At 53.3% G+C, this 461373-nt stretch carries 434 protein-coding genes, 9 tRNA genes, 7 rRNA genes, 1 other RNA gene and 2 pseudogenes (2 of these 453 running past the window's edge); 171 read left to right on the plus strand and 282 right to left on the minus strand.

All coding sequences use genetic code 11. The features are described from left to right. Nucleotides 1–1081: the 5' portion of a 23S rRNA (guanine(1835)-N(2))-methyltransferase RlmG gene (rlmG, locus tag ACJ9Y9_RS20910; protein WP_028017110.1), read on the minus strand. It extends 56 nt beyond the left edge of the window; only the first 1081 of its 1137 coding nucleotides appear in the window; its start codon is at nt 1079–1081; the stop codon falls past the left edge of the window. Nucleotides 1082–1163: 82 nt separating this feature from the next. On the opposite strand from rlmG, the gene ACJ9Y9_RS20915 reads away from it, so the two are divergent. From ACJ9Y9_RS20915 to sstT, 4 genes are all read left to right on the plus strand, one after another. Then, nucleotides 1164–1667: a YgjP-like metallopeptidase domain-containing protein gene (locus ACJ9Y9_RS20915; protein ID WP_028017109.1), complete on the plus strand. Its 504-nt coding sequence runs from the start codon at nt 1164–1166 to the stop codon at nt 1665–1667. Nucleotides 1668–1737: 70 nt separating this feature from the next. After that, nucleotides 1738–2736 (plus strand): Gfo/Idh/MocA family protein, encoded by a 999-nt coding sequence (locus ACJ9Y9_RS20920; RefSeq protein WP_028017108.1) that lies wholly within the window; start codon nt 1738–1740, stop codon nt 2734–2736. Between the two features lie 252 nt (nt 2737–2988). Beyond that, nucleotides 2989–3954, plus strand: coding sequence for a TerC family protein (locus ACJ9Y9_RS20925; RefSeq protein WP_028017107.1), 966 nt, complete (start codon nt 2989–2991; stop codon nt 3952–3954). Nucleotides 3955–4164: 210 nt separating this feature from the next. Then, nucleotides 4165–5406, plus strand: a complete 1242-nt coding sequence (sstT, locus tag ACJ9Y9_RS20930) for a serine/threonine transporter SstT (protein WP_028017106.1) — start codon at nt 4165–4167, stop codon at nt 5404–5406. An 86-nt stretch (nt 5407–5492) separates the two neighbouring features. On the opposite strand, the gene ACJ9Y9_RS20935 is transcribed toward sstT, so the two are convergent. Together ACJ9Y9_RS20935 and uxaC are read right to left on the minus strand one after the other, a co-directional pair. Then, a complete protein-coding gene (locus ACJ9Y9_RS20935; protein ID WP_028017105.1) occupies nt 5493–6980 on the minus strand; it encodes a UxaA family hydrolase in 1488 nt (495 codons plus the stop codon). Nucleotides 6981–6997: 17 nt separating this feature from the next. Beyond that, on the minus strand, nt 6998–8410 hold the full coding sequence (gene uxaC / locus ACJ9Y9_RS20940) for a glucuronate isomerase (protein WP_028017104.1): 1413 nt from the start codon (nt 8408–8410) through the stop codon (nt 6998–7000). 477 nt (nt 8411–8887) lie between these two features. On the opposite strand from uxaC, the gene ACJ9Y9_RS20945 reads away from it, so the two are divergent. The 11 genes from ACJ9Y9_RS20945 (at nt 8888) to ACJ9Y9_RS20995 (ending at nt 16143) form a co-directional block, all read left to right on the plus strand. Next, nucleotides 8888–10186, plus strand: coding sequence for an MFS transporter (locus ACJ9Y9_RS20945; RefSeq protein WP_028017103.1), 1299 nt, complete (start codon nt 8888–8890; stop codon nt 10184–10186). A gap of 117 nt (nt 10187–10303) precedes the next feature. Continuing rightward, a complete protein-coding gene (gene exuR / locus ACJ9Y9_RS20950; RefSeq protein WP_028017102.1) occupies nt 10304–11080 on the plus strand; it encodes a transcriptional regulator ExuR in 777 nt (258 codons plus the stop codon). A 343-nt stretch (nt 11081–11423) separates the two neighbouring features. Next, nucleotides 11424–12086 carry a DedA family general envelope maintenance protein YqjA gene (gene yqjA / locus ACJ9Y9_RS20955; RefSeq protein ID WP_028017101.1) on the plus strand — a complete coding sequence of 221 codons (663 nt, stop codon included), beginning with the start codon at nt 11424–11426 and terminating at the stop codon, nt 12084–12086. Between the two features lie 2 nt (nt 12087–12088). After that, nucleotides 12089–12472 (plus strand): EnvZ/OmpR regulon moderator MzrA, encoded by a 384-nt coding sequence (gene mzrA / locus ACJ9Y9_RS20960; RefSeq protein ID WP_028017100.1) that lies wholly within the window; start codon nt 12089–12091, stop codon nt 12470–12472. 143 nt (nt 12473–12615) lie between these two features. Next, complete coding sequence (locus tag ACJ9Y9_RS20965) at nt 12616–12984, plus strand: DUF1090 domain-containing protein (protein WP_028017099.1); 369 nt, start codon at nt 12616–12618, stop codon at nt 12982–12984. Between the two features lie 29 nt (nt 12985–13013). Beyond that, nucleotides 13014–13319, plus strand: coding sequence for a YqjD family protein (locus ACJ9Y9_RS20970; protein WP_028017098.1), 306 nt, complete (start codon nt 13014–13016; stop codon nt 13317–13319). 2 nt (nt 13320–13321) lie between these two features. Beyond that, the gene (locus ACJ9Y9_RS20975; protein ID WP_028017097.1) at nt 13322–13720 is read left to right on the plus strand and encodes a phage holin family protein; all 399 of its coding nucleotides are present in this window, start codon (nt 13322–13324) and stop codon (nt 13718–13720) included. Next, nucleotides 13717–14013 carry a YqjK-like family protein gene (locus tag ACJ9Y9_RS20980; protein WP_028017096.1) on the plus strand — a complete coding sequence of 99 codons (297 nt, stop codon included), beginning with the start codon at nt 13717–13719 and terminating at the stop codon, nt 14011–14013. The genes ACJ9Y9_RS20975 and ACJ9Y9_RS20980 overlap by 4 nt, the downstream gene beginning before the upstream one ends. 203 nt (nt 14014–14216) lie before the next feature. Beyond that, nucleotides 14217–14609, plus strand: a complete 393-nt coding sequence (locus ACJ9Y9_RS20985; protein ID WP_028017095.1) for a DoxX family protein — start codon at nt 14217–14219, stop codon at nt 14607–14609. Between the two features lie 74 nt (nt 14610–14683). Then, nucleotides 14684–15670 carry a glutathione S-transferase family protein gene (locus ACJ9Y9_RS20990; protein ID WP_028017094.1) on the plus strand — a complete coding sequence of 329 codons (987 nt, stop codon included), beginning with the start codon at nt 14684–14686 and terminating at the stop codon, nt 15668–15670. 107 nt (nt 15671–15777) lie between these two features. After that, the gene (locus tag ACJ9Y9_RS20995; protein WP_028017093.1) at nt 15778–16143 is read left to right on the plus strand and encodes a DUF805 domain-containing protein; all 366 of its coding nucleotides are present in this window, start codon (nt 15778–15780) and stop codon (nt 16141–16143) included. 41 nt (nt 16144–16184) lie between these two features. Here ACJ9Y9_RS20995 and ACJ9Y9_RS21000 read toward each other — a convergent pair whose 3' ends face one another. Then, nucleotides 16185–17087 (minus strand): LysR family transcriptional regulator, encoded by a 903-nt coding sequence (locus ACJ9Y9_RS21000; RefSeq protein ID WP_028017092.1) that lies wholly within the window; start codon nt 17085–17087, stop codon nt 16185–16187. Nucleotides 17088–17191: 104 nt separating this feature from the next. Here ACJ9Y9_RS21000 and ACJ9Y9_RS21005 point away from each other — a divergent pair, with 104 nt between their 5' ends. Next, nucleotides 17192–17893, plus strand: a complete 702-nt coding sequence (locus ACJ9Y9_RS21005; protein ID WP_028017091.1) for a pirin family protein — start codon at nt 17192–17194, stop codon at nt 17891–17893. A 32-nt stretch (nt 17894–17925) separates the two neighbouring features. Here ACJ9Y9_RS21005 and ACJ9Y9_RS21010 read toward each other — a convergent pair whose 3' ends face one another. Continuing rightward, complete coding sequence (locus ACJ9Y9_RS21010; RefSeq protein ID WP_028017090.1) at nt 17926–19230, minus strand: serine dehydratase subunit alpha family protein; 1305 nt, start codon at nt 19228–19230, stop codon at nt 17926–17928. 20 nt (nt 19231–19250) lie between these two features. Continuing rightward, nucleotides 19251–20582: an amino acid permease gene (locus ACJ9Y9_RS21015; protein WP_028017089.1), complete on the minus strand. Its 1332-nt coding sequence runs from the start codon at nt 20580–20582 to the stop codon at nt 19251–19253. A gap of 347 nt (nt 20583–20929) precedes the next feature. On the opposite strand from ACJ9Y9_RS21015, the gene ACJ9Y9_RS21020 reads away from it, so the two are divergent. The 3 genes from ACJ9Y9_RS21020 to ACJ9Y9_RS21030 are packed head-to-tail and all read left to right on the plus strand — an operon-like array spanning nt 20930 to nt 22206. After that, nucleotides 20930–21379 (plus strand): STM2901 family protein, encoded by a 450-nt coding sequence (locus tag ACJ9Y9_RS21020; RefSeq protein ID WP_028017088.1) that lies wholly within the window; start codon nt 20930–20932, stop codon nt 21377–21379. Between the two features lie 2 nt (nt 21380–21381). Continuing rightward, nucleotides 21382–21699: a DUF1493 family protein gene (locus tag ACJ9Y9_RS21025; RefSeq protein WP_028017087.1), complete on the plus strand. Its 318-nt coding sequence runs from the start codon at nt 21382–21384 to the stop codon at nt 21697–21699. Nucleotides 21700–21720: 21 nt separating this feature from the next. Continuing rightward, the gene (locus tag ACJ9Y9_RS21030) at nt 21721–22206 is read left to right on the plus strand and encodes a type VI secretion system tube protein TssD (protein ID WP_028017086.1); all 486 of its coding nucleotides are present in this window, start codon (nt 21721–21723) and stop codon (nt 22204–22206) included. 75 nt (nt 22207–22281) lie between these two features. Here the strand turns inward: ACJ9Y9_RS21030 and ACJ9Y9_RS21035 are convergent, their stop codons facing one another. The 11 genes from ACJ9Y9_RS21035 to garL all read right to left on the minus strand — a co-directional run bounded on the left by ACJ9Y9_RS21035 (nt 22282) and on the right by garL (nt 34765). After that, nucleotides 22282–22692, minus strand: a complete 411-nt coding sequence (locus ACJ9Y9_RS21035) for a Spy/CpxP family protein refolding chaperone (RefSeq protein ID WP_028017085.1) — start codon at nt 22690–22692, stop codon at nt 22282–22284. A gap of 152 nt (nt 22693–22844) precedes the next feature. Further along, the gene (gene pflB / locus ACJ9Y9_RS21040) at nt 22845–25139 is read right to left on the minus strand and encodes a formate C-acetyltransferase (RefSeq protein ID WP_028017084.1); all 2295 of its coding nucleotides are present in this window, start codon (nt 25137–25139) and stop codon (nt 22845–22847) included. A 15-nt stretch (nt 25140–25154) separates the two neighbouring features. Continuing rightward, a complete protein-coding gene (tdcD, locus tag ACJ9Y9_RS21045) occupies nt 25155–26363 on the minus strand; it encodes a propionate kinase (RefSeq protein WP_028017083.1) in 1209 nt (402 codons plus the stop codon). A 30-nt stretch (nt 26364–26393) separates the two neighbouring features. Beyond that, nucleotides 26394–27725, minus strand: coding sequence for a threonine/serine transporter TdcC (tdcC, locus tag ACJ9Y9_RS21050; RefSeq protein WP_028017082.1), 1332 nt, complete (start codon nt 27723–27725; stop codon nt 26394–26396). A gap of 9 nt (nt 27726–27734) precedes the next feature. After that, nucleotides 27735–28724 (minus strand): bifunctional threonine ammonia-lyase/L-serine ammonia-lyase TdcB, encoded by a 990-nt coding sequence (gene tdcB / locus ACJ9Y9_RS21055; RefSeq protein WP_028017081.1) that lies wholly within the window; start codon nt 28722–28724, stop codon nt 27735–27737. A 116-nt stretch (nt 28725–28840) separates the two neighbouring features. Continuing rightward, entirely contained in the window at nt 28841–29761 is a 921-nt protein-coding gene (gene tdcA, locus ACJ9Y9_RS21060) for a transcriptional regulator TdcA (protein ID WP_028017080.1), read from the minus strand. 794 nt (nt 29762–30555) lie between these two features. Further along, on the minus strand, nt 30556–30963 hold the full coding sequence (locus ACJ9Y9_RS21065; RefSeq protein ID WP_028017079.1) for a hypothetical protein: 408 nt from the start codon (nt 30961–30963) through the stop codon (nt 30556–30558). Then, nucleotides 30956–32374 (minus strand): PAAR domain-containing protein, encoded by a 1419-nt coding sequence (locus ACJ9Y9_RS21070; protein ID WP_407226222.1) that lies wholly within the window; start codon nt 32372–32374, stop codon nt 30956–30958. Before ACJ9Y9_RS21070 ends, ACJ9Y9_RS21065 begins: the two co-directional genes overlap by 8 nt. Before the next feature lie 272 nt (nt 32375–32646). Beyond that, an RNA gene (rnpB, locus tag ACJ9Y9_RS21075) (RNase P RNA component class A) lies at nt 32647–33023 on the minus strand. Nucleotides 33024–33082: 59 nt separating this feature from the next. Next, entirely contained in the window at nt 33083–33973 is an 891-nt protein-coding gene (garR, locus tag ACJ9Y9_RS21080) for a 2-hydroxy-3-oxopropionate reductase (RefSeq protein ID WP_028017078.1), read from the minus strand. A gap of 21 nt (nt 33974–33994) precedes the next feature. Next, the gene (gene garL / locus ACJ9Y9_RS21085) at nt 33995–34765 is read right to left on the minus strand and encodes a 2-dehydro-3-deoxyglucarate aldolase (RefSeq protein WP_028017077.1); all 771 of its coding nucleotides are present in this window, start codon (nt 34763–34765) and stop codon (nt 33995–33997) included. Nucleotides 34766–35101: 336 nt separating this feature from the next. Between garL and garD the strand changes: the two genes are divergently transcribed. Further along, nucleotides 35102–36673: a galactarate dehydratase gene (gene garD / locus ACJ9Y9_RS21090; RefSeq protein ID WP_028017076.1), complete on the plus strand. Its 1572-nt coding sequence runs from the start codon at nt 35102–35104 to the stop codon at nt 36671–36673. A 39-nt stretch (nt 36674–36712) separates the two neighbouring features. Here the strand turns inward: garD and ACJ9Y9_RS21095 are convergent, their stop codons facing one another. Further along, nucleotides 36713–37522, minus strand: a complete 810-nt coding sequence (locus tag ACJ9Y9_RS21095; protein ID WP_028017075.1) for a DeoR family transcriptional regulator — start codon at nt 37520–37522, stop codon at nt 36713–36715. A 239-nt stretch (nt 37523–37761) separates the two neighbouring features. Between ACJ9Y9_RS21095 and kbaZ the strand changes: the two genes are divergently transcribed. The 9 genes from kbaZ to ACJ9Y9_RS21140 all read left to right on the plus strand — a co-directional run bounded on the left by kbaZ (nt 37762) and on the right by ACJ9Y9_RS21140 (nt 46988). Then, a complete protein-coding gene (gene kbaZ / locus ACJ9Y9_RS21100) occupies nt 37762–39069 on the plus strand; it encodes a tagatose-bisphosphate aldolase subunit KbaZ (protein ID WP_032666810.1) in 1308 nt (435 codons plus the stop codon). A gap of 19 nt (nt 39070–39088) precedes the next feature. Continuing rightward, nucleotides 39089–39562, plus strand: a complete 474-nt coding sequence (gene agaV, locus ACJ9Y9_RS21105; protein ID WP_028017073.1) for a PTS N-acetylgalactosamine transporter subunit IIB — start codon at nt 39089–39091, stop codon at nt 39560–39562. Between the two features lie 10 nt (nt 39563–39572). Next, on the plus strand, nt 39573–40352 hold the full coding sequence (agaW, locus tag ACJ9Y9_RS21110) for a PTS N-acetylgalactosamine transporter subunit IIC (RefSeq protein WP_028017072.1): 780 nt from the start codon (nt 39573–39575) through the stop codon (nt 40350–40352). Then, a complete protein-coding gene (gene agaE, locus ACJ9Y9_RS21115; protein ID WP_028017071.1) occupies nt 40342–41220 on the plus strand; it encodes a PTS N-acetylgalactosamine transporter subunit IID in 879 nt (292 codons plus the stop codon). The genes agaW and agaE overlap by 11 nt, the downstream gene beginning before the upstream one ends. A 16-nt stretch (nt 41221–41236) precedes the next feature. Beyond that, nucleotides 41237–41671: a PTS galactosamine/N-acetylgalactosamine transporter subunit IIA gene (gene agaF / locus ACJ9Y9_RS21120; protein WP_028017070.1), complete on the plus strand. Its 435-nt coding sequence runs from the start codon at nt 41237–41239 to the stop codon at nt 41669–41671. Beyond that, nucleotides 41668–42801: an N-acetylglucosamine-6-phosphate deacetylase gene (nagA, locus tag ACJ9Y9_RS21125; protein WP_028017069.1), complete on the plus strand. Its 1134-nt coding sequence runs from the start codon at nt 41668–41670 to the stop codon at nt 42799–42801. The genes agaF and nagA overlap by 4 nt, the downstream gene beginning before the upstream one ends. A 246-nt stretch (nt 42802–43047) precedes the next feature. Continuing rightward, on the plus strand, nt 43048–44193 hold the full coding sequence (locus ACJ9Y9_RS21130; RefSeq protein ID WP_028017068.1) for an SIS domain-containing protein: 1146 nt from the start codon (nt 43048–43050) through the stop codon (nt 44191–44193). A 12-nt stretch (nt 44194–44205) separates the two neighbouring features. Further along, nucleotides 44206–45078 carry a tagatose-bisphosphate aldolase subunit KbaY gene (gene kbaY, locus ACJ9Y9_RS21135; protein WP_028017067.1) on the plus strand — a complete coding sequence of 291 codons (873 nt, stop codon included), beginning with the start codon at nt 44206–44208 and terminating at the stop codon, nt 45076–45078. 20 nt (nt 45079–45098) lie between these two features. Next, the gene (locus ACJ9Y9_RS21140) at nt 45099–46988 is read left to right on the plus strand and encodes an enterotoxin (RefSeq protein ID WP_028017066.1); all 1890 of its coding nucleotides are present in this window, start codon (nt 45099–45101) and stop codon (nt 46986–46988) included. Between the two features lie 19 nt (nt 46989–47007). Here the strand turns inward: ACJ9Y9_RS21140 and ACJ9Y9_RS21145 are convergent, their stop codons facing one another. Further along, nucleotides 47008–47988 carry a Fic family protein gene (locus ACJ9Y9_RS21145; protein ID WP_028017065.1) on the minus strand — a complete coding sequence of 327 codons (981 nt, stop codon included), beginning with the start codon at nt 47986–47988 and terminating at the stop codon, nt 47008–47010. Nucleotides 47989–47992: 4 nt separating this feature from the next. Then, complete coding sequence (gene rsmI / locus ACJ9Y9_RS21150; RefSeq protein ID WP_028017064.1) at nt 47993–48856, minus strand: 16S rRNA (cytidine(1402)-2'-O)-methyltransferase; 864 nt, start codon at nt 48854–48856, stop codon at nt 47993–47995. Nucleotides 48857–48918: 62 nt separating this feature from the next. Between rsmI and ACJ9Y9_RS21155 the strand changes: the two genes are divergently transcribed. Genes ACJ9Y9_RS21155 through dolP form a run of 4 tightly spaced genes read left to right on the plus strand, consistent with a single transcriptional unit; the run spans nt 48919 to nt 52625 of the window. Then, nucleotides 48919–51075 carry a penicillin-binding protein activator gene (locus tag ACJ9Y9_RS21155; RefSeq protein WP_407226223.1) on the plus strand — a complete coding sequence of 719 codons (2157 nt, stop codon included), beginning with the start codon at nt 48919–48921 and terminating at the stop codon, nt 51073–51075. Continuing rightward, nucleotides 51033–51428, plus strand: coding sequence for a YraN family protein (locus tag ACJ9Y9_RS21160; RefSeq protein ID WP_028017062.1), 396 nt, complete (start codon nt 51033–51035; stop codon nt 51426–51428). Before ACJ9Y9_RS21155 ends, ACJ9Y9_RS21160 begins: the two co-directional genes overlap by 43 nt. Nucleotides 51429–51449: 21 nt before the next feature. Further along, entirely contained in the window at nt 51450–52040 is a 591-nt protein-coding gene (gene diaA / locus ACJ9Y9_RS21165) for a DnaA initiator-associating protein DiaA (protein WP_003861754.1), read from the plus strand. A gap of 9 nt (nt 52041–52049) precedes the next feature. Then, nucleotides 52050–52625, plus strand: a complete 576-nt coding sequence (gene dolP / locus ACJ9Y9_RS21170) for a division/outer membrane stress-associated lipid-binding lipoprotein (protein ID WP_028017061.1) — start codon at nt 52050–52052, stop codon at nt 52623–52625. A gap of 36 nt (nt 52626–52661) precedes the next feature. Here dolP and ACJ9Y9_RS21175 read toward each other — a convergent pair whose 3' ends face one another. Continuing rightward, nucleotides 52662–53699, minus strand: a complete 1038-nt coding sequence (locus ACJ9Y9_RS21175) for a permease (protein ID WP_028017060.1) — start codon at nt 53697–53699, stop codon at nt 52662–52664. Between the two features lie 40 nt (nt 53700–53739). After that, nucleotides 53740–54384: an NAD(P)H-binding protein gene (locus tag ACJ9Y9_RS21180; RefSeq protein WP_028017059.1), complete on the minus strand. Its 645-nt coding sequence runs from the start codon at nt 54382–54384 to the stop codon at nt 53740–53742. Between the two features lie 128 nt (nt 54385–54512). On the opposite strand from ACJ9Y9_RS21180, the gene ACJ9Y9_RS21185 reads away from it, so the two are divergent. Then, nucleotides 54513–55031, plus strand: a complete 519-nt coding sequence (locus tag ACJ9Y9_RS21185) for a type 1 glutamine amidotransferase domain-containing protein (protein WP_008501486.1) — start codon at nt 54513–54515, stop codon at nt 55029–55031. Here ACJ9Y9_RS21185 and ACJ9Y9_RS21190 read toward each other — a convergent pair. Continuing rightward, entirely contained in the window at nt 55011–55445 is a 435-nt protein-coding gene (locus ACJ9Y9_RS21190) for a YhbP family protein (protein WP_028017058.1), read from the minus strand. The genes ACJ9Y9_RS21185 and ACJ9Y9_RS21190 overlap by 21 nt on opposite strands. Before the next feature lie 14 nt (nt 55446–55459). Between ACJ9Y9_RS21190 and ACJ9Y9_RS21195 the strand changes: the two genes are divergently transcribed. After that, the gene (locus tag ACJ9Y9_RS21195) at nt 55460–55789 is read left to right on the plus strand and encodes a GIY-YIG nuclease family protein (protein WP_080282778.1); all 330 of its coding nucleotides are present in this window, start codon (nt 55460–55462) and stop codon (nt 55787–55789) included. Here the strand turns inward: ACJ9Y9_RS21195 and ACJ9Y9_RS21200 are convergent. Further along, nucleotides 55776–56279: a GNAT family N-acetyltransferase gene (locus tag ACJ9Y9_RS21200; protein ID WP_028017056.1), complete on the minus strand. Its 504-nt coding sequence runs from the start codon at nt 56277–56279 to the stop codon at nt 55776–55778. The two genes, ACJ9Y9_RS21195 and ACJ9Y9_RS21200, sit on opposite strands and share 14 nt — an antisense overlap. Then, on the minus strand, nt 56273–56797 hold the full coding sequence (locus ACJ9Y9_RS21205) for an SCP2 domain-containing protein (RefSeq protein ID WP_028017055.1): 525 nt from the start codon (nt 56795–56797) through the stop codon (nt 56273–56275). The genes ACJ9Y9_RS21200 and ACJ9Y9_RS21205 overlap by 7 nt, the downstream gene beginning before the upstream one ends. A 211-nt stretch (nt 56798–57008) precedes the next feature. Between ACJ9Y9_RS21205 and ACJ9Y9_RS21210 the strand changes: the two genes are divergently transcribed. The 3 genes from ACJ9Y9_RS21210 to ACJ9Y9_RS21220 all read left to right on the plus strand — a co-directional run bounded on the left by ACJ9Y9_RS21210 (nt 57009) and on the right by ACJ9Y9_RS21220 (nt 59981). Further along, entirely contained in the window at nt 57009–58004 is a 996-nt protein-coding gene (locus tag ACJ9Y9_RS21210) for a peptidase U32 family protein (RefSeq protein ID WP_028017054.1), read from the plus strand. A 7-nt stretch (nt 58005–58011) separates the two neighbouring features. Further along, nucleotides 58012–58890, plus strand: a complete 879-nt coding sequence (locus ACJ9Y9_RS21215) for a U32 family peptidase (RefSeq protein WP_028017053.1) — start codon at nt 58012–58014, stop codon at nt 58888–58890. 89 nt (nt 58891–58979) lie between these two features. Further along, complete coding sequence (locus tag ACJ9Y9_RS21220; RefSeq protein ID WP_028017052.1) at nt 58980–59981, plus strand: LLM class flavin-dependent oxidoreductase; 1002 nt, start codon at nt 58980–58982, stop codon at nt 59979–59981. A 57-nt stretch (nt 59982–60038) separates the two neighbouring features. On the opposite strand, the gene mtr is transcribed toward ACJ9Y9_RS21220, so the two are convergent. The 12 genes from mtr to ACJ9Y9_RS21280 form a co-directional block, all read right to left on the minus strand. After that, nucleotides 60039–61283, minus strand: a complete 1245-nt coding sequence (mtr, locus tag ACJ9Y9_RS21225) for a tryptophan permease (protein WP_028017051.1) — start codon at nt 61281–61283, stop codon at nt 60039–60041. 142 nt (nt 61284–61425) lie between these two features. Then, nucleotides 61426–63315 (minus strand): DEAD/DEAH family ATP-dependent RNA helicase, encoded by a 1890-nt coding sequence (locus ACJ9Y9_RS21230; protein WP_028017050.1) that lies wholly within the window; start codon nt 63313–63315, stop codon nt 61426–61428. Next, entirely contained in the window at nt 63308–63388 is an 81-nt protein-coding gene (yrbN, locus tag ACJ9Y9_RS21235) for a protein YrbN (protein WP_097533792.1), read from the minus strand. Before yrbN ends, ACJ9Y9_RS21230 begins: the two co-directional genes overlap by 8 nt. 107 nt (nt 63389–63495) lie before the next feature. Continuing rightward, the gene (nlpI, locus tag ACJ9Y9_RS21240) at nt 63496–64380 is read right to left on the minus strand and encodes a lipoprotein NlpI (RefSeq protein ID WP_008501476.1); all 885 of its coding nucleotides are present in this window, start codon (nt 64378–64380) and stop codon (nt 63496–63498) included. 108 nt (nt 64381–64488) lie between these two features. Next, nucleotides 64489–66627 (minus strand): polyribonucleotide nucleotidyltransferase, encoded by a 2139-nt coding sequence (gene pnp / locus ACJ9Y9_RS21245; protein WP_028017049.1) that lies wholly within the window; start codon nt 66625–66627, stop codon nt 64489–64491. A 242-nt stretch (nt 66628–66869) separates the two neighbouring features. Next, complete coding sequence (rpsO, locus tag ACJ9Y9_RS21250; protein WP_003861789.1) at nt 66870–67139, minus strand: 30S ribosomal protein S15; 270 nt, start codon at nt 67137–67139, stop codon at nt 66870–66872. Between the two features lie 154 nt (nt 67140–67293). Further along, nucleotides 67294–68244 (minus strand): tRNA pseudouridine(55) synthase TruB, encoded by a 951-nt coding sequence (gene truB / locus ACJ9Y9_RS21255; RefSeq protein ID WP_028017048.1) that lies wholly within the window; start codon nt 68242–68244, stop codon nt 67294–67296. Continuing rightward, nucleotides 68244–68648, minus strand: coding sequence for a 30S ribosome-binding factor RbfA (gene rbfA, locus ACJ9Y9_RS21260; protein WP_003024988.1), 405 nt, complete (start codon nt 68646–68648; stop codon nt 68244–68246). The genes truB and rbfA overlap by 1 nt, the downstream gene beginning before the upstream one ends. 89 nt (nt 68649–68737) lie before the next feature. Further along, the gene (infB, locus tag ACJ9Y9_RS21265; protein WP_028017047.1) at nt 68738–71428 is read right to left on the minus strand and encodes a translation initiation factor IF-2; all 2691 of its coding nucleotides are present in this window, start codon (nt 71426–71428) and stop codon (nt 68738–68740) included. A 24-nt stretch (nt 71429–71452) separates the two neighbouring features. Further along, nucleotides 71453–72955, minus strand: a complete 1503-nt coding sequence (gene nusA, locus ACJ9Y9_RS21270; protein WP_028017046.1) for a transcription termination factor NusA — start codon at nt 72953–72955, stop codon at nt 71453–71455. 28 nt (nt 72956–72983) lie between these two features. Continuing rightward, nucleotides 72984–73436: a ribosome maturation factor RimP gene (gene rimP, locus ACJ9Y9_RS21275; RefSeq protein ID WP_014833432.1), complete on the minus strand. Its 453-nt coding sequence runs from the start codon at nt 73434–73436 to the stop codon at nt 72984–72986. Nucleotides 73437–73643: 207 nt separating this feature from the next. After that, nucleotides 73644–73720: transfer RNA gene (locus ACJ9Y9_RS21280), tRNA-Met, on the minus strand. 286 nt (nt 73721–74006) lie between these two features. Between ACJ9Y9_RS21280 and argG the strand changes: the two genes are divergently transcribed. After that, nucleotides 74007–75353, plus strand: a complete 1347-nt coding sequence (gene argG / locus ACJ9Y9_RS21285) for an argininosuccinate synthase (protein ID WP_028017045.1) — start codon at nt 74007–74009, stop codon at nt 75351–75353. Nucleotides 75354–75457: 104 nt separating this feature from the next. Here argG and ACJ9Y9_RS21290 read toward each other — a convergent pair. The 6 genes from ACJ9Y9_RS21290 to rlmE form a co-directional block, all read right to left on the minus strand. Continuing rightward, nucleotides 75458–75544 (minus strand) — tRNA-Leu (locus ACJ9Y9_RS21290). A gap of 9 nt (nt 75545–75553) precedes the next feature. Further along, the gene (gene secG, locus ACJ9Y9_RS21295) at nt 75554–75886 is read right to left on the minus strand and encodes a preprotein translocase subunit SecG (protein ID WP_023309338.1); all 333 of its coding nucleotides are present in this window, start codon (nt 75884–75886) and stop codon (nt 75554–75556) included. A 223-nt stretch (nt 75887–76109) separates the two neighbouring features. Beyond that, complete coding sequence (glmM, locus tag ACJ9Y9_RS21300) at nt 76110–77447, minus strand: phosphoglucosamine mutase (protein WP_028017044.1); 1338 nt, start codon at nt 77445–77447, stop codon at nt 76110–76112. Beyond that, nucleotides 77440–78288, minus strand: a complete 849-nt coding sequence (gene folP, locus ACJ9Y9_RS21305; protein ID WP_028017043.1) for a dihydropteroate synthase — start codon at nt 78286–78288, stop codon at nt 77440–77442. Before folP ends, glmM begins: the two co-directional genes overlap by 8 nt. Nucleotides 78289–78386: 98 nt before the next feature. Then, on the minus strand, nt 78387–80321 hold the full coding sequence (gene ftsH / locus ACJ9Y9_RS21310; protein WP_028017042.1) for an ATP-dependent zinc metalloprotease FtsH: 1935 nt from the start codon (nt 80319–80321) through the stop codon (nt 78387–78389). A 102-nt stretch (nt 80322–80423) separates the two neighbouring features. Beyond that, on the minus strand, nt 80424–81050 hold the full coding sequence (gene rlmE / locus ACJ9Y9_RS21315; protein WP_003861812.1) for a 23S rRNA (uridine(2552)-2'-O)-methyltransferase RlmE: 627 nt from the start codon (nt 81048–81050) through the stop codon (nt 80424–80426). Between the two features lie 127 nt (nt 81051–81177). Here rlmE and yhbY point away from each other — a divergent pair, with 127 nt between their 5' ends. Then, nucleotides 81178–81471 carry a ribosome assembly RNA-binding protein YhbY gene (yhbY, locus tag ACJ9Y9_RS21320; RefSeq protein WP_003861814.1) on the plus strand — a complete coding sequence of 98 codons (294 nt, stop codon included), beginning with the start codon at nt 81178–81180 and terminating at the stop codon, nt 81469–81471. 151 nt (nt 81472–81622) lie between these two features. Here yhbY and greA read toward each other — a convergent pair whose 3' ends face one another. Continuing rightward, a complete protein-coding gene (gene greA, locus ACJ9Y9_RS21325; RefSeq protein ID WP_028017041.1) occupies nt 81623–82099 on the minus strand; it encodes a transcription elongation factor GreA in 477 nt (158 codons plus the stop codon). Between the two features lie 225 nt (nt 82100–82324). Here greA and dacB point away from each other — a divergent pair, with 225 nt between their 5' ends. From dacB to pmrB, 3 genes are read left to right on the plus strand one after another with little or no spacing between them, the layout of a single operon-like run. After that, nucleotides 82325–83758 carry a serine-type D-Ala-D-Ala carboxypeptidase gene (dacB, locus tag ACJ9Y9_RS21330; RefSeq protein WP_028017040.1) on the plus strand — a complete coding sequence of 478 codons (1434 nt, stop codon included), beginning with the start codon at nt 82325–82327 and terminating at the stop codon, nt 83756–83758. A 2-nt stretch (nt 83759–83760) separates the two neighbouring features. After that, nucleotides 83761–84423: a two-component system response regulator PmrA gene (pmrA, locus tag ACJ9Y9_RS21335; RefSeq protein ID WP_028017039.1), complete on the plus strand. Its 663-nt coding sequence runs from the start codon at nt 83761–83763 to the stop codon at nt 84421–84423. Continuing rightward, a complete protein-coding gene (gene pmrB, locus ACJ9Y9_RS21340) occupies nt 84420–85463 on the plus strand; it encodes a two-component system sensor histidine kinase PmrB (protein WP_028017038.1) in 1044 nt (347 codons plus the stop codon). Before pmrA ends, pmrB begins: the two co-directional genes overlap by 4 nt. A 35-nt stretch (nt 85464–85498) precedes the next feature. Here pmrB and cgtA read toward each other — a convergent pair whose 3' ends face one another. From cgtA to rplU, 4 genes are all read right to left on the minus strand, one after another. Further along, nucleotides 85499–86671, minus strand: coding sequence for an Obg family GTPase CgtA (gene cgtA / locus ACJ9Y9_RS21345; protein WP_028017037.1), 1173 nt, complete (start codon nt 86669–86671; stop codon nt 85499–85501). Nucleotides 86672–86686: 15 nt separating this feature from the next. Next, entirely contained in the window at nt 86687–87652 is a 966-nt protein-coding gene (locus ACJ9Y9_RS21350; RefSeq protein WP_028017036.1) for a DMT family transporter, read from the minus strand. Between the two features lie 96 nt (nt 87653–87748). Further along, nucleotides 87749–88006 (minus strand): 50S ribosomal protein L27, encoded by a 258-nt coding sequence (gene rpmA, locus ACJ9Y9_RS21355; RefSeq protein WP_004385076.1) that lies wholly within the window; start codon nt 88004–88006, stop codon nt 87749–87751. A 19-nt stretch (nt 88007–88025) separates the two neighbouring features. Beyond that, a complete protein-coding gene (rplU, locus tag ACJ9Y9_RS21360; protein ID WP_003025032.1) occupies nt 88026–88337 on the minus strand; it encodes a 50S ribosomal protein L21 in 312 nt (103 codons plus the stop codon). A gap of 257 nt (nt 88338–88594) precedes the next feature. Between rplU and ispB the strand changes: the two genes are divergently transcribed. Further along, nucleotides 88595–89566 (plus strand): octaprenyl diphosphate synthase, encoded by a 972-nt coding sequence (ispB, locus tag ACJ9Y9_RS21365; protein ID WP_028017035.1) that lies wholly within the window; start codon nt 88595–88597, stop codon nt 89564–89566. A 230-nt stretch (nt 89567–89796) separates the two neighbouring features. After that, complete coding sequence (gene sfsB, locus ACJ9Y9_RS21370) at nt 89797–90084, plus strand: DNA-binding transcriptional regulator SfsB (protein WP_028017034.1); 288 nt, start codon at nt 89797–89799, stop codon at nt 90082–90084. A 61-nt stretch (nt 90085–90145) separates the two neighbouring features. Here the strand turns inward: sfsB and murA are convergent, their stop codons facing one another. The 7 genes from murA to mlaF form a co-directional block, all read right to left on the minus strand. Then, nucleotides 90146–91405, minus strand: coding sequence for a UDP-N-acetylglucosamine 1-carboxyvinyltransferase (gene murA, locus ACJ9Y9_RS21375; protein ID WP_028017033.1), 1260 nt, complete (start codon nt 91403–91405; stop codon nt 90146–90148). 50 nt (nt 91406–91455) lie between these two features. Then, nucleotides 91456–91710, minus strand: a complete 255-nt coding sequence (gene ibaG, locus ACJ9Y9_RS21380) for a BolA family iron metabolism protein IbaG (protein ID WP_008501458.1) — start codon at nt 91708–91710, stop codon at nt 91456–91458. 126 nt (nt 91711–91836) lie between these two features. After that, the gene (mlaB, locus tag ACJ9Y9_RS21385) at nt 91837–92130 is read right to left on the minus strand and encodes a lipid asymmetry maintenance protein MlaB (RefSeq protein ID WP_028017032.1); all 294 of its coding nucleotides are present in this window, start codon (nt 92128–92130) and stop codon (nt 91837–91839) included. Next, nucleotides 92130–92765 (minus strand): phospholipid-binding protein MlaC, encoded by a 636-nt coding sequence (mlaC, locus tag ACJ9Y9_RS21390; RefSeq protein ID WP_028017031.1) that lies wholly within the window; start codon nt 92763–92765, stop codon nt 92130–92132. The genes mlaB and mlaC overlap by 1 nt, the downstream gene beginning before the upstream one ends. A gap of 18 nt (nt 92766–92783) precedes the next feature. Further along, complete coding sequence (mlaD, locus tag ACJ9Y9_RS21395; protein ID WP_028017030.1) at nt 92784–93332, minus strand: outer membrane lipid asymmetry maintenance protein MlaD; 549 nt, start codon at nt 93330–93332, stop codon at nt 92784–92786. Between the two features lie 4 nt (nt 93333–93336). Then, entirely contained in the window at nt 93337–94119 is a 783-nt protein-coding gene (gene mlaE, locus ACJ9Y9_RS21400; RefSeq protein WP_010436044.1) for a lipid asymmetry maintenance ABC transporter permease subunit MlaE, read from the minus strand. 7 nt (nt 94120–94126) lie between these two features. After that, nucleotides 94127–94939 carry a phospholipid ABC transporter ATP-binding protein MlaF gene (gene mlaF, locus ACJ9Y9_RS21405; RefSeq protein ID WP_024906354.1) on the minus strand — a complete coding sequence of 271 codons (813 nt, stop codon included), beginning with the start codon at nt 94937–94939 and terminating at the stop codon, nt 94127–94129. Nucleotides 94940–95166: 227 nt separating this feature from the next. Between mlaF and ACJ9Y9_RS21410 the strand changes: the two genes are divergently transcribed. The 11 genes from ACJ9Y9_RS21410 to npr all read left to right on the plus strand — a co-directional run bounded on the left by ACJ9Y9_RS21410 (nt 95167) and on the right by npr (nt 103086). Then, nucleotides 95167–96144: a calcium/sodium antiporter gene (locus ACJ9Y9_RS21410; RefSeq protein WP_028017029.1), complete on the plus strand. Its 978-nt coding sequence runs from the start codon at nt 95167–95169 to the stop codon at nt 96142–96144. A 13-nt stretch (nt 96145–96157) separates the two neighbouring features. Further along, nucleotides 96158–97144 (plus strand): arabinose-5-phosphate isomerase KdsD, encoded by a 987-nt coding sequence (kdsD, locus tag ACJ9Y9_RS21415; RefSeq protein WP_025756696.1) that lies wholly within the window; start codon nt 96158–96160, stop codon nt 97142–97144. Between the two features lie 14 nt (nt 97145–97158). Then, nucleotides 97159–97725: a 3-deoxy-manno-octulosonate-8-phosphatase KdsC gene (gene kdsC / locus ACJ9Y9_RS21420; protein WP_028017028.1), complete on the plus strand. Its 567-nt coding sequence runs from the start codon at nt 97159–97161 to the stop codon at nt 97723–97725. Next, entirely contained in the window at nt 97722–98297 is a 576-nt protein-coding gene (gene lptC, locus ACJ9Y9_RS21425; protein ID WP_028017027.1) for an LPS export ABC transporter periplasmic protein LptC, read from the plus strand. The genes kdsC and lptC overlap by 4 nt, the downstream gene beginning before the upstream one ends. Then, entirely contained in the window at nt 98266–98820 is a 555-nt protein-coding gene (lptA, locus tag ACJ9Y9_RS21430; protein ID WP_024906352.1) for a lipopolysaccharide ABC transporter substrate-binding protein LptA, read from the plus strand. Before lptC ends, lptA begins: the two co-directional genes overlap by 32 nt. A 6-nt stretch (nt 98821–98826) precedes the next feature. After that, nucleotides 98827–99552, plus strand: a complete 726-nt coding sequence (gene lptB / locus ACJ9Y9_RS21435; RefSeq protein ID WP_025756692.1) for an LPS export ABC transporter ATP-binding protein — start codon at nt 98827–98829, stop codon at nt 99550–99552. A 47-nt stretch (nt 99553–99599) separates the two neighbouring features. Beyond that, the gene (gene rpoN / locus ACJ9Y9_RS21440; RefSeq protein ID WP_028017026.1) at nt 99600–101033 is read left to right on the plus strand and encodes an RNA polymerase factor sigma-54; all 1434 of its coding nucleotides are present in this window, start codon (nt 99600–99602) and stop codon (nt 101031–101033) included. 22 nt (nt 101034–101055) lie between these two features. Continuing rightward, nucleotides 101056–101343, plus strand: coding sequence for a ribosome hibernation promoting factor (hpf, locus tag ACJ9Y9_RS21445; RefSeq protein WP_008501444.1), 288 nt, complete (start codon nt 101056–101058; stop codon nt 101341–101343). Nucleotides 101344–101425: 82 nt separating this feature from the next. Then, the gene (ptsN, locus tag ACJ9Y9_RS21450; RefSeq protein WP_008501443.1) at nt 101426–101917 is read left to right on the plus strand and encodes a PTS IIA-like nitrogen regulatory protein PtsN; all 492 of its coding nucleotides are present in this window, start codon (nt 101426–101428) and stop codon (nt 101915–101917) included. A 45-nt stretch (nt 101918–101962) separates the two neighbouring features. Further along, nucleotides 101963–102817 carry an RNase adapter RapZ gene (gene rapZ, locus ACJ9Y9_RS21455; protein WP_028017025.1) on the plus strand — a complete coding sequence of 285 codons (855 nt, stop codon included), beginning with the start codon at nt 101963–101965 and terminating at the stop codon, nt 102815–102817. Beyond that, a complete protein-coding gene (gene npr, locus ACJ9Y9_RS21460; RefSeq protein WP_003861872.1) occupies nt 102814–103086 on the plus strand; it encodes a PTS phosphocarrier protein NPr in 273 nt (90 codons plus the stop codon). Before rapZ ends, npr begins: the two co-directional genes overlap by 4 nt. A 39-nt stretch (nt 103087–103125) precedes the next feature. On the opposite strand, the gene mtgA is transcribed toward npr, so the two are convergent. From mtgA to lptF, 5 genes are all read right to left on the minus strand, one after another. Beyond that, a complete protein-coding gene (gene mtgA, locus ACJ9Y9_RS21465) occupies nt 103126–103851 on the minus strand; it encodes a monofunctional biosynthetic peptidoglycan transglycosylase (RefSeq protein ID WP_028017024.1) in 726 nt (241 codons plus the stop codon). Further along, complete coding sequence (elbB, locus tag ACJ9Y9_RS21470) at nt 103848–104501, minus strand: isoprenoid biosynthesis glyoxalase ElbB (RefSeq protein ID WP_028017023.1); 654 nt, start codon at nt 104499–104501, stop codon at nt 103848–103850. The genes mtgA and elbB overlap by 4 nt, the downstream gene beginning before the upstream one ends. A 232-nt stretch (nt 104502–104733) precedes the next feature. Further along, on the minus strand, nt 104734–107067 hold the full coding sequence (gene arcB, locus ACJ9Y9_RS21475; protein ID WP_028017022.1) for an aerobic respiration two-component sensor histidine kinase ArcB: 2334 nt from the start codon (nt 107065–107067) through the stop codon (nt 104734–104736). A 135-nt stretch (nt 107068–107202) separates the two neighbouring features. Further along, a complete protein-coding gene (lptG, locus tag ACJ9Y9_RS21480; RefSeq protein WP_028017021.1) occupies nt 107203–108285 on the minus strand; it encodes an LPS export ABC transporter permease LptG in 1083 nt (360 codons plus the stop codon). Beyond that, nucleotides 108285–109385, minus strand: coding sequence for an LPS export ABC transporter permease LptF (gene lptF, locus ACJ9Y9_RS21485; RefSeq protein WP_028017020.1), 1101 nt, complete (start codon nt 109383–109385; stop codon nt 108285–108287). The genes lptG and lptF overlap by 1 nt, the downstream gene beginning before the upstream one ends. 267 nt (nt 109386–109652) lie before the next feature. Between lptF and pepA the strand changes: the two genes are divergently transcribed. The 5 genes from pepA (at nt 109653) to ACJ9Y9_RS21510 (ending at nt 116261) form a co-directional block, all read left to right on the plus strand. After that, complete coding sequence (gene pepA / locus ACJ9Y9_RS21490) at nt 109653–111164, plus strand: leucyl aminopeptidase (RefSeq protein WP_028017019.1); 1512 nt, start codon at nt 109653–109655, stop codon at nt 111162–111164. Between the two features lie 68 nt (nt 111165–111232). Next, nucleotides 111233–111676 (plus strand): DNA polymerase III subunit chi, encoded by a 444-nt coding sequence (holC, locus tag ACJ9Y9_RS21495; protein WP_008502815.1) that lies wholly within the window; start codon nt 111233–111235, stop codon nt 111674–111676. Then, nucleotides 111676–114531: a valine--tRNA ligase gene (locus ACJ9Y9_RS21500; protein WP_028017018.1), complete on the plus strand. Its 2856-nt coding sequence runs from the start codon at nt 111676–111678 to the stop codon at nt 114529–114531. Before holC ends, ACJ9Y9_RS21500 begins: the two co-directional genes overlap by 1 nt. A 123-nt stretch (nt 114532–114654) precedes the next feature. Further along, on the plus strand, nt 114655–115158 hold the full coding sequence (locus ACJ9Y9_RS21505; RefSeq protein WP_028017017.1) for a GNAT family N-acetyltransferase: 504 nt from the start codon (nt 114655–114657) through the stop codon (nt 115156–115158). Nucleotides 115159–115241: 83 nt separating this feature from the next. Continuing rightward, nucleotides 115242–116261 carry an NAD(P)-dependent alcohol dehydrogenase gene (locus tag ACJ9Y9_RS21510; protein WP_028017016.1) on the plus strand — a complete coding sequence of 340 codons (1020 nt, stop codon included), beginning with the start codon at nt 115242–115244 and terminating at the stop codon, nt 116259–116261. A gap of 63 nt (nt 116262–116324) precedes the next feature. Here ACJ9Y9_RS21510 and ACJ9Y9_RS21515 read toward each other — a convergent pair whose 3' ends face one another. Beyond that, the gene (locus tag ACJ9Y9_RS21515; protein ID WP_028017015.1) at nt 116325–117962 is read right to left on the minus strand and encodes a dihydroxyacetone kinase subunit DhaK; all 1638 of its coding nucleotides are present in this window, start codon (nt 117960–117962) and stop codon (nt 116325–116327) included. Nucleotides 117963–118099: 137 nt separating this feature from the next. Here ACJ9Y9_RS21515 and ACJ9Y9_RS21520 point away from each other — a divergent pair, with 137 nt between their 5' ends. Further along, a complete protein-coding gene (locus ACJ9Y9_RS21520) occupies nt 118100–119602 on the plus strand; it encodes a helicase HerA-like C-terminal domain-containing protein (protein WP_028017014.1) in 1503 nt (500 codons plus the stop codon). Here ACJ9Y9_RS21520 and ACJ9Y9_RS21525 read toward each other — a convergent pair. Next, nucleotides 119582–120523, minus strand: coding sequence for a TIGR01212 family radical SAM protein (locus ACJ9Y9_RS21525; protein WP_152546596.1), 942 nt, complete (start codon nt 120521–120523; stop codon nt 119582–119584). The genes ACJ9Y9_RS21520 and ACJ9Y9_RS21525 overlap by 21 nt on opposite strands. A 686-nt stretch (nt 120524–121209) precedes the next feature. Between ACJ9Y9_RS21525 and gltB the strand changes: the two genes are divergently transcribed. Further along, complete coding sequence (gene gltB / locus ACJ9Y9_RS21530; RefSeq protein WP_032666800.1) at nt 121210–125670, plus strand: glutamate synthase large subunit; 4461 nt, start codon at nt 121210–121212, stop codon at nt 125668–125670. A 9-nt stretch (nt 125671–125679) separates the two neighbouring features. Beyond that, complete coding sequence (gene gltD, locus ACJ9Y9_RS21535; RefSeq protein WP_023309377.1) at nt 125680–127098, plus strand: glutamate synthase subunit GltD; 1419 nt, start codon at nt 125680–125682, stop codon at nt 127096–127098. A 28-nt stretch (nt 127099–127126) separates the two neighbouring features. On the opposite strand, the gene sspB is transcribed toward gltD, so the two are convergent. From sspB to zapE, 5 genes are all read right to left on the minus strand, one after another. Next, the gene (sspB, locus tag ACJ9Y9_RS21540; RefSeq protein ID WP_028017011.1) at nt 127127–127624 is read right to left on the minus strand and encodes a ClpXP protease specificity-enhancing factor; all 498 of its coding nucleotides are present in this window, start codon (nt 127622–127624) and stop codon (nt 127127–127129) included. Nucleotides 127625–127629: 5 nt separating this feature from the next. Then, the gene (gene sspA, locus ACJ9Y9_RS21545) at nt 127630–128268 is read right to left on the minus strand and encodes a stringent starvation protein SspA (RefSeq protein ID WP_028017010.1); all 639 of its coding nucleotides are present in this window, start codon (nt 128266–128268) and stop codon (nt 127630–127632) included. Between the two features lie 309 nt (nt 128269–128577). Then, nucleotides 128578–128970, minus strand: a complete 393-nt coding sequence (gene rpsI, locus ACJ9Y9_RS21550; protein WP_003860436.1) for a 30S ribosomal protein S9 — start codon at nt 128968–128970, stop codon at nt 128578–128580. Nucleotides 128971–128985: 15 nt separating this feature from the next. After that, nucleotides 128986–129414, minus strand: a complete 429-nt coding sequence (rplM, locus tag ACJ9Y9_RS21555; protein WP_003860434.1) for a 50S ribosomal protein L13 — start codon at nt 129412–129414, stop codon at nt 128986–128988. A gap of 287 nt (nt 129415–129701) precedes the next feature. Next, nucleotides 129702–130826 carry a cell division protein ZapE gene (gene zapE, locus ACJ9Y9_RS21560; RefSeq protein WP_028017009.1) on the minus strand — a complete coding sequence of 375 codons (1125 nt, stop codon included), beginning with the start codon at nt 130824–130826 and terminating at the stop codon, nt 129702–129704. A 189-nt stretch (nt 130827–131015) separates the two neighbouring features. Here zapE and zapG point away from each other — a divergent pair, with 189 nt between their 5' ends. The 3 genes from zapG (at nt 131016) to degS (ending at nt 134113) form a co-directional block, all read left to right on the plus strand. Then, nucleotides 131016–131414: a Z-ring associated protein ZapG gene (zapG, locus tag ACJ9Y9_RS21565; protein WP_008502832.1), complete on the plus strand. Its 399-nt coding sequence runs from the start codon at nt 131016–131018 to the stop codon at nt 131412–131414. Nucleotides 131415–131585: 171 nt separating this feature from the next. Further along, a complete protein-coding gene (gene degQ / locus ACJ9Y9_RS21570) occupies nt 131586–132953 on the plus strand; it encodes a serine endoprotease DegQ (protein WP_028017008.1) in 1368 nt (455 codons plus the stop codon). A gap of 92 nt (nt 132954–133045) precedes the next feature. After that, the gene (gene degS / locus ACJ9Y9_RS21575) at nt 133046–134113 is read left to right on the plus strand and encodes an outer membrane-stress sensor serine endopeptidase DegS (protein WP_028017007.1); all 1068 of its coding nucleotides are present in this window, start codon (nt 133046–133048) and stop codon (nt 134111–134113) included. A gap of 90 nt (nt 134114–134203) precedes the next feature. On the opposite strand, the gene mdh is transcribed toward degS, so the two are convergent. After that, a complete protein-coding gene (gene mdh / locus ACJ9Y9_RS21580; RefSeq protein WP_028017006.1) occupies nt 134204–135142 on the minus strand; it encodes a malate dehydrogenase in 939 nt (312 codons plus the stop codon). A gap of 397 nt (nt 135143–135539) precedes the next feature. Here mdh and argR point away from each other — a divergent pair, with 397 nt between their 5' ends. The 3 genes from argR to yhcN (ACJ9Y9_RS21595) all read left to right on the plus strand — a co-directional run bounded on the left by argR (nt 135540) and on the right by yhcN (ACJ9Y9_RS21595) (nt 137025). Continuing rightward, nucleotides 135540–136010, plus strand: a complete 471-nt coding sequence (gene argR / locus ACJ9Y9_RS21585; protein ID WP_028017005.1) for a transcriptional regulator ArgR — start codon at nt 135540–135542, stop codon at nt 136008–136010. Nucleotides 136011–136384: 374 nt separating this feature from the next. Then, nucleotides 136385–136648, plus strand: a complete 264-nt coding sequence (yhcN, locus tag ACJ9Y9_RS21590) for a peroxide/acid stress response protein YhcN (RefSeq protein WP_032666799.1) — start codon at nt 136385–136387, stop codon at nt 136646–136648. 110 nt (nt 136649–136758) lie between these two features. Further along, complete coding sequence (gene yhcN / locus ACJ9Y9_RS21595; RefSeq protein ID WP_024906332.1) at nt 136759–137025, plus strand: peroxide/acid stress response protein YhcN; 267 nt, start codon at nt 136759–136761, stop codon at nt 137023–137025. A gap of 66 nt (nt 137026–137091) precedes the next feature. Here yhcN (ACJ9Y9_RS21595) and ACJ9Y9_RS21600 read toward each other — a convergent pair whose 3' ends face one another. From ACJ9Y9_RS21600 to aaeX, 5 genes are all read right to left on the minus strand, one after another. Then, the gene (locus ACJ9Y9_RS21600; RefSeq protein ID WP_008502839.1) at nt 137092–137364 is read right to left on the minus strand and encodes a barstar family protein; all 273 of its coding nucleotides are present in this window, start codon (nt 137362–137364) and stop codon (nt 137092–137094) included. Nucleotides 137365–137409: 45 nt separating this feature from the next. Beyond that, nucleotides 137410–138864, minus strand: a complete 1455-nt coding sequence (locus tag ACJ9Y9_RS21605; RefSeq protein WP_028017003.1) for an NAD-dependent succinate-semialdehyde dehydrogenase — start codon at nt 138862–138864, stop codon at nt 137410–137412. 89 nt (nt 138865–138953) lie between these two features. Further along, a complete protein-coding gene (gene aaeB, locus ACJ9Y9_RS21610) occupies nt 138954–140921 on the minus strand; it encodes a p-hydroxybenzoic acid efflux pump subunit AaeB (protein ID WP_028017002.1) in 1968 nt (655 codons plus the stop codon). Nucleotides 140922–140926: 5 nt separating this feature from the next. Continuing rightward, entirely contained in the window at nt 140927–141859 is a 933-nt protein-coding gene (gene aaeA, locus ACJ9Y9_RS21615) for a p-hydroxybenzoic acid efflux pump subunit AaeA (RefSeq protein ID WP_028017001.1), read from the minus strand. Between the two features lie 7 nt (nt 141860–141866). Next, the gene (gene aaeX / locus ACJ9Y9_RS21620) at nt 141867–142070 is read right to left on the minus strand and encodes a p-hydroxybenzoic acid efflux pump operon protein AaeX (protein ID WP_003860416.1); all 204 of its coding nucleotides are present in this window, start codon (nt 142068–142070) and stop codon (nt 141867–141869) included. Nucleotides 142071–142249: 179 nt separating this feature from the next. Here aaeX and aaeR point away from each other — a divergent pair, with 179 nt between their 5' ends. Beyond that, nucleotides 142250–143176 (plus strand): HTH-type transcriptional activator AaeR, encoded by a 927-nt coding sequence (gene aaeR / locus ACJ9Y9_RS21625; protein WP_028017000.1) that lies wholly within the window; start codon nt 142250–142252, stop codon nt 143174–143176. Nucleotides 143177–143395: 219 nt separating this feature from the next. After that, nucleotides 143396–144010, plus strand: coding sequence for a YagU family protein (locus ACJ9Y9_RS21630; protein ID WP_028016999.1), 615 nt, complete (start codon nt 143396–143398; stop codon nt 144008–144010). Nucleotides 144011–144057: 47 nt separating this feature from the next. Here ACJ9Y9_RS21630 and tldD read toward each other — a convergent pair whose 3' ends face one another. From tldD to csrD, 8 genes are all read right to left on the minus strand, one after another. Then, the gene (gene tldD / locus ACJ9Y9_RS21635) at nt 144058–145503 is read right to left on the minus strand and encodes a metalloprotease TldD (RefSeq protein WP_028016998.1); all 1446 of its coding nucleotides are present in this window, start codon (nt 145501–145503) and stop codon (nt 144058–144060) included. 84 nt (nt 145504–145587) lie between these two features. Beyond that, nucleotides 145588–149391, minus strand: a complete 3804-nt coding sequence (yhdP, locus tag ACJ9Y9_RS21640; RefSeq protein ID WP_028016997.1) for an AsmA2 domain-containing protein YhdP — start codon at nt 149389–149391, stop codon at nt 145588–145590. Nucleotides 149392–149432: 41 nt separating this feature from the next. Beyond that, a complete protein-coding gene (rng, locus tag ACJ9Y9_RS21645; RefSeq protein ID WP_028016996.1) occupies nt 149433–150902 on the minus strand; it encodes a ribonuclease G in 1470 nt (489 codons plus the stop codon). Beyond that, entirely contained in the window at nt 150892–151485 is a 594-nt protein-coding gene (locus ACJ9Y9_RS21650; RefSeq protein ID WP_028016995.1) for a nucleoside triphosphate pyrophosphatase, read from the minus strand. The genes rng and ACJ9Y9_RS21650 overlap by 11 nt, the downstream gene beginning before the upstream one ends. A gap of 9 nt (nt 151486–151494) precedes the next feature. Beyond that, nucleotides 151495–151983: a rod shape-determining protein MreD gene (gene mreD / locus ACJ9Y9_RS21655; RefSeq protein WP_028016994.1), complete on the minus strand. Its 489-nt coding sequence runs from the start codon at nt 151981–151983 to the stop codon at nt 151495–151497. After that, nucleotides 151983–152999 (minus strand): rod shape-determining protein MreC, encoded by a 1017-nt coding sequence (gene mreC, locus ACJ9Y9_RS21660; RefSeq protein WP_023309400.1) that lies wholly within the window; start codon nt 152997–152999, stop codon nt 151983–151985. The genes mreD and mreC overlap by 1 nt, the downstream gene beginning before the upstream one ends. 61 nt (nt 153000–153060) lie before the next feature. Next, nucleotides 153061–154104 carry a rod shape-determining protein MreB gene (mreB, locus tag ACJ9Y9_RS21665; RefSeq protein WP_000913396.1) on the minus strand — a complete coding sequence of 348 codons (1044 nt, stop codon included), beginning with the start codon at nt 154102–154104 and terminating at the stop codon, nt 153061–153063. Nucleotides 154105–154386: 282 nt separating this feature from the next. After that, nucleotides 154387–156327: an RNase E specificity factor CsrD gene (csrD, locus tag ACJ9Y9_RS21670; protein WP_028016993.1), complete on the minus strand. Its 1941-nt coding sequence runs from the start codon at nt 156325–156327 to the stop codon at nt 154387–154389. A gap of 182 nt (nt 156328–156509) precedes the next feature. Between csrD and ACJ9Y9_RS21675 the strand changes: the two genes are divergently transcribed. The 13 genes from ACJ9Y9_RS21675 (at nt 156510) to ACJ9Y9_RS21735 (ending at nt 168611) form a co-directional block, all read left to right on the plus strand. Further along, nucleotides 156510–157484 (plus strand): MDR family oxidoreductase, encoded by a 975-nt coding sequence (locus ACJ9Y9_RS21675; protein WP_028016992.1) that lies wholly within the window; start codon nt 156510–156512, stop codon nt 157482–157484. 77 nt (nt 157485–157561) lie between these two features. Further along, entirely contained in the window at nt 157562–158563 is a 1002-nt protein-coding gene (gene msrP, locus ACJ9Y9_RS21680; RefSeq protein ID WP_028016991.1) for a protein-methionine-sulfoxide reductase catalytic subunit MsrP, read from the plus strand. Continuing rightward, nucleotides 158564–159163, plus strand: a complete 600-nt coding sequence (gene msrQ / locus ACJ9Y9_RS21685; protein ID WP_028016990.1) for a protein-methionine-sulfoxide reductase heme-binding subunit MsrQ — start codon at nt 158564–158566, stop codon at nt 159161–159163. A 234-nt stretch (nt 159164–159397) separates the two neighbouring features. Beyond that, nucleotides 159398–159850 (plus strand): type II 3-dehydroquinate dehydratase, encoded by a 453-nt coding sequence (aroQ, locus tag ACJ9Y9_RS21690; RefSeq protein WP_028016989.1) that lies wholly within the window; start codon nt 159398–159400, stop codon nt 159848–159850. A 21-nt stretch (nt 159851–159871) separates the two neighbouring features. Next, a complete protein-coding gene (accB, locus tag ACJ9Y9_RS21695) occupies nt 159872–160333 on the plus strand; it encodes an acetyl-CoA carboxylase biotin carboxyl carrier protein (RefSeq protein WP_010436174.1) in 462 nt (153 codons plus the stop codon). A 10-nt stretch (nt 160334–160343) separates the two neighbouring features. Then, nucleotides 160344–161693, plus strand: a complete 1350-nt coding sequence (accC, locus tag ACJ9Y9_RS21700; protein ID WP_023333644.1) for an acetyl-CoA carboxylase biotin carboxylase subunit — start codon at nt 160344–160346, stop codon at nt 161691–161693. A 108-nt stretch (nt 161694–161801) separates the two neighbouring features. Next, nucleotides 161802–162044 (plus strand): YhdT family protein, encoded by a 243-nt coding sequence (locus tag ACJ9Y9_RS21705; RefSeq protein ID WP_028016988.1) that lies wholly within the window; start codon nt 161802–161804, stop codon nt 162042–162044. Continuing rightward, a complete protein-coding gene (panF, locus tag ACJ9Y9_RS21710; protein WP_028016987.1) occupies nt 162034–163485 on the plus strand; it encodes a sodium/pantothenate symporter in 1452 nt (483 codons plus the stop codon). The genes ACJ9Y9_RS21705 and panF overlap by 11 nt, the downstream gene beginning before the upstream one ends. A gap of 11 nt (nt 163486–163496) precedes the next feature. Beyond that, a complete protein-coding gene (gene prmA, locus ACJ9Y9_RS21715) occupies nt 163497–164378 on the plus strand; it encodes a 50S ribosomal protein L11 methyltransferase (RefSeq protein WP_028016986.1) in 882 nt (293 codons plus the stop codon). A gap of 382 nt (nt 164379–164760) precedes the next feature. Further along, nucleotides 164761–165726 (plus strand): tRNA dihydrouridine synthase DusB, encoded by a 966-nt coding sequence (gene dusB, locus ACJ9Y9_RS21720; RefSeq protein WP_014885445.1) that lies wholly within the window; start codon nt 164761–164763, stop codon nt 165724–165726. A 23-nt stretch (nt 165727–165749) separates the two neighbouring features. Next, on the plus strand, nt 165750–166046 hold the full coding sequence (gene fis / locus ACJ9Y9_RS21725; RefSeq protein ID WP_000462905.1) for a DNA-binding transcriptional regulator Fis: 297 nt from the start codon (nt 165750–165752) through the stop codon (nt 166044–166046). 179 nt (nt 166047–166225) lie between these two features. After that, nucleotides 166226–166390, plus strand: a complete 165-nt coding sequence (locus ACJ9Y9_RS21730) for a DUF2556 family protein (RefSeq protein WP_028016985.1) — start codon at nt 166226–166228, stop codon at nt 166388–166390. Nucleotides 166391–166529: 139 nt separating this feature from the next. Further along, complete coding sequence (locus ACJ9Y9_RS21735; protein ID WP_028016984.1) at nt 166530–168611, plus strand: bifunctional diguanylate cyclase/phosphodiesterase; 2082 nt, start codon at nt 166530–166532, stop codon at nt 168609–168611. On the opposite strand, the gene envR is transcribed toward ACJ9Y9_RS21735, so the two are convergent. After that, nucleotides 168527–169243, minus strand: a complete 717-nt coding sequence (envR, locus tag ACJ9Y9_RS21740; protein WP_028016983.1) for an acrEF/envCD operon transcriptional regulator — start codon at nt 169241–169243, stop codon at nt 168527–168529. The two genes, ACJ9Y9_RS21735 and envR, sit on opposite strands and share 85 nt — an antisense overlap. 386 nt (nt 169244–169629) lie before the next feature. Here envR and ACJ9Y9_RS21745 point away from each other — a divergent pair, with 386 nt between their 5' ends. The 7 genes from ACJ9Y9_RS21745 (at nt 169630) to ACJ9Y9_RS21775 (ending at nt 179046) form a co-directional block, all read left to right on the plus strand. Further along, nucleotides 169630–170769, plus strand: a complete 1140-nt coding sequence (locus ACJ9Y9_RS21745; RefSeq protein ID WP_028016982.1) for an efflux RND transporter periplasmic adaptor subunit — start codon at nt 169630–169632, stop codon at nt 170767–170769. 11 nt (nt 170770–170780) lie between these two features. Beyond that, nucleotides 170781–173894, plus strand: coding sequence for an efflux RND transporter permease subunit (locus tag ACJ9Y9_RS21750; RefSeq protein WP_028016981.1), 3114 nt, complete (start codon nt 170781–170783; stop codon nt 173892–173894). Between the two features lie 302 nt (nt 173895–174196). Then, the gene (locus ACJ9Y9_RS21755; protein ID WP_008502867.1) at nt 174197–174418 is read left to right on the plus strand and encodes a lipoprotein; all 222 of its coding nucleotides are present in this window, start codon (nt 174197–174199) and stop codon (nt 174416–174418) included. Between the two features lie 474 nt (nt 174419–174892). After that, complete coding sequence (locus tag ACJ9Y9_RS21760; protein WP_047071242.1) at nt 174893–175918, plus strand: amino acid ABC transporter substrate-binding protein; 1026 nt, start codon at nt 174893–174895, stop codon at nt 175916–175918. A 67-nt stretch (nt 175919–175985) separates the two neighbouring features. Continuing rightward, entirely contained in the window at nt 175986–177167 is a 1182-nt protein-coding gene (locus tag ACJ9Y9_RS21765) for an amino acid ABC transporter permease (protein WP_028018576.1), read from the plus strand. Between the two features lie 9 nt (nt 177168–177176). After that, nucleotides 177177–178280 (plus strand): amino acid ABC transporter permease, encoded by a 1104-nt coding sequence (locus ACJ9Y9_RS21770; protein ID WP_028018575.1) that lies wholly within the window; start codon nt 177177–177179, stop codon nt 178278–178280. 7 nt (nt 178281–178287) lie between these two features. After that, nucleotides 178288–179046 (plus strand): amino acid ABC transporter ATP-binding protein, encoded by a 759-nt coding sequence (locus ACJ9Y9_RS21775; RefSeq protein WP_028018574.1) that lies wholly within the window; start codon nt 178288–178290, stop codon nt 179044–179046. Nucleotides 179047–179152: 106 nt separating this feature from the next. On the opposite strand, the gene rrf (ACJ9Y9_RS21780) is transcribed toward ACJ9Y9_RS21775, so the two are convergent. From rrf (ACJ9Y9_RS21780) to ACJ9Y9_RS21800, 5 genes are all read right to left on the minus strand, one after another. Next, a 5S ribosomal RNA gene (rrf, locus tag ACJ9Y9_RS21780) occupies nt 179153–179268 on the minus strand. A 43-nt stretch (nt 179269–179311) separates the two neighbouring features. Further along, nucleotides 179312–179387: transfer RNA gene (locus ACJ9Y9_RS21785), tRNA-Thr, on the minus strand. A gap of 13 nt (nt 179388–179400) precedes the next feature. Continuing rightward, nucleotides 179401–179516: ribosomal RNA gene (rrf, locus tag ACJ9Y9_RS21790) — 5S ribosomal RNA — on the minus strand. A 71-nt stretch (nt 179517–179587) separates the two neighbouring features. Further along, a 23S ribosomal RNA gene (locus tag ACJ9Y9_RS21795) occupies nt 179588–182491 on the minus strand. A gap of 208 nt (nt 182492–182699) precedes the next feature. Next, a 16S ribosomal RNA gene (locus ACJ9Y9_RS21800) occupies nt 182700–184239 on the minus strand. The 16S, 23S and 5S rRNA genes sit together here with 1 tRNA gene alongside, the layout of an rRNA operon. Nucleotides 184240–184715: 476 nt before the next feature. Between ACJ9Y9_RS21800 and ACJ9Y9_RS21805 the strand changes: the two genes are divergently transcribed. After that, a complete protein-coding gene (locus ACJ9Y9_RS21805; RefSeq protein ID WP_028018478.1) occupies nt 184716–185270 on the plus strand; it encodes a gamma carbonic anhydrase family protein in 555 nt (184 codons plus the stop codon). Here ACJ9Y9_RS21805 and ACJ9Y9_RS21810 read toward each other — a convergent pair. The 6 genes from ACJ9Y9_RS21810 to dprA are packed head-to-tail and all read right to left on the minus strand — an operon-like array spanning nt 185246 to nt 189029. After that, nucleotides 185246–185494 carry a DUF1488 domain-containing protein gene (locus ACJ9Y9_RS21810; RefSeq protein ID WP_028018479.1) on the minus strand — a complete coding sequence of 83 codons (249 nt, stop codon included), beginning with the start codon at nt 185492–185494 and terminating at the stop codon, nt 185246–185248. The two genes, ACJ9Y9_RS21805 and ACJ9Y9_RS21810, sit on opposite strands and share 25 nt — an antisense overlap. After that, nucleotides 185491–186309 (minus strand): shikimate dehydrogenase, encoded by an 819-nt coding sequence (gene aroE / locus ACJ9Y9_RS21815; protein ID WP_028018480.1) that lies wholly within the window; start codon nt 186307–186309, stop codon nt 185491–185493. Before aroE ends, ACJ9Y9_RS21810 begins: the two co-directional genes overlap by 4 nt. A 4-nt stretch (nt 186310–186313) precedes the next feature. Then, nucleotides 186314–186886, minus strand: coding sequence for an L-threonylcarbamoyladenylate synthase type 1 TsaC (gene tsaC / locus ACJ9Y9_RS21820; protein WP_028018481.1), 573 nt, complete (start codon nt 186884–186886; stop codon nt 186314–186316). Further along, complete coding sequence (locus ACJ9Y9_RS21825; RefSeq protein ID WP_028018482.1) at nt 186879–187433, minus strand: type I DNA topoisomerase; 555 nt, start codon at nt 187431–187433, stop codon at nt 186879–186881. Before ACJ9Y9_RS21825 ends, tsaC begins: the two co-directional genes overlap by 8 nt. A gap of 26 nt (nt 187434–187459) precedes the next feature. Further along, a complete protein-coding gene (gene smg, locus ACJ9Y9_RS21830) occupies nt 187460–187933 on the minus strand; it encodes a DUF494 family protein Smg (RefSeq protein ID WP_008503477.1) in 474 nt (157 codons plus the stop codon). Then, complete coding sequence (dprA, locus tag ACJ9Y9_RS21835; protein WP_028018483.1) at nt 187905–189029, minus strand: DNA-protecting protein DprA; 1125 nt, start codon at nt 189027–189029, stop codon at nt 187905–187907. Before dprA ends, smg begins: the two co-directional genes overlap by 29 nt. Before the next feature lie 127 nt (nt 189030–189156). On the opposite strand from dprA, the gene def reads away from it, so the two are divergent. From def to mscL, 5 genes are all read left to right on the plus strand, one after another. Continuing rightward, nucleotides 189157–189666 carry a peptide deformylase gene (gene def / locus ACJ9Y9_RS21840; RefSeq protein ID WP_028018484.1) on the plus strand — a complete coding sequence of 170 codons (510 nt, stop codon included), beginning with the start codon at nt 189157–189159 and terminating at the stop codon, nt 189664–189666. 23 nt (nt 189667–189689) lie between these two features. Further along, the gene (gene fmt / locus ACJ9Y9_RS21845) at nt 189690–190637 is read left to right on the plus strand and encodes a methionyl-tRNA formyltransferase (protein WP_028018485.1); all 948 of its coding nucleotides are present in this window, start codon (nt 189690–189692) and stop codon (nt 190635–190637) included. Between the two features lie 52 nt (nt 190638–190689). After that, nucleotides 190690–191976 (plus strand): 16S rRNA (cytosine(967)-C(5))-methyltransferase RsmB, encoded by a 1287-nt coding sequence (rsmB, locus tag ACJ9Y9_RS21850; RefSeq protein ID WP_028018486.1) that lies wholly within the window; start codon nt 190690–190692, stop codon nt 191974–191976. A gap of 22 nt (nt 191977–191998) precedes the next feature. Further along, entirely contained in the window at nt 191999–193375 is a 1377-nt protein-coding gene (trkA, locus tag ACJ9Y9_RS21855) for a Trk system potassium transporter TrkA (protein ID WP_013099016.1), read from the plus strand. Between the two features lie 146 nt (nt 193376–193521). Further along, nucleotides 193522–193932 (plus strand): large-conductance mechanosensitive channel protein MscL, encoded by a 411-nt coding sequence (gene mscL / locus ACJ9Y9_RS21860; RefSeq protein WP_028018487.1) that lies wholly within the window; start codon nt 193522–193524, stop codon nt 193930–193932. Here the strand turns inward: mscL and ACJ9Y9_RS21865 are convergent, their stop codons facing one another. The 31 genes from ACJ9Y9_RS21865 to rpsJ all read right to left on the minus strand — a co-directional run bounded on the left by ACJ9Y9_RS21865 (nt 193933) and on the right by rpsJ (nt 208762). Next, complete coding sequence (locus ACJ9Y9_RS21865) at nt 193933–194148, minus strand: alternative ribosome-rescue factor A (RefSeq protein WP_028018488.1); 216 nt, start codon at nt 194146–194148, stop codon at nt 193933–193935. A 57-nt stretch (nt 194149–194205) separates the two neighbouring features. After that, nucleotides 194206–194631, minus strand: a complete 426-nt coding sequence (zntR, locus tag ACJ9Y9_RS21870; RefSeq protein WP_028018489.1) for a Zn(2+)-responsive transcriptional regulator — start codon at nt 194629–194631, stop codon at nt 194206–194208. 2 nt (nt 194632–194633) lie between these two features. Beyond that, nucleotides 194634–195002 carry a DUF1992 domain-containing protein gene (locus ACJ9Y9_RS21875; RefSeq protein WP_028018490.1) on the minus strand — a complete coding sequence of 123 codons (369 nt, stop codon included), beginning with the start codon at nt 195000–195002 and terminating at the stop codon, nt 194634–194636. A gap of 107 nt (nt 195003–195109) precedes the next feature. Beyond that, a complete protein-coding gene (gene rplQ, locus ACJ9Y9_RS21880) occupies nt 195110–195493 on the minus strand; it encodes a 50S ribosomal protein L17 (protein ID WP_001216368.1) in 384 nt (127 codons plus the stop codon). 40 nt (nt 195494–195533) lie between these two features. Beyond that, nucleotides 195534–196523: a DNA-directed RNA polymerase subunit alpha gene (locus tag ACJ9Y9_RS21885; RefSeq protein WP_002919219.1), complete on the minus strand. Its 990-nt coding sequence runs from the start codon at nt 196521–196523 to the stop codon at nt 195534–195536. 25 nt (nt 196524–196548) lie between these two features. After that, the gene (gene rpsD, locus ACJ9Y9_RS21890) at nt 196549–197169 is read right to left on the minus strand and encodes a 30S ribosomal protein S4 (protein ID WP_004868345.1); all 621 of its coding nucleotides are present in this window, start codon (nt 197167–197169) and stop codon (nt 196549–196551) included. Between the two features lie 32 nt (nt 197170–197201). Beyond that, nucleotides 197202–197591: a 30S ribosomal protein S11 gene (gene rpsK / locus ACJ9Y9_RS21895; protein ID WP_003863312.1), complete on the minus strand. Its 390-nt coding sequence runs from the start codon at nt 197589–197591 to the stop codon at nt 197202–197204. Nucleotides 197592–197607: 16 nt separating this feature from the next. After that, complete coding sequence (gene rpsM / locus ACJ9Y9_RS21900; protein ID WP_003863308.1) at nt 197608–197964, minus strand: 30S ribosomal protein S13; 357 nt, start codon at nt 197962–197964, stop codon at nt 197608–197610. 146 nt (nt 197965–198110) lie between these two features. After that, nucleotides 198111–198227, minus strand: a complete 117-nt coding sequence (gene rpmJ / locus ACJ9Y9_RS21905) for a 50S ribosomal protein L36 (protein ID WP_000868187.1) — start codon at nt 198225–198227, stop codon at nt 198111–198113. Between the two features lie 31 nt (nt 198228–198258). After that, entirely contained in the window at nt 198259–199590 is a 1332-nt protein-coding gene (secY, locus tag ACJ9Y9_RS21910; RefSeq protein ID WP_003863305.1) for a preprotein translocase subunit SecY, read from the minus strand. A gap of 7 nt (nt 199591–199597) precedes the next feature. After that, a complete protein-coding gene (gene rplO, locus ACJ9Y9_RS21915; RefSeq protein WP_003863304.1) occupies nt 199598–200032 on the minus strand; it encodes a 50S ribosomal protein L15 in 435 nt (144 codons plus the stop codon). A gap of 3 nt (nt 200033–200035) precedes the next feature. After that, nucleotides 200036–200215 carry a 50S ribosomal protein L30 gene (gene rpmD / locus ACJ9Y9_RS21920; RefSeq protein WP_003863301.1) on the minus strand — a complete coding sequence of 60 codons (180 nt, stop codon included), beginning with the start codon at nt 200213–200215 and terminating at the stop codon, nt 200036–200038. A 6-nt stretch (nt 200216–200221) separates the two neighbouring features. After that, the gene (rpsE, locus tag ACJ9Y9_RS21925; RefSeq protein ID WP_003863299.1) at nt 200222–200722 is read right to left on the minus strand and encodes a 30S ribosomal protein S5; all 501 of its coding nucleotides are present in this window, start codon (nt 200720–200722) and stop codon (nt 200222–200224) included. Nucleotides 200723–200736: 14 nt separating this feature from the next. Continuing rightward, on the minus strand, nt 200737–201090 hold the full coding sequence (rplR, locus tag ACJ9Y9_RS21930) for a 50S ribosomal protein L18 (protein ID WP_013099023.1): 354 nt from the start codon (nt 201088–201090) through the stop codon (nt 200737–200739). 9 nt (nt 201091–201099) lie between these two features. After that, nucleotides 201100–201633 (minus strand): 50S ribosomal protein L6, encoded by a 534-nt coding sequence (gene rplF / locus ACJ9Y9_RS21935; protein ID WP_003863296.1) that lies wholly within the window; start codon nt 201631–201633, stop codon nt 201100–201102. Between the two features lie 12 nt (nt 201634–201645). Continuing rightward, nucleotides 201646–202038, minus strand: a complete 393-nt coding sequence (rpsH, locus tag ACJ9Y9_RS21940) for a 30S ribosomal protein S8 (protein ID WP_006178918.1) — start codon at nt 202036–202038, stop codon at nt 201646–201648. A gap of 30 nt (nt 202039–202068) precedes the next feature. Then, nucleotides 202069–202374, minus strand: a complete 306-nt coding sequence (rpsN, locus tag ACJ9Y9_RS21945; RefSeq protein WP_003863291.1) for a 30S ribosomal protein S14 — start codon at nt 202372–202374, stop codon at nt 202069–202071. A gap of 14 nt (nt 202375–202388) precedes the next feature. After that, the gene (rplE, locus tag ACJ9Y9_RS21950; protein ID WP_001096202.1) at nt 202389–202928 is read right to left on the minus strand and encodes a 50S ribosomal protein L5; all 540 of its coding nucleotides are present in this window, start codon (nt 202926–202928) and stop codon (nt 202389–202391) included. 14 nt (nt 202929–202942) lie between these two features. Further along, nucleotides 202943–203257: a 50S ribosomal protein L24 gene (gene rplX / locus ACJ9Y9_RS21955; RefSeq protein ID WP_003863287.1), complete on the minus strand. Its 315-nt coding sequence runs from the start codon at nt 203255–203257 to the stop codon at nt 202943–202945. Nucleotides 203258–203267: 10 nt separating this feature from the next. Continuing rightward, complete coding sequence (rplN, locus tag ACJ9Y9_RS21960; RefSeq protein WP_002919748.1) at nt 203268–203639, minus strand: 50S ribosomal protein L14; 372 nt, start codon at nt 203637–203639, stop codon at nt 203268–203270. Nucleotides 203640–203805: 166 nt separating this feature from the next. Continuing rightward, nucleotides 203806–204060 carry a 30S ribosomal protein S17 gene (rpsQ, locus tag ACJ9Y9_RS21965; RefSeq protein WP_008503489.1) on the minus strand — a complete coding sequence of 85 codons (255 nt, stop codon included), beginning with the start codon at nt 204058–204060 and terminating at the stop codon, nt 203806–203808. Then, nucleotides 204060–204251 (minus strand): 50S ribosomal protein L29, encoded by a 192-nt coding sequence (gene rpmC / locus ACJ9Y9_RS21970; protein WP_003863282.1) that lies wholly within the window; start codon nt 204249–204251, stop codon nt 204060–204062. The genes rpsQ and rpmC overlap by 1 nt, the downstream gene beginning before the upstream one ends. Then, the gene (gene rplP, locus ACJ9Y9_RS21975; protein WP_002919759.1) at nt 204251–204661 is read right to left on the minus strand and encodes a 50S ribosomal protein L16; all 411 of its coding nucleotides are present in this window, start codon (nt 204659–204661) and stop codon (nt 204251–204253) included. Before rplP ends, rpmC begins: the two co-directional genes overlap by 1 nt. 12 nt (nt 204662–204673) lie before the next feature. After that, nucleotides 204674–205375, minus strand: a complete 702-nt coding sequence (gene rpsC, locus ACJ9Y9_RS21980) for a 30S ribosomal protein S3 (RefSeq protein ID WP_000529945.1) — start codon at nt 205373–205375, stop codon at nt 204674–204676. A gap of 17 nt (nt 205376–205392) precedes the next feature. Further along, nucleotides 205393–205725, minus strand: coding sequence for a 50S ribosomal protein L22 (rplV, locus tag ACJ9Y9_RS21985; RefSeq protein WP_002919773.1), 333 nt, complete (start codon nt 205723–205725; stop codon nt 205393–205395). Nucleotides 205726–205739: 14 nt separating this feature from the next. Next, on the minus strand, nt 205740–206018 hold the full coding sequence (gene rpsS / locus ACJ9Y9_RS21990) for a 30S ribosomal protein S19 (RefSeq protein ID WP_001138117.1): 279 nt from the start codon (nt 206016–206018) through the stop codon (nt 205740–205742). A gap of 16 nt (nt 206019–206034) precedes the next feature. Next, nucleotides 206035–206856 (minus strand): 50S ribosomal protein L2, encoded by an 822-nt coding sequence (gene rplB, locus ACJ9Y9_RS21995; protein ID WP_000301859.1) that lies wholly within the window; start codon nt 206854–206856, stop codon nt 206035–206037. A 17-nt stretch (nt 206857–206873) separates the two neighbouring features. Further along, on the minus strand, nt 206874–207176 hold the full coding sequence (rplW, locus tag ACJ9Y9_RS22000) for a 50S ribosomal protein L23 (protein WP_000617546.1): 303 nt from the start codon (nt 207174–207176) through the stop codon (nt 206874–206876). After that, nucleotides 207173–207778 carry a 50S ribosomal protein L4 gene (rplD, locus tag ACJ9Y9_RS22005; RefSeq protein ID WP_000424395.1) on the minus strand — a complete coding sequence of 202 codons (606 nt, stop codon included), beginning with the start codon at nt 207776–207778 and terminating at the stop codon, nt 207173–207175. The genes rplW and rplD overlap by 4 nt, the downstream gene beginning before the upstream one ends. 10 nt (nt 207779–207788) lie before the next feature. Next, a complete protein-coding gene (gene rplC / locus ACJ9Y9_RS22010; RefSeq protein WP_003863274.1) occupies nt 207789–208418 on the minus strand; it encodes a 50S ribosomal protein L3 in 630 nt (209 codons plus the stop codon). 32 nt (nt 208419–208450) lie between these two features. After that, nucleotides 208451–208762, minus strand: coding sequence for a 30S ribosomal protein S10 (rpsJ, locus tag ACJ9Y9_RS22015; protein ID WP_001181005.1), 312 nt, complete (start codon nt 208760–208762; stop codon nt 208451–208453). Nucleotides 208763–209142: 380 nt separating this feature from the next. Between rpsJ and ACJ9Y9_RS22020 the strand changes: the two genes are divergently transcribed. After that, a complete protein-coding gene (locus ACJ9Y9_RS22020) occupies nt 209143–209616 on the plus strand; it encodes an A24 family peptidase (protein ID WP_028018491.1) in 474 nt (157 codons plus the stop codon). Here the strand turns inward: ACJ9Y9_RS22020 and bfr are convergent. The 12 genes from bfr to fkpA all read right to left on the minus strand — a co-directional run bounded on the left by bfr (nt 209600) and on the right by fkpA (nt 217801). Beyond that, nucleotides 209600–210076 (minus strand): bacterioferritin, encoded by a 477-nt coding sequence (gene bfr / locus ACJ9Y9_RS22025; RefSeq protein ID WP_008503492.1) that lies wholly within the window; start codon nt 210074–210076, stop codon nt 209600–209602. The genes ACJ9Y9_RS22020 and bfr overlap by 17 nt on opposite strands. Before the next feature lie 72 nt (nt 210077–210148). Then, entirely contained in the window at nt 210149–210343 is a 195-nt protein-coding gene (gene bfd, locus ACJ9Y9_RS22030; protein ID WP_008503493.1) for a bacterioferritin-associated ferredoxin, read from the minus strand. 179 nt (nt 210344–210522) lie between these two features. Continuing rightward, on the minus strand, nt 210523–211707 hold the full coding sequence (gene tuf / locus ACJ9Y9_RS22035) for an elongation factor Tu (protein WP_023326212.1): 1185 nt from the start codon (nt 211705–211707) through the stop codon (nt 210523–210525). 69 nt (nt 211708–211776) lie between these two features. Next, nucleotides 211777–213891, minus strand: a complete 2115-nt coding sequence (fusA, locus tag ACJ9Y9_RS22040) for an elongation factor G (RefSeq protein WP_028017992.1) — start codon at nt 213889–213891, stop codon at nt 211777–211779. A 95-nt stretch (nt 213892–213986) separates the two neighbouring features. After that, nucleotides 213987–214457 (minus strand): 30S ribosomal protein S7, encoded by a 471-nt coding sequence (gene rpsG, locus ACJ9Y9_RS22045; RefSeq protein WP_004106370.1) that lies wholly within the window; start codon nt 214455–214457, stop codon nt 213987–213989. A gap of 96 nt (nt 214458–214553) precedes the next feature. After that, a complete protein-coding gene (gene rpsL, locus ACJ9Y9_RS22050; protein WP_407226224.1) occupies nt 214554–214838 on the minus strand; it encodes a 30S ribosomal protein S12 in 285 nt (94 codons plus the stop codon). Beyond that, nucleotides 214801–214929, minus strand: a complete 129-nt coding sequence (locus ACJ9Y9_RS22055) for a hypothetical protein (protein ID WP_407226225.1) — start codon at nt 214927–214929, stop codon at nt 214801–214803. Before ACJ9Y9_RS22055 ends, rpsL begins: the two co-directional genes overlap by 38 nt. Nucleotides 214930–215053: 124 nt before the next feature. Further along, nucleotides 215054–215341: a sulfurtransferase complex subunit TusB gene (tusB, locus tag ACJ9Y9_RS22060; RefSeq protein WP_028017993.1), complete on the minus strand. Its 288-nt coding sequence runs from the start codon at nt 215339–215341 to the stop codon at nt 215054–215056. Between the two features lie 7 nt (nt 215342–215348). After that, nucleotides 215349–215708 carry a sulfurtransferase complex subunit TusC gene (gene tusC / locus ACJ9Y9_RS22065; protein WP_028017994.1) on the minus strand — a complete coding sequence of 120 codons (360 nt, stop codon included), beginning with the start codon at nt 215706–215708 and terminating at the stop codon, nt 215349–215351. Continuing rightward, complete coding sequence (gene tusD, locus ACJ9Y9_RS22070) at nt 215708–216094, minus strand: sulfurtransferase complex subunit TusD (RefSeq protein WP_028017995.1); 387 nt, start codon at nt 216092–216094, stop codon at nt 215708–215710. Before tusD ends, tusC begins: the two co-directional genes overlap by 1 nt. After that, a complete protein-coding gene (locus ACJ9Y9_RS22075; protein WP_003861697.1) occupies nt 216094–216816 on the minus strand; it encodes a transcriptional regulator in 723 nt (240 codons plus the stop codon). The genes tusD and ACJ9Y9_RS22075 overlap by 1 nt, the downstream gene beginning before the upstream one ends. Before the next feature lie 166 nt (nt 216817–216982). Then, complete coding sequence (gene fkpA, locus ACJ9Y9_RS22080; RefSeq protein WP_028017996.1) at nt 216983–217801, minus strand: FKBP-type peptidyl-prolyl cis-trans isomerase; 819 nt, start codon at nt 217799–217801, stop codon at nt 216983–216985. A gap of 238 nt (nt 217802–218039) precedes the next feature. Here fkpA and ACJ9Y9_RS22085 point away from each other — a divergent pair, with 238 nt between their 5' ends. After that, nucleotides 218040–218258, plus strand: coding sequence for a protein SlyX (locus ACJ9Y9_RS22085; RefSeq protein ID WP_008503009.1), 219 nt, complete (start codon nt 218040–218042; stop codon nt 218256–218258). A 52-nt stretch (nt 218259–218310) separates the two neighbouring features. On the opposite strand, the gene slyD is transcribed toward ACJ9Y9_RS22085, so the two are convergent. From slyD to kefG, 4 genes are all read right to left on the minus strand, one after another. Continuing rightward, nucleotides 218311–218901 carry a peptidylprolyl isomerase gene (slyD, locus tag ACJ9Y9_RS22090; protein ID WP_024907947.1) on the minus strand — a complete coding sequence of 197 codons (591 nt, stop codon included), beginning with the start codon at nt 218899–218901 and terminating at the stop codon, nt 218311–218313. A 94-nt stretch (nt 218902–218995) separates the two neighbouring features. Then, nucleotides 218996–219196, minus strand: coding sequence for a YheV family putative zinc ribbon protein (locus tag ACJ9Y9_RS22095; RefSeq protein WP_010436300.1), 201 nt, complete (start codon nt 219194–219196; stop codon nt 218996–218998). Nucleotides 219197–219209: 13 nt separating this feature from the next. Further along, on the minus strand, nt 219210–221015 hold the full coding sequence (gene kefB, locus ACJ9Y9_RS22100; protein WP_028017997.1) for a glutathione-regulated potassium-efflux system protein KefB: 1806 nt from the start codon (nt 221013–221015) through the stop codon (nt 219210–219212). Next, entirely contained in the window at nt 221015–221569 is a 555-nt protein-coding gene (kefG, locus tag ACJ9Y9_RS22105) for a glutathione-regulated potassium-efflux system ancillary protein KefG (RefSeq protein ID WP_065422678.1), read from the minus strand. The genes kefB and kefG overlap by 1 nt, the downstream gene beginning before the upstream one ends. 135 nt (nt 221570–221704) lie before the next feature. Between kefG and ACJ9Y9_RS22110 the strand changes: the two genes are divergently transcribed. From ACJ9Y9_RS22110 to ACJ9Y9_RS22125, 4 genes are read left to right on the plus strand one after another with little or no spacing between them, the layout of a single operon-like run. Further along, the gene (locus tag ACJ9Y9_RS22110) at nt 221705–223609 is read left to right on the plus strand and encodes an ABC transporter ATP-binding protein (RefSeq protein ID WP_028017998.1); all 1905 of its coding nucleotides are present in this window, start codon (nt 221705–221707) and stop codon (nt 223607–223609) included. Nucleotides 223610–223631: 22 nt separating this feature from the next. Then, entirely contained in the window at nt 223632–224654 is a 1023-nt protein-coding gene (locus tag ACJ9Y9_RS22115) for a hydrolase (RefSeq protein WP_028017999.1), read from the plus strand. Beyond that, the gene (locus ACJ9Y9_RS22120; protein WP_008503016.1) at nt 224651–224869 is read left to right on the plus strand and encodes a YheU family protein; all 219 of its coding nucleotides are present in this window, start codon (nt 224651–224653) and stop codon (nt 224867–224869) included. Before ACJ9Y9_RS22115 ends, ACJ9Y9_RS22120 begins: the two co-directional genes overlap by 4 nt. Before the next feature lie 30 nt (nt 224870–224899). After that, complete coding sequence (locus tag ACJ9Y9_RS22125; RefSeq protein WP_028018000.1) at nt 224900–225769, plus strand: phosphoribulokinase; 870 nt, start codon at nt 224900–224902, stop codon at nt 225767–225769. Nucleotides 225770–225835: 66 nt separating this feature from the next. Here the strand turns inward: ACJ9Y9_RS22125 and ACJ9Y9_RS22130 are convergent, their stop codons facing one another. After that, nucleotides 225836–226240: an OsmC family protein gene (locus ACJ9Y9_RS22130; protein WP_028018001.1), complete on the minus strand. Its 405-nt coding sequence runs from the start codon at nt 226238–226240 to the stop codon at nt 225836–225838. A 311-nt stretch (nt 226241–226551) separates the two neighbouring features. Here ACJ9Y9_RS22130 and crp point away from each other — a divergent pair, with 311 nt between their 5' ends. Both crp and ACJ9Y9_RS22140 read left to right on the plus strand, forming a co-directional pair. Continuing rightward, entirely contained in the window at nt 226552–227184 is a 633-nt protein-coding gene (gene crp / locus ACJ9Y9_RS22135) for a cAMP-activated global transcriptional regulator CRP (RefSeq protein ID WP_000242758.1), read from the plus strand. A gap of 57 nt (nt 227185–227241) precedes the next feature. Further along, nucleotides 227242–229329, plus strand: coding sequence for a YccS/YhfK family putative transporter (locus tag ACJ9Y9_RS22140; RefSeq protein ID WP_028018002.1), 2088 nt, complete (start codon nt 227242–227244; stop codon nt 229327–229329). Here the strand turns inward: ACJ9Y9_RS22140 and ACJ9Y9_RS22145 are convergent. The 4 genes from ACJ9Y9_RS22145 to ppiA all read right to left on the minus strand — a co-directional run bounded on the left by ACJ9Y9_RS22145 (nt 229326) and on the right by ppiA (nt 232487). Beyond that, a complete protein-coding gene (locus tag ACJ9Y9_RS22145) occupies nt 229326–230546 on the minus strand; it encodes an aspartate aminotransferase family protein (RefSeq protein ID WP_028018003.1) in 1221 nt (406 codons plus the stop codon). The genes ACJ9Y9_RS22140 and ACJ9Y9_RS22145 overlap by 4 nt on opposite strands. An 86-nt stretch (nt 230547–230632) precedes the next feature. Then, nucleotides 230633–231196 carry an aminodeoxychorismate synthase component 2 gene (gene pabA / locus ACJ9Y9_RS22150; RefSeq protein ID WP_028018004.1) on the minus strand — a complete coding sequence of 188 codons (564 nt, stop codon included), beginning with the start codon at nt 231194–231196 and terminating at the stop codon, nt 230633–230635. 29 nt (nt 231197–231225) lie between these two features. Then, nucleotides 231226–231810, minus strand: a complete 585-nt coding sequence (locus tag ACJ9Y9_RS22155; protein WP_028018005.1) for a putative adenosine monophosphate-protein transferase Fic — start codon at nt 231808–231810, stop codon at nt 231226–231228. 104 nt (nt 231811–231914) lie between these two features. Next, on the minus strand, nt 231915–232487 hold the full coding sequence (gene ppiA, locus ACJ9Y9_RS22160; protein WP_023309471.1) for a peptidylprolyl isomerase A: 573 nt from the start codon (nt 232485–232487) through the stop codon (nt 231915–231917). 277 nt (nt 232488–232764) lie between these two features. Between ppiA and tsgA the strand changes: the two genes are divergently transcribed. Continuing rightward, nucleotides 232765–233949 (plus strand): MFS transporter TsgA, encoded by a 1185-nt coding sequence (gene tsgA / locus ACJ9Y9_RS22165; RefSeq protein ID WP_028018006.1) that lies wholly within the window; start codon nt 232765–232767, stop codon nt 233947–233949. 17 nt (nt 233950–233966) lie between these two features. Here tsgA and ACJ9Y9_RS22170 read toward each other — a convergent pair whose 3' ends face one another. After that, nucleotides 233967–235268: a cytosine deaminase gene (locus ACJ9Y9_RS22170; protein WP_028018007.1), complete on the minus strand. Its 1302-nt coding sequence runs from the start codon at nt 235266–235268 to the stop codon at nt 233967–233969. 239 nt (nt 235269–235507) lie between these two features. Here ACJ9Y9_RS22170 and nirB point away from each other — a divergent pair, with 239 nt between their 5' ends. From nirB to ACJ9Y9_RS22190, 4 genes are all read left to right on the plus strand, one after another. Beyond that, nucleotides 235508–238051 carry a nitrite reductase large subunit NirB gene (nirB, locus tag ACJ9Y9_RS22175; protein WP_028018008.1) on the plus strand — a complete coding sequence of 848 codons (2544 nt, stop codon included), beginning with the start codon at nt 235508–235510 and terminating at the stop codon, nt 238049–238051. After that, nucleotides 238048–238374 carry a nitrite reductase small subunit NirD gene (gene nirD, locus ACJ9Y9_RS22180; protein ID WP_028018009.1) on the plus strand — a complete coding sequence of 109 codons (327 nt, stop codon included), beginning with the start codon at nt 238048–238050 and terminating at the stop codon, nt 238372–238374. The genes nirB and nirD overlap by 4 nt, the downstream gene beginning before the upstream one ends. A 109-nt stretch (nt 238375–238483) precedes the next feature. Beyond that, nucleotides 238484–239857, plus strand: coding sequence for a siroheme synthase CysG (cysG, locus tag ACJ9Y9_RS22185; protein WP_028018010.1), 1374 nt, complete (start codon nt 238484–238486; stop codon nt 239855–239857). A gap of 142 nt (nt 239858–239999) precedes the next feature. After that, a complete protein-coding gene (locus ACJ9Y9_RS22190; RefSeq protein WP_028018011.1) occupies nt 240000–240170 on the plus strand; it encodes a YhfL family protein in 171 nt (56 codons plus the stop codon). Between the two features lie 143 nt (nt 240171–240313). On the opposite strand, the gene trpS is transcribed toward ACJ9Y9_RS22190, so the two are convergent. From trpS to ACJ9Y9_RS22250, 12 genes are all read right to left on the minus strand, one after another. Then, nucleotides 240314–241318, minus strand: coding sequence for a tryptophan--tRNA ligase (gene trpS, locus ACJ9Y9_RS22195; RefSeq protein WP_028018012.1), 1005 nt, complete (start codon nt 241316–241318; stop codon nt 240314–240316). Next, nucleotides 241311–242072: a phosphoglycolate phosphatase gene (gene gph, locus ACJ9Y9_RS22200; protein ID WP_028018013.1), complete on the minus strand. Its 762-nt coding sequence runs from the start codon at nt 242070–242072 to the stop codon at nt 241311–241313. Before gph ends, trpS begins: the two co-directional genes overlap by 8 nt. Next, nucleotides 242065–242742: a ribulose-phosphate 3-epimerase gene (rpe, locus tag ACJ9Y9_RS22205; protein WP_008503032.1), complete on the minus strand. Its 678-nt coding sequence runs from the start codon at nt 242740–242742 to the stop codon at nt 242065–242067. Before rpe ends, gph begins: the two co-directional genes overlap by 8 nt. Before the next feature lie 41 nt (nt 242743–242783). Then, the gene (dam, locus tag ACJ9Y9_RS22210) at nt 242784–243596 is read right to left on the minus strand and encodes an adenine-specific DNA-methyltransferase (RefSeq protein ID WP_028018014.1); all 813 of its coding nucleotides are present in this window, start codon (nt 243594–243596) and stop codon (nt 242784–242786) included. Between the two features lie 67 nt (nt 243597–243663). Further along, entirely contained in the window at nt 243664–244965 is a 1302-nt protein-coding gene (gene damX / locus ACJ9Y9_RS22215; protein WP_028018015.1) for a cell division protein DamX, read from the minus strand. Between the two features lie 92 nt (nt 244966–245057). After that, nucleotides 245058–246146: a 3-dehydroquinate synthase gene (aroB, locus tag ACJ9Y9_RS22220; protein WP_028018016.1), complete on the minus strand. Its 1089-nt coding sequence runs from the start codon at nt 246144–246146 to the stop codon at nt 245058–245060. A 57-nt stretch (nt 246147–246203) separates the two neighbouring features. Beyond that, entirely contained in the window at nt 246204–246725 is a 522-nt protein-coding gene (gene aroK, locus ACJ9Y9_RS22225; RefSeq protein WP_003861630.1) for a shikimate kinase AroK, read from the minus strand. A 286-nt stretch (nt 246726–247011) separates the two neighbouring features. Next, nucleotides 247012–248235, minus strand: coding sequence for a DNA uptake porin HofQ (gene hofQ / locus ACJ9Y9_RS22230; RefSeq protein ID WP_375294217.1), 1224 nt, complete (start codon nt 248233–248235; stop codon nt 247012–247014). After that, entirely contained in the window at nt 248162–248566 is a 405-nt protein-coding gene (locus tag ACJ9Y9_RS22235; RefSeq protein ID WP_028018018.1) for a HofP DNA utilization family protein, read from the minus strand. Before ACJ9Y9_RS22235 ends, hofQ begins: the two co-directional genes overlap by 74 nt. Continuing rightward, entirely contained in the window at nt 248556–249017 is a 462-nt protein-coding gene (locus ACJ9Y9_RS22240; RefSeq protein WP_028018019.1) for a hypothetical protein, read from the minus strand. Before ACJ9Y9_RS22240 ends, ACJ9Y9_RS22235 begins: the two co-directional genes overlap by 11 nt. Before the next feature lie 3 nt (nt 249018–249020). Continuing rightward, the gene (locus ACJ9Y9_RS22245) at nt 249021–249515 is read right to left on the minus strand and encodes a PilN domain-containing protein (protein ID WP_028018020.1); all 495 of its coding nucleotides are present in this window, start codon (nt 249513–249515) and stop codon (nt 249021–249023) included. Beyond that, the gene (locus ACJ9Y9_RS22250) at nt 249512–250288 is read right to left on the minus strand and encodes a hypothetical protein (protein ID WP_028018021.1); all 777 of its coding nucleotides are present in this window, start codon (nt 250286–250288) and stop codon (nt 249512–249514) included. The genes ACJ9Y9_RS22245 and ACJ9Y9_RS22250 overlap by 4 nt, the downstream gene beginning before the upstream one ends. Before the next feature lie 120 nt (nt 250289–250408). Here ACJ9Y9_RS22250 and mrcA point away from each other — a divergent pair, with 120 nt between their 5' ends. Continuing rightward, a complete protein-coding gene (gene mrcA, locus ACJ9Y9_RS22255; protein WP_028018022.1) occupies nt 250409–252961 on the plus strand; it encodes a peptidoglycan glycosyltransferase/peptidoglycan DD-transpeptidase MrcA in 2553 nt (850 codons plus the stop codon). Nucleotides 252962–253049: 88 nt separating this feature from the next. On the opposite strand, the gene nudE is transcribed toward mrcA, so the two are convergent. Then, nucleotides 253050–253610: an ADP compounds hydrolase NudE gene (gene nudE, locus ACJ9Y9_RS22260; protein ID WP_028018023.1), complete on the minus strand. Its 561-nt coding sequence runs from the start codon at nt 253608–253610 to the stop codon at nt 253050–253052. A 325-nt stretch (nt 253611–253935) separates the two neighbouring features. On the opposite strand from nudE, the gene ACJ9Y9_RS22265 reads away from it, so the two are divergent. The 5 genes from ACJ9Y9_RS22265 to pckA all read left to right on the plus strand — a co-directional run bounded on the left by ACJ9Y9_RS22265 (nt 253936) and on the right by pckA (nt 260073). Beyond that, complete coding sequence (locus tag ACJ9Y9_RS22265; RefSeq protein WP_028018024.1) at nt 253936–256071, plus strand: intracellular growth attenuator family protein; 2136 nt, start codon at nt 253936–253938, stop codon at nt 256069–256071. Between the two features lie 66 nt (nt 256072–256137). Further along, nucleotides 256138–256821 carry a GMP/IMP nucleotidase gene (gene yrfG / locus ACJ9Y9_RS22270; RefSeq protein WP_028018025.1) on the plus strand — a complete coding sequence of 228 codons (684 nt, stop codon included), beginning with the start codon at nt 256138–256140 and terminating at the stop codon, nt 256819–256821. Next, nucleotides 256818–257219 (plus strand): ribosome-associated heat shock protein Hsp15, encoded by a 402-nt coding sequence (hslR, locus tag ACJ9Y9_RS22275; protein ID WP_028018026.1) that lies wholly within the window; start codon nt 256818–256820, stop codon nt 257217–257219. Before yrfG ends, hslR begins: the two co-directional genes overlap by 4 nt. A 23-nt stretch (nt 257220–257242) precedes the next feature. Beyond that, complete coding sequence (gene hslO / locus ACJ9Y9_RS22280; RefSeq protein ID WP_023309492.1) at nt 257243–258121, plus strand: Hsp33 family molecular chaperone HslO; 879 nt, start codon at nt 257243–257245, stop codon at nt 258119–258121. Nucleotides 258122–258453: 332 nt separating this feature from the next. Further along, on the plus strand, nt 258454–260073 hold the full coding sequence (gene pckA, locus ACJ9Y9_RS22285) for a phosphoenolpyruvate carboxykinase (ATP) (protein WP_028018027.1): 1620 nt from the start codon (nt 258454–258456) through the stop codon (nt 260071–260073). Nucleotides 260074–260159: 86 nt separating this feature from the next. On the opposite strand, the pseudogene envZ reads toward pckA, so the two are convergent. Then, nucleotides 260160–261504: pseudogene (gene envZ / locus ACJ9Y9_RS22290) on the minus strand (two-component system sensor histidine kinase EnvZ). Then, nucleotides 261501–262220: a two-component system response regulator OmpR gene (gene ompR / locus ACJ9Y9_RS22295; protein WP_001157751.1), complete on the minus strand. Its 720-nt coding sequence runs from the start codon at nt 262218–262220 to the stop codon at nt 261501–261503. Before ompR ends, envZ begins: the two are co-directional and overlap by 4 nt. Before the next feature lie 228 nt (nt 262221–262448). Between ompR and greB the strand changes: the two genes are divergently transcribed. From greB to feoC, 5 genes are all read left to right on the plus strand, one after another. Beyond that, nucleotides 262449–262922, plus strand: coding sequence for a transcription elongation factor GreB (gene greB, locus ACJ9Y9_RS22300; RefSeq protein ID WP_028018028.1), 474 nt, complete (start codon nt 262449–262451; stop codon nt 262920–262922). Nucleotides 262923–263008: 86 nt separating this feature from the next. Then, nucleotides 263009–265339, plus strand: a complete 2331-nt coding sequence (locus ACJ9Y9_RS22305) for a Tex family protein (protein WP_028018029.1) — start codon at nt 263009–263011, stop codon at nt 265337–265339. A gap of 265 nt (nt 265340–265604) precedes the next feature. Further along, nucleotides 265605–265832, plus strand: a complete 228-nt coding sequence (feoA, locus tag ACJ9Y9_RS22310; protein WP_010436417.1) for a ferrous iron transporter A — start codon at nt 265605–265607, stop codon at nt 265830–265832. A gap of 30 nt (nt 265833–265862) precedes the next feature. Beyond that, a complete protein-coding gene (feoB, locus tag ACJ9Y9_RS22315; protein ID WP_028018030.1) occupies nt 265863–268181 on the plus strand; it encodes a Fe(2+) transporter permease subunit FeoB in 2319 nt (772 codons plus the stop codon). A 10-nt stretch (nt 268182–268191) separates the two neighbouring features. Next, on the plus strand, nt 268192–268428 hold the full coding sequence (gene feoC / locus ACJ9Y9_RS22320) for a [Fe-S]-dependent transcriptional repressor FeoC (protein ID WP_028018031.1): 237 nt from the start codon (nt 268192–268194) through the stop codon (nt 268426–268428). 33 nt (nt 268429–268461) lie between these two features. Here the strand turns inward: feoC and ACJ9Y9_RS22325 are convergent, their stop codons facing one another. Further along, complete coding sequence (locus tag ACJ9Y9_RS22325; protein ID WP_028018032.1) at nt 268462–268731, minus strand: YdgH/BhsA/McbA-like domain containing protein; 270 nt, start codon at nt 268729–268731, stop codon at nt 268462–268464. Between the two features lie 111 nt (nt 268732–268842). Then, on the minus strand, nt 268843–269616 hold the full coding sequence (gene bioH, locus ACJ9Y9_RS22330) for a pimeloyl-ACP methyl ester esterase BioH (protein WP_028018033.1): 774 nt from the start codon (nt 269614–269616) through the stop codon (nt 268843–268845). Nucleotides 269617–269653: 37 nt separating this feature from the next. On the opposite strand from bioH, the gene gntX reads away from it, so the two are divergent. From gntX to gntT, 3 genes are all read left to right on the plus strand, one after another. Further along, entirely contained in the window at nt 269654–270337 is a 684-nt protein-coding gene (gene gntX, locus ACJ9Y9_RS22335; protein ID WP_028018034.1) for a DNA utilization protein GntX, read from the plus strand. A gap of 61 nt (nt 270338–270398) precedes the next feature. Further along, entirely contained in the window at nt 270399–270974 is a 576-nt protein-coding gene (gene nfuA, locus ACJ9Y9_RS22340; RefSeq protein WP_028018035.1) for a Fe-S biogenesis protein NfuA, read from the plus strand. A 306-nt stretch (nt 270975–271280) separates the two neighbouring features. Further along, nucleotides 271281–272597, plus strand: a complete 1317-nt coding sequence (gntT, locus tag ACJ9Y9_RS22345; RefSeq protein ID WP_014171973.1) for a gluconate transporter — start codon at nt 271281–271283, stop codon at nt 272595–272597. A 36-nt stretch (nt 272598–272633) separates the two neighbouring features. Here the strand turns inward: gntT and malQ are convergent, their stop codons facing one another. After that, nucleotides 272634–274715 (minus strand): 4-alpha-glucanotransferase, encoded by a 2082-nt coding sequence (malQ, locus tag ACJ9Y9_RS22350; protein WP_028018036.1) that lies wholly within the window; start codon nt 274713–274715, stop codon nt 272634–272636. A gap of 9 nt (nt 274716–274724) precedes the next feature. Further along, complete coding sequence (malP, locus tag ACJ9Y9_RS22355) at nt 274725–277118, minus strand: maltodextrin phosphorylase (protein ID WP_028018037.1); 2394 nt, start codon at nt 277116–277118, stop codon at nt 274725–274727. A gap of 586 nt (nt 277119–277704) precedes the next feature. On the opposite strand from malP, the gene malT reads away from it, so the two are divergent. Then, complete coding sequence (gene malT, locus ACJ9Y9_RS22360) at nt 277705–280410, plus strand: HTH-type transcriptional regulator MalT (protein WP_028018038.1); 2706 nt, start codon at nt 277705–277707, stop codon at nt 280408–280410. Between the two features lie 82 nt (nt 280411–280492). Here malT and ACJ9Y9_RS22365 read toward each other — a convergent pair whose 3' ends face one another. From ACJ9Y9_RS22365 to glpE, 3 genes are read right to left on the minus strand one after another with little or no spacing between them, the layout of a single operon-like run. Then, nucleotides 280493–281251: a DeoR/GlpR family transcriptional regulator gene (locus ACJ9Y9_RS22365; RefSeq protein ID WP_008503060.1), complete on the minus strand. Its 759-nt coding sequence runs from the start codon at nt 281249–281251 to the stop codon at nt 280493–280495. A gap of 16 nt (nt 281252–281267) precedes the next feature. Further along, complete coding sequence (gene glpG / locus ACJ9Y9_RS22370) at nt 281268–282098, minus strand: rhomboid family intramembrane serine protease GlpG (RefSeq protein ID WP_028018039.1); 831 nt, start codon at nt 282096–282098, stop codon at nt 281268–281270. A gap of 47 nt (nt 282099–282145) precedes the next feature. Continuing rightward, a complete protein-coding gene (glpE, locus tag ACJ9Y9_RS22375) occupies nt 282146–282478 on the minus strand; it encodes a thiosulfate sulfurtransferase GlpE (RefSeq protein ID WP_014885552.1) in 333 nt (110 codons plus the stop codon). Between the two features lie 188 nt (nt 282479–282666). Here glpE and glpD point away from each other — a divergent pair, with 188 nt between their 5' ends. Then, nucleotides 282667–284175: a glycerol-3-phosphate dehydrogenase gene (glpD, locus tag ACJ9Y9_RS22380; RefSeq protein ID WP_028018040.1), complete on the plus strand. Its 1509-nt coding sequence runs from the start codon at nt 282667–282669 to the stop codon at nt 284173–284175. 88 nt (nt 284176–284263) lie between these two features. Here glpD and glgP read toward each other — a convergent pair whose 3' ends face one another. The 6 genes from glgP to asd form a co-directional block, all read right to left on the minus strand. After that, on the minus strand, nt 284264–286711 hold the full coding sequence (gene glgP, locus ACJ9Y9_RS22385; protein WP_028018041.1) for a glycogen phosphorylase: 2448 nt from the start codon (nt 286709–286711) through the stop codon (nt 284264–284266). An 18-nt stretch (nt 286712–286729) separates the two neighbouring features. After that, entirely contained in the window at nt 286730–288163 is a 1434-nt protein-coding gene (glgA, locus tag ACJ9Y9_RS22390) for a glycogen synthase GlgA (RefSeq protein WP_028018042.1), read from the minus strand. Further along, nucleotides 288163–289458 carry a glucose-1-phosphate adenylyltransferase gene (gene glgC / locus ACJ9Y9_RS22395; protein WP_028018043.1) on the minus strand — a complete coding sequence of 432 codons (1296 nt, stop codon included), beginning with the start codon at nt 289456–289458 and terminating at the stop codon, nt 288163–288165. Before glgC ends, glgA begins: the two co-directional genes overlap by 1 nt. Nucleotides 289459–289475: 17 nt before the next feature. Continuing rightward, nucleotides 289476–291449, minus strand: a complete 1974-nt coding sequence (glgX, locus tag ACJ9Y9_RS22400; protein WP_028018044.1) for a glycogen debranching protein GlgX — start codon at nt 291447–291449, stop codon at nt 289476–289478. Beyond that, entirely contained in the window at nt 291446–293632 is a 2187-nt protein-coding gene (gene glgB, locus ACJ9Y9_RS22405) for a 1,4-alpha-glucan branching enzyme (RefSeq protein ID WP_028018045.1), read from the minus strand. The genes glgX and glgB overlap by 4 nt, the downstream gene beginning before the upstream one ends. 230 nt (nt 293633–293862) lie before the next feature. Next, nucleotides 293863–294966: an aspartate-semialdehyde dehydrogenase gene (asd, locus tag ACJ9Y9_RS22410; RefSeq protein ID WP_028018046.1), complete on the minus strand. Its 1104-nt coding sequence runs from the start codon at nt 294964–294966 to the stop codon at nt 293863–293865. 177 nt (nt 294967–295143) lie between these two features. On the opposite strand from asd, the gene yhgN reads away from it, so the two are divergent. Next, complete coding sequence (gene yhgN / locus ACJ9Y9_RS22415; protein ID WP_025759646.1) at nt 295144–295737, plus strand: NAAT family transporter YhgN; 594 nt, start codon at nt 295144–295146, stop codon at nt 295735–295737. Between the two features lie 63 nt (nt 295738–295800). Here yhgN and tusA read toward each other — a convergent pair whose 3' ends face one another. Continuing rightward, nucleotides 295801–296043 (minus strand): sulfurtransferase TusA, encoded by a 243-nt coding sequence (gene tusA, locus ACJ9Y9_RS22420; protein ID WP_028018047.1) that lies wholly within the window; start codon nt 296041–296043, stop codon nt 295801–295803. 167 nt (nt 296044–296210) lie between these two features. Between tusA and ACJ9Y9_RS22425 the strand changes: the two genes are divergently transcribed. Together ACJ9Y9_RS22425 and ACJ9Y9_RS22430 are read left to right on the plus strand one after the other, a co-directional pair. Beyond that, nucleotides 296211–296876 carry a 7-cyano-7-deazaguanine/7-aminomethyl-7-deazaguanine transporter gene (locus tag ACJ9Y9_RS22425; RefSeq protein ID WP_028018048.1) on the plus strand — a complete coding sequence of 222 codons (666 nt, stop codon included), beginning with the start codon at nt 296211–296213 and terminating at the stop codon, nt 296874–296876. A 72-nt stretch (nt 296877–296948) separates the two neighbouring features. After that, the gene (locus tag ACJ9Y9_RS22430; protein WP_028018049.1) at nt 296949–297506 is read left to right on the plus strand and encodes a DcrB family lipoprotein; all 558 of its coding nucleotides are present in this window, start codon (nt 296949–296951) and stop codon (nt 297504–297506) included. Nucleotides 297507–297510: 4 nt separating this feature from the next. On the opposite strand, the pseudogene ACJ9Y9_RS22435 reads toward ACJ9Y9_RS22430, so the two are convergent. After that, nucleotides 297511–298763: pseudogene (locus ACJ9Y9_RS22435) on the minus strand (MFS transporter). Between the two features lie 109 nt (nt 298764–298872). On the opposite strand from ACJ9Y9_RS22435, the gene ACJ9Y9_RS22440 reads away from it, so the two are divergent. After that, on the plus strand, nt 298873–299922 hold the full coding sequence (locus ACJ9Y9_RS22440; RefSeq protein WP_028018051.1) for an AI-2E family transporter: 1050 nt from the start codon (nt 298873–298875) through the stop codon (nt 299920–299922). Nucleotides 299923–300026: 104 nt separating this feature from the next. Further along, nucleotides 300027–300629, plus strand: a complete 603-nt coding sequence (acpT, locus tag ACJ9Y9_RS22445) for a 4'-phosphopantetheinyl transferase AcpT (RefSeq protein WP_028018052.1) — start codon at nt 300027–300029, stop codon at nt 300627–300629. Here acpT and arnF read toward each other — a convergent pair. From arnF to ACJ9Y9_RS22485, 8 genes are all read right to left on the minus strand, one after another. Next, on the minus strand, nt 300580–300984 hold the full coding sequence (gene arnF / locus ACJ9Y9_RS22450; protein WP_028018053.1) for a 4-amino-4-deoxy-L-arabinose-phosphoundecaprenol flippase subunit ArnF: 405 nt from the start codon (nt 300982–300984) through the stop codon (nt 300580–300582). The genes acpT and arnF overlap by 50 nt on opposite strands. Further along, a complete protein-coding gene (gene arnE, locus ACJ9Y9_RS22455; protein ID WP_032666873.1) occupies nt 300981–301316 on the minus strand; it encodes a 4-amino-4-deoxy-L-arabinose-phosphoundecaprenol flippase subunit ArnE in 336 nt (111 codons plus the stop codon). The genes arnF and arnE overlap by 4 nt, the downstream gene beginning before the upstream one ends. Next, a complete protein-coding gene (gene arnT / locus ACJ9Y9_RS22460) occupies nt 301316–302971 on the minus strand; it encodes a lipid IV(A) 4-amino-4-deoxy-L-arabinosyltransferase (protein WP_028018055.1) in 1656 nt (551 codons plus the stop codon). Before arnT ends, arnE begins: the two co-directional genes overlap by 1 nt. After that, nucleotides 302968–303870, minus strand: coding sequence for a 4-deoxy-4-formamido-L-arabinose-phosphoundecaprenol deformylase (arnD, locus tag ACJ9Y9_RS22465; protein ID WP_028018056.1), 903 nt, complete (start codon nt 303868–303870; stop codon nt 302968–302970). The genes arnT and arnD overlap by 4 nt, the downstream gene beginning before the upstream one ends. Beyond that, nucleotides 303867–305849 (minus strand): bifunctional UDP-4-amino-4-deoxy-L-arabinose formyltransferase/UDP-glucuronic acid oxidase ArnA, encoded by a 1983-nt coding sequence (gene arnA / locus ACJ9Y9_RS22470; protein ID WP_028018057.1) that lies wholly within the window; start codon nt 305847–305849, stop codon nt 303867–303869. The genes arnD and arnA overlap by 4 nt, the downstream gene beginning before the upstream one ends. After that, nucleotides 305846–306829 (minus strand): undecaprenyl-phosphate 4-deoxy-4-formamido-L-arabinose transferase, encoded by a 984-nt coding sequence (gene arnC / locus ACJ9Y9_RS22475; protein WP_028018058.1) that lies wholly within the window; start codon nt 306827–306829, stop codon nt 305846–305848. Before arnC ends, arnA begins: the two co-directional genes overlap by 4 nt. Before the next feature lies 1 nt (nt 306830). Further along, nucleotides 306831–307970 (minus strand): UDP-4-amino-4-deoxy-L-arabinose aminotransferase, encoded by a 1140-nt coding sequence (gene arnB / locus ACJ9Y9_RS22480; protein WP_028018059.1) that lies wholly within the window; start codon nt 307968–307970, stop codon nt 306831–306833. 450 nt (nt 307971–308420) lie between these two features. After that, complete coding sequence (locus ACJ9Y9_RS22485; protein WP_028018060.1) at nt 308421–308927, minus strand: phenolic acid decarboxylase; 507 nt, start codon at nt 308925–308927, stop codon at nt 308421–308423. 99 nt (nt 308928–309026) lie between these two features. On the opposite strand from ACJ9Y9_RS22485, the gene ACJ9Y9_RS22490 reads away from it, so the two are divergent. Further along, nucleotides 309027–309908, plus strand: a complete 882-nt coding sequence (locus ACJ9Y9_RS22490; RefSeq protein WP_028018061.1) for a LysR family transcriptional regulator — start codon at nt 309027–309029, stop codon at nt 309906–309908. A gap of 32 nt (nt 309909–309940) precedes the next feature. Beyond that, a complete protein-coding gene (locus ACJ9Y9_RS22495) occupies nt 309941–310735 on the plus strand; it encodes an SDR family NAD(P)-dependent oxidoreductase (RefSeq protein ID WP_028018062.1) in 795 nt (264 codons plus the stop codon). Nucleotides 310736–310740: 5 nt separating this feature from the next. On the opposite strand, the gene ACJ9Y9_RS22500 is transcribed toward ACJ9Y9_RS22495, so the two are convergent. Further along, nucleotides 310741–311268, minus strand: coding sequence for an NlpC/P60 family protein (locus ACJ9Y9_RS22500; RefSeq protein ID WP_028018063.1), 528 nt, complete (start codon nt 311266–311268; stop codon nt 310741–310743). Nucleotides 311269–311507: 239 nt separating this feature from the next. On the opposite strand from ACJ9Y9_RS22500, the gene ACJ9Y9_RS22505 reads away from it, so the two are divergent. Then, the gene (locus ACJ9Y9_RS22505) at nt 311508–312167 is read left to right on the plus strand and encodes an HAD family hydrolase (RefSeq protein WP_028018064.1); all 660 of its coding nucleotides are present in this window, start codon (nt 311508–311510) and stop codon (nt 312165–312167) included. Between the two features lie 44 nt (nt 312168–312211). On the opposite strand, the gene ACJ9Y9_RS22510 is transcribed toward ACJ9Y9_RS22505, so the two are convergent. The 9 genes from ACJ9Y9_RS22510 to pcoA all read right to left on the minus strand — a co-directional run bounded on the left by ACJ9Y9_RS22510 (nt 312212) and on the right by pcoA (nt 321000). Then, nucleotides 312212–313237 (minus strand): TerC/Alx family metal homeostasis membrane protein, encoded by a 1026-nt coding sequence (locus tag ACJ9Y9_RS22510; RefSeq protein WP_028018065.1) that lies wholly within the window; start codon nt 313235–313237, stop codon nt 312212–312214. A gap of 68 nt (nt 313238–313305) precedes the next feature. After that, on the minus strand, nt 313306–313704 hold the full coding sequence (locus ACJ9Y9_RS22515) for a potassium channel family protein (RefSeq protein WP_028018066.1): 399 nt from the start codon (nt 313702–313704) through the stop codon (nt 313306–313308). Between the two features lie 444 nt (nt 313705–314148). Further along, complete coding sequence (gene pcoE, locus ACJ9Y9_RS22520) at nt 314149–314583, minus strand: copper resistance system metallochaperone PcoE (RefSeq protein ID WP_000723069.1); 435 nt, start codon at nt 314581–314583, stop codon at nt 314149–314151. 217 nt (nt 314584–314800) lie between these two features. Continuing rightward, nucleotides 314801–316201, minus strand: a complete 1401-nt coding sequence (gene pcoS / locus ACJ9Y9_RS22525) for a copper resistance membrane spanning protein PcoS (RefSeq protein WP_001211180.1) — start codon at nt 316199–316201, stop codon at nt 314801–314803. Beyond that, nucleotides 316198–316878, minus strand: a complete 681-nt coding sequence (pcoR, locus tag ACJ9Y9_RS22530; RefSeq protein WP_001188930.1) for a copper response regulator transcription factor PcoR — start codon at nt 316876–316878, stop codon at nt 316198–316200. Before pcoR ends, pcoS begins: the two co-directional genes overlap by 4 nt. Nucleotides 316879–316932: 54 nt before the next feature. Beyond that, complete coding sequence (gene pcoD / locus ACJ9Y9_RS22535; RefSeq protein WP_229692861.1) at nt 316933–317811, minus strand: copper resistance inner membrane protein PcoD; 879 nt, start codon at nt 317809–317811, stop codon at nt 316933–316935. A 55-nt stretch (nt 317812–317866) separates the two neighbouring features. Continuing rightward, entirely contained in the window at nt 317867–318247 is a 381-nt protein-coding gene (gene pcoC / locus ACJ9Y9_RS22540; protein ID WP_000025662.1) for a copper resistance system metallochaperone PcoC, read from the minus strand. A gap of 39 nt (nt 318248–318286) precedes the next feature. Beyond that, nucleotides 318287–319177: a copper resistance outer membrane transporter PcoB gene (gene pcoB / locus ACJ9Y9_RS22545; protein WP_001378118.1), complete on the minus strand. Its 891-nt coding sequence runs from the start codon at nt 319175–319177 to the stop codon at nt 318287–318289. 5 nt (nt 319178–319182) lie between these two features. Further along, entirely contained in the window at nt 319183–321000 is a 1818-nt protein-coding gene (gene pcoA / locus ACJ9Y9_RS22550; protein WP_000925240.1) for a multicopper oxidase PcoA, read from the minus strand. A gap of 234 nt (nt 321001–321234) precedes the next feature. Between pcoA and ACJ9Y9_RS22555 the strand changes: the two genes are divergently transcribed. Both ACJ9Y9_RS22555 and ACJ9Y9_RS22560 read left to right on the plus strand, forming a co-directional pair. Next, nucleotides 321235–321684: a copper resistance protein gene (locus ACJ9Y9_RS22555; RefSeq protein WP_001023257.1), complete on the plus strand. Its 450-nt coding sequence runs from the start codon at nt 321235–321237 to the stop codon at nt 321682–321684. Nucleotides 321685–321972: 288 nt separating this feature from the next. Further along, a complete protein-coding gene (locus ACJ9Y9_RS22560) occupies nt 321973–322710 on the plus strand; it encodes a peptidoglycan DD-metalloendopeptidase family protein (protein ID WP_000287501.1) in 738 nt (245 codons plus the stop codon). 33 nt (nt 322711–322743) lie between these two features. Here ACJ9Y9_RS22560 and ACJ9Y9_RS22565 read toward each other — a convergent pair whose 3' ends face one another. From ACJ9Y9_RS22565 to silC, 7 genes are all read right to left on the minus strand, one after another. Beyond that, nucleotides 322744–322941, minus strand: coding sequence for a DUF2933 domain-containing protein (locus ACJ9Y9_RS22565; protein WP_000843494.1), 198 nt, complete (start codon nt 322939–322941; stop codon nt 322744–322746). Between the two features lie 40 nt (nt 322942–322981). Further along, complete coding sequence (gene silP, locus ACJ9Y9_RS22570; protein ID WP_001353604.1) at nt 322982–325429, minus strand: Ag(+)-translocating P-type ATPase SilP; 2448 nt, start codon at nt 325427–325429, stop codon at nt 322982–322984. A gap of 126 nt (nt 325430–325555) precedes the next feature. Then, nucleotides 325556–325996: a DUF411 domain-containing protein gene (locus tag ACJ9Y9_RS22575; RefSeq protein ID WP_000758225.1), complete on the minus strand. Its 441-nt coding sequence runs from the start codon at nt 325994–325996 to the stop codon at nt 325556–325558. Between the two features lie 86 nt (nt 325997–326082). After that, a complete protein-coding gene (gene silA, locus ACJ9Y9_RS22580) occupies nt 326083–329229 on the minus strand; it encodes a Cu(+)/Ag(+) efflux RND transporter permease subunit SilA (protein ID WP_000574029.1) in 3147 nt (1048 codons plus the stop codon). Between the two features lie 10 nt (nt 329230–329239). Beyond that, nucleotides 329240–330532 (minus strand): Cu(+)/Ag(+) efflux RND transporter periplasmic adaptor subunit SilB, encoded by a 1293-nt coding sequence (gene silB, locus ACJ9Y9_RS22585; protein WP_000157620.1) that lies wholly within the window; start codon nt 330530–330532, stop codon nt 329240–329242. A gap of 113 nt (nt 330533–330645) precedes the next feature. Then, entirely contained in the window at nt 330646–330999 is a 354-nt protein-coding gene (gene cusF / locus ACJ9Y9_RS22590) for a cation efflux system protein CusF (protein ID WP_001246155.1), read from the minus strand. 27 nt (nt 331000–331026) lie between these two features. Then, the gene (gene silC, locus ACJ9Y9_RS22595) at nt 331027–332412 is read right to left on the minus strand and encodes a Cu(+)/Ag(+) efflux RND transporter outer membrane channel SilC (protein ID WP_000475506.1); all 1386 of its coding nucleotides are present in this window, start codon (nt 332410–332412) and stop codon (nt 331027–331029) included. Between the two features lie 189 nt (nt 332413–332601). On the opposite strand from silC, the gene silR reads away from it, so the two are divergent. The 4 genes from silR to ACJ9Y9_RS22615 all read left to right on the plus strand — a co-directional run bounded on the left by silR (nt 332602) and on the right by ACJ9Y9_RS22615 (nt 335930). Further along, entirely contained in the window at nt 332602–333282 is a 681-nt protein-coding gene (silR, locus tag ACJ9Y9_RS22600) for a copper/silver response regulator transcription factor SilR (RefSeq protein WP_000697968.1), read from the plus strand. Then, nucleotides 333275–334756, plus strand: a complete 1482-nt coding sequence (silS, locus tag ACJ9Y9_RS22605) for a copper/silver sensor histidine kinase SilS (protein WP_000555736.1) — start codon at nt 333275–333277, stop codon at nt 334754–334756. Before silR ends, silS begins: the two co-directional genes overlap by 8 nt. A gap of 244 nt (nt 334757–335000) precedes the next feature. Continuing rightward, nucleotides 335001–335432, plus strand: a complete 432-nt coding sequence (silE, locus tag ACJ9Y9_RS22610; protein ID WP_000790485.1) for a silver-binding protein SilE — start codon at nt 335001–335003, stop codon at nt 335430–335432. Nucleotides 335433–335579: 147 nt separating this feature from the next. Continuing rightward, nucleotides 335580–335930 (plus strand): DUF305 domain-containing protein, encoded by a 351-nt coding sequence (locus ACJ9Y9_RS22615; RefSeq protein WP_000647571.1) that lies wholly within the window; start codon nt 335580–335582, stop codon nt 335928–335930. Nucleotides 335931–336098: 168 nt separating this feature from the next. On the opposite strand, the gene ACJ9Y9_RS22620 is transcribed toward ACJ9Y9_RS22615, so the two are convergent. The 8 genes from ACJ9Y9_RS22620 to ACJ9Y9_RS22655 all read right to left on the minus strand — a co-directional run bounded on the left by ACJ9Y9_RS22620 (nt 336099) and on the right by ACJ9Y9_RS22655 (nt 347421). Continuing rightward, nucleotides 336099–337925, minus strand: a complete 1827-nt coding sequence (locus ACJ9Y9_RS22620) for an AAA family ATPase (RefSeq protein WP_001239419.1) — start codon at nt 337923–337925, stop codon at nt 336099–336101. 563 nt (nt 337926–338488) lie between these two features. Then, the gene (locus ACJ9Y9_RS22625) at nt 338489–338788 is read right to left on the minus strand and encodes a helix-turn-helix transcriptional regulator (protein ID WP_001097216.1); all 300 of its coding nucleotides are present in this window, start codon (nt 338786–338788) and stop codon (nt 338489–338491) included. A 352-nt stretch (nt 338789–339140) separates the two neighbouring features. Then, nucleotides 339141–340067 (minus strand): hypothetical protein, encoded by a 927-nt coding sequence (locus ACJ9Y9_RS22630; RefSeq protein WP_000262423.1) that lies wholly within the window; start codon nt 340065–340067, stop codon nt 339141–339143. Nucleotides 340068–340078: 11 nt separating this feature from the next. After that, on the minus strand, nt 340079–341635 hold the full coding sequence (locus ACJ9Y9_RS22635; protein ID WP_001324699.1) for a TnsD family Tn7-like transposition protein: 1557 nt from the start codon (nt 341633–341635) through the stop codon (nt 340079–340081). Nucleotides 341636–341675: 40 nt separating this feature from the next. Beyond that, nucleotides 341676–343124: an ATP-binding protein gene (locus tag ACJ9Y9_RS22640; protein ID WP_001049180.1), complete on the minus strand. Its 1449-nt coding sequence runs from the start codon at nt 343122–343124 to the stop codon at nt 341676–341678. Then, entirely contained in the window at nt 343124–345247 is a 2124-nt protein-coding gene (locus ACJ9Y9_RS22645) for a transposase (RefSeq protein ID WP_235172751.1), read from the minus strand. The genes ACJ9Y9_RS22640 and ACJ9Y9_RS22645 overlap by 1 nt, the downstream gene beginning before the upstream one ends. Beyond that, complete coding sequence (locus ACJ9Y9_RS22650) at nt 345234–346076, minus strand: TnsA endonuclease N-terminal domain-containing protein (RefSeq protein ID WP_000090707.1); 843 nt, start codon at nt 346074–346076, stop codon at nt 345234–345236. Before ACJ9Y9_RS22650 ends, ACJ9Y9_RS22645 begins: the two co-directional genes overlap by 14 nt. 142 nt (nt 346077–346218) lie before the next feature. Next, entirely contained in the window at nt 346219–347421 is a 1203-nt protein-coding gene (locus ACJ9Y9_RS22655) for an NAD(P)/FAD-dependent oxidoreductase (protein WP_407221115.1), read from the minus strand. A gap of 228 nt (nt 347422–347649) precedes the next feature. Here ACJ9Y9_RS22655 and pitA point away from each other — a divergent pair, with 228 nt between their 5' ends. The 3 genes from pitA (at nt 347650) to ACJ9Y9_RS22670 (ending at nt 350099) form a co-directional block, all read left to right on the plus strand. Then, entirely contained in the window at nt 347650–349149 is a 1500-nt protein-coding gene (gene pitA / locus ACJ9Y9_RS22660; protein ID WP_028018333.1) for an inorganic phosphate transporter PitA, read from the plus strand. Nucleotides 349150–349324: 175 nt separating this feature from the next. Further along, nucleotides 349325–349714: a polymorphic toxin type 44 domain-containing protein gene (locus ACJ9Y9_RS22665; RefSeq protein ID WP_028018334.1), complete on the plus strand. Its 390-nt coding sequence runs from the start codon at nt 349325–349327 to the stop codon at nt 349712–349714. Then, a complete protein-coding gene (locus ACJ9Y9_RS22670; protein WP_028018335.1) occupies nt 349692–350099 on the plus strand; it encodes a hypothetical protein in 408 nt (135 codons plus the stop codon). Before ACJ9Y9_RS22665 ends, ACJ9Y9_RS22670 begins: the two co-directional genes overlap by 23 nt. Nucleotides 350100–350141: 42 nt before the next feature. Here ACJ9Y9_RS22670 and uspB read toward each other — a convergent pair whose 3' ends face one another. Then, a complete protein-coding gene (uspB, locus tag ACJ9Y9_RS22675) occupies nt 350142–350477 on the minus strand; it encodes a universal stress protein UspB (protein ID WP_028018336.1) in 336 nt (111 codons plus the stop codon). Between the two features lie 282 nt (nt 350478–350759). On the opposite strand from uspB, the gene uspA reads away from it, so the two are divergent. Next, nucleotides 350760–351197 (plus strand): universal stress protein UspA, encoded by a 438-nt coding sequence (gene uspA, locus ACJ9Y9_RS22680; protein WP_003861223.1) that lies wholly within the window; start codon nt 350760–350762, stop codon nt 351195–351197. Between the two features lie 39 nt (nt 351198–351236). Here the strand turns inward: uspA and rsmJ are convergent, their stop codons facing one another. After that, nucleotides 351237–351989 (minus strand): 16S rRNA (guanine(1516)-N(2))-methyltransferase RsmJ, encoded by a 753-nt coding sequence (gene rsmJ / locus ACJ9Y9_RS22685; protein WP_032666898.1) that lies wholly within the window; start codon nt 351987–351989, stop codon nt 351237–351239. 7 nt (nt 351990–351996) lie between these two features. Continuing rightward, nucleotides 351997–354039 carry an oligopeptidase A gene (prlC, locus tag ACJ9Y9_RS22690; protein WP_028018338.1) on the minus strand — a complete coding sequence of 681 codons (2043 nt, stop codon included), beginning with the start codon at nt 354037–354039 and terminating at the stop codon, nt 351997–351999. A 177-nt stretch (nt 354040–354216) separates the two neighbouring features. Here prlC and ACJ9Y9_RS22695 point away from each other — a divergent pair, with 177 nt between their 5' ends. The 3 genes from ACJ9Y9_RS22695 (at nt 354217) to ACJ9Y9_RS22705 (ending at nt 358314) form a co-directional block, all read left to right on the plus strand. Beyond that, nucleotides 354217–355059, plus strand: coding sequence for a 23S rRNA (adenine(2030)-N(6))-methyltransferase RlmJ (locus tag ACJ9Y9_RS22695; RefSeq protein ID WP_028018339.1), 843 nt, complete (start codon nt 354217–354219; stop codon nt 355057–355059). A 71-nt stretch (nt 355060–355130) separates the two neighbouring features. Beyond that, on the plus strand, nt 355131–356483 hold the full coding sequence (gene gorA / locus ACJ9Y9_RS22700) for a glutathione-disulfide reductase (protein ID WP_028018340.1): 1353 nt from the start codon (nt 355131–355133) through the stop codon (nt 356481–356483). 181 nt (nt 356484–356664) lie between these two features. Then, entirely contained in the window at nt 356665–358314 is a 1650-nt protein-coding gene (locus ACJ9Y9_RS22705; RefSeq protein WP_028018341.1) for an alpha,alpha-trehalase, read from the plus strand. Here ACJ9Y9_RS22705 and ACJ9Y9_RS22710 read toward each other — a convergent pair whose 3' ends face one another. Beyond that, nucleotides 358315–359904, minus strand: a complete 1590-nt coding sequence (locus ACJ9Y9_RS22710) for an STY4199 family HEPN domain-containing protein (protein ID WP_028018342.1) — start codon at nt 359902–359904, stop codon at nt 358315–358317. Between the two features lie 148 nt (nt 359905–360052). Here ACJ9Y9_RS22710 and ACJ9Y9_RS22715 point away from each other — a divergent pair, with 148 nt between their 5' ends. Both ACJ9Y9_RS22715 and ACJ9Y9_RS22720 read left to right on the plus strand, forming a co-directional pair. Continuing rightward, the gene (locus tag ACJ9Y9_RS22715) at nt 360053–360592 is read left to right on the plus strand and encodes a GNAT family N-acetyltransferase (RefSeq protein ID WP_028018343.1); all 540 of its coding nucleotides are present in this window, start codon (nt 360053–360055) and stop codon (nt 360590–360592) included. Between the two features lie 71 nt (nt 360593–360663). Further along, nucleotides 360664–361002, plus strand: coding sequence for a lysozyme (locus ACJ9Y9_RS22720; protein ID WP_028018344.1), 339 nt, complete (start codon nt 360664–360666; stop codon nt 361000–361002). On the opposite strand, the gene ACJ9Y9_RS22725 is transcribed toward ACJ9Y9_RS22720, so the two are convergent. Then, nucleotides 360981–361583: a response regulator transcription factor gene (locus tag ACJ9Y9_RS22725; protein WP_028018345.1), complete on the minus strand. Its 603-nt coding sequence runs from the start codon at nt 361581–361583 to the stop codon at nt 360981–360983. The genes ACJ9Y9_RS22720 and ACJ9Y9_RS22725 overlap by 22 nt on opposite strands. Nucleotides 361584–361755: 172 nt before the next feature. Next, the gene (locus ACJ9Y9_RS22730) at nt 361756–362514 is read right to left on the minus strand and encodes an SDR family NAD(P)-dependent oxidoreductase (protein WP_028018346.1); all 759 of its coding nucleotides are present in this window, start codon (nt 362512–362514) and stop codon (nt 361756–361758) included. Between the two features lie 119 nt (nt 362515–362633). Here ACJ9Y9_RS22730 and ACJ9Y9_RS22735 point away from each other — a divergent pair, with 119 nt between their 5' ends. The 3 genes from ACJ9Y9_RS22735 to ACJ9Y9_RS22745 all read left to right on the plus strand — a co-directional run bounded on the left by ACJ9Y9_RS22735 (nt 362634) and on the right by ACJ9Y9_RS22745 (nt 366193). After that, the gene (locus tag ACJ9Y9_RS22735) at nt 362634–363533 is read left to right on the plus strand and encodes a LysR family transcriptional regulator (RefSeq protein ID WP_028018347.1); all 900 of its coding nucleotides are present in this window, start codon (nt 362634–362636) and stop codon (nt 363531–363533) included. Nucleotides 363534–363583: 50 nt separating this feature from the next. Further along, on the plus strand, nt 363584–364609 hold the full coding sequence (yhjD, locus tag ACJ9Y9_RS22740) for an inner membrane protein YhjD (RefSeq protein WP_028018348.1): 1026 nt from the start codon (nt 363584–363586) through the stop codon (nt 364607–364609). Nucleotides 364610–364870: 261 nt separating this feature from the next. Next, nucleotides 364871–366193 carry an MFS transporter gene (locus ACJ9Y9_RS22745; RefSeq protein ID WP_028018349.1) on the plus strand — a complete coding sequence of 441 codons (1323 nt, stop codon included), beginning with the start codon at nt 364871–364873 and terminating at the stop codon, nt 366191–366193. Nucleotides 366194–366286: 93 nt separating this feature from the next. Here the strand turns inward: ACJ9Y9_RS22745 and ACJ9Y9_RS22750 are convergent, their stop codons facing one another. Next, complete coding sequence (locus ACJ9Y9_RS22750; protein ID WP_028018350.1) at nt 366287–368329, minus strand: AsmA family protein; 2043 nt, start codon at nt 368327–368329, stop codon at nt 366287–366289. 65 nt (nt 368330–368394) lie between these two features. Further along, on the minus strand, nt 368395–369168 hold the full coding sequence (pdeH, locus tag ACJ9Y9_RS22755) for a cyclic-guanylate-specific phosphodiesterase (protein ID WP_028018351.1): 774 nt from the start codon (nt 369166–369168) through the stop codon (nt 368395–368397). A gap of 229 nt (nt 369169–369397) precedes the next feature. Between pdeH and ACJ9Y9_RS22760 the strand changes: the two genes are divergently transcribed. Further along, nucleotides 369398–370327, plus strand: coding sequence for a sugar kinase (locus tag ACJ9Y9_RS22760; RefSeq protein ID WP_028018352.1), 930 nt, complete (start codon nt 369398–369400; stop codon nt 370325–370327). Nucleotides 370328–370381: 54 nt separating this feature from the next. On the opposite strand, the gene ACJ9Y9_RS22765 is transcribed toward ACJ9Y9_RS22760, so the two are convergent. The 9 genes from ACJ9Y9_RS22765 to bcsR form a co-directional block, all read right to left on the minus strand. Continuing rightward, nucleotides 370382–371875 (minus strand): pitrilysin family protein, encoded by a 1494-nt coding sequence (locus tag ACJ9Y9_RS22765; RefSeq protein ID WP_028018353.1) that lies wholly within the window; start codon nt 371873–371875, stop codon nt 370382–370384. A 227-nt stretch (nt 371876–372102) separates the two neighbouring features. Then, a complete protein-coding gene (locus ACJ9Y9_RS22770; protein ID WP_028018354.1) occupies nt 372103–373389 on the minus strand; it encodes a dicarboxylate/amino acid:cation symporter in 1287 nt (428 codons plus the stop codon). Between the two features lie 159 nt (nt 373390–373548). After that, nucleotides 373549–375555 carry a biofilm formation regulator HmsP gene (gene hmsP, locus ACJ9Y9_RS22775; RefSeq protein WP_028018355.1) on the minus strand — a complete coding sequence of 669 codons (2007 nt, stop codon included), beginning with the start codon at nt 375553–375555 and terminating at the stop codon, nt 373549–373551. A 119-nt stretch (nt 375556–375674) separates the two neighbouring features. Then, nucleotides 375675–379172: a cellulose synthase complex outer membrane protein BcsC gene (bcsC, locus tag ACJ9Y9_RS22780; protein WP_028018356.1), complete on the minus strand. Its 3498-nt coding sequence runs from the start codon at nt 379170–379172 to the stop codon at nt 375675–375677. Next, a complete protein-coding gene (gene bcsZ, locus ACJ9Y9_RS22785) occupies nt 379154–380260 on the minus strand; it encodes a cellulose synthase complex periplasmic endoglucanase BcsZ (RefSeq protein ID WP_028018357.1) in 1107 nt (368 codons plus the stop codon). Before bcsZ ends, bcsC begins: the two co-directional genes overlap by 19 nt. Before the next feature lie 6 nt (nt 380261–380266). Then, nucleotides 380267–382687, minus strand: a complete 2421-nt coding sequence (gene bcsB / locus ACJ9Y9_RS22790) for a cellulose biosynthesis cyclic di-GMP-binding regulatory protein BcsB (RefSeq protein WP_050482926.1) — start codon at nt 382685–382687, stop codon at nt 380267–380269. Nucleotides 382688–382697: 10 nt separating this feature from the next. Further along, complete coding sequence (gene bcsA, locus ACJ9Y9_RS22795) at nt 382698–385313, minus strand: UDP-forming cellulose synthase catalytic subunit (RefSeq protein WP_028018359.1); 2616 nt, start codon at nt 385311–385313, stop codon at nt 382698–382700. Further along, entirely contained in the window at nt 385310–386062 is a 753-nt protein-coding gene (bcsQ, locus tag ACJ9Y9_RS22800) for a cellulose biosynthesis protein BcsQ (RefSeq protein ID WP_028018360.1), read from the minus strand. The genes bcsA and bcsQ overlap by 4 nt, the downstream gene beginning before the upstream one ends. 11 nt (nt 386063–386073) lie before the next feature. Continuing rightward, nucleotides 386074–386262, minus strand: a complete 189-nt coding sequence (gene bcsR, locus ACJ9Y9_RS22805; protein ID WP_008503237.1) for a cellulose biosynthesis protein BcsR — start codon at nt 386260–386262, stop codon at nt 386074–386076. Between the two features lie 172 nt (nt 386263–386434). On the opposite strand from bcsR, the gene bcsE reads away from it, so the two are divergent. From bcsE to bcsG, 3 genes are read left to right on the plus strand one after another with little or no spacing between them, the layout of a single operon-like run. After that, nucleotides 386435–387997, plus strand: coding sequence for a cellulose biosynthesis c-di-GMP-binding protein BcsE (bcsE, locus tag ACJ9Y9_RS22810; RefSeq protein WP_028018361.1), 1563 nt, complete (start codon nt 386435–386437; stop codon nt 387995–387997). Further along, a complete protein-coding gene (bcsF, locus tag ACJ9Y9_RS22815; RefSeq protein WP_028018362.1) occupies nt 387991–388188 on the plus strand; it encodes a cellulose biosynthesis protein BcsF in 198 nt (65 codons plus the stop codon). The genes bcsE and bcsF overlap by 7 nt, the downstream gene beginning before the upstream one ends. After that, on the plus strand, nt 388181–389860 hold the full coding sequence (gene bcsG / locus ACJ9Y9_RS22820) for a cellulose biosynthesis protein BcsG (RefSeq protein WP_028018363.1): 1680 nt from the start codon (nt 388181–388183) through the stop codon (nt 389858–389860). Before bcsF ends, bcsG begins: the two co-directional genes overlap by 8 nt. A 50-nt stretch (nt 389861–389910) precedes the next feature. Here the strand turns inward: bcsG and ACJ9Y9_RS22825 are convergent, their stop codons facing one another. From ACJ9Y9_RS22825 to pepQ, 12 genes are all read right to left on the minus strand, one after another. Next, nucleotides 389911–390903, minus strand: a complete 993-nt coding sequence (locus tag ACJ9Y9_RS22825; protein ID WP_028018364.1) for a glycosyl hydrolase family 8 — start codon at nt 390901–390903, stop codon at nt 389911–389913. A 7-nt stretch (nt 390904–390910) separates the two neighbouring features. After that, complete coding sequence (gene birA, locus ACJ9Y9_RS22830) at nt 390911–391882, minus strand: bifunctional biotin--[acetyl-CoA-carboxylase] ligase/biotin operon repressor BirA (protein WP_028018365.1); 972 nt, start codon at nt 391880–391882, stop codon at nt 390911–390913. Beyond that, nucleotides 391879–392907 carry a UDP-N-acetylmuramate dehydrogenase gene (murB, locus tag ACJ9Y9_RS22835; protein ID WP_028018366.1) on the minus strand — a complete coding sequence of 343 codons (1029 nt, stop codon included), beginning with the start codon at nt 392905–392907 and terminating at the stop codon, nt 391879–391881. Before murB ends, birA begins: the two co-directional genes overlap by 4 nt. A gap of 123 nt (nt 392908–393030) precedes the next feature. Continuing rightward, nucleotides 393031–393146 (minus strand): 5S ribosomal RNA (gene rrf, locus ACJ9Y9_RS22840). A gap of 71 nt (nt 393147–393217) precedes the next feature. Beyond that, a 23S ribosomal RNA gene (locus ACJ9Y9_RS22845) occupies nt 393218–396119 on the minus strand. A gap of 180 nt (nt 396120–396299) precedes the next feature. Continuing rightward, a tRNA-Ala gene (locus ACJ9Y9_RS22850) sits at nt 396300–396375 on the minus strand. 42 nt (nt 396376–396417) lie between these two features. Next, nucleotides 396418–396494: transfer RNA gene (locus ACJ9Y9_RS22855), tRNA-Ile, on the minus strand. 69 nt (nt 396495–396563) lie between these two features. Next, nucleotides 396564–398097 (minus strand): 16S ribosomal RNA (locus tag ACJ9Y9_RS22860). Between the two features lie 355 nt (nt 398098–398452). Further along, complete coding sequence (hemG, locus tag ACJ9Y9_RS22865; protein ID WP_028018162.1) at nt 398453–398998, minus strand: menaquinone-dependent protoporphyrinogen IX dehydrogenase; 546 nt, start codon at nt 398996–398998, stop codon at nt 398453–398455. Nucleotides 398999–399008: 10 nt separating this feature from the next. After that, nucleotides 399009–400460 (minus strand): Trk system potassium transporter TrkH, encoded by a 1452-nt coding sequence (gene trkH, locus ACJ9Y9_RS22870; protein WP_013099227.1) that lies wholly within the window; start codon nt 400458–400460, stop codon nt 399009–399011. A gap of 41 nt (nt 400461–400501) precedes the next feature. Continuing rightward, complete coding sequence (locus ACJ9Y9_RS22875) at nt 400502–401116, minus strand: IMPACT family protein (protein ID WP_028018163.1); 615 nt, start codon at nt 401114–401116, stop codon at nt 400502–400504. Beyond that, nucleotides 401116–402447 (minus strand): Xaa-Pro dipeptidase, encoded by a 1332-nt coding sequence (pepQ, locus tag ACJ9Y9_RS22880; RefSeq protein ID WP_028018164.1) that lies wholly within the window; start codon nt 402445–402447, stop codon nt 401116–401118. The genes ACJ9Y9_RS22875 and pepQ overlap by 1 nt, the downstream gene beginning before the upstream one ends. A gap of 190 nt (nt 402448–402637) precedes the next feature. Here pepQ and fadB point away from each other — a divergent pair, with 190 nt between their 5' ends. Both fadB and fadA read left to right on the plus strand, forming a co-directional pair. Next, nucleotides 402638–404827, plus strand: coding sequence for a fatty acid oxidation complex subunit alpha FadB (gene fadB / locus ACJ9Y9_RS22885; RefSeq protein ID WP_028018165.1), 2190 nt, complete (start codon nt 402638–402640; stop codon nt 404825–404827). 9 nt (nt 404828–404836) lie between these two features. After that, nucleotides 404837–406000: an acetyl-CoA C-acyltransferase FadA gene (gene fadA / locus ACJ9Y9_RS22890; protein WP_028018166.1), complete on the plus strand. Its 1164-nt coding sequence runs from the start codon at nt 404837–404839 to the stop codon at nt 405998–406000. 182 nt (nt 406001–406182) lie between these two features. On the opposite strand, the gene fre is transcribed toward fadA, so the two are convergent. Beyond that, a complete protein-coding gene (fre, locus tag ACJ9Y9_RS22895) occupies nt 406183–406884 on the minus strand; it encodes an NAD(P)H-flavin reductase (protein ID WP_008501516.1) in 702 nt (233 codons plus the stop codon). A 43-nt stretch (nt 406885–406927) separates the two neighbouring features. Then, entirely contained in the window at nt 406928–408421 is a 1494-nt protein-coding gene (gene ubiD, locus ACJ9Y9_RS22900; protein WP_028018167.1) for a 4-hydroxy-3-polyprenylbenzoate decarboxylase, read from the minus strand. Nucleotides 408422–408591: 170 nt separating this feature from the next. Here ubiD and rfaH point away from each other — a divergent pair, with 170 nt between their 5' ends. Beyond that, nucleotides 408592–409083 carry a transcription/translation regulatory transformer protein RfaH gene (rfaH, locus tag ACJ9Y9_RS22905; RefSeq protein ID WP_028018168.1) on the plus strand — a complete coding sequence of 164 codons (492 nt, stop codon included), beginning with the start codon at nt 408592–408594 and terminating at the stop codon, nt 409081–409083. Here the strand turns inward: rfaH and tatD are convergent. From tatD to udp, 9 genes are all read right to left on the minus strand, one after another. After that, nucleotides 409080–409862: a 3'-5' ssDNA/RNA exonuclease TatD gene (gene tatD, locus ACJ9Y9_RS22910; RefSeq protein ID WP_028018169.1), complete on the minus strand. Its 783-nt coding sequence runs from the start codon at nt 409860–409862 to the stop codon at nt 409080–409082. The genes rfaH and tatD overlap by 4 nt on opposite strands. 41 nt (nt 409863–409903) lie before the next feature. Continuing rightward, nucleotides 409904–410674, minus strand: a complete 771-nt coding sequence (tatC, locus tag ACJ9Y9_RS22915; protein ID WP_028018170.1) for a Sec-independent protein translocase subunit TatC — start codon at nt 410672–410674, stop codon at nt 409904–409906. A gap of 2 nt (nt 410675–410676) precedes the next feature. Beyond that, nucleotides 410677–411219, minus strand: coding sequence for a Sec-independent protein translocase protein TatB (gene tatB / locus ACJ9Y9_RS22920; RefSeq protein WP_028018171.1), 543 nt, complete (start codon nt 411217–411219; stop codon nt 410677–410679). A 3-nt stretch (nt 411220–411222) separates the two neighbouring features. Continuing rightward, on the minus strand, nt 411223–411477 hold the full coding sequence (gene tatA, locus ACJ9Y9_RS22925; RefSeq protein ID WP_028018172.1) for a Sec-independent protein translocase subunit TatA: 255 nt from the start codon (nt 411475–411477) through the stop codon (nt 411223–411225). A gap of 76 nt (nt 411478–411553) precedes the next feature. Then, complete coding sequence (gene ubiB, locus ACJ9Y9_RS22930) at nt 411554–413194, minus strand: ubiquinone biosynthesis regulatory protein kinase UbiB (protein ID WP_028018173.1); 1641 nt, start codon at nt 413192–413194, stop codon at nt 411554–411556. Continuing rightward, a complete protein-coding gene (ubiJ, locus tag ACJ9Y9_RS22935) occupies nt 413191–413796 on the minus strand; it encodes a ubiquinone biosynthesis protein UbiJ (protein ID WP_028018174.1) in 606 nt (201 codons plus the stop codon). Before ubiJ ends, ubiB begins: the two co-directional genes overlap by 4 nt. A gap of 13 nt (nt 413797–413809) precedes the next feature. Next, nucleotides 413810–414565: a bifunctional demethylmenaquinone methyltransferase/2-methoxy-6-polyprenyl-1,4-benzoquinol methylase UbiE gene (ubiE, locus tag ACJ9Y9_RS22940; RefSeq protein ID WP_008501525.1), complete on the minus strand. Its 756-nt coding sequence runs from the start codon at nt 414563–414565 to the stop codon at nt 413810–413812. Between the two features lie 66 nt (nt 414566–414631). Next, complete coding sequence (gene rmuC / locus ACJ9Y9_RS22945) at nt 414632–416089, minus strand: DNA recombination protein RmuC (RefSeq protein ID WP_028018175.1); 1458 nt, start codon at nt 416087–416089, stop codon at nt 414632–414634. Nucleotides 416090–416232: 143 nt separating this feature from the next. Beyond that, entirely contained in the window at nt 416233–416994 is a 762-nt protein-coding gene (udp, locus tag ACJ9Y9_RS22950) for a uridine phosphorylase (RefSeq protein WP_003860792.1), read from the minus strand. A 255-nt stretch (nt 416995–417249) separates the two neighbouring features. Between udp and ACJ9Y9_RS22955 the strand changes: the two genes are divergently transcribed. Then, nucleotides 417250–418056: a dienelactone hydrolase family protein gene (locus tag ACJ9Y9_RS22955; RefSeq protein WP_028018176.1), complete on the plus strand. Its 807-nt coding sequence runs from the start codon at nt 417250–417252 to the stop codon at nt 418054–418056. A 47-nt stretch (nt 418057–418103) separates the two neighbouring features. Here the strand turns inward: ACJ9Y9_RS22955 and metE are convergent, their stop codons facing one another. Next, complete coding sequence (metE, locus tag ACJ9Y9_RS22960; protein ID WP_028018177.1) at nt 418104–420365, minus strand: 5-methyltetrahydropteroyltriglutamate--homocysteine S-methyltransferase; 2262 nt, start codon at nt 420363–420365, stop codon at nt 418104–418106. Between the two features lie 116 nt (nt 420366–420481). Between metE and metR the strand changes: the two genes are divergently transcribed. Continuing rightward, nucleotides 420482–421435 (plus strand): HTH-type transcriptional regulator MetR, encoded by a 954-nt coding sequence (metR, locus tag ACJ9Y9_RS22965; RefSeq protein ID WP_028018178.1) that lies wholly within the window; start codon nt 420482–420484, stop codon nt 421433–421435. Here metR and ACJ9Y9_RS22970 read toward each other — a convergent pair. From ACJ9Y9_RS22970 to pldB, 3 genes are all read right to left on the minus strand, one after another. Beyond that, on the minus strand, nt 421323–422222 hold the full coding sequence (locus tag ACJ9Y9_RS22970) for a carboxylate/amino acid/amine transporter (protein WP_032666884.1): 900 nt from the start codon (nt 422220–422222) through the stop codon (nt 421323–421325). The two genes, metR and ACJ9Y9_RS22970, sit on opposite strands and share 113 nt — an antisense overlap. Before the next feature lie 82 nt (nt 422223–422304). Further along, the gene (yigL, locus tag ACJ9Y9_RS22975) at nt 422305–423105 is read right to left on the minus strand and encodes a sugar/pyridoxal phosphate phosphatase YigL (protein ID WP_028018179.1); all 801 of its coding nucleotides are present in this window, start codon (nt 423103–423105) and stop codon (nt 422305–422307) included. A 26-nt stretch (nt 423106–423131) separates the two neighbouring features. Further along, a complete protein-coding gene (gene pldB / locus ACJ9Y9_RS22980; RefSeq protein ID WP_028018180.1) occupies nt 423132–424124 on the minus strand; it encodes a lysophospholipase L2 in 993 nt (330 codons plus the stop codon). Between the two features lie 109 nt (nt 424125–424233). Between pldB and rhtB the strand changes: the two genes are divergently transcribed. Further along, complete coding sequence (gene rhtB, locus ACJ9Y9_RS22985; protein ID WP_028018181.1) at nt 424234–424854, plus strand: homoserine/homoserine lactone efflux protein; 621 nt, start codon at nt 424234–424236, stop codon at nt 424852–424854. On the opposite strand, the gene rhtC is transcribed toward rhtB, so the two are convergent. The 3 genes from rhtC to pldA form a co-directional block, all read right to left on the minus strand. Then, entirely contained in the window at nt 424851–425471 is a 621-nt protein-coding gene (gene rhtC, locus ACJ9Y9_RS22990) for a threonine export protein RhtC (RefSeq protein WP_010426287.1), read from the minus strand. The genes rhtB and rhtC overlap by 4 nt on opposite strands. Nucleotides 425472–425532: 61 nt before the next feature. Then, nucleotides 425533–427362, minus strand: coding sequence for an ATP-dependent DNA helicase RecQ (gene recQ / locus ACJ9Y9_RS22995; protein ID WP_028018182.1), 1830 nt, complete (start codon nt 427360–427362; stop codon nt 425533–425535). A 90-nt stretch (nt 427363–427452) separates the two neighbouring features. Next, the gene (pldA, locus tag ACJ9Y9_RS23000) at nt 427453–428322 is read right to left on the minus strand and encodes a phospholipase A (protein ID WP_028018183.1); all 870 of its coding nucleotides are present in this window, start codon (nt 428320–428322) and stop codon (nt 427453–427455) included. A gap of 163 nt (nt 428323–428485) precedes the next feature. On the opposite strand from pldA, the gene yigI reads away from it, so the two are divergent. Further along, on the plus strand, nt 428486–428953 hold the full coding sequence (gene yigI, locus ACJ9Y9_RS23005) for an acyl-CoA thioesterase YigI (RefSeq protein ID WP_028018184.1): 468 nt from the start codon (nt 428486–428488) through the stop codon (nt 428951–428953). A 51-nt stretch (nt 428954–429004) separates the two neighbouring features. After that, entirely contained in the window at nt 429005–429901 is an 897-nt protein-coding gene (gene rarD / locus ACJ9Y9_RS23010; RefSeq protein WP_028018185.1) for an EamA family transporter RarD, read from the plus strand. A gap of 43 nt (nt 429902–429944) precedes the next feature. Here rarD and corA read toward each other — a convergent pair whose 3' ends face one another. The 8 genes from corA to lptM all read right to left on the minus strand — a co-directional run bounded on the left by corA (nt 429945) and on the right by lptM (nt 436877). Next, on the minus strand, nt 429945–430895 hold the full coding sequence (corA, locus tag ACJ9Y9_RS23015; protein ID WP_008501540.1) for a magnesium/cobalt transporter CorA: 951 nt from the start codon (nt 430893–430895) through the stop codon (nt 429945–429947). Between the two features lie 151 nt (nt 430896–431046). Then, nucleotides 431047–431103, minus strand: coding sequence for a YsgD/CorL family protein (ysgD, locus tag ACJ9Y9_RS23020; protein ID WP_212743980.1), 57 nt, complete (start codon nt 431101–431103; stop codon nt 431047–431049). 149 nt (nt 431104–431252) lie between these two features. After that, nucleotides 431253–433415, minus strand: coding sequence for a DNA helicase II (gene uvrD / locus ACJ9Y9_RS23025; protein WP_028018186.1), 2163 nt, complete (start codon nt 433413–433415; stop codon nt 431253–431255). A 79-nt stretch (nt 433416–433494) separates the two neighbouring features. Beyond that, the gene (yigB, locus tag ACJ9Y9_RS23030) at nt 433495–434211 is read right to left on the minus strand and encodes a 5-amino-6-(5-phospho-D-ribitylamino)uracil phosphatase YigB (RefSeq protein ID WP_028018187.1); all 717 of its coding nucleotides are present in this window, start codon (nt 434209–434211) and stop codon (nt 433495–433497) included. Further along, entirely contained in the window at nt 434211–435113 is a 903-nt protein-coding gene (gene xerC / locus ACJ9Y9_RS23035) for a tyrosine recombinase XerC (protein WP_028018188.1), read from the minus strand. The genes yigB and xerC overlap by 1 nt, the downstream gene beginning before the upstream one ends. Continuing rightward, nucleotides 435110–435817 (minus strand): DUF484 domain-containing protein, encoded by a 708-nt coding sequence (locus ACJ9Y9_RS23040; protein ID WP_028018189.1) that lies wholly within the window; start codon nt 435815–435817, stop codon nt 435110–435112. Before ACJ9Y9_RS23040 ends, xerC begins: the two co-directional genes overlap by 4 nt. Next, nucleotides 435814–436638 carry a diaminopimelate epimerase gene (dapF, locus tag ACJ9Y9_RS23045; RefSeq protein ID WP_028018190.1) on the minus strand — a complete coding sequence of 275 codons (825 nt, stop codon included), beginning with the start codon at nt 436636–436638 and terminating at the stop codon, nt 435814–435816. The genes ACJ9Y9_RS23040 and dapF overlap by 4 nt, the downstream gene beginning before the upstream one ends. A 35-nt stretch (nt 436639–436673) precedes the next feature. Beyond that, nucleotides 436674–436877 (minus strand): LPS translocon maturation chaperone LptM, encoded by a 204-nt coding sequence (gene lptM / locus ACJ9Y9_RS23050; protein ID WP_028018191.1) that lies wholly within the window; start codon nt 436875–436877, stop codon nt 436674–436676. A gap of 135 nt (nt 436878–437012) precedes the next feature. On the opposite strand from lptM, the gene cyaY reads away from it, so the two are divergent. Further along, nucleotides 437013–437333, plus strand: a complete 321-nt coding sequence (cyaY, locus tag ACJ9Y9_RS23055) for an iron donor protein CyaY (RefSeq protein ID WP_028018192.1) — start codon at nt 437013–437015, stop codon at nt 437331–437333. A 42-nt stretch (nt 437334–437375) separates the two neighbouring features. Here the strand turns inward: cyaY and cyaA are convergent, their stop codons facing one another. Then, nucleotides 437376–439919, minus strand: coding sequence for a class I adenylate cyclase (gene cyaA / locus ACJ9Y9_RS23060; protein ID WP_028018193.1), 2544 nt, complete (start codon nt 439917–439919; stop codon nt 437376–437378). 350 nt (nt 439920–440269) lie between these two features. Between cyaA and hemC the strand changes: the two genes are divergently transcribed. The 5 genes from hemC (at nt 440270) to ACJ9Y9_RS23085 (ending at nt 445744) form a co-directional block, all read left to right on the plus strand. Continuing rightward, nucleotides 440270–441211 (plus strand): hydroxymethylbilane synthase, encoded by a 942-nt coding sequence (gene hemC, locus ACJ9Y9_RS23065; RefSeq protein ID WP_032666885.1) that lies wholly within the window; start codon nt 440270–440272, stop codon nt 441209–441211. After that, entirely contained in the window at nt 441208–441948 is a 741-nt protein-coding gene (gene hemD, locus ACJ9Y9_RS23070) for a uroporphyrinogen-III synthase (protein ID WP_028018195.1), read from the plus strand. The genes hemC and hemD overlap by 4 nt, the downstream gene beginning before the upstream one ends. A 20-nt stretch (nt 441949–441968) precedes the next feature. Then, nucleotides 441969–443159, plus strand: a complete 1191-nt coding sequence (gene hemX, locus ACJ9Y9_RS23075; protein ID WP_028018196.1) for a uroporphyrinogen-III C-methyltransferase — start codon at nt 441969–441971, stop codon at nt 443157–443159. Between the two features lie 2 nt (nt 443160–443161). Then, complete coding sequence (hemY, locus tag ACJ9Y9_RS23080; RefSeq protein WP_028018197.1) at nt 443162–444361, plus strand: protoheme IX biogenesis protein HemY; 1200 nt, start codon at nt 443162–443164, stop codon at nt 444359–444361. Between the two features lie 171 nt (nt 444362–444532). Continuing rightward, the gene (locus ACJ9Y9_RS23085) at nt 444533–445744 is read left to right on the plus strand and encodes a hypothetical protein (protein ID WP_028018198.1); all 1212 of its coding nucleotides are present in this window, start codon (nt 444533–444535) and stop codon (nt 445742–445744) included. 505 nt (nt 445745–446249) lie between these two features. Here ACJ9Y9_RS23085 and ACJ9Y9_RS23090 read toward each other — a convergent pair. The 17 genes from ACJ9Y9_RS23090 to trxA all read right to left on the minus strand — a co-directional run. Beyond that, nucleotides 446250–446326 (minus strand) — tRNA-Pro (locus ACJ9Y9_RS23090). 45 nt (nt 446327–446371) lie between these two features. Beyond that, a tRNA-Leu gene (locus ACJ9Y9_RS23095) sits at nt 446372–446457 on the minus strand. Between the two features lie 21 nt (nt 446458–446478). After that, nucleotides 446479–446554: transfer RNA gene (locus tag ACJ9Y9_RS23100), tRNA-His, on the minus strand. Between the two features lie 67 nt (nt 446555–446621). Beyond that, nucleotides 446622–446698, minus strand: a tRNA-Arg gene (locus tag ACJ9Y9_RS23105). Between the two features lie 102 nt (nt 446699–446800). Next, on the minus strand, nt 446801–448186 hold the full coding sequence (locus ACJ9Y9_RS23110; RefSeq protein ID WP_028018199.1) for an amino acid permease: 1386 nt from the start codon (nt 448184–448186) through the stop codon (nt 446801–446803). Nucleotides 448187–448383: 197 nt separating this feature from the next. Next, nucleotides 448384–449124 carry a lipopolysaccharide N-acetylmannosaminouronosyltransferase gene (gene wecG, locus ACJ9Y9_RS23115; RefSeq protein WP_028018200.1) on the minus strand — a complete coding sequence of 247 codons (741 nt, stop codon included), beginning with the start codon at nt 449122–449124 and terminating at the stop codon, nt 448384–448386. A gap of 12 nt (nt 449125–449136) precedes the next feature. Beyond that, the gene (gene wzyE, locus ACJ9Y9_RS23120; protein ID WP_028018201.1) at nt 449137–450489 is read right to left on the minus strand and encodes an ECA oligosaccharide polymerase; all 1353 of its coding nucleotides are present in this window, start codon (nt 450487–450489) and stop codon (nt 449137–449139) included. After that, entirely contained in the window at nt 450486–451565 is a 1080-nt protein-coding gene (locus ACJ9Y9_RS23125) for a TDP-N-acetylfucosamine:lipid II N-acetylfucosaminyltransferase (protein WP_028018202.1), read from the minus strand. Before ACJ9Y9_RS23125 ends, wzyE begins: the two co-directional genes overlap by 4 nt. Continuing rightward, nucleotides 451562–452812 carry a lipid III flippase WzxE gene (wzxE, locus tag ACJ9Y9_RS23130; RefSeq protein WP_028018203.1) on the minus strand — a complete coding sequence of 417 codons (1251 nt, stop codon included), beginning with the start codon at nt 452810–452812 and terminating at the stop codon, nt 451562–451564. The genes ACJ9Y9_RS23125 and wzxE overlap by 4 nt, the downstream gene beginning before the upstream one ends. A 1-nt stretch (nt 452813) precedes the next feature. Continuing rightward, a complete protein-coding gene (gene rffA / locus ACJ9Y9_RS23135; RefSeq protein ID WP_028018204.1) occupies nt 452814–453944 on the minus strand; it encodes a dTDP-4-amino-4,6-dideoxygalactose transaminase in 1131 nt (376 codons plus the stop codon). A gap of 4 nt (nt 453945–453948) precedes the next feature. Next, complete coding sequence (gene rffC, locus ACJ9Y9_RS23140; RefSeq protein ID WP_028018205.1) at nt 453949–454626, minus strand: dTDP-4-amino-4,6-dideoxy-D-galactose acyltransferase; 678 nt, start codon at nt 454624–454626, stop codon at nt 453949–453951. Further along, entirely contained in the window at nt 454623–455885 is a 1263-nt protein-coding gene (gene wecC / locus ACJ9Y9_RS23145; RefSeq protein WP_028018206.1) for a UDP-N-acetyl-D-mannosamine dehydrogenase, read from the minus strand. Before wecC ends, rffC begins: the two co-directional genes overlap by 4 nt. Further along, a complete protein-coding gene (gene wecB, locus ACJ9Y9_RS23150; protein ID WP_028018207.1) occupies nt 455882–457012 on the minus strand; it encodes a non-hydrolyzing UDP-N-acetylglucosamine 2-epimerase in 1131 nt (376 codons plus the stop codon). The genes wecC and wecB overlap by 4 nt, the downstream gene beginning before the upstream one ends. Before the next feature lie 56 nt (nt 457013–457068). Further along, nucleotides 457069–458115: an ECA polysaccharide chain length modulation protein gene (wzzE, locus tag ACJ9Y9_RS23155; protein ID WP_028018208.1), complete on the minus strand. Its 1047-nt coding sequence runs from the start codon at nt 458113–458115 to the stop codon at nt 457069–457071. A 13-nt stretch (nt 458116–458128) separates the two neighbouring features. Beyond that, nucleotides 458129–459232, minus strand: a complete 1104-nt coding sequence (wecA, locus tag ACJ9Y9_RS23160) for a UDP-N-acetylglucosamine--undecaprenyl-phosphate N-acetylglucosaminephosphotransferase (protein ID WP_028018209.1) — start codon at nt 459230–459232, stop codon at nt 458129–458131. 242 nt (nt 459233–459474) lie between these two features. Beyond that, entirely contained in the window at nt 459475–460734 is a 1260-nt protein-coding gene (gene rho / locus ACJ9Y9_RS23165; protein ID WP_001054528.1) for a transcription termination factor Rho, read from the minus strand. Between the two features lie 345 nt (nt 460735–461079). After that, a protein-coding gene (trxA, locus tag ACJ9Y9_RS23170) for a thioredoxin TrxA (protein WP_006179218.1) crosses the window boundary here: on the minus strand, nt 461080–461373 show its 3' portion. Its footprint extends 36 nt past the window's final position; the window shows 294 of its 330 coding nt (coding positions 37–330); the start codon falls outside the window, past its right edge — the gene reads right to left on this strand; it ends in the stop codon at nt 461080–461082.

Consider the following 461373-nt stretch of genomic DNA (forward strand, 5'->3'; position numbering starts at 1 on the left):
CAATCGTGGTGCAGTTACCGAAAATTTTCTTCAGCTTGTGGAAGTAGTCCAGATGGCGGTTCGCTACGATGTACAGCTCGCCGTTAATTTTCAGGCAACGGCGCGCGTGGTGGAACATCTCCCAGGCGACGTTATCCGTCAGGGCGTGCTTCTGGTGGAACGGCGGGTTACACAGAACGGCATTGAAGCGGAAAGGCTCCACACCCGACAGCGCGTTGTTGATCATAAACTCGCAGCGATCCAGCGCCTCTGGCATGTTGGTTTCTACGTTCAGACGACTGGAAGCCACCGCCATTGGCGATTCATCGCTGAACACCACGCTGGCTTGCGGGTTTTTCGCCAGCAGCGTCAGGCCAATTACGCCGTTACCGCAGCCCAGGTCTACAATTTCGCCTTCCAGATTTTCCGGCAGATGTTCGATAAAGAAACGCGCCCCGATATCCAGACCGGTGCGGGAGAAGACGTTCGCATGGTTGTGGATAGTCCAGTCGGTTCCTTCCAGCTTCCAGCTCAGCGTCTCTGGCGCATCAGCCAGCTCCGGTGCACTGAAGGTACAGTTGATCAGACGCGCTTTTTTCCACGCCAGCGTGGTCGTGGTTGGGCCGAGCACTTTCTCAAACAGCTCCAGCGTCGAGGTGTGAATATCACGCGCTTTGGCCCCTGCAATGATGCGGGTTTCTGGGGTGACGACTTTGCGCAGCGCACGCAGTTGTTGCTCAAGCAACGCCATGGTTTTGGGTACTTTAATCAGCACCACGCCAGGCGCCTGCGGGTACTCCGCCGTGCTGTCGAGAAACTTCACGCTGGACTCTTCGATGTCGTTATGGCGCAGGTTTTCACGCGTCGCCAGCTCGCTTAAGTAGGAATCACCAATGCTGTACGGCGTGTGCTCCGCCAGCGCACAGCCCAGCGCGCCAAACGCATCATTCAGGATCAAAACCGGGCCGCTGATTTCAGTGTCATCCAACTGCTGCAGCAGATATTCATCCGCCGCTTCCCACGCCTGAAGTGGGTTAACGTCGTCCGTTTCCGGGAAACGTTTAAGGTTGAGTGAACGGAAACCGTTGTCTAAGTGGCTCATCGGCCCTCCTGAATGGTAAAATTTGGCGTATCCCTGAAAAGGGTGCGTGAGTATACCGTTTTATTGTCGATTTGGGGCGTTGATGAACCAACTTACTTATCTCCAGGGCTACCCGGAGCATTTACTTTCTCAGGTTCGCAGCCTGATTGCCGGGCAGAAGCTCGGCGCGGTGCTGGAAAAACGCTACCCCGGGACCCACGATTTCACGACCGACAAAGCCCTCTGGCAGTATACGCAGGATCTGAAAAGCCGGTATCTGAAGAGCGCGCCGCCGATCAACAAGGTAATGTACGACAACAAGATCCACGTGCTGAAAAACGCGCTTGGTCTGCATACCGCCATCTCCCGCGTGCAGGGCGGCAAGCTGAAAGCCAAAGCGGAGATCCGGGTTGCGACCGTATTTCGTAACGCACCAGAAGCGTTCCTGCGGATGATCGTGGTGCACGAACTGGCGCATCTGAAAGAGAAAGAGCACGACAAAGCGTTTTACTCCCTGTGCTGCCATATGGAGCCGCAGTACCATCAGCTGGAGTTTGATACCCGTTTGTGGCTTACGCATTTATCGTTAAAGGGTAATGCGCAGTAGCGCACGCGAATTGTCATGATGACGTGCTACAGTGGCTAAAGGTTCCCAGCTACGGAGTACGTAAACGTTTATGATACGTTTCGCAGTCATTGGAACGAACTGGATCACACGCCAGTTCGTCGACGCCGCCCACGAAACCGGCAAATATAAACTCACCGCAGTCTATTCCCGCAGCCTCGAGCAGGCGCAGACCTTCGCGAACGATTACCTGGTCGAACATCTGTTCACCTCGCTCGACGAGATGGCGCAAAGCGATGCCATTGACGCGGTCTATATTGCCAGCCCGAACTCCCTGCACTTCCCGCAAACCAGGCTGTTCCTCAGCCATAAAAAGCATGTGATTTGCGAGAAGCCGCTGGCCTCGAATATTCAGGAAGTGGAAGCCGCCATTGCACTTGCCCGCAAAAACCAGGTGGTGCTGTTCGAAGCGTTCAAAACCGCCAGCCTGCCGAACTTCCTGCTGTTGCAGCAGTCCCTGCCGAAAATTGGCAAAGTGCGCAAAGCCTTTATTAACTACTGCCAGTACTCATCTCGCTATCAGCGTTACCTCGACGGCGAGAACCCGAACACCTTCAACCCAGCCTTCTCTAACGGCTCGATTATGGATATCGGTTTCTACTGCCTGGCTTCCGCCGTGGCACTGTGGGGCGAGCCACACAGCGTCAGTGCACAAGCCAGCCTGCTGGAAAGCGGCGTAGATGCGCACGGCGTAGTGACGCTGGATTACGGGGATTTCAGCGTCACGCTGCAACATTCAAAAGTGAGTGATTCTGTGCTGCCAAGTGAAATTCAGGGTGAAGCGGGATCGCTGGTTATCGAAAAAATTTCTGAGTGTCAGAAGCTGAGCTTTGTTCCGCGCGGCGGGAAAGCGCAAGAGCTGACGCAGCCTCAGCATATTAACACTATGCTCTATGAGGCAGAGGTCTTTGCCCGTCTGGTCGAAGACAACGAAGTGAACCACCCTGGACTCGCGGTCAGTCGCACCACGGCGAAACTGCAAACGGAGATCCGCCGTCAGACTGGCGTGGTCTTCCCGGCAGATGACGTGAGCGCAGAAGCTATCGCGTAAAGCTGTGTAATGAAACCCTGTCAACCATTGACGAAACCGATGGTCTGACATATTTTGTTACCCGCAAAGGGGAGTAACTTCCTTGCCGGTGGATCGTCATTACGATGCGTGCAATACCGCATCCGGTCGCCGGGCAACCCTCGTGGTTGTAAGTGAGACCTTGCCGGAAGGCGAGGTCTATGCATAAAAAGCTAACGGCTATCGTCTTCTGACCATAGCCGTTTTTGTTTTTTTATGTGTAAGGAAAATAGTATGCATTCTGTCGGCACTCCAATGTTGTGGGGCGGATTCGCGGTTGTCGTGCTCATCATGCTGGCGATCGACCTCTTTTTGCAGGGGCGTCGTGGCGAACACGGCATGACCATGAAACAGGCTGCCGTCTGGTCGCTGGTGTGGGTTACCCTCTCCCTGCTCTTCTGTGCTGCCTTTTGGTGGTATCTGGCCTCGACTGAAGGCCGTGCGGTGGCCGATCCTCAAGCGCTCGCCTTCCTCACCGGTTATCTGATTGAAAAAGCCCTGGCGGTTGATAACGTCTTCGTCTGGCTGATGCTGTTCAGCTACTTTGCCGTGCCTGCAGCCCTGCAGCGCCGCGTGCTGGTCTATGGCGTGCTGGGCGCGATCGTTCTGCGTACCATCATGATCTTCGCCGGTAGCTGGCTGATTACGCAGTTTGAATGGCTGCTGTATGTCTTCGGTGCGTTCCTGCTGTTCACCGGGGTCAAAATGGCTCTGGCAAAAGAAGATGGCTCAGCGATTGGCGATCGCCCGCTGGTGAAGTGGATCCGTGGCCATCTGCGCATGACCGACAAGATCGAGAGTGAGCATTTCTTTGTACGTAAAAACGGCCTGCTGTTTGCCACCCCGCTGCTGCTGGTGCTGATTCTGGTGGAGCTGAGTGACGTGATTTTCGCGGTAGACAGTATCCCGGCTATCTTCGCCGTGACCACTGACCCGTTTATCGTTCTGACCTCTAACCTGTTCGCCATTCTTGGCCTGCGTGCCATGTACTTCCTGCTGGCGGGCGCGGCGGAGCGCTTCTCAATGCTGAAGTACGGCCTGTCGGTGATCCTGGTATTTATCGGTATCAAGATGCTGATTGTCGATTTCTACCATATCCCAATCGCCATTTCGCTCGGCGTGGTGTTTGGCATTCTGATCGTGACGCTGATTATCAATACCTGGGTTAACCGCCAGCACGATAGAAAGCAGCAGGTTTAGTGTGTTTTGCCCGGTAGCGCTGCGCTTACCGGGCATTCTCGTTAACTAATAGTTAAAAAACATGACGCAACACGTAAAATCCAGCATTTTACGCTTCCCTCCAGATGCGGTTTCCCTATACTCAACCAGGCAAACATTTATTTACATCTGGACATAAATGTGACTTAGAGCACATCCAGGATGGAACACAATTTCACTCAGGAATAATGTATGAGCACACAATCAACTGGGCTTTTTGCGCGCCTGGCGCAGGGGAGTCTTGTAAAACAAATTCTGATAGGACTGATACTGGGTATTCTGCTGGCGATGGTGTCAAAGCCTGCAGCAGAAGCAACTGGATTACTTGGTACGCTTTTCGTTGGCGCACTGAAAGCCGTCGCGCCGGTACTGGTTCTGATGCTGGTTATGGCGTCGATTGCCAACCATCAGCACGGACAAAAAACCAACATTCGCCCTATTCTGTTCCTGTATCTTCTGGGTACCTTCTCTGCTGCATTAACAGCCGTTGTGTTTAGCTTCCTCTTCCCGTCCACGCTGCATCTGACCAGCGCCGCTGGCGATATCACACCGCCATCCGGGATTGTGGAAGTGCTGCGCGGTCTGCTGATGAGCATGGTATCCAACCCAATCACGGCGCTGATGAGCGGAAACTACATCGGCATCCTGGTCTGGGCGATTGGTCTGGGCTTTGCGCTGCGTCACGGTAACGACACCACCAAAAATCTGGTCAACGATATGTCCAACGCCGTGACCTTCATGGTGAAACTGGTGATTCGTTTTGCGCCAATCGGGATCTTCGGTCTGGTCTCCTCCACGTTCGCAACCACCGGCTTTGACGCGCTGTGGGGCTACGCGCAGCTGCTGGTCGTTCTGGTTGGCTGTATGCTGCTGGTGGCACTGGTGATCAACCCGCTGCTGGTGTTCTGGCAGATCCGCCGCAACCCGTATCCGCTGGTACTGACCTGTCTGCGTGAAAGCGGCGTCTACGCCTTCTTCACCCGTAGTTCGGCAGCGAACATCCCGGTGAACATGGCGCTGGCGGAGAAACTGAACCTGGATCGCGATACCTATTCCGTATCAATCCCACTGGGTGCAACCGTGAACATGGCAGGTGCGGCCATCACTATCACCGTCCTGACGCTGGCGGCGGTGAATACGCTGGGTATTCCGGTGGATCTGCCAACCGCACTGCTGTTGAGCGTGGTGGCGTCGCTGTGTGCCTGTGGCGCATCCGGCGTGGCGGGCGGTTCACTGCTGTTGATCCCGCTGGCCTGTAATATGTTCGGTATCCCTAATGAGATTGCCATGCAGGTTGTGGCCGTCGGCTTTATTATCGGCGTGCTGCAGGACTCCTGCGAAACCGCGCTGAACTCCTCTACCGACGTGCTGTTCACCGCAGCGGCCTGTCAGGCGGAAGACGCGCGTTTAGCGAAGAACGCCCTGCGCAGCTAAAAAGAAAAGCCCGATGGCGGCTACGCCTTACCGGGCCTACAAGGTTCAGTAGGTCGGGTAAGCGTTAGCGCCACCCGACAATACACTTACAGCGTCACACCACTCTTAAAGATCGCCAGCTCACGGAAATCATTCTTCTCGTTGCAGGTCTGCTTGCCGTTGGCAAATTCTACGATAGTATCCACAAACTCCGTCAGCAATGACGACATCGCTTTGCCACGAATAAGCTGACCGGCATCAAAGTCGATCCAGTGCTTTTTCTTTGCCGCCAGCTCGCTGTTGGTGGCGATTTTCACTGTTGGCACAAAACCACCGTATGGCGTACCTCGGCCCGTACTGAACAGCACCATATGACAGCCAGCCCCGGCCAGCGCACTGGTTGCCACGGCATCGTTACCCGGTGCACTCAGCAGGTTCAGGCCGTGCGTTTTCAGCCGCTCACCGTAACGCAGAACGTCCACCACCTGGCTGGCCCCCGCTTTCTGGGTGCAGCCGAGAGATTTTTCTTCCAGCGTGGTGATACCACCCGCTTTGTTACCCGGCGACGGGTTCTCATAAATCGGCTGATTGTGGGCGATGAAGTACTGTTTAAAGTCATTCACCATGGTGACGGTTTTTTCAAACGTCTCTTCGTCGCGGCAGTGGCTCATCAAAATACGTTCCGCGCCGAACATTTCCGGCACTTCGGTCAGTACCGTCGTGCCGCCGTTGTCGATCACGTAATCCGAGAAGCGGCCCAGCATCGGATTAGCGGTGATACCAGACAGGCCATCAGACCCGCCGCACTCCAGACCAAACTTCAGCTCGCTCAACTTGCCCGGCTCGCGTTTGTCGTGGCGCATCACCTCATACAGCTGGTGGAGTTGCTCAATACCCACTTCCACTTCGTCATCTTGGTGCTGGCATACCATAAAATGTACGCGCTCAGGGTCAAACACGCCCAGCGTATCACGGAAGGCATCGACCTGATTGTTTTCGCACCCCAGACCGATCACCAGCACCGCACCGGCATTCGGATGGCGCACCATATTTTGCAGCATGGTGCGCGTGTTGATATGGTCGTCGCCGAGCTGTGAGCAGCCGTAAGTATGGCTGAACAGATGTACGCCATCGGTGCCTTCAGCATTATTGGTCTCTTTCAGAAAGCGGGTCTGAATTTGACGTGCAATCCCATTCACGCAACCGACGGTAGGAAGGATCCACAGCTCATTGCGGATCCCCACTTCACCACTGGTGCGACGGTAGATCTGCACTTCACGATCCGCCGCCTGACTCTCTTTCGCGGGTAAATCAGGTTGATAGCTGTACTCGTCCAGATCGCTCAGATTAGTACGGGTATTGTGAGAATGAATGTATTCACCCGGCACAATATCCGCGAGCGCATGACCAATCGGCAAACCATACTTCACCACGTTCTCCCCTTTAGCGATGGGGGTCAGGGCAAATTTATGTCCGCGTCCAATGGCCTGGCGTAACGTGACCGACTGATTATCAAAAGTGACTTTCGTCCCCTCGGTCAGATCTGCCAGCGCTACGGCAACGTTATCCAGCGAATGGATTTTGATGTATTGCATATCAACCTCAAACAGCCTTAGTTCAGTTCAATGGCGAAGTAGTCACGCGCATTGTTAAAGCAGATGTTTCTCACCATTTCACCCAGCAACTGGATATCTGCCGGCGCTTCGCCTGCGTGAACCCAGCGACCAATCATCTGGCACAGAATGCGGCGGAAATATTCATGACGGGTATAGGAGAGGAAGCTGCGGCTGTCGGTCAGCATGCCAACAAAGCGGCTTAACAGGCCAAGCTGCGCCAGCTGCGTCATCTGACGCTCCATGCCGTCTTTCTGGTCGTTGAACCACCAGCCGGAGCCGAACTGCATCTTGCCCGGCATCCCTTCCCCCTGGAAGTTGCCGACCATGGTGCCCAGCACTTCGTTATCGCGCGGGTTCAGGCAGTACAGGATGGTTTTAGGCAGCAGATTCTGTTCGTTTTGTTTGCTCAGCAGTTTGGACAGCTCTTCCGCCAGCGGACGGTCGTTGATGGAGTCAAAGCCCACATCCGCGCCCAGCAGTTTGAACTGACGCTGGTTGTTATTACGCAGCGCGCCAATGTGATACTGCTGAACCCAACCGCGACGGGCATATTCTGCGCCGAGGAACACCAGTACCGCTGTTTTGAACTGGGCGACTTCGTGCTCGCTTAAGTGTTCACCAGACAGACGACGTGCCAGGATGCTATCCAGCTCGGCTTCGTTTGACTCAGCGAACAGCACCACATCAAGCGCGTGGTCAGACACCTTACAGCCGTGCGCAGCAAAGTGGTCCAGACGTTTGGTCAGCGCGGTTTGCAGGTCTGCGAAACGACGAATGTCGGTATCAGAGACTTCCGCCAGCTTCGCCATGTAGTCGTTGAAGGTAGCCTGCTCGATGTTGAAGGCTTTATCCGGACGCCAGCTTGGCAGCACTTTGATATCAAACGCGGTGTCTTTGGCGATCGCGGCGTGGTGCTCCAGAGAGTCAATCGGATCGTCGGTCGTACCCACCATCTTCACGTTCATCTGCTTCATGATACCGCGCGCAGAAAATTGCTCCTGCGCCAGCAGCGCGTTGCACTGATTCCAGATTTCATCCGCCGTTGTCGGGGAAAGCAGCTTACCCGTAATGCCAAATGGACGACGCAGTTCAAGGTGCGTCCAGTGATATAGCGGGTTGCCGATGGTATGCGGAACCGTCGCTGCCCATGCGTCAAACTTCTCACGGTCAGTCGCATCGCCAGTACACAGACGTTCAGCCACACCATTGGTACGCATCGCGCGCCATTTGTAGTGGTCACCTTTCAGCCAGATGTCATACAGATTTTTGAAACGGTAATTTTCGGCAACCTGCTGCGGGGGCAAATGGCAGTGGTAGTCGAAAATTGGCTGGTCTTTTGCGTAGTCGTGGTACAGGCGGCGGGCAAATTCAGTATCTAACAGAAAATCTTCGGTCATAAACGGCGTCATTATCGTCTTCCTCGTAACGGGAGCGTCAGAAAGCGTATGTTCATATGCTGCAAAGTTATCACACCAATTTCCATCAACCGAAGCTTTTTTCGTGAGTGAGATCAATAAACGTCAACAAATAAATTACCCTATATGGAGTAAACCCTTCTCCAGGCCGCGCCAGAACTAGCTTTGCACGCAACAGATAATGTCCCTACAAAGAATCATACATTTGTGATGTCACTCACCTTTTGAAGTTGTATGACAAGTTATCTTTTTCGCCGTCGCAAACACTCAGCCGACGGAATGCATTACCGATGTGAGAGGCATCGGGTTTAACGGTACGGATACCGACTTATGCACGCTTACTTATGGCAAGGTTCGGGCCGTTCCGGGACATTCTCCCGGCTACGCCCCTCCCGTTACACAACTGCTCCCGGAAACGGTTGAGACGTTGCCGTGCTCTGGCGCGGAAATAACATAACGATGAGGTTTTAGATGCGTAAAATTAAAGGGTTACGTTGGTATATGATCGCACTGGTGACGTTAGGCACCGTGCTGGGCTACCTGACGCGTAACACTGTGGCAGCTGCAGCGCCAACGTTGATGGAAGAGCTGCATATCTCCACGCAGCAATACTCCTACATCATTGCCGCCTATTCCGCGGCTTATACCATCATGCAGCCTGTTGCTGGCTATGTGCTGGATATTCTCGGTACCAAAATCGGTTATGCCTTCTTCGCTATCGCCTGGGCGGTGTTCTGCGGTGCAACCGCGCTGGCTGGCAGTTGGGGCGGTTTGGCAGTAGCGCGTGGTGCGGTCGGTGCGGCAGAAGCCGCGATGATCCCCGCTGGGCTGAAAGCCAGCTCCGAGTGGTTCCCGGCGAAAGAGCGTTCCATTGCAGTCGGTTACTTCAACGTGGGCTCGTCCATCGGTGCGATGATTGCGCCACCGCTGGTGGTGTGGGCTATCGTGATGCACAGCTGGCAAATGGCGTTCATCATTTCTGGCGTGCTGAGTTTTGCCTGGGCAATGGCGTGGCTGGTTTTCTATAAGCATCCGCGCGATCAGAAAAAACTGTCTGAAGAAGAGCGTGACTACATTATTGGTGGTCAGGAAGCGCAGCATCAGACCAACAACGGCAAAAAAATGTCTGTCTGGCAGATCCTGGGCACCCGTCAGTTCTGGGGTATCGCCCTGCCGCGTTTCCTGGCTGAACCGGCCTGGGGGACCTTTAACGCGTGGATCCCGCTGTTCATGTTCAAAGTCTACGGCTTTAACCTGAAAGAGATCGCGATGTTCGCCTGGATGCCGATGCTGTTTGCTGACCTGGGCTGTATCGTGGGGGGTTACCTGCCACCGCTGTTCCAGCGCTGGTTTGGCGTGAACCTGATTGTTTCCCGTAAAATGGTCGTGACCATGGGTGCGCTGCTGATGATTGGCCCGGGCATGATCGGTCTGTTCACCAGCCCATATGTGGCTATCGCCCTGCTGTGCATTGGTGGTTTTGCTCACCAGTCACTGTCCGGTGCGCTGATTACGCTTTCCTCTGACGTCTTCGGTCGTAACGAAGTCGCTACAGCAAACGGCCTGACCGGTATGGCAGCCTGGACTGCAAGTACGATGTTCGCACTGGTGGTGGGTGCGCTGGCAGATACCATCGGCTTCAGCCCGCTGTTCGCCGTACTGGCTATTTTCGACCTGATGGGTGCGGTGGTTATCTGGACGGTGCTGAAAAGTAAGTCAGCCGAGGAGCTGGCGAAAGAGTCCCTTGGGAATCCGGCAACACAAAGTTAGTAAAAAATCTCGCATCAAAGAAGCCGCCTTCGGGCGGCTTTTTTCATGGCGAAATCTGGAGACTGGCACGTAAAAGTGGTATAACAAATCATCCGCCGTACCCTGCCTGGAGCGCATATGGAAATCACCGAACCACGTCGTTTATATCAGCAACTTGCTGCCGAGCTGAAAGATCGTATCGAGCAAGGTGTCTATCTTGTCGGTGATAAACTCCCCGCCGAGCGCTTCATTGCTGATGAAAAAAGCGTGAGCCGTACCGTTGTCCGCGAAGCGATTATCATGCTGGAAGTGGAAGGCTACGTTGAAGTACGCAAAGGCTCCGGCATTCACGTGATTTCTAATCAGCCGAAACACTCTCCGGTCGCAGACGAAAGTCTGGAGTTCGCCAGCTATGGTCCGTTTGAGCTGCTCCAGGCTCGCCAGTTGATCGAAAGCAATATTGCGGAATTTGCCGCGACGCAGGTGACCAAGCAGGACATCATGAAGTTGATGGAAATCCAGGAGAATGCCCGTAAGGAAAAATGTTTCCGGGATTCAGAGTGGGATCTGCAGTTCCACGTTCAGGTTGCCCTGGCAACTCAAAATACGGCGCTGGCGGCAATCGTTGAGAAAATGTGGACTCAGCGTGTTCACAACCCGTACTGGAAGAAACTTCACGACCATATTGATTCCCGCACTGTCGACAACTGGTGTGACGATCACGATCAAATCCTTAAGGCGCTGATTCGTAAAGACCCGCATGCCGCAAAACTGGCGATGTGGCAGCACCTGGAAAACACGAAGCTGATGCTGTTCAATGAAACCAGCGACGACTTTGAATTTAACGCTGACCGCTATCTTTTTGCCGATAATCCCGTCGTTCATCTCGATACGGCATCCAGTGCCGCAAAATAGATCACCTTTTCGCTGGCAGGCGCTTCGTTGCGCCTTCCGGCTTAAGTGGGTAAGCAAAACATATATAGTGTCAGCCTTTGTAAATCCCCTCGCTCACTTCCTGGGCTTGCGCCAAAATCATCCCACCCCGCAAATTCTGTGACGCAGACCGTTGGGCTTTGTTACAATTGGATTCAATTCCTTATTTTGTAAGTTAGTGCTTGCTAACCAGCCAATTAACAGGGAACAGTGTTGGCCACACCGCAATGTGTCCGCGAGCGACCATAATGAAATCACTACAATGTCGCCGTGCTGTTTGTCCCGGATAACAGGCGTGACGTTAACCGATTTCCAGGAACACTGAATGGAACTTTTGACCCAACTACTGCATGCCCTCTGGGCGCAGGATTTTGAAACGCTGGCCAACCCTTCCATGATTGGCATGCTCTATTTCGTCTTGTTTATGATCCTGTTCCTTGAGAACGGTTTACTGCCTGCCGCCTTTTTACCCGGTGACAGCTTGCTGGTGCTTGTCGGCGTGCTGTGCGCCAAAGGGGCAATGGCGTTTCCACAAACTATTTTACTCCTGACCGTCGCCGCAAGCCTCGGCTGCTGGGTGAGTTACATCCAGGGACGATGGCTGGGCAATACCCGGCTCGTGCAGAACTGGCTCTCTCATCTTCCTGCCCATTATCACCAGCGAGCGCACCACCTTTTCCATAAGCACGGGCTCTCCGCGCTGCTGATTGGCCGCTTTATCGCCTTTGTACGCACTCTGTTGCCAACCATTGCAGGTCTTTCCGGATTGAGCAGCACACGCTTCCAGTTCTTTAACTGGATGAGCGGTCTGCTATGGGTTCTGATCCTGACAACGCTGGGTTATGCTCTGGGTAAAACCCCCGTCTTCATGAAGTATGAAGATCAGCTGATGTCGTGCCTGATGCTGCTGCCCGTTGTTCTGCTGGTCTTCGGTCTGATTGGTTCACTGGTTGTCCTGTGGAAGAAAAAATACGGAGCCAGGAGCTAACAATGGTTATCTCCGCGCTCTCCCTGCGTCGTTGTGCATACGCCCTGATCGCCCTGGTGCTTATTAGTGCCATGCTTCTGGTCTGGAGCGCGCTTTCGCATCAGGAGTCTACGCTGGCCATTCGTCCGGTCAATCAGGGTGCCAGTGTGCCAGACGGTTTTTCCGTCTGGCATCATCTGGATGCGAACGGGATCCGCTTCAAGAGCATCACACCGAAGGATGATGTTTTACTGATCACGTTTGATTCCCGTGCGCAAAGTGCCGCCGCAAAAGTGGTTCTCGACCGAACGCTGCCGCAAGGATATATCATTGCCCAGCAGGAAGATGACAGCCAGCCTACAGCCTGGTTATCATTGATTCGTGATACGTCGCATCGGCTTGGATAATTTCCAGGATTCCGAATCTTTTCACTCACTTTGGTGAATCCCCCGTTTACTTACTATGCTTAAGTACGCGGAGCACCCCTCAAATGTACTCCGCATAACTTTGGATAGCGGCTTACGCCGCAACACAATGGAAGGTTTCGATAATGAAATTCCGCATGACTCTGGCTCTGGCCCTTTTTTCTTTAAGCACAGCATCCTTCGCAAACGCTCTCTGCCAGGAGAAAGAACAGGATATTCAGCGTGAGATCGGTTATGCCGAAAAGCATAACAATCACCATCGTGTTGAGGGTCTTAAAAAAGCGCTGAGCGAAGTGAAAGCGAACTGTTCAGACAGCAAGCTACGTGCCGATCACCAGAAAAAAATCGCTGAACAGAAGGACGAGATAGCCGAGCGCCGTCGCGACCTGCAGGAAGCGAAAGAGAAAGGGGATGCGGAAAAAATTGCTAAGCGCGAGAAGAAGTTGAAAGAAGCGCAGGATGACCTGAAAGCGCTGGAAGCTCGCGATTATTGAGTTAACGGAAATCTCAACAGGAGAAAATCATGTCAAAAGATACGACGTCTGAAAATCTGCGCGCTGAACTGAAATCCCTGGCCGACACTCTGGAAGAGGTGCTGAACTCCTCCGCCGATAAATCCAAGGAAGAAGTGAGCAAACTGCGTAGCAAAGCGGAACAAGCCCTGAAAGAGAGCCGCCATCGTCTGGGTGAAACGGGTGACGCGCTGGCGAAGCAAACCCGCGAAGCCGCTGCTCGTGCTGATGAATATGTTCGGGATAATCCCTGGACAGGCGTAGGTATTGGTGCCGCGGTAGGTGTGGTGCTGGGTGTCCTGCTCACGCGTCGTTGATTATGGAAGATCCTCGTCACGCACAAGGGCCTGCTAAAAACGTCCTCGGCATCGGCCAGCGTATTTTAACCACGCTGGTCGCCATCGCCGAAACCCGCATCCGACTGGCCGTCGTTGAGCTGGAAGAGGAGAAAGCAAACCTCTTCCAGATGCTGCTGATGCTCGGGCTGACCATGCTCTTCGCTGCGTTCGGCCTGATGAGCCTGATGGTACTCATCATCTGGGCCATTGACCCGCAGTATCGTCTTAACGCGATGATTGCCACCACCGTCGTCCTGCTGCTGGCAGCGTTGATTGGCGGGGTATGGACACTGCGTAAAGCACGCAAATCCACTTTCCTGCGTCATACGCGCCAGGAGCTGGCTAACGATCGCACCCTGCTGGAGGATGATAAGCCGTGAGCGACAAAGCCGAGCGCCAGAAACGTAAAGCGTTTCTGTTAAGCCAGATCCAGCAGCAGAGGCTGGATCTGTCAGCCAGCCGCCGCGACTGGCTCGAGGCAACGCGTCCGCTCGATCGTGGCTGGAATACCTTCCTGAACGTTCGTTCCTGGGCGCTGGTCGGCACCAGCATTATGGCTATCTGGGGCGTTCGTCACCCAAGTAAGCTCATTCGCTGGACGCGTCGGGGCTTTGGAGTCTGGAGCGCCTGGCGTCTGGTGAAAGCAACGCTGCGCCAGCAGCAGTTGCGGTAGCCTTCTCGCCGGGTGGCGCTGCGCCACCCGGCAAAATCCCCCTCCCTTCCTCAATATCTTTGAAAAAGATTGACAGTTTTCCTTGCTAACAATTACCACCCGCCCCGTTTATTATCCTCTCCATCGACAGCAACGCCGCGGTATCTACGCGGAATTGCAGACAAATAATGTTCAGCCGCTCATGTGGTTTCCTGGAGAGTAAAATGAAAAAATTAGAAGATGTTGGTGTACTGGTCGCACGTATTCTGATGCCAATTCTGTTCATCGTGGCAGGTTGGGGCAAAATCACCGGTTATGCGGGTACCCAGCAGTATATGGAAGCCATGGGCGTGCCGGGGTTCCTGCTGCCACTGACCATTTTGCTTGAGTTCGGCGGCGGTCTGGCAGTGCTGTTCGGCTTCCTGACCCGTACCACCGCGTTGTTTACCGCAGGCTTTACCGTGCTGACAGCGTTTATCTTCCACAGCAACTTTGCGGAAGGCGTGAACTCTCTGATGTTCATGAAAAACCTGACCATCGCGGGTGGCTTCCTGCTGCTGGCCATCACTGGCCCGGGCGCATACAGCATCGACCGCGTTCTGAACAAGAAATGGTAAGCACACGCTATACTGAATGAACACAAAGCGAGGAGATATCTCCTCGCTTTTGCTATCTGACGGAGGAGAAAAAAATGGGACAACTCGTAGACGGCATCTGGCAGGATGTCTGGTATGACACCAAATCTACCGGAGGCCGCTTCAAGCGCTCAGTTTCCGCCTTCCGTAACTGGCTGACTGCCGATGGTGCCCCAGGCCCGAGCGGCGAAGGCGGTTTTGCGGCCGAGAAAGATCGTTACCATCTTTATGTTTCACTCGCCTGTCCGTGGGCGCACCGCACGCTGATTGTGCGCAAGCTTAAAGGCCTTGAGTCTTTAATTCCCGTTTCGGTGGTGAACCCGCTGATGCTGGAAAATGGCTGGACGTTTGACGCCGATTTCCCTGCAGCAACGGGGGACGATCTTTATCACCACGATTTCCTGTACCAACTGTATCTGCGTGCCGATCCGCACTACACCGGGCGCGTTACCGTTCCGGTATTGTGGGACAAGAAAAACCAGACAATCGTCAGCAATGAGTCTGCGGAGATTATCCGCATGTTCAACACCGCGTTTGATGCCCATGGCGCTCGCGCCGGAGATTATTACCCGGTTGAACTGCGTGAGAAAATTGATGAGCTGAACAGCTGGATTTACGACAACGTCAATAACGGTGTCTACAAGGCCGGTTTTGCCACCAGCCAGGAAGCGTATGACGAAGCGGTCGGGAAAGTGTTTGAATCGCTGGCGCGTCTGGAACAACTGCTCGGCCAGCATCGCTACCTGACGGGCAACCAACTGACGGAAGCGGATATTCGTCTGTGGACTACCCTCGTGCGCTTTGATCCGGTGTATGTCACCCACTTTAAATGCGACAAGCACCGCATCAGTGACTACCTGAACCTGTATGGTTTTCTGCGTGACATCTACCAGACACCGGGTATTGCCGAAACGGTCGATTTTGACCACATTCGCACCCACTACTACCGCAGCCATAAGACCATCAACCCAACGGGCATTATCTCCATTGGCCCGTGGCAAGATCTGAATGAGCCGCACGGTCGTGACGTCCGTTTCCGCTAAATATTAGGGGCATCAATAGATGCCCTTTTTTAATTCACAATCTCCATCTATCCTTATCTCGATCGCTTAGAAAACAAGTGATTGACCGATTACAGAGGCAGGGAAAAATGGACTGGTATTTAAAAGTACTGCGTAACTACATTGGATTTGGTGGCCGTGCGCGCCGTAAAGAGTACTGGATGTTCGTTCTGGTGAACTTCATCCTCATCCTGGTACTGGGGATTGTGGATAAAATTCTGGGTTGGGAGCGGGCAAGCGGGGAAGGTGTTCTCACCTCCATTTACGGCATATTTATTCTGTTGCCCTCCTGGGCCGTACAGTTCCGCCGACTACACGATACCGATCGTTCAGCGTGGTGGTTACTGCTGCTGTTGATCCCGGTTGTGGGCTGGATTGTCATTTTGATCTTCAACTGTCAGAGCGGCACGCCAGGCGAAAACCGCTTTGGTGCCGACCCTAAACTCAATGCCTGATTCAATGCCCGGTGGCGCTTGCGCTTACCGGGCCTACAGATCTATTTATTATAATGAGCGAAAAGCTTCGGGATTTCGCGTAAACACCATGATTTGGCTTCGCCCATGCTATCGCGACGCCACGCCATAATGATATCCACCTCGTGGCTATATTCCGGGCTGACAACGCGCAGCCGACCTTCTGCAATGTCTTTTTCGACAAACGGGTACGGCATGGTCGCCACGCCCAGGCCAGCCAGCAGCGCCTGCCGTTTATCTTCCAGTGAAGTCACCGTCAAACGAGGTTGTTTATCCAGCAGTTGCACCGTTAGCACCGGACGTTCACGTGCGGTATCCGCTACCGCGACGCCGCGATACTTCACGCGCGTCACTTCAGAGAGCGGCTCAGGCTCCTGATGGATCGGGTGATTGGGTGCAGCGACATAGACGTTCATCACGCTGTAGAGCTTGCGGGAGTTGATTTCCGACGAGGAACGGAAGTGCATGTCCGGGGCGATGACGATATCCGCCCTGCCCGTCTCCAGACGCTCCCAGGCACCTGCCAGTACCTCAGTAATGATCGACAGCTGGGTATTCGCCTTATCTGCGAGGCGGTCCACCAGCGGAAACAGTGCTTCGGTGGGGACCAGTGCTTCTGTGACCAGCGTCAGATGGGTTTCCCAGCCTCGTGCCAGTGCTTCGGCATCCGTCGTCAGCTTGTCCGCCGCTTCCAGCAGGACACGACCGCGCTCCAGCAGCATCCGCCCAACGTTGGTGAATTTTGTTCGATGACCGGAGCGGTCAAACAGCACCACGTCCAGCTCTTCCTCCAGCTTCTGCATGGTGTAGCTTAGCGCAGACGGAACGCGCCCCAGTTCATCTGCCGCCGCCGCAAAACTGCCACGTCGGTCAATCGCGTCCATGACGCGAAGCGCCTCAAGCGTCAATGCTCTCTCTTTAGCCATCTCGTTCTCATTCAGGAAATTTGAACATACCCGGCAGAATATCTGGCTAACAATGAAGCGTCCATACCTTTACCATTGTTTTAGTGTAAAGAGAGGTCAAGTTTATGATTACGACAAGAACAGCTAAACAGTGCGGACAAGCCGATTTCGGTTGGCTGCAGGCCCGCTACACCTTTTCCTTTGGACACTACTTTGACCCGAAACTCCTCGGTTACGCTTCATTGCGCGTGTTAAATCAGGAAGTGCTCGCCCCGGGCGCCTCCTTCCAGCCGCGTACGTATCCGAAAGTCGATATCCTGAACCTGATCCTGGAAGGCGAGGCAGAATACCGCGATAGCGAGGGCAATCATGTCCAGGCAAAGGCTGGCGAAGCGTTGTTGATTTCCACGCAGCCAGGCATCAGCTACAGCGAGCATAACCTCAGCAAAGAGAAGACGCTGACCCGTATGCAACTCTGGCTCGATGCCTGTCCGGAGCGGGAAAATCCACCGGTACAGAAGGTTGACCTGACGGGCGATAAGCAGCAGCTGATTGCCTCCCCGGACGGTAGCAAAGGCAGCCTGCAACTGCGCCAGCAGGTATGGCTGCATCACATTGAACTGAAGAAAGGCGAACAGGCAAGCTTCCAGCTTCATGGCCCGCGCGCCTATCTGCAGTCAATTCACGGCACGGTGCATGCGGTGACGCACACGGAAGAGAAAGAAGCGCTCACCTGTGGTGACGGGGCGTTTATTCGTGATGAAGCGAATATCACACTGGTTGCTGATACACCACTGCGCGCGTTGTTGATTGATTTGCCGGTGTAATATATTCCCCCTCTGAAGAGAGGGGGAAAAATTCACGACACTTTGCTCGCCATAATCTCAATAATTTGCTGATCCGTTGCCTGCATTGAGCGGCACGCCAGCGCGCACAAGTTCGCTATTGACTGCTCTACATCGTGCGCCACGATCCCTTCATTTCCCGTCACAGCAGAATCATCCAGCGCCATCATCACCGCTTTCCAGCTACTTGCCACGCTGGTAGAAACCTTCATGGCGCAGCTGTTAGACGCCCCATCGCAGATCATCCCGCTGACGTCACCGATCATACTGCCAATCGCCATTGAGATAGTCTGGTAGCTTCCGCCCAACAGCCAGGCCATTCCTGCCGCAGCCCCCATCGCTGCCGTGGTAGCCGCACACAGTGCCGACAAACGTGGAAGCTGGGAATGAATGTAGATTGCCGAAAGATGTGACAACATCAGGGCTCGTGCGAGTCGTTCGTCATCAGCCTGAACGTGTTCAGCGACGACCACTACCGGCAGGGTAGCAGTGATCCCCTGATTCCCGGATCCTGAATTGCTCATCGCAGGTAGCGTCGCACCGCCCATCCTGGCGTCAGAGGCCGCGCTGGTGCGGATAACAATGTCCGACCCCAGATCCTGCGCCATCCACCCACGCGAGCGCTGTTTATTGAGTGTTGCGCCAATGTGCAGCCCCCACTTCCCGCTGAGCCCTTCACGGGAGAGGGCATCATTCAACTTTCCGGCCTCCAGGATAAAACGGATAGCCTCAAACGGAACGTGTTCCACAAACTCAAGGATCTGCGACAGCGTAGTGTTTGACAGCACCGCCAGCGGATCGTCACTCACTTCACCTTGCCGATCGTCAAGCGCAAAGCGCGTTGTCCCCTGGCAAACCACCTCCACTACTCGCGTATGTCCACCAGCGATAGTCACCATTGCCGAGGAATTCCCGGCGTAAACGCAGGCTCTGGAGTAAAGAATTTCATCGCACGGCGCCTGCAGTTTCACCTGCACCTGACCTGCATCCAGCAGAGCTTTAGCACGTGACAGCGCATCGGCAGTGACATCTTTCAACACCTCCAGCCCGGCCTGCGCGTTACCACCAATGGCCCCCAGTGCGGCCGCAATGGGTAACCCGACCATGCCGGTGCCCGGCACCGTCACGCCAAGCCCGTTTTTCATCAGATTCGGTGATACCCACGCCTCAATCTGCGTGACGTCACCCGGCAGATACGCCGCAGCAATCGCGCAGGCCAGCGCCAGAGACACCGGTTCGGTACACCCAAGTGCAGGTTTAACTTCTTCCTGCACCGTGCGAATAAATTGCTTCCATAAAGTTTGAGTTTGCTCAGACATCGTTACGACCTTATTTACCCTCAGGAGAATGCGAGGAAAGGAGAAACACAAAGCAGCAACCCGGTGATGACAATGATCACCAGCGATACGCCTTTATATTTGTGCAGCGCCGGGACTTTGTAGACCAGCCATGCAGGGATTAGGCAGCCCACCATGCCGAAGATGGGGCTACAAATAGAGGTGAAACTCAGCACCGGCGCGTTTAATACAATTGCGCTCCAGGCCAGCAGGATGGCGAACAGCATAATGCCGCGCTGAACGTGGTTTTCATTGATTTTTTCTGCCGGTAATTTGCGGCGCAGGATGTTCATCACGATACCCTGCGTAGCCTCGCGAAAGCCGAGATAGACCCCGAAGAATGCGGTCATTACGGCAAAGATATTCAGGATCACGCTGACAATCTTGACCCAGCCTGCACCATCACCACTGATAAACTGCGCCGCGATCGCCAGGGCAGAAATATTCTGTTCGTAAGCTTTTACCGCCTCATCGTGGCCCATTGCCAGCGTGAAGGAGACAGCATAGAAAAAGACCGTCACAAACAGCACGCCAAAAGCAATATTCATTGCCCGTAATGCTTTGTGCCGCGCCACTTCAACCGATTTTTCCCGTGAACGATAGGAGATGACCATCGGACTTAAGGTCTGAATAAAGAGAATGGACGTTAGGGTAAAAGGCAGCGTAATAATGGCGTTTTTAATCAGCAGGCCCATTGGTGGCAGCATGCCGACATTGGCTAAATGCCAAAGACCCATCATTGACAGCCCCAGCGCGGCAACCACGAATAATTTGGTCAGCACCATCAGGCTGGATACTTTAAACAGCAGTTGTTCACCGCGCGACGAAATGGCGACCAGAATGCAGATCAGGAATAAACCATAGAACGGGTTTTCCGAAAGCAGAGTGTCTGTGACACCAAAGGTATGTAAATACGAGGCGCTGTCGTTGGTGATGGCCGTGGAATAGACAAACATCCAGATCACCAGCATCACGAAATAGAGCGCGCCTAATAAGATGCCCCAGTTTTTACCTAAATAACCGCTAATGACGCTCGGGTAATCTTTGCATTCCGGGGATTCGGCCAGCGTATTAATAAACAGACGCTGGAACAGATACATGGCCGGGTAACCAATAATCGAGGAAAGTAAAAAGACCCACAGCCCCATTAATCCTACCTGTACCGGGAGAAAAACAATCCCCGCTCCGATAGCCATCCCGATACTCATGATGACCCAACCTGTGTCGGTGCTGTCGAATTTAATCGCCTCTTGCCATTCGCTTTCACGCATTCCCGCCCGTCTTGCCGCCGGGGAATCATTCACAATCACACTGCTGTTTGTTGCCGTATCCATTGGGCACTCGCTTATTTTGTAGGGTAAACAGTTGTTTTTATAGGATTCCGATCGCCAGCGATTGCGATTCAGACAGCTGCAGGTGTGTGTTATTGGTGTGGGAAGATCATATCTGGAGAGGGGGAGAAAAAAGTCACAATTTTCATAAGGATTTTCTGCATTTGGAGAAAAATCACCACCAAAAAAATAAAAAATAATTAAAAATTTCTAAAAGTGATGCAGATCAAAGAAACATGCCCTTCTGAAAATTAAATTTCGGAATTTATAAAGACGAATATTCTACTCTCTGCCCTCTGCTTTTTATAGGATGCCATTACAACGGATCACATGATAAACATGATTATTAAATGGATACTGTTGAAGAACTCAATGGAACGTACTTTTATAAAGGTGTATGTAATATATCTGCATCAGAGTTATTTTTTTGGATTTTTCTGGATGCCACCGACGAACAGTTTGGCGGATTAAAGGATGCTGTAATGATGGCCACTATGATTCTTGGTTTACCTATACTTGAAACCAGAACAAAACCTGAAACGGCTACAATTGGCACATCCGTGGCATCTAAGTACCTGCGAGATCTACTGAATGTACAACTACCACACCGACTACCTACAATTACACTTGCAAGTTTTAAATACCGAAAACCAATGTATACCAAAAACTTAGGTGCGTTCATCGGCCGATGGATACCTGCACTAGGGATTACCATACTTGCCGCAGATGTTGCAATGATAAGTTACAAAACGCTTTCACGATATAATATGATTGCTCAGCCTAAAGATCGGATTTGGTGATGATGGATAGTGAAACTGATGTTTTAAAATTCTTCAGGGACAATTTACCCGAACAAGGAACATTTTCGGGCAAGAGAATCCCGCTTGAAATAGATGATGTTTTACAGGATTACACCGATCTGGATGATATTGTATATGCCATTGAGAGATTCGAAAAAGAGTATCTTATCGAAGTTAACACCGAAAATTATTTCCCCTGGACTCAAACTTGGTTTTTCAGGAAATGGTTTACTAAAGAACCGGTTAAGCAAATATCAAAGCCATTGACAGTAAGAATGTTTGTTGAAGCGGTAAAGGCAGGCAAATGGATCCACGATTGATTTATAAAAGGAGTTTTTATAATGGCAGTACCTGTTCATGTTTGGTTTTATGATAATGGTGGTTCTCTCATTAAAGGTTCATGTGATGTTCAGGATCGTGAAGGGAGTATCGAAATAAGAGGCTTAACTCATAATTTGAGTATTCCGACAGATCCACTCTCCGGAAGATTAACCGGTACCAGAAAACACGCACCTTTCCTGTTCGAGAAGGAAATTGATAGCTCGTCTCCATACCTTTACAAGGCGGTAGCTACAGGACAAAACCTTAAGAAAGTTGAGTTCAGATATTACCGAATTAACGATGCTGGTTGGGAGGTCGAATATTTTAGAACAGTGCTGGAAGATGTTAAAGTTGTCTCTATCTCCCCTATTGTTAACGATACTCGTAACTGCCCTGGTACAGGTCACCTGGAATCTATTCAATTGCGCTACGAAAAAGCGACCTGGATCTATTGCGACGGGAATATTCAATTCTCTGATGCATGGAATGAACGGGCCTCGGCATGATTGTCAGCCTCATTCCTCACAGAATCTAATTGAAGCGATTCTGTGAGGTTCCATTTTATATGGTTGGTTCCTGGATCACTCGGCCAGCGCATTCGCCATATCGGTTCTAATCTGCTTACGCTGTTCCGGCGTCAGAACCTGGCTGACATCGAAGTAATATTTCACGCGGTAGTAACGGGTCTGCTCTTCAATTTTGCTGAAGGCAGCAAGCTGACTTTTCACCGTGTTTTCATCCCATTTTCCTGCCTGGAACATATCAATTAGCGCCCGATCCTTTACGCCGGTCATTGGGATCTTGCTGACATTTTGTTCCAGCTGATTATGCAGACCTTCAATCTTCTTAACCTGCTCATTGCTGAGCTTAAGGTGTTGTACCAGTGGATCCTGTGACGGTGACGGAGCAGCTTCCACGTTAGCGGCCTGCGCCGTAAAACTGCATGCTGCCAGCGATACTGCAACCAAAGCAATACGGGTCATTTTCATCATCTTACTGTCCTTACATTCTGTTATAGGGAAAAGCAGGAGCATTGTTTTTCAAGAGCGGATGAATATGTGTGAATAATTATATAAACAATTTTGTATGTTTAGCGGGCAAAAAAATGCCCCCTGTCAGGAAGGGGGCATGAAGGCTCATTTCGTCAGATTGACTGAGTGAACGTTCGCGAAATCACATCCTGCTGCTGCTCACGCGTCAGCGCATTAAAGCGCACCGCATACCCTGAAACGCGAATCGTCAGGTTTGGGTAATTCTCCGGATGCGCAATGGCATCCAGGAGCATTTCCCGGTTCATGACGTTGACGTTCAGATGCTGTCCGCCTTCGATAGCCGCTTCGTGGTGGAAGTAGCCGTCCAGTAGCCCCACCAGGTTGGTTTTGCGCACCAGTTCGTCCTTACCCAGCGCCTGCGGCACAATCGAGAAGGTATAGGAGATGCCGTCTTTCGCATAGGTGAACGGTAGCTTGGCAACCGACGTCAGCGAAGCCACCGCCCCTTTTCTGTCGCGGCCGTGCATCGGGTTCGCGCCTGGGGCAAACGGCGTGCCGCCGCGGCGTCCGTCCGGCGTGTTCCCGGTCTTCTGGCCGTACACCACGTTAGAGGTGATGGTGAGAATCGACTGGGTCGGTACTGCATTTCGGTAGGTTGGCAGCGCCTGGATTTTCTTCATAAAACGCTCAACCAGATCGCAGGCAATACTGTCCACGCGGTCGTCATTGTTGCCGTACTGCGGGTAATCACCTTCAATCACGAAATCAACCGCCAGACCGGTATGGTCACGCACCGGTTTCACCGTGGCATATTTAATGGCCGACAGGGAGTCCGCCGCTACCGACAGGCCGGCAATGCCGCAGGCCATGGTGCGGTATACGTCCCGGTCGTGCAGCGCCATCAGCGAGGCTTCGTAGCTGTACTTATCATGCATGTAGTGAATGAGATTCAGCGCGCTGATGTACTGCACCGCCAGCCAGTCCATAAAGTGATCGAGACTCTCCATCACGGTATCGTAATCCAGCACTTCATCCAGCAACGGCTCGGTTTTCGGGCCTACCTGGATCTTCAGTTTCTCATCCATCCCGCCGTTGATTGCGTACAGCAGCGTTTTCGCCAGGTTGGCGCGGGCGCCAAAGAACTGCATCTGCTTGCCGATCACCATCGGGCTGACGCAGCAGGCTATCGCGTAGTCGTCACTGTTGAAGTCGGCCCGCATCAGGTCGTCGTTCTCATACTGCAGCGACGAGGTGACGATCGACACCTGCGCGGCATATTTCTTGAACGCAATCGGCAGTTTTTCAGACCAGAGGATCGTCAGGTTTGGCTCCGGCGCTGGTCCCATGGTGTGTAGGGTGTGTAAATAGCGGAAGCTGTTTTTGGTCACCAGCGTGCGCCCATCCAGCCCCATGCCGCCGATCACTTCCGTCGCCCAGATCGGATCGCCGGAGAAGAGCGTATCGAACTCCGGCGTACGCAGGAAACGCACCATGCGGATCTTCATAATGAAGTGGTCGATCAACTCCTGTGCCTGGACCTCATTCAGACGCCCGGCCTGCATGTCACGTTCAATATAAATATCGAGGAACGAGGCCGTACGCCCCAGCGACATCGCCCCGCCATTTTGAGATTTCACCGCCGCCAGGTAGGCAAAGTAAACCCACTGCACAGCTTCCTGGGCATTCATCGCCGGACGAGAAATATCAAAGCCATAGTTCGCCGCCATCTGCTGGATCTGCAGCAGCGCACGCTTGTGTTCCGCCAGCTCTTCGCGCAGGCGGATCGTCGCCTCCAGATCTTCGCCGCGCTCTAGCCTACCCTGCAGATCCGCAAACTGAAGTTCGCGCTCGCGCACCAGATAAGCGATCCCGTACAGCGCCACGCGGCGGTAATCGCCGATGATGCGTCCGCGTCCGTAGCCGTCCGGCAAACCGGTCAACACGCCGGATTTACGGCAGCGCATCATCTCCGGCGAATAGACGTCAAACACCCCCTGGTTGTGGGTTTTACGCAGGTCGGTAAACAGGTATTCAAACTGCGGATCCATTTCGCGGCCATAGGCTTCGAACGAGCTGCGGATCATGTTGATCCCGCCATACGGATGCAGGGCGCGTTTGAGCGGTTTGTCAGTCTGCAGGCCGACAATGGTCTCCAGATCCTGGTCGATATAGCCAGGCCCATGCGCGGTAATTGTGGTGGCGATGTTAGTATCAAAATCCACCGGGGCATGGGTGGCATTCTCCTGGCGAATGCCGACCATTACCTTCTGCCAGAGCGCCGTCGTTGCAGGCGTCGCCTGCGCGAGGAAAGCTTCATCGCCTTCATAAGGGGTGTAGTTATGCTGAATAAAATCGCGCACGTTGACGGCGTTTTTCCATTCTTCACCGCGAAACCCGGCCCATGCGTCGCTGTATGGCGCGACGCCTGTATCAATTGTTACTTTCATTTGATTCTCGCTTTATCAGGCGTAAGCCGCAGCCGGAGTCACCTTCCCAAGACGGAGGGCATCCAGCGCGATCATTTTTTCTTCATTGGTAGGGATCACCGCGCAGTCCACGCGGGACGAATCGGTGCTAATGACGCGTTCACCCGCACTGCCCGGCAGGGCGTTTTTAGCCTCATCGAGGGTGATACCGAAGACCTTGAGATGGTCAGCCACCAGCGTACGGATGAGCCTGGAGTTCTCGCCAATACCGCCGGTGAATACCACGCCATCCAGACGATGCAGCGACGCTGCGTGACCCGCGATATGTCGCGCGATGCGGTGTACAAAAGTGTGTATTGCCAGTTGCGACCGTTCATTGCCCTCGTGCCAGGCTTTTTCCAGCGCCCGCAGATCTGAGGAAATCCCGGAGATCCCCAGCAGACCGGACTCTTTGTTTACCACCCGCTCCAGATCCTCGAATGACTGACCTGTCTGCTGGGCAATCCACGCCATTGCGCCAAAATCCACATCGCCACAGCGCGTGCCCATCACCAGCCCCTCAAGCGGCGTCATCCCCATCGAGGTATCGACGCTTTCACCGTTGCGCACCGCGCAGATGGACGCCCCGTTGCCGAGATGGGCAATCACCAGGCCGCTGTCATCGGGGGACAGCCCGAGAAGCGTATGTGCCTGCCCGGCCACATAGCGATGAGAAGTGCCGTGGAAGCCGTAGCGACGCACGCCCAGCGCTTCAAAATAGCGGTACGGCAAACCATACAGATAGGCCTGCGGCGGCAGCGTCTGATGGAAGCTGGTATCGAACACTGCAACCTGCTGTATACCTGGGAACAGGCGCTCAGCGGCTTCTACACCGCTGAGATTGGCGTAGTTATGCAGTGGTGCCAGGGGAGAAACCTGACGGATCTGCTCAATCACCTTATCCGTAATCAGGGTCGACTCGCTGAAGAGGTCACCGCCATGAGCAATACGATGGCCAATCAAGGCCACGCTGCTCATCAGGTCACGCTTCTCCAGTTCCAGGGCGATGGCAGCCAACGCCCCTTCGTAGTCATGGTGAGCCAGTGTGGCTGGCTCACCCCCATTCACGGAAATAAAGGCTTTTTCAGTGTTGATGCCGTCTGCAATCCCCGTCATCAGGGCATCGCAACTGCTGGCATCGAGCACCGAAAACTTAACAGAGGACGAACCGCAGTTAATAACCAGTACAACCGGAAACTCAATCATGGTGTTACTCCGCTCTTCCTGAGCAATGATTTAGAACAGTTTGTAAACGATATTCAGAATGGTCAGCAGGCCAACAACCGTAACGAAGATGTTCTCGGGTCTGCCCTTAAATTTCGCCATAGCCGGTGCTTTGCGGATGGCATACATCGGCAACAGACACAGCAGAGAGGCGATGATTGGCGCACCCATGGCTTCGATAAGGTCGAGAATGTTCGGGTTGGCGTAAGCCACAACCCAGGTAGAGCCCATGATGAATACCATGCTGATGGTGTTCAGCTTGCCTACAGAGACTTTCTTCTTATCGCCCTTGTAACCGAACTTGAGGATCAGACCGTTCAGCCCTTCCAGCGTGCCCAGGTAGTGACCGAAGAAAGATTTGAAGATAGCGACCAGCGCAATGATGGAAGCACCGTATTCCAGCACCGTAGCAAACGTCGATTTGGTTCCCGACATGGAGGCGAAGTGGTTCGCCAGGTATGAAAGCACCGGAATGTTCTGCGCTTTGGCATCCGCCATGTTCTGCGGAGAGAGCGTAAACAGGCAGCTAAAGGCGAAGAACATCACCACAGCGACCATCAGCATGCTGGCGCGACCGATGATTTTGGAGCATTTCTGCTCGGTAAATTCTTTACCGAACTCAGGTTCGTACTCTTCGCGTTTGGAAACCACGAATGAGGAGACAATCGGCGAGAAGTTAAAGGAGAAGACCATGATGGAGATCCCCAGCCACACCGTGACCAGAATGCCGTCATGCCCGGTGAAAGCAATATCGCTCAGGTTGACCTGGTCGATAACCGCTGAGTTCCAGTAAGGGATCAGCGACAGGGAGATCAGCACCAGACTGGCGATAAACGGGAACACCAGGAAGCTCATGACCTTCACCATCAGGTCTTTACCGAACCAGATAACAAAGGCCATCAACAGCAGCAGGAACAGCGCCACCACGCCGCGGTTAAGCGCAGGTAGCTGGAGCTGGTTTTCCCAGAAAGTCATAAAGGTGTTAGTAATGGTGACACCGTAAATCCACAGCAGCGGGCAAATGGCGAAGAAGTAGAGGAAAGTGATGACCACCCCGCCGGTCTTACCGAAATGCTCTTCCACCGTTTCGGTGATGTTGCCAGAGACGTTGCTGCCGGACAGACAGAGACGCGCCAGCGCGCGGTGGCAGTAAAACGCAATCGGGAACGCAAGAACCAGCATCAGCAGGATGGGGATCAACCCACCAAAGCCTGCGCGGATAGGGAAGAACAGCACGCCTGCGCCAATAGCGGTACCAAACAGGCCCAGGGTCCAGGTGGTATCAGACTTACGCCAGGAGGACGTCTTTGTCTGACCAACGATAATGCTTTCTGTGTTGCTCATAGGTCACCTTTATGCGTCAACGAAGCCGGTAATTTGGGAAACACGAGAGAGGTCGATATTGCCGCCGGAAATAATGCAGACGGTTTTACGACCCTGAATATAGTGGTCAAGTTTGCCGCTTAATAACGCGGCACAGGCCAGCGCGCCTGCGCCTTCCGTCACCACTTTATTTCGCTGAATAAGGGCTATCATGCTGTTACGAATATCATCTTCACTGACCAGCACAATGTCATCGACTAATTCACGAACAATTTCGAAGGTTAATTTACCCGGGCGAGAAACATCGCAACCGTCGGCTAATGTACCGGTGACGCGATGATTTATAATCTCTCCGGCCTGCCAGGAGGCCGCCATTCCGTGAACGTTTTCAGACTGTACGCCGATAATATTAATCGTCGGATTGATGGATTTAATCGCTGTCGCAATCCCGGCAATTAATCCGCCGCCGCCAATAGGAACAATCACGTTATCCACGTCGTACAAATCTTCGAGAATTTCCAGGCCGATGGTGCCCTGGCCGGCAATCACTTTCGGATCGTCGTAAGGCGGAATAAAAATACGCCCTTCCATCTCAACGATCTCACTGACTTTAGCGATGGTATCGTTGAAATTATCACCGTGCAGCACGACTTCCGCCGAGTAGTCGCGCGTCGCGGCCACTTTGGATTTCGGCGCGCCCATTGGCATCACAACTTTGCCGTCGATACCGAGCATAGCACAGGAAAGGGACACCCCCTGCGCATGGTTTCCCGCGGAGCAGGCAACGACTCCTTTGCGTTTTTCAGCGTCAGTCAAAGAGCTTAATTTGTTAAACGCACCGCGGATCTTAAACGAACCGGTACGCTGCATGTTCTCAAACTTCAGGAATATTTCGCCCTTACAACGTTCACTGAGATAATTCGAACGCGGCATGCCAGTTTTATATATTTTACCTGCCAGTCGTTTTCTGGCGTCCTGAATATCTTCAATGGTTACCGGGAGATCGTAGGTAATGTGCATAATATCCTCGTTATAATAATTCATTCTTTTCGGGCAAAGTCAGGGTATCAGAGTATGAATAAAACAAACTCTGGGTGCTTTAAAACAGGTTTAATACTTATCTGGATTTTATTAAATCATCGTCGTCTTTCACTGGTGAGTGAAGCATATTGTTTTGCCAGTTCCACTAATACTGACGCTGATTTTTTAATTCTGTAATTTTTCGACCACACGGCGGCATAACGCGCCACGGGTAATTCATCTTCCACTGGCAGGACAATAAACTGATCGGAGCCGAACGGTGCAATCATGTCGCGGGGAATGACCGTCAAATAATCGGCATTCAGCACAAGGTTATAAATGGTGACAACGGAATCGGTCTGGACGATGTTTTCAATGCTGATGTGATTGTCTTGCAGGGTGGTCAGGAGTTCTTTGTAGTAGCCCATATCGGTTTGCGGCATCACCCACTGCTCATGTGTGAGCGATGCCAGTGTTGTCGAACCGGTGCACGTTCGTGTTTTACTGGCGACGAGTACAAACTCGGACTCAAACAGCGGTTCAACGTGCAGATCCTGCAGAAGCATTTCATCGCTCAGTGTTCCGATGGCAAAATCCAGTCGACCGTCGCGAATGGCCGGGAGGAAGGATGACAGCTGCGCTTCATACATTGAGACACGCGCTTTCGGGAACACTTCCTTGAATTTTTTGATCATTTCGGAAAGGAAGGTAAAGCCGATCAGAGACGGATAGCCAAAGGAGACATCCATAACGGTGCTGAAACTCAGGCTGTTGATCTCGCTCACCATGTTTTTCATCTCACGCGTGATCGACTCTGAGTATGAGAGCAGAACCTGGCCTGCGGCAGTCAGTTTTACGCCGGTGTTTTTACGCACCATCACTTCCACGCCGAAGTAGGACTCGATATCGCTGATGATTTTGCTGACCGCGGGTTGTGTCAGACCCAGTTGTCTTGCCGCAGAACCTATGGAGCCACTTTTAATGACTTCCTGAAATACCACGAGGTGCTGTGTTTTCGGTAGAATAATAGTGTTCATAATATTCTGCGCTTATTTCCCTATGACGGGGTGGATTCTACTCAATATTGTTTAAAGGGGTATGTGCTGTTACTCACAATTTGCTTTCCAGGACCGCTAACCCTCCGTGAAAAACACCATCAAATAACTTAACTATCAATAAGTTAACTCAAACAAAATACGTCGATACGCTGATATTGATCAACAAAAATAGCGGTAATAAATTTATTTTATGGCGATAACCCTGATAAATTTCTTTGGTCTAAAAAAATCAATAAAGGCTATCTTTCAGGCAATTAAAGGGCAATTAATAACCATTATTTGGTTATAACATTCTTTCAATTTATCAAATTTTTCAGGGCTGAATTTTCGGGTTTCTGAAAAAGAGTGGAATGCATCACATATTCACGGGGTAAATGTATTTGATTTCTAAATACGCATATCAAATCAGAAAACATTAGAGATCATAATGACAATATTCATAACAAATCCATAACACTGAGAATTCAGAATTTCTTAGCGTGAAATTTTGTGATTTCGATCCTCTACCGAGCCATGATTGAGTTATTAACCAATAAAATAGTGAAATGTGCTTAGCGTCGCAATTTTGAGAATTGATGTCATTTGTAAACATGACCAGGGTGGTTCAGAAAGCAAAAACCCCGCCGAAGCGGGGTTCACTAAAAGTTGAAACTGACCGATAAGGCGGCTTCGTTCAACAATACGCCAGGCATCTGAGGCGCTGGAGTTGTCTTGTGTTGCTGACTGTATCGCACTTTGTGTTTCAGAGTAAATCCCATCGATTTAAGTGCCTTTCACACCCAACCGTGCTCTATCGCAAAGATCAAAACCAGACCAATGCAGAGGAAAATCAGACTCACGACACCTAGATATATCTCCACATAGAACGGACCAATGAGTCTTTTTGGCAGCCCCCGGATGAAGTCCTTGTCATCATTTTTGGTCAGAATTGAATTGCGATTCCACAATAGAGGGATGTAGATAAACTGCACTTTCGTGCTATAGGCTATTTTGACGTAAAGCGTGTTGACGTTCTCGAACAACAATACAGCGTCGGGCAAGCTGCCGTATTTTTCTTTGTACAGAACGCAAATCTCTTTGAACCGTTTTCTGTTCAGGACTGAGGCTATTATGCTGGCAACCCCAAAAGCCATACCAACTAGCCACACGCCAACAGCAGCCTTATCCGCCGGACTAATCATCGCTGGTAGCCTCATATAACTTACGGCCAATAAATTTGCCACCCCAACCGAATGCTTTGTCGCTCAAGTATGCAATACCACCATTTACGCTGAGTGAGCAAAGCAGCGCTCCGGCTCCTCCGGCCTCTATGGTTGCAGCCCCCAGAACTACAGCGCAAACGGTATTCGCTGCGCCAGCACCAATAATCTTGGCTCCCACAGCTCCGCCTATCAGACTACCGGAAAATTCACCTATAGAAGTAAACGTCGTTTGTTCACAATCTCGACCAACAGTGCAGGCTTCAGTGATCTTCGCTGCGGTATCCAGTGCTGAAAGGCCAATGCCGATCTTCCCGGCTGTTTCCATCCACTTGACGTATTTTGCGAGCTTCTCGATGTGGGTGGCGTAACCTTCGATATCGCTAACGCCTGTTTCATTCCAGCGGTGGGTGATTGAACGGCTGGACAGGCCAAGGGCGCTTTTCAGATCGGTGTATTCATTGAACATGAAACGATGCTTCATGAACACCTTCAGCACGCTATCGAGTTGACCGAACAGGTGACGGCGTTCAACGAAGAATTGTTCACCGATCAGTGCGCCGCTGGTGATGTAATGGTTTTTATATGTTGTCTCAATCTCAACGAGAATTTTTTCTATTCTGCTGAAATAACCCTTAGCGGCTTCAGTAGCTTGCCCTGAATATCCGTAGGTGTCGCTTGCTGTACTGGCGGCAGCGGCGAACATCTCAATGGTATCTTTATGCCTGAAAAGGAAGCTGGCCTGCTGGATGGAGAGCGGCGCTAATGCTGCATCAACACGCGCTTTCGCTGCTTTCATATGGGCGATCTGTTCGTTGTCCTGCTTATCAGGGTCAACCACCAGCATAATAGAACCGGCTTTGTATCTTTCATCCGGACCGTTCAGCGTGGCAAATAGTTCTTTGGCTCCCGCTGGTGGGTTCTCAGTGAATAGCAGACGTTGCCAGGCTTCTGTTGTTCCACCGTATGGAATAACAACAAACCCGGCATCTATGCCCGTTTTCTTCTTTGCTGTTTGGGCGTGTTGTTCTGGCTCTGAACGAAATGTTGGCATCAGTGCAGCTGGGACAGGGGCCACTGCCGCTACACCTGAACATCCTGGCGACGATACTGTTTCTTTTTCATAGCAATCAGGTTTAGAGGGAATGAACTTCGCCTTGCACGGGCAGGAACTGATACTATCCAATGTTCCGGCTAACTGCTGCGTTTTATCCATAAATCCCTCAGTGCCCCCGATAATTTTGTAGGAAACACCTGGATTTTTTCCACAAGAAACAAAATCGCCTTCGCGGGCAGCATTAGCACCGTACCAGTCAATTTCCGGGGTTCCGGTTAAGATTTTGCCACCGCAGGTAGTTTTGTCCCCAACCCGAAGATAATAGCCTGTTGCCATAAGTCCCTCTACTTGCTATGGAAATAACAATGGTGGGCATTTTACAAGCAATAATCCTACAAACAACAAACGTCAGACTTAAGTAAAACTTAATTAGGTAATGTTCAATGGGTATACAGGAAGACCAGCAGACAAGATTCGGTAGAACAGAGTCATTTTGAACGCGAGAGCGATCTTACCATTGTAAATACGTAATGGAGGACAGGAAAAACACAACCGTTGATGCATCCCCTTTTTTACACCTGAGACACACCAACGATTGTTTTAGAAGAAGTTGAAACTGACCGATAAGCCGGGTTCTGTCGTGGACAGTCATTCATCTAGGCCAGCAATCGCTCACTGGCTCAAGCAGCCTACCCGGGTTCAGTACGGGCCGTACCATGTGAACCCCTATTTGGCCTTGCTCCGGGTGGAGTTTACCGTGCCACGGACTGTTACCAGCCGCGCGGTGCGCTCTTACCGCACCCTTTCACCCTTACCTGATCCCGCTTTCGCGGGCCATCGGCGGTTTGCTCTCTGTTGCACTGGTCGTGGGTTTCCCCCCCAGGCGTTACCTGGCACCCTGCCCTATGGAGCCCGGACTTTCCTCCCCTCCGCCCGTCTCCCCCGAAGGGGACGACGACGAAGCGGCGACTGTCTGGTCAGCTTCGGCGCGCAGTATAGAGGGTTTGCGCGCCGCTGTCACCCTCAGCTGTGGGCAAGAGGCGATTAACGCGCAACTTCGACCTTCGCTAGTTTTTCGTAGTAGCAGGCAATGGCACTGTGGTCGGCCGTCCCCATGCCATCGGCACGCAGGGCCTGCATCATTTCCATCACGGTGGCGGTCAGCGGCAGTTGTGCCCCCACACCGTGAGACGTATCCAGCGCATTTGCCAAATCTTTAATATGCAGGTCGATGCGGAAACCAGGTTTGAAGTTACGATCCATCACCATCGGTGCTTTGGCATCCAGCACGGTACTCCCCGCCAGACCGCCACGGATTGCCTGGTAGACCAGGTCTGGGTTGACGCCCGCTTTGGTTGCCAGCGTCAGCGCTTCGGACATCGCAGCGATATTCAGCGCCACAATCACCTGATTCGCCAGCTTGGTCACGTTACCCGCCCCGATGTCACCGGTGTGCACCACAGAGCCAGCCATCGCTTTCATCAGATCGTAGTATTTGTCGAAGATCGCTTTATCGCCGCCGACCATCACCGACAGCGTGCCGTCGATCGCTTTCGGTTCACCACCGCTGACCGGCGCATCCAGCATATCGACACCTTTCGCTTTCAACGCTTCGCTGATTTCACGGCTTGCGAGGGGGGCAATAGAGCTCATATCAATCAGTACCAGACCTGGCTTCGCACCGTCGATAATGCCATTCTCACCCAGAGCGACCTCTTTTACATGCGGAGAGTTTGGCAGCATGGTGATGATGACATCGCACTGCTCAGCAATGGCTCTGGCTGTGGTGGCCGTTTCGGCACCCGCAGCAATGACCTCAGCCACAGCTTGCGGATTATGGTCTGAAACCACCAGTGAGTAACCCGCTTTGATGAGGTTCTTACTCATTGGTTTACCCATGATCCCCAGGCCAATAAAACCGACTTTCAGCGTCATAATCTGTTTCCTCAATGATGGTTATTTTTTAAATGCGTCCGCTAATTTCTGCGTGGCTGAGCGGAATACGCCGAGGTCACTGCCGACAGCCACAAAGGTGGCGCCCCATTCCAGATAACGACGAGCGTCAGCTTCAACCGGTGCCAGAATGCCGAACGGTTTGCCATGGGCTTTAGCGCGGGCAAAGATGTGTTGAATGGCATGCTGTACGTCCGGGTGACCCGCATTACCCAGGTGTCCCAACGCCGCAGCCAGGTCGCTTGGGCCGACGAAGATACCGTCCACGCCGTGTGTGGCAGCAATGGCGTCGACGTTATCAATCCCCTGCTGGCTCTCAATCTGTACCAGAATGCAGATGTTGTTATTGGACTGAGCGAAGTAGTCCGGCACGGTGCCAAACATATTGGCGCGATGCGAAACGGATACACCGCGGATCCCTTCCGGGGGATAGCGCGTTGAGGCTACGGCCCGCGCTGCCTCTTCTTTCGTTTCCACAAACGGGATCAGGAAATTGTAGAAGCCGATATCCAGCAGACGTTTGATGATCACCGGTTCGTTGGTTGGCACACGCACCACCGGCGCACTCTGGCTACCTTTGAGTGCCATCAACTGCGGAATAAACGTATTGATGTCGTTCGGCGCATGCTCACCGTCCAGTACCAGCCAGTCGAAACCAGCCAGGCCCAGCACTTCGGTGCTGATGGGATTTGCCAGCGCGGACCAGCAACCAATCTGGATCTGATGCGCCGCGAGGGACGCTTTAAACTTATTTGGGAAAATATCGTTATTCATCGCGTTTACCTTTTTAATTCCGCAGCCTTATTCCGTATATTTATTGCCAGCGTTATATTTATTTTCTGACTTAATTTCGGCGTTATAAAATCGTCATTCAGTATAATCCGCATATCACCGCGACACATTGTTTTAATGCTCAGGTATTATGGTTCTTTTTGATAATATTTTGAGCATTTGCACGAATCACTGCGCGCTGATGCACAGAATCAGGCATGACGGGTTCTGAGTCGATCGAGATCACATTCTCGTTCCTTATCTCCTGACATGCTTTATTTCTGCCATAAGAAAATTGGCTGCATTTATTATCAGACTCTTGCTGGAGAATACTGAACAATGGCCGATATTGAAATTCGACAAGCGTCGCCGAGGGCGTTTTATATAAAAGTCCACGACACCGATAATGTGGCGATTATTGTCAACGACAATGGCTTAAAAGCGGGAACCCGTTTCCCGGACGGGCTGGAGTTGATTGAGCATATTCCGCAGGGACATAAAGTTGCGCTTGTGGATATCCCCGCTCACGGTGAAATTGTGCGTTACGGAGAGGTAATTGGTTACGCCGTTCGCGCCATTCCTCAGGGTAGCTGGGTTGAAGAGTCGCTGGTCGAGCTGCCAAAAGCGCCGCCCCTGAACACACTCCCGCTGGCAACCCGCGTGCCTGAACCACTCCCTCCACTGGAAGGCTATACCTTCGACGGTTATCGCAATGCCGACGGTAGTGTCGGTACCAAAAATCTGCTCGGCATTACCACCAGCGTGCACTGTGTGGCAGGCGTGGTGGATTATGTGGTGAAAATTATTGAACGCGACCTGCTGCCGAAATACCCGAACGTGGATGGCGTGGTCGGCCTGAATCACCTTTATGGCTGCGGTGTGGCCATCAATGCACCGGCGGCCGTTGTGCCTGTCCGTACCATTCACAATATCGCCCTAAACCCGAACTTCGGCGGCGAGGTGATGGTCATTGGCCTCGGCTGTGAAAAGCTTCAACCTGAACGCCTGCTGCAGGGGACCGAGGACGTGAAAGCTATCCCGGTCAGCGATGCCAGTATCGTGCGTTTGCAGGACGAGCACCACGTCGGTTTTAGATCGATGGTCGACGATATTCTTCAGGTGGCAGAACGCCATCTGGATAAGCTGAACAAACGCCAGCGTGAAACCTGCCCGGCCTCTGAGTTGGTGGTAGGAACACAGTGCGGCGGCAGCGATGCGTTTTCCGGCGTGACCGCCAACCCGGCGGTAGGCTACGCGTCCGATCTGTTTGTTCGCTGTGGTGCCACGGTGATGTTCTCCGAAGTGACTGAAGTGCGTGACGCTATCCATCTGCTTACCCCTCGCGCCATCAATGAAGAGGTAGGTAAGCGTCTGCTTGAGGAGATGGCCTGGTACGATAACTATCTCGATATGGGCAAAACCGACCGTAGCGCCAACCCCTCTCCGGGGAATAAAAAAGGTGGACTGGCGAACGTGGTGGAAAAAGCCCTCGGCTCGATTGCGAAATCTGGCCAGAGCGCCATTGTTGAAGTCCTTTCGCCGGGCCAGCGTCCAACCCGACGCGGCCTGATTTACGCGGCAACCCCGGCCAGCGATTTTGTTTGCGGCACGCAACAAGTCGCGTCTGGTATTACAGTGCAGGTCTTTACCACCGGACGCGGCACGCCGTACGGCCTGATGGCGGTTCCGGTGATCAAGATGGCAACCCGCACGGAGCTTGCAAACCGCTGGTATGACTTAATGGATATCAACGCGGGCACTATCGCCACCGGGGAAGAGAGCATTGAAGAGGTGGGCTGGAAACTGTTCCACTTTATTCTGGATGTGGCGAGCGGTCGCAAGCAAACCTTTTCTGACCAATGGGGATTACATAATCAGCTGGCGGTGTTTAACCCGGCGCCCGTGACCTGATTAACATCGACCCTCTCCCCCATCGGGAGAGGGTCACAATTATTCCTTAACCAACACCACGTCTATCCCAATCTTGCGTAACCCTTCCAGACTTTCAGCCGGAATACCTTCGTCGACAATAATCATATCAATGCGTTGTGTATCAATGATTTTATGCAGGCTTGAGCGGTTAAATTTGCTGGAGTCAGTCACGACGATAATGCGTTCTGCCACTTCGCACATTTTGCGATTCAGACGGGCTTCATCTTCGTTATGCGTGCTTACGCCGCGATCGAGATCGATGGCATCGACGCCCAGGAACAGCATATCAAAATGGTAATTCTGTAAGGATTGCTCCGCCTGGTCGCCATAAAAAGATTGCGACTGACGGCGTAAATGCCCACCGGTCATCAGCAATTCCACCCCTTCCGCTTCCAGCAACGCGTTCGCGACATTCATGCCGTTGGTCATAGCAATCACGTCAGTATGCTGACGCAGCATACGGGCGATTTCAAACGTCGTGGTACCGGAATCCAGAATGATACGGTGTCCTGGCTTCACCAGCTCAGCGGCCACCTGCGCAATACTGCGCTTTACGGCCGTATTCAATGAACTTTTATCTTCCACTGAAGGTTCAACACCTTGCGCATGACCTTCACAAATCAATGCACCACCGTAGGCACGCACGGCAATGCCCTGCTTCTCAAGGAAGGCCAGGTCGTTGCGGATCGTTACCGTCGAAACACCATATAAATGAGAAAGATCGTTAACCTGCACGCTTCCCTGCGCCCGCAACCGCTGAATAATTTGCTCTCGCCTTTCACTGGTGCCGGTGATGCGCTTTTCTGCGGATGAATCGGTGCTGCTCATGCGAGCTCCTTAATCAATAAACTTTCGTTTCATTTCGTTTTGCCTATTAAGGCCTTTCTTTTACGGGAATGCAAGCCCTGTCTGACGACCAGTGGTAAGCTTACCCGGCGCTGAAACCTTTCATTATGTTTCTTTTGTGAAACAGATCGGAAAACTATTATCTTTCGTTTTATTTTTATACCACCATGATGCAGGATTAAATGAAACAAAACGAAAGATGAATGCCATCACCATCCGAAATGGAGAGGAAAGTGAAACATCTGACAGAAATGGTGGAACAACATAAACGGGGGAATTCAAACGGGATTTATGCCGTCTGTTCCGCACATCCACTGGTACTTGAAGCTGCAATTCGTTACGCCCACTCGCATCAGACGCCGCTATTAATTGAGGCCACCTCCAACCAGGTGGATCAGTTTGGTGGCTATACCGGCATGACGCCCGCTGATTTTCACGGGTTTGTTTGTCAGCTTGCGGAATCCCTTAATTTCCCGACTTCACAGTTGATCCTCGGCGGGGATCATCTGGGGCCCAACCGCTGGCAAAATCTACCTGCGGAACAGGCGATGGCAAATGCCGACGATCTGATCAAAAGCTATGTTGCTGCCGGGTTCAAAAAGATCCACCTCGACTGCAGTATGTCTTGCGAAGACGATCCGGTACCTTTAACCGACGCAATCGTCGCAGAGCGTGCTGCACGTCTGGCGAAAATTGCCGAAGAGACCTGTCGTGAACAGTTTAGCGTGTCTGACCTGGTCTACGTTATCGGCACTGAAGTGCCTGTTCCCGGAGGGGCGCATGAAACCCTGAATGAACTCGACGTCACCACACCGGAAGCGGCACGCGCCACGCTTGAAGCACACCGTCACGCTTTCGAAAAAGAAGGTTTAAACGCTATCTGGCCGCGCATTATTGGCCTGGTCGTTCAGCCTGGCGTTGAGTTTGACCATGCCCATGTGTGCGACTACCAACCACACAAGGCCGTCGCGCTGAGCAAAATGGTGGAAGCGTACGACACGCTGGTGTTTGAAGCGCACTCCACCGATTACCAGACGCCGCAAGCGCTTCGCCAGCTGGTAAAAGATCACTTCGCGATCCTGAAAGTCGGCCCAGCTTTGACCTTCGCTCTGCGAGAAGCGTTGTTCTCACTGGCCGCCATCGAAGAAGAACTGCTGCCTGCCAAAGCCAGTTCTGGCCTGCGTCACGTACTGGAAAACGTGATGCTCGATCGCCCGGAATACTGGCAAAGCCATTACCACGGTGACGGCAATGCACGACGCCTGGCGCGCGGCTATAGCTACTCTGACCGCGTCCGCTATTACTGGCCAGACAGCCAGATTGACGATGCCTTTGAGCGACTGGTACGCAACCTGGCTGACGACCCTCTCCCGCTGCCACTGATTAGCCAGTACCTGCCGTTGCAGTACAGCAAAGTTCGCGAGGGTGCTCTCAAGTCAACGCCACGGGAACTCATCATCGACCACATTCAGGACATACTTCAGCAGTACCACGCCGCCTGCGAAGGCGTAACGACTCAACACGCATAATTAAAAAGAGGAAAACGCTATGCCAAACATTGTTTTATGCCGCATCGACGAACGTCTGATCCACGGTCAGGTGGGTGTGCAGTGGGTGGGGTTTGCGGGGGCAAACCTGGTGCTGGTCGCTAACGATGAGGTTGCAGAAGATCCGGTTCAACAAAACCTGATGGAAATGGTGCTCGCGGAAGGGATTGCCGTGCGCTTCTGGTCGCTGCAAAAAGTGATCGACAACATTCACCGCGCTGCCGACCGCCAGAAAATTCTGCTGGTCTGTAAATCACCCGCTGATTTTCTGACGCTGGTGGAGGGCGGCGTACCTGTCACCCGTATCAATGTAGGCAACATGCACTATGCCAATGGCAAACAACAAATTGCCAAAACGGTCTCTGTCGACGCAAACGATATCACTGCGTTCAACGGTCTGAAATCTGCCGGAGTGGAATGCTTCGTTCAGGGCGTTCCAACAGAAACTGCTTTGGATCTCTTTAAACTGCTCTGAGGGATTCACAATGGAAATCAGTCTGTTGCAGGCACTGGCGTTGGGCGTTCTCGCCTTTATCGCCGGCCTGGATATGTTTAACGGCTTAACACATATGCACCGCCCGGTGGTACTCGGGCCGTTGGTTGGCCTGATTCTGGGCGATCTACACACCGGTATTTTGACCGGCGGTACGTTAGAACTGGTCTGGATGGGACTGGCACCGCTGGCAGGCGCACAGCCACCAAACGTGATTATCGGCACGATTGTAGGCACAGCGTTTGCTATCAGCACGGGCGTGAAGCCGGAAGTTGCCGTTGGCGTCGCCGTCCCGTTTGCCGTTGCGGTACAGATGGGGATCACGTTCCTCTTCTCGGTGATGTCCGGCGTGATGTCGCGCTGCGATCGCATGGCGGCCAATGCGGATACTAACGGTATTGAACGGGTCAACTATCTGGCACTGCTGGCCCTCGGTATCTTCTACTTCCTGTGTGCTTTCCTGCCGATTTACTTCGGTGCAGAACACGCGAAAACCGCCATTGACGTTCTGCCGGCACGATTGATTGATGGTCTTGGCGTCGCGGGCGGCATCATGCCAGCTATCGGTTTTGCCGTACTGCTGAAAATCATGATGAAAAACGTCTACATCCCTTACTTCATTATCGGTTTTGTGGCCGCAGCCTGGCTCAAACTTCCGGTACTGGCGATTGCCGCTGCTGCCCTGGCAATGGCACTTATCGACCTGATGCGTAAATCACCTGAACCGACAGCACCTGCGTCCCGGAAAGAGGAATTCGAAGATGGCATCTAATCAAACAACTTTGCCTGGCGTTTCTGAAAGCGAAGAGACCCTGCTCACTGGCGTGAATGAGAACGTCTACGAAGACCAAAGTATCGGTGCCGAGCTAACGAGAAAGGACATTAACCGCGTAGCCTGGCGTTCCATGCTGCTGCAGGCCTCGTTTAACTACGAACGTATGCAGGCCTCCGGCTGGCTGTATGGCTTACTGCCTGCGCTGAAAAAGATCCACACCAACAAGCGGGATCTGGCGCGTGCCATGAAAGGTCACATGGGCTTCTTCAACACCCATCCGTTCCTGGTGACCTTCGTTATCGGCATCATCCTGGCCATGGAGCGCTCCAAGCAGGATGTGAACAGCATCCAGAGCACCAAAATAGCCGTGGGTGCACCACTCGGCGGTATTGGCGACGCCATGTTCTGGCTAACTTTGCTGCCCATATGCGGTGGGATTGGCGCAAGCCTGGCGTTGCAGGGTTCCATTCTGGGCGCCGTGGTCTTTATCGTACTGTTTAACGTGGTACATCTTGGCCTGCGTTTTGGTCTGGCGCATTACGCTTACCGGATGGGCGTCGCAGCGATCCCGCTGATTAAGGCCAACACCAAAAAAGTTGGTCACGCGGCCTCTATCGTCGGGATGACGGTGATTGGCGCGCTGGTGGCAACCTATGTCCGCCTTAATACCACGCTCGAAATAAAGGCCGGTGATGCCGTCGTCAAACTGCAGGCCGACGTTATCGACAAGCTGATGCCTGCCTTCCTGCCACTGGTCTATACCCTGACTATGTTCTGGCTGGTACGCCGCGGCTGGAGCCCACTGCGTCTGATTGGTATCACCGTGGTGCTCGGTGTTGTCGGTAAATTCTGTCACTTCCTGTAAAAGCAAAGAGGTTACGATGTTAGGCATTATTTTGACGGGGCACGGCGGTTTTGCCAGCGGGCTTGAGCAGGCGATGAAGCAGATCCTTGGCGAGCAACCGCAGTTTATCGCCATTGATTTTCCGGAGACCTCCACCACGGCGCGGCTGACCACCCAGCTTGAGCAGGCGGTGAGCGAGCTCAATGCAGAGCACGATATTGTATTTCTCACCGACCTGCTGGGCGGTACGCCGTTCCGCGTGGCGTCAACGCTCGCGATGCAAAGACCGGGCAGCGAAGTGATTACCGGCACCAACCTGCAGCTGCTGCTGGAGATGGTGCTGGAGCGCGACGGTTTAAGCAGCGAAGCATTTCGATTGCAGGCGCTGGAGTGCGGACATCGTGGGCTGACGAGCCTGGTAGACGAGCTGGGGCGCTGCCGTGAGGAAGCGCCTGCTGAGGAAGGCATATGAGCCAGCTGTTACGCGCTCGCCGCGTGCTCACCGAACTGGGCTGGTTTGAAGACCACCAGCTACGTATTGAAAGTGGGATCATCACGGCGATTGAGCCAATCCCCGTGGGCATTACGTCGCGCGATGCTGAGCTACTTTGCCCGGCCTATATTGATACGCACGTTCACGGCGGTGCGGGTGTGGATGTCATGGATGACGCGCCCGACGTACTGGATACTCTGGCGATACATAAAGCGCGTGAAGGCGTGGGCGCATTTCTGCCCACTACCGTCACCGCGCCGCTGGAGGCCATACACGGCGCACTTATGCGTATCGCCCGGCGCACTCGCTACGGCGGCCCCGGCGCGCAGGTTCTGGGAAGCTATCTTGAAGGTCCGTACTTTACGCCGCAAAACAAAGGGGCACACCCGCCGGAGCTTTTTCGGGAGCTGGATATCGCTGAGCTGAACGCACTGATTGAGGTTTCGCAAAACACACTACGCGTGGTGGCGCTTGCGCCGGAAAAACCTGGCGCATTACAGGCGATTCGCCACCTTAAACAGCACGGTTTACGCGTGATGCTGGGCCATAGCGCCGCCACTTACGATCAAACCCTGGCCGCTTTTGACGCAGGTGCTGATGGGTTGGTCCACTGCTACAACGGTATGACGGGGTTACATCACAGGGAACCCGGCATGGTTGGCGCTGGGCTGACAGACAAACGTGCATGGCTGGAGCTGATTGCCGATGGTCACCATGTCCACCCTGGAGCCATGCGTCTGTGCTTCTGCTGCGCGAAAGACCGCGTGGTGCTGATCACCGATGCAATGCAGGCTGCTGGTATGCCTGACGGGGACTACACCCTGTGCGGTGAAGAGGTCTGCATGCAAAATGGTGTCGTGCGTACCGCCACCGGTGGCCTGGCGGGGAGTACGCTCTCGCTGGATGCCGCCGTCCGCAATATGGTGGAGCACGCAGGCATCACCGCTGAAGACGCGATCCATATGGCCTCGCTGCACCCTGCAAGGCTGCTGGGTATTGATAACCAGCTCGGGTCGTTAGCATCAGGCAAACACGCCACGCTCATCGCGCTGGACGGTGGTTTACACCTCCAGCGGATCTGGATTCAGGGCCAGGCTCTTCCCCTTTAGCCCTTTCATTGTGTCTCCTGTTGGCCTTACGGCGCGAGATCGTAAGGCCTTTCTTTTCCTTTCCTTCTTCATTGCCTTTCCTTTTGCGATCACACTTTTCGTTTTATTTCTTTTCTTTCATTGAACTTTCGATTTCTTTTCTATAGATTTTATTTAACTGCTCAAGTGAACAAGTGAAACGAAACGAAAGATAGCGACATATTTGCCAGCGTCTGATGTGGAATTCACACGACTAAGGACTGAGTTATGCCACAAATCACTACCGCCACAACTGGCACCTGGACCGAAGAAGAGATCCGTCAGCAGCCTGCGAGCTGGATCCGATCGCTCAGCAACATTGATAGCCTGCGTTCGTCTATCGACGGTTTTCTGACTCCGCTGCTGCGCAAATCTGATCTGCGGATCGTCCTGACAGGGGCGGGCACATCTGCCTTTATCGGCGACATTATTGCGCCATGGCTTGCCAGCCACACCGGGAAAAACTTCACCGCCGTACCAACAACTGACCTGGTGACGAACCCAATGGATTACTTCAGCCCTGCGCATCCATTGTTGCTGATTTCGTTTGCCCGCTCCGGCAACAGCCCGGAAAGCGTGGCGGCTGTAGAACTGGCCAATCAGTTTGTGCCGGAATGCTACCACCTGTCGATCACCTGCAATGAAGCAGGCAGTTTGTACCAGAATGCCGTCAACAGCGATAACGCCTTTGCCCTGCTGATGCCAGCCGAAACGCACGATCGCGGCTTCGCGATGACCAGCAGTATCACCACCATGATGGCAAGCTGTCTGGCGGTTTTCGCCCCGGAGACGATCAACAGCCAGACCTTCCGCGACGTAGCCGATCGCTGCCAGGCGATCCTGACGTCGCTCGGCGATTTCAGTCAGGATGTCTTTGGCAATGCGCCATGGAAGAGGATCGTCTACCTGGGAAGCGGTGGCCTGCAGGGTGCCGCGCGTGAGTCAGCGCTGAAGGTGCTGGAACTGACGGCGGGAAAACTGGCAGCATTCTACGACTCTCCTACCGGTTTCCGTCATGGGCCGAAGTCGCTGGTGGATCACGAAACGCTGGTGGTGGTGTTTGTCTCCAGCCATCCGTATACGCGTCAGTACGATCTCGATCTGCTGGCCGAACTGCGTCGCGATCGCCAGGCCCTGCGCGTGGTGGCTATCGCCGCTGAAGCGGATCCGGTTATTGAAGCGGGTCCGCACATCCTGCTACCGCCTTCTCGTTCGTTTATCGATATGGAACAGGCGTTCTGCTTCCTGATGTATGCCCAGGTCTTTGCACTTTCCCAGTCGCTCAGCGTAGGCAACACCCCCGATACACCATCCGCCAGCGGCACGGTCAACCGTGTGGTTCAGGGCGTTGTTATTCATCCGTGGCAGGCTTAAGAGGATCTCATCATGAGCATTATCTCGACTAAATATCTTCTGCAGGACGCCCAGGCTAAAGGCTACGCCGTGCCGGCGTTCAATATCCATAACGCAGAGACGATCCAGGCGATACTCGAAGTGTGTAGCGAAATGCGATCGCCGGTGATCCTTGCGGGCACGCCCGGGACGTTTAAACACATTGCGCTCGAAGAGATCTACGCCTTGTGCAGCGCTTATTCCGTCACTTATGACATGCCGCTGGCGCTGCATCTCGATCACCACGAATCACTGGACGATATTCGTCGTAAAGTGAATGCCGGTGTACGCAGCGCAATGATCGACGGCAGCCACTATCCATTTGAGCAGAACGTGAAGCTGGTGAAGTCCGTGGTCGATTTTTGCCATCTCAACGACTGTAGCGTCGAGGCAGAGTTGGGGCGCCTGGGAGGCGTAGAAGATGACATGAGCGTCGACGCCGAAAGCGCATTTCTCACCGACCCACAAGAAGCGAAGCGCTTTGTTGAGCTGACCGGCGTCGATAGCCTTGCTGTGGCCATCGGCACCGCGCACGGCCTCTATACCAAACGACCCAAAATCGACTTCCAGCGACTGGCCGAAATTCGCGAAGTGGTCACCGTACCGCTGGTGCTGCATGGCGCGAGCGATGTACCGGATGAGTATGTTCGCCGCACCATTGAGCTGGGCGTGTGCAAAGTCAACGTGGCAACCGAGCTGAAAATCGCCTTTTCTGACGCCGTCAAAGCCTGGTTTGCCGACAACCCGCAAGGTAACGATCCACGCTTCTATATGCGGGTCGGCATGGATGCCATGAAAGAGGTGGTCAGAAGCAAAATTACCGTTTGTGGCTCGGCAAATCGCTTGCTGCTACCGGCAGAAGCCTGATTGAAAAGGATCTTACCCAGATGAAAAAAATCCTCCCCCTCTCAATACTTGCCCTGTGTGTTTCTCATGGCGCGATGGCAGCAAACTACAGCCTTAATAACGACAATATTGCCCTGTCATTTGATGACGCAAACTCGACGGTCGTGGTTAAAGACACCAGGGCCAACCATCCTCTGACACCGCAGGAGCTGTTCTTTCTGACGCTGCCAGATGAGAAAAAAATCCACACGGCGGATTTTAAGATCAAGCATGTCGAAAAGCTGAACAACGGAATTGTCATCGACTTCACCCATCCGGACTTTAACGTCACGGTGAAGCTGAACCTGGTGAAGGGGAAATACGCCAGCATCGGCTACACCATCGCAGCCGTCGGGCAGCCTCGTGAAGTGGCGAAAATCACCTTCTTCCCAACCAAAAAGCAGTCTCAGGCACCTTACGTAGACGGGGCAATTAACAGCTCGCCGATTATCGCAGACTCGTTCTTTATCTTGCCGGATAAACCCATCGTTAATACTTACGCCTATGAAGCGACGACCAACCTCAATGTGGAGCTGAAAACGCCCATTCAGCCGGCAACGCCAGTCAGCTATACCACCTACTTCGGTACCTTCCCGGAAACCAGCCAGCTGCGCCGTAGCGTAAACCAGTTTATTGATGCCGTCCGCCCGCGTCCGTATAAGCCTTATTTACACTACAACAGCTGGATGGACATCGGCTTCTTTACCCCTTACTCCGAGCAGGATGTGCTGGGGCGTATGGACGAATGGAACAAAGAATTTATCACCGGGCGGGGCGTAGCGCTGGATGCTTTCCTGCTTGACGATGGCTGGGATGATCTTACAGGGCGCTGGCTGTTTGGCCCGGCATTCAGCAACGGTTTTGGCAAGGTACGGGAGAAAGCTGACAGCCTGCACAGCTCCGTTGGCCTGTGGCTTTCGCCGTGGGGCGGATATAACAAACCGCGCGATACTCGCGTCTCACATGCAAAAGAGTATGGTTTCGAAACGGTCGACGGGAAGCTGGCGCTGTCAGGCCCGAACTACTTTAAAAACTTTAATGAGCAGATTAGTAAGCTGATAAAAAACGAGCATATTACTTCGTTTAAGCTGGACGGAATGGGTAACGCCAACTCGCACATTAAAGGCAGCCCGTTCGCCTCGGATTTTGACGCCTCTATTGCACTGCTGCATATCATGCGCAGCGCCAATCCGAACCTGTTTATCAACCTGACGACCGGAACCAATGCCAGTCCATCCTGGCTGTTCTACGCTGACTCCATCTGGCGTCAGGGTGATGACATAAACCTTTATGGCCCTGGTACGCCGGTACAGCAGTGGATGACTTACCGCGACGCTGAAACGTACCGTTCCATTGTGCGCAAAGGCCCTCTGTTCCCACTAAACTCGCTGATGTATCACGGGATCGTCAGTGCAGAAAACGCCTATTACGGGCTGGAGAAAGTGCAAACGGACAGCGATTTTGCCGACCAGGTCTGGAGTTACTTCGCCACCGGCACGCAGTTGCAGGAGCTCTACATCACCCCTTCAATGCTGAATAAGGCGAAGTGGGATACCCTGGCGCAGGCGGCGAAATGGTCGCGGGATAACGCCAGCGTGCTGGTGGATACGCACTGGATTGGCGGTGACCCAACTGCGCTGCAGGTTTACGGCTGGGCATCCTGGAGCAAGGACAAAGCAATTCTCGGCTTACGTAACCCGTCGGATAAGCCGCAAAGCTACTACCTGGATTTGACGAGAGATTTCGAAGTCCCGACAGGAAACGCGTCGCAGTTTAGTCTGAAGGCAGTGTATGGACGTAATTCAACCGTACCGGTGGCGTACAAAAACGCAGTGGTGATTACGCTGCAGCCGCTGGAAACGCTGGTATTTGAAGCATTACCAGAAAAATAAAAAGTGTTCAGTTGGCAGGTTAAACCATGACCTGCCAGCTTCCCCCTTTCCTTGCCCCCACGCGTTTTAATTTACCTTTTGATTGCAAAGAACGGAGATAACGTTCCGCAGTGCGGGAAGTTACGCCCAAAACAGATGCCAACATTACCGCAGTCATTTGCGGTTGAACGGTAAGAAGCTCAAGGATAGTATTTTCCTTTTCCGACAATTCTTCCGACATTTTTTCCGACAATACTGACGACATACCTATGCCTTCCCGCAAAGCTTCAGCCATATTTTGCAGCATAAACTCCACGAATGCCGTGCAATCACTGGCCCGATCGCATTGTCCTAATATCTGGTAATAGCGCGCCTGCTGAAAATGGATGAGTGTCTCGACGGGTAGCCATGCCAGTTCCGCACGCCACTGGCTTAAGATCAACGTTTGCCACAGCCGCCCCATGCGGCCATTTCCATCTGAAAAGGGATGAATAAACTCAAACTCGTAATGAAATACCGAACTGGCGATAAGCGGGTGGAGATCAGTTTGCTTAAGCCAGGAAAGAAGATCGTTGATCAGACGGTTCATCTGGGAGGCAGGAGGAGCCATGTGGACTAACTGGTTTCCACGGTATACCCCTACGTCTCCATTCCTGAGCTTTCCAGGGAGATCGACCAGACCAGTCATTAATAACCGGTGTGCATTGAGTAAGTCATTGAGCTTCCATGGCTTCCATTCAGACAATTTCTCATATGCCAGGATAGCATTGCGGACTTCCTGAATATCTTTTTCAGGCGCGAGCACGCGCTTGCCATCCATGATTGCCGTCACTTGCCCGGTAGTCAGCGAGTTGTGTTCAATGGCCAGCGATGCCTGGATAGTGCGGATACGGTTCTCTTTACGCAGTAAAGGAGATGTCCTTCCGGAATGAGCCGCCCAATGCCCCAGCAACTCACCAATCTCAACAACCTGATTGAGAATTGATGGCGTGATTGCGAATGGAGGCAGGTAGCGGCTCATACGTTTACTCCCCCTGCTGCTCCAGCGCATACTTATACAGCGCATTTTTCTTCACGCCGTGAATTTCCGCCGCTAGCGCCGCAGCTTTCTTCAGCGGCAGTTCCGCCTGCAGCAGCGCCAGCGTGCGCAGCGCGTCGGCTGGCAGCGCGTCTTCCTGCGCTTTATGTCCTTCGACAATCAGCACCATTTCACCTTTACGGCGGTTTTCATCTTCCTTCACCCACGCCAGCAGTTCACCCACCGGTGCACCGTGGATCGTTTCCCAGGTTTTGGTCAGTTCGCGCGCCAGCACCACGTAGCGGGCTTCTCCCCACACGGTCACCATATCTTCCAGGCTCTCAAGCAGGCGGTGCGTGGATTCGTAGAAAATCAGGGTGCGCGTTTCCGCTTCCAGGTCTTTTAACACGTCGCGGCGGCCTTTGGATTTGGCAGGCAGGAAACCTTCATAGCAGAAACGGTCAGACGGCAGACCTGCGGCGCTCAGCGCAGCAATTGCGGCGCAGGGGCCCGGCAAAGGTACAACCCGAATCCCTGCTTCGCGGCAGGTACGCACCAGATGGTAACCAGGGTCGTTAATCAGCGGGGTTCCTGCATCGGAAACTAACGCAATGTTCTGCCCCTCTTTCAGCTTCGCCACCAGCGTTTCGGCTTTTTGTTGCTCATTGTGATCGTGCAGGGCAAACAATCGGGCGGTGATCGCGAAATGTTGAAGCAGTAAACCGGTGTGCCGGGTATCTTCAGCAGCAATAAAATCAACAGCTTGCAACACGGTAAGCGCACGTTGGGTAATATCAGATAAATTCCCGATAGGAGTAGGTACAATATAAAGCTGGCCTTGAGAATTATCCGCCGTTTCGTGTTGTTTCATTGTTTAGTCCGTATTGCCGATTTAATATTGAGCATTGCGTAAAAAAAATCACTGGATACAGTATGGTACCGTTAACGTTTCTTCGAAAAAAAGCCACTCGCAGCGTGCCGCTTCTGCTGGCAGCGCTGATCTTTGCAGGCTGTGGCACCCAGGCACCTGACCAGAGCACTGCACATCTGCAGGGTTCCGCTCAGGCTGATTCTGGTTTTTATCTGCAACAAATGTCGCAGAGTTCAAATGATACCAAGACCAACTGGCAATTACTCGCCATTCGTGCACTGTTGAAAGAGGGTAAAACCCAGCAGGCCGCCGAACTGTTCAATCAGTTACCGAAGGATCTTAACGACACCCAACGTCGTGAGCAGAGCTTGCTTTCCGCTGAGCTGAAAGTCGCACTGAAAGATTATGATGGCGCGAAAAAGATCCTGGGTAATATCGACGTCAGCGCGCTGGATAAAAATCAGCAGGCTCGCTTCTGGCAGGCAGGTATTGCCGCTGAGCAGGGTCGTCCTTCCCTGACACTGCTCCGTGCACTGATTGCCCAGGAACCGCTGCTCGGCGGTGCCGACAAGCAGAAAAATATTGATGCCACCTGGCAGGCGCTTGCCTCCATGACCCAGGAACAGGCGCAGGCACTGGTCATCAATGCCGATGAAAACGTCCTGCAGGGCTGGCTGGATCTGCAGCAGATGTGGTTTAACAACCGCAACGATCCGAAGATGCTGAAAGCCGGTATTACTGACTGGCAAACCCGCTACCCGCAGAATCCGGGCGCGAAAATGCTGCCAACACAGCTGGTAAACGTGCAGAACTTTAAGCCCGCATCGACCAGCAAAATCGCCCTGCTTCTGCCGCTAAACGGTCAGGCGGCGGTATTTGGTCGCACTATTCAGCAGGGTTTTGAAGCGGCGAAAAACGGTACCACGCCGGTGACAGGCAGTGCCGTTCCAGCACAAGCAGCACAGGCAGCAAATGTGAACGATGTTGTCAGCCCGTCCGCAGCCGAAACCAGTGACCTGACCACCGCCCAAACCCCGGCGCAGGGCACGATGCAAAACCCGGTTACCGCACCAACGACACCTCCGGCAGCCGCAACTGCGCCTGCGCCTGCAACACAGGCTCCGGCTGAGACACAAGCGGCGCCAGCACCTGCGGCCACAGCACAACCGTCTGAACAGCAACCTGCGCAACCCGCAGCCCAACCTGCTGCACAGCCGCAAACCGTGGCAGCCTCCAGCGCCAACCCGGGTGCTGAGCTAAAAATCTACGACACCAGCTCACAGCCGCTTGACCAGGTTCTGGCGCAGGTTCAACAGGACGGTGCAAGCATCGTTGTCGGCCCGTTGTTGAAAAACAACGTGGAAGAGCTGATGAAGAGCAATACCACGCTGAACGTGCTGGCGCTCAATCAGCCTGAGCAGGTTCAGAACCGCGCCAATATCTGCTACTTCGCACTTTCCCCTGAAGATGAAGCCCGCGATGCCGCACGACATATCCACGAGCAGGGTAAACAGGCTCCTCTGTTGCTCATCCCACGCAGTACGCTGGGCGATCGCGTCGCGAATGCCTTTGCCAATGAATGGCAGAAGCTCGGTGGCGGTATGGTGCTGCAGCAGAAATTCGGTTCCGTCTCTGAACTGCGCGCTGGCGTAAATGGCGGAGCAGGCATCGCGCTGAACGGTAGCCCGGTAACCGCAAGCCTGCCGCAGCAGCAGGGCGTGACAATTGGCGGTCTGACAATCCCGGCCCCACCTACCGACGCGCAGATCAGCGGTGGCGGTAAAGTGGATGCCGCCTATATTGTCGCCACGCCGCAAGAGATCGCCTTTATCAAACCGATGATTGCAATGCGTAACGGCAGCCAGAGCGGTGCAACGCTGTACGCCAGTTCACGCAGCGCGCAGGGCACTGCAGGCCCGGATTTCCGTCTGGAAATGGACGGTCTGCAGTACAGCGAAATCCCTATGCTGGCAGGCAGCAATCCGGCACTGATGCAGCAGGCGCTGGGGGCAGTACGTAACGACTACTCTCTGGCGCGTCTGTATGCGATGGGTGTCGATGCGTGGGCGCTGGCAAACCACTTTACCCAAATGCGTCAAGTGCCAGGCTTTGAGCTTAACGGCAACACCGGCGATCTGACCGCTACTCAGGATTGCGTGATCAACAGGAAGTTATCATGGCTCAAATACCAGCAGGGGCAAATCGTCCCGGCCAGTTAAGCCGTAAAGAGACCGGCGATGCGTGGGAGTTAAAGGCGCGTCGCTGGCTTGAAGGCAAAGGACTGCGCTTTATCGCCGCTAACGTCCGTGGGCGCGGCGGCGAGATTGACCTGATCATGAAAGAGGCTCAGGTCATTGTGTTTGTAGAAGTCCGTTTTCGACAGTCCTCCCGTTTTGGCGGCGCTGCCGCCAGCGTGACGCTCGCCAAACAACATAAATTATTACAGACTGCCCACTTGTGGCTTGCCCGCCATAATGGGAGCTTTGATACTGTGGATTGCCGGTTCGATGTGATAGCCTTCACCGGAAATGAGATCGAATGGCTTAAAAACGCTTTTGGCGAAGACGCATAATTAAGATTTAAAAGGGATAACGTGCTCGAAAGAATTAAAGTGTGCTTCACAGAAAGCATCCAGACTCAGATTGCCGCGGCGGAAGCGCTACCGGATGCGATCTCCCGTGCCGCGATGACGCTGGTGCAATCCCTGCTTAATGGCAACAAAATCCTCTGTTGTGGCAACGGAACGTCAGCCGCCAACGCACAGCATTTTGCTGCCAGCATGATCAATCGTTTTGAAACAGAACGTCCGAGTTTACCTGCCATTGCACTTAATACCGATAATGTGGTCTTAACAGCGATTGCTAACGATCGTCTGCATGACGAAATTTACGCTAAGCAGGTGCGAGCCCTCGGCCATGCCGGAGATGTACTGCTGGCAATATCCACACGCGGCAACAGCCGGGACATTGTTAAAGCCGTTGAAGCCGCCGTAACCCGGGACATGACTATCGTGGCTTTAACCGGCTATGACGGTGGTGAGCTGGCGGGTCTGCTGGGGCCGCAGGATGTGGAAATCCGCATTCCTTCTCACCGTAGCGCGCGTATTCAGGAAATGCATATGCTGACGGTAAATTGCTTATGCGACCTGATCGATAACACGCTTTTCCCTCACCAGGATGATTAAGGAGTTCTTATGAAGGCTTTATCGACCCTCGCAGTCCTTATGTCTGCATTACTGCTTCAGGGATGTATCGCTGCGGCTGTCGTGGGTACTGCTGCGGTAGGCACCAAAGCGGCAACCGATCCGCGTTCTGTCGGGACGCAGGTGGATGACGGTACGCTTGAGCTGCGCGTCAACAGTGCGCTGTCGAAAGACGAACAGATTAAGAAAGAAGCGCGCATCAATGTGACGGCTTATCAGGGCAAAGTGCTGCTTGCAGGCCAGGCCCCTAACATGGAACTCGCCTCCCGCGCCAAACAGATTGCGATGGGTGTAGAAGGTACGACAGAAGTCTTCAACGAAGTGCGCCAGGGACAGCCTGTCAGCCTGGGCACCGCATCGTCTGACACCTGGATCACCACCAAAGTGCGTTCCCAGCTGCTGGGTTCTGATCAGGTGAAATCTTCCAACGTGAAAGTGACGACGGAAAACGGTGAAGTGTTCCTGCTGGGTCTGGTAACCGACCGTGAAGGGAAAGCCGCGGCTGATATCGCCAGCCGGGTGAGCGGCGTGAAACACGTCACCACCGCGTTTACTTATATCAAGTAACAAAAAATACCCGGCAATGCCGGGTATTTTTTTGCCTTAAACCAATGCAAAACTTCCTACTACCACCCCACTCAACGCCACAAGCCCCGCAGTCAGCCACAGCGCTTTGGCCGGGAATGATTTACGCAGCATGATAAGCGACGGCAGGCTAATTGCAGGCAGTGTGATGAGCAGCGCCAGCGCCGGTGCGGTGCCCATGCCAGCCAGCATCATGGTCTGCACAATCGGGATCTCAGCCGCCGTTGGGATCACAAACAGGCAGCCTGCAACGGCCATCGCAATGACCCACATCAGCGTGTTGTCGATAGCGCCATCCGCATGTGGGAAAAGCCAGACGCGCGCAGCCCCCAGAACCAGTACCGCAAGGATATAGACCGGGATGGTGCTCCAGAAAAGCTGCCATAACGCCTGGCCCCAGCGCATGAAGAAACTCCCCTGAGGCTCGCTGACGTTCAGCTCAACTGACGCCGGTTCAACGGCATTATCTTTCACCCATTTTTGTACCAGCGTCGCGACCACCAGCACCGTCAGCAATCCAGCCACCAGACGGATGAACGCAAAATGCCAGCCCAGAACAAAACCCATAAACACCAGCGTCGCCGGGTTTAACAGCGGGTTACCCATCCAGAAAGCCAGCGCGCCGCCCATCGAGACACGCTGGCGACGCATCCCCGCAGTAACAGGAGCCGCACAGCAGGAGCACATCATGCCCGGCAGAGAGAAAATCGTCCCCAGCAGCGTGCCCTGAAATCGCGACTGCCCAAGAGTTTTCACCAGCCAGTTCCGCGGAATAAGTACCTGAATCAGTGACCCCAGAATGACGCCTAAAACGGCGGCTTTCCAGACGGCAAGGAAGTAGACCATGGCGTAATCCCACGCCGCCTGCAGCGGGCTGGCATCAGCCTGAGCGAGAATAGATTTACCGATACTGTGCGTTTCGGCGGCGGTGAAGGCTTTGCCGTAGTAGGGCTGCCATTTCACATACCAGAGGCCGATAATGACCACAAGAAAGAAGAGCGCGGGCTTCCACCATTGAACAGGTGTTGCCGCCTGAGATGAAGACTGACCAGTCATAGCATTCCCCGGAGAGTAGTAGGTAATTAGCCGGGGGAGTTTACGCCTCGCCCTGCGCGATTTCACGCAGTTTTGCCGAAGGGATAATGTTCACCCCTTCCTTCGAAGGTGAAAGCGCCTCTTTTAGCATCGCGCGTGCGACATCCTGCGCCTCAATGGATTTCCAGTTCCCCGGAAGAATGCGGAATAGCGGTGCAAAAATAGATTCATTAAAACGCCGTTCGTCGCGGTGTCCCAGCAACATGGAGGGGCGAACAATCGTCAGGTAATCCCACCTCTGCGCAATCAGCGCGTCCTCCATTTTGCCCTTCACGTTGTTGTAGAAAAAAGGCGATCCGGCGCTGGCACCCAGCGCGCTGACCACCAGGAAATGTTTCGCCCCAAGCCTTTTGGCCGTAAGTGCGGTATCCACCACCAGTGTGTAGTCCGCATGCACAAACGCCTCTTTACTGCCCGCCTCACGCCGGGTCGTGCCGAGACAACAAAATGCGATATCAATGGGGTCCTGCACCTGTGCCAGCGCGTCCGTCAGCTGCGGATCATGTGGGTTGAAGACGCCGAAGATATCTGCGAGCGGTCGCCGCGTCGGGGCGGCAATATAATTCACTTTGCGCTCCTGAATCAGCAGACGCAGCAAATGCCCGCCCACCAACCCGGTTGCGCCTGTAAGCAGTACCTGACTCATCTTTTCCCCTTTACAGAATTGTCCGTTTGCGAACTTAGCGTGGTTGACCACACTTAGAAGTCTGTTACAGGTAAGTATTTACCACAAGCGGAGAAAAATCAGTCTGAAGCCAAAACAACGGAGGAAGCATGGGCAAAAAAATCGCAGTCTTGATTACCGACGAGTTTGAAGATTCAGAATTCACCTCTCCAGCCGAGGCGTTCCGCAAGGCGGGACATGAGGTCATCACCATTGAGAAAGAAGCGGGCAAAACGGTGAAAGGCCATAAGGGTGAGGCCAGCGTGACCATCGACGAGACTATCGATAACGTTAGCCCGTCAGATTTTGACGCCTTGCTGTTACCCGGCGGCCATTCACCGGATTCCCTGCGCGGCGATGAACGCTTCGTGACCTTTACACGGGACTTTGTCTCTACCGGCAAACCGGTCTTTGCCATCTGCCACGGCCCGCAACTGCTCATCAGCGCTGAGGTTGTACGCGGGCGTAAGCTCACGGCTGTGAAACCGATCGTTATCGATCTGAAAAATGCGGGAGCCGAGTTTTACGATCAGGAAGTGGTCAACGACAAAGACCAGCTGATCACCAGCCGAACCCCAGACGATCTTCCGGCATTTAACCGCGAAGCGCTACGCCTGCTCGGCGCGTAGCCAGTGCAGCTTCTTGCCAAAGCCCAGCGTGTTGTCGGTAAATTTCAGCTCATCAAGGCGGATTTCCCATACCGGGGCTTTTAGCGCAGCGGCAACCGGAAAGCGGCGCGTGTAAAGCTTACGACGCGCGTCGCTCTCTTCTCCGTCCAGACGACGGATTTCCCCTTTAAACTGCACCCCACGGATCAATGCGACCGTTTTAGGCTGGCCATTCACCGTGCCCGCGACCTCCGCCTGCTGGCCAGTCATCTGCGCATGACGTGTCTTATCTTCACTCATGATATAAAAGGCCACACGCTCCGGATCGTAGTAGTAAAACGCGTTTGCGCACCACATCTCACCCTCGCTGTACACGCACCAGGTGACGACATGCTGTTTCGCCAGCCAGCGGTTAATGGTGGCCAGTGTTTCCATTTTCATTCTCTCTCATGCTATGGTGCGTTCACCTTAACATACTGAATCTGTTTACCGTGTGCTGGTTTCTCTATCTTGTCCGAACCGCTGATAACGCACTCTACACCGGGATCACTACCGATGTGGCGCGGCGTTTTTTACAACATCAAACGGGAAAAGGGGCAAAAGCACTGCGGGGGAAAGGAGAACTACAACTCGCCTTTTCAGCACCTGTTGGTGACAGATCGCTGGCGCTAAGACTGGAATACCGTATTAAGCAGTTGACGAAGCGCCAGAAAGAGCGCCTCGTGAGCGGAGACGGCTCGTTTGAGGCGCTACGCGAGCGCCTGATTAAAAGCGATTGAAATGGTCGTGGTACTCGACCAGGCCATTGACCCCGTTGAGCGCGTCGTCCGCCAGACGATGGACCTGGAAGGCGGATTCCGTACCCGGCCAGCGGCAGCGCAGATCGTAATGCGCGGCCTGCTCAAAGCCCAATCGTCCATAGAACGCCGGATCGCCCAGCGTGACAACGGCTGCATAACCGAACTCATTGAGCGAATCCAGCCCTTCATAGACCAGCTGACGTGCCAGCCCTTGCCCGCGATAGTTTTCATCTACCGCCAGCGGTGCCATTCCCACCCACTGAAGATCTTCGCCCTGAACGATGACCGGACTGAAGGCCACATAGCCGACCACCTGACCTTCGTCATCGGTAGCAACCAGCCCCAGCGTAATCAGGCCGTCTTCACGGAGATCGTGGACCAGTTGGGCCTCGGCATCGCTCTCAAAAGAGCGGCGTAGCAACGCATCAATTCCCGGTGCATCAATCCCAATTTCAACTCGAATCAGCATGGCTCACCTACTGAAGTGTGTTTGCTTTCCGGCGGGCTTTTCAGCCCAGCCTCAACGAAATCTGCCATTTGCATCAACATGACACGCAGCGCTTTTGGCATCTGCTCCAGCTCAATGGCATCCATTAAATTCTTAACGTACAGGCCCAGCTCCGTATCGCCTTCAATGACCAGACGACGCTGGAAGAAGAGCGTATCCGGATCTTGCTTACGCGCGGCAATCATCAGCAGATCGCTGGCGTTGGCGCTAAAGCTCACATCCGCGTCAGCGGATTCACGTACGATCAGCTGGTCATTCTCAACGGAGGTAAACCAGCGTAGCCCGATGTCACGCACTTCAATGCTTAGCCAGCGGCCTTCCAGGAACTCCAGCTCGCCGTCCTGCAGCGCCTGGCGGAACTGCCAGCTCAGGACCTGCTCCAGCACCTGACGTTTAAGCGCGAACGGTGCCAGCTTGACCGGCACGCTCAGCATTGATGGACCAAATTGTACGAGACGTGAACGCAGTTTATCCAGCACGAGCTTTACTCCCTGATATCTATAGTCCTGCTATTTTGCCATATCCGAAGCGCAACATAGCGGCGTAAATCAACAAACCGTCGTCCGCCGTACCTCATTATTGGTGCCATCAATACGCCATTAGCTGCCTTAAATCAAAAATTGTCGCGTATGGGTTAATTAAAATCCCAGCTCGTTAACAATTTTGCGATCGACTACATCAGGATAAATTATGGAGCTGCTCTGCCCAGCCGGAAACCTTCCGGCGCTTAAGGCGGCCATCGAAAATGGGGCCGATGCGGTCTATATCGGGCTGAAAGATGACACCAACGCCCGCCATTTTGCTGGCCTTAACTTTACGGAGAAAAAGCTTCAGGAAGCCGTTAACTTCGTTCACCAGCACCGCCGCAAACTGCATATCGCCATCAATACTTTTGCCCATCCTGATGGCTATGCCCGCTGGCAGCGTGCGGTGGATATGGCGGCACAGCTGGGTGCGGATGCGCTGATCCTGGCCGACCTCGCTATGCTTGAGTATGCGGCAGAACGCTATCCCCATATTGAGCGCCACGTCTCTGTTCAGGCATCTGCCACTAACGAAGAGGCCGTGCGTTTTTACCATCAACACTTTGACGTGGCCCGCGTGGTGTTGCCGCGTGTGCTCTCTATTCATCAGGTTAAGCAACTCGCGCGCGTCACGCCAGTGCCGCTGGAAGTTTTTGCTTTTGGTAGCCTGTGCATCATGGCTGAAGGCCGTTGCTATCTTTCCTCTTATTTAACCGGTGAATCGCCGAATACCGTCGGGGCCTGCTCCCCTGCCCGATTTGTTCGCTGGCAGCAGACGCCGCAGGGGCTGGAGTCTCGTCTGAATGAAGTACTGATCGACCGCTATCAGGACGGTGAAAACGCTGGCTATCCGACGCTGTGTAAAGGTCGCTATCTGGTCGATGGCGAGCGTTACCACGCGCTGGAAGAACCCACCAGCCTCAACACGCTGGAACTGCTGCCGGAACTGCTGGCGGCCAATATTGCCTCGGTAAAAATCGAAGGTCGCCAGCGCAGCCCGGCCTACGTGAGCCAGGTGGCAAAAGTCTGGCGTCAGGCCATTGACCGCTGTATGGCCGATCCGCAGAACTATGCCCCACAGCCAGCCTGGATGGAGACGCTCGGCTCGATGTCTGAAGGTACACAAACCACGCTTGGCGCGTATCACCGTAAATGGCAGTGAGATAACCATGAAATATTCATTAGGGCCAGTGCTCTACTACTGGCCAAAAGAGACGCTGGAAGATTTTTATCAACAGGCCGCAACCAGCAGTGCCGATGTGATTTACCTCGGCGAAGCGGTATGCAGCAAGCGCCGGGCAACAAAAGTGGGTGACTGGCTGGATATGGCCAAAAGCCTGGCGGGAAGCGGCAAACAGGTTGTGTTGTCGACTTTGGCACTGGTTCAGGCCTCTTCTGAACTGGGAGAGCTAAAACGTTACGTAGAGAACGGTGAGTTTCTGCTGGAAGCGAGCGATCTGGGTGTGGTGAACATGTGCGCCGAACGCAAACTGCCGTTTGTCGCAGGCCATGCCTTGAACTGCTATAACGCCGTGACCCTGCGTCTGCTGCTCAAACAGGGGATGACGCGCTGGTGCATGCCAGTCGAACTTTCTCGCGACTGGCTGGTAAACCTGCTGACACAGTGCGAAGCGTTAGGTATTCGCAATCAGTTTGAAGTGGAAGTGCTCAGTTACGGCCACCTGCCGCTGGCGTACTCTGCGCGCTGCTTTACAGCACGCTCGGAAGACCGTCCGAAAGACGAGTGTGAGACCTGCTGTATCAAGTACCCGAACGGACGCAGCATGCTGTCGCAGGAGAATCAGCAGGTGTTTGTCCTGAACGGTATTCAGACCATGAGCGGTTATGTCTATAACCTGGGCAATGAGCTGGCATCGATGAACGGGCTGGTAGACATGGTGCGTCTGTCGCCGCTGGATACCAGCGTGTTCGCAATGCTGGACGCCTTCCGCGCCAATGAAAACGGGACATCTCCGCTGCCGCTGACCGCTAACAGCGACTGCAACGGTTACTGGAAGCGCCTCGCCGGGCTGGAACTGCAGGCATAGCGATAAAGTGTAAAGGCTCACTTTGTTAACAACGGTTATTAATTTTTAATGCACTATTAAAAGATTCACCGTCGACAAAGTGAGCTGTTATGACTGATAAAACCATTCCGTTTTCGGTGCTGGATCTGGCGCCGATACCACAAGGCTCCTCAGCGGGCGAGGCCTTTTCCCACTCTCTGGATCTTGCTCTTCTTGCCGAAAAACGTGGCTATCACCGCTACTGGCTGGCGGAACACCACAATATGGTGGGTATCGCCAGTGCCGCGACATCAGTACTGATTGGCTATCTGGCGGCGAACACCACCACGCTGCATCTCGGATCCGGTGGCGTCATGTTGCCGAACCATGCGCCCCTGGTGATTGCCGAGCAGTTTGGTACGCTCAATACCCTCTATCCAGGGCGCATTGATTTAGGGCTTGGCCGTGCGCCGGGCAGCGATCAACCGACCATGCGCGCTCTACGTCGCCATATGAGTGGGGATATCGACAACTTCCCACGCGATGTAACGGAACTGGTGGACTGGTTCGATGCGCGGGACCCGAACCCACACGTGCGCCCGGTTCCGGGCTACGGCGAGAAGATCCCGGTGTGGTTGCTGGGCTCAAGCCTCTACAGCGCACAGCTTGCCGCACAGCTGGGGCTGCCATTTGCGTTTGCCTCACACTTCGCGCCGGATATGCTGCATCAGGCGCTGCATCTCTACCGCACGAACTTCAAACCATCTGAACGTCTGGAAAAACCGTACGCGATGGTGTGTATCAACATCATTGCCGCCGACAGCAATCGCGACGCGGAATTCCTGTTCACCTCCATGCAGCAGGCGTTTGTGAAGCTGCGCCGCGGCGAGACGGGTCAACTCCCGCCGCCGGTGGAGAATATGCATCAGCTGTGGTCCGCTTCCGAGCAATATGGCGTGCAGCAGGCGCTGAGCATGTCTCTGGTGGGCGATAAGGCGAAAGTGCGTCACGGGCTTGAAGCGGTGCTGCGTGAAACGCAGGCGGATGAGATTATGGTTAATGGCCAGATTTTCGATCACCAAGCGCGTTTGCATTCGTTTGAGCTGGCGATGCAGGTGAAAGAAGAAATGTAGGGAAGTGTGTTTTGTTACTCCGGCCCTCTCCCTGCGGGAGAGGGCGAAAAGAGGCGTTTACTGATACACAGGCAACAGGTTAAAGCTCGACAGCACGTGCACCAGCGCGTTACCAACACCAAACACCAGAATCAGCACAATCATTGGCTTGCCGCCCCAGACGCGGAATTTAGGGCTGCCGAAGCGTTTACGTGATTCACGCGCCAGCAGCGCCGGGACAATCGCCGCCCAGATGGTTGCCGCCAGTCCGGCATAGCCGATGGCGTACAGGAAACCGTTCGGCCACAGCAGACCTCCTACAATCGGTGGCAGGAAGGTCAGCAGCGCGGTTTTGAAGCGCCCCATAGCAGAATCATCAAAGCCAAACAGATCCGCCAGGTAGTCAAACAGGCCCAGCGTTACGCCGAGGAAAGAGCTCGCCACAGCAAAGTTGGAGAACACCACCAGCAAGAGATCCAGACTACGGCTGTTCAGCACACCACTCAGCGCCTGCACCAGCACATCGATGTTACCGCCCTTCTGCGCAATGCCGATAAATTCCGGACGCGGGATATTACCCATCGTCCCCAGCAGCCAAATCACATACAGACCCAACGCCAGCAGCGTACCGTAGACCAGGCATTTCACAATCGTACGCGGATCTTTGCCGTAGTACTTCATCAGGCTCGGCACATTGCCGTGGTAGCCGAACGACGCCAGACAGAACGGTAGCGTCATCAGCAGGTACGGCGTGTAGGAGGTATTCACTTCGGCGACGTTAAACAGTGTGGCGGGAGTGACGTGCCCCAGCAGGCTGCCAAAGGTCAGGAAGAAGGTGATGACCTTCGCGCCCAGCACAATCGCCGTCATACGGCTCACCGCTTTGGTACTCATCCAGACGATAAACGCCACGCCAAGGGCAAAACACAGCCCCGCCAGACGCGCCGGAACGTTCAGCGACATCTCCGAAAAGGTGTGATGCAGAATCGAGCCGCTCGCTGAAATATACGCGTAGGTCAGGATGTAAAGCACAAACGCGATGGAGAGGCCGTTCACCAGGTTCCAGCCTTTACCTAAAAGATCTTTGGTAATGGTGTCGAAGCTCGAACCAATACGGTAGTTCAGGTTCGCTTCGAGGATCATCAGCCCGGAATGGAGCATACAGAACCAGGTAAAGACCAGCGCCGCCAGCGACCAGAAGAACCACGCACCGGACATGACCACGGGCAGGGAGAACATCCCGGCCCCAATAATGGTTCCGCCGATGATCACCACGCCGCCAAGCAGCGAAGGTGACGTTTGGGTGGTGGTTAGTGTCGCCATACAGCCATTTCTCCAGTCAATAATGCGGTGATGCATTTTAATGTGCAGCACTGTACCAGTACAGGAGTACAAAAGAAATAAAAAAAGCCCCGATAGCGTTTATCGGGGCTGTATATTTTACTTTACGTCAGTGGCGTAAGGCTTACGCGTCACGACGACGGCTTGAACCTTCGTCACGACGTGGGCCACGGTTTTCACGGCGCTCGCCGGAGAAACGACGACCTTCACCGCCACGACCTTCGCTGCGACCGCCTTCACGACGCTCACCACCGAAACCGCGACCACCGCCACGACGTTCGCCGCCACGGTCAGGACGTGGCTGTGCATCGCCCAGCAGCTGCATGTTCATCGGCTTGTTCAGGATGCGGGTGCGAGTAAAGTGCTGCAGTACTTCGCCCGGCATGCCTTTTGGCAGCTCAATGGTAGAGTGGGATGCGAACAGCTTGATGTTACCAATGTAACGGCTGCTGATGTCGCCTTCGTTAGCGATCGCGCCAACGATATGACGAACTTCAACACCATCATCACGGCCCACTTCAATGCGGTACAGCTCCATGTCGCCCGCGTCACGACGCTCACGACGTGGACGGTCTTCACCACCGCGCTCTGGACGGTCACCACGTGGGCCACGATCGTTACGGTCGCCACGACGTTCGAAGCGATCGTCACGGTCACGGAATTCACGCTTAGGACGCATTGGTGCATCTGGTGGCACGATCAGGCTACGTTCGCCTTGCGCCATTTTCAGCAGTGCTGCAGCCAGGGTTTCCATATCCAGCTCTTCGCCTTCAGCGGTTGGCTGAATCTGCGACAGCAGTGCACGGTACTGATCCAGATCGCTGCTTTCCAGCTGCTGCTGAACTTTCGCGGCGAATTTCTCCAGACGGCGTTTGCCCAGCAGTTCTGCGTTTGGCAGGTCAGCTTCTGGAATGGTCAGCTTCATGGTGCGTTCGATGTTACGCAGCAGACGACGCTCACGGTTCTCAACGAACAGCAGAGCACGACCCGCACGACCCGCACGACCGGTACGGCCGATACGGTGAACGTAAGACTCGGAGTCCATCGGGATGTCGTAGTTAACAACCAGGCTGATACGCTCAACGTCCAGACCACGTGCTGCCACGTCGGTTGCAATCAGGATATCCAGACGACCGTCTTTCAGACGCTCCAGAGTCTGCTCACGCAGGGCCTGATTCATGTCGCCGTTCAGCGCTGCGCTGTTGTAGCCGCTACGCTCAAGCGCTTCAGCCACTTCCAGGGTCGCGTTTTTGGTACGAACGAAGATAATCGCCGCATCAAAATCTTCCGCTTCCAGGAAACGTACCAGCGCTTCGTTTTTGCGCATGCCGTATACAGACCAGTAGCTCTGGCTGATGTCCGGGCGAGTGGTGACGCTGGACTGAATACGCACTTCCTGCGGCTCTTTCATGAAGCGGCGGGTAATGCGACGAATCGCTTCTGGCATGGTTGCAGAGAACAGCGCGGTCTGATGACCGTCCGGGATCTGCGCCATGATAGTTTCTACGTCTTCGATGAAGCCCATACGCAGCATTTCATCTGCTTCATCCAGTACCAGGCCGCTCAGTTTAGAGAGGTCCAGAGTACCGCGCTTCAGGTGATCCAGCAGACGGCCCGGCGTACCGACAACAATCTGTGGGCCCTGGCGCAGGGCGCGTAACTGCACGTCATAACGCTGGCCGCCGTACAGGGCTACCACGTTTACGCCGCGCATATGTTTAGAGAATTCCGTCATTGCTTCAGCAACCTGAACAGCCAGTTCACGGGTTGGAGCCAGGACGAGGATCTGCGGAGCACGCAGGTCCGGATCAATGTTGTTCAGCAGCGGCAGCGAGAACGCCGCAGTTTTACCGCTACCAGTCTGGGCCATGCCCAGCACGTCACGACCAGAGAGCAGATGTGGGATACATTCTGCCTGGATCGGAGATGGTTTTTCGTAACCCAGATCGTTAAGGGCTTCAAGGATAGGAGCCTTCAGGCCCAGATCTGCAAAAGTGGTTTCGAATTCAGCCATGTAGTACGAGTGCCTCAATGTCAATGGCGGCCAGTCTACTTAGCTCATCGTGAAAATGATCTGCAATTTTCATTGAAAAGTGTGAACCGGCTCAAATTAGATGTATTGACGAACAACAACGCCCTCACCAGTTAAGGTGATGGCAATCAAAAGATTACGGGCTGATGTTTATGTCGTCAGCTATTGCTGGTCCGATTCTGCCAGGTCGTCTTGCTCCTGGCCCAAGAGCGATAATTCCAACAATGCATAACGGTGCTCAACGAAGTTGTGTACGTTGTTAGCAACCGCTAATTTGAACAGTGCCGTAGCGCTGTCCTTATCCCCCAGACTTAGGTAGTACTTACCTAAATAGAAGTTGGTTTCACTGAGATGCTCAGCGAGCGAGGTGTTATCCGTTGCGTCCGCCTTGAGGCGTTCCATCAGCGTTGCTTCGCTAATGTTGCCCAGGTAGAACTCGACAATGTTCCATCCCCACTGTTCCTTGTCCGATTTATCGAAGCGCTGTTTCAGTGCCTCTTTTGCCTGCTTCTCATCGAGCTTCCGCTCAACGATGTAAAGCCACAGGCTACGGAAAGGATCATTAGGATCGTCTTGATAAAACGCCAGCAGATCATCTTGCGCTAACTTGTCACGACCGCCGTAATATAATGCGATACCGCGATTCAAGTGCGCGTAGTTGTAAGTTGGATCAAGCTCAAGTACAGAATCAAACGCTTCATAGGCAGCATCAAAATTGCCTGCCTGCGTTAAATAAATGCCTAAGTAATTGAATACTTCAGGCATATCAGGTCGGATTGCCAGCGCTTGTGAAAAATCATTTCGCGCCAATGCCCTCAGACCGAGACTATCATACAACACTCCGCGCTCATATAAAAGCTGTGCGCGTTCGTCATCGGTTAAAGCCCGACTGGCAAGAATTTGTTCCATGCGTGCCAGAATCACTTCCTGCTGCAAAGTCGGTTGCAATGGCACTGCGAGGACTTCGCTCTTACGCCAGGCAGAGTTGCTGCATCCTGCCAGCGTTAGAGCTGTCGCAACGAAACACCAGCGCAAAAAAGGCTTCATTTCCCACTCCCGAAGACAACTATTGGATGAACGTCCTGTCCCCCGGCGGCTTAACAAGGCGTCCTGCCTGATAATAGGCCCTCCGCAAAGCGGAGGGCAAATGGCAACTTACTCGCCTTGCTGTTCTGCTGCCTGTGCTTCTGGCGCAGCAGCTGGCTGAGACTGCTCGGTTGCTTCTTTAATGCTCAGACGGATACGGCCCTGGCGGTCAACTTCCAGAACTTTAACCGGTACTTCCTGGCCCATCTGCAGGTAATCGGTCACTTTCTCAACGCGCTTGTCAGCGATCTGAGAGATGTGAACCAGACCTTCTTTACCGCCACCGATAGCAACGAACGCGCCAAAGTCAACGATACGGGTCACTTTACCAGCGTAGATACGGCCCACTTCGATTTCTGCGGTGATTTCTTCGATACGACGGATAGCGAATTTCGCTTTCTCGCCATCGGTTGCAGCAATCTTCACTGTACCGTCATCTTCGATTTCGATGGTGGTGCCAGTTTCTTCGGTCAGAGCACGGATAACAGAACCGCCCTTACCGATAACATCTTTGATCTTGTCTGGATTGATCTTGATGGTGTGAATACGCGGAGCGAACTGAGAAATATCGCCACGCGGTGCGTTAATCGCCTGTTCCATCACGCCCAGGATGTGCAGACGCGCACCTTTAGCCTGGTTCAGAGCAACCTGCATGATCTCTTTGGTGATACCTTCAATTTTGATATCCATCTGCAGTGCAGAGATACCGTCGCGGGAACCCGCTACTTTGAAGTCCATATCGCCCAGGTGATCTTCGTCGCCCAGAATGTCAGACAGAACAACAAAGTTGTCGCCTTCTTTCACCAGACCCATTGCGATACCCGCAACAGCGGCTTTGATTGGCACGCCTGCATCCATCAGCGCCAGAGAGGCACCACACACGGAAGCCATAGAAGAAGAACCGTTAGATTCGGTGATTTCAGAAACCACACGAACGGTGTACGGGAATTTGTCTGCGTCTGGCATCACTGCCAGCACACCGCGCTTCGCCAGACGACCGTGACCAATTTCACGACGCTTCGGTGAACCCACCATACCGGTTTCACCTACGGAGTACGGAGGGAAGTTATAGTGGAACAGGAAGCTGTCAGTACGCTCGCCCATCAGTTCGTCGATGATCTGTGCATCACGGGCAGTACCCAGAGTTGCCGTCACCAGCGCCTGAGTTTCACCACGGGTGAACAGTGCAGAACCGTGAGTACGTGGCAGTACGCCAGTACGAACGTCCAGACCACGGATCATGTCTTTTTCGCGGCCATCGATACGCGGCTCACCAGCCAGAACGCGGCTACGAACAACGTTTTTCTCGATTGCGTGCAGGATTTCACCAATTTCGTTAGCGTCCAGCGTTTCGTCTTCAGCAACCAGGGCTGCTGTAACGTCAGATTTGATCACGTCAACCTGAGCGTAACGCTCTTGTTTGTCAGTGATACGGTACGCATCGCTCAGACGAGATTCTGCCAGTGCAGCAACGCGTGCATTCAGTGCGTCGTTTGCCGCTTCTGGCTGCCAGTCCCAACGTGGTTTACCCGCTTCTTTCACCAGGTCGTTGATGTTCTGGATAACAACCTGCTGCTGATCGTGACCGAAGACCACGGCGCCCAGCATCTGGTCTTCGCTCAGCAGTTCAGCTTCGGATTCAACCATCAGGACAGCCGCTTCAGTACCTGCAACCACCAGGTCCAGCTTACTTTCTTTCAGCTCTTCCTGAGTTGGGTTCAGTACGTACTGGTCGTTGATGTAACCTACGCGCGCGGCACCGATTGGGCCATTGAATGGAATACCAGACAGTGACAGGGCAGCAGATGCACCGATCATCGCTACGATGTCCGGGTTAACCTGTGGGTTAACGGAAACAACGGTCGCGATAACCTGAACTTCGTTCACGAAACCTTCCGGGAACAGCGGGCGAACGGGACGGTCAATCAGACGCGCGATCAGGGTTTCGCCTTCGCTTGGACGGCCTTCACGACGGAAGAAACCACCTGGGATTTTACCGGCAGCGTAAGTACGCTCCTGGTAGTTAACGGTCAGCGGGAAGAAGTCCTGACCTGGTTTTGCTTTTTTCTGGCCCACTACGGTCACGAATACCGCGGTGTCATCCATGCTTACCATAACGGCAGCAGTAGCCTGACGTGCCATCATGCCGGTTTCCAGCGTGACGGTATGTTGACCATACTGGAATTTACGAACGATCGGATTCAGCAAAGTTCTGTCCTTTCTTAAATGTTTGACAGCACACCCACGGCGTGCTGTCGATTTAACCCGACCTTCTTCGCATCCTCGCGACTAATGACAACCGACACCCTCATGGGTGAAGCCTCTCATTAGCCGCGCGAACCTCTGCAATGAAGATCATTTATAGCAACAATACAATAGTTTCCAGTGAATTGCTGCCGTCTGGTTGAAAAAAGGGGCCATCAGGCCCCCTTTTCTGAAACTCGCAAGACTTAGCGACGCAGACCCAGACGCTCGATCAGCGCGGTGTAGCGTGCAACATCTTTACGTTTCAGGTAGTCGAGCAGTTTACGACGCTGAGAAACCATGCGCAGCAGACCACGACGGCTGTGGTGATCTTTTTTGTGCTCTGCAAAGTGACCCTGCAGGTGGTTAATCTGTGCAGTCAGCAGTGCAACCTGAACTTCGGTAGAACCGCTGTCGTTAGTACCACGACCAAACTCAGAAACGATTTTAGCTTTAGCTTCAACGCTTAGAGACATTTTCAAACTCCAAAGTATAAAGAATGTAAGGATGCCGATCTCTAATTCAGCAATCCAATGTACGCCCCGCAAATTGTTAAACAATTTACCAGACGTTAAGCGGCAATATTCTACTCGCCTCCCCAGCTTATCGCAAGGTGAGCCGTTATCACCGTCACGCTTCTACCGGGTATTCGACGACCAGACGGCGCGGCGCAACGCGCCCTTCACCATCCATTTCGCCCATCCCAATAAACTTGCCTTCATCACCTTCAGTCACGCGTACCAGACCTTCCAGCGGCGCATCAGCCGTACGAACGGGGTTTCCGTTCTTAAAGTAAACGGACGATGTTAAAGGAAGATTAACAACAGGGAAGTCCGCTGCCGGACTGTCCATTGGCATCAGCAATGGATCCAGTAAATCTGCCGGAGCAATCCCCTGGGCTTCAGCCTGTTCAACCAACGCGCGAAGATGTTCAAGGGTCACCATCCGCTCTACTGGATACTTACTCACCGCAAGGCGGCGCAGGTAGATAACATGCGCGCCACAGCCCAGTTTTTCACCGAGATCGTCGATGATGGTACGAATATAGGTGCCTTTCGAACAGTGTACTTCCAGCTCCAGCTCATCCCCTTCATGGCGAATAAACAGCAGTTCATACACGGTTATGGGACGGGCTTCACGCGGGACTTCAATGCCCTGGCGTGCATATTCGTAGAGTTTTTTTCCCTGATATTTCAGCGCCGAATACATCGACGGCACCTGCATCGTGTCCCCACGGAAGCTCTCCAGCGCAGCATCAAGCTGTTCCGCGCTGAATGTCACCGGACGCTCTTCTACCACCTGACCATCTGCGTCGGAGGTATCCGTACGCTGTCCTAGTTTGGCAATAACGCGGTAACGCTTATCGGAGTCGAGCAGATACTGGGAAAACTTTGTCGCCTCCCCCAGACAAACCGGCAGCATACCGGTTGCCAGAGGGTCCAGCGCACCCGTGTGGCCCGCACGGTTGGCGTTAAAAATACGCTTAACTTTTTGCAGCACGTCGTTGCTGGAAGCGCCCTGGGGTTTATCCAGCAGCAGCACACCATGCACGTCGCGACCACGACGACGAGGACGACTCATTAGTCCTCCTTGCTGTCGTCCGCTGGGTTAACACGACGTTCGTCGTCATGTTTCACCACGCTGGTTACCAGGTTAGACATACGCATACCTTCGACCAGCGAGTTGTCGTAGAAGAAGGTCAGCTCAGGCACGATACGCAGACGCATCGCTTTACCAAGCAGAGAGCGGATGAAACCAGAGGCTTCCTGAAGGGCTTTGATACCGTTTTTAACTGCGGCTTCATCCTGATCGTTCAGGAAAGTCACGAACACTTTGGCATACGCCAGGTCACGGGACATTTCTACGCCAGACACGGTGGTCATCATACCCACGCGAGGGTCTTTAATTTCACGTTGCAGAATGAGGGCGATCTCTTTCTGCATTTCCTGCGCTACGCGCTGAGGGCGACCAAATTCTTTCGCCATAATAAATTCTCCAGACAAAAAAGGGGCTAAAGCCCCTTTTTTAAATTATTGCCGGGTGGCGCGAGGCGATCCCGGCCTACAATCGGTCATTAAGCGATGGTACGCTGAATTTCGATGATCTCGAACACTTCGATCATATCGCCAACGCGAACGTCGTTGTAGTTCTTCACGCCGATACCACATTCCATACCGTTACGGACTTCGTTCACGTCATCTTTGAAGCGGCGCAGAGATTCCAGCTCGCCTTCATAGATAACCACGTTGTCGCGCAGGACACGGATTGGGTTGTGACGCTTGATGATACCTTCGGTAACCATACAGCCCGCGATCGCACCGAATTTCGGTGATTTGAACACGTCACGTACTTCAGCCAGACCGATGATCTGCTGTTTCAGCTCAGGAGACAGCATACCGCTCATCGCAGCTTTCACTTCGTCGATCAGGTTATAGATGACGGAGTAGTAACGCAGATCCAGGCTTTCCGCTTCGATCACGCGGCGAGCAGAAGCATCAGCACGCACGTTGAAGCCAACCAGGATGGCGTTGGACGCTGCAGCCAGGGTTGCGTCAGTTTCGGTGATACCACCTACACCAGAACCGATGATCTTCACTTTAACTTCGTCGGTGGACAGTTTCAGCAAGGAGTCGGAGATCGCTTCCACAGAACCCTGAACGTCGGCTTTCAGAACAACGTTCACTTCGTGAACTTCGCCCTCGGTCATGTTGGCAAACATGTTCTCGAGTTTAGATTTCTGCTGACGAGCCAGTTTAACTTCACGGAATTTGCCCTGACGATACAGTGCAACTTCACGCGCTTTCTTCTCGTCACGCACAACGGTCACTTCATCACCGGCAGCCGGAACACCGGACAGACCCAGGATTTCCACTGGAATGGACGGACCTGCTTCCAGGACTTCCTGACCCAGTTCGTTACGCATCGCACGAACACGACCGTATTCGAAACCACACAGGACGATATCGCCTTTATGCAGCGTACCTTCGCGAACCAGAACGGTAGCTACAGGGCCACGGCCTTTATCCAGGAAGGATTCGATAACAGCACCGCTCGCCATACCGTTACGGATCGCTTTCAGTTCCAGAACTTCAGCCTGCAGCAGGATCGCGTCCAGCAGCTCGTCGATACCGGTACCTGCTTTCGCAGACACGTGTACGAACTGGCTTTCACCGCCCCACTCTTCTGGCATGATGCCGTACTGGGACAGTTCGTTTTTAACACGATCCGGATCCGCTTCTGGCTTATCGATCTTGTTCACTGCAACCACGACCGGCACACCCGCCGCTTTCGCGTGCTGGATAGCTTCGATAGTCTGTGGCATAACGCCATCGTCAGCAGCAACAACCAGAACAACGATATCTGTCGCCTGAGCACCACGAGCACGCATTGAGGTAAACGCGGCGTGGCCTGGGGTATCCAGGAAGGTGATCATACCGTTGTCAGTTTCTACGTGGTAAGCACCGATATGCTGGGTAATACCACCCGCTTCACCGGAGGCCACTTTCGTAGAACGAATGTAGTCGAGCAGAGAGGTTTTACCGTGGTCAACGTGACCCATGATGGTCACCACTGGCGCACGCGGCTCAGCCGCTGCACCGGTGTCACGGTCGCTCATTACCGCTTCTTCCAGCTCGTTTTCACGACGCAGGATAACTTTGTGGCCCATCTCTTCGGCAACCAGCTGTGCGGTTTCCTGGTCGATAACCTGGTTGATGGTCGCCATTGCGCCCAGCTTCATCATCGCTTTGATGACCTGAGAGCCTTTAACTGCCATCTTGTTCGCCAGATCGCCAACGGTGATGGTTTCGCCAATCACAACGTCACGGTTAACGGCCTGAGCTGGCTTCTGGAAGCCCTGCTGCAGAGAAGAACCTTTACGCTGTTTGCCACCTTTACCACCACGTACCGCTGCACGCGCTTCTTCACGGTCAGCTTTAGACTCGGCGTGTTTATTGCCTTTTTTCGCCGGACGCGCTGCTTTCGCATTGCGACCACGACCACGACCGCCTTCAACTTCACGGTCGTTATCATCTTCAGCCTGACGTGCGTGCTGAGAAGTGGTCACATGATAGTCGCTGGTATCTTCAGACTGCTCAGCGGTATCAACACCGTTCTTCTCGTTTTCTTCTGCCATACGACGTGCTTCTTCAGCCACACGACGGGCTTCTTCTTCCAGCTTACGACGGGCTTCTTCTTCCGCTTTACGCTTCAGCTCGGCAGCTTCATTTTCACGGCGGGCTTTTTCAGCCTGGGCGGTTTTGGTCATTTCGTCTGTCTGTTGATTGCTCACTTTGTCTTTTTCCGCAGCGTCACGCTTCACTTTATCACTTGCGTCGCGTTTCGCTTTTTCTGCGGCCTCACGTTCAGCTTTTAATTCTGCTTCACGTTTAGCGGTTGCTTCCGCCTCACGCTGAGCTTGTTCTTCCGCTTCACGCTGTGCCTGCTCTTCCGCGGCAAGGCGTTCTGCCTCTTGCGGATCACGTTTTACAAAGGTGCGCGTCTTGCGGACTTCAATTTGTACCGATTTGCTTTTGCCGCCGGTACCTGGGATGTTTAACGTGCTACGCGTTTTGCGTTGCAGCGTTAACTTGTCAGGCGTCGAACCGTGTTCACGGTTCAGATGCGTTAACAAGGTTTGTTTTTCTTGCGCGGTCACCGAGTCATCAGCGGACTTCGGGATCCCTGCATCAGCAAATTGCTGTACCAGGCGGTCCACGGAGGTCTGAATCTCAGCAGCCAGCGATTTTACAGTTACATCAGTCATGCTGTTCCTTCCTGCTACAGTTTATTACGCTTCGTCGCCGAACCAGCAAATATTACGTGCGGCCATGATGAGCTCGCCGGCTTTCTCGTCGGTTAAACCTTCGATATCAGCCAGGTCATCAACGCCTTGCTCAGCGAGATCTTCCAGCGTACAAACACCACGGGCAGCCAGCTTGAACGCAATCGCACGATCAAGACCTTCCAGATTCAGCAGGTCATCAGCCGGCTTCTTATCGCCAAGGCTTTCTTCCTGAGCCAGTGCCAGGGTGGTCAGTGCGTTTTTAGCGCGTTCACGCAGGGCTTCAACGGTTGGCTCATCCAGACCGTCAATTTCCAGCAGCTCTTTCATTGGCACATAGGCCAGTTCTTCCAGCGTAGAGAAACCTTCTTCAACCAGAACAGTGGCGAAATCTTCGTCAATATCCAGGTACTTCGTGAAGGTATCGATCGCCGCGTGGGCTTCAGCCTGATGCTTAGCCTGCAGGTCATCAACGGTCATGACGTTGAGTTCCCAGCCGCTCAGCTGTGACGCCAGGCGAACGTTCTGACCATTACGGCCGATTGCCTGAGCCAGGTTGCCCGCTTCAACAGCGATATCCATGGTGTGTTTATCTTCGTCAACAACGATAGACGCCACATCAGCTGGAGCCATTGCGTTGATCACGAACTGCGCCGGGTTATCGTCCCACAGAACGATATCAATACGCTCGCCGCCAAGCTCAGTAGAGACAGCCTGAACACGCGCACCACGCATACCGACGCAAGCACCGACTGGGTCGATACGCTTGTCGTTGGTTTTCACCGCAATTTTCGCACGAGAGCCCGGATCGCGAGCCGCTGCTTTAATCTCGATAACTTCTTCGCCGATTTCCGGTACTTCGATACGGAACAGTTCAACCAGCATTTCTGGTTTAGAACGGGTCACGAACAGCTGTGCACCACGCGCTTCAGGACGCACGGCATACAGAACACCGCGAATACGGTCACCTGGACGGAAGTTTTCACGCGGCAGCATGTCTTCACGCAGAATTACCGCTTCAGCGTTACCCGGCATCCCTTCGGATTTGATTTCCAGAGAGATGTTGTCGCGGTTCACTTTCTTCACCACGCCAGTAATGATTTCGCCTTCCTGATCGCGGAACTGGTCAACTACCAGCGCGCGCTCGGCTTCACGCACTTTCTGCACGATAACCTGTTTCGCGGTTTGGGTCGTGATACGGTCGAAAGTCACAGATTCAATCTGATCTTCAACGTATTCACCCACGTTCAGACTTTCGTCTTCAAAACGTGCCGCTTCCAGGGTGATCTCTTTGGTCGGCTGGGTCACTTCTTCAACGATTACCCAACGACGGAATGTATCGAAGTCACCGCTTTTACGATCGATTTCTACGCGAACATCGATCTCTTGCTCGTATTTTTTCTTGGTTGCTGTAGCCAGTGCACTTTCCAGCGCTTCGAAAATCTTCTCACGCGGCAGTGATTTCTCATTGGAGACGGCTTCAACAACAGCCAAAATTTCTTTGTTCATCGCGGGCTTTTCACCTCAATCCAGACTGTTAAAAGTGGGGAACCAGGTTCGCCTTCTGGATATTACTCAGCGCGAACACTTCATCTTTGCCTTCGACTGTTACCGTGATCATTTCACCATCAACGGCTTTGATAATTCCCTGCCATTTACGGCGGTTCTGTACGGCCATACGCAGAACGAGAGCCACTTCTTCACCGGTAAAACGCACATAGTGTTCGGCCGTGAACATCGGGCGATCGAGGCCAGGTGAGGAAACTTCCAGGTTGTACGCAACGGTAATCGGGTCTTCAACATCAAGAACCGCACTCACCTGGTGGCTAACATCAGCACAATCATCAACATTGATGCCATCTTCACTATCAATATAGATGCGCAGCGTCGATGTACGGCCGCGAACGAATTCGATGCCGACCAGTTCGTAGCCCAGTGCTTCGACCGGTGCAGTAATCATCTCTGTTAATTTTTGCTCTAATGTGGACAAGCCCACCCCCAAGACATAAAAAAAGGGCGTAAAGCCCAGTTATTCTGTAGTCAGATAACAAAAAACCCCGATAAATCGGGGCTTTAGATAACTGAACCCTATAGCCACAACTGTGGCCTGGAGCACTCTCCGAAAGAATTTTTTCAAATCCAGCTACGAAGGCTCTAAGTCTTCACAGTATATTTGAAAAAGAACTTTATGGGAAAGTGGTTGCGGGGGCCGGATTTGAACCGACGACCTTCGGGTTATGAGCCCGACGAGCTACCAGGCTGCTCCACCCCGCGCCTGAAACGTGGCAAATTCTACGCGTTTTGGACAGAATTTGCAAATAATGCTGGGATTTGGTACCGAAGACGGGACGTAAAATCGGCGTTCAGTATATTGATAGTTGACCCCACCTGTCAAGGCGACTTCAGTCAGAGCAATCAGACCAAAATTTTTACAAAAAACGCAGGAGTCTCTTTCGGTCATCGACAAAAGATGATTAAATGAATACTCACTTATTTTGCATAAAAATGCACAGATAGCGAAAGCGGTCTCTAATCAGTCAATCAAGCAGGGTTTTATTATATGACGACGATTCTCAAGCATCTTCCGGTAGGACAACGTATTGGCATCGCTTTCTCAGGCGGCCTGGATACCAGCGCTGCACTGCTGTGGATGCGTCAGAAGGGAGCGGTTCCGTATGCATATACTGCGAACCTCGGTCAGCCAGATGAGGAAGATTATGATGCGATCCCTCGTCGTGCCATGGAATATGGCGCAGAGAACGCACGTCTGATTGACTGCCGTAAGCAACTGGTCGCTGAAGGTATCGCGGCTATTCAGTGCGGTGCGTTCCATAATACCACCGGCGGCCTGACCTATTTCAACACCACTCCACTGGGCCGCGCTGTGACCGGAACGATGCTGGTTGCGGCCATGAAAGAAGATGGTGTGAACATCTGGGGTGACGGTAGCACCTATAAAGGCAACGATATCGAACGTTTCTATCGTTATGGTCTGCTGACGAACGCTGAACTGCAGATCTACAAACCGTGGCTGGATACTGACTTCATCGACGAGCTGGGTGGCCGTCATGAGATGTCCGAATTCATGATCGCATGTGGTTTTGACTACAAGATGTCAGTCGAGAAAGCCTATTCCACCGACTCAAACATGCTGGGTGCGACGCACGAAGCGAAAGACCTGGAGTTCCTGAATTCCAGCGTGAAGATCGTTAACCCAATCATGGGTGTGAAGTTCTGGGACGAAAACGTCAAAATCCAGGCGGAAGAAGTGACCGTGCGTTTCGAACGTGGTCATCCGGTTGCGCTGAACGGCAAAACCTTCTCTGACGATGTTGAGCTGATGCTGGAAGCAAACCGTATCGGTGGTCGTCACGGTCTGGGCATGAGCGATCAGATTGAAAACCGTATCATTGAAGCGAAAAGCCGTGGCATCTATGAAGCTCCGGGGATGGCGCTGCTGCATATCGCATACGAGCGTCTGCTGACCGGTATTCACAACGAAGATACCATTGAGCAGTATCACTCTCATGGCCGTCAACTGGGTAAACTGCTGTATCAGGGCCGCTGGTTCGATCCGCAGGCACTGATGCTGCGTGATTCCCTGCAACGTTGGGTTGCAAGTGCAATCACTGGTGAAGTTACGCTGGAACTGCGTCGCGGTAACGACTACTCCATCCTGAACACCGTGTCTGACAACCTGACTTACAAAGCAGAACGTCTGACCATGGAGAAAGGGGAATCTGTGTTCTCTCCGGACGATCGTATTGGCCAGTTAACCATGCGTAACCTGGACATCACCGATACCCGTGCGAAGCTGTTTAACTATGTTGAGAATGGCCTGCTCTCTGCCAGTTCCGGTAATGGTCTGCCACAGGTTGAAAACCTGGAGCACAGCGATAAGAAGTAATCGCTGACAAGAAATGCAAAAGGCGTCCGATGGACGCCTTTTTTATGCCTGTTAATCCACAGACGAAAAAAAAGACGTCTTTCGACGTCTTTCTTCTGGAATATTGGTACCGAGGATGGGACTCGAACCCACAAGCCCGTTAGGGCACTACCACCTCAAGGTAGCGTGTCTACCAATTCCACCACCTCGGTACAGAATACTTAGTGCGGGATATCGCTGGTCGGCTTAGCCGGAGCAGCTGGTTGAGTTTGCTCAGTTTTTGCTGGCGCGCTCAGATTTTCCCACTCGCTTCCTTTGCTGGTCTTGTTGCTGTTGATATTGCCAAGCACCAGACTGATGATGAAGAACAGCGTAGCCAGAATCGCCGTTGTGCGGGTCATGAAGTTCGCAGAACCACTTGAACCGAACAGCGTACCGGAAGCGCCTGCTCCGAAGGAGGCTCCCATATCAGCGCCTTTACCTTGCTGCAGCATAATCAGCGCTACGAGAGCGATGGCTACAATAAGGAAAACAACTAAAAGAGCTTCGTACATAATCAACCTGTTCCTTGCGGATTTGCCGCATACCAATGCTTCGACCAATTAGCAGGATTTTTGTTTCCCACTGAAGCGGGTGTGAATACTAACCAAAGCGAATGACCTTCGCAAGGGCATTTTTGACGCATTGTATCAACTGCGGAAAAAAACAGCAAAAAGCCATTAATTGCTCAAAACAAAGGCGACAAAAGCCGCCTTTTTAAACATTTAGCGTGCAAGATTATGCAGCTTTTACGGCATCCGCGATACGGTGCGCAAATTCATTAACCTGCGCTTCGTCTTCACCTTCCACCATGACGCGAATCAGTGGTTCAGTACCAGACTTACGCAACAGTACGCGTCCACGGTTGCCCAGGGCAGCTTCAACATCAGCCATCACCGCTTTCACGTTATCATTTTCCAACGGATCGCCTTTACCGGCGGTAAACCGCACGTTCACCAGGATCTGTGGGAACATTTTCATACCGCTGCAGAGATCGTGCAGGCTCATATGGTTGCGCGCCATGGCCGCAACCACCTGCAGTGCGGCGACAATACCGTCACCGGTGGTGGTTTTGTCGAGCAGAATCACGTGACCGGAGTTCTCTGCGCCAATTCGCCAGCCCTTCTCCTGCAGTTTTTCCAGCACATAGCGGTCGCCAACTTTCGCACGAACAAACGGAATACCAAGCTGTTTAAGTGCCAGTTCCAGGCCCATGTTACTCATTAAGGTACCGACTGCGCCGCCGCGCAACTGACCCTGACGCAAACCTTCACGCGCGATGATATACAGGATCTGGTCACCATCGACCTTATTGCCTTCGTGGTCGACCATGATCACGCGGTCACCGTCGCCGTCCAGCGCAATACCCAGATCGGCTTTTTCCGCCAGCACACGCGCCTGCAGGGCACGAACGTCTGTCGCTCCGACCTGCTCGTTAATGTTCAGACCATCCGGCTCACACCCAATGGTAATCACTTTTGCGCCCAATTCACGGAAGACATTCGGGGCAATGTGGTAGGTCGCACCGTTTGCACAGTCCACCACAATTTTGAGATGCGCCAGACTCAGCTCGTTCGGGAATGTCCCTTTGCAGAATTCGATATAACGACCCGCCGCATCGACGATACGGTTGGCTTTACCCAGTTCTGCGGAATCAACACAGGTGATCTCTTTTTCCATTTCGGCTTCGATGGCCTCTTCCACTTCATCCGGCAACTTGGTGCCATCAATGGAGAAGAACTTGATACCGTTGTCATAGAACGGGTTGTGTGACGCCGAAATAACAATCCCCGCTTCTGCACGGAAAGTACGCGTCAGGTACGCGACTGCAGGTGTTGGCATTGGGCCCGTAAAGGAGGCGGATAGCCCGGCAGCCGCAAGACCAGCTTCCAGCGCGGATTCCAGCATATAGCCCGAAATACGGGTGTCTTTACCGATAATGATCTTACGGGAGCCATGACGCGCCAGTACCTTGCCAGCAGCCCAGCCAAGCTTCAGGACAAAATCAGGAGTGATTGGAGCATCGCCTACACGCCCACGGATACCATCGGTACCAAAATATTTACGATTACTCATAGCGTTTGTTTTCCTTCGCTGCCAGTGTGGCTTCCACCACACGCATGGCTTCTACTGTTTCTTTGACGTCATGGACACGGATAATGTGCGCACCTTGCATCGCCGCAATCACCGCGCAGGCCAGACTACCACTCAGGCGTTCCCCTGGCCCCACATTCAGTAACTGACCAATCATCGACTTTCTCGACATCCCCACCAGCAGCGGCAGGTTAAAGTGATGAAATTCCGATAAGCGCGCAAGCAATGCATAATTGTGGGAGAGATTTTTACCGAAACCGAACCCCGGGTCGAGCAGCAATTTCTCTTTTGCGATACCTGCACGTTCGCAGCGCGCAATATGCTCAATAAAGAAGCGATTCACATCGGCATACACATCATCATACTTTGGCGCTTCCTGCATGGTTTTCGGTTGCCCTTGCATATGCATCAGGCAAACCGGCAAGCCGGTTTCCGCAGCGGCTTCAAGTGCTCCAGGTTCGGTAAGCGAACGGATATCATTGATAATGTGAGCACCTACTCTCGCCACTTCACGAATCACTTCTGGCTTGGATGTATCAACAGAGATCCAGACCTCAAATCGCTGTGCTATCGCTTCCACCACCGGTACTACGCGCGCCAGCTCTTCTTCCACAGAAACGTCCGCCGCACCAGGACGCGTCGATTCGCCGCCAACATCAATGATCGTTGCACCTGCATTGATCATTAAATTTGCGTGCTTAACCGCTTCGATGAGCGTGTTATGCGTGCCACCGTCGGAGAAGGAATCAGGGGTAACATTCAGGATCCCCATCACATGGGGATGTGAAAGATCGAGATGCGAGTCCTGAGCGAATAGTTTCATGGCAAAATCCCTGGTATTTTCAAGGTTAAACAGAAAAGAAAAACCCCGGAGCAAGCTCCAGGGTTTGATGTACTGACAAACGCTTCAACAGCAGTAACTTACTTATCGCCCAACTGTTCTGACATGGTGTTGCCCGGGTTTGGCGTACGCGGTTCATCAACCGGACGCGGCGCACGCGGGGTGCCATTGTTGTCAGAATTATTGGAAGCGCCTGGGTCTTCCCAGCCCGCTGGCGGACGCACTTCACGGCGTGCCATCAGGTCGTCAATCTGCGGAGCATCGATGGTCTCATATTTCATGAGCGCATCTTTCATCGAATGCAGGATGTCCATATTGTCGTTCAGGATCTGACGTGCGCGACCGTAGTTACGTTCAATCAGCGCTTTCACTTCCTGGTCGATGATACGTGCAGTCTCATCGGACATATGTTTCGCTTTCGCCACAGAACGGCCCAGGAATACTTCACCCTCTTCCTCTGCATACAGCAGTGGACCGAGTTTGTCGGAGAAGCCCCACTGAGTGACCATGTTACGCGCCAGGTTTGTCGCGACTTTAATATCGTTAGACGCACCGGTAGAAACATGTTCTGCACCGTAGATAATCTCTTCCGCCAGACGACCGCCGTACAGGGTTGAAATCTGACTTTCCAGTTTCTGACGGCTGGCGCTGATCGCGTCGCCTTCAGGCAGGAAGAAGGTCACACCCAGCGCGCGGCCGCGCGGAATAATCGTCACTTTATGCACCGGATCGTGCTCCGGTACCAGGCGGCCGATAATCGCATGACCCGCTTCGTGGTACGCCGTGGACTCTTTCTGCGCTTCGGTCATCACCATGGAGCGACGTTCCGCACCCATCATGATTTTGTCTTTCGCTTTCTCGAACTCCACCATCGACACAACACGCTTGTTACCGCGAGCGGCAAACAGTGCTGCTTCGTTGACCAGGTTAGCCAGGTCCGCCCCGGAGAAGCCTGGGGTACCGCGCGCAATGATTGCTGCGTCAACATCTGGCGCCAGCGGTACGCGACGCATGTGGACTTTCAGAATCTGTTCACGACCGCGAACATCTGGCAGACCCACCACAACCTGACGGTCGAAACGGCCTGGACGCAGCAGCGCAGGGTCAAGTACGTCAGGACGGTTAGTCGCCGCGATAACGATGATACCTTCGTTACCTTCGAAACCGTCCATCTCAACCAGCATCTGGTTCAGCGTTTGTTCACGTTCATCGTGACCGCCACCCAGACCCGCGCCACGCTGGCGGCCTACGGCGTCGATTTCATCGATGAAGATAATGCACGGTGCCGCCTTCTTAGCCTGCTCGAACATGTCACGCACACGAGATGCACCGACACCCACGAACATTTCTACGAAGTCAGAACCCGAAATGGTAAAGAACGGCACCTTAGCTTCACCCGCGATAGCTTTCGCCAGCAGGGTTTTACCGGTACCCGGAGGGCCAACCATCAGGACGCCTTTCGGGATCTTACCGCCCAGTTTCTGGAAACGGCTCGGCTCGCGCAGGTATTCAACCAGTTCACCGACCTCTTCTTTCGCTTCGTCACACCCGGCAACGTCAGCGAACGTGGTCTTGATCTGGTCTTCCGTCAGCATACGCGCCTTGCTCTTACCGAACGACATGGCACCTTTGCCACCGCCGCCCTGCATCTGGCGCATAAAGAAGATCCAAACGCCGATAAGAAGCAGCATCGGGAACCAGGAAATGAAGATAGAAGCCAGCAGGCTTGGTTCTTCTGGCGGCTCACCTACCACCTTGACGTTTTTAGTCAGAAGGTTATCAAGCAGCTTAGGATCGTTCACCGGGATGTAAGTCGTGTAACGGTTACTATCTTTCTTGGTAACGTTGATCTCACGTCCGTTGATACGCGCTTCGCGAACCTGGTCCTGATTGACCTCCTGCAGGAAGGTAGAATAATCCACCTTGCGGCCATTCGACTCGCTGGGCCCAAAGCTCTGGAATACTGACATCAGCACAACGGCAATGACCAGCCAGAGAATTAGGTTTTTCGCCATGTCACTCAAGGGATTAACCTCACATTACAACTGTGTTAAAAACAGCGTCAGGATACTCTATATCCAGTTTCATTCAAACTTTCGCCTGAAATCCACCGGTTATCATTTTCGCCCGGTCGCTACAATATACACTTCACGGGAACGCGCCCGGGAAGAGTCCGGTTTACGAACTTTGACCTTCGCAAACAGGGAGCGAATTTCCTTAAGATACTCCTCGAAACCTTCGCCCTGAAACACCTTCACAACAAAACTACCACCAGGCGCTAGTACATCACGACACATTTCTAACGCTAGCTCCACCAGATACATGGCGCGGGGGATATCCACCGCCGGTGTTCCACACATATTTGGTGCCATATCCGACATGACAACCTGGACCTTACTATCACCAACACGATCAAGTAACGCTTTCAGCACTAATTCATCACGAAAATCGCCCTGAAGGAAGTCGACACCGACGATGGGATCCATTGGTAAAAGATCGCACGCGATGATTCGGCCAGTTCCGCCGATCTGCGTTACCGCATACTGTGACCATCCGCCAGGTGCCGCCCCGAGGTCAACAACCGTCATCCCCGGCTTAAAAAGTTTGTCACTTTGCTGTATTTCATCAAGTTTAAACCAGGCGCGGGATCGCAACCCCTTTTTCTGCGCCTGTTGAACATATTTATCGCTAAAGTGTTCCTGAAGCCAGCGGCTGGAGCTGGCAGAACGCTTTTTACCTGTCATTTAACATTTCCGTCCTGGTTCATCGTTGCTTGCCTGTGACGTAAATTTCTACGCAGCTATTTGGCGATATAAGGGAGATGGCGGTAGAATGAACCGTTTTCAATCCCAACGTAAGCAAAAATATACGATGAATCTGAGTACTAAACAAAAACAGCACCTTAAAGGTCTGGCACATCCGCTCAAGCCTGTAGTCATGCTTGGCAACAATGGTTTGACCGAAGGGGTGCTTGCCGAGATTGAACAAGCGCTGGAACACCACGAGCTGATCAAGGTGAAAATCGCCTCTGAAGACAGAGACACTAAAAACCTGATCGTGGAAGCCATCGTGCGCGAAACCGGCGCCTGTAATGTACAGGTCATCGGTAAAACGCTGGTGCTCTACCGCCCATCTAAAGAGCGTAAAATCTCGCTGCCACGCTAAGGATATCCTGAATCGAACACATTTACTGTGTAAAACGAGGGATTTCTGTCAGCAGGTGAGCAAAATGCCACGCTCCTTGAGTTGATAAAAGGCCGCTACGCGGCCTTTTTCTTTTCTTTACAATGTATCAACATCTTAGCAGAGAGGCGAATTACAGGTACTCGACCTTGATAATTTCGTACTCCACTTCACCACCTGGGGTGCGGATAGTCACAACATCATCCTGCTCTTTGCCAATCAGGCCGCGAGCGATTGGCGAGTTCACCGAAATCAGGTTCTGTTTAAAATCGGCTTCATCATCGCCCACGATGCGGTAAGTCTGCTCTTCGTCGCTGTCCAGGTTCAGCACAGTAACGCTTGAGCCGAAGATCACGCGGCCATTATTTGGCATTTTTGTGATATCGATAACCTGCGCATTAGACAGCTTGGCTTCGATATCTTTAATACGCCCTTCGCAAAAACCCTGCTGCTCACGCGCCGCATGATATTCAGCATTCTCCTTCAGGTCGCCATGCTCACGCGCTTCCGCGATAGCGGCGATAATTTCAGGGCGGCGAACGGATTTCAGGAAATCCAGCTCTTCGCGCAGTTTTTCGGCACCACGTAAGGTCATCGGAATAGCTTGCATTTGTTATACCTCTTAAACATTCCTGTTGGGAGCAGTGTTCCCTGCCCCAGCCGCATTAGCAGGCCAGAAGCAAAAAGAAAACCGACCCGGGGTCAGGCCCCAGGTCAGCAGCAATTTTCAATTTGATACGCATTTTACCCCGAAGTTCACTATGGGTCATCGTTTACTTTGCAGTGCTATGCACCGTAGTATGACGGTTTGTTTTCGGGTTGTTAGCGCGAGATTATGCGATTTTCCAGTTTTATCATCGGATTGACTACCAGTATAACGTTCAGCGTTCAGGCTGCGAATGTTGATGAGTATATTAATCAACTGCCCGCAGGTGCCAACCTTGCATTGATGGTGCAGAAGGTCGGAGCGCCGACGCCAGAAATTGACTACCACAGTCAACAAATGGCGCTGCCAGCCAGTACCCAGAAGGTGATCACTGCGCTCGCCGCCCTGCTTCAGCTCGGGCCTGATTTTCGTTTTACCACCACCCTTGAGACCAAAGGCAACGTCGTGGGCGGTGAATTGAAAGGCGATCTTATCGCCCGTTTCGGGGGTGACCCGACATTTAAACGCCAGGATATCCGCAATATGGTTGCGGTGCTGAAAAAATCGGGTGTGCAGAAGATTGATGGCAATGTGCTGATCGACACCTCCATTTTTGCCAGCCACGATAAGGCTCCAGGTTGGCCGTGGAACGACATGACGCAGTGCTTTAGCGCCCCGCCCGCTGCCGCGATTGTTGACCGTAACTGTTTCTCTGTTTCGCTTTACAGCGCACCAAAGCCAGATGATTTAGCGTTTATCCGCGTGGCGTCCTACTACCCGGTCACCATGTTTAGTCAGGTACGCACGCTGGCCAAGGGCTCACCGGATGCGCAGTATTGCGAACTGGACGTGGTACCAGGCGATCTTAACCGCTTCACGCTGACGGGCTGCCTCACGCAGCGCGCCGATCCGCTGCCGCTGGCCTTTGCGATACAGGATGGGGCAAGCTATGCGGGTGCCATTCTGAAAGATGAGCTGAAACAAGCGGGAATAACATACTCCGGCACGCTGCTTCGTCAGACGCAGGTCAATCAACCCGGCACGGTCATCGCCAGCAAACAGTCGCCACCGCTGCACGATTTGCTGCGAATTATGCTGAAAAAGTCTGACAACATGATTGCCGACACCGTGTTCCGCATGATTGGTCACGCGCGCTTTGGCGTGCCAGGTACCTGGCGCGCGGGTTCAGATGCTGTTCGTCAGATCCTGCGACAACAGGCAGGGATCGACCTGGGTAATACCATCGCCGTCGATGGCTCCGGGTTATCACGCCATAATTTGATCTCCCCGGCCAGCATGATGCAAGTGCTTCAGTACATTGCACAACATGACACTGAGCTAAACTTTATTTCTATGCTGCCACTTGCCGGGCAGGACGGCACGCTACAGTACCGCGCCGGGCTTCACGCAGCCGGTGTGGATGGTAAAGTATCCGCTAAGACAGGTTCATTGCAGGGGGTTTACAACCTTGCAGGCTTCATCACCACCGCCAGCGGACAACGCATGGCATTCGTGCAGTATCTTTCCGGCTATGCCGTCGAACCAACCGACCAGCGCAATCGTCGCATTCCGCTTGTTCGATTCGAAAGCAGGCTTTATAAGGACATCTACCAGAATAACTAGCGATGAAACTACTTATAGTTGAAGACGATCTGTTATTACAGGAAGGGCTGGCGCTGGGGCTGGCCAATGAAGGGTATGCCCTCGACTGTGCTGGCACAGCGGCAGAGGCGGATGCTCTGATCCAGAGCGGCGAATACAGTCTGGTGATCCTCGATTTGGGCTTACCTGATAAAGACGGTGCCACGCTGCTCAGTCAGTGGCGACGCCGCGGGATCGCTAATCCAGTGTTGATCCTGACAGCACGCGATGCCATTGAAGATCGTATCACTGGCCTCGATGCTGGCGCAGATGATTACCTGGTGAAGCCTTTTGCACTGGCAGAGCTTCAGGCTCGCGTCCGGGCGTTAATACGCCGTTATCAGGGTCATAGCGATAACTTACTGACTGATGGCGATATTACGCTGAATCTGCAAACCCAGCAGGTACTACGTCAGTCCCAGCCGATTGAGGTGACACCAAAAGAGTTTGCTTTGCTGACGCGCCTGATTATGCGCAGCGGGCAAACGGTACACAGAGAAACCCTGCAACAGGATATCTACTCCTGGCAGGACGATCCGGGGTCCAATACCCTTGAAGTCCACATTCACAACCTGCGTCGTAAGCTTGGCAAGGACCGGATCAAAACCGTCCGTGGCGTTGGCTACCGCCTGGAGAGTCAGAAATGAACAGCATGCGTCGGCGATTGATGGTGCTGCTGGCGGTCATTCTGTTATTTTTCCAACTGATAAGCGTGATCTGGCTGTGGCATGAAAGCCGTGAACAGATTGGTTTTCTGGTCAGTGAGACGTTGTCGGCAAAAGCGCGGAATAATCACGTTGAAAAAGAGATCCGTGAAGCGATTGCCTCTCTGCTGGTCCCTTCTCTGGTGATGGTTGGCTTTACGCTGCTTTTCTCTTTCTGGGCAGTGACCTGGATAACCCAACCCCTGAATAAACTGCGTGCCAGCCTGGCTAACCGTTCGGCAGATAACTTAACGCCGCTTCCAATGTATTCCGACATGGAAGAAATTGGTGCCGTCACCACCTCGCTGAATCAGTTGCTCGCCCGGCTGGATAATACCATCCAACAGGAGCGTCTTTTCACCGCAGACGCCGCACACGAACTGCGGACGCCCCTTGCCGGTATCAGACTCCATCTGGAACTCATGGCGCAATCTGGTTCTCCTCAGGCCGCGACGTTAATTAGCCGTATTGACCAACTCATGCACACCGTTGAGCAACTGCTGATGCTGGCCCGAGCCGGGCAAGCAATGGCCAGCGGCCATTACGAAACGGTGAACTGGACAGACAATATCATCACCCCACTCAGCCTTGAGCATGAAGCCAAAGAACATACCGTGATATGGCCTGCTAAAAGTGCGCTCACGGTTCAGGGAGACGCCGTGCTTCTGCGTCTGATGCTGCGTAACCTGCTGGAGAATGCCGGTCGTTACAGCCCGTCAGGAACAACCATTAAAGTGTCATTAAACGAGGTCGAGGGGGGTACCCAGGTCAGCGTTATCGACCAGGGACCGGGTATTGCTGAAGCGCACCGACAATCAATCACTGAACCGTTCCGTCGTCTTGATCAGCGTTTCGGTGGTAGCGGCCTAGGGCTGAGTATTGTTCAGCGCATCGTGCAACTCCACCGCGGTAAGCTGACGCTTGATAACGGTGCTGAGGGCGGTTTAATCGCCAGCTGTTGGTTGCCCTCAACGCTGGAATAAAAAAAGCCCCTCGAACGAGGGGCTTTGAACTGATATTAGTGCTTGTAGATGAACTCGACGCCTTCTTCGTCGTCTTCATCCCAGTCATCATCCCAGTCTTCTTCCTCTTCCGCTTCCAGCTCTTCGAGCTGTTGACGGTGGTAGTCATCCCACATGAATTCGACTTTTTCAGGCTGTTTCGCTTCTTCGGCCTGAACAATTGGGTTCTCGATGATAAAGGTCATCACATCCCAGCAGAGGTCTTTCACGCCAACCTGGCTTGCTGCAGAGATCAGGTAGTATTTCTCTTCCCAACCCATCGCTTCAGCAATCGCTTTAGCTTTCGCTTCCGCTTCGGCTTTGTCCATCAGGTCAATTTTGTTGAAGACCAACCAGCGTGGTTTATTCGCCAGTTTTTCGCTGTATTTTTCCAGCTCGCCGATGATGATTCGGGCGTTTTCAACCGGATCGGAACCGTCGATAGGATCGATATCAATGAGGTGCAGCAATACGCGGCAGCGCTCAAGGTGTTTCAGGAAGCGGATACCCAGACCGGCACCTTCAGCAGCACCTTCAATCAGGCCCGGAATATCGGCAACCACAAAGCTCTTCTCGTTATCCATGCGGACAACACCCAGGCTTGGTACCAGTGTGGTAAACGGATAGTCCGCCACTTTAGGTTTCGCGGCAGACACGGCGCGAATAAACGTCGATTTACCGGCATTTGGCATACCCAGCATGCCCACGTCTGCCAGAAGCATCAGCTCCAGTTGCAGATCGCGCTTATCGCCAGGCGTCCCCATCGTTTTCTGACGTGGAGTACGGTTAACGGAAGATTTGAAACGGCTGTTACCCAGACCGTGCCAGCCACCTTTTGCGACCATCAGACGCTGGCCGTGTTTGGTCATGTCACCCATGGTCTCACCGGTACCCTGGTCGATAACACGCGTACCGACAGGAACCTTAATGGTGACATCTTTACCGCGTTTACCGGTACAGTCACGGCTCTGGCCATTCTGGCCACGTTCAGCGCGGAATGATTTTTCGAAACGGTAGTCGATCAGCGTGTTGAGGTTCTCATCCGCCTCCAGCCAAACGTCACCACCATCCCCGCCGTCACCGCCATCAGGGCCACCACGTGGGATATATTTTTCACGGCGGAAGCTCACGCAACCGTTGCCGCCATCACCAGCCACGACCAGGATCGTCGCTTCATCAACAAACTTCATTTTACTCTCCGTAACTCATTCGCCTGAGCGGGGGACTACTACAACCGCTTCATTTTTGCGCCAACGTCCCCAAAGACGATGACCAATGGCGGAATACATCGCGCCCGCAACCACGACAAACGCACCGAGATAACCCAACAAGTTGAGCATCGGTCTGACGAAGACATCGGGCCAGGCCATTGATAACAAATCTGAAAATAACAACGTAAACAGCGGAGTCAGCGTGATTAACGCGCTCACCTGTGCTGCCTGCCAGCGCGCCATCGCTTCGGCCAGCGCGCCATAACCGACCAGCGTATTCAGTCCACAAAAAATGAGACACGCCAGTTGCCAGTCGCTAAGCTGGGCAATCACACCCGGCTTTGCTAGTGGCAGCAATGCTATTGTACACAAAGTGTACAGCAAAAAGAGGATCTGCTGTGAGGCAAGACGTCGCAATAACACCTTTTGCGCGACGCCATAACTCACCCAGACCGCTGCTGCTCCTACGCCGAAGATCACACCCCAGGTGTAATCCGTCAGCCGGGTAAAAATCTCTATCAGACTGGTGTTGAAGAACATCACCAGACCGCATAGCAGCATGCTCGCCCCGACAATCTGCGTACCGCGCATCTTCTCCTTGAGGATAAAGACGCTGGCGACCATCATGCCCACCGGTGAAAGCTGACCAATCACCTGCGACGCCGTGGGACTGAGATATTGCAGGGAAGAGCTGAACAGGATGAAGTTACCGAACAGACCGCCCGTCGCGATAGCCAGCAACACCAGCCAGCGCGGTTTACGGAAGAGCCGCAAGGGAGGAAGCTTACCTTTGACAGCCAGGATGGCCCCGAGACCGATGCTTGCCATCAGAAAGCGATAAAAGACCACCGTAGGCGGCTCCATCACTTCCAGTACCTGCTTCATTGCAATTGGCAGGGCACCCCAGCACATTGCGGTGGTGAGCGCCAAAAGAATACCGATGCCGGCCTGCTGCTTCATGCCCGTTTTCCCTACAGAAAAAATTACCGGGTTTCCAATGTAAAAAGCCCCGCAACAGGGTGCGGGGCTTTAATCCGTTACCGGACCGAGAAAACCTTACTCAGCAACGATGCTGATGTATTTACGGTTGTTCGGGCCTTTAACTTCAAATTTCACTTTACCGTCTGCTTTAGCAAACAGAGTGTGGTCACGACCGCAACCTACGTTGTTGCCAGCGTGGAATTTGGTACCACGTTGACGAACGATGATGCTACCCGCCAGAACGGATTCGCCACCGAAACGCTTAACGCCCAGGCGTTTAGCTTCTGAATCGCGACCGTTACGTGTGGAGCCGCCAGCCTTTTTATGTGCCATTTAAATCTCTCCTCAGGTCTTAGGCGCTGATGCCAGTAATTTTCACATCAGTGAACCACTGACGGTGGCCCTGCTGCTTACGGTAGTGCTTACGACGACGAAACTTAACGATTTTAACTTTCTCGCCACGACCGTGTGCAACAACTTCAGCTTTGATAACGCCGCCATCAACGAAAGGAACGCCGATTTTGACTTCTTCACCGTTTGCGATCATCAGAACTTCAGCGAATTCAACAGATTCGCCAGTTGCGATGTCCAGCTTTTCCAGGCGAACGGTCTGACCTTCGCTTACTCGGTGTTGTTTACCACCACTTTGGAAAACCGCGTACATATAAACTCCGCTTCCGCGCACGTCCTCGTATGAATCAGAGTGCGCTATAAATATTCACAATAGGGCGCGAATATTACGCAAAACGCGAGCCTTTGACAAGTGCTACCGTCAATACATGAAGAAAAAAAACACAACACGTACGGTAACGTTTATCTGAGCCGTTTTTTCAGTACAATCAGCACTACTATTGATAAACCGAAACCCTTCGTTACCCCATTGAAGATGGGATCAACAGGATAAAAAGCCCGGCTTTTGCGATGAATTTAGAAAAAATCAACGAGTTAACCGCGCAAGATATGGCGGGTGTGAATGCAGCAATCCTGGAGCAACTCAACTCTGATGTTCAACTGATCAATCAGTTGGGCTATTACATCGTCAGCGGCGGCGGTAAACGCATTCGCCCGATGATTGCTATTCTGGCTGCCAGAGCCGTTGGCTATCAGGGAAATGCCCACGTGACTATCGCAGCACTTATCGAATTTATTCACACGGCGACGCTTCTGCATGACGACGTTGTGGATGAATCGGATATGCGTCGTGGTAAAGCCACGGCAAACGCTGCTTTCGGGAACGCAGCCAGCGTTCTGGTGGGGGATTTTATCTATACCCGCGCCTTCCAGATGATGACCAGCCTGGGCTCTCTGAAAGTACTGGAAGTGATGTCTGAGGCCGTTAACGTGATCGCTGAAGGCGAAGTGCTGCAGCTGATGAACGTCAACGACCCTGACATCACCGAAGAAAACTACATGCGCGTGATTTACAGCAAAACCGCGCGCCTGTTTGAAGCAGCTGCCCAGTGCTCCGGTATTCTGGCGGACTGTACCGAAGCACAGGAAAAAGGCCTGCAGGATTACGGTCGTTATCTGGGGACCGCATTCCAGTTAATTGATGATTTGCTGGACTACAGTGCTGACGGCGAAACGCTCGGCAAAAACGTGGGTGATGACCTGAACGAAGGCAAACCAACCCTGCCACTGCTGCATGCTATGCGCAACGGTTCAGCCGAACAGGCGAAAATGATCCGTGAGGCGATTGAGCAGGGAAATGGCCGTCATCTGCTGGAACCTGTGTTGGAAACCATGGCAATTTGCGGATCGCTGGAATGGACGCGCCAGCGGGCAGAAGAAGAAGCCGACAAAGCCATCGAAGCTCTTCAGGTCATTCCCGACAGCCCATGGCGCGATGCACTGATTGCGCTGGCCCACATCGCCGTTCAGCGAGACCGTTAATCCCTCCTGCATCTCCCTGCGGCCATCGCGGGGAGATTCCAGCACACACCTGTAAATTCCGTGTTCATGTAAATTCATCGGTTTAAAGGCCGCATGAATAAAGCCATGCCTTATTCTGAATATCCCTTCCAGTAACGCGAACTTTTTAGAACAAGAGTTTGAAATGGGTATAGTAAGCCTGTCGTTTCAGAAGAAATGGCGTGAGTAAATCCGAACTTAAGGACAGCGTTATGGATACGAAATTTATCGACTGGCACACGGCAGATATCATTGCGGCACTGCGCAAAAAAGGCACTTCACTGGCAGCTGAATCTCGCCGCAATGGCCTGAGTTCTTCTACCCTGGCAAACGCCCTGACTCGTCCCTGGCCAAAGGGAGAATTAATTATCGCAACGGCGCTGGATACGCATCCGTGGGTGATCTGGCCCTCGCGTTACCACGATCCCATTACCCATGAATTTATCGACAGATCGCGCATGATTCGCCAGAAAAAAGCAAAGAAAAAACCGCAGGAATAATGCGATTTTTGACAGGAACAGCAACCCCCCGGTCATTGCTGGCAGGGGGCTGCCGGAACGATTACTCGCCCTTCACACGCTCGATATTGGCACCCAGCGCGCGCAGTTTATCTTCGATACGCTCATAGCCACGATCGATGTGGTAAATACGATCCACAACCGTCGTACCTTCCGCGATACACCCCGCCAGCACCAGGCTTGCGGACGCACGCAAATCGGTTGCCATCACCTGAGCACCAGACAGCTTCTCAACGCCATGGCAAATCACGGTATTACTTTCGATCTCAGCACGTGCACCCATACGGATCAGCTCCGGTACGTGCATAAAGCGGTTCTCGAAAATGGTTTCAGTGATGAAGCCAGTACCTTCAGCCACCAGGTTTAGCAACGTGAACTGAGCCTGCATGTCCGTCGGGAACGCCGGATGTGGAGCAGTACGCACATTCACCGCTTTTGGACGCTGACCATGCATGTCGAGGCTGATCCAGTCTTCACCGATCTCAATATCAGCACCCGCATCGCGCAGCTTCGCCAGCACCGCATCCAGCGTATCCGGCTGAGCGTTACGACAAACAATCTTACCGCCAGAGATCGCCGCAGCGACCAGGAAGGTACCGGTTTCGATACGGTCCGGCAGAACGCGATAGACACCGCCCCCCAGACGCTCAACGCCTTCGATGGTGATACGGTCGGTACCCTGACCGGAGATCTTCGCACCCAGCGCGACGAGGAAGTTTGCGGTATCCACAATTTCCGGTTCACGCGCGGCATTTTCAATAATGGTGGTCCCTTCTGCCAGCGTTGCCGCAGACATAATGGTGACCGTTGCGCCTACGCTCACTTTGTCCATGACAATGTGCGCGCCTTTCAGGCGACCATTCACGGACGCTTTAACGTAACCTTCTTCCAGTTTGATCTCTGCGCCCAGTTTCTCCAGACCAAAGATATGCAGGTCAACCGGGCGTGCGCCGATTGCACAGCCGCCCGGCAGTGAAACCTGCCCCTGCCCAAAACGCGCCACCAGCGGGCCAAGCGCCCAGATGGACGCACGCATGGTTTTCACCAGATCGTACGGCGCAGAGAAGTTGTTCACATTGCTGGCATCGATCCAGACGGAACCATTACGCTCAACTTTGGTTCCCAACTGGGTGAGCAGCTTCATGGTGGTGTCGATATCTTTCAGCTTTGGTACGTTCTGAATTTCTACCGGCTCTTCCGCGAGCAGCGCAGCAAAGAGGATTGGCAGCGCGGCGTTTTTCGCGCCAGAAATTGTGACTTCGCCCTGGAGACGCGTTGGCCCCTGTACACGAAATTTATCCATTGTGTGTTCTCTTATAAATTCAACCGTGCTGCGGGCCTGTCGCCCTCAGCTCAAAAACCGTTTAGTTTGCGATCGCGTGCCCACTCTTGCGGGGTGAACGCTTTAATCGACAGGGCGTGGATGCGGTTATCCGCAATATATTCCATCAGCGGCGCGTACACAGCCTGCTGCTTCTTCACACGGCTCATACCGTCGAACATCTCACCCACAGCAATAACCTGGAAGTGACTGCCATCGCCAGTGACGTGGGCTTCCTGAAGGGAGAGTGCATTCATCAGCACTGTCTGGATTTCATGATTTTCCATGGGCTCTTAATCATCTGATAGTGAAAACAAGCCCAACATCTTAGAGCAAAGTGACGTCGTCTTAAACAAGCAAAAAGCCCCGACGATGAAACTGTCAGGGCTTTCAGAAGTAACGCACTGAAAATACTAACGAGGCAGCACGTCGTGAGGGAGATTGTAGAGCTGCGCAAGGGTAACGACATTATCACTCGCGCCGTTAAGCTTGACGCTTTGCCCCTGCTTTTTCCCCACGGCAACCAGATGGGCGAGCAGCGCAATACCTGCTGTATCCACCCGTGTGACCTCAGTTAAGTCGATGAGCGTCACACCCTGCATCGCTTCATGACGTTTGTCCCACAATGGGTTCAGCAGATCCTGATCAAGTTCACCGGACAGCTTTAATGTCTCGCCTTCACGCGACCAGCTGAGTTGCTGAGACATTACTTCTTCTCATCCAGGGTAATTTTCTGACGAGAAATAGACTGCAGCTGCGCGGTAAGGCCATCAATGCCTTTGGTACGCAGCAGGTCGCTCCACTCGTTCTGTTTGGTGGTGATCATGCTTACCCCTTCGGCAATCATGTCATACGCCTGCCAGTGCCCCGTCTGGCTGTTTTTACGCCACTGGAAATCCAGACGAACCGGCGGACGGCCGTTAGGATCGTTGATCGTCACGCGGATAGGTACGATGGTCGCATCGCCCAGCGGCTGCTCAGGCGCAATCTGATAGGTCTGACCATGGTACATCGCCAGCGCCTGACCATAAGCCTGTTTCAGGTATTCACGGAACGCGGCAAAGTAAGCATCACGCTGCGCGGGGGTCGCGTCTTTGTAATAACGTCCCAGCACCAGCGCACCTGCATATTTGATCTGCACATACGGCAGCAGTTCCTGATCGACAACATCACGCAGATAATCAGGATTAGCACGAATTTTAGGTTGCTCGTTTTTAAGACGGTCGAAAGTCTTCTTGGCCGCTTCGTCCATCTGTTTGTACGGGTTACTCTGATCCGCAGCGTGGGCTGCGGTGAGAGGGGCAATGACCAGCATGGCAACCATTAACAGTCGTTTAAACATGAATGACTTCTCCTGAAATTAATTCGTCGTGCCAGATGTCGGTGCGACGTTGGTATGATCTTCACTCGGTGCAGAGGCAGCGTCGGATTTTTTCTCATCCCCTTTACTGTTGTAAAGGAACTGACCAATCATATCCTCCAGCACCATTGCGGACTTCGTATCCTGGATAACACTGCCGTCTTTAAGGATAGTCGTTCCGAGCTCTGGGTCTTCAAAACCGACGTTAAGCGCCAGATATTGTTCACCCAGCAGGCCGGAAGTCCGGATGGAAAGAGAACTGGTGTCCGGAATATGGTTATAACGCTCTTCGATATCCATCGCGACGCGTGGGAGATAGGTTTTCTCATCAAGCGTAATGTCCGACACACGGCCGATCACCACGCCACCAATACGTACCGGTGAACGCGCCTTCAGCCCGCCGATATTATCGAAGGTGGCATAAATACGATATGTCGGCTCGGTGCGGACAGATGTGATATCCGCCGCTCGCAGGCAGATAAACAGCGCCGCCAGCAGTGCCAGTAACAGGAACACGCCGACCCAAATTTCATTTTTTCTCGTTTGCATGAACTCAATTCCCAAACATCAGTGCGGTGAGCACAAAATCCAGACCCAGTACGGCCAGCGACGAATGTACGACTGTACGCGTTGTTGCACGGCTAATGCCCGCCGACGTCGGGATGGCATCGTAACCATTGAACAATGCAATCCAGGTGACCGTAATAGCAAAGACCACGCTTTTAATCAGACAGTTGACCAGATCCATTCGCAGATCAATGGCGTCTTGCATGGCAGACCAGAAGAAACCGGCATCAATGCCTTTCCAGTGGACGCCAACCAGCGAGCCGCCCCAGATACCCACGGCGACAAACAGAATAGTCAGTAACGGTAACGAAATCACCCCAGCCCAGAAACGCGGCGAGATCACGCGACGCAGCGGATCAACCGCCATCATCTCCATGCTGGAAAGCTGCTCGGTCGCACGCATCAGGCCAATTTCAGCCGTTAATGCCGACCCCGCGCGCCCAGCGAACAACAGTGCCGCCACAACCGGCCCCAGTTCACGCAGCAGTGAGAGTGCCACCAGCATCCCGAGGCTGGTTTCTGCACTGTAGGTTGTCAGAACAAGGTAGCCCTGAAGCCCAAGCACCATACCGATAAACAGCCCGGAAACAATGATGATGAGCATCGACAGCACGCCGACATTATAGAGCTGACGCACCAGCAACGGTGCGTGCTTGCGGAATTCCGGCTTGCCGACCAGCGCGTTGAATAACATCAATCCGGCGCGCCCGAACGTCCTGATGGTTTTTATGCCACGGTGTCCGAGAGCGGCCAACGCATTTAACAGCATGAGTGGCTTAACTCCCTATTCCCAGTAAATCGTCACGATAGTCGCCCGCCGGGTAGCGGAACGGCACAGGGCCATCTGCAATACCGTCAAGGAACTGCCGCACGCGCGGATCGCAATTTTCCTGCAGCGCCTGAGCGCTACCGTGTGCGACGATCTTTTTGTCCGCCACGATATAGGCGTAATCGGCAATGCTCAATACTTCCGGTACATCGTGAGAAACCACGATACAGGTAACGCCGAGCGCGCTGTTCAGCTCAGAGATGAGCTTCACCAGCACACCCATCGTGATAGGATCCTGTCCGACAAACGGTTCGTCGAACATGATTAAATCAGGTTCTAAAGCAATCGCTCGCGCCAGTGCAGCGCGTCGCGCCATCCCACCGGACAGTTCCGAAGGCATCAGTTTTGCAGCCCCTCGCAAACCGACGGCTTCAAGCTTCATCATCACCGTGCTTTTCAGCAGCTCAGGCGGCAGGCTGGTATGCTCGCGCAGCGGATAGGCCACGTTATCAAAGACGTTCATGTCGGTGAACAGAGCCCCCGACTGAAAGAGCATGCTCATGCGTTTACGGACAGTATACAGGCGCGAGCGCGACATCTCCGGGATGTTTTCGCCATCAAAGAGGATTTCACCGCTATCCGGTGGGATCTGCCCACCAATGAGGCGCAGCAGGGTCGTTTTACCGATCCCGGACGGCCCCATGATGGCAGTGATCTTGCCACGCGGTACGGTCAACGAAATATCATCAAATATCAATCGGTTGGCGCGAGAAAAACTCACACCGCGAACATCGACTAAATTCGCCATCGTTTGGCTCATTTATTGTTCCTTTCTTACCCTGCTCACATTAAGGCATGCAGCCTGAATCAGCCCCAAACTCAGCATTTTTACAGAATAATAGCCGTTGAGGTTAGCGAAAGCTGGCATTTGTTTTACTTTTCCGGCGCATAAAGTCAAAATTAGGAATTCGTTACGCCTCAGACAGTATGCAGTCCAGCCATTCCCGCGCGATGGACCGACGAGTATACCTGAAGAAAGGACTTTTGATGCTTTTAGCAACAGCACTGTTAATAATTGGTTTACTTTTGGTGGTCTACAGTGCTGACCGTTTAGTGTTTGCTGCATCTATCCTGTGTCGTCTGACTGGCGTACCGCCTGTTGTCATCGGGATGACCGTTGTCAGTGTTGGAACGTCGCTTCCTGAAATCATCGTCTCTGTTTCAGCATCGCTGCATGGTCAGGTAGACCTGGCTATTGGCACCGCGATTGGCTCGAACATCGTCAATATATTACTGATTTTAGGCCTGGCGGCACTGCTCCACCCATTTCGCGTACATTCCGATGTTCTGCGCCGTGAATTGCCGCTAATGTTAATCGTAAGCCTGCTGGCAGGGTGCGTATTTTATGATGGCGTACTGAGCTACAGCGACGGCATTTTCTTGCTGGCGCTGGCCGTCATCTGGCTGCTGTATAGTGTTAAAATCGCCCGCCAGGCTGAAAAGCTGGGTCAGGATAGCCTGACTCGGGAGCAGGTTGCCGAACTCCCGCGGGAGGGCACGCTGCCTGTAGCACTACTTTGGCTTGGCGTCGCGCTGATCATCATGCCAATGGCAACGCGCATGGTCGTCGACAACGCGACAGTACTGGCGAACTATTTTGCCATCAGTGAACTGACCATTGGCCTGACGGTCATTGCCATCGGCACCAGCCTGCCGGAGCTGGCCACGGCCATTGCGGGAGCACGTAAAGGTGAAGATGACATTGCCATTGGCAATATCATCGGTTCCAACATTTTTAATATCGCGATTGTGATGGGCCTGCCGGCCCTGATAACGCCCGGGCCTTTTAACCCCCTGGCGTTTTCACGCGATTACGGTGTGATGTTGCTGGTCAGCGTGATATTTGCCCTGCTCTGCTGGCGGCGGCAACGCCAGATCGGCAAAGGCGCAGGCGCGCTGTTGACGGGTGGATTTATCGTATGGATGGCGATGCTGTACTGGCTCTCGCCTCTTCTCTCTGGGTAAACGGAAACGCATTATGTCGCAAATAGAATTGCAGCCGGGTTTTGACTTTCAGAAAGCAGGCAAAGACGTTCTGGAGATTGAACGTGAAGGTCTGGCGCAGTTAGATCAGTACATTAATCAGGATTTTAGTCTGGCATGTGAGAAGATATTCTACTGTGCCGGTAAAGTCGTGGTAATGGGGATGGGCAAGTCCGGTCATATTGGCCGCAAAATGGCCGCGACGTTTGCCAGCACCGGAACCTCTTCTTTCTTTGTACACCCGGGGGAAGCCGCACACGGCGACCTGGGGATGGTCACACCGCAAGATATCGTCATCGCACTGTCAAATTCCGGTGAATCCAATGAGATCCTGGCGCTGATCCCGGTACTGAAGCGACTGCAGGTCCCCCTCATTTGCATGACCAGTCGCCCGGAAAGTAGCATGGCGCGGGCGGCCGATATTCACCTGTGCGTTAAGGTTCCCAAAGAAGCCTGCCCTCTGGGCCTGGCTCCGACCTCCAGCACCACCGCGGCACTGGTCATGGGTGATGCGCTTGCCGTAGCGCTGCTGGAAGCCCGCGGTTTTACCCCTGAAGATTTCGCACTTTCTCATCCCGGCGGTGCGCTTGGGCGCAAGCTGCTTCTGCGGGTCAACGATATTATGCACACCGGGGATGAAATCCCTCACGTCAGTAAAGCGGCCTCCCTGCGCGATGCGCTGCTGGAAATCACCCGCAAGAATCTGGGTATGACAGTCGTGTGCGATGATCTGATGAAAATTCAGGGGATCTTCACCGATGGGGACCTGCGTCGCGTGTTTGATATGGGTGTAGATGTCCGCACGCTTGGCATTGCCGATGTGATGACACCTGGCGGCATCCGCGTTCGCCCGGGTACGCTGGCAGTGGATGTGCTGAACCTGATGCAGTCCCGTCATATCACCTCCGTTATGGTTGCCGATGGCGACCAGTTGCTGGGTGTGGTACATATGCATGATCTGCTACGCGCAGGCGTAGTGTAATGAAGGATAAGACAATGAGTAATGCGGGTGCATCCCTTGCAACCTGTTATGGTCCGGTCAGTACCCATATGATGGCGAAGGCAGAAAAGATTCGCCTGCTCATCCTGGATGTGGATGGGGTCCTCTCCGATGGCCTGATTTACATGGGCAATAATGGTGAAGAGCTGAAAGCGTTTAACGTTCGCGACGGTTACGGTATCCGCTGTGCCCTCACCTCGGGTATCGAGGTAGCGATAATCACCGGGCGAAAAGCTAAACTGGTAGAAGATCGCTGTGAAACGCTGGGCATTACCCATCTGTATCAGGGACAATCCGATAAGATGGCGGCGTTCAATGATTTAGTGGGTAAACTGGCAATTGCACCGGAAAACGTGGCTTATGTCGGGGATGACCTGATTGACTGGCCCGTGATGGCTGAAGTTGGGCTGAGCATCGCCGTTGCCGATGCGCATCCGCTGTTGCTCCCACGCGCTGACTACGTTACCCACATCAATGGCGGCCGCGGTGCCGTACGTGAAGTCTGCGATCTGCTTCTGCTGGCGCAAGGCAAGCTTGATGAGGCCAAAGGGCAATCAATATGAGTAAAACCAGACGTTGGGTTATCATTCTGCTTTCGCTTGTCGCACTGGTATTGATTGGCGTGAATATTGCCGATCGCGACGATACGCAAACGGAAGTGATCAACAATAACGATCCAACCTATAAAAGCGATCACAGCGACACCGTGGTCTACAGCCCGGAAGGGGCACTGAACTATCGCCTGATTGCCCAGCATGTTGAATATTTTTCAGATGACGGTATTTCGTGGTTTACCCAACCTGTCATGACGACGTTTGATAAGGACAAAGTCCCGACGTGGTCAATCAAGTCAGACCGGGCAAAACTGACAAATGACCGTATGCTTTATCTATATGGTCACGTTGAAGTCAACGCTCTGACGCCTGACTCGCAACTGCGAAAAATTACGACGGATAATGCCCAGATCAACCTGGTGACCCAGGATGTGACGTCGCAGGATCTGGTCACACTATATGGCACAACATTTAATTCCAGCGGTTTAAGAATGCGCGGGAACTTACGCAGCAAAAACGCCGAGCTGATTGAAAAGGTTAGAACCTCCTATGAAATTCAAAACAAACAAACTCAGCCTTAAAGTAATTATCGCCAGTGCGATGCTGGCGACCAGTCTCCCCGCGCTTGCTGTAACGGGCGATACCGACCAGCCGATCCATATCGAGTCAGACACGCAGTCTCTTGATATGCAGGGTAATGTCGTCACCTTTACGGGTAATGTCGTCATGACCCAGGGCACCATCAAAATCAACGCCGACAAAGTGGTCGTTACCCGTCCGGGTGGTGAGCAGGGCAAAGAGATTATTGATGGCTACGGCAACCCGGCAACCTTCTACCAGATGCAGGACAACGGCAAGCCGGTGAAGGGCCACGCCACGCACATGCACTATGAGCTGGCGAAGGATCTGGTCATCCTGACGGGTAATGCCTATCTGGAACAGCTGGACAGCAATATTACCGGCGACCAGATCACCTATCTGGTGAAAGAGCAAAAAATGCAGGCCTCCAGCGAGAAAGGCAAACGCGTAACCACCGTGCTGGTTCCGTCGCAGCTGCAGGACAAAGGTAAAGGCCAGGCCCCGGCACAGAAGAAGAGTAACTAATTCGTTATGGCAACATTAACTGCAAAAAATCTCGCGAAGGCCTATAAGGGCCGCCGTGTCGTAGAAGATGTCAGTCTGACCGTCAACTCCGGCGAAATTGTGGGCCTGCTTGGCCCTAACGGTGCGGGTAAAACCACCACGTTCTACATGGTCGTTGGCATTGTGCCACGCGATGCCGGCAACATTGTTATTGACGATGAAGACATCAGCCTTCTGCCGTTGCACGCTCGCGCGCGTCGCGGAATCGGCTATCTGCCGCAGGAAGCCTCTATTTTCCGTCGTCTTAGCGTTTACGATAACCTGATGGCGGTTCTACAAATTCGTAACGACCTGACCAGCGAACAGCGACAGGATCGTGCCAACGAGCTGATGGAAGAGTTCCACATTGAGCACCTGCGTGACAGCCTCGGTCAGGCGCTCTCCGGGGGGGAACGTCGCCGCGTTGAAATCGCGCGTGCGCTGGCCGCAAACCCGAAATTTATCCTTCTGGATGAACCGTTTGCGGGCGTTGACCCCATCTCCGTTATCGACATTAAACGTATCATTGAACACCTGCGCGACAGCGGGCTTGGTGTACTGATCACTGACCACAACGTGCGTGAAACGCTGGCCGTGTGTGAACGCGCCTATATTGTGAGCCAGGGCAATCTGATCGCCCACGGTACGCCGCAGCAGATCCTCGAAGATGATCATGTTAAGCGCGTCTATCTTGGGGAAGACTTCAGACTCTGATAGGGTAGAGGTAACGTAACGCCGAACCGGAGAAAAATGCTCTGAACATGAAGCAAGGTTTGCAATTAAGGCTCAGCCAACAACTGGCGATGACGCCGCAGCTACAGCAGGCAATTCGCCTGTTGCAACTGTCCACATTAGAACTCCAGCAGGAGCTCCAGCAGGCGCTGGACAGCAATCCGCTGCTGGAACAAACCGATCTTCATGACGAGGTAGATACCCAGCAGTCGCAGGATACAGAAGCGCTCGATACCGCTGATGCACTCGAACAAAAAGAGATGCCGGACGAGCTTCCGCTGGATGCCAGCTGGGATGAAATCTACACCGCCGGAACCCCTTCCGGTACGCGTGCAGACTACCAGGATGATGAGCTACCGGTCTATCAGGGTGAAACCACCCAGTCGCTACAGGATTATCTGATGTGGCAGGTGGAACTGACCCCCTTCTCCGATACCGACCGCGCGATTGCCACGTCAATTGTCGATGCCGTTGACGACACGGGCTATTTGACCGTCACGCTGGACGATATTCTGGAAAGCATGGGCGACGAAGAGATTGAACTCGAAGAGATTGAAGCGGTTCTGAAGCGTATCCAGCGTTTCGATCCGGTCGGTGTGGCGGCAAAAGATCTACGCGACTGCCTGCTGATCCAGCTTTCTCAGTTCAGCAAAGAGACGCCATGGATTGATGAGGCACGCGTTATCATTAGCGATCATCTGGATCTGTTGGCTAACCACGATTTCCGCACCCTGATGCGCGTCACGCGCCTGAAAGAAGAGGTGCTGAAAGAAGCGGTGAATCTGATCCAGTCGCTCGATCCACGCCCCGGACAGTCGATCCAGACCAGCGAACCTGAGTACGTGATCCCGGATGTGCTGGTCAGAAAACACAATGGCCGCTGGGTCGTTGAACTGAACTCTGACAGCATCCCTCGCCTGCAAATCAACCAGCAGTATGCCTCCATGTGCACCAGCGCACGAAACGACTCTGACAACCAATATATTCGTAGCAATCTGCAGGAAGCGCGATGGTTGATCAAAAGTCTGGAGAGCCGAAATGATACGCTGCTCCGCGTCAGCCGCTGCATTGTCGAACAGCAGCAGGCTTTCTTTGAGCAGGGCGAAGAGTATATGAAACCGATGGTACTGGCAGATATTGCCCAGGCCGTCGAGATGCATGAATCAACCATTTCCCGCGTCACCACGCAGAAGTATCTGCACAGTCCACGCGGTATTTTTGAGCTTAAGTATTTCTTCTCCAGTCATGTGAATACCGAGGGCGGCGGTGAAGCGTCGTCAACGGCAATTCGCGCACTGGTGAAGAAGTTGATCGCCGCGGAGAACCCCGCGAAGCCACTGAGTGACAGTAAGTTAACCACCATGCTGTCCGACCAGGGTATTATGGTGGCACGTCGTACTGTTGCGAAGTATCGAGAGTCTTTATCCATTCCGCCGTCCAACCAGCGTAAGCAGCTGGTTTGACACAACCGATAAGGAAGACACTATGCAGCTCAACATCACTGGACAAAACGTCGAAATTACTGAGGCTTTACGCGACTTCGTGAACGCGAAGTTTGCAAAACTCGAGCAGTATTTCGAAAGGATCAATCAGGTCTATATTGTGTTGAAAGTGGAGAAAGTGACTCATATCTCGGATGCAACCCTGCACGTCAACGGGGGTGAACTCCATGCCAGTGCGGAAGGGCAAGACATGTATGCGGCTATCGACGGCTTGATTGATAAGCTTGCGCGACAGCTTAATAAACATAAAGATAAACTGAAACAACACTAATTGTCCGGGCAGTTAACGGGTGCAGGACGGCCTGTTGTGAAACACAACGGGCCATTTGTACAGTTAGCGCTTAGGTGAAATTATGATGAACAACGATTCCGCTCTTCAACTGAGCAATGTCCTTAACCAGGAATGTACCCGCAGTGCAGTTCACTGCCAGAGCAAAAAGCGTGCGCTGGAGATCATCAGTGAACTGGCCGCAAAACAGCTGGGCCTGCCACCGCAGGTAGTGTTCGAAGCTATCCTGACCCGTGAAAAGATGGGCAGTACCGGCATCGGCAATGGCATCGCGATCCCGCATGGCAAACTGGAAGAAGACACCTTGCGTGCCGTCGGTGTGTTTGTGCAACTGGAAACCCCTATCGCCTTCGATGCCATTGATAACCAGCCCGTCGATCTCCTCTTCGCGCTGCTGGTGCCTGCTGACCAGACGAAAACCCACCTGCATACGCTTTCTCTGGTCGCAAAACGCCTGGCTGATAAAACCATTTGCCGTCGACTGCGCTCAGCCCAAAGTGATGAAGAGCTCTATCAAATTATCACTGAAGCAGAAGGCAATCAGGATGATGCATAACCAGGAGATGGCTTTCACATCTGTTGTCCTGAGGAGAAACGGAACATGGTACTGATGATTGTCAGTGGCCGTTCAGGGTCGGGGAAATCCGTTGCTCTGCGCGCGCTGGAAGACATGGGTTTTTACTGCGTAGATAACCTGCCGGTCGTGTTGTTACCCGATCTGGCTCGGACGCTTGCGGAAAGACAAACCTCTGCCGCCGTCAGTATCGACGTTCGTAATATGCCTGAATCGCCAGAAATTTTTGAGCAGGCGATGAGTAACCTGCCTGAGGAATTCTCACCTCAGTTGCTGTTCCTGGATGCAGATCGTAATACCCTGATCCGCCGCTACAGCGATACCCGCCGTCTGCATCCGCTTTCCAGTAAGAACCTCTCTCTGGAGAGCGCTATCGACGAAGAGAGCGATCTGCTGGAGCCACTTCGTTCTCGTGCTGACCTGATCGTCGACACCTCTGAGATGTCCGTTCATGAGCTGGCGGAAATGCTGCGTACCCGTTTGTTGGGCAAGCGCGAGCGTGAACTGACGATGGTGTTCGAGTCCTTCGGCTTTAAGCACGGTATCCCCATTGATGCGGATTATGTTTTCGACGTGCGTTTCCTGCCGAACCCGCACTGGGATCCGAAACTGCGTCCAATGACAGGTCTGGATAAACCCGTCGCGGCCTTCCTCGACCGACACACAGAAGTTCACAATTTTATCTACCAGACGCGAAGCTACCTTGAGCTATGGTTACCTATGCTGGAAACAAACAATCGTAGCTACCTGACAGTGGCGATTGGCTGTACCGGCGGTAAACATCGTTCGGTCTACATCGCCGAACAGCTGGCCGATTATTTCCGTTCACGCGGAAAGAACGTTCAGTCCCGTCATCGCACGCTGGAAAAACGTAAAACATGACCGTAAAACAAACTGTTGAGATCACCAATAAGCTGGGCATGCACGCACGCCCGGCGATGAAGCTGTTTGAGCTGATGCAGGGGTTCGATGCAGAAGTTCTGCTGCGTAATGATGAAGGCACAGAAGCGGAAGCGAACAGCGTGATCGCACTGCTGATGCTGGACTCAGCCAAAGGACGCCAGATTGAAGTAGAAGCCACCGGCCCCCAGGAAGAAGAAGCGCTGGCGGCGGTGATTGCGCTGTTTAACGCCGGTTTTGACGAAGACTAACGTTCGTCCCTTCGGCGGGTGGCGCTGTGCTTACCCGCCCTACATGAGATTATTACGCTGCATAAACCCCTCCCCGCCCAGTTGATTCATCTGGCGCATAATCCACGCCTGTCGGCTTCGCACGTAGCCTGATGGGGCACTGGCTTTAAAACGGATGGGATTAGGTAAAACAGCGGCCAATAGCGCAGCTTCTGACATACTTAGACGGCTTGCAGGCTTATTGAAATAACGCTGCGCAGCGGCTTCCACACCAAATACGCCGTCGCCAAACTCAGCGATATTGAGATAGACGGTCAGAATGCGTCTTTTGCTCCAGACCGTTTCCATCCCCAGGGTCAACCCCGCTTCCAGCCCTTTTCGCACCCAGCTTCGACCATCCCATAAAAACAGATTTTTGGCCGTCTGCTGCGACAACGTCGACGCGCCGCGCACGCGGTTTTCGTGGCGTTCGTTATGAGCAAGCGCCTTCTCAATGGCCGCCACGTCGAACCCCCAGTGCTCCGGGAATTTCTGATCCTCTGCCGCGATGACTGCCAGCCCCATGAACGGTGAGATCTCGTCCATGCTCACCCAGTCGGAATGTGCAACATAGCGGAAATCCCCAGAGAGCCATGCGCCAATCTGGCGCTCAACCATCACAGCAGAGAAAGGGACCGGTACAATGCTGAATAAAGCAATCCCGCCGCCCCAGAAGACCGCCAGTACGAGCAGAGCTCTCAGCAGGATACGCTTTAACCTTGCACCGGGACTGAACTTACGACTCATTCAGCAAGCACCAGCACTCTGTCCACCAGCTTTTCAATGCCCGTGGCTGCTTCAGCAATATTCTGCGCCAGCATGTATGCAGGCGTGGTAATAATTTTATTGTCTTCGTCCACCACGATGTCATCGACAGGACACGGCACATGTTCGCCGCCCATATCCTCAACAACTTCAGCAGTGTCGATGTCGGTCCCAATGGTCAGGCGCAGTGGGAAATCAAAAATTTTCGGCAGCATCGCCGGGGCAATACAGATAAAACCCAGCGGTTTACCCGCAGCGTGCATCGCACGTGACAGCGCTTTTAAATCCGGATCAACATGGCACTCTGCCCCCTGGGAAGCAAAGCTGCTCAGGTTTTTCGCTGCGCCAAACCCGCCTGGCACAATTAACCCATCAAGCTCTGAAGCATTAGCCTGATTAAGAGGGTGAATATCGCCGCGAACAATGCGTGCCGCTTCAATCAATACGTTACGAGTTTCCGCCATCGGCTCGCCGGTCAAATGATTAATTACATCAGTCTGGCTTTTATCCGGCGCGAAGCAGACAACATCAGCTCCGTTTCGGGAAAGCGCCAACAATGTGATGACGGCTTCATGTATCTCTGAACCGTCGTAAACACCACATCCGCTCAGCACGACACCAATCTTTTTCATCATCAGGTTCCTTCTTTGCAACTCGCTGAAGCACATTAATAATTTTGATTAAAACGCTATGCTTCACACATTTCACTGATTCATGTAACAAACCATTTAAGATTTGCTATCTTATCTGCGTGCGGCCTAAATTTTTCAGGCGGCGCCCATTCGAAAATAACTTGAAAAAACAGGCGCAGCCAAGATTTCCCTGGTGTTGGCGCAGTATTCGCGCACCCCGGTTAAGCCGGGGTCATTTTTTTCTGGCGTCGACCCAGGCTTTAAGTACCGCAACATCGTTTTGCCACTCTTGTTTCATCTCTTCGACCCAATCACCCACGTTATCTTCCCATGCAGGTAAATCAGGCGACTGAATCTGTTGTCCCAGCTGTTGCAGGTGACGCAGGCCAACCGAGCCGGCCGCACCTTTGATTTTATGCCCTTCTTCCACAATACCTTTCTGGTCTCGTGCCGTCAGGTTTGATTCCAGCACACTCAGATAGCCAGGCATCATCTTTTCGAACACAGCCAGACCGTCGGTAATCAGTTTTGGACCAACCAGATCGATATACTGCTCCAGCATCGCGGTATCGAGTATCGTTTGGGCTTTTGCGCTATCAACAGACGTCATGGTGCTCTCCTCTTCATCACGGGTATCCCAGAACTTCTTGATCATGGCGGTCAGGGCAGGCACCGCCAGCGGTTTGCTAAGCACATCATCCATACCGGCATCGAGGTACTCTTTTTTGTCTTTCAGCACGTTCGCCGTCAGCGCGACCAGCGGCGGCAGATCGTCAGCGGCATACTTGCTCGTCAGTTCACGTGAGATATCCAGCCCGGTCATATCCGGCAGTTGAATATCCAGCAAGACGAGGTCATATTCACCCGGTTTAAACATCTCCAGCGCGGCTTTACCGGTCATTGCCACGTCCACACTGTTACCCAGTTTTTCCAGCACCGAGCGTGCCACAATCACGTTCAGCTCGATGTCTTCCACCAACAGGACGTGCAGCGCGGGCAGCGGCATATCGTCGTTTTCAAAGGTATCCTCAACCTCTTCAGCCACCGCTGGCGCATGTACCGTCAGCGTGAAGGTCGAGCCTTTGCCCGCCTGGCTGGTTACCGTAATGTCCCCGCCCATACTCTTCGCAAGCCGTTTAGATACCGCCAGGCCAATGCCTGTACCGGTGGCAGGTTTCCCGCCGTTGCTGTCTTTCACCTGGTAGTACATCGCGAAAATTTTGTCCTGCTCCTCCTGCGGAATACCAATCCCCGAGTCTTCCACCTCAAAGTGCAGCATGTCACCTTCGTCATAGCGGATGCGCACCGCAACCTGCCCCTTCTGGGTAAATTTCACAGCGTTACTGATAAGGTTCCACAGGATCTGGCGCAGGCGGGTACCGTCCGTGACCACTTTATGCGGCAGTGGCAGAGAGGGTTCCATCACAAAACTCAGCCCTTTCTGCTGCGCCTGCAGACCGGACAAGTTTTCCAGATCGGCCATAAAGCTGGTGAAATCAACCGGCTGGTTATCCAGTTGGACTTTACGGCGCTCCATCTTATCCATGTCGATAATATCATTGAAGATATTCCCCAGCGTGACCGCCGAGACATGGATCGTTTTGAGGTATTTTTCCTGCTCCGCGGTCAGATCGGTGTCCAGCAAAATACGGCTCAGACCGACAATGCCATTAAGCGGCGTACGCAGTTCGTGGCTGATGGTGGAGATAAAGGTGGTCTTATCGCGGCTGGCACGCTCCAGGGCATCCTGATAGCGCTTACGCTCGGTAATATCGCGACCAAAGCCCATCAGGCCATGACGTTTCCCGACGCGGTCGTAGTACGGCACTTTACGGATCTCAAAGCAGGCTTTGCGCCCGTCCGGGTAATCCAGCCACTGTTCATAGGTCAGCGAGACGTTGTGGCGGAAGACTTTTTCATCTGTCTCCATGACCTTGGCCGCCGCCTCCTCAGAATAGACATCCTGTGGTTTCAGGTGAATCAGCTGCTTTTCACTTTTCCCGGTCAGCAGCTCCATCGCCCGGTTACAGCCGGAGAACTCTTTGTCTTCGTTACGGTAGAAAACCAGATCCGGTGAAGCATCGAGGAACGAACGCAGGAAAGAGGATTGCTGCTCAAGCTGGATCTGCGTCACCTCACGCTCTTTCATTTCGATTTTAAGCTGCTCCAGCGTAGCCTGACGTTCGGCTTCCGCCTTCTCACGATCTGAAATCTCCTGGTTCAGCTGTGCAATGTTGTCTTTGAGCTGAACATTGAGCTTCAGGTCGCGCTCGCGCATCTCTTCCAGTTTATCCACCAGTTTTGACAAGCGCTGACGGGATTCTTCCAGCTGTTCAACCACCACGGAGAGGAAGTAGACCGCCCAGGGGGTAATGAGCAAGCCAAAGAAGATGGAGCGGATAACGTCGATACTCTCCACCTGACCATGCAAAACCATGGTGACGGCCATCTGCACAACGATGGCCAGAACGACCAGTGCCAGCGCAAGCAGCATGGAGAAACGCACCAGCCCGAGCTTCATCATCAGGTCGACGTAGTACTGGGCAAGCATTCGAATTTGCTTCATAGAGGATCCCTTCACGACTTTATCGCTCAATAATACTCAAATTCGCGGCGGGGCGTTGAAGGTTGTGAGAAAAAGTGCGGGATGAAACAGGAGATTAGCCCCGCTCCCGGTTAACCGGAAGCGAGGAGAGGTCAATCAGGAGCGTTTCAGAAGCAGCCAGAGGCTGATCAGGAGGAAACTGGCGCTTGGCAGCAACGCACCAATAATCGGTGGGATGCCGTAAACCAGCGTCAGCGGGCCGAAGATCTGGTCGAGCACGTAGAATACAAAGCCAAAGCTGATACCGGTTACCACACGTACACCCATCGGCACACTACGCAGGGGGCCGAAGATAAACGACAGCGCCATCAGCATCATCACCGCCACGGACATTGGCTGGAAGATCTTGCTCCACATGTTGAGCTGATAACGTCCGGCATCCTGGCCGCTCGACTTCAGGTATTTCACATAGTTGTGTAAACCGCTGATAGAGAGCGCATCTGGATCCAGTGCCACAACACCGAGCTTATCCGGCGTGAGGTTCGTCTTCCACGTGCCGGAAACCGTCTGAGAACCGGTGATCTGTTTCGGGTCTGTCAGGTCAGACTCATCTACCTGTGACAAACGCCACTGCTTATGTTCGGGATCAAACTTCGCCGATGAGGCGTGTTTGACAGACAGCAAACGGCGCTGGTCGTTGAAGGAGTAGATACTCACACCGCCTAACTCATCGTTGCCTTTTACACGTTCAATGTAGACGAAGCTTTTTCCGTCTTTCGCCCACAGACCTTGCTGAGTGGAAAGCAGAGAGCCGCCGTACATCGCCTGAGCACGGTAGTTACGCGCCGTTTGTTCACCTTGCGGTGCCACCCACTCGCCAATCGCCATGGTCAGCAGCACCAGAGGGATCGCGGTTTTCATTACCGACAGCGCAACCTGCATACGGGTGAAGCCCGATGCCTGCATGACGACCAGCTCGCTGCGCTGGGCCAGCATCCCCAGCCCCAGCAGCGCACCTAACAGTGCTGCCATCGGGAAGAAGATTTGCACATCTTTCGGCACGCTGAGCAGGGTGTACATCCCCGCGCCCATCGCGTCATAGCTCCCCTGCCCGGCTTTTTTCAGCTGATCGACAAATTTGATAATGCCGGAGAGCGACACCAGCATGAACAACGTCATCATGATGGTGGTAAAAATGGTTTTACCGATATAGCGATCAAGAACGCCAAACGCCTGCATTAGATGGCTCCTTTACGCGAGAATCGGGCACGTATGCGGCGCACTGGCACCGTATCCCACAGGTTTAATCCCAGCGCCAGTAAGATGTACAAGCTGTTGACGACCCATGTCCAGACCATGGGATCCAGCTTACCCTTAGCGCCGTTTGAGCGAATCGAGGTTTGCAGCAGGAAGTAGATCAGGTACAGCAACATCGCCGGCAGCATGGAGAGCACACGTCCCTGGCGAGGGTTGACCACGCTCAGCGGAACCACAATCAATGCCATCATAAACACCGTAAAGACGAGAGTAATTCGCCAGTGGAACTCAGCGCGCGCTCTGTCGGTATCGGTATTCCACAGCGTACGCATGTCCATTTGTTCGGTATCCGATGGGTCGAGCGCCACAGCCTGATGACCAATAATGGCCTGGTAGTTCTGGAAGTCCGTGATACGGAAGTCCCGCAGCATCGCGGTACCTTCAAAACGGGTACCTGTATTCAGCGTCACAATCTGCGAACCATCTTTGCGTTGAGCAAGCTGGCCAGAGTCGGCGACGACCACAGACGGACGTGCGTTACCTTTCGTACGCAGCTGCGCCAGAAATACGTCGTTGAATTTACTGCCGTCTACGCTCTCAATAAACAGCACAGAGTTACCGTCAGTCGCCTGCTGGAACTGCCCCTGGGCTAATGCCGCCATGCCGGGGTTCGCTTTCGCTTCGGCCAGCACTTCGTCCTGATGACGGGAGGACATGGGACCTGCCCACATTACATTCACCGCCGCAACGATACCGGTGAACAGCGCCAGTATCATCGCGGCCTTCACCAGCACGGCTTTGCTCAGACCACAGGCATGCATCACCGTGATTTCACTCTCGGTGTAGAGCTTACCAAGCGTCATGAGCAGACCAAGGAAAAGACTTAGCGGCAGGATAAGCTGCGCCATTTCCGGGATCCCTAAACCAAGCAGGGAAAGCACCAGATTCGTTGGAATTTCGCCGTCAACGGCCGCACCGAGGATCTTAACCAACTTCTGACAGAAAAAAATCAGCAGCAGGATGAAGAGGATCGCCAGTTGGCTTTTGAGCGTCTCCCGCACCAGATATCTTATGATTATCACTTTAAATACGCCCGTAAAAACCCGTCTCTTTGCTGGAAAATCGCTTGTTTCATGGCTTAAACGTCATTTATTCTCTTGAGTCGTCGAAATCATCGCTAAGATTAAAACACCCGGCGGATTCACGCTTCAGGACTTTTTTCTGACGTGTCGAAACCGTAATAACGTAAGATTAACACGAAGTCACCACAACAGCGGACATGAGTTACGAAAGCTTTCAATTCTATCTGTAGCTGCCGCCGTTGTCTTTAAGATTCAGGAGCGTAGTGCATGGAGTTCAGTGTAAAAAGCGGTAGCCCGGAGAAACAGCGGAGTGCCTGCATCGTTGTGGGCGTCTTTGAACCACGCCGACTCTCCCCGATCGCCGAACAACTCGATAAAATCAGTGACGGCTACATTAGCGCCCTGCTGCGCCGTGGCGAACTGGAAGGCAAACCTGGGCAGACGCTGTTACTGCACCATGTTCCGAACGTACTGTCCGAGCGCATTCTGCTGATTGGCTGCGGTAAAGAGCGCGAGCTGGATGAACGCCAGTATAAGCAGGTGATTCAGAAAACGATCAATACGCTGAATGATACCGGTTCAATGGAAGCTGTCTGCTTCCTGACAGAACTGCACGTCAAAGGCCGTAATACCTACTGGAAAGTTCGCCAGGCTGTCGAAACAGCAAAAGAGAGCCTGTACAGCTTCGATCAGCTGAAGACCAATAAAAGCGAGCCGCGTCGCCCGCTGCGTAAAATGGTCTTCAACGTGCCAACCCGTCGCGAACTGACCAGCGGCGAACGCGCTATTCAGCACGGTCTGGCGATTGCGGCTGGCATTAAGGCGGCGAAAGATCTCGGTAACATGCCGCCTAATATCTGTAACGCCGCGTATCTGGCATCCCAGGCGCGCCAGTTGGCTGATACCTACAGCAAGAATGTCATCACCCGCGTTATCGGCGAACAGCAGATGAAAGAGCTGGGGATGCACTCATATCTGGCCGTCGGTAACGGCTCTCAGAACGAATCCCTGATGTCAGTCATCGAATACAAGGGCAACCCGTCCGAAGATGCACGTCCAATCGTGCTCGTCGGCAAGGGCCTGACTTTCGACTCCGGCGGTATCTCGATCAAACCTGCCGAAGGCATGGACGAGATGAAATACGACATGTGCGGCGCAGCGGCCGTATACGGCGTGATGCGTATGGTCGCAGAACTTCAGTTGCCGATTAACGTCACTGGCGTACTGGCAGGCTGCGAAAACATGCCTGGCGGTCGCGCTTATCGTCCGGGTGACGTCCTGACCACCATGTCTGGCCAGACGGTTGAAGTCCTGAACACTGACGCCGAAGGCCGTCTGGTGCTGTGTGACGTGCTGACCTACGTTGAGCGTTTCGAACCTGAAGCGGTCATCGACGTGGCTACCCTGACCGGTGCCTGCGTGATCGCGCTGGGCCATCACATTACCGGCCTGATGTCGAACCACAACCCGCTGGCACACGAACTGATTGGTGCCTCGGAACAAGCCGGTGACCGCGCATGGCGTCTGCCGCTGGGTGATGAGTATCAGGAGCAGCTGGAGTCTAACTTTGCGGATATGGCGAACATCGGCGGCCGTCCTGGCGGTGCTATCACCGCAGGTTGCTTCCTGGCACGCTTCACCCGCAAGTACAACTGGGCACACCTGGATATCGCGGGCACCGCATGGCGTTCCGGTAAAGCCAAAGGCGCAACCGGTCGTCCGGTCGCGTTACTCTCGCAGTTCCTGCTGAATCGCGCTGGGTTTAACGGCGACGAGTGATGTAAAACGCCGGGTGGCACTACGCTTACCCGGCTTTGCATTTAAATCCATGACAAGAAGCCCCATATATGAAGAATGCAACGTTCTACCTTCTGGACAACGACACCCATCAGGATGGCCTCAGCGCCGTCGAACAGCTGGTGTGTGAAATTGCCGCAGAACGTTGGCGAGCAGGCAAGCGCGTTTTGATTGCCTGCGAAGATGAACAGCAGGCTATACGGCTTGATGAAGCGTTGTGGGCACGTCCGCCTGAGAGTTTCGTGCCGCATAACCTGTCTGGCGAAGGTCCGCGCGGCGGTGCGCCGGTCGAAATTGCCTGGCCGCAAAAGCGCAACAGCAGCGCGCGCGATATTCTGATTAGCCTGCGGATAGATTTTGCAGATTTTGCCACCGCTTTCACAGAAGTGGTAGACTTTGTCCCTTACGAAGAATCTTTGAAACAACTGGCGCGCGAACGCTACAAAGCGTACCGCCTGGCTGGTTTTAACCTGAATACGGCAACCTGGAAATAATGGAAAAGACATATAACCCACGCGATATCGAACAGCCGCTTTACGAGCACTGGGAACAGCAGGGCTATTTCAAGCCTAACGGCGACGAAAGCAAAGAGTCCTTCTGCATCATGATCCCGCCGCCGAACGTCACCGGCAGTTTGCATATGGGTCATGCTTTCCAGCAGACCATCATGGACACCATGATCCGCTACCAGCGCATGCAGGGCAAAAACACCCTGTGGCAAGCGGGTACTGACCACGCGGGTATCGCGACCCAGATGGTGGTTGAACGTAAAATTGCCGCGGAAGAAGGTAAAACTCGCCACGACTACGGTCGCGACGCGTTCATCGACAAAATCTGGCAGTGGAAAGCGGAATCTGGCGGCACCATTACCCGTCAGATGCGTCGTCTTGGCAACTCCGTGGACTGGGAGCGTGAGCGCTTTACCATGGATGAAGGCCTGTCCAACGCCGTTAAAGAAGTCTTCGTCCGTCTGTATAAAGAAGACCTGATTTACCGTGGCAAACGCCTGGTAAACTGGGATCCGAAACTGCGCACCGCAATTTCTGACCTGGAAGTGGAAAACCGCGAGTCTAAAGGCTCCATGTGGCATATCCGCTATCCGCTGGCTGACGGTGCAAAAACCGCCGATGGTAAAGATTACCTGGTGGTCGCGACGACTCGTCCGGAAACCCTGCTGGGCGATACCGGCGTGGCTGTTAACCCGGAAGATCCACGTTATAAAGATCTGATCGGCAAATTCGTGGTGCTGCCGCTGGTTAACCGCCGTATTCCGATCGTGGGCGACGAACACGCCGACATGGAAAAAGGTACCGGCTGCGTGAAAATCACCCCGGCGCACGACTTTAACGACTACGAAGTCGGTCGTCGTCACGCCCTGCCAATGATCAACATTCTGACCTTCGACGGTGATATCCGTGAAAGCGCAGAAGTGTACGATACCAAAGGCGAAGAAACTGACGTTTACTCAAACGCTATCCCGGCAGAATTCCAGAAAATGGAACGTTTTGCCGCGCGTAAGGCGATTGTGGCTGCCGTTGACGCACTCGGCCTGCTGGAAGAGATCAAACCTCACGATCTGACCGTGCCGTACGGCGACCGTGGCGGTGTGGTTATCGAGCCAATGCTGACCGACCAGTGGTACGTGCGTGCTGACGTGCTGGCGAAACCGGCTGTTGAAGCGGTTGAAAACGGCAGCATCCAGTTCGTGCCGAAGCAGTACGAAAACATGTACTTCTCCTGGATGCGTGATATTCAGGACTGGTGTATCTCCCGTCAGCTGTGGTGGGGTCACCGCATCCCGGCATGGTACGACAACGAAGGCAATGTCTACGTTGGCCGCACGGAAGACGAAGTTCGTCAGGAAAATAACCTGAGCGCTGACGTTGCGCTGCGCCAGGACGAAGACGTGCTGGATACCTGGTTCTCTTCCGCGCTGTGGACCTTCTCCACCCTCGGCTGGCCAGAAAACACCGACGCGCTGCGTCAGTTCCACCCAACCAGCGTGATGGTTTCCGGCTTCGACATCATCTTCTTCTGGATTGCCCGCATGATCATGATGACCATGCACTTCATCAAAGATGAAGACGGTAAACCGCAGGTTCCGTTCCATACCGTCTACATGACCGGTCTGATCCGTGACGACGAAGGCCAGAAGATGTCTAAATCCAAGGGTAACGTTATTGACCCACTGGATATGGTTGACGGTATCTCCCTGGAAGAGCTGCTGGAAAAACGCACCGGTAATATGATGCAGCCGCAGCTGGCTGAGAAAATCCGCAAGCGTACCGAGAAACAGTTCCCGAACGGGATCGAGCCTCACGGTACTGACGCCCTGCGTTTCACCCTGGCGGCACTGGCTTCTACTGGCCGTGACATCAACTGGGACATGAAGCGTCTGGAAGGTTACCGTAACTTCTGTAACAAGCTGTGGAACGCCAGCCGCTTCGTGCTGATGAACACCGAAGATCAGGATTGCGGTTTTAACGGCGGCGAGATGACTCTGTCTCTGGCGGATCGCTGGATCCTGGCGGAATTCAACCAGACGGTGAAAGCATTCCGCGAAGCGTTGGACAGCTACCGCTTCGATATCGCGGCAGGCATCCTGTACGAATTCACCTGGAACCAGTTCTGTGACTGGTACCTGGAGCTGGCGAAGCCAGTGATGAACGGCGGTTCTAAGGCGGAGCTGCGCGGCACGCGCAACACGCTGATTACCGTGCTGGAAGGTCTGCTGCGTCTTGCGCATCCAGTCATTCCATTCATCACCGAAACCATCTGGCAGCGTGTGAAAGTGATTGCTGGAATCAACGCAGACACCATCATGCTGCAGCCATTCCCGGAATTCGATGCGGCGAAGGTTGATGACGCTGCGTCAGCAGATACCGAATGGCTGAAACAGGCGATCGTTGCTGTACGTAACATTCGTGCAGAAATGAACATCGCTCCGGGTAAACCGCTGGAATTGCTGCTGCGTGGTTGCAGTGAAGCTGCTGTTCGTCGTGTCACCGAGAACAACACCTTCCTGAAAACCATGGCGCGTCTGGAAAGCATCACTGTGCTGCCTGCAGATGATAAAGGTCCGGTATCCGTGACTAAAATCATCGACGGCGCAGAGCTGCTGATCCCGATGGCGGGCCTGATCGACAAAGACGCCGAGCTGGCTCGTCTGGCGAAAGAAGTGGCAAAAGTCGACGTGGAAATTGGCAAAATCGAAAGCAAGCTGGCGAACGAAGGCTTTGTGGCCCGCGCGCCGGAAGCGGTCATCGCCAAAGAGCGTGAGCGTCTGGTTGCTTTCGCCGATGCGAAGACCAAACTGATTGAGCAGCAGGCAGTGATTGCCGCCCTGTAATGCTTTTACCCCTTACGCTTCAGGGCGTAAGGGGTAACCTTCCTGAAAACTCCTCGCTTGCACTCCCCTTTCTGCGGTGCTATTAACAGCAGTTATGTGTCAATTTTTGTAATGAGTAATGCTATGAGCGTGATTACCCCCGTCGCGACGACGATGCGTCGGATCACTGAGCAGGATAACCCGGCTATTGCCGCCGTTATCCGCACCGTTTCTGCCGAATATGGCCTGACGGCTGACAAAGGCTACACGGTTGCAGACCCAAATCTGGATGAGCTTTTTCAGCTCTACAGCCAGCCAGGGCATGCCTATTGGGTAATCGAGCAGAATGGTCTGGTTGTGGGCGGCGGCGGCGTGGCGCCACTCAGTTGTAGCGAGCCGGATATCTGCGAACTACAGAAAATGTATTTCCTCCCAACTGCACGCGGGCAAGGACTGGCGAAAAAGCTGGCACTGATCGCCCTGGAACACGCACGTAAGCAGGGTTTTACGCGCTGTTACCTCGAAACAACCGCCTTCCTCAAAGAGGCCATTGGCCTGTATGAACATCTGGGCTTTGAGCATATTGATGCACCGCTCGGTTGTACCGGCCACGTCGATTGCGAAGTCAGGATGCTGAAAAATCTGTAAATAATATTGCCGCCCTCTTCTGTTAAGCGGTGCTGAACTGAATGCTCTACACTCTCAGTTCACACCACAACGGGGGAAACACGATGTCGAAGATAAAAAGCTACGCCGCACCGCAGGCAGGTGCAGAACTTGAGCTTTACGAGTACGATGCGGGCGAACTAAAAGCAGAAGACGTCGAAGTACAGGTTGATTACTGCGGGATCTGCCACTCGGATCTCTCGATGATCGACAACGAATGGGGCTTCTCCAGCTACCCGCTGGTTGCCGGACACGAAGTGATTGGCCGCGTCGTGGCGCTCGGTAGCGCCGCGCAGGACAAAGGACTGAAAGTGGGTCAACGCGTGGGCATTGGCTGGACAGCACGCAGCTGTGGCCACTGCGATGCCTGTATCAGCGGTAATCAGATCAACTGCCTCGAAGGCGCCGTTCCTACCATACTTAACAAAGGTGGTTTTGCCGATAAGCTGCGCGCCGACTGGCAATGGGTCATTCCACTGCCGGACAGCATTGATATCGAATCCGCCGGTCCATTGCTGTGTGGTGGTATCACCGTCTTCAAACCTCTGCTGATGCACCATATCACTGCCACCAGCCGCGTGGGCGTCATCGGTATTGGCGGACTGGGGCATATCGCCATCAAACTGCTGCACGCGATGGGCTGTGAAGTCACAGCGTTCAGTTCAAACCCGGCGAAAGAGAAAGAAGTGCTGGCGATGGGTGCAGACAAGGTTGTGAACAGCCGAGATCCGCATGCGCTGAACGCGCTGGCAGGCCAGTTTGATCTCATCATCAACACCGTCAACGTCGATCTCGACTGGCAGCCGTATTTTGAAGCGCTGGCCTACGGCGGAAACTTCCACACCGTAGGTGCCGTGATGAAGCCGCTGCCCGTTCCGGCGTTTACCTTGATTGGCGGGGATCGCAGCGTGTCCGGCTCTGCCACCGGTACGCCATTCGAATTGCGCAAACTGATGAAGTTTGCCGGACGCACCAAAGTGGCTCCGACTACTGAGCTGTATCCGATGTCAAAAATCAACGAAGCGATCCAGCACGTGCGTGACGGCAAAGCCCGTTATCGCGTGGTGTTGAAAGCGGATTTTTGATTTTCACGCGGACATCATGTTTGCAGGCCGGGTAAGGCGTAGCCGCCACCCGGCATTTCTACACTACCGAGCCAGCGCAGCAAACACCTCTGCCACCGCGACCGCCCCCGGATCCATTACTCCATCCAGATTCTCTTTATTCACATACGACGAACGCCCCGCTCCGGCTTTCTGCATTTTCGCGGTCGCTTCGGCACCCTGCCGCGCAGCCTGCGCCGCCGCGTGAAGATCGCCTTTCAGCAACGCCTCCAGCGCGGGCTGCAGCGCGTCGATCAGCGTACGATCGCCAAGATCAGCCCCACCGTACTGCTTCATCTGCGCCAGCCCACTCAGCAGGGCTTCCGGCAACGGCTTCCCGTCATGCAGCTTTTGTCCGGCCGCCGTAAAGAAGATCGACATCAGCACGCCACTCGATCCGCCCATCACCGTGGCCAACCGCTCGCCTACCAGCAACAGCAGCGTTGGGATATCATCCAGAGGCAGTTTGTGCTCCTCAAGGCGCTGCGCAATGTCTCGCGCTCCTTGCGCAAAGGTAGAGCCGGTATCGCCATCCCCCACTTTGGCATCCAGTGCATTGAGCCGATTTTCAAGCTTAATCAGCGTGGTTGTTACCTGGGAGACATACTCGCCCGCCTCTGCGTTAGCAGATGGGGTATATTCCACGCGGTCATACAGCGCGCTATGTTCCTGTACACGCAAGGGCGCAAACGCCACCGGTTTTTGCCAGCCCAGCGTCTCAACCTCCTCGTGGAGCGCTTTTTCAAAGAGGTCGTTAAGCTTCAATAACGTCAGGGAAAAGCCCTTCATATCCAGGGCACTCACCAGCGGCGCGGGGCCAATCAGGTACGCGATATGCTCTTTCAGAGCCGAGTGCGCCAGCTCTTTGGTGAGCAGCGCCATCTCCAGCGCCGACACGCCGCCAAGATTGTTAATCAGCACTGCAAAGCGCCCCTCTCCCGCCTGCTCGCGTAACGGTGTTACCAGCGTGTCGATAATGGCTTTGCTGTTTTGCGTATCAACCACCGAAGCTCCCGGCTCCCCGTGAATACCGAGCCCCAGTTCCACATGACCTTGCTTAATTCGCCCTTCTCCATCATCACTGCCTGGCAGGTTACAGGTTTGCATCGCAACGCCCAGGCTCCAGAGATTATCGCAGGCCTGTTGCGCAATATCCCGCACTTCACTCAGTGATTTCCCGTGCTCCGCCGCATAACCTGCAATCTTATGTACCAGCGCCGTACCGGCAATGCCGCGCGGCTGCTTGTTATCCGGCAGCGCGATGTCATCGGCAACAATCACCATCTCCACCTTCAGGCCATAGCGTTTGGCCTTTTCCGCTGCCAGACCGAAGTTCAGGCGGTCGCCGGTATAGTTTTTGACGATCAGCAGACAACCGCGATCGCCCGTTACCGCCACAATGGCGTTCAGTACCGCATCCACGCTCGGCGAAGCAAACAGATCGCCGCACACCGCCGCCGTCAACATGCCTTTGCCGACAAACCCGGCGTGTGCAGGCTCATGACCAGAGCCACCGCCGGAGATCACCGCTACGCGGCTTTTGTCCCAGTCGCCGCGCGCGACGATCCTGATGGCCGGATCGATATCAAGTTTGACGAGATTCGCGTGTGGCGCAGAAAGCAGTATGCCTTCAATGGCATCGTTGACCAGCTGTTTGCGATCGTTAAAGAAGAATCTGGACATAGTTTCCCACTATTTTGTGAACCGTATGCAAAAGCATAGTCCGCGCTGGATAATGCGCCGCAAAGTCAGGAATTTACTCAACCAAATTGCGACCAGGTTGCCTATACTCCACCCAGGACTAAGAGAGGAAGCGCACTATGAGTACACCATTGTTAATTGCCAGGACGCTGGAAAAAGAGCTGTATTTACTGCCCGCGATGGCGAACCGCCACGGTTTGATCACCGGCGCGACCGGGACGGGGAAAACCGTGACCCTGCAAAAGCTGGCGGAGTCGCTTTCGGAGATTGGCGTACCGGTCTTTATGGCTGACGTGAAAGGCGATTTAACCGGTGTCGCTCAGGAAGGGACTGCCTCTGAAAAACTGCTCGAACGGCTGAAGAATATTGGCATCACGGACTGGACGCCGCATAACAATCCGGTGGTGGTGTGGGATATCTTCGGTGAGAAAGGCCACCCGGTGCGCGCGACCGTCTCCGATCTCGGCCCGCTGCTGCTGGCCCGTCTGCTTAACCTCAACGACGTGCAGTCCGGCGTATTGAATATTATCTTCCGTATTGCCGATGACCAGGGACTGCTGCTCCTCGATTTCAAAGATCTGCGCGCCATTACCCAATACATCGGCGATAACGCTAAATCCTTCCAGAACCAGTACGGCAATATCAGCAGCGCCTCGGTGGGCGCCATTCAGCGTGGGTTGCTGACCCTGGAGCAACAGGGGGCCGAACACTTCTTCGGCGAGCCGATGCTGGATATCAAAGACTGGATGCGCACCGACAGCAACGGCAAAGGCATCATCAACATTCTGAGTTCTGAGAAGCTCTATCAGATGCCGAAGCTTTACGCCGCCAGCCTGCTGTGGATGCTCTCTGAGCTCTACGAACAGCTACCCGAAGCCGGTGACCTGGAAAAGCCCAAACTGGTGTTCTTCTTTGACGAAGCACACTTGCTGTTTAACGATGCCCCACAGGTACTGCTGGACAAGATTGAACAGGTTATCCGCCTGATCCGTTCCAAAGGTGTTGGCGTCTGGTTTGTTTCGCAAAATCCGTCAGATATTCCGGACAACGTGCTCGGGCAACTTGGTAACCGCGTGCAGCACGCCCTGCGCGCCTTTACGCCGAAAGATCAGAAAGCCGTTAAGGCTGCCGCGCAAACCATGCGTGCCAACCCGGCCTTTGATACCGAAGCCGCCATTCAGGCGTTAGGCACCGGTGAAGCGCTGATATCGTTCCTGGATGCGAAGGGCAGCCCGTCCGTGGTGGAACGCGCCATGGTGATCGCGCCCTGCTCGCGCATGGGGCCGGTTACCGACGATGAACGTAATGGTCTGATTAACCACTCTCCGGTGTACGGGAAATACGAAGACGAGGTGGATCGCGAGTCCGCATTCGAGATGCTGCAAAAAGGGGTCCAGGCGACAACGGAATCGCAGGATGCGCCTGCCGCTAAAGGGCAGTCTGTCGCCGTGGATGACGGTATTCTCGGGGGGCTCAAAGACATCCTGTTCGGCAGCACCGGGCCGCGCGGCGGCAAGCGCGATGGCGTGGTACAGACCATGGCGAAAAGTGCCGCGCGACAGGTCACTAATCAGATAGTGCGCGGCATGCTGGGAAGCCTGCTAGGCGGCCGTCACCGGTAGACGGGGAACCCACGGGCGGCTAAGCGCCGAGCCCTGTACACCCTTCTCCTGTAGATAGCGGTCGATTTCCACCATCCCCGTCCAGCGGTTCTCACACCAGAGCGGTGCCAGAAGCGTTGGGCGGCGGGCGCTGGCTGAAATGCGGTGGTAGACAATTTCCGGCGGTGTGTGGCGAATCATCTCCCCCGCCGTCACCGTATAGTCCTCAAGCTCAATACCGCTTAACCGCCCGGCCTCCCAGGCTTTGGCCATAATGCTGCCCTTCACGATATGCAGCGGGTGCAGCTTGATACCGTCCACGCCGGTCTCAACCACCTTTTCCAGCGTCTCCAGACCGTGCTGTCGCCCTTCCCCCGGTAAACCGACAATCAGGTGCGAACAGACCTTCAGCCCACGCTCACGGGCAAGCCGCGTGGTGCGCTGGTAGCAGGCGAAATCATGGCCGCGATTGATTCGGTGCAGCGTTTTGTCATGTGCGGTCTGCAAGCCCAGCTCCAGCCAGATCTCGTAACCTTGTTCTTTGTACTCGCTGAGCAGCTCCAACACCGCCTCCGGTACGCAGTCCGGGCGCGTGCCCACGCACAGCCCAACGATGTTAGCCTGACTGACGGCCTGCTGATACATAGAGCGCAGTACCTGCACCTCAGCCCAAGTGCTGGTGTAGGCCTGGAAATAGGCCAAATATTGCTTTGCGCGGTTCACCAGGCTCGCCTGATGGGCAAGCTGTTCAGCGATAGATTTATGCTGCTGGGCTTCGTCAGCAAACGACGCAACGTTACAGAACGTGCAGCCACCACGCCCGATGGTGCCATCGCGATTCGGGCAGCTAAAGCCGCCATGCAGCGTCAGCTTATGAACCTTTTGCCCATAGCGTTGCAAAAGATCCCCACCAAACATATTGACTAATTTCTGTAACTGCATAATCTGATAGACCGTCCCGGAGAAAGGGGACAAGCCTGCCATTTTTAGCCTCTGTCGGCGATGACCTGGATCAATCGCCCAGGACGGCCTTTATCTATATGAATAAATACTCAGGATTACTGCAATTTCATTCACAACCCTCGTGATTACTTTTCCTTATGTTCTGATTGTTTTTTTCATTTATAGCGCCACCACTGAAAAACAGTGGCTTTATGCGGGTTTGCAGTCAATGCCAGATTATTATTCTGCTATAAAACTGCTATTCAGCACGCTACATTGATAATACCGCTTTCATATAGTGAGTCAGATCACACTCCGCTGCGTCCTGCCAGGGCATGCAATCAATGTAAAAATAGTTAAATACCATTTAATTACAATAAGATAAACTCTCTTTAGCACATTTTTGTATAAATAAGATTGCCATTTGACCTGTGTACCAATTCCCGATAAGTTGGAAATCCGCTGGAAGCTTTCTGGATGAGCGGCCTGCTCATCATATTTATGCAGTAATTGAGATTCCCTCTGAAGCAAGTCCTCAAACTTGTTTACCTGCGCGAAAGGATGAAAAGAGGGCGAATGCGAGGTCCGCGTATGAAACGCAAACCCCGTCGCCATGCTCTTTCTGTGCCTGTGCGCCACGGTAAAGTTCAGTGGGAAGCCCGACGAGCCTGGGGAGGTTCACTGATATGTTGTACGATAAATCCCTTGAGAAGGATAACTGTGGTTTCGGCCTGATCGCCCACATAGAAGGCGAACCTAGCCACAAGGTAGTGCGTACTGCCATTCACGCACTGGCCCGTATGCAGCACCGTGGTGCCATCCTTGCTGATGGTAAAACCGGCGACGGTTGCGGTCTGCTGCTGCAAAAACCCGATCGTTTCTTCCGTATCGTTGCGGAAGAACGCGGCTGGCGTTTAGCCAAAAACTACGCTGTCGGTATGCTGTTCCTGAACCAGGATCCTGAAAAAGCTGCCGCCTCACGCCGCATCGTCGAAGAAGAACTTCAACGTGAAACCCTGTCGATTGTCGGCTGGCGCAATGTGCCAACCAACGAAGGGGTGCTCGGTGAAATCGCCCTCTCCTCGCTGCCTCGTATTGAACAGATTTTTGTTAACGCGCCTGCGGGCTGGCGTCCACGCGATATGGAACGCCGTCTGTTCATTGCCCGTCGCCGCATTGAAAAGCGTCTCCAGGACGATAAAGAGTTCTACGTCTGTAGCCTCTCGAACCTGGTGAACATCTATAAAGGTCTGTGTATGCCGGCTGACCTGCCGCGCTTCTACCTGGACCTGGCGGATCTGCGTCTGGAATCGGCCATTTGCCTGTTCCACCAGCGCTTCTCCACCAACACCGTTCCACGCTGGCCGCTGGCTCAGCCGTTCCGCTATCTGGCGCACAACGGCGAGATCAACACCATCACCGGTAACCGCCAGTGGGCCCGCGCCCGTACCTATAAGTTCCAGACGCCACTGATCCCTGACCTGCACGATGCCGCACCGTTCGTAAACGAAACCGGCTCGGACTCCAGCTCCATGGATAACATGCTGGAACTGCTGCTGGCGGGCGGGATGGACATCGTTCGCGCCATGCGTCTGCTCGTGCCGCCTGCCTGGCAGAACAACCCGGATATGGATCCGGAGCTGCGCGCGTTCTTCGACTTTAACTCCATGCATATGGAGCCGTGGGATGGTCCGGCGGGCATCGTTATGTCAGACGGCCGTTTTGCTGCCTGTAACCTGGACCGTAACGGCCTGCGTCCTGCGCGCTACGTCATCACCAAAGACAAGCTCATCACCTGCGCCTCTGAAGTCGGTATCTGGGATTACCAGCCTGACGAAGTGGTCGAGAAGGGCCGCGTCGGCCCGGGTGAGCTGATGGTTATCGACACCCGCGGTGGGCGTATCCTGCACTCCGCTGAAACCGATAACGACCTGAAAAGCCGCCATCCATACAAAGAGTGGATGGAGAAAAACGTGCGTCGTCTGGTGCCGTTTGAAGATCTGCCAGACGAAGAAGTAGGCAACCGCGAGATGGACGACGACACCCTCGCAAGCTTCCAGAAACAGTTTAACTACAGCGCTGAAGAGCTGGATTCCGTCATCCGCGTACTCGGTGAAAACGGCCAGGAAGCCGTGGGCTCCATGGGGGACGATACCCCGTTTGCCGTGCTCTCCAGCCAGCCGCGCATCATTTACGACTACTTCCGTCAGCAGTTTGCGCAGGTCACCAACCCGCCAATCGACCCGCTGCGTGAAGCCCACGTGATGTCGCTGGCGACCAGCATCGGCCGCGAGATGAACGTCTTCTGCGAGGCCGAAGGCCAGGCGCACCGCCTGACCTTTAAATCGCCGATCCTGCTGTACTCCGATTTCAAACAGCTCACCACCATGAAAGAGGAGCACTACCGCGCTGACACGCTCGATATCACCTTCGACGTGGCCGAAGCGAGCCTTGAAGAGACGGTGAATGCCCTGTGTGACAAAGCCGAACAGATGGTGCGTAACGGTACCGTTCTGCTGGTGCTGTCTGACCGAAATATCGCGAAGAATCGCCTGCCGGTGCCTGCACCAATGGCAGTCGGTGCTATCCAGACCCGTCTGGTAGAGAAGAGCCTGCGCTGCGACGCCAACATCATCGTTGAAACCGCAAGTGCACGTGACCCGCACCACTTTGCCGTGCTGTTAGGCTTTGGTGCGACGGCGATTTATCCATACCTGGCCTACGAAACACTGGCTCGTCTGGTCGATACCCGCGCGATCGACAAAGACTACCGTGCAGTGATGCTGAACTACCGTAACGGCATCAACAAAGGTCTGTACAAGATCATGTCCAAAATGGGCATCTCGACCATTGCCTCCTACCGCTGCTCGAAGCTGTTTGAAGCGGTCGGCCTGCATGACGAGGTCGCCAACCTCTGCTTCCAGGGCGTGGTCAGCCGCATCGGCGGTGCCGGTTTTGCTGACTTCCAGCAGGATCTGGTCAACCTGTCGAAACGCGCCTGGCTGGCACGTAAGCCATTGGATCAGGGCGGTCTGCTGAAATATGTTCACGGTGGTGAATACCACGCCTATAACCCGGACGTGGTGCGCACGCTGCAGCAGGCGGTTCAGAGCGGCGAATACAGCGATTATCAGCAATATGCTGAGCTGGTAAACAGCCGTCCGGCAGCGACGTTGCGCGATCTGCTGGCACTGAATCCAGGTGATGATGCAGTCAGTATTGACGATGTTGAACCAGCCACTGAGCTGTTCAAACGCTTTGATACTGCAGCAATGTCTATCGGTGCTCTCAGTCCGGAAGCCCATGAAGCGCTGGCTGAAGCCATGAACAGCATCGGCGGAAACTCGAACTCCGGCGAAGGCGGCGAAGATCCTGCCCGTTACGGCACCAACAAAGTGTCCCGTATCAAGCAGGTGGCATCCGGTCGCTTTGGCGTCACGCCAGCGTACCTGGTCAACGCCGACGTTATTCAGATTAAAGTCGCTCAGGGTGCTAAACCGGGCGAAGGCGGTCAGTTACCAGGTGATAAAGTCACCCCATACATCGCCAAACTGCGCTACTCCGTACCGGGCGTGACGTTGATCTCTCCGCCACCACACCACGATATCTACTCTATCGAGGATTTGGCGCAGCTGATTTTCGACCTGAAACAGGTCAACCCGAAAGCGATGATCTCCGTGAAGCTGGTTTCCGAGCCGGGCGTCGGTACCATCGCAACGGGCGTAGCAAAAGCCTATGCGGATCTCATCACCATCGCCGGTTATGACGGCGGTACCGGTGCAAGCCCACTCTCCTCCGTGAAATATGCGGGTTGTCCGTGGGAGCTGGGGCTGGTGGAAACTCAGCAAGCGCTGGTGGCTAACGGTCTGCGTCACAAGATCCGTCTGCAGGTAGATGGCGGTCTGAAAACCGGCCTCGACATCATCAAGGCGGCGATTCTGGGTGCGGAAAGCTTCGGCTTTGGCACCGGTCCAATGGTTGCACTCGGCTGTAAATACCTGCGTATTTGCCACCTGAACAACTGCGCAACCGGCGTTGCAACCCAGGACGAGAAACTGCGTAAGAACCACTATCACGGTCTGCCGTTCAAAGTGACCAACTACTTTGAGTTCATCGCCCGCGAAACCCGCGAGCTGATGGCACAGCTGGGCGTGAAGCGTCTGGTAGACCTGATCGGCCGTACCGACCTGCTGAAAGAGCTGGAAGGCTTCACTGCCAAGCAGCAGAAGCTGGAGTTGAGCAAGCTGCTGGAAACCGCGCAGCCGCATCCTGGCAAAGCGGTCTACTGCACCGAGAACAACCCGCCGTTTGATAACGGCGTGCTGAACGCGCAGCTGCTGCAGCAGGCGAAACCGTATGTTGACGACAAGCAGAGCAAAACGTTCTGGTTTGATATTCGCAACACCGACCGTTCTGTGGGGGCCTCCCTCTCCGGTTACATCGCGCAGACGCACGGTGACCAGGGGCTGGCTGCTGATCCGATTACCGCGCACTTCAGCGGTACTGCGGGCCAGAGCTTCGGCGTGTGGAACGCAGGCGGCGTTGAGCTGTATCTGACCGGCGATGCCAACGACTACGTTGGTAAAGGCATGGCGGGTGGTCTGCTGGCGGTGCGTCCGCCTGTCGGTTCAGCTTTCCGCAGCCACGAAGCCAGCATCATCGGAAACACCTGTCTGTACGGCGCGACCGGCGGTCGTCTGTTTGCAGCGGGTCGTGCGGGCGAGCGTTTTGCGGTGCGTAACTCCGGTGCAATCACCGTGGTGGAAGGCATTGGCGATAACGGCTGTGAATACATGACGGGCGGGATTGTTTGCGTTCTGGGTAAAACCGGCGTGAACTTCGGCGCAGGCATGACGGGTGGTTTTGCCTACGTCCTGGATGAAGACGGTGAGTTCCGCAAACGCGTGAACCCGGAGCTGGTGGAAGTGCTGGACGTTGACACGCTGGCTATCCACGAAGAACACCTGCGCGGTCTGATTACCGAACACGTGCAGCATACCGGTTCTTCGCGCGGCGAAGAGATCCTGGCGAACTGGCCGGCGTTCTCTGCGAAATTCGCGCTGGTTAAACCGAAGTCCAGCGATGTTAAAGCACTGTTGGGTCACCGTAGTCGTAGCTCAGCAGAGCTGCGTGTGCAGGCGCAGTAAGGAATTCAGATGAGTCAGAACGTATACCAGTTTATCGACCTGCAGCGTGTTGATCCGCCAAAGAAACCGCTGAAAATCCGTAAAATTGAATTTGTTGAAATCTATGAGCCGTTTTCAGAAGGCCAGGCCAAAGCACAGGCAGACCGCTGCCTGTCCTGCGGTAACCCTTACTGCGAATGGAAATGTCCGGTGCATAACTACATCCCGAACTGGCTGAAGCTAGCCAACGAGGGGCGTATCTTTGAAGCCGCCGAGCTGTCTCACCAGACCAACACCCTGCCGGAAGTGTGCGGCCGCGTGTGTCCTCAGGACCGTCTGTGTGAAGGCTCCTGTACGCTGAACGACGAGTTTGGCGCAGTGACCATCGGTAACATTGAGCGTTATATCAACGATAAAGCGTTTGAGATGGGCTGGCGTCCGGATATGACCGGCGTGAAGCAAACCGACAAGCGCGTGGCAATCATCGGCGCGGGCCCAGCGGGCCTGGCCTGTGCGGACGTGCTGACCCGCAACGGCGTGAAGGCGGTAGTCTTTGACCGTCATCCGGAGATCGGCGGTCTGCTGACCTTCGGTATCCCGGCTTTCAAGCTGGAAAAAGAGGTCATGACCCGTCGTCGTGAAATCTTTACCGGCATGGGTATCGAGTTCAAACTGAATGTGGAAGTAGGCCGCGATGTACAGCTCGACGATCTGCTGAAAGATTACGACGCCGTATTCCTGGGCGTGGGCACCTATCAGTCCATGCGCGGTGGTCTGGAGAACGAAGACGCGCCGGGCGTTTACGACGCTCTGCCGTTCCTGATTGCTAACACCAAGCAGATCATGGGCTACGGCGAAACCGCCGATGAGCCGTTCGTCAGCATGGAAGGCAAACGCGTTGTCGTACTGGGCGGTGGTGATACGGCGATGGACTGCGTGCGTACCTCCATTCGTCAAAATGCGGCACACGTGATCTGCGCCTACCGTCGTGACGAAGAGAACATGCCGGGCTCTAAACGCGAAGTGAAAAACGCGCGTGAAGAGGGCGTGGAGTTCCAGTTCAACATCCAGCCTCTGGGTATCGAAGTGAATGCCAACGGTAAAGTGAGCGGCGTGAAGATGGCGCGTACTGAGATGGGTGCGCCGGATGCGAAAGGCCGTCGTCGCGCCGAGATCGTAGCCGGTTCTGAGCATGTGATCCCGGCCGATGCCGTCGTGATGGCGTTCGGTTTCCGCCCTCACAGCATGGAGTGGCTGGCGAAGCACAGCGTGGAGCTGGACTCTCAGGGCCGCGTCATTGCACCTGAAGGCAGCGACAATGCTTTCCAGACCAGCAACCCGAAAATCTTCGCCGGTGGCGATATCGTTCGCGGTTCTGACCTGGTGGTCACCGCGATTGCCGAGGGTCGTAAGGCGGCAGACGGTATACTGAACTACCTGGAAGTGTAAAAAAACAGGCCCGATTGGGCCTGTTTTTTTATTTGACGACGCGAAGAGCCGGACGACCACCGCGCGGAGGCGGATCGTCATCAGGATCATTCTCGTCATGATGATCGGGTTTATCGCCATCAATAAGCGACATCACCGTGTCGCTTTCGCGCTCATCGGATGCGTTGTCATCATTCAGGCTGGCAACATCCTCGTCGTATGCTGCTTCCGGCTCAAACATCGTGCCTGCGCCGTTTTCACGCGCGTAGATCGCCAGTACCGCAGCCAGAGGAACGGACACCTGACGCGGCACACCGCCAAAGCGCGCATTAAAGCGCACTTCGTCGTTGGCCAGTTCCAGGTTGCCCACCGCGCGCGGCGCGATGTTCAGCACGATCTGTCCGTCACGCGCATATTCCATAGGAACCAGCACGCCCGGCAACGTCACATCCACAACCAGGTGCGGCGTGAGCTGGTTATCCAGCAGCCATTCATAGAAGGCGCGCAGCAGATACGGACGGCGTGGGGTAAGTTGTGACATTTCCACAGTCATTAGCCTCGGCCAAGACGCATTTCACGTTCAGGTTCAGTTAACGATGCCAGGAATGAATCACGTTCAAATACGCGAGTCATGTAACCCTTCAGCTCTTTCGCACCCGGACCGCTGAACTCTACGCCCAGAGTCGGCAGACGCCACAGCAGCGGTGCCAGATAGCAATCCACCAGGCTGAACTCATCGCTCAGGAAGAATGGTTTCTGACCAAACACAGGGGCAATTGCCAGCAGCTCTTCACGCAGTTGCTTACGTGCTGCGTCGGCTTCAGAAGAGGAACCGCTAACGATAACGTTCATCAGCGAGTACCAGTCTTTCTCGATACGCTGCATGTACAGGCGGCTTTCACCACGCGCGACAGGGTAAACCGGCATCAACGGCGGATGTGGGAAACGCTCATCCAGATATTCCATAATGATACGGGATTCCCACAGGGTCAGCTCGCGATCCACCAGCGTCGGTACGCTTTGGCTCGGGTTGAGATCGATCAGATCCTGAGGTGGGTTATCCTTTTCCACATGCTCGATCTCAAAACTGACACCCTTCTCGGCCAGCACGATACGAACCTGATGGCTATAAATGTCAGTAGGACCAGAAAACAGCGTCATTACCGAACGTTTGTTGGCAGCGACAGCCATGAAAACCTCCAGGTATATTCAGAATTTTTACTGCTACCGGCCCAACAGGGGCCAGCCAGATGTTGTATCGCCCATCCCAGAGAAAACACATTGTTCAAGAATCGAACAAAAATCGAGTATTCACCGATATTTGGGCAGAAAATTGGATGATAGTTTACCAGATTTTGATGGCTTTGTGGTGAGGGGATTCTGGAAATGTGGAAAAAGAGGAGATATATGAATTTATATTGTGGATAACCTGCACATTATCCATAAAAAAACCCGCCGAAGCGGGTTTTTCGCCAATCGTTCTGCGTAAGCAGAAAATGATTAACGTTTGGAGAACTGTGGACGACGACGTGCTTTACGCAGACCCACTTTCTTACGTTCAACCTGACGAGCGTCACGAGTAACGAAGCCAGCTTTACGCAGTTCAGAACGCAGGGATTCGTCGTACTCCATCAGAGCGCGGGTGATACCGTGACGGATCGCACCTGCCTGACCGGAGATACCACCACCTTTAACGGTGATGTACAGATCCAGTTTTTCTACCATGTCAACCAGTTCCAGCGGCTGGCGAACTACCATGCGGGCAGTTTCGCGACCGAAGTATTGTTCCAGAGAACGCTGGTTGATTACGATTTTACCACTGCCCGGTTTGATGAAAACGCGAGCTGCGGAACTTTTGCGGCGACCAGTGCCGTAGTATTGATTTTCAGCCATTGCCTATAATCCCGATTAGATGTCAAGAACTTGCGGTTGCTGTGCCGCGTGGTTGTGCTCGTTACCTGCGTAAACTTTCAGTTTACGGAACATAGCACGACCCAGCGGGCCTTTTGGCAGCATGCCTTTAACCGCGATTTCAATCACACGCTCAGGACGGCGAGCAATCATCTCTTCAAAGGTCGCTTCTTTGATACCACCGATGTGGCCGGTGTGGTGGTAGTACATTTTGTCAGTACGCTTGTTGCCGGTTACAGCAACTTTATCAGCGTTCAGAACGATGATGTAATCACCGGTATCAACGTGCGGAGTGTATTCCGCTTTATGCTTACCGCGCAGGCGACGAGCCAGTTCAGTAGCCAGACGGCCCAGAGTTTTACCGGTCGCGTCAACAACATACCAGTCGCGCTGTACGGTTTCTGGTTTAGCTGTAAAAGTTTTCATTAAAAGCTTACCCAAATAATAAGTTACACGTTGGTGAACACCCAAACGTTTAGTCAGTTGAGGTTCACACGACAAAGTCCGGCAAACCTACCCCTTCGAATAGCACATGCCGACACATAGAAAGTTTCGGGAAAAAAACCTTCTCGTAACGTGGGGTCGCAAGATTATAGAGAAGTTGAGGTCAAAGATCGACCCTTAAATGTGATTTGGAATGGGTTTTTCGGGGGGAGGTATTGCGCGGTCTGGTACCCTCCCCCCGTTCCTCTCCCACAGGGAGAGGCTGGTATTTATGGCATATGCTCAAGCTTGAGGTATTCCTCGCTCTGCATCTCCTGCAGACGCGAGAGGCAACGCTGGAACTCGAACTTCAGCCGCTCTCCCTGGTAGATCTCATATAAAGGTACCTCAGCGCTAATCACCAGCTTGACGTGCCGCTCATAAAATTCATCCACCAGCGCAATGAAGCGTCGTGCTTCACTCTCCATCAGCCGCGTCATGACCGGAACATCCAGCACCATCACGGTATGAAACAGGCGTGAAAGCGCAATATAGTCGTGCTGGCTGCGGGCATCCACACAAAGTGTTGTGAAGGAGACGGCCAGCGTTTGATTCTCTACGCCAAGCGTGGGCAACGGGCGATGGTTAATCTCAAGCTCCGGAGCGTTTTCACGTTTTGCCCCCGCCAGCGCCAGCCAGAGTTTATCCATCTGACAGGTGGTCTCGGCGTTCAGCGGTGAGAGCCACAGGTGCGCCTGGGTCAACGTACGCAGCCGGTAATCCACCCCGGCATCCACATTCATAATGTCACAATACTGCTTGATGGCGTCGATGGCAGGCAGGAAACGTGCGCGCTGCAGACCGTTGCGGTACAGCTCGTCCGGCGGGATGTTCGATGTGGCAACCAGCGTAATCCCGCGCGCAAACAGCGCTTTCATCAGGCCACCTAACAGCATGGCATCGGTGATGTCAGAAACAAAAAATTCGTCAAAGCAAAGCACGTCCGTTTCCGCCTTAAACCTGTCGGCCACAATCTCAAGCGGATCGCTTTTGCCCTGCAGTGCAGTTAGCTCTTCATGCACCCGCAGCATAAAACGATGGAAATGCAGACGCTGCTTACGTTCGCCCGGCAGACTCAGATAAAACAGATCCATCAGCCAGGTTTTTCCGCGCCCTACGCCGCCCCACATATATAAGCCGCGTACAGGAGCATGAGCCTGTGGTGCTTTTTTACCGAGCAACCGCCCAAATGCCGCCTTTAGCCCACCATTCTGTTCGACTTCAGCAGGTTTTGCAGTGAGTTCCTGATAAATCATCTCCAGACGGCTTACCGCCTCACGTTGAACGTCATCCGCTTGATGAGTGCCGTCGTTAAGGGCCAGTTGATAACGCGATGCAGGGGACAGGTTTTGCATAATCTTATTGTTATTCCTTCAATTAAACCTCACCAGCAGCCGTGACTGATGAAAAAAAGGCCGTTCTACACTACGCGATGATACGTCAGGATTCCACTTCTACAGAAATAGCGGTTATAGTGGCATTATCAGGCACAGGCAGGAGCCGAGCCAACACCCTACGGAACAACAAGACAACGGGAGAAGTTCATGACCTGGGAATATGCGCTAATCGGTTTAGTCGTCGGCATCGTCATCGGTGCTGTGGCCATGCGTTTCGGTAATCGCAAATTGCGTCAGCAGCAGTCACTGCAGTACGAACTGGAAAAGAACAAAGCGGAACTGGAAGAGTATCGTGAAGAGCTGGTCAGCCACTTTGCCCGTAGCGCCGAGCTGCTGGACAACATGGCGACCGACTATCGTCAGCTGTATCAACATATGGCAAAAAGCTCCAGCAGCCTGCTGCCGGAAATGACCGCGGAAACCAATCCGTTCCGCAACCGTCTGGCAGACTCTGAAGCCGGTAACGATCAGGCGCCCGTTCAGATGCCTCGTGACTATTCAGATGGCGCGTCAGGCCTGCTGCGTGGCGGTGTAAAACGCGATTAATCGCACAACCTGAATTTATTTTACGGGCGCAGCGATTGCGCCCGTCCTTTCTTCATGACCCCAGCTATCATTTAGTTAAGCACCTCATTGTTCAGCGGTTTAAAATTCAATAACATCAACGTGTTTTTGGGGCCGTTTTTCCTTTATTCCAGGTTACGAGAGTCAACATCGATGAAGAAAAAAAACCAGCTGTTGAGCGCTATCGCGTTAAGTGTCGGGTTATCTCTCTCGGCGTCCTTCCCTGCCCTTGCCGCCATCCCCTCTCAGGTGCCCGGTCAGGCAGCCATTCCAAGCCTCGCACCGATGCTGGAAAAAGTGTTGCCTGCGGTCGTCAGCGTACAGGTTGAGGGTACGGCTGTACAAAGCCAACGCGTACCGGAAGAACTGAAAAAATATTTTGGCGATGAAGCTCCCGACCAGCAGGCTCAGCCTTTTGAAGGTCTGGGTTCAGGCGTCATTATTGATGCGGCCAAAGGCTATATTCTGACCAACAACCATGTCATCAGCCAGGCCGATAAAATCAGCGTACAGCTTAATGATGGACGTGAATTTGATGCCAAACTGATTGGCGGCGATGACCAGAGCGATATCGCGCTGTTGCAGGTGCAGAACCCGAGCAACCTGACTCAGATTACCATTGCGGACTCCGACAAACTGCGTGTCGGTGATTTTGCCGTTGCCGTGGGCAACCCCTTTGGTTTAGGGCAGACCGCCACCTCCGGGATCGTCTCGGCGCTGGGACGTAGCGGCCTGAATCTGGAGGGGCTGGAAAACTTTATTCAGACGGATGCCTCCATCAACCGTGGGAACTCCGGCGGGGCATTGCTCAACCTGAATGGCGAGCTGATTGGGATTAACACGGCTATTCTGGCCCCTGGCGGCGGCAGCATTGGAATTGGTTTTGCCATCCCCAGTAACATGGCCAAAACGCTTGCCCAGCAGCTGATCCAGTTCGGTGAAATCAAGCGCGGGCTGTTGGGGATCAAGGGAATGGAGATGAGCGCGGATATCGCCAAAGCGTTCAACATCAACGTGCAGCGGGGCGCATTTGTGAGTGAAGTCCTGCCAAACTCCGGTTCGGCAAAAGCCGGCGTGAAATCGGGCGATGTGATCGTCAGCCTGAATGACAAGCCGTTGAGCAGCTTCGCAGAGCTACGTTCACGCATTGCCACGACAGAACCTGGCGCCAAAGTGAAGCTGGGCCTGATTCGTGACGGCAAGCCGCTGGACGTTGAAGTCACGCTGGATAAGAGTACCTCGTCTTCTGCCAGTGCGGAGCTTATCGCCCCTGCGTTACAAGGGGCAACGTTAAGCGATGGGCAACTGAAAGACGGTACGAAGGGTATTAGCATCGACACCGTTGAGAAGAGCAGCCCTGCCGCGCAGGCCGGATTACATCAGGATGATGTCATCATTGGCGTAAACCGTAATCGCGTGCAATCCATTGCCGAGCTGCGCAAGGTGCTGGAAAGTAAACCGGCGGTTATTGCCCTGCAGGTTATGCGTGGCAATGAATCTATCTATATTCTGTTGCGCTAAGCATTTGCGATGCCGGACATCACCGCTGCGTGTGATGTCCGGATAACTCATGTTATGCTGCAAATCGTCCCTTTTTTAACGACACGCGCATCATGCTTTTAAAGCTCTTACGTTCAATTGTCATCGGTTTGATTGTCGCTGGCCTGCTGCTGGCGGCAATGCCGTCTTTACGTCAGTTTAATAAACTGACGGCTCCCCAGTTCGACAGTACGGATGAAACGCCTGCCACCTACAACCAGGCCGTTCGCCGTGCCGCACCTGCCGTGGTGAATGTCTATAACCGCGGCCTTAATAGCTCAACCCATAACCAGCTGGAGATCCGCACCCTCGGTTCCGGGGTGATTATGGACGAGCGCGGCTACATTATTACCAACAAGCACGTGATTAACGATGCCGACCAGATTATCGTTGCCCTGCAGGATGGCCGCGTGTTTGAGGCGTTACTCGTGGGGTCTGACAGCCTGACCGACCTGGCCGTCCTGAAAATCAACGCCACGGGAGGTTTGCCGATCATTCCCATCAATCGCAAACGTACCCCTCACATTGGCGACGTCGTCCTGGCTATCGGTAACCCTTATAACCTGGGCCAGACGATTACCCAGGGAATTATCAGTGCGACGGGTCGTATTGGCCTCAACCCCTCCGGGCGGCAGAACTTCCTGCAAACCGATGCGTCGATCAACCGCGGTAACTCCGGCGGTGCGCTGGTTAACTCACTGGGTGAGCTGATGGGTATAAATACCCTCTCGTTCGACAAGAGCAACGACGGCGAGACACCGGAAGGGATCGGCTTTGCCATTCCGTTCCAGCTGGCGACCAAAATTATGGATAAACTGATCCGTGATGGACGGGTGATCCGTGGTTATATCGGAATAGGTGGCCGTGAAATTGCACCAATGCATAACCAGGGCGGCGGTATTGATCAGATTCAGGGCATCGTGGTCAACGAGGTATCACCTGGCGGCCCGGCAGACAACGCGGGAATTCAGGTTAACGATGTCATTGTGTCAGTTAATGGTACGCCAGCGGTCTCGGCACTGGAGACCATGGACCAGGTCGCAGAGATCCGACCGGGCTCTATTATCCCTGTTGAAGTCATGCGCAATGATAAGAAACTCACGCTGCAGGTGACGGTTCAGGAATACCCGGCAACAAACTGACAGCCATAAAAAAACCGAAGCCAGTGAGTGCTTCGGTTTTTTTTGCCGGGTGGCGCTAACGCTTACCCGGCCTACGAGAGACGGTTCGTTTTACTTGTTAACGAACTCTTCGCCCAGGGTGATATCTTTCTTCAGGGTATCCAGCATGCCTTCCATCGCGTGTTGTTCAAACGCGCTCAGTTTGCCGATAGGCTGACGTTCTTCGATACCATTTTTACCCAGCAGCAGCGGTTGAGAGAAGAAGCGAGCGTGTTCGCCGTCGCCTTCAACGTAAGCGCATTCAACAACGCCTTTCTCACCCTGCAGAGCGCGAACCAGTGACAGACCGAAACGTGCAGCCGCCTGGCCCATAGACAGAGTTGCAGAACCGCCACCCGCCTTCGCTTCCACCACTTCGGTGCCCGCGTTCTGGATACGTTTGGTCAGGTCAGCCACTTCCTGCTCGGTGAAGCTTACGCCTGGGATCTGCGACAGCAGAGGCAGAATGGTGACGCCAGAGTGTCCACCAATGACCGGAACTTCCACTTCTGTTGGCTGTTTGCCTTTCAGCTCAGCAACAAAGGTGTTGGAACGGATAATATCCAGCGTGGTCACGCCGAACAGTTTGTTTTTGTCGTAAACACCCGCTTTCTTCAGCACTTCTGCCGCGATAGCAACAGTGGTGTTCACCGGGTTAGTGATGATACCGATGCACGCTTTCGGGCAGATTTCAGCAATCTGCTGCACCAGGTTTTTCACAATGCCTGCGTTGACGTTGAACAGGTCTGAACGATCCATACCAGGCTTACGTGCCACACCTGCAGAAATCAGCACCACGTCGGCACCCTGCAGTGCAGGACGCGCGTCTTCACCGGAGAAGCCTTTGATTTTAACAGCTGTCGGGATGTGGCTCAGGTCAACCGCCACACCAGGGGTTACCGGAGCAATATCGTACAGGGAGAGTTCTGAGCCTGAAGGCAGTTGGGTTTTCAGTAGTAGGGCAAGCGCCTGGCCGATACCACCAGCAGCGCCGAGGACTGCGACTTTCATCCTAAACTCCTTATTATGGTTAACTTAAGTATCTGTAACTCCGTTGCGGCGACCATAATTCAGCGAGTAAATAATTACAATTTTCGTAGCTAAAGAATTTGAGGTCACGCGACTTTATCTCTCACCAGAAGACTATCTGACAACAGACGGCAACGAATTAAGAGGTGGTTACAATACACCCTGCCCCGCCACCAAAACAACATCATTTTGATAACATTTAATTTACTTTTAAGCTTATTTGCGCGGCGTGACCCAGGCATGTTTTCTGATAACGAAATCTGATAAAATCACTCCCTTTCATAACATTATTTCAGACTACCTCCCGGTAGATAATTTGCATAAAAATTCATCCACATGCATAATAATGTTGTTTCTATCGTCATATTCCGGGTGACTTATGCGAAGCTCGTCTAAGCAAGAAGAATTAGTAAAGGCGTTTAAAGCGCTACTCAAAGAAGAGAAATTCAGTTCTCAGGGAGAAATTGTTCAGGCGTTACAGGCACAAGGTTTCGATAACATCAATCAGTCGAAAGTCTCCCGCATGTTAACCAAATTTGGCGCGGTGCGTACCCGTAACGCCAAAATGGAGATGGTCTATTGCCTGCCAGCTGAACTTGGCGTGCCGACAACCTCCAGCCCGCTGAAGAATTTGGTTCTGGATATCGACTATAACGACGCCGTCGTAGTGATCCACACCAGCCCTGGCGCTGCGCAGTTGATTGCTCGCCTGCTGGATTCCTTAGGTAAAGCGGAAGGTATTCTCGGCACAATCGCCGGGGACGACACCATCTTTACCACTCCGGCAAATGGTTTCTCCGTCAAAGACCTCTACGAGGCAATTCTGGTTCTGTTCGAACAGGAACTCTAATCCCCTCTCCCCGTAGCACCGCTGCGGGGATCGTTCTGCTCCCGCTGCGTTTCCCTCTCGATTCCACTGCCCTGACTTTGACAAATAGTGCTTTTTACTGCCTATTAACATTCATCTGGTGAATGCTAAATCAAAAAATCGCACAAAAAATAAAAATCCTATATCCATATGATTTAATTAGAGATCAATGCATAAAAAGGACAAAAAACACCCAACATTATGCAGTTTGGTTATAAAAAACGCATTGGTTAACACGTAATAACAACCGGAACAATTAGTCTGGTATTAATTTTTACTGTTATTAGTGTATACTTGATTTTGTGATGAGGGTCACGAAACAAGACCCCACTAAAAAATTCGACGAGGTAAAAATCATGAACATTAAAACTACTGTAGCGGCGCTGAGCGTCCTGTCTGTCCTGTCATTCGGTGCTTTCGCTGCTGATTCAATCAATGCTGATCAGGCGCAATCCCGCCAGGCAATCGGTACGGTTTCTGTCGGTGCAATCGGTACGTCCCCGATGGACATGCATGAGATGCTGAACAAGAAAGCGGAAGAACAGGGTGCATCATCCTACCGCATCATTGAAGCTCGTTCAGGTGACCACTGGCACGCTACTGCTGAGCTGTACAAATAAGTTTTAGCAATAACTGAAGACATAAATCTCCACTCAACGGCACCAGGCATAAAAATAGCTGTTTAACCCTTCTCGCCGTTGAGCAACAACCCTATTCAGGAGTAAAGACTATGAAAACCAAATTGATCATCGCAACCCTCGGTCTGGCCTCAGTTCTCTCTTTCGGCGCAAGTGCAGCCGTACAGCAAGTGAATGCCGACCAGGCACAAAATCTGCAGCCTATGGGCAGTGTATCCGTAACGTCTGTAACTGGTTCACCAATGGATATTCGTCACGAACTGGCCGCAAAAGCTGAAAAAGCAGGTGCCAGCAGCTATCGTGTCACCGAACTGAATCAGGGTGACCACTGGCATGCTACGGCAGAACTGTATAAATAAAACCTCGTCGTATTTCATCATACGACTTGCCCCTGACCTGCTGGTCAGGGGCTTTTTTTATGTCATTCAATGGCGCGCGTTAAAACGCAGTTGCCCTTCCAGCTCTTCTTCCGCTTCATCGAACAGTAATATCAGTGCGCCAAAACGTCTGCGCAGCTTATCGGGTAAATGAATGAACTCAATCTCCAGCGGGAGTGGCAACAGACTGCCGGTCACCACGTCCCACAGGGTATCCAGATTCGTCACGCTTTCCCGTTCAAGATCAAACACGCGGATAAATTCACGATAGAAGTCTTCCTGACTGTCGATCTCGTCAAAATCAAACGTATAGGTTTTCATTGCCAGCCACCCAGTCCAGGCGAGCGGCAGTTGCCGCCCGGTCTATTATAATCCCCCGATATGCAGGGTTTTGACTTCCAGATATTCTTCCAGCCCCAGCACGGAGCCCTCGCGTCCAAGGCCTGACTCTTTTACCCCGCCAAAAGGCCCGAGTTCCGTAGAGACGGCGCACTCGTTAATGCCAATCATCCCGCTCTCGATGGCCTGAGAAACACGGAAAACGCGTGAAAGGTTTTGGGTGTAGAAGTAAGCCGCCAGGCCATAAGGCGTGTTGTTGGCACGCTGGATGACCTCATCTTCTGAAGTGAAACGGAAGCACGCCGCAACCGGTCCAAACGTCTCTTCTTCTGCCAGCTTCATGCCTTCATGGCAGTCACCCAGTACGGTTGGCATCCAGAAATTCCCGCCAAGCGAATGGGGTTTCCCCCCTGCCAGCACGGTTGCCCCGCGGGCAACGGCATCGTCGACATGCTCACGCACCTTGTTGACCGCAGCAGGTTCAATCAGCGGTCCGACGACAACGCCCTCTTCAAGACCATTCCCCACCTTCAGCGCCTTCACCGCATCGGCAAGTTTATTCACAAACTTGTCGTAGACGGTTTCCTGAATATAGAAACGGTTAACGCTCACGCAGACCTGCCCGGCATTGCGGAATTTGTTGGCGATAGCACCCTTAACCGCTGCGTCGATATCCGCATCCTCAAAAACGATATATGGGGCATTTCCCCCCAGCTCCATTGAGACTTTTTTCATGGTGTCTGCGGCGTTACGCACCAGCGTTTTGCCGACGGAGGTAGAACCGGTAAAGGAGATTTTACGCACGTCGCGGCTGGCCATGATCGCATCGCTGATTTCATGGGTATTCCCGGCCACGGCGTTGAGAACACCGTCGGGCACACCGGCCTGTTTAGCCAGGGTAAGCAGCGCAAAAGCACTGAGCGGCGTGTTATTGGCCGGTTTGATCACCCCGGTACAGCCCGCAGCAAGCGCCGGGCCTAATTTACGGGTGAGCATCGCCATCGGGAAGTTCCATGGTGTAATCGCCGCGACCACACCAATGGGCTCGCGGGTTGCCAGAATGCGGGAACCGGGTTTGATCGGCGGAATAATTTCCCCGTTAGCGCGCTTGGCCTCTTCGGCAAACCACTGGATAAAGCTGGCCGCGTACTCCACCTCTCCTTCCGCTTCTTTCAGAGGCTTGCCCTGCTCGGTGGTCATTAACCGCCCGAGCCAGCTTTTATTTTCAATAATCAGTTCGTACCAGCGGTAAAGGATGGCCGAGCGTTCTTTCGCGGTTTTGGCTCGCCATGCCGGGAAAGCGTTGGTGGCTGCGGCAATCGCAGCTTCGGTTTCCGCTTTACCCGCTTTCGCGACTTTAGCGATGACCTCGCCGGTCGCCGGGTTAAGTACATCAAACGTCGTGTCCAGCGTTTTCCAGATACCATTAACCAGATACCCGGTCTGAAAAAGGATGTGGTCCTGAAGCGTCTCAGTCGTCATGTGTCCTCCCTTTCTGAATGTAAGAACGTGCTGGAATTAAGTATAGCCACAAAAAAACCGACGCTTTGGCGTCGGCTTTTTTACTTCAGTCAGTTATCTGTGAGGGCATTCTGGTAGCGGTGCAGCATAAACACCAGCCGTCCTACTGGCTCGGTTACCTGAGGCGGAGCTTCCCAGACTTTAAGCTTCTCCTGGTAGATATCGAGCTCTTCAAGCAGTTGCGTAAAGTAACTACGGCGTTTGTCATCGCTGGTCGCGGAAAGTACATGGTCGGCAGTGCGGCGTAGCTGACGGTGGAAAGCCGACAGATCGTCGTTGATCGGCACAGGTGCGTTACGCAGACGCTGGTGCGCGATGATCATGGTTAATGCCAGCCGGAACTTAGCGATGTCACCCGGGAACTTATTCAGCAGTAAAAACAGCTGCTGATAGAGCGCCGGTAAGTGGTTTTCTTTGCGACGTGCGGTATTGGTGGTCATCGACGACACGGCAGCGGAAACAAACTGGTTCAACAATACACGGCCCGTTCTTGCCTGTGAGTTATCGCGCACCAGCAGAATAACCATCATTGCCAGGAAACACCCCACCAGCTGACCCAATGCGCTGTCGAGGAACTGGCTGAAATGGAAGGTCATCGGGTTATCCAGCACAATGATGTTAATCGTACTGGCCAGCGCCCCCAACGATCCCAGACGGCGCTTTTGCACTTCTATACCGATAAAGAACGCCATCACCGCCAGGCTTATGCAAAGCAGCAACATGCTCTGTTGCGTGGACGGGATGATCACCAGGAAATAGAGCGCGCCTATCGGCAAGGCGGCAATGGTGCCATACAGGAAATCAATGGCGACCATACGCGGGTTGGGCAGACGCATCGCCAGTGCAGTCACAACGGCAATCATCACCATTGCACCGCTGCCGGACGTCCAGCCTGTCCACAACCAGAACAGCGTACCGAGCATGCAGGCGAGCGTCGTGCGCCAGAAGTTGACCATCGCGTGATGACGCTCGGCAGATTCCGCCTTAATCACCACTTCTCCCTGCAGCACCTCTTCTTCCGTAGCGCTGATTTTGGTATTGCTAACCACGCCGCGTTTCAGCAGCAGGTAGCGCGTCGCGGACCCGACCCAGGTGTAGATGGTCACTGGTGTGTCGCGTTCCCCTGTCCAGGCAATGACCCGCCGCATGCGCTTAAGCTGCTTATGCACGTCCTGCACGGTTTCCACCGGCTCGGCAAACAGCTCGCGGAACGTATCGGTCACCACTTCCGGACGGGTGTTCTGGATCAGATAGGTTTCGCACGCCTGGGTAATCAGCGTTAAGGAGACCGTATTGAGGGCTTTAAGGCGACGGTTAGCCCGGGCCCAGCGCGAAGACTCTATATTAAGGTTACTGCGCATCCCTTCCAGCGCCTGCGTGCGACGTACCAGCCCGCTCCAGGCCTTATCCACCTCTTCACTGTCACCATGCTTGATGCAGAGCTGCATCAGCTGGTACTGGGCAACAATCAACGCATCCAGCTCGCGATCCACCTCTTGCTTGATAGAGCGAGGGGAGAAAAGCAGGTCAGCAACAATCGCGCAAACAATACCAATCACAATCTCACTGCAACGCTCCACGGCGAACTGTGGCGCAAGCAGCGGCTCGCTTTGGATAGTAATGACGATAATCAGCGCGGTGTAACCCGCCAGTCCCCAGGCGTAGGAGTTTTCCACTTTCACCAGAGACGAGACCCAGGTACAGAAGCCCGCCCAGATACAGCACACCATCAGCATCAGCAGTGGGGTGCGGATCATCAAAATAATAATGGTCAGCGCCGCGAAACAGCCGATAAACGTCCCAATGATACGCAGCATCCCGCGATAGCGGATCGCACCAGAGTAAGGTTCACCACCGGCCGCAAATGCTGGACCAGCCGCGACAATTGCCGCCGTCAGCACCGCCCAGCGCGGGGTTTCAAGCTGGAAGTGGAAGCCAACAAACAGTGCCAGCACGATGGCACACGCCAGCTTCACGGCGAAGCGAATGTGTTGGTTGGCGATGGAGAAGATACCCATAGCGATTAGCCAAACTCGCGCAGACGGTGGGCAATTTTACGGAAGATCGACTCCTGGCTGGCATCCCGGTCTTTAGCGCCGGTAATCACCACCGTCGCCGTGGTACCCGCAGGCCACACATTCCCCTGCTGTTCGTCCAGATGGATACGCACCGGCACACGCTGAGCCAGACGCACCCATTCCAGGTTGGAGTCCACTGTCGCCATCCCTTTTGCATCCTTAGAACTGCTGGCGTTGGTCACCCCTGCCGCGACGCTGTCGACGGTACCTTTAAAGACGCGGTTACTGCCAAGCGGTGTAATTTCGGCACGATAACCCGGACGTACGCCTTCCAGTTTGGTCTCTTCCATATAAGCGAGCACGTAGAAGGAGTTCTGTTTAACCAGCGCCACGGCCGTTGAGCCACGAGTGATAAATTCACCGGCATAGACATTAAGGTTAGTGACCCAGCCATCGGCTGGCGCGCGGATCACGGTGCGCTCCAGATCGAGCTTTGCCAGATCGCGCGTCGCTTGCGCTTTGGCCATCTGGTGCAGCACGGTTTGCAGCACGTTATTGGACTGGTCGATCTCTTCGCGGGACATGGCCTGAATACCTAACTGGTTACGGCGGCCTGCCTCACGGCGTTTCTCTGCCGCCAGCGCCTGATAATAGGCCACGTCAGCTTCCGCTTCTTCCAGTGCTTTCTGGTAGCGAGGCTGGTCGATGGTGAACAGAACCTGATTTTTTTTCACCAGCTGGTTATCGTGAACGTTGACCGCCGTGATAAGACCGGCCACGTCGGGGGCTATGGCCACGACATCGGCGCTGAAACGCGCATCGCGTGTCCACGGTGACTCCGTGTAATAGACCCAGGCCCGAAAAATAGCGATGAAGGCGAGGATAACCAGTGCCATTGTGATGGCGGTTCGGGAGATTTTTCTTGTTAGTGTTTTCACATCAACCTCAGACAAACATGCGCGATATCAGGTAAAACAGGCAGCAATACAGCGCGGTATTGAACAATGCAGGGTGCCAGACGAAATCGTAGATCCCGGTAGGAACCAGCACCTTGCGCACCAGCCAGAAGATCGCCAGTGATAAAAGAAGCTCGAAAAATATCGGTGGGAACGACAGACCGAACACCACGATAACGGGAAACAGACTCATGTTGACCTTGATAAGAGAGAGTGCAGGCTACAGAATTTTTTAGCGCACGCCATCGCAGAAGAGCAAGAAATGCCGGGCGAGAATGGCGCAGCCGTTAAGTAATTAATAATATATTAACGTAACTGTTATGCTGTTATCTATAATATGTGATCTAAATCACTTTTAAGCCAGAGTGAACAATGGAACGTTTAAAACGCATGTCAGTCTTCGCCAAAGTGGTTGAACTGGGCTCTTTTACCGCTGCTGCACGCCAGCTTCAGATGAGTGTCTCTTCAATCAGCCAGACGGTGTCCAAACTGGAAGATGAGCTTCAGGTCAAGCTGCTCAATCGCAGTACCCGCAGCATCGGGCTGACAGAAGCGGGTAAAATTTACTATCAGGGTTGTCGCCGCATGCTGCTTGAAGTGCAGGATGTCCACGAACAACTCTATGCTTTCAACAACACACCTATCGGCACACTGCGCATCGGTTGTTCTTCAACTATGGCACAAAATGTCCTCGCTGCCATGACAGCGGACATGCTGAAAGAGTATCCAGGATTAACCGTGAATCTGGTAACGGGTATCCCTGCGCCGGACCTGATTGCTGACGGGCTGGACGTGGTGATCCGCGTTGGGGCATTGCAGGATTCCAGCCTTTTCTCGCGCAGGCTGGGCAGTATGCCGATGGTCGTTTGCGCCTCGAAAAGCTATCTGGCGCAGTACGGTGTCCCTGAGAAACCCGCCGATCTCACCAACCACTCATGGCTGGAATACAGCGTTCGACCCGACAATGAATTTGAACTGATTGCTCCGGAAGGGCTCTCCACCAGACTGCTGCCAGAAGGCCGGTTTATCACCAACGATCCAATGACCATTTCGCGTTGGTTAGTGGCAGGAGCCGGGATCGCCTACGTGCCGTTGATGTGGGTGATCAACGAAATCAACAGCGGTGTACTGGAGATCCTGTTCCCTCGCTACCAGTCCGATCCGCGCCCGGTATACGCCCTGTACACAGAAAAAGACAAGCTACCACTCAAGGTGCAGGTGTGTATTAACTATCTGACAGACTATTTTGTGGACGTGGCGGAGCTGTTTCAGGGGATGCGAGGAAGAAGTAAGGAATAATTGATTATCGCGGATAAGCATATATTATATGAATATGTCCTGGATGAGATGCACATTCATTCAGGAATATTCCCTCACCACTATCAGTAATAGCTAATTGACACTTCCGTTACCCTCCCCTTACCTTATTAGAAGTCTGGCACTCAGACTGTTATTAATTTGTTACTGATATGAATAATAAAATGTATTCCGCAGGATGACATTGAACAAGGAAAAGAAATGAATATATTTGAACAAACACCACCTTCGCGCAGGCGCTATGGACTCGCCGCGTTCATTGGTTTGATCGCAGGGATTGTCTCTGCATTCGTGAAATGGGGAGCGGAGGTGCCACTTCCACCACGTAGCCCTGGTGATTTATTCACTGCCGCATGCGGACCAGAGCAATTAATAAGAGCCGCAACTCAGATTGACTGCTCGCGTAATTTTCTCAATCCGCCTTATGTATTTTTACGCGACTGGCTGGGCGTCGTCGATCCTAACGCGGCGGTTTATACATTCGCCGGACATATATTTAACTGGGTCGGCGTAACACATATTATTTTCTCAATCGTCTTCGCCGTAGGGTATTGTGTAGTTGCGGAAGTCTTCCCGAAAATTAAACTCTGGCAAGGTTTGCTGGCGGGTGCGTTAGCCCAGCTTTTTGTCCACATGATCTCCTTCCCGCTGATGGGTCTGACACCGCCGCTGTTCGAACTTCCATGGTACGAACACGTCTCAGAAATCGTGGGTCATTTAGTCTGGTTCTGGTCGATCGAAATCATTCGTCGTGATTTGCGTAACCGCATCACGCACGAGCCCGATCCGGAAATACCGCTGGGTAACTTACGTTAAAAAAAAGGCGCTACCTCTGTAGCGCCATTTTTTTATGCATCGTCAGATCAGGCAGTGCCGCCCACCGTCAAATTGTCGACTTTCAGCGTCGGCTGGCCTACGCCAACCGGCAGGCTCTGCCCCTCTTTACCGCAGACGCCCACGCCGTTATCCAGCTTCAGATCGTTACCGACCATGGAAATCTGTTGCATGGCTTCAATACCGGAGCCAATCAGCGTCGCACCTTTCACCGCTTTGGTCACTTTACCCTTCTCAATCAAGTACGCTTCTGAGGTAGAGAAGACAAATTTACCGGAGGTGATGTCCACCTGACCGCCGCCAAAGTTTGGCGCGAAGATACCGTAATCGACGGATTCGATAATCTCCTGCGGTGTGGATTTTCCCGGCAGCATATAGGTGTTAGTCATACGCGGCATCGGTAGATGTGCATAGGACTCACGACGGCCGTTACCCGTTGGCGCTACGCCCATCAGGCGCGCGTTGAGTTTGTCCTGCATGTAGCCTTTCAGCACACCGTTTTCGATCAGCACATTGTATTGGCCAGGCGTACCTTCATCGTCGATAGCCACCGAGCCACGGCGATCGCGCATGGTTCCATCATCCACCACCGTGCAAAGCTCAGACGAGACAAGCTGCCCCATCTGGCCGCTGAATACGGATGTACCACGACGGTTAAAGTCACCTTCCAGACCGTGGCCCACCGCTTCGTGCAGCAGAACACCCGGCCAGCCAGCCCCCAGAACGACCGGGAATGTCCCCGCCGGCGCCGCGACGGCATTCAGATTCACCAGCGCCATGCGCACGGCTTCTTTTGCCCACGCGTCAGCGCGTGCTTCACCGTCAACATCGCCCAGGAACCAGTCATAGCCGAAACGGCCGCCACCGCCGCTTGAGCCGCGCTCGCGTTTGCCGTCGTCATCGACCTGCACGCTGATGGAGAGACGGACCAGTGGACGAACATCCGCGGCCAGAGTACCGTCCGTCGCCGCAACGAGAATCAGCTCATAGACGCCGCTCAGGCTGGCAGAGACTTCCTGCACACGCTTATCGGCAGCACGCGCCACTTTGTCCACGCGGCGCAGGATATCCAGCTTCTCTTCGCGGCTCATGCTCTGCAGCGGATCAATGCTGGTATAGAGCGCAGAGTGCTGCACTTCACCCAGCGTTTTCACACGACCATCGCCGGTATCACGCACAATGGTACGCGCAGCCTGAGCACTCTGCTCCAGCGCGGCCAGGCTAATCTGATCGGCATAAGCAAAACCGGTTTTCTCGCCGCTAACGGCACGGACACCGACGCCCTGGTCGATGTTATAAGAGCCGTCTTTGATGATGCTGTCTTCTAAAACCCAGGATTCGTGATAGCTCGACTGGAAATAGAGATCGCCGTAGTCGAGACGGCGTTCGGTCAGTTGACCAAGAATGGAGAACAGGTCCTGATGACTCAGGCCGTTCGCTGCGAGCAAATGTTCACTTACCAGGTTCAGACTCATCGTATTGCTACTCGTTCGTTGCCGCCTGTGGCGGTATAAAGATCGTATTTATTGAGAGTGAGGCAATTACCTGCCCACGTCAAATCATTGCTGTGCTTCTTTGCGCGGCTGGCGCAGCACTTCATTAATCTGCGGTTTATCTACCGGGCCGGTAATGTGGTAGCGCAGAATGGAAACCTTGCTCCATAGCGGACCCAGCACTTTACTGGCGGCAAACACCGCCGCACCAACAATCGGGTTCACCACAAAGGCCGCTGCCACGCCAACGCTCGCGGAAATTTCCGGTGCCACCACGGCTTCCATATCCAACTCTCGACGCACGAGATTGACCGAGCCTTTCATCGCGATATCCGCTTCCAGGCCGTCCACCAGCGTGTCGTCCGTATGCAGAACGCCATCCTTGATCCACGCCGTGCTGCGAATGGAATCGTAGTAGAAACCTTCGCTGAATGTGTCACTGAAATCGAAGCGCAGCTTGCGCAGCAGCGCATCAAAACTCAGCAGACGCAGGATCTGCCCGGCGCGCCCCGTGCTCACGTCGGCGATTTCACCTTTACCGAAGCGGGTTTTCAGAATGCCATTGAGCGAGGCTTCATCCGGCGTCCACGGCGCGGCACGCCAGTGAAGATCGTAATCAACATCAAATGACGAACCGCGAAGCGGCGTGGTAATGCCAAAGAAATTGGCCGCGGCATCCAGCTTGTTGCCTTTAATGTCACCCTTCAGGGAGGTACGCTGCTCGCCCGGGTTATTCACCCATTCGCCTGCGGCCGTCATGCGTCCAAAACCGGTATCGACCAGGCCACCGGTGAGCGTGAGCGTATTTCCCTGAATAGCGAAATCACCGTCGATACGGCCATATTTTTGCCCCCACAGCCAGCATTCAGCACAGCGCAACTGGAGATCGGGCCAGCCGTTAAAATCGACGCGAGCGGTTTTACTCAGCGGTGACGTCTCTGCCGGTTTATCTTTCCCGATCGTGGTGCTTGCCGGGTTGTAGTAGAGATAGCGGATCGCCGCCTGCCACGGCGCATGATTGCGCATGGTCAGTGCGCCATTGATCTCTCTGCCCTGAGCCTCGACTTTCGTGCCGTTAGGCGTTGGCTGAGAGACAATACTCAGGTTGTTCCACTGCTGTCCCCCCAGCATTAGTGACGGCGTGCGTACGGTAATGGTCTGCGGGAACTGAGCGGTTTCATCAACGTTTTGTCCAACACCTTTCTGGAACAGCGCCAGCCACTCAGCACCGTCCAAAGGCGGGAGATTCAGCTCAATGCCAGTCTGCTCCGGCAGCGGCGGTGTCGAGCGGCTATCAGTTGTCCAGATGGCTTTGTCGAGAGTGAGTTTGCGGTTGAGCAGCCAGCGGCTGTTGAAGTGGTTTGTCCCGCCCGCGCTTCCGGTCAGCTCGAAGCTGTTCAGGTTACCATCGACGTTAAGCTTTACTGGCAGCGGCAGTCCGGCCTGCTTATCCAGCGGTGCAGGTAGCTGGCTATGAAGGTTTTTCAGGTCACCCGTAATGTCGACCTTATAATGCGCGCCAGCGTGATAAGGTAGCTCAATTGCCACGTTCCCCTTCCAGGATGCCGAGCCATCCACTGACCCTTCAATCGGTTTCGGCAGGACATCCATACGCGCTGGCTGCCAGTTACCGTCGAGATTGACAGCCACCTGATACGCCTTTTCACCCTCGGTGGTCGTAAAGTCGATATTTACGGGCTGATTAAACCAGCTGGCAGTGAGCGGCTCGCTCTTCAGGTTACCGTTCACAAAGCTGAACTGCCCACTGAGATTTTTCAGCGTACTTTCAAGAGGTTTGATATACAGGCTGTTATTCTTCAGACGGACATCACCTTTGGCGGTGGTCATCTCACCGTCCAGCGGGATATCGAGATGTAAGCGAGCATTCACATCGCCATCAAGCTGCAGTTGCTGAAGCGTCGCCGCCAGCGACTCTTTCAACGGCGTCTCCTCAAAGTACGGTCCTACCGCTTTCCCTGGACCGTTGATATCCGCATCAATGAGCAGTTTCTCTTTTGAATAATCCGGGATGTTTGCCGTCAGATTGCTGGCCGTCACACCGCCCAGCGCGACGCTGTCTGACTTCATCCATAATCCGTCATTGAGGAAGTTAAGTTCGATATCCAGGTTTTTCAGCGCGGGCCAGCCCGGCTGGAACGCAAAGGTGGCGTTGTGCAACGGCACCAGTACCTGGAACTGACCTTCATTATGTTTGTACGGGAAAAGATGCGGGTTACCGCCATAGACCAGCGTGGCGTTCTCCGCCTGTCCGCCCTGGATCGCGCCGCTCAGATAGTCCACAAGCGCTTTCCCCATCAGGTTTTCCGGGAAATAGCGCCAGGCCTGAGAACCATCGTTGGTACTGATCCCGGCCAGAATACCCAACCACGGCTCATCACCTTCTGGTTGCAGATAGCGAAAATCACCGCGCGCATGTACGGCTTTGGCTTTTACGTCGATATGGCGGCCATCAAGCTGGAAGCCCTTATCGTTCTTGAGCCAGTTAAGTACCGCACTGCCTTGTTCAATTTCCAGTGGCGCGCGGAAGACCGTCTCGTAAGGCATTTTGGCGTCATGCATATCGACCGTCAGCCTGCCGTTTTCTACGCTGCCTTCCAGCTTGCCGCTAAAGTGCTCCGCGCCCGGCAGTAACTTCCACTGCTTCCAGGCAAGATCTTTCCAGGTTGCCTGAAAACGGGTTTTTTCCGTCGCCTGGAGCGGAATATCCAGCGCCAGCGTATCGATCTTTCCGCTCGGCTGCGTGGCCAGCCAGATTTCCCCGAGATCTGAAGAGAGCTTCGTCGCCATTGAGCGCAGGCCTTCTATTGCGGCCAAATCCAGGTTACTGGCGCGAATACGCAACTCATCGCTGCGTTTACTTTCCACACCGCCGACATCCTGCTCAGGCATCCAGGCAAGCGTCAGCGCGCCGCGCGGCCACGGTTTGTTGTCCATGGTGATGCGCGTGTCTGGAATGGCAAACTGCCAGCCCCCTTTCTCCTGCGTCACGTGCGCGGTGAGGTTATCAACGGAAAGCTGATGCTGCTGTTTTTCTCCCTTCCAGCTCGCTCCCCCCTGCTTCAACCAGATATCACCGCTGGCAAATTCGCCTTTCGTCAGGGTCATCCAGCCTTCAAGGCTGAAACGGGCGGTTTCCAGCTGCATATTTTGCTGAAGCCAGTCTCCCAGCCACGGTTTTACATCCACATCGTCGGCCTGAAGCCATACCTTGCCGTTGTTGAGCAAGCCATCGTCGTCTCGCAGATCCATGCGCACCTGCATCACGCCGTGCTGACCGTTCAGACTGGAGAGATTCACCTGCCCCTCGGCGCGGTGTCGATCCTTGCCATTCAACCAGGTCAACTGGGGGATCGCCAGTTCAGCGCGCTGGCCAGAAAGGGTAATAAAGCTCACTTCGCTGTCACGAAGATCGAAATGATCGAACTGACGCAGGAAGAGATCGCTGAAATGGTTGGCTTCAAGACCCTGGCTACTGTCACCACCCGACAGCGGCGTATTGGTCAAAAACTGGAGTTGATAAAAGGTGAGATCGCGAAACTGCCAGCGAAGATGCAGCAGGCTTTGCCAGACGTCCAGCGCCAGGGTCACGCGTTTGATTTTCAGGTAGCCGCCATCTTTCAGGCTGGCGTTGATATCCCGGACATCGAGTGTCGGGCCAAAATTCTGCCAGTTAGCACTGATCTGGCTTACATCTACCGGCACGCCGGTAGTGGATTCGATTTTCGCCAGCAGCTGCGGACGCCAGCTGTCCAGATGCGGTAATACGAGGCGTAGCCCGCTCACGAGCAACGCGACAATCACGACCAGCGTTGCCCCTGTAAGCAATAAAATCCCCGGCAATCGCCTCACGCATCTCTCCTTGTCAGCATTCGTCACGCAGCGTACTGCGCTTACATCATCACGACGTCAAACTGCTCCTGGTTATAGAGCGGTTCAATTTGTACTTTTACCTGTTTGCCGACAAAGATTTCCACTTCCGCCAGCGCGTGCGACTCTTCGCCTTTCAACGCTTCAGCCACCGCAGGGGAAGCATAGACCAGAAAACGATCGGAGTCGTAGGCATGATGAACACGCACGACTTCGCGCATGATTTCGTAGCAGACGGTCTCAACCGTCTTTACCGTTCCGCGTCCATGGCAGGTTGGACATTCATTACACAGTACATGTTCAACGCTTTCACGGGTACGCTTACGCGTCATTTCCACCAGCCCGAGCTGCGAGAAACCGTTGATGCTGGTTTTCACACGATCTTTACTCAGCGCCTGCTCCAGCGAGTGCAGCACGCGGCGGCGATGGTCTTCATTACTCATATCGATAAAGTCGATGATGATAATGCCGCCCAGGTTGCGCAGACGAAGCTGGCGCGCAATCGCCTGCGTCGCTTCGATGTTGGTATTGAAGATAGTGTCATCCAGGTTACGGTGACCAACAAACGCCCCGGTATTGATATCAACGGTGGTCATCGCTTCGGTCTGATCGATGATCAAATACCCACCAGACTTCAGTTCAACCTTGCGCTCAAGCGCACGCTGGATCTCGTTTTCGACATCATAGAGATCGAAGATCGGCTGACGCCCAGAGTAATGCTCCAGCAGGCCAGGCATCTCGGGGATGTATTCAGCGGTAAACTCCAGCAGGGCTTCATAGGTCAGGCGGGAATCCACGCGAATACGGTCGAGCTGTGCATCGGCAAAATCACGCAGAACACGTTGAGCAAGCGCCAGCTCACCATAGAGCTGGTAGCGGGTCTGGTTGCGTTTTTTACGCTCCATCACCTTGGTCCAGACGCGCTTCAGGTAAGCCGCATCAGACGCCAGGTCTTCTTCGCTGATCCCTTCCGCTGCGGTACGGATGATAAACCCACCCTGTTCATCGCAGTAGGCGCTGACCACTTTCTTCAGACGCTCGCGCTCGGTTTCACTCTCAATACGCTGCGAAACGCCCACGTGCGATGCGCCGGGCATAAAGACCAGATAACGGGAAGGTAAAGTGATGTCGGTGGTCAGACGGGCACCTTTGGTGCCGAGGGGATCTTTCACCACCTGTACCATCAGATCCTGACCCTGACGCACCAGTTCAGAAATATCGCGGACGGCAAATTGCTTTTGCTCTTCACCTGCAACGCACTCGGTGTGCGGCATGATATCGGAGGCATGTAAAAATGCCGCCTTATCCAGTCCAATATCTACAAAAGCCGCCTGCATACCCGGTAGTACACGACTGACACGACCTTTGTAGATATTGCCTACTATTCCGCGTCGCGCTTCGCGCTCAATATGAATTTCCTGAAGAATGCCACCATCAATGTAGGCCACACGGGTTTCCGATGGCGTTACGTTTACCAACAATTCAGCCGTCATAATTATCCCTTCCCTCACGCAGTGAGTTAAAATTGCTCAGCAACTCATACGTTTCCACCAGCGGTAAGCCGACTACGGCGTGATAGCTGCCATTAATCTTCCTGACAAAACAGCCACCCAGCCCCTGAATACCGTATGCACCTGCCTTATCCATCGGTTCACCACTGGCAATGTAAGCGGTGATCTCGTCGTCGGTAAGTACTCTGAATGTCACATCCGTCACGACCAGGCAATCCAGCACATTCTGGCTGTCTGCCAGTGCGACGGCCGTCATCACCTGATGCGTTTGTCCGGACATTTTGCGCAGCATACGCGCCGCATGATCGGCGTCGCGCGGTTTCTCAAGCACTTCACCGTTAAGAATAACGATGGTATCTGCCCCCAGCACCGGAAGGTCACGTGGCACACTGGCTACGCCAGCCTGCGCTTTCTCGCGCGCAAGGCGAGACACGTACTGTTGAGCACTTTCGCCCTCAGCACGTTTTTCTTCAATGCCGGTCACGATGCGTTCAAAAGATACCCCTAACTGCGTCAGGAGTTCCTGACGGCGCGGGGAGCCAGAAGCGAGATACAAAGACGTCATAGAAACCTTTTATTGCACGGCAAACTGCTGGCGAATCTTACGCATCAGCAGGAATAACCACGGCCAGAGCACACCGTTTACTACACTACTCCAGAACACTTCCGGTCGGAAAGAGACGTTGATCACTAAAAACTCTGCCCAGAAAACAACAATATCCGCAGCAAGCGACAACAACATCACCACCAGGGCCTGTTGCCAGAGCGCGAGGTTACGAAAGAGCTGGAATTTAAGTGCGACGAGGTACGCAATAATGCTCATGGACAACGCGCGCACGCCAAGCGTAGAGCCACTAATGAGATCCAGTATGGCACCCATCACAAAACCTGTGCCGACATTTACGCGATGCGGCAGGGCAAGGATCCAGTAGAGCAAAATGAGTAACACCCAGTTTGGCCGGAAAACAAGAATGTCATCCGGCCAGGGCATAACCTGCAGTAACAGCGCAATGAGAAACGAGAGCCAGATGACCCAGCGTCCCTGGCTACGATAACTTGCCACTACTGCCCTCCCGAAGAGAGTTTAGGCGGTGGTGGCGCATCCGGCAGCGGCTGCGTTAATCCTGTTGCTGGCGCCGGGACTGGCGCAGGCGGCCCCATGGAATCCGCAGGCGGGAGAACCTGCGGCATCATCTGCATCAGACGCTCATTCGCCACACGATGCACCTCTTCAGGTGTCATCGGATTAGCACCATTACGATCGGCGCCCCACAGCAGCAGCAGATAGCGCAGACGCTGTAAACCTGCGGTTGGACGCGCCTGAATCACGGTATAGGCACGCTGAGTATCGAGCTTCACCGAAGAGACCACCGCAACCGGATAGCCTTCAGGGAAACGTCCACCCAGACCGGAGGTCACCAGAACGTCACCGACACGGATATCCGTGTTCGCTGGCAGGTGTTCCAGTTGCAGATCGTCCGTACAACCGTTACCGGCGGCGATCACGCGAATGTCATTACGCAGGACCTGAATCGGCAGCGCATGGGTAGCATCGCAAATCAGCAGAACGCGGCTGGTCAGTTTGGCCACGGCAACAACCTGGCCCACAACGCCTTTATCACTGATGACTGGCTGACCTTCATACACACCGTTCACGCTACCTTTGTCGATCACAACCTGATCGCTGTAAGGATCGTTTACGGTGGAGATCACCTGCGTCACCATCTTCTGCTCATCCTGACGCAGCGGCGAGCCGAGCAGTTCACGCAGACGCGCGTTTTCCTGCTTGTATTGCCCCAGCATCAGCAGCTCGCTGTTTTTCAGCAGCAGTTCCTGGCGTAGCGCCCGGTTTTCGAGTTCGAGTTGGTCACGCGAAGACAGCGTTTGAGAAACGGAGTCGAGTAGTTCGCGGGGACCATTTGATACAAAGTAGAAAGGACTGACGGCGGTATCCATGTACGTTCTGATCTGACTGAACGTACCGAGGCGGCTATCGGCAATAATGACCCCAAGCGCCACCAGAACCGCCAGAATGAGGCGAAACTGTAGCGATGGGCCACGGCTAAAAATTGGCTTCATAGGCTATGCGTATTCTCGCGTCAGAGAGAAAGGGTAGCGATGCGCTACCCTTTCACAATGACTACTCTTCGCTGAACAAGTCGCCGCCGTGCATGTCGATCATTTCCAGCGCCTTGCCACCACCACGGGCGACGCAAGTCAGTGGATCTTCTGCAACTACGACAGGAATACCTGTCTCTTCCATTAACAGGCGGTCGAGGTTACGCAGCAGCGCACCACCACCGGTCAGAACCATACCGCGCTCGGAGATATCGGACGCCAGTTCTGGCGGGCACTGTTCCAGCGCAACCATTACCGCGCTTACGATGCCGGTCAGCGGTTCCTGCAGTGCTTCCAGAATTTCGTTGGAGTTCAGGGTAAAGCCACGTGGAACACCTTCAGCCAGGTTACGGCCGCGTACTTCAATCTCACGCACTTCATCGCCCGGATACGCAGAGCCGATTTCGTGTTTGATACGCTCTGCAGTGGCTTCACCGATCAGAGAGCCGTAGTTACGGCGCACATAATTAATGATGGCTTCATCGAAGCGGTCACCGCCGATACGTACAGAAGAGGAGTAGACCACACCGTTCAGAGAGATAACGGCGACTTCAGTGGTACCACCACCGATATCCACCACCATTGAACCCGTTGCTTCAGACACAGGCAGACCTGCACCAATTGCCGCAGCCATTGGCTCTTCAATCAGGAACACTTCACGAGCACCTGCACCCTGGGCAGATTCACGGATTGCGCGACGCTCAACCTGGGTTGCGCCAACCGGCACACACACCAGAACACGCGGGCTTGGGCGCATGAAGCTGTTGCTGTGAACCTGCTTGATGAAGTGCTGAAGCATTTTTTCAGTCACGAAGAAGTCAGCGATAACGCCGTCTTTCATTGGGCGAATGGCGGCGATGTTGCCAGGGGTACGACCCAGCATCTGCTTCGCGTCATGACCCACTGCAGCGACGCTTTTCGGCGAGCCTGCACGATCCTGACGAATGGCCACAACAGAAGGCTCATTCAATACGATGCCTTGTCCTTTTACATAAATAAGGGTATTCGCGGTACCCAGGTCAATGGACAGGTCATTGGAAAACATGCCACGAAATTTTTTCAACATACTAAGGGATAATCCTGAAAGCTGGGGCGGAAAACAAAATCCGCTTACTTTACCAACCACACGCAGCAGCGACAAGGCGCAAAAATCATCTGCAACGGTGAAAATTTGTGCAGTACGTTTCCTGATGTTACAAAATTGATCCCTGATTCCCTCAGGGCTGAGTCAACAGCAGCGTCCCTCACTGACATTTGTAACCCGTTAAAGGTCGTTCACTGGCTTTTTGCTCGACATACTCAAAGCTACAGGCGCGATATTCTACGTGAAAACAGCGTAAACGGCAGGTCAAACAGAGTATCTTTGCAAATATTTTTTCACGTTAGTGTCAAGCGGCTGAGAGGCGGCAAAAAAATCCCCCTGACCACCGGTAACACCGCGCTCTGTTAACATCTGCCATTCGCCTCTGGAGCGCACACCTGTGGCAAATACTTGCGTTCGCGTTCCCTTGCACGCTTCAACCAGACTCTGTACCAGCAGCTGGTTTTCCGTGCGCTTCTCAATATTCCTCACCAACCCCGGATGTAGCTTTAATAACTCCACATCCAGCTCTTTGATCCAGTTAGTACTGACCAGCGTTAACCCGGCATGCGTAACGGCTACACGCGAGCCGAGCGCATTGATCAAACGTACCACCGGGCGCAACCGGCTGATGTGTTGACCTACATCCGCCTCAGCAAGTTCAAAAATAATATGTTTGCGTTGCGATTTTTCGCATTGCATTAATGTATCACGCAGCCAGCGCTGAAAACGTGGGCGTATTAACGACTCTACGGTGACCTGTAATGCCAGGGTTTCTTCAGGCCAGAAGGATAAAAAAGGAATCAAGCGGCTAATTTGCTGCCGGTCATACTCTTCGGATAGCCCAAATTGCAGTACCATCGGCAGATATTCCGCAGAGATGACTTCTTCTGTGCCGTCAAAAATACGGCACATCAATTCACGGTGATGGACATGACCGTTTTTCATGACTGCAGGTTTTTGATAAATACGTGGCCCGCCGCGGCTGAGCATTTGCTCGATCAGCGTTCGCCAACGCACATTGCCACGCCCTTTTTCCGGCAGCGAGTCGTCATAAACCGCCCATCCGTTCGCCCCTTGTAACACGGCGTTGCGGGTCGCCGCTTCCGCGTGTTCCATCACTTGTTCTGTCGATTGCCCGCCGCGCCAGGCACAGATCCCCATATGCACCATATCGTCCCTGTCGAGCATTTTGCTCTGCGGCAGTGCATCCACCGCCTTCAGCAGCAGGCTGGCGATGCTTTCCGACTCTTTTAACGTGCGATGCGGCAACAATACGGCAAAATCGCTGCGGTGATATCGGGCCAGCAGTGCCCCCGGGTAACGCATAATAAAGGTGGAGAGCAGGTTGATTAGCGTAAAGAGATTTTCTTCCGCAACCCGCTGTCCCCAGGTGTCGCGCAGGAGATCGAAGTCAGGCAGGCGAATCATCATTACCACCCCGTGCGTCCCCACCTTTTCCGGGTCCTCAAGCAACGTGGCCAGTTGGTTGTCAAAGAACAGGCGGTTGTTAAGGCCGGTTTTATTATCCTGGGCGGCATAAGAGCGGATCAGCGTATCCATACGGCTGCGCTGGTCACTGGCGAACTGGATTTCTGAGAGCAGCGTATCCAGCGCGCTACTGGCGCGTGCAGGCCATTCATGGACTGAGCCACGCACCTGCGGACCGCGTTCACCGTTAAGGATCCGCACGGAGCGCACCTCCAGCAGTTCCTGACCGGAGAGCTGGCGGCGCAGCCAGCGGACAGCAAGAAAAATAAGCAGGACGATAAACGCAACAGCAACGGTGAGTGGCGCAGTGGTCATCATGGAGCGGAAATAACTGGCCATCGGATCAAGGTAGACCATGTGCAGGGTCATCCCAGGATTTTTAAGCGAGTGCACAGTCACTTCCCGATACTGGCTCACCACACCTGCCGGCCGATAACTTTCCTGCCGTATATGGCTAAAAACCCGATGCTTTCCCTGCTGAATGTCTATCTGAACAATATCAACAGGTGCCATCAACTCATCCAGTTCACGGGAAAGTGCCGGCAGCGGCGTCGTCAGCAGACGAACATCAATCACCGAAGCAACAGCCTGGACCCGGTTGACCAGCTTGTCCTGAATGGCGTTATAAAAGCTCAGAGAGCAGCCGAGCAGCGTGACAAAAATGGTAAGCCCCGTCAGCAAGGTAATAAAAGCTGAGAACTTCGTCGTTAATCGCATCCTTGAGATTACTCCGTAGGTTGATGGGGTAGCGAGTAAGCGCTAACTTGCATTTCAAATGCGGCATACTATCAAATCGGCTGTAACTGGCAATTTATTGCGTTAAATCGACATTGCTTTTCCCTGAGCGAGTATAGTCTTCAGAAATTATTTTCCAATCATCCGAGTCATGAGGACCCCGTATGCAGGCTTTGATCTTAGAACAGCAGGACGGCAAAACGCTTGCCTCAGTGCAACCCGTTGAAGAGAGTCGCTTACCGGAAGGCGAAGTCACCGTCGACATCGACTGGTCCAGTTTAAATTATAAAGATGCACTGGCTATCACCGGCAAAGGGAAAATCATCCGAAATTTCCCTATGGTACCCGGTATTGATTTTGCTGGCCGGGTTCATACCAGCGAAGATCCGCGTTTCCATACCGGCCAGCAGGTATTGCTCACCGGCTGGGGCGTAGGTGAAAACCACTGGGGTGGTCTGGCAACGCAGGCGCGTGTTAAGGGTGACTGGCTGGTCCCCATGCCGAAGGGGATGGATGGCCGCAAAGCAATGATCATTGGTACAGCAGGCTTTACCGCCATGCTGTGCGTGATGGCGCTGGAAGATGCGGGCATCCGCCCGGAATCAGGTGAAATTGTCGTGACCGGCGCCAGCGGTGGCGTGGGTAGCACAGCAGTCACGCTGCTGCACAAACTGGGTTATCAGGTCGCCGCTGTTTCTGGTCGTGAAAGCACCCACGATTACCTGCGCCAGCTCGGCGCTAACCGCATACTTGGCCGCGACGAGTTTGCCGAAACCCGCCCACTGGAAAAACAGGTCTGGGCAGGGGCGGTGGATACCGTCGGTGACAAAGTGTTGGCGAAAGTGCTGGCGCAGATGAATTATGGCGGTTGCGTGGCAGCTTGCGGTCTGGCAGGAGGATTTGCCCTGCCAACGACGGTGATGCCATTCATTTTGCGTAACGTTCGCCTGCAGGGGATCGATTCCGTGATGACGCCAGCGGCCCGTCGTCATGAAGTCTGGGAACGCCTGGTGCGCGATCTGCCTGAATCCTTCTATACCCAGAGCGCAACGGAAATTAGCCTCAGCCAGGCACCGGAATATGCCAGTAAGATCATGGACAACCAGTTCCACGGTCGCGCGCTGGTGAAAATTGCCTAATCTTCAAATTTTCGTGACATATTCGCGCGAATCCTTCTCCTCCGTCATGCTTAGAAAAACGCATGACGGAGGATGCCATGAAAAATAGAAAACTGACGGAAGCCGACGTAACGTCTGAATCTGTCTTTATGTTACAGCGCCGCCAGATCCTGAAAATGCTCGGTATCAGCGCTACCGCACTGACGCTTTCCCCAACGGCACACGCCGACCTGCTCGACTGGTTTAAAGGCAACGACAGGCCGAAAGCCCCTTCCGGCGCACCACTCACCTTTACCAAACCGGCCCAGTGGCAAAACACGTTGACGCTCACACCGGAAGATAAAGTCACCGGCTATAACAACTTCTACGAATTCGGCCTCGACAAGGCCGATCCTGCCGCCAATGCGGGAAGCCTCAAAACCGATCCGTGGACGTTGAAAATTGAAGGTGAAGTGGCAAAACCCCTGACGCTGGACCATCACGAACTCACCACCCGCTTCCCGCTCGAAGAGCGTATCTACCGCATGCGGTGTGTGGAAGCCTGGTCGATGGTGGTGCCGTGGATCGGCTTCCCGCTGCATAAACTGCTGGCAATGGCGGAGCCCACCAGCAACGCAAAATATGTCGCTTTCCAGACGCGTTATGCTCCTGACGAGATGCCTGGGCAGAAAGACCGGTTTATCGGTGGCGGGCTTGATTATCCTTATGTAGAAGGGTTACGCCTCGACGAAGCGATGCATCCGCTTACCCTGCTGACCGTTGGCGTTTACGGCAAAGCGCTTCCACCGCAAAACGGTGCCCCCATTCGTTTAACCGTACCGTGGAAATATGGTTTCAAAGGGATTAAATCTATTGTCAGCATTAAGCTCACCCGCGAACGTCCGCCAACCACCTGGAATCTGGCCGCCCCGGGCGAATACGGTTTCTTCGCCAATGTGAATCCGCATGTGGATCATCCACGCTGGTCCCAGGCAACCGAGCGTTTTATCGGTTCCGGCGGTGCGCTGGACGTGAAGCGCCAACCGACGCTGCTGTTTAACGGTTATGCGGATGAAGTGGCTTCACTTTACCGTGGTCTCAATTTACGGGAGAACTTCTGAGTGCGTTTAACGGCAAAGCAGATAACCTGGCTGAAAGTGCTGCTCCACTTAGCCGGGTTGCTTCCTTTTATCTGGCTGTTCTGGGCCGTCAGCCAGGGACTCTTTAGTGCCGACCCGGCAAAGGATATCCAGCACTTTACGGGTAGGATGGCTCTGAAATTCTTGCTGGCAACCTTGCTCGTCTCGCCGCTGGCGCGCTACGCTAAACAGCCATTATTGATACGAACTCGTCGGCTTTTGGGGCTATGGTGTTTTGCCTGGGCGACGCTGCATCTCACCAGCTACGCCCTACTGGAACTGGGAATTAACAATCTGACACTGCTTGGCCGTGAACTGGTGACGCGTCCTTATCTGACGCTGGGTATCGTGAGCTGGCTGGTTTTACTGGCGCTAGCACTGACATCCACGCAATATGCGCAGCGCAAACTGGGCAGACGCTGGCAACTGCTGCACAACTTCGTCTATCTTGTCGCGATCCTCGCACCCATCCATTATCTATGGTCGGTGAAGATCCTCTCGCCCCAGCCAATCCTGTATGCGCTGGCGGCCGTGGCGCTTTTAGCATGGCGTTACAAGAAGTTCCGCCAGTGGTTGCGATAGTTCGCGAAACTGTGCGTTTTCCCGCAGATTCCCCGTCAACCGCAAATCTTTTTCGGATAGCGGTTGATAATCTTCCCTGATAAGACCAGTATTTAGCTGCCAAATGCTACGAAATCGTTATAATGTGCGACTTTGGTTCCCCCGACAGCAGGTTTAGGCCTCTGAAAAGGTGACAATTGCGTTTCGAAGGTATATTTTGTTTTTTACCGGAAAATCGCAGGAGATAGCAGCACAATGGCTGATAAATTCCATATCTTAGTTTTAAACGGACCGAACCTGAACATGCTCGGTACCCGCGAGCCTGAGAAGTACGGCACGCTGACATTGGGTGAAATTGTTAACCGTCTGGGAACGGAAGCCGCGTCGCTCAATGTGGATTTGGATCATTTTCAGTCAAACGCGGAGTACGCACTCATCGACCGTATTCATCAGGCTAAAGACAATGTGGACTATATCCTGATCAATCCGGCCGCGTTTACGCACACCAGTGTTGCTATCCGCGACGCACTGCTCGCGGTGAGTATCCCGTTTATCGAGATCCACCTGAGTAACGTGCACGCCCGAGAGCCGTTCCGCCACCATTCGTATCTGTCGGATATCGCTGCCGGCGTTATCTGCGGACTGGGTGCTGACGGCTATTCATACGCTTTACAGACAGCGGTAAAACGCTTGTCACAATCAAACTAAACAAGAGTACGGAACCCACTCATGGATATTCGTAAGATTAAAAAACTGATCGAGCTGGTTGAAGAATCAGGCATCTCCGAACTGGAAATTTCTGAAGGCGAAGAGTCTGTACGCATCAGCCGTGCAGCACCAGCCGCTAGCTTCCCGGTAATGCAGCAAGCTTATGCTGCGCCAGTGCAGCAGCCTGCGCTTTCCGCAGCCGTTGCGCCAGCAGCTGAAGCCGCACCTGCCGCTGCAGCAGAAATCAGTGGTCACATCGTACGTTCCCCAATGGTTGGTACTTTCTACCGCACCCCGAGCCCGGACGCGAAGGCGTTCATCGAAGTGGGTCAGAAAGTCAACGTAGGCGATACCCTGTGCATCGTTGAAGCGATGAAAATGATGAACCAGATCGAAGCAGACAAATCAGGTACTGTGAAAGCGATTCTGGTCGAAAGTGGTCAGCCGGTTGAATTTGACGAGCCGCTGGTCGTCATCGAGTAACGAGGCGAACATGCTGGATAAAATTGTTATCGCCAACCGCGGCGAGATCGCACTGCGTATTCTTCGTGCCTGTAAAGAACTGGGCATCAAGACTGTCGCTGTGCACTCAAGCGCGGATCGCGATTTAAAACACGTATTGCTGGCGGATGAGACGGTCTGTATTGGCCCGGCTCCGTCCGTAAAAAGCTATCTGAACATCCCGGCTATCATCAGCGCCGCTGAAATCACCGGCGCGGTGGCAATTCATCCGGGTTACGGCTTCCTCTCTGAGAATGCCAACTTTGCTGAGCAGGTTGAACGCTCTGGCTTTATCTTCATCGGCCCGAAAGCTGACACCATTCGCCTGATGGGCGACAAAGTGTCTGCCATCACCGCAATGAAAAAAGCCGGTGTTCCAACCGTACCAGGTTCTGACGGCCCTCTGACCGACGATATGGATGCTAACCGTGCTCATGCTAAACGCATTGGCTACCCGGTGATCATCAAGGCGTCCGGCGGCGGCGGCGGTCGCGGTATGCGCGTTGTGCGCAGCGACGCTGAACTGGCTCAGTCCATCTCCATGACCAAAGCTGAAGCGAAAGCCGCTTTCAGCAACGACATGGTGTACATGGAAAAATACCTGGAAAACCCACGCCACATCGAAATTCAGGTGCTGGCTGACGGTCAGGGTAACGCAATCTATCTGGCAGAACGTGACTGTTCCATGCAGCGTCGTCACCAGAAAGTGGTCGAAGAAGCACCCGCACCGGGTATTACCCCGGAACTGCGTCGCTACATCGGCGAGCGTTGCTCCAAAGCGTGTGTCGATATCGGCTATCGCGGTGCAGGTACCTTCGAGTTCCTGTTCGAAAACGGCGAGTTCTACTTCATTGAGATGAACACCCGTATTCAGGTTGAACACCCGGTTACCGAAATGATCACCGGCGTTGACCTGATCAAAGAACAGCTGCGTATCGCTGCAGGCCAGCCGCTGTCCATCAAGCAGGAAGAAGTTGTGGTGAAAGGCCATGCGGTAGAATGCCGTATCAACGCCGAAGACCCGAACACCTTCCTGCCAAGCCCGGGTAAAATCACGCGTTTCCACGCGCCGGGTGGCTTTGGTGTACGCTGGGAGTCGCATATCTACGCTGGTTACACCGTACCGCCGTACTATGACTCAATGATCGGCAAGCTTATCTGCTACGGCGAAAACCGTGACGTGGCGATTGCCCGCATGAAAAATGCCCTGCAGGAGCTGATCATCGACGGTATCAAAACCAACGTTGATCTGCAGATGCGTATCATGAGCGACGAGCACTTCCAGAATGGTGGAACAAACATCCACTATCTGGAGAAGAAACTCGGTCTGAACGAGAAGTAATACAGCATCTTTGCAAAAAGGCCGGATTATCCGGCCTTTTTTATTTCTGGGGCCTGGAAAGCCTCATCATGTACAATCCCCGCTTTCTTCATCCACAAGGGACAAAAAATGGACAAACGTTTTGTTCAGGCCCATAAAGAAGCGCGCTGGGCGCTGTGGCTGACCCTTCTTTATCTCGCAGCATGGTTAGTAACCGCTTACTTACCAGATTCAACAGCAGGTATTACCGGCCTGCCGCACTGGTTTGAAATGGCGTGCCTGCTGGTACCACTGATTTTCATTCTCCTCAGTTGGTTTATGGTGCGCTTTATCTTCCGCGATTTCCCGCTGGAGGATAGTGATGCAAACTGAAATCATCACCGTGCTGGTTGTCTATTTGATCGTCGTGTTTGGCCTCTCTTTCTATGCCATGCGCAAACGCAGTACCGGATCGTTTCTGAGCGAATATTTCCTCGGCAGCCGTTCGATGGGCGGGTTTGTGCTGGCGATGACGCTGACCGCGACTTACGTGAGCGCCAGTTCGTTTATCGGCGGGCCAGGAGCCGCATACAAATATGGCCTGGGCTGGGTATTACTGGCCATGATTCAGGTGCCCACCATCTGGTTGTCGCTGGGCGTTCTGGGCAAAAAATTTGCCATCCTTGCCCGTCGCTATAACGCCATAACGCTGAACGACATGCTGCAGGCACGTTATCAAAGCCGCGCGGTGGTCTGGATTGCCAGTATCAGCCTGATTGTCGCCTTCGTTGGCGCCATTGCCGTTCAGTTTATTGGCGGCGCGCGCCTGCTGGAAACGGCAGCGGGTATCAAGTACGAGACTGGCTTGCTCATCTTCGGGATCACGATTGCGCTGTACACCGCGTTTGGCGGTTTCCGCGCCAGCGTGCTGAACGACACGATGCAGGGCATGGTGATGTTGATAGGCACTCTGGTGCTGCTTGTTGGCGTCATCTACGCGGCAGGCGGTTTACACAATGCGGTAGAAACGCTTGAGCAGATTGACCCGAAACTGGTCAGCCCCCACGGTGCTGATGATATTCTGACGCCCGCGTTTATGACCTCCTTCTGGGTGCTGGTCTGCTTTGGCGTGATCGGTTTGCCGCACACCGCCGTGCGCTGTATCTCCTATAAAGACAGCAAAGCCGTTCATCGGGGGATTGTGATTGGTACCGTCGTTGTCGCCCTTCTGATGCTGGGTATGCATCTGGCGGGCGCGCTCGGACGGGCCGTATTACCTCACCTGACCGTGCCGGATCAGGTGATCCCAACGCTGATGGTACAGGTTCTGCCGCCGTGGGCCGCCGGGTTGTTCCTTGCGGCACCGATGGCAGCGATCATGTCCAACGTTAACGCGCACCTGCTTCAGGCTTCCGCTACCATCATCAAAGATCTGTGGCTTAGCGCGCGTCCGGCTAAAATGCATAATGAGCAGAAGCTGAAACGCATCTCAACCTGGACCACGCTGGTGCTCGGCATTCTGATGATGCTCGCCGCATGGCGCCCGCCGGAGATGATCATCTGGCTGAACCTGCTGGCATTTGGTGGGCTTGAAGCCGTATTCCTGTGGCCGCTGGTGTTAGGGCTCTACTGGGAACGTGCAAACGCCGCGGGCGCGCTGAGCGGCATGATTGTCGGCGGTGTGCTGTATGCCGTCCTCGCAACGTTTAAGATTCAGTACCTGGGCTTCCATCCGATTGTGCCTTCGTTACTGCTAAGTTTACTGGCGTTTGTGGTGGGGAACCGTTTTGGTCAGCCCGTCCCACAACCCGCTATGATTTCTACTGATAAATAAAGAGTTTTGCCATGCCGTGGATCCAACTAAAACTGAATACAACTGGCGCAAACGCCGAAGAGCTGAGCGATGCGTTGATGGAGGCCGGCTCGGTTTCCATCACCTTCCAGGACACGCATGACACGCCTGTCTTCGAGCCACTGCCGGGCGAAACCCGCCTGTGGGGTGATACCGACGTTATTGGCCTGTTTGATGCCGAAACCGACATGAAAGAGGTCGTCGCAATTCTGGAAAACCATCCTCTGCTCGGCGTGGGTTTTGTGCACAAAATCGAACAGCTGGAAGACAAAGACTGGGAACGCGAGTGGATGGATAACTTCCACCCTATGCAGTTCGGCAAACGTCTGTGGATCTGCCCAAGCTGGCGCGACGTTCCGGATGAGAACGCGGTTAACGTGATGCTCGATCCGGGCCTGGCATTTGGTACCGGCACTCACCCAACTACCTCCCTGTGCCTGCAGTGGCTGGATGGTCTGGATCTGGACGGCAAGACGGTGATCGACTTCGGTTGCGGATCCGGGATCCTGGCCATTGCGGCACTGAAACTGGGTGCAGCAAAAGCCATCGGGATCGATATCGATCCGCAGGCCATTCAGGCCAGCCGTGATAACGCCGAACGCAACGGTGTCTCCGATCGTCTGGAACTGTATCTGCCGGATGCGCAGCCAGAAGCCATGAAAGCCGATGTGGTGGTCGCAAACATTCTGGCAGGTCCATTACGCGAACTGGCTCCGTTAATCAGCGTGCTGCCCGTTGAGGGCGGTCTGCTTGGACTTTCGGGTATCCTGGCAAGCCAGGCGGATAGCGTTTGCGAAGCCTATGCCGATCTCTTTGCGCTCGACCCGGTGGTGGAGAAAGAAGAGTGGTGTCGTATTACCGGCCGTAAAAAATAAGCCCTGGGCGTGGTCATCAGGCCACGCCTTATCTCGTTTTGCTGCATAAAACCGCCTCCCTCTTCTCTGAATATCTTGTCCTAAAATGAGAGCCAGATCTCAAAGATGGCGGTAAAACTGTTGCTAAAAACAGCAGATTATCCCGCTTCAGCGAGGCATTTATTCAGAAATGATGAGAAGTTACGGGAAATTGTAAGCGTACATAAAACAAGCATTATCGCATAACACAATGATTTACATGGTGAATAATTTTTAACAGAGCGATTGAGCGGCGATTCCTTGATCTACAACAGAGGATTGTTCAAAGTTTGGCCTTTCATCTCGTGCGAAAAATGCGTAATATACGCCGCCTTGCAGTCACAGTATGGTCATTTCTTAACTCATGCGCATCGGACACCACCAGCTTAGAAATCGCCTGATCGCAGCCCCTATGGCAGGTATTACCGACCGGCCGTTCAGGACGCTGTGCTATGAGATGGGAGCCGGTTTAACCGTATCCGAGATGATGTCGTCTAACCCGCAGGTATGGGAAAGCGATAAATCCCGCCTTCGGATGGTGCACATTGATGAACCAGGTATCCGCACCGTGCAAATTGCCGGAAGCGTGCCTGAAGAGATGGCAGATGCCGCGCGTATTAACGTGGAAAGTGGTGCCCAGATTATTGATATCAATATGGGTTGCCCGGCCAAAAAAGTGAATCGCAAGCTTGCAGGTTCAGCCCTTCTGCAATACCCCGACCAGGTGAAATCTATCCTGACGGCGGTTGTCAGCGCAGTGGACGTTCCTGTTACGTTGAAGATTCGCACGGGTTGGTCGCCGGAACACCGTAACTGTGTAGAGATTGCCCAACTGGCCGAAGACTGTGGCATTCAGGCCCTGACCATTCATGGACGCACTCGCGCCTGTTTGTTCAATGGTGAAGCTGAATACGACAGCATTCGGGCAGTTAAGCAGAAAGTTTCCATTCCGATTATCGCGAATGGCGACATAACTGACCCGCTTAAAGCCAGGGCTGTACTCGACTATACGGGAGCTGATGCTCTGATGATAGGACGTGCAGCTCAGGGAAGACCCTGGATCTTCCGGGAAATCCAGCATTATCTGGACACTGGGGAGCTGCTTGCCCCGCTGCCTCTGGCAGAGGTTAAGCGCTTGCTTTGTTCGCATGTTCGGGAACTGCATGACCACTACGGTCAGGCAAAAGGGTACCGAATTGCGCGTAAACACGTCTCCTGGTATCTCCAGGAGCACGCTCCAGATGACCAGTTTCGGCGCACATTCAACGCCATAGAGGATGCCAGCGAACAGCTGGAGGCGTTGGAGGCATACTTCGAAAATCTTGCGTAATGAAATAAAGAGCTGACAGAACTATGTTCGAACAACGCGTAAATTCTGACGTACTGACCGTTTCTACCGTTAACTCTCAGGACCAGGTAACTCAAAAGCCCCTGCGTGACTCGGTTAAACAGGCACTGAAGAACTATTTTGCTCAACTGAACGGTCAGGATGTTAATGACCTGTATGAGCTGGTACTGGCTGAAGTTGAACAGCCACTGTTGGACATGGTGATGCAATACACCCGCGGTAACCAAACCCGCGCTGCGCTGATGATGGGTATCAACCGTGGTACTCTGCGTAAGAAACTGAAAAAATACGGCATGAACTAATTCCGATTAGCGAAATGCATGTTTAAAAAGGCGCTACCTGGCATGGGGATGCGCCTTTTTTATTGCCCGCACCTGTGACCGTCAACGCTTTGTAAACCTTCACTTATCCCGCTTTTAAACCGCGACGTTTCGTGTATATTTCCACCACATTACTGACTCTCTTCTCGCGGAATGACACAATGATTCGTAAATACTGGTGGCTGGTTGTCTTCGCAATCTCCATTTTCATTTTCGATGCACTCCTGATGCAGTGGATTGAACTGATGAGCACCGAAACCGATAAGTGTCGCAATATGAACTCCGTCAATCCGCTGAAATTAGTGAACTGTTCAGAACTCGACTAAGCCTCTTTCCCCGCCAGCCTCCCTGTTATTACACACTAAAAACAGGGATTTAAATCCCTTTGAGCCATTACCTTCCGATGATAATGTCTCGCCCTTCTCAACCGCTCTGGCGTAACGTCAAACTCGAGTAGAACCGACCATGCTGGTTAGCCAATACAACCATATCCTTGTAGTCCTCTCCTTTGTTGTTGCTATCCTTGCCGCGTATACCGCGCTGAATATGGCCGCGCGCGTTGCCGGGAGCCAGGGTGTCGCAGCCCGTATCTGGCTGGCTGGCGGCGGGATTGCCATGGGTATTGGCGTGTGGGCGATGCATTTCATCGGCATGCTGGCGATGGACCTCTCCATGAGCATGAGTTACAACGCCAATCTGACGGTGTTATCCATGATCATAGCGGTGGGTTCGTCACTGTTTGCTCTATGGCTCGTCAGCTGCGAGCGATTGCGTTTACGCCGTCTGTTGCCCGGGGCGTTAGTGATGGGAAGTGGCATCGTGGCCATGCATTACACCGGTATGGCAGCGCTGGAGGTCACACCGGGTATTATCTGGGACAAGCTATGGGTCGCCATTTCGGTCGCCATTGCACTTGCCGCTTCACTCGCGGCATTGTGGCTGACGTTCCGCTTGCGCCAGGAAGCCGCTCAGGTCGTACTGATGCGCATGGGTGCAGCCATCACCATGGGGATTGCCATTGCCGGTATGCACTACGCCGGAATGAAAGCCGCACAGTTTCCAATGTCGACGATGGTGCACCATGACGGCATTAACGGGAGCTGGCTGGCGGTGCTGGTCAGCGTTGTTGCTCTCTCTATTCTTGGGATCAGCCTGCTGGTGTCGATGCTGGATGCCCGCCTTCAGGCACGTACCGCCCTTCTTGCCTCATCACTTGCAGAGGCTAACCGGGAACTCGCGCAGCTGGCGCTGCAAGATACGCTAACGCGTCTGCCCAATCGCGTACTGCTGGAAGACCGACTCGATCAGGCCATCTGCAAAGCCGCTCGTGAAGGCAGCAATTTTGCCTTGATGTTCATGGATCTTGACGGTTTTAAAGCCATCAATGACGCCTACGGCCATGATATCGGTGACAAGCTGCTGGTCGCCGTGACGCAGCGTCTGTTGCTTCCCCTGAAAGGCCAGTTCACCCTTGCACGTATCGGTGGTGATGAGTTTGTTCTGCTTGCAGAAGGAGAAGGTCCGGACGATGCGGCTTCTCTGGCAAACTCACTGGTTCACGCGATAGATAGCCCGTTCAATCTCGATCCCTATGAACTGATGGTGACACTCAGCATTGGTATCGCATTGTATCCTCACGACGGCAAAACCGAGCGTGAGCTGATGTTTAATGCGGATGCAGCGATGTACCACACCAAACATATGGGACGAAATGGCTACCACTTCTTCCAGCCCTCCATGAACACTCTGGCGCAGACCCATCTCCAGTTAATGAACGACCTGTGGATGGCTATTAATCGTGATGAGCTCCGCCTTGTTTATCAGCCAAAATTTCACGCGCCAGCTGGCCCTGTCCTCGGTTTCGAGGCGTTACTGCGCTGGCAACACCCGAAACAAGGATTACTGACGCCAGACCTTTTTCTGCCGCTGGCGGAAAAAACGGGGCTCATCATTCCCATCGGTAACTGGGTAATCAATGAAGCCTGTCGCCAGTTGAGGGAATGGCATCTTCAGGGCCATCAAAGCTGGTCGATGGCCGTAAACCTCTCGACATTGCAGTTTGAACAACCGTCACTGGTAAAAACCGTTCTCGACTGTCTGGCGCACCACAATGTGCCACCGGAAAAGTTGATCCTCGAAGTGACGGAAACCACGGCAATGAGTAACCCGGATGAGAGTGTACGGGTGTTGACGGAGCTGACCGATGCGGGTGTGAAAGCCTCCATTGATGACTTTGGTACCGGATATTCGAGCCTGCTGTATCTCAAGCGTTTACCGGCCTGTGAATTGAAGATCGACAGAGCATTTGTGAAAGAGTTAAGTGGGGAAAGCGGAGATGCAACCATTGTCTCGGCGATTGTGGCTCTCGCAAAAACACTCAACCTGAAAGTCGTGGCTGAAGGTGTAGAAACCGAAGCACAGCAAACCTTTTTGACAGAGCTAGGCTGTAACACCCTTCAGGGTTATCTGTTAGGTAAACCTGTCAGCGCACAGACCATAGAGGCGCTTTGTGCCAGGGGAGAAATGTTACCTGACGCTGAGCAGTAAGCATCATCGGGCGATACTCGGATGACAGGGAGTGTCGCCAGAATGCTATCGACCAGTGCCGGAGCCTGCTGATATAGATTAAAACTGTCGTTATTCATTAACCAGTTTTTAATTATTCCGCTAAAAAAACCGTGAAATACAATCAAAGTAAGATCAACATTTACCTGTGCCGAAATGCTTTTTCGCGCAATACATGCCTCCAGCGTGGCACGTAAATAGTCATAATTGAATCCAATGCGCTTTCTGATTTCACTCTCTTGAGTCATATCATTGCTGAATTCACACTTATGATACAAAATTTGTAAAAGCGCACATTGTCGGGGCTCACGCGCAATATATTGCAATGCAGTAATAAATTGCTCACGAAGTATTAACAACGGATCATCATTTTCAGAAACAGAAAGTCTGTCGCGAATAATGTCCCGAAGTGGTAATTGCTGTTCCCAGATGGCATTAAATATTTCTGATTTACTGGTAAAGTGCCAGTAGATCGCACCGCGCGTAACCTTAGCAGCATCAGCGATATCCGTCAGCGTCGTGTTGGCCACGCCACGCATCGCAAACTGTTCAATAGCCGCTTCGATCAGCTGCTGTCGGGTTTGTTGAGCCTCTTCTTTCTTTTTACGCGCCATAGATAACTACTCGTTACTCACAAGATTTGTACGTCATACCGGGTTCAGTTGAAGGAAAGTATTCACCAAAATCAGTTTTAATTTTGCACAAAAAAAGTCAATTAACTTAATTTATAATTAAGGTAAATACATAAGCACAATTAAATTCACCAAATGAATAGCATGAGAAATTAAACCCTATTTATCTGATTAACACGCCAGAAGTATAACGCTGATTACACCGGGTCTGATTCTGATTTTTCCAACATAGTTGGTCATTCGCACTTATAAATTAAAAAACATTAAATACCCTCATTATTATACGCAGCTACATTTTATTTTTATCCCTCTGCCCCAGCTACCGAGCCACGGCAAATATCGGTTAATGGGTATTTAAAGGAACAGTAATGACAAATCATTTCAGACGCTTGCCCTTATCCGGTTTCATTGTCTGTGCGGTACTGCTCACTGGATGCGATGGACAGGAAAATCATCAACAACATCCACAGGCACCTCAGGTCAGCGTCCATATAGTGAAAAGCGCCCCTCTGGCTGTCACCACTGAACTCCCGGGCAGAACAGATGCATTTCGCGTTGCGGAGGTTCGCCCGCAGGTTAGCGGCATAATCCTCCGTCGCAATTTCACGGAAGGGAGCGATGTTAAAGCAGGTGAGTCACTTTACCAGATTGATCCCGCGACCTGGCAGGCGGCCTATGACAACGCCAAAGCCGAACTGTTGAAGTCTCAGGCAGCAGCGAATATCGCGCATCTGACGGTGAAGCGTTATCTCCCGCTGGTTGGCACACAATATGTGAGCAAACAGGAATACGATCAGGCAGTGGCGACGGCTCAACAGGCAGACGCCAGCGTTGCCGCCGCCCAGGCAGGTGTGGAATCTGCACGTATCAATCTTGCCTATACCAAAGTGACGTCACCTGTCGCTGGTCGCATCGGTAAATCCAGCGTAACCGAGGGAGCGCTTGTTACGAGCGGACAGGCCACCGCACTGGCAACAGTCCAGCAGCTTGATCCGATTTATGTCGATGTCACACAGTCCAGCAATGATTTCATGCGACTGAAACAGACCAGCCTGCAGAAAGGCGATGCCACCAGCACCGTTGAGTTGCTGATGGAGAATGGTCAGCCCTATCCGCTGAAAGGCACATTGCAATTCTCTGATGTTACCGTCGACGAAAGTACCGGTTCGATTACTCTGCGTGCCATTTTCCCTAATCCTCAACACCTGCTGTTACCCGGTATGTTTGTTCGCGCCCGTATTGATGAAGGCATACAACCGGATGCCATTCTGGTTCCACAACAAGGTGTGACACGCACACCACAGGGCGACGCTACCGTACTGCTGGTTAACGACAAAAACCAGGTGGAGTCGCGTACTGTTGTTGCGCCTCAGGCGATTGGCGATCGGTGGCTGGTGACAGGAGGTTTAAAAAACGGTGACCGTGTGATTGTCAGCGGTTTACAGAAAGTCAGACCGGGGGCTACCGTCGTCGCCACGCCGGATACCACCACGACACCAGCCGGTTAAGGGACGACGACATGGCTAATTTCTTTATTCAGAGGCCTGTTTTCGCCTGGGTACTTGCCATCATTTTGATGATTGCAGGCGGGCTGGCCATTCTCAAACTTCCCGTCGCACAGTATCCGACCATCGCCCCTCCCGCCGTGGCCATATCCGCAACTTACCCGGGAGCAGATGCTCAAACGGTGCAGGATACCGTGACCCAGGTTATCGAACAGAACATGAACGGTATTGATAACCTGATGTATATGTCCTCCACCAGCGATTCAGCGGGTAACGTCACTATCACCCTGACTTTCCAGTCAGGAACCGATCCGGACATCGCCCAGGTGCAGGTACAAAACAAGCTGCAGCTCGCCATGCCGCTGCTGCCGCAAGAGGTGCAGCAGCAAGGGATTGGCGTGGAGAAATCCAGCAGCAGCTTCCTGCTGGTCGCCGGTTTTGTATCAGACAATAAAAACCTTACGCAGAATGACATCTCCGACTATGTCGCTTCGAACGTCAAAGATGCCATCAGCCGAACGTCTGGTGTCGGTGACGTGCAGCTGTTTGGCGCCCAATATGCGATGCGCATCTGGCTCGACAGCAATGCGATGAACAAATACCAGCTGACGCCGCTGGATATTATCAACCAGTTGAAAACGCAGAACGACCAGATAGCGGCAGGCCAGTTGGGCGGGACGCCATCCATCCCAGGACAGCAGTTGAATGCCTCGATCATCGCACAAACCCGTCTGAAATCACCGGAAGAGTTTGGCCGCGTGACGCTCAAGGTGAACCAGGACGGTTCCATGGTTCACCTGAAGGACGTGGCTCGCATTGAACTGGGTGGCGAAAACTACAATATGGTGACCAAAATCAACGGGCAGGCGGCAACAGGTCTGGGGATTAAACTGGCAACCGGGGCAAACGCGCTGGATACGGCAGCAGCCATCAAGAGCAAACTGGCGCAGTTGCAACAATTCTTCCCGCAAGGTCTGAAGGTTGTCTACCCGTATGACACCACGCCGTTTGTGAAAATCTCCATCCACGAAGTGGTGAAGACCCTGTTTGAAGCGATCGTTCTCGTCTTCCTGGTCATGTACCTGTTCCTGCAAAACCTGCGGGCGACGCTCATCCCGACTATCGCGGTGCCGGTCGTCCTGCTGGGCACTTTTGCGGTGCTGGCAGCATTCGGCTTCTCAATCAATACCCTCACGATGTTCGGGATGGTGCTGGCGATAGGTCTGCTGGTTGATGACGCTATCGTGGTTGTCGAGAACGTTGAACGTGTCATGGTTGAGGACAAACTGCCGCCAAAAGAGGCAACGCAGAAATCAATGGGGCAGATCCAGGGGGCACTGGTGGGTATAGCCATGGTGCTCTCGGCGGTCTTTATTCCAATGGCCTTTTTTGGTGGCTCGACGGGGGCGATCTATCGCCAGTTCTCACTGACTATCGTTTCGGCGATGGCGCTGTCTGTGCTTGTCGCGCTGATCCTTACGCCAGCGCTGTGTGCAACATTGCTTAAGCCAGTCTCCAGCGGCCACCATGAAAAAAAAGGGGGCTTCTTTGGCTGGTTTAATGCGCGCTTTGATCAGAGCGTGGAACACTACAGCAACAGCGTGAGCGGTATTTTGCGTAAGACCGGGCGCTATCTGGTGGTGTACGTCATTATTGTCGGTGGGATGGCGGTGCTCTTTCTGCGTTTACCCACCTCCTTCCTGCCCGAAGAGGATCAGGGGGTGTTTATGACGATGGTTCAACTCCCGGCAGGTGCGACCCAGACGCGGACTCAGCAGGTTCTCGATCAGGTTCAGGACTACTATCTGAACAAAGAGAAGGCAAATGTTGAGTCCGTCTTTACCGTTAACGGCTTTAGCTTCAGCGGCCAGGGTCAGAACTCTGGCATTGCGTTCGTCAGCCTGAAGCCCTGGGAGAAACGCCCGGGGGAGAAAAATGGCGTCGAGGCCATTGTCGGTCGCGCGACGAAAGCCTTCAGTCAGATTAAAGACGGCCTTGTGTTCCCGTTTAACCTACCTGCCATTATTGAGTTAGGTACCGCAACGGGCTTCGACTTTGAGTTGATTGATCAGGCTAACCTGGGGCATACCCAACTGACTCAGGCGCGTAACCAACTGCTCGGCATGGTGAAAGAGCACCCTGACCTGCTGGTGCGCGTGCGTCCTAACGGTCTGGAAGATACCCCTCAGTTCAAACTGGATGTTGACCAGGAGAAAGCCCAGGCGTTAGGTGTCAGCCTTTCTGACGTTAACCAGACGATCTCGACTGCGTTGGGTGGCACCTATGTGAACGACTTTATCGATCATGGTCGCGTTAAAAAGGTTTACGTGCAGGCCGATGCCCGATTCCGTATGTTGCCAGGGGACATTAACAGCCTCTACGTACGCAGCGCGAATGGGGAAATGGTCCCGTTCTCAGCCTTTAGCAACGCTCACTGGGTGTATGGTTCGCCTCGCCTGGAACGCTATAACGGGATGCCTTCCATGGAGATTCTTGGTGAGTCGGCACCGGGTAAAAGTACCGGTGAAGCGATGGCTATGATGGAGAGCCTCGCGGCAAAACTGCCTTCCGGCATCGGCTATGACTGGACGGGAATGTCATACCAGGAGCGGCTTTCCGGTAACCAGGCGCCTGCGCTATACGCCATTTCACTGATCGTGGTGTTCCTGTGTCTGGCAGCCCTGTACGAAAGCTGGTCCATTCCCTTCTCCGTCATGCTGGTAGTGCCGCTGGGTGTCATTGGGGCACTTCTCGCAGCATCATTGCGTGGTCTAAACAATGACGTCTATTTCCAGGTCGGCCTGCTGACGACGATCGGTTTATCGGCGAAAAACGCCATTCTGATCGTCGAATTTGCTAAAGACCTGATGGATAAAGAAGGTAAAGGCCTCATTGAAGCCACGCTGGAAGCCTCAAGAATGCGCCTTCGACCGATTCTGATGACGTCCCTTGCCTTTATTCTGGGTGTCATGCCGCTGGTGATCAGCACCGGGGCCGGGAGCGGCGCGCAAAATGCCGTCGGTACGGGCGTTATGGGAGGTATGCTTTCTGCAACCCTTCTGGCGATTTTCTTCGTGCCGGTCTTCTTTGTGGTTGTCCGGCGAAGATTTACTCGCCATAAAGATTAATGTTTCCCTGAAAGGCACCTCTGGTGCCTTTTTTATTTTTAACGTAAACAATGAATTAGGTATTAAAAAATAACCCTCTAAAAAAACGATTATTTGCATTAAGTAAAAACAGCTTCTTGCAACTCCACAATTCCTCCATTAATTCACCTTGAAAATGACTTTTCTCCACGATTTTTACAAACTACATAATTTGAGATTATTCCTCGTGTAACGAGGGCTTACCCTGGTGGTAAAATAACCTCCAGTTCGTTAATAGCCCTCCTGGCTTTATAGCGGATGAGAAATAATACTGAGGTAACATCATGAAAAGATTCATTTCCGTTGCACTACTCGCTGCGCTGCTTGCTGGTTGCGCGCACGATTCTCCATGTGTACCGGTTTACGACGACCAGGGCCGACTGGTTCATACCAATACCTGTATGAAAGGCACCACCCAGGATAACTGGGAAACAGCAGGCGCTATCGCCGGCGGTGCTGCCGCAGTCGCGGGCTTGACGCTGGGTATTGTTGCCCTGACTAAGTAACATCTGTTCAAAAAGCGCGGCCAAAGCCGCGCTTTTGCTTTTAATTAGTGCACTATTTTCAAATAAGTAAAAAAATAGCCCTGTATTTATCCTCGCGATTAATTCAAGCCTGAAGGCAATCACATCTTTTTAGTGAATCCATTTAAATTGCACACCCTATCGTGATGATTTTCACATATTAATAGCATTTAATACCCTGCCAATATTCACCCATGAAACTATCTACTCTTCCAATCCAAATAGCATTGAAACTTTTGCTCCGATTTGTGGCACAGGTTGTAATTTTGCACCGTTTCGGGGCGCTCGTTTTATTTAAGCCTGTCTACACTCAGCATTAAGCGTTCACTCGTCTCTTATTTTGTCGAACGCAAAACTGGCATTACGTTTGCTTTATAAACGTTGGCCAAAGCCACAGACAGGTAAAGCGTTTAAAAACGCCTCTATAACGATAAATTTCGCCACACAGGATGCATTATGAAAAAGACGATGATAGCCAGCCTGGCCGCTGCAGGCATGATGTTTGCCGTAGCCGGTCAAGCCCATGCGGGAACGACACTGGATGCCGTTAAAAAGAAAGGTTTTGTTCAATGTGGTATCAGTGACGGTTTGCCTGGCTTCTCTTATGCCGATGCTAATGGCAAATTTACCGGGATTGATGTGGATGTCTGCCGTGGCGTCGCCGCCGCCGTTTTTGGCGATGACAGCAAAGTAAAATATACCCCGCTGACGGCGAAAGAACGCTTTACGGCGCTGCAGTCCGGCGAGGTCGACATGCTCTCCCGTAATACGACCTGGACCTCTTCCCGTGATGCAGGTATGGGCATGTCATTTACCGGTGTAACCTATTATGACGGCATCGGCTTCCTTACCCACAATAAAGCTGGCCTGAAAAGCGCGAAGGAACTGGATGGTGCCACGGTTTGTATTCAGGCGGGCACCGATACCGAGCTGAACGTCGCGGATTATTTCAAAGCCAATAACATGAAATACACCCCTGTCACATTTGACCGCTCCGATGAATCAGCTAAAGCGCTGGAATCTGGTCGTTGTGACACACTGGCCTCTGACCAGTCACAGCTGTATGCGTTACGTATTAAGCTGAGCAATCCAGCGGAGTGGATTGTCCTGCCGGAAGTGATCTCGAAAGAACCTCTTGGACCGGTTGTCCGCCGTGGCGATGAAGACTGGTTCTCCATCGTTCGCTGGACGCTGTTTGCCATGCTGAATGCGGAAGAAATGGGCATCAACTCGAAAAACGTCGATGAGAAAGCGGCTAAACCATCCAACCCGGATATGGCACACCTGCTTGGTACAGAAGGTGATTTCGGCAAGGATCTGAAGCTGGATAACAAGTGGGCCTACAACATCATCAAACAGGTGGGCAACTACTCTGAGATCTTTGAACGCAACGTGGGATCGGAAAGCCCGCTGAAGATCAAACGCGGCCAGAACAATCTCTGGAACAACGGCGGTATTCAGTACGCGCCACCTGTACGTTAAGTCATAGCTGTAACGGGCACTGTTCCGGCAGTGCCCACTCCAGAGTCATGGTTACTGAGGTTTCTTTATGTCCCATCGCCGCTCAGCCGTAAAAGGATCGCTATCCTTTTCTCATCCCGCGGTCCGCGCCTGGCTATTCCAGATTATTGCTATTGTTGCGGTTGTTCTCATCGCCGTGTATCTCATCCATAACACCATCACCAACCTGAATAACCGCGGCATTACCTCCGGTTTCGCGTTTTTAGATCGCAGCGCGGGGTTTGGCATTGTTCAGCACCTTATTGATTACCAGGAAGGTGATACGTACGGACGCGTGTTCGTGGTCGGTTTACTGAATACGCTGTTGGTATCGGCGCTTTGTATCGTCTTCGCGTCGATACTGGGCTTCTTTATTGGTCTGGCGCGTCTTTCTGAAAACTGGCTCCTGCGGAAGCTTTCAACTGTCTACATCGAGACGTTCCGCAATATCCCCCCGCTGCTGCAGATTTTCTTCTGGTATTTCGCCGTACTGCGTAACCTTCCCGGTCCCCGCCAGGCCGTTGACGCGTTTGATCTGTTTTTCCTGAGTAACCGAGGGTTGTCTATTCCTTCACCTCTGCCAGGCGAAGGACTTTACGCTTTCATTGGCGCGATAGTGATAGCGCTTGCTCTTTCTGTTGCAGTATTCCGCTTTAACCGCAAGCATCAGATCAAAACCGGCCAGCTTCGTAAAACCTGGCCAACGGCTGCTGCCTTGGTTATCGGCCTGCCGCTTTTGACACACTGGCTCTTTGGTGCCGCACTACACTGGGATGTTCCACATCTGCGTGGTTTTAACTTTCAGGGCGGGATGGTATTGATCCCTGAACTGGCATCCCTGACGCTGGCACTTTCGATTTATACGTCCGCATTTATCGCTGAGATTATCCGTTCAGGGATCCAGGCCGTACCGCATGGACAACACGAGGCAGCACGCTCTCTGGGGTTGCCCCATACCGTGACGCTTCGCCAGGTCATCATACCTCAGGCATTAAGGGTCATCATTCCCCCCCTGACCAGCCAGTACCTCAACATTGTCAAAAACTCATCGCTGGCCGCTGCCATTGGTTACCCCGATATGGTGTCACTGTTCGCCGGAACCGTGCTTAACCAGACAGGGCAAGCCATTGAAACCATCGCCATCACCATGTCTGTCTATCTGATCATCAGCCTGGTGATTTCATTGCTGATGAACCTCTATAACCGTCGTATAGCACTGGTCGAGCGCTAAGGAACTATGATGACAAAAGCGATACTGTCGCACTCCTCGCGCCCTGCCCACTCGACAGGTGGACGCTTCATTCTCTGGGCGCGTAAGAATCTGTTCTCCAGCTGGAGTAACAGCCTGCTGACGATTGTCTGCCTGTGGCTCATGTGGGTGTTGATTCCTCCCTTGCTGAACTGGGCATTTTTACAGGCCAACTGGGTTGGTTCAACCCGAGCAGACTGCACAAAATCCGGCGCCTGCTGGGTGTTTATTCATGAGCGTTTTGGGCAATTCATGTATGGATTGTATCCGCACGAACAACGCTGGCGGATTAATCTGGCGCTGGTTATTGGCCTGCTATCAATCGCTATCATGTTCTGGAAAAAGCTGCCGCATCGTGGACGCTATATTGCCGTCTGGGCCGTGGTCTATCCGATTATTGTCTGGGTGCTGTTGTATGGCGGTTTCCTGGGGCTGGAACGCGTTGAAACCCGCCAGTGGGGCGGTCTAACGTTAACGCTAATTATCGCTTCAGTGGGAATAGCCGGTGCTCTGCCGTGGGGGATTTTACTTGCCCTGGGACGGCGTTCAAAAATGCCTGTCGTGCGTGTCCTTTCCGTTATCTTCATTGAGTTCTGGCGCGGTGTACCGCTCATTACCGTTCTGTTTATGTCCTCGGTCATGCTGCCGCTGTTTATGGCAGAAGGTACAACGATCGACAAACTGATCCGCGCCCTGGTCGGTGTGATTCTCTTCCAGTCCGCCTATGTCGCTGAAGTTGTGCGCGGTGGTCTGCAGGCGTTGCCTAAAGGCCAGTACGAAGCAGCGGAATCACTGGCGCTCGGTTATTGGAAAACGCAGGGGCTGGTCATTCTTCCCCAGGCACTCAAGCTGGTTATCCCGGGTCTGGTTAACACGATCATTGCCCTCTTCAAAGATACCAGCCTGGTAATCATTATCGGATTGTTCGATCTCTTTAGCAGCGTGCAGCAGGCCACCGTAGACCCCGTCTGGCTGGGGATGTCCACCGAAGGATATGTCTTTGCTGCCCTAATCTACTGGATCTTTTGTTTTAGCATGTCGCGCTATAGCCAGCATCTGGAAAAGCGCTTTAACACCGGGCGTACACCGCACTGAGGAAATTATGAGCCAAATTACTATGACACCCGCCGACGCGATGATTACGCTGGAAGACGTAAATAAATGGTACGGACAGTTTCATGTCCTGAAAGACATCAACCTGAAGGTTAAACAGGGCGAACGCATCGTACTTTGTGGACCTTCAGGTTCAGGTAAATCCACGACTATTCGCTGTATTAACCATCTGGAAGAACATCAACAGGGACGTATTGTTGTTGATGGTATTGAGCTGAATGAAGATATCCGCAATATCGAACGTGTTCGTCAGGAAGTAGGAATGGTGTTTCAACACTTTAATTTGTTCCCACATCTAACCGTCCTGCAGAACTGCACGCTGGCACCAATCTGGGTTCAAAAGTTGCCCAAAAAGGAGGCCGAAGCACTGGCGATGCACTATCTGGAACGCGTCCGCATTGCCGAACATGCCAATAAATTTCCAGGCCAGATATCGGGTGGTCAACAGCAGCGTGTGGCTATCGCCCGCTCGCTTTGTATGAAGCCCAAAATCATGCTGTTTGATGAACCTACCTCAGCACTGGACCCTGAAATGGTGAAGGAAGTCCTGGATACTATGATTGGGCTGGCACAATCCGGGATGACCATGTTGTGCGTGACACATGAAATGGGATTTGCCAGAACCGTAGCAGACCGGGTGATCTTCATGGATCGTGGCGAGATTGTCGAGCAGGCACCGCCAGATGAGTTCTTTGCTCATCCGAAGTCAGAACGCACACGGACCTTCTTGTCACAGGTGATTCATTAGTCGTTTTCTCTGCCGGGTGGGGGTTGCGCCTTGCCCGGCCTACCGTTTTTTCTGCACATAAACGCAAAAAGGCCATCCTTTCGGATGGCCTTTTCACTTGTTTGATGTCTGGCAGTTCCCTACTCTCACATGGGGAGACCCCACACTACCATCGGCGCTACGGCGTTTCACTTCTGAGTTCGGCATGGGGTCAGGTGGGACCACCGCGCTAAAGCCGCCAGACAAATTCTTTTACTTCTTGCCGAACTTTAACCTAAGTATAAAGTGGTGCTGATACCCAGAGTCGAACTGGGGACCTCACCCTTACCAAGGGTGCGCTCTACCAACTGAGCCATATCAGCACGCTAAATTTGATGCCGGCAGTTCCCTACTCTCACATGGGGAGACCCCACACTACCATCGGCGCTACGGCGTTTCACTTCTGAGTTCGGCATGGGGTCAGGTGGGACCACCGCGCTAAAGCCGCCAGGCAAATTCTGTTAAATCTGTATCAAGGCTGAAAATCTTCTGTCTCTCTTCGCCGAAACAGCTTCGGCGTTGTAAGGTTAAGCCTCACGGTTCATTAGTATCGGTTAGCTCAACGTATCGCTACGCTTACACACCCGACCTATCAACGTCGTAGTCTTCAACGTTCCTTCAGGACTCTCAAGGAGTCAGGGAGAACTCATCTCGGGGCAAGTTTCGTGCTTAGATGCTTTCAGCACTTATCTTTTCCGCATTTAGCTACCGGGCAATGCCATTGGCATGACAACCCGAACACCAGTGATGCGTCCACTCCGGTCCTCTCGTACTAGGAGCAGCCCCCCTCAATTCTCCAGCGCCCACGGCAGATAGGGACCGAACTGTCTCACGACGTTCTAAACCCAGCTCGCGTACCACTTTAAACGGCGAACAGCCGTACCCTTGGGACCTACTTCAGCCCCAGGATGTGATGAGCCGACATCGAGGTGCCAAACACCGCCGTCGATATGAACTCTTGGGCGGTATCAGCCTGTTATCCCCGGAGTACCTTTTATCCGTTGAGCGATGGCCCTTCCATTCAGAACCACCGGATCACTATGACCTGCTTTCGCACCTGCTCGAGCCGTCACTCTCGCAGTCAAGCTAGCTTATGCCATTGCACTAACCTCCTGATGTCCGACCAGGATTAGCTAACCTTCGTGCTCCTCCGTTACTCTTTGGGAGGAGACCGCCCCAGTCAAACTACCCACCAGACACTGTCCGCAACCCGGATTACGGGTCTACGTTAGAACACCAGCCATTAAAGGGTGGTATTTCAAGGTCGGCTCCACGCAGACTGGCGTCCACGCTTCAAAGCCTCCCACCTATCCTACACATCAAGGACCAGTGTTCAGTGTCAAGCTATAGTAAAGGTTCACGGGGTCTTTCCGTCTTGCCGCGGGTACACTGCATCTTCACAGCGAGTTCAATTTCACTGAGTCTCGGGTGGAGACAGCCCTGCCATCATTACGCCATTCGTGCAGGTCGGAACTTACCCGACAAGGAATTTCGCTACCTTAGGACCGTTATAGTTACGGCCGCCGTTTACCGGGCTTCGATCAAGAGCTTCGCGTTGCCGCTAACCCCATCAATTAACCTTCCGGCACCGGGCAGGCGTCACACCGTATACGTCCACTTTCGTGTTTGCACAGTGCTGTGTTTTTAATAAACAGTTGCAGCCAGCTGGTATCTTCGACTGATTTCAGCTCCACCCGCAGGGGCTTCACCTACATATCAGCGTGCCTTCTCCCGAAGTTACGGCACCATTTTGCCTAGTTCCTTCACCCGAGTTCTCTCAAGCGCCTTGGTATTCTCTACCTGACCACCTGTGTCGGTTTGGGGTACGATTTCGTGTTACCTGATGCTTAGAGGCTTTTCCTGGAAGCAGGGCATTTGTTACTTCAGCACCGTAGTGCCTCGTCATCACACCTCAGCGTTAAAAGAAGTCCGGATTTACCTAAACTTCCCGCCTACATGCTTAAACCGGGACAACCGTCGCCCGGCTAACATAGCCTTCTCCGTCCCCCCTTCGCAGTAACACCAAGTACAGGAATATTAACCTGTTTCCCATCGACTACGCCTTTCGGCCTCGCCTTAGGGGTCGACTCACCCTGCCCCGATTAACGTTGGACAGGAACCCTTGGTCTTCCGGCGTGCGGGCTTTTCACCCGCATTATCGTTACTTATGTCAGCATTCGCACTTCTGATACCTCCAGCACCCCTCACAGGACACCTTCAACGGCTTACAGAACGCTCCCCTACCCAACAACACATAGTGTCGCTGCCGCAGCTTCGGTGCATGGTTTAGCCCCGTTACATCTTCCGCGCAGGCCGACTCGACCAGTGAGCTATTACGCTTTCTTTAAATGATGGCTGCTTCTAAGCCAACATCCTCGGCTGTCTGTGCCTTCCCACATCGTTTCCCACTTAACCATGACTTTGGGACCTTAGCTGGCGGTCTGGGTTGTTTCCCTCTTCACGACGGACGTTAGCACCCGCCGTGTGTCTCCCGTGATAACATTCTTCGGTATTCGTAGTTTGCATCGGGTTGGTAAGCCGGGATGGCCCCCTAGCCGAAACAGTGCTCTACCCCGAAGATGAGTTCACGAGGCGCTACCTAAATAGCTTTCGGGGAGAACCAGCTATCTCCCGGTTTGATTGGCCTTTCACCCCCAGCCACAAGTCATCCGCTAATTTTTCAACATTAGTCGGTTCGGTCCTCCAGTTAGTGTTACCCAACCTTCAACCTGCCCATGGCTAGATCACCGGGTTTCGGGTCTATACCCTGCAACTTAACGCCCAGTTAAGACTCGGTTTCCCTTCGGCTCCCCTATACGGTTAACCTTGCTACAGAATATAAGTCGCTGACCCATTATACAAAAGGTACGCAGTCACACCACGAAGGTGCTCCCACTGCTTGTACGTACACGGTTTCAGGTTCTTTTTCACTCCCCTCGCCGGGGTTCTTTTCGCCTTTCCCTCACGGTACTGGTTCACTATCGGTCAGTCAGGAGTATTTAGCCTTGGAGGATGGTCCCCCCATATTCAGACAGGATACCACGTGTCCCGCCCTACTCTTCGAGTTCACAGCCTGTGCATTTTCGTGTACGGGACTATCACCCTGTACCGTCGGACTTTCCAGACCGTTCCACTAACACACAAGCTGATTCAGACTCTGGGCTGCTCCCCGTTCGCTCGCCGCTACTGGGGGAATCTCGGTTGATTTCTTTTCCTCGGGGTACTTAGATGTTTCAGTTCCCCCGGTTCGCCTCGTTAACCTATGTATTCAGTTAACGATAGTGCAAAGAATTGCACTGGGTTTCCCCATTCGGACATCGCCGGGTCAAAGGTTCATATCACCTCGCCGGCGCTTTTCGCAGATTAGCACGTCCTTCATCGCCTCTGACTGCCAGGGCATCCACCGTGTACGCTTAGTCGCTTAACCTCACAACCCGAAGATGTTTCTTTCGATTCATCATCGATTTGCGAAAATTTGAGAGACTCGAACACACATAACATGTGTGTCGTTTCAATTTTCAGCTTGATCCAGATTTTTAAAGAGCAAAATTTCACAATGCACTTCGCAGTACATTTTGAAATTTATCATTCATCAGACAATCTGTGTGAGCACTGCAAAGGCAGGTTCTTTAAGGTAAGGAGGTGATCCAACCGCAGGTTCCCCTACGGTTACCTTGTTACGACTTCACCCCAGTCATGAATCACAAAGTGGTAAGCGCCCTCCCGAAGGTTAAGCTACCTACTTCTTTTGCAACCCACTCCCATGGTGTGACGGGCGGTGTGTACAAGGCCCGGGAACGTATTCACCGTAGCATTCTGATCTACGATTACTAGCGATTCCGACTTCATGGAGTCGAGTTGCAGACTCCAATCCGGACTACGACGCACTTTATGAGGTCCGCTTGCTCTCGCGAGGTCGCTTCTCTTTGTATGCGCCATTGTAGCACGTGTGTAGCCCTACTCGTAAGGGCCATGATGACTTGACGTCATCCCCACCTTCCTCCAGTTTATCACTGGCAGTCTCCTTTGAGTTCCCGGCCGGACCGCTGGCAACAAAGGATAAGGGTTGCGCTCGTTGCGGGACTTAACCCAACATTTCACAACACGAGCTGACGACAGCCATGCAGCACCTGTCTCAGAGTTCCCGAAGGCACCAAAGCATCTCTGCTAAGTTCTCTGGATGTCAAGAGTAGGTAAGGTTCTTCGCGTTGCATCGAATTAAACCACATGCTCCACCGCTTGTGCGGGCCCCCGTCAATTCATTTGAGTTTTAACCTTGCGGCCGTACTCCCCAGGCGGTCGACTTAACGCGTTAGCTCCGGAAGCCACGCCTCAAGGGCACAACCTCCAAGTCGACATCGTTTACGGCGTGGACTACCAGGGTATCTAATCCTGTTTGCTCCCCACGCTTTCGCACCTGAGCGTCAGTCTTTGTCCAGGGGGCCGCCTTCGCCACCGGTATTCCTCCAGATCTCTACGCATTTCACCGCTACACCTGGAATTCTACCCCCCTCTACAAGACTCTAGCCTGCCAGTTTCGAATGCAGTTCCCAGGTTGAGCCCGGGGATTTCACATCCGACTTGACAGACCGCCTGCGTGCGCTTTACGCCCAGTAATTCCGATTAACGCTTGCACCCTCCGTATTACCGCGGCTGCTGGCACGGAGTTAGCCGGTGCTTCTTCTGCGGGTAACGTCAATTGCTGAGGTTATTAACCTCAACACCTTCCTCCCCGCTGAAAGTACTTTACAACCCGAAGGCCTTCTTCATACACGCGGCATGGCTGCATCAGGCTTGCGCCCATTGTGCAATATTCCCCACTGCTGCCTCCCGTAGGAGTCTGGACCGTGTCTCAGTTCCAGTGTGGCTGGTCATCCTCTCAGACCAGCTAGGGATCGTCGCCTAGGTGAGCCGTTACCCCACCTACTAGCTAATCCCATCTGGGCACATCTGATGGCAAGAGGCCCGAAGGTCCCCCTCTTTGGTCTTGCGACGTTATGCGGTATTAGCTACCGTTTCCAGTAGTTATCCCCCTCCATCAGGCAGTTTCCCAGACATTACTCACCCGTCCGCCGCTCGTCACCCGAGAGCAAGCTCTCTGTGCTACCGCTCGACTTGCATGTGTTAGGCCTGCCGCCAGCGTTCAATCTGAGCCATGATCAAACTCTTCAATTTAAAAGTTTGATGCTCAATGAATTAAACTTCGTAATGAATTACGTGTTCACTCGTTGAGACTTGGTATTCATTTTTCGTCCGAGGACGTTAAGAATCCATGTCACTTTGAGTGCCCACACAGATTGTCTGATAAATTGTTAAAGAGCAGTTGCAACGCGGCTTTCAGCTCACCGTTGCGAGGTGGCGTATATTACGCTTTCCTCTTTCAGAGTCAACCCGTTATTTCAGGATTTTTTCTCTTCAACCGACCGGGTTGTTTGTGAAGTGATTCACATCCGCCGTGTCGATGGAGGCGCATTATAGGGATCCCATTTTTTAGCACAAGTACTTTTTGGATCTTTTTTTCCGACTGACGATTTTCCGCGCTTTTCGCTGAAAACCCACCCGATCTGCTTAAATATTGACGCATTTTACCTTGCCTCGATCCAATATTATGATCAAAGTCTTCTATATAGCGCTCATCCATAGAGGTAGATATGCCCTCAGTATTACGTCCCTATAAAGATCTGTTCCCCAAAAAAGGCGATCGCGTGATGATCGATGCCAGCAGCGTGGTCATTGGTGATGTGCGAATAGCCGCTGATGTCAGTATTTGGCCACTTGTCGCCATCAGGGGGGATGTCAACTATGTGTCGATTGGTGCCCGTACCAATATTCAGGATGGTAGCGTTCTGCACGTCACACACAAATCCTCATACAACCCTGAGGGCAATCCGCTCATCATTGGAGAGGATGTCACTATCGGCCATAAAGTGATGCTTCACGGCTGCACTATCGGTAATCGGGTGCTTGTGGGGATGGGCTCGATTTTGCTGGATGGTGTGATAGTAGAAGATGATGTAATGATTGGCGCTGGAAGTCTTGTCCCGCAAAACAAACATCTGGAAAGCGGTTATCTCTATTTAGGTAGCCCGGTGAAACAGATCCGCCCCTTAAAAGAGGCGGAAATAGAAGGGTTGAGATACTCAGCGAATAACTATGTGAAATGGAAAGATGAGTATTTGGCTCAGGACAACCAGACCCAGCCCTGATCGTCTTCCTGCTGATCGCGGATCAAATCGCTGGCTTCCTCTTCGAGATCCCAGCGATTCTCACAAAAGACGTCTAGTGGATGAGAACCGCCAAAGCGACTCAGCAGCGTTTCTCCGCCGATCGCACAGGTCAATTGCATCCCGTGCACCAGCACCGGAAAGCAGACAGCCTGTTTGCTCTCATCCCAGACTTCTCTATCAGGAAAATGAATTGCCTGGTTCACTCAGTCAATTCCTGCTTCAGCTTTTCAATCACCGGTTCGACCGCAGGTAACACTCCGTGCCAGAGCAGCACCGCATGTGCCGCCTGCCCCACCAGCATACCCAGTCCATCCGCCAGATGCTTCGCGCCGTGTTGCTCACACCAGTTCAGGAAAGGTGTCTTCCCTTTCTGATAAAACATGTCGTAGAAATAGATGTGGTGACTCACCAGTGCAGAAGGGATCGCCGGAACTTCGCCACCAATACCGCTAGAGGTGGCATTAATGATCAGATCGAACTCGTGACCCGCCAGATCATCAAGCGCAACTGCGCTTACACTGCCGGTATGTGCGAACAACCCCGCTAACGCTTCTGCTCTGGAAAACGTGCGGTTGGTAATTGTCACAGCACAATCAAAAGATAAGAGAGGAAGCAGTACGCCACGAGAAGCCCCGCCCGCACCTATCAGTAGAATTCGAAAACCCGGTTTAATAAATGACAGTCTTTCCAGGTCGCTAAGCAACCCGATACCATCCGTGTTATCGCCAAGTAACCGCCCATCCTCAAGCCGTTTTAGCGTATTCACGGCACCGGCAAGAGAAGCACGTTCAGTCAGTTCATCTGCGCGTTCAAAAGCTTCTTCTTTGAAAGGTACCGTCACATTTGCACCTTTACCGCCCGCGTCGAAAAAAGCATTCAGGGTCGGAACAAATGCGTCAACAGGTGCCAGCACGCGGCCATAGGGATGAACTATCTGGAGCTGGTCAGCAAACTGCTGATGGATCCAGGGTGACTTACTGTGCGCTATCGGATTACCAAAAACAGCATAAGCTTCCATCATATTACCCCTGGCGAAAACGTTCGCCGGTCAAAGCGTCGCGGATTTCCGACGGATTCAGTCGACCACCCGTTTCACCCAATGCTACCGGGAAATCGCTCCCGAACTGCGCCAGTACTTCTTCAGTTGTTCGGCACGGAGGCAGCCCGGTCAGGTTGGCACTGGTTGAGACCAGTGGTTTGCCAAACGCCAGGCACAGTTCCACCACCAGCGGATGGTCGGTGACGCGGACGGCGAGGGAATCAAACTTTCCGGTTAACCAGCGCGGTGTCGAAGGTTGCGCCGGAAAAACAAAGGTCACAGGCCCTGGCCACGCGGAGAAGACAGTCTCCCGCTGAGCCGGTGTTAACATGGAATCATCAATATAAGGCTTTAGTTGTTCATAATTGGCAGCGATTAAAATCAGCCCTTTTTCGACGGGCCTCTGTTTGAGTGCCAGTAATCGGCCAACGGCCGTCTCGCTGTCAGGATCGCAACCGACCCCAAAGACAGCTTCAGTTGGATAGGCGATGACTTCTTCATTTTTCAGGACATCCACCGCATGCGCAATGGAGCCTGATGGCAGGTTATTATTCACTATTTTGATCCGCCGAAACCGGCTTTCCACATTGTTTACTGGCGCAAAAGCGTTTCATACCTTGCGCCGTTTTCTTCTCAATAAGTAGCGGATAATTGCAATGAGTGCAGACGCCCGCTACCGGTTTGAAATTGATAACGAACTGGCATTCAGGATAGCGATCGCAAGAATGGAAGGTCTTACCAAAACGAGAACGACGCTGTACCAGTTGCCCACGCTGGCATTGAGGACAAGCAATAGCCGTTTCATCCGGTTTATCAATTTGTTCTGTATGTTCGCATTCAGGGTAACGGCTACATCCAATGAACATGCCGAAACGCCCCTGACGCAGCGCTAACTCACCGCCGCAGAGAGGGCAAAGCTGCCCCTCCAGAATTTTAACGATATGTCCGTCCGCCTGGCTTTTCAGGGGACGGACATAATCACATTCCGGATACTGTGAACAACCGAGAAACGGGCCGTGTTTCCCGGACCGAATAACAAGTTCAGCCCCGCACTGCGGACAGGGCTCATTTTTATGCACCGTGAATAGTGCTGATTTGGCCATAACAACTCTTGGTGCTGCATATTGAATTAATGCAGCATACCTTCATTCACTTCAAAGAGTAATTCTTCCATCTGCTGATAGGCATTTTCACAGCCTGGAATATTAAACAGAACCATCAGGATCACCCATTTGAGGTCTTCCAGTTCAAATTCTGCTGTATCCAGCGCCATGACGCGCTCTATCACCATTTCTCTCGTTTCGAGGTTTAGCACCTGAATCTGCTCAAGGAATAAAATGAATCCCCGGCAGCTGGCGTCCAGCCTTTCACACTCTTCAGCGGTATAGATGCGTACAGACAATGGGTCAGAAGCAAGCTGCATAGGTTCGGCAAGGCCTTCCTGATAATCAGCTAACTTTTCCAGCCACATCAACGCATTATAGATATCTTCCCGCTCAAACCCCGCATCGGTAAGATCCTGTGTCAATTTGTCCTGATCCACTCGCATTTCTGCTTCGTTATGGATGTAAGTCTCAAACAAATACATCAGTACGTCGAACATGGCATGCCCTCCTTAATCGGACATAGCCGCCGGGTACAGCTGCGATCCACCCTGCTAACTCCAGTTCGAGTAGCTGTGCTACCGTTACTGGCACAGGTTGGCCGGCACGTTCAGCGACAACGTCAACAGGTGTTACCTCATCTCCTACGTTAGCCAGGAGCTTGGGAAATGGCAATGCCACCTTTCCCTGATCTGATGAATATTGTCGCTTTTCGGGATCTTCCTGCAGCCATTGCAACCCATATTGCAAATTTTCAAGAATGTCCCCGACTTCCGTTACCGGTGTTGCCCCTTGCTTAATCAGCCAGTGGGGCCCCTCGCATCCGGGATTGCCTATCGGACCAGGCAGGGCGAAGACTTCTCGCCCCTGTTCGAGCGCGCATCGAGCTGTGACCAGTGAACCGCTTCTCCGCGCCGCTTCAACGACCAGTACGCCTCTGCTAAGCCCGCTGATAATTCGATTACGACGTGGAAAGTTTGCTGGTCTGGGCTGCGCCGAAAGAGGGAACTCAGACACTATCGCACCGCCAGATTCGATGAGACGTATAGCCAAAGCCTGATGCCGACGGGGATAAATGCTAAAAAGACCGTTCCCCAACACGGCTACACTACGACCTTTTACTGACAGCGCAGCGTTGTGGGCAACGCCATCAATACCACAGGCCAGCCCGCTGGTGATCGTGAACCCACTTTGTGAAAGTTGTTCGCACAGGATCCTCCCCCATCGCTCGCCGTACCATGACGGTGCGCGGCTACCTACAACAGCCAACTGGATAGTGTTAAGCGCCTCAGGGTTGCCTTTTACAAATAACGCCCCCGGATAATCAGGAATAGTTCGAAGCAAGGGGGGATAAAGCGGATCATGTGCCGTTAATAATTGATTGTCCGGCTGCTCAAGCCACATCAGGCTGCGTTCCAGCTCATTTTCATCTGGAGCAAAGAACCTTTCAGCTTGCTTTGCTGTCAGCCCGGCGTTTCTGAGAACAGGAACATCTATGCTTTTCTGATTCTGTAGCCGTGCGACGGCGTCCAGCATTGCATCACCACAAAGAGACCCTGTATGTATTAACCGTAACCATATCTCGGTAGATGTCATCCTTTCCCCTGCCATAAGCGGCCTCCGCAATCATTGCGATTGGTCACTGATGCTGTCAATCAATGGGGGATTTGTCTAGAATAGAGGTATTATTGTTATCAACTCCTGAACACGACTCTGGAAATTTATGGCAGTTTTGCAAGTGTTACATATTCCGGACGAGCGCCTTCGCATCGTCGCTGAACCGGTTAAAGAAGTGAATGCAGAAATTCAGCGTATCGTAGATGATATGTTCGATACCATGTACGCCGAAGAAGGCATTGGCCTTGCGGCGACTCAGGTGGACATTCACAAGCGCATTATCGTGATCGACGTTTCTGAAAATCGCGATGGTCGTCTGGTGCTGATCAATCCTGAGTTGCTTGAGAAAAGTGGCGAAACCGGTATTGAGGAAGGCTGTCTGTCCATTCCGGAACAGCGCGCTTTAGTGCCGCGTGCCGAAAAAGTGAAAATTCGCGCTCTGGATCGTGACGGTAATCCGTTCGAGCTGGAAGCAGACGACCTGCTGGCGATTTGTATTCAGCATGAGATGGATCATCTGGTCGGTAAACTGTTTATCGATTACCTCTCACCACTGAAACAACAGCGTATTCGCCAGAAAGTAGAGAAACTGGATCGTATGCGCTCTCGTGCATAACATCCCGGGATACAAGGAATAACGTGTCTAAATCGCTACGTATTATCTTTGCAGGAACACCTGATTTTGCAGCGCGTCATCTTGACGCGCTGTTATCTTCTGGTCACCAGGTTGTGGGTGTATTTACTCAACCAGATCGTCCGGCTGGCCGTGGCAAAAAGCTGATGCCAAGCCCGGTAAAAGTGTTGGCAGAAGAGCATGGATTGCCTGTATTCCAGCCAGCCTCCCTACGTTCACCGGAAAACCAGCAACTTGTTGCTGACCTGAATGCCGACGTGATGGTGGTAGTGGCTTACGGTTTAATTCTGCCCAAAGCTGTGCTTGATATGCCTCGCCTGGGCTGTGTAAATGTGCACGGTTCTCTGCTGCCTCGCTGGCGTGGCGCCGCGCCTATCCAGCGTTCTTTATGGGCAGGTGATGCAGAGACTGGCGTCACTATCATGAAGATGGACGTAGGTTTAGACACTGGCGACATGCTCTATAAACTCGCCTGCCCGATTACCGCGGAAGACACCAGCGCAACGCTGTACGACAAGCTGGCGGACCTTGGCCCTCAGGGTCTCATCGAGACGCTGCAACAGCTTGCGGATAATACGGCGCAACCTGAAGTTCAGGATGAATCGCTTGTTACCTATGCCGAAAAGCTAAGCAAAGAAGAAGCGCGGATCGACTGGTCCCTGTCAGCTGCTCAACTCGAACGCTGCATTCGTGCGTTTAATCCATGGCCAATGAGCTGGATGGAGATCGATGAGCAGCCAGTGAAAGTCTGGAAAGCCTCGGTCATTAGCGGCAATACCACGGCTGAACCCGGTACGATTATTGATGTCAGCAAGAACGGTATCCAGGTAGCGACCGCCCAAGGGATCTTGAATCTTGAAGCGCTGCAACCGGCCGGTAAGAAAGCCATGAGCGCTCAGGACCTGTTAAATTCCCGTCGCGAATGGTTTATCCCTGGCAATCGCCTTGCCTGAACAAATTTATTCTTAAGGCCCGGAGTTTCCGGGCATTTTTATTTTTACGGTTATGAAAAAACAAAATCTACGCAGTATGGCGGCCCAGGCCGTTGAGCAGGTTATCGAGCAGGGCCAGTCACTGAGTAACGTCCTGCCTCCACTGCAACAAAAAGTCTCTGATAAAGACAAAGCCCTGCTTCAGGAGCTCTGCTTTGGCGTCCTGCGCACACTCTCTCAGCTTGAGTGGTTGATTAATAAGCTGATGTCGCGGCCAATGACCGGCAAGCAACGTACCGTACATTATTTGATTATGGTAGGTTTCTATCAGCTTCTTCATACCCGTATTCCACCTCATGCCGCTCTGGCTGAGACAGTGGAAGGTGCTGTTGCGATCAAACGTCCCCAACTGAAAGGTCTGATCAACGGAGTACTGCGTCAGTTCCAGCGACAGCAGGAAGAGCTTCTTACTGAGTTTGCTCAAAGTGAAACACGTTTCCTGCACCCGGAATGGCTTCTTAATCGCCTGAAAAAAGCTTATCCGCAGCAGTGGCAGGACATTGCCGAAGCCAATAACCAGCGCCCGCCAATGTGGTTGCGCGTGAATCGCAATCATCATTCTCGCGATGGCTGGCTGGCCTTGCTTGAAGAGGCTGGAATGAACGGCTTCACACATGACGCCTATCCTGATGCCGTACGTTTAGCATCGCCTGCACCAGTACATGCATTACCCGGTTTTGACGAAGGCTGGGTAACTGTACAGGATGCCTCTGCCCAGGGTTGCATAACCTGGCTTGAACCACAAAATGGAGAGCAGATCCTCGATCTCTGCGCCGCGCCAGGCGGCAAAACCACGCATATTCTGGAAGTTGCGCCTCAGGCCAGCGTATTGGCAGTGGACGTTGATGAACAACGTCTTTCACGCGTCTACGACAATCTTAAACGTCTGGGTATGAAGGCGCAGGTTAAACAAGGTGATGGACGCAAACCCGCAGAATGGTGTGGCGAGACGAAATTTGATCGGATTTTGCTGGACGCCCCCTGCTCGGCAACCGGTGTTATTCGCCGTCATCCGGATATTAAGTGGCTGCGTCGTGACCGTGATATTAAGGAACTTGCCCAGCTGCAATCCGATATTCTTGACGCCATTTGGCCACATCTTAAACCAGGCGGAACGCTGGTCTATGCAACCTGTTCCGTACTGCCGGAAGAAAACAGTCAGCAAATCGCGGCCTTCCTTAAACGAACTCCGGACGCTGCATTAAGAGATACGGGGACGCCTGAACGCCCCGGTCAGCAGAACCTGCCAGGTGCAGAAGAGGGTGATGGTTTCTTTTACGCTAAGCTAATCAAAGAGTGATGTTGAGAACAGGTCACGAGATATGAAAATTATCATTCTGGGTGCAGGACAGGTTGGTGGAACGCTGGCGGAAAACCTGGTTGGTGAAAACAATGACATCACTATTGTTGATACCAACGGCGATCGGCTGCGCGTGTTGCAGGACAAGTTTGACCTTCGTGTTGTGCAGGGTCACGGCTCGCATCCACGGGTCCTTCGTGAAGCGGGTGCCGATGATGCCGACATGCTGGTTGCTGTAACCAGCTCTGACGAAACCAATATGGTTGCTTGTCAGGTGGCTTACTCACTTTTCAACACACCAAACCGAATCGCGCGCATCCGCTCTCCTGACTATGTCCGCGATGCAGAGAAACTGTTTAATTCCGAAGCGGTCCCGATTGATCATCTCATCGCGCCAGAGCAACTGGTTATCGACAATATCTATCGCCTGATCGAATATCCTGGCGCACTGCAGGTGGTGAATTTTGCCGAAGGTAAAGTGAGTCTTGCAGTGGTTAAGGCCTATTACGGTGGGCCATTAATCGGCAATGCGCTCTCCACAATGCGTGAGCATATGCCGCACATTGATACTCGTGTCGCAGCCATTTTCCGTCACGACAGACCGATTCGTCCGCAAGGCTCCACCATTGTCGAAGCCGGTGATGAGGTCTTCTTTATTGCGGCCTCTCAGCATATTCGCGCAGTAATGAGTGAGCTTCAGCGTCTCGAGAAGCCATATAAACGTATTATGTTGGTCGGTGGTGGCAATATCGGTGCTGGCCTGGCGCGTAGACTGGAAAAAGATTACAGCGTGAAATTGATCGAACGCGATCAGCAACGAGCTTCTGAACTGGCAGAAAAGTTGCAGAACACGATCGTATTTTATGGCGATGCGTCGGATCAGGAACTACTGGCTGAAGAACATATTGATCAGGTTGATCTGTTTATTGCCGTCACCAACGACGATGAAGCAAATATCATGTCGGCCATGCTCGCCAAACGAATGGGGGCAAAAAAGGTGATGGTGCTTATTCAGCGCCGGGCTTATGTTGACCTTGTTCAGGGGAGTGTCATTGATATCGCCATTTCGCCACAGCAAGCGACCATTTCCGCCCTCCTGAGCCATGTTCGCAAAGCGGATATTGTCGGCGTTTCATCTCTGCGTCGCGGTGTGGCAGAAGCCATTGAAGCCGTAGCTCATGGTGATGAAACCACATCACGCGTTGTGGGACGCGCCATTGATGAGATTAAACTTCCCCCGGGGACAATTATCGGGGCCGTAGTACGGGGGAATGATGTCATGATTGCCAATGATAATTTACGTATCGAGCAAGGGGACCACGTTATTATGTTCCTTACCGATAAAAAATTTATTACCGATGTCGAACGCCTTTTCCAGCCAAGTCCATTCTTCCTGTAATCATTCAGGTGCTCCTCAAAGAGCACCTGAACATAATCCCTCTTTTTAACATGCCTTTTATTTTTCATAACGATTATTTATCCCCAATGGCAAATAGCTAATCATTTGTTAAACTTATAATCGTCAGCTGGCACAAGGAGAGCATAATGAGTTTTATTAAAGAGTTTCGCGAATTTGCGATGCGCGGGAATGTGGTGGATTTGGCAGTGGGTGTCATTATTGGTGCGGCGTTCGGTAAGATCGTCTCATCATTAGTTGCCGACATTATCATGCCACCGTTGGGGTTATTAATCGGGGGCATTGATTTCAAACAATTTGCCGTCACGCTTCGGGATGCGCAGGGCGATGTCCCGGCGGTCGTAATGCATTACGGTGTGTTCATTCAGAACATATTCGACTTCGTGATTGTGGCGTTTGCCATTTTTATGGCCATAAAGCTTATCAACAAGTTAAATCGTAAAAAAGAAGAGCCTGCAGCAGCACCAGCACCAACAAAAGAAGAAGTATTGCTGGCAGAAATTCGCGATCTGTTAAAAGAGCAGAATAATCGCTCTTGATCAGAAACTAAAAGCAAGAAGGCCAGTGGTAAAAAAGCGATCTGCTTGTTTGCCACTGGCCTCCCAGTTACCCCGTTTTGCATGCTTGTCTTTACGCAGATAACTTCCTTTCCCTTTTTTACTTTTCTCGACGCGCTGTCTGAAGAGCGGGTCGTGTAGTAAAGCTTCAATAGCGTTATCTTTAATTTGTCCCTTCGTATGCTGATAGCGGCTCATCATTTCTCCTGAGCATGGTTTATGTCGACGGAAGTCTAGACCCGGGCGGACAAAAAATCAACTGCCCTCCATTTCTCCACTGGCCCCCTGTTCAAGGGCTTCCAGAATTGAACAATAGATACTGCTGTGCGCCGTACCACAGCAGGCGTCATTTAGCCTTTGTAAAGAACGCTGCATAGTCTGCAACTCCTGAATGCGCGCTTCAACCTCATCCAGGCGGGCCTGCACAATACTCTTCGACTCCTGGCAGGTATGATGTTCCGGATCAATACGGATCGATAATAACTCGCGGATCGAATCCAGTGTGAAACCAAGCTGACGCGCATAACGAATAAAGCGCAGACGCTGTAGATCGTTATCGGTATAAAGGCGAAAACCGCCTTCAGTGCGTACTTCATGATCAATCATCTGCTGCTTTTCATAGTATCGGATGGTATCCGGCGTTACGTTCGCGAGCTTTGCAAGTTCACCGATACGGTACATAACTATTCCTCGTTTATTTTATGCATCAATCTTTCGCCGTATTCACCGCGCAGAAAGTCAGTATTCATTCCAGCCTGGCGAAGCTTGAGTTCAATCAGGGCGAGCCGACGGGAAAGTTCAGAATGTCGAGGATCGTCCTGACGGATACCTCTGAGTAGATCAGCAAGCTCAACCGCCTCCCTGCGCTGTTCGAGTTCAGCAGGAAGACAACCTGCATTTTTCAGTAATCGGTATCCTGCACGTAATTCTGGCGCGATGTGCGAATCGTCTTCCAGCACAAGGGGAGCACCACTTCCTGGAAGATCATCAAATTCACCTTTTTTTTGGGCATCGCGAATATGGCGTTCTGCCCACTGATCGAGCAACCACATTATCAGCTCCAGGGAAAGAACAGATTTGATACAGACATTGTAGAGAAGTGGGGATATACCGGATATAAAAAAACCCGCCGAGGCGGGTTTTTTTACGTTACTGCAGATTACTCTGCAGCAGCTTCTGCTTTCTCTGAACGATCAACCAGCTCGATGTAAGCCATCGGCGCGTTGTCGCCTGCACGGAAGCCACACTTCAGAATGCGAGTGTAACCACCGGCACGGCTCGCGAAACGCGGGCCCAGTTCGTTAAACAGTTTTGCCACGATCTCGTTATCACGAGTACGGGCGAATGCCAGACGACGATTAGCAACGCTGTCAGTCTTGGCAAGAGTAATCAGCGGCTCAACTACGCGACGCAGCTCTTTCGCTTTAGGCAGGGTCGTCTTGATGATCTCATGACGAACCAGTGAACCTGCCATGTTGCGGAACATAGCCTGGCGATGGCTGCTGTTGCGGTTCAGTTGACGACCACTCTTACGATGGCGCATGACCTTATCCTTCTCAGTAAAACCTTAACCTGTGATCCGGTTACTCGTCAGCAATACTAGCTGGTGGCCAGTTTTCCAGGCGCATGCCCAGAGACAAACCACGTGAAGCCAGCACGTCTTTAATCTCAGTAAGAGATTTTTTACCCAGGTTCGGCGTTTTCAGCAACTCAACCTCGGTACGCTGTACCAGATCACCGATATAGTGGATAGCTTCTGCCTTGAGGCAGTTAGCAGAGCGGACAGTCAATTCGAGATCGTCAACAGGGCGCAGCAGGATCGGATCGAATTCTGGTTTCTCTTCTTTCACTTCCGGCTGACGTACATCACGTAAGTCAACGAAAGCTTCCAGTTGTTCTGCCAGGATGGTTGCCGCACGACGAATCGCCTCTTCAGGATCGATTGTGCCGTTGGTTTCCATTTCGATGACCAGCTTGTCCAGGTCGGTACGCTGTTCTACACGCGCTGCTTCAACATTGTAGGCAATACGCTCTACAGGGCTGTAGCATGCGTCGACCAGCAGACGGCCGATTGGGCGCTCATCTTCTTCCGAATGAATTCGGGCAGAAGCCGGCACATAACCACGACCGCGCTGAACTTTGATACGCATGCTAATCGCTGCGTTCTCATCGGTCAGGTGGCAGATCACGTGCTGCGGCTTGACGATTTCAACATCACCGTCGTGGGTGATGTCGGCTGCAGTCACAGGGCCAATGCCAGATTTATTCAGAGTAAGAATAACTTCATCTTTACCCTGAACTCTCACCGCCAGCCCTTTCAGGTTGAGCAGGATTTCAAGGATATCTTCCTGAACGCCTTCTTTGGTGCTGTACTCATGAAGTACACCATCAATCTCAACCTCGGTCACCGCGCAACCCGGCATCGATGAGAGCAGAATACGGCGCAGTGCGTTACCCAGAGTATGGCCAAAGCCACGCTCTAAAGGCTCAAGGGTCACCTTGGCGTGCGTCGAACTCACTTGCTCGATATCTACCAGGCGCGGTTTTAGAAACTCTGTCACAGAACCCTGCATTGTGTCCTCTCTTTGGTACTAAGCTTTACTTGGAGTAAAGCTCGACGATCAGGTGTTCGTTAATGTCCGCAGACAGATCAGAACGTTCTGGCTGACGCTTGAACGTACCTTCCATCTTGCCAGCATCAACTTCCAGCCAGGTTGGCTTTTCACGCTGCTCAGCCAGCTCCAGAGCGGCCTTCACGCGAGATTGCTTTTTCGCTTTCTCACGAATGCTAACAACGTCATTCGCTTTAACCTGATAAGAAGCGATGTTAACAACACGACCGTTTACCATGATTGCTTTGTGGCTAACCAGCTGACGTGATTCAGCACGAGTAGCGCCGAAGCCCATACGGTATACAACGTTGTCCAGACGACCTTCCAGCAGAGCCAGCAGGTTTTCACCCGTGTTGCCTTTCAGACGTGCTGCTTCTTTATAGTAGTTACGGAACTGACGCTCCAGCACACCGTACATACGGCGAACTTTTTGCTTTTCACGCAACTGCACACCATAGTCAGACAGACGCGGTTTACGCGCACCGTGCTGGCCAGGAGCTTGTTCAATTTTACACTTGGTATCGATCGCGCGAACGCCAGACTTAAGGAATAAGTCGGTGCCCTCACGACGGCTCAGCTTGAGCTTAGGACCCAAATATCTTGCCATTTTCTATCTCCAACTAACCTAAAAAACGAGCGTTATACGCGACGTTTTTTCGGCGGACGACAACCGTTATGAGGGATCGGAGTCACATCAGTAATATTCGTGATGCGGAAACCAGCGGCGTTCAGAGCGCGAACAGTAGATTCACGACCCGGACCCGGACCTTTAACCATAACTTCCAGATTCTTGATGCCGTATTCTTTTACGGCTTCAGCGCAACGCTCTGCTGCAACCTGAGCTGCGAACGGAGTGGATTTGCGAGAACCACGGAAACCGGAACCACCGGCTGTTGCCCAACCCAATGCGTTACCCTGACGATCAGTAATAGTAACGATGGTGTTGTTGAAAGAAGCATGGATATGAGCCACGCCGTCAGAGACTTGTTTTCTTACACGTTTACGTGCACGAACTGGTGCCTTTGCCATTATTCAATCACCCCGATTATTTCTTGATCGGTTTGCGCGGACCCTTACGGGTACGTGCGTTGGTCTTAGTACGCTGACCGCGCACTGGCAGACCACGACGATGACGCAAACCGCGATAGCAACCAAGATCCATCAGGCGCTTGATGCTCATGCTGATTTCACGGCGCAGATCACCTTCAACGACAAATTTGGCAACTTCGTCACGCAGCGTGTCGATTTGTTCTTCAGACAGCTCACTGATCTTAACATCTTCAGCGATACCCGCTGCAGCCAGAATGGCTTTAGAACGGGTCTTGCCGACGCCGTAGATCGAAGTTAATGCGATCACAGCATGTTTCTGATCAGGAATGTTAATGCCTGCTATACGGGCCACTATGCACTCCTACTATTTAATATGTACGCACCATGCTGAAAAGCCCGTTTTCAGGATACTCAAATGGAAACGTACAGACATACAAAAGATTGGCTGGCTAATCTAGCCAGCTCAACCCAACTTTGCAAGAAAAATATGCGAAATAATCAGCCTTGGCGCTGTTTATGCTTCGGCTCGGCACTGCAAATCACACGGATGACACCATCACGCTTAACGATTTTGCAGTTACGGCATAATTTCTTGACGGAAGCACGAACTTTCATTTTTACTCTCCGTAACTTCTCAGGCGACCAATTAGCGGCCGTAGCCTTTCAGGTTCGCCTTCTTCAATGCAGACTCATACTGACTGGACATCATCAGAGTTTGCACTTGAGCCATAAAGTCCATAATCACGACAACAACGATAAGCAGTGAGGTTCCACCGAAGTAGAACGGTACTTTCATTGCATCACGCATGAACTCCGGGATCAGGCAGATAAAAGTAATATAAAGCGCACCAACCAAAGTCAGGCGGGTCATTACCTTATCGATATACTTCGCCGTTTGCTCTCCCGGACGAATTCCTGGTACAAATGCACCGGACTTCTTCAGGTTATCTGCTGTTTCACGCGGGTTGAAGACCAACGCCGTGTAGAAGAAACAGAAGAAGATGATCGCAGACGCATAGAGTAACACATAAAGTGGTTGCCCAGGCTGCAAATACAGCGAAATTGTTGTCAGCCAGTTCCAACCAGTCCCGCCCCCGAACCATGACGCGATGGTCGCCGGGAACAGAATAATACTGGAAGCGAAGATCGCCGGGATTACCCCTGCCATATTCACTTTCAGCGGTAAATGTGTGCTCTGTGCAGCATAGACACGACGACCTTGCTGACGTTTAGCGTAGTTCACCACAATGCGGCGTTGACCACGTTCAACGAAGACAACAAAGAACGTCACTGCAAATACTAATACTGCAACCAACAGCAACAGGAGGAAGTGCAGGTCGCCTTGACGCGCTTGCTCGATAGTATGGGCGATGGCTGGCGGGAGGCCCGCAACAATACCGGCGAAGATAATGATTGAGATACCGTTACCGATACCACGTTCAGTAATCTGTTCGCCGAGCCACATCAGGAACATTGTCCCTGTGACCAGACTAACAACAGCGGTGAAATAGAATGCAAAGCCTGGGTTTAATACCAGGCCCTGCATACCAGGCATATTCGGAAGACCGGTAGCAATACCGATCGACTGGAATATTGCCAGCACCAGAGTACCGTAACGGGTGTACTGACTAATCTTACGACGTCCAGACTCCCCTTCTTTCTTCAACTCTGCCAGGGCCGGATGAACGACCGTCAGCAGCTGGATAATAATAGATGCCGAAATGTACGGCATAATACCCAGAGCGAAGATAGAAGCACGGCTGAGAGCACCACCAGAGAACATGTTGAACATTTCAATGATGGTGCCTCGCTGTTGCTCAAGCAGTTTGGCAAGTACAGCGGCATCGATACCAGGGATCGGAATAAAAGAGCCAATACGGAACACAATCAGCGCGCCGATAACAAACAGCAGTCTGCGTTTCAGCTCGCCAAATCCACCTTTGGCACTTTGAAAATCTAATCCCGGTTGCTTAGCCATCTGCTACTTATTCCTCAATTTTACCGCCAGCAGCTTCGATAGCAGCACGAGCACCTTTAGTAACACGCAAGCCACGAACAGTTACCGGAGTAGAAACTTCACCAGCCAGGATCACTTTCGCGAACTCGATCTGGATACCGATAATGTTTGCTGCTTTCAGCGTGTTCAGGTCTACAACGCCGCCTTCAACTTTCGCCAGGTCAGACAGACGGATTTCCGCTGTGATCGCTGCTTTGCGAGAGGTGAAGCCGAACTTCGGCAGACGACGGTACAGTGGCATCTGGCCACCCTCGAAACCGCGACGTACGCCACCGCCAGAACGAGAGTTCTGACCTTTGTGACCACGACCACCGGTTTTGCCGAGGCCAGAACCGATACCACGACCCAGGCGTTTACCCGCCTTTTTAGAGCCTTCGGCCGGAGACAGAGTATTTAAACGCATCTCTTACTCCTCAACTTTAACCATGAAGTAAACCGCGTTGACCATACCGCGAACAGCAGGAGTATCCTCGCGCTCAACGGTATGACCAATACGACGCAGACCCAGGCCAAGCAGCGTTGCCTTGTGTTTCGGCAGACGACCGATTGCACTGCGGGTTTGAGTGATTTTAATAGTCTTTGCCATGGTCAATTACCCCAGAATTTCTTCAACGGATTTACCACGCTTGGCAGCGACCATTTCTGGAGAATTCATATTTTCCAGGCCATCAATAGTTGCACGAACCACGTTGATCGGGTTGGTGGAACCATATGCTTTAGCCAGTACGTTATGAACCCCAGCAACTTCCAGAACGGCGCGCATTGCACCACCGGCGATGATACCGGTACCTTCTGAAGCTGGCTGCATGAATACACGAGACCCCGTGTGAACACCTTTAACTGGGTGCTGCAGGGTGCCGTTGTTCAGCGCGACGTTAATCATGTTGCGACGGGCTTTTTCCATCGCTTTCTGGATCGCTGCTGGAACTTCACGCGCTTTACCGTAACCAAAACCAACGCGACCGTTACCATCACCCACTACAGTCAGAGCTGTGAAGGAGAAAATACGACCACCTTTAACGGTTTTAGATACGCGGTTTACCGCGATCAGCTTTTCCTGCAGTTCGCCAGCCTGTTTTTCGATGTGAGCCATCTTACACCTCTACCTTAGAACTGAAGGCCAGCTTCACGGGCAGCATCTGCCAGTGCCTGGACACGACCATGATATTGGAACCCGGAACGGTCAAAGGAAACATTGCTGATGCCTTTTTCCAGAGCGCGTTCAGCAACAGCTTTACCTACAGCTGCAGCGGCGTCTTTGTTACCGGTGTACTTCAATTGTTCTGCAATAGCTTTTTCTACAGTAGAAGCAGCTACCAGAACTTCAGAACCGTTCGGTGCAATTACCTGTGCGTAAATATGACGCGGGGTACGATGTACCACCAGGCGAGTTGCACCCAGCTCTTTGAGCTTGCGGCGTGCGCGGGTCGCACGACGGATACGAGCAGATTTCTTATCCATAGTGTTACCTTACTTCTTCTTAGCCTCTTTGGTACGCACGACTTCGTCGGCGTAACGAACACCCTTGCCTTTGTAAGGCTCAGGACGACGGTAGGCGCGCAGATCTGCTGCAACCTGACCGATCAGCTGTTTATCAGCGCCTTTCAGCACGATTTCAGTTTGAGTCGGACATTCTGCAGTGATACCGGCCGGCAGCGGATGCTCAACAGGGTGTGAGAAGCCCAGAGACAGGCCTACTGCATTCCCTTTGATAGCTGCACGATAACCTACACCAACCAGCTGAAGCTTTTTAGTGAAGCCTTCGGTAACACCAACAACCATTGAGTTCAGCAGGGCACGCGCGGTACCAGCCTGAGCCCATCCATCCACGAAACCATCACGTGGACCGAAGGTCAGAGCGTTATCTGCATGTTTAACTTCAACAGCTTTGTTGAGGGTACGAGTCAGCTCGCCGTTTTTACCTTTGATCGTAATAACCTGACCGTCGATTTTTACATCAACGCCGGCAGGAATAACGACCGGTGCTTTAGCAACACGAGACATTCTTTCCTCCGATTAGGCTACGTAGCAGATAATTTCGCCACCAAGACCAGCCTGGCGCGCTGCACGATCAGTCATAACACCTTTAGAGGTAGAAACAACTGCGATACCAAGACCAGCCATAACTTTTGGCAGCTCATCTTTTTTCTTATAGATGCGCAGGCCTGGGCGGCTGACACGCTGAATGCTTTCTACAACAGCTTTACCCTGGAAATACTTGAGAGTAAGTTCCAGTTCCGGCTTGGTGTCGCCTTCAACTTTAAAATCTTCGATAAAACCTTCTTCCTTCAGCACGTTGGCAATTGCCACTTTCAGCTTGGCGGAAGGCATGGTGACCGCAACTTTGTTCGCGGCCTGACCGTTACGGATACGGGTCAGCATATCCGCGATCGGATCTTGCATGCTCATCTGTCTTTACTCCCGTGATTCAATTGGTAATTACCAGCTAGCCTTTTTCAAGCCTGGTACTTCACCGCGCATGGCGGCTTCACGCAGTTTGATACGGCTCAACCCAAACTTGCCCACATAACCATGTGGACGACCTGTTTGACGACAGCGGTTACGCTGACGAGACGGGCTGGAATCACGCGGCAGAGACTGCAGCTTGAGAACCGCATTCCAACGATCTTCGTCGGAAGCGTTCACATCAGAAATGATCGCTTTCAGTTCAGCGCGTTTAGCGAAGAATTTATCAGCTAAAGCTACGCGCTTTACTTCGCGTGCTTTCATTGATTGCTTAGCCATTCAGTAACCCTACCTTACTTGCGGAACGGGAAGTCAAAGGCAGCCAGCAGAGCACGGCCTTCTTCGTCAGATTTCGCAGTAGTGGTAATGGTAATATCCAAACCACGCACGCGGTCGACTTTATCGTAGTCGATTTCTGGGAAGATGATCTGCTCACGGACACCCATGCTGTAGTTACCACGACCGTCGAAAGACTTAGCGGACAAGCCACGGAAGTCACGGATACGTGGAACAGCAATAGTGATCAGGCGCTCAAAGAACTCCCACATGCGTTCGCCACGCAGAGTTACTTTACAGCCGATCGGATAGCCCTGACGGATTTTGAAGCCTGCAACAGATTTGCGTGCTTTGGTGATCAGCGGTTTTTGACCGGAGATTGCTGTCAGGTCAGCTGCTGCGTTATCCAGCAGTTTCTTGTCAGCGATCGCTTCACCAACACCCATGTTCAGGGTGATCTTCTCGACCCGAGGGACTTGCATGACAGAATTGTAGTTAAACTCAGTCATGAGTTTTTTAACTACTTCGTCTTTGTAGTAATCATGCAGTTTCGCCATCGTACTACTCCAAATTACTTGATAGTTTCGCTGTTAGACTTGAAGAAACGGACTTTTTTACCGTCTTCGAATCTAAAGCCTACACGGTCAGCCTTGCCGGTAGCCGCATTGAAGATTGCAACGTTAGAAACCTGAATAGCAGCTTCTTTTTCAACGATGCCGCCTGGTTGGTTCAGGGCCGGAACCGGCTTCTGATGTTTCTTAACCAGGTTGATACCTTCAACGACGAGTTTGCCGGAAGACAGAACATTTTTTACTTTACCGCGTTTACCTTTATCTTTACCGGTTAACACGATAACTTCGTCATCACGACGGATTTTCGCTGCCATGATTCGCTCCTTAGAGTACTTCTGGTGCCAGAGAGATAATTTTCATGAACTTCTCAGTACGAAGTTCACGAGTTACCGGCCCAAAGATACGCGTGCCGATAGGCTGCTCGCTGTTATTGTTTAAAATAACGCATGCATTACCATCGAAGCGAATGACAGAACCGTCAGGGCGACGAACACCCTTCTTGGTGCGCACCACTACCGCCTTCAGCACATCACCTTTTTTGACCTTACCACGTGGAATTGCTTCCTTGATGGTGATCTTGATGATGTCGCCTACGCCTGCGTAGCGACGGTGCGAGCCACCCAGAACCTTGATACACATTACGCGACGTGCACCGGAGTTGTCGGCGACGTTCAGCATAGTCTGTTCTTGGATCATTTTAGTGCTCCGCTAATGTCAACTACTACCTGAGACTCTAAAATCAGAGCCGTTAAAAAGCCCCATATCGAGGGCGCGGCATTATAACACCGCTTCTACAATATGGGTAGAAAAAATAAACGGCTCATCGCTGAGCCGTTTATTCGTATTGAGAATGCGTACTGTATTACAGAACAGCTTTCTCTACAACGCGAACCAGCGTCCAGGACTTAGTCTTGGACAGTGGACGGCATTCACGGATTTCAACCTTGTCGCCGATACCACATTCGTTGTTCTCGTCATGTACGTGCAGTTTGGTCGTACGCTTGATGAATTTACCGTAGATCGGGTGTTTCACAATACGTTCGATAGCTACAACAATGGATTTCTCCATTTTGTCGCTAACAACACGACCTTGCAGAGTACGGATTTTATCGGTCATTACGCACCCGCCTTCTGAGTCAGTAAAGTCTTAACGCGTGCAACATTGCGACGCACTTGCTTCAGCAGGTGAGTCTGTTGCAGCTGGCCACTTGCAGCCTGCATACGCAGGTTGAACTGCTCACGCAGCAGGTTCAGCAGCTCAGCGTTCAGCTCTTCAACGCTTTTTTCACGCAGCTCTTTTGCTTTCATTACATCACCGTCTTAGTTACAAAGGTGGTTTTGATAGGCAGTTTCGCTGCTGCCAGGCCGAAGGCTTCACGGGCCAGCTCTTCCGGAACACCGTCCATTTCATACAGGACTTTGCCCGGTTGGATCAAGGCAACCCAGTACTCCACGTTACCTTTACCTTTACCCATACGAACTTCCAGCGGCTTCTCGGTAATTGGTTTGTCCGGGAATACACGGATCCAAATTTTACCTTGACGCTTAACTGCACGGGTCATTGCACGACGTGCTGCTTCGATCTGACGTGCAGTCAGACGACCACGGCCAACAGCTTTCAGACCGAAAGTGCCGAAGCTAACATCCGTACCCTGCGCCAGACCACGGTTGCGGCCTTTGTGCACTTTACGGAATTTTGTACGCTTTGGTTGTAACATCAGCGACGCTCCTTATTTACGGCCTTTACGCTGCTGCTTTTTAGGTTGAGCAGCCGGTTTTTCCGGTTGTTCAACAGCAGCCATACCACCCAGGATCTCACCTTTGAAGATCCATACCTTAACGCCGATTACACCGTAAGTGGTGTGCGCTTCAGAGGTGTTGTAGTCGATGTCAGCACGCAGAGTGTGCAGCGGTACGCGACCTTCACGGTACCATTCGGTACGTGCGATTTCCGCGCCGCCCAGACGGCCGCTAACTTCAACTTTGATACCTTTAGCGCCCAGACGCATTGCGTTCTGTACAGCACGCTTCATAGCACGACGGAACATAACACGACGTTCCAGCTGTGAAGTGATGCTGTCAGCAACCAATTTAGCGTCCAGTTCAGGCTTACGAACTTCAGCGATATTGATCTGTGCAGGAACGCCAGCGATATCCGCTACGACCTTGCGCAGTTTTTCTACGTCTTCGCCTTTCTTACCGATAACGATGCCAGGACGAGCAGTGTGGATAGTCACACGGATGCTCTTAGCTGGACGCTCGATAACGATACGAGATACAGACGCTTTAGCCAGTTCCTTAGTCAGGTACTGACGTACTTTAAAATCGCTGTCCAGGTTGTCAGCGAATTCTTTGGTGTTCGCAAACCAGGTAGAGTTCCATGGTTTTACAATACCCAGGCGAATACCATTAGGATGTACTTTCTGACCCATTGCTAGTCTCCAGAGTCTCAGCGATCGGACACAACCACAGTAATGTGGCTGGTGCGCTTCAGGATGCGATCTGCACGACCTTTCGCACGCGGCATAATGCGCTTCATGCTTGGGCCTTCATCTACGAAAATTTTCGCGACTTTCAGATCGTCGATGTCAGCGCCATCGTTGTGTTCAGCGTTAGCAATGGCAGATTCCAGTACTTTCTTGACCAATACCGCAGCTTTCTTGTTGGTATAGGTCAGGATGTCCAGGGCCTGCGACACTTTCTTACCGCGAATCAGGTCAGCAACAAGGCGAACCTTCTGTGCAGAAGAACGAGCATGGCGATGTTGAGCTAAAGTTTCCATCTCTTCCTCCTACCTTATTTCTTCTTCGCTTTTTTATCAGCAGCGTGGCCGCGATAAGTACGAGTCGGTGCGAATTCACCCAGTTTGTGACCAACCATTTCGTCGGTAACAAAGACTGGAACGTGCTGACGACCATTATGGACAGCGATGGTCAAACCGATCATGTTAGGAAAGATCGTTGAACGACGGGACCAAGTGCGCAGGGGCTTCTTGTCTCCGCTTTCCACCGCTTTCTCTACCTTCTTCAGCAAGTGCAGGTCAATAAAAGGACCTTTCTTGAGAGAACGTGGCATGGCTTATCCTCTAAAATTATTTGCTACGGCGACGTACGATAAATTTATCAGTACGCTTGTTGCTGCGGGTCTTCTTACCTTTGGTCTGAACGCCCCACGGAGTTACCGGGTGCTTACCAAAGTTACGACCTTCACCACCACCATGTGGGTGGTCGACTGGGTTCATCGCAGTACCGCGAACGGTAGGACGAACACCACGCCAGCGTGCAGCACCTGCTTTACCCAGAACGCGCAGCATATGCTCAGCATTGCCAACTTCGCCCAAGGTTGCACGGCAGTCTGCTTCGACTTTACGCATTTCACCAGAACGCAGACGCAGGGTGACATAAGCACCATCACGAGCAACGATCTGAACGTAAGTACCAGCGGAACGTGCCAGCTGACCGCCTTTACCTGGTTTCATTTCTACGTTATGAACGGTAGAACCAACCGGGATATTGCGCATCGGCAGGGTGTTACCTGCTTTGATTGCAGCATCAACGCCAGACTGAATCTGGTCGCCAGCTTTCAGGCCTTTAGGGGCCAGGATGTAACGGCGTTCGCCGTCTTTGTACAGAACCAGCGCGATGTTCGCGGAACGGTTCGGATCGTACTCAAGACGTTCAACAACTGCTGGGATACCGTCTTTGTTGCGTTTGAAGTCAACAATACGATAAGCCTGCTTGTGGCCACCACCGATGTGACGAGTGGTGATACGGCCATTGTTGTTACGACCACCGGATTTGCTGTTTTTTTCCAGCAACGGAGCAAAAGGTTTGCCCTTGTGCAGCTCAGGGTTAACCACTTTAACTACGTGGCGACGACCCGGAGATGTCGGTTTACATTTAACAACTGCCATTGTATTACTCCTCCGACTTACTCAGCGCCGCCAACGAAGTCCAGATTCTGGCCTTCTTTCAGGGTGACGTAAGCTTTTTTCCAGTCGCTACGACGACCGATACGCTGTCCGTGACGTTTAACTTTCCCTTTAACTACCAGGGTGTTAACGACTTCGACTTCGACTTCAAACAGTTTCTGCACAGCAGCTTTGATCTCTGCTTTGGTCGCGTCTTTAGCAACTTTGAGAACGATGGTGTTTGTTTTTTCCATCGCAGTAGACGCTTTTTCAGAAACGTGCGGTGCGCGAAGCACCTTCAGCAGACGTTCTTCACGAATCATGCCAGCATCTCCTCAACTTGCTTAACAGCATCAGCAGTCATTACGACTTTGTCGAAGGCGATCAGGCTAACCGGGTCGATACCAGTCGCATCGCGTACGTCAACCTTGTGCAGGTTACGTGCGGCCAGGAACAGGTTCTCGTCCAGCTCACCGGTGATGATCAGCACATCTTCCAGAGCCATGTCTTTCAGTTTCTGTGCCAGCAGCTTAGTTTTAGGCGCTTCTACAGAGAACTTCTCGACAACGATCAGACGATCCTGACGTACCAGTTCGGACAGGATGCTTTTCAGCGCGCCGCGGTACATCTTTTTGTTAACTTTTTGACTGTGGTCCTGTGGACGCGCAGCGAAGGTCACGCCACCTGAACGCCAGATCGGGCTCTTGATAGAACCTGAACGCGCACGGCCGGTACCTTTCTGGCGCCATGGCTTTTTGCCGGAACCAGTTACTTCAGCACGAGTCTTCTGAGCACGAGTACCCTGACGAGCACCAGCTGCATAAGCAACAACAACCTGGTGAACCAGCGCTTCGTTGAAATCACGACCGAAGGTAGTTTCGGAAACAGTCAGCGCGCTCTGCGCGTCTTTCAATACTAATTCCATTGCTATCCCCTTACGCCTTCACAGCTGGTTTAACGATCAGGTCGCTACCGGTTGCACCCGGAACTGCACCTTTAACCAGCAGCAGGTTGCGCTCAGCGTCAACACGTACTACGTCCAGGCTCTGAACGGTTACACGTTCGTTACCCAGCTGACCTGCCATTTTCTTGCCTTTGAACACTTTGCCCGGAGTCTGGTTCTGACCGATAGAACCCGGAACGCGGTGAGACAAGGAGTTACCGTGAGTAGCGTCCTGGGTACGGAAGTTCCAGCGCTTAACGGTACCAGCAAAACCTTTACCTTTAGAGGTACCGGTTACGTCAACTTTTTTAACGTCAGCAAACAGCTCAACGCTAATGTCCTGACCTACGGTGAACTCTTCGCCTTCAGCAAGACGGAATTCCCACAGACCACGGCCAGCTTCTACGCCAGCTTTAGCGAAGTGACCCGCTTCTGGTTTGGTTACACGGTTAGCTTTTTTAGCACCAGTGGTAACCTGAATAGCGCGGTAGCCATCGTTAGCCAGATCTTTAACCTGAGTAACGCGGTTTGCTTCTACTTCGATTACGGTTACTGGGATAGAAACGCCATCTTCAGTGAAGATGCGGGTCATACCCACTTTTTTACCGACTAAACCAATCATTGTTTCAACCTCTCAATCGCTCGATGACCTGATTAACCCAGGCTGATCTGCACGTCTACACCGGCAGCCAGATCCAGACGCATCAGAGCATCAACGGTTTTCTCAGTTGGCTCAACGATGTCAACCAGACGCTTGTGAGTGCGGATTTCGTACTGATCACGCGCGTCTTTGTTAACGTGCGGGGAGATCAGAACGGTGAAGCGCTCTTTGCGGGTCGGCAGCGGGATCGGACCACGGACTTGCGCACCAGTGCGCTTAGCAGTCTCGACGATTTCCGCGGTTGATTGATCGATCAGACGATGATCAAACGCTTTAAGGCGGATACGGATTCTTTGGTTCTGCATGAGACCAGAGCTCCAATTATTTTATAAACGAAAATGATTACTCCTCAAACCCATTACGATTGATGGGAGAGTGTAACCGTTCTTACGTAGCTCCCCAATTGGGAGCATTGTTGAGTAACAAAATGAGCTACTCTGGTTCTGATTGAACCCGCCGTCAATTACGACAAGCCCGCGCATTATACGTAAATCTGGGCAAGACGCAAGTGCCGTTTAGAAATTAAGCGCCAAAGACGCAGCTTGCGTAAGGGCGCGCAACTTTTTATGCAATGTATTCCTTGTCGAATCTTTGTCTGAACCCGCTACGCAATTGCTGCTTTTGTGTATTGCCGGTTAAGCAGGTTACAACGAGTATGCGCTCAACCCCCTTTGAGGCCTTTTCGATGTTAACCACCCTCACCTTTTTGCTGATCTATTCTTCGCTGACTGCCTTTCTTGTTCATGCTGATATTCGCTACGGACTGCTTCCCGATAAATTTCTCTGTCCGCTGCTATGGGTAGGCCTGCTCTTTCAGCTTTGTATCCATCCTGATTTTTTGCCGAGTGCGGTGGTGGGGGCAATGGCAGGATATTTTGGCTTTGCCGTTATTTACTGGGGCTATCGATTTATCTGCCGGCGTGAAGGGATGGGATATGGCGATGTTAAATACCTGTCTGCGCTTGGCGCCTGGCATGGTTGGTGCGTACTGCCAACCCTGGCATTACTCGCTGCGCTTATGGCATTACTTAGCCTTCTTGTTTTTTCGTTACTCACCTCTGATAAAGAGGCAATAAAAAACCCGCTGCCTTTTGGGCCATTTCTGGCAGCTGCGGGTTTATGCGTTGGCTGGAAGACGCTGTTTACTCTTCCACTTTAATCTGCGACTGAAGGTAGTTTTGCAGGCCAATCTTAGCGATGAGATCCAGCTCAGTTTCCAGCCAGTCAATATGACCCTCTTCGTCGGCCAGGATCTGGATCATCATGTCGCGGCTGACGTAATCATGGACGCTATCCGCATAGGCAATAGCTTCACGGAGATCTTTGGCGCCTTCAAGTTCGAGCCTGAGATCAGAACGCAGCATCTCTTCGACATCTTCTCCGATGCCCAGCTTTCCGAGATCCTGCAGGTTTGGAATGCCTTCAAGGAATAAAATACGCTCGATATATTTATCAGCGTGTTTCATCTCATCAATAGATTCATGGTACTCAACGTCGTTTAGACGTTTAAGTCCCCAGTTTTTAAACATTCTCGCGTGAAGAAAGTACTGGTTGATTGCGACAAGCTCATTTCCCAATAATTTATTGAGATAACTTATGATTTTAACATCACCTTTCATTATATAGTCCCTCCGCTTCCACTCATTGAAGCGTAGATCGGGCTACAGGGATGTCAAAAAAAAGATGGGCGCTTACGCGATCTCTTTGTATTCCGGGATCTGCATCAATTCGTCCTGCATGATCTCTCGCGCAGCACGTACACATTTACCACATTGATTTCCCACCGGAACAAATTTGCGTAGCTGCTGAAATGACTGAGGCTGAAACTGGCGAACGGCCTGGCGTATTTTTTTGTCACTGACACCATTACATAAACAAACGTACATAGAGACTCCCGTTCAAATTATGCGCAAAGTGTAAGTGAGAATGGTTATGATTACAATAGCACAAACACCACAATACGGGGCGGGAGCAGGCAAAAAATGCGAAATTTTGTGACAGTGCTTGAGTGGCAGAAAACAAAAAAGGACGCCGAAGCGTCCTTTTTTTATTCGGGGATAATTAATTAGCCCAGAACTTTAGCAACAACGCCCGCGCCAACGGTACGGCCGCCTTCACGGATTGCGAAACGCAGACCGTCGTCCATCGCGATTGGGTGGATCAGAGTCACAACCATCTTGATGTTGTCGCCTGGCATTACCATCTCTACGCCTTCTGGCAGTTCGATGGTACCGGTCACGTCAGTAGTACGGAAGTAGAACTGTGGACGGTAGCCTTTGAAGAACGGAGTATGACGGCCGCCTTCGTCTTTGGACAGAATGTACACTTCAGATTCGAACTTGGTGTGTGGCTTGATTGAGCCTGGCTTCGCCAGAACCTGACCACGTTCGATTTCTTCACGTTTGATACCACGCAGCAGAACACCAACGTTCTCACCAGCACGGCCTTCGTCCAGCAGTTTGCGGAACATTTCAACGCCAGTACAGGTAGACTTCGCAGTCTCTTTGATACCAACGATTTCAACTTCTTCACCAACTTTGATGATACCGCGCTCTACACGACCGGTAACAACGGTACCACGACCGGAGATGGAGAATACGTCTTCGATTGGCAGCAGGAATGGCTTGTCAATCGCACGCTCTGGTTCTGGGATGTAAGAATCCAGGAAGCCAGCCAGTTCGATGATTTTCGCTTCCCACTCTGCTTCGCCTTCCAGCGCTTTCAGAGCAGAACCACGAACGATTGGAGTATCGTCGCCTGGGAAATCGTACTGAGACAGCAGTTCACGAACTTCCATCTCTACCAGTTCCAGCAGCTCTTCGTCATCAACCATGTCGCACTTGTTCAGGAACACGATGATGTAAGGAACGCCTACCTGACGACCCAGCAGGATGTGCTCACGGGTCTGAGGCATTGGGCCGTCAGTCGCAGCAACAACCAGGATCGCGCCGTCCATCTGCGCAGCACCGGTGATCATGTTTTTAACATAGTCGGCGTGGCCTGGGCAGTCTACGTGTGCGTAGTGGCGAGTCGGGGTGTCGTACTCAACGTGAGAGGTGTTGATGGTGATACCACGAGCTTTTTCTTCTGGTGCGTTATCGATCTGGTCGAATGCACGAGCAGAACCACCGTAGGTTTTAGCCAGAACGGTAGTGATTGCAGCGGTCAGGGTTGTTTTACCATGGTCAACGTGGCCGATAGTACCAACGTTGACGTGCGGTTTTGTACGTTCAAATTTTTCTTTAGACACGGCTATATTCCTTACTATAGTGCTCTCCCCTTTGGAGAGAGCACGGGACTTAGGTTTTAATCCTGTGGATTACTTACCACGGGCTTCAATAACGGCCTGAGCAACGTTGTTAGGCGCATCATCATACTTCAGGAATTCCATGGTGTATGATGCACGACCTTTGGTCAGAGAACGCAGCTGAGTTGCATATCCGAACATTTCAGACAGTGGAACTTCAGCGTGGATCTTAACGCCAGTTACTTCGGATTCCTGACCACGCAGCATACCGCGACGACGGCTCAAGTCACCGATAACGTCACCGGTGTTCTCTTCAGGAGTTTCTACTTCAACCTTCATGATTGGCTCAAGCAGAACTGGTTTTGCTTTCTTAAAGCCTTCTTTAAAGGCAATAGACGCAGCCAGTTTAAACGCCAGTTCAGAGGAGTCAACGTCGTGGTAAGAACCGAAGTGCAGACGGATACCCATGTCAACAACCGGATAGCCAGCCAGAGGGCCCGCTTTCAGCTGTTCCTGGATGCCTTTATCAACGGCTGGGATGTATTCACCAGGAATTACACCACCTTTGATGTCGTTGATGAACTCGTAACCTTTAGGGTTAGAGCCCGGCTCCAGTGGGTACATGTCGATCACAACGTGACCGTACTGACCGCGACCACCAGACTGCTTAGCGTGTTTACCTTCAACATCGGTAACTTTCGCGCGAATCGCTTCGCGGTAAGCAACCTGAGGTTTACCCACGTTCGCTTCAACGTTGAATTCACGCTTCATACGGTCAACGATGATGTCCAGGTGCAGTTCACCCATACCAGCGATGATGGTCTGGTTAGATTCTTCATCAGTCCATACGCGGAATGATGGGTCTTCTTTCGCCAGACGGCCCAGAGCCAGACCCATTTTTTCCTGGTCAGCTTTGGTTTTTGGTTCAACTGCGATGGAGATTACCGGCTCAGGGAATTCCATACGCTCCAGAATGATTGGGTGATCTGGGTCACACAGGGTGTCACCAGTGGTCACGTCTTTCAGACCGATAGCTGCAGCGATGTCGCCCGCACGAACTTCTTTGATTTCTTCACGTTTGTTAGCGTGCATCTGTACGATACGGCCAAAACGTTCACGCGCCGCTTTCACGGAGTTCAGGATGGTGTCACCGGAGTTAACCACACCAGAGTAAACGCGGAAGAAGGTCAGGTTACCCACGAATGGGTCGGTAGCAATTTTGAACGCCAGTGCAGAGAATGGCTCTTCGTCGCTTGCGTGACGCTCAGCCGGAGTATCTTTACCGTCGTCCAGGATGCCGTTGATCGCAGGAACGTCAACCGGGGATGGCAGGTAGTCAACTACCGCATCCAGCATCGCCTGCACACCTTTGTTCTTGAACGCAGAACCACAGGTTACCAGGATGATTTCGTTGTTCAGAACACGCTGACGCAGAGCTTTTTTGATCTCTTCTTCAGTCAGTTCTTCACCACCCAGGTATTTCTCCATCAGCTCTTCAGAAGCTTCAGCAGCGGATTCGATCAGGTTCTGGTGCCATTCGTCAGCCAGGTCCTGCATTGCAGCTGGGATATCTTCGTATTCGAAGGTAACGCCCTGGTCTGCATCGTTCCAGTTGATGGCTTTCATTTTCACCAGGTCGATTACGCCGGTGAAGCCTTCTTCAGCACCAATTGCCAGCTGCAGCGGAACAGGGTTCGCGCCCAGACGGGTTTTGATCTGGCCAACAACTTTCAGGAAGTTAGCACCCATACGGTCCATTTTGTTAACGAACGCGATGCGTGGAACTTTATATTTGTTCGCCTGACGCCATACGGTTTCAGACTGTGGCTGAACACCACCAACTGCGCAATAAACCATTACCGCGCCGTCAAGAACACGCATGGAACGTTCTACTTCGATGGTGAAGTCAACGTGCCCTGGGGTGTCGATGATGTTTACGCGATGCGGTTCGTACTGCTTAGCCATACCTGACCAGAATGCAGTAGTCGCTGCGGAGGTGATAGTAATACCACGCTCCTGCTCCTGTTCCATCCAGTCCATGGTGGCAGCGCCGTCATGAACTTCACCGATTTTATGGTTTACACCGGTGTAGAACAGAATACGTTCGGTAGTAGTGGTTTTACCGGCGTCGATGTGCGCACTGATACCGATGTTACGGTAGCGTGCGATGGGTGTTGTACGAGCCATTTGATTCCTCGTTATATCTTTAGGCGTTCAGTTAAGTTACCCAGAGCGGGCGGCTTCTCTGAAGCGCCCGCCTGGTGACTAATACTCCGAAGGGATTACCAACGGTAGTGTGCGAACGCCTTGTTGGCTTCTGCCATACGGTGAACGTCTTCACGTTTCTTAACTGCAGTACCTTTGTTGTCTGCAGCATCAGAAAGTTCGTTCGCCAGACGCAGAGCCATGGATTTATCACCGCGTTTACGAGCAGCTTCAACGATCCAACGCATTGCCAGAGCATTACGACGAACCGGACGAACTTCAACTGGAACCTGATAAGTAGAACCACCAACGCGGCGGGACTTAACTTCTACAGTTGGGCGAACGTTGTCGAGAGCGACTTCGAAAGCTTCCAGTTCATTTTTACCAGAACGCTGAGCCAGGGTCTCAAGCGCGCTGTATACGATTGCTTCTGCAGTAGATTTTTTACCATCTACCATCAGGATATTTACAAATTTTGCCAGCAGTTCTGATCCGAATTTCGGATCTGGAAGAATTTTACGCTGACCAATGACGCGACGACGTGGCATGGGAATACTCCGTTGTTAATTCAGGATTGTCCAAAACTCAAAGAGTTTAGTGTGACATTAAGATAAATCAGTTTGGCCTTACTTAACGGAGAACCATTAAGCCTTAGGACGCTTCACGCCGTACTTGGAGCGAGCCTGCTTACGGTCTTTAACACCTGAGCAGTCCAGCGCACCACGAACGGTGTGGTAACGAACACCCGGAAGGTCTTTAACACGACCGCCACGGATCAGGATCACGGAGTGTTCCTGCAGGTTGTGACCTTCACCACCGATGTAGGAAGTCACTTCGAAACCGTTAGTCAAACGCACACGGCATACTTTACGCAGTGCGGAGTTTGGTTTTTTAGAGTGGTGGTATATATACACGAGTACATACGCCACGTTTCTGCGGGCAGGCTTCCAGCGCAGGCACGTTGCTTTTCGCAACTTTGCGTGCACGTGGTTTGCGTACCAGCTGGTTAACTGTTGCCATTAAATAGCTCCCGGTTTTAGCTTTTGCTTCGTAAACACGTAATAAATCGACCTCATACAATATGAGGACGCGAAATTTTAGGGCTACGTCGAAAAGGTGTCAAGAAATATACAGCGATCTCAAATCACCAGTTCATTTGACTGGCATGCTTCACAGTAAGATTGACGAAATCAGTATAGCCAACCACGTCAATTTTGGCTGAAATTTGACCAGAAAGACCCCGCGCATCCAGATCGTCTTTCAGCGCAGAGACTGTTATGGGGGCATTCGTGAGAATTTCAACGAAACGACTGCCTTCCAGTGCGGCAAGTACGCCATCCTGAATCAGCAGCAGGTCATCACCTTCGCGCAGCATACTCAGTAACGCGTCGATATCACATTGCCACGGTGAATGGCTCAGAGTATGGAGCATGGCAGCCTCAGAAAGTCAGAACGGTGTCGTAGTGGGAAAGGTGCTCGCGCAGTGCGGTGGAAGACAGGCACGTCACATCCAGCACGAAAGGCGTTGCCTCGTTTAAACCACGCGCGGCCAGAGAGTCGGCACAGACATAGAACGTTTCTATATCGTACAGCGGTAACACTTTGAACGTCGCGATGTAATCGCGCGCCAGAATGGTTTGCGGCTGTTGCCCCGCCAGAAGCTGGAACACCCCGTCTCCCAAAAAAAAGACGCCAATATCTTCGCTCAATGCTGATGTCGCGAGCAACGCATCCAGCCCTTCTCTGCCAGACGCACTACCGTGCGGCGCTGAAGAAAAAACAAACGCGATACGCTTCATCAGAATTGCACCACTCTGTCGCAGGTTAATGCTGCCTGTGCCAGTGCACCCAGACCACTCAACGAAAAACCGGGCTGCAAGTTAGAACCCGATAAACCCAGGCGCTCAGCTTCGGTTGCATCAGTCACGCCACGGCGCAGGGCCGCCGCCACGCAGATATGCAGTTCTACGCCCTGCTTTTCGTTTAATGCCTGCCATGCGCGCACCAGATCAAACTCATCACTCGCCGGTGACGTAAACTGGTTCGCGTTATATACCCCTTCCCGATAAAAGAAGACGCTCGCCAGTTCATGTCCGGCTGCCAGTAGCGCATGCGCAAACTGCAACGCACTGCTGGCCTGCTGAGTACCGTACGCCGGGCCTGTCACCATTAACGCAAAACGCATTACTTGTCTTGCCCCAGGAAATCACCGCTCTTGAACTGGCGGATATAGAGGTAAACCGTGTGCTTGGAGATATTCAGACGATCGGCAACCTGGTTGATGGCGTCTTTAATATCAAAAATCCCTTTCTCATAGAGATTCAGCACTATCTGGCGATTCTTGGCGTTGTTCGATACGTTGCGGTCGGCGTTCACCTCTTCAATGGTGAACTCAAGCGTCTGAGTCACAAGATCTTCAACAGAAGAGGCAAAGTTAACGGAAGAGCCAACATCTGGCGTTTCTGGTGGAATAAAGGTGCTCATGATTTGCGAGAATGGCACATCAAGGTTCATGTTGATGCACAGCAATCCAATCACACGATGCTCGCGGTTTCGAATCGCGATGGTTTCTGATTTCATCAGCACGCCACTTTTGGCGCGGGTGAAATAGCATTTGGAGACGCTGCTGTCCGCGCCGGTCATGTCATGCAACATACGCAATGCAAGGTCGGTGATTGGCGAACCAATTTTACGGCCAGTATGCTCACCATTAGCAATGCGGATGGCGGAACACTTCAGATCTTGCAGGGAGTGCAATACGATTTCGCAGTGGGAGCCAATGAGCATCGCTAACCCGTCCACCACCGCTTCATACGATTTCAGAATATCGAAGTCGGTCTGGTCAAAAGGACGTTGATCCAGCAAATCAAGTTCACTGGTTTCGTTGGTTAAAAGCGACCTGGACATGAAAAAAACACTCCTTTTCAGGAGCCTGTCGTTAGGTTTTCAGGGCAGGCTCATTATCTACACGGACAACTAAATTAATACAGCGGGTATAACGCTTTCCAGTGTTAATTATATCTGCCCCATAATAAAAAAACCGCCGCCTTAAAGGCGGCGGTTTTTTTCAGGATTACTTCTTAGCAGCAGCGGCTTTATCGTCAGCCGGTGCATCTGCTTTAGCATCCGCTTTCGGTGCCGGTTTGATATCCAGCAGCTCTACGTCAAAGACCAGTGTAGAGTTGGCAGGGATACCCGGGACGCCAGTTTTGCCGTACGCCAGATCTGGTGGGATAACCATCTTGATCTTGCCGCCTTTCTTGATGTTTTTCAGGCCTTCAGTCCAGCCAGGGATCACACCATCCAGACGGAAGGAGAGCGGCTCACCGCGGGTGTAAGAGTTATCGAACTCTTTACCGTCGATCAGCGTACCTTTGTAGTTCACGACTACAGTGTCGCTGTCTTTAGGTGCATCGCCGGTGCCTTCTTTCTCAACTTTGTACACCAGGCCAGTAGAGGAGGTTTTCACACCTTTCTCTTTAGCAAAGGTATCGCGATAGGCTTTGCCTTTGGCTTCGTTTTCTTTAGCGTCCGCGTCCATCTTAGTCTGAGCGGCACCTTTCACACGCGCTTCGAACGCCTGCAGAGTCTGTTCGATCTCCTGGTCAGACAGCTTGCTCTTATCAGCAAATGCGTCCTGAACACCCGCGATCAGCTGAGCTTTATCCAGTTTGATGCCCAGTTTCTCTTGTTCTTTCAGAGAGTTTTCCATGTAACGACCCAGAGATGCGCCGAGTGCGTAGGCAGATTTCTGGTCGTCATTTTTGAACGCCGCTTTGCTGTCTGCAGTGGCAGCAGGCTTCGCAGCAGTATCAGCAGCGAATGACAGTGGCGCGTTCAGCGCAACAGCCATCGTCGTCGCCAGCAGCGTTACTTTAAACAGTGATTTCATCCATATCTCCAGGGCCTGGGGACTCTCACCCCAGCGTTAAACGTAAATGAGTTACGTACTATAAAACGTTGCGGAAGAAATCTACAGACAGACACTTCCAATTCTCGCCACTTTTCAGACTATTTTTGTTTAAATAAGTTTCCTGCCAAAGGGATGCAGACTGTACTTCAGGATAAACTCAGTTAAACTGCGCCGCCGCTGGGCCATTATGGTGAATCTGAAATAAACGAGGTGAATGATGAAGGATACAACAATAGAAGCGAGAATGGCTGAGCTGGAAAGCCGCCTGGCTTTTCAGGACATCACCATCGAAGAGCTAAACCAGACCGTGACTGCACATGAACTCGAAATGGCAAAACTGCGGGATCATATGCGCCTGCTGACAGAAAAGCTGAAGGCCACGCAGCCGTCGAACATTGCCTCTCAGTCAGAAGAGACGCCACCACCTCATTATTGAGGCGTAAAAAAAGCGGGATAATCCCGCTTTTTTTATTTTCCGCATGGCGGAATTAGTGGCAACCGCAGCCACCGTTGCCGCAACCACCTTTACCGTGATCGTGGTCGTGACCATGGTCGTGGCCGTGACCACCGCAGCAGCCGTCGTGGCCGTGATCGTGGTCATGGTCGTGACCGTGCGCACCGTGAACGTGGCCATGAGCCAGCTCTTCTTCGGTTGCTTCACGGATCGCAACAACTTCTACGTTGAACTTCAGGTTCTGACCAGCCAGCATGTGGTTACCGTCAACCACAACGTGGTCGTCTTCCACTTCAGTGATTTCGACAGGAACCGGACCCTGGTCGGTTTCCGCCAGGAAGCGCATGCCAACCTGCAGTTCGTCAACGCCCATGAACACGTCTTTAGGAACGCGCTGAACTAGGTTGTCATCATACTGACCATAAGCGTCGTTCGCGCCTACAGCAACATCAAATTTGTCGCCAACTTCATGACCTTCCAGCGCGTTTTCCAGGCCGGAAATCAGGGAACCGTGACCATGCAGGTAGTCAAGCGGCGCACTCACCGGAGACTCATCAACCAACACACCGTCTTCTGTACGTACCTGATAGGCCAGGCTGACCACCAGGTCTTTTGCTACTTTCATGATATCTCCTGAGCGTGGGAAAATTGCTGGCGCAGATTGTAGCGGAAATCTGCACCCGTGTACCCTTTAGCTTAAAAAAACTCAGGACATATCGCTAGTCCGGATGAAAAATCCCGATCACTTGCTCTTCTTTGCGAACGTGATCGCGGGCCTCTTTATCAGCCTCACGCATCTGGTGACCGCACTTAACACACTCAACAACATCAATATTATTTTCCCGCCACATCGCCAGAGTATCTTGCGCCTGGCAGGTCGGGCATTTTGCACCCGCAATAAAGCGTTTACGTACAGCCATCTTTCGTTACCCTTTATTCAAATTCATCCCAGCCATCAAGCTGGCGTCGTTCCAGTTGCATCTCTCGCTGGAAAATCTCCTCCAGCTCGCGACGCGCTTCCCGCACGCGTGAGATCTGCGCGGTATCCGTATGTACCGGCATCAGCTCACGCAGCATTCGCATATCCAGCCGGCGGAAGTGCATTTGCGCACGCTGCGCCTGATGTGGATGCATACCGAGCGAGATCAGCGCCTTGCGGCCCAGCTCCAGCGCACTGGAGAACGTCTCACGGGAGAAGTGTTTCACACCCGCCTGCAACAGTTCGTGAGCTTCAACACGTCCCCGCGCACGCGCCAGAATATGCAGATGCGGGAAATGCTGCTGACACAGCTCCACCAGCTTCATCGTGTCTTCCGGATCGTTACAGGTAATCACGATGGACTCTGCCGCTTCCGCCCCCGCCGAACGCAGCAGCTCAAGCTGGGTCGCATCGCCGTAGTAAACCTTATAGCCATATTTGCGCATCAGGTTGACCGCGCTGATATCACGCTCCAGCACCGTAATGCGCATTTTGTTCGCCATCAGCAAACGTCCGATAACCTGTCCGAAACGGCCAAAGCCCACCACAATCACCTGCGGCTTGTCGTCTTCCACCCACGGCGCTTCGTCTTCATCGTCCGTCGGGTTCAGGCGGCGCGACAGCAGTTTATCCACCAGCTTCATCAGCAGCGGCGTGGTCATCATAGACAGCGTGACCGTCACCAGCAAAAGCGCCATCTGATCGTCTTTAAACAGCTTCTGGGAGGATGCGGTCGAGAACAGCACAAACGCGAACTCGCCCCCCTGGCTTAACACGCTGGCAAACTGCATGCGTTCCGAACTGCGCAGCCCGTAAATACGTGACATGACGTACAGCACCAGCATCTTCACCGCCACCAGGATGGCGACGCTCACGACCACCCACAGCAGATGGGTATAAAGAACGCCCAGATTCAGTGCCATACCCACCGAAATAAAGAACAACCCTAACAGCAGCCCTTTGAAGGGATCGATGGCAATTTCCAGCTCGTGACGGTATTCACTTTCCGCCAGGAGCACCCCGGCGATAAAGGTCCCGAGCGCCATCGACAGCCCCAGCGCATCCATAAACAACGCTGACCCCAGCACCAGCAGCAGCGTCGCAGCGGTGAACACCTCCCGTACGCCCGACGCGGCAATAAAGCGGAATACAGGGCGTAACAGGAAACGTCCGCCAATCAGCATACCGGCGAAGGCCAGCACCTTCATGGCGATTTTTGCCCAGTCAAAATGATCGTCGCCGGAGCCTGCCAGCAGCGGCACCAGTGCCAGTGCGGGGATCACCGCCAGATCCTGAAACAGCAGCACCGAAAAACCCAGTTGCCCTGCTTCGTTGCGGTTCATCCCTTTGTCGCGCATTAACTGGAGCGCCATTGCCGTCGACGACATCGCAAGACCTATCCCACCGATCACCGCCGCCTGCCAGGAGAAGTTGGTCAGCATTAACAGGCCACCCAGAATCGCGGCGCTGAACAGCACCTGCGCAGCACCCACACCGAAGATAGAGCGTCTGAGTTGCCACAATTTAGAGGGGTTCAGCTCAAGGCCGATGATGAACATCAGGAACACCACGCCCAGCTCGGAGAAATGGAGAATTTCATCCACATCGCTGATGAATCCGAGTCCCCAGGGGCCAATCGCGATCCCTGCCAGCAGATAGCCCAGCACTGCACCTATTCCAATACGTGCAGCCAGCGGAACCGCGACGACGGCCGCAAATAAAAACAGCACTCCGGCAAGGAGTAGATTCGATCCTTCCATTAACGTCCTCCTGCCGGAATCGGTGACGCCAGCCATTCACCATAAGCTCTGGCGTGGCTTGCCAGTTCTTTCGGATCCTGACGACGTGCCCAGTAGATAATAATCGGGCTCATCCAGTGCATACGACACATCGCTGCCGTCAGTTCGAATGGACGCAGGATGTCACTCATCGGATAGCGGTTCAGCCCGTCATAACGGTATGCGCTTTCCGGTTCACCGGTAGTAATAACGCTACGCCAGTACTTTCCCGCCAGTTGGTTGCCCCCTACCCCACTGGAGAATCCCCTGCTCAGCACGCGGTCCAGCCACTCTTTTAGCAGCGCCGGGCAGCTGTAGGTATAAAGCGGATGCTGGAACACAATGACGTCGTGCTGACGCAGCAGTTCCTGCTCGTAAGGGATATCAATAAAGAAATCAGGATAGTGCGCGTAAAGATCGTGCACCGTCACGTTACTGAGCTGTGTGGCCGGCTTAAGCAGCACCCGGTTTGCCACCGAGTCCTGAGATTCCGGATGGGCATACAGCAGCAGCACTTTTGCTGTCTGAGACATCATTCCCCTCCCGGTCTTGTTTCTGTTTTTGTGTATCGTCGTTGTTTTGGGCTACCATGGCGGCCCGGTGCGGAAAATAGCCCACACCTTACATTATCATAATGACAAATTAACATAGTCGGAACATACGGCGCTTCTATGATTGTTTTCTCCTCGTTACAAATTCGTCGCGGCGTGCGCGTCCTGCTGGATAACGCCACTGCAACCATCAACCCTGGCCAAAAAGTGGGTCTGGTCGGCAAAAACGGCTGTGGTAAATCCACTCTGCTGGCGCTGCTGAAAAACGAGATTAGCGCGGATGGCGGTAACTTTACCTTCCCGGGGAACTGGCAGCTCGCCTGGGTGAACCAGGAGACGCCCGCCCTGAGCGAACCGGCTCTCGACTATGTTATCGACGGTGACCGTGAATACCGTAAGCTGGAAGCGGAACTTAACGCCGCTAACGAGCGCAACGACGGTCACGCCATCGCCACCGTTCACGGCAAGCTGGACGCCATCGATGCATGGACCATTCGCTCCCGCGCCTCCAGCCTGCTGCACGGCCTGGGCTTCAGCAATGAACAGCTGGAACGCCCGGTCAGCGACTTCTCGGGCGGCTGGCGTATGCGCCTCAACCTGGCGCAGGCGCTGATCTGCCGCTCCGATCTGTTGTTGCTCGATGAACCGACGAACCACCTGGATCTCGATGCGGTTATTTGGCTGGAGAAGTGGCTCAAGAGCTATCAGGGCACTCTGATTCTGATCTCCCACGACCGTGACTTTCTCGACCCGGTGGTGGATAAAATCATTCATATCGAACAGCAAACGATGTTCGAGTACACCGGCAACTACAGCTCCTTCGAGCGCCAGCGCGCGACGCGTCTTGCCCAGCAGCAGTCCATGTATGAAAGCCAGCAGCAGCGCGTGGCGCATCTGCAAAGCTTTGTGGATCGCTTCAAGGCCAAAGCGTCAAAAGCGAAACAGGCCCAGAGCCGCATCAAAATGCTGGAACGCATGGAGATGATTGCCCCGGCGCACGTGGATAACCCGTTCCACTTCAGCTTCCGCGCGCCGGAAAGCCTGCCAAACCCACTGCTGAAGATGGAAAAAGTCAGCGCGGGCTACGGCGAACGCACTATTCTCGACTCCATCAAGCTCAACCTGGTGCCGGGTTCGCGCATTGGCCTGCTGGGACGCAACGGTGCAGGTAAATCAACGTTGATCAAACTGCTGGCGGGCGAGCTTAACCCGGTCAGCGGTGAAATCGGCCTCGCGAAGGGCATTAAGCTGGGTTACTTCGCCCAGCATCAGCTGGAATTTTTGCGCGCGGATGAGTCCCCGATTCAGCACCTCGCGCGTCTGGCGCCGCAGGAGATGGAGCAGAAGCTACGTGACTACCTCGGCGGTTTTGGCTTCCAGGGTGATAAGGTCACCGAAAACACCGAGCGCTTCTCCGGTGGCGAAAAGGCCCGTCTGGTGCTGGCACTGATCGTCTGGCAGCGTCCGAACCTGCTGCTTCTTGATGAACCGACTAACCACCTGGATCTCGACATGCGTCAGGCGCTAACTGAAGCGCTGATTGAGTTTGAAGGCGCGCTGGTTGTCGTCTCGCACGATCGCCACCTAATCCGCTCCACCACGGACGATCTCTACTTAGTGCATGACGGCAAAGTTGAACCATTCGACGGTGACCTGGAAGACTACCAGCAGTGGCTGACCGACGTGCAGAAGCTGGAAAACCAGCCGGAAGAGTCCGCGAAAGAGAACGCCAACAGCGCGCAGGCGCGTAAAGACCAAAAGCGCCGCGACGCGGAACTTCGCACCCAGACACAGCCGCTACGCAAAGAGATCGCCCGTCTCGAAAAAGAGATGGAAAAACTTAATGCGACACTCGCTACCGTTGAAGAGAAGCTGGGCGATAGCGGTCTGTATGACCAGAGCCGCAAAGCTGAGCTGACTGACTGTCTGCAAACTCAGGCCAAAACGAAATCCAGCCTCGAAGAGTGCGAGATGGCGTGGCTGGACGCTCAGGAACAGCTGGAAGCGATTATAGTAAATAACTGACAAGAATTAGCATCGCATCGTTATGACCCAAATCATTCCATCAGACTTCGACATAGCTACTGAAGAGAGCGCTGAGTTCGTGCCCATGCGCGGCGTGTCCAATCGCCACCTACAGACCATGCTGCCACGGCTTATCCGTCGCAAGGTTCAGTTCACCCCGCACTGGCAACGGCTGGATTTACCGGACGGAGACTTTCTGGATCTCGCCTGGAGCGAGGAACCGGAACAGGCTCGCCATAAGCCGCGTCTGGTGGTCTTTCACGGTCTGGAAGGCAGCCTGCACAGTCCGTATGCACACGGTTTAATTGAGGCGGCAAAAGCGCGTGGCTGGCTCGGTGTGGTTATGCATTTTCGCGGCTGTAGCGGCGAGCCAAATCGCCAGAAACGCATTTATCACTCGGGTGAAACCGAGGACGGTACATGGTTTTTACACTGGCTGCGGGAAAACTATGGTACCGTGCCAACGGCAGCCGTGGGCTACTCGCTGGGCGGGAATATGCTGGCTTGTCTGCTGGCCAAAGAGGGCGAAAGCGTCCCGCTGGATGCCGCCGTCATTGTCTCTGCACCATTTATGCTGGAGCAGTGTAGCTACCATATGGATAAAGGTTTTTCCCGCGTCTATCAGCGCTACCTGCTTAACCTGCTGAAAGCAAACGCGGCGCGCAAACTGAAAGCCTACCCGGAGACGCTTCCGATAAGTCTGCGTCAGTTAAAAAAGGTGCGTCGCATTCGCGAGTTCGACGATCTGATCACCGCAAAAATCCACGGCTTTGCCGACGCGATTGACTACTATCGTCAGTGCAGCGCCATGCCGCTGCTCAGCAAGATTACGCAGCCGACGCTGATCATTCATGCCAAAGATGACCCGTTTATGGATCATCATTCTATTCCCGCTCAGGAATTCCTGCCCGACAACGTTCACTATCAGTTGACGGAGCATGGCGGCCACGTCGGGTTTATCGGTGGCACACTGCGTCGCCCGAAAATGTGGCTTGAGACGCGTATTCCTGACTGGTTAACCCCGTATCTGGACGGTGCAAAATGATCATTCCCTGGCAGGATCTGGCTCCCGAAACGCTCGATAATCTGATTGAAAGCTTTGTATTACGCGAAGGCACAGATTATGGTGAACAAGAACGCTCGCTCGAGCAAAAGGTCAACGATGTAAAGCGCCAGCTCAAAAGCGGCGACGTGGTGCTGGTATGGTCAGAACTGCATGAGACGGTCAATATCATGCCCCGCAACGCGTTTCACGGCTGATCTTTCAACCTTTCCAGTCAGGGAGTTGCTATGTCTGCCAGACATCCGGTTATTGCCGTTACGGGGTCGAGTGGTGCGGGAACCACCACCACCAGCCTCGCATTTCGCAAGATTTTCGCCCAGCTGAATCTCCGTGCGGCGGAGGTCGAAGGCGACAGCTTTCACCGCTATACGCGCCCGGAGATGGACATGGCCATCCGTAAAGCGCGCGATCTGGGTAAACACATCAGCTACTTTGGCCCGGAAGCCAATGACTTCGGCCTGCTGGAGCAAACCTTCGTCGAGTATGGCAAGAGCGGCACAGGGCAATCCCGCAAGTATCTGCATACTTACGATGAAGCCGTGCCATGGAACCAGGTACCGGGCACCTTTACTCCCTGGCAACCCCTGCCGGAACCCACTGACGTGCTGTTTTATGAAGGGCTGCATGGCGGCGTGGTAACTCCCCATCACGACGTGGCGCGCCATGTGGATTTGCTGGTTGGCGTGGTACCGATCGTGAACCTGGAGTGGATCCAGAAGCTGACGCGTGACATGAGCGAGCGCGGCCATTCACGAGAAGCGGTCATGGACTCCGTGGTGCGCTCCATGGAGGATTACATCAACTTCCTGACGCCGCAATTCTCCCGTACCCATATTAACTTCCAGCGAGTACCGACAGTCGACACCTCCAACCCATTCGCGGCCAAAAGCATCCCGTCGCTGGATGAGAGCTTTGTGGTGATCCATTTCCGCAACCTCGAAGGCATTGATTACCCCTGGCTGCTGGCCATGCTGCAGGGCTCGTTTATTTCGCACATGAATACATTAGTGGTGCCGGGCGGAAAAATGGGGTTGGCGATGGAGCTCATCATGACGCCGCTGGTACAGCGGTTGATGGAAGGGAAGCAGATCGCGTGATCATATTCCCTCTCCCGGTGGGAGAGGGTTAGGGTGAGGGCATCAACACGCACGATGCCCCATCAATCACGCCTCGATCACTTCATACGAATGTGTAATTTTTACCGCTTTCTCCAGCATTAACGCCACAGAGCAGTATTTCTCCGCAGACAAGTCCACCGCGCGTGAAACGGCCGCGTCTTTCAGGTCTTTACCGGTGACCACAAAGTGCAGGTTAATATGGGTGAACAGGCGTGGCGCCTCTTCACGACGTTCCGATGTGAGTTTAACTTCGCAATCCGTTACATCATGACGGCCTTTTTGCAGAATCGAGACCACATCAATCGCGCTGCATCCACCGGCAGCCATCAATACCATCTCCATCGGGCTTGGTGCTTTATCGCCGGAGTTACCATCCATCAAAACCTGGTGCCCTGAAGCGGACTCGCCCAGGAACGTTAAACCTTCAACCCATTTCACGCGCGCTTGCATATTCATTAACTCCAACGTTGCATTTTTGGTGACAGATTACGCGTGCGTTACATTTCTCGCAATGGAAGGCGACCTGCATCATGCTGAAGCGAGACACCAGGAGACACGCGGCGAAAGCTATGCTAAAACACTCAGGATGCTACAGTAATACATTGACGTTACACATGTATGCAGAGGACATCAAACTTTACTGGCTGCGAAACGTTACGATAGCCGACTTCCCAGGGTATGGGTAAGAATTCGATTGCAACCCCAGAGTCCGGATGCATCTGATGACTCTGGTGACAGCTTATAACAGAGGATAACAGCGCATGGTGCTTGGCAAACCGCAAACAGACCCGACTCTCGAATGGTTCTTGTCTCATTGCCACATTCATAAGTACCCATCGAAGAGCACGCTGATTCACCAGGGTGAAAAAGCGGAAACGTTGTATTACATCGTAAAAGGCTCGGTGGCAGTGCTGATCAAAGATGAAGAAGGGAAAGAGATGATCCTTTCTTATCTGAACCAGGGCGATTTCATCGGTGAACTGGGCCTGTTTGAAGAAGGCCAGGAACGTAGTGCCTGGGTTCGTGCAAAGACAGCATGTGAAGTGGCTGAAATTTCTTACAAGAAATTCCGTCAGTTGATTCAGGTTAACCCTGATATCCTGATGCGTCTTTCTTCCCAGATGGCTCGCCGTCTGCAGGTTACATCTGAGAAAGTGGGTAACCTCGCCTTCCTGGACGTTACCGGTCGTATCGCGCAGACTCTGCTTAACCTGGCAAAACAACCTGATGCGATGACCCACCCTGACGGCATGCAGATTAAAATTACCCGTCAGGAGATCGGCCAGATCGTCGGCTGCTCCCGTGAAACAGTGGGCCGTATTCTGAAAATGCTGGAAGATCAGAACCTGATCTCCGCCCACGGTAAAACCATCGTGGTCTACGGAACGCGTTAATTCCACTCAAACGGCGTGCCATCGCAAGGTGTCACGCCGTTTTTGTCTCTCTTCCCCATGTGGCGTAGGCTGATTTATCACCCGGAAGTTAACTATGCACTGCGACAAACGCTGGTGTTGTGTCTTCCTGTAGCCATCGGCCTGATCCTCGGACATCTTCAGCAAGGTCTGCTGTTTTCTCTCGTGCCCGCCTGCTGCAACATTGCTGGCCTGGACACACCGCATAAGCGCTTTTTTAAACGTCTGATTATTGGCGGCTCGCTGTTTGCTGGCTGTAGCCTCGCCGTGCAGCTCTTACTCGCCCGCGATATTCCGCTGCCGTTAATCCTGACCGTGCTGGCGATGACGCTCGGCGTCACCGCCGAAATCAGTTCCCTTCATGCGCGCCTGCTTCCCGCCTCACTGATAGCGGCCATCTTCACGCTAAGCCTCGCGGGTAACATGCCGGTGTGGGAGCCGCTACTGATCTACGCCCTGGGTACGCTGTGGTATGGGCTGTTTAACTGGTTCTGGTTCTGGCTGTGGCGGGAACAGCCCCTGCGTGAATCATTGAGCCTGCTCTATGTGCAACTTGCGGATTACTGCGAGGCCAAATACACCCTGCTCACCCAGCATACCGATCCGGAAAAATCGTTACCGCCGCTGCTGACGCGCCAGCAAAAGGTGGTGGATCTGATAAGCCAGTGTTATCAGCAACTACACATGCTCGCCGCCAACAAGAATCACGAATACAAACGGCTGCTGCGTATCTTCCAGGTGGGGCTGGATCTGCAAGAACATATCTCCGTGAGCCTGCATCATCCTCAGGAGGTGCAAAAGCTGGTCGAGCGCAGCCATGCCGAAGCGGTGATCCGCTGGAATGCGCAAACCGTCTCTGCGCGTCTGCGGGTGCTGGCTGATGACATTTTATATCACCGCTATCCCACGCGTTTTAACATGGACAAACAACTCGGCGCGCTGGAGAAAATCGCCCGCCAGCATGAGGACAACCCGGTGGGCCAGTTTGCCGCCTGGCATTTCAGCCGTATCGCCCGCGTGTTGCGCACCCAACGCCCGCTTTATCCCCGCGATCTCATGGCGGATAAACAAAAACGTCTGCCGTTATTGCCGGCGCTCAGAAGCTATCTGTCTCTCAAATCGTCCGCTCTGCGCAACGCCGCACGGATTAGCGTCATGCTCAGTACCGCCAGCCTGATGGGCATGGCGCTGCATCTGCCTAAACCCTACTGGATCTTAATGACCGTGCTGTTTGTCACCCAGAACGGTTATGGCGCCACGCGCGTGCGTATTCTGCACCGGGCGGGGGGAACGATGGCCGGGCTGATTATTGCGGGCGTCACGCTGCACTTTCACGTGCCGGAAGGTTATACCCTGGCGGGAATGCTGATAATTACGCTGGTGAGCTACCTGATTATCCGCAAAAACTATGGCTGGGCGATGGTGGGCTTTACGGTAACGGCGGTATACACCCTGCAACTGCTCACGCTCAATGGCGAACAATTTATTGTCGCCAGACTGATCGATACCCTGATTGGCTGTCTGATTGCCTTTGGCGGCATGGTCTGGCTGTGGCCGCAATGGCAAAGCGGACTGTTGCGCCAGAACGCCCACGACGCGCTGGAGGCCGACCAGCAGGCCATTCGTCTGATCCTGAGCGACGATCCGCAACCCTCCCCGCTGGCGTATCAGCGGATGAAGGTAAACCAGGCGCACAACGCCCTGTTTAACTCGCTCAACCAGGCAATGCAGGAACCAGGCTTTAACTCGCACTATCTGGCGGATATGAAGCTCTGGGTGACGCACAGCCAGTTTATCGTCGAGCACATTAACGCCATGACCACGCTGGCGCGCGAGCACACGATGCTGACGCCGGATCTGGCGCAGCGCTATTTGCAGTCGTGTGAAATTGCATTGCAGCGGTGTCAGCAGCGTCTGGAGTATGACGCGCCGGGCGAGTCGGGCGACTCGAATATACTGGAAGCGCCGGAGACGCTAACCCACGGGCCAATGAGCACGCTGGAACAGCATTTACAGCGCGTTCTGGGGCATCTGAACACCATGCACACCATTTCGTCGGTGGCATGGCGTCAGCGTCCGCATCACGGGATTTGGTTAACGCGGATCTTAAAGCGGACGGAGTATTAACCTTTTACGATTTTCTCGACTGCCGCGGCAAAACGGGTTAATCCATCTTCAATGTCTTTGTCTTCTACCACCAGCGACGGTGCAAAACGCATCACATCCGGTCCCGCGTTCAGCACCATCACCCCTTCGCGGGCGGCGGCATGCAGGAAATCGCGCGCGCGACCTTTGTACTGTGGTTTCAGTTCGGCACCGATCAGCAGCCCCATACCACGGATCTCGCTGAACACATCAAACCGATCGTCAATCTGCTGCAGGTGTTTCACAAACAGCTCGCGCTTCGCGCTGACGCCGTTCAGAACCTCAGGTGTATTGATAATATCAAATGCCGCGCCCGCCACGGCACTCGCCAGCGGATTCCCGCCATAGGTGGAACCGTGAGAACCAACGTGGAACGCGGAGGCAATCTCCTGCGTCGTCAGTACCGCACTCACCGGGAAACCACCGCCGAGCGCTTTGGCGCTGGTGAGAATATCCGGCGTCACACCGTAGTGCATATAGGCAAACAGATCGCCGGTACGTCCCATCCCGCATTGCACTTCATCAAACACCAGCAGCGCCTGATGCTCATCGCACAGCGCACGCAGACCTTTCAGGAATTCTGGCGTCGCCGCCGTCACGCCGCCTTCACCCTGGATCGGCTCGACAACAACCGCGCAGGTGTGGTCGTCCATCACCGCTTTCACCGCATGCAGATCGTTAAACGGCACATGGACGATGTCGGCCGGTTTCGGGCCAAATCCGTCGGAATACTTCGGCTGGCCGCCGACGGAGACGGTAAAGAAGGAGCGTCCGTGGAAGGCATTGTGGAAGGCAATGATTTTGGTTTTGTACGGGCTGTGGCGCGTGGTTGCGTAGTAGCGCGCCAGCTTAAAGGCGGTTTCGTTGGCTTCGGTGCCCGAGTTCATGAACAGCACGCGCTCGGCAAACGTCGCATCAATAATCTTGCGGCCGAGGCGTAACGCCGGTTCGTTGGTAAAAACGTTGCTGGTGTGCCAGAGCGTTTCGCCCTGGGTTTTCAGCGCCTCAACCAGGGCAGGATGGCAATGGCCCAGCGCCGTCACTGCAATACCGCCCGCGAAATCAACATACTCTTTGCCCTGCTGATCCCAGACGCGGCTGCCTTTTCCTTTTACCGGGATAAACTCAGCCGGTGCATAAATCGGCAGAATCACTTCATCAAATGTTGCGCGGGTAATTGCAGGTTGTTCAGTTGCCATGTTATGCCCATCCATTTTATGTCACATTGATTGTGAAAATATAATCACAAAATATGCATAAAAAATCACGACAAGGCAATCAATATTCAGCGTTTAAGGAAATTTGCCAGCAGCGCGTGGCCCTGTTCGCTGAGGATGCTTTCCGGGTGGAACTGTACGCCTTCGAGATCCCATTCGCGGTGACGAATCCCCATGATCTCCTGCGTATCGCTCCAGGCGGTCACCTCAAAGCAGTCAGGCAGCGTCGACGGGTCAATCACCAGTGAATGGTAGCGCGTCACGGTTAACGGATTATTGAGCCCGGTGAATACCCCAACGCCAGTGTGGGTGACCGGAGAAGTTTTACCGTGCATCACTTTCGCGGCGCGCACGATAGTGGCACCAAACACCTGCGCAATGGCCTGATGGCCAAGACAGACGCCGAGGATCGGCAGCTTGCCGGCATAGTGCTGGATAACCTCCAGCGAAATACCCGACTCCGACGGGGTGCAGGGGCCGGGTGAAATCACGATTTTCTGCGGAGCCAGTGTTTCAATATCCGCCAGGCTAATGTTGTCGTTGCGGCGGACAACCACCTCTGCACCCAGCTCGCAAAAATACTGGTAAAGGTTCCAGGTGAAGGAATCGTAGTTATCAATCAGCAGAATCATGGCGGCTCCCGAAAAAATGCCGCCCTATTCTACTCAGTTTCCCGTGCTTCGCTCACTACTTTGGCAAAGATAGTATTCAGAGCCGTCAAATCCCCCATTGCGCCATTCTGGTTGGCCACCACCCATTGCTCCGGATCGATATCACGCCAGTCCAGCGTGTAACCGGCGTGGATCGCCAGTTGCTCGAAGAAAACGCGTTGGGCAATACCGTTGCCGCGCATAAACGGATGCAGCATGTTGATTTCGCAGTAATAGTGGCTAACTCTGTCAACAAACGCCGCTTTCTCAAGACCCACGAGATACTTATCACTTTCCAGCGCCGCCATCAGTTCATTGCCCATCTTCTCGATGTATTCGAAATGGCAGAACGGAATATCACCTTTAAAAATATCATCGGTACGAAACTCGCCTGCCCGCTTCATTTCACTGCGATATAAATGGCGATGAATAAGGCACAGATGGGGTAACCCGGGCGCGGAAGGCCCAAGCTCCAGTGTCTCAATATGGGGTTCTGAGGGACCATTACCTTTTTCAAGGAGGCAACTGGCCTGTAGATTGACGTTACGCTGCTGCTCCCAGAGACGGGATTTTTGCTTGTCGGTGAGTTTTTTCACTTAACGCCTCCCTGAATAGTCCGTTTGCCACAAGTATAAGCAGCAAAACGCGCTTTCGCAGGGAGGGTCACAACACGGGCGAGCATTGCCCGTGTTGAAGAAGGTTATGGCAGAACTTTTGCTGAGAGGATCACGACAGGTTTTGACGGCACATTCTGGTACGGACCGACATCATGGGTAGGCACCTGAGAAATCTTATCAGCCACGTCCATCCCTTTCACAATTTTACCGAAGACCGCATAGCCAAAGTCACGCTGACCGTGGTCGAGGAAGGCGTTATCCGCCACGTTGAGGAAGAACTGGCTGGTCGCGCTATCTTTGTCTGCGGTACGCGCCATTGAGATAGTGCCGCGCTTGTTCAGCAGGCCGTTGTCCGCTTCGTTTTTAATAGGCGGGTTTGGCTGCTTCTGCTGCATCTGCTCGTTGAAACCGCCGCCCTGCACCATAAAGCCCGGGATCACGCGGTGGAAGGTGGTGTTGTTATAGAAACCACTGTTCACGTAGTCGAGGAAGTTTTTCACAGAAACCGGAGCTTTCTGGCTATTCAGTTCCAGCTCAATGTTCCCGGCGGAGGTGGTCAGCAGAACGTGAGGGTCCCCTTTTGCTGCCAGCGCAGCAGGGGAAACGGCAGAAAGAGCAAACACAGCTGCGACAGCCGCCAGTGTTGATTTGAGCATGAGAATTCCTTAACAAAGCGCAGTATAAAAAGCGAATGGCATGATTCTAAAGAGCAGTATGAACGGAGACCAGCCTTTTACCTAATTTTACGAAATTGAAACAGTTGTAACCACGCAAACGGTTGGCTTTAGCGCCATATTTTGTGATCGCCATCACACAAAATCATGCAATGAAGTTCTAATTTCTCTTAAAAGATATGAATGGATCACTTTAATGTCTAAAATCTGCCCGCTCTCAGCGCCCCCTGGGCGCTTTTCTTTTTTGAACAGGCCAGACATGACTAACAGCAATCGCATCAAGCTCACATGGATCAGCTTCTTCTCCTACGCCCTGACCGGCGCGTTGGTGATCGTCACCGGGATGGTGATGGGGAATATCGCAGACTACTTCCAGCTGCCCGTATCCAGCATGAGTAACACTTTCACCTTCCTCAACGCGGGGATCCTGATTTCTATCTTCCTGAATGCCTGGCTGATGGAAATTGTTCCGCTGAAAACGCAGCTGCGTTTTGGCTTTGTGCTGATGGTCGCCGCCGTGGCGGGTCTGATGTTGAGCCACAGCATCGCCCTGTTCTCCGCCGCCATGTTTGTGCTCGGTCTGGTCAGCGGGATCACCATGTCGATCGGTACGTTCCTCATTACCCATATGTATGAAGGCCGTCAGCGCGGCGCACGTCTGCTGTTTACTGACTCCTTCTTCAGCATGGCCGGGATGATTTTCCCGATGGTTGCCGCCGTTCTGCTGGCACGCAGCATTGAGTGGTACTGGGTATATGCCTGCATCGGGCTGGTCTACGTGGCGATCTTTATTCTGACCTTCGGCTGTGAATTCCCGGTGCTGGGTAAAAAAGCGCAGACCACGGCAGAACCTGTCGCGAAAGAGAAATGGGGTATCGGCGTGCTGTTCCTCTCTATTGCCGCCCTGTGCTACATCCTGGGTCAGTTGGGCTTTATCTCCTGGGTACCGGAATACGCTAAAGGTCTGGGCATGAGCCTGAACGATGCGGGCAAACTGGTGAGCGATTTCTGGATGTCTTACATGTTCGGCATGTGGGCGTTTAGCTTCATCCTGCGCTTCTTCGACCTGCAGCGCATTCTGACCGTGCTGGCAGGCCTGGCAACCGTGCTGATGTACCTGTTCATTAACGGGTCGCCGGAACATATGCCGTGGTTCATTCTGACCCTGGGCTTCTTCTCCAGCGCGATTTACACGTCCATCATTACCCTGGGCTCGCTGCAGACGAAAGTGGCCTCGCCAAAACTGGTAAACTTCGTGCTGACCTGCGGCACCATCGGCACCATGCTGACCTTCGTCGTCACGGGCCCGATTGTAGCGCACAGCGGTCCTCTGGCAGCGCTGCACACCGCGAACGGTCTGTATGCCGTGGTGTTTATCATGTGCCTCGTCCTGGGCTTCGTGACCCGCCACCGCCAGCATAACGTGGCGGCAGCTTCTCACTAATCGCCTTGCCCCTTTGCTTAAGCAGAGGGGCTGTTTCTGGCAAAGCTCACCTCTTCCCCACCGCTGTCCATCTGGATCCACGTCTGCGCCAGCTGCGTGGTGGCAATAATCCGCCCCTGACGAATCGACCAGCGCACCGGCACCTGGCAGCGCACCGCTTCAAATCCGCTCTCTGCCGGCAGGATTATCAGGTTTGCCGGGTTCCCCGTTGCGATACCGTAATCACTCAGACCAAAGGTTCTGGCACTGTTGTGTGTAATCAAGTTCAGCCCGCTGTCGATTTGCGGATAGCCCATCATCTGGCAAACATGCAGTCCCATATACAGCACCTGCAGCATGTTGCCGGTGCCGAGCGGGTACCACGGGTCAAACACATCATCATGGCCGAAGCAGACGTTGATGCCCGCTTCCTGCAGCTCCTTCACCCTGGTGATGCCGCGACGCTTCGGATAGTCGTCAAAGCGTCCCTGCAGATGAATGTTCACCAGCGGATTCGCCACAAAGTTAATGCCCGACATCTTCAGCAGTCGGAACAGCCGCGAGGTGTATGCACCGTTGTAAGAGTGCATAGCGGTGGTATGGCTGGCCGTTACCTGCGCACCAATACCGGCCTCATACGCCAGCGTGGCGACCGTCTCCACAAAGCGGGACTGCTCGTCGTCGATTTCATCACAGTGGATATCCAGCGGGCGGTCATATTTCTTCGCCAGCTCGAAGGCGATATGCAGAGACTGCACGCCATATTCCCGGGTGAATTCGAAGTGCGGGATCGCCCCCACCACGTCAGCCCCCAGTTTTAACGCCTCTTCCAGCAGCGCCGCGCCGTTCGGGTACGAAAGAATACCTTCCTGCGGGAACGCGACAATTTGCAGCGTCACCCACGGGGCAACCTCCTGTTTCACCTCCAGCATCGCCTTAAGAGCGGTAAGCGTCGGGTCGGAGACATCCACATGGGTGCGAACAAACTGAATGCCGTTGGCAATTTGCCACTTCAGCGTTTTCCAGGCACGCGCTTTGACATCGTCATGGCTGAGCAACGCCTTACGCTCCGCCCAGCGCTCAATCCCTTCAAACAGCGTGCCGGACTGGTTCCAGTTCGGCTCGCCTGCCGTCTGGGTTGTATCAAGATGAATATGCGGCTCAATAAACGGCGGGATCGCCAGCCCTCCACGGGCATTTAAGACTTCATAACTTTCGGCGTGGGTATCGTCCATTGGGGTAATGTCACCAAATCGCCCGTTCTCAATGGCGAGTTGCCACAGCCCTTCCCGACCCGGTAAACGAACATTCTGAACTAGCCATAACGGTGTTGTAGACATACCTTTCCCCTAAAAAACGCAGCTGATATTCAGGCGTACCGATTTTTCAACGATCGTCCCTGAGTTGTACACAAATTCAACGACAACGAAAAGCCTTCGATTTCCGCCACTTATAAAAACCCTGACAAATCAGTCGCATACCACCTAAGGAGTAGGCGAAGACGTATTTGATTTGCATCAATAATCGCCATAGCTGAATCGTTAAGGTAGGCAGTAATAGAAAAGAAATCGAGGCAATAATGAGCAAAGTCAGACTCGCTATCATCGGTAACGGCATGGTCGGCCACCGCTTTATTGAGGATCTTCTCGATAAAGCTGACGCTGCCCAGTTCGACATTACCGTGTTCTGTGAAGAACCCCGCAAGGCGTACGACCGTGTGCACCTGTCTTCCTACTTCTCACATCATACCGCTGAAGAGCTCTCTCTGGTGCGTGAGGGTTTCTACGAGAAGCATGGCGTAAAAGTACTGGTGGGAGAACGCGCTATCACCATCAACCGCCAGGAAAAAGTGATCCACTCCAGCGCCGGACGCACGGTTTTTTACGACAAGCTGATCATGGCGACGGGCTCCTATCCGTGGATCCCGCCAATCAAAGGCTCGGAAACCCAGGATTGCTTCGTCTACCGTACCATTGAAGACCTCAAAGCCATTGAAAACTGTGCACGTCGCAGCAAACGCGGTGCAGTAGTTGGTGGCGGCCTGCTGGGTCTGGAAGCCGCAGGCGCACTGAAAAACCTCGGCGTTGAAACTCACGTCATCGAATTTGCCCCGATGCTGATGGCCGAGCAGCTGGACCACATGGGTGGTGACCAGTTACGTCGTAAAATCGAAAGCATGGGCGTGAAGGTTCACACCAGCAAAAACACCAAAGAGATCGTCCAGGAAGGCACTGAAGCGCGCAAAACCATGCGTTTTGCCGACGGCAGCGAGCTTGAAGTGGACTTTATCGTCTTCTCCACCGGGATACGTCCGCGCGACAAGCTGGCTAACCAGTGTGGACTGGCCGTTGCTCAGCGCGGCGGTATCATGATTAACGATACCTGCCAGACCTCTGACCCGGACATCTACGCAATTGGCGAGTGCGCCAGCTGGAACAACCGCGTGTACGGGCTGGTCGCCCCCGGCTACAAAATGGCGCAGGTTGCCGTTGACCATATCCTTGGAACGGAGAACGCCTTCGAAGGCGCAGACATGAGCGCCAAGCTGAAGCTGCTGGGCGTAGACGTTGGCGGTATTGGCGATGCGCACGGTCGTACCCCGAACTCGCGCAGCTACGTCTACCTCGACGAAAGCAAAGAGGTCTACAAACGACTCATCGTCAGCCAGGATAATAAAACTCTACTCGGCGCGGTGCTGGTGGGTGACACCAGCGATTATGGCAACCTGCTGCAACTGGTGCTGAACGCCATCGAGCTGCCGGAAAACCCGGACGCCCTGATCCTGCCTGCTCACGCCTCCAGCGGCAAACCGTCTATCGGCGTCGATAAACTGCCAGACAGCGCGCAAATTTGCTCCTGCTTCGACGTCACCAAAGGCATGTTGATTTCCGCTATCAACAAAGGTTGCCACACCGTGGCGGCACTGAAAGCGGAAACCAAAGCCGGTACCGGCTGCGGCGGTTGTATTCCACTGGTCACCCAGGTGCTGAACGCCGAACTGGCGAAACAGGGCATCGAAGTGAACAACAACCTGTGCGAACACTTCTCTTACTCTCGCCAGGAGCTTTACCATCTGATCCGCGTGGAGGGCATCAAATCCTTCGACGAACTGCTGGTAAAACACGGCCAGGGTTATGGCTGCGAAGTGTGTAAACCGACCGTCGGTTCTCTGCTGGCCTCCTGCTGGAATGAGTACGTTCTCAAACCAGAACATACGCCGCTTCAGGACACCAACGACAACTTCCTGGCAAACATCCAGAAAGACGGGACCTATTCCGTTATCCCACGCTCTGCCGGTGGTGAAATCACCCCGGAAGGGCTGGTCGCCGTAGGTCGCATCGCACGTGAATTTAACCTGTACACCAAAATCACCGGTTCCCAGCGTATCGGCCTGTTTGGTGCGCAGAAGGACGACCTGCCAGAAATCTGGCGTCAGCTGATTGAAGCGGGCTTCGAAACCGGTCATGCGTATGCCAAAGCGCTGCGTATGGCCAAAACCTGCGTGGGTAGCACCTGGTGCCGCTACGGCGTGGGCGACAGCGTGGGCTTCGGCGTGGAGCTGGAAAATCGCTACAAAGGCATCCGTACACCGCACAAAATGAAGTTTGGCGTCTCCGGCTGTACCCGTGAATGTGCGGAAGCGCAGGGTAAAGACGTGGGTATTATTGCCACTGAGAAAGGCTGGAACTTGTACGTGTGCGGTAACGGCGGGATGAAACCACGCCACGCAGACCTGCTGGCAGCGGATCTCGACCACGATACGCTGATTCAGTATCTCGACCGCTTCATGATGTTCTACATCCGTACCGCCGACAAGCTGACCCGTACCGCTTCCTGGCTGGACAACCTGGAAGGCGGCATCGACTACCTGAAGTCAGTCATCATCGACGACAAACTGGGCCTAAACGAACAGCTTGAAGCCGAGATGGCTCGCCTGCGCGACGCGGTGATTTGCGAATGGACTGAAACCGTGAACACCCCGGCGGCACAGACGCGCTTCAAACACTTTATCAACAGCACCCAGCGCGACCCGAACGTACAGGTTGTGCCGGAGCGTGAACAGCATCGTCCGGCGACACCGTATGAACGTATTCCGGTGACTCTGGTGGAGGAAAACGCATGAGCCAGTGGGTAAACATCTGCAATATTAATGACATCCTGCCTGCCACCGGCGTCTGCGCGCTGCTGGGTAAAGAGCAGGTCGCGATTTTCCGCCCTCGCCACGACGAACAGGTTTTTGCCATCAGCAATATCGACCCGTTCTTTGAGGCCAGCGTGCTGTCCCGCGGGTTGATTGCCGAGCACCAGGGCGAACTGTGGGTCGCAAGCCCGTTGAAAAAGCAGCGTTTCCGCTTAAGCGATGGATATTGCATGGAAGATGAGAGCCGCTCTGTGAAGCACTACGACGCCCGCGTGAAGGATGGCATGGTGCAGCTGAAAGGCTAACCTCCGCCCTTTTAGGGATAACGGCAGGAAATTCGTATGTTCCTTACGATCCCTGCTGTTATCCTGACGTCAATTCTTACCCCTTCCATAAATGCTGCGAGGTAACGTCGTGGATCACCTGCCGATTTTTTGTCAATTACGCAACCGCGACTGCCTGCTCGTGGGCGGCGGCGATGTGGCCGAACGCAAAGCGCGCCTGCTATTAGAAGCGGGTGCCCGTTTGACCGTCAACGCCCTCGACTTTGCCCCACAGTTTGAGGTCTGGGCCCAGGCAGGAATGCTCACGCTGGAGCAGGGTGAGTTTAATGAATCCCTGCTGGATACCTGCTGGCTGACGATTGCCGCAACGGACGACGATGAAGTGAACCAACGCGTGAGCGATGCCTGTGAGGTACGCCGTATCTTCTGCAACGTGGTGGATGCGCCGAAAGAAGCCAGCTTCATCATGCCGTCGATTATCGACCGTTCCCCGCTGATGATTGCGGTGTCGTCCGGTGGCCGCTCGCCGGTACTTGCTCGCCTGCTGCGGGAAAAACTGGAGGCTGTGCTGCCACAGCATCTTGGTCAGATTGCGCATTATGCCGGGCAGCTGCGTTCACGCGTGAAGCAAACCTTCGCAACCGTAGCTGAGCGACGTCGGTTCTGGGAAAAATTCTTTGTCAACGACAGGCTGGCGCAGTCGCTGGCGAATCAGGACACGAAAGCCGTTGAAGAGACGACCGAACAGTTGCTGAGCGAACCGCTGGATCACCGCGGCGAAGTGGTGCTGGTGGGGGCAGGGCCGGGAGATGCTGGCTTGCTGACGCTGAAAGGTCTCCAGCAGCTCCAGCAGGCCGATACTGTGGTTTACGATCGCCTGGTCTCCGATGACATCATGAACCTGGTTCGCCGCGACGCCGACCGTGTTTTCGTGGGCAAACGCGCGGGCTACCATTGCGTGCCGCAGGAAGAGATTAACCAGATCCTGCTGCGCGAGGCGCAAAAGGGAAAACGCGTGGTGCGTCTGAAAGGTGGTGATCCGTTTATCTTTGGCCGTGGCGGTGAAGAGCTGGAAACCCTGTGTGACGCGGGTATTCCGTTCTCTGTCGTGCCCGGCATTACGGCAGCATCCGGTTGCTCAGCCTACTCAGGCATTCCACTGACACACCGGGACTACGCTCAGAGCGTGCGTCTGGTGACGGGCCACCTGAAAACCGGCAGCGAGCTGGACTGGCATAACCTGGCCGCAGAAAAACAGACGCTGGTGTTCTATATGGGGCTGAACCAGGCCGCCACAATTCAGGCGAAACTGCTGGAGCACGGCATGGATGCAGATATGCCCGTCGCACTGGTGGAAAACGGTACCGCCATTACGCAGCGCGTGGTAAATGGCGTGCTTACGCAGCTTGGTGAACTGGCACAACAGGTTGAGAGCCCGGCGCTGATTGTAGTGGGTCGCGTGGTGGAACTGCGCGGTAAACTCAACTGGTTCTCCAACCACTGACGCATATTATTCCTTCCCTGAGTAGTCTTTAAGCGGACTACTCCCCTCTTACTGCTGTCGATAACATACCGCCCCGAAGTGGAACTTTCCCCTTTATTCCCTTGAGTTACATCTCATTTTCGTTTTCAGACAAGGAATGCGTATGTTTAAACTGGCAAAAGCCGCCGTTCTGGTCGGCCTGTTATCGACTCTGACGGCTTGCACCGGTCGTGTAGAAAACACGAAAAATAACTGCAGCTACGATTATCTGCTGCACCCGGCGATCTCCATTTCGAAGATCATCGGTGGTTGCGGCCCGGCGGCACAGCAGTAAGCGTTTTTCAGGCGTAAAAAAACCGGGAATGTCCCGGTTTTTTATTTAGGGAAGTGCGGCCTGATGCCCTCACCCTGGCCCTCTCCCACGGGGAGAGGGAACAAACCCTAAAAACGGTAACGTGGTTACCGTTTTGCTTTTACTTAAGGCTTACCCACAAACCCAATCGCTTCATACACCGCTTTCAGGGTTTCAGATGCGCGCGCACTGGCTTTTTCCGCGCCGTCTTTCATCACCTTCTGCAGGAAAGCTTCGTCATTACGATAGCGGTTATAGCGCTCCTGCAGCTCAGTCAGCATGCCAGAAACGGCATCCGCCACTTCACCTTTCAGGTGGCCGTACATCTTGCCTTCAAAATGCTGTTCCAGCTCAGGAATGCTCTGACCAGTAACCCCGGAGAGAATATCCAGCAGGTTGGACACGCCCGCTTTGTTCTGCACGTCGTAGCGCACGACAGGCGGCTCGTCAGAATCAGTTACCGCACGCTTAAGCTTTTTCACGACCGATTTCGGATCTTCCAGCAGGCCGATAACGTTGTTGCGGTTATCGTCAGACTTGGACATCTTTTTGGTCGGTTCCAGCAGTGACATCACGCGTGCGCCAGATTTCGGAATGAATGGCTCTGGTACCTTGAACACATCGCCATAAATCGCATTAAAGCGCTGGGCAATATCACGGCTCAGCTCAAGGTGCTGCTTCTGGTCTTCACCAACAGGAACCTGGTTAGTCTGATACAGCAGAATGTCTGCAGCCATCAGTACCGGATAGTCAAACAGGCCGGCGTTGATGTTTTCAGAATAGCGTGCAGATTTATCCTTGAACTGAGTCATGCGGCTCAGCTCACCGAAATAGGTGTAGCAGTTCAGCGCCCAGCCCAGCTGAGCGTGCTCTGGCACGTGAGACTGAACGAAAATGGTGCTCTTCTCAGGATCGATGCCGCAGGCCAGATACAGCGCCAGGGTATCCAGCGTGGCTTTACGCAGTTTCTCAGGATCCTGACGCGCGGTAATCGCATGGAGATCGACGATGCAATAAATGCAATGGTAATCATCCTGCATGCTGACCCACTGACGTAACGCACCCATGTAGTTACCAATGGTCAATTCACCTGAAGGCTGTGCGCCACTAAAAACGATGGGCTTAGTCATTATTCAATTCCTGATGTTCACTGTGTGAAAGCCCGAGTACGGGCAACAAATCTTTGAAGTGGTCAAACACGACGTCCGGCTCACTTAGCGTGATGGCCTCACCGTAGTTGTAGCCGTAGGTTAACCCGACGGAAGGACACCCAGCCGCCCGGGCAGCCAGAATATCATTGCGTGAATCACCAACAAAGAGCAGCTCCGCAGGCGTTAAGGATAATTTTCCTGCCACCAGCAGAAGCGGTTCCGGATGCGGCTTTTTGTTTTGCACGTCATCACCGCCGACAATGACGGTGAAATACTTCGCGATATCCAGCGCTTCAAGCAGAGGTGCAACAAACGGCGTTGGCTTGTTGGTTACCAGTCCCAGCGGGATGCCTTTCGCATGCAGTGTGCTCAGGGTTTCCTGGACGTCCGGGAACAGGAAACTCCCTTCCTCGACGGTCTCTTCATAGAAACGATCGAACAGTTTGCGCAGAATACGCAGTTGCTCGTCCTTCGGGATGTCGGCGTGATCGACGCTCGGTTTACCCTGCGCCGAACGCTGCGACGCACGCTCCTGGCGAGCCCACGTCAACGCACGCTCCATCAGCACGTCAGCGCCGTTGCCGATCCACGTTACCACGCGCTCTTCACCCGCAACGGGGAGTTCAAGCGCATACAGCGCCTGATCAACGGCGCTTGTTAAGCCCGGCGCGCTGTCGACCAGCGTGCCGTCGAGGTCGAATGCCACACCCCGAATTGTCTGCAATTTATCCATGACTTACCTTCGCCAGTTCACGGCGCATTTCATCAATGACTTTTTTGTAATCCGGTTGGTCGAAAATTGCCGAACCTGCAACGAACATATCCGCGCCCGCTGCCGCAATTTCACCAATGTTATTCACTTTCACACCGCCATCCACTTCCAGACGAATGTCGTAGCCTGATTCATCAATACGACGACGCACTTCACGCAGCTTATCCAGCGTGTGAGGAATGAACGACTGGCCACCAAAGCCTGGGTTAACGGACATCAGCAAAATTACGTCCAGCTTATCCATCACATAATCAAGATAGCTCAGCGGCGTTGCCGGGTTAAACACCAGACCCGCCTTACAGCCGTTCTCTTTGATCAGCTGCAGCGTGCGATCCACATGTTCAGAGGCTTCCGGGTGGAAGGTGATGATGCTGGCTCCCGCTGCGGCAAAATCCGGCACGATGCGGTCAACCGGTTTCACCATCAGGTGTACGTCGATCGGGGCGGTAATGCCATAGTTACGCAGCGCCTTGAGCACCATCGGACCGATGGTCAGGTTAGGAACGTAGTGGTTATCCATCACGTCGAAATGGACGACATCCGCGCCTGCCGCCAGTGCGTTGGCAGTGTCTTCACCCAGGCGGGCAAAATCGGCCGACAGAATTGAGGGAGCAATCAAAAACTGTTTCATCCGCTTCTCCTTGAAATGTGTTTACCGGCGGGCAAAACGGCTCAGGGGCGATAAAGAGCCAGGAGTTCGTCCACCTTTTTACGTGTGCCGCCGTTGCTGCTGATGCTACGCCGCACCTTAACCTGAAAATGCTTCGCGGCTTTGTACCATTCGCGCGTATCAGGCGTGTCGTGATTCGAAATTAACACTGGAATTCTTTTGCTGACCAGCTTTTCCGCCATCTCAGCCAGGCGCGCCTGCTCGGCAGGGCTGAAGCTGTTGGTGTGATAGGCAGTGAAATTCGCCGTCGCAGACAGCGGCGCGTAAGGGGGGTCACAGTAAACCACCGAATTTACGCCTGCCAGTTCCATACACTCTTCATAGGAGAGACAGTGAAACTCAGCATTCTGTGCTTTTTCAGCAAAGTGATACAGCTCGTCCTGTGGGAAATACGGCCGCTTATAGCGTCCAAAAGGCACGTTAAATTCACCACGAAGATTATACCGACACAGGCCGTTGTAGCCATGTCGGTTAAGATAGAGGAACAACAACGCCCGGCGGAACGAATCCTCACTCTGATTGAACTCCGCGCGGAACTGGTAGTAAATGTCCGGGTTATTGTTCTCAGGCGTAAACAGTTTACGCGCCTCTGCGACATACTCATCGGTACGCAGTTTGACGATGTTATAGAGGCTGATAAGGTCGCTGTTGATATCCGCCAGGATATAACGAGAAAAATCGGTGTTCAGGAACACCGATCCCGCGCCCACGAAGGGCTCGATAAGACACTCACCTTTCGGCAGGTGCTTTTTAATATCATCGAGCAGGGGGTATTTCCCCCCTGCCCATTTCAGAAAAGCGCGATTTTTTTTCATGCTGACTAACTGATTACACCTTCTCCGGCTGTGGAGAAAGCTCCGACAGCATCCTGCGCTTTAAACATTACTTCAGATCGGCCTGAACCTGATGAATCGGCTTCGCCCACGGGTTTTTCGCCTGAACATCAGCAGGCAACGTCGCTACGGCACGCTTCGCTTCATCTTTAGACGTATAAACGCCGCTGACCAACACATACCACGGCTGACCGTTACGGGTCGTCTGATAAACCACGTAGTTTTTCAGATTGGATTTCTTCGCCCAACTGTTGAGGTTGTCATAGTTAGACGAACTGCTCAGCTGCAGCGTGTAGTTGCTGGAAGGTGCAGCTTTAAGCGAACCTACGTTACCTGCTGTTTTGCCTGCTGCAGCGCTGGAGGCTGTTGCAGATGCCGCAGGTGCAGCAGTCGTCGTCGGTGCTGTCGTGCTCGCCGTGGCTTTCGGCGCAGTCTGTGTGACTGGCGCTTTTGCTGGCTCGCTCACCGCAGCCGTTTCAGTATGTTTCGGCTGCGCCGGAACAGCTTTCACTTCAGGCGCTTTCACCACTGCCTGAGGTTTAGTTTCGCGTTTAGGCTCAATCACCGCCTGCTTACGTTCAGGACGTGTTGCAGTCTGCGTCTGGCGCGGCTTGGTTTCGGTCGCAGCAGTTTGCGGCTGAGCGTTACCACCGCGAACCGGGGCAACGGTTGCAGGTTCAGTTGGCAGCGTGGAGTTAACCACGGCGTTATCCATCTGCTGCTGGTTTTGCGGCTGCGTCAGTGCATTATTCAGGTCTCCCTGAACTTCTACACGCTGCTGGCCTTCAGGCGTAACAGGTGCCTGGCTCTGAGCTGGGTTTGAGGAAACGGGCGGCAGAGAAACATCCTGTGGTGCTGTGGTGTTTCCTGCAGTCTGCTCTGCAGGGGTAGTACCCGGTGCAGGCTGCGCGCCATTTGCCTGATTAGCCGCATCGTTACCGGAGAGGTTGATGCTCTTCTCAGCGGAAGCGGTTTGCTCGGTTGAGTTCGTTGATGGTGCTTTAAGTGCAGAACCAATGCCGACAATCAGCAGCACAAGTACCAACACGCCAAGCCCCATCATAAGATACTGGCGGGAAGCCGGTTTTGGTGCAGCGGCTTTCTTACGTTTACGCGGGCGACGCTCTACAGGCTCTTCGTCCATTGAATCTTCTTCGGACTCATAATCCTCTTCTGCTCGCTCATCGTGCGCGTTGCGGCTGCGCGAGGGGCGACGATCGTCTGCATCCAGATCAACATCGTCAAAATTGATCTGCGGCTCGTTATCACGTTCTGAAGATTGACGAGAACGACCAGTACGACGATCGCTGGGATCGGGTTTCAGCTCGTCTTCTGGTTTGAATTCATCCATTTAACACCCCACTCAAAGGCTTATGCCAACGACTTTGCATTTCACCTGAAGCTAAACGACCACCTGCAACAGCGGCCTGACCTTTCTAGTTGTTACGCCTGCTGACAATCAGCGATAGCGCCAAGAACGACATCGTGCGGCACTCCGCCGCGCACTTCACTCTTCCCTATTGCAAGCGGGAGTACAAGACGCATCTCACCTGCCAATACTTTTTTATCGCGCATCATGTGGGGTAAATACGCTTGTGCCGACATCTCTTGCGGCCCGGTCACCGGCAAGCCTGCACGCTCAAGCAGCGCGATGATGCGCGCCGTTTCATCCGGTTTAAACTGCCCCAGACGTTCAGAGGTGCGAGCAGCCATCACCATTCCGGCAGCAACCGCTTCGCCGTGAAGCCAGTTACCGTAACCCATTTCGGCTTCAATCGCGTGACCAAACGTATGCCCAAGATTCAGTAAAGCACGTAAGCCCGTTTCACGCTCGTCTGCTGCGACAACTTCCGCTTTCAGCTCACAACAACGACGGATGCAATATGCCAGTTTAGCCTCATCCAGGCGCAGCAACGCATCCATATTCTCTTCAAGCCAGTCAAAGAACTCGCCATCCAGAATAATGCCGTATTTGATCACTTCAGCAAGACCCGAAGCCAGCTCGCGCTTCGGCAGCGTTTTCAGACAGTCGAGATCCACCACCACCGAAGCGGGCTGGTAGAATGCGCCAATCATGTTTTTGCCAAGCGGATGGTTGACCGCAGTTTTGCCGCCAACAGAAGAGTCGACCTGAGACAGCAACGTAGTCGGAATCTGAATAAAACGGACACCACGTTGATAGCTTGCAGCCGCAAAGCCGGTGAGATCGCCCACAACACCGCCGCCCAGGGCAAGCAATGTTGTATCGCGACCATGCGGTTTTTGCAGCAATGCGGTAAAGACGGTATCCAGTACCGTCAGACTTTTATACTGCTCGCCATCGGGCAGAATGACACTGTCGACTTTTACGCCCGCCTGCTCTAGCAGGTGGCGTACACGGTCAAGATAAAGCGGAGCCAGCGTCTCGTTGGTGACCAGCATCGCCTGATCACCCGCTTTCAGTGGTAAAAAGGAAGCTGGGTCGTTAAACAAACCAGCCGCGATGGTGATAGGGTAACTACGTTCCCCGAGAGTAACTGTAATCCTCTCCATGACGCGACATCCACCTTTAATGCTTTTACCCGCAGGCGAGTGTATATAAAGCCAGAATCAGTTGCTTTCCAGCATATGAATAATCTGGTTTGCAACCACTTTAGCGCTCTGATCGTCAGTACGAATGGTCACATCAGCAATCTCTTCGTACAGCGGATTGCGTTCATCGGCCAACGCTTCCAGAACTTCGCGTGGTGGCGTTTCAACCTGCAGCAGCGGGCGCTTTTTATCACGCTGCGTACGTGCCAGCTGTTTCTCGATGGTCGTTTCAAGATAGACCACTACGCCACGGGCGGAGAGACGGTTGCGGGTTTCGCGAGATTTTACAGAGCCGCCGCCTGTTGCCAGCACAATGCCCTGTTTTTCCGTGAGTTCGTTGATCACTTTTTCTTCTCGGTCACGGAAACCTTCTTCGCCTTCTACGTCGAAAACCCAGCCCACATCAGCTCCGGTTCGTTTCTCAATCTCTTGATCAGAATCGTAAAATTCCATATTGAGTTGTTGAGCTAACTGACGCCCAATAGTGCTTTTGCCGGCACCCATAGGCCCAACCAGAAAGATATTGCGTTTCTCTGCCATTTTATCGGTACTACTAAGACTATTCGTTAATGGTAATCCCCGCTTCGCAGACACCCAGCGTAGCAGGACATGAACTGAAACCTCATATGCAATAGAGCGAGAGTCAGACTAAAAATTATCTCAATACTCCGGCTTGTTTGGCAACTGATTAAATCACCGCGCCGGGCGCATAAGGTAATAAGACGTAAGTCCAACTCAAATCGGTACTCCTTGTATGCTAATTCATGCCCCACGTCAAACATCTGCAACAAACTGAATGCAAAATCATTGCGGGGATCGTTACCCGTCAGTGAATACCGACCAGACGTGGTGTAATAAACACCACTAACTCACGTCGTTCGTTGTCTTTTCCATCATGACGAAAAAGCTGTCCAAGCCATGGGATTTTCCCCAGCCCCGGCACGCTGTCGCTGCCGGTTTTGTTCTTCTGCGAAAAAATTCCACCCAGCGCCAGTGTTTCTCCGCTTTTTACCTCCACCTGCGTTTCGATCTCCTGTTTGTCGATAGCCAGCGTTTCACCGTCAGCCTGCTGAAGCACCTGCCCCGGCATATTTTCACTGATGTGTAATTTCAGACGCACGCGTCCCCCCGGCAATACCACGGGCGTCACCTCCATCCCTAATACCGCCTCTTTAAACTCAACGGAGGTCGCCCCGCTTTCACCGCTTGAGACCTGATACGGGATCTCACTCCCCTGTTTGATGCTGGCCGGTTGCATGTGCGAGGCCAGCAGTCGCGGGCTGGCGATGATATCAACCTGCTGTTTTTGCTCCAGTGCTGACAACTCCAGATCCAGCAGCCGACCATTAATTCGCCCGATATTAAAACCCACGTGGCTGGTGGCGCTTGCTACGGAAAGATCGCTGCCAAGAGTGGTGAGCTGACCAACTTTGCCCGCGTCGGTGGCGTCGGCGAGATTCCACTTCACCCCTAGCTCACGCAGGCTTTTTTCATTGATGGTCACAATATGCGCCGCAAGCTCTACCTGCTCGACGGGAATATCCATCTGAGCGGCCCAGCGCTGCAGCGTATCCACCACCGTCTTATTATCCCGAACCAACAGGCGGTTAGTGCGCTTGTCGAGTGATAAACTTCCCTTTGGGCTCAGGAGTTTTTCGGCTGCTTTTTGTAACTCCCCGGCATCGGCGTAAGAAAAAGAGAGACTTTGTGAGACCAGCGGGGCATCCAGCTGCCGACGCGTCCGCTCCTGCTCTGAACGCTCCCGCTGTTCGCGCTGCCAGGCCGCAGTATGGACATAAAAAATGCCACCCTCCTCTCGTAAAACGAGCCCGGCGCTGGTGACCACCGTCTGTAGCGCTTGTCGCCAGGGGACGCGTGTCAGGTTAAGTGAAAGCGAGCCGCTAACATCCGGTGATACCACCAGATTACGCTTCTCCTGCGCGACCAGTGCCTGTAGCACCTGAACCACAGGAACATCATCCACCACCAGCGTGACGGGTTTTGGTACGGTGGCCCACAGCGGTTGGCAGAACGCCAGCAGCAACAGCATTATCCTTAAGTTCATTTTTAATCGTTCCTTCTCGTTGCCACGTCCATTGTCCAGGTTCACATGTGTCACCCACATCAACAACCAGTGCTGACTCATTGATGGCTTTTACCTGCCAGCCCACCGGGAAGCGCTGATGCGTTTTCAGGCGATACCAGCGCTTTTGCCCATCCTGTAAGATGCCAACCGTTTCATGACCCGCCACCATACCGCGGTAGTGCCACTGCACCAGTTGACCACGACTGCAAGGATCGTCCGGCGGGCGAAACGGATCGCGCATACCGGCCAATGTCAGCACCGAACAAACCAGCAAGCAACGCACACTATTTCGCATGATCTGACTCCAGCTCCAGCCGCAGGCGTAACAACGCATCCTGTGGCGCAATCGCGAAAGCCGCGACCTGCACATCCCGCTGTGCCAGCAGGGAAAAAATGGTCGGGATCGCCGGCCATTCAGCATCCAGCGTCAGTTCTCCTCCCCTTTGCGACGGCTTCCAGTGAACCAATTTCATACCGTCCCCCTGAAAATCGAGCGGTGAAAAGGGCTGCATCTCCTGCACTTTCGGAGAGGCTGGGCTAAAAGGTATCTTACTGGCTGCGGGCCATAGCGATGCATTAGCCCGCGCATCCTGCATCAATTGCCGCTGGAGTTCAGCACACAGCCTGTCTACTGGGCGGAGCAACATGCTCCATGCGGCCAGCCCGGCAAAGAGAATACTCAGACACCAGCAAAGCACCCGATGCCATGGACGGTTTTCGCACCAGCGTTCCAACAGGGTGTCCACACGTTACCTCTCACTTTTCAGATTAAATGTGAACATCCAGTGTCCCTGGCTATCCTGGCGGATCTCCCCTGCGGGTCCTGTCGTGAACCCGTCGAGTTGTCCAGGTACATCACGCAGCGCAGAAAGAGCTGGCAGGGTAGTGGCATACCCGATGAGCATCAGAGCAGGAGGCTGGTAACGCAGTTCAGTCAGCCAGACCTGCGACGGCATGACGCTGGCAAGTGATTCCAGCACCGGTTGCCATGCGTGTCGTTGACGTTTCAGTGCAGGCATCGGCACCTCTGTGGTCAGCGTCTGGCGAGACATAAGCGCGTGACGCACGGACTGCATTCCCGCCAGTTCAGCTCGCAGAGCGTGCAGCCTCACCAGGTGGTTTATCCTCAGGCAGAAAATGACCATCAGCATCACCAGCCATGCGCCGACGAACATCGCGCCCCAGAAACGCAGACAACGCGCCCGCCGTTGCTGTCGCCACGGTATAAAGTTCGTCATGTTCACTCAGGGACCTCGCTCATGGCCAACGCCAGCGCGACGGTGTAATCAGCACCGCATTCCGGTAGCGGGGCATGGCAGCGCTCCAGGGTTTCCCATGGGTCACGTCGGATATCAAACAGCGCGATATCGCCCGGACTCAGGGCCAGTAGCGCCGCCAGCTCCGTCACGTTTGCAGCTTCTGTGGTAAAGCGGCGTCCCCACTGATGACGCATAGCCCACAGCCACTGATGTTCATCTCGCCAGGCGACGCAATGCGCCGGGGCAACTGCGGGAAGAAGGTTCGCCAGTGCGCTGGCATCCGGGGTAATCGTCACCAGCCGCAAACGTAGCGTTTTCGCCAGCGCCAGGAGAGTTTCAACCTCTTTGTTTTGTGCGGCGGTAACATGAAATGTGTTGCTGAACGTGTCCTGCACGTAATCGAAACAGAGCGTTTCTGCTGGCATCTCCAGTTCGCGCGAGAGTGCCGCGCCCAGCCATGAAAGTTGCTCGCTGTCGCGCAGCGCAATGGCCGGACGGGGAAGTGAGCGTTGCAGGGTGCGTGCTGCCGGGAAAGAGAGGAACACACGGTGCTGGAGTGGCAACGTCTTACGCCAGTCGCGCAACGCGTCAACCAGCTGTTCAGGCTGGCATATTTTACCTTCCCGAATGACGCTTTCGGTCAGAGGGATTGCCCACCAGCGACGCAAGCACCAGCCAGTTCTCTCCCGGGCCAATGCGACGATGAGCACCCTATCCTGTTGAATATGAACGCCCGTTTGCCATGTTTTGAAAGCCATGCTTCACGATCTCCTTATCGCCCGTCACCGTGACGGCTATATCAATGAATCAGGCTTGCCTTTATACTACCGCGCGATTGTTTAGAAACTGCCCAAGTGAAACCAAATGGGAAATCTCCGGTGAAGTTCGTAAAGTATTTATTCATCCTTGCAGTCTGTTGCATTCTGCTGGGAGCAGGCTCGATTTACGGTTTGTACAAATATATTGAGCCACAGCTACCTGATGTCGCTACGCTTCGCGATGTGCGACTCCAGATCCCGATGCAAGTCTATAGCGCCGATGGCGAGTTGATGGCGCAGTATGGCGAGAAGCGCCGTATTCCGCTGACCTTAAACCAAATTCCACCTGTTATGGTGAAAGCCTTTATCGCCACTGAGGACAGCCGTTTTTACGAGCACCATGGTGTCGATCCGGTGGGGATTTTCCGTGCCGCAAGCATTGCGTTGTTCTCCGGTCATGCCTCTCAGGGGGCGAGTACCATTACGCAACAGCTGGCACGTAACTTCTTCCTCAGTCCGGAAAAGACGCTGATCCGTAAGATCAAAGAGGTCTTCCTTGCGATCCGTATCGAGCAGCTGTTGAGCAAAGACGAGATCCTGGAGCTGTACCTCAATAAAATCTATTTGGGGTACCGCGCCTATGGTGTGGGGGCTGCCGCACAGGTGTACTTCGGTAAACCAGTTGAGCAACTCACCTTAAGCGAAATGGCAACCATCGCGGGTCTGCCGAAAGCGCCTTCTACGTTTAACCCGCTCTACTCGCTCGATCGCGCCACCGCACGTCGTAACGTCGTTCTGTCCCGTATGTTAAGCGAAGGCTATATCAGCCAGAGCGAGTACGACCAGGCGCGTAATGATGTTATTGATGCCAACTATCACGCCCCTGAGATCGCCTTCTCTGCCCCTTATCTGACCGAAATGGTTCGCCAGGAGATGGTGAATCGTTATGGTGATAAGGCCTACGAAGATGGTTATCGCGTTTACACTACTGTTACCCGTAAGGTTCAGCAGGCAGCACAGGAAGCGGTACGTAATAACGTGATGGATTACGATATGCGTCACGGCTATCGCGGCCCGTCAAACGTGCTCTGGAAAGTGGGCGAAAGCGCGTGGGACAGCAAAAAAATCACCAGTACGCTGAAAGCGCTGCCAACCTATGGCCCACTCCTTCCAGCCGTGGTCACTCAAGCCGATCCTCAGGAAGCCGTTGCGACGCTCGCGGACGGCACCTCAGTCTCCCTGCGTATGGATGGCATCCGTTGGGCGCGTCCGTACCGTTCAGATACCCTGCAAGGTGCAACGCCGCGTAAAGTGACCGATGCGGTACAAACCGGACAGCAAATCTGGGTGCGCAAGGTAGGTGAGGCCTGGTGGCTGGCGCAAGTTCCGGACGTTAACTCGGCTCTGGTCTCCATTAATCCTCAGAACGGCGCTGTAATGGCCCTGGTCGGTGGGTTCGATTTTAACCAGAGCAAATTTAACCGTGCTACCCAGGCACTGCGTCAGGTCGGTTCCAATATCAAGCCGTTCCTCTACACTGCCGCGATGGATAAGGGCCTGACCCTTGCCAGCATCCTTAACGACGTTCCCATCTCTCGCTGGGATGCCGGTGCCGGGTCCGACTGGCAGCCGAAGAACTCCCCTGCGGAATATGCCGGCCCTATTCGTCTTCGTCAGGGTCTGGGACAGTCGAAAAACGTGGTAATGGTGCGTGCCATGCGCGCGATGGGCGTCGACTATGCTGCCGAGTATCTGCAACGCTTCGGTTTCCCGGCGCAGAACATCGTTCGCACCGAATCGCTGGCGTTAGGCTCAGCCTCCTTTACGCCGCTTCAGGTTGCACGCGGATACTCGGTAATGGCCAACGGTGGCTTCCTGATTGATCCGTATTTCATCAGTAAAATCGAGAACGATCAGGGCGGCGTACTGTTTGAAGCGAAGCCGAAAATTGCCTGTCCTGACTGCGATATTCCGGTCATTTACGGCAATACGCCGAAATCTGACGTGCTTGAGAACAAGGACATGGAAGACGTTGCTGTGTCTCAGGAGCAGCAGAACGGCGTAGTACCGCAGCCACAACTGGAACAGGCGAACCAGGCGCTGGTGGCGCAGACAGGTGCACAGGAGTATGCCCCGCATGTGATCAACACGCCGCTGTCGTTCCTGATCAAAAGCGCGCTGAATACTAACATCTTCGGTGAACCAGGCTGGCAAGGTACCGGCTGGCGTGCAGGACGTGATTTGCAGCGTCATGACATCGGCGGTAAGACAGGGACAACCAACAGCTCGAAAGATGCGTGGTTCTCCGGCTACGGGCCGGGTGTGGTGACCTCAGTCTGGATCGGTTTCGACGATCATCGTCGCGACTTAGGCCGTACAACGGCATCTGGTGCGATTAAAGATCAGATTTCCGGCTATGAAGGCGGTGCGAAAAGTGCGCAACCTGCCTGGGATGCCTATATGAAATCTGTTCTGGAAGGTGTTCCAGAGCAGCCGCTGACGCCACCGCCAGGCGTGGTGACAGTCAATATCGACCGCAGTACGGGCCAGCTCGCCAACGGCGGGAATAGTCGCGAAGAGTATTTCATCGAGGGCACGCAGCCAACCACACAGGCGGTGCATGAGGTGGGTACTGAGATTATTGATAACGGCGAAACGCACGAGCTGTTCTGACAACAAAGCAAAACGGCAACCTCTGGTTGCCGTTTTGGTGTTTGCTCCCTCTCCCGTGGGAGAGGGTTGGGGTGAGGGCATCAGGCCACTACAGTCGCCCCTGCCCCTTCAACCACTCCCGTACCAGGAACAGTGCACTCACATTACGCGCTTCGTTAAAGTCCGGGTCTTCCAGCAAATCCATCAGGTGTGCTAGCGGCCAGCGAACCTGCGGCAACGGCTCCGGCTCGTCTCCTTCCAGCGATTCTGGATAGAGACCTTCGGCTACCACGATATTCATTTTGCTGGAAAAATAAGAGGGTGCCATGCTCAGTTTTTTCAGGAACGACAGCTCATTCGCGCCAAACCCCACCTCTTCTTTTAGCTCGCGGTTTGCCGCTTCAAAGACAGTTTCACCCGGGTCGATAAGCCCTTTCGAGAACCCAAGCTCGTAAGACTCCGTTCCCACAGCGTATTCGCGGATCAAAATCAGATGATCGTCGACAATAGGAACAATCATCACCGCTTCGCGCGCAGAGGGGCGCATACGCTCATAAACGCGACGCACACCGTTGCTGAACTCCAGGTCCACGCTTTCGACATTAAACAGGCGCGATTTTGCGACAGTTTCAACATTCAGAATGGTGGGTTTTTGTAGTGGTTTGCTCATCTTGATGGGTCTTAGCAGTGAGAACGGGCTTTATTGTGCGATATGCCGCACGGTTTCGGCAATGTCAATCGTTCTTTATTTACATTTATGCAACGTAATAAAGATCAATCCTCAATTCAAAACAAATGTCAAGAGGTTGAAATGTTTCCAGGAATTTGCTGATATCGCGCCATAACAGGCTTTGCTATCATCATCGGTCACTGGGATGCGCTTCAGAATGCTCAAGTTCGACTCCATACTTGCCGATAGCCAACCACAGACTCTCATTCAATATTAAAGGTGCTACAGACTACACCTGTAAGAAGATAAGTAAGATGGGGAAAGCATGAGCACCATTTTGATTGTTCTCGCTGCTATGCTGGCCGGCGCATTGTTTGCAGGATGGGTATACAGGCGTCGCATACAACGCCGTTACCGGTTGCCTTTTTTAAATGCGTTCGCTGGCGCAACGACGCGTAAACTCACGCAAGACGAGCGCGATGCAGTTGAAAACTATCTCGAAACGCTGAACCGTTCTCAGTTAACCCCTGGGCCGACGGGAGCTACTGCTGCGCCAGTCTCACTTAAGCTTAATGCGCAAAGTGATACCGTGCTGTGCCTGACACGCTCCATCACGCGCTATGGCATCACCACCGATGATCCCAACAAATGGCGCTATTACCTTGATTCTGTCGAAGTGCATCTGCCCCCATCCTGGGAGCAATACATTACTGACGAAAACAGCGTTGAACTGATCCACACAGATTCATTACCTCTGGTCATCTCGCTTAACGGTCACACGCTGAGTGAATACCTTCAGGAAGCACCGCGCTTTGCGCTGGAGCGCGCAAGTTCAACCCAGGCTTCCATCCGTGGCGAAGAGTCAGAGCAGATCGAACTGCTGAATATCCGCCAGGAGACGCATGAAGAATATGCCCTGAGCCGCCCGGATGGCATTCGTGAAGCCATCCTGATCGTTGCCGCTTTCCTGCTCTTTTTCTGCTGTCTGCTGACGCCGGATGTGTTTGTGCCCTGGCTGGCTGGAGGAGCGGTGTTACTGTTGGCTGCCGGGCTTTGGGGGCTTTTTGCCCCACCAGCAAAAACCTCGTTGCGTGAGATCCACTGCCTGCGCGGTACGCCGAAGCGCTGGGGTCTGTTTGGTGAAAACGATCAGGAGCATCTCAACAATATCTCACTCGGCATTATCGACCTTATCTACCCGCGCCACTGGCAACCATGGATTGCGCAGGATTTAGGACAGAAAACCGATATTGATATCTACCTTGACCGCCACGTTGTGCGTCAGGGCCGATTTTTATCTCTGCATGATGAAGTGAAAAATTTCCCGCTCCAGCACTGGTTACGTAGCACGGTTATTGCCGGAGGCGCCGCGCTGGTCTTTGTCATGCTGCTGCTTTTCGTGCCGCTGGATATGCCCATCAAATTCACCCTTTCGTGGATCAAAGGGGCGCAAACCATCGAAGCGACCAGCGTCAACAAACTGGATGAAGCCGGTGTGCGCGTAGGAGACACGCTGCGCCTGAAGGGAACCGGGATGTGTAATATTCACACCCCAGGGGCGTGGAATACGCGCCAGAACTCACCGTTCATGCCGTTCGATTGCTCGCAAATCATCTGGAACGACGCGCCGCCACTGCCGTTGCCGGAATCCGAAGTGGTGAATAAAGCCACCGCCCTCACTCAGACGGTCAACCGCCAGTTACATCCGAAGCCGGATGATGATTCGCGCGTCAGCCCTGCGCTGCGCTCAGCCATTCAGAAATCAGGTATGGTTCTGCTGGATGATTTTGGCGACATCGTCCTGAAAACGAAGGATTTATGCTCCTCGCAGGACGAGTGTGTGCGTCTCAAAAACGCTCTGGTAAATCTGGGGAACAGCAAAGACTGGGACTCGCTGGTGAAACGTGCCGAAGCGGGTCGGCTGGATGGCGTCAACGTGCTGCTGCGTCCGGTTAGCGCGGAATCGCTGGACAACCTGGTGGCCACTTCGACAGCACCGTTCATGATGCGCGAAACCACCCGTGCGGCTCAGGCGCTGAACAGCCCGGCACCGGGTGGCTTTGTCATTGTCAGTGATGAAGGCAGCGACCTGGTCGATCAACCTTATCCGCAGGTTGCGCTTTATGATTACCCGGCACAAGAGCAGTGGAGCCAATTTCAGCGCCTGGCGCAGATGCTGATGCAAACGCCGTTCAGTGCCGAAGGGATCGTCACGAGTATTTATACTGATGCCAACGGTACCCGTCATATCGTTCTGCACCGGATGCCGGATAGCGCAGGTTTGTGGCGCTACATTGGTACCTCGCTGCTGATGCTAGCCATGCTGTTCTCCATCTTCTGGAACGGTTTTATGGCCCTGCGTCGCTACCAGCGTTCACGCACCCGGCTGGCTGACATCCAGCAATATTACGAAAATTGCCTCAATCCTAAGCTGCTCCCCTCCTCTGAGAGCCTGATCTGATAACGTCCTTGCGCGACAAGATGTGCTACCCTGTCGCGCACGTTTCTTCTGGCTGGAGTACCCCTTATGCATCTTGATATCGCCTGGCAGGAGGTTGATACCGTTCTGCTGGATATGGACGGCACACTGCTCGATCTCGCCTTTGATAACTATTTCTGGCAAAAGCTGGTTCCGGAAACCTATGGCGAACAGCAGGGGATCTCCCCGGCAGAAGCGCAGGCATTCATTCGTTCGCAATATAGCGCGGTGCAGCATACGCTAAACTGGTACTGTCTTGACTACTGGAGCGAACGCCTCGGTCTGGATATTTGTGCCATGACTACCGCTCAGGGTCCACGCGCCGTGCTGCGTGAAGATACTGTACCTTTTCTGGATGCGCTGAAAACCAGCGGCAAGCGCCGTATTTTGCTGACCAATGCGCATCCTCATAATCTGGCGGTAAAGCTGGAACATACGGGTCTGGCTTCACACCTTGATTTATTACTTTCTACCCACACATTTGGTTATCCGAAAGAGGATCAGCGGTTGTGGCACGCGGTGAAGGAAGAGACAGGTTTGCAACCTGAACGTACGCTGTTTATTGACGACAGCGAGCCCATTCTGGATTCCGCAGCCACCTTTGGCATTCGCTATTGTCTGGGGGTTACGAATCCTGACTCTGGCCTGGCTGAAAAAAGCTATCTGCGCCATCCGGGGTTGAACGACTACCGCCAGATGATCCCCTCACTCACCGTGAAGGAGACGCCATGAAAGAAAAACCCTCTGATGGGGTAAGACTGGATAAATGGCTGTGGGCAGCGCGTTTTTATAAAACACGCGCCCTTGCCCGCGAGATGGTTGACGGCGGAAAAGTGCATTACAACGGCCAGCGCAGCAAACCGAGCAAGCTGGTTGAGGTGAATGCCACCCTGACGCTGCGTCAGGGCAACGATGAACGCACGGTGGTGATTAAAGCCATTACCGAACAACGACGGCCCGCAACCGAAGCCGTACTGCTTTATGAAGAGACGGCTGAAAGCATTGAAAAGCGTGAGAAAACCGCGCTGGCGCGCAAAATGAACGCGCTGACTATGCCACACCCGGACCGGCGGCCGGATAAAAAAGAGCGCCGCGATCTGATGAAATTTAAACACGGTGAGACTGAGTAACCTCACCCGCACGAGAGACTAAAATGGCCCAACACGACCAATTACACCGCTATCTGTTTGAACAATTCGCCGTGCGCGGCGAGCTGGTCACCGTATCCGAAACCTGGAAACAGATTCTGGAAAACCACAACTACCCGCTGCCGGTGAAGACCCTGTTGGGCGAACTGCTGGTTGCCACCAGCTTGCTGACGGCAACGCTGAAATTCGCGGGTGATATTACCGTACAATTACAGGGTGATGGCCCGATGACGCTGGCGGTGATCAACGGCAATAACCAGCAGCAGATGCGCGGCGTGGCACGCGTTCAGGGCGATGTACCTGAAAATGCAGATCTGAAAACGCTGGTGGGTAATGGCTACCTGGTGATCACCATCTCCCCTGAGGAAGGTGAACGCTATCAGGGCGTGGTCGGTCTGGAAGGCGATACGCTGGCGGCCTGCCTGGAAGATTACTTCATGCGTTCTGAACAGCTGCCAACCCGCCTGTTCATTCGCACCGGTGAAGTGGACGGCCAGCCTGCTGCGGGCGGTATGTTGCTGCAGGTTCTGCCGGCTCAGGACGCACAGACCAATGATTTTGAACACCTGGCGACGCTGACTGAAACCATCAAAGCGGAAGAGCTGTTCAACCTGTCGGCGACCGACGTGCTGTGGCGTCTGTATCACGAAGAAGAAGTGACCGTTTACGACCCGCAGTCAGTGGAGTTTAAGTGCACCTGTTCACGTGAACGCTGTGCCGGCGCACTGAAGACGCTGCCGGATGAAGAGATCGACAGCATCATGGCGGAAGATGGCGAAATTGATATGCACTGTGACTACTGCGGTACGCACTATGTGTTCAATTCGATGGATATTGCTGAGATCCGCAATAACGCCTCCCCGGCAGACCCACAGGTTCACTAATACTTTTCCCCTCTCCCCTTTGGGGGAGGGGTAAAATCCCCGCCCATGCTGAATCGTTTTCATAATGTAACTCTTACGTAATTTTCTTACGTGTATGCGATTACATTCACATTCCTTCCGATAATATCACCAGCCTTTAACCTTTTCGGAACATTTTCCCCAACCAAAAAGCGATTCCTGCGATAATCCGCCTGCCCTGTGACTGGAGTCGCAGCGTTTTCCGTTAGTAAGGGTTTTGTCCAGATGCGTAAATCTATGAGCCCCGTCGCGGTTAACAACCTCAGAAAAACCCTACAATTTCAGGCAGTACATATTGGCTAAGGAGCAGTGATATGCGTGTTACTGGTTTAACCCCGCAAGATCTCAAGGCTTATGGTATTCACGACGTCCAGGAAATCGTCTACAACCCCGACTACGATACGCTGTATCAGGAAGAGCTCAATCCAGCCCTGGAAGGATACGAGCGCGGTGTGTTGACGAATCTTGGTGCTATCGCCGTCGATACCGGTATCTTTACCGGTCGTTCGCCGAAAGATAAGTATATCGTCCGCGACGAAACCACCCGCGATACGCTGTGGTGGGCTGACAAGGGCAAAGGGAAGAACGATAACAAACCGCTCTCCCCGGAAACCTGGCAGCATCTGAAAGGGCTCGTCACCCATCAACTTTCCGGCAAGCGTCTGTTCATTGTCGATGCTTTCTGTGGCGCTAACGCCGACACCCGTCTCTCCGTACGTTTTATCACCGAAGTGGCCTGGCAGGCGCATTTCGTGAAAAACATGTTTATTCGTCCAACCGACGAAGAGCTGAAGAATTTCACCCCGGATTTCATCGTGATGAACGGTGCGAAATGCACTAACCCACAGTGGAAAGAGCAGGGTCTGAACTCCGAAAACTTTGTTGCCTTCAACCTGACCGAGCGTATCCAACTGATCGGCGGTACCTGGTACGGCGGCGAAATGAAGAAAGGGATGTTCTCCGTCATGAACTACCTGCTGCCGCTGCGAGGCATCGCCTCCATGCACTGCTCGGCTAACGTCGGTGAAAAAGGCGACGTGGCAGTGTTCTTTGGTCTTTCCGGTACCGGGAAAACCACCCTGTCCACCGATCCGAAACGTCGTCTGATTGGCGATGACGAACACGGCTGGGATGACGACGGTGTATTCAACTTTGAAGGCGGCTGCTACGCGAAGACTATTCGACTGTCTGAAGAGGCCGAGCCGGATATCTTCCACGCTATTCGTCGCGATGCGCTGCTGGAAAACGTCACCGTGCGTGCCGATGGATCCATCGACTTCGACGATGCGTCGAAAACGGAAAACACCCGCGTCTCTTACCCGATCTACCACATCGACAATATCGTGAAGCCGGTGTCAAAAGCGGGTCATGCCACGAAGGTCATTTTCCTGACGGCAGATGCGTTCGGCGTGCTGCCGCCGGTGTCTCGCCTGACCGCCAGCCAGACACAGTACCACTTCCTCTCTGGCTTCACCGCTAAGCTGGCGGGTACCGAGCGCGGCGTGACAGAACCCACCCCAACCTTCTCAGCCTGCTTCGGCGCGGCATTCCTGTCGCTGCACCCGACGCAGTACGCTGAAGTGCTGGTAAAACGCATGCAGGCTTCCGGCGCGCAGGCGTACCTGGTGAACACGGGCTGGAACGGGACCGGCAAGCGTATCTCCATCAAAGATACGCGCGCCATTATCGACGCCATTCTGGATGGTTCTCTGGATAACGCTGAAACCTTCACGCTGCCAATGTTTGATCTGGCGATCCCAACAGAGTTGCCGGGTGTGGATACGCATATCCTCGACCCACGCAACACTTACGGTTCGCCGGAACAGTGGCGCGAGAAAGCGGAATCGCTGGCGAAGCTGTTTATTGAGAACTTCGAGAAGTACACCGATACCCCGGCGGGTGAAGCGCTGGTGAGCGCGGGACCGAAGCTGTAGGTAAAAGCAAAAAGGCAACGAAAGTTGCCTTTTTTAATGTTTTCTCCCTCTCCCCGTGGGAGAGGGCATCAGGCCGCACCCTTTTGTTAACTCTCTTTCACCTGCCCGCGCGTCACCGGTACCGGCAACCAGGCGCGAATGCTCAACCCGCCCCGCTCGCTGGTGCCAATCTCCAGCAGTCCGTTATGGTTATCGATGATACGCTGTACAATCGCCAGACCTAAACCTGTACCGCTGGTGCTGCGCGCGCTGTCGCCACGCACAAACGGCTGGAACAGATGCTTACGCTGCTCAGGCTTGATGCCCGGACCATCGTCTTCCACCTGGAACCAGGCTCGGTTAAGTTCAGACCCGCTGCTGACTTTAATCCAGCCATTGCCGTAACGCGCCGCATTGACCACCATGTTGGCAACCGCACGTTTGATAGAAAGCGGATGCATGCGAACCTGGATCTCCCCCGCCTGAAGGTCGGTATCAATCTCGCGCTCGTAGCCGCTTTCCGCCGCCACCACTTCGCCCAGCACCGCGTTCAGATCCGCCATCTCCATTGGCATCTCGGCCGGTGCGCAGGTAGTCGATGAACTGCTCAATGATGGCATTACACTCTTCGATGTCCTTGTTGATGGACTCGGCAAGATAGCCGTCCTCTTCCCCCATCATCTCCGTCGCCAGACGGATACGCGTTAGCGGTGTGCGCAGGTCATGGCTCACACCGGCCATCAGCAGCGTACGGTCATCTGCCAGTTGCTTCACACCGGCCGCCATATGGTTAAACGCACGCGTCACCGAACGGACCTCAGAGGCACCATACTCACGCAATGGAGGAGGAATAATCCCTTTACCGACCTGCAGCGCAGCGTGCTCCAGGTCGACCAGCGGTCGGTTCTGTATACGAATAAACAGCCAGGCTCCGCCTATCGCCAGCAGCATAATCGCCAGGGTGTAGCGGAATAGCGGTGAGAAGTCGCCCTGATGGATTTCGGTCAGCGGAACGCGAACCCAGATATTGGGTGACAGCCAGGTTTTCAGCCAGACAACAGGCGAGCTTTTGTTGACCTCGACGCGCACTTCCGTCGGGCCGCCGAGCTGCTGCGCCATCTGCTGGCTAAGAAATTCATAATGCTGCGCCCAGCGCAGGCCCGCGTCTTCCGCCGCTTCGTTTGAGTAGAGAGAAATACCCAGCTCACGGTAAATTTCACGACGGAAGGCAGGGGGGACAACCAGCTGCGTGCCATCCTCCAGCTGCAGTTTATCGGTCATCAGCATACGGACTTCGTAGGCCAGGACCTTATTAAACTGCTGGAGGCTCGGCAGGATCGCAAAGTTCAGCACCACCAGATAGGTCGTCACCAGGCTGACGAACAGCAGGGTGACGATCAGTAACAGGGTGCGGGCAAACGAGCTTCGCGGCGAGAAGCGCATTCGCCTCATGCTTTAGAGCCGTCCGGAACGAACACGTAGCCCAGACCCCAAACGGTCTGAATATAACGAGGATGCGCCGGATCTTCTTCCACCATGCGGCGCAGACGAGAGATCTGCACATCGATGGAGCGTTCCATTGCGGAGTATTCGCGGCCACGCGCCAGGTTCATCAGCTTGTCACGGGACAGCGGCTCACGTGGGTGGCTAACCAGTGCTTTGAGAACTGCGAACTCGCCGCTGGTGAGTGGCATAGGTTCGTCTTCACGGAACATCTCGCGCGTGCCGAGGTTCAGCTTGAACTTGCCGAAGGCAATGACAGCCTCTTCCTGCGACGGTGCGCCAGGCAGTTCATTTGCCTGACGACGCAGCACAGCGCGAATACGCGCCAGCAGTTCACGCGGGTTAAACGGTTTTGGAATGTAGTCGTCAGCACCAATTTCGAGGCCCACGATACGATCAACTTCCTCGCCCTTCGCCGTCACCATGATGATCGGCATCGGGTTGCTCTGGCTACGCAGACGACGGCAGATAGAGAGCCCGTCTTCGCCGGGCAGCATCAGGTCGAGCACCATCAGGTGGAAAGATTCACGGGTCAGCAGACGATCCATCTGCTCAGCGTTCGCGACGCTACGAACCTGGAAGCCCTGCTCGGTCAGATAACGTTCCAGCAGCGCACGCAGGCGCATGTCGTCATCCACGACCAGAATTTTGTAGTTCTCTTGCATTGTATTTACTCCCAAAGGTTCGGATAGTCTTTGTAACAGCGTATTCTAAAAAAGTGCACGTGTTCGACCAGCTAATTCTGGTATAAATTCTAGTCGAAATTGTTACAAAGCATATTTAACAGCAGCTTATCTGCTCATTTCATCACATAAATCATTATTAATCCTGTCTGTTACACTGTGTGGTACGTATTGTGCGCAAGACAGAAAACCGGCAGCAAAGGCTTTACCATGAAAACGCCCCTGATCACCCGCGAAGGGTACGAAAAACTCAAAAAAGAGATGGATTACCTGTGGCGCGAAGAGCGTCCTGAAGTGACGAAAAAAGTCACCTGGGCCGCGAGCCTCGGCGATCGCAGCGAAAATGCTGATTATCAGTACAACAAGAAGCGGCTGCGTGAGATCGACCGTCGGGTACGCTATCTGACGAAATGCCTTGAGAACCTTAAAATTGTCGATTACTCCCCGCAGCAGGAAGGCAAAGTGTTCTTCGGCGCATGGGTGGAGATTGAAAACGATAACGGCGATACCCTGCGTTTTCGCATCGTCGGCTACGATGAAATTTTTGGTCGAAAGGATTACATCTCCATCGACTCCCCTATGGCTCGTGCGCTGTTGAAAAAGGAAGTGGGCGATTTAGCCGTCGTTCAGACACCCGGTGGTGAAGCCAGCTGGTACGTCAATGAGATCGAGTACGTAAAATAGTCCGAGAGCGCCCTCCCCGGCTGGCATTTTGCCGTGTCAGCCCGTATAACTATCCCCTGATTTTTGACCCACAAGATGATAAAGCCATGATGAAAGATTCGCTCTGCCGCATTATTGCGGGTGAACTTCAGGCCAGAGCCGAACAGGTAGAAGCTGCCGTTCGCCTGCTTGATGAAGGGAACACCGTGCCGTTTATTGCACGTTATCGTAAGGAAGTCACCGGCGGTCTGGATGACACACAGCTGCGTAACCTGGAGACCCGTCTGGGTTATCTGCGCGAACTGGAAGAACGTCGTCAGGCGATCCTCAAATCCATCGGCGAACAGGGTAAACTGACCAGCGAGCTGGAAAACGCTATTAACGGTACCCTGAGCAAAACCGAACTCGAAGATCTCTATCTGCCGTATAAACCAAAGCGCCGCACGCGCGGGCAGATTGCGATTGAAGCGGGTCTTGAGCCGCTGGCCGACCTGCTGTGGAACGAACCTTCCCACGATCCAGATACCGAAGCGGCGAAATTCATCGACGCTGACAAAGGCGTCGCGGACACCAAGGCCGCCCTCGACGGCGCGCGTTATATTCTGATGGAACGCTTTGCAGAAGACGCCGCCCTGCTCGCCAAAGTACGTGATTACCTGTGGAAAAATGCCCACATCGTCTCGACCGTCGTCGCGGGTAAAGAGGACGAAGGCGCGAAATTCCGCGACTACTTCGATCACCACGAACCGATTTCAACGACCCCGTCTCACCGTGCGCTGGCAATGTTCCGCGGCCGCAACGAAGGCGTGCTGCAGCTTTCCCTGAATGCCGACCCGCAGTTTGACGAGCCGCCGAAAGAGAGCCACTGCGAGCAGATCATCATCGATCACCTCGGCCTGCGTCTGAACAACGCCCCGGCAGACAGCTGGCGTAAAGGCGTGGTGAGCTGGACGTGGCGTATCAAAGTGCTGATGCACCTCGAAACCGAGCTGATGGGCACCGTGCGCGAGCGCGCCGAAGATGAAGCGATCAATGTGTTTGCCCGCAACCTCCACGACCTGCTAATGGCCGCCCCGGCGGGCCTTCGCGCCACCATGGGTCTCGATCCGGGTCTGCGTACGGGCGTAAAAGTGGCGGTAGTTGACGGCACCGGTAAGCTGGTGGCAACCGACACCATCTATCCACACACTGGCCAGGCAGCGAAAGCGGCTGTCGCAGTGGCGGCACTGTGCGAGAAATACAACGTGGAGCTGGTTGCTATCGGCAACGGTACGGCGTCCCGCGAAACCGAACGTTTCTACCTCGACGTGCAGAAACAATTCCCGAAAGTCACGGCGCAGAAAGTGATCGTCAGTGAAGCGGGGGCATCCGTCTATTCCGCATCTGAACTGGCGGCGCAGGAGTTCCCGGACCTGGACGTTTCTCTGCGCGGCGCGGTCTCTATCGCTCGTCGTCTGCAGGATCCGCTTGCAGAACTGGTGAAGATTGACCCGAAATCCATCGGTGTGGGCCAGTATCAGCACGACGTGAGCCAGACTCAGCTCGCCCGTAAGCTGGATGCGGTGGTGGAAGACTGCGTAAACGCCGTCGGTGTAGACCTGAATACCGCCTCAGTTCCCCTGTTGACCCGTGTTGCAGGCTTAACCCGCATGATGGCGCAGAACATCGTCGCCTGGCGTGATGAGAACGGTCAGTTCCAGAACCGTCAGCAACTGCTGAAGGTGAGCCGTCTGGGACCGAAAGCCTTTGAGCAGTGTGCGGGCTTCCTGCGCATCAACCACGGTGATAACCCGCTGGATGCCTCAACCGTTCACCCGGAAGCGTACCCGGTGGTAGAACGCATTCTGGCTGCCACTCAACAGGCACTGAAAGACCTGATGGGTGATAACAGTGCGCTGCGCAACCTGAAAGCCGCGGATTTCACCGACGATAAATTTGGTGTGCCAACCGTCACTGACATTATCAAAGAGCTGGAAAAACCGGGCCGCGATCCACGTCCTGAGTTCAAAACAGCAACCTTTGCCGACGGCATCGAGACCATGAACGACCTGCTGCCAGGCATGGTGCTGGAAGGTGCGGTGACCAACGTCACCAACTTTGGCGCATTTGTGGATATCGGCGTGCATCAGGATGGCCTGGTGCATATCTCGTCCCTTGCCGACAAGTTCGTGGAAGACCCGCACACCGTGGTCAAAGCGGGCGATATCGTGAAGGTCAAAGTGCTGGAAGTGGATTTACAGCGCAAACGAATTGCCCTGACCATGCGTCTGGATGAACAACCCGGCGAAACCAACGCGCGCCGTAGCGGCAATGGTGGTGGCCGCGAGCAGCAGCGCCCGGCCGCTAAAGCCGCGAAACCGCGTGGGCGTGATACTCAGCCTGCAGGCAACAGCGCGATGATGGATGCGCTGGCGGCCGCGATGGGTAAAAAACGCTAACCTCTCACCCTCTCCCCACAGGGGAGAGGGGATCGCGCAGTACGGTATATTCTCTCACTCCTTTATTTAAACCAATAATTAGCACGCCATTAACAAATAGGCCGCTTCTCTCGTCGCCGCATATTCAGCAAATATTGAGCAAGGTCAAACAGGCCGTAAATTAATCCCGCAAACAACATTCCGTCACAGTTTTATTATTGCTGATACAAACTATTCTCATTATCATCGCATAGTAGATTATTTAACCTTCGTGGGATCAGGCATTATGCAATTCACTCCAGACAGTGCATGGAAAATTACCGGTTTTACCCGTGAAATTAGCCCGGCCTATCGGCAAAAGCTGCTGTCACTGGGCATGCTACCCGGCTCGTCTTTCCAGGTCGTGCGCGTTGCCCCGTTAGGTGATCCCGTTCATATCGAAACCCGCCGCGTGAATTTGGTGCTGCGTAAGAAAGACCTCGCATTAATAGAAGTCGAAGCCTTATCTCAATAACAAGCCAGCGGTTTCAGTGAGTCTACTAAAATGAAAAAATTAACTATTGGCTTAATTGGTAATCCAAATTCCGGCAAGACCACGTTATTTAACCAGTTAACCGGAGCGCGTCAGCGCGTGGGTAACTGGGCAGGCGTGACGGTTGAGCGTAAAGAAGGCCAGTTCACGACGACAGACAACCAGGTGACGCTGGTTGACCTTCCCGGCACCTATTCCTTAACCACCATTTCGTCGCAAACCTCGCTCGATGAGCAAATTGCCTGCCACTATATTCTTGGCGGCGACGCGGATCTCCTGATCAACGTGGTCGACGCTTCCAATCTTGAGCGTAACCTCTATCTGACGCTGCAACTGCTGGAACTGGGTATTCCCTGCATCGTGGCGCTTAACATGCTCGACATTGCGGAGAAACAAAAGCTGCGCATCGACGTCGATGCTCTCTCAGCGCGCCTGGGTTGCCCGGTGGTTCCGCTGGTGTCGACGCGTGCTCGCGGCATTGATGCCCTGAAGCTGGCGATTGACCGTCATGCGGGAAATAGCGACGTTGAGCTGGTGCATTACGCGCAACCACTTCTGCGCGAGGCCGGTCTTCTGGCAGAGGAAATGGACAAAAGCATGCCCGAAAAACAGCGTTTGTGGCTCGGCCTGCAAATGCTGGAAGGGGATATCTACAGCCGTGCATACGCCGGGCATGCGGCAGATAAACTGGATGTCACAATCGCCCGTCTTAGCGACGAGCTGGATGACCCAGCCCTGCACATCGCCGATGCACGTTACCAGGCAATTGCCTCAATTTGCGACGTTGTCAGTAACGCCCTTACGGCGGAACCGAGCCGTTTTACCGCTGCGGTAGACAAGATTGTGCTTAACCGTTTCCTCGGTTTGCCGATCTTCCTGCTGGTGATGTACGTGATGTTCCTGCTCGCCATTAACATCGGTGGCGCACTCCAGCCTATTTTCGACGCCGGTTCCGTGGCGGTCTTCGTACACGGTATTCAGTGGGTGGGTTACACCCTGCACTTCCCGGAATGGCTAACCATTTTCCTTGCCCAGGGGATCGGTGGCGGTATCAATACCGTTCTGCCACTGGTGCCGCAAATCGGCATGATGTATCTGTTCCTCTCCTTCTTGGAGGATTCCGGTTACATGGCGCGCGCGGCGTTTGTCATGGACCGTCTGATGCAGGCTCTTGGTCTGCCGGGCAAATCCTTCGTCCCGCTGATTGTTGGCTTCGGCTGTAACGTGCCGTCGGTAATGGGCGCGCGCACGCTTGATGCGCCGCGTGAACGTCTGATGACCATCATGATGGCGCCGTTTATGTCCTGCGGTGCGCGCCTGGCCATCTTTGCGGTCTTTGCGGCAGCCTTCTTTGGTCAGCAAGGGGCGCTGGCGGTCTTCTCGCTGTACGTGCTGGGCATTGTGATGGCGATCCTCACCGGTTTAATGCTGAAACACACCATTATGCGTGGCGAAGCATCACCCTTTGTCATGGAGCTGCCGGTCTATCACGTGCCACATCTTAAGAGCCTGGCGATCCAGACCTGGCAACGCCTGAAAGGCTTTGTGCTGCGCGCCGGTAAGGTAATTGTCATCGTCAGCATTTTCCTGAGCGCGCTGAACAGCTTCACCCTCAGCGGGCAGGCGGCAGATAACATCAACGATTCTGCTCTTGCCTCCGTCAGCCGCGTCATCACGCCAGTCTTCAAACCGATTGGCGTGCATGAGGATAACTGGCAGGCGACGGTTGGCCTGTTCACGGGTGCGATGGCAAAAGAGGTGGTTGTCGGCACCCTGAACACGCTTTACACCGCTGAGAACATTCAGGAGCAGGAATTTAATCCGGCAGAGTTTCATCTCGGTAACGAACTGTTGGGTGCAGTAGAGGAAACCTGGCAGAGCCTGAAAGACACCTTCAGCCTGAGCGTGCTGGCAAACCCTATTGAAGCCAGCAAAGGCGACGGTGAAATGGCGACGGGGGCTATGGGCGTGATGAGTGAGAAGTTTGGCAGCGAGTCTGCAGCTTACAGCTACCTCATCTTTGTCCTGCTCTATATTCCGTGCATCTCCGTGATGGGGGCGATTTCCCGTGAGTCCAGCCGTGGCTGGATGGGATTCTCCATTCTGTGGGGGTTAAACATTGCTTACTCGCTGGCGACGCTCTTTTACCAGGCCGTTAACTTTAGCCAGCACCCGCGTTATAGCCTGGTCTGTATTCTGGCAGTTGTCCTCTTTAACGTGTTAGTTATCAGTCTGCTACGCCGGGCACGCAGCCGCGTCGATATCGACCTGCTGGCAAACCGTAAAACCGCCGCCACTTGTTGCAGCAGCCCGGCGGGTGACTGTCACTAAGGAGTAAGCCATGGCATCGTTGATTCAGGTTCGTGATCTGCTGGCATTACAAGGGCGGATGGAGGCGAAACAGCTGAGCCTCAGCCTGCATACGCCGCAGCCGATGATCGATGCCATGCTGGAAAGACTGGAAGCCATGGGGAAAGCCGTGCGGATTCAGGAAGACGCGGACGGCTGTCTCTCCGGCAGTTGTAAAAGCTGCCCGGAAGGTAAAGCCTGCCTCAAGGAGTGGTGGGCTTTGCGTTAATAAAGCCGGACAGAGATGCCCGGCTTTATCGTATTACTTATAGACTTCCGCCGTTGCGCGCACGTTTTTTGTATCTTTATTCGCACTGGTCACCACGTAGTACGTCCCGCCCAGTTCATCCGCCTTTTTCGACAACTCTCTGCGAGCGTCCATCGGCGCGGTGGTGTCAGACGTAGAAATCTCACCAATTTTGGTCAGATTCATCCCGGCAACTTTATCTTTTTCCAGCTCTTTTGCCGCAAAGACGCCAAATGAAATTGACCCAATAACCAGAGAAGTGACAATACCTGTAACAAGTTTCATAGCCTGACTCTCCTTAGGATTGTTGTTTTGATTGTCGTAGGCAGAACCACCGCAACGACATCTGGAGTATGGTTGCGGTGTAAGACTTTTTCCAGGCTGGATAGAAATTAATCAGTCTAAACGTTGACTTAACGCAATGAGCGCTGAGCAAAACTCCGCCGGATGAGAGATAAACGGGGCATGCGCCGCTTTGGCAATGATCTGCGATTCACTTTCCGGCCAGAGCGAATCCAGCAATGGAACTACTTTCCGCGGAACCAGTCCGTCGAGGTAGCCATAAATACGCAGATGCGGCATCGTCAGCGCAGACAGCGGTTCACGCAGGTCAACCGTTTTCAGAATCTCAAGACCACCGTTAAGCACCTCAACATCCGGCATCGGCAGGGAAAGCACGGTCTGCTTCAGCGCTCTCGCATCCTGACGCGCGGTTTCGGTCCCCATCGTTTGCAATGCGAGGAAACGTTCAACGGTCCGCTGAAAATCTTCACTCAGCTGTTGCTGGAAGCCCGCCAGCACATCCGGTTTTATACCCGGCCACGACGCCTGCGCACTAAAGCATGGCGACGAGGCCACGGTCACCAGCGCGCTCACGCGTTCTGGTCGGGAGAGCGCAATCTGGCTTGCCACCAGCCCGCCCAGGCTCCAGCCCAGCCAGATAGCGTTTTGTGGCGCGGCGGCCAGAACCTGCTGCGCCATCTCATCAAGCGACATAGGGCCAAAACCACGGCTGCGACCAAAACCCGGTAAATCCACCAGATGCAGCGTGAAATGCGAGGCCAGTTCCTCGTTTATGCAATTCCATACTTCCGCATTCAGGCCCCATCCGTGCAGCAGCACAAGATGGCAATTTCCTGTCCCTACAGTCTGCCACCACAGCGTCTTCATCAGTTACTGTTCTCTTTATTTCACATGGAGGTTGCACATGCTAACAGTGCCCGGCTTGTGCTGGCTATGCCAAATGCCACTTGCACTCAGTGGGTGGGGGATCTGTTCCGTCTGTACGCGGTCGCTGGAAGGACGTCTCACGGTCTGCCCACAATGTGGTTTACCGGCCACGAGCCGACATATACCCTGCGGACGCTGCCTGAAAAAATCCCCGCCCTGGAGCGCGCTGGTGGCGGTGGATGATTATGTTCCACCGTTGAGCAGGCTCATTCACGCCCTGAAGTTTTCCGGTCAGAGTTCGCTGGCGCAACCTCTCGCCCGCCTGTTATTGCTGGCGGTGTTACAGGCTCGTCGTAGCCGCACCCTGCCGAAAATCGACAGGGTGGTGAATGTCCCCTTATACCGACGCCGACACTGGCGGCGCGGCTACAACCAGAGTGACCTGCTCTGTCGCCCACTCGCCCGCTGGCTCGGCTGTGAGTATGATGCCTCTGCGCTCACGCGTGTCCATGCCACCGCCATCCAGCATCAGCTCAACGCCCGGCTTCGCAAAAGAAACCTCAAAAATGCCTTTCGCCTTGAATTAGCGGTCAAAGGCCTCCATATCGCGATTGTGGATGATGTCGTCACCACAGGCAGTACCGTTGCTGAACTTTCCCGACTGCTTTTGCGAAGCGGCGCCGCGTCGGTTCAGGTATGGTGTCTGTGCCGTACCTTGTAGCCCTTCTTCAATGGGCGTATGATTATACCCAGGTAATTTAGTCAACTATTAGGCCAAAGCTATGATCCGTATTTCCGATTCTGCACAAGCGCACTTTGCCAAACTGCTGGCAAATCAGGAAGAAGGGACGCAGATCCGCGTGTTTGTGATCAATCCAGGCACTCCGAATGCAGAATGTGGTGTCTCTTATTGTCCGCCGGATGCGGTAGAAGCAACTGACACAGCCCTTAAATTTGAACAGCTCACCGCCTACGTTGATGAGCTGAGCGCACCGTATCTTGAAGATGCGGAGATCGACTTCGTCACCGACCAGCTGGGTTCTCAGCTGACTCTGAAAGCGCCGAACGCGAAAATGCGTAAAGTGGCAGACGATGCGCCGCTGATGGAGCGCGTAGAGTATCTTCTGCAGTCCCAAATCAACCCACAGCTGGCGGGCCACGGTGGTCGTGTTTCCCTGATGGAAATCACCGACGAAGGCTTCGCCATTCTGCAGTTTGGCGGCGGCTGTAACGGGTGTTCCATGGTCGATGTGACCCTGAAAGAAGGGATTGAAAAGCAGCTGCTGAACGAATTCCCGGAACTGAAAGGCGTGCGTGATCTGACCGAACACCAGCGCGGCGAGCACTCTTACTACTGATTCAGTGCCCGTCTGTATCGCCCGGTGGCGCTGCGCTTACCGGGCTTCGCTTCTCCCCTTCATTCCCTCCATATGTTGACCTGCGTCTCATAATTCAAATTTAGCCTCCCAGGGTGATTCTCAATCACATCATGTTACCCGTATCATTCTCGTGGGCACTAAGCACTCTCATAACAGCCGACTAAACTTATTGGTTTCCAAGGTATCAGTACTAGTGCCGTAATCACTCTGTTCCCAGTTGGGACAATCGGAATTTGTCGTTGAAACAATGACGTTACCCATAACAATTCAAAGGCCAGGTAAATCATGCCATTAGTCATCGTTGCTATCGGTGTTGTGTTATTACTGCTCTTGATGATCCGTTTCAAAATGAACGGATTTATCGCTCTGGTTCTGGTGGCACTTGCAGTCGGTCTGATGCAAGGGATGCCGCTGGTGAAAGTCATCAGCTCCATTAAAGCCGGTGTCGGCGGGACGCTCGGCAGCCTGGCGTTGATCATGGGCTTCGGTGCCATGCTCGGCAAAATGCTGGCGGACTGCGGTGGTGCTCAACGTATTGCCACCACGCTCATTGCCAAATTTGGTAAGAAGAACATCCAGTGGGCGGTGGTATTAACCGGTTTTACCGTCGGTTTCGCGCTGTTCTATGAAGTGGGCTTTGTGCTGATGCTGCCACTGGTGTTCACCATTGCGGCGGCGGCAAACATCCCTCTGCTGTATGTCGGTGTACCAATGGCCGCAGCGCTGTCCGTGACGCATGGCTTCCTGCCACCGCACCCGGGTCCAACCGCTATCGCGACCATCTTCCACGCCGATATGGGTAAAACGCTGCTGTTCGGCACCATTCTCGCTATCCCAACAGTGATCCTGGCAGGCCCGGTGTATGCCCGTTTCCTGAAAGGCATTGATAAGCCAATCCCGGAAGGTCTATACAGCGCAAAAACCTTCACCGAAGAAGAGATGCCTGGCTTTGGCGTCAGCGTCTGGACCTCTCTGGTGCCGGTTATCCTGATGGCGATGCGTGCCGTGGCAGAGATGATCCTGCCGAAAGGTCACCCGTTCCTGTCCGTTGCGGAGTTCCTGGGTGACCCGGTGATGGCAACCCTGATTGCGGTATTGATCGCGATGTTCACCTTTGGTCTGAACCGTGGTCGTTCAATGGATCAGATCAACGACACGCTGACCTCCTCCATCAAAATCATTGCCATGATGCTCTTGATCATCGGCGGTGGCGGTGCGTTCAAGCAGGTACTGGTCGACAGCGGCGTGGATAAATACATCGCGGCCATGATGCATGAAACTAACGTGTCACCGCTCCTGATGGCCTGGTCTATCGCCGCGGTTCTGCGTATTGCACTCGGTTCTGCGACCGTGGCCGCCATCACCGCCGGTGGTATCGTTGCGCCGCTGATTGCCACGACGGGTGTTAGCCCTGAGCTGATGGTTATCGCAGTCGGTTCCGGTAGCGTGATTTTCTCTCACGTAAACGATCCGGGCTTCTGGCTGTTCAAGGAGTACTTCAACCTGACTATCGGTGAAACCATCAAGTCCTGGTCTGCGCTGGAAACCATTATTTCAGTGTGCGGTCTGGTCGGGGTTCTGCTGTTGAATATGGTTATCTGATGTAAAAAAAGAACCCGCCAACTGGCGGGTTCTTTTTTATTTCTTCTTCACTACTGCTCTTCTGCGCTTATCCAAATCCTTAATCAGCTTGTTCACCCCATCATCGGCAAACATCTTCTCAAGACTCACGGACAACTTGCGACGCCAGTTCTTGTACTGATAGCTGGTTCCCGGAATGTTCACCGGCCCGGCCATATCAATCCAGTCTTCCGGTTGCAGACCCAGCAGGGCACTGTTGCTGTCAGCAATATAGCGCTGCAAGCCACGGTTGAGCGTCGGGGTCATCGCCATCAGCGACGCCTTATGCCCGGCACGTTTCGGCAGACAGCCATGCTTATGCAAGGCATCCAGCAAGCCCTGTTTCGCCAGCTCGCGATCCTGATACAGACCGCGTAACACCTCTTCATCAGGATACAGCCCCAGCGTTTTGCCGAGCGTCAGATCACCGCTTTCCCAATAGCCACGCAGCGTAGGAAGATCATGCGTCGTCGCGACTGCCATTGACTGTTCAGGGTACGCTTTCGGCGCGCGGAAGGTTTTCTCATGGTCGTTTTCAAAATAGAGCACTTTATAGGAATACACACCGCTATCACGCAGTTTACTGACAATCTCCACTGGGACAGTACCCAGATCTTCACCGATCACCATGCACTGATGGCGCTTACTTTCCAGCGCCAGGATCGACAGCAGATCGTCAACCGGATACTGTACATACGCCCCGTGGTCCGCCGTTTCACCATATGGGATCCACCACAGACGCAGCACGGACATCACATGGTCGATACGCAGCGCCCCGCAGTTCTGCATGTTAGCGCGCAGCAGGTCGATAAACGGCTCGTAAGCACGCGCCGCCATCACGTGCGGATCCATCGGCGGTAAGCCCCAGTTCTGACCGAGCGGGCCAAGGATATCCGGTGGCGCCCCCACAGAGGCTTTCAGGCAGTAAAGTTCACGGTCACACCAGGTTTCCGCCCCGCCTTCAGCCACACCCACGGCCAGGTCACGATACAGGCCGATCGGCATCTTGTAGCCCTGGCTTACCTGCCAGCAGGCAGCAAACTGGCTGTACGCCAGCCACTGCAGCCACAGGTAGAAATCCACCTCGTCAGCATGCTTCTTACAGAACGCTTTCACTTCCGGGGTATCAACAGATTGATACGCTTGCGGCCATACCGGCCAGCCCCAGCGCATTTCATCCTCTTTCACCTGGTATGCGTGCAATGCGTCAAATGCCGCCTGCCAGTAAAGGCTTTCGCCCTCCTGGGTAACAAACTGACGAAAAGCCGCCATCTGCTCATCATCGCGCCGGGCAAAACCTTTCCACGCCAGGCGTAAAGCCGCCATCTTCAGCGAGGTAACCGTAGAGTAATCAACCCATTCCGCGTCACGAGCCTGTTTCAGCATCTGTTGGGTGGTCGGAAGTTTCCACCATGCCTGCGCTTCTTTGCTGTTTTTGAAGTCATCTAACGCGTTAACGTCGATATAGATGACGTTCAGCCAGCGACGGGACGACGGGCTATACGGGCTGGCGCTCTCCGGGTTGGCCGGATAGAGCGCGTGAATAGGGTTAAGACCAATAAATGCGCCGCCGCGCTCCCCCACCGATGCCAGCATTTTTTTCAGGTCGCCAAAATCGCCGATCCCCCAGTTGCTGTCGGAACGCAACGTGTAGAGCTGCACGCAGGCACCCCACAGCTTTTTACCTTCAAGCAACGCCTGCGGTTCATAGCAACGTTTTGGTGCCACAATCACCCGGCAAGGGTACCGCTGGTCGTCCTGGGTGAGCGTTAAGGTGTGATAGCCCTCCGGCAGTTTTGCCGGAAGGTTTAGCATTTTGCCGCCGGTGGCGTGGCCTTTGTGCTGATGCCCCTCTTCGGTGGTAAGCAGCCAGCTAAACTCGCCCTGCCCCTCCACCGCCAGAGGCATCTTTTTGCCTGCGGTGAATACCTTCACATTCGGCACTGGCGCAACCGACGCTTTCGCGTCGGTTTTTTGCATGGCATCCAGCAAACGTCTTTTGGTGTCGGCGCCAATAGACTGCGGTTTGCCGTGAGCATTAATGTAACTGAGGCTGATCCCCGCCGCCTGCGCGGCGCTGTCCAGACGTTTACTCTCCATCGCGCTTCCTTAGCGTTTTGCCTGCCAGATACGGGCCTGATAATCACGAATTGAGCGGTCAGAGCTGAACATACCGCAGCGGGCGGTATTCAGAATGCACGCCCGGGTCCAGGCTTCCTGGTCGCGATACAGAACATCAACCTGTTTTTGTGCGTCGACATAGGCTGTGAAGTCCGCCATCACCAGATACGGGTCACCGCCATGCTTGTCCATGCTGTGCAGCATCTGGTCAAACGCGTGCTTGTCGCCGTCGCTGTATTTACCGCTTTCCAGCTCTTTCAGCACCGCATCGAGCACTTTATCTTTCTTACGCCATTTCACCGGGTCGTAGCCCTTGGCCTTGATGGCTTTCACTTCTTCCACGGTATGACCGAAGATAAAGATATTCTCTTCACCCACTTTCTCGGCGATTTCGACGTTTGCACCGTCCAGTGTGCCAACCGTCAGCGCGCCGTTGAGCGCCAGCTTCATGTTGCCGGTACCGGATGCTTCTTTACCTGCCGTAGAAATCTGCTCGGAGATATCTGCCGCCGGGATCAGCATTTCAGCCGCCGAGACACAGTAATCCGGCAGGAACACCACTTTCAGCTTGTCGCCGACTTTCGGATCGTTGTTGATGGCTTCAGCAACTTTGTTGATTGCCAGAATGATGTTTTTCGCCAGGTAGTAGCCCGGCGCCGCTTTCGCACCGAACAGGAACACGCGTGGAACGCGATCGGCTTTCGGATTCTCGCGGATCTCTTTGTACAGCGCCAGAATGTGCAGCAGGTTCAGGTGCTGACGTTTGTACTCATGCAGGCGTTTGATCTGAATATCGAAAATGGCATTCGGGTTGATCTCAATTCCGGTACGCGCTTTGACAAACGCTGCCAGGCGAACTTTGTTTTCCCGCTTGATCGCACGGTACTGCTCGCGGAATTTCGCGTCGTCGGCGTATTTTTCCAGGTTGATGAGCTGGTCCAGATCGTTGGCCCACTCTTTTTTCAGGGTTTTGTCCAGCAGCCCTGCCAGCAGTGGGTTGCACTGCTTGATCCAGCGACGCGGCGTGATGCCGTTGGTCACGTTGTGGAATTTAGTCGGCCACAGCTGGTGATATTCCGGGAACAGATCTTTTACCACCAGATCCGAGTGCAGCGCTGCCACACCGTTTACGGCAAAGCCGCTCACCACGCACATGTTCGCCATGCGCACCTGTTTGTCATGAACCACTGCCAGCTTCGCCCAGACTTCTTTGTCGCCAGGCCAGGTCTTTTTCACCAGCACTTTAAAGTTGTCGTTAATCTTGTTGATGATCTGCATATGACGCGGCAGCAGTGTTTTCACCAGCTTCTCGTCCCAGCACTCCAGCGCTTCTGGCATCAGGGTGTGGTTGGTGTAAGCGAATGTGCGGCTGGTGATGGCCCATGCGTCATCCCAGCTCAGCTGATGCTCGTCGATCAGCACGCGCAGCAGTTCAGGGATTGCGATCGTCGGGTGTGTGTCGTTGAGCTGAATCACTTCGAAATCAGGCAGCTGCGCCAGCTTGCGGCCCGCCAGATGATGACGACGCAGGATATCCGCCACGGAACAGGCACACTGGAAGTACTGCTGCATCAGACGCAGTTTTTTACCCGCCAGGTGGTTGTCGTTCGGGTAGAGGACTTTTGTCAGTTTTTCGGCGTCGATGCCTTGCTGTTCAGCACGCAGGAAATCGCCATCGTTGAATTTGGTCAGGTTGAACGGATGCGCGTGCTTCGCCTGCCACAGACGCAGAGGCTGCGCCACGCCGTTACGGTAACCCAGCACCGGCAGATCCCAGGCTTCGCCAGTAATGGTGAATGCCGGTTCCCAGAGACCCTCCTTCGTGACTTTCCCACCAATCCCGACCTGCACATCCAGTTGCGCGTTATGGCGGAACCACGGGTAAGTATTGCGGTGCCAGTCGTCCGGCGCTTCCATCTGATGACCATCGGCAAATGACTGACGGAACAGGCCGTACTGGTAGTTGAGACCATAGCCAATTGCTGACTGGCCGACGGTTGCCATGGAGTCAAGGAAGCAGGCAGCCAGACGCCCCAGCCCACCGTTACCCAGCGCGGGGTCAATCTCTTCTTCAAGCAGGTCGGTCAGATTAATGTCATGCTCTTTGAGCACATCACCAACGTCCTGATACCAGCCAAGGTTCAGCAGGTTGTTGCCCGTCAGACGGCCAATCAGGAATTCCATCGAGATGTAGTTCACGTGTCGCTGGTTTTTCACCGGCTTTGCCAAAGGCTGAGCATCCAGCTGTTCCGCGAGCGCACCACTCACCGCCTGCCACCACTGGTGAGGCGTCATTTCGTTTGCCGCATGAAGGCCAAAACGCTGCCACTGACGCGTCAGGGCAGCCTGGAATTGAGCTTTGTTGAAGGTAGGCTGTGACATAGGGGATCGGCATCCTTTAGAAAGAAAACACAAGTTGGCGCTAGTGTGCCTGGCTCATTTCACCTCTTCCTCCTCCTGTGGGGGATTAGACAGGGAGGAGTAGCGGGGATGAGCATAAAAATGTGATCGAGGCCACTCTCAGAGCATAGTTCGAGTGTGCCCTGAAGATAAAAAAGTAACCGGGGAGAATGTCAAAGAAATGAAATGCAGTTTCGGGGGTTAATTAAACCCCTCTAAAATGATTACTTACGTAGAATAATATTTCTGCAATCGGGTAATAACTAAGGAGATTGTTAATCACTTATAATTTTACCCGAACTTTATTACATTTGACGTCACTATCCCTTTCTGAAACCAGTTTCAGCGCAGCCGTACCAGAACCATACAAGCCAGCATTGACGCGGTGTTAAAGCCCATTCCAGAAAGTTCCGTCATCTGTCTGAATGTTTTGTGACAGAGTGCAAATTCAGAGCCACCAAATCCAGACATAACTTGCAATAGTTCTCTTTCTGGCCGACCTTATATCGTATTAATTACGAAGCGCAAAAAAATAAAATCTCTCGTTCCCCACAGTGAAGTGAAACCTATGTTGATTCCGTCTAAATTAAGTCGCCCGGTTCGCCTTGACCATACAGTGGTCCGCGAGCGCCTGTTGGCTAAACTTTCCGGCGCGCATAATTTCCGACTGGCGCTGGTTACGAGCCCTGCAGGCTATGGAAAAACAACGCTCATTTCGCAATGGGCCGCAGGTAAGAGCGATCTTGGCTGGTACTCCCTTGATGAGGGCGATAACCAGCAAGAGCGTTTTGCCAGCTATTTGATTGCCGCTATTCAACAGGCCACCAATGGACACTGCGTCGCCAGTGAAGTGATGGTGCAAAAGCGCCAGTACGCCAGCCTGTCCTCCCTTTTCTCTCAGCTATTTATTGAACTGGCCGAATGGCATCGCCCGCTGTATGTGGTGATTGATGATTACCATCTCATCACTAACCCGGTAATTCATGAGTCGATGCGTTTCTTCCTGCGCCATCAACCGGAAAACCTGACCCTGGTGGTACTGTCACGCAACCTGCCGCAGTTGGGTATTGCCAACCTGCGCGTGCGCGATCAACTTCTGGAAGTGGGCAGCCAGCAGCTGGCTTTTACTCATCAGGAAGCGAAACAGTTCTTTGACTGCCGTCTGACCTCCCCCATTGAGGCATCAGAAAGCAGCCGGATGTGTGACGATGTCGCAGGCTGGGCCACTGCACTGCAGTTAATTGCCCTCTCTGCCCGGCAAAACAACAGCCCGGCGCATCAGTCAGCGCGTCGACTGGCAGGGATCAATGCCAGCCATCTTTCTGATTATCTTGTGGATGAGGTGCTGGACAGCGTCGATCCGTCTACCCGTAACTTCCTGCTGAAAAGCTCCCTGCTGCGTTCCATGAACGACGCGCTGATTGTGCGCGTGACGGGCTGCGAAAACGGCCAGCTACAGCTTGAAGAAATTGAACGTCAGGGCCTGTTCCTGACGCGTATGGACGATCCCGGCGAATGGTTCAGCTACCATCCGCTGTTTGGCAGTTTCCTGCGCCAGCGTTGCCAGTGGGAGCTTGCGGTTGAACTGCCGGAAATTCATCGCGCTGCCGCCGAAAGCTGGATGGCACAAGGCTTCCCGAGCGAGGCGATCCATCATGCGCTGGCCGCAGGTGATGCCAACATGCTGCGTGATATTCTCCTCAACCATGCGTGGGGCTTGTTCAACCACAGCGAGCTGACGTTGCTTGAAGAGTCCCTCAAAGCGCTGCCGTGGGAAAGTCTGCTGGAGAACCCGCGTCTGGTGTTGCTGCAGGCCTGGCTGATGCAGAGCCAACATCGCTATAGCGAAGTGAATACCCTGCTGGCACGTGCGGAGCAGGAGATGGAAAGCAACATGGACACGCCCCTGCACGGTGAATTTAACGCCCTGCGGGCCCAGGTGGCGATTAACGACGGCGACCCGGATGAAGCCGAACGCCTGGCGATGGTCGCACTGGATGAACTGCCGCTGGCCAACTTCTACAGCCGGATCGTTGCCACGTCGGTACACGGTGAAGTGCTGCACTGCAAAGGCGAGCTGACGCGCTCCCTTTCGCTGATGCAGCAAACGGAACAAATGGCACGGCGCCATGATGTCTGGCACTACGCGTTGTGGAGCCTGATCCAGCAAAGCGAAATTCTGTTCGCTCAGGGGTTCCTGCAGGCTGCCTGGGAAAATCAGGAAAAAGCCTTCCAGCTGATTCGGGAACAGCATCTGGAACAGTTGCCGATGCACGAGTTCCTGTTGCGTATTCGCGCTCAGCTCCTGTGGGCATGGTCACGGCTGGATGAAGCTGAAAGTTGCGCCCGCCAGGGTGTGGACGTGCTTTCTGGCTTCCAGCCGCAGCAACAGTTGCAGTGTCTGGCGCTGCTGGTGCAGTGTTCGCTGGCGCGTGGCGATCTCGATAACGCCCGTAATCATCTTAACCGTCTCGAAAACCTGCTGGGCAACGGTCAGTATCATAGCGACTGGGTATCGAACGCCGATAAGGTTCGGGTGATTTACTGGCAAATGACAGGCGATAAAAAATCCGCCGCCAACTGGCTGCGTCAGACGCCAAAACCGGAATTTGCTAACAACCACTTCCTGCAGAGCCAGTGGCGCAACATTGCCCGCGCGCAGATCCTGCTCGGTGAATTAGAGCCCGCGGAGATTGTGCTGGAAGAGCTGAACGAGAACGCGCGCGGCCTGCGTCTGATGAGCGATCTGAACCGCAACCTGCTGCTGCTGAACCAGCTCTACTGGCAGGCGGGTCGTAAAAATGATGCTCAGCGTGTACTGCTGGAAGCGCTGCAACTCGCGAACCGCACCGGGTTTATCAGCCACTTTGTGATTGAAGGTGAAGTGATGGCGCAGCAGCTGCGTCAGTTGATTCAGCTTAATACGCTGCCGGAACTCGATCAGCATCGCGCTCAACGTATACTGCGTGAAATCAACCAGCACCATCGCCATAAGTTTGCGCATTTCGATGAGAACTTTGTCGAACGTCTGTTGAACCACCCGGAAGTACCGGAGCTTATCCGCACCAGCCCGCTCACTCAACGTGAATGGCAGGTACTGGGGCTGATCTACTCCGGCTACAGCAATGAACAAATTGCGGGTGAACTGGCGGTTGCTGCGACCACCATCAAAACGCATATCCGCAACCTGTATCAAAAGCTGGGCGTGGCGCACCGTCAGGATGCGGTGCAGCATGCGCAGCGATTGTTGAAGATGATGGGGTACGGAGTGTAATTCATTGCCCGGCGGCGCTACGCTTGCACGGGCCTACGGAGTTTTGTAGGTCGGGTAAGCGCAGCGCCACCCGACACAATTCCTAGCACAATTCCAGCTGCAAATTATTATCTTTAATCACCTGCATCACGCCCGCCGGCGGCATCACGTCGGTATAGACCGCATCCACCATGCTGATGCTGCCCATGTTTACCATCGCATTACGGCCAAACTTCGAATGGTCTACCACCAGCATCACATGACGTGAGTTTTCAATAATCGCGCGCTTGGTACGCACCTCGTGATAATCAAACTCCAGCAGCGAGCCGTCGCTGTCGATGCCGCTGATCCCGAGAATGCCAAAATCGAGGCGGAACTGAGAGATAAAGTCGAGGGTCGCTTCGCCGATAATCCCGCCGTCGCGGCTTCGCAGTTCGCCGCCCGCGAGAATAATGCGGAAATCGTCTTTCTGCATCAGGGTGTTGGCGACGTTCAGGTTGTTGGTGACCACGCGCAGGTTCTCGTGATCCAGCAGCGCATGGGCGACCGCTTCCGGCGTGGTGCCGATATCAATAAACAGCGTCGCCCCGTTAGGGATCTGGCTGGCGACCTTACGGGCAATGCGTTCTTTCTCTGCCGTCTGCGTGGCTTTACGATCGTGCCAGGAGGTGTTGACCGAGCTGGACGGCAGCGCCGCCCCGCCGTGGTGGCGCAGAATACGGTTCTGATCGGCCAGATCGTTCAGGTCACGACGGATGGTTTGCGGGCTGACGGCAAACTGCTCAACCAGCTCTTCAGTACTGACGTATCCCTGTTTTTTTACCAGTTCGATAATGGCGTCATGACGTTGTGTTTGTTTCATCAATTATCCCTGAGAATTATGTTCGTTTTCGCGCATGGAGCGTATCGGCAAAGGCCATTGCCAACCCGACAACCAGGCCAGTGACGTGTGCACCATTGGCGATAGACATACCAAACAGATCAAACCATCCGGCAATTAGCCATATTAACGCAAAGGTTATGAGTCCGCGTTGCAAATAGATGCCGCTTTCCGGGTCGCGTTCCCCGCGAAGCCAGACGTAGCCCATCAGGGCGTATACCACGCCAGACAGCCCACCGAACCACGGACCGCTGAATTTATGCTGCACATAGCCGCTCAGCAGGGCGCTAATAATGGTGATAACGATCAGCTTGCCGCTGCCGAGCCGCTTCTCAACGATACCGCCGAGATACCACCACCACAGCAGGTTAAAGAGGATGTGCATCACCGAGAAGTGCATCAGCGCGTGGGTAAAGTAGCGCCAGACATCAAACTCCAGAGAGGGGTCGTACGGCCACGCCAGAGCGATCATCACGCTCTGGTCACCCACCACGTTCATAATGATAAAGACGACAATACAGGCCGCCATCAGCAGTAGCGTAAACGGCCCTGCACGTTCACGCACGGTGGCAAAGAAAGGAAAACGACGATAATGCAATCCACTGCCCGTCTGGCCAGATTGCCAGCTGGCAGCCAGATAGCGCGGGTCGCCGGGGTTCTCAAGAAAACGCGCCAGCTCCTCGTTTACCCGCCCTGCCTGGCTCTCGTCGGCCAGCCAGACATCGGTCTGAGTATGTTGCTGGATGGTCAGAATAACACCCTGCGTCGCCATGTAGTCGACAAACGCCTGGGCGACACGCGGGTTGGTAAAAGAGGTGATCATCAACATGGGTAGCGGTCGCTTATTTCCACACAAAAGGGGACAGTATAGCGGGATCAGCGCTCAAACGCGTACTCAACTTCTGCCGGGAAATGGCGATGCCAGGCATCGAATCCGCCGTCGACGCTGTATACCGCATCATAACCCTGCTGAAGCAGGTACTGCGCCGCACCTTTACTGCTGTTGCCGTGGTAGCACATGACCATCACCGGTGTGTCGAAGTCGTTATCGCGCATAAACGCGCCCAGCGTGTCGTTGGTAAGGTGGAACGCGCCCGGCGTGTGGCCCATCGCAAAACTCTGCGGATCGCGGATGTCCACCAGCACCGCCGTTCCCTGGTGCATTTTCTGATGGGCTTCTTCTACGTTAATACATTCAAACTGATCCATGGTGTTCTCTTTACATTGGTCAACGGCACTATTTTACCCCGTAGTGTACGTCCTGGCGGCAGGTAAACGCCATTATGTTATCCATATCACTCTAAATTGTTTTTTTGATGTTACCAAAAGCGCGTTCCTTTGCTATTATGAGCGATATCGAACATTTTTGAGCTTTAACGAAAGTGCATGAGGGTGTTATGGAAACCAAAGATCTGATTGTGATAGGCGGTGGCATCAACGGTGCCGGTATTGCGGTCGATGCCGCAGGACGCGGATTATCCGTACTGATGCTGGAAGCTAACGATCTCGCCTGCGCGACGTCGTCCGCCAGCTCCAAACTGATTCACGGTGGCCTGCGCTACCTGGAACACTACGAATTCCGCCTGGTCAGCGAAGCGCTGGCTGAACGTGAAGTATTGTTGAAAATGGCACCGCATCTGGCGATTCCGATGCGTTTCCGTCTGCCCCATCGCCCGCATCTGCGTCCGGCCTGGATGATCCGAATCGGTCTGTTTATGTACGATCACCTGGGTAAACGCACCAGTCTGCCGGGTTCGAACGGTTTGCGTTTTGGTTCAGAATCGGTCCTTAAACCTGAAATCGTGCGCGGATTCGAATATTCCGATTGCTGGGTAGACGATGCACGTCTGGTTCTGGCGAACGCACAGATGGTGGTGAAGAAAGGCGGCGAGGTGAAAACCCGCACCCGCGCGACCTCTGCTCGTCGTGAAAACGGTCTGTGGATTGTCGACGCGGAAGACATCGATACCGGCGAGAAATTCAGCTGGAAAGCACGCGGCCTCGTCAACGCCACCGGTCCGTGGGTGAAACAGTTCTTTGACGAAGGCATGCACCTGCCTTCGCCGTACGGTATTCGCCTGATCAAAGGCAGCCATATTGTGGTGCCGCGCGTACATACTCAGAAGCAGGCTTATATTCTGCAGAACGAAGATAAGCGCATCGTGTTTGTGATCCCGTGGATGGACGAGTTTTCCATCATCGGTACTACCGACGTGGAGTACAAAGGCGATCCGAAAAACGTTGAGATCGACGAGAGCGAGGTCAACTACCTGCTGAAAGTGTATAACGCGCACTTTAAGAAACAGCTGTCTCGTAATGATGTGGTCTGGACTTACTCCGGCGTGCGTCCGCTGTGCGATGACGAATCGGATTCACCGCAGGCCATCACACGCGACTATACGCTTGATATTCACGACGTAGATGGGCAGGCACCGCTGCTGTCGGTGTTTGGCGGCAAACTCACCACTTATCGTAAGCTGGCCGAGCACGCGCTGGAAAAACTGGTGCCGTATTATAAAGGCATTGGCCCGGCATGGACCAAAGGTGCCGTGCTGCCTGGCGGAGATATAGGGGATAACCGCGATGATTATGCCGCGAAGCTGCGTCGCCGCTATCCGTTCATCACCGAAGGGATGGCACGCCATTATGCCCGTACTTACGGTAGCAACACGGAGTGGATCCTGGGTGAAGCCAAAGAGATTGCCGATCTGGGCGAACATTTCGGCCATGAACTGTACGAAGCCGAGTTGCGTTATCTGGTTGAACACGAATGGGTGCGCCGCCTGGATGACGCCATCTGGCGTCGTACTAAAGAAGGGATGTGGCTGGATGCCGAGCAACAGTCTCGCGTGGCGCAGTGGTTACTGCAAAATGCGGGGAAGCGTGAGCTGTCGCTGGCGTCTTGATGTGAAAAAATGCCCGGTGGCGCTACGCTTACCGGGCCTACGGGATCAAGTAGGCCGGGTAAGGCGAAGCCGCCACCCGGCTTTGTTTTTACAACCTCACCGGATCAATATGCCAGATCGTCTCGGCATACTCTTTGATGGTCCTGTCTGACGAGAAATACCCCATATTGGCGATGTTGTGCATCGCGGCAATGGTCCATTTCTCCTGCTGCCGGTACAGTTCGTCCACTTTATCCTGACAATCCACGTAGCTGCGATAATCCGCCAGCACCTGATAGTGATCGCCAAAGTTAATCAGCGAATCCACCAGGTCACGATAGCGGCCTGGCTCGTCAGGGCTAAACACGCCGGTGGCGATTTGCGTCAATACCTGGCGTAGCTCTTCATCCTCTTCGTAATATTTACGCGGCGAGTAACCCTGCTTACGCAGCGCTTCGACCTCTTCCGTTGTGTTACCGAAGATAAAGATGTTATCTGCACCGACATGCTCCAGCATCTCGACATTCGCCCCGTCCAGCGTACCAATGGTCAGCGCGCCGTTAAGGGCAAACTTCATGTTACTGGTACCGGACGCTTCGGTACCTGCCGTGGAAATCTGCTCAGAGAGATCCGCCGCCGGGATGATCAGCTGCGCCAGACTGACGCTGTAGTTCGGGATGAACACCACCTTCAGCTTATCGCCAATTTCCGGATCCAGGTTGACTACCTTCGCCACATCATTGATGAGGTGAATGATATGCTTGGCCATGTAGTAGGCGGAAGCCGCCTTGCCGGCAAAGATCTTCACCCGTGGCACCCACTCAGACGTAGGGTCGGCCTTGATGCGGTTGTAATGGGTGATCACATGCAGCACGTTCATGAGCTGACGTTTGTACTCATGGATGCGCTTGATCTGCACATCGAACAGCGCTTTCGGGTTGGCGACTACGTTCAGGTGTAGTGCAAGATATACTGACAAACGCTTTTTGTTCAGCAGCTTGGCTTCACGCACGGCTTTGTTGACCGTCGGGAAATCAATGTGCTGTTCCAGCTCGCTCAGTTGGCTCAAATCGGTACGCCAGGTGCGACCGATATTCTCATCCAGCACCTCAGAGAGCGGCTGATTGGCCAGCGCCAGCCAGCGTCGTGGCGTCACGCCGTTGGTCACATTGCAAAAACGTGTCGGGAAGATCTTCGCGAAGTCAGCAAACAGCGACTGCACCATCAGGTTTGAGTGCAACTCGGACACTCCGTTAACCTTGTGGCTGATCACCACCGCCAGCCAGGCCATGCGCACACGGCGGCCGTTCGACTCATCAATGATCGACGTACGACTCAGCAGGCCGGTATCGTTCGGGTACTGCTCCTGCAACGTCTTAAGGAAGTAATCGTTAATCTCAAAGATGATCTGCAGATGGCGCGGCAGGATTTTGCCGAGCATATCCACCGGCCAGGTTTCCAGCGCTTCGCTCATCAGCGTGTGGTTGGTGTATGAGAACACCTGACAGGTCACTTCAAACGCATCATCCCAGCTGAACTTATGTTCGTCGATCAGCAGGCGCATCAGTTCTGGAATGGAGAGCACCGGGTGGGTGTCGTTGAGGTGAATCGCGGTTTTCTCCGCCAGGTTGGCGTAGGTTTTGTGCAGCTGGTAGTGACGGCTCAGGATATCCTGAATCGTCGAGGACACCAGGAAATACTCCTGGCGCAGACGCAGCTCACGCCCGGAGTAGGTTGAGTCATCCGGGTAAAGGACACGGGACACGTTCTCGGAGTGGTTTTTATCTTCCACCGCCGCGAAGTAGTCACCCTGGTTGAATTTACCGAGGTTAATTTCGCTACTGGCCTGGGCGCTCCACAGGCGCAGCGTGTTGGTTGCGTCAGTGTCGTAGCCCGGGATGATCTGGTCATACGCCACGGCCAGGATCTCTTCGGTTTCCACCCAGCGGGATTTTTTCCCTTCCTGTTGGATACGTCCACCGAAGCGCACTTTGTATCGCGTGTTATGGCGTTTGAACTCCCAGGGGTTGCCATACTCCAGCCAGTAGTCCGGCGACTCTTTCTGACGTCCGTCGACGATGTTCTGTTTGAACATGCCGTAGTCATAGCGAATGCCGTAACCACGACCCGGCAACGCCAGCGTCGCCAGCGAATCCAGGAAGCAGGCTGCAAGGCGTCCCAGACCACCGTTACCGAGACCCGGGTCATTCTCTTCGTCAATCAGTTCTTCTAAATCTAACCCCATCTCTTCCAGGGCGTTTTTGACGTCGTCATAAATACCGAGCGACAACAGCGCATTGGAAAGTGTGCGGCCAATCAAAAATTCCATCGACAGGTAATAAACCTGGCGCGTTTCCTGTGAGAGCTGGGCACGGTTGGAGCGCAGCCAGCGTTCAACTAAACGGTCACGCACGGCAAACAGGGTGGCGTTCAGCCACTCGTGTTTGTTCGCGATGACCGGATCTTTCCCGATGGTAAACATCAGCTTGTAGGCGATAGAGTGCTTTAACGCCTCAACGCTGAGTGTGGGTGAAGAGTAGCTAAAAGGTGCATTCATATCAGTGACTCCGCCTTGTTACATCAAGCGTTGATAAAGATCGCGGTATGACTGCGCCGCAACGTGCCAGCTAAAGTCCATGCTCATCGCCTGGCGCTGAACATAACGCCACAAGGAAGGCCGGGACCATAAAACGAAAGCACGCCGAATCGCCCGTAACAACGACCAGGCATTACTGTCTTCAAACACAAACCCGCTGGCGATACCGTCCGCCAGGTTTTCCAGAGAGCTGTCGGAAACCGTGTCAGCCAGCCCACCCGTGCGACGCACCAGCGGTAACGTGCCGTATTTCAGGCCGTAGAGTTGCGTCAGGCCGCAGGGTTCGAAACGGCTTGGCACCAGGATGACGTCCGCGCCGCCCATAATGCGGTGCGAAAACGCCTCGTGATAGCCAATCTGCACCCCAACCTGACCGGGATGTTCCGCCGCCGCAGCCAGAAAACCTTCCTGCAATACCGGGTCGCCCGCGCCGAGCAGAGCCAGTTGCCCTCCCTGCTCCAGTAGTCCGGGCAAAGCTTCCAGCACCAGATCCAGCCCTTTCTGGCTGGTCAGACGGCTGACCACGGCGAACAACGGTACTTTGTCGTTCACCTTCAGGCCCATGGCAATTTGCAGCTGGCGCTTGTTTTCGGCTTTGTCCTCGACCGAATCACGGCCATAGCGCGACGCCAGCAGGAGATCGGTTTCCGGGCTCCAGATCTTTTCATCCACACCGTTCAAAATACCCGACAGGCGCCCTTCACGATGCCGCTGTCGCAGTAGCCCTTCCAGGCCATAACCAAACTCCGGCTGGGTGATTTCCCGGGCGTAAGTCGGGCTCACGGCGGTAATATGATCGGCATAGTAAAGCCCGGCTTTCAGGAACGAGATCTGCCCGTTAAACTCCAGCCCGTGCATGTTATAGAACGACAGTGGCAGATCAATTTCATGCATGTGATGGGCATAGTACATCCCCTGATATGCCAGGTTATGCACGGTAAAGACTGACCTTGCCGGGTGGCCGCGCGCGGCCAGATACGCCGGGGCAAGCCCGGCGTGCCAGTCGTGCGCGTGCACCACATCCGGACGCCAGAACGGATCCAGCCCCGTCGCCATTTCTGCACCGACCCAGCCGAGCAACGCAAAGCGCAGCACGTTGTCCGGGTAAGCAAACAGGTTGGTGTCGTGATACGGACTCCCGGGCCTGTCGTATAAGTGCGGCGCGTCAATCAGGTAGATCCCAACGCCGTTGTAATGTCCAAACAGCAGGGTGATGCGCCCGGCAAAAGTCTCACGACGCGTCACCACTTTTGCATCAGGAATACCACGCCGGATATCCGGAAATGCGGGCAGCAGGACTCGGGTATCCACCCCTCCGGCGATTTGCGCCGCCGGTAATGCACCAAGAACATCCGCCAGGCCGCCCGTTTTTAACAATGGAAACATCTCAGAACATACGTGTAAAACCTGCATCATCGCTCCTGTTTGATCTGCAGCTTCCGCAACATTTCCCGTGTTACTAACACGATTCCCTCTTCCGAACGGTAGAAGCGACGCGCGTCTTCTTCCGCATTTTCACCAATGACCATCCCCTCAGGAATGACACAGGCGCGGTCGATAACGCAACGACGCAGGCGACACGAACGTCCTACCCAGACATCCGGCAATAAGACTGCCGAATCAATATTACAGAATGAATTTATCCGCACGCGGGGGAACAGCACTGACTGCACCACCACCGACCCTGAAATAATGCATCCGCCAGAAACCAGCGAGTTCAGTGTCATACCGTGGCTACCCGAACGGTCCTGAACGAATTTGGCTGGCGGCAGCGATTCCATATGAGTACGAATCGGCCAGTTCTGATCGTACATATCCAGCTCAGGGGTCACCGAAGCCAGGTCGAGGTTCGCCTTCCAGTACGCCTCCAGCGTTCCCACATCGCGCCAGTAAGGTTCCGCATTTGGGTCGGATTGCACGCAGGACAACGGGAAGGGATGTGCATACGCCATGCCAGCTTGCGTAATTTTCGGGATGATATCTTTGCCAAAGTCATGGCTGGAGTTTTCGTCTTTGTCGTCTTCTTCGAGCAGTGCATAAAGGTAATCTGCATCAAAGACATAGATCCCCATACTGGCGAGTGACTTCGTATCATCTCCCGGCATGGTCGGTGGGTTTGCAGGTTTTTCGACGAAGTCGATAATTTTGTCGTCCGCATCCACGTGCATTACGCCAAACGCCGTCGCTTCAGCAACGGGCACCGGCAGACACGCCACGGTGCAACGCGCCCCTTTTTCGACATGGTCGATGAGCATGTGGGAGTAGTCTTGCTTGTAAATATGATCCCCGGCGAGGATCACGATGTATTCCGCGTTATAACGACGAATGATATCGAGGTTTTGCGTCACCGCATCCGCCGTGCCCCGGTACCAGTTTTCGCCGTGAACGCGCTGCTGGGCCGGAAGAAGATCGACAAACTCATTCATCTCTTCGCTGAAGAAGGACCAGCCGCGCTGGATATGCTGCACCAGCGTGTGTGATTGATACTGCGTAATGACGCCAATGCGGCGGATGCCAGAGTTGAGGCAATTGGAGAGTGCGAAATCAATGATACGGAACTTACCACCAAAGTGAACAGCCGGCTTGGCGCGTTTGATGGTCAAATCTTTCAGACGGGTACCACGCCCACCAGCGAGTATCAGGGCAACCGTTTTTAATGGTAGCTGGCGTGCCAACATTAAGGGATCGTTCTTCTCTAATCTAACCATGACTAACTCCTTTTTTATCATCTTTGGAATACACACACTCCGTGCGCAGGCCCGTGCCAGACAGCCATTACTACCGGATTATCCGCTCCGGCAAAGGGGGGAACGGCGCGCCATTCCCCTTCAGGTAAAACAATCTCTGCGACATCATCCGTCGCGTTCAGCGTAACCAGCCATTTATCCGAAAGCAGGATTTGCAGCCGTGGTACACCGTGTTGCCACTCTTGCGCGCTTAGTGGTTGCGCGTCTTTATTCAACCAGCGAACGTTTCCGTCCCCCTCTTCCCACCAGCGGTCAGCGGTCAGGGCCGGGATTTGCTGGCGAAGGTGGATCAGCGCAGCGGTAAAATGGATCAGCCCGCTGTTCGCCTCCCCCCAGTCAAGCCAGGTTAAGGTGTTGTCCTGGCAATACGCATTGTTGTTACCGTGCTGGCTGTGGCCGTGCTCATCGCCCGCCAGCAGCATCGGTGTCCCCTGCGACAACAGAAGCGTTGTCAGCAGCGCATGAACGCTGGCGCGCCGCCGCTCGATAACGTCAAGGCTTCCGCCTAACCCTTCTATACCATGATTGAAGCTATGGTTATTGTTAGTGCCATCGCGATTCTCTTCGCCGTTCGCCTCATTGTGTTTCTGATTGAAACAAACGCAGTCCCTGAGCGTAAAACCGTCGTGCGCCGTCAACAGGTTGACGGTGGCCGACGGTCGCTTACCGTCGCGCTTAAAGAGATCGCTTGACGCGGCAAAGCGCCCGGCAAATTCCCCCAGCGAGAGATTTCGCTCCAGCCAGAAGCGGCGCGCGGCATCGCGATAGTGATCGTTCCACTCGGCAAACAGCGGCGGGAAATTCCCGACCTGATAGCCTCCTTCACCGATGTCCCACGGCTCGGCGATGAGCTTGACCTGCGAGAGCACCGGACAATTTTTTATCGCCTCAAACAGCGGCGCCTGCTGGCTGAACGCCGGTGTGCGCCCCATCACGGGCGCCAGGTCGAAACGAAAACCGTCCACGTGGAACGTTTCAACCCAGTATTTCAGGCATTCATAAGCAAAATGCGTGACCGCCGGATGGCTGAGATTGAGCGTGTTACCGCAGCCGGTCCAGTTCTCGTAATCGCCATCCTGCCTGATCCAATAATAGCTACGGTTATCAATTCCGCGCATGGAGAGCGTCGGACCATCGAGATCGCTTTCTGCGCTGTGGTTCAGCACCACATCCAGAATGACTTCAATTCCCGCCGCATGGAGCGCCTTAACCGCATCGCGAAACTCGTCCCGCGCCTTTTCCGGATGGACGGCATAGCGGGGTTCGAGCGCGAACATCGCCAGCGGGTTGTAACCCCAGTAGTTGCTCAACCCCAGCCGCTGCAGACGCGGCTCGCTGGCAAAATGGGCAACGGGTAACAGTTCAAGAGCGGTGATGCCGAGGTGTTTCAGGTAGGCGATCATGGTCGGATGCCCGAGCGCCTTGTAGGTGCCGCGCATCTCTTTGGGGATGGACGGATGCAAATACGTCAGCCCTTTGACATGGGCCTCGTAAATGACGGTGTTGCCCCACGGCGTGGCCGGTGGCGCATCGTCCTCCCAGTCATAGAGATCGTGCACTACCACGCTTTTTGGCACCACATGGGCACTGTCGCGATGGTCAGGCTCACCATAACCAACATGGAAAATCGGGTCGTCTTTAAACTCACCGTCCACGCGGTGCGCACACGGATCAATCAACAGCTTTGCAGGGTTAAACCAGTGCCCTTGCGCAGGTTCCCACGGACCATGAACGCGAAAACCATAGTGCATACCTGGCCGTCCTCCGGCCAGGTAACCGTGCCAGGTATCCCCCGTGCGCGACGGTAAATCGTAACGGTGCTCGTTACCCTCACCGTCAAAAACACACAGTTCTACCCGCTCAGCGTGAGCAGAAAAGAGGGTGAAATTCACACCCTTTCCGTCAAAACTCGCCCCGAGCGGTTCGGGTTGACCTGCCGTAAGCTGCGTCATTCACCCTCCCTCATCAGCCAGATAGTGCCAAGCGGCGGTAGCGTGAGACTCAGGGAGTTTGGCCGCCCGTGACTTTCGATGGCATCGCTTTGCACCAGACCACCATTGCCTGTGTTGCTGCCGTGGTAGTGCATGGAGTCGGTATTCAGGATTTCGCGCCATTTACCCGGTTGATTAATGCCAAAGCGATAGTGTTGACGCGGTACAGGCGTGAAGTTGCTGGCGACGATGATCTCGTTACCCGCTTTATCTCGCCGCACAAAGACAAACACCGAGCGCTCATGGTCATCCACCACCAGCCACTCAAAGCCGTACGGGTCAAAGTCGAGCTCATGCAGCGGTTTGTGATGACGATAGGTCAGGTTCAGATCACGCACCAGACGCTGCACGCCGTGGTGCCAGTTGTCACCGCCTTCCAGCAGATGCCAGTCGAGGCTGGCGTCGTGGTTCCATTCGCGTCCTTGAGCGAACTCATTGCCCATAAACAGCAGTTTTTTGCCCGGGAACGCAAACATCCAGCCGTAGTAGGCGCGCAGGTTGGCAAATTTCTGCCACGCATCGCCCGGCATGCGGTCGAGAATGGATTTCTTGCCGTGCACCACTTCATCGTGCGACAGCGGCAGCATGAAGTTTTCGGTGTAATTGTAGAGCATCCCGAACGTCAGCTTATCGTGATGGTACTTGCGGTGAACCGGATCCAGCTTCATGTAGTCGAGCGTGTCGTGCATCCAGCCCAGGTTCCACTTGTACCAGAACCCCAGTCCACCTAATGACGGCGGACGGGAGACGCCCGCAAAGTCGGTCGACTCTTCTGCCATTGTTACCGCGCCGTCCACCTGCTCACCGATAATGCGGTTGGTGCTGCGCAGGAACTCAATCGCTTCCAGGTTTTCACGGCCACCAAACTCGTTCGGGATCCACTCTCCCTCTTTGCGGCTGTAGTCGCGATAGATCATGGATGCCACGGCATCAACACGCAGAGCATCAATGCCAAAGCGCTCAATCCAGTACAGGGCATTTCCGACCAGGTAGTTCGCGACTTCGCGGCGACCGTAGTTGTAGATCAGCGTATTCCAGTCCTGGTGATAACCTTCTCGCGGGTCGCTGTGCTCGTACAGATTCGTACCATCAAACTCTGACAAGCCAAAGTCATCCGACGGGAAATGGCCTGGTACCCAGTCGAGGATCACATTCAGCCCGGCGGCATGCGCGGCATGGATGAAATAGCGGAAGTCATCGCGCGTGCCAAAGCGGCGCGTAGGCGCATAAAGCCCGGTTGGCTGATAACCCCAGCTACCGTCGAACGGGTGTTCGTTGACCGGCAGCAGCTCAAGGTGAGTAAAGCCCATCCATTTGGCATACGGCACCAGCTGGTCGGCAAGCTCCCGGTAGCTGAGCCAGAAGTTGTTATCGGTGTGGCGGCGCCATGAGCCAAGATGCACTTCATAGACGGAGATAGGTGCATCGAAGCGGTTGGCCTGTTTGCGCTCTTCCGTCTGAGTGATCTTCTCTGGCAGGCCACAAATCAGCGATGCCGTATCCGGGCGCATCTGCGCTTCAAAGGCGTACGGGTCGGCTTTAATGCGCAGCTTGCCGTGGGCATCGATCATCTCGAATTTGTAGAGCTGTCCGTTGTGCGCCCCGGGGATAAACAGTTCCCAGATCCCCGTTTCCCGGCGCAGGCGCATCGGGTGGCGACGACCGTCCCAGTAGTTGAATTGTCCGACAACGGAGACGCGTTGGGCGTTGGGTGCCCACACGGCAAACCGCGTGCCGGTGATACCATCCATCGTGTCTGCATGGGCACCCAGCGTTTCATAAGGCCGCAAATGGGTTCCTTCAGACAGCAGCCATGCGTCCATCTCCTGCAAAAGAGGACCAAAGCTGTAGGGATCATCAATCAGATTTTGCTGGCCGTGCCAGATGACGGCGAGCTGATAACGGAAAGGGTTTTTACGACGGGGCATCACGCCAGAGAAGAAACCGCGCGAGTCGAGGCATTCCAGATTGCCCACTTTGCGGCCGGTTTTGGGTTCGATAACCCACACTTCTGTCGCATCCGGTAACAACGCCCGGACTTCCAGCCCGTCCTCTGTACGGTGCATCCCCAGCACGGAAAAGGGGTCGGCAAAATGACCCGCAATAAGCGCATTAATCACGTCTCTATCCACACGATCGGACATGGTATTCATCCTGTTTTTTATGTCGTCCTTTTTTAGCGCCTGGGACGACTTTAATGTGACCTGAACGAGCATCCTCACAGCCCGTCCTAACCTCAGGTAAGAAATGACTCTTCCTTAAAGCATAGCCAACGCTCTAAATGACTCCTGATAAAAAATAAGACATACGCGTTTTACTCCATGTAGTACGCAAAAAAAGGGGGTGAAAACCACCCCCGGTCGTTAAAAAATTATTACGCCAGCTGGCGCAGCATGCGGCGCAGCGGCTCGGCGGCACCCCATAAGAGCTGGTCGCCAACGGTGAACGCGGAGAGGTACTCCGGCCCCATGTTCAGCTTACGCAGACGGCCAACAGGCGTGGTCAGCGTGCCGGTCACGGCTGCAGGGGTCAGTTCACGCATGGTGATATCGCGATCGTTTGGTACCACTTTCGCCCACGGGTTGTGTGCAGCCAGCAGTTCTTCCACGGTTGGAATAGACACATCTTTTTTCAGTTTAATGGTGAAGGCCTGGCTGTGGCAGCGCAGCGCGCCAATGCGCACGCACAGACCGTCTACCGGAATGGTATTCGCGGTATTGAGGATTTTGTTGGTCTCGGCCTGGCCCTTCCACTCTTCGCGGGTCTGGCCGTTATCCAGCTGTTTGTCGATCCACGGGATCAGGCCACCGGCCAGCGGTACGCCGAAGTTATCCACCGGCAGCTCGCCGCTGCGGGTCAGCTGGGTGACTTTACGCTCGATATCCAGAATCGCGGACGCCGGGTCTGCCAGCTCGGTCGCGACGCTCTGGTGCAGCTGGCCCATCTGGGTCAGCAGCTCGCGCATATGACGCGCACCGCCGCCGGAAGCTGCCTGGTACGTCGCCACGGAGACCCACTCCACCAGATCTTGCGCGAACAGGCCGCCCAGAGACATCAGCATCAGGCTGACGGTGCAGTTACCGCCAACAAAGGTTTTCACGCCGTTGTTCAGGCCGTCGGTGATCACGCCCTGGTTAACCGGGTCAAGAATGATGATGGCATCGTCTTTCATGCGCAGCGAAGAGGCCGCGTCAATCCAGTAGCCCTGCCAGCCGCTTTCACGCAGCTTTGGATAGATTTCGTTGGTATAATCGCCGCCCTGGCACGTGACAATAATGTCGAGTGCCTTCAGCGCTTCCAGATCGTAAGCATCCTGCAACGTGCCTGTGGTACCACCAAAGGACGGAGCAGCCTGGCCGAGCTGGGAAGTGGAGAAGAAGACCGGGCGGATAGCGTCGAAATCGCGCTCTTCAACCATGCGTTGCATGAGTACAGAGCCGACCATACCGCGCCAGCCGATAAAACCAACGTTTTTCATAGCATTTTTTTCCTGCAGAGGGTGTGTGCTGTTTGTGCAAGCCAGTATTGAACTGGGATATGCTTCACATTACAAAATGCTGCCAAAGTCGCAAGCGAAATTAATCGATGATTGCCCGGCAATCAGAAAAAGAGCTAATCATCATAATAACCATAGAGAGTTTCAGGGATAATTTACATGAGTGAAATCATTTCCGCGGCGGTTTTATTGATCCTGATAATGGATCCACTCGGAAACCTGCCGATCTTCATGTCGGTGCTGAAGCACACCGAACCAAAGCGCCGTCGGGCGATCATGATCCGCGAGCTGCTTATCGCGCTGCTGGTGATGTTTATCTTCCTGTTTGCGGGCGAAAAAATCCTCGCCTTCCTGAACCTGCGTGCCGAAACCGTGTCGATTTCCGGCGGGATTATCCTGTTCCTGATTGCCATAAAGATGATTTTCCCGAGCGCGGAAGGCAGCAGCAGCGGCCTGCCTGCGGGTGAAGAGCCATTTATTGTGCCGCTGGCGATTCCTCTCGTCGCCGGGCCGACCATTCTGGCGACGCTGATGCTGCTGTCACATCAGTATCCGAACCAGATGAGCCATCTGGTGATTGCCCTGCTGATCGCCTGGGGTGGAACATTTATCATCCTGCTGCAGTCGTCCCTGTTCCTGCGCCTTCTGGGTGAGAAAGGGGTGAACGCGCTGGAACGCCTGATGGGGCTGATTCTGGTGATGATGGCGACGCAGATGTTCCTGGACGGGATACGGACGTGGATGAAGGGGTGACGTTCTCCCTCTCCCGAAAGGAGAGGGTCGGAGTGAGGGCATCAGGCCGCAGGGGCTGCCCATCTACCCTTTACGAATCAAATACCGGTACGGCAGCGCTTCAGTCTGCTGAGCCACCAGCTCATGCTCCATAAAGGTACAAAATCCGGGGATATCGCGGGTGGTAGCCGGGTCGTCGGCGATGATCAGCAGCGTTTCGCCGGATTGCATGTTACGCACGGTTTTGCGCACCATCATTACCGGCTCCGGGCAGCGAAGGCCCTGGGCATCAAGAGTGTGGTCCGGGCTGGAAAACAGGTCGGTCATGATTTTCTCGGTCAGGTAAAAACGGCTGTAGTTTACGCCCCGTAGCGATCAATGCAAACCAGGTTAACGATTGCGTAAAAACTAACCATTGCAATGTCTGCCCAAAGCAGTATCATGCTGCGGTTTTTATTGGGTTCCCTCACCCCAACGTATAAAAAGGTCACAATATGACGCAGTTTTCTGAATCTCAGCGCGTAAAAGCGTTGTTCTGGCTTTCGCTTTTTCATCTGCTGGTGATCACCTCCAGCAACTATCTGGTACAGCTTCCCATCTCCATTTTTGGTTTTCATACCACCTGGGGGGCGTTCAGTTTTCCGTTTATTTTCCTCGCCACCGATTTGACCGTGCGAATTTTTGGCGCACCGCTGGCTCGCCGCATTATTTTTGCGGTCATGCTCCCGGCGCTGTTCGTGTCTTACGTGATTTCGTCCCTGTTCTATATGGGCAGTTGGCAGGGTTTTGAGGCGCTAACCCACTTCAACCTGTTTGTCGCCCGAATCGCCACCGCAAGCTTTATGGCTTATGCGCTGGGGCAGATCCTCGACGTGCATGTGTTTAACCGCCTGCGTCAGAATCACCGCTGGTGGATGGCCCCGACCGCCTCGACGCTGTTCGGTAACGTGAGCGATACGCTGGCCTTCTTTTTCATCGCCTTCTGGCACAGCCCGGATGCGTTCATGGCCGAGCACTGGATGGAGATCGCCCTGGTGGACTACTGCTTCAAGGTGCTCATCAGTATTGTCTTCTTCCTGCCAATGTACGGTGTGCTGCTGAATATGCTGCTGAAAAGGCTGGCAGATAAATCTGAAATCACGGCATTGCAGGCTGGTTAAGGGTTCGCTTTATCAGTTGTGATAAGATGAGCGAATGAGCCGTTATGGCCGTTTATCGAAAGGAAGAAGTCAATGCGCAATCTGGTTAAATATGTCGGGATTGGCCTGCTGGTTGTGGGTCTTGCAGCCTGTGATAACAGCGACACGAAAACGCCTGCTCAGGGTGCATCTGCAGAGAGCAATGCGACCGGTCAGCCGGTGAATCTGCTGGATGGCAAACTCAGTTTCTCTCTGCCAGCCGATATGACTGACCAGAGCGGTAAGCTGGGCACTCAGGCGAACAATATGCACGTTTATTCCGACGCAACCGGGCAGAAAGCCGTCATTGTGATTGTGGGTGACGACACCAGCGAAGATCTGAGCGTACTGTCAAAACGTCTGGAAGATCAGCAGCGCAGCCGCGACCCGCAGCTGCAGGTGGTGACCAATAAGTCCATCGAACTGAAAGGCCACACGCTGCAACAGCTGGATAGCATCATCTCCGCAAAAGGCCAGACCGCGTACTCGTCTGTGGTGCTGGGTAAGGTCGATAACAAACTGCTGACTATGCAGATCACCCTGCCAGCGGACGATCAGCAGAAAGCGCAGACTGCGGCTGAAAACATCATTAACACCCTCGTGATCCAGTAATCCTTCACGAGGATGACGTGGCCTCCGGTGCCTGCACCGGGGGCCATTTTTTTAGCCGCCATGTCAGCATCAAGGCGATAACCACCAGACCCGCCGCAGCAAGATAAATAACCGGTACTCCTGCCCAGGTCATCACCAGCCCTGCCAGCGGGCCGGTAATGCCCAAAGACATATCCATAAATACCGTGTAGGTTGCCAGCGCCGCCCCCTGGTTCTGCTGCGGCACGGCTTTTACCGCCACCACCCCCAGCGCCGGGAAGACCAGTGAAAAACCTGCTCCCGCAAGGAAGACGCCCACTTTTGCGACCCATGGCATCATCGCTATGCCGGTCAACAGCAGCCCGACTATCTCTACCGCAAAGCAGATCATTGCCACGTTCAGCCCGCCCAGACGGTTGATACCGTTCGGGAAAAGCAAACGCGCGCCAACAAACGCGCAGCTAAACAGGGTTAACGCGAAAGCTGCGCCGTCCCACCCTTTGGCGTCATAGAAAAGGGTAATGAAGGTCGCAATCACACCGAACCCCGTTGTCGCCAGCGCCAGGGCCATACCATACGGCCAGACGCGCCCGAGCACCGCCCGAAACGGCAGTGGCTTGCCCTTGCTGGCCTTCACTTTCGGGCGCGGCAGCGCAAAGAGGATCGCCAGAGCCGCAACCGCCATAATGGTAGTCGCCAGCCCATACAGACCACCAAACGCATAACAGGCCACACCAAGCGGCGCACCCAGCGCCATTGCGCCGTAGGTGACAATGCCATTCCACGAAATCACCCGACCAATGTGCGGCGCGCCTACCACCCCCACGCCCCACAGTGTCGAACCGGTTCCCGCCAGACTTTGACCGATACCCAGGATCACGCGACCCAGGCAGAGCAGTACCAGGCTAACCAGGGGCCAGTGGCTGGTGGTGGCGGCCAGAAAATAGCTCAGGCCACTCAGAAAGCAACCGCACAACCCTACAACCACGATGCTTTTTGGGCCGAAAAGGTCCGCGTAACGCCCGGCATGCGGACGGCTCAGAAGCGTGGCGAAATACTGCAGGCTAATCACCAGCCCCGCCCAGAAGGCGCTAAAGCCCATCACGTCATGGACATAGCCAGGCAAAACCGCCAGCGGCAGGCCAATGGTCAGATAACTGGCGAAATTGAAAATAACAACGGAGACGATGCGCAGATTGAGGCGCAGTCCGCTCAGCGCCGGTTCAGCGGCAGGTTCGGGCATGAGGTTCTACCTGGATTTTTACAACAGTGTTTCACTATTACCACGACACAATAAGAAAATCAGCACCGACTTTCAGATTAACAGCCCCAGACGAAGCGAACCGCGGACACTACACTTACCGGGTCATCATTTTAAGGAACGCGTATGATCGCTAACCCGTCCGACAAAGCTGGGCTCCACATCTTATTAAAACTCGCCTGCCTGGTGGTTATCCTTGCGGGTATCCATGCCGCGGCTGACATTATTGTGCAGCTCCTGCTGGCGCTCTTTTTTGCCATTGTGCTTAATCCGCTGGTGAGCTGGTTTTTACGTCGGGGCGTCAGTCGCCCGGTGGCCATCACCATCGTCGTCATCGTGATGCTAATTGCCCTGACGGCGCTTTTCGGCGTGCTGGCGGCTTCGCTGAGCGAATTCTCCACGATGTTGCCACAGTACAACAAAGCGCTGACGCGGAAGATCGTGGCGCTGCAGGAGATGGTGCCTTTCCTTAACCTGCGTATCTCGCCAGAGCGGATGCTGCGTCGGATGGATTCAGAGAAAGTCATGACCTACGCCACCACCCTGATGACGGGACTTTCCGGCGCGATGGCCAGTATTCTTCTGCTGGTCATGACGGTGGTGTTTATGCTGTTCGAAGTGCGCCACGTCCCCTATAAGCTGCGCTTTGCGCTGAATAATCCACAAATTCACATCGCCGGATTACACCGCGCGTTAAAGGGCGTCTCCAAATATCTGGCGCTGAAAACGCTGTTGAGCGTCTGGACCGGCGTGATTGTCTGGCTGGGGTTGATGTTGATGGGCGTGCAGTTTGCGTTGATGTGGGGCGTACTGGCGTTTTTGCTCAACTATGTGCCCAATATTGGCGCGGTACTCTCCGCCGTACCACCGATGATTCAGGCATTCCTGTTTAATGGTTTCTATGAATGCATGTTGGTCGGGGCACTTTTCCTCGTCGTGCATATGGTGCTGGGGAATATTCTCGAACCGCGCATGATGGGGCACCGGCTGGGTATGTCGACGCTGGTGGTATTCTTATCGTTACTGATCTGGGGATGGCTGCTGGGCCCGGTCGGGATGCTACTGTCGGTCCCGCTAACCAGTGTGTGTAAGATCTGGATGGAAACCACCAAAGGCGGAAGCAAGCTGGCGATCCTGCTCGGGCCAGGGCGACCGAAAAGCCGATTACCAGGGTGAGCATCCCTGTCTGGTTAGCAATTCAAGGGGGCAATGGATTATAGTAATAGTTTCGCCGCTCAACTTTACGGCTATCATCGTTTTAACTGAAGGCCAGACGCTATATGTACCAGGTTTTTCTGGGAAAAATTTCCTCGCTGAGCACAAACTGCTGGGCTGAAGCACTCTCCCGACACGCACCGGAAGGCGCTCAGCGTGCTCGCTGGCTGGCCGATCACGGGTTGCTTTCTCGGCTGTTGGCTCCAGAACAACTCCCGGAGATTATCTACAGCGAACAAGGGAAAGCCATTTTTGCTGGCGACTATCCACTGTGGTTCAGCAGTAGCCACTCGGGCGACGATATTGCTTTAATTATCAGTGATGAAGGCGATGTTGGCTGTTCGCTGGAACACATTCGCCAGCAGGATAACTGGCGTACGCTTGCCAATGCCGTGTTCAGCAATGCCGAGCATGATGAGCTGGAAAAGGAAACGCCAGAAGGCCAGCTTACGGCATTCTGGCGCATCTGGACGCGAAAAAAGGCGATTCTTAAACAACGTGACGGTCATGCCTGGCAGATGGTCAGCATTGACAGTTCAGCCCGCGCGCTCCATTCATCAAGCCAGTGCCAGGTCGGTTTACTCAGCCTTGCCGTTTGCACCGCAACACCCTACGAACTCACTGACGCGCGGATTCATTCGATTGACGACGCACTGGTCGGAAAATAGTCAACACGCCCAGAATAATAAACCCCACCCCCACCAGCCCGTGCCAGGAGAAACGTTCCTCCCAGCCTGGCAACAGGATTGCGGCGCCCCACACCAGGATATAACTGAGGCTCAGCAAGGCATACGCTTTGCTGAGCGCCATACGATGCAAGGCCAGATACCAGCAGCCCATAGAGGCTACATACCCCGTTAACCCCAGCAGCAGCGCACCGGTACCGGATGAGAAATCCCAGAGGGCAGAAATTAACGCCAGGACATCACTGACGGGGGGAAGCGCCTGCATGGCGCTTCGCAGCAGGAGCTGCGCGGCGCTGACTAACAGTACGCTGCATAGGGCCCAGAACGTTCCTTTCACAGGCTTCCTCCCAGCACAATAATGCCAATGATGATAAACCCAACACCCAGCCAGTGATGCGAAGCAACGTTCTCACGCCAGACGGTCTTCGCCGCCAGCGTCACCCAGACAAAATTGAGGCTTAACATAGGGTAAGCAATGCCCACAGGCATACGTTGTAAGACCACCAGCCAGACCAGCATCCCGCAGCCCAATGCCAACAGGGCCAGGCCAAGCCACAGCACGATATGTACACCACGCCGCCCGGCTTTCGCCGGACGGGTGGCTTGTTTCTGGCAAAGTTGTCCCGCACAGCTGAGCAAGCTTGCCAGTATCAGCCAGAGCCAGGTCATCACTTCGGTAGATACTGAAGGTAGGCCAGACGACCCTGGATATACAGGCTATCCGGTTCTGGCAAATTAGCCCGCTTAAGATCGTCGCTTTTTGACAGCAGAATCACCAGCGATATGCGCCCCTGCTGTCGATGTTCCGCCAGCCACTCTGCGAAATCAGCTTTACCCACAAAACGATCTTTCACATCAGGGTAATCCAGGCCATAGCGCAGTTCTCCACTCTGACCAAACAGAATGATGTCATTACGCTTAAGCTCCCACGCCAGGCCAGAGGCCACACCGACGTTATTGGCCAGCACAAACCGACTGTCCTGCAGCGGATCGCGCACGGTGTCGACCAGCGACTGCGGCTGTTTGGAATCCACCACCAGGTTAGGAATGGCAAAACCAATCAACAACGCCAGCCCGGCAGGACACAACGCCGCTAACCACCAGCGCTGCTGACTCTGCCTGAGCGTAAACCAGCCCACCACGGCCCAAATCAGGAACGCGACCACCGCGCAGAAGACTTTATACAGCTCAACCGACGTCCAGACAGGGTGTTTAGAAAGCCCCCACGGCGAGACAACCAGAGCAGCCACCACGCCAATGGCGCCAAATGCCAGGTTGATCCCCCCGTTAATGCGCAGCACGCGAGCACCTTTTTCCGCCGCGAGGCAGGCATAGCGCGCCATCAGAATCGCCAGCGGGGCGAAGCACGGCAGGATATAGGTCGGCAGCTTGCCTTTGGCAATGCTGAAGAACAGCAGCGGCATAACCACCCAGCCCAACAGATAGAACCCGCCAGCCGCGTTTTGTCTGTCATTCCAGCCAAGACGGAACGCGCCTGGCAACAACGCTAACCACGGTAGACTACCCGCGACCAGGAACGGCAGGTAATACCAGAATGGCGCTTTGTGCTGGGCATCGCTCTGGGCAAAACGCTGAATATGCTCAACCCAGAAGAAGTAACGCCAGAAATCAGGCTCACGATGGGCAATCGCCAGTGCCCAGGGAAGGACAATCAGCACACAGCTCAGGATTGCCAGCCAGCCAAAAATCAGCACCTCTTTCCAGCGCTTTTGGGCAATGACCCACGGCAGTACGCCAATCACCGGTACTGCCAGCGCCAGGAAGCCTTTGGTCATCACCCCCATACCGCAGGCCAGCCCAAGCAGCACGTACCCCCCTGCTTTTCCGGCAACCGTCTCAGCCTGGGATGCCAGCCAGAAGCTGCACATCGCCGCTACCAGCCACAGGGTGATGATGGGATCCAGCACGGCATACGTACCGATGCCATACACCAGGAACAGCGTCAGGAAGATCAGGCCGGAGAATATGGCAATACGTTTATCTCGCCACAGACGCCAGGCCATCCAGATGACCAGCAGCGCCGCAAACCCGGTGGAGAATATGGCACCGGCACGCACGGCAAGGTTCGTATCCCCAAACAACAATTGCCCGATACTGTTGATCCAGTAGCCCGCAATCGGTTTTTCAAAGTAACGCAGCCCCAGGAAATGCGGGACAACCCAGTCTCCTGATGCCAGCATTTCGCGGCTAATTTCCGCATAGCGCGTTTCATCAGGCTGCCACAGCAGGCGGATATCGACAGGGATGAGGTAGTAAACGATAAACAGTGCGAGAAGCGCTAAGCCATAACGGGCTGTTTTCATGGGGCCGGACTCACGGTTTGTTGATAGCCAAGCCAGCCTTCCCGGCCAGCCAGTTCATTACGTACTATTTTGCCCACGGGCAGGACGCTGAGATCGTCTGGCAGCAGTTCACTCAACGGACAGAACTGAATCCCCTCCTGAGCAGCCATCGTCAGCAGCTCATCGAAATCATGCTGATACGCAATCCCTTCCACTTCTGCGTGGATGGTATACACCGGCGTACCGGTATCGCGATGCATGCGGTCCAGAATGTAGCGATTGAAATCCTCTGCCTTCACCTCGCGGCCAACCACTTCATCCCAGGTGGGAAGCGTGACCGGGATCTGCACCGTCCCGTAGCGATTTTCCCCTAACAGCGGTAAAAATGGCCCGGTCCCGCGACAGTCGCTGTTGTAGCGGAATGCGAAGGATTCTTTAGCTTTCACAACACGTTGGTCCGCACGCCATCCCGCCACGGCGGAGCAGCGCACAGGCTGGCAGGTAATCGCCTCCAGCTCCAACATACCGCGCTCGACTTCACGGGTCAGGCGCGATATGTCCCAGACGCCAGCCCACGCTTGCCAGGCATGGTGATCCCAGGCATGCAGGCCGACCTCGTGTTGCCGTGTCGCTTCACGGATAATCGCTTCATTGCCCGCACCGATACGCCTGCCGGGCCATGCGGTCCCGGCCAGCAAAATATCCCAGCCATAGAGGGATGCTGCGCGTGAGCGCAGCATTTTGAACAGAAACGCCGGTTTAATCAGACGCCATAAATGGCGTCCCATGTTGTCAGGCCCCACGCTGAAGAAAATGCTTGAACGCACATCGTGCTTGCTCAGCAGTTCCAGCAGTTTGGGTACGCCGTCACGCGTCCCCCTGAAGGTGTCGACATCAATGCGTAAACCGACTTTTTTCATGAGTCCTGTTCCGACAGCTCCACAGTGCGCAGGAAGAAATCGAGCGTCTCATCAATAGTCAGCTCCATTTTCACCGTCGGCGTCCAGTTCAGGCAGCGTTTCGCATTGCGAATGCTTGGCTTACGGTGCTCAACGTCCTGATACCCTTTACCGTAGTAGCTGCTGCTTTCCACTTCACGGAAACCGGCAAACGGCGGGAATTTATCGCGCAGTGGATGGCGCTCAAAGCTTGCCAGCAACATCTCTGCCAGTTCACGAATGCTCGCTTCGTTGTCCGGGTTACCGATGTTGATGATCTCACCGTTGCAGCGGTTATCTTTGTTTTCGATGATGCGGAACAGCGCTTCGATACCATCGCTGATATCAGTAAAGCAGCGTTTCTGTTTGCCGCCTTCGATAAGCTTGATTGGGGAGCCCTCAACCAGGTTGAGGATCAGCTGCGTGATCGCACGTGAGCTACCGATACGCGCCGCGTTCAGGTTATCCAGACGTGGACCCATCCAGTTAAACGGACGGAACAGGGTAAAGCGCAGGCCTTCTTTCTCACCGTAGGCCCAAATCACGCGGTCCAGCAGTTGTTTGGAGACGGAATAAATCCAGCGCTGTTTGTTGATCGGCCCGACCACCAGATTGGAGGTGTCTTCATCGAAGTTTTTGTCGGTACACATGCCGTACACTTCAGAGGTGGACGGGAAGATGATGCGTTTGTCGTATTTTACGCAATCGCGGATGATCTTCAGGTTCTCTTCGAAGTCCAGCTCGAACACGCGCAGCGGGTTACGGGTGTACTCAATCGGCGTAGCAATGGCAACCAGCGGCAGCACCACGTCGCATTTTTTAATGTGATATTCGATCCATTCGGAATGGATGCTGATATCCCCTTCCACGAAGTGGAAACGCGGGTTATCAAGGAAACGGCTGATCGCATCAGAGCCGATATCCAGACCATAGATTTCGTAGTTATCGTCTTTGAGCAGACGTTCGGTCAGGTGGTTCCCGATAAAGCCGTTCACGCCGAGGATCAACACGCGAGTGCGGCGTTTGATGGCAACAACTGGCGCACTGGTGATCAGCGCCCCGGTCACCAGACCTAAAGACTGTGCCAGTTGAGTACCCTGAACATACAGACCGTTATCGGTTTGTCCGGTAACGATCTCCAGAGCTTGCTCACCACAGCTCACGATCAGCGGGGAGACAGAGACAACGGTACCCGGTTTTGCCGCTGGAATGTCGTCGCGCACGCGGGATTTCCAAACGATAAATTTGCTGACACCCGCAAAACTGTAAGCGCCAGGCCATGGATCGGTCACCGCACGCACCAGGTTGTGCAGCTGGCGAGCGGGTTTGTTCCAGTCCAGACGACCATCTTCCGGTGCGCGGCGGCCAAAGGTGCTCGCTTTGCTCTCATCCTGCGCAGTCTCGCTGAACGTACCGCCAAGGATCGCTGGCAGTGCATCACGCAGCAGCGTCTGCGCGGTTGCATTCAGCTTTTGATGCAGCTGCAGCGCCGTCTCGTCGGCATCAATAGCCACTTTCTGCTGTGCCACGATAGCACCCGCATCCGCACGATGCACCATACGGTGCAGGGTCACGCCGGTTTCGGTTTCACCATTGACCAGTACCCAGTTCAGCGGCGCGCGGCCACGATAGGCCGGCAGCAGGGAGCCGTGAAGGTTGAATGCCCCTTTGGCGGCCAGACCTAAGATCTCGTCGGAAATCAGGTTACGGTAGTAGAACGAGAAGATAACATCAGGCGCGAGCGCGCGGATGCGATCCACCCACAGCGGGTGGTTTACATCGTCCGGTGCATAAACCGGAATACCACGCTCAGCGGCGATACGCGCTACAGAGCCGAAAAAGTTGTTCTCTCCCGCCGTGTCCGGATGAGTAAAGATCGCAGCAATGTCGTAGCCCGCTTCCAGCAGGGCCAGCGTGCCCGTGCACCCCATATCGTGATAGGCAAATACAACAGCTTTCATGGGTGGATTTCCTCTTGAGATGCTTTGTGTTCCTGACGGACAACACGTTGAATAAAGTAGCGCGGACGTGCGCGAACATCGTTATAGATACGGCCAATGTATTCACCCAGCAGGCCCATTCCGACAAACTGGGCGCCGATGAACATAAACAGTACGGCAAAGAGCATGAAGACCCCTTCCGCCGCCCACTGCGGGCCAAAGACCAGGCGCAGCACGACCAACAGTACGGACAGCGCAAACCCGGCCACGGCGATGATGCTGCCGAAAACGCTCAGCAGGCGCAGCGGTGTGGTGGTCAGGCAGGTGATAAGGTCGTACATCAGGTTGATGAGGCGCATAAAGCTGTACTTCGACTCCCCATGCTCGCGCTCGGCGTGCATAACCGGAATTTCCGTGGCCTTGCGGGCAAAGGTGTTAGCGAGAATCGGAATAAAGGTGCTGCGTTCATGGCAATGAAGCATGGCGTCGACAATATGGCGGCGGTAGGCGCGCAGCATGCAGCCATAATCGCCCATCGCTTTACCGGTGGTGCGCTGGATAAGGCGGTTGATGGTGCGTGAGGCCAGCTTACGGAACATACTGTCCTGACGGTTTTGACGCACCGTGCCGACGACGTCATAGCCTTCATCGGCTTTCGCCACCAGGCGCGGGATCTCTTCCGGCGGGTTTTGCAGGTCAGCGTCCAGGGTGATGATCAGATCGCCCGTGACGTGGCTGAACCCGGCCATAATGGCGGAGTGCTGGCCGTAATTACGGTTGAGCAACACGGCCACAACATGGCTGCCTTCTACCTGTGCGGCTTCGGTCAGCATCAGAGCGGAATTATCACTGCTGCCATCATCCACCAGCAGAATTTCATACGCTTTGCCCATGGTGTCGCAGGCGGCGGTTGTGCGGCGGATCAGTTCAGGCAGGCTCTCCTGCTCGTTATAAACAGGGATCACCACAGAAACTTTTTGTACAGGCGGTGCACTGAACATATCAATTTCCTGCAAGCTGATGGAGCGCGGTAATGACGCGGGTTGTGTCGTCATGAGTCATGTCCGGGAAAAGAGGGAGAGAACAAATACGCGCGCTATTCCATTCTGAATTCGGGAGCGATACATCAGGAAAACGCTCGCGGTAGTATTTTTGCGTATGCGCCGCGCGGAAGTGCAGGCCAGTACCGATGCCTTTCTCTTTCAGCGCTGCCATCAGGTTGTCGCGTGAAATCCCGCAGCGCGCTTCATCAACGCGAATGATAAACAGGTGCCAGGCGTGCACATGCGGCCATGACGGAATGGTGAGCGGCTGGAACGGCGTATCGGCAAGCTCCCGCAGGTAGCGTTCAGCAATTTCCTGGCGTCGTTTGTTGGCTTCTTTCAGTTTGCCCAACTGCACCAGCGCCAGCGCGGCGTTGATATCCGCCAGGTTGTATTTATAGCCCGGGGAAATCACTTCTGCCTGCGGCGCACGACCGTGCGTCTGGCGGTCATACGCGTCAACACCCAGACCGTGGAATTTCAGGCTGCGGATCCGCGCAGCAAGTTGCGCGTTATCCGTCACCACGAGACCGCCTTCTGCACAGGTCATATTTTTAATGGCGTGGAAAGAGAAAATCGCCGTTCCCTTCCAGCCGACATGACGGTCTTTATAGTAAGTACCGGCTGCATGAGCCGCATCTTCAATCACCGGAATACCGTGGCGTTCACCAATGGCGTGGATGGCGTCGATTTCACATGGTGCGCCGGCATAATGAACGGGGATAATCGCTTTGGTACGCGGGGTGATGGCAGCTTCAACCGCTTCGGGTGTCACCATCAAGGTATCTTTGTCCACATCAATCATTACCGGCGTTGCGCCCAGTAAAACGATCATATTCAGAGTGGAGACCCAGGTCTGGGAGGGGGTAATGACTTCATCGCCCGGGCCAATATCCAGCGCCATCAGCGTGACATGCATTCCTGCTGTTGCAGAACAAACGGCAATTGCATGCTGGTTCCCGGTAAGTTGACAGAATGCCTCTTCAAGTTCCTGATTCTTAGGCCCCGTGGTGATCCAGCCCGACATCAAAACGTCCTGAAGCGCCGCAATTTCCTCAGCGCCCATCGACGGTCGCGAAAAAGGCAGAAAATCACTCATTATTAATTTCCTTGCTGTATTAAAGGCGTCATCTTTTACTGCGCTGTCGTAATGGGCAGCTCAATGGAATCATGCAAGATGGTTATTAAATAAAGACCAAATAAAATTAAGTCGCTATAACAGTTATGTCAACAAACCATCAACTGAAACAAAGTAGCGGTGTTTTCTTAGGAAAAAATTAAGACAGGTGAGAAGCAGAAGGGGGACAGCACATTAAGAATGACAAGAAGTCTTTTTACAACAGCAAGATAGCTGTCATGTTAAATTTTTCACGTTTTTGTGGGAAGCCTCACAACACTTACGACAATATTTCATTTCTTTTACATTGAGATTATAAGAAAAGTAAATGAATACTCAACCAAAATTAAAATCCCGGCGGTTTCGGCGGAAATAGACCGTCCTCCGGGAACTTTTTATTAATATGAATTGTCGCGGAATCAACTGTCGCGCTTAGTTAAGATTAGCAGGAAAATCATTTGGTAATTCACTGGCTGCGCAGGCAATAACGCTTTCATTATCCGCACCGCAATCGCGTACAAAGGTGATCGTAGCAAACTCATCAATCACTTCAGTTGGATAGGCCGGACCTGCATCGCGATAGCTATTCATAAGAGGAATATGATCGTTCTGGAAGCAGACGGTTTTTTCCGGATTGTTCATGACCCAGCGCGGGAAGAAGATGGTACCGTGAAACAGTTTATCGCCCAGGTTTACAATCAGGCTCACATCCGTCCCGGTTGGCTCTGTCCAGGAAATTTTATAGATACTCTCCCCTACCCGTACGATATAGGCCTGCTGATCTTTTACCCAACGGTTTGCCACAAGACCGCTATGAATACGGTAATCAAGGGTGGTCTCATTTTTTACGTAAATCTCGTAGTTCCAGCCATTGTCATAGGTATAAACAAGGTGTTTGCCAACGAAGCCGCTTAAGTCGTGTTTGTCGAAGGTGTTCATAAGATGTCTCCTTTGTTTTGATGAGACGATCGTACCCCTTCAAAAAATGGATGAATAACGCTATGTTTTAATCAAACTCATCCAAAATTTAGATATATCATGCACAAGACGACGCTGGAACAATGGTCTTTACTGGTGAAAGTGGTTGAGGCCGGTAGCTTTGCCAAAGCAGCGGAAGAAACCCATCGCAGCCAGTCCTCCGTCAGCTATAACCTGGCGTTGTTGCAGGAGAGGCTGGGCGTGGCGCTGCTGGCGCCGGAAGGACGACGAGCGGTGCTAACCCCAGCCGGAGAACTTCTTCTCAACCAGGTGAAACCGTTGCTGAAAGCGTTTTCGTATGTTGAGACGCGCGCAGGTACCCTTCGCAACGGGATGCGCACACGGTTGGATCTGGTCGTAGACACGGTTTTCCCGCGTCGCCGCCTGTTCGCCATTCTGCGTCAGTTCCAGCAGCAGTATCCACAAACCCACGTACGCCTCACCGAAGTGCTTGAAACGTCCCGTGCCGATGCCATAAATGACGAAGCCGATATCATGGTTCTGACGCGCCGCCAGGACATGACAGGGCTCGGCGAATGGCTGATGAATATCGACTTTGTCGCCGTGGCGCATCATCAGCATCCCCTTTTCACCCTCGACGTACCGCTTAACGATGACATGCTGCGCCCGTGGCCGCTCATCCAGATTGCGGACAACCAGACTACCGCGCGCGCTGCCGGCGAGTCGTGGACGTTTTCCACCATTGATGCCGCCATTGAAGCCGTTGTCTCTCAGGTTGGCTACGGCTGGCTGCCAGAAGAACGCATCCAGCCCCAGCTGGATCAAGGTGTACTGAAACGTCTGCCGCTGAGCCACGGCGCGCGCAGAGCAACGCCGCTTCACCTGATTGTTAAACGCTCCCTCACCCCGCTTGATGAGCAGGTTGAGACGCTGGTGCGCCTTTTTAGCCATGAGCCATCATCACCACCTGCTACGCTTTAAGGTCCGAACGTTAAAACGATAAGGAGTGGATGATGAAAATCGACTTTGCGGGGAAAGTGGCGCTGGTGACGGCCTCAACCGGCGGGATCGGGTTCGCTATTGCCAGAGGTCTGGCGGAAAGTGGTGCGGAAGTAATCGTCAATGGCCGCAGCACGGAATCGGTGAATAAAGGTATTCAACAGCTTCAGCAGGTAGTGCCAGGCGTGCAGGTGCGTGCCGCGATCGCCGATCTCAGTACGGCAGAAGGGGTCGAGTCGCTTGTGAAGGTCGCGGGCCACGTTGATATCCTGGTCAACAACGCCGGAATTTACGGGCCGCAGGATTTCTATGCCACCGACGATGGCACCTGGGAGCGTTACTGGCAGACCAACGTGATGTCCGGCGTACGCCTCTCCCGAGCCTTGCTGCCGGGCATGGTGCAGAAAGGCTGGGGACGCGTTGTGTTTATTTCCTCCGAGTCGGCCTGCAATATCCCGGCGGATATGATCCACTACGGCGTGACCAAAACGGCGCAGCTTTCGCTCGCACGCGGCCTCGCGAAGTTCGTGGCGGGAAGTGGTGTGACGGTCAACAGCGTATTGCCAGGACCGACGATGTCTGATGGTTTCGCCGAAATGATGAAGGATGAAATCGAAAAAACCGGTAAATCGCTGGAACAGCTGGCGAAAGAGTTTGTGATGGCCAACCGCCCCAGCTCGGTTATCCAGCGCGCGGCCACGGTTGAAGAGGTGGCTAATATGGTGATTTATGTCTGTTCGACCCAGGCCTCCGCCACCTCGGGCGCGGCATTGCGCGTCGATGGCGGCGTCGTGGATGACATCATTTGATACCGTCAGGCTGCACTGCCCGCGACCCGACGGGCAGTAATGTAGTGCTCTTGCCAGTAGTCGTCCGTCAGGGTTGAGACCGTTACCCCCTGGCTACTTGAAGCATGAATAAACTGGCTATTGCCAATATAAACGCCTACGTGCTTGCGGTTCGGTCCCGTCTGGAAGAACACCAGGTCTCCTGCCTTCAGGCGATATTGCGCCACCTGCACGCCGCGGTGGATCTGTTCGCTCGTCGTGCGCGGTAAATTAAGGTGTACCGCATCGCTGAACAGATGTTGCATCAGTGCCGAGCAATCCACCCCGCGATGCGTGGTTCCGCCCCACTGATACTGGGTCCCCTTCCATTTCTGGTATTGTTCGAGGATGCGCGAGCGTAGCGGGCCTGTTTCGTGGTGAAACAGAGCCGATTTCGCTGGCGATACTGCAAATGCGCTGTTCATCGAGATCATGGATGCAGGCAGCTCAAAACTGAATGCGGAAAATGAAGCAAAACTTAACGTGAGGATTGAAATAAGCGATCTGAACGTCATATCAAAAAAGGATCTGAGAGTGAATTATTCCTTACCTGTGGGGGCCAATGTTCCCCCGAAAAGTCTTTCAATGCGGCGATAATATAGACAGGGTATTTTTTAACCAATCTTTATCGAGGCCAAAAATGGACTCACTTTCAGATCGCAAGATCGATAAAAAAATGGTTGTGATGTAAGGACTGTCCAGGTAAAGCAGGTAAACTAATCAACAGAATGTGTATTTCAGCTAAGACGTATTTATGACCAATATGATTGCCGACGAGACGGTGGCAAAATCCAACGTGCTCTCTGTCTTTGACTTTGATGGAACATTAACGCACCACGATAGCTTTATCCCTTTCCTGCGTTTTGCCTTTGGTAAACGTTACTTCGCGGGCCGTCTGGTGCGTATGGCGCTGCCAACGCTCCACTGCGTGCGCCGCAAGCTGACGCGCGATGAGCTGAAAGAAGTGCTGATTAAAACGTTCCTGACAGGCGTGGATGAACACTGGTTACGCCAGCAGGCGGAAGCCTTTTGCGAAAAATACTGGGATAAGCTGATGCGTCCGGCTGGCGTGCTGGCCGTCGCTGCAGAGGTGAACTCCGGCGCGGAAGTGACAATCTGTTCCGCTTCTCCTGCCCTGGTGCTACAGCCGTGGGCTGACAAACTCGGCATTAAGCTGATTGGCACACAGCTGGAAGTGAAAAACGGTAAACTGACAGGACGTATCACGGGCAATAACTGCCGCTGTGCTCAGAAAGTGGCAAGGCTGGAAAAGGTGTATGGCGATCTCAACGCGTATCACCTGCGCGCCTGGGGAGACACTCGCGGCGATCACGAACTGCTGGCAGCCGCGCAGGATCCACACTGGCGGCATTTCCATCACCCGCGTAAGCGTCGGAATTCACCGATTAAATAGCCTTTTCACCCTCTCCCCACGGGGCGAGGGTGAAAAGCGGTGCATCAGGCCTCACGTTTTCCAGGAAACATCACACTCGCAATAATGCCCAGCGCCAGCACGCCTAATACCACAAACAGGCTGGCCGTCGCGCCAATGCTGTAACCATGATGCCAGAAGTGGTCGGTTGCATTCAGACCCAGCTTGAAGGCCACGAAGAACAGTAACAACACCACGGCTTTCTCAAGGTGCACCAGATACTGTTTCAGCGCTTCCAGTACGAAATAGAGCGTACGCAGGCCGAGAATGGCGAACATCATGGCGCTATAGATAATCAGCGGTTCGCGACTCACGGCAATAATCGCCGGGACCGAGTCAAACGCGAACATCACGTCAGAAAGCTCCACAACCGCCACGCAGAGCAGCAGTGGTGTTGCGTAGCGCTTCGCCTTCTTCACGCGTCCAACCATCACGTCCTGGTTTTCCGGTTTTTCAAGTTCAGCATCGACCTCTTTCTGGGTCAGAATAAAGGCATTGCTGCTGATTTTCGGCCAGACAGGATAGAAACGTTTCACCAGGCGATAAGCGAGATGACCAGAGTAATCTTCCACTTCGTCACTCTCTTCATTGCGTTTGAGCATCATCACCGCTGTCCAGCCAACGACCAGCGCGAAAATCACTTCGACGTAAGGCCCCAGACTCAGCAGGCTTGTCCCAATGGCCACAAAGATGCCACGGAAAACAATCGCGCCCAGCACGCCCCAGTAAAGTACGCGGTGACGATACTTATCCGGCACACCAAACCAGGCAAAAATGGCCATCATTACAAACAGGTTATCGACAGAAAGCACCTCTTCAAGCGCGTAACCCGTGAGGAACAGACTTGCCATCTCGGCGCCGTGGTGAACATACAGGAATCCGGCGAACGCCATTGCCATCATGACCCAGAACAGGGACCACATGGCGGCACTTTTGAGCGAGATCGGTTTATCGTGACGGTGCATAAAGAGGTCGATAAACATCGCCCCTACGGCCATCACAACAAAGACAACAACGGTTTCCGTCGGGAAACCGAGATGAGCAGCAGACATACACAACACCATACAAACTGACATAAGCCAGTAACAGAAAAAGATCGTTACTTTAGCACACCCGTCGTTCAGGCGCTCATGCCACGCAAACGCTGCAGTACCGCCACCAGAACCGCCACAGACCAGCCCACCATTAGCGCGCCCACGAGCCCTTCCACACCGCCGATGAGCCGCCAATTCTCGGGTAACGTGACGTCGCCGTACCCGACAGTGGCATAACTGACCAGTGAAAAGTAGAAACTGGTGTTCCAGTCATTAAATGCATCAATGACGAAATAAAACGCCGCAAATAGCCCGGCTTCAAGAAGATGGGCGAAAATCATGGAGATAACGATGCCAACATTACGTAAAACAATACGTACCGCAGAATCGACTTCTAACTTAATGAATTTGAGAACGATAAACATCCACAGTGAATGGATCACCACGGTTAGGGTAAGCAAAATAATAATGCTGAGTATCTGCATGACGTGTGCTCTGACCAAAAGGAATACGGCCCCGCGAACGCAGCGGGGCATCAGGTCGAAGCTTAGTTGAATGGATGGAAAAAGTTGGTGCAATAATTGCGTGGCGTGATTATTTCTCTGCTGTGTAGAGACATTAAAGTTGTATCCTTTAACCTGAAAAAGACTTTAAAGTTGTAAAGTTTTAAAAAAACACATACAAAACATGATGCTAAGTGTGTATCACACGCTGTTCCAACATTATGCCTTGATGTTCTTGCAGGAACTGCAATTTACAGGAGGAAAAAGGTGTTTTTGTAGTTATCTGGCGTTGCGTGACAGTGTTGGTCAGATACTTCCACCTCTTCAGAGTTAAAGTTTGATATATGGGAAAAAAAACGCTCCCGGACGGGAGCGTAAGCCAGTGACTTCGGCGTCAAATGAGGGTCTAACAAGTGGAGCTGCGGGTTAATTCTGGGTGATCTGACTGCGATGCTTATCAGCCTGCTGCTGGTGAACAACGGAAGACTGACCATTATTCGCCTTCTCATGTACAGCTGCGGCCTTCTCATGCTCGCTCATTTCAGAAAATGACTTTGCTGTTTCGTTGGTAGCTCCGGGTTTAGCTTTCATCATTTTTTTATGCATTTCAGCCATGTCCTGGTGGGCAGCAGAATTGCTGTTTTGCATCATGTCATGGGACATTGCGGCCTGATCGTGACTGCTCATATCCATCATTGTCATGCTGTCTCCCTGAATTGCACTTTTTTCAGCAGATGACTGCATCTGGTGGGCAGGTGCCTGTGCATTATTTACCTGGTCATGCATGTTCATTGTCTCTGCAGCCATGGCAGATGAAGCGGCAGCCATAATGGCAACAAATGATACGAGAATCTTTTTCATGGTTGGGTCTCCGGTGTTTACATACCCAAACAATCAATGGCTTATAACAGAGAAAGCAGTTGATCTCAGGGCGGGTTAATCATCACTCCAGGAACCAGGTGATTGTGTTATCACGCTGCTCCTGATTTATGAATAATTATAAAAAACCGCCTCTGTTTATCGCGTGACTGAATGATGACAATTTTGTCACCTTCCAGGTTTCTCCTGAACAACGGGATTAATCCATTAACAGGCGCACTTTGAACACAATTTCACGCCCCTGCTGTTCTGCTGACAGCTCGCCGCCGTGAGCATGAATGATCGACCTTGTAATTGATAATCCCAGCCCCGCGCCTTCCGTGTTGTAGAACCTTGATGAGTCTGCGCGATAGAACCGGTCAAACAAACGTTCCAGATTAGCGGGAACCTGGCCGGACATCGTATTCGTAATCATCACGTTCACACAGTCACTGTCACGCTCAAGGTGTATCGCTGTACAGGTGTTATCGGGAGAATACTTGATTGCATTGGAAAGCAGGTTACTGAAAGCACGTCGGAGCATATCGCTGTCTCCGGCAACAACGCCCTCTCCTTCAACCGTGATTGTCTTTCCTGTTTCGTCTGCCAGGGGCTCGAACAACTCACGTAATTCATTCAGTTCGGCTGCCAGATCCACATCATGTTTATCCAGCCGCAGCAGACCATGCTCTGAACGTGCCAGAAAAAGCATGTCACTGGTCATTCGTGACAACCTTTTCAGTTCTTCCAGGTTAGCGAATAAAATTTCGCGGTAATGCGAAACATCCCTTTCCTTAGCCAGTGCAAACTGCGTCTGCATCATCAGATTACTGACTGGTGTGCGCAGCTCATGCGCGATGTCAGACGAGAAATCTGACAGTTTCCGGAATGCCCCCTCCAGGCGATCAAACATATTATTGAACTCCTGCATGGTCTCAGAGATTTCCGGCGGAGCCAGATCGGGATTTAGACGCTGATCCAGGCTGTGTACGGTCATGGAGGAAGCCAGACTGGTCATTTCCCGTAGCGGTTTCAGACCAATACGTGTGGTCAGCCAGCCCAGAAAAACAGAAATAAAGACCAGACCGATATTGAACCAGAACAGCCAGGTACTGAGTTTGTCCATAAACAGGGTGTGATACCCAGTATCCGTGGCAACCGTAATGATGACATGTTTGCTTTTACCCTGTTCCGGCGTCACGGCAACCCGCCGCGAGATACTGCGGTACACGGTGTTATTTTCTTCCGTCTGGATCATATAGTCGAGAATATCACCCGACTTATTAAGCAGGACCGCTGGAACAACAGAATTTTTGGCATAGAGTTCAACAATTTTTTCATTTTCCATGTTTTTTATAGAAATGAATAAGCCATTGTGCCCCACCATCGCATCGTTTATTTTTTCTGATAATGACTTAATATCCGTTTTGTTCCTGAACGTCTCTGTTTTAAGAAACTCTTCGGTGAGCTGAAGTTTACCTGTCAGAAAATCGCGGTCCTGATTATCGAAATAGCCATTAAGGGTGCTAATCAGGATAAAACTTGATAACCACCATACCGTAAGCATCACCGCAGAAAAAATCAGGCTCAGGCGTGTGGTCAGGGAAATTTTGAACCTCACTCTTCTCTGATCTCCAGGACATATCCGGCACCGCGAACGGTATGGATCAGTTTTGGCTCAAAGTCATCATCAATTTTACTTCTCAGACGTCTCACGGCGACATCAATCACATTCGTATCACTGTCAAAATTCATGTTCCAGACCAGGGACGAGATAAGACTCCTGGGTAACACTTCTCCGGTGCGTTGCAGCAGCAACTCAAGCAGAACGTATTCTTTACCGGTGAGATGGATCTTCTTCCCCGAACGGATCACGGTCCGGCGCACCATATCAACGGTCATATCGGCGATGGTGCAGACTGTTGCGGCCTGCGAGCGTGCCCGGCGCAGTAGGGTTCTTACACGTGCAACCAGCTCCGTAAAATCAAAGGGCTTAATCAGGTAGTCATCTGCGCCAAGCTCCAGTCCTTTCACTTTGTCCCGCACGTTGTCCTTTGCGGTTAAAAACAGGACCGGTTCTTCGTGCCCGGACTCCCTCAGTGCGCTGATGATTTGCCACCCGTCGAGGAAAGGCAGCATCACGTCCAGTATTATCAAATCATACTGTCCCTTCGACGCGGCCCCGAGACCATCGCGGCCATTATTAAAGAGATCGGCCTGATAGCCTTCCTCAACCAGTCCCTGCTGCAGGTAACGACCTGTTTTTTGTTCGTCTTCAACGATTAAAATACGCTGCATGGTCAACTCGCTGATATGAAAGTAAAAATCTCACGCATGAGCTTTGGCTGTCCCCTAGCTGACCTGAGACGGAGCAAGCATTCCGAGCCACGCTACGGCGCCCAGAATGATAATCGCAACAACGAATTCTGTCAGGATGCTGTTTCGCATCAGGGCAACGCTGCGATCATAATTCCCTTCCCTGACCATAACTTCAAGCCGGGGACCCAGGTGAAACCGGTTTGCTGCAGCCAGAAGAAGCATCAGAACAAACAGAGCCGTCTTGGCAAGCAATATCCTCCCCCAGGAACTGTTGAATAAGGGAGTTAAGTTACCCTCAGCAATATACAGATAGTTGACCAGCGCACTCAGGATCAGGGCTACAACAATCACCGTTCCTGCCGTGGCAAATTTTGCCAGGGAGTCAGATATCACAATGACGCTCTGTGCATTATGCTCGTTTCTGCGCATCAGCAGGATAGCAAATGCAACCAGAGCACCTGTCCAGGCACCTGCAGCGCCGAGATGGGTCAGATCGCTCAGTAAATGGAGATAGTAATGCAGACCGTCATGCATAACGGCGTGTCCTCCCCAGGCAAGTGTAGCCAGCGCCACGCCCCCACTCATCGTCATCAGCAGGCAGGACAATACTCTCTTATTAGTGTAAAGGAACAAAGCACCGAGTGTGGTAAACAGGGCACAGAGCCTGACAATCCAGCTAATACCCACATCAGTTTCTTCTATCACCATCTCGATAACATGGATGGATAATTCTCTGAGGTCAGTTACTCCACTCATGGCATTAGATACCAGGAGCATATTAATGCCAGTAAGAATGATGCCTGTAACAACAGCAAAAGTTATAAACGACCTGAAATTAGTCAGGTTATAGGTTTCATGTCTGACACCGCTTATTCCATATATCTGAAAAAATGGCAATCCAAATATTACCATCAAATCCAGATAAAGAAGAAAACGAATAACAATCATAATCAGGTCGTTCATAATATTACTTCACTGTAAAGGTGTAATTACCGGTAATAGGGTGCGTATCTGAAGAAACCGCGCGCCAGTCAACACGATAAGTGCCAGCGGGTAAAGGCTCTCGCGGAATAATGACCATCGATTTAGGGTCAGCGCCTGGCGCCACTTTTGCCGCGACCGGCATCGGAGAATGTGATGACATGCCTTTCATACCCGTCATCGTTAATTTTGCACCTGAGAATTTCACGGTCAGATTTTCCGAGAAATTAAGCTGAATCTTTTCCGGGGCCGCTACGGCTGAATCAGCCTGTGGCACAGAGCTTTTTAATTCCGGATGGGCCATAGCAGAGAAAGCAACGCCCATAACGAGGCCACCTGTAAGAATGGCTTTATTTAAAATCGACATTTTATTTACCTGTTTAGTTGAGTGTTTTATATCAGTGCGTTAAAACCAGATTCTGGCTCCCGCCAGGAATACTACCTGATGGTCTTTCTCACCTTCTCTTTTCGCCATATCGGATGTTTTCCCGTAAAGTTGATTCCAGGAAACGCCTATATAGGGTGCAAACTCACGGCGTATTTCATAGCGCAGCCGGAGCCCCAGCTCTGTGTCAGTCAGTCCCCTGCCGCGACCCCGCGATTCATCATCCTGACTGTAGAAATTCACCTCATAGGATGGCTGGAGTATGAGCCGGTTAGTCAGTAAAACGTCGTATTCTCCTCCCAGACGAAGGGCTGCTTTTCCGCCATTACTGACAAAACCCGTAATTTCAGACTCAAAATTATAGAGTGCCAGCCCCTGAAAACCGACAGCAGCCCAGGTCCGGGCAGAAGCAGGTCTGAAATCCTGCCTGACACCCGCAACCAAATCCCACCATGGGCCAACCGCATGTCCCCAGAGTAACTGCGCTTCAGCCGCCTCCGTTTCCCCATTGCTTCGTTCACCTTCACTCTTTAGCCAAATCCGATCTGTGTCGCCTCCAATCCAGCTGTTAACACTCCAGCTGAAATTGTTGGTGTTATCCGACCGTTGCCATTCCAGTTGATCCAGCAGAACCAGATAATTAATCGCACTGTCGTGAATCGCATGCCCCTGTAAATTGCCGAATGCAGCCTTCCGGTCGGCATCGGTAACAGGCGGAATTGGCGTTCTGCTCTCAGTTACAATGGGCTCCATTGACGTCATCTCAGTGAAATTCTCATCTGCTGGCATCTGCATGGCAGACATGTCGTGCCCGGCGTGGGGATCTGCAGAGACGGAGCCCGCCGCAATAGAAAGCTGTGAGGTAAACAAACCGGCGACCAGAACAGGTATGGCCTTCAAATTTCTCTTCATTCGCATCATTCCTCCACCCGGACTTCACGAAACATTCCCATTTCCATGTGATAGAGCAAATGGCAGTGATACGCCCAGCGGCCAAGCGCATCTGCTGTCACTCTGTAACTGCGTTTTGTACCAGGGGGAACATCTATTGTGTGTTTACGAACCATGAAATTACCGTTTTCATCTTCCAGATCGCTCCACATACCATGCAGGTGAATGGGGTGAGTCATCATGGTATCGTTGATCAGCGTGATCCTGAGCCGCTCACCGTATTTCAGCAGCACCGGTGCGGCATCTGAAAACTTGATTCCGTTAAATGACCAGGCAAACTTTTCCATGTGGCCGGTTAAATGCAGTTCTATGGTACGGCCAGGTTCACGTCCGTCAGGATCCTCAAAGCGGCTTTTCAAATCCGCGTACGTGAGAACCTTTCTTCCGTTATTTCGAAGACCAATACCCGGATCATTTAACTTCGGAGAGACGCTCATCGCCTGCATATCAACCAGTGGGTTATCCGTTTCTGACGCAGGATGACTTTGCATACCCGGCATTCCGGCCATCCGGGAATGATCCATACCGGCCATGCTGCTGTGATCCATGGGCGCGGAGGATGTCCCGCTATCCGGAAGGTCAGCACCGTCCATAGACATCATCTCTCCGCTGTTATCCATGCCTCCCATCTGGCTGTGGTCCATTCCTGCCATATCATGTCCCATTCCCCCCATACCCATATCTTCCATGGTCAACAGAGGACGGGGATCGAGGGGGGGAACGGCAGCACTTAACCCCTCTCTCGTGGCCAGTGTCCCTCGAGCGTAACCGGTCCTGTCCATGGATTGTGCGAAGATGGTATAGGCCTCACCCTGAGGCTCCACAATGACATCATAGGTTTCGGCAACGGCAATCCTGAATTCGTCAACGGTAACCGGGTTTACATACTGGCCATCTGCAGCCACGACCGTCATTTTCAGCCCGGGGATACGGATATCGAAATAGGTCATTGCCGAGCCGTTGATAAACCGTAAGCGTATCTTTTCACCGGGACGGAACAGTCCGGTCCAGTTTTTCAGCGGGGCCTGCCCGTTCATGAGATAGGTGTAGGTGTAGCCACTGACATCCGCGAGGTCAGTCGGATTCATTTTCATTTCAGCCCACATTTTCCGATCGGCAATGGTGGCTGACAGCCCCCTGGTATTCACGTCGCGGAAAAAAGAGCCAACGGTTGGTTTATTGAAATTGTAGTAATCCGACTGTTTTTTTAATTTTTTCAGCAGGCTGTGAGGATTTTCATCGGTCCAGTCAGACAACATGACCACATGCTCACGATCGTAAGTAAACGGTTCTGGCTCCCCGGCATCGATGATAATGGCACCGTATACCCCCTCCTGTTCCTGCAGACCGGAATGGCTGTGGTACCAGTAAGTCCCGTTCTGCTTAACCTTAAAGGTGTAAACGTAGGTATCATCAGGCTCTATGCCCATAAAACTCAGCCCCGGAACACCATCCATATTGGCCGGAAGAATAATGCCGTGCCAGTGAATGGACGTCTGTTCATTAAGACGGTTTTTGACCTTCAGGGTAATGGTGTCACCTTCTTTCCAGCGAAGAACGGGCCCCGGCAGGCCTCCATTGATTGTTTTGGCCTGACGCTCACTGCCCGTGATATTGACGGCCGTTTCACCAATGGTCAGGTCAAACTGAGTACCCTGCAGGGATGCGGCAACTGGCAGGCTCAGACTGGAACGCGCATTGAAACTCCATACGCCAAGACTTCCGGCTACGCCAGAGAGGGTTAACCCCTTCAGGAAAGTTCGTCGAGACGTTTTCAACAGCATGCGCATTCCCTTATTTAAAGTATGGTTACTGACAGAATTCGAGAACCGATTTAAATTAAATTACTGGTTCATCCACTTACAATGAAATGAATCTAGCACACCTTAAGAAACAAATTCATTACAATCGTGTAATGTACATAGCTGTATTACATTTACGTCATCTTCCCCACAGGTTGATTATTTTTATATATGATCATAAGGACATCTTTTATGTACCTCAGAAGGTAATTACACATGAATATATTAATCACGACCACTGCGTTTACAGCTTTATTTTGTGGGGCAGCTTTTGCTCAGTCCAGTGATATTGCCCATGAAGCACATCGATTTGTTAATAATGCCTCAGCCGTCAGTCATGTGAATTCCTCGACGCATGAAAACTTACCGGACAGGGTTAATAAAAACAACACGCCCTCATTCTCTGAAATGAATGAACATGAAAGGGCCATTGTTGCTCATTCATTTATGAACAACAGCGCGTCCTATGCGCATCAGAAAATGATTGAGGAACATAAAAAAATGCTGTCCGGCAGTGATGCAAATTCAAAGACCTCGTCTTCTTCTTTTAACGAACTGAATGCCGGAGAAAAAGCCGCTCTCGTGCATGAGCAGGTCAATAATGCCGGTGCGGAAGCACATCAGACGCAGGCAAGAAAGCTTCGCGGGCTGTATTCGACCAGGTAACTGCAGGCGGGTTAGTGCTTAGCGTCAGGTGCGCAGCAGGGCTTTACTGACGGGTTACGTAGCAGGACATGAGCCCCATATTGCTCTGCCGTAACCTGTTTCAGTCCCGTTAATCATCACCGTCGGGCTGGTCATACAGTTCCCAGAGCTTCAGGAGCAAACGGGAAACAAGATATGTTACAAAAATGACGACCATCAACGGTGCTCCCGATTAACTGACAGATGACACGCCTCCTGAAAACCCCTAGCATACGCCGCAGTGTTCATGCTAACGGCGAATTCCAGTAAATGTATTCTACCGATGTCGTAAAAGAAAATGCCTACCTTTCAGCCACCCGCTCGGGGCTGGAATCGAACGAGATCGCTACTCTTCAGCGCTCCTTGCCTTCCCGGTTTAATCTGCGGCATTTGAAAAAAAATGAATCATTAAAACTCGTACTGCAAAAGAAAGCGGGAAAATCACGTGTCGTGGCCTATAAATTTACGTCCGGTTCATTTAATTACACGGCGTATCGTATATCAGATAAAAAGTTCTATAACCTTTCCGATACTTCCGGGAAAGGCAGTCTCGATTATCCGTTACCGGCCACAGCAAGACTCAGTTCGCCTTTCAATCCTGCAAGACTTAACCCGGTATCGGGAAAAGTGAGTCCCCATAATGGCATTGATTATTCCATGCCCATGAACACGAAAATAGTCAGCGTCATCGACGGAAAAATCACCCGGGCCGAATACAACAGTACCATGGGATATTTTGTTGAAGTAACGGGAAAAGCCGGTGTTAAAACTCGCTATCTCCACCTCAATAAAATACTCGTTACTAAAGGGGCCAGGGTTACACGGGGAGGTGCTATTGCGTTATCCGGTAACAGCGGACGTTCATCCGGTCCTCATCTGCATTACGAGCTGGTCATCAATAACAACCCTGTTAACTCTCTGGCGTTCCGGGCAGCGGCACCCGCTGATAACAAACTCGAACAGCATGCCTTTGCGCATGCCAGAGACTACGAACGATACCTGGACTGATAACGGGACCGCGACGCGGCCCCGTCTGCCGGATTAATTTTTTTTATCGTTTTCACTTCCGTGATGTTGATGATCTCCATGCCCTCCGTGGCCGTGGAAAAGATGCATTAGCGGGCAGACCAGCAATAACAGATATGGCCAGTAACCTGCCACATGTGACCAGTGTTCGCGCAGGAGGGCAAATGCCGCGATCGCGGCGACAGCAATAAGCGCATAGGTGGTACTTTTCATACTGGACTCCTTCTGTTCGTAACTGACCCTTCACTCAGTGTTATTTCCCGAGCCTGACACTTTTCAGACGCAACGCATTCACAATGACGCTGACGGAGGAAAGAGCCATGGCCGCCGCCGCAATAACTGGCGACAGCAGTATTCCATACACAGGATAAAGCAGACCTGCAGCCACAGGCACGCCAAGTGCGTTGTAGATAAATGCAAAAAACAGATTCTGACGGATATTTTTCATGGTGATCTCTGACAGATGACGGGCCCTGTTCAGTATCATCAAGTCGCCTTTGAGAAGGGTGACTCCGGCACTTTCAATTGCCACATCTGTACCCGTTCCCATGGCTATACCCACGTCAGCCGCTGCCAGCGCCGGGGCATCATTCACACCGTCTCCGGCCATCGCAACCACATGGCCAGACTCTTTCAGTCGGGTTATCACTGCTTTTTTGCCATCCGGCAGAATTCCGGCTTCAACCTCATCTATTCCCAGTTTCCGTGCGACTGCTTCAGCAGTAAGCTGGTTATCCCCGGTGAGCATAACGATGCGGATCCCCGCCTGACGCAAAGCTTTAAGCGCATCCGGCGTGGTTGTTTTCACGGGATCCGAGATAGCTATCAGGCCTGCAAGGTCCCCGTCTGTGGCCACATAGATAACGGTAGCGCCTTCCATCCGCAACGTATCCGCAACGGCCTTTTGATTATCAATAACTATACTGTTTTCCTGCATAGCCAGTTCATTACCAATAACAACCCGTTGACCTTCGACATCGCCTGAGACACCTTTACCCGACGGTGCATCGAAATGAGTGACTGCGGGTATTGCGATCCCCTTTTCCTGTGCTGCTTTAACTACTGCCATACCCAGCGGATGCTGCGAGCCTTTTTCCACTGCGGCTGTTACACGCAAAAGAGATGTTTCCCCACCCGGATTGAGACTGATAATCCCTGTCACCGTAGGCGAACCTTCCGTGAGCGTGCCTGTTTTGTCGACAACCAGCGTGTCCACTTTTTCAAGACGCTCAAGGGCTTCGGCATTCCTGATTAACACCCCGGCCTGGGCTCCTTTGCCCACCCCCACCATTATCGACATCGGCGTGGCCAGCCCCAGCGCGCAGGGACAGGCAATAATCAGGACCGACACAGCCGCAATGAGACCGTGCGCCATCCTGGGCTCGGGCCCCCAGACAGACCAGATCACGAAAGCAACAACCGCGATAAGTATCACCAGAGGAACAAACCAGCCTGAAACGCTGTCAGCCATTCTCTGGATGGGGGCACGCGAACGCTGTGCATCAGCGACCATCTGAACAATTCGTGAGAGCATTGTTTCATCACCGACTTTCTCTGCACGGATGATGAGACTCCCTGTCTGATTAATGGTCCCCCCGATGACAGGGTCACCCTCCGTTTTGGTAACCGGCATAGATTCCCCGGTCACCATCGATTCATCAACGGTTGTTTTGCCTTCGATCACGATACCGTCGACCGGAATACTCTCTCCAGGTCTGATGCGGAGCTTATCGCCAGGCAGGACATCTTCCGCATTAATATCCGTTTCATGACCGTCATGATCCAGCCGTCTGGCGGTTTTGGGGGCAAGGTTCAGAAGCGCAGTAATGGCGCCTGAGGTTTGTTCCCGTGCCCGCAGCTCAAGAACCTGTCCCAGCAGAACAAGCACCGTAATAACTGCTGCGGCTTCAAAATAAACGGCCACCAGGCCATCCATGTTTCTGAACGATGCAGGAAACCAGGAGGGGAAGACGGTTGCAATGACGCTGTAAACCCAGGCTACGCCGGTCCCCATTGCAACAAGGGTAAACATATTCAGGGAGCGGTTACGTAACGACATTCCGGCCCGGGCGAAGAATGGCCAGCCACACCACAACACGACAGGGGAGGCCAGAAGCAGCTGCAGCCATGTGTTGTACTGTGGCGGTACTGTATTCCTCAACTCGGGAAACAGATGAGATCCCATTTCGAGTACCAGAACCGGAAACGCCAGCAACAACCCCAGCCAGAAGCGTCTTGTCATGTCGTGAAGTTCATCACTCGGCCCCGTGGATGCCGTAGCTACGAGCGGCTCCAGTGCCATTCCACAGACAGGACAGCTTCCGGGACCACTGCGGCGTATCTCCGGGTGCATCGGACATGTCCACACACCTTCAGAATTCTCTTTTTCCGCCTGGTGGTGAGGCTGTTTTATCTGATCAGGGCTGACTTCGTGATGATCGTGGTGATGGTGATGGGAATGTTCACTGGCATCTTCGGTAAGATAACGATCGGGATGGGCTTTAAATTTACTCTCACAGCTGGCGGAGCAGAAATAAAGTTGATGGTCCTGGTATCGAATGCTGCTGTGCGCCCTGTCGGGCAGGATGGCCATCCCGCACACGGGATCTCTCACCTTATGCAATACGTGGCCCTCATCCGGGGATAATGTCTGCTCAGAAGCAGTCTGGTTGTTGTGTTGCACTGCATTGTCATTTTTCACAGTAACTCTCCTTATGCATACCGAAGCATCTTCTGTCTTCAGGGTATGTCATGGATGCGATTACCACGAATATCGCCGGCACAGGAGTGCCTGCTACCGGCGTCCCGTTATCAGCCGTTCCGCTGACTATTCGATTCGCTGGAAGACTTTTTTACTTCCATCCGGTGAGAATGCGATAACATCGTAAGCCTCTTTTCGGGCTCCCATCTCCATTCCAGGACTTCCTGCTGGCATACCGGGGGTGGCGAGACCGTATATACCTGAACCAGACTGCATTGCCTTATGTATCGTTGTCGCAGGCACATGGCCTTCAATGATCAAATTACCGGCAACCGCGGAATGACAACTTCGCAGTCCTGCAGGAATAGCATGCTTTTCTTTCAGGGCTGACAGCGCCTGATCATTCATGACGTGAGTTCGTACTTCAAACCCGTCTTTTTCCATCGCCTTGCCCCACAGGGAACAACAGCCACAGTTTTCAGATTTGTACATATCAATCACTTTTTCACTCGCCATCGCGGGCAGTGAAAGGCCGAGAGCCAGCGCCATCAGAACCACTTTTTTCATACTCACCTCTGTATATTATCGATTTAAACCCTGACGTCAGGGTGAATCAGTAAAGAAGGACACCCACAGGGGGTGCCCTTTCAGGTTCAGGACACGCTTTTTTTATGTCTGCGCAGCCAGATTAATTTGTAGGCGGCAGGAATAATGAACAGGGACAGCAGCGGAGCCGTGATCATCCCACCAATCATGGGTGCCGCGATACGGCTCATGACTTCTGAACCTGCACCGGTTCCCCAGAGTATTGGCAGCAGACCCGCAATGATCACCGCCACGGTCATGGCTTTCGGCCGGACACGCAGTACGGCACCATGATAGAGGGCTTCATCAAGGCCTTCCGGTGTGAACGTCTCTTTACGGGACAATTCCGGGTGCGCTTCAATGGCATGACGCAGATACATCAGCATGACCACGCCAAACTCTGCTGCCACCCCGGCCAGAGCGATAAACCCCGTTCCGGTTGCGACAGACATATGGAAGCCCTGCCAGTACAGGAACCATATCCCGCCAACCAGGGCGAACGGCAGGCTCATCAGGATCAGCAGGGCTTCATCAACCCGGCGGAATGCCAGATACAACAGGATGAAGATGATCATCACCGTCATCGGCACCATCAGCTTCAGTTTCTTGTTGGCATGCTCAAGCAGTTCAAACTGTCCGGAGAATGACACGCTGGTACCCGGTCTCAGTTTCACTTTCTGACTGATCGCCGTTTTAATGTCATTAACCACCGACACCATATCCCTGCCGCGCGCGTCAATGTAAATCCAGCTGGCTGGACGGGCATTTTCCGTTTTCAGCATAGTCGGCCCGGAAACGACCTTAATATCCGCAACATCGCCCAGCGTGATCTGCTGCTTCATCGGGGTCAGGATCGGCATCTGTTTCAGGGCCTGCGGGCTGTTCCGGTAATCCTGCGGATAGCGGATATTAATCGGGTACCGGGCCACGCCTTCAACCGTTTCCCCTACCGTCGCGCCGCCGATGGCTGATGAGATGAACAGCTGCACATCGCCCACCGTCATTCCGTAGCGGGAGGCTTTTTCCCGGTTGATATCCACATCAATGTAGCGCCCGCCTTCCAGTCGCTCTGCGAGAGCAGACACTACGCCGGGTACGGTTTTGGCGACCGCTTCGATACTCTGCGCCGTTGCATCGATATCGGACAGAACCGTTCCGGACACCTTGATACCTATCGGGCTTTTGATCCCGGTTGAGAGCATATCAATACGGTTACGGATTGGCGGCACCCAGAGGTTTGCCAGCCCCGGTAAACGGACGGTCCTGTCGAGTTCTTCAATAATCTTGTCAATCGTCATGCCTGGACGCCACTGATCCTCAGGTTTGAGCTGGATCGTGGTTTCAACCATTTCGAGCGGTGCGGAATCCGTGGCGGTCTCTGCTTTACCGGTCTTGCCAAATACAGAGGCCACTTCAGGAACGCTTTTGATTAACTTGTCCGTCGTCTGCAGGAGCGCTGCAGCTTCAGCCGGAGAGACACCCGGCAGGGTCGACGGCATATACAACAGGTCGCCCTCGTTAATCTTCGGCAGAAACTCACCGCCCACCTGGCTCAGCGGCCAGATAACGGTGAAAATGGACAAGGCCGCAACCAGCAGGGTTGTTTTTGGCCAGTGGAGAACCCGCAACAGCAATGGATGATACGCTTTGATCAGTACCCGGTTCAGGGGGTTACTGGTCTCTGCAGGAATTTTCCCCCGGATCCAGAATCCCATCAGAATCGGAATGACGATGATGGCCAGCGCGGCCGCGCCCGCCATGGAGTACGTTTTCGTGAATGCCAGCGGGCCAAACAGACGTCCTTCCTGACCTTCCAGGGTAAAGATAGGAATAAAGGACAGGGTGATGATCAGCAGGCTGATAAACAGTGCGGGTCCCACTTCAACGGAGGCATCGGTAATCACCTTCCAGCGGGTGGCGTTGTCAATCTGCTCACCCGGATGCTGATGATCCCACTCCTCAAGCCGCTTATGCGCATTCTCAATCATCACAATGGCGGCATCCACCATCGCACCGACGGCAATCGCTATCCCTCCCAGCGACATGATATTGGCGTTCAGTCCCTGGAAGTGCATGACGATAAAGGCGATACACAGACCAAGCGGCAGAGAGATAATCGCCACCAGGGCAGAACGTACGTGCCACAGGAACAGGGCACAGACGATGGCCACCACGATAAACTCTTCCAGAAGTTTGGAACTGAGGTTATCAATCGCCCGGTCGATGAGCTGGCTGCGATCGTAGGTGGTCACGATTTCAACGCCTTCCGGCAGGCTGGCCTTCAGCGTCTCAAGTTTATCCCTCACTGCCGTGATAACGTCGCGTGCATTTTTACCCGACCGCAGGATCACCACGCCGCCAGCGACTTCGCCCTGGCCGTTCAGCTCGGCAATACCACGCCGCATTTCAGGCCCGGTCTGCACGCGGGCAACATCCCGCAGATAAACCGGCACGCCGTTCTCGCCTGTTTTCAGGACGATGTTATTAAAATCATCAATGCTCTGAAGATAACCGCTGGCACGGACCATATACTCAGCTTCGGCCATTTCAACGGATGAGCCACCGGCCTCCTGGTTAGACGATTCAAGGGCCTGTTTCACTTCGGGCAGGCTGATACCATACTGAGACAATTTTACCGGATTGACCTGAATCTGGTACTGTTTCACCACGCCGCCAACCGAAGCGACCTCAGCCACGTTCGGGATGGTTTTCAGCTCAAATTTCAGGAACCAGTCCTGCAGAGAACGCAGTTCTGAAAGGTCGTGTTTTCCGCTGCGATCGACAAGGGCATATTCAAATATCCAGCCCACCCCCGTGGCGTCCGGACCGATTTCAGAACTCACACCGGCGGGCAGTTTTCCCTGTACCTGGTTCAGGTACTCCAGCACGCGGGAACGGGCCCAGTACAGATCGGTGCCGTCTTCAAAAATGACATACACATACGAATCACCGAACTGTGAAAAACCACGCACGGTTTTTGCGCCAGGCACGGACAGCATGGTGGTGGTAAGTGGATAGGTGACCTGGTTTTCTACAATCTGCGGGGCCTGGCCGGGATAGCTGGTTTTGATAATGACCTGCACATCTGACAGGTCAGGCAAGGCATCGACAGGCGTGTTAATAATCGTCCATGTGCCCCAGATGCTGAGAAACAGGGCCCCCATCATGACCAGGAAACGGTTGGCGACAGAGCGCCGGATAATCCATTCAATCATCGTCGTCTCCTCAGTGCCCTGAATGCATATTTACAGGCTGGTCAGACATTGCTGGCATACTGCTTTCTGTTTTTTCAGGGTGGCGCATACGTTCCAGTGCGCCCGTAATATTGGCTTCAGAGTCAATGAGGAACAGGCCACTGACCACCACGGTATCGCCTTCATTCAGGCCGGAGCCGATGCCGGACTGTTGCTGTGACTCATGCAGAACGTGGATCTGTTTCGGCACAAACTTGCCTTCATCATCAACAGTAATCACGCGCTGTTCTTTGCCGGTATCGATAACGGCCTGGCTTGGTATCAGCAGCATCTCCTGGCTTCTGGTATTCAGTTTCAGATAGGCATTCATGCCCGGCTTGAGAAACTCATCCTTATTAGAAACCTGGAGACGGACCTGAAGCGTACGGGTTGTCTGATCCACGCTGGGAAGAATATTCCATTTTTCGACATGGAATGTTTTATCCGGATAAGCCGGTACCGAAATTTCAAACTGCGACGTATCTTTCAGCAGATAGGCGATAGATTCTGGCACTGCAGCGCTGATCCAGACCGGGTCCATTCCCTGAATCTGAGCCACCACCTTATCTTTCGAAATATTCATGCCGGTGCGCAGGTCAAATGCAGTAATGACACCATCAATAGGTGCTTTAATGGTAAAACGGGTCTGAATGCTCCGGGTAGAACGCAGTCTCTGAATATCCTCTTCCGGCATACCTGCCAGGCGAAGCCGTTCCAGAACGCCTTTAATTTGCGTGGAAGTACCACCGGTGCTGGATAACAGAAGGAATTCACTCTGTGCTTCCACCCAGTCCGGAATGGTAATATCGATAAGTGGCGTCCCCTTCTTCACATGATCGCCAATCGTCATGGGGTAGACTTTTTCGACAAACCCGTCAGAACGCGCCTGCACAATAACAAACTGATACTCGTTATAGCTGACATTAGCCGGGATTGTCTGAGAATAATTCAGCATTCCTCGCGTGACTTTTTGCGTTTTTAATCCCAGATTCTGAACCTGGGTTGGGTCGATACGGATCCCGCCACTGCTTTTATCGCCACTGTCATCAGCATATTTTGGCACCAGGTCCATATCCATAAAGGGCGATTTTCCGGGTTTATCAAATTTGGTATCCGGTTTCATTGGGTCATACCAGAAAAGCACCTTTCGTTCCGGTGCCTTTTGTTCTGTTTTTTCTGTCTTTTGTGCTGAGTTTACATACTGCCAGGCAGTAACCGATATCAGCCCCCCTGCTATGAGGCTGCTGATAATTATTGCAGCATATTTTATCTTTAAAGAAGCCATACAATTTTCCGCTAAAAAATCAAAACACCTGGCATATGCGCCTGACGGTTAACTCACACATATACCTATGTGAATGTACAGGCGCACAGGATGTAATCGCTCCGGACAGCCAATCAGGACTGCGTCACGTTAATGCTTTTGAGTAAGGAGATATTGCCCTGCTGAATAAACGAGAAATCGACATGGTTGCCTGTTTTCAGGGCATTAATAGCATCGTCTGCATTAACAAAAGTAAAGCGCATGGTCATTGCAGGCCAGCCCACCGCTGGAATTGCTTCATGCGAAATGGTGATTTTCTTAGTATTCATATCAATGTCTTTAACGACACCGGTGCCCTTGATAACTTGCTGTACCGAAGCATCACTGGCAGTATTCATATCGCCATGCTGATGTGTTTCAGCATGAAGACCGGCAGAAAACATGACAGAGAAGGCACCAAATAAAACGGCTTTAAGTGAATTACGCATTTTAATTTCCTGATTAATTAAATAAATTTACTCTACCCAACCGCCACCCAGCGCGGTAAACAGATTAATTTCGTTAACCTGCCGGGAATAGGTAAGATCGAGAATGGTTTGCTGGGTAGCGAAGAGGGAACGTTCTGCATCCAGCACTTCGATGTAACTGACAGCACCACTTGCATACAATCCTCTGGCACGCTGGAGAGTTATCTGAAGTGAATCAAGATAACGCTGCTGTGACTCAAGTTGCTGGCTAAGGCTGTCGCGCAGCGCAAGCGTGTCGGAAACATCCTTAAAGGCTGACTGAATTTTTTGTTCGTAATTAACCACCGACTGTTGCTGGCGAATTTCAGCCAGCTTCAGATTGGCTTTATTCCTGCCAGCATTAAATATAGGAATTTCAATTTTAGGGATAAAATTCCACATTCCACTTCCTGACGTAAACAGGCTGGACAGCTCCGTACTGCTTGCGGAAAGACCACTGGTCAGGGTAATTGAGGGGAAAAAGGCCGCTCGCGCTGCGCCAATATTGGCATCAGCCGCTTTCAGCTGATATTCCGCTTCCATAATATCCGGTCGCTGCAGCAAAATTTGTGAAGACAGATTTGGTGGCAATTTTACTGGGGCTATCTCCCCGCCTTTCATCCCTTTTTCTGACGGAAGTGCGCGGTACGTTCCCAGCACCAGTTGCAGGGCATTGTTTGCCTGAGCCAGATCGCCTTCTCGTTTGGCTATTTCGGCGCGGGTACTTTCGATTTGTCCTCGCGCCTGTTCAAGTGCCAGAACGTTCGTACTCCCGGTCACGAGCTGCTGCTCAACGAAAGCATAGGACTGTTGATAATTTTTCAGCGTTTCCCGCGCAATACGAAGTTGTTCGTACGCCAGTTGCTGGCTGAAATAGCTTTGTGAAACGTTGGATACCAGCAGGATGTGTACGGCCCGACGGGCTTCTTCGCTGGCAAAGTAGTTCTGGCGATCAGCATCACTCATGTTCTTAAGTTTGCCGAAAAAATCGAGCTCATAGCTGAGCTCCAGTCTCGCGTCGTACTCCTGTGTGGTCGGCTTGTCACCTTTCAGACCACCGCTGTATGTTATCCCGGATGAGGCATTCAGCTGGGGATAACGATCTGCATCCGTGACGTTGAACTGGGCTCGGGCCTCTTCAACCTTCAGGGCAGCCATTCTCAAATCACGGTTATTAGTCAGAGCTTCACCGATCAACCGGGTAACCTGGGGATCGACAAAAAAGTTACGCCAGCCCGTATCCTGATAGCCATTTACCGCTGGCGTCAGGCTGTTATGGGACAGTGAAAACTGCTGGGGTACCGGTGCTGCGGGCCGCTGATATTCAGGCGCAAGCGACACGCAGCCTGCCAGGATGAATATCGTGCTAATGCTGAGTAATTTTAATTTGAACATAACGCTTCTCGTCCAGGCAGACCTGGTAAATGGTTCAAATGAAGTCCAGAGTATTGATAGGGGTACTTTACCTAACGCTCTCTGTTTGCCGGGTGACAGGATAATGACAATGTTGTCATTTTTGCTGTAATCCGTTGATAACGATCGTGGGCGCAATAGAATGACATTAGCAGCCAGCCGGGGAGCAAGATGAAAATATTGATCGTCGAAGACGAAATTAAAACAGGTGAATATCTCAGCAAAGGGCTTACAGAGGCAGGGTTCGTAGTGGATCACGCTGATAATGGTCTTACCGGATATCATCTCGCCATGACAGCCGAGTATGATTTAGTCATTCTGGATATCATGCTACCTGATGTGAACGGCTGGGATATCATCCGCATGCTGCGCACTGCCGGAAAGGGTATGCCGGTCTTACTGCTGACAGCCCTCGGCACGATCGAACATAGGGTCAAAGGACTGGAACTGGGTGCGGACGATTATCTGGTTAAACCCTTTGCGTTTGCCGAACTGCTCGCCCGGGTGAGAACCCTTCTGAGGCGGGGAAACACGATGATCACGGAAAGCCAGTTTAAGGTGGCTGACCTCTCGATTGATCTCGTATCCAGAAAAGTCAGTCGCGCCGGAAACCGCATTGTGCTCACCAGTAAAGAGTTCAGCCTGCTGGAATTCTTCATTCGCCATCAGGGAGAGGTTCTTCCCCGCTCCCTGATTGCCTCTCAGGTCTGGGACATGAATTTTGACAGCGACACTAATGCGATCGATGTCGCAGTAAAGCGACTCCGCGCTAAAATAGACAACGATTACGAGACAAAGCTGATCCAGACAGTCCGGGGCGTGGGCTACATGCTGGAGGTCCCGGATGCATAGCAAACCTTCCAGACGCCCTTTCTCGCTCGCTCTGCGGCTGACCTTTTTTATCAGCCTGTCCACGATACTGGCTTTTATCGCATTCACCTGGTTTATGCTGCATTCTGTTGAAAATCATTTTGCCGAGCAGGATGTCAGCGATCTTCAACAAATCAGCACCACACTGAACCGTATACTGCAGTCCCCGGTGGATCCGGATGATAAAAAAATAAGCAAAATAAAGGAATCAATTGCCAGCTACCGCAACGTTGCCCTTTTGCTCCTCAATCCCAGGGGGGAAGTGCTCTTTAGCTCAGCTCAGGGGGCGGCACTACGCCCGGCAGTGAATTCAGCAGATTTTAGCGAGCACAGCCGCGCACGGGATGTCTTTCTCTGGACGGTGGAGGATCCTGCGGGACCGATGGATACCGGGTCCGAAATGAAGATGGAAACATACAGGATTATCGCCTCCTCTGGTCAGGCGATATTTCAGGGCAAACAGCAGAACTATGTCATGCTGACTGGCCTATCCATTAATTTCCATCTCCATTACCTCGATGCGCTGAAAAAGAACCTGATTGCGATTGCCGTCGTGATAAGCCTGTTGATTGTTCTGATCATTCGAATCGCTGTCCGTCAGGGGCACCTGCCCCTTCGTAATGTCAGCAATGCCATTAAAAACATCACCTCCGAGAATCTTGATGCGCGACTGGAACCGACACGCGTTCCCATTGAGCTGGAGCAACTGGTTATCTCGTTCAATCATATGATTGGAAAGATTGAGGATGTCTTTACCCGCCAGGCCAATTTCTCTGCCGATATCGCGCATGAGATCAGAACGCCCATCACCAATCTGGTGACGCAGACTGAAATCGCACTGAGTCAGGATCGAACACAGAGGGAACTTGAGGATGTCCTCTATTCCAGTCTTGAAGAGTATAACCGGATGACCAAAATGGTCAGCGATATGCTGTTCCTGGCACAGGCAGATAATAATCAGCTGATACCTGACAGGGTCATGTTTGACCTCAGAGCGGAAGTCATGAAAGTCTTCGAGTTTTTCGAAGCCTGGGCCGAAGAACGCAATATCACGCTCAAATTTAACGGGATGCCCTGCCTGGTTGAGGGAGATCCACAAATGTTCAGAAGGGCGATCAATAATCTGTTATCCAATGCCCTGCGTTATACCCCGGAGGGACAGGCAATCACCGTCTCAATAAGAGAGCAGGAGAGCTTTTTTGACCTTGTGATTGAAAATCCGGGGAAACCAATCCCTGAAGAGCATTTATCAAGGTTGTTTGACCGTTTTTATCGGGTGGATCCGTCCAGACAACGAAAAGGAGAAGGCAGCGGCATCGGCCTTGCGATTGTGAAGTCAATCGTGGAAGCACATCACGGAAGAGTGCAGGTGGAATCGGACGTACACTCAACGCGTTTTATCTTATCCGTGCCCAGACTGGAGAAAATGATTCCGGACACCCAGTGCTGGGAATAAAGATTTAAATGACAAAGATGTCATTAGCCTGTCATGCAGCAAACAGAAGCCATTCGATATAATTAGTGCAACTTATCAGGAAGGCTGGATTGCTTTATCAATATCCGGCGTCAGTGGACGCCAGGAAATGAATATCCAGTCCCCTCCCGGAGAAATAAACACTTCCGAACCTGTTTCAGTTATGGAACTGAAAACACCGGTTGTACTCCCCCGGACATCACTAATTAAGAAATGGAGAGTTATCATGAAAAATATCGTATTAGCATCCTTGCTGGGCTTTGGCTTAATTTCTTCGGCCTGGGCCACTGAAACCGTGAATATCCATGAGCGGGTCAACAATGCACAGGCACCTGCTCACCAGATGCAGTCTGCTGCGGCTCCTGTCGGGATCCAGGGGACTGCACCTCGTATGGCCGGTATGGACCAGCATGAACAGGCCATTATTGCTCATGAAACCATGACGAACGGGTCGGCGGATGCGCACCAGAAAATGGTGGAAAGTCATCAGAGGATGATGGGAAGTCAGACCGTTTCCCCTACCGGGCCGTCGAAGTCATTAGCGGCAATGAATGAGCATGAAAGAGCTGCAGTTGCCCATGAATTTATGAATAACGGTCAGTCTGGCCCACATCAGGCCATGGCCGAAGCGCATCGTCGCATGCTCAGTGCAGGCTGACGGCGAGGGAAGTATCTGTGCTGTCCTTATTTCCTTGATAGATTTTTCCGTAACCGGATATATGGCAACATCTTTGCCCCCTACAGGGGGCATTTTTATCAGATTCTGCTACAGTTAACGGGCATCAACGCTAAAAGGATATTTTTTATGAAAGCCAGAAACACTTTATTTGCAGTATTAATGTTATCCCTGCCAGCGATTTCAGCAGAACATTCAGAAATGAAAATGACTGATATGTCTACCTCGGCTTCGTCACAGGAATATATGGCTGGCATGAAAGACATGCATGACAAAATGATGGCTGCCGTAAATGAGTCCGATCCCGACAAGGCTTTTGCGAAAGGCATGGTAGCGCACCATGAAGGGGCAATAGCAATGGCTGAGACCGAGCTCAAATACGGAAAAGATCCGAAAATGAGAAAGCTCGCGCAGGACATCATTAAAGCTCAAAAAGGTGAAATTGAGCAGATGAATAAATGGCTTGATAGTCAAAAGTAAACATTGTAGAAATGTCACGACAAGCGTGATTTTACATCGTTCCTGGGCGCGGGAGTCGGTTAATCTTTATATAATTCAAACCCGATTAATTTCGGGTTTTTACTACTCTGTACTCCGGTCCTTTGTTGAGGACCGGAATATATGCACCTGAGATGCTTATTTAATACATTATCTCGTCATGGATACAATGTCGCTCAGGATCTCAACCAGCTCGCTTCTCTCCTGCGTTCCGTCATGATAGGTTGATCTTGAGATGATTCTTTCTGATGTCATCTGAGGCCAGAATTTATCTAGTACATTATCGGGTTTCATTCCCACAGCCCGGCCGATTATTTTTTTAGCGTCACAGGTGTCCGTAAACGTGACGGCTACACCAGTAATTTCCTCGATAAGATCCGGGCACAGATAGTTTTCTATCTCACGTTTGCGCGTAGCGAAAAATACCTTACCGGCCTCCTCTACTTCTTTTTTACGCTTCTGGATGGACAGAACCTGTGCAGGGTCTCCCCCAATATCGGAGTCCAGAAATACGCACCAGGGAAGCCCCAGATCTTTGGCCAGATTCAATGTAACCCAGTGTTTGACGCTACCACACCCTCCTATGAGGACTGGCACTATTTTCACGTCCTCCAGAGAGGCTGGCAGCGCACCTGACTGTTTTAATGAACTGGCCGCATGCCTCAGGAAAGTAACATCCGACTTTCCCTCTACCAGAACAATCCCCTGCGCCCTTTCCATACCGGTCTCTGGCAGCACCCCCAGGCTTTCAGTGGCTTCCTTCAGCACTGCGTCATCCGGCATTTTTACTACGGGTTCACCCGCCTCATTTCGGGTAACATAACGTACGCCTTCGACAGGGATTAATCCGGCCAGCGCCGGGACATGGGTGGTGACGATAATCTGACGGTGCGGCTGGCCTGCCAGTGCCAGTAACGCTTTCATCAGCATCATCTGATAGTTCGGATGCTGTGACGTTTCAGGCTCCTCTATGGCATAAATCACATTTCTGGGCGTCCCCGCGACATTCTTTTCAGCCTCAGCCCGAAAAAAATTCAACAGGATAAGCCTCCTTATCCCGCTGCCGCGCTTATTGATGGGGATGCCATTTTCCCCGTCCAGGGTGAAATTGAAGGTCCACTTGGGTTTCTCCTTAAATCGTGGAGTCAGTTCACTGGCGAGTTCGGGGGCCATTTCACGTAATTTATCCAGCGTTCTCTGTGCGACATCCAGGACGCTGTCCTGAATCTCATTTTCCAGCGCTGTAATTTTGTCCTGCAGCGCAGCCTGAGCGTCTTTTACGGCCTGCTGTAAGGGGTTTTTAGCTTCGGAATCCCCGTCGCTGCTTTCCCTGTCGGCTTTGAAAATCGCATACGTGGGCAGCAAATCGAGGATCTTACCCCATAATGATTTTGTGTCGGTTCCGAACTCTTTATCGACATCCAGCATAATTTCCGAACAGGTATAGGGGGCTGCGGCTTCCCTGATGGCCTGACGCCATAACGATGCAGTGCGTTTATCCGCCACATTTTTTTCAACTTCTTTTCCCACCGCCTTGAGCTCAGAAATTTTCATGCCCAGTAAATTTCTCAGGGGCTCCTCATCCGGGTGGATGCAGCGGATGCAGGTCTGCTCCGGTTTTCCTGAGGTCGTTGCTTTAAACGTTTTGACGATTTCAAAATTGCCGTCCTCATTCAGCAGATGTTCTGAGGCGAGCGTGGTCTGCACCCTGTCGTCGATCATGATAAAATCGGGCAGGTCATCAAATTCACAGGCTATTTCAAAACGGCCGTCCCCTTCTCTTAGGCTGAAACAGTTCATGTCATTCTTGTCAGCCTTCATTCCTTCTGTTTCAAAAAAAATAGCCAGCGCTTCCAGAAGCGTTGATTTCCCAAAGTCATTACGACCGACAATACCCGTCATGCTTTCATCAATAATGATTTCAGTAGAGTTTCTGTAGCCTCTGAAGTTTTTCAGTTTTAATTTTCTGAGCCGCATATGAAGTCCTGTGTGTAAGAAAGCGTTTTGCTGCAACCTGAATACAAAATATATTTTCAAATGCCTGCCAACAAGCAGGGATAACCGTTATTCAGAATATCTTAACGACATTTCGGGATTATGATCTGGTCGCGCTTTCAGAACTTTACTGCCCCTCAAAACACCGGAAACTAACTTGTGGTTGGTTACATGGCAAAGTTAAAACTCCAGAATCACGGGTAATGATTTCAATGCTTATTATATTTTTTGGAATTGACTCATGAGCTTTATAATTTAAATGATAATAATAACCATTCTTTTATGCGTAATATTTGCTACTGACACTGATGAATTTAAAAGAAGATAGATTTTCATTTACGGATTATTTCCTAAATTCATCGATAATGTGATCGACATAAAATTTTCACTGAAGAATGAAGAGATAATTTAAGGCCGAGCGAAATAGCTCAAAATGGTGTATTTAACATAACAGAAGAAATGAAAGGCTCTATCGCAACCTGATACTTCAGGCCGCTAAGGGGTTAATCTTGTTGAAGAAAAATTAGACCGGGAAGCGCCAGGCGTCACCATTTCTCCCGCCTGGCTGGAAGTGAAGAATAATTGTGCATAGCTCCGTATTCGGGCTTTGCATCTGACAATGGTTCCCTGGATGAAAGTACGATCTCCACTCCAAGGACGCTGAACACCCTAAACAAACGCTCAAAACCCGCACTTGCAGGGTTGGCCTCTAGTCGGGCATAAGTTTGCTGTGTTATACCCAAACGTTCAGAAACATCTTTTTGCGTCAGTCCATTGGCTTTGCGAAAGCCGATTAAAACAGGACGTAACTGATTCAAAGTCTTCAAAGCGTATTGAGTGTTCATAAGTGACCTTCCGTATCGACGAGTTAACAAGCATAACGCAGGGATTTACAGCATATAGGCTGTAATGCTCATTAACAGACTATAGGCTGTAATACGAATCCTGCCAAGATGCGGCATCTTTCAAATACAAGGCCGTATTGGGTAAGCAGTACACCGTTATATAGCACCCCTTGCCCCTTTGCTGGAGAGGGACCCACGTGATCGCAGGTCTTTTAGACGTTGTTGCTAACCGGCATCATACACAGGTGGTAACCCCCAGGGAAACTCTATGAGTGATAATTTATTCCTGCCCCAGTCAAAATATAAAACCTTATCTAACTAGCTTTCTTAGTATTTTATAAATGAAGTGAAATTAGCGAAGAAGTTTTACATTGTAAAGTGAGCAAAAATATTTACCATTCAACTGGCAAAATTTACAATCTGCAGCCCTTAGCCTGAGAAAATGCACATTAACAGAATAATCATCAAGTCCGATAGAGGCATAACTTACGTCCTCAAAAATATCAGAAATAAATGAGTTGAAATTACAAAAATTAACTTCACTTAACATCTTGAACACCGCAGAAATATATCTATCATGCATTATCTTGACTTCGATAACCTTAGATAAACTTGAATGCGACTTACATTTGAAGAGATCAAAGAGAAAGTAAATCAGCATATTTTTATTGTCCGAAATCCATTTTAAAATTTTATTACGTGCACATGGTAATATATACACTGGATTTTTGAAAGGGTTTGAAACGTCAACCACAAGGGAACAATAACCATGAGGATTTATTCCACTTATAATTAAGTCACTAAGTCCTTTCACTGCATTCAAATAGTTATCAAAACAAACCTCATATAAACTGGTACTATGAACTGCACATTTAGATTCAAACAACCATCTATGACGCAGATAACCAATGCCTTTAGAGTGTATATCTTCAACAATACATTTGTGACAGTAACGAATGTTTGAGATGTTTACCAATGGATATGAATTAGTTATGTGAAAATTTTTCCGACAGGCATCTTCAACAGCGTTAAAATACCCGTAAACACCAGAAGATAACGACACTATATTGGAAGTTAGTATATAACCATTTCTAGTGGCAAGAATGTCATATATATCCTGCAAGCTATGCAATTTGTACATATCAATCAGTTCGAAACGAGGAAAGGCATCGTACCTTAGTGCGCCATGCTTTGATATTATGTTCCTGCAATTGGATAAGTTATACATTATCTGTGAACGCAGAAGAAAACTGTGCCACAATTCATTTTCGTAAACCATATAACTCCCTCTTATTTAATTAGTTCCATTTTTCTGAGAAGTATCATTGTCATTGGTAGTTTATCTCTGTATTTCAAAAGCCAGCCATGCCCTCCCAGTAAAGCATCTAGACTTGTAAGTGACATCGAGTACTGCCCCTGAGATAAAACATCATTTATTAATGATGATGAGATAATATCTCTCTCGCTCCAGTCTACTCTTTTATTTTTATAGCATCGTATTGTTTTAGGAAGACAGGAATTAAGCCAGTCACATTCATGTTTATTTAGCCAATAGAAACTTGCATAACAACTTTCTTTGACTAACTTTCGTGTTATAGAAACGGATTGATTATGTATAAATCTTAATATTTTCTGCTTATGACGCCGTCTTAAAGAATCTTTTTTACATTTTTTACGCCATGAGCATAAACCGTAACAAGATGAAATTACAGAGGATACAGCTCCTTCCGATAATGAGTTTTTCTCAGCTATGGATGCCAGACTAAACCCCCTTACAGCCATAGACTTGATAAGCAATTCAGTGAATATATTAATTTTTGTGTTTCGCTTAAACGCCCTCAGGTATTTTTTATAAATAAGTGTTTTAATGTAACATCTGCTGCGACTAAATTCCTTCCCAAGGTTGCTAACACTAGTATTATTTTCAACTATATGAAAACTGTATTTCTTATGACTTTTAAAGATTTCTTTCTTTTTATTAGTACGACTTCCTGCATACGTTGGCCAGCAAGTATTTAACAAACAATAACAAAGCAAAAGATGCTTTGTGGGATGCTGACAACATTTGTCTTTGAGTATAGGCTCCCAGTAATGATAATCAGTTAGGGATGTTGGTATAAGTCCCGATGAACCCTCCCCAAATAACTGGCACTTAGCATAAACATGTGCGTAGAATACATTTTTCTTTAAATTTCCATCCAATGATAATAAATTCAACTTTTTAAGTACATCCATGTAATTGGGGTGTGTAATATCTTTTCTTCTGATTATATTTAGGGACTCATAACAAAACTTAGCAAAATCGAAGTCTATCTCATTGCTAAGTTGTTCTGTATACGAAACAGGAGGCATCAGTCCAATACGTATGTGCGGTGAAGAAGGGACATGGATGCTTTCAAGCGCTACCGGATGCCGATGGCAGGTTGTAACCCCATGAAGCTGATGCGCCAGATGCCAATAAGTAACACCATAATGAAAAGTATCTTCACGAGCGCAAACCGGGCAAAACTTCAATAGTGTGCGCTGCCCTAGTGAAAAATTACTAAGGCGGCACAATCGATTAAGCCTGGCAGGGGTCGTGTTGAAATCCATAATTTCATTACGACTGATTGGTAGTGCCCAGGCAAAAAGAGGGAGTAAAGTCTGTTCATGCCAGAGCTGATCTGCACTTTCGGATGTATGAAGAGAAATAGCCTTTAATCCTGAATTGAGAATTGGATGGACGTTCATATCAGGTTTGTTGAAAATGATCGTTAACAGAGAAGATGGGGACATACCGTACACGGTAGTTGTCCGACAAAACCGGCTGAACAAGGATTCATCAGGCAAAACAGGCAACATTCTCATTTCCCACACCTCTCTTTGACCGTTACGAACTGTTACCTCATTACAATTTATTAAGTGGATCTATATTTATAAGCCCGCAACGCTGAAGAGCATCGTAGGTATTTTTCTTTTCAGCTGTTCTGTTGATAACAAGATCGTGGTCAAGAGACAGTATTTTCTCGTCGAAATTGCGCAAAACCTCGTCTATTTTTCCTACGAATTCCTTGTGCTGTGGCCTGTCTATATCCCCAGGGATCAAAGACTTTAGGGACTTCTCTGCCATGATTTTAGCCGAAGCATCACCCTCATTAGATGCAGAGAGCCATTTAGCTTCCTCATCTTCAGTCGCGGCCCCCGGGAGTGGAGTATCCTTATATTCCTCCGTATGACTCACGAGTACCGGTACAGAGGCCGACAAGACTGCGCCAGTGATGATTTCATTGCCGCTACCGATAACCTTTAATTGTGCCCCCCGATAAATCATCTGAGCCAATCCAATATTGCCTTTAGATAAAATGAATAATTTTTCGTTTAACTCATCATTTAATGGAGTTTCAACATTTGTCCATTGTAATGGCCATAAATAATGAATAAACGATTGCCAGTCTTGTGAATCGTATCTAACATTCTTAATTTTCATGTAACCACCAGACTCTGCCCGCCTGGCAATTCTCATTTTCTTTGTCAGCGTCTCGTCAAAAGGATGATTTCCACAAAAAACCATAGATACCCCCATGGAATCTACAATTTCATGTAAAAAATCAATCAACTTACTCTCACCCCCGGTTCTTGAAAATTTAAGCCTCTGCATTTCATCAATAACAAGGATACCCAAAAATGATGATTTAATTCTTTGTGCAATCTGGCGAGCCAGAGCACCATTTCTAATCTCAGGTGTAGTTCGTTCAATACCAATTGCATCATCTAATTTTTGTAAAATCTCTTCACAAAGGTCTCTCACACTTGAATTGTATGGACAATTAATCTTTACCCATACAATTTGCTTACTGAAGCCGGGAAAAACTCCTTTATAGCTGCTGTGTTCTATAATCTGAGGGAAATGATCCATGACTTGCTCAATCATGGTAGTTTTTCCAGAACCACTCATTCCAACTATCGTAATAGTTTCAGCCTGGGATTTAAAATATCCACTTTCTGGCTCAATATCAGGACGCTCATTTCCATAGTAATGAAGATATTGAATTGTTCCGCTTTTTAAAGGATTACGAGCTGCATAGCTTTCCCTAAGTGCCCGTAAGATCATCTTATAAGCCTGGATAAGATTGGTTTGAGGGCAACGGAATTTCTTTATACGTTCGACATACTGCTCTCTAACATTCGCCGGGGCAGTCCAGCGGATTTTTTCGTCAATTTCGGGGAAATAACTCATTTCCAGAAGTACTTCATCTTCCGTAAGCGCTTCAGGAAGTGCTTCAATTAAGGGATTGCCACGATACTCAGGTAACTCCTGTTCTTTATATATCGCTGAAACGCGCCGTATAAGATTCATTATTCTGCGTCCTCAGTCTTCTTCTTACCTTTTAACCATCTTTGTTTCTCCTCCCGGCCAGGCAAAAGCAGAACATTACTGGATGAAGGAAGTAGGGGTTCAGATCTTCCATTAGCAACATGAGTTCGCCCTAATGAATCAAGTTCATTTTTCCTGTTCTTTTTAATATCTTTACCATGTACCCGGCGAGATTCGTATATTCCATTTAATCTTTCGTTACCTTTCCTGTTAAATTCATCTTTATTATTGATATTGCTGAGCGAATCCAGAGTAAATAAATTAATTTCTTTTTGAGTATCTACCCAATCAGCCATTACATCTGTATCAAGATGAGCTTTCCCTTTAAATACATCTCTTTTCTTAAGTAGGTAATGTTTTTTGAAAATGCTATTTTTGTCAAATCTTACATATATATAATCTACGCAATTGTCATCTATTCTTGCTTCACAAGTGGTTCTTCCAAATACTCTGACACCTGATGCAATTTCAGGATCACATTCATAAAAAAGATTATTGTACTGAATCCCACCGGCGGTAATGTTAGCGTTCACAGGGATTAACAATCGTGCGATCACTTCGTCGGCCCCAACGGCTCTTGCGCTGAATCTCCCGTGCTTTAAGCTTATCATCCAACTATTTTTTGGTGATATTACGAGATCATTTTCAATCAGTAAGGGATTGATATAAGCCAGTTCCTCATACGTTCTCTGATTATGTGCAAGTATCTCCCGAATCAGTAAAGACGTGACCTCCTGAATCGTTAAACAAGCCCTGGATTGCGGTGTTGGCTCTCCTTTAACAATCTTTCCCCTTCGTGTTGTTCCAATAAGCCTATGAATAACCTCATCATTCAGAATGCCGAAACAGCGTTCAACAATGCTTTTTCTGTCGCCTCTACCGACTGGCGCAAACTCAAGTTTTGTCAGGGGGGTCATCTCTTCCTGAGGTTTAAGACCAATCATCTCCCCGTTGTCACACATCAATGTTAATGGAATGTGAGAACAAGGCCAATCATCATCAGTAATAGAGATTCCAAATAATCTACAATATTCTTTTTTTGGCATAAAGCAATTTGCTAACGCTTGTCGGGCGGCTCGCCATGAAGCATGGTATAAAGAAACATGAAGGCCAACAATCATTCTTGTTGCACGATCCACCACTGTATAAATAGTAGGACGCCCAATGACTTTTCGTCTGTTTAAACTCGAAATAAGATGTACATCAGCGACAGTTGAGTCTATTTCGAAAACATCACCCGGCAAAACAGTTGTATTAGCCACACTACCTAAAAGCGCCCGCATTTTGAGGTCTATTTCTTTTTTCGTGTTCTTCTTATTTATCGAGAAATCTTTAGTGAAGAGTTTTTTATTCCAGTATGAAAATTGTTTTAAAGAAGGAACATATGGAGCTCTATTTTCTAGGTTTGCTGTTTTAATTTCATCCCTAAAATACAAATCAATATGTCTCTCTAATGTTTTCTTTATCGTATCTCCGTTAACTTTATAATGATACGTAATGAGAGATTTTCTAATATTATTTATATCTCTTTCATTAAGAATGAAAACACGTGATCGTTCATTAGGTAATGCTCTGTTTTTTTTGGAATTCCCAAGTTTAATTTCATGTTTGATTCTACTTTTCCCAGCGGCGCCACAGTTCGAGAATGCGGGTAGCAATGCATAAATATCCTGCCCATGTCGCCAATACAACGCCAGAAGCGTTCTGATAGTATATTGTGATATTTTTTTATTTCTTGAGTAATCCATTAAAAGGTGCGACTTTTTATGTAATGCATAGTCGAACAGAAACATTCTGTCATCTACAAGATCTTTAATGATATTGTAATTTTCATCTCGCCTTCCTCTGTCTTTATCTGTTAATTCTTTCTCATCTACTAACATATATGAAGGATATATATAATCTTTACAAGTTATGCTATTTGATTCAATATAATATTTAAACATTGAAAATGAGAAAGGGATTGGCTTACCCGTTCTTTCTGATTTTATTTTAAACAAAATTAACAAATCGACCTTTCTGTCAAAATCCAAAACACGGTAAAGTCCCTCTGCAAGCAAATCAGTGCCTTGAGAGAGCCAGACTGAATTCCTAATAATATCCATTTGCGTTCAGTCCTATATAGTGGTCATTGGAAATTATCTTTATCAGACCGGTTTCGAGTATTGGATATGATAAATCAACATTTATCATTTTTAATCCAATCATTGCCTGCAATAACATCATCGCTTCTTGTGCGTCTACCCCAAAGATTGATGAAATCATTGCACGTAGTCCTACTATGGGATAAACATCTGGTTTAAGCTTCCATAGGATTTTATCAAGAGGATATTTATCATAAAATTCAGAACCATCTCTTAATACAGAAGTAGCCCAGCAAATGTTTTTACCGACGACGTTATTGAGTTCCGAGCCAACATAAATTTGAAACTCAACATCAATCAACTGCCAAAACATCCTCTCTATTTCAAGTTTTTGGGCTTCGCGTTCAGGTATGCTCTCGTTATGTTTTACTGCTATAGCTTTGTATCGAAGTCCGCCTTCAGGAGTTCTCAAGGTCAGTAAAAAATCGGTTGTCATAACATTCAGAACTTCGACAGGTACTCCTCTTACTCCCCTCACCATAGGATGTTGAAAATGTAGATGATTTGCTATTTGTTGGGTAAGCCGGAGAGGAAAGAGTGGGAATTGTTCCCGGATATCAATCACCGAGTCATTAAACTCAGCCAGATAGAAAAAGTTACTTTCGACAGAAGAAAGGAGATGATGGTTTCGAAACGTCTTAAGGCCAAAGACTATCGAACGGTTTCCACGGGATTTAACGTCCTGAGCTCTAAGCCAGGGCTGATAACTTTGGCCATAGCCCACTCCTATGCCGTCACCTAGCGCATTTTCATAATCCAAATAGGATTTGAGACGCCTACCCCTAGCCATGATCGTACCCTAAAAACGACATTGATACGTACCTATATGTGCATTTTATAGTCTCCAACCCTATAACCACACATTCAGTAAGTATACAACATTAGCGTCGTTTTTTGAGAATGGTTACAACTTTAGTGCTTTGTGTACAACTTTATTGTCCTCGGACATCTGCCAGAGCCTGAGCACATGCCCAGGCACTTGCCCATGCCCACTGGAAGTTGTACCCGCCAAGCCAGCCGGTGACGTCCATCACTTCGCCAATAAAATAGAGCCCCGGCACGTTGCGCGCTTCCATGGAGCGGGAAGAGAGTTCATTCGTGTCGACCCCGCCCAGCGTGACTTCTGCGGTGCGGTAGCCTTCCGTGCCGTTTGGCTGCACGCGCCAGTTTGTCAGCGTCTCCACCAGCGTCTCCTGCTCGCGGCTGTTAAGCTGCTTGAGCGAAACATCCGGGATCTGCCCCAGCACCTGCAAACATTCCACCAGACGCTTCGGCAGCTGCATTGCCAGGGTGTTTTTCAGGCTCTGATTCGGGTGCGCCACACGCTGCTCGTTGAGGAAGGCATCCAGATCGCAATCGGGAAGCAGGTTAACCGTGACAAACTCCCCCGGCTGCCAGTAGCTGGAGATCTGCAGTACCGCCGGGCCAGAGAGGCCGCGGTGAGTGAAGAGCAGGTTTTCGCGGAATACCGTACCGTCTTCGGCGGTGATGACCGACGGAACCGAGACGCCAGAAAGTGTCTGGAGTTGTTCCAGCAGCGGTTTATGCAGCGTAAACGGCACCAGCCCCGCACGCGTTGGCAGCACCTTCAGGCCGAACTGCTCGGCAATCTTGTAGCCAAATGGCGAGGCACCCAGACCCGGCATAGAAAGACCACCGCTGGCGATCACCAGGCTGTCGGTGCTGACGGTTTCACCGTTGAGTTGCAGCGTGTAACCTTGCTCATCACGCGCAACGTCCAGCACTTCCGTGCGCAGGCGCATCGTTACACCGCCCTTCTCGCACTCGGCCACCAGCATATCGACAATCTGCTGCGCGGAATCGTCGCAGAACAGCTGACCCAACGTCTTCTCATGCCACGCAATACCGTGTTTACCCACGAGGTCGATAAAGTCCCACTGGGTGTAACGCGCCAGCGCAGATTTGCAAAAATGACGGTTTTGGCTCAAATAGGCCGCGGGTTCAACATACAGATTAGTAAAGTTGCAGCGCCCACCGCCAGACATCAGGATCTTACGGCCTGGTTTTTTACCGTTATCCAGTAACAGCACGCGACGACCCGCTTGTCCGGCCATCGCCGCACAAAACATACCCGCCGCACCGGCGCCAATGACCACGGCATCAAACCTTTCCACGTCAAAACCCTCTTTGTTCACTGCCGCGGATTGTAAAGTTTCCTCTGTGGTCACACCAGCGTAAAAAGATATTACAAAGCCATTTCATTGAAATTTAAAGAATATCCTTTCAGGCACTTTTCCCAAATCAGGTGGTATGTCAAAAAAAGTCTATATTTCACTTTGCCCGCCGTGCATTTGTCCTGGATAATGCGCCGCGTTCATGTCCTCAAAATGGCGTAACGTCCTATGCTACATTTGTTTGCCGGCCTGGATTTACATACCGGGCTTTTATTATTGCTTGCTCTGGTTTTTGTACTGTTTTACGAAGCGATCAACGGCTTCCACGACACTGCAAACGCAGTAGCAACGGTTATTTACACTCGCGCAATGCGATCGCAACTGGCGGTTGTTATGGCGGCGGTATTTAACTTTTTTGGTGTCCTCCTGGGCGGACTGAGCGTTGCGTATGCCATTGTGCATATGTTGCCAACGGATCTGCTGCTTAACGTAAGTTCTGGCCATGGCCTCGCTATGGTGTTCTCAATGCTGCTTGCTGCAATTATCTGGAACCTCGGTACCTGGTATTTCGGCCTGCCTGCATCCAGTTCTCACACTCTCATCGGCGCGATTATCGGTATCGGGTTAACTAACGCCCTGATGACCGGTACATCGGTTGTTGATGCGTTAAACATCCCGAAAGTGCTGGGGATTTTTGCCTCGCTGATCGTCTCCCCAATTGTGGGTCTGGTGGTTGCAGGTGGATTAATTTTCATCCTGCGTCGTTACTGGAGCAACACGAAAAAGCGCTCCCGTATTCACCTGACTCCGGCAGAGCGTGAGAAGAAAGACGGTAAGAAAAAACCGCCATTCTGGACACGTATCGCTCTGATCATTTCTGCAATCGGCGTGGCTTTCTCACACGGTGCGAACGATGGTCAGAAAGGCATTGGTCTGGTGATGTTGGTTCTGATTGGCGTTGCGCCAGCAGGTTTCGTGGTTAACATGAATGCCTCCGGATACGAAATCACCCGTACCCGTGATGCGGTGAATAACGTCGAGATCTATTTCCAGCAGCATCCTGATCTTCTCAAGAAAGCGACCGGCGTTGACCAGTTGATTCCTTCTCCGGAAGCAGGCGCTACCACCGTACCAGGCGAGTTCCACTGCCATCCGGCAAACGCGATTAACGCGCTGGAACGTGCGAAAGGCATGCTGGGCACTATCGAGAGTTATGACAAACTGACCGTTGAACAGCGTGGTCAGCTGCGTCGCATTATGCTGTGCATCTCTGATGTGACGGATAAAGTGGCGAAGCTGCCTGACGTGAATGCTGATGACCAGCGTCTTCTGAAGAAACTGAAAGGCGATATGCTCAACACCATTGAGTACGCGCCAATCTGGATCATCATGGCGGTCGCGCTGGCGCTCGGTATCGGTACGATGATTGGCTGGCGTCGTGTGGCGACCACCATCGGCGAGAAGATCGGTAAGAAAGGCATGACCTATGCGCAGGGTATGTCCGCGCAGATGACGGCAGCCGTGTCTATCGGTCTGGCGAGCTATACCGGTATGCCAGTGTCTACCACCCACGTACTCTCCTCGTCCGTGGCAGGTACCATGATTGTTGACGGTGGCGGTCTGCAGCGCAAAACCGTGACCAACATTCTGATGGCCTGGGTATTCACCCTCCCGGCCTCTATCCTGTTGTCTGGTGGTTTGTACTGGATTTCGCTGAAGCTGATCTAATCAGTTGAAGGCGACAAAAAAGCGGGTCAGGAAACTGACCCGCTTTTTTTATGTGCTGATAACTATCATGAAACGTTTGAAAATATAAGGATTTTCTGAACATTTTTTGCTCAAATCAATTTCGAAGATAAAACTATGATAGCGGTCAGAAGAAAAACCACACAAAGGAGGATGTATGGCTTCTGTCCCTATTTCAGGCCCCGGCTCAATTGTTATAGCTAACAACATGCGTGAAGCACGCCTGCACGGCATGTCGCGTAATATGGCCACTCCCTCAACGTATTATTGGTTCTACCAAAAAGTTCGTAATGGCGGTCCCTGGGATTATAAAAAATTCGACCCATATTTTGCTGCATTTGGTAACTTCAACTTCGGAGCCGCTGGCACTGCGGCGGGTATCCCTGCAAACATCCTTCTTATGGGAGCTGGCTGGGCTCAAGGTCGTGCAGGCACCTCAAAACCTGAATGGGGAAAATGGTACGAAAAGCCGCCTTACGGAGACGACCCAACCGACCAACGCAATATCAGAGAAGGAATAGACTATGCCATTCAAAACGGCTATTAAATGGATTCATCGCCTTGTTACCGTTTCGCTTATGGCTCTGGTCATTGGTTTTCTCTGGCTAAACCACCAGCCCAGTCAGCAAAAGAGCGATGAGCTACAGCGCGTTTATAAATTATCTGATAGCGTCTGGCTCTATATGACCGTGAACAATCAGGGTGGCGCAACCGTGCCAACAATCTACCGTTACTACCTCTCGGGGGAAATATCAGGGAATGATGCCGACGTTATCCATCAGCTTGCTATGAAGCATCCTGTTATTGAAGGTACAGGCACGATTACCACTGCCAGTATGGATACAAACGGGGAAGTGAAAATTACCTATAGCGGGAAAGTTATCTCAATTCAGGACAATATCTCAAATCTCCGGTTCTCAGTTACGCCCTGAACCAGATGAAATCAGGCGGGCTTACCCCGCCTGCTGTGAAGCTCAATGCCAAATCATCAATGCAACCATACTGACCACGACCAGACCACATAAGGCGCTGGTCAAAATGAACTGACGACGCAGGCGCTCGCAACGACGGATAAACTCTTCATCGTGATGATCGCGGTAGCGCTGGTAGTAGATGTATCCCACCAGACGCATCTGTTTGCTGGGCTGTCCATGCGAGGTGAAGAAACCTCCACCGTCCACATACTGATAAAGCAACGGATCGCAACCACGAAGTACCACCAACAGCGCACGTAACGATGAGAAGTAGCGCGCCATATTCACTATGCAAACCACACATAGCGCCCAAAACAATGCGACGGTGCTAATCATACATCCTCCCCGGCGTCCGCCCACGAAGCAAGGCTTCTGAGCTACCGCACCCCAATGCCCTGACAGACAGTTCAGTGAAAGAATGACCAAAATCGATCCGGTTCGCATTTTAAAATCCGAACGGCTCATTAAATAGTGTAGGAGATCCGTTAATTTTTTTGCCACAAGGTTAATCGTTATCAACACCAAAGCTTGAAAAATATGTTTAACTGGGCCGTAATAAAGTATCAGACGGCGGCATTCTCGTAATAGTCATCGATAACTTAAGGAAGGAGTAACACTATGGCTTACAAACACATTCTCATCGCGGTAGACCTCTCCCCGGAGAGCAAAGTACTGGTTGATAAAGCAGTATCCATGGCACGTCCCTACAACGCGAAAGTTTCTCTGATTCACGTTGATGTGAATTACTCCGACCTCTATACCGGTCTGATCGACGTCAATCTCGGCGATATGCAGAAACGCATCTCCGAAGAGACTCACCATGCTCTGAGCGAACTGTCGACTAACGCAGGTTATCCGATCACCGAAACCTTAAGCGGTAGCGGCGACCTGGGACAGGTGCTGGTCGATGCAATTAAGAAATACGATATGGATCTGGTGGTATGCGGTCACCATCAGGACTTCTGGAGCAAGCTGATGTCTTCAGCGCGCCAGCTGATTAACACCGTTCACGTGGATATGCTGATTGTTCCACTGCGTGACGAAGAAGACGAATAAGTGCAAAATGCCCGGTAGCGCTAGCGCCACCGGGCTTTGTTATTCCGGCGTACCGGCATAAATATCAAACCGGTGCCCTTTGGTAGTCACCGCATTGGTCGTCGCAACGTCCGCCAGCGGCGGCGCATAGTCCGGGCGTTTCACTACCACACGCTTCGTCGCTAACTGGCGAGCAGGCCCCAGCAAACCATCTGCATCCAGGTCCGGACCCACGAGCGACTGAAACACACGCATCTCTTTTTTCACCAGCGCGCTTTTCTGCTTATGCGGGAACATCGGATCAAGATAGACCACCTGCGGGCGCGGGGTAATATCGGTCAGCACCGTCAGGCTGGAGGCGTGGATCAGCTGCAAACGCTCCTGCAACCACGGGCCGATTTCCGGATCTGCATAGCCACGCACCAGACCGTCGTCGAGCAGTGCGGCCACCACAGGATTCCGTTCCAGCATCCGCACATGACAACCCACGGATGCCAGCACAAACGCATCACGCCCTAACCCCGCCGTGGCATCCACCACATCCGGCAGATAGCTTCCCTTGATGCCGACCGCTTTGGCAACCGCTTCACCACGACCGCCACCAAACTTACGTCGGTGTGCCATTGCACCGCCAACAAAGTCGACAAAAATACCGCCGAGTTTTGGTTCGTCGCGCTTACGTAATTCGAGATGCTCTGGCGTCATCACCAGCGCCATCAGGTTTTCATCATCATGCTCCAGCCCCCAGCGGGCGGCCAGAACAGATAAGGCGCCGTCTCCGGCGCCTGTTTCATCAACTAAGCAGATCTTCACGTAGCAATCAGCCTTTAATCCCGTAATGCTCAAGCATCGCATCCAGCTGTGGCTCGCGGCCACGGAAGCGTTTGAACAGCTCCATCGGCTCTTCTGAACCCCCGCGGGTCAGGATGTTATCGAGGAAAGACTGGCCAGTTTCGCGGTTAAAAATCCCTTCCTCTTCGAAACGAGAGAAAGCATCTGCCGCCAGCACGTCGGCCCACAGGTAGCTATAGTAACCTGCCGCGTAGCCGCCCGCGAAGATGTGGCTGAACGCGTGCGGGAAGCGGCCCCAGGTTGGCCCAGGAATGACGGCAACCTGCTTTTTAATCTCAGCCAGGGTCTCGAGGATTTTAGCCCCCTGTTCCGGGCTGAACTCGGCGTGCAGGCGGAAATCAAACAGGCCGAACTCCAGCTGACGCAGGATAAACATCGCCGCCTGGTAATTTTTCGCTGCCAGCATTTTATCCAGCAGTTCTTTCGGCAGCGGTTCGCCGGTCTCATAGTGACCAGAGATAAACGCCAGTGCGTCCGGCTCCCAGCACCAGTTTTCCATAAACTGGCTTGGCAGTTCGACCGCATCCCACGGCACACCGCTGATCCCGGCCACGCCAGCGGTTTCGATGCGGGTCAGCATATGGTGCAGACCGTGGCCGAACTCGTGGAACAGGGTGATCACTTCGTCGTGGGTAAACAGCGCAGGTTTGCCATTCACCGGACGGTTGAAGTTACAGGTCAGATAAGCGACCGGCTTCTGCAGAGAACCGTCGGCTTTACGCATCTGGCCCACGCAGTCGTCCATCCACGCCCCGCCGCGTTTGTTCTCACGCGCGTAGAGATCGAGGTAGAAACTGCCACGCAGCTCGTTCTTCTCGTCATACAGCTCGAAGAAACGTACGTCCGGATGCCAGACGTCAATGTCGGTACGTTCTTTTGCGGTGATGCCATAGATGCGTTTAACCACTTCGAACAGACCGTTAACGGCTTTGTTTTCCGGGAAGTACGGGCGCAACTGCTCGTCGCTGATGCTGTAGAGGTGCTGCTTCTGTTTTTCGCTGTAGTAAGCGATGTCCCACGGCTGCAACTCGTCCACGCCGAACTCCGCCTTCGCGAAAGCACGCAACTGAGCCAGCTCTTTCTCACCCTGTGGACGGGCGCGTTTGGCCAGGTCGGTCAGGAAATCGAGTACCTGCTGTGGATTTTCCGCCATTTTGGTAGCGAGGGATTTATCAGCATAGTTTTCAAAGCCCAGCAGTTGCGCCAGCTCGTGACGCAGAGCCAGAATTTCAGCCATCACCGGGCTGTTGTCCCATTTACCGGCATTCGGCCCCTGGTCGGAGGCGCGGGTGCTGTAAGCGCGGTACATCTCTTCGCGCAACGCCTGGTTGTCGCAGTAGGTCATTACCGGCAGGTAGCTCGGGATATCCAGGGTTAACAGGAAACCTTCCTGCTCTTTCGCTTCGGCCTGCGCTTTTGCCGCCGCCAGCGCGCTTTCCGGCATCCCGGCCAACTGCGCTTCGTCGGTAATCAGCTTCGTCCAGCCCATGGTGGCGTCGAGCACGTTGTTGCTGTACTGATTACCCAGTTCAGACAGGCGCGCGGCAATTTCACCGTAGCGGGTCTGCTTCTCTTTTGGCAGACCAATCCCGGACAGCTCAAAATCACGCAGGGCGTTATCGACCGATTTTTTCTGCGCCGTGTTCAGTTCAGCATAGTGGTCGCCGTCGCGCAGGTCGCGATACGCTTTGTAGAGCCCTTCGTGCTGGCCGACCCAGGTGCTGTACTCAGAGAGCAGCGGCAGAGTCTGTTCGTAGGCTTCACGCAGTTCCGGACTGTTTTTAACCGAGTTCAGATGGCTCACCGGGGAGAAGATACGTCCCAGCACGTCGTCCACTTCGGCCAGCGGCTGACACAGATTTTCCCAGCTGTACGGCGCGCCCTGCGCTACCACGCTTTCTACCGCCGCGCGACAGTTGTCCAGCGATTGCGTAACGGATGGAACCACATGCTCAGGGAGGATTTTAGAAAATGGTGGCAACGAAAAAGGCGTCAGTAATGGATTGGTCATAAACGCTGTCCTGTTGAATAAGATGAATGAAGCGCGCATCCGGCGCTGTGCATATGGTCCAGTAATGGGGTTAAGTGTAGAGGATTTCAATGCCTGCGCTTACCGGGCTGACGGGTAATCTGTACCGTTCTGCTGTAAACTGTGGCAAATCGTCATTTCAGCGGAATTTCATTACTCATGCTCAGTTATCGCCACAGCTTTCACGCAGGCAACCACGCCGATGTCCTCAAACACACCGTTCAGAGTCTGATCATCGAATCACTCAAAGAGAAAGAGAAGCCGTTTCTCTATCTGGACACCCACGCGGGCGCGGGGCGCTATCAGCTGAGCGGCGAACACGCCGAGCGTACCGGTGAATATCTGGAAGGGATCGCCCGCATCTGGCAGCAGGATGACCTGCCAGCAGAACTGGAACCCTACATCGGTGTAGTGAACCATTTCAACCGCAACGGCCAGCTGCGTTACTACCCAGGTTCTCCGCTGATTGCCCGTCAGCTGTTGCGCGAACAGGACAGCATCCAGTTGACCGAGCTGCACCCAAGTGATTTCCCACTGTTGCGCGCTGAATTCCAGAAAGATAACCGCGCTCGCGTGGATAAAGCCGATGGCTATCAGCAGCTGAAAGCCAAATTGCCGCCGGTTTCCCGTCGCGGCCTGGTGCTGATCGACCCGCCGTACGAAATCAAAACCGACTATCAGGCGGTGGTGACCGGCATCCACGAAGGTTACAAGCGCTTTGCGACCGGTACCTATGCCCTGTGGTACCCGGTGGTACTGCGCGCGCAAATCAAACGCATGATCAAAGACCTGGAAGCGACCGGCATCCGTAAAATTCTGCAGATTGAACTGGCGGTACGCCCGGATAGCGACCAGCGCGGCATGACCGCCTCCGGTATGATTGTCATCAACCCGCCGTGGAAGCTCGAAGCGCAGATGAATAACGTGCTGCCGTGGCTGCACAAAACGCTGGTGCCAGCGGGTACAGGCCACGCCACCGTCAGTTGGATCGTGCCTGAGTAATTACAGCCATCGGTGGAACCTATTGATTTCAGGTATACAATCGCGGCAATTCACGATTAAGGATAAAAGCTATGACTAAGCATTATGACTACATCGCAATCGGCGGCGGCAGCGGCGGCATCGCCTCCATCAACCGTGCGGCCATGTATGGCCAGAAATGTGCGCTGATTGAAGCCAAAGAACTTGGCGGCACCTGCGTGAACGTAGGTTGTGTACCGAAGAAAGTGATGTGGCATGCGGCGCAGATCCGTGAAGCTATCCATATGTATGGCCCGGACTACGGCTTTGACACCACCATCAACCACTTCGACTGGGACAAACTGATCGCCAGCCGTACCGCCTACATCGACCGTATTCATACTTCGTACGACAACGTACTGGCTAAAAATAACGTCGACGTGATCCGTGGTTTTGCCCGCTTTGTGGACGCGAAAACGATCGAAGTGAACGGCGAGACGATCACTGCCGATCACATCCTGATCGCCACCGGCGGCCGTCCGAGCCACCCGAATATCCCGGGTGTGGAATACGGTATCGACTCCGACGGTTTCTTCGAACTGCCAGCCCTGCCAAAACGCGTTGCCGTGGTGGGCGCAGGTTACATTGCGGTTGAGCTTGCCGGCGTGATTAATGGTCTGGGTGCCGAAGCGCATCTGTTCGTGCGTAAACACGCACCGCTGCGTAGCTTTGACCCGCTGATCGTCGACACGCTGGTAGAAGTGATGAACGCCGAAGGCCCAACCCTGCACACCAACGCCGTACCAAAAGCGGTAGTGAAAAATGCAGACGGCAGCCTGACCCTGGAGCTGGAAGATGGCCGCAGTCAGACCGTCGATTGCCTGATCTGGGCGATTGGCCGTGAACCGGCGAACGATAACTTCAACCTGGCCGTCACGGGCGTGAAAACCAATGATAAAGGCTATATCGTCGTTGATAAGTTCCAGAACACCAGCGTACCGGGCATTTATGCTGTCGGTGATAACACCGGTGCGGTTGAGCTGACCCCGGTTGCCGTTGCAGCGGGTCGCCGTCTCTCCGAGCGTCTGTTTAACAACAAGCCGGAAGAGCATCTGGACTACAGTAATATCCCGACCGTGGTCTTCAGCCACCCGCCAATCGGCACCGTCGGCTTAACCGAGCCGCAGGCGCGCGAGCAGTATGGCGACGATCAGGTGAAAGTGTATAAATCGGCGTTTACCGCGATGTATACCGCTGTTACCTCTCACCGTCAGCCGTGCCGTATGAAGCTGGTGTGCGTTGGGCCAGACGAGAAGATTGTCGGTATTCACGGCATTGGCTTTGGCATGGATGAGATCCTGCAGGGCTTTGCGGTGGCGCTGAAGATGGGTGCAACGAAGAAAGACTTCGACAACACCGTGGCGATCCACCCGACGGCTGCGGAAGAGTTCGTTACCATGCGATAATCCTGAAGCCCCTCTCCGGAGGGGCTTTTTTTTAACATTCATACACCGTTGCAAAACGAATGCTCCGAAAATAGTGATCTAGCGCACATATTCCTCCCCATCTACCGAAGCGAATGTCTACGCTTTAAAGACACCCGGAAGAACAATCTCTTCGAACACACAACCGGAGGTCCTTATCACCATGTTCAACCAGAAGACACAGGCTACCGAGAACATCGAATTCGGGATTGAAGAAGAGCTGCGCTACGAGACCGATCCCTGTGAGTTGAAACTGGATGAAATGATTGAAGCGGAGCCGGAACCCGAGATGATCGAAGGGCTACCCGCCTCTGATGCCCTGACGCCCGCCGATCGCTATCTTGAACTGTTCGAACACGTGCAGTCTTCACGGCTGTTTGCAGACAGCAAAACCTTCCCCGACTGCGCGCCGAAGATGGACCCACTGGATATTCTGATCCGCTACCGCAAGGTCAAACGCCACCGGGATTTCGACCTGCGCCAGTTTGTGGAGAACCACTTCTGGTTGCCTGAGACTTACAGCACAGAATATGTCTCCGACCCCGGCCTTTCGTTAAAAGAGCACATCGACAGTCTGTGGCCAGTGCTAACGCGTGAGCCACAGGATCATATTCCCTGGTCATCCCTGCTGGCACTGCCGCAAGCGTATATCGTGCCTGGCGGCCGATTCAGCGAGACCTATTACTGGGACTCTTATTTCTCCATGCTGGGGTTGGCCGAGAGTGGCCGGAACGATCTGCTGAAATGTATGGCGGATAACTTCGCCTGGCTAATCGAACGCTACGGTCATATTCCGAACGGCAACCGCACCTATTATCTCAGCCGCTCCCAGCCCCCCGTTTTTGCCCTGATGGTGGAGTTGTTTGAAGAGGACGGCGTACGCGGGGCAAAACGTTACCTTGAACACCTCAAAATGGAGCACGCCTTCTGGATGGACGGCGCTGAGTCATTGCTGCTTAATCAGGCCTATCGGAGTGCGGTACGTATGCCGGACGGTTCGCTGCTCAACCGCTACTGGGACGACCGTGACACACCGCGCGACGAATCATGGATTGAGGATGTGGAAACGGCCCGCCACTCGGGTCGTCCGCCCAATGAGGTGTATCGCGATCTGCGTGCGGGAGCGGCGTCAGGTTGGGATTATTCGTCCCGCTGGCTGCGCGATCCGTCACGGCTCGCCAGCATCCGCACGACGCAGTTTATCCCCATCGATCTGAACGCCTTCCTGTTCAAGCTGGAAAGTGCAATTGCCAATATCTCAGCATCGAAAGGAGATAAAGAAACCGCCGACCTGTTCCGCCAGAAAGCCAGCGATCGCCGCGAGGCAGTGAACCGCTATCTATGGGATGAGGAGAGCGGCTGTTTCCGCGATTATGACTGGAGACGCGAGGAAAAGGCGCTGTTCTCAGCAGCCAGCATTGTGCCTCTGTATGTGGGTATGGCAACCCATGAGCAGGCCGAACGCCTGTCTGATGCGGTCAAAGCGCGGCTCCTGACCCCAGGCGGTATTCTCGCCACCGAGTATGAAACCGGCGAACAGTGGGATAAACCCAACGGCTGGGCCCCGCTGCAATGGATGGCAATTCAGGGGTTCAAGCAGTACGGAAATGATTCGCTAGGGGATGAGATCGCCTGGAGCTGGTTGCAGACAGTGAACCATTTTTATAATCACCACCATAAGCTCATTGAGAAGTACCACATCGCCAGCAGTACACCACGCGAAGGGGGCGGTGGTGAATACCCCCTGCAGGATGGCTTTGGCTGGACGAACGGCGTGGTGCGACGGCTGATTGGGTTGTATGGGGAACCTTAATCAGCGAATCACCTCATAAATGGCGGTCTGGATGGACTGCCATTTTTTCGTGGTGGCATCCGGTTGTGACTGCGCACGACGGGTCGCCATATCAAGATCGTGCTGCTGGCGTTTCACCACGGCTGGCACAGTACAGAATGCTTTCAGATACTCTTTACGTTTTGACGTCAGAGGCTCGCCATTCGACATGGCGTGGCTGAGCGTATTGATAAAGCGACGGCACGGCTTCTCTTCGACCATGTTCTGCCGGTAGCGTAACATCAGCTCCAGCACGTCGTCATAACCTGCCGACATCGCCTCTTCGGTCCATGACAGCTTCCAGTCCATGCCGCCCTGTAAAAAGAGCTGAACCACGCGGGTATCGTTGCGGTTAATGGCCGAACGGAAGTTATTTTCGTCCCAGGTTACGCCCATGCGCGTCAGCGTTTCACGCGAGGAAGGCGTCTCACGCATTTCCTGTGGTGGCGCTGTTTCTGCGACACTGACGGTTGCAGGCTGTGGTTTACCACTGGTCACCAGCCAGAAGCCCCCTGCCACGATGGCAATCACCATGACGCCAACCGCCCCCCATAACGCACCAGAAATAAGCTGCTCGCGTTGTTCTGGGGTGCGCGGTGCGCGCTGGGTCGGCTTTTCAATGGTGTCACGAACTTCAAACAGATCCCCGCCAGTGACCCGATCCATTTTCTGCGCCTTTTCCCAGAAGGTATGCAATTCGCTGGCATCTACCGCCATTAACCCGGTCGGATTGACGCGGGTTCTCCCCTCTTCAAACGCACGCTGAACCGGTCGGCTGATCTGCGTGTAATAGTTATCCAGCAGCTGAATTTGCGCCGAACTTAACGTCTTCTGAACCGTGATGTTGTTGCGGATTTGCCGAATGTCATCGAGGAAGGTTTGCAGCGTTTTACGCGGTTCCACCAGCAGCGTCAGCATGGTCGGGTCACTGAATAGCGAAGCGTAATAGCGGCTGAACTCTTTTTTATCCACCAGCATCTGCGCCAGTTCACTGAACATCATGCCGCTCAGGACATCGTTAATCTCGCCAAGCTTCAACCAGCGTCTTACCCGGTCGGCGTTAAAAAGCGTCTTAAGATGGTTATTCAACCGCACCTGATCGGGCCAGGCCTGCTGGATGAGCCCTTTTAACATCAGCTCAATCGCACGCACCTGTTTGTGCGCCTGTTGCTGCTGGAGTTCACTGCCCGGTGCCAGCTCTGTGCTGTAGGTCAGAAGCGGCTGCTGCAGACGAAGGTGCTCCAGCGCAGTCACAAACCGCATTGCCGCAATCAGCTGGTTTTCACTCACATCCTGTCCGCTTTCATACTGCGGCACGCGCTGCTGCAGCAGGCGCAATTGCAGCGTAAATTCCGACATCTCGGCATCATTCAGATTGAGCTTCTTCGCAACGGCTCCCCAGCCCCCCAGAGCTAATCGCGCGCTGTCCAGTTGTTCAAGAAACCAGCGTGGATCTTTGCCCTCAGAAGCATGTACATTCAGAAGAAGCAAAATTTCCACAGACGCCTGGCGAATGACCGCCAGACAGTGTTCGAACTGTTCGCGAACGTGATGTGATGTACTGAGAGCCATTGTTTTCCTTAAGCGCCAACGAAGACATCCGGAATGGGCACGTAACTGCCGTTTTTCTTTTTATTTATACGAGGTTAACCATACCTGACTTTCTATTGAAATAAAGTGACAACCCTAAAATCATTTAAAAAGTGTCAGGAGAATCTGAATGCCTGTTTTAAACACCCCACGCCTTAGCTGCTCGCCCCTGCAGGAACATGACTGGCCCTTTTTTCTGGCATTACAGCAACATCCTGATGTCATGCGCTTTGTTGCGCAAGATCGCCCTGTAGCAGAGATCCGCGAGGCTTTTGACGCTCGTCTGACGCCATGGACACCTGGCAGCACACACTGGCTTTGTCTCGTCGTGCGTGATGCCACCACCCGAACGGCGCTGGGCGTCACCGGGTATATTCATCGGGAGGAGGATTGTGCTGAAGTGGGTTTTCTTTTTGAGCCCGCGGCGCAGGGGAAAGGTTACGGCTTCGAATCCCAGCAGGCACTTTGTGACTATGCCTTCCGTCAAGGGGGGATTCGCCGGCTGACCGCGACCGTCACTGCGGGGAATGTCGCCTCAAGACGCCTGCTGGAAAAAGCCCATTTTCGTCTGGAAGGTGAGTTACGCGAGAGCTATTACCTTGCCGGGCGCTGGCATAATGACTGGTTGTTCGGTTTATTGAGGCAGGACTACCTGAGCAATAACGCCTGATCAACAGCCATTTGGCGGATATTTCTCTGACGTTGATTCCTCTACAGTGTCGCTATTAAGAGGACACAAATATGAAAGGTCATGCACTGAAAATATCGGATGCCGCCATTGCGCTAATAAAAAATCATCAGGGACTTTCACTGGCGAAATATCGTGACGAAAACGGCTTATGGGTTATTGGTTATGGCCACGTTATCCGCGACCGGGAAACATTTAACGGTCTGATCACCCCTTCTGAGGCAGAATATTTGCTTCATAAGGATATTCAGTTATGTGAGAGGCTGCTGCGGGAAAATATGGCTCGGCCCTTAACCCAACAGCAGCATGACGCGCTGGTGCTAATGCTATTCAGCTTCGGTGAGACGTCCTCGCTCCCGCAAGCGGTTTTTCAGACCGTCGCTCGCGTATAATACATAGCCGCCTGCGTTCTGTTTTTAACATCCAGCCGACGGAAGAGCGCTTCCAGATGCGCTTTTACCGTGGCCGCGCTGATGTTGAGATTGCGTCCAATCTCTTTGTTAGATTCCCCTGCGGCCAGCAATTTCAGAACTTCGCGCTGGCGTTCGCTCAGAGATAATAAGGCCTGAGATGACGACGGCTGTTTAACCCACTCTCCGGGAAAACAGACCATCCCTCTGGACACCGAATCCAGCACGGCGGAAAACCGTTCTGGGCTCGCCTTGCGGGGAATAATGGCCATGACGTTTCGCTGCAACAACTGCTCAACCCATCGGGCCTCTTTTTTCGCTAACACCATGACCACGGATATCGCCGGGAAGCGAGTCATGAGCGCTTCCAGCCACGCGATCTCGTCATCCTGAATTAAATTTCCGTCAATCATGACAATAGCAGACGGTGACGCGGACACCTGAGCCCATAAATCTTCTGCCTGACAGGTTCCTGTTATATTTATTTCTGGAATTAACGTCTGAAGACTGTGTATCACTCCATGAATAAATATTGACTGCCTGTCAAACATGATCACTCGCATCGTTTTTCCCCTCTGAGAATAGCGAAGGGGGATTCTACAGAGGCGTTATTTAAGAAAAAACTCAATGAATGGGGACGTTACAAATCCACCCGTGTTCTTTATATCTGTCAGTATTTGGACACATTAATGTTGAGGATTTCCTTAAGAGGTTCCTTCCTCTTAAGAATAGGCATCACAGGAACATTCCGCCTGATACTTCAATACGTTGTGCGTTCATCCAGCCCAGTTTATCGCTAAGCAGGGCCGCAATGGCATCGCCAATATCATCCGGTAGCCCCACCCGACCCAGGGCGGTCTGTGAAGCCAGCATCTGATTCAACTGCGCGTTGTCACGCACGCGTCCACCGCCAAAGTCCGTTTCTATCGCGCCGGGAGCAATGATGTTGACAGTGATCCCGCGCGCGCCCAGCTCTTTTGCCTGATAACGGGTCAGCACTTCCATCGCCCCTTTCATGGCAGCATAGGTTCCTGAACCTGGCTGAGTAAAACGAGCCAGTCCACTGGAAACATTGAGGATCCGTCCCCCGTCATTAAGCAATGGCAGCAGGCGCTGTGTCAGGAAAAACGGCCCTTTGAAATGGATGTTTAACGCCTCATCAAACTGAGCTTCCGTTGTGTCGCTATAGGGCGCGTATAACCCCGTTCCGGCATTGTTTAATAAATAATCAAAGGTGTCACGCTGCCAGACGGTGTTAAGGGTTTCCTGAAGCTGCCGGGCAAAATGGTCGAAACTGGCGATATCCCCGACGTTGAGCTGTAATGCTGCCGCTCTGACACCTTTTCCCTGAATTTCGCGTACAACATCCTGTGCTTCCTGCTCACTGCGGTGATATGTCAGGATAATTCCCGTCCCCTCTGCAGCCAGCTTTAAAGCCGCGTTTTTACCCAGTCCACGGCTACCACCCGTCACTAATGCGATACGTTCAGTCATCATAAACCTCGTTTTGCCTGTTATGGAGATTGAGAAAGAGCTTATTAGGTGATAGAAAATCAATAAAGATGGAATAAAACGCTTCACTGTTTCAACCGCAACAACAATGAGCTTCGTCTATGGATAAAATTCACGCAATGCAGTTGTTTGTCCGCGTCGCGGAACTGGAGAGTTTTTCCCGCGCGGCAGAAACATTAACGCTGCCAAAAGGCAGCGTTTCTCGGCAAATTCAGGCGCTGGAAAACCGGCTTGGCACCCAGCTGTTGCACCGCACCACGCGTCGCGTCAGCCTGACGCAGGACGGCATGGTCTATTACGAGCGGGCAAAAGATCTGCTGGCAAACCTTGATGAACTCGACGGAATGTTTCAGCACGACCCCTCCAGCATCAGCGGGCGGTTACGCGTGGATATGCCCGTCGCCGTTGCGCGAAATTTAGTCATACCCAAACTGCCTGCTTTTCTGCAGCACTATCCCGGTATCGAACTGGAACTCAGCAGCAGCGATCGTCTTGTGGATGTGATCCGCGAAGGGTTTGATTGTGTCGTCCGCGTCGGCACACTGAAGGATTCAGGGCTTATCGCGCGTCCGCTGGGCAAGCTGACGGTGATTAACTGCGCCAGCCCGGATTATCTGGCGCGTTTTGGCTACCCGGAAACGCTGGACGATTTAGGCTCACACGCCGTCATTCATTATGCCGCCATGCTGGGTACCCGCCCGCAGGGCTTTGAGTTTTATAGCGGCAGTGCGACGCAGTGGATAAAAACGGGCGGGGTGTTAACCGTCAACAGTACGGAAACCTACCAGGCTGCCTGCCTCGCCGGGTTGGGCATTATTCAGGTTCCGCGGGTTGGCGTACGCGATTTACTGCGCGCGAAGAAACTGATTGAGATCCTCCCGCAATACAAGGCCGAACCGATGCCTGTCTCTCTGATTTATCCCCATCGCCGTAACCTCTCCCGCCGGGTACATCTGTTTATGGAGTGGCTTACCGAACTTACAAAAGCTTATGTGGATTAGTCGCAAGCTATAATTCAATTACATCCAGCCAAACGAAAAGGAAAAGACGCGTGACGCCGGAAAACAACCCGCAACGACCCACCCAACAGTTAGATTATGATCCCATCAAAAAGATGGAAACCGGGCCCGAAGAGGCCAAATCGCCAGGCACCGCCAGCAAAGCGCTGGGAACCGTCACCGGTATCGCCGCAAGAATTCAGCAGTTTCCCATGGTGGCGCATCTGATACGTGCGGCCGAACGCTTCAATGACCGCATGGGAAACCAGTTTGGTGCCGCCATCACCTATTTTTCCTTCCTGTCGATGATCCCGATCCTGATGGTGTCGTTTGCGGCGGCCGGTTTCGTGCTCGCGTCGCACCCGACGCTACTGCAGGATATTTTCAATAAGATCCTGAATAACGTCAGCGACCCGACCCTTGCCAGCACGCTCAAAAGCACCATCAATACTGCCGTCCAACAGCGTACCACCGTCGGTATCGCTGGCTTGCTGATTGCCCTTTACTCCGGCGTTAACTGGATGGGCAACCTGCGCGAGGCCATTCGCGCCCAGTCGCGCGAGGTATGGGAGCGTAAGCCTCAGGATCAGGAAAAAATTTGGATTAAGTATATTCGTGACTTTGTTTCGCTGATTGGCCTGCTTGTCGCACTCATCGTCACGCTCTCGATTACTTCTGTTGCAGGCTCCGCGCAGCAGATGATTATCTCCGCGCTTTATCTCGATTATATCGAGTGGCTGAAACCCGCCTGGCGCGGCATTGGTCTGGCGATTTCCATCTTCGCTAACTACCTGCTGTTCTTCTGGATCTTCTGGCGCCTGCCGCGTCATCGTCCGCGCAAGAAGGCGCTGATCCGTGGAACATTGATTGCGGCGATAGGCTTTGAGGTGATCAAAATTGTGATGACCTGGACCCTGCCGGCGCTGGTTAAATCCCCTTCTGGCGCGGCGTTTGGTTCAGTACTGGGGTTGATGGCGTTCTTCTACTTCTTCGCCCGCCTGACGCTGTTCTGCGCAGCGTGGATTGCCACCGCTCAGTACAAAGATGACCCAAGGATGCCGGGGAAAACGCATCGGTAATCCCTCTCCCGGGCTGAAATCTCAGCCCGATTCATCATTTCAGCATATAAATCCAGTCCGTAACTTTTATTTAACCGAAAACCAGTTTAATTGACTGATATTTAAAATCTGTGAAGCATTTCATAGACGTGTTTTGGCTGGTCTGAAAATTATCCGCTTTTTGTTGCTTTTATCACCAGCCAACAGCTTTGTTACAGATTGAAATGTCGCTTTTGCTGTGCGTAATATGGCCTTTCGTTCGACAAAAAATAAGAAAATATTATGCAAGCAACAGCCACAACACTCGACTCTGGTGCAGAAAACGTTCCGGTAAATTCGCGCAATAAAGTTGTCGTCGCATCGCTGATTGGCACCGCCATCGAGTTCTTCGACTTTTACATTTATGCCACCGCTGCGGTCATCGTCTTCCCGCATATTTTCTTCCCACAGGGAGACCCGACGGCAGCCACGCTACAATCTCTGGCTACCTTTGCTATCGCGTTTGTTGCCCGTCCGATTGGCTCTGCCCTGTTTGGGCATTTTGGCGATCGCATTGGGCGTAAAGTCACCCTGGTGGCCTCATTGCTGACGATGGGGATCTCCACCGTGGCCATCGGTCTGCTGCCAACTTACGAAACTATCGGCATTCTGGCCCCGGTTCTGCTGGCGCTGGCGCGTTTTGGTCAGGGTCTGGGGCTGGGGGGTGAATGGGGTGGCGCTGCGCTGCTGGCGACCGAGAACGCACCGGCGCGTAAACGTGCGCTGTATGGTTCATTCCCGCAGCTTGGCGCACCCATTGGCTTCTTCTTTGCCAACGGGACGTTCCTGCTGCTCTCCTGGCTGCTGACAGATGAACAGTTCATGAGCTGGGGCTGGCGTATCCCGTTTGTGTTCTCTGCCGTGCTGGTGCTGATTGGTCTGTATGTCCGCGTTTCTTTGCATGAAACCCCTGTTTTCGCGAAAGTTGCCGCCGAGAAAAAACAGGTGAAAGTACCGCTGGGCACGCTGCTGACCAAACACGTCCGCGTGACCGTGCTGGGCACGTTTATCATGCTGGCGACTTATACCCTGTTCTACATCATGACCGTTTACTCCATGACGTTCAGTACCGCCGCCGCGCCGGTTGGGCTGGGCCTGCCGCGTAACGAAGTGCTGTGGATGCTGATGATGGCGGTAATTGGGTTTGGTGTGATGGTACCGATTGCGGGTCTGCTGGCGGATAAATTTGGTCGCCGCGCAAGCATGATTGTGATCACCACGCTGATCATTCTGTTTGCACTGTTCGTCTTCCCGCCGCTGCTGGGTTCCGGTAGTCCGGCGCTGGTGATGGCCTACCTGCTGATTGGCCTGAGCCTGATGGGGCTGACCTTCGGCCCGATGGGCGCGCTGCTGCCGGAGCTGTTCCCGACGGAAGTGCGTTATACCGGCGCGTCGTTCTCTTACAACGTCTCCTCCATTCTGGGCGCGTCCGTTGCGCCGTACATCGCGACCTGGTTACAGGCAAACTATGGTCTGTTCTATGTCGGTGTCTATCTGGCAGCTATGGCAGCGCTGACGCTGATTGCACTGCTGCTGACGCACGAGACGAAACACCAGGCTCTGTAAGCTAATGCCGGGTGGCGGCTACGCCTTACCCGGCCTACGATTCAAATGTAGGCCGGGTAAGCGCAGCGCCACCCGGCAATAACAGGCCGCACCTTACTTCTTCATCTGTGACAAAATCGTCCGGCACTGATTCGCTTCGCCTTCTGACGGCGAAATCAACGCCAGCAGCGCTGCAGCTGGGGTAACCAGCGTCGCGAGGGCTGCTGCCACCGCACCGCGCGCAATCAACGGCCCTGGTTTCACACCCGCCTGGGGGTTTTTGAAGGTGCCGCGCACATAAAGCGGCGAGCGCAGGGTGATGATACGAATCCCCTTACTTTCCGGATCGATCGTCAAATCAAGCTGCTCGGAGGCCATGCTGGCAGTACCGGTCACGTTAATGACTGCATTTTCCGTGTCGAAGGCAAAAATCTGCGGGCGTGCCACGCCGTTAACCAGATCCAGATTAGCCGCCGCGCAGTTCACCCGCACCTCGTCGTCACCGAAGATTTGCCCGATAACGTAGTTACCGACGTTCAATCCCAGGATCTCCATCAGGTTGCGGCTCACCAGCCCGTCGTTCATCAGAAGCTTCAGATTGCCATTACTGCTTCCCAGCAGCGCCGCCACGGAATTCCCTACCCCGCGAATGTCGGCATCACCGTTCATTTCGCCGAGGGTTTTCTGCATTAACTCCACGTTCGGCATCAGCGCTTTCAGCTTAAGCCTGCGGGCCTGAATATCGGCTCGTCCCTGCATCGGCTTTTTATCGCCTTCCAGGTGAATGTTCGAGGAAATTGTCCCGCCTGCCATGCCAAACTTCAGCGGCTGCAGGCGCAGGTCGGCATTCTGGAGGAGAATATGGGTCGAAAGGTTGCTGATCGGCAGCGTGCTGCCGTGTTCAATTTTGCCGCCTTTGAAGCGTACATCCGCATCCATTGCATTCCACTTGTCGGTCTCAAAGCGGTCGTAGGGCAGCACTTTCCCCGCGGGCTGGAGGTCTTTCTTCACCTCTTTTGACTTCGTACCTTTACCGGAATCAATACCTATCAGCGGGCCTAAGTCGGCCAGACGCAGCTGGCGGGACTCGACATCCCCTTCCAGTTTCGGACGCGGTTTTCCGGTGGTGTAAGTCAGTGAGCCGTGAATATCACTATCACCAATACGACCGTTGAAACCCCGGTAATCAAATACCGACGATTTTTCCGCGCCGATTTTCGCCACCAGATGGCCGTCGGTCTCAAACGGCGGCGTATCCGGCAGTAATACGCCAGTGAGCTGATACAATTCGCCCAGCGAATCGCCGGCAAACTTCAGCTGCAGATCGACGCCCCCCATGTTCATCGGATCGTTGACCGTCCCCACGAACGCCACGCGGGTGTTACCGGAACGGAAATCCGCCTGCACCGGGAACGGCGTGCCTTCGCTCCGGAGTGCCAGCATGCCGCCTATTTTCCCTTTACCGCTGAGAGGTTGATCGTTGTAGCGTCCCTTTGCCGTCAGGCCGAATACGTAATCACCCACGCTGGCGTTGTCGCCTTTCGCTTTGCTGCCAGTCACTTCGCTAAACGGTAATGGTTTGCCCAGCGGATCAACCAGGATCTCCACCTCCGCCCTGCTGACCTTATCGTCGATGGCGATCCGCCCGCGATCGAAAAGAATATTGTCGAGACGGAATGACCAGGAAGAAGGCTGGGCATTCGGATCTTTTTCGCTGTCACTGGCAAGGTTGAACGTCCAGTTGTTGTTTTTTTCAGAGAGGCGAATCAGCCGCGCATCGGGCTGCTGAAGCTTGATCCACGGCAGATAGACCGTTTTGGACAATAGCGCTAACGGGGCCAGTGTGGCTTCAACGCGGGGCAGATGCACCATGGTGACATCCGGGATATCTGGCGGGTTGCCGAGGATGATGTCGTCGGCGTGAACATGTGGCCAGGGGATCCAGCTTCGCCAGCCGGTCTCCTCTTTCTGACGTTCCCAAACCACCCCTAAATCACCGCGTATGGCGAAGGGGCGGTTCAGCTCGGTTGAGACTTTCTGGTTGATGGTCGGCTTAAGACGGTTCCAGTCAAACGTCGCAACAATGACGACGAAAACCACGATCAACAACAAGAAAATCCCTGCTACCCAGGAGATTACCCTGGCTGTTTTTGTCATTGTTTTCCCCTTTCCTGATGACCTGTCCTGTAAAACTATAGTTCAGACAAAGGGAAGCTGGCTTATCAGAGGGTCGTTATCACGTTATCGAGGTGATCCATGGGGACCGGGCGAGAGAGGAAATAGCCTTGCGCCGCCGCTGCAGGAGAGTTTTGCACATCACGCCACTCTTCCAGCGTTTCCACGCCTTCAACAATCACCCCCTGGCAATAGCGGTTCATCAGCTGTAATAACAGCGTAAACAGATTCCGCCCTTCAGAGGTCTGGCGCAGCATAATGAACAGCTCGCGGGCCACTTTAATGTAGTCATAATGCACTTCACTCAGGGCAGAGAAGTTCGCCATGCCAGTGCCAAAATCATCCAGCCACAACGGGCCATACTCACATATTGAAGCAAACGAAGAGTCCTGCGGCAGTCGGACATGCTCGACCAGCTCAAAGCGCATCCATGGCAGGGTGGCGATCAATTCCTGCAATTTCGCATTCTGACGCAGCGCCAGCAGAGTTGGGCCATCAACGTTCACCGAGGCGAGGATATCATTCTGCTCGAAAAAGGCCTGCTTCGTCGCCAGCATACGGAGCTGTTCTTCCAGCACATCCAGGCGCTGGCGAACGGCAACTTCGGCAAAATAGCGATCCGGTGCGATACGCTGAGAAGGGTTTGATGGATGCGTGACGACGGTCAAAATTTCAATTGCCATCAGCCGACCATCAGTCCGGTAGATCGGCTGATAGGTGTACGCGCGCTCACATTGCAGCCAGTAGCGATGCTCCTGCAAGTTCTCAATACTTGCCTCAGGCGTAGTGCTCAGCCGCTGGATAACCTGCTCTGACTTCATTTCAGATGTCCTGTTGTTGGGATAGCCTTTCTGGACTCGTCACAGGATTATCGGCGCAACAATTGAGAACTTTATGTTCAATTCACGGGGAAAATGAAATTAAGATGACAGAAATGAACAGGAACACGCGCTGGCTCAAACAAAATAATGGAACGTTGTTTTAATATAGTTGACCAGTTAATTCACTCAGCGCAAACTACCGATAATTACTCTGTTCAGGTTCACGACTATGTCCAAAAAAATTGCCGTGATTGGCGAATGCATGATTGAGCTGTCACAAAAAGGCGCGGAAGTCAGCCGCGGATTTGGTGGCGATACGTTAAACACTTCCGTTTATATTGCCCGTCAGGTTGCACCTGAGGCACTCGCCGTGAACTACGTCACCGCACTGGGCACGGATAATTTTAGCCAGCAAATGCTGGACGCCTGGCAGAGTGAACACGTTGAAACCTCGCTGATCCAGCGTATGGAGAACCGCCTCCCGGGGCTCTACTACATCGAAACCGACAGCACCGGCGAGCGTACGTTCTATTACTGGCGTAACGAAGCCGCGGCCAAATTCTGGCTTGAGAGCGATGCAGCCGCGGCCATCTGTGAAAAACTGGCCACGTTTGATTATCTCTATCTGAGCGGGATCAGCCTGGCGATCCTGAGCCCCACCAGCCGTGAAAAGCTGCTTTCTCTGCTGCGCGAATGCCGCGCCAACGGCGGGAAGGTCATTTTCGATAACAACTACCGTCCGCGCCTGTGGGCCAGCCGCGAAGAGACGCAGCAGGTCTATCAGCAGATGCTGCAGTGCACCGACATCGCGTTCCTGACGCTCGACGATGAAGACGCCCTCTGGGGTGAGAAACCGGTAGAAGACGTGATTGCGCGTACGCAGGCGGCTGGCGTAAGCGAAGTGGTGATCAAGCGCGGCGCAGATTCATGCCTGGTCTCAGTTGCGGGTGAAGCGGTGATTGACGTCCCGGCGGTGAAGCTTGCCAAAGAGAAAGTGATTGATACCACCGCGGCGGGAGACTCATTCAGCGCGGGCTATCTGGCGGTACGTTTGACGGGCGGAAGCCCGGAAGCGGCGGCACAGCGTGGGCATCTGACGGCCAGCACCGTGATTCAGTATCGCGGGGCAATTATTCCGCGTGAGGCGATGCCTGTTTAAGTAAGGCGCGGGCTGACACCCTCTCCACAGGGAGAGGGTGTGTTAACGTATTAATTACTGCCCCTGCGGTATATCCGTCGCATCCTGATGTAAATCATCAGTCGTGGTGGCCTGCACCGGCTGCGGCGCGGTAGCCATAATGGAATCCCAGGTCGTCTGAAGTTCCTTCATGTCATATTCCGGCTCGCCTTTTGGCTGCAGCAGGACCAACGCCATTTCCTGCGACAGCTGCTGACGCAAGTCCTGATTTAACATATCGACGGTCAGACCGTTAAGGAAATCCTGGCGAAGTTTCTGGTACTGTTCTGGTGCAATATCCACCACCTGATTTTGCAGGGAGCGAATACGCTGACTGATCAGGATATCGGTATCGGCGCGAGCGTAGGTTGCAAACAGCTTCTGCAGCTCGAGTTTTTTCTGCGCCACGAGAGCATTGAACTCGTCTTCAGAGAGACCCTCTTTGCGCACTTTCGCCAGCTCTTTCGCAACCACACCCAGATTCGCATTCAGCTTATCGCCCGGCGATTCAACGTTAATGGCACACTGTGCACGCTGGAACAGCACACGACAGTCAAAACCAAGACCGATATTCTTCACACTGTTCTTACTGAGCGTCTGCTGAACGTGCCAGAACAACGCTTCACGCGCCAGATCGGCACGCCAGTAGCGCAACAGCGCCGCGGACTCACGAATTGGCTGCCAGGCGTTATCCCACATGACGGAAAGTCTGTCCTGACGGACGGTGTCCGTCATAATGCTGACGGGTTCTGTGCGCAGTGGAGAGAGCGTCGGGACAGGTGCTGGCGTTTCACGTTTGCCTTTCAAATCACCAAACGCTTTGTTGATCTGCTCAACCACCGCGCGGCTGTCCACGTTACCCACTACGATCAGCGTCATCGCATCCGGGGTATACCATTTCTGGTAGAACGATTTTACCTGTTCAGCATCCACCGGTTGTTTCAATGGTTCGGCCGGGTCATGCCCAAGCAACGTGGAGCCTTTCAGGCGATAACGCCACCAGCCCTCTTTGGTATCCACAGGCCAGGTCGCCACCATGTCACTGTTGCTCAAGGCATAGTTAACGGTATCCGGCGTAATCGCCAGATTGCCAGAGGCATCGGAGAGATACGTCAAGGCTTCTTTGAGCAAATCGTTGCGGTTATTTGGCAGGCTCAGGTTAAACATGGTGTAGTCATACGAGACAACAGCCGGAGGAAGTGGGCGTTTCGGATCGATGGCCTGTTGCCAAAGAGAACGCACCTGAACCGCTTGCAGACTGCCGCTCTGAGTGAGCGCCAGCCGGGGAATAAAGTGGCTAAACCCAGTTTGCTGGGTGCTCTCCGCGAGAGAGCCGGTATTGACGGACAGACGGATTTCAATACGGTCGCTGGGACGTTGTGGGGTGGCTAAAACCTGCCACTGAAAACCATTCGCTAATGTCCCTTGTTGCCAGGCCGGGTCTGGCTGGAGCGCATCTGCCTGCACATAACTGGCTGCTGCCATCATCAGCAAACCGCCGGTTAAGAGTCGAATTTTTGTGCCCTGCATGTGAACCCCTGATCAACATTCCTGGTTAAAAAAGAGTGCCTCGCGACGCGCCACACTCTTAAAGATGACGATGAAAATACGTCAATTAGACCGCGCGTTCGGCAAAACGTCACGGTCAGAAGTGAAATATACCCAAAAAAAATCTTGTCGAATTATGACAGGTATGAACAGTTATTATGCGCAGGAGCCCGCATTCCGACAAGGGAATACGGGCATTTGTGACAAGTTTAAGAGGTTAAGCCAGGATTTTTGCTGTCGGTTGAACGGTTATTCAGAGTGTCGTCGAGCTTTTTGTGATCCAGCTCTTTCACCCATTTCGCCACGACCACCGTGGCTACGCCGTTACCCACCAGGTTGGTTAACGCACGCGCCTCGGACATGAAGCGGTCAATACCCAGAATCAATGCCAGACCCGCCACCGGCAGGTGACCCACTGCAGAGATGGTGGCCGCCAGCACGATAAAGCCACTGCCTGTCACGCCCGCCGCACCTTTAGAAGAGAGCAGGAGCACCACCAGCAGGGTAATCTGATGGAAAATATCCATATGACTGTTGGTCGCCTGAGCGATAAACACAGCCGCCATCGTCAGGTATATCGAGGTTCCATCAAGGTTGAAGGAGTAACCCGTCGGGATCACCAGACCGACCACCGATTTCCGGCACCCTAGTTTCTCCATCTTATCGAGCATACGCGGCAGCGCCGATTCTGAAGAAGAAGTCCCCAGAACAATCAGCAGCTCTTCACGGATGTAGCGGATGAATTTGAAAATACTGAAGCCTGTCGCGCGGGCGATAGAACCCAGTACCACGACCACGAATAGGATACAGGTGATATAGAAGCAGATAATCAGCTGACCCAGCTGCACCAGCGTACCGACGCCATATTTACCGATGGTAAAGGCCATCGCACCGAAAGCACCAATCGGCGCCAGGCGCATGATCATATTGATGATGCCGAAGATCACCTGCGAGAAGCTTTCAATCACATTGAAAATAAGCTGACCTTTGCTGCCAAGACGGTGCAGGGCGAAGCCAAACATGACCGCAAACAGCAACACCTGCAGGATGTTTCCGCTGGCGAACGCGCCGATGACGCTGCCAGGTATTACGTCCAGCAGGAAGGCGACGACGCCCTGATCCTTCGCCTGCTCGGCATAAACCGCGACTGCTTTGGCATCCAGCGTTGAGGGGTCAACGTTCATTCCCGCGCCAGGCTGCACCACGTTAACTATAATAAGACCGATAATCAGCGCGAGGGTACTGACCACCTCGAAATACAGAAGTGCCACAGCGCCGGTACGCCCCACCGCCTTCATGCTTTCCATGCCAGCGATGCCCGTCACTACCGTACAGAAGATCACCGGGGCGATGACCATTTTGATGAGCTTAACGAACGCGTCGCCAAGCGGTTTCATTTGTGCGCCCAGTTCAGGGTAATAGTGACCCAGCAGAATACCGATGGCGATGGCTGTCAGGACCTGGAAATAAAGACTTTTAAAGAGAGAGGTTTTCATAAGGTGTCCTTGGGAAGAAAAACCACAGGCTTTGTAAGGTTATGGTTAACCTGCGGCTTTAAAATAACACCCACATAACAGGACAGAAATAAACTCAGTTCAAATTTGAAACACAAATGTTAAGAACTTTGAGCTGACTCGCACAAGCCAGCAACAAAATTACACTTTTGCGTTATTGTCAGGGCCAGAAAGGTATCGTTGTTCAAAGACATCCGAAGGAACAGCAGGGGCAAAAAGGAAGCCTTGTCCGCTCTCCACGCCCGCCTCTGCCAGCCAGACGCGTTGCGCTTCGGTTTCAATTCCCTCGGCAATAAGATGCAGATTCAGGCTGCGCGCCATCTGGATAATGGCCTGCACCATGCTGCTGTCGCCCGGCAGGCCGTCGACAAACGCTTTGTCAATTTTTAGCACATCCACCGGGAGGGTCTTCATGTGCTGAAGCTGGCGTAGCCCGGCGTATCCCATGCCAAAATCGTCCAGCGCAATGCGAATGCCGGCATTGCGCAGCGGCTTCAGGATCGCGACTGCCTCATTAGGGTCGTCAATGCGTCGGCTCTCAGTGACTTCCAGGGTTAACGTATCAGGCTTGATTCGGTAACGATGGATCAGCTCCAGCATCTCTGAAACCATGGTCGGGTGCATAAGCTGCAGGGCTGACAAATTGACCGACAGCGGCAGCGTTACCCCGCGCTCCTGCCAGGCAGCTAGCTGACGGCAGGACTCTTCAAGTACCCAGTAACCGACGGTGACCATCAGACCACAGGATTCGATCCGCTCAATCAGCCCCTCCGGCAACTCCCATGAGCCATCCGGCTGCTGCACACGCAGTAACGCCTCAGCGCTTTTCACTTCTCCCGTCAGCAAGTTCACCTGCGGTTGTAACCAGAGGGCAAACTGGCGGTTATCCAGCGCGGTCAGAATGTCGCTCTCTTCGGTCAGGCGCTGTTGCGCCTTTTCCATCTGTTCCGGGTCGAAGAACTGGATCTGATTTTTCCCTTTGCGCCGGGCGGTAAACGCCGCCGAGAACGCACGACGATATAGCTGTTCCGCGGTCAAGTCGCCATAGTACATCGCGATGCCGATGCTGGCGCTTGGACGAAGCTGGATACCCTGAACAGGCAACCGTTCATTAATGACAGTGAGTACTTGCTGACCTAATGTGATCGCATGCCAGGGCTCTTTCACACCGTTGGCAATAATGACCAGGTCATAACCGCTGACCTGGGTCAGTACCATGCGAGGAGCAATAACAGACTTCACTTTTTCCACCAGCGTCAGGAGCAGTATTTCGCGCTGGCTCTCCTTGAGCACGCCAGCCGTGTCCTGCAGGGTCTCGCAGGCGACGACCATCAGCGCCGTGGTTTGCTGACGCGCAACGGTCTGCTCCAGCATCGCCATCAAAAAGGCTTTATTGGGAAGCTCGGACACCGGGAAGCGGGTGGCGCTGTTGCTTAACTCATCCTGTTGGCGCTGGATTCGCTGCTGATTGAGGTTATAACTGCGCACCAGCATACCAATTTCATCGTCATGATGAAGACGCGGTACCTTCAGTTGATGACCCATCTGGTCCTGCGGAGAGAGCGTGTTCAGCTCCCGGGCAATATGGCGCAACGGATGGACGATCAGCCGGTTGATACACCAGGTCAGCGCGACGCTCAGAATGAGCGTCATAAGTAAGCAAGTGGTCACTAACGTAACTACCCAGCTCATGACGAACTTATACATGCGGTATGAGTCCGCCTGTAAGACCAGATAGGCCAACGGCTGCGGATTAGCAGGACGCTCAAGCGAATAGACCGGCAGTGAAATCTGCACCGGCAGTTCAAACAGGCGCATCACCATCATCGGGACCGGGCGTTCCGGGATAAAGCTCATCCGCAGCGCCTGGAACTGGTTGGGCAATACAACATCGGCCCGGCTCACAATACCGGCCGGCTGAATGCGTTTCAGAATGGTTTCTGCTTCGGGAATATCCCCTTTCAGAATAGAGGCGGAGAGTGGGCCTCGCACCGAGCGGGCGATACTTTCTAACTGCGAAGCCGTGTTATAGCGATTCTGCTGTACAGAATGAAACAGCAAAATTACGCAAAAGAGCAGGACAAACAGCATGGTGACGGCAGACACCATCGCCATCTGTTTGATCGTTAAAGAACGGCTGACACGCAAAATGACTCTCCACAAAACTCGAAGCGCAGGGCGCACCAGGGTGTAAACCTGGCGCGCCTGAGTATACCCGATTGCTACGCTATTAAGAGAGACTTACAAATGGATTAAGGAAAATCCGATTACCAGTCCGCGTAAGGGATAAGCGGCTGCGGCGGTAAGTCCATATCGCCCTGCCAGCCTGCAGCAGAGTAGCGTACATACAGCAACGCATGGCTTGGGGTATAGTCTTTCGCTTGCTGAATATCCACGCCCATGCCTACAAACCAGTTGGAGGTCACCCGGCGTTCGATAATGGCTCGTGCGGTATAACCCGTACCCGAAGAGCTGCTGCCCGTTTCGGGATTATGCTTATCGGTATACATCGGGTCACCATTGGCATCCACCTGGTTATCCGGGATGAGACTCTGGATAGGATAACGCATGCCGTCTTTGGTTTTTGAGTGAGACCAGGATACCGAGCCACCCAACTCCCAGGACCAGTTTTCCGTGCGTTTACGCCAGGTCACCGGCAAGGCGAAGGAGACATACTCCTGCGGGCTGTAGTAGCCGCCCTGACCCAGAGAGTATCCGCTCAGATCTTTATCGTAGTGCCACAGCATGTTGGAGACACCGACCGTCAGGCGCTCATTGTTTTGATTAATCAGCTTGTAGTAGTAACCCGTCATCCAGCGGACGCGCCAGTTATCTTCCACATTTTTCCCCGTCAGCGTTTCCGCATTCAGGCTCGACCAGACGCCGTTCGCCTCACCTTTGTCATAGCTGATACTCACACCACCACCCGTAGCGCGTACGCCACCCCACGTGGTGCCGGTATTTGTGTCCTTTTGCCCGCCAAAGGCCAGCAGAGAGCTGGAAATTGGCCGGCGATGGGCGTTAACGGTATAGCCGATAGGCCCCAGATCGCTGCTGTAACTGACACCACCCACCACGTCGACGACATCAAAGCCCATTGGCGTGGTACCAATATCCATCGCCCAGGTTTTATTCTGCCAGCCAACGGCGACGCTCGCGCCATTGTCTGACTGATGGGTGTTGCCACTACACGGTGTTGCAGAACAGGTACCCCAGGTCGGATCGTACTTCCCGTCCTTCGTCTCAAACGATCCGGCGTCCATATTGACCAGATCGCTGCGGAAGAACATACGCCCATCAGAGAGCGGGGCATCAACCTGCAGCATGGTGGTGTGCGCTTTCAGATCGGAATAACCGCCCGTACCGCTGGAGCCCCAGTAATCATGTTGCAGCGTGACGTTAACATCCTGCTGGCGGTACAAATCACCGGCATCACTACGCACACCGCGCTTCAGCCAGTCATCTTTTTCGTCATTACGCGTCAAACGGGTGAAGCTGTCGTTGTCGGTCGGGCGCGTCGTCGTGATACCAGACGAGACCATCGCATCTTTATAGGTATCCAGCGCCTGCTGAGGTTGGCCGTTTTGTGCCTGGAAACGCGCAGCATCACGTAATACCAGCGCGTTTTCCATGGAACCGGGTTGCGATTTGGCCTGCGGGATGATTTTGTTGAATATTTGTTCTGCGGCAGCGGAATCACCCAGACCGGCCTGCGCCATCGCAATCCGGCGTTGCATATTGAGCGATAACGGCTGACCATTTTGTGCGGCTGGCAATTTTGCCAGTTCGGCGCGCGCGGCATCCTTGTCACCTTGCGCACTGTAAATTTCAGTCAGACCGAGAAGCGCATCCTCGTTCTGCGGCTCACGCTGCAACACGGCACTGTAAGCCGTTTTTGCCTCATTAAGATCGCCGCGCTGCTGTGCCCAGTCTGCCAGGGTTAAGTCAATTCGAGTGGAGGTCGGTTGCTGGCGAAGGAGGTTTTCTGCCTCTTTCTCTTTGCCGCTGTCGCGCAGGCGGTTGGCGGTTTCCAGCACCTGGTTGCTTTGCAGGCGGTCGGCCAGTTCCTGAATGTTGCTATTCCACTGGTTACGTGGAAGCGTGTCCAGATGCGCCAGGGCAGCCCGGTCCTGATCGTTTCCGGAGAGATACAGCCCGCTGGCATAGACCTGATCCGGATCTGACGGTTTCTGGCTGGCAAGCTGACGCATCAGCGTATCCGCCTGGCTGCGCTGACCCGCGCTGTAGAGATCGCGCGACAGTCGATACGTTATCCACACGTCGCCAGGAGAGAGTGCCAGACGGCGACGCTGAATTTCTGCTGCCTGGGCGTATTTACCCTGATTCTCCAGCTGTTCTGCCTGGGCCGAAAGCTGCTCGTTGGTCAGACTACGTTCAATATCATCAATGCTCCGGCGTTGGCTGGCAGACAGCGACTGGATAAACTGCGAAGCTTTCTCCGGCGACTGCGCGCGGTAAATATTGGCCAGTCCGCGAACCGCATTGCTGTTGCCGCTATCCATACGTAACGCCTGGCGATAATAACGTTCTGCCGCGTCGTTATCTTTACGCGCGGCTGCGGCATCTCCCAGCCCCAGCACGGCATAACTGTCGGTATTGTCTATATTACGTGCCTGCTGATAGTAACGCTCTGCCTGCGCCGGGTTATTCGCCTTCAGCGCCGCATCCCCCTGCTGGATCAGCAGCCAGTAACGGTTGACCTTCAGCAAACTGTCCCATTTACCCCGGTTATCATTCTGCGGATCGAGGGCAATCGCCTTTTCAAACTGTGCCACTGCGCGGGCGCGATCGCCTTTCTGGGAATAAGCCTGCCCCAGGGCTCCCACCGCCTCACTGTCGGCATGGTTGGAGCTGACGGCTTTTTGCAGCTCAGCTACCGCCTTACCGCTCTGTCCGGCATCCACCGCGGCCAGCCCTTCCGCTTTCGCACGGAACGCCGGGTCAGCAAGCTGTTTTTGTTGTGCTTCAAGCTGTGAGCGTGCCGCCGCGACATTATCACCGTCGCTGAACACGCTCAGATATTTTTGCAACGCGCTCACGCTGGCGCTGCTGGCAGGCTGGCCTTTTATCTGCTCATACCACAAATCTGACGCCTGATTACGGCCATTGGTGGATTTGGCCATTTCCTGCAACACCGCAAAGCCTTCATCGCGCCGTCCGCTCTGGAACAGAAGCTGAGACAGCGTCGCCTGCAGCTGCGTATTTCCGGGGCTGCTGGTATTTATTTTCTTGAGCTGGTTAATCGCTGCATTACGGCGGGCAGGATCTTTCGCCACGACATTCCAGTATTCCGTCGCCAGATCGCCACTCGGTGGGTTGCCGTCAAACAGCTTGTCATAGGCGGCAATCGCCTCCTGAGTGTGCCCCGTCGTAGCAAGCAATCTGGCCTGCTGTAGCTGCTGGCGGCCATCAGGGGTGGAGAGCAACATCGTATTACGTGATGACTGATAAACACTGGAGCCCGGCGCGATCCCTTTCAGTCGATCCAGCTCTTTTTGCGCACCAGCGGTATCACCCTGACGAAGCAGGTAACGAAAACGTGCGGCAATGACGTCAGGGTTGTTCGGGTCAATCAGCTCAAGGCGATAGAGTGACTGTCGAACCAAATCCTCACGCTGAGTTGATTCACCCAGCCGAACCTGTTCCAGCAGTTGTCTCTGCTGCGGAGAGTTAGCGGCCTGAGCCAGCGGCATCAATGCCAGGCTAAGCGATAAACTGAGTAGATTTACTGTGAACTTGCGCATTCCTGGCCCCAATCCGGTATTAATTCACCTTTAGCGGTGAAGCGAAAACGATGCTGATCCCATCCTTGCCCAAAGAGGGTCAGTACGTAACTGTAATAGGCATTATTATCGGGAAAATGGTCTGCAACGCGCTGGCGCTGAACCGCCTGGGCATCACGCTGTTGTAAAAAAGGTAGCATAGCGGCAGAGAAACCGACCGGGCCTTTACCCGTGCGTTTTCCACTCGCCACATCCATTTTCTCCGGCGGCACACCGTGTTTCGTTGTCATTGCCGCCATCGGCTGGAAGCGCGTCAGGAGCCGGGCCTTCTGGGGATCGTTATTACTCATCATCCCCACCCAGAGGTAGACGCGAATAGCGTCGTAGCCTCCTACCAGCGTCTTATCCTGCTGTAACCGCCAGCCTTTGTTTTTCTGATATTGCACCCAGTCCGGCGAAAAACCTTTCGGCGCACTCTCCAGCAGCAAACGGAGATTGGTTTCACGAAGGGTCGTCCACGGAGCACCGAAGCGCGTGAAATAGCTCGCTAACTGCGGAGGTAAATAACTGGGGTTGAAGCGCCAGCTTTTCTCTTCAGCAAAACCCACTTTGCCGGGAAGCAACATCGCGCCGAGACCGGGCACGTTTACCACTTCCTCGCTGGCAATGCGTTTAAGTAGTGCTTTACCCGTGCGGGTATACTCCGGATGCTTCCACAACCGGCCCGCTTCGAGCAGTGACCATGCTATCCAGACATCGGCATCTGAGGCGGAATTGGTATCAATGACGGCCCAGTTTTCTTTGTCTTTCTGCCCCCATAGCCAGGCCGGCAGGTGGTCATTGAGAGTGCCACTGGCAAGGTTATCGCGCGTCCACGTTAGCAACAGGTCAAACGCTTTGCGATCGTTAGCGGCCAGGGCAAAGAACAAGGCGTAGCTTTGCCCTTCCGACGTCGTAATTTTGCGCGTGTCACTGGGATCAATGACACGCCCGCCCTCACTGATGTAATCCTTTTTAAACTGCTCCCAGGCAGGCCAGGTACAGGCGGCGCGAAGAGGAAGCGCCGCCAGCATCAACGCTGCTAATGCACACCAGCGAAAGGCTTTCATCACATCTTACTCATCCGGGTTCAGACGACGACGGCTAATGATACGCAGCAGACGCCACAGCACCCACGCCAGCAGAACCACACTGACCGCGGCCAGGATGGCGAGCAGAACCGGATGGTTAGCCAGCGCATACCACAGACGTTCGAACCATGGCAGATGGCCGACGTAATACACATCACCTACGCGCAGGCTATTGACGCCAGACTCACGTATTACCGATACCGAACCAAACATCGCGGCACGTTTACCGCTGTCGTTCATCGCGGTATTGAGCAGTTCATACCCACGTGGGCTGTCCGCGAGGAGAGCCACAACGCTACGCTGCTCGTTGTAAGGTGACTGGAAGCCCACCACCGCAGCCATGGCTCCCTGAGACGTTACGGCCGTCTGCACGCTGGCCTGGCGATCGTTAACATCCGGCATGATGCTCGGGAACTCGGTCTGGCGCATCGGGGTGTTAACCCACGACTGAGCCGCTTTCACCAGCAGATCGATACGTTTGTCATCCTTCAGCTTATCCGGGATGGTACCGATCAGCATGATGTCAGCATCTTTGTTTTGGATCTGGCTACCATCATCAGTCAACGTGACGTTAATTGCCGGTAAGCCCGTCTGTGCGCCGACGGTCGCCATGGTATCCAGCAGCGTTGTCACCTGCCCTTCATTTGGCGCTTTTGGCATAACGACAATGGATTCAGAGAGATCGGCCATACGGCTGAACGGGAAGCCCGCATTAGCAAATGCACGCAGATCCGGCATCGCCAGGAAGTGATAATACTTCGAGAAGTCGATGGTCGACTCATCACCAATCACGACGTGGTTCTGTACAGGCTGGAAGGTCACGCAGTTATCTATCGAACCACCAGGCATCGGGTTCATGTACTGGAAATCAAAGCGCAGCTGGTTTACCGCACCCAGCTTCAGCGCCGGGATAGAGACATCCGTTTTACCGTCCAGCAGCCCCTGCAACACCGGCAGGCGAAGCATCAGTCGGTTTGTATCCTGCGTACTTTGCAGGCTGAACGATTGCAGGAACTGGTTGTTCAGGCTGATGTCCATGCGCGAGCTATCTTTCGTTACCGGCGCGGTGTAACGGTAGTTCAGATTGATATCAATCCCGTTGGTACGCAGCAGGTACAGATCCGGCGGCAGATTCAGTGACAGGCTAATTGGCGCAGGCTCAAGCCCGGTCGCCTGCAGCTGTTCTTCATACGTTTTCAGCTCACCAAACGTCACTGCGCGGTCGGTACGTACCCAATTTGGCGCATCATAAGGTTTACGCGCCAGCAGTGGTTTAACTTCATCCACAACAACACTGCTACCGCGGAACAGGACATTGCCCTGGGCAATCGCTTTTGCAGCCTGTACCAGATCTTTATCATCACGACCAAAGACCACCAGCAGCTTCACGTACGGGTTATCCGGGTGGCTTACCATTTCAATGGTTGGCGCTTTGACGTCTGGATGCTCGCGCAGGAAAGCGGGTCGTTTGGCATTGGTCGCAAAGACGATCGCGTTTCTGTCCGGCATTTTATCGTACATCACCGGGAAGCTCTGCCCGCGCCAGCCGGAACGCGAACCAAACCAGGATGCCACAATCGTGGCCGCGAGTTGCTCGGTCACATCCGGGGAAGAGGCAAAGACCATCGGCAGGGTTAGCGGACGGTTGTCGCGCGGGTCAAAGAACGGAATGGGGAACGCTGAGAGATCGTTTTTCAGCGCCAGTGACTGGTAGGTCATCTGCAGCGAGGAGTTGCGTCCCACATCCATCCACAGCGTGTTGCTGGCCGGGTTTTCACAGACATCACGGTAATGACCGACAAACTCCAGACGGATACGGTTAAAGTCGGTGATAAACAGCGGATTGATCGGCACCTGAGCCTGTGTTTTTTTACCCAGCTGCTCTTTCGTGACGGGCAGAACGTCCATCAGCTCATCATTCAGGTAAACCTTCAGCTGAGACTGCACCGGCAACAGCGACGGCGATGGGGTGTATTCCAGGTTCAGCACCGCATTAGAGATGACCTCATCGCTGCGCATACCAAATTCAATACCGCCGTTAGGGTTGATGCCGCGCAGCACCATACTTCCCGGAGGGGGCGCAATTTGCGCAAAGGTCAGCTTCACATCCCGTGACGGGGCATTGTCCGCAACAACGGGCGCATTCGCTCCCCGAACGCCCGGCATCACCTGCCCGATGACCTGGCTGTCTGCCGGCAGGGTGTTCCCCTCCGTTGGCTGGTTAGGAGTGATATTTTCTGTTTGACCGGGTGCCGCAGTGACAACCGCATCGGTTGCTTGCGCGACGACAGGCACCGTTGGCGCAGGCGTTGCCGCTGCGTTATCAGGAGCTGCATTAGCCATTGTTGCGGGGATTGCACTCATCCCCATTGCCACTGCACATAACCAGGAAAGTTTTGTTTTCATCGCGTTATCATCATTGTTGAGCCATAACCGGGTCCGCCTGCTTCGCCTCATCCCGCTCAGGACGACGAGGAATGAACGACACGACCCAGGAAACCAGCGAAGTAAGTGACCGGAAAATTATTTTCACCGACGACGGGGCAAATTCTGCAAGGTGACGATAGCCACGGAACCCCAGCTTCAGAATATCCAGCAGGCTTTCCAGAGGTTTATCTTCCGGGAAGCTGTCCTGCCAGAGAGCCCACGTATCCGCGCGGGCAAACGTACACTGCACAAAATCAATATGCTGCTTTTTGGTCAACGGCATCAGCTGCAGACCGACTTCATCCCCGGCCACACGAACAACTTGCGTCGGGAAGACATACTCCTGCTGGCCGCGTTTAAGCAGCAGGTTAACTTTTTGCCCTTCCAGCACTTTCGCCTGACCGTTGATTTTGATCCCAAGACCACCGTCAGAGAAGTCGTGCACGGTACAGGAGAAGAGATGTCCATCTTCACGGGCAAGCGCTGCAGGCATACAGATTTCAACACGATGCGCACGACGTACCTGCTTGCTCTCTACAGACACGGCAACTGCGCCACCGAGGATAATCAGGTTGTAGAACACCCATGCCATACTCACAAACACGGTCAGGATCTCGTTTTCCGGGCCATAGAAGTAGCGCCAGATACCCGCGATAACGCCAACGATGTTCAGCAATACCAGGAAGATATACGGACGGGAGATCACCCAGTCGACGTATTCCTCTTCCACCAGACCGCCCTTCGCGGTGACGTTAAATTTACCTTTGTGCGGGTTAATCAGCGCCACCATCGTTGGCGGGGCGATATACCAGGCCAGCACCGTTTCGTAGATTTCACTCCAGAATGAATGGCGGTATTTACCCTGAATCTTCGAGTTCGTCAGGCTCGCGTGGATCATGTGCGGCAAAACAAACAGCGCAATCATCAGCGCCGGGGCGTAGATGATGTAAGCATGAAGAAGCAGGAAGGCCAGTGGCGCAGTCAGGAAGATCAGCCGCGGGATACCGGACAAGAAGTGGAACATGGCGTTGACGTAGCAAAGACGCTGCGCCAGCTTGAGCCCTTTCCCAATCAGTGGGTTATCGAGACGGAATATTTGCACCATGCCGCGTGCCCAGCGAATACGCTGACCAATGTGCGCCGACAGTGACTCCGTTGCCAGACCGGCAGCCTGTGGAATACGCATATAGGCAGAGGTATAACCACGACGGTGCAGACGCAGCGAGGTATGCGCATCTTCGGTGACCGTTTCAACCGCAATACCCCCAATTTCATCCAGCGGTTTGCGGCGGATAACCGCACAGGAGCCACAGAAGAAGGTGGCATCCCACATGTCGTTCCCATCCTGTACCAGGCCATAGAACAGCGTGCCTTCGTTCGGGGTTTTACGGAAACGGCCGAGGTTACGTTCAAACGGATCTGGCGAGAAGAAGTGGTGCGGCGTCTGCATCATCGCCAGCTCTTTCTCTTTCAGGAACCAGCCCATGGTCATCTGCAGGAACGAGCGCGTCGGCACGTGGTCGCAGTCAAAGATCGAGACAAACTCGCCTGTGGCATACTTCAGCGCGTTGTTGATGTTCCCGGCTTTAGCATGCTCGTGAGTTGGACGGGCGATGTACTCTACGCCCACCTCTTCCGCAAACTGGCGGAACGCCGGACGGTTGCCGTCGTCGAGTATCCAGACTTTGAGTTTATCTTTTGGCCAGTCGATACCCAGCGCGGCATAAATGGTGTTTTTCACCACGCTCAGATCTTCGTTGTAGGTGGGCACAAAGAGATCAACCGACGGCCACTGCGCGGTATCTTTTGGCAGCGGAACCGGCTGGCGGTTGAGCGGCCAGATCACCTGGAAATAGCCCAGCACCAGTACAATCCACGCGTAGGTTTCTGCAAACAGCAGTATCAGACCGCACACCAGGCTGACCGGATCGTCCCAGTTCAACGTTGAGGTATAACGCCACCAGATGTAACGGCAGGAGACGGTCAACGACAATACAATCAGCATCAGGGCTGAGAAACGCCCCGGAATACGGCGAACCAGCAATGCCACGCCCCACAGCAGGATCAGGAAGGTGAACTGTGCCAGCGGGTTAAAGGGTTGCGTAATACAGACCAGCGCCAGGATGAGCGAGAAGACGACGATCACGCCGAGAATAAAACGCCGCAAGCCCGGGTGGAGATGCCCGAGCTCTTTATGGTTGTCCAGATGGCTGGTCTTATCGGTAACGCTATCGGGCAATCTATCCAGCCACTGATGGTACCGCTCACGTAACTGCTGAACGCGAGAGAAGCTGCGCCAGTGCGGCACTTTTTTCTCCGACCGGGGGGACGTTGCCACCAGCCAGATGGCCTGAATAAGATATCGCGCCGGATCCAAAGGCCGTGGCCGGTCTGGGTTAATATGCGGGTATAACTCACTGTGCCGTGCACGTATGCGCTGCCAGCGCGGGTGTTCGAGTGGAATGAACATCCAGGCCAGAATCATCCAGAAACAGCCGAGCGCGGCGCTAAATGGCGAAGCACCATGCCGACGAAAATGCCGGTAATGTTCGCTCAAACTCGAACTGACCGGCGGGATGAGTAACCAGCTGGCGAGACGACTCATACCGAACTCCCCGCAGGCTCCGCCGCGTTGGCGAAGTTCAGCAGACACCAGTTAGCCAGTGTCAGAATTTCTTCTGCCGCCAGTGAATCGCTGCGGTATTCCCCGAGCGGTTGCTTAGAGGCAAGGCATTCCGCCATTCCCTCATCACGATGGATGACAATCGGAAGCAAGCGGCGCTGGCTTTGCAGCCACACCTGATACAGATCGTCCTGGATCTGGCTGCCAATGCGTAAATCGTTAATCAGAATATGTCCATTCTGAGGCAGCCCTTGCTGATGCAAACGGATATGGCAATTCGCATCGACGTTCACGATCGAGAGGACATGATCGCACTGCGCGATAAGCTGTCGGGTCAGCGTGCCGGAGCCATGCGGCAGATCCAGCAGGATCCATTTATAGTGCCCTTTTTCTTTCAGGCTCTGCAGCGCAAGCGTGAATTGCGAAAAAAGACGCTGATAAGCCGCCTCATTTTCGCGTTCCGCAGTGGTCAATTGACCAAAAGGCAGTAAATCAAGCTGGGAGGTATAACGCATACCCGCATCCCGCCAGTCTTTATCATCGAGCAGCGCGCGGGCCCACCCCTCCTCACGTGTAAAGTCGACGTTAAACGACATACGCAGCAAATTATCGGCGCAGGCGTCAATAACCAGCACCGACTCACCTAAAAGCTGTAATGACCACGCCAGCGCCGCAGTCACGGATGTGGTACCCACCCCGCCACGGATGCCTTGTAATCCGAGTATGGCCATCAATGGCTCCCTTATTGTTGATGGGCAAATTCAGCTAATAACGGCCAACGTTTAATAGCCGCAGCCAACTGTTCCCGCTGGGAAATATCGGTGTAATCTATTTCAGGTAAAGAAAAGGCCTGCGTAAGCGCCAGAAAATCATTCTGGAATGTGTAACCCAGGGTTGAGTCGACTGGGGTACCGGGTTCATTATTATCCATTCTCTTCCATCCCTTTGAGTAAAATCGCATGTTCAGAAGTCGCGAGGCATCCTGCCTATCAAATTTCATTTACATGCTAAATCTGATGTTCTTTAATTTCAATGTTAGGTTTATTTCTACGCTTTCGCTAGTAAACTGAGATACAGATAAATTAGACGAAAAGAGGGACACCGTGGACTCCATATTTTCTATTGGCATCCAGTCATTATGGGACGAATTGAGCCACATGCCAGTCGGAGGAGTCTGGTGGATTAATACGGACCGAAATGAAGATGCTATCAGTCTGGTAAACCAGACAATTGCCGCGCAGGATAAGGATTCCCGCGTAGCCGTCATTAGCATGGGCGAAGACCCGAAGAAAATTATTTCGCTCGAAAGTGACCGCGGACCGCAGTCTGTGCGATTATTTTCCATGCCAGCGGAAGTCGATAGTCTATACTTTTTGTCCCGCGACGTTCAGTGCACTATTGATCCGGATCACCATTTAGTGATTCTTAAATGTGCAAATAACGTCCTGCAAAATATCCCCGCAGAAAAACTGCTGGCCTGGCTGGAAAAAATCAATAAATGGACAAAATTTCAAAATTGCACGCTATTGATAATCAATCCTGGCAGTAATAATGACAAGCTCTTCTCACTTTTAATGGGTGAATATCGTTCCCTGTTCGGTCTGGCAAGTGTGCGCGATCAGGTGGGCAGCTATCTCTACGACATTGCATTCTGGTGTAATGAAAAAGGCGTGAGCGCCAGGCAACAGCTGACCCTTAAACATATCGAGGGTAAGTGGCACCTGGCAAAGCAGGAAGAAACCGTGGTGCAACCACGTAGTGATGAAAAACGTATTTTGAGCCATATTGCGGTTTTAGAGGGAGCACCTGCTCTGTCAGAAAACTGGTCACTGTTTGAATCTAACGAAGCGCTTTTTCATGAAGCCCGCACAACGCAGGCAGCAACGATTGTGTTCTCGTTGATGCAGAATAACCAGATTGAGACGCTGGCCAGGCAAATCCACACCTTACGCCGCCAGCGCGGAAGCGCATTAAAAATAATCGTGCGTGAAAACAATACCAGCCTGCGCGCCACCGATGAGCGTCTGCTTTTGGGCTGCGGTGCAAATATGGTCATTCCATGGAATGCGCCGTTGTCCCGCTGCCTGACGCTTATCGAAAGCGTTCAGGGCCAGCAGTTCAGCCGCCATGTCCCGGAAGATGTAGCCACATTGCTCTCAATGACGCAGCCGATGAAACTGCGTGGATACCAAAAATGGGATACTTTCTGCGACGCCGTCAGCAACATGATGAATAACACGCTGCTTCCGGCAGACGGAAAAGGGGTCATGGTTGCCCTGCGCCCTGTACCTGGTATTCGCGTTGAACAGGCTCTCACGTTATGCCGCCCGAACCGCACTGGGGACATCATGACCATTGGCGACAATCGTCTGGTACTGTTTTTATCCTTCTGTCGGGTAAACGATCTTGATACCGCGCTTAACCACATCTTCCCCCTGCCAACCGGGGATATTTTCTCTAACCGTATGATCTGGTTCGAAGATAACTCTATCAGTGCAGAGCTGGTGCAGATGCGCGCCCTCAAGCCTGAACAATGGGTTAAACCACTCGTTATCAAGAGTGAGGTTAAACCGATTCTCAATGCCAGACATGATGGACACGTCTGGCGTCGGGTTCCGGAACCCCTTCGCTTATTAACTGAGAATGGGGAGAACGCACCATCATGAGTATCAGCGATATCATTCAACTGGTCGTATTCTGCGCGCTGATCTTTTTCCCGCTTGGCTACTACGCGCGCCATTCACTGCGTCGTATCCGCGATACGGCCAGAATACTGTTTGTAAAACCTCGCTATGTAAAACCAGCCGGAACACTGACACGGGCATCACACGTCAAGGCAGACCGAAAACATGACTAATTCTACCTATACCGCTTCGTCACCCTCGCCGCTGTGGCAATACTGGCGCGGCCTTTCTGGCTGGAACTTCTACTTTCTGGTGAAGTTTGGTCTGCTTTGGGCAGGCTATCTGAATTTCCATCCTCTTCTCAACCTGGTGTTTATGGCCTTCCTGCTGATGCCTCTGCCAAATATCAGGCTGCATCGCTTACGCCACTGGGTGGCCATTCCTGTCGGCTTTGCACTGTTCTGGCATGATACCTGGCTACCGGGGCCAGACAGCATTATGAGCCAGGGATCGCAGGTGGCCGGGTTTAGCGCCAGCTATGTCCTTGACCTGACCGAGCGCTTTATTAACTGGCAGATGATTGGTGCCGTCTTTGTGCTGTTGGTTGCATGGCTATTTCTGTCACAGTGGATCCGCGTCACGGTGTTTGTCGTCGCCATTATGATCTGGCTTAACGTGCTGACGCTTGCAGGCCCCGGTTTTTCTCTGTGGCCTGCGGGTCAACCGACGACAACCGTCACCACCACCGGTGGCAGTGCAGCAGCAACCGTCGCGACGGCGAGCGAGACGCCTGTGGTGGGGGATATCCCTACCCAGACCGCACCGCCGACCTCCACTAACCTGAACGCCTGGCTTTCCAGCTTCTATACCGCGGAAGATAAGCGACAGACTAAGTTCCCGGATGCGCTACCGGCAGATGCTCAGCCCTTTGAACTGCTGGTGATCAACATCTGTTCACTCTCGTGGGCAGATGTGGATGCTGCAGGTTTGATGTCGCATCCGCTGTGGTCACATTTCGACATTCAGTTTAAAGATTTCAACTCTGCAACCTCGTACAGCGGCCCGGCGGCAATTCGTCTGCTGCGCGCAAGCTGCGGCCAGCCATCACATAAAAACCTGTATCAACCGGCCGGAAACCAGTGCTATCTGTTCGATAACCTGGCAAAACTGGGCTTTACACAGCATCTGATGCTGGGTCATAACGGTGTGTTTGGTGATTTCCTGAAAGAGGTACGTCAGGAAGGAGGAATGCAGGCTCCGCTGATGGATCAAACGGGTCTGCCGGTTTCTCTGTTGGGCTTCGACGGTTCACCTGTTTATGACGATACCGCCGTGCTGCAACGCTGGCTGCAGACCATCGAAAAGGATAATAATCCTCGCAGTGCGACATTCTTTAACACCCTGCCGCTTCACGACGGTAACCATTTCCCGGGCGTGAGCAAAACGGCAGACTATAAGGTGCGTGCGCAGAAACTCTTCGACGAGCTGGACGCATTCTTTACGGAGCTGGAAAAATCAGGCCGTAAAGTGATGGTGGTTGTGGTACCTGAACACGGTGGCGCGCTGAAAGGCGACAGGATGCAAGTGTCAGGTCTGCGTGATATCCCAAGCCCGTCCATTACCAACGTGCCTGCAGGTATTAAGTTCTTTGGTATGAAAGCACCCCATCAGGGCGCACCGATTGAGATCACCCAGCCAACCAGCTATTTGGCTATCTCAGAACTGGTTGCCCGTGCCGTTGACGGGAAGCTGTTTGTGGAAGATAGCGTGAACTGGGATCAGCTCACCAGCAATCTGCCGCAAACGGCAGAAGTCTCTGAGAACGCCAACGCAGTGGTGATTCAGTATCAGAACAAACCGTACGTTCGCCTGAACGGCGGAGATTGGGTACCTTATCCGCAGTAAGATGCTAATGGCATTGTTTCCCTCTCCCTGTGGGAGAGGGAATGCTCAGATTATTGTTGGGCAATCCATACCAGCATCTTCAGGCTTGCTGAATAGTAATCATCTTTTGAGGTGATTTCGGGTTCTGTGGAAGACTGTCCCATCGTTAAATCACGTACTGCCAGCAGGCCCCCTTCCATCATGTAGGGTGCATACTCGTTAGTGGTGACGTTAACCCAGGCGGGAGTTTGTTCCCGGGGAAATTGACCAAACCAGACTCGCCACGGTGTCAGCAGTGGGCTTTGCTTATCAACCCAGGCCACATACAGCGGAATACGAATCGCATCGTAGCTCATCCTCGGTGCCCAACCTTTGGCCGGAGCCAGCTTGCCACCCGAAGCCAGAGAGACCCAGTCAGTGGGCAGATTCGCTTTACCCGAGCCCATTTTCCCCAGCAGGCGTTCTCCATCCTTAATCAATTCACGCCAGACAGCTAAATGACTACGCCCGGCAAAGGCCTGCCATGCCGGAAACACGAAATAAGAAGGGTTCAGTACCACTTCACCATCAAGGTTAAACCCCTGGACACCGGGTAGCATCACCCGGTAACCCGCATAGCGGATCACGTTGTGCTCAATCAGTGCTTTTGTAATTGCATCCGATGCAGCGCTATAGCGTTTGTCATGCCAGCGCGCGTCGGCTTTTAACAGTGCCCAGGCAATCAGCACATCGCCATCTGAGGCATTGTTCTTGTCGGTGACCGGGTTGGATTCTGCGGGGTTATAACGCCAGTAAAACAGGCCGTTCTCTTTGTTTTTAAGCTGACTGTCTGTCCATTGCCAGAGCTTATCGAACGTGGGTTTATCGTTGTTGGCCACCGCCATCAGCATGGCGAAACCCTGGCTTTCCGTATGCGAAACGTCACCATTGCCGGTATCGACAATGCGACCTTCCGGTTTGAAAAAGCGTGCCTTATAACTTTCCCAGGCCTGACCCGCCTGAGAGAGAGGAGAGAAGAGCAAACTCATCATCACAGCTAGCGTAGCGCAGACGGGTTTTCGCATAATTAACTCATTCCGGTTGTTCAGCACTTCGCAGTGAAATTTCACCGCCCACCCACGGCTTGATCACGCCATTCTGTTCCAGGAGCAACGCCCCCTGTGCGTCAATGCCACGGGATGTTCCGTAGATCTCTTTATCACCAATCAGTAATTTCACCGGGCGGTTGATAAAGTTATCCAGCTTTTCCCAACGAGACAGGAAGGGTGCCAGCCCCTCCTGTTCAAAGAGGATGAGTGAGCTGCGCAATTCCTTAATCATACGCACGGCGAGGGTGTTACGATCGATGACGATCCCCGCTTCCTGAAGATTAGTCCAGGCCTGATTCACCACATCATTTTGTACATTGCGCATCACCATGTTGAGGCCTGCGCCAATAACGATCTGCGCAGCATCGCCTGTTTTTCCTGTCAGTTCGACCAGGATACCTGCAAGCTTACGATCGTTCAGATACAGATCATTAGGCCATTTAACGCGCACTTTATCAGCACCCAGATCGTGCAGAACTTCTGCCATGACAATGCCAATAACCAGACTCAGGCCAATAGCGGCAGCAGGCCCCTGCTCAAGACGCCAGTACATGGACAGATAGAGATTGGCACCAAATGGCGAGAACCATTTGCGGCCACGACGACCACGACCAGCCTGCTGATACTCCGCAACACAGGCATCTCCGGATTTCAGCTCAGGCAGACGATCCAGAAGATACTGGTTCGTCGAATCAATCACTGGCAGCACTGCAACATTGCCATATCCAATCTGGTTACGGATCGCTTCTTCATTCAGCAATTGGATTGGCTCCGGCAGGCTATATCCTTTTCCGGGAACCGTGAAGACATCCACACCCCAGTCACGGAGGGTCTGGATGTGCTTGTTAATGGCGGCACGGCTCATGCCCAGTTGCTCACCCAGCTGCTCGCCAGAATGAAACTCACCGTCGGCAAGAATGCCAATCAGTGTTAACGGGATGGTATTATCCTTCACGCGATGGTCTCCACGGCATTCACTTCACCAGTGCGGCCAATGAAGCGGACTTCTGGCTCCAGCCAGACGTTAAATTTTTCGCCCACGCACTGACGGACATGGTGTGCCAGTTGCACAACATCGCTGCCAGTCGCATTGCCCTGGTTAATCAGAACCAGAGCCTGCTGGCGATGCACTGCAGCCCCGCCCTTCGTGGCACCTTTTAACTGGCACTGATCGATGAGCCAGCCCGCTGCCAGCTTCACGCTGCCATCAGCTTGCGGATAATGTGGTGCAGCAGGCCATCCAGCGAGAAATGCTTTTGCATTTTCGCCACTAATGACTGGGTTTTTGAAGAAACTCCCGGCATTTCCATTCACTTTTGGATCGGGAAGTTTGGTCATTCGCATATGGCAAACAGACTCAAACACCTCACGTGCGGTTGCAGTGGCTGGGTCAAGACGTGTTAAATCACCATAGGTGAGGATAGGTTTCCAGTTTTTCGCCAGACGCAGACCAACGGCCACAATCACATAGCGATCCTGGTATTCATGTTTGAAAATACTGTCGCGGTAACCAAAACGACACTGTTCGGCCGTCAAGCGCTGAGCCGTTCCGGTCGCCAGTTCAATACAATCGACATATTCGCAGACGTGTTTCAGTTCGATGCCGTAGGCACCGATGTTTTGAATGGGTGACGAGCCGGCACAGCCAGGAATGAGTGCAAGATTTTCGAGACCTGGCATCCCCTTCTCAAGGGTAAATTGCACCAGATGATGCCAATTCTCTCCGGCCCCTACGTGCAGATGCCAGCTATCAACGCGCTCTTCCACATCAATTCCCATGATGCGGTTGACGATCACCGTTCCGGCAAAATCGTCGAGAAACAGGACATTACTTCCTTCGCCCAGAATCAGTACGGGTTCGTCGTTTTCTGTTGCGCTTTGCCATGCATCCAGCAACTGCTGTGCAGTATCGGCACGTACAATTTGTTTAGCATTCCGTTGAATGCCAAAGGTATTCCAGGGTTTAAGGGAGTGGTTCATAGACGCTATCCTGATGCAAAAACGGAGGTAGTTTACCGTATAAGCAAGGAGTTGGGGGATTTGTTTGTGCGCCGTAGAAACGCAAAAAGGCCATCCTTCCGGATGGCCTCTTCACTTAATTGATGCCGGCAGTTCCCTACTCTCACATGGGGAGACCCCACACTACCATCGGCGCTACGGCGTTTCACTTCTGAGTTCGGCATGGGGTCAGGTGGGACCACCGCGCTAAAGCCGCCAGGCAAATTCTGTTAAATCTGTATCAAGGCTGAAAATCTTCTGTCTCTCTTCGCCGAAACAGCTTCGGCGTTGTAAGGTTAAGCCTCACGGTTCATTAGTATCGGTTAGCTCAACGCATCGCTGCGCTTACACACCCGACCTATCAACGTCGTAGTCTTCAACGTTCCTTCAGGACTCTCAAGGAGTCAGGGAGAACTCATCTCGGGGCAAGTTTCGTGCTTAGATGCTTTCAGCACTTATCTCTTCCGCATTTAGCTACCGGGCAATGCCATTGGCATGACAACCCGAACACCAGTGATGCGTCCACTCCGGTCCTCTCGTACTAGGAGCAGCCCCCCTCAATTCTCCAGCGCCCACGGCAGATAGGGACCGAACTGTCTCACGACGTTCTAAACCCAGCTCGCGTACCACTTTAAACGGCGAACAGCCGTACCCTTGGGACCTACTTCAGCCCCGGATGTGATGAGCCGACATCGAGGTGCCAAACACCGCCGTCGATATGAACTCTTGGGCGGTATCAGCCTGTTATCCCCGGAGTACCTTTTATCCGTTGAGCGATGGCCCTTCCATTCAGAACCACCGGATCACTATGACCTGCTTTCGCACCTGCTCGAGCCGTCACTCTCGCAGTCAAGCTAGCTTATGCCATTGCACTAACCTCCTGATGTCCGACCAGATTAGCTAACCTTCGTGCTCCTCCGTTACTCTTTGGGAGGAGACCGCCCCAGTCAAACTACCCACCAGACACTGTCCGCAACCCGGATTACGGGTCTACGTTAGAACACCAGCCATTAAAGGGTGGTATTTCAAGGTCGGCTCCACGCAGACTGGCGTCCACGCTTCAAAGCCTCCCACCTATCCTACACATCAAGGACCAGTGTTCAGTGTCAAGCTATAGTAAAGGTTCACGGGGTCTTTCCGTCTTGCCGCGGGTACACTGCATCTTCACAGCGAGTTCAATTTCACTGAGTCTCGGGTGGAGACAGCCTGGCCATCATTACGCCATTCGTGCAGGTCGGAACTTACCCGACAAGGAATTTCGCTACCTTAGGACCGTTATAGTTACGGCCGCCGTTTACCGGGGCTTCGATCAAGAGCTTCGCGTTGCCGCTAACCCCATCAATTAACCTTCCGGCACCGGGCAGGCGTCACACCGTATACGTCCACTTTCGTGTTTGCACAGTGCTGTGTTTTTAATAAACAGTTGCAGCCAGCTGGTATCTTCGACTGATTTCAGCTCCACCCGCAGGGGCTTCACCTACATATCAGCGTGCCTTCTCCCGAAGTTACGGCACCATTTTGCCTAGTTCCTTCACCCGAGTTCTCTCAAGCGCCTTGGTATTCTCTACCTGACCACCTGTGTCGGTTTGGGGTACGATTTCGTGTTACCTGATGCTTAGAGGCTTTTCCTGGAAGCAGGGCATTTGTTACTTCAGCACCGTAGTGCCTCGTCATCACACCTCAGCGTTAATAAACGACCGGATTTACCTAATCGTTCCGCCTACATGCTTAAACCGGGACAACCGTCGCCCGGCTAACATAGCCTTCTCCGTCCCCCCTTCGCAGTAACACCAAGTACAGGAATATTAACCTGTTTCCCATCGACTACGCCTTTCGGCCTCGCCTTAGGGGTCGACTCACCCTGCCCCGATTAACGTTGGACAGGAACCCTTGGTCTTCCGGCGTGCGGGCTTTTCACCCGCATTATCGTTACTTATGTCAGCATTCGCACTTCTGATACCTCCAGCACCCCTCACAGGACACCTTCAACGGCTTACAGAACGCTCCCCTACCCAACAACACATAGTGTCGCTGCCGCAGCTTCGGTGCATGGTTTAGCCCCGTTACATCTTCCGCGCAGGCCGACTCGACCAGTGAGCTATTACGCTTTCTTTAAATGATGGCTGCTTCTAAGCCAACATCCTGGCTGTCTGTGCCTTCCCACATCGTTTCCCACTTAACCATGACTTTGGGACCTTAGCTGGCGGTCTGGGTTGTTTCCCTCTTCACGACGGACGTTAGCACCCGCCGTGTGTCTCCCGTGATAACATTCTTCGGTATTCGTAGTTTGCATCGGGTTGGTAAGCCGGGATGGCCCCCTAGCCGAAACAGTGCTCTACCCCCGAAGATGAGTTCACGAGGCGCTACCTAAATAGCTTTCGGGAGAACCAGCTATCTCCCGGTTTGATTGGCCTTTCACCCCCAGCCACAAGTCATCCGCTAATTTTTCAACATTAGTCGGTTCGGTCCTCCAGTTAGTGTTACCCAACCTTCAACCTGCCCATGGCTAGATCACCGGGTTTCGGGTCTATACCCTGCAACTTAACGCCCAGTTAAGACTCGGTTTCCCTTCGGCTCCCCTATACGGTTAACCTTGCTACAGAATATAAGTCGCTGACCCATTATACAAAAGGTACGCAGTCACACCACGAAGGTGCTCCCACTGCTTGTACGTACACGGTTTCAGGTTCTTTTTCACTCCCCTCGCCGGGGTTCTTTTCGCCTTTCCCTCACGGTACTGGTTCACTATCGGTCAGTCAGGAGTATTTAGCCTTGGAGGATGGTCCCCCCATATTCAGACAGGATACCACGTGTCCCGCCCTACTCTTCGAGTTCACAGCCTGTGCATTTTCGTGTACGGGACTATCACCCTGTACCGTCGGACTTTCCAGACCGTTCCACTAACACACAAGCTGATTCAGACTCTGGGCTGCTCCCCGTTCGCTCGCCGCTACTGGGGGAATCTCGGTTGATTTCTTTTCCTCGGGGTACTTAGATGTTTCAGTTCCCCCGGTTCGCCTCGTTAACCTATGTATTCAGTTAACGATAGTGCAACGAATTGCACTGGGTTTCCCCATTCGGACATCGCCGGGTCAAAGGTTCATATCACCTCGCCGGCGCTTTTCGCAGATTAGCACGTCCTTCATCGCCTCTGACTGCCAGGGCATCCACCGTGTACGCTTAGTCGCTTAACCTCACAACCCGAAGATGTTTCTTTCGATTCATCATCGACTTGCGAAAATTTGAGAGACTCGAACACACATAACATGTGTGTCGTTTCAATTTTCAGCTTGATCCAGATTTTTAAAGAGCAAAACTTCGCAGTGCACCTTTTCAGGTTCACTCTGAAGTTTTCTTGGGTTCGCAGTAAAGGATGGTGGAGCTATGCGGGATCGAACCGCAGACCTCCTGCGTGCAAAGCAGGCGCTCTCCCAGCTGAGCTATAGCCCCATCGTTTGCAATCTCTATACCGCTCATCCTTTAAAAGGAGTTTGGTAGGCCTGAGTGGACTTGAACCACCGACCTCACCCTTATCAGGGGTGCGCTCTAACCACCTGAGCTACAAGCCTGCAGAGATTTTTACTGCTGTTTTTCATCAGACAATCTGTGTGAGCACTGCAAAGGCAGGTTCTTTAAGGTAAGGAGGTGATCCAACCGCAGGTTCCCCTACGGTTACCTTGTTACGACTTCACCCCAGTCATGAATCACAAAGTGGTAAGCGCCCTCCCGAAGGTTAAGCTACCTACTTCTTTTGCAACCCACTCCCATGGTGTGACGGGCGGTGTGTACAAGGCCCGGGAACGTATTCACCGTAGCATTCTGATCTACGATTACTAGCGATTCCGACTTCATGGAGTCGAGTTGCAGACTCCAATCCGGACTACGACGCACTTTATGAGGTCCGCTTGCTCTCGCGAGGTCGCTTCTCTTTGTATGCGCCATTGTAGCACGTGTGTAGCCCTACTCGTAAGGGCCATGATGACTTGACGTCATCCCCACCTTCTTCCTCCAGTTTATCACTGGCAGTCTCCTTTGAGTTCCCGGCCGGACCGCTGGCAACAAAGGATAAGGGTTGCGCTCGTTGCGGGACTTAACCCAACATTTCACAACACGAGCTGACGACAGCCATGCAGCACCTGTCTCAGAGTTCCCGAAGGCACCAATCCATCTCTGGAAAGTTCTCTGGATGTCAAGAGTAGGTAAGGTTCTTCGCGTTGCATCGAATTAAACCACATGCTCCACCGCTTGTGCGGGCCCCGTCAATTCATTTGAGTTTTAACCTTGCGGCCGTACTCCCCAGGCGGTCGACTTAACGCGTTAGCTCCGGAAGCCACGCCTCAAGGGCACAACCTCCAAGTCGACATCGTTTACGGCGTGGACTACCGGGTATCTAATCCTGTTTGCTCCCCACGCTTTCGCACCTGAGCGTCAGTCTTTGTCCGGGGGCCGCCTTCGCCACCGGTATTCCTCCAGATCTCTACGCATTTCACCGCTACACTGAATTCTACCCCCTCTACAAGACTCTAGCCTGCCAGTTTCGAATGCAGTTCCCGTGTTGAGCCCGGGGATTTCACATCCGACTTGACAGACCGCCTGCGTGCGCTTTACGCCCAGTAATTCCGATTAACGCTTGCACCCTCCGTATTACCGCGGCTGCTGGCACGGAGTTAGCCGGTGCTTCTTCTGCGGGTAACGTCAATTGCTGAGGTTATTAACCTCAGCACCTTCCTCCCCGCTGAAAGTACTTTACAACCCGAAGGCCTTCTTCATACACGCGGCATGGCTGCATCAGGCTTGCGCCCATTGTGCAATATTCCCCACTGCTGCCTCCCGTAGGAGTCTGGACCGTGTCTCAGTTCCAGTGTGGCTGGTCATCCTCAGACCAGCTAGGGATCGTCGCCTAGGTGAGCCGTTACCCCACCTACTAGCTAATCCCATCTGGGCACATCTGATGGCAAGAGGCCCGAAGGTCCCCCTTTTGGTCTTGCGACGTTATGCGGTATTAGCTACCGTTTCCAGTAGTTATCCCCCTCCATCAGGCAGTTTCCCAGACATTACTCACCCGTCCGCCGCTCGTCACCCGAGAGCAAGCTCTCTGTGCTACCGCTCGACTTGCATGTGTTAGGCCTGCCGCCAGCGTTCAATCTGAGCCATGATCAAACTCTTCAATTTAAAAGTTTGATGCTCAATGAATTAAACTTCGTAATGAATTACGTGTTCACTCGTTGAGACTTGGTATTCATTTAGTGTCCGAGGACATTAAGAATCCATGTCACTTTGAGTGCCCACACAGATTGTCTGATAAATTGTTAAAGAGCAGTGCCGCTTCGTTTTCGCTGCGGCGCGGGGTGTGCATATTACGCTTTCCCGCTATAGAGTCAAGCGTTTATTTTGCTTTTCTCTGCTGACCCGGCGGCGTGTGTGCCGTTGTTCCGTGTCAGTGGAGGCGCATTATAGGGAGTTATTCCGACGTGACAAGAGGAAATTTAAAAAAACTTTTCGTTCGCTCACTTTTCAGACTCAACGCTTATTTAACCCGCGAATCGCCCGATAAATGCGCGATTTCCCGCGCAAAACTGGCCACCTGCGACCAGTCGGTATAAACCACTTCTTTACGTGTATCGGTTTCGCCGCCGGTCATCTTCATGATCAGGCGGATCATGAAGCGGTCATACCAGCGATAGCGAGGATAACGCAGCGCACCAGCAAAGACGGCACAAAGGTCTGGCTGCCATGGAGAGTTCAGCAAGAACTTGCGCGTGTAGCTGTTGGTCTGCGGCGTACGCTTCTCTGCTTTACGAGCAACCAGATTGACCGAGTAGAACGCGCCAGGCAATTTGTTGAGCACCGCGGTGTGCTTTTTCACGAAGCGATCGAGTGCCGGATGAAAATGACCGTAACGAATTGACGCGCCAATCACCACGCGATCGTAATCCTGCCAGGTAATCTGTCCGACACGATTCAGGTTCACCACATCAGAATAAATTCCCAGCTCTTTTAATTCCGAAGCCAGATACGCAGCAATCTCACGCGTTTGTCCGTCTCGCGTAGAGAAAAGAATAAGTGTTTTCATCAACGGCTCCTTATTCGCGCCAGAACGTTGGGGTGAACAGCACCAGCAGCGTAAAGACCTCAAGACGGCCAAACAGCATATTGGCAATGAGGATCCATTTCGCGACCGGGTTCATACTGGCAAAGTTATCCGCCACAACCCCCAGGCCTGGCCCAAGGTTATTTAATGTTGCTACGACGGATGCAAAAGCAGAGAAATCATCCACTCCCGTCGCGATGATCGCCAGCATACTGACGATAAAGACCAGCGCATACGCCGAGAAGAAACCCCACACGGCTTCGAGGATACGTTCCGGCAGTGCCCGGTTTCCCAGTTTGATACTGTAGACCGCGTTCGGGTGGACCAGACGCTTCAGCTCACGGTTGCCCTGCTTGAACAGCAGCAGAATACGAATCACCTTCAGGCCACCGCCCGTGGATCCCGCGCAGCCGCCAATAAAGGCGGAGCATAACAGTAACACCGGCAAGAATAGCGGCCAGCGTGCAATGCTGTCCGTGGTGAATCCGGCCGTCGTCGCCATCGACACCACCTGGAAGAACGCCTGGTTTAACGTGGTCAACGCGGAGTTATAGACATCATGGAACCACAGCACCAGGGTACAGATGACAACCAGCGTAAGCTGGACACCGATGAACATGCGGAACTCGGGGTCACGCCAGTACACTTTCAGGCTGCGCCCGCTGAGTAAAGAGAAGTGCAAACCGTAGTTACAGCCGGAAATCAGCAGGAAAATTGCAATGATGGTGTTAATCGTAGGGCTGTCAAAGTAGCCCACGCTGGCATCGTGGGTGGAAAACCCGCCGATAGCAATCGTCGCAAAGCTGTGTCCGATAGCGTCGAATGCAGGCATCCCGGCAAACCATAATGCCAGCGCACAGGCCACAGTAAGCAGGACATAAATCAGCCACAGGGTTTTCGCCGTCTCGGCAATACGCGGGCGCATCTTGTTATCTTTCAGCGGTCCGGGCATTTCGGCGCGATAGAGCTGCATCCCACCGACGCCCAGTATAGGCAGGATAGCCACCGCCAGGACGATGATCCCCATACCGCCGAACCATTGCAGCATCTGGCGATAAAAGAGAATAGCGTGCGGTAACGAATCCAGTCCTACCAGGGTCGTCGCTCCGGTTGTTGTTAAACCAGAGAACGATTCAAAAAAAGCGTCCGTGATGCTCAGATTCGGTTGTTCAGAGAAGATAAAGGGCAAAGAACCGACGCTTCCCAGTACCGTCCAGAACAGGACGACAATCAAAAATCCTTCGCGTGACTTCAGCTCGCCCTTCTGACGACGGTTAGGCCACCACAACAGAGAGCCGATCGCCAGCGCAACAAAGAAAGTCTGGGTAAATGCCCGCCCCGCGCCGTCCCGGTAGATAAGCGCCACCAGTCCTGGGAGAATCATCGTCCCGGAAAAGAGTATGACCAGCAGTCCAACGATTCGGGTTATGGCACGAAAATGCATCTCTGCCGCTTCCTTTGGTATTCAAAAAAGTGAGGTGGGGATTATTCTTCAATCGGCAGCAATTGCAACGAACCACGACTAAAATCAGCCAGTTTTGCTGAAAAAGCAGCCAGTTCCGCCTGAGGAAGCGCCACGCGTAATTGCACCATTGCCTGATATTCACTGTGCGCGATGACGCCGTTAAACTGCTTCAGCAACGCTTCAATACCGGATAACTGACCGTAATCGCACAGTAAAGTATATTCGGTGAGTGGTGTTTTGCGGGTAGTTATCAGCAAATTCAGTGCCTGCTGAACTCCGCCGCCATACGCTTTAACCAGCCCACCCGTGCCTAACAGGATCCCGCCGTAGTAGCGCACCACCACGGCGGTAATTTCACCCACACCGCTGCCCATCAGCTGCGAAAGCATGGGTTTTCCGGCTGTGCCAGCCGGTTCACCGTCGTCGGAAAAGCCCAACTGCTGCGAATCGTCCGGAGGCCCCGCGACCCACGCTACACAGTGGTGACGTGCGTCAGGATGCTCCGCCCGAACAGATTCAACAAACGCCTTTGCCGCCTCTACGCCATCGGTATGTGCCAGCAGCGTAATAAAGCGGCTTTTCTTGATTTCCTCAACAAAGGTGACCGGTTCAGCCGGTATCAGCCAGCTTTCCATCAGGCCAGCTTCAGATCTCGCGTCATATTCTCGATACCGTTTTCGTGAACAACCACGTTATCTTCAATACGAATGCCACCAAACGGTTTCAGCGCTTCAATTTTTTCCCAGTTGAAGTGTTTGCTGAACTGACCTTCACGCCAGGGTGCTAACAGCGATTCGATAAAGTAGATCCCCGGTTCAATCGTCAGCACCATGCGTGGTTCAAGAATGCGGGTGCAGCGCAGGTAAGGATATTTAGACGGTGCCGCCAGGTGCGTGCCGGTATCATCCTGCATAAAACCTGCAACATCGTGAACCTGCAGACCCAACGGGTGACCGATCCCGTGCGGCATGAATGGCCCGGTCAGATCGTTCTCGACCATCGCCTCTTCGCTCATGTCTTTCACAATCTGGTGCTTACGCAACAGCTTCGCGATGCGCTGATGGAACTGGATGTGGTAATCCACGTAACTGGTTCCCGCTTTCATGGTACTGATAAGGGCCAGCTGTTCGTCATTGACGTCTTTGATCAGGTGCGCAAAGTCAGTATCTGCGTTTGCAGCCCATGTACGGGTCAAGTCAGCCGCATAACCGTTGTACTCCGCACCCGCATCCAGCAGGAAGCTGCGCATCTCCGACGGCACATGGTGATCGAGTTTGGTGTAGTGCAACACGGAAGCGTGTTCATTCAGCGCGACGATATTGCTGTACGGCACGTCCGTATCACGGTGCCCGGTCGCGGTCAGGTAGGCCTGGTTGATGTCGAACTCGCTCATACCAGACTGGAAGGCTTCATGCGCGGCGCGGTGGCCGTTCACTGCCGTTTTTTGCGCTTCACGCATGCAGTAAAGTTCGTAGTCGGTTTTATATGCGCGATAGTAATGCAGGTAATCCAGCACCCCTTTCGGGTTAAGCTTGTCAGCCGGAATATCCAGGCCCAATGCACGCTCCGGAACAGGGCCAATATAGGCGATGTTACCGCGTGCGGCAGGCAGTTGACTGCCAATGCCGTCGGCTTTTGGTAATGCAATGATATCCACTTCTTCCGTCCAGAAGCTGGTCGGCAGCGGTTCCACGTTGTGCCAGTAATCGACAGGCAGATAGAACCACAATTTTGGCTTATTCACGCCATCCACCAGCAGCCAGCAATTTGGAACCTGGGTTACCGGCACCCAGGCCTTAAACTGCGGGTTGACCTTAAACGGATAAGCATGGTCATCCAGAAAAGTATTCAAAAGCTCGCCAGAGTGGATTAACAGCGCATCCAGCTTAAAGCGGGCCAGTACATCGCGGGTACGTTCCTGTAGGGTAACGATATGATTTTTATAAAGCGAAGCCAGTGAGTCCATCATTCTTCCTTTCGTTTTATTGACCTCAAGTCATCGCATCTTAGCACACCTCACTCCGGCTGCGTGATTTACACCGACCGTGATCAATGCAGCAATTTCTTAATGAGTAATTTGCATTTTATTAACATAAATTCCACACTCCGATTCATCTGGTATGACCAGATCCAATTGCTGGATTCAGGAGACTGACATGCTCTACAAAGGCGACACCCTGTACCTCAACTGGCTGGAAGATGGCATTGCCGAACTGGTGTTCGATGCCCCCGGCTCAGTGAATAAGCTTGATACCGCGACGGTGGCCAGTCTTGGCCAGGCGCTGGATGTACTTGAAAAACAACCTGAATTAAAAGGGCTGCTGCTGCGTTCGAACAAAGCGGCCTTTATTGTCGGTGCCGATATCACCGAATTCCTTTCTCTGTTCCTGGTCCCGGAGGAACAGCTGAGCCAGTGGCTGCACTTTGCTAACAGCGTCTTTAATCGTCTGGAAGATCTGCCTGTCCCGACCATTTCCGCCGTTAATGGCTACGCGCTGGGCGGTGGCTGCGAATGCGTATTAGCCACTGATTACCGTCTGGCGACGCCGGACCTGCGCATCGGCCTGCCGGAAACCAAGCTGGGTATCATGCCGGGCTTTGGGGGGTCAGTGCGTATGCCGCGCATGCTGGGTGCCGACAGTGCACTTGAGATCATTGCCGCAGGTAAAGATGTTGGCGCAGAACAGGCGCAGAAAATCGGTCTGGTCGACGGCGTTGTGAAACCTGAGAAGCTTGTTGAAGGCGCACTCGCCATTCTGCGTCAGGCGATTAACGGCGATCTCGACTGGAAAGCCAAACGCCAGCCGAAGCTGGAACCATTAAAACTCAGCAAAATTGAAGCCGCCATGAGCTTCACCATTGCCAAAGGCATGGTGATGCAGACTGCAGGTAAACACTACCCTGCCCCCATCACCGCGGTGAAAACCATTGAAGCTGCGGCCCGCTTTGGCCGCGATGAAGCCCTGAAACTGGAAAACCAGAGTTTTGTCCCGCTGGCACATACCAATGAAGCTCGCGCGCTGGTTGGCATCTTCCTCAACGATCAGTTCGTGAAAGGTAAAGCGAAACAGCTGACCAAAAATGTGGAAACGCCGAAACATGCGGCGGTACTCGGTGCCGGCATTATGGGTGGCGGCATCGCTTATCAGTCAGCCTGGAAAGGCGTACCGGTGGTAATGAAGGACATCAGCGAGAAATCCCTGACGCTGGGCATGACCGAAGCGGCCAAGCTGCTGAATAAACAGCTGGAACGCGGAAAAATTGACGGACTTAAGCTCGCAGGCGTGATCTCCACCATTCAGCCTGTGCTGGAATATACCGGCTTCGACCGTGTTGACGTGGTAGTCGAAGCCGTCGTTGAAAACCCGAAAGTTAAAAAAGCGGTGCTGGCGGAAACGGAAGACAAGGTTCGCCCGGATACCGTGCTGGCCTCTAACACCTCTACCATTCCTATCAGCGAACTGGCGAGCGTGCTTAAGCGTCCGGAAAACTTCTGCGGGATGCACTTCTTCAACCCGGTACACCGGATGCCGCTGGTCGAAGTGATCCGTGGGGAAAAAACCTCAGACGAAACCATCGCCAAAGTGGTGGCGTGGGCAAGCAAGATGGGCAAAACGCCGATCGTGGTTAACGACTGCCCGGGCTTCTTCGTCAACCGCGTCCTGTTCCCTTACTTCGCCGGTTTCAGCCAGCTGCTGCGAGACGGTGCAGACTTCCGCAAAATCGACAAAGTGATGGAAAAACAGTTCGGCTGGCCGATGGGCCCGGCGTATCTGTTGGATGTGGTCGGCATTGATACCGCGCATCACGCCCAGGCGGTGATGGCGGCGGGCTTCCCGCAGCGCATGCAGAAAGATTACCGCGACGCCATTGACGCTCTGTTCGACGCTAACCGCTTCGGTCAGAAAAACGGTCTTGGCTTCTGGCGTTATAAAGAAGACAGCAAAGGCAAACCGAAGAAAGAAGAAGACGCGGCGGTGGACAGCCTGCTGGCCGAAGTTAGTCAGCCAAAACGTGACTTCACTGACGATGAGATCATCGCCCGCATGATGATTCCGATGGTCAACGAAGTGGTGCGTTGCCTGGAAGAAGGCATCATTGCCAGCCCGGCAGAAGCAGACATGGCGCTGGTGTACGGACTGGGCTTCCCTCCGTTCCACGGCGGCGCGTTCCGCTGGCTGGACACGCTCGGCAGCGCCCGCTATCTCGATATGGCTCAGCAATATCAGCACCTTGGCCCGCTTTATGAGGTGCCGGAAGGGCTGCGTAACAAAGCGCGCCATAACGAACCCTACTATCCAGCAGTTGAGCCAGCCCGTCCGGTTGGCGAGCTGAAAACGGCTTAAGGAGTCACAATGGAAAAGGTTGTCATTGTTGATGCGATTCGCACCCCGATGGGCCGTTCAAAAGGCGGTGCATTCCGTAACGTGCGTGCGGAAGACCTCTCCGCGCACCTGATGCGTAGCCTGCTGGCGCGTAACCCGGCGCTGGACCCAACCGCGCTCGACGATATCTACTGGGGCTGCGTACAGCAGACCCTGGAGCAAGGCTTCAACATCGCCCGTAACGCCTCGCTGCTGGCGGAGATCCCACATTCGGTTCCGGCAGTCACCGTCAACCGTCTTTGCGGTTCCTCAATGCAGGCGTTACATGATGCAGCACGTATGATCATGACCGGCGATGCTCAGGCCTGCCTGGTCGGTGGCGTGGAGCACATGGGGCACGTACCGATGAGCCATGGGGTCGATTTCCACCCGGGTATGAGCCGCAACGTAGCAAAAGCGGCGGGGATGATGGGCCTGACCGCAGAGATGCTCTCCCGCCTGCACGGTATTAGCCGTGAAATGCAGGATACCTTTGCCGCACGCTCTCACGCTCGCGCATGGGCGGCGACACAGTCCGGTGCGTTTAAGAATGAGATCATCCCAACCGGTGGTCATGATGCAGACGGCGTTCTGAAGCAGTTCAGCTACGACGAAGTGATCCGCCCGGAAACCACGGTCGAAGCCCTTTCCACGCTGCGTCCGGCATTTGATCCTGTCACAGGTACAGTAACGGCAGGAACTTCGTCCGCGCTGTCCGACGGGGCTGCTGCAATGCTGGTGATGAGCGAAAGCCGTGCCCGCGAGTTAGGTTTAACCCCTCGCGCCCGGGTACGTTCAATGGCGGTCGTGGGTTGCGATCCTTCCATCATGGGTTACGGTCCGGTTCCAGCTTCGAAGCTGGCGCTGAAAAAAGCAGGATTAACCGCCAGTGATATTGACCTGTTTGAGATGAACGAAGCCTTCGCCGCGCAGATCCTGCCGTGCATTAAAGATCTGGGGCTCATGGATCAGATCGACGAGAAGATTAACCTCAACGGCGGTGCGATCGCCCTCGGTCACCCGCTGGGCTGCTCCGGGGCGCGTATCAGTACCACGCTGATTAACCTGATGGAGCGCAAAGATGCCCAGTTTGGTCTGGCAACGATGTGTATCGGGCTGGGTCAGGGTATCGCGACGGTGTTTGAGAGAGTGTAAATCAGGAAAAGTATCTCAAAGCCAATGCCGTCAGAACAAGGCGGCAAGCGAGCGAATCCCGATGAGCTTACTCAAGTAAGTGATTCGGGTGAACGAGCGCAGCCAACGCAGTTATGGCGTCATTGGCGAAGAGAGACAGTTTAGTTGCCGTTCTTCCCGCCTGTCAGGGGCGGGTTTTTTATTTAGATGAAGGCAAAAGCATCGCCGAAGAGACGGTCTTCACGCGCATCACGTTCGTTACAGAACAAGTCACGGGCAATTTTCGCCATCTCAAAACGGCCAGCGATATAGATATCGTGCCCTGCCAGTGTGCCATGATCCTGTAGCACCGCCGTCAGTACCGTACCGCTGCGTCCACGCCAGCCTTCTTCCGGCTGCTCAACCACCGGCTCTATGCGCAGGTTAGGATGGGTTACGCTCAGCGCTTCCAGTTCAGACAGGTCATAGAGATGTTTCTCTTCACGGCCACCCCAGTAAATGGTGATGTCACGGTCCGGGTTACGCGCCAGTGCGGTCAGCAGAATAGAGCGCACATAAGAGAAGCCCGTACCGCCCGCGATCAGGATCAGCGGACGGTCTTCGTCATCGCGCAGCCATGCATCACCATGAGGAATGTCGACCACAATCTCACGCTCTTTAAGAATGCGGTCCATGACGGCCATCGCATACAGGTTAAGCTCTGACGCACCAATATGAAGCTCAATAAATTCCTGCTCCGCTGGCGTTGAGGCCATAGAGAAAGGACGCTTATCACGCTCATCCATCACGACCATCAGGTACTGACCCGCGCGGAAAGAGAATGGCGCTTCTGGCACTAAACGGACGCGATATACGGTGTCGGTGATGGCATCTACCGAGGTCACTTTACAGCTTAAGGTTGTCATTCGCTCTCTCTGTCGGGAAGTCTATAGGGCTTAACGGTCAAGCTCAGGGTTTACCGTTATTCATTATGGCCAGCTCGTCCCAGATCGCGTCAATTCGCGCGGTCACTGCAGGATCTTTTTTGATCGGGCGACCCCATTCACGATCGGTTTCGCCAGGCCATTTATTGGTGGCATCCAGTCCCATTTTTGAGCCAAGACCGGAAACCGGCGAGGCAAAATCCAGGTAATCTATCGGCGTGTTTTCGACTAACACCGTATCGCGCGCCGGGTCCATTCGCGTGGTAATGGCCCAGATTACGTCATTCCAGTCGCGGGCGTTAACATCATCATCGCAGACAATAACAAACTTGGTATACATAAACTGGCGCAGGAAAGACCATACGCCCATCATCACGCGTTTCGCGTGACCAGGATACTGTTTCTTCATCGTGACCACCGCCATGCGATATGAGCATCCTTCAGGCGGCAGATAAAAATCAACAATTTCCGGGAACTGCTTTTGCAGGATCGGCACAAACACTTCATTCAGCGCCACTCCCAGTACCGCCGGTTCGTCCGGTGGACGTCCGGTATAGGTGGAGTGATAGATCGCATCTTCACGCTGTGTAATGTGCGTAACGGTAAACACCGGGAAGTTATCCACTTCGTTGTAATAGCCGGTATGGTCGCCGTAAGGGCCTTCTGGCGCCATTTCACCCTGCTCAATGTAACCTTCCAGCACAATTTCCGCACTGGCCGGAACTTCGAGATCGTTAGAAATACACTTCACGACTTCGGTTTTGGTTCCGCGCAGCAGGCCTGCAAACGCGTATTCAGAGAGTGTATCCGGCACGGGGGTCACCGCACCCAGAATGGTGGCCGGATCGGCACCTAACGCGACAGAGACAGGGAAACGTTCACCCGGATGCTCAGCACACCACTCCTGGAAATCCAGCGCGCCGCCGCGATGCGACAGCCAGCGCATGATGAGTTTATTCTTGCCAATTAATTGCTGACGGTAAATACCGAGATTTTGCCGCTCTTTGTGAGGGCCGCGCGTAACCGTCAACCCCCAGGTGATCAGCGGAGCAGCATCCTCAGGCCAGCACTGCATAATAGGGATTTTGGTCAGATCAACCGCATCGCCTTCCAGCACTTTCTGCTGGCACGGCGCGCCGCGCAGGCGTTTAGTTGGCATGTTCAATACTTGCTTAAACTGTGGCAATTTGTCGAACAGATCGCGGAAGCCTTTCGGCGGCTCTGGCTCTTTCAGAAACGCCAGCAGTTTACCCACTTCACGCAGCGCCGTAACGTCTTCCTGCCCCATCCCCAATGCAACACGACGTGGAGTACCAAACAGGTTGCACAACACCGGCATGGCGTACCCTTTCGGATTTTCAAACAGTAATGCGGGGCCACCGGCACGCAGGGTGCGGTCAGCAATTTCTGTCATCTCCAGATAAGGATCAACAGGAAGTGTAATGCGTTTGAGTTCACCCTGCTTTTCCAGCAGCGTCAGGAAGTCGCGGAGATCGTGGTATTTCATGCAGTTAGTCATGGCCTCTCTGTAAGCGCTTCATTATACGGCGTAAGCCTGCTTGATGCTGTAATTTTGTTAAATTAGCGTGAACTTATGCGTTCTGTTCCATTTTCCCCCATTATAATCAACTTAGCGATCCCGCCAGGGTTTTGATATGCTTGCGCCCCGAACTAAGGGAAAGAGTGATTATGCAGGCCTGGTATTTACTTTATTGCAAACGCGGGCAGCTTCAGCGCGCGCAGGAACATCTTGAACGTCAGTCTGTAAATTGCCTGACACCCGTGATCACGCTTGAAAAAATGCAGCGCGGGAAGCGCACAACCGTCAGTGAACCCTTATTTCCGAACTATCTGTTCGTGGAGTTCGACCCGGAAGTGATCCACACCACGACCATTAGCGCCACACGCGGTGTCAGCCACTTTGTACGCTTTGGTACCAGCCCGGCAATGGTTCCGTCAACGGTGATCCATCAACTATCGGTTTATCAACAACCCGAAGGTATCACCGACCCGGAAACTCCTTACTCAGGGGACTGCGTCGTCATCACGGAAGGTGCTTTCGAAGGGTTGCAGGCGATTTTCGCTGAACCGGACGGTGAAGCACGCTCCATGCTGTTGCTCAACCTGCTGAACAAACAGGTTCTGCAAAGCGTTAAAAACACCGACTTCCGCAAAGTTTAAAAATCGATCCCAAACAGGTGACGCACGTTGTCATCCGTCTGCGCGGAAAGCCAGTGGGGATCTTCTCCGCGCCATTTCGCCACGCTTTCAACGATGTGCCCAAGATGTGCAGGTTCATTTCGCCGCGATGTCGGTTTGGGTTGCATGTCTCTCGGCAGCAGATAAGGCGCATCCGTTTCCAGGAGCAAACGATCAGCCGGGATCACCGGCAACAACTCGCGAAGCTCAAGCCCGCGGCGCTCATCACAAACCCAGCCGGTAATGCCCAGATAAAGCCCTCGCGCCAGGCAATCCAGCGCTTCCTGCCGTGAGCCGGTGAAGCAGTGCAGTACCGCGCCGGGCAGTTTCTCCAGCCACGGATCCAGAAGTGCCAGGAAACGCTCATGCGCATCGCGGCAGTGCATAAATACGGGCATTCCAAGCTCAGCAGCCAGCACAAGCTGGGCCGTGAACGCTTTTTCCTGCTCTTCAGGCGTGGAAAAGTTACGGTTGAAATCGAGACCGCATTCGCCGATCGCCACCACTTCTGGCATCTTCGCCAGCCTGTACAGGGTATCGCCACTTTCCGCAGTCCACTGGCTGCTGTCATGAGGATGTACACCAGCGGTCGACCAGCAGCGCTCGTAGCGTTGCGCCAACAGCTGCGCCTGCTCGCTTTCATGCAGGTTGGTTCCTGTCAGCAACAGTCCTTTCACTCCAGCAGCAAACGCACGTGCAACGACCTCATCACGATCTTTCGCAAACTGCGAGCTGGTCAGGTTGAGTCCAATATCAAACATGCGAATCTCCATATAACAACCGCCCTGACGGGCGGTTGATTTTACTCTTCAGTGGTCTTGTCTGACGTATCGTCTTCGTCATCTGTTCGACGTCCTTTACCCACATAGAAACGCGAGAAGAAGACACCGACCTCGAACAGGCAATACATCGGTATGGCCAGCAGCGTCTGGGAGAACACATCCGGCGGTGTCAGCAGCATGCCAACCACAAATGCACCGACCAGGATATACGGACGCTTCTTACGCAGATCATCAGGCGTAGTCACCCCTACCCAGCAAAGCAACACAATGGCCACCGGCACTTCGAATGCCACGCCAAAGGCCATAAACAGTGCCATCACAAAACTGAGGTAGCTAGCGATATCCGTCGACACCTGGACACCTTCCGGCGCGGTATGCGTCAGGAAGCCAAAGGCCAGCGGGAAGACAACGAAATAGGCAAACGCCATGCCGATATAGAACAGCAGCGAGCTGGATACCAGCAGCGGGATCACCAGCTTGCGTTCGTGTTTGTACAGTGCCGGCGCCACAAACGCCCACACCTGGTAAAGAATGATCGGCGCAGACGCAATCAACGATACCCAGAAAGTAAGCTTAATAGGGGTGAAAAACGGTGATGCAACATCTGTTGCAATCATCGTTGCCCCCAGCGGCATCTGCTTGATCAGCGGCGCAGAGACCACTTGATAGATGTCATTGGCGAAGTAGACCAGACACAGGAATATGAGTAAAACTGCAATAATGCAGTTTAACAGTCGCTTACGCAGCTCTATAAGGTGCGTAATAAGCGGTTGAGTATCATCTACTGCCATGTTTACGCTTTATCACTCGACGATGGGGATGATTCGGAAACAGGCGCGACGGGCTTAACTTCAGCCGCTTTTACCGCTGGCTCTTCCGGCTGCGCCTGTTTTTTCGGTTCAGGTTCCTGCGGCGTTTGTTCAGGCGCTACAGCCTGATGTTCAGCGCTGGCAGGCGTTACGCCCTCGCGCTGCTCCTCGCTGCCCTTAACCACCGGGTTATGGATGGTGTTCGCTTCATCACTCGCTTTTTCAGGATCGTTAATGCTATAGGAGCGCTTCATTGATTCCGCCGCTTCGCGCAGCTCATCCATTGAGGCTTTCAGTTCCGGCGTCAGGTTATCCATGCTCGCCTTCTCTACCTTTTTCAGGCTTTCCTGAAACTCCTGCAACTTAAGTTCCTGCGCCAGCTCATTCTGAACGGTCGATGCCAGCGATCTCAGCGCACGAACCCAGCCCGCAACAGTTTTCACCGCCACCGGCAGACGCTGCGGCCCCAAAACGATCAGGCCAATCACAAAGACCAGCAGCAGCTCACTAAAACCAATGTCGAACACGACTTACACCTGCTCTTTATCGTGGCGTTTAGCGTCTTCCTTTTTGGTTTCGTCTTGCTTGTCGGAGATGGATTTAGCAGTAAAGTCAGCGTCCTGGCTGGTTTTATCCTGCTTGCTCTCATCATCGCTCATCGCTTTCTTGAAGCCTTTGATAGACGCGCCCAGATCGGAACCGATAGAACCGAGCTTTTTGGTGCCGAACAGCAGCACGACGATGACGGCAATGATCAACAATTGCCAGATACTGATACCACCCATACATGTTCCTCAGGGATAGATGATTAATTAGTCAGGTCGCATTATACGTATGCAACCTGTCGATAGCGACGCAAAATCAGCGCGTCTTTCTCCAGCCAACGAGCCAGACAACCACGCCGCCAGCCATCAACCAGGCGGGCATCATCTGCCAGTCCGGACGGTTGATCAGAAGCAGCGTACCACTTAGCAGCAGCGTTGCTCCAATCCCAAAAAGATAGCGTGACTGACCCTGGCGAGCACGGCTGGACTGAAGTTCGCGGGCGATTTTATCCATGCTGTGCTGAAGGTTCTTGCTCTGACGCAAACTGTCGTAAACCAGTTCAGGAATTTCAGGCATTTTTTCGATCCAGAACGGGCCTTTCTCTTTCAGTGAACGCACCAGCGCCGGAATGCCAACCTGATCTTTAATCCAGGATTCAAGGAAAGGTTTCGCAGTCTTCCACAAGTCTAACTGAGGATAGAGCTGTCGGCCTACACCCTCAACGTAAAGTAATGTTTTCTGAAGTAAAACTAGCTGTGGCTGAACTTCCATATTAAAACGGCGAGCCGTGTTGAACAGGTTTAACAGCACATGCCCGAAGGAAATTTCCGCCAGCGGTTTTTCAAAAATCGGTTCGCAGACGGTTCGAATGGCAAACTCAAACTCTTCGACGTTGGTATCCGGCGGGACCCATCCGGAATCGACGTGCAGCTCGGCCACCTTACGGTAGTCGCGGTTGAAGAAAGCGATGAAATTCTCAGCAAGATAGCGTTTATCTTCTTTGTTCAACGACCCCACAATCCCACAGTCGATACCGATATACTTCGGATTCTCAGGATGTTCGTAGCTCACGAAGATATTGCCCGGGTGCATGTCCGCATGGAAGAAGCTATCGCGGAACACCTGGGTAAAGAAGACCTGTACGCCACGTTCGGCCAGCAACTTCATGTTCGTTCCCTGTTTCTCCAGGGCCGTCACATCCGAGACGGGAATACCGTAAATACGCTCCATTACCATCATATTCTGGCTACAGTAGTCAGAATAGACTTCGGGTACGTAGAGCATCGGGCTGTTTTCAAAGTTGCGACGCAGCTGAATGGCGTTTGCCGATTCACGCAGCAGATTAAGCTCATCAATCAGAGTTTTTTCATATTCCCGCACCACTTCCATCGGGCGCAGACGACGTCCATCAGGCAGCAAACGGGGCACCCAACGGGCCAACCGGTAAATCAGCTTCATGTCCGCTTTGATGATCGGCAGGATGTCCGGGCGAATAACCTTAATGACAACTTCTTTACCGTTTTCTTTCAGACGTGCTGTGTGGACTTGTGCGATAGAGGCCGACGCCAGAGGCTGGATGTCGAAATCGTCAAACCAGGTTTCGACGGGAATGTTGCCCATCGCCTCTTCGATCTGCTTTTTCGCGCGTGCGCCGTCAAACGGTGCAACGCGATCCTGCAGCATCGCCAGCTCATCCGCAATCAGAGGCGGGAAGAGATCGCGGCGAGTCGAAAGCATCTGACCGAATTTAATCCAGACCGGACCGAGCTCCTGCAGCGCCAGACGCAGACGTTCACCCAGCGGCTGTCCCTTATGTCGATTAGGCATCCAGAACAGCATCCGCCGCCAGATACGAAGCGGCAGCGTGATACGCATTTTAGGGATAAGCTCGTCGAGCCCGTAGCTCAAAAAGATGCGAATAATGAAATAGAGGCGCCGCATTTCACCAGGCGTCATTTGCCCTCCAGTTTTTCCAGCCGTTTGGTTAACGCATCAACCGCACGTTCAACAGCAGCGGTCTCTTCCGCAAACCACGCCACTTCCAGTGGTCCAGGGGCCATACGCCACTCTTCCGTCAGCACTTCCGCCGCATAGCGTTGTTGCCGTTGCAGGTTTTTACGCAAAAAAGCCGCCCCACCATGAATAGCTTTACCGACCCCTTCGGCGGCAATGTCACCAACAAAAGGTGCAAGCAGCTCTGCGGGGTCGAACTCGGCAAGGTCACTGAGCGCAACGAAATTCTGTACAACCTGAATGTCACCTTCCACTTCCAGCTCACCGCTGCGGATCAGTGCAGTTAATTGCTGGCGGTCGCGTAATTTTGGCAACACGCTCATGTGCGTGATAACAGAGCAGTCGGCTTCACCCTCCCACTCACCCAGAACGTCAAGCTGGCGTTCGCTGAAAACCAGCACCAGCGGCGTCGAGAACTCTTTTAAAACAATGCGTAATACCTTCCCGTTAAGCCGCTGACGTGCAGCTTTCAGCGCCGGGGCGCGATACAGAAAGGCATTCAGTACATTCTCGATGCCAGCAGTGACCAGGGGTTTAAAGGGCACAAGACACCTCCACTCAGAATTTGTAACCGCGATGCAGCGCGACGACACCCGCCGTCAGGTTGAAATATTCAACGTTCTCAAATTCCGCATCCTGCATCATGGCTTTTAATGTGTCCTGATCCGGGTGCATACGAATAGATTCAGCCAGATAACGGTAGCTTTCCGCGTCGTTTGCCACCAGCTCACCAATGCGAGGGAGCACGTGGAATGAATAAGCGTCGTAAGCTTTGCTCAGTGGTTCAATAATCGGTTTAGAGAACTCAAGCACCAGCAGACGTCCACCCGGCTTCAGCACGCGGTACATAGAGCGCAGCGCTTTCTCTTTATCAGTGACGTTACGCAGACCGAAGGAGATGGTAATGCAGTCAAAAGTGTTGTCCGGGAATGGCAGCGCTTCGGCGTTCGCCTGCACATATTCCACATTCCCCACCACGCCGATGTTACGCAGCTTTTCGCGTCCCATTTTCAGCATTGAATCATTAATATCTGCCAGAACGACACGGCCAGTTTCGCCTACCAGGCGAGAGAATTTCGCGGTTAAATCGCCCGTACCGCCAGCTAAATCAAGCACCGTTTGTCCACGACGCACACCGCTGCAGTCGATGGTGAAGCGCTTCCACAAGCGATGAATACCGAATGACATCAAGTCATTCATCACATCGTACTTCGCCGCCACAGAGTGAAATACGTGGGCCACCATGTCAGCTTTCTGCGCTTTGGCAACAGTCTGAAAACCAAAGTGCGTCGTGTCTTGTGAATCGTCAACCATCTCAGAGCCTGCTTATCAGTAAAATGTTTGTGAAGTGTACCAGATTGGACGCGTTTGCCCTACGATTCAACCACCGCGAAACAAACGCGTCGGCTGCTCATCTGGCGATAATTCCGCTGCTAAATCGTTGTCTTCACTGTTTGTCGTTTGTTCAGCACTGCCTTCACGCAGGCGGAACTCCTCGTCCTGCGACGTGGCCTGTTCAACCAGTTCCGGATTAATCTCGCGTTTTACTTCGACGCCCAGACTACGGAATGCCTCAGCTTGTGCCAGTAAGTTGCCACGTCCGGAGGAGAGTTTTTTCATTGCCTGACGGTAGTTATCCTGCGCGCGGTCAAGGCTTTGCCCGACCGAGGACATATCGTCCACGAACAGACGCATTTTGTCGTACAGCTTGCTGGCTCGATCGGCAATCTGTTGCGCATTGCGGCTCTGGTGTTCATAGCGCCACAGGTTCGCAATGGTTCGCAAGGCCACCAGCAACGTGGTCGGGCTGACCAGCATAATGTTATTTTTCAGTGCTTCGGTGATCAGTTCAGGCTGCCTGTCGAGTGCCAGCAGGAAGGCTGGTTCAACCGGAATGAACATCAGCACATAATCCAGCGAGCGCAGGCCCGGCAGTTGCTGGTAGTCTTTTCGGCCCAGCAGACGGATATGGTTACGCACGGAAGCAATATGCTCCTGCAATGCCGACTCTCGGGTGTAATCATCTTCCGCATTAAAGTAGCGCTCATATGCCACCAGCGTCATTTTGGCGTCGATGACAACGTCTTTGCCCTGAGGCAGACGCACTATGACATCGGGCTGCATGCGCGAGCGAGCATCATTTTCGATGCTGACCTGAGTCTCATACTCATAACCTTCACGCAGGCCTGAGGCCTCGAGCACGCGGGTCAGGACCACTTCCCCCCAGTTTCCCTGGGTTTTGTTATCCCCTTTCAGCGCGCGAGTCAGGTTGACCGCCTCCTGTGCCATCTGTGCATTCAGTTGCTGAAGATTGCGAATCTCATGCGCCAGCGTGTGCCGCTCGCGAGCCTCCTGACCAAAACTGTCCTGCACCTGACGACGAAAACCGTCCAGCTGTTCACGCAGAGGCGTCAGAAGGCTGTTCAGGCTCTGGCGATTCTGTTCATCAACGCGGCGGTTGCTGTGCTCGAAAATGCGGTTGGCGAGGTTTTCAAACTGTTCGCTGAGGCGTTGCTCGCTGTTGATCATCTGACGGATTTTGTCTTCCGCATGCAGTTGGGTGGATTCAAGACGGGTGGTCACTTCGCGGAGATCAGCTTCCAGCGAGGTGTTGATATCCCGCAGGTTGCGTAGTTCGTTGTTGAGCAACTCGCACTCATCGCGCCAGTGCTCGCTCAGAGCAACTTGCTGTTTTGCCGCGCTTAAATCGGCGACTATCTCTTCTCGCTCGGCCAGTTGGTCGGCCTTCTGCTGTGCATGCTGGTAGCTGGAAATGAGCCAGCCAATCCCTAAGCCCACCAGCGCAATCACCGCGTAAATCAGGATCGAGATATCCACAATGCCCCCTGCATCAACGTATTACCCGCACAAAATAGAATTGTGCTGTATAAACGTCCAGTTTGAAAGGGTTTTCCTGCGAGGCGCTACGCAAAAAATAAAGGCCGAACGTGTCGGCCTTTTATTGTATGCAGAAGAGAGGACTAGATCAGGCGACGCGCCGCTTCAACCACGATTTTCACAGCATGACTTTCAGTCTGCTTCATGGTTTCGGCATTCGGGATCTCCTGCTGCGTACGGTTGACGATAACGCCCGCCACCATACCGGCACGCAGACCCTGGCTTGCGCACATGGTCAGCAGCGTGGCGGATTCCATTTCGTAGTTCATCACGCCCATGGACTGCCACTCTTCCATAGAACCTTTGAAACGGCTCACCACGCGACCAGAGAAGGTGTCATAGCGCTCCTGGCCTGGGTAGAAAGTATCGGAAGAGGCAGTTACACCCACGTGCGTGGTCGCGCCCACAGATTTCGCCGCTTCAACCAGCGCAGTGGTACATTCGAAGTCTGCCACTGCCGGGAATTCCATTGGCGCGAAGTGCAGGCTTGCCCCGTCCAGACGCACAGATGCGGTGGTGACCAGCACGTCACCGACATTGATATGCGGCTGAATAGCGCCGGTGGTACCGATACGCAGGAAAGTACGAATGCCCAGTTGCGCCAGCTCTTCAACAGCAATGGAGGTCGACGGGCCACCGATACCGGTAGAACACACGATCACGGCTTTGCCATCCAGCTCTGCACGCCAGGTGGTGAATTCACGATGGGCTGCCAGCTTAACCGGCTTATCCATCAGCGCGGCGATCTTTTCCACACGCTCAGGATCACCCGGGACGATAGCGAGCGTAGCCCCTTGTAAATCGTTTTTGGTGAGGCCGAGATGAAAAACATCAGACTTAGACATAGGTGACTCCTCTGTGGGTCGGTTAGTCAGAAGAAGTAAAATGGTACTTTACAGAAGCAATACGCATAATTTCGTGATGCACTTCACCATGAATGAAAATGATTGCAGTAAATTTCCATGAAAAAGTGATTCACATCACATTAACAAGTTATATCGTGGTGTGCTGCACAAAAGATAGACCGTTTAAGGCACTGTGGGTTGTTAACCTGGTGTCTATATTTACCTTTGCGCTAACTCATTGGTACGGAGAATGCCATGACTGAAAAAATCGGTTTTGCACCTGCTGCAGCCCCGCATGCTTCAACCATCGTTTCAACGCCCGAAGAGGCCATAACGGCGGGTGAGACCTCCATCCCCTCGCAGGGGGATAATATGCCGGCTTACCACGCGCGGCCAAAATCGGCAGAGGGTCCGCTGCCCATCGTCATTGTGGTTCAGGAAATTTTTGGTGTTCACGAACATATCCGTGACCTCTGCCGCCGACTGGCGCTGGAAGGGTATCTGGCCGTTGCGCCAGAGCTCTACTTCCGTCAGGGCGATCCGAACGACTACAGCGATATTCCAACATTACTCAGCAACCTGGTCAGCAAAGTCCCTGACGCGCAGGTCATGGCCGATCTCGACCACGTTGCCAGTTGGGCAGCACGTAACGGCGGTGATGCACATCGTCTGATGGTGACGGGTTTCTGCTGGGGAGGGCGTATCAGTTGGCTGTATGCCGCCCATAATCCACAGCTCAAAGCCGCAGTGGCCTGGTACGGCAAACTGGTGGGTGAAAAAACGCTGAATTCACCGAAACATCCGGTTGATATCGCCACCGAGTTGAATGCCCCCGTGTTAGGGCTTTACGGCGGTCAGGACACCGGTATTTCGCTGGATTCGGTAGAAACCATGCGCCATGCGCTCCGCGCGGCAAATGCGAAGGCGGAGATCGTGGTGTACCCGGATGCCGGGCACGCATTTAATGCCGACTATCGTCCGAGTTATCACGAGGAATCTGCAAAAGACGGATGGCAGCGAATGCTGGCGTGGTTCAGCCAGTACGGCGGTAAAAAAGGGTAAAAGCAAAAAGCCCGGCGGCGGTGACGCCTTACCGGGCCTACAACTTATTACGCCTGACGCAAATTCTGCGCCGCCTGCACCATGTTCGCCAGTGCAGCGCGGGTTTCCGGCCAGCCGCGGGTTTTCAGTCCGCAGTCCGGGTTCACCCACAGACGCTCTGCCGGAATGCGCTGGGCCGCTTTTTTCAGCAGAGCTTCGATCCACTCCACGCTCGGCACGTTCGGAGAGTGAATGTCGTACACCCCCGGTCCTATTTCGTTCGGGTAGTCGAACTCTTCAAATGACTCCAGCAGTTCCATGTCTGAACGCGATGTCTCGATGGTGATCACGTCGGCATCCAGCGCGGCTATCGAATCCATGATGTCGTTAAATTCGCAGTAACACATGTGGGTGTGGATCTGGGTGTCATCCTTCGCGACCGCGGCGTTGATGCGGAAAGCCTCCACGCCCCATTTCAGGTAGGCATCCCAGTCGCTACGACGCAGCGGTAAACCTTCGCGCAGCGCCGGTTCATCGATCTGAATAATGCCAATGCCAGCGGCTTCCAGATCCGCCACTTCATCACGCAGTGCCAGCGCGATCTGTTTGGCGATGGTTTCGCGGCTCACATCTTCACGCGGGAAGGACCAGCAGAGAATCGTTACCGGACCCGTGAGCATTCCTTTCACCGGTTTATCTGTCAGAGACTGGGCATACTTCGCCCATTCAACGGTAATCGCTTCCGGACGGCTGATATCACCAATCACCACCGGCGGCTTCACGCAGCGGGAACCGTAACTCTGCACCCAGCCATTTTGGGTAAACACGAAACCGTCCAGGTGTTCACCAAAGTATTCCACCATGTCGTTACGCTCGGCTTCACCGTGCACCAGAACATCCAGACCTAAACGTTCCTGCTCGATAATCGCCTGTTTAATGTGTTCAGCGATACCGGTGCGGTAATGATTCGCATCCAGATTGCCCTTTTTGAAGTCCAGACGCAGGCCGCGGATCTCGGTAGTCTGCGGGAAAGAACCGATCGTCGTGGTTGGCCAGGCTGGCAGGTTAAAGCGAGCGCGCTGGGCTTCAGCGCGCACTTCATAGGCGCTCTGGCGCTGACTGTCCTGAGCCGTGATGGCTGCCAGACGTTTTTCGACTGCCGGGTTGTGTACGCGAGCCGAGTCACGGCGCGCCTGGATCGGTGCGCTCCATTCGGTAATCGCTGCCGTGTCCCCCGTGTTCAATGCATCACGCAGCAGCGTCAGCTCCTCACATTTCTGCAAGGCAAAGGCAAACCAGCTCTTCACTTCTGCGTCCAGACGGGTTTCAGCGCTGAGATCAATTGGGCTGTGCAACAGTGAACAAGACGATGCCACCCACAACTCACGTTTGCCGACGATGTCTTTAACCTGAGCGTATTTCTCAGTGAGATCGGCACGCCAGACGTTACGGCCATTCACCACACCGGCCGAGAGCAGCCAGTCCGCAGGCAGGCGTTTGTGCAGCTCCGCGACATCATCTTTACCGTGTACAAAGTCAACATGCAGACCCTGCACTGGCAGCGCGGTGATGGTCTTCAGGTTTGGCGTCACGCCTTCGAAATAGGTAGTCAGCAGCAACTTCACCTGTCCGGCAAGTGCGTCATACGCCGGTTTGAAGGCATCTAGCCATTCCTGCGGCAACTCGAGCACCAGAGCAGGTTCGTCGATTTGCACCCACTGGATACCGCGTTTGCCCAGCTCAATCAGCACCTGTTTGTAGACCGGAAGAATGTCGTTCAGCAGGCTGAGGCGATCAAACTGCTCACCCTTCACTTTGCCAAGCCACAGGTAAGTAACCGGCCCCAGCAGCACAGGCTTCACCTGGTGACCCAGCGCCAGCGCTTCGTCCACCTCATCCAGTAATTGCGTCCAGGTCAGTTTGAACTGCTGACCTTTAACGAACTCCGGCACCATGTAGTGATAGTTGGTATTAAACCACTTGGTCATTTCAGCCGCTGCCGCTGGCTCACCTGTTGGCGCGCGACCACGGCCGATGCGGAACAGGGTGTCGATATCTACCGATCCATCTTTGTTCTGATGACGAGCCGGCACATTGCCAAGCAGCAGGCTTGTCGTCAGAACATGGTCGTACCAGGCAAAATCGCCCACCGGCAGCAGGTCAATGCCCGCCTGTTTTTGCTGATCCCAGTGACGCGCACGCAGTTCGCGTCCAACGGCCAACAGTTCTTCACGGGTGGTACTACCCGCCCAGTAGCTTTCTTGCGCTTTTTTCAGCTCGCGACGCAGGCCAACGCGAGGGAAACCGAGAGTGTGATTGCGGATTGTCATGTCATGCCCCTTGTCAATTTTCGGTATTTAGACGTCCAGATGTTTACACATCCATAATTGGCGGTTACTGTATATTCCTCAAGCGCAAAATGTTCATGGCGAAGTGAAGGACTTTCATGATCGAGATAAAACACCTGAAAACGCTACAAGCGTTGCGGAACTGCGGTTCTCTTGCGGCGGCGGCAGCCTCGCTGCACCAGACCCAGTCCGCCCTTTCTCACCAGTTCAGCGATCTGGAACAACGCCTCGGCTTTCGTCTTTTTGTACGCAAGAGCCAGCCGCTACGCTTTACGCCTCAGGGTGAGATTTTGCTGCAGCTGGCAAATCAGGTGCTGCCGCAAATTGCCAGCGCCCTGCAGTCCTGTAACGAGCCGCAACAGACCAAACTGCGTATCGCCATTGAATGTCATAGCTGCATTCAGTGGCTGACCCCCGCACTTGAGAATTTCCGCCAGAAGTGGCCGCAGGTGGAGATGGACTTTACATCCGGGGTGACGTTTGACCCGCAGCCCTCGCTCCAGCAGGGCGAGCTGGATCTGGTCATGACCTCTGATATTCTGCCGCGCAGCGGCCTGCACTACTCCCCAATGTTTGATTATGAAGTGCGTCTGGTGCTGGCGCCGGATCATCCGCTGGCGGCCAAAACGCGCATCACACCGGAAGACCTGGCGACGGAAACGCTGCTGATTTACCCGGTTCAGCGCAGTCGTCTGGATATCTGGCGTCACTTCCTGCAACCGGCAGGCATTAGCCCGCAGTTGAAAAGCGTGGATAACACCCTGTTGTTGATTCAGATGGTGGCGGCCAGAATGGGTATCGCGGCACTGCCGCACTGGGTGGTAGAGAGTTTTGAACGCCAGGGCCTGGTGGTGACCAAAACCCTGGGCGAAGGACTGTGGAGCCGGCTGTACGCCGCCGTGCGCGATGGCGAGCAGCGCCAGCCGATTACGGAGGCGTTTATTCGCTCAACGCGGAACCACGCGTGCGACCATCTTCCGTTTGTGCGGAGCGCGGAGCGACCCAGCGGCGATGGACCCACAGTGAAGCCAGGATCACCGTTCCCCCAATAAGGAAACTCGGCCAGTGGGGTTGCTGCTGCCAGATTGCAAGGTTAACCAGCAGACCCGCGGGCACATGCACGTTGTTCATGATCCCCAGCGTACCGGCGTCGACCTGGGTCGCGCCGTAGTTCCACATGAAGTATCCCAGCCCTGAGGCCACCACACCCAGCCAGACCAGAACGCTCCATTGCACCGTAGTGGTCGGCAGTTTTTGCGGGTTACCGAGCATGAACCACGCCGCTACCGCGACAATCGCGGCCCCCATATAGAACCATGCGAACGCGTTATGCTGCGGCATCGGACGGGTTTCCATCAGACGTTTGTAACCCACCATACCGATGGCGAAACTGATGTTGGCGAGCTGGACGAACATCAGCCCGGTCCAGAAGTGGTCGCTGACTTTGTCATAGCGAATAATCGCCGCCCCAATAACTGCCAGTGCCGCGCTCAGCAAGTATCCCCAGCGTAAACGGCGCTTGCTGAGCAGATCGTAAATCAGCGTGATATAGAGCGGCGTGAGTACGGTAAAAAGCAGAAACTCCGAAACAGACAGGTAGACGTAGGCCCGAAAGCTGAACAGATACATGATGCCGAGCTGCATCGCCCCCACCAGCATATACAGCACAATGGTTTTCAGCGATTGCCCGCGCGTACGCAGAAACGGCAGGAATACCAGCGCCGCCAACCCAACACGCATCAGCACCGAGAAATAACTGTCGACCGAACCAGCAAGATATTCGCCAATCAGGCTAAAGGAGAAGGCCCACAGGATAGTGGTGATAATGAGTAGCGCCACAATGCTTGTCTCTCAGAAAGAAGGACAGGCATTGTAGCGAACTCTTTAGTTGACAACTGAGCAATAAATAACCAAATGAAGATTATTCAAGGAACAGCTTGCGCAGATATTTCGGTACCGCGTTGTCACCGTTAGTGCCGATCACTTCCAGCTCCGGGTGCAGGTCTTTCAGACGCTGGTGCGCGTTCTCCATAATGCAGCCCTTGCCTGCCATCGAAAGCATTTCGGCATCGTTCATACCGTCACCAAAGGCGATGCAGTCTTTCAGCTCGAAGCCCAGACGCTTCGCAACCGCTTCCAGCGCGTGGCCTTTGGATACACCCCCGGCCATCACTTCCAGACAGGTCAGCGTTGAGAAACTCACGTTAACACGGTCGCCCCAGCGAGCGTTGATCGCCTGCTCCAGCGGCAGCAATTCTTCGTGGCTTTCGCAGGTGAAGAACACCTTGCTGATACCTTCAGGTTCAAGCAGGGCTGGCTCGTACAGGGTATAGTTGAATACCGCTTCCTTGAAGAAACGCATTTCGTCAGGGCGGTGGCGGTTCATAAACCACTCATCATCACGATAGACGTTAGTCACGATATCCGGGTTGTTGTGCACCACGCCGAACAGATCGGCGGCGATATCGCGATCAAGGTTATGCGCGAAAATCAGGTTGCCGTCCGTATCGTGTACGCGCGCACCGTTAGAGGTGATCATGTACGATTTGATTTCCAGATTATCGCGGATCTGCCCCACGTCTACGTGGTGGCGGCCAGTGGCAAACACAAAGTTCACGCCACGGGCAGTCAGAAGCTTTAAGGTCTCTTTCGCGTAAGGCGACAGGGTGTGGTCGGGGGAAAGCAGCGTGCCATCTAAATCAGATGCAACAACCTGGTACATAGGGAAATTTAACCTCAATAAAAAAATCAGTTATGCCTGTTGAAAAATTCAACAATGGCGTTGAGCGCGACTGAGCGCATAGCGTCCTTTTCAAAAAGGATCTCATGGTACGCGCCGTTGATGACCAGCGGTTTTCCCCCTTCACAGGGGTGACCGGCAGCAGCGCGGAGTTCACAAAAACGATCGTGCATGCGGTTATCCACCACACGCTCTTCTTCAGCCTGAATCAGAAGTGTTGGCGTGTCATCATCACCCGCGCCAGCAAGCACCTGTTCCCCGGCAAGAATACCTTCCCGCACCCAATGATAGGTCGGACCGCCAACGCGCAGGCGTGGTTCATCGGCATAAAAACGCAGGTTACGACGATAACGCTGTCGGCTGTGGGTTAACACGTTCATTGCAAACGGCAATGCACGCCAGCGCCCCGTCCCGATGGCATAGCCTTCACGAATGCGCTGATGGCCCTCAGCCCAATCGAGAATATGGCGCACCATCCAGTCAGGAAAACGCATGACGATGCCATACATTGGCGCAGTAAGCGCAATGGCATCGCACTGGTGCTCATAGCGCTGCAAAAATAGCGTAGAGATGGCCCCACCCATAGAGTGCGCCAGAATATAGCGCTTACGCCATGGACCAGGTTCAACTTCCTGCTGCCAGAACGCGGCAAGATCGTCGACATAATCGCTGAAATTATCCACATGACCGCGGTGCGTGTCCGATAACAGACGACCAGAAAGCCCCTGCCCACGATGGTCGATAATCAACACATCAAAGCCAAGATGGACAAGATCATAAGCCAGCTCGGCGTATTTGATGTAGCTCTCAATGCGCCCAGGGCAGACGACGATCACCCGATCGTTCTTCACATTGCGGAAACGCACGAAGCGTACCGGAATATCACCGACGCCCGTAAACTCATCTTCCTCACGCTGCCGCCAGAAATCGGTCAGCGGCCCCATAGAGAAAGCAGCAAATGCGTTTTCTCGTGTTTCCCAGTCCTTTTTCTGCTGAAACATCGGGTTTCCACTCACGTAAGCCAAGGAATATCGTTTTTTCGTAACAGGTCACAAAATGACTCAACAATAGCGTATTGTGGCATAAAAATAGACGGTTCGGGAGCTTCAAATGACCTTCGAGTGGTGGTTCGCCTACCTGCTGACATCCATTATCCTCAGCCTTTCACCGGGCTCAGGTGCTATTAACACAATGACCACCTCCATCAACCACGGCTATCGCGGTGCGGCGGCGTCGATTGCCGGTTTGCAGACCGGGCTGGGCATTCATATTGTGCTGGTCGGGATTGGTCTGGGGACGCTGTTCTCCCGCTCTGTGCTGGCGTTCGAAGTACTGAAATGGGCCGGTGCAGCGTACCTGATTTGGCTGGGTATTCAGCAGTGGCGCGCGGCCGGTTCGATTAATCTCAACACGCTTGCCCAGTCGCAAACCCGTGGTCGTCTGTTCAAACGTGCAGTATTTGTAAACCTGACCAACCCGAAGAGCATTGTTTTCCTGGCTGCCCTGTTCCCGCAGTTTATCGCTCCACATCAACCACAGGTGATGCAGTATGTGGTGCTGGGAGCGACCACCATTATCGTCGATATCATCGTGATGATTGGTTATGCGACGCTGGCACAGCGAATTGCGGCGTGGATTAAAGGGCCTAAACAGATGAAGGCCCTGAATAAAGTGTTTGGTTCGCTGTTTATGCTGGTGGGCGCGCTGCTTGCATCAGCGCGTCACGCTTAGCGAGAAATGATGAGATGAATACCAAAGCCAGCGAACAGCGCGCCGGCAAAGCCGTCGATCCACTTCGCGATGCGCTGATAGCCACGGCGCATCGCCGGTAAGGCAAACAGGCTTGCAACAATGGTGAACCACGCAAACGTCTCAACGACGATCAGCAGGAAAATACCCCAGCGTGCGCCCGCACCAACGCTATCACCCACAAACAGCGAGAACACGGAGCCGAAATAGATAATCGCTTTTGGGTTTGCCAGATTGGTCAGCAGCCCCTTCACAAAGCTGCGGCCGCCCGTTGCCAGCTCCACCTTTGGCTCTTCCGGTTTTTTCTCTTCTTTCTTCAGCGCCCCGCGCAACATCTGGTAGCCCATCCAGCACAGATACAAGCCACCGCCGACCATAATGATGTTATGCAGCCAGGCCATCTTTGCCAGGATCAGGTTCAGACCGAGCAGTGCCACCGCCGCCCAGACCATCACGCCCATGGTGATACCCAGTACTCCCATCATCGCCTCTTTGCGGGAGCGGCTGACGGCAGTTTGTGACACGAAGAAAAAGTCAGGGCCAGGGCTCATCAGCGCAACGATGTGCACTAACGCCACGGTGAGAAATAGCATTAACATAATTCGCTCGCGGGGAAATAATTTAGTGAGTCACCATCCTGGCACTTTTTAGCCCGGCTGACTACTCCTCATCATCACCGTCGGCGTGAGAGCGAATGAGTGCCATAAACTCCTTACCAAAGCGCTCGAGCTTACGTGTGCCAACACCGTTGACGCTGAGCATTTCGCTGGCGGTCAGCGGCATCTGTTCGGCCATCTCAATCAGCGTCGCGTCGTTGAAGACGACATAAGGCGGGATATTCTCTTCATCGGCAATGGCTTTTCGCAGCTTGCGCAGTTTGGCGAACAGCTTACGGTCGTAATTGCCACCGTAGGATTTCTGCATCACGCGCGGTTTGAGGGCGATGACGCGTGGTACGGCAAGCTTGAGTTCGATATCACCGCGCAGCACCGGACGCGCGGCTTCGGTAAGCTGCAGTGCGGAGTGCTGGGCGATATTCTGTGTGGCAAAGCCAAGGTGAATTAGCTGACGAATAATACTGACCCAGTGCTCGTGGCTCTGGTCTTTGCCAATACCGTACACTGGCAACTTGTCGTGGCCCATGTCGCGGATACGCTGGTTATTGGCGCCGCGCAGCACTTCAACCACGTAGCCCATGCCGAAGCGTTGATTGACACGGTAAATGGTCGAGAGCGCCTTACGCGCATCCATCAGACCATCGTACTGTTTAGGAGGATCAAGACAGATATCGCAATTACCGCACGACTCCTGACGCCCTTCACCAAAATAGTTGAGCAGCACCAGACGGCGGCAGGTTTGCGCTTCGGCAAAGGCCCCCATCGCGTTGAGCTTATGGCGCTCGATATCCTGCAGCTGTCCCTGCGGTTTCTCTTCCAGACAGCGGCGCAGCCATGCCATATCGGCCGGATCGTAAAACAGCATTGCTTCCGCAGGCAGGCCGTCACGCCCGGCGCGGCCGGTTTCCTGATAGTAGGATTCAATATTTCGCGGAATGTCGAAGTGCACAACAAAGCGTACGTTGGGTTTATTAATCCCCATCCCAAATGCCACCGTCGCGACAACAATTTGCAGGTCATCACGCTGGAATTTCTCCTGCACGTCGGCGCGGATGTGGTTTTCTAACCCGGCATGATAAGCCGCAGCGCTAAAGCCACGGTTTTGCAGACGCGCAGCCGTGTCTTCCACTTTTGCGCGGCTGTTGCAGTAAATAATGCCTGACTTGCCGCGCTGCTCCTGCACATAGCGCAAGAGCTGATCCAGCGGCTTGAATTTTTCCATCAGCATGTAGCGGATATTCGGGCGATCGAAACTGCTGACCTGAATCAACGGGTCGTTCAGCCCCAGCAGACGGACAATATCCAGCCGCGTGGTGTCGTCCGCCGTGGCGGTAAGCGCCATAAACGGAAGCTCGGGGAAGCGCTGACGGAGCTGGCCGAGGGCCGCGTATTCCGGGCGGAAATCGTGTCCCCACTGGGAAATACAGTGTGCTTCATCTACCGCCAGCAGCACCGGATTCCAGTGCGCTAGATGGTCGAGGAAGTTATCCAGCATCAGGCGTTCCGGCGCGATATACAGCAGGCGGATCTGCCCGGTGCGGCACCCGGCCATCACCTCTTGCTGCTGCTCGCGGGTCTGCGTGGAGTTAAGACAGGCCGCCGCCACACCGTTGGCAAGCAGTTGGTCAACCTGGTCTTTCATCAGAGAAATAAGAGGCGATACCACGACCGTCAGGCCGTTAAGCACCAGCGCGGGCACCTGATAACAGAGTGATTTACCGCCACCGGTCGGCATCACCACCAGGCAATCACGACCTTCCAGCACGGTTTCAATGATGGTTTCCTGGCCAGGGCGGAACTGCTGGTAGCCAAAGGTTTCATGCAAAACCTGTTTAGCCAGCGACTCCTGATTCAATACTTCCGCCTGCGCCACATTAACCCCATATGCCAGAAATGAAACAGGCGCTATTTTCAGCGCCTGAGAGAGAAACTTCAACGTTTAACGCAAAAACATTCGAGCAGTCTAGAAAATATCGTTCAGCATCACGCCCACACCCACGCGGGTCTGGTTGAAGTTATAGTCGATAAGCGACTCGCCGTAACCGCTGTAGACCTGGGTATAAATACGCACATGTTTGGTCATCGGGTAGCTTAAGCCCAGTTCTGCGCCGCCGTAGCCGGTATTCCAGTTGTACTGGCCTTTGGCGCTCAGCACCGCATCACCCAGTTGATAACCAATCTTGAGCTGATAGTAGCCCATATATTTGGTGATATCCGGGTTGTCATCGGTGCTCCCCACCACGTACCACGGCTTCACTTCCACCATCAAATTGCCATTCTGCGCCATCAGGCGTGTGTAGGCGCGGTTCCAGCTACGTGACGTTGGGTCAGAACGACCGTTTGAATCGTGGTTGAAACCTACCTCGACGTCACGCAACGTCCAGCCGGCGAACTCGTAATCCGTTGCAAAACCAAGGAACAGCTGCGGCTCATAGTTGGTTTCACGGAACGGCGATGACTCCCCGCTGTTAGATAACTGCCACCAGGATTTCTGCGTATAAGACGCGCCGAATACCGAGTTTGGCCCCAGAATGCCGCGCCAGAACGGGAATGCGAGGCTGAGCTGATACTTCACTTCATCTTTACGCGCATTATCAGCCCAGTTATAGGAGCTTATCGCCTCTTTATTGAGATCGCTGGTCTGAGTGTAAATCACGTAGTTGGTGTCATAAGGATAGAGCGTGAACGGATTGTCATGCTCCTGAAGAAGGTTCGCGATAATGCTGCCGTGAACGGCAGGTTGATCATGCACCTCTTTAATCGTCGCTTCCTGCGCAATTGCTGTGAAGGGCAGCGCAACTGCCACCAGTAACCAGGCCAGATACGTCCGCATCGGTGGTGTTCTCCTGCAAAAAATTAAGATGACTTGAATAGTTATGTGGCGGACATTCTACAGACTTCTGCGACAACTGCTGCATCCTCGTTTCTGAAAGTGGAATTCCTTATTGCCACGGCATAAAATCAACATTTCGTTAACAATAAGGATGTGATGTCTCATGTCAGCCATGCTTACCGCCGAAGAAGTTTTAAAACTCGTGGGCGAGATTTTTGTCTACCATATGCCGTTTAACCGTGCGCTGGGGCTGGAACTGGAGCGTTACGAGAAAGACTTTGCCCAGCTGAGTTTCAACAACCAGCCGATGATGGTGGGCAACTGGGCACAAAGTATTTTGCACGGCGGGGTGATTGCCTCCGCGCTCGACGTGGCGGCAGGCCTGGTCTGCGTGGGCAGTACGCTGACGCGTCATGACACCATCAATGAAGATGAACTGCGCCAGCGCCTGTCGCGCATGGGCACTATTGATTTACGTGTCGACTATCTTCGTCCTGGGCGCGGAAATCGTTTTACCTGCACCAGCAGCCTGCTGCGCGCGGGGAATAAAGTTGCCGTGGCGCGCGTTGAATTACACAACGAAGAACAGGTTTACATTGCCAGCGCAACCGCCACTTATATGGTGGGTTGAGACGATAAAATCGGGTAAAATTAATTCACTTTTTTGTAACGGATTTTCCCGATGGATGCTAAACAGACGCGGCAGGGCGTTTTACTCGCTCTTGCCGCTTATTTTATTTGGGGTATCGCCCCGGCGTATTTCAAGCTTATTGCCTACGTTCCGGCTGATGAGATCCTCACTCACCGCGTCATCTGGTCGTTCTTCTTTATGATCGCGCTAATGAGCCTCAGCCGTCAGTGGTCGGGTGTCAAAACGCTGCTGCAAACACCGAAGAAAATTTTCCTGCTGGCGCTCTCTGCGGTGCTGATTGGCGGTAACTGGCTGCTGTTTATCTGGGCCGTGAATAACCACCATATGCTTGAAGCGAGCCTCGGTTACTTTATTAACCCATTGGTGAACATTGTGCTGGGGATGATTTTCCTCGGTGAACGCTTCCGACGTATGCAGTGGCTGGCGGTGATCCTTGCATTCTGCGGCGTACTGGTGCAGCTATGGACCTTCGGTTCACTGCCGATCATCGCGCTGGGGCTGGCGTTCAGCTTTGCGTTCTACGGTCTGGTGCGTAAGAAAATCGCGGTGGAAGCACAAACCGGGATGCTGTTTGAAACCCTGTGGCTGCTGCCGGTCGCGGCAATTTACCTGTTTGGTATCGCTGACAGCGCCACCAGCCACATGGGCAGCAACCCATGGTCGCTGAACCTGATGCTGATGGCAGCAGGTGTGGTGACCACCATTCCATTGTTGTGCTTTACCGGAGCGGCAACGCGCCTGCGTCTCTCCACGCTGGGCTTCTTCCAGTACATTGGCCCGACGCTGATGTTCCTGCTGGCAGTGGTGTTTTACGGCGAAGTGCCGGGGGCGGATAAGATGGTGACGTTCGCCTTTATCTGGGTGGCGCTGGCGATTTTCGTTGCCGATGCCATTTATACCCAGCGCAGGACCCGCAGAGGAATGTAGGTGTTTTGTAGGGCGGGTAAGCGTAGCGCTACCCGCCAGATTTTTACAGCCAGTTACGACGCTTAAAGTACAGATACGGCGCCAGCCCGGCGAGGATCATAAAGATAATCGCGCCAGGGTAACCAAAACTCCACTTCAGCTCCGGCATAAACTCAAAGTTCATCCCGTAGCTCGACGCCACCAGCGTCGGTGGCAGGAATACCACGGAAACCACCGAGAAGATCTTGATAATGCGGTTCTGCTCGATGTTGATAAAGCCCATCGCCGCCTGCATCAGGAAGTTCACCTTCTGGAACAGGGATTCGTTGTGCGGCAGCAGGGATTCGATATCTCGTAAAATCTCACGCGCCTGCTCCAGCTGACCACCCGGCAGACGCGCTTTACGCACCAGGAAGTTCAGCGCACGCTGGGTATCCATCAAACACAAACGCACCTTCCAGCCGATATCTTCCAGCTCCGCCAGCGTGGAGAGTGCTTCGTCGTACTCATCACCCTGATGGCCTTCCATGATCACGCGGCTCAGCTTTTCCAGATCGCTGTAGATGTTTTCAATCTCATCAGCCAGCTGTTCAATTTTGGTTTCGAACAGGTCAAGCAGCAGCTCATAGGCATTGCCGTCCACCATCGCCTGGCTACGGGCGCGCATGCGATAGAGACGAAACGCAGGCAGTTCGCGTTCACGCAGCGTAAACAAGCGACCATCGCGGATGGTAAATGCCACGGTGGAGTTGCCCGCGTGGTCTTCGGCGTCTTCAAAGAAGAAGAAGGAGTGGATGTGCAGACCGTCTTCATCTTCAAAAAAACGCGCAGATGCTTCGATATCTTCCAGTTCCGGGCGAGTCGCCAGGCTTTGTCCCAGCTCAGATTGTACGCGAAGGCGTTCATCGTCGTCCGGCTCGACCAGATCCACCCATACGGCATCAATGAGGGGCTGTGACTCTTCGGCTTCAAGCCGAGTCAGTCGGTTATTTTCGAGTTGAAATGCGCTCAACATGACCGGGACTCCCAATGCAAAAAATATCGGACAGTTCGGTGGGCACACAGAAACAAATTGGGTTTCAGACCATTAAACAGCCTGACTCAGCGCGACGGGAATAATACAGGTCGCTGACAACCACTAAGGCCATCAGCAAGAGGAGATAGCCTTAGGAGTTGTTCCTGGATGACAGGGAATTGAGCCAGTATCTACTGGGTGTGTCCAAGGCGAATGTCCTCTTAGCGTAATCGTGCGCGCATGTTACGCCAGCAATAACTGTGGCGTCAACACGCAACGGGACGCTGAAGGGCATTAATTGACCTTCAATGTATAAGGCTAGCAGATTATTACAAAAAAATTATATTTTTCTGAATGTTAGACTGTTTCCAGCTTCGCATAGGCCGCCACCAGCCATTTGATCCCCTGCCCCTGGAACGCCACCTGCAGGCGGCTGTGCTCGCCGCTGCCTTCCAGATTCACAATGGTACCTTCGCCAAACTTCGAATGGCGCACGCGCTGGCCCAGCTTGTAGCCGGTGTCGGTTTCCGCAATCGGCGAGCCCATACGCTGATGGCTGACCGGACGGCTGATGCTCGCACGCAGACGCACCTCTTCCACACACTCTTCCGGCAACTCGCCAATAAAGCGCGATGGACGATGATACACCTCTTTACCGTACAGACGTCGGGTTTCGGCGTAGGTCAGCGTCAGCTTTTGCATCGCACGGGTGACGCCCACATAGGCCAGACGACGCTCCTCTTCCAGACGGCCACCTTCATCCAGCGACATCTGGCTCGGGAACATCCCCTCTTCCATACCGACGATAAACACCTGCGGGAACTCCAGACCTTTGGCGGAGTGCAGGGTCATCAGTTGAACCGCATCCTGCCAGGTATCCGCCTGCCCTTCGCCCGCCTCCAGCGCGGCGTGAGAGAGGAACGCCTGCAGCGGCATCAGGTCTTCGTCTTCTTCGTTGTAGCTGAACTGGCGCGTCGCCGTGACCAGTTCCTCTAAGTTCTCAATACGGGTCTGGCCCTTCTCGCCCTTTTCCTGCTCGTACATGGTTCTCAGGCCGGAGTCTTTAATCACCCGGTCGGTCTGCACGTGCAGCGGCATGTCGGCCGTTTCCTGCGCCAGAGCGTCAATCAGCTCAAGGAAGCGCTGCAGGGCGCTGGCGGCACGGCCGGCGAGCGCTTTTTCCTGCAGCAGCTCGCGGCACGCCTGCCACAGTGTCAGCTGGCGGTCGCGCGATGCCTGACGTACGACGTCCAGCGTACGGTCACCGATACCACGGGTTGGCGTATTCACCACACGCTCAAAGGCCGCGTCGTCGTTACGGTTCGCGATCAGGCGCAAATACGAGAGCGCATCTTTGATTTCCTGGCGTTCGAAGAAGCGCATACCGCCGTAGATACGGTACGGCATGCCCACCTGCAGCAGCGCTTCTTCCAGCACGCGCGACTGGGCGTTGCTGCGGTAAAGAATGGCGCACTGCTCCAGCACACCGCCATTGTCCTGCCAGGTTTTGATGCGATTCACCACGAAGCGGGCTTCGTCGAGCTCGTTGAAGGCGCAGTAAATGGAAATCGGTTCGCCGTCGACGCCATCGGTCCACAGCTTTTTACCCAGACGCCCGTTGTTGTTTTCAATCAGGGCGTTGGCCGCGCTCAGAATATTGCTGGTTGAGCGGTAGTTCTGTTCCAGACGGATGGTCTGTGCACCGGGGAAATCGTTGAGGAAGCGCTGGATGTTCTCCACTTGCGCCCCACGCCAGCCGTAGATGGACTGGTCGTCATCGCCAACGATCATCACCTTACCGGTATCACCGGCCAGCAGGCGGATCCACGCATACTGGATGTTGTTGGTATCCTGGAATTCGTCCACCAGGATATTGGTAAAGCGTTCACGGTAGTGCTGCAGGATGTGTGGTTTGTTAAGCCACAGTTCGTGAGCGCGCAGCAGCAGCTCCGCGAAGTCCACCAGACCGGCGCGATCGCACGCTTCCTGATAGGCCTTGTAGACGTTCTGCCAGGTCTGCTCGACCGGGTTGCCGAAGCTCTGAATATGGTGCGGGCGCAGCCCCTCGTCTTTCTGACCGTTGATGTACCACATCGCCTGACGCGGCGGCCACTGCTTCTCGTCGAGGTTCATCGCCTTGATCAGGCGCTTCAGCAAACGGAGCTGATCTTCGCTGTCGAGGATCTGGAAATCCTGCGGCAGGTTGGCATCCATATGGTGCGCGCGCAGCAGACGGTGCGCCAGGCCGTGGAAAGTCCCCACCCACATGCCGCCCTGGCTGGTGCCCATCAGCTGTGCGATACGGTGGCGCATCTCTGCCGCCGCCTTGTTGGTAAAGGTTACCGCCATGATGGAGTATGGCGAACAGTTCTCCACGCTCTGTAACCAGGCGATACGGTGAACCAGCACGCGCGTCTTACCACTGCCCGCCCCAGCCAGCACCAGCAGGTTAGTACGCGAGGCCGCTACGGCTTCACGCTGTTTGTCATTAAGGCTGTCGAGCAGGTAAGAAACGTCCATTGGCACCGTCACGTCGTGTCGGGCAGGCGAATATTTCTACTCGCCAAAACCCTGTTAATTTATACAGAACAATTGATGATTATATCAGCGTCGTGAGGGATGCCAACCGCGAAATTTCCACGTGCGGCAGAAGACGGCTATCGGAGGCGATCATCAGGTCAGCGTTTTCCGGCTTGATCCAGCAGGCCTGCATACCGCAGCGGATTGCACCGGCCACGTCAGTGGTCAGGTCATCGCCTACGTGCAGAATTTCACCCAACGACAGATTCAGTTTTTCTGCCGCCAGATGATACATATCGCTGAATGGTTTGGAGCGCCCATGCGGGCCGGCACGCAGCACAAATTTGAAGTAATCGCCAAGGCCAAACAGCTCCGGCTGGGCATTACCATTGGTGATCGCCACCAGCGGCCATTTTTCGGCCAGAGCAGCCAGCGTGTCGTGAGTTTCCTGTGGCACGTCGATACGGCTACGCCATTTGGCAAAGTTTTCCATCGACGCTTCAGCGCCAATCGCGGCATCACGCGCACTCATGCCGACGTTGAGCATGGCTTGCTCTACCGCACGGCGACGCCATTCGGTCACGTCGTGGTAAATGTCGGGTTCGGTCTCCCGCAAGGATTGGCGCAGCTTCTGGAAATCCTTGTTCTGCATCGTCTTCAACGCCGGATGGTAGTTCTGCACAAACGCCAGTGACTCCTGCTCAGTACGCAGAATTACCTCGCGGTTGTCATAAAGGGTGTCATCCAGGTCAAAGGTCAGAGCTGAGATCTGCCCGAGTGGGCGGTAAAAACGCATTATTTCCCCCGTTTGGCGCGTGGATGCGCCGCGTCATACACCGAGGCAAGGTGTTGGAAGTCTAAGTGGGTATAGATCTGAGTGGTCGACAGATTCGCGTGGCCGAGCAATTCCTGCACGCCGCGCAGATCACCGCTCGATTCAAGCATATGTGTCGCGAATGAATGGCGCAGCTTGTGCGGGTGAACATGGCTGTTCAGCCCCTGCTTGATGCCCCACTCCGCAAAGCGCTTCTGCACGTTACGCGCTGAGATCCGCTTACCGAGTTTCGACAGGAACAGCGCATCTTCTTCCGCGCCAAACAGCCCGCGCAGATCCAGCCAGTGCTCAATCCAGGAGACCGCATTGCGGCCAATCGGCAGACGGCGCTCTTTGCTGCCCTTACCCATCACCCACACTTCGCCGGTGTCCAGGTCGAGATGTTTTAAATCAAGATTGACCAGCTCAGATAGACGCAGACCGGCGCCGTACATCACCTCCAGCATTGCGCGGTCACGCACGGCCAGCGGATCGTTAAGATCAATATCCAGCAGGCGATTCACATCGTCAACGTCAATATTTTTGGGTAAATGGCGCGGCGCTTTTGGTGTGGCAATTCCTTTTGCCGGGTTGGCTTTTAACCCACCCTGGCTGACCAGCCAGTCGAAGAAACTGCGTAATGCAGAGAGCCTGAGTGCCAGACTCGCCGGGCCGAGTCCCTTGCGTCGACTACGCACCACAAAGGCTCGCACGGTTGCAGCGTCACATTGTTGCCAGCTTTTCAGGCCGATCTCTTCGGCAATCTGCATGATGGCATCAAGCTGACGCTGATAGTTCAGTAGCGTAATCGGGCTAAGCTGACGCTCCACGCCCAGATAGCGCAGAAAGCGCGTGACGTCAGTGGTGAGTAGTCCGTCCGTCATACGCGCTCAATCCAGCGCTCCAGCAGCTCAGGCAGCATCAGAGCGATCTCTTGTAACAGGTGCGTAGCTTGCCCCTGCTCATAATGATGCGCATCGCGGCTGGTAAATAACATCACGCCCAAATCGCCATCGCGCCCCATCAGCGACATCGCCACCGAGCCAATCGCTTTGGCTTCCGGTAATACCACCAGCAGCTCAGGTCCGTTTAGCGGCCCCAGGTAGTGGTGCTCGTGGCCCAGACGCTGAATACGCAGCGGTTCGAACGCCTGACGGCTGAGAGCCAGATGGGTAAAACCAGACGGCGCACCAATACGCCAGCGGTCAGGGAAAAGACGAATCGTTGCGCCCGCCAGCCCAAGCTCGCGCGCCCAGCGGTGGAAGCGACTCAGGAACTCTTCAAGGCTGTGCGCCGACGCCAGACGCGCCTGCAGATGCAGCAGACGATAGAACAGACTTTCGTTGGTGCTGGCCTGTTCCATCAGCAGCGTCATGTTCTCTTCGAGCTGATTGATGTGGTTGCGCGAGCGTGCCATGTGCCATTCGACCAACGACACGGTCTCACGAACCGGATGCGGCACTCGCATCTGTTCGACGACGCGTGCATTGCGAATAAAAAACTCAGGATTGCGCAGCAGATAATCAACAACAGCTCTGTCGTCCAGTTCCGTCGCTGTTTCCTGCAGTTCTTCCCCTGGTTGTTTCATAGATGGATAAACCCGTCATAGACATGTGCCGCCGGGCCAGTCATATACAGTGGATGACCCGGTCCTTTCCAGGCGATATCAAGCCGACCACCTGGTAACTCCACGCGAACGTCTTCTGCCAGTAACCCTTGCGAGATGCCAACGGCCACAGCAGCACAGGCACCGCTTCCGCAGGCCTGAGTTTCGCCCGCGCCGCGCTCGTAAACCCGCAGACGGATGTGCTCACGCTTCACCACCTGCATAAAACCGATGTTCGCGCGCTCCGGAAAACGCTCGTGGCTTTCCAGCACCGGGCCGAGCGTTTCGACGGCGGCGGTTTCCACATCATCAACCTGAATCACGCAGTGTGGGTTACCCATCGAGACGACGCCGCACAATACTGTCTGCTCGGCCGCACGCATAATATAGGTCTTTTCCGCTTTGTTTGCGCGGAACGGTACTGCCGAAGGCTCGAAGTTAGGTTCACCCATGTTAACGCGAACCAGTTCGTCATCAGTCACGCTGAGCACCATGCGACCATTGGCGGTGCTGACGCGGATATCACGTTTGTTGGTTAGCCCTTTCAGGCGAACAAAGCGGGCAAAACAGCGCGCGCCATTGCCGCACTGGTTAACCTCACTGCCGTCCGCGTTAAAAATACGGTAGTGAAAATCGAGGTCGGGATCGTACGGCGGCTCAACAACCAGCAGCTGATCGAACCCCACGCCCAGATGCCGATCCGCCAGGCGACGGATCAGTTCCGGGGAGAAAAACACATTCTGCGTTACCGCGTCGACGACCATAAAATCGTTGCCAAGGCCATGCATTTTAGAGAACTGCATCATTTGCTCCATTGCGCGGGTACAGAACGTTGTCGTCAGAGATTAACCTGAGTCGGGCCACCGTTGTCGCCACGATCGTTAGTATCTGGCGTAGAAGACTCAATGCCGCTTTGCACAGGTTTCGTCGGCGGCGGTGCGGTTTTATCCGCTGGCGGGAAATACAGTGGTCCTTTCAGTCCACAGCCAGTCAGGCTAAACAGCGTGATGAGAACGGCAAGCGTTCGAAAAGCGTTTTTCATTATAAAATTGCCCGTAAGTTCAAATCTGGTTCTATCATCGCAGGAGAAGACACAAAAGCAAGAGTTTGCCGCTTTCCTGCAACGGGAATTATTTAGCGTTATACTGCCGCCATCACGAAAAACAGGAACAAAACTATGAACGACAGTGAATTCCATCGCCTTGCCGACAACCTGTGGATGACCATCGAAGAACGTCTTGACGACTGGGACGGCGACAGCGATATCGATTGTGAAATCAACGGCGGTATCCTGACCCTGAGCTTCGAAAACGGCAGCAAAATTATTATTAACCGTCAGGAGCCGCTTCACCAGGTATGGCTGGCAGCCAAACAGGGTGGCTACCATTTCGACCTGAAAGACGGTGAATGGGTTTGCGACCGTAGCGGCGTCACGTTCTGGGATCTGCTGGAGCAGGCGGCGACCGCGCAGGCGGGTGAGGTCGTGAGTTTCAGGTAGTTTTGTTGCCCGGTGGTGCTTACGCTTACCGGGCGAAAAGACTCAGGAGAAATACTGCTGCAACAGTGGCGTGGTGTCCTGATTTGCAGGCACCGCAGGCGTGACGGCCTGGGTCCGGAACGGGATCACCTGCACGCGGCCATCGACGTTCACAATCTGGTAGAACTGCGGCAGGTTGAAGTTGATAAAGCTTGAGCCATAGGTGAAGCGGTCGTGTGAAGAGGAATAGAAGCGGCTGACGTCGCGCACCAGCTCCTCTTTACTGCCTTCACAGTGGTGATAGACCTCGGCGCGGTTGGTCTCATCCAGAATGTAGATGTTGAAACCGGCATCGTCGCCCGACTCTTCAAAGAAGAACTGAATAATCCCTTCGCTGGCAAAACCATCCACCACCTGCGGCAGTTTGACGTGGTTGGTTTCCACCTGCACGGACAGGCCATGCAGCTTGTTGTGCGAAATTGCGCCATAAAATTCGATAGCGTTTTCCAGTTTCTGTACCGACACATTCAGACGTTCAAAGAACAAGCCCCAGGTCTGACCGGAGACGCGCAGCGCTTTAAAGCGTCCGGTTTCCTGGCGAGTACTGGAGAGGCGCAGTTCAATACATTCAGAGACCAGCTGCTGCACACGAGTACGAATCAACCCGCGCAGGTGCTGGCTGTAGCAGAACACTTCTACGCTGTCCGGCGGCGCGGCATCCTGGTGCATCTTACCGAGAATGGTTTTCAGCGCTTCGATCATCGCCTGCTCGCCGTTGAAATGCAGGGTACGCACTTCGTTCCACGAGTTGCGGTACAGCAGGTCAACGCTGCCCACCAGGCAATTTTGCTGCTCACCAAAGCTGAAAACATCCAGCTTGCGGAAATCAAAATGAACCACCTGATTGCGGAAAGCCGCCGTCGGGTCGTATTCCAGGTTGACGATAATCGCCAGATGGCGGATTTCACACGGGCTGTAGAGCGCTTTTGGCGTTGGCGCAGGCAGGCGCAGCGGGAAGTGATGGGACACATCCGCTACCATCTCCTGCAGTTTGGCTAAATCGACGACCTCGTTACCCTTGATGAACAAACGGGTACGTGAAGTCAGCAGGCCGTTAAACCAGGCCCAGGCCACCAGCTTGTTCAGGTAGCGGTTATACTCCAGCGGCTGATGGCTGATGATCGAATCCATGCTTGGCGCACGGTTGTACAGATACCACCCGGTGCGGTTCGCGCGTCCCGGCGGCACATAGATAAACGTCAGATTCGGTTCAGACAGGTCAGGCGAAATCTGCGGGTTAACCAGCGTGACTTTACCTGGCAACGCTTCAAACGCAGCGTACAGTTTACGGGTCAACACCCCGATATCCTGCGGGCTGGCGGAGACACTGAGATTATTGCGGCGCGCAAAGCGGATCAGGTTACGGTAGCTTTGCATCATCGCATCGAGCAGTTCGTTGTGCGCTTCACGCACCTGGTCGATTTTCCAGTTGGCGCGGTTGTCGAGCATGGACAGACGCTCTTCGTCCCATCCCCACTCTTTGACTAACTGACTGACCACTTCACGACGCCAGCCAACGCAGGCGCGTTCGCGGCTCAGTTTTTCACAGACTTTGAGATAGAAACATCGACGCACCAGGTCAAGACGCGTGGTGTCCTCAATGGCATTCAGGTATTCGGTGACGCGTTCGAGCATCATGCAGTAGGCATCAAGTCCGAAGGAGACAATCTCGCCATCGTGCAGACGCTGTTTGATGTCTTTCGCCAGCAGGCGCGGCGTAGGGTATTCCCAGGAGTAGGCTTCGAGCAGCAGCGTTTTCAGCACCGCTTTATACGGGGAGTCAATGCTCTTATAGAGCTGCCAGAGGCTCGCGCCAAAGTACTCTTCGGCCGAGAGAGAGCTCAGGCCGCCCAGGTCCAGCCATTCGTTTGGCGTCAGCACGCCCTGCGCATACAGCGACATGACGTAATCGTCGTAATGCTCTTCTTCTTCGCACGGCACCATATTCCAAAGAATACGCTTACCGGCCAGACGAACGGCAGTACGGTAAAATTCATCCAGCAACAAAATGTGCTGGGTCGAGCCGCAGTCCTCACCACCCAGACTGCCGCTTTCGTTATGACGGAAACGGTTTTCATCAATCAGGAAGAAACTCACTTCCACGCCGAGCGACGCAGCCCAGCTCTCCAGCAGGCTGCATTTACGCTGCAGCAGCTGACGCTCTTCGTTATCGAGCCAGGATTGATGGCAGACCCAGATGTCCAGGTCAGAAGAACAGCTTTGCCCTACCGATGAGGTACTTCCCATAGAGTAAACGCCGGTAATCGGCAGTTCACCTTTCGGGGACTCCTGCGGCGGCATGCCACGGTAGAGTTCCAGCTCATTCAGATAATGCTGTTGGGTTTCATCAGGCGTGAAAAGGCAAATGCCCTGGGGAACGTTACCGTCGAGGTAACCCGGCATCAGCGGATGGTGATAGTGCAATAATGTCGGCAGCAGACTGTATACCTGCTGGAAAGCAGGGCCCATAGCAGCAAGCGCGCGATCCACACGCAGTTGATTTATGGCATCCAGTCTCTGTTTCAGAGTCTCAATATAGAGGTACAAGACGTATCGCCTGATGTTTCCGGGTGTCGCAAACTATTCAAAACACGAATAACAGCGGACCCGCAGTATTTCAAAAAGATAACCGTTACCCTTTTTCGCCCTTATCATTTTTGGTGGTACCGACGAAAAAATGGTCTAAAACGTGATCAATTTAACACCTTGCCGATTGACCGTAAAGAAAGATGCGCTACATACAAGTGTAGCACCGTTCTGTACGTGTAAATTCCTGAATACGGCTATGGCTGACGAATACGCCGCCTTGTCCCTCTCACTCTTCATCAACCGTAAAACTGCCATCCCAGAGTCAACAATGTTAGGATGGTTAGCGATTGATAATGACGGTAACAAGCATGTTAGACAATGTTTTGAGAATTGCCACACGCCAAAGCCCTCTTGCGCTCTGGCAGGCACATTATGTGAAGCAGCGCCTTGAAGCCTGCCACATTGGATTGCGCGTCGAGCTGGTGCCGATGGTCACGCGTGGTGATGTGATCCTTGATACGCCGCTGGCGAAAGTGGGCGGCAAAGGCCTGTTTGTCAAAGAACTGGAACTGGCATTGCTTGAGAACCGCGCTGATATTGCCGTACATTCGATGAAAGACGTGCCCGTCGAGTTTCCGGAAGGGCTGGGTCTGGTGACGATCTGCGAGCGCGAAGACCCGCGTGACGCGTTTGTCTCTAACCACTATGACTCGCTTGATGCGCTGCCTGAGGGCAGTGTGGTTGGCACGTCCAGTTTACGCCGTCAGTGTCAGTTGGCAGAGCGTCGTCCGGACCTGATCATTCGCTCGCTGCGCGGTAACGTCGGCACGCGTCTGAGCAAACTGGATAACGGCGATTACGATGCCATTATTCTTGCGGTGGCGGGTCTGAAGCGTCTGGGGCTGGAGTCGCGCATTCGCGTGGCGTTGCCGCCGGAGCTGTCGCTGCCGGCCGTGGGCCAGGGTGCCGTCGGCATTGAGTGCCGTCTGGACGATGCGCGTACCCGCGCACTCCTTGCCCCTCTGAACCATGACGAGACCGCTATTCGCGTAAAAGCCGAACGTGCGATGAATACCCGCCTCGAAGGGGGATGCCAGGTACCGATTGGCAGCTATGCTGAATTAACAGATGGCGAACTGTGGCTGCGCGCGCTGGTGGGCGCCCCGGACGGTTCGCAGATGGTGCGCGGCGAACGTCGCGGTAAAGCGCAAGATGCCGAGCTGCTTGGCGTGTCGCTGGCTGAAGAGCTGCTGGATAACGGCGCCCGCGAGATTCTGGCTGACGTTTATAATGGAGAGCCCCCTGCATGAGTATTCTCGTCACCCGCCCTTCTCCCGCAGGAGAGCAGTTAGTGAGCCGTCTGCGCGCACTGGGGCAGGTGGCCTGGAGTTTTCCGCTCATTGAATTCTCCCCCGGTCGGGAGCTCTCTGCGCTCGCCGACCAGATGAATACCCTTCAGGAAGGCGATCTGCTGTTCGCGCTGTCGCAACATGCCGTGGAATATGCCCACGCACAGCTGCAACAGCAAGGTCTGACCTGGCCAACCGCCCCCCGCTATTTCGCGATTGGCCGCTCGACGGCGCTGGCTTTACATACCATCAGCGGTGCGAATGTGCGTTACCCGTTAGATCGGGAAATCAGCGAAGTCTTGCTACAATTACCTGAATTACAAACTATTGCCGGCAAGCGTGCGCTGATTTTACGCGGTAACGGCGGACGTGAACTGTTGGGTGAAACGCTGCTGGAGCGTGGAGCTGATGTCACGTTCGTTGAGTGTTATCAGCGCTGTGCAAAACACTACGATGGCGCGGAAGAGGCGATGCGCTGGCACGCGCGAGGCATCAATACGCTGGTGGTGACCAGCGGCGAAATGTTACAACAGCTTTGGGCACTGATACCGCTTCGGTATCGCGAAAACTGGTTACTCCGCTGTCGACTTCTGGTCGTCAGTGAGCGTCTGGCGAACAAGGCCCGGGAACTGGGCTGGCAGGATATTCGGATCGCTGATAACGCCGACAACGATGCGCTGCTGCGCGCATTACAATAACTCTCAAATGGGAAGCCATAATGACGGAACACGATAAATCCTCCGCCGTGGTTGAAGAGACCAGGGAGACTGTGGACGCGACGCCACAGCCAGAGACGAAAGAGAACATCGCTGAGAAGAAAAACGGCAGCAACAAAAAAAGCCTCGCGCTGAGCGCGATTGCCATCGCTATTGCGCTGGCGGCCGGCGTTGGCCTGTACGGTTTGGTGAAACAACAGAGTGCTAACCAGACGGCCACCAGCGACGCACTGGTGAATCAGCTTACGGCTCTGCAAAAAGCGCAAGAGACACAGAAAACCGAACTGGAAGCGGTGATTAAACAGCAGGCAACCGCACTGGCCGATGCGAACAGTAAACAAGAAGAGTTGGCCAAACAGCTGGGCGACGTGCAGCAGAAAGTGGCGACGATCTCCGGCACCGATGCTAAAACCTGGCTGCTCTCCCAGGCTGACTTCCTGGTGAAACTCGCCGGGCGTAAGCTCTGGAGCGATCAGGATGTCACCACTGCCGCCGCACTGCTGAAAAGTGCCGATGCGAGCCTGGCGGACATGAACGATCCAAGCCTCATCACCGCACGTCGTGCGATCACCGAAGACATCGCCAGCCTCTCTGCCGTCTCACAGGTGGATTACGATGGCATTATCCTCAAAGTGAACCAGCTTTCGAATCAGATTGATAACCTGCAGCTGGCAGATAACAACGACGACGACTCCCCGATGGATTCCGATGGCACCGAGCTTTCCAGCTCCCTGAGCGAATGGCGTGTGAACCTGCAAAAAAGCTGGCAGAACTTTATGGACAGCTTTATCACTATCCGCCGTCGCGACGAAACCGCCGTTCCGCTGTTAGCGCCGAATCAGGATATTTATCTGCGCGAAAACATTCGTTCCCGCCTGCTGGTTGCCGCCCAGGCCGTGCCGCGTCATCAGGAAGAGACCTACAAACAGGCGCTGGATAACGTCTCTACGTGGGTACGCGCTTACTACAATACCGATGATGCGACGACCACCGCCTTCCTCGAAGACATTGATAAACTGAGCCAGCAGAACATCACCATGAACGTGCCAGATAAGCTGGAAAGCCAGCCGATTCTGGAGAAGCTGATGCAGACGCGAGTGCGTAATTTGCTGGCACAGCCAGGTGTACCGGCTGAGCAAACTGGCGGAGCCGCTCCTGCTCCTGCACCTGAAAGCGCGCCGCAAGGAGAGTAATGATGCTAAAAGTCCTCTTACTCTTCATCCTGCTGATCGCCGGGATCGTGCTGGGTCCAATGCTTGCCGGTCATCAGGGTTACGTCCTGATCCAGACCGATAACTACAACATCGAAACCAGCGTAACAGGTCTTGCGATCATTCTGATCCTCGGTGTGGTCGTGCTGTTTGCTGTCGAGTGGGTCCTGCGCCGTATTTTCCGCACCGGCGCGCATACGCGTGGCTGGTTCGTGGGTCGTAAGCGCCGCCGCGCCCGTAAGCAAACCGAACAGGCACTGCTGAAACTTGCGGAAGGTGACTATCAGCAGGTTGAAAAGCTGATGTCAAAAAACGCCGATCATGCCGAACAGCCAGTAGTGAACTATTTGCTGGCCGCGGAAGCCGCGCAACAGCGGGGTGACGAAGTCCGCGCTAATCAACACCTGGAACGTGCGTCTGAACTGGCGTCTAACGACCCGATTCCGGTGGAAATTACGCGTGTTCGTCTGCAACTGGCACGCAATGAAAATCACGCCGCACGTCACGGCATCGACCGCCTGCTGGAAATTGCGCCACGTCACCCGGAAGTTCTGCGTCTGGCTGAGCAGGCGTATATTCGGACCGGTGCATGGGGTTCACTGCTGGACATCATTCCATCAATGGCGAAGGCCGAAGTGGGTGATGATGAACATCGTGATGAGCTTCAGCGCCTGGCATGGATTGGCCTGATGGATCAGGCTCGCGCCGATTTGGGCAGCGACGGTCTGAAAACCTGGTGGAAGAATCAGAGCAGGAAAACGCGTCAGCAGATCCCACTGCAGGTGGCAATGGCAGAACATCTTATTGAATGTGACGATCATGACACCGCGCAGGAGATCCTTCTCGACGGTCTCAAACGCCAGTATGACGATCGGCTGGTGATGGTGATCCCACGCCTGAAAACCAACAATCCAGAACAAATTGAAAAAGTGCTGCGTCAGCAGATTAAAACCGTCGGTGACCGTCCGCTGCTGTGGAGCACGCTGGGTCAGTCGTTGATGAAGCATGGCGAATGGCAGGAAGCGAGCCTCGCCTTCCGCGCGGCACTGAAACAGCGTCCGGATGCGTTTGACTACGCATGGCTTGCCGATACGCTGGACAAACAGCATAAGCCCGAAGAGGCAGCCGCCATGCGACGTGATGGGTTGCTGTTGACGCTGCAAAACAACGGTACCCAGCAGTAAATAAACAGGAGGCCAGATGGCCTCCTTTTTTTATCGCCCATCTCCTGCTACATTCTTTGTACCCATATCTGCAAACGCACCCGCCAATGTAACGATGTCTTTTCATTAACCTTTTTCACACACGCGCACATTCTGCAGCGTGGACTAAATTGTTTTTGAAAGGAAATCTTCATGAACTCGCTTTTGTATGCGCTTATTGAAGCGCTGCGCGGCCACCGCTGGCTGCGCCTGCTTGCCTGTGCTTTTATCTTTACTTCGCTGGGAAATGGTTTAACCCAGGTTGTGGTCTTCGGTTTGCTGTTAGCGTGGTCAGCCTCGCCAGCACTGCTAACCCTCGCTTTTCTTTTCGCTACGGTACCAGGATTTGTCGGTAGCCTGATCGGTGAAAAGCTGTGCTCGAGCTATTCTCCAATATCTCTGCTGATACTGACCGAAGGACTGGGCTTGCTCGCCCTGCTCTTTCCCTTGTTTGGCGTGGGTTATCACAGCATTGCCGCTTTACTCGCCGTGCAATCCACCGAAGCGCTGCTCAGCGGGATGAGTTGGCCCGCGCTGACGTTGCTCTTTAAGCGCGGTCTCAGTGAAGCGGAGTTACCTGCGGCAACCTGTCTGGAAACTGTGATTTTTGCTTCTCAGGTGTTGTTAGGAACCGGACTGGGCGTAGTGCTGTTCCATAAGACATCCGTGTTTACACTGCTGGCTGTTGATGCCGCCAGCTTTCTCGGGTCACTGTTAATGCTATGGCTGGCTGAGCGCCAGTTTTCTGCACCATCACTCCCGCCCCCTGATGAAGAGAAAGCGCCTGCGGCGTTACGCTGGCGAGCGTTGACCAGTCGGCAAAAACGCAGCCTGCTCATCCTCCCAGCGCTGGCAGCCGTCGGTTCACCGGCGATGGCGCTCCTTCCGGCACTCGCGCAACAGATCCATCCTCAGAATGCGGCGGGTCTTGCGCTGCCTCTGCTTTTCGCGAGGAGTATGGGACAGCTTTGCGGCCCCATGCTGCTAAAAAGAGACAGCCTGGCGCACTTTGCTGCCCACACACCGCGAATCATCGTTTGTCTCGGTATCTTTCTGGCCGCTTATGGCATGCTTCCGTTTTTATCCGGAGGGCTGGCCTGTGCGCTGGGGATGATCTTTATCGCACATCTGGCTTCGAATGTTCTCTTTGCGGCTGGCACGTTTGCTGTTCTTAGTAGCTTTGATGACACGCAAACCGCTTCAGCCAGCGGTAAAGCCTGGCGCTGGCAAACGCTCAGCGCCTCTCTTTTCACCGGCATCGCAGCGATGGTGGCAACCGGGTTTGGCTCAGTGCAGGCACTCTATACCGTCTCGTCAGTGGCTCTACTGATCGTTGCTCTGATCATGTGCTTTTATCGGGAGTAAGACATAAAAAAACGCCTGCTATAAAAGCAGGCGTTAAAACAGGTCTATAAGACAACATATTTGGTGCTTCACTCAACGTTGTGTCCATGGTGTTTGATGAGGCCGAAGCGACATCTGTCAGTGGACGATAAGCACCGTAAATGGCTCTGCGTCATTCCTGAGTTTATGAGGCACTAAGGCGAACATAAGAGATGGAATGAGCATCTACACGCATATTATTGCACGTAACGTGCCAACATAACACTCCGAACTTTTACACCGCGCAACATTTTAAGATAAAAGGAAATTATGCTGTTAAGCACCCTCTGAGGCCCGACAATAATCCGGCAAACACAACAATATGTCTCCTGGAGGAGACAGTAAAATCAGCAAAGGATTTTTTTCTATTTTTTCAATGAATTGCATGTCGCTAAATCGCGACAATAAATGTAGGTGCTGTCGGGGGATTGCTACAGGATGAAAAGGAGCAGAAAACAAAAAACCCCGCCGAAGCGGGGTTCAAAATTGGTCGGCGAGAGAGGATTCGAACCTCCGACCCACTGGTCCCAAACCAGTTGCGCTACCAAGCTGCGCTACTCGCCGATGTACTGCTTTTTGAATTTTTAGTTCAATTCATTTAAAAAGTCGTGGTGCGAGGGGGGGGACTCGAACCCCCACATCCTAAGGACACTAACACCTGAAGCTAGCGCGTCTACCAATTCCGCCACCTTCGCAATTCACAACTCTTTCAATAATGGGGTGGCTAATGGGATTCGAACCCACGACAACTGGAATCACAATCCAGGGCTCTACCAACTGAGCTATAGCCACCACTGTATTCTTAACTCACGCGGTACTGACTACTTCTCAGACCACCGCAGCTCCAGCACCGGGTAAATGGTGCGCCCGACAGGATTCGAACCTGAGACCTCTGCCTCCGGAGGGCAGCGCTCTATCCAGCTGAGCTACGGGCGCTTAGCGCCGTTGCGGGGCTGGATATTACGTACCTCCGTCCCCGCTGTCTAGTGCTTTTTTGAAAAAAATGCGCGTTTGGTTATGGTTTGCACATTTTGCCGCTTATTCCTCCACTTTCTGCGTGGTGGCACGGCTACCCAGGCCAAAAAGCTTATACGCAGCAGTCACTGCCGCCAGGAAGATCACCCCGACAAACAGCGACATGCGGGTATCTTCATTAAAGTACATTCCAATTAATACGCAAACCAGGAACGCCATCGTTAAATAGTTCGCATACGGGAACAGAATTGAGCGGAACGGATGGCTTTCAATCGCCTTTTTATGCGCATGGCGGAAACGCAGCTGGCTTATCAGGATAACAAACCACGGCACCATGCCCGGCAGCACGCTGGCGCTATAGACGTAAACAAATACGCGCTGCGGGTTAGGAATGATGTAATTCAGACAAGAGCCAACCAGCAGTATCGCAATGGAGACCGCCACGCCCGCAACCGGAACGCCAGCACGTGAGACTTTACTCATCGCCGCAGGCAGCTGGTTATTCTTCGAGAGTGCATAAAGCATACGACCACAGCTGTACATTCCACTGTTACAGCCTGACAATGCCGCCGTCAGGACCACAAAGTTGATGATACCTGCCGCCGCCGTGATGCCAATTTTCGCGAAGGTTAAAACAAACGGGCTACCGGTCGTGCCAATTTCGTTCCACGGGAATATGGTCACGATGACGAAGATCGCGCCCACATAGAAAATCAGGATACGCCACAGCACCTTACCCACCGCACTACGCAGCGTGACTTGCGGGTTTTTCGCTTCACCGGCGGTAATGCCGATAAGCTCCACCCCCTGATACGAGGCCACAACGATACACAGCGCCGTCAGGAAGCCCTTCCAGCCGCCAGCGAAGAAGCCGCCGTTTTCAGTCAGGTTACCAAAGCCGATAGCGTGTCCGCCGTTGCCAAAGCCGAAGAAAATCACGCCCAGGCCAACGACAATCATCACGATAATCGTGGTGACTTTAATCATTGCGAACCAGAACTCAATTTCACCGTAAAGGCGCACGGCGGCCAGATTTGCCAGCGCCACCAACCCTACGGCAATGAGCGCGGGTATCCACTGAACCATGTCCGGGAACCAGAACTGGACGTAGACCCCTATCGCGGTGATCTCTGAGATGCCTACCGCCATCCACATAAACCAGTATGACCAGGCCGTCAGGTAGCCGAAGAACGGGCTCATATAGCGATGCGCGTAAACGGCGAAAGAACCGGTCACTGGCTCCAGGAAGAGCATTTCGCCCATCGAACGCATAATGAAGAAAACAAACAGCCCGGCGATAATATACGCCAGTAATACGGAAGGGCCTGCCCATTTGAGCGTACTTGCGGAGCCCATAAACAGGCCGACGCCGATAGTGCCGCCCAGCGCTATCAGTTCAATATGACGAGCTTCCAGCCCACGCTGTAGCTCCGGTTTTTTCTCTGCCATAGATCCTCGATTGTGTTTGCTGTTTCCCGACTTAAGACCGGGTATTGTTTTTTAGGGGTACTAAAATACGGAGCGAATGGTTTCTTAAAATCTGCCAAATGGCAAACGATGCATTAAAAAAATGAATGCATTGCACAGATTATCAGCAGTTTTGCAGGGGAGTTGCAGCGCGAATAGCATATCGCGCTGCATTTTGATTACATTTTCCCGGTGTAATGCCAGGCGAGGTAGCGAAGCAGGCGAATCTGTCGTTTAATGCGCGTCGGTTGCGATAGCAGGCGGTACAGCCACTCAAGGCCCAGATTTTGCCAGACCTTGGGCGCACGCTTAACGTGGCCAGTAAAGACGTCGTACGTGCCGCCGACGCCCATGTACAGGGCATCCGGGCAGACCAGACGGCAGTCACGCATCAGGATCTCCTGGCGCGGGGAACCCATCGCCACGGTGACAATTTTCGCCCCGCTGTCGCGAACGCGCGCAAACAGCGCCTGCCGATCTTCCGGTTTGAAGTACCCATCCTGGCTGCCGACAATATTAACATTCCATTGACGACGCAGTTTCTCCTCCGTCTGGACCAGTATCTCCGGCTTCCCGCCAATCAGGAACACGGGCGTGCCCTGCGCACCTGCGCGGGCCATAAGCTGCTCCCAGAGATCGGCACCCGCCACGCGGGAAACATTAGCGTCAGGATACTTTTTACGGATTGAGCGAACCACGCTGATACCGTCCGCGTATTTAAACTCAGCGGCTTCAATCAGACTTTTGACTTCCGCATTATCCTCAACTGCCAGCATTTTTTCCGCATTGATGGCCACCAGCGTCCCGGATTTCATTTGGCCGTCGGCAAAAAGAAAATCCAGTGCGTGCTGCATGTCGCGCCAGCCAATAAGCTGCAAACCACGTAGCGCATAGCGCGGTGCAGACGTTTTATCAGTCATTACTATCCTTACTCAGACTTGCGACAGCGTTGTGCTGCCCTGCGGCTCGCGCTTGTGCACAAGCCCTGCACTGTCAAACAGCCAGTACAACAATTTAGCCAGTAACAGGCAGACGCCGAAAATGACCATGAAGAACACCACGCGCGAAACGAATGAGTCCAGCCCTTCGCGCGCCAGAACGATCATATTGAAAATGGCACCAAAGCAGAAACTGTGCAAAATGGCCGCTTTATAGCGGTTGGTCTCTTCGTTACCACGCACGTAAAGCCAGTCGAACCACTTAATAATCAACCCTACGGCAACGGCCCCGGGCAGAATGAACCACGCCCCACCCATCACGACCAGAGAGCCAATCAGCGTTGGCGAGATGGCCAGTCCGGAATGGTTGTTCAGTACCTCCCAGGTAAAATAGTTCGCGGTATTGAGCACCACGCCAGGACGGTCCGGCCATAGCCAGGAAGGGATAAAGACGTAGAAGTCGCGAACGATTGGCGCCAGGCCCTGGAAATCAATCTTGTCGTAGTTTTGCAGAAGTAATGCCAGGTTTTCCCACGGCGAGAAGGTATCACGCGTCAGATAGAGGAACGTGTAAAACGCTTCATCACCCGCCACATTCATTCCGTAGCGCTTCAGTGCCAGCCAGAACATCCCCACAATGCCAAACACCCCAGCCGCCACCAGCATCCACAGCGAGATCCAACCGCGAATGATGCCGATAAACAGGAAGATGGCGAAGGCGATAATGATGTTCGCGCGCGTACCGCCCACAATCATGTAGGTCAGAATGCCGAACGCGACGGTGCTGACCAGGAAGAACAGCCACGCTTTGCTGTCCTGGCGCAGGAAGAAGATCACCAGCATTGCCGGGATGAAGAAGTAGAAGAAACGCTTAAGCGCCACGCCTGAGACTTCGGCCGAAAAAATCTGGCTGTAGGAGTGGAGCTTAAACAGCAGGAAGCCGTTATGCATGAAGAAAATGCCGACACTGACCAGGGCGATGGTCATTAGCATCACCCATGTCAGGTGGGTCTCCACCCTGTTCATGGTAAAAAGCGCCCGGCGTGGTGCGGTTGCCTGCGTTGAACGCAGCCGCGTTTTATAGGTGACGTAGTAAACTGCATAGAAACAGGTTGCAGCCAGAAGTGCCTGGAGCAAAATTTCTGGTGGCGCGACGCTCACGTCGAAGCGGAAGACCAGAATGCTGGTTAGCGGGAACCCGAAAAAGAACGTCAGCAAAAACAGTAACGAGAAGAACACGTTAAAGTTGAAACGCACGCGGCGGAATTCGAACCAGGTGAGCGTAGCGATAAACAGCGTGCTCAGGAGCCAAACGACCAGCAAACCGCTGAATTGCAACTGGCTCATGCTTTGTCTCCTGCAGCGATACGCAGCGCACGGTGCCACGGCGAGAGGTAATTCGGGCTAAAGAAGTCGATGGAATTTTTGTCCACCAGCGCCAGTTGTCGCTGTGCTTCCCGAACAACTTCTTCATTAAGCACATCGGTGGTAAACAGCACCGGCAGATTCTGCTCGACCATATCTTGCCAGAACGGATTATCGCGATTAAGTACACAGGGGATCCCGGCCTGAATCAGCAGACACAGTGTGCCAATCCCCTGCTGGCGGGCAAAGATAAAATACCCGAGATCGCATTTCCTCAGCAGCGCAAGGTACTCATCAAATTCCAGCTTATTATCGAGAATTTGCAAATTCCCGGCGCTGAATAACGCCAGCCCCTGTTGGCGAACCTCGTCGATATAGGCGTCGTTGTTGAGGGGGTAACCCATCGGGACAACCACATTGACGGTATCGCCAAATTGCTGATGAACAGCCCTGAGCGCGGCAGCATGTTCGTTGCTGCGATCGCCAGAGTTACCGACCAGAATCGTCAGTTTCCCCTCCCGTGGCGTGTCGGTCCCCATGGTGTTCAGCGCCGGGTTCATTCGGGTCGGGAAATAGAGCAATTCGCCGCGCACATAAGGATGCTGTTTCGCAAAATAATTCAGATCGCCACGGGTGGCAAAAACACAGCCCACGCGTCCCTGCGCCATGCGACGCAGCGGGTAGAAAAGCCGGAATTTCCAGCCGCGGGAAACCTCGTAAAGATCGGCCCCCCAGATATGCCAGCTGCACTGGGAGGGTTTAATTCCGCCGCTTAACAATGCCAGCCACAGTCCGGTATTAAACTGCCCGTGAAAGAAAAAACGTTGCTCACGATCCGCTTTGGCTTTGGCAACGACCGCCTTCGCCAGCGTGGACTTATCCGGCCAGAAGCGAATCTTCAGCGCCGGAAACGCCTCGCTCAGGCCCTTATCCTGACCTGCAACCATAAACTCACGCGCATCAGGATCGTCCGATGCCAGCTCATCGTTAAAGAACCGCAATACGGTCTGGTTATGGTGTGGGATATCCGATCCCAGGATGTGAATCAGTGCAGTCATGCGCGTTTACGCCAAAGTAAAAATACGCCGCAACAGGCAGCAAAATAAACGATATAGGTTGCCATGTAGGCCTGAGCCGCTCCCAGTGCCCCGTGTGCGGGGATCAGCCAGTGCGAGAACGCCGTCAGGAGCGTAAACTGGCTAATCTCAGCCAGGATATACAAACGCAGCGAGGCTTTCGCAATCACCAGATAGCCAAAAACGTAAGCCCCCACTTTCAGTACATCCCCCACCAGCTGCCAGGCAAAGAGATCGCGCATGGCGGTAAACTTCGCCGAGAAAAGCAGCCAGATGGCAACATCGCGCAATAACCAGACGGTAAAACTCGCAGCCGCAACAGCCGGCAACACAAAGCGCAGAGATCGAAAAATCTCACGGGTAATATCCTGTCTGGACGTCAGGCGCGATAAGGTTGGCAGTAAATAAACGCTAAAGGAAGCCGTTATAAACTGGAGGTAGGCGTCGGAAATGCTACTTACGCCCTGCCAGATACCGACCTCATCCCAGCTATAATGCGCCGCTAGCAGGTTTCGCATCATCACGTAGGCCACGGGTAGCGTGACGGAGGTGATGAGCGCCATCAGGGTAAATTTACCCAGCTGGCTGGCAAGAATCTTATCCCATTGAGGTTTCAGGTAGCTCAGAGGGATGACGCCACGACGCATCAGCATAAAGGCGGCAGGAACAACAACCAGCGCCGGGACGAGCGCCAGCCCCAGCAGTGCGCCTTCATACCCTCCAAGGCGATAGCAGAAGTAATAGGCAATAACGCCGATGACGCTCCCGAGAATTAACGCAAGGGCATTCCCGGCAGCATCACGAAAGCCTTTCATCAGCGCCAGCAGCAGGTTAGCCCAGGCAATCCCCATCTGAACCAGCGCAACCAGACGCACCAGCCCCTGGTAATGGGTGTGCCCAAACAACCCCTGGCTGATGGGCGCCGCCGCCAGCAGAAAGATAATCGCCATCAGGGTTGAAAACCCCGTGACCATCGCCGAGGAGGTGCCCACCACCCTGCGAAGCTGAGCCGCATCATCGTGATACTGCGCAACGTATTTGGTCACGCCGTTAAAGATGCCGGCACCGGCCAGCACCCCAAGAACGGTAACAAGCTGACGGAAATTACCCGCCAGCCCCACACCCGAGGGGCCAAATGAGACGGCCAGCAGCTTGACGACCAGCAGCCCGGCGCCAATTTTTACAAGCGTGGACGCGGCGGTCCACACCGATGCTTTTGCCAGGGACATATCAGCCGAAATAACTCAGAAGGGTATTAATCACCGTACGCTGGTTAACCGGCGCGAGGTTGTAGAACAGTGGCAGGCGAAGCAGACGCTCACTTTCTTTGGTAGTGTAACGGTCTTCACCTGAGAATACCCCAAACTCCTCGCCCGCCGGGCTGGAGTGCAGCGGAATGTAGTGGAACACCGCCATAATTTCGGCTTCTTTCAGCCAGGCAATAAGCTGGCTGCGATCGTCGTTATCGCGTAGCTTGATGTAGAACATATGCGCGTTGTGGACGCAATCTGCCGGAATGGTCGGTAGCTCAATACGCCCGGCTTTTGCCAGAGGTTCAAGCGCATCGTAATAGGTTTGCCACAGGGAGAGACGCTGAAGGTTGATGCGTTCCGCCGCTTCAAGCTGCGCCCACAGATAGGCCGCCTGCAGATCCGCCATCAGATAGCTTGAGCCAATATCGCGCCAGGTATATTTGTCGACCTGGCCACGGAAGAACTGGCTACGGTTGGTGCCTTTTTCGCGGATCACTTCCGCACGCTCCACCAGCGCCCGGTCGTTAATCAGCGTCGCACCGCCTTCTCCACCCGCGGTGTAGTTTTTGGTTTCGTGGAAACTAAAGCAGCCAATATGGCCGATCGTGCCCAGCGCGCGTCCCTTGTAGGTCGACATCACGCCCTGGGCGGCATCTTCCACCACGAACAGATTATGTTTTTTGGCGAGCGCCATGATGGTGTCCATTTCACAGGCCACACCCGCGTAGTGAACCGGCACGATCGCGCGCGTTTTGTCGGTGATAGCCGCTTCAATCAACGTCTCGTCAATGTTCATGGTATCCGGGCGGATATCCACAAAGACGATTTTCGCCCCGCGCAGGACAAACGCGTTCGCTGTGGAAACGAAGGTATAGCTCGGCATGATCACTTCATCGCCGGGCTGGATATCCAGCAGCAGCGCCGCCATTTCCAGAGATGCCGTACAGGACGGGGTCAGCAGCACTTTGGCACTGCGAAAACGCTGTTCCATCCACTGCTGACAGCGACGGGTAAAACCGCCGTCACCACAAAGTTTGCCGCTGCCCATGGCAGACTGCATATAGTCGAGTTCCGTTCCGACGACGGGTGGTGCGTTAAATGGAATCATCTTGTCACCTGTATAACCAGTAGGCGGTGGCGTCGATGTTGGCACCACTCGCAATATAACGTTTAAGCGCAGCGGTGTTGCCCACCTGGGTCGCCACCCGCAGCGTCGAAACCTGCTGCTGTTGCGCCCAGTGCATCGCCGCCTGCATGAGTTTTTCACCCATGCCACGCCCGGCTAATAAGCCAATACGCGCCTCACGCTCGTTGAGCTTACGCAGAGAGACGAACCCCTGGATTTGACCGTCTCCAGCACGAAAAACCAGGCAGACGTGGTCAAAGGTGCCTTTGACCGCATTCTCCACCCACTGCGCGTAGAAACGACCGCTGTCGTCAGGCGCGTACCAGGGCGTGCGAAAACGGCTCTGAGCAAACGCCCGAACCGCCATCTGACGCAGCACGGGAATATCCTGTTCGGTTGCAAATTCCGCGCCTGACGCATCATGCCGGGTGAGCGTTATAGAAAGATCGACCTCACCTTCAACCAGCTTAAAGCCGTGTTGCTGGAGCGCATCAAGCAGGTCAGCACGGTCTGCTGGGATCTTAGCCTGAACCCTCTGCCAGGCAGTAAAGTCAGATTCCGTCAGTGCCGGCGCATTATCGCGCAGACGCACAATAGCCGAAGGTAGACCGAAAAAGGTACTCTCCCAGTTCAGGGGTTCAAGCACCCCATTCAGGCTACTCAACGCCAGACACCTTTGGTATCAACAATATACTGCTGACGAACAGCAGCGCCGGACGTCGCTTTAAATTCTTTATGATCCACCAGCAGCACCAGCACATCCGCCGTCGCCAGCGCATCCTCCAGCACGGTCAGCGTACAGTGTCCTGCCAGTTTTGCCGGCAACTCATGAATATTCGGTTCGACCACCAGCGTTTCGCCCTTGTGCCATCCGGCAATCATCTCAGCAATTTCCATTGCCGGGCTTTCACGCAAATCATCAATGTTCGGTTTAAATGCCAGACCAAAGCAGGCAATTTTCAGTTCACTGGCGCGCTTGCCGCTCTCTGCCAGACAATCCGCAACCGTGGTTTTAACCTGATTGAGAACCCAGTGAGGTTTGCTGTCGTTCACTTCACGCGCGGTGCGAATCAGACGTGCCTGCGCCGGGTTTTGCGCCACGATAAACCACGGATCGACGGCGATACAGTGACCGCCCACGCCAGGGCCTGGCTGCAGAATGTTGACGCGCGGATGGCGATTCGCCAGGCTGATTAACTCCCAGACGTTAATCCCCTGATCGGCGCAGATCAGCGACAACTCATTCGCAAACGCGATATTGACGTCACGGAAGCTGTTTTCCGTCAGCTTGCACATCTCGGCGGTGCGGGAGTTAGTCACCACGCATTCGCCTTCAAGGAAAATCTTGTACAGCGCGCTGGCACGTTCGGAACAGACTGGCGTCATACCGCCAATCACGCGGTCGTTTTTAATCAGTTCGACCATGACCTGCCCCGGCAGCACGCGCTCCGGACAGTAGGCAATATTGACATCGGCCTGCTCACCCGCCTGCTGCGGGAAGCTTAAATCAGGTCGCGCTTCAGCCAGCCACTGCGCCATCAGCTCGGTTGCCCCAACCGGAGAAGTTGATTCCAGGATCACCAGCGCCCCTTTCTTCAGCACAGGCGCAATGGATTTCGCCGCCGACTCGACGAAGGCCATGTCGGGCTCGTGGTCGCCTTTAAATGGCGTTGGAACAGCAATCAGGTACGCATCAGCTTCAACAGGCGTCGTGCTGGCACGCAGGAAGCCCCCCTCAACCGCCTCTTTCACCACGCGATCAAGATCGGGCTCCACAATATGAATTTCGCCACGGTTAATGGTTTCTACCGCACGCGCGTTGATATCCACACCGACAACCTGCTTTTGACGGGAGGCAAACGCTGCCGCAGTAGGCAAGCCAATATAGCCAAGACCAATGACAGAGATGGTAGTAAAACTCATAGCGATATCCGATTGTGTTTAAGTGCATGCAAAATACGACCACAAGCCTGCCCGTCTCCGTACGGATTATGGGCCCGGCTCATCGCCTGATACTCTTCATCGTCGTGCAGCAGGCGCGTGACCTCTTCGACGATCAACTGTGTGTCGGTGCCGACCAGGCGTACCGTTCCCGCTTTGACGGCTTCCGGACGCTCGGTCGTTTCACGCATCACCAGAACGGGCTTGCCAAGGGACGGAGCTTCTTCCTGAATGCCACCGGAATCGGTGAGGATCAACCAGGCATGATTCATCAACCAGACAAACGGCATGTAATCCTGAGGTTCAATGAGAAGGACATTTTCGACATGACCCAGGATGCGGTTGACGGGCTCGCTAACATTTGGGTTGAGATGCACCGGATAAACAATCTGTACATCGTCGTTCTGCGCGGCGATTTCAGCCAGTGCATGACAGATTTGCTCAAAGCCCCGACCAAAGCTTTCACGACGGTGACCAGTGACCAGAATGGTTTTTTTGCCATTGTGCAGGAAGGGGTAACGGGCAGCGAGGTCCTTCTGCAGATCGTTGTTTGCCAGTACACGGTCGCGTACCCAGATCAACGCATCAATGACCGTATTGCCGGTTACAAAGATTTTGTTATCAGCGATATTTTCACGCAGCAAGTTCTGACGCGAGTTTTCGGTTGGCGCAAAGTGGTACATGGCCAGATGACCGGTGAGCGTGCGGTTGGCCTCTTCCGGCCATGGGGAATATAGGTTTCCGGTACGCAGACCCGCCTCAACATGACCGACGGGAATACGCTGGTAAAACGCAGCCAGACTTGTCGCCACGGTGGTGGTGGTGTCACCGTGAACCAGTACAACGTCAGGTTTGAATGACTCCAGAATCGGCTTGAGCTCTTGCAGAATCCGGCAGGTTATCTCGGTCAACCCTTGCCCCGGCTTCATAATATTGAGGTCATAATCCGGGACGATGGAAAAGAGCGTTAAGACCTGATCGAGCATCTCACGGTGTTGGGCTGTGACGCACACTTTCGCTTCAATATCAGGATCATTGGCCAGCGCGTGAACCAGAGGTGCCATCTTAATGGCCTCCGGCCTGGTGCCAAATACGGTAAGTACTTTCACATCGATTCTCTTCGATTAGACGATGAAGGCCTTAGCCTTCATCGTAGACGGCGTTCTTAGTTTGTGCGACGACGCGTTAACGCCACGCCAGCGCCCGTCAGTGCGCCTACAATCCCCCACATGATCATCAGGAATGCACGACGCGGACTATCGCGTTTTACAGGTTCTTCAGGCGTTCGCAAATAACGATAGGTCTGAAAACGCGGGTCCAGCGTTGGACCAACATTCAGGGTAGTGAGCATCGCGCGGTTTTGATCGTAGTCGAGGTCAAAATCAGGGCCAACGGCCTGGAGGTTTTCCAGACGAGCCTGCAGCATTGGGCGACCAAGCAGGAACATCTCAGAATCAGGCAATTCATCAGCCGGGACATCCGTCTCAGTGCGGGAAATATTGCGCTGCTCCGCAATTTTCAGCGCCTGTTCAATATTGTGTACACGGCGAGAGAAAATGGCTTTTGCCACCTCTTCCTGACGTTTTACCTGGGCTTTCATCTGGATGGTACGAGCCGCCCAGGCACCTTTAAGCTCTTCATTCAGATGGCTTGCGGCACGCTGGCTGGCAAACGCGACATACTGGCGCAACAGGTTGTTGGCATCCGGTGCCGTTTCCGCAACCAGTTTGACGCTGTCATTAACGTTACGCAGCGCATCACCCGGCGTAAACTGGATGTTGTTTATCAGGTCATCCAAAAACGCGGCATCCGCTTTGCTGTTGCCCACCATACGCTGCTTGTAATAATCCGTCTGACTCCAGAAATCGCGGCGTGTATCCCACGAGGCCAGTTGCATCACAAACTCTTTGTATGCCTCATCCATGACGGAAGCCTGATCGGGTGTCGTCAGATTCGCCTTGATATCCAGATTACGCAGGAACTGCTGCTGGGAATAAAACCCGCCGAGCATGTTAACCGTTGGTCTGTCTGTAATTGCTGTGGCGCTCCACTCTTGTTTTGCAAAGAAGGTGTAGGCCAGCGCTAACAGTGCGAACCCCAGCGCGATCCCAGCAATCCAGAGTTTGCCTGCCCATAACACGCGAAACAAACCCCGAATATCCAGTTCATTCTCAGTTACCACTGATTTCGCTCCCGCCAACGGTTGAGTCATCATAGTCCCGGTTTTACTTAGTTAATGTTGTGTTTTTGTCATTGTTACGACGCATCCTGCGTTTCAGACGTTTAATGAATCGCGCCACTTTCCATGCGCGCTTAATACAGTAGCCATACAGGAAGAATGCTAGCAAGAATAATGCCAACATAACCCACTCAGGAATAATATGAGAATATTCCGCAGCTACGCCAATTGCTGCCAGAATAGCGGCGGCCAGGGTGATCAGAACAAACGCCTGACGTGAAGTAAAACCCGCGCGCATGATGAGATGATGAATATGCTGGCGATCAGGAGAGAAAGGACTCATCCCTTTACGCAGACGACGATACATAATCGCCACCATATCCATTAATGGAATGGCAATAATCCACAGTGCTGTTACCGGGCTAATTGGGTGGGTTTCACCCTGTGTGGTTTCCAGCAAAATCCAGATAACGGTAAAACCGATCAACGTACTGCCCGCATCGCCCATAAAGACTTTATAGCGGCGGCCAAGCGCACCAAGGTTTAAAAGGATATAAGGGAGGATGGCGGCAATCATGGCAAAACACCACATTGCCAGACTGTACTGGCCATCAAACCACAAAATAATGCCGATAGCGGCGAACGAGACGGAAGACAATCCACCGAGCAGGCCGTCAATCCCATCTACCATGTTGAAAGCATTGATCGCCGCCCAGACGGCAAAGAGTGTCAGGAAGAAGCCAAATGGACCCAGGACTAACTCCCAGGGACCAAACACATAGCCGAGACTCCGGAGATACAGCCCACCGACAACCATCATAATTACGCCAATCCCCGCCTGAACGGTGGCGCGTATTTTTACCGCGATATCAAATCGGTCATCAAGGGCCCCGATCAGCACCAGAACACCGGCACAGGCGATGTAGAGAGCGGCATGCGGGATATAATAATCGGCAATGCCAAACGTGAAGCAAATCCCTGCATAAACAGAAATCCCGCCGACCAAAGGAATAAGTCCCTGATGACGTTTACGAAAATTAGGTTTATCCACCAACCCTATTCGCTTTGCCACCTTACGGGCGATGAACAAAAAACAGGTTGTGAATAAAAAAATACTGATCAGTTCAGTAACGGCGGTGAATAGATTCACAATGGATTGCTCTCAACAAATGTTAGTCCCGGAAGTATAACCATGAAGCCACTGCCTCAGAAGTAATAAAGATGGCCTCTTACAACTCCCTTTGTATATTTTTCAATCAATTATTTATTTGACTGCACAAACGGTTCTATTGTCGCACCGACCGGTCAAAATTGGGAGTAGGTGATACTAGCGTATAGTCCATAAAAGAAAAACGCCACGTAAAAACGTGGCGTTCACTGGCTTTATTTGCGTTACGAGCGTTTCATCATGTCGAAGAAATCGTCGTTGGTTTTGGTCATCGCCAGTTTATTAATGAGGAACTCCATTGCATCGATTTCACCCATTGGATGGATGATTTTGCGCAGGATCCACATTTTCTGCAGCTCTTCCTGTGTGGTGAGCAGCTCTTCTTTACGGGTACCGGAACGGTTGTAATCGATAGCCGGGAAGACGCGTTTTTCTGCAATCTTACGAGAGAGGTGCAGTTCCATGTTGCCTGTACCTTTAAACTCTTCGTAGATAACTTCGTCCATTTTGGAGCCGGTATCGATCAGCGCCGTCGCGATGATGGTCAGGCTGCCGCCCTCTTCCACGTTACGTGCAGCACCGAAGAAACGCTTCGGACGATGCAGGGCGTTGGCATCCACACCACCGGTCAATACTTTACCGGAAGCCGGAACCACGGTGTTGTACGCACGGGCCAGACGCGTAATGGAGTCGAGCAGGATGATCACGTCTTTCTTGTGCTCAACCAGGCGTTTCGCCTTCTCAATAACCATTTCCGCAACCTGAACGTGACGAGATGCAGGTTCGTCAAAGGTAGAAGCCACAACTTCACCTTTAACCAGACGCTGCATCTCCGTTACTTCTTCCGGACGTTCGTCAATCAGCAGCACCATCAGCACACAGTCTGGGTGGTTATAGGCGATGCTCTGCGCGATGTTCTGCAGCAGCATGGTTTTACCCGCTTTTGGCGGTGCCACAATCAGACCACGCTGACCACGACCAATTGGTGATGCCAGGTCCAGAACACGCGCAGTTAAGTCTTCGGTAGAACCGTTACCACGCTCCATGCGCAGGCGAGAATTCGCGTGCAGCGGCGTTAAGTTCTCAAAGAGGATCTTGTTACGTGAGTTTTCTGGTTTGTCGTAGTTAACTTCATTAACTTTCAACAGCGCAAAGTAGCGTTCACCCTCTTTAGGAGGACGAATCTTACCTGAAATGGTGTCACCAGTGCGGAGGTTGAAACGGCGGATTTGGCTAGGGGATACGTAGATGTCGTCAGGGCCGGCGAGGTAGGAGCTGTCTGCAGAGCGGAGGAAACCAAATCCGTCTTGCAATATCTCCAGCACACCGTCGCCAAAGATATCTTCGCCACTCTTCGCGTGCTGCTTCAGGATGGCGAAAATGATGTCCTGCTTGCGCATACGAGCCTGGTTTTCCAGCCCCATATTTTCGCCGAGAGTGATCAGCTCAGAAACCGGCGTATTCTTTAATTCGGTAAGATTCATAATGGTGTGGGTTCTTAAACTCGGGGTGATTCTCGAACTTAATGTTGTGAATGGTATGGCAGGGTCATCCATGCCTGTTTAGCGGCCATCAACTCATGTCTGTTCGCTGTCTGGTCACAGGGAAAGAACGCAGAACTGAAACGACAAGACGGATTGAGTGACAAGCCCGGAATTTAGCCACTTCACGCACTGTATAAGTCAACAACGGGAAGTATCGGGTAAAACAAGATTCAAACAACAAGATATGTTTAAAACGAAGTCATAGCTAACTTAGCACGACTTCAGCCGGGCGTCCAGAGTTCCTCATCATTTAGCCGGGAGCTCTGAACGCACAGCGGAGAAACCTTACGCCAGGTTAGCGTCGAGGAACTCTTTCAGTTGACCTTTGGACAGCGCGCCCACTTTGGTCGCCGCCACTTCGCCGTTTTTGAACAGCAGCAGGGTCGGAATGCCACGGATACCGTATTTTGGTGCGGTGCCCGGGTTCTGGTCGATGTTCAGCTTGGCAACGGTCAGTTTGCCCTGATATTCGTCGGCGATCTCATCCAGAATCGGGGCGATCATTTTGCAAGGACCACACCATTCAGCCCAGAAATCGACGAGGATCAGCCCGTCAGCCTTAAGTACGTCCGTGTCAAA

Source organism: Enterobacter sp. CPE_E1241, from assembly GCF_045618265.1.
In the GTDB taxonomy this organism is placed as follows: Bacteria; Pseudomonadota; Gammaproteobacteria; order Enterobacterales; family Enterobacteriaceae; genus Enterobacter; species Enterobacter adelaidei.

Coding starts and splice junctions, on each gene's coding strand:
- ACJ9Y9_RS21605 (WP_028017003.1), bottom strand. CDS start 138,864: ATGACGACTGAGACGCTTCAGGACCACATCCTTTTTCAGACCGGGTAT.
- smg (WP_008503477.1), bottom strand. CDS start 187,933: ATGTTCGACGTACTGATGTATTTGTTTGAGACTTACATCCATAACGAA.
- agaW (WP_028017072.1), top strand. CDS start 39,573: ATGGAAATCAGTCTGTTGCAGGCACTGGCGTTGGGCGTTCTCGCCTTT.
- hemD (WP_028018195.1), top strand. CDS start 441,208: ATGAGTATTCTCGTCACCCGCCCTTCTCCCGCAGGAGAGCAGTTAGTG.
- ACJ9Y9_RS22770 (WP_028018354.1), bottom strand. CDS start 373,389: ATGAAAACCTCTCTCTTTAAAAGTCTTTATTTCCAGGTCCTGACAGCC.
- sspA (WP_028017010.1), bottom strand. CDS start 128,268: ATGGCTGTCGCTGCCAACAAACGTTCGGTAATGACGCTGTTTTCTGGT.
- rpmD (WP_003863301.1), bottom strand. CDS start 200,215: ATGGCAAAGACTATTAAAATCACTCAAACCCGCAGTGCAATCGGTCGT.
- pcoR (WP_001188930.1), bottom strand. CDS start 316,878: ATGCAGCGTATTTTAATCGTTGAAGACGAACAAAAAACAGGTCGTTAC.
- ACJ9Y9_RS21145 (WP_028017065.1), bottom strand. CDS start 47,988: ATGAGCCGCTACCTGCCTCCATTCGCAATCACGCCATCAATTCTCAAT.
- bcsG (WP_028018363.1), top strand. CDS start 388,181: ATGACTAATTCTACCTATACCGCTTCGTCACCCTCGCCGCTGTGGCAA.
- ACJ9Y9_RS21025 (WP_028017087.1), top strand. CDS start 21,382: ATGGATAGTGAAACTGATGTTTTAAAATTCTTCAGGGACAATTTACCC.
- ACJ9Y9_RS22020 (WP_028018491.1), top strand. CDS start 209,143: ATGTTAACCACCCTCACCTTTTTGCTGATCTATTCTTCGCTGACTGCC.
- wzzE (WP_028018208.1), bottom strand. CDS start 458,115: ATGACTCAACCGTTGGCGGGAGCGAAATCAGTGGTAACTGAGAATGAA.
- rpmA (WP_004385076.1), bottom strand. CDS start 88,006: ATGGCACATAAAAAGGCTGGCGGCTCCACACGTAACGGTCGCGATTCA.
- nusA (WP_028017046.1), bottom strand. CDS start 72,955: ATGAACAAAGAAATTTTGGCTGTTGTTGAAGCCGTCTCCAATGAGAAA.
- ACJ9Y9_RS21350 (WP_028017036.1), bottom strand. CDS start 87,652: ATGAAGCAGCAGGCCGGCATCGGTATTCTTTTGGCGCTCACCACCGCA.
- rpoN (WP_028017026.1), top strand. CDS start 99,600: ATGAAGCAAGGTTTGCAATTAAGGCTCAGCCAACAACTGGCGATGACG.
- ACJ9Y9_RS21035 (WP_028017085.1), bottom strand. CDS start 22,692: ATGATGAAAATGACCCGTATTGCTTTGGTTGCAGTATCGCTGGCAGCA.
- bcsQ (WP_028018360.1), bottom strand. CDS start 386,062: ATGGCCATACTCGGATTACAAGGCATCCGTGGCGGGGTGGGTACCACA.
- ACJ9Y9_RS22490 (WP_028018061.1), top strand. CDS start 309,027: ATGCACAAGACGACGCTGGAACAATGGTCTTTACTGGTGAAAGTGGTT.
- rplO (WP_003863304.1), bottom strand. CDS start 200,032: ATGCGTTTAAATACTCTGTCTCCGGCCGAAGGCTCTAAAAAGGCGGGT.
- lptG (WP_028017021.1), bottom strand. CDS start 108,285: ATGCAGGCGTTTGGCGTTCTTGATCGCTATATCGGTAAAACCATTTTT.
- glgX (WP_028018044.1), bottom strand. CDS start 291,449: ATGACGCAGCTTACGGCAGGTCAACCCGAACCGCTCGGGGCGAGTTTT.
- kbaY (WP_028017067.1), top strand. CDS start 44,206: ATGAGCATTATCTCGACTAAATATCTTCTGCAGGACGCCCAGGCTAAA.
- ACJ9Y9_RS22750 (WP_028018350.1), bottom strand. CDS start 368,329: ATGACAAAAACAGCCAGGGTAATCTCCTGGGTAGCAGGGATTTTCTTG.
- feoC (WP_028018031.1), top strand. CDS start 268,192: ATGGCATCGTTGATTCAGGTTCGTGATCTGCTGGCATTACAAGGGCGG.
- yigL (WP_028018179.1), bottom strand. CDS start 423,105: ATGTACCAGGTTGTTGCATCTGATTTAGATGGCACGCTGCTTTCCCCC.
- ACJ9Y9_RS22170 (WP_028018007.1), bottom strand. CDS start 235,268: ATGTCTACAACACCGTTATGGCTAGTTCAGAATGTTCGTTTACCGGGT.
- kdsC (WP_028017028.1), top strand. CDS start 97,159: ATGAGTAATGCGGGTGCATCCCTTGCAACCTGTTATGGTCCGGTCAGT.
- ACJ9Y9_RS23085 (WP_028018198.1), top strand. CDS start 444,533: ATGAACTCGCTTTTGTATGCGCTTATTGAAGCGCTGCGCGGCCACCGC.
- ACJ9Y9_RS22095 (WP_010436300.1), bottom strand. CDS start 219,196: ATGGCTGTACGTAAACGCTTTATTGCGGGTGCAAAATGCCCGACCTGC.
- ACJ9Y9_RS22710 (WP_028018342.1), bottom strand. CDS start 359,904: ATGGCTCTCAGTACATCACATCACGTTCGCGAACAGTTCGAACACTGT.
- ACJ9Y9_RS22625 (WP_001097216.1), bottom strand. CDS start 338,788: ATGAACACTCAATACGCTTTGAAGACTTTGAATCAGTTACGTCCTGTT.
- cgtA (WP_028017037.1), bottom strand. CDS start 86,671: ATGAAGTTTGTTGATGAAGCGACGATCCTGGTCGTGGCTGGTGATGGC.
- yrfG (WP_028018025.1), top strand. CDS start 256,138: ATGCATCTTGATATCGCCTGGCAGGAGGTTGATACCGTTCTGCTGGAT.
- pcoE (WP_000723069.1), bottom strand. CDS start 314,583: ATGAAAAAGATTCTCGTATCATTTGTTGCCATTATGGCTGCCGCTTCA.
- ACJ9Y9_RS20920 (WP_028017108.1), top strand. CDS start 1,738: ATGATACGTTTCGCAGTCATTGGAACGAACTGGATCACACGCCAGTTC.
- ACJ9Y9_RS21775 (WP_028018574.1), top strand. CDS start 178,288: ATGAGCCAAATTACTATGACACCCGCCGACGCGATGATTACGCTGGAA.
- ACJ9Y9_RS22425 (WP_028018048.1), top strand. CDS start 296,211: ATGACGCAGTTTTCTGAATCTCAGCGCGTAAAAGCGTTGTTCTGGCTT.
- msrP (WP_028016991.1), top strand. CDS start 157,562: ATGAAAAATAGAAAACTGACGGAAGCCGACGTAACGTCTGAATCTGTC.
- udp (WP_003860792.1), bottom strand. CDS start 416,994: ATGTCTAAGTCTGATGTTTTTCATCTCGGCCTCACCAAAAACGATTTA.
- ptsN (WP_008501443.1), top strand. CDS start 101,426: ATGATGAACAACGATTCCGCTCTTCAACTGAGCAATGTCCTTAACCAG.
- bfd (WP_008503493.1), bottom strand. CDS start 210,343: ATGTACGTTTGTTTATGTAATGGTGTCAGTGACAAAAAAATACGCCAG.
- argR (WP_028017005.1), top strand. CDS start 135,540: ATGCGAAGCTCGTCTAAGCAAGAAGAATTAGTAAAGGCGTTTAAAGCG.
- rpsQ (WP_008503489.1), bottom strand. CDS start 204,060: ATGACCGATAAAATCCGTACTCTGCAAGGTCGTGTTGTTAGCGACAAA.
- nirD (WP_028018009.1), top strand. CDS start 238,048: ATGAGCCAGTGGGTAAACATCTGCAATATTAATGACATCCTGCCTGCC.
- ACJ9Y9_RS23125 (WP_028018202.1), bottom strand. CDS start 451,565: ATGACTGCACTGATTCACATCCTGGGATCGGATATCCCACACCATAAC.
- trkH (WP_013099227.1), bottom strand. CDS start 400,460: ATGCATTTTCGTGCCATAACCCGAATCGTTGGACTGCTGGTCATACTC.
- ACJ9Y9_RS21095 (WP_028017075.1), bottom strand. CDS start 37,522: ATGAGCAGCACCGATTCATCCGCAGAAAAGCGCATCACCGGCACCAGT.
- rpsJ (WP_001181005.1), bottom strand. CDS start 208,762: ATGCAGAACCAAAGAATCCGTATCCGCCTTAAAGCGTTTGATCATCGT.
- arnC (WP_028018058.1), bottom strand. CDS start 306,829: ATGTTCAGTGCACCGCCTGTACAAAAAGTTTCTGTGGTGATCCCTGTT.
- rplD (WP_000424395.1), bottom strand. CDS start 207,778: ATGGAATTAGTATTGAAAGACGCGCAGAGCGCGCTGACTGTTTCCGAA.
- bcsR (WP_008503237.1), bottom strand. CDS start 386,262: ATGGATAATAATGAACCCGGTACCCCAGTCGACTCAACCCTGGGTTAC.
- nlpI (WP_008501476.1), bottom strand. CDS start 64,380: ATGAAGCCTTTTTTGCGCTGGTGTTTCGTTGCGACAGCTCTAACGCTG.
- ACJ9Y9_RS22430 (WP_028018049.1), top strand. CDS start 296,949: ATGCGCAATCTGGTTAAATATGTCGGGATTGGCCTGCTGGTTGTGGGT.
- arnA (WP_028018057.1), bottom strand. CDS start 305,849: ATGAAAGCTGTTGTATTTGCCTATCACGATATGGGGTGCACGGGCACG.
- pitA (WP_028018333.1), top strand. CDS start 347,650: ATGCTACATTTGTTTGCCGGCCTGGATTTACATACCGGGCTTTTATTA.
- ACJ9Y9_RS21160 (WP_028017062.1), top strand. CDS start 51,033: ATGGCTCAAATACCAGCAGGGGCAAATCGTCCCGGCCAGTTAAGCCGT.
- pepA (WP_028017019.1), top strand. CDS start 109,653: ATGGAGTTCAGTGTAAAAAGCGGTAGCCCGGAGAAACAGCGGAGTGCC.
- rpsE (WP_003863299.1), bottom strand. CDS start 200,722: ATGGCTCACATCGAAAAACAGGCTGGCGAACTGCAGGAAAAGCTGATC.
- ACJ9Y9_RS22725 (WP_028018345.1), bottom strand. CDS start 361,583: ATGCGAGTGATCATGTTTGACAGGCAGTCAATATTTATTCATGGAGTG.
- ACJ9Y9_RS20995 (WP_028017093.1), top strand. CDS start 15,778: ATGGACTGGTATTTAAAAGTACTGCGTAACTACATTGGATTTGGTGGC.
- ACJ9Y9_RS21520 (WP_028017014.1), top strand. CDS start 118,100: ATGAGTACACCATTGTTAATTGCCAGGACGCTGGAAAAAGAGCTGTAT.
- slyD (WP_024907947.1), bottom strand. CDS start 218,901: ATGAAAGTAGCAAAAGACCTGGTGGTCAGCCTGGCCTATCAGGTACGT.
- lptB (WP_025756692.1), top strand. CDS start 98,827: ATGGCAACATTAACTGCAAAAAATCTCGCGAAGGCCTATAAGGGCCGC.
- dolP (WP_028017061.1), top strand. CDS start 52,050: ATGAAGGCTTTATCGACCCTCGCAGTCCTTATGTCTGCATTACTGCTT.
- mlaB (WP_028017032.1), bottom strand. CDS start 92,130: ATGTCTCAGCAACTCAGCTGGTCGCGTGAAGGCGAGACATTAAAGCTG.
- tatC (WP_028018170.1), bottom strand. CDS start 410,674: ATGGCAGTAGATGATACTCAACCGCTTATTACGCACCTTATAGAGCTG.
- dprA (WP_028018483.1), bottom strand. CDS start 189,029: ATGACATCTACCGAGATATGGTTACGGTTAATACATACAGGGTCTCTT.
- ACJ9Y9_RS22235 (WP_028018018.1), bottom strand. CDS start 248,566: ATGCGAAATAGTGTGCGTTGCTTGCTGGTTTGTTCGGTGCTGACATTG.
- pckA (WP_028018027.1), top strand. CDS start 258,454: ATGCGTGTTACTGGTTTAACCCCGCAAGATCTCAAGGCTTATGGTATT.
- arnE (WP_032666873.1), bottom strand. CDS start 301,316: ATGACCTGGCTCTGGCTGATACTGGCAAGCTTGCTCAGCTGTGCGGGA.
- wecG (WP_028018200.1), bottom strand. CDS start 449,124: ATGACTGATAAAACGTCTGCACCGCGCTATGCGCTACGTGGTTTGCAG.
- pcoB (WP_001378118.1), bottom strand. CDS start 319,177: ATGAAGAGAAATTTGAAGGCCATACCTGTTCTGGTCGCCGGTTTGTTT.
- ACJ9Y9_RS22440 (WP_028018051.1), top strand. CDS start 298,873: ATGATCGCTAACCCGTCCGACAAAGCTGGGCTCCACATCTTATTAAAA.
- wecC (WP_028018206.1), bottom strand. CDS start 455,885: ATGAGTTTTACTACCATCTCTGTCATTGGTCTTGGCTATATTGGCTTG.
- arnT (WP_028018055.1), bottom strand. CDS start 302,971: ATGAAAACAGCCCGTTATGGCTTAGCGCTTCTCGCACTGTTTATCGTT.
- ACJ9Y9_RS20935 (WP_028017105.1), bottom strand. CDS start 6,980: ATGCAATACATCAAAATCCATTCGCTGGATAACGTTGCCGTAGCGCTG.
- mtgA (WP_028017024.1), bottom strand. CDS start 103,851: ATGAGTCGTAAGTTCAGTCCCGGTGCAAGGTTAAAGCGTATCCTGCTG.
- rplP (WP_002919759.1), bottom strand. CDS start 204,661: ATGTTACAACCAAAGCGTACAAAATTCCGTAAAGTGCACAAAGGCCGC.
- uspA (WP_003861223.1), top strand. CDS start 350,760: ATGGCTTACAAACACATTCTCATCGCGGTAGACCTCTCCCCGGAGAGC.
- ACJ9Y9_RS22265 (WP_028018024.1), top strand. CDS start 253,936: ATGAGCACCATTTTGATTGTTCTCGCTGCTATGCTGGCCGGCGCATTG.
- rlmE (WP_003861812.1), bottom strand. CDS start 81,050: ATGACAGGTAAAAAGCGTTCTGCCAGCTCCAGCCGCTGGCTTCAGGAA.
- rpe (WP_008503032.1), bottom strand. CDS start 242,742: ATGAAACAGTTTTTGATTGCTCCCTCAATTCTGTCGGCCGATTTTGCC.
- kefB (WP_028017997.1), bottom strand. CDS start 221,015: ATGGAAGGATCGAATCTACTCCTTGCCGGAGTGCTGTTTTTATTTGCG.
- aaeB (WP_028017002.1), bottom strand. CDS start 140,921: ATGGGTATCTTCTCCATCGCCAACCAACACATTCGCTTCGCCGTGAAG.
- ACJ9Y9_RS22705 (WP_028018341.1), top strand. CDS start 356,665: ATGTTCAACCAGAAGACACAGGCTACCGAGAACATCGAATTCGGGATT.
- rpsD (WP_004868345.1), bottom strand. CDS start 197,169: ATGGCAAGATATTTGGGTCCTAAGCTCAAGCTGAGCCGTCGTGAGGGC.
- ACJ9Y9_RS21215 (WP_028017053.1), top strand. CDS start 58,012: ATGAAATATTCATTAGGGCCAGTGCTCTACTACTGGCCAAAAGAGACG.
- fusA (WP_028017992.1), bottom strand. CDS start 213,891: ATGGCTCGTACAACACCCATCGCACGCTACCGTAACATCGGTATCAGT.
- metR (WP_028018178.1), top strand. CDS start 420,482: ATGATCGAGATAAAACACCTGAAAACGCTACAAGCGTTGCGGAACTGC.
- mlaC (WP_028017031.1), bottom strand. CDS start 92,765: ATGTTTAAACGACTGTTAATGGTTGCCATGCTGGTCATTGCCCCTCTC.
- ACJ9Y9_RS21005 (WP_028017091.1), top strand. CDS start 17,192: ATGATTACGACAAGAACAGCTAAACAGTGCGGACAAGCCGATTTCGGT.
- rplB (WP_000301859.1), bottom strand. CDS start 206,856: ATGGCAGTTGTTAAATGTAAACCGACATCTCCGGGTCGTCGCCACGTA.
- prlC (WP_028018338.1), bottom strand. CDS start 354,039: ATGACCAATCCATTACTGACGCCTTTTTCGTTGCCACCATTTTCTAAA.
- ACJ9Y9_RS22875 (WP_028018163.1), bottom strand. CDS start 401,116: ATGGAAAGCTGGCTGATACCGGCTGAACCGGTCACCTTTGTTGAGGAA.
- rplE (WP_001096202.1), bottom strand. CDS start 202,928: ATGGCGAAACTGCATGATTACTACAAAGACGAAGTAGTTAAAAAACTC.
- ACJ9Y9_RS22515 (WP_028018066.1), bottom strand. CDS start 313,704: ATGCAGATACTCAGCATTATTATTTTGCTTACCCTAACCGTGGTGATC.
- ACJ9Y9_RS22695 (WP_028018339.1), top strand. CDS start 354,217: ATGCTCAGTTATCGCCACAGCTTTCACGCAGGCAACCACGCCGATGTC.
- glgB (WP_028018045.1), bottom strand. CDS start 293,632: ATGTCCGATCGTGTGGATAGAGACGTGATTAATGCGCTTATTGCGGGT.
- aroK (WP_003861630.1), bottom strand. CDS start 246,725: ATGGCAGAGAAACGCAATATCTTTCTGGTTGGGCCTATGGGTGCCGGC.
- gorA (WP_028018340.1), top strand. CDS start 355,131: ATGACTAAGCATTATGACTACATCGCAATCGGCGGCGGCAGCGGCGGC.
- ACJ9Y9_RS22640 (WP_001049180.1), bottom strand. CDS start 343,124: ATGAATCTTATACGGCGCGTTTCAGCGATATATAAAGAACAGGAGTTA.
- feoA (WP_010436417.1), top strand. CDS start 265,605: ATGCAATTCACTCCAGACAGTGCATGGAAAATTACCGGTTTTACCCGT.
- ACJ9Y9_RS21195 (WP_080282778.1), top strand. CDS start 55,460: ATGCTATGGTGCGTTCACCTTAACATACTGAATCTGTTTACCGTGTGC.
- bcsB (WP_050482926.1), bottom strand. CDS start 382,687: ATGAAAACAAAACTTTCCTGGTTATGTGCAGTGGCAATGGGGATGAGT.
- agaF (WP_028017070.1), top strand. CDS start 41,237: ATGTTAGGCATTATTTTGACGGGGCACGGCGGTTTTGCCAGCGGGCTT.
- ACJ9Y9_RS22365 (WP_008503060.1), bottom strand. CDS start 281,251: ATGAAACAAACACAACGTCATGACGCCATTATCGAACTGGTAAAAAAA.
- yhgN (WP_025759646.1), top strand. CDS start 295,144: ATGAGTGAAATCATTTCCGCGGCGGTTTTATTGATCCTGATAATGGAT.
- ACJ9Y9_RS22305 (WP_028018029.1), top strand. CDS start 263,009: ATGATGAAAGATTCGCTCTGCCGCATTATTGCGGGTGAACTTCAGGCC.
- pmrA (WP_028017039.1), top strand. CDS start 83,761: ATGAAACTACTTATAGTTGAAGACGATCTGTTATTACAGGAAGGGCTG.
- kdsD (WP_025756696.1), top strand. CDS start 96,158: ATGTCGCAAATAGAATTGCAGCCGGGTTTTGACTTTCAGAAAGCAGGC.
- rpsN (WP_003863291.1), bottom strand. CDS start 202,374: ATGGCTAAGCAATCAATGAAAGCACGCGAAGTAAAGCGCGTAGCTTTA.
- ACJ9Y9_RS21070 (WP_407226222.1), bottom strand. CDS start 32,374: ATGGCAACAGGCTATTATCTTCGGGTTGGGGACAAAACTACCTGCGGT.
- ACJ9Y9_RS21765 (WP_028018576.1), top strand. CDS start 175,986: ATGTCCCATCGCCGCTCAGCCGTAAAAGGATCGCTATCCTTTTCTCAT.
- zapE (WP_028017009.1), bottom strand. CDS start 130,826: ATGCAAAACCTGTCCCCTGCATCGCGTTATCAACTGGCCCTTAACGAC.
- ACJ9Y9_RS20975 (WP_028017097.1), top strand. CDS start 13,322: ATGGAAGATCCTCGTCACGCACAAGGGCCTGCTAAAAACGTCCTCGGC.
- holC (WP_008502815.1), top strand. CDS start 111,233: ATGAAGAATGCAACGTTCTACCTTCTGGACAACGACACCCATCAGGAT.
- ACJ9Y9_RS21065 (WP_028017079.1), bottom strand. CDS start 30,963: ATGATTAGTCCGGCGGATAAGGCTGCTGTTGGCGTGTGGCTAGTTGGT.
- rplW (WP_000617546.1), bottom strand. CDS start 207,176: ATGATTCGTGAAGAACGTCTGCTGAAGGTGCTTCGCGCACCGCACGTT.
- agaE (WP_028017071.1), top strand. CDS start 40,342: ATGGCATCTAATCAAACAACTTTGCCTGGCGTTTCTGAAAGCGAAGAG.
- pldA (WP_028018183.1), bottom strand. CDS start 428,322: ATGCGGACGTATCTGGCCTGGTTACTGGTGGCAGTTGCGCTGCCCTTC.
- rpsS (WP_001138117.1), bottom strand. CDS start 206,018: ATGCCACGTTCTCTCAAGAAAGGTCCTTTTATTGACCTGCACTTGCTG.
- ACJ9Y9_RS21505 (WP_028017017.1), top strand. CDS start 114,655: ATGAGCGTGATTACCCCCGTCGCGACGACGATGCGTCGGATCACTGAG.
- kefG (WP_065422678.1), bottom strand. CDS start 221,569: ATGATGTCTCAGACAGCAAAAGTGCTGCTGCTGTATGCCCATCCGGAA.
- ACJ9Y9_RS21875 (WP_028018490.1), bottom strand. CDS start 195,002: ATGTGGTTGCTCGATCAGTGGGCAGAACGCCATATTCGCGATGCCCAA.
- ACJ9Y9_RS20945 (WP_028017103.1), top strand. CDS start 8,888: ATGCGTAAAATTAAAGGGTTACGTTGGTATATGATCGCACTGGTGACG.
- fadA (WP_028018166.1), top strand. CDS start 404,837: ATGGAAAAGGTTGTCATTGTTGATGCGATTCGCACCCCGATGGGCCGT.
- ACJ9Y9_RS22650 (WP_000090707.1), bottom strand. CDS start 346,076: ATGGCTAGGGGTAGGCGTCTCAAATCCTATTTGGATTATGAAAATGCG.
- garR (WP_028017078.1), bottom strand. CDS start 33,973: ATGACGCTGAAAGTCGGTTTTATTGGCCTGGGGATCATGGGTAAACCA.
- ACJ9Y9_RS22730 (WP_028018346.1), bottom strand. CDS start 362,514: ATGACTGAACGTATCGCATTAGTGACGGGTGGTAGCCGTGGACTGGGT.
- hofQ (WP_375294217.1), bottom strand. CDS start 248,235: ATGCTGTTGCTGCTGGCGTTCTGCCAACCGCTGTGGGCCACCGTACCA.
- pldB (WP_028018180.1), bottom strand. CDS start 424,124: ATGTTTCAGCAGAAAAAGGACTGGGAAACACGAGAAAACGCATTTGCT.
- ACJ9Y9_RS21865 (WP_028018488.1), bottom strand. CDS start 194,148: ATGAGCCGCTATCAGCATACGAAGGGACAAATTAAAGATAACGCTATT.
- ACJ9Y9_RS22575 (WP_000758225.1), bottom strand. CDS start 325,996: ATGAAAAAAGTGGTTCTGATGGCGCTGGCTCTCGGCCTTTCACTGCCC.
- acpT (WP_028018052.1), top strand. CDS start 300,027: ATGTACCAGGTTTTTCTGGGAAAAATTTCCTCGCTGAGCACAAACTGC.
- dacB (WP_028017040.1), top strand. CDS start 82,325: ATGCGATTTTCCAGTTTTATCATCGGATTGACTACCAGTATAACGTTC.
- rpsK (WP_003863312.1), bottom strand. CDS start 197,591: ATGGCAAAGGCACCAGTTCGTGCACGTAAACGTGTAAGAAAACAAGTC.
- rplM (WP_003860434.1), bottom strand. CDS start 129,414: ATGAAAACTTTTACAGCTAAACCAGAAACCGTACAGCGCGACTGGTAT.
- ACJ9Y9_RS21760 (WP_047071242.1), top strand. CDS start 174,893: ATGAAAAAGACGATGATAGCCAGCCTGGCCGCTGCAGGCATGATGTTT.
- tldD (WP_028016998.1), bottom strand. CDS start 145,503: ATGAGTCTGAACCTGGTAAGTGAACATTTGCTCGCAGCGAACGGCCTG.
- zntR (WP_028018489.1), bottom strand. CDS start 194,631: ATGTACCGTATCGGTGAACTTGCAAAGCTCGCGAACGTAACGCCGGAT.
- hslR (WP_028018026.1), top strand. CDS start 256,818: ATGAAAGAAAAACCCTCTGATGGGGTAAGACTGGATAAATGGCTGTGG.
- pcoD (WP_229692861.1), bottom strand. CDS start 317,811: ATGGTAATATTTGGATTGCCATTTTTTCAGATATATGGAATAAGCGGT.
- ACJ9Y9_RS21130 (WP_028017068.1), top strand. CDS start 43,048: ATGCCACAAATCACTACCGCCACAACTGGCACCTGGACCGAAGAAGAG.
- exuR (WP_028017102.1), top strand. CDS start 10,304: ATGGAAATCACCGAACCACGTCGTTTATATCAGCAACTTGCTGCCGAG.
- rffA (WP_028018204.1), bottom strand. CDS start 453,944: ATGATTCCATTTAACGCACCACCCGTCGTCGGAACGGAACTCGACTAT.
- ACJ9Y9_RS21500 (WP_028017018.1), top strand. CDS start 111,676: ATGGAAAAGACATATAACCCACGCGATATCGAACAGCCGCTTTACGAG.
- silC (WP_000475506.1), bottom strand. CDS start 332,412: ATGTTCAAATTAAAATTACTCAGCATTAGCACGATATTCATCCTGGCA.
- ACJ9Y9_RS21180 (WP_028017059.1), bottom strand. CDS start 54,384: ATGAGTCAGGTACTGCTTACAGGCGCAACCGGGTTGGTGGGCGGGCAT.
- ACJ9Y9_RS21010 (WP_028017090.1), bottom strand. CDS start 19,230: ATGTCTGAGCAAACTCAAACTTTATGGAAGCAATTTATTCGCACGGTG.
- npr (WP_003861872.1), top strand. CDS start 102,814: ATGACCGTAAAACAAACTGTTGAGATCACCAATAAGCTGGGCATGCAC.
- rfaH (WP_028018168.1), top strand. CDS start 408,592: ATGCAGGCCTGGTATTTACTTTATTGCAAACGCGGGCAGCTTCAGCGC.
- ACJ9Y9_RS22825 (WP_028018364.1), bottom strand. CDS start 390,903: ATGCGAAAACCCGTCTGCGCTACGCTAGCTGTGATGATGAGTTTGCTC.
- uxaC (WP_028017104.1), bottom strand. CDS start 8,410: ATGACGCCGTTTATGACCGAAGATTTTCTGTTAGATACTGAATTTGCC.
- ACJ9Y9_RS22765 (WP_028018353.1), bottom strand. CDS start 371,875: ATGCAGGGCACAAAAATTCGACTCTTAACCGGCGGTTTGCTGATGATG.
- rhtB (WP_028018181.1), top strand. CDS start 424,234: ATGACCTTCGAGTGGTGGTTCGCCTACCTGCTGACATCCATTATCCTC.
- ACJ9Y9_RS21185 (WP_008501486.1), top strand. CDS start 54,513: ATGGGCAAAAAAATCGCAGTCTTGATTACCGACGAGTTTGAAGATTCA.
- arnD (WP_028018056.1), bottom strand. CDS start 303,870: ATGAAAAAAGTCGGTTTACGCATTGATGTCGACACCTTCAGGGGGACG.
- ACJ9Y9_RS21705 (WP_028016988.1), top strand. CDS start 161,802: ATGGACAAACGTTTTGTTCAGGCCCATAAAGAAGCGCGCTGGGCGCTG.
- ACJ9Y9_RS22485 (WP_028018060.1), bottom strand. CDS start 308,927: ATGAACACCTTCGACAAACACGACTTAAGCGGCTTCGTTGGCAAACAC.
- dusB (WP_014885445.1), top strand. CDS start 164,761: ATGCGCATCGGACACCACCAGCTTAGAAATCGCCTGATCGCAGCCCCT.
- ACJ9Y9_RS21885 (WP_002919219.1), bottom strand. CDS start 196,523: ATGCAGGGTTCTGTGACAGAGTTTCTAAAACCGCGCCTGGTAGATATC.
- kbaZ (WP_032666810.1), top strand. CDS start 37,762: ATGGAGAGGAAAGTGAAACATCTGACAGAAATGGTGGAACAACATAAA.
- rbfA (WP_003024988.1), bottom strand. CDS start 68,648: ATGGCGAAAGAATTTGGTCGCCCTCAGCGCGTAGCGCAGGAAATGCAG.
- rsmB (WP_028018486.1), top strand. CDS start 190,690: ATGAAAAAACAAAATCTACGCAGTATGGCGGCCCAGGCCGTTGAGCAG.
- tatA (WP_028018172.1), bottom strand. CDS start 411,477: ATGGGTGGTATCAGTATCTGGCAATTGTTGATCATTGCCGTCATCGTC.
- def (WP_028018484.1), top strand. CDS start 189,157: ATGGCAGTTTTGCAAGTGTTACATATTCCGGACGAGCGCCTTCGCATC.
- murA (WP_028017033.1), bottom strand. CDS start 91,405: ATGGATAAATTTCGTGTACAGGGGCCAACGCGTCTCCAGGGCGAAGTC.
- degQ (WP_028017008.1), top strand. CDS start 131,586: ATGAAGAAAAAAAACCAGCTGTTGAGCGCTATCGCGTTAAGTGTCGGG.
- ACJ9Y9_RS20965 (WP_028017099.1), top strand. CDS start 12,616: ATGAAATTCCGCATGACTCTGGCTCTGGCCCTTTTTTCTTTAAGCACA.
- ACJ9Y9_RS22635 (WP_001324699.1), bottom strand. CDS start 341,635: ATGAGAATGTTGCCTGTTTTGCCTGATGAATCCTTGTTCAGCCGGTTT.
- ompR (WP_001157751.1), bottom strand. CDS start 262,220: ATGCAAGAGAACTACAAAATTCTGGTCGTGGATGACGACATGCGCCTG.
- ACJ9Y9_RS22735 (WP_028018347.1), top strand. CDS start 362,634: ATGGATAAAATTCACGCAATGCAGTTGTTTGTCCGCGTCGCGGAACTG.
- tusB (WP_028017993.1), bottom strand. CDS start 215,341: ATGCTCCATACTCTGAGCCATTCACCGTGGCAATGTGATATCGACGCG.
- corA (WP_008501540.1), bottom strand. CDS start 430,895: ATGTTGAGCGCATTTCAACTCGAAAATAACCGACTGACTCGGCTTGAA.
- bcsA (WP_028018359.1), bottom strand. CDS start 385,313: ATGAGTCGTCTCGCCAGCTGGTTACTCATCCCGCCGGTCAGTTCGAGT.
- silR (WP_000697968.1), top strand. CDS start 332,602: ATGAAAATATTGATCGTCGAAGACGAAATTAAAACAGGTGAATATCTC.
- rpmJ (WP_000868187.1), bottom strand. CDS start 198,227: ATGAAAGTTCGTGCTTCCGTCAAGAAATTATGCCGTAACTGCAAAATC.
- bcsC (WP_028018356.1), bottom strand. CDS start 379,172: ATGCGCAAGTTCACAGTAAATCTACTCAGTTTATCGCTTAGCCTGGCA.
- asd (WP_028018046.1), bottom strand. CDS start 294,966: ATGAAAAACGTTGGTTTTATCGGCTGGCGCGGTATGGTCGGCTCTGTA.
- tsgA (WP_028018006.1), top strand. CDS start 232,765: ATGACTAACAGCAATCGCATCAAGCTCACATGGATCAGCTTCTTCTCC.
- gltB (WP_032666800.1), top strand. CDS start 121,210: ATGTTGTACGATAAATCCCTTGAGAAGGATAACTGTGGTTTCGGCCTG.
- glgC (WP_028018043.1), bottom strand. CDS start 289,458: ATGGTTAGATTAGAGAAGAACGATCCCTTAATGTTGGCACGCCAGCTA.
- rplN (WP_002919748.1), bottom strand. CDS start 203,639: ATGATCCAAGAACAGACTATGCTGAACGTCGCCGACAACTCCGGTGCA.
- malT (WP_028018038.1), top strand. CDS start 277,705: ATGTTGATTCCGTCTAAATTAAGTCGCCCGGTTCGCCTTGACCATACA.
- yhbY (WP_003861814.1), top strand. CDS start 81,178: ATGAATCTGAGTACTAAACAAAAACAGCACCTTAAAGGTCTGGCACAT.
- mdh (WP_028017006.1), bottom strand. CDS start 135,142: ATGAAAGTCGCAGTCCTCGGCGCTGCTGGTGGTATCGGCCAGGCGCTT.
- silA (WP_000574029.1), bottom strand. CDS start 329,229: ATGATTGAATGGATTATCCGGCGCTCTGTCGCCAACCGTTTCCTGGTC.
- aroQ (WP_028016989.1), top strand. CDS start 159,398: ATGGCTGATAAATTCCATATCTTAGTTTTAAACGGACCGAACCTGAAC.
- cyaY (WP_028018192.1), top strand. CDS start 437,013: ATGAACGACAGTGAATTCCATCGCCTTGCCGACAACCTGTGGATGACC.
- truB (WP_028017048.1), bottom strand. CDS start 68,244: ATGAGTCGTCCTCGTCGTCGTGGTCGCGACGTGCATGGTGTGCTGCTG.
- hemY (WP_028018197.1), top strand. CDS start 443,162: ATGCTAAAAGTCCTCTTACTCTTCATCCTGCTGATCGCCGGGATCGTG.
- secG (WP_023309338.1), bottom strand. CDS start 75,886: ATGTACGAAGCTCTTTTAGTTGTTTTCCTTATTGTAGCCATCGCTCTC.
- ACJ9Y9_RS22720 (WP_028018344.1), top strand. CDS start 360,664: ATGAAAGGTCATGCACTGAAAATATCGGATGCCGCCATTGCGCTAATA.
- ACJ9Y9_RS22125 (WP_028018000.1), top strand. CDS start 224,900: ATGTCTGCCAGACATCCGGTTATTGCCGTTACGGGGTCGAGTGGTGCG.
- rhtC (WP_010426287.1), bottom strand. CDS start 425,471: ATGTTAATGCTATTTCTCACCGTGGCGTTAGTGCACATCGTTGCGCTG.
- ACJ9Y9_RS22145 (WP_028018003.1), bottom strand. CDS start 230,546: ATGGCAACTGAACAACCTGCAATTACCCGCGCAACATTTGATGAAGTG.
- yqjA (WP_028017101.1), top strand. CDS start 11,424: ATGGAACTTTTGACCCAACTACTGCATGCCCTCTGGGCGCAGGATTTT.
- mreB (WP_000913396.1), bottom strand. CDS start 154,104: ATGTTGAAAAAATTTCGTGGCATGTTTTCCAATGACCTGTCCATTGAC.
- dapF (WP_028018190.1), bottom strand. CDS start 436,638: ATGCAGTTCTCTAAAATGCATGGCCTTGGCAACGATTTTATGGTCGTC.
- ispB (WP_028017035.1), top strand. CDS start 88,595: ATGAATTTAGAAAAAATCAACGAGTTAACCGCGCAAGATATGGCGGGT.
- envR (WP_028016983.1), bottom strand. CDS start 169,243: ATGGCGCGTAAAAAGAAAGAAGAGGCTCAACAAACCCGACAGCAGCTG.
- dam (WP_028018014.1), bottom strand. CDS start 243,596: ATGAAAAAAAATCGCGCTTTTCTGAAATGGGCAGGGGGGAAATACCCC.
- rapZ (WP_028017025.1), top strand. CDS start 101,963: ATGGTACTGATGATTGTCAGTGGCCGTTCAGGGTCGGGGAAATCCGTT.
- silS (WP_000555736.1), top strand. CDS start 333,275: ATGCATAGCAAACCTTCCAGACGCCCTTTCTCGCTCGCTCTGCGGCTG.
- tdcD (WP_028017083.1), bottom strand. CDS start 26,363: ATGATTGAGTTTCCGGTTGTACTGGTTATTAACTGCGGTTCGTCCTCT.
- hemX (WP_028018196.1), top strand. CDS start 441,969: ATGACGGAACACGATAAATCCTCCGCCGTGGTTGAAGAGACCAGGGAG.
- gltD (WP_023309377.1), top strand. CDS start 125,680: ATGAGTCAGAACGTATACCAGTTTATCGACCTGCAGCGTGTTGATCCG.
- ACJ9Y9_RS22510 (WP_028018065.1), bottom strand. CDS start 313,237: ATGTCTGCTGCTCATCTCGGTTTCCCGACGGAAACCGTTGTTGTCTTT.
- ubiE (WP_008501525.1), bottom strand. CDS start 414,565: ATGGTTGACGATTCACAAGACACGACGCACTTTGGTTTTCAGACTGTT.
- ACJ9Y9_RS22645 (WP_235172751.1), bottom strand. CDS start 345,247: ATGGATATTATTAGGAATTCAGTCTGGCTCTCTCAAGGCACTGATTTG.
- ACJ9Y9_RS21735 (WP_028016984.1), top strand. CDS start 166,530: ATGCTGGTTAGCCAATACAACCATATCCTTGTAGTCCTCTCCTTTGTT.
- pcoA (WP_000925240.1), bottom strand. CDS start 321,000: ATGCTGTTGAAAACGTCTCGACGAACTTTCCTGAAGGGGTTAACCCTC.
- mscL (WP_028018487.1), top strand. CDS start 193,522: ATGAGTTTTATTAAAGAGTTTCGCGAATTTGCGATGCGCGGGAATGTG.
- garL (WP_028017077.1), bottom strand. CDS start 34,765: ATGAATAACGATATTTTCCCAAATAAGTTTAAAGCGTCCCTCGCGGCG.
- ACJ9Y9_RS22760 (WP_028018352.1), top strand. CDS start 369,398: ATGTCCAAAAAAATTGCCGTGATTGGCGAATGCATGATTGAGCTGTCA.
- glgP (WP_028018041.1), bottom strand. CDS start 286,711: ATGAATGCACCTTTTAGCTACTCTTCACCCACACTCAGCGTTGAGGCG.
- fkpA (WP_028017996.1), bottom strand. CDS start 217,801: ATGAAATCACTGTTTAAAGTAACGCTGCTGGCGACGACGATGGCTGTT.
- garD (WP_028017076.1), top strand. CDS start 35,102: ATGGCCGATATTGAAATTCGACAAGCGTCGCCGAGGGCGTTTTATATA.
- ACJ9Y9_RS21000 (WP_028017092.1), bottom strand. CDS start 17,087: ATGGCTAAAGAGAGAGCATTGACGCTTGAGGCGCTTCGCGTCATGGAC.
- ACJ9Y9_RS22120 (WP_008503016.1), top strand. CDS start 224,651: ATGATCATTCCCTGGCAGGATCTGGCTCCCGAAACGCTCGATAATCTG.
- ACJ9Y9_RS21200 (WP_028017056.1), bottom strand. CDS start 56,279: ATGCTGATTCGAGTTGAAATTGGGATTGATGCACCGGGAATTGATGCG.
- ACJ9Y9_RS21755 (WP_008502867.1), top strand. CDS start 174,197: ATGAAAAGATTCATTTCCGTTGCACTACTCGCTGCGCTGCTTGCTGGT.
- mlaD (WP_028017030.1), bottom strand. CDS start 93,332: ATGCAAACGAGAAAAAATGAAATTTGGGTCGGCGTGTTCCTGTTACTG.
- rpsI (WP_003860436.1), bottom strand. CDS start 128,970: ATGGCTGAAAATCAATACTACGGCACTGGTCGCCGCAAAAGTTCCGCA.
- mtr (WP_028017051.1), bottom strand. CDS start 61,283: ATGGCGACACTAACCACCACCCAAACGTCACCTTCGCTGCTTGGCGGC.
- ACJ9Y9_RS21750 (WP_028016981.1), top strand. CDS start 170,781: ATGGCTAATTTCTTTATTCAGAGGCCTGTTTTCGCCTGGGTACTTGCC.
- tdcA (WP_028017080.1), bottom strand. CDS start 29,761: ATGAACACTATTATTCTACCGAAAACACAGCACCTCGTGGTATTTCAG.
- aroE (WP_028018480.1), bottom strand. CDS start 186,309: ATGGAAGCTTATGCTGTTTTTGGTAATCCGATAGCGCACAGTAAGTCA.
- ACJ9Y9_RS20970 (WP_028017098.1), top strand. CDS start 13,014: ATGTCAAAAGATACGACGTCTGAAAATCTGCGCGCTGAACTGAAATCC.
- ibaG (WP_008501458.1), bottom strand. CDS start 91,710: ATGGAAAATCATGAAATCCAGACAGTGCTGATGAATGCACTCTCCCTT.
- glpE (WP_014885552.1), bottom strand. CDS start 282,478: ATGGATCAGTTTGAATGTATTAACGTAGAAGAAGCCCATCAGAAAATG.
- fis (WP_000462905.1), top strand. CDS start 165,750: ATGTTCGAACAACGCGTAAATTCTGACGTACTGACCGTTTCTACCGTT.
- glpG (WP_028018039.1), bottom strand. CDS start 282,098: ATGTTGATGATCACCTCTTTTACCAACCCGCGTGTCGCCCAGGCGTTT.
- fre (WP_008501516.1), bottom strand. CDS start 406,884: ATGACAACCTTAAGCTGTAAAGTGACCTCGGTAGATGCCATCACCGAC.
- ACJ9Y9_RS21155 (WP_407226223.1), top strand. CDS start 48,919: ATGGTACCGTTAACGTTTCTTCGAAAAAAAGCCACTCGCAGCGTGCCG.
- sfsB (WP_028017034.1), top strand. CDS start 89,797: ATGGATACGAAATTTATCGACTGGCACACGGCAGATATCATTGCGGCA.
- ACJ9Y9_RS21630 (WP_028016999.1), top strand. CDS start 143,396: ATGAATATATTTGAACAAACACCACCTTCGCGCAGGCGCTATGGACTC.
- yigB (WP_028018187.1), bottom strand. CDS start 434,211: ATGCGTTTTTACCGCCCACTCGGGCAGATCTCAGCTCTGACCTTTGAC.
- pcoC (WP_000025662.1), bottom strand. CDS start 318,247: ATGTCGATTTTAAATAAAGCCATTCTTACAGGTGGCCTCGTTATGGGC.
- silB (WP_000157620.1), bottom strand. CDS start 330,532: ATGGCTTCTTTAAAGATAAAATATGCTGCAATAATTATCAGCAGCCTC.
- nagA (WP_028017069.1), top strand. CDS start 41,668: ATGAGCCAGCTGTTACGCGCTCGCCGCGTGCTCACCGAACTGGGCTGG.
- mlaF (WP_024906354.1), bottom strand. CDS start 94,939: ATGAGCCAAACGATGGCGAATTTAGTCGATGTTCGCGGTGTGAGTTTT.
- metE (WP_028018177.1), bottom strand. CDS start 420,365: ATGACAATCCGCAATCACACTCTCGGTTTCCCTCGCGTTGGCCTGCGT.
- arcB (WP_028017022.1), bottom strand. CDS start 107,067: ATGAAGCAAATTCGAATGCTTGCCCAGTACTACGTCGACCTGATGATG.
- rsmI (WP_028017064.1), bottom strand. CDS start 48,856: ATGAAACAACACGAAACGGCGGATAATTCTCAAGGCCAGCTTTATATT.
- tdcC (WP_028017082.1), bottom strand. CDS start 27,725: ATGAGCAACACAGAAAGCATTATCGTTGGTCAGACAAAGACGTCCTCC.
- rplQ (WP_001216368.1), bottom strand. CDS start 195,493: ATGCGCCATCGTAAGAGTGGTCGTCAACTGAACCGCAACAGCAGCCAT.
- ACJ9Y9_RS20990 (WP_028017094.1), top strand. CDS start 14,684: ATGGGACAACTCGTAGACGGCATCTGGCAGGATGTCTGGTATGACACC.
- nudE (WP_028018023.1), bottom strand. CDS start 253,610: ATGAGCAAACCACTACAAAAACCCACCATTCTGAATGTTGAAACTGTC.
- ACJ9Y9_RS22745 (WP_028018349.1), top strand. CDS start 364,871: ATGCAAGCAACAGCCACAACACTCGACTCTGGTGCAGAAAACGTTCCG.
- elbB (WP_028017023.1), bottom strand. CDS start 104,501: ATGAAAAAGATTGGTGTCGTGCTGAGCGGATGTGGTGTTTACGACGGT.
- arnB (WP_028018059.1), bottom strand. CDS start 307,970: ATGAGTGATTTTCTGCCTTTTTCGCGACCGTCGATGGGCGCTGAGGAA.
- tusA (WP_028018047.1), bottom strand. CDS start 296,043: ATGACCGACCTGTTTTCCAGCCCGGACCACACTCTTGATGCCCAGGGC.
- ACJ9Y9_RS21510 (WP_028017016.1), top strand. CDS start 115,242: ATGTCGAAGATAAAAAGCTACGCCGCACCGCAGGCAGGTGCAGAACTT.
- murB (WP_028018366.1), bottom strand. CDS start 392,907: ATGAACCACTCCCTTAAACCCTGGAATACCTTTGGCATTCAACGGAAT.
- rplU (WP_003025032.1), bottom strand. CDS start 88,337: ATGTACGCGGTTTTCCAAAGTGGTGGTAAACAACACCGAGTAAGCGAA.
- ACJ9Y9_RS22665 (WP_028018334.1), top strand. CDS start 349,325: ATGGCTTCTGTCCCTATTTCAGGCCCCGGCTCAATTGTTATAGCTAAC.
- ACJ9Y9_RS23040 (WP_028018189.1), bottom strand. CDS start 435,817: ATGAAACAACCAGGGGAAGAACTGCAGGAAACAGCGACGGAACTGGAC.
- folP (WP_028017043.1), bottom strand. CDS start 78,288: ATGAAACTATTCGCTCAGGACTCGCATCTCGATCTTTCACATCCCCAT.
- lptM (WP_028018191.1), bottom strand. CDS start 436,877: ATGAAAAACGCTTTTCGAACGCTTGCCGTTCTCATCACGCTGTTTAGC.
- ppiA (WP_023309471.1), bottom strand. CDS start 232,487: ATGCTCAAATCAACACTGGCGGCTGTCGCAGCTGTGTTTGCTCTTTCT.
- ACJ9Y9_RS21825 (WP_028018482.1), bottom strand. CDS start 187,433: ATGGCCAAATCAGCACTATTCACGGTGCATAAAAATGAGCCCTGTCCG.
- ACJ9Y9_RS22555 (WP_001023257.1), top strand. CDS start 321,235: ATGAATATATTAATCACGACCACTGCGTTTACAGCTTTATTTTGTGGG.
- pflB (WP_028017084.1), bottom strand. CDS start 25,139: ATGAAAGTAACAATTGATACAGGCGTCGCGCCATACAGCGACGCATGG.
- mlaE (WP_010436044.1), bottom strand. CDS start 94,119: ATGCTGTTAAATGCGTTGGCCGCTCTCGGACACCGTGGCATAAAAACC.
- ACJ9Y9_RS21410 (WP_028017029.1), top strand. CDS start 95,167: ATGCTTTTAGCAACAGCACTGTTAATAATTGGTTTACTTTTGGTGGTC.
- ACJ9Y9_RS22670 (WP_028018335.1), top strand. CDS start 349,692: ATGCCATTCAAAACGGCTATTAAATGGATTCATCGCCTTGTTACCGTT.
- ACJ9Y9_RS21525 (WP_152546596.1), bottom strand. CDS start 120,523: ATGCAGTTACAGAAATTAGTCAATATGTTTGGTGGGGATCTTTTGCAA.
- ACJ9Y9_RS21675 (WP_028016992.1), top strand. CDS start 156,510: ATGCAGGCTTTGATCTTAGAACAGCAGGACGGCAAAACGCTTGCCTCA.
- argG (WP_028017045.1), top strand. CDS start 74,007: ATGACGACGATTCTCAAGCATCTTCCGGTAGGACAACGTATTGGCATC.
- glgA (WP_028018042.1), bottom strand. CDS start 288,163: ATGCAGGTTTTACACGTATGTTCTGAGATGTTTCCATTGTTAAAAACG.
- ACJ9Y9_RS22560 (WP_000287501.1), top strand. CDS start 321,973: ATGTATTCTACCGATGTCGTAAAAGAAAATGCCTACCTTTCAGCCACC.
- ACJ9Y9_RS21030 (WP_028017086.1), top strand. CDS start 21,721: ATGGCAGTACCTGTTCATGTTTGGTTTTATGATAATGGTGGTTCTCTC.
- ACJ9Y9_RS22130 (WP_028018001.1), bottom strand. CDS start 226,240: ATGCAAGCGCGCGTGAAATGGGTTGAAGGTTTAACGTTCCTGGGCGAG.
- mzrA (WP_028017100.1), top strand. CDS start 12,089: ATGGTTATCTCCGCGCTCTCCCTGCGTCGTTGTGCATACGCCCTGATC.
- ACJ9Y9_RS20915 (WP_028017109.1), top strand. CDS start 1,164: ATGAACCAACTTACTTATCTCCAGGGCTACCCGGAGCATTTACTTTCT.
- rpsG (WP_004106370.1), bottom strand. CDS start 214,457: ATGCCACGTCGTCGCGTCATTGGTCAGCGTAAAATTCTTCCAGATCCG.
- ACJ9Y9_RS21220 (WP_028017052.1), top strand. CDS start 58,980: ATGACTGATAAAACCATTCCGTTTTCGGTGCTGGATCTGGCGCCGATA.
- rplV (WP_002919773.1), bottom strand. CDS start 205,725: ATGGAAACTTTAGCTCAACATCGCCATGCTCGTTCTTCTGCACAGAAG.
- tdcB (WP_028017081.1), bottom strand. CDS start 28,724: ATGCACATTACCTACGATCTCCCGGTAACCATTGAAGATATTCAGGAC.
- hemC (WP_032666885.1), top strand. CDS start 440,270: ATGTTAGACAATGTTTTGAGAATTGCCACACGCCAAAGCCCTCTTGCG.
- zapG (WP_008502832.1), top strand. CDS start 131,016: ATGACCTGGGAATATGCGCTAATCGGTTTAGTCGTCGGCATCGTCATC.
- ACJ9Y9_RS21600 (WP_008502839.1), bottom strand. CDS start 137,364: ATGAAAACCTATACGTTTGATTTTGACGAGATCGACAGTCAGGAAGAC.
- rplF (WP_003863296.1), bottom strand. CDS start 201,633: ATGTCTCGTGTTGCTAAAGCACCGGTCGTTATTCCTGCCGGCGTTGAT.
- infB (WP_028017047.1), bottom strand. CDS start 71,428: ATGACTGATGTAACTGTAAAATCGCTGGCTGCTGAGATTCAGACCTCC.
- ACJ9Y9_RS21020 (WP_028017088.1), top strand. CDS start 20,930: ATGGATACTGTTGAAGAACTCAATGGAACGTACTTTTATAAAGGTGTA.
- rplX (WP_003863287.1), bottom strand. CDS start 203,257: ATGGCAGCGAAAATCCGTCGTGATGACGAAGTTATCGTGTTAACCGGT.
- pdeH (WP_028018351.1), bottom strand. CDS start 369,168: ATGAAGTCAGAGCAGGTTATCCAGCGGCTGAGCACTACGCCTGAGGCA.
- ACJ9Y9_RS21730 (WP_028016985.1), top strand. CDS start 166,226: ATGATTCGTAAATACTGGTGGCTGGTTGTCTTCGCAATCTCCATTTTC.
- ACJ9Y9_RS22190 (WP_028018011.1), top strand. CDS start 240,000: ATGTTTAAACTGGCAAAAGCCGCCGTTCTGGTCGGCCTGTTATCGACT.
- ACJ9Y9_RS21230 (WP_028017050.1), bottom strand. CDS start 63,315: ATGGCTGAATTCGAAACCACTTTTGCAGATCTGGGCCTGAAGGCTCCT.
- tatD (WP_028018169.1), bottom strand. CDS start 409,862: ATGTTTGATATTGGACTCAACCTGACCAGCTCGCAGTTTGCGAAAGAT.
- ACJ9Y9_RS22615 (WP_000647571.1), top strand. CDS start 335,580: ATGAAAGCCAGAAACACTTTATTTGCAGTATTAATGTTATCCCTGCCA.
- wzxE (WP_028018203.1), bottom strand. CDS start 452,812: ATGTCCCTGGCAAAAGCATCGGTGTGGACCGCCGCGTCCACGCTTGTA.
- pmrB (WP_028017038.1), top strand. CDS start 84,420: ATGAACAGCATGCGTCGGCGATTGATGGTGCTGCTGGCGGTCATTCTG.
- gph (WP_028018013.1), bottom strand. CDS start 242,072: ATGGATAAATTGCAGACAATTCGGGGTGTGGCATTCGACCTCGACGGC.
- ACJ9Y9_RS21805 (WP_028018478.1), top strand. CDS start 184,716: ATGCCCTCAGTATTACGTCCCTATAAAGATCTGTTCCCCAAAAAAGGC.
- aroB (WP_028018016.1), bottom strand. CDS start 246,146: ATGGAGAGGATTACAGTTACTCTCGGGGAACGTAGTTACCCTATCACC.
- ACJ9Y9_RS22075 (WP_003861697.1), bottom strand. CDS start 216,816: ATGTCCAGGTCGCTTTTAACCAACGAAACCAGTGAACTTGATTTGCTG.
- ACJ9Y9_RS22715 (WP_028018343.1), top strand. CDS start 360,053: ATGCCTGTTTTAAACACCCCACGCCTTAGCTGCTCGCCCCTGCAGGAA.
- ACJ9Y9_RS22500 (WP_028018063.1), bottom strand. CDS start 311,268: ATGACGTTCAGATCGCTTATTTCAATCCTCACGTTAAGTTTTGCTTCA.
- ACJ9Y9_RS22140 (WP_028018002.1), top strand. CDS start 227,242: ATGTGGCGTAGGCTGATTTATCACCCGGAAGTTAACTATGCACTGCGA.
- glpD (WP_028018040.1), top strand. CDS start 282,667: ATGGAAACCAAAGATCTGATTGTGATAGGCGGTGGCATCAACGGTGCC.
- accB (WP_010436174.1), top strand. CDS start 159,872: ATGGATATTCGTAAGATTAAAAAACTGATCGAGCTGGTTGAAGAATCA.
- ftsH (WP_028017042.1), bottom strand. CDS start 80,321: ATGGCGAAAAACCTAATTCTCTGGCTGGTCATTGCCGTTGTGCTGATG.
- yhcN (WP_024906332.1), top strand. CDS start 136,759: ATGAAAACCAAATTGATCATCGCAACCCTCGGTCTGGCCTCAGTTCTC.
- degS (WP_028017007.1), top strand. CDS start 133,046: ATGCTTTTAAAGCTCTTACGTTCAATTGTCATCGGTTTGATTGTCGCT.
- ACJ9Y9_RS21650 (WP_028016995.1), bottom strand. CDS start 151,485: ATGACGTCTTTGTATCTCGCTTCTGGCTCCCCGCGCCGTCAGGAACTC.
- xerC (WP_028018188.1), bottom strand. CDS start 435,113: ATGACGGACGGACTACTCACCACTGACGTCACGCGCTTTCTGCGCTAT.
- panF (WP_028016987.1), top strand. CDS start 162,034: ATGCAAACTGAAATCATCACCGTGCTGGTTGTCTATTTGATCGTCGTG.
- ACJ9Y9_RS22955 (WP_028018176.1), top strand. CDS start 417,250: ATGACTGAAAAAATCGGTTTTGCACCTGCTGCAGCCCCGCATGCTTCA.
- ACJ9Y9_RS22505 (WP_028018064.1), top strand. CDS start 311,508: ATGACCAATATGATTGCCGACGAGACGGTGGCAAAATCCAACGTGCTC.
- prmA (WP_028016986.1), top strand. CDS start 163,497: ATGCCGTGGATCCAACTAAAACTGAATACAACTGGCGCAAACGCCGAA.
- feoB (WP_028018030.1), top strand. CDS start 265,863: ATGAAAAAATTAACTATTGGCTTAATTGGTAATCCAAATTCCGGCAAG.
- wzyE (WP_028018201.1), bottom strand. CDS start 450,489: ATGAGCCAGTTGCAATTCAGCGGTTTGCTGGTCGTTTGGCTCCTGAGC.
- tusC (WP_028017994.1), bottom strand. CDS start 215,708: ATGAAGCGTATCGCGTTTGTTTTTTCTTCAGCGCCGCACGGTAGTGCG.
- silE (WP_000790485.1), top strand. CDS start 335,001: ATGAAAAATATCGTATTAGCATCCTTGCTGGGCTTTGGCTTAATTTCT.
- yhcN (WP_032666799.1), top strand. CDS start 136,385: ATGAACATTAAAACTACTGTAGCGGCGCTGAGCGTCCTGTCTGTCCTG.
- nfuA (WP_028018035.1), top strand. CDS start 270,399: ATGATCCGTATTTCCGATTCTGCACAAGCGCACTTTGCCAAACTGCTG.
- sstT (WP_028017106.1), top strand. CDS start 4,165: ATGAGCACACAATCAACTGGGCTTTTTGCGCGCCTGGCGCAGGGGAGT.
- greA (WP_028017041.1), bottom strand. CDS start 82,099: ATGCAAGCTATTCCGATGACCTTACGTGGTGCCGAAAAACTGCGCGAA.
- ACJ9Y9_RS22055 (WP_407226225.1), bottom strand. CDS start 214,929: ATGGCAACAGTTAACCAGCTGGTACGCAAACCACGTGCACGCAAAGTT.
- yrbN (WP_097533792.1), bottom strand. CDS start 63,388: ATGAAAATTGCAGATCATTTTCACGATGAGCTAAGTAGACTGGCCGCC.
- ACJ9Y9_RS21190 (WP_028017058.1), bottom strand. CDS start 55,445: ATGGAAACACTGGCCACCATTAACCGCTGGCTGGCGAAACAGCATGTC.
- trpS (WP_028018012.1), bottom strand. CDS start 241,318: ATGACTAAGCCCATCGTTTTTAGTGGCGCACAGCCTTCAGGTGAATTG.
- glmM (WP_028017044.1), bottom strand. CDS start 77,447: ATGAGTAATCGTAAATATTTTGGTACCGATGGTATCCGTGGGCGTGTA.
- rpsC (WP_000529945.1), bottom strand. CDS start 205,375: ATGGGTCAGAAAGTACATCCTAATGGTATTCGCCTGGGTATTGTAAAA.
- lptC (WP_028017027.1), top strand. CDS start 97,722: ATGAGTAAAACCAGACGTTGGGTTATCATTCTGCTTTCGCTTGTCGCA.
- pabA (WP_028018004.1), bottom strand. CDS start 231,196: ATGATTCTGCTGATTGATAACTACGATTCCTTCACCTGGAACCTTTAC.
- ubiB (WP_028018173.1), bottom strand. CDS start 413,194: ATGACGCCTGGTGAAATGCGGCGCCTCTATTTCATTATTCGCATCTTT.
- mreC (WP_023309400.1), bottom strand. CDS start 152,999: ATGAAGCCAATTTTTAGCCGTGGCCCATCGCTACAGTTTCGCCTCATT.
- bcsZ (WP_028018357.1), bottom strand. CDS start 380,260: ATGAAAGCCTTTCGCTGGTGTGCATTAGCAGCGTTGATGCTGGCGGCG.
- aaeX (WP_003860416.1), bottom strand. CDS start 142,070: ATGAGTCTGTTTCCCGTTATCGTGGTGTTCGGTCTGTCGTTCCCACCG.
- gntT (WP_014171973.1), top strand. CDS start 271,281: ATGCCATTAGTCATCGTTGCTATCGGTGTTGTGTTATTACTGCTCTTG.
- ACJ9Y9_RS22115 (WP_028017999.1), top strand. CDS start 223,632: ATGACCCAAATCATTCCATCAGACTTCGACATAGCTACTGAAGAGAGC.
- ACJ9Y9_RS22325 (WP_028018032.1), bottom strand. CDS start 268,731: ATGAAACTTGTTACAGGTATTGTCACTTCTCTGGTTATTGGGTCAATT.
- ACJ9Y9_RS20985 (WP_028017095.1), top strand. CDS start 14,217: ATGAAAAAATTAGAAGATGTTGGTGTACTGGTCGCACGTATTCTGATG.
- agaV (WP_028017073.1), top strand. CDS start 39,089: ATGCCAAACATTGTTTTATGCCGCATCGACGAACGTCTGATCCACGGT.
- ACJ9Y9_RS21140 (WP_028017066.1), top strand. CDS start 45,099: ATGAAAAAAATCCTCCCCCTCTCAATACTTGCCCTGTGTGTTTCTCAT.
- trkA (WP_013099016.1), top strand. CDS start 191,999: ATGAAAATTATCATTCTGGGTGCAGGACAGGTTGGTGGAACGCTGGCG.
- rplR (WP_013099023.1), bottom strand. CDS start 201,090: ATGGATAAGAAATCTGCTCGTATCCGTCGTGCGACCCGCGCACGCCGC.
- ACJ9Y9_RS21210 (WP_028017054.1), top strand. CDS start 57,009: ATGGAGCTGCTCTGCCCAGCCGGAAACCTTCCGGCGCTTAAGGCGGCC.
- ACJ9Y9_RS22620 (WP_001239419.1), bottom strand. CDS start 337,925: ATGCGGCTCAGAAAATTAAAACTGAAAAACTTCAGAGGCTACAGAAAC.
- ACJ9Y9_RS21770 (WP_028018575.1), top strand. CDS start 177,177: ATGACAAAAGCGATACTGTCGCACTCCTCGCGCCCTGCCCACTCGACA.
- uvrD (WP_028018186.1), bottom strand. CDS start 433,415: ATGGACGTTTCTTACCTGCTCGACAGCCTTAATGACAAACAGCGTGAA.
- malP (WP_028018037.1), bottom strand. CDS start 277,118: ATGTCACAGCCTACCTTCAACAAAGCTCAATTCCAGGCTGCCCTGACG.
- rpsO (WP_003861789.1), bottom strand. CDS start 67,139: ATGTCTCTAAGCGTTGAAGCTAAAGCTAAAATCGTTTCTGAGTTTGGT.
- gntX (WP_028018034.1), top strand. CDS start 269,654: ATGCTAACAGTGCCCGGCTTGTGCTGGCTATGCCAAATGCCACTTGCA.
- ACJ9Y9_RS21745 (WP_028016982.1), top strand. CDS start 169,630: ATGACAAATCATTTCAGACGCTTGCCCTTATCCGGTTTCATTGTCTGT.
- ACJ9Y9_RS23110 (WP_028018199.1), bottom strand. CDS start 448,186: ATGGCAGAGAAAAAACCGGAGCTACAGCGTGGGCTGGAAGCTCGTCAT.
- ACJ9Y9_RS20925 (WP_028017107.1), top strand. CDS start 2,989: ATGCATTCTGTCGGCACTCCAATGTTGTGGGGCGGATTCGCGGTTGTC.
- rho (WP_001054528.1), bottom strand. CDS start 460,734: ATGAATCTTACCGAATTAAAGAATACGCCGGTTTCTGAGCTGATCACT.
- cusF (WP_001246155.1), bottom strand. CDS start 330,999: ATGCGTAATTCACTTAAAGCCGTTTTATTTGGTGCCTTCTCTGTCATG.
- accC (WP_023333644.1), top strand. CDS start 160,344: ATGCTGGATAAAATTGTTATCGCCAACCGCGGCGAGATCGCACTGCGT.
- crp (WP_000242758.1), top strand. CDS start 226,552: ATGGTGCTTGGCAAACCGCAAACAGACCCGACTCTCGAATGGTTCTTG.
- lptA (WP_024906352.1), top strand. CDS start 98,266: ATGAAATTCAAAACAAACAAACTCAGCCTTAAAGTAATTATCGCCAGT.
- aaeR (WP_028017000.1), top strand. CDS start 142,250: ATGGAACGTTTAAAACGCATGTCAGTCTTCGCCAAAGTGGTTGAACTG.
- uspB (WP_028018336.1), bottom strand. CDS start 350,477: ATGATTAGCACCGTCGCATTGTTTTGGGCGCTATGTGTGGTTTGCATA.
- hemG (WP_028018162.1), bottom strand. CDS start 398,998: ATGAAAACACTTATTCTTTTCTCTACGCGAGACGGACAAACGCGTGAG.
- ubiD (WP_028018167.1), bottom strand. CDS start 408,421: ATGACTAACTGCATGAAATACCACGATCTCCGCGACTTCCTGACGCTG.
- ACJ9Y9_RS21175 (WP_028017060.1), bottom strand. CDS start 53,699: ATGACTGGTCAGTCTTCATCTCAGGCGGCAACACCTGTTCAATGGTGG.
- ACJ9Y9_RS22085 (WP_008503009.1), top strand. CDS start 218,040: ATGAAGGATACAACAATAGAAGCGAGAATGGCTGAGCTGGAAAGCCGC.
- pepQ (WP_028018164.1), bottom strand. CDS start 402,447: ATGGACTCACTGGCTTCGCTTTATAAAAATCATATCGTTACCCTACAG.
- bfr (WP_008503492.1), bottom strand. CDS start 210,076: ATGAAAGGTGATGTTAAAATCATAAGTTATCTCAATAAATTATTGGGA.
- hslO (WP_023309492.1), top strand. CDS start 257,243: ATGGCCCAACACGACCAATTACACCGCTATCTGTTTGAACAATTCGCC.
- ACJ9Y9_RS22565 (WP_000843494.1), bottom strand. CDS start 322,941: ATGAAAAGTACCACCTATGCGCTTATTGCTGTCGCCGCGATCGCGGCA.
- secY (WP_003863305.1), bottom strand. CDS start 199,590: ATGGCTAAGCAACCGGGATTAGATTTTCAAAGTGCCAAAGGTGGATTT.
- hpf (WP_008501444.1), top strand. CDS start 101,056: ATGCAGCTCAACATCACTGGACAAAACGTCGAAATTACTGAGGCTTTA.
- csrD (WP_028016993.1), bottom strand. CDS start 156,327: ATGCGATTAACGACGAAGTTCTCAGCTTTTATTACCTTGCTGACGGGG.
- ACJ9Y9_RS22630 (WP_000262423.1), bottom strand. CDS start 340,067: ATGGTTTACGAAAATGAATTGTGGCACAGTTTTCTTCTGCGTTCACAG.
- nirB (WP_028018008.1), top strand. CDS start 235,508: ATGAGCAAAGTCAGACTCGCTATCATCGGTAACGGCATGGTCGGCCAC.
- ACJ9Y9_RS22250 (WP_028018021.1), bottom strand. CDS start 250,288: ATGGCTTTCAAAACATGGCAAACGGGCGTTCATATTCAACAGGATAGG.
- rpmC (WP_003863282.1), bottom strand. CDS start 204,251: ATGAAAGCAAAAGAGCTGCGTGAAAAAAGCGTTGAAGAGCTGAACGCT.
- tusD (WP_028017995.1), bottom strand. CDS start 216,094: ATGCGTTTTGCGTTAATGGTGACAGGCCCGGCGTACGGTACTCAGCAG.
- damX (WP_028018015.1), bottom strand. CDS start 244,965: ATGGATGAATTCAAACCAGAAGACGAGCTGAAACCCGATCCCAGCGAT.
- ACJ9Y9_RS21515 (WP_028017015.1), bottom strand. CDS start 117,962: ATGTCCAGATTCTTCTTTAACGATCGCAAACAGCTGGTCAACGATGCC.
- fadB (WP_028018165.1), top strand. CDS start 402,638: ATGCTCTACAAAGGCGACACCCTGTACCTCAACTGGCTGGAAGATGGC.
- ACJ9Y9_RS22110 (WP_028017998.1), top strand. CDS start 221,705: ATGATTGTTTTCTCCTCGTTACAAATTCGTCGCGGCGTGCGCGTCCTG.
- rarD (WP_028018185.1), top strand. CDS start 429,005: ATGGATGCTAAACAGACGCGGCAGGGCGTTTTACTCGCTCTTGCCGCT.
- bioH (WP_028018033.1), bottom strand. CDS start 269,616: ATGAAGACGCTGTGGTGGCAGACTGTAGGGACAGGAAATTGCCATCTT.
- rplC (WP_003863274.1), bottom strand. CDS start 208,418: ATGATTGGTTTAGTCGGTAAAAAAGTGGGTATGACCCGCATCTTCACT.
- yigI (WP_028018184.1), top strand. CDS start 428,486: ATGTCAGCCATGCTTACCGCCGAAGAAGTTTTAAAACTCGTGGGCGAG.
- rng (WP_028016996.1), bottom strand. CDS start 150,902: ATGACGGCTGAATTGTTGGTAAACGTAACGCCATCGGAAACCCGTGTG.
- rpsH (WP_006178918.1), bottom strand. CDS start 202,038: ATGAGCATGCAAGATCCGATCGCGGATATGCTGACCCGTATCCGTAAC.
- ACJ9Y9_RS22495 (WP_028018062.1), top strand. CDS start 309,941: ATGAAAATCGACTTTGCGGGGAAAGTGGCGCTGGTGACGGCCTCAACC.
- ACJ9Y9_RS21015 (WP_028017089.1), bottom strand. CDS start 20,582: ATGGATACGGCAACAAACAGCAGTGTGATTGTGAATGATTCCCCGGCG.
- malQ (WP_028018036.1), bottom strand. CDS start 274,715: ATGGAGAGTAAACGTCTGGACAGCGCCGCGCAGGCGGCGGGGATCAGC.
- greB (WP_028018028.1), top strand. CDS start 262,449: ATGAAAACGCCCCTGATCACCCGCGAAGGGTACGAAAAACTCAAAAAA.